This window comes from Streptomyces sp. MS19 (assembly GCF_047200595.1).
In the GTDB taxonomy this organism is placed as follows: domain Bacteria; phylum Actinomycetota; class Actinomycetes; order Streptomycetales; family Streptomycetaceae; genus Streptomyces.
On record NZ_JBJZOH010000001.1, the window covers coordinates 1 to 450,263 of the forward strand.

414 protein-coding genes, 1 tRNA gene, 4 pseudogenes and 1 riboswitch (1 of these 420 running past the window's edge) are annotated in these 450,263 nt (G+C 74.3%); of the genes and pseudogenes, 213 read left to right on the forward strand and 206 right to left on the reverse strand.

All coding sequences use genetic code 11. The features are described from left to right. Positions 1-67: 67 nt before the first annotated feature. The 6 genes from ACL02R_RS00005 to ACL02R_RS00030 all read right to left on the reverse strand — a co-directional run bounded on the left by ACL02R_RS00005 (position 68) and on the right by ACL02R_RS00030 (position 7,953). The gene (locus tag ACL02R_RS00005; RefSeq protein ID WP_412794689.1) at positions 68-1,072 is read right to left on the reverse strand and encodes a sugar phosphate isomerase/epimerase family protein; all 1,005 of its coding nucleotides are present in this window, start codon (positions 1,070-1,072) and stop codon (positions 68-70) included. A 24-nt stretch (positions 1,073-1,096) separates the two neighbouring features. After that, a complete protein-coding gene (locus tag ACL02R_RS00010; protein ID WP_412794690.1) occupies positions 1,097-2,269 on the reverse strand; it encodes a Gfo/Idh/MocA family protein in 1,173 nt (390 codons plus the stop codon). Positions 2,270-2,342: 73 nt separating this feature from the next. Continuing rightward, complete coding sequence (locus tag ACL02R_RS00015; RefSeq protein WP_412794691.1) at positions 2,343-3,392, reverse strand: substrate-binding domain-containing protein; 1,050 nt, start codon at positions 3,390-3,392, stop codon at positions 2,343-2,345. A 152-nt stretch (positions 3,393-3,544) separates the two neighbouring features. Further along, entirely contained in the window at positions 3,545-4,609 is a 1,065-nt protein-coding gene (locus tag ACL02R_RS00020) for an ABC transporter permease (protein ID WP_412794692.1), read from the reverse strand. Further along, positions 4,606-6,123 (reverse strand): sugar ABC transporter ATP-binding protein, encoded by a 1,518-nt coding sequence (locus ACL02R_RS00025; RefSeq protein WP_412794693.1) that lies wholly within the window; start codon positions 6,121-6,123, stop codon positions 4,606-4,608. The genes ACL02R_RS00020 and ACL02R_RS00025 overlap by 4 nt, the downstream gene beginning before the upstream one ends. 642 nt (positions 6,124-6,765) lie before the next feature. Further along, the gene (locus ACL02R_RS00030; RefSeq protein WP_412794694.1) at positions 6,766-7,953 is read right to left on the reverse strand and encodes an ROK family protein; all 1,188 of its coding nucleotides are present in this window, start codon (positions 7,951-7,953) and stop codon (positions 6,766-6,768) included. Between the two features lie 428 nt (positions 7,954-8,381). Here ACL02R_RS00030 and ACL02R_RS00035 point away from each other — a divergent pair, with 428 nt between their 5' ends. The 5 genes from ACL02R_RS00035 (at position 8,382) to metG (ending at position 16,137) form a co-directional block, all read left to right on the forward strand. After that, the gene (locus tag ACL02R_RS00035) at positions 8,382-9,254 is read left to right on the forward strand and encodes a phosphatase PAP2 family protein (protein ID WP_412794695.1); all 873 of its coding nucleotides are present in this window, start codon (positions 8,382-8,384) and stop codon (positions 9,252-9,254) included. Between the two features lie 531 nt (positions 9,255-9,785). Then, complete coding sequence (locus ACL02R_RS00040) at positions 9,786-11,144, forward strand: transglycosylase family protein (protein WP_412794696.1); 1,359 nt, start codon at positions 9,786-9,788, stop codon at positions 11,142-11,144. A gap of 161 nt (positions 11,145-11,305) precedes the next feature. Further along, positions 11,306-12,118 (forward strand): SAM-dependent methyltransferase, encoded by an 813-nt coding sequence (locus tag ACL02R_RS00045; RefSeq protein WP_412794697.1) that lies wholly within the window; start codon positions 11,306-11,308, stop codon positions 12,116-12,118. Beyond that, on the forward strand, positions 12,115-14,277 hold the full coding sequence (locus ACL02R_RS00050; RefSeq protein ID WP_412794698.1) for a putative bifunctional diguanylate cyclase/phosphodiesterase: 2,163 nt from the start codon (positions 12,115-12,117) through the stop codon (positions 14,275-14,277). Before ACL02R_RS00045 ends, ACL02R_RS00050 begins: the two co-directional genes overlap by 4 nt. A gap of 138 nt (positions 14,278-14,415) precedes the next feature. Further along, positions 14,416-16,137 (forward strand): methionine--tRNA ligase, encoded by a 1,722-nt coding sequence (gene metG / locus ACL02R_RS00055; protein WP_412794699.1) that lies wholly within the window; start codon positions 14,416-14,418, stop codon positions 16,135-16,137. Between the two features lie 103 nt (positions 16,138-16,240). Here the strand turns inward: metG and ACL02R_RS00060 are convergent, their stop codons facing one another. From ACL02R_RS00060 to ACL02R_RS00080, 5 genes are all read right to left on the reverse strand, one after another. Continuing rightward, positions 16,241-16,765: a GAF domain-containing protein gene (locus tag ACL02R_RS00060; protein WP_412795146.1), complete on the reverse strand. Its 525-nt coding sequence runs from the start codon at positions 16,763-16,765 to the stop codon at positions 16,241-16,243. A gap of 59 nt (positions 16,766-16,824) precedes the next feature. Beyond that, a complete protein-coding gene (locus ACL02R_RS00065; RefSeq protein ID WP_412794700.1) occupies positions 16,825-17,226 on the reverse strand; it encodes a DUF742 domain-containing protein in 402 nt (133 codons plus the stop codon). Then, entirely contained in the window at positions 17,223-17,714 is a 492-nt protein-coding gene (locus ACL02R_RS00070; RefSeq protein ID WP_412794701.1) for a roadblock/LC7 domain-containing protein, read from the reverse strand. Before ACL02R_RS00070 ends, ACL02R_RS00065 begins: the two co-directional genes overlap by 4 nt. Further along, positions 17,701-19,254 (reverse strand): sensor histidine kinase, encoded by a 1,554-nt coding sequence (locus ACL02R_RS00075; protein WP_412794702.1) that lies wholly within the window; start codon positions 19,252-19,254, stop codon positions 17,701-17,703. The genes ACL02R_RS00070 and ACL02R_RS00075 overlap by 14 nt, the downstream gene beginning before the upstream one ends. A gap of 231 nt (positions 19,255-19,485) precedes the next feature. Next, the gene (locus tag ACL02R_RS00080) at positions 19,486-20,130 is read right to left on the reverse strand and encodes an alpha-ketoglutarate-dependent dioxygenase AlkB (protein ID WP_412794703.1); all 645 of its coding nucleotides are present in this window, start codon (positions 20,128-20,130) and stop codon (positions 19,486-19,488) included. A gap of 262 nt (positions 20,131-20,392) precedes the next feature. On the opposite strand from ACL02R_RS00080, the gene ACL02R_RS00085 reads away from it, so the two are divergent. Next, positions 20,393-21,202, forward strand: coding sequence for a tyrosine-protein phosphatase (locus ACL02R_RS00085; protein ID WP_412794704.1), 810 nt, complete (start codon positions 20,393-20,395; stop codon positions 21,200-21,202). Between the two features lie 15 nt (positions 21,203-21,217). Here the strand turns inward: ACL02R_RS00085 and ACL02R_RS00090 are convergent, their stop codons facing one another. The 11 genes from ACL02R_RS00090 to ACL02R_RS00140 form a co-directional block, all read right to left on the reverse strand. Beyond that, positions 21,218-22,279 carry a polyprenyl synthetase family protein gene (locus ACL02R_RS00090; protein ID WP_412794705.1) on the reverse strand — a complete coding sequence of 354 codons (1,062 nt, stop codon included), beginning with the start codon at positions 22,277-22,279 and terminating at the stop codon, positions 21,218-21,220. 94 nt (positions 22,280-22,373) lie between these two features. Next, positions 22,374-23,756: a hydroxysqualene dehydroxylase HpnE gene (gene hpnE / locus ACL02R_RS00095; RefSeq protein WP_412794706.1), complete on the reverse strand. Its 1,383-nt coding sequence runs from the start codon at positions 23,754-23,756 to the stop codon at positions 22,374-22,376. After that, entirely contained in the window at positions 23,753-24,691 is a 939-nt protein-coding gene (hpnD, locus tag ACL02R_RS00100; protein WP_412794707.1) for a presqualene diphosphate synthase HpnD, read from the reverse strand. Before hpnD ends, hpnE begins: the two co-directional genes overlap by 4 nt. A gap of 11 nt (positions 24,692-24,702) precedes the next feature. After that, on the reverse strand, positions 24,703-25,575 hold the full coding sequence (gene hpnC, locus ACL02R_RS00105) for a squalene synthase HpnC (RefSeq protein WP_412795147.1): 873 nt from the start codon (positions 25,573-25,575) through the stop codon (positions 24,703-24,705). 203 nt (positions 25,576-25,778) lie between these two features. Continuing rightward, positions 25,779-26,570 (reverse strand): ABC transporter ATP-binding protein, encoded by a 792-nt coding sequence (locus ACL02R_RS00110; RefSeq protein WP_362959879.1) that lies wholly within the window; start codon positions 26,568-26,570, stop codon positions 25,779-25,781. Further along, positions 26,563-27,477, reverse strand: coding sequence for an ABC transporter permease (locus ACL02R_RS00115; protein WP_412794708.1), 915 nt, complete (start codon positions 27,475-27,477; stop codon positions 26,563-26,565). The genes ACL02R_RS00110 and ACL02R_RS00115 overlap by 8 nt, the downstream gene beginning before the upstream one ends. Before the next feature lie 84 nt (positions 27,478-27,561). Beyond that, positions 27,562-28,407 (reverse strand): glycosyltransferase family 2 protein, encoded by an 846-nt coding sequence (locus ACL02R_RS00120; protein WP_412795148.1) that lies wholly within the window; start codon positions 28,405-28,407, stop codon positions 27,562-27,564. A gap of 47 nt (positions 28,408-28,454) precedes the next feature. Continuing rightward, positions 28,455-29,240 (reverse strand): CDP-alcohol phosphatidyltransferase family protein, encoded by a 786-nt coding sequence (locus tag ACL02R_RS00125; RefSeq protein WP_412794709.1) that lies wholly within the window; start codon positions 29,238-29,240, stop codon positions 28,455-28,457. Next, the gene (locus tag ACL02R_RS00130; protein ID WP_412794710.1) at positions 29,218-30,279 is read right to left on the reverse strand and encodes an iron-containing alcohol dehydrogenase family protein; all 1,062 of its coding nucleotides are present in this window, start codon (positions 30,277-30,279) and stop codon (positions 29,218-29,220) included. The genes ACL02R_RS00125 and ACL02R_RS00130 overlap by 23 nt, the downstream gene beginning before the upstream one ends. Further along, complete coding sequence (locus ACL02R_RS00135) at positions 30,267-31,025, reverse strand: sugar phosphate nucleotidyltransferase (protein ID WP_412794711.1); 759 nt, start codon at positions 31,023-31,025, stop codon at positions 30,267-30,269. Before ACL02R_RS00135 ends, ACL02R_RS00130 begins: the two co-directional genes overlap by 13 nt. Further along, positions 31,022-32,875: a DUF5941 domain-containing protein gene (locus ACL02R_RS00140; RefSeq protein ID WP_412795149.1), complete on the reverse strand. Its 1,854-nt coding sequence runs from the start codon at positions 32,873-32,875 to the stop codon at positions 31,022-31,024. The genes ACL02R_RS00135 and ACL02R_RS00140 overlap by 4 nt, the downstream gene beginning before the upstream one ends. Before the next feature lie 407 nt (positions 32,876-33,282). Between ACL02R_RS00140 and idi the strand changes: the two genes are divergently transcribed. Next, complete coding sequence (idi, locus tag ACL02R_RS00145; RefSeq protein WP_412794712.1) at positions 33,283-33,852, forward strand: isopentenyl-diphosphate Delta-isomerase; 570 nt, start codon at positions 33,283-33,285, stop codon at positions 33,850-33,852. Positions 33,853-33,876: 24 nt separating this feature from the next. Here idi and ACL02R_RS00150 read toward each other — a convergent pair whose 3' ends face one another. After that, positions 33,877-34,362, reverse strand: coding sequence for an ATP-binding protein (locus ACL02R_RS00150; RefSeq protein ID WP_412794713.1), 486 nt, complete (start codon positions 34,360-34,362; stop codon positions 33,877-33,879). Positions 34,363-34,809: 447 nt separating this feature from the next. Here ACL02R_RS00150 and ACL02R_RS00155 point away from each other — a divergent pair, with 447 nt between their 5' ends. Beyond that, entirely contained in the window at positions 34,810-36,576 is a 1,767-nt protein-coding gene (locus tag ACL02R_RS00155; protein ID WP_412794714.1) for an ABC transporter ATP-binding protein, read from the forward strand. A gap of 56 nt (positions 36,577-36,632) precedes the next feature. Here the strand turns inward: ACL02R_RS00155 and ACL02R_RS00160 are convergent, their stop codons facing one another. The 4 genes from ACL02R_RS00160 to ACL02R_RS00175 all read right to left on the reverse strand — a co-directional run bounded on the left by ACL02R_RS00160 (position 36,633) and on the right by ACL02R_RS00175 (position 42,525). Continuing rightward, positions 36,633-38,240, reverse strand: a complete 1,608-nt coding sequence (locus tag ACL02R_RS00160; RefSeq protein ID WP_412794715.1) for an ABC-F family ATP-binding cassette domain-containing protein — start codon at positions 38,238-38,240, stop codon at positions 36,633-36,635. Between the two features lie 359 nt (positions 38,241-38,599). Then, entirely contained in the window at positions 38,600-39,580 is a 981-nt protein-coding gene (locus ACL02R_RS00165) for an acyl-ACP desaturase (RefSeq protein WP_362959906.1), read from the reverse strand. Positions 39,581-39,732: 152 nt separating this feature from the next. Continuing rightward, positions 39,733-40,065 carry a hypothetical protein gene (locus tag ACL02R_RS00170; protein ID WP_412794716.1) on the reverse strand — a complete coding sequence of 111 codons (333 nt, stop codon included), beginning with the start codon at positions 40,063-40,065 and terminating at the stop codon, positions 39,733-39,735. A 57-nt stretch (positions 40,066-40,122) separates the two neighbouring features. Beyond that, positions 40,123-42,525 carry a Tex family protein gene (locus ACL02R_RS00175; protein WP_412794717.1) on the reverse strand — a complete coding sequence of 801 codons (2,403 nt, stop codon included), beginning with the start codon at positions 42,523-42,525 and terminating at the stop codon, positions 40,123-40,125. 202 nt (positions 42,526-42,727) lie between these two features. Between ACL02R_RS00175 and ACL02R_RS00180 the strand changes: the two genes are divergently transcribed. Both ACL02R_RS00180 and ACL02R_RS00185 read left to right on the forward strand, forming a co-directional pair. Beyond that, positions 42,728-43,360, forward strand: a complete 633-nt coding sequence (locus ACL02R_RS00180; protein ID WP_412794718.1) for a TetR/AcrR family transcriptional regulator — start codon at positions 42,728-42,730, stop codon at positions 43,358-43,360. 143 nt (positions 43,361-43,503) lie between these two features. Next, complete coding sequence (locus tag ACL02R_RS00185; protein ID WP_412794719.1) at positions 43,504-43,926, forward strand: ATP-binding protein; 423 nt, start codon at positions 43,504-43,506, stop codon at positions 43,924-43,926. A 31-nt stretch (positions 43,927-43,957) separates the two neighbouring features. On the opposite strand, the gene ACL02R_RS00190 is transcribed toward ACL02R_RS00185, so the two are convergent. The 6 genes from ACL02R_RS00190 to ACL02R_RS00215 form a co-directional block, all read right to left on the reverse strand. Continuing rightward, the gene (locus tag ACL02R_RS00190; protein WP_412794720.1) at positions 43,958-44,353 is read right to left on the reverse strand and encodes a PPOX class F420-dependent oxidoreductase; all 396 of its coding nucleotides are present in this window, start codon (positions 44,351-44,353) and stop codon (positions 43,958-43,960) included. Between the two features lie 112 nt (positions 44,354-44,465). Further along, a complete protein-coding gene (locus ACL02R_RS00195) occupies positions 44,466-46,340 on the reverse strand; it encodes an enoyl-CoA hydratase-related protein (RefSeq protein ID WP_412794721.1) in 1,875 nt (624 codons plus the stop codon). A 50-nt stretch (positions 46,341-46,390) separates the two neighbouring features. Then, positions 46,391-47,626 (reverse strand): acetyl-CoA C-acetyltransferase, encoded by a 1,236-nt coding sequence (locus tag ACL02R_RS00200; protein WP_412794722.1) that lies wholly within the window; start codon positions 47,624-47,626, stop codon positions 46,391-46,393. Then, positions 47,623-48,798 (reverse strand): acyl-CoA dehydrogenase family protein, encoded by a 1,176-nt coding sequence (locus ACL02R_RS00205; RefSeq protein ID WP_412794723.1) that lies wholly within the window; start codon positions 48,796-48,798, stop codon positions 47,623-47,625. The genes ACL02R_RS00200 and ACL02R_RS00205 overlap by 4 nt, the downstream gene beginning before the upstream one ends. Next, a complete protein-coding gene (locus ACL02R_RS00210; protein WP_412794724.1) occupies positions 48,788-49,978 on the reverse strand; it encodes a CaiB/BaiF CoA transferase family protein in 1,191 nt (396 codons plus the stop codon). The genes ACL02R_RS00205 and ACL02R_RS00210 overlap by 11 nt, the downstream gene beginning before the upstream one ends. Before the next feature lie 103 nt (positions 49,979-50,081). Further along, positions 50,082-51,341 (reverse strand): ROK family protein, encoded by a 1,260-nt coding sequence (locus ACL02R_RS00215; protein ID WP_412794725.1) that lies wholly within the window; start codon positions 51,339-51,341, stop codon positions 50,082-50,084. Between the two features lie 88 nt (positions 51,342-51,429). Between ACL02R_RS00215 and ACL02R_RS00220 the strand changes: the two genes are divergently transcribed. Both ACL02R_RS00220 and ACL02R_RS00225 read left to right on the forward strand, forming a co-directional pair. Further along, positions 51,430-52,464, forward strand: a complete 1,035-nt coding sequence (locus ACL02R_RS00220; RefSeq protein WP_412794726.1) for a LacI family DNA-binding transcriptional regulator — start codon at positions 51,430-51,432, stop codon at positions 52,462-52,464. Positions 52,465-52,735: 271 nt separating this feature from the next. Further along, the gene (locus ACL02R_RS00225; protein ID WP_412795150.1) at positions 52,736-54,814 is read left to right on the forward strand and encodes a discoidin domain-containing protein; all 2,079 of its coding nucleotides are present in this window, start codon (positions 52,736-52,738) and stop codon (positions 54,812-54,814) included. 208 nt (positions 54,815-55,022) lie between these two features. Here the strand turns inward: ACL02R_RS00225 and ACL02R_RS00230 are convergent, their stop codons facing one another. The 7 genes from ACL02R_RS00230 to ACL02R_RS00260 all read right to left on the reverse strand — a co-directional run bounded on the left by ACL02R_RS00230 (position 55,023) and on the right by ACL02R_RS00260 (position 61,950). Continuing rightward, positions 55,023-56,060 (reverse strand): DUF1996 domain-containing protein, encoded by a 1,038-nt coding sequence (locus ACL02R_RS00230; RefSeq protein ID WP_412794727.1) that lies wholly within the window; start codon positions 56,058-56,060, stop codon positions 55,023-55,025. Positions 56,061-56,211: 151 nt separating this feature from the next. After that, positions 56,212-58,248, reverse strand: coding sequence for an ABC transporter substrate-binding protein (locus ACL02R_RS00235; protein ID WP_412794728.1), 2,037 nt, complete (start codon positions 58,246-58,248; stop codon positions 56,212-56,214). 190 nt (positions 58,249-58,438) lie between these two features. Next, positions 58,439-58,711: a hypothetical protein gene (locus ACL02R_RS00240; RefSeq protein ID WP_412794729.1), complete on the reverse strand. Its 273-nt coding sequence runs from the start codon at positions 58,709-58,711 to the stop codon at positions 58,439-58,441. A gap of 17 nt (positions 58,712-58,728) precedes the next feature. Then, a complete protein-coding gene (locus ACL02R_RS00245; RefSeq protein WP_412794730.1) occupies positions 58,729-59,175 on the reverse strand; it encodes a protein phosphatase in 447 nt (148 codons plus the stop codon). 32 nt (positions 59,176-59,207) lie between these two features. Then, a complete protein-coding gene (locus ACL02R_RS00250; protein WP_412794731.1) occupies positions 59,208-59,699 on the reverse strand; it encodes a hypothetical protein in 492 nt (163 codons plus the stop codon). A 103-nt stretch (positions 59,700-59,802) separates the two neighbouring features. Then, positions 59,803-60,486, reverse strand: a complete 684-nt coding sequence (locus ACL02R_RS00255) for an endonuclease V (protein WP_412794732.1) — start codon at positions 60,484-60,486, stop codon at positions 59,803-59,805. 3 nt (positions 60,487-60,489) lie between these two features. Further along, the gene (locus ACL02R_RS00260) at positions 60,490-61,950 is read right to left on the reverse strand and encodes a glycine hydroxymethyltransferase (RefSeq protein WP_412794733.1); all 1,461 of its coding nucleotides are present in this window, start codon (positions 61,948-61,950) and stop codon (positions 60,490-60,492) included. 23 nt (positions 61,951-61,973) lie between these two features. Continuing rightward, positions 61,974-62,065: riboswitch (ZMP/ZTP riboswitch) on the reverse strand. Positions 62,066-62,176: 111 nt separating this feature from the next. On the opposite strand from ACL02R_RS00260, the gene ACL02R_RS00265 reads away from it, so the two are divergent. Beyond that, the gene (locus ACL02R_RS00265) at positions 62,177-62,398 is read left to right on the forward strand and encodes a dodecin (protein WP_412794734.1); all 222 of its coding nucleotides are present in this window, start codon (positions 62,177-62,179) and stop codon (positions 62,396-62,398) included. 23 nt (positions 62,399-62,421) lie between these two features. Here ACL02R_RS00265 and ACL02R_RS00270 read toward each other — a convergent pair whose 3' ends face one another. Further along, positions 62,422-63,324 carry a carbohydrate kinase family protein gene (locus tag ACL02R_RS00270; RefSeq protein ID WP_412794735.1) on the reverse strand — a complete coding sequence of 301 codons (903 nt, stop codon included), beginning with the start codon at positions 63,322-63,324 and terminating at the stop codon, positions 62,422-62,424. A 107-nt stretch (positions 63,325-63,431) separates the two neighbouring features. Then, positions 63,432-64,244: a class I SAM-dependent methyltransferase gene (locus ACL02R_RS00275; protein ID WP_412794736.1), complete on the reverse strand. Its 813-nt coding sequence runs from the start codon at positions 64,242-64,244 to the stop codon at positions 63,432-63,434. A 157-nt stretch (positions 64,245-64,401) separates the two neighbouring features. Between ACL02R_RS00275 and ACL02R_RS00280 the strand changes: the two genes are divergently transcribed. Continuing rightward, positions 64,402-65,346 carry an alpha/beta fold hydrolase gene (locus tag ACL02R_RS00280; protein WP_412794737.1) on the forward strand — a complete coding sequence of 315 codons (945 nt, stop codon included), beginning with the start codon at positions 64,402-64,404 and terminating at the stop codon, positions 65,344-65,346. 22 nt (positions 65,347-65,368) lie between these two features. On the opposite strand, the gene ACL02R_RS00285 is transcribed toward ACL02R_RS00280, so the two are convergent. Continuing rightward, positions 65,369-66,292, reverse strand: coding sequence for a helix-turn-helix domain-containing protein (locus ACL02R_RS00285; protein WP_412794738.1), 924 nt, complete (start codon positions 66,290-66,292; stop codon positions 65,369-65,371). Between the two features lie 103 nt (positions 66,293-66,395). Beyond that, positions 66,396-66,638 (reverse strand): DUF397 domain-containing protein, encoded by a 243-nt coding sequence (locus ACL02R_RS00290; RefSeq protein WP_362959971.1) that lies wholly within the window; start codon positions 66,636-66,638, stop codon positions 66,396-66,398. Between the two features lie 219 nt (positions 66,639-66,857). Between ACL02R_RS00290 and ACL02R_RS00295 the strand changes: the two genes are divergently transcribed. From ACL02R_RS00295 to ACL02R_RS00305, 3 genes are all read left to right on the forward strand, one after another. Beyond that, a complete protein-coding gene (locus ACL02R_RS00295) occupies positions 66,858-67,478 on the forward strand; it encodes an ATP-binding protein (RefSeq protein WP_412794739.1) in 621 nt (206 codons plus the stop codon). A gap of 105 nt (positions 67,479-67,583) precedes the next feature. Continuing rightward, a tRNA-Leu gene (locus tag ACL02R_RS00300) sits at positions 67,584-67,668 on the forward strand. Positions 67,669-67,752: 84 nt separating this feature from the next. Beyond that, positions 67,753-68,337 (forward strand): SUKH-4 family immunity protein, encoded by a 585-nt coding sequence (locus tag ACL02R_RS00305; RefSeq protein ID WP_412794740.1) that lies wholly within the window; start codon positions 67,753-67,755, stop codon positions 68,335-68,337. A 198-nt stretch (positions 68,338-68,535) separates the two neighbouring features. Here the strand turns inward: ACL02R_RS00305 and ACL02R_RS00310 are convergent, their stop codons facing one another. The 5 genes from ACL02R_RS00310 to ACL02R_RS00330 all read right to left on the reverse strand — a co-directional run bounded on the left by ACL02R_RS00310 (position 68,536) and on the right by ACL02R_RS00330 (position 72,692). Continuing rightward, complete coding sequence (locus ACL02R_RS00310) at positions 68,536-68,850, reverse strand: MazG-like family protein (RefSeq protein ID WP_412794741.1); 315 nt, start codon at positions 68,848-68,850, stop codon at positions 68,536-68,538. Between the two features lie 305 nt (positions 68,851-69,155). Further along, positions 69,156-69,755 (reverse strand): TIGR03086 family metal-binding protein, encoded by a 600-nt coding sequence (locus ACL02R_RS00315; RefSeq protein WP_412794742.1) that lies wholly within the window; start codon positions 69,753-69,755, stop codon positions 69,156-69,158. A gap of 68 nt (positions 69,756-69,823) precedes the next feature. Continuing rightward, a complete protein-coding gene (locus ACL02R_RS00320) occupies positions 69,824-70,069 on the reverse strand; it encodes a hypothetical protein (RefSeq protein ID WP_412794743.1) in 246 nt (81 codons plus the stop codon). An 8-nt stretch (positions 70,070-70,077) separates the two neighbouring features. Then, positions 70,078-70,773: an MFS transporter gene (locus tag ACL02R_RS00325; RefSeq protein WP_412794744.1), complete on the reverse strand. Its 696-nt coding sequence runs from the start codon at positions 70,771-70,773 to the stop codon at positions 70,078-70,080. Between the two features lie 506 nt (positions 70,774-71,279). After that, complete coding sequence (locus ACL02R_RS00330) at positions 71,280-72,692, reverse strand: MFS transporter (protein ID WP_412794745.1); 1,413 nt, start codon at positions 72,690-72,692, stop codon at positions 71,280-71,282. A 127-nt stretch (positions 72,693-72,819) separates the two neighbouring features. Between ACL02R_RS00330 and ACL02R_RS00335 the strand changes: the two genes are divergently transcribed. Further along, complete coding sequence (locus tag ACL02R_RS00335) at positions 72,820-73,701, forward strand: LysR family transcriptional regulator (protein WP_412794746.1); 882 nt, start codon at positions 72,820-72,822, stop codon at positions 73,699-73,701. Positions 73,702-73,717: 16 nt separating this feature from the next. On the opposite strand, the gene ACL02R_RS00340 is transcribed toward ACL02R_RS00335, so the two are convergent. Beyond that, positions 73,718-74,104: a hypothetical protein gene (locus ACL02R_RS00340; RefSeq protein WP_412794747.1), complete on the reverse strand. Its 387-nt coding sequence runs from the start codon at positions 74,102-74,104 to the stop codon at positions 73,718-73,720. 148 nt (positions 74,105-74,252) lie between these two features. Here ACL02R_RS00340 and ACL02R_RS00345 point away from each other — a divergent pair, with 148 nt between their 5' ends. The 4 genes from ACL02R_RS00345 to ACL02R_RS00360 are packed head-to-tail and all read left to right on the forward strand — an operon-like array spanning position 74,253 to position 78,796. Next, positions 74,253-75,068, forward strand: a complete 816-nt coding sequence (locus ACL02R_RS00345; protein WP_412795151.1) for an ABC transporter ATP-binding protein — start codon at positions 74,253-74,255, stop codon at positions 75,066-75,068. 13 nt (positions 75,069-75,081) lie between these two features. Further along, complete coding sequence (locus ACL02R_RS00350; RefSeq protein WP_412794748.1) at positions 75,082-76,077, forward strand: ABC transporter substrate-binding protein; 996 nt, start codon at positions 75,082-75,084, stop codon at positions 76,075-76,077. Between the two features lie 7 nt (positions 76,078-76,084). Beyond that, a complete protein-coding gene (locus tag ACL02R_RS00355; protein WP_412794749.1) occupies positions 76,085-78,181 on the forward strand; it encodes an iron ABC transporter permease in 2,097 nt (698 codons plus the stop codon). A gap of 60 nt (positions 78,182-78,241) precedes the next feature. Beyond that, a complete protein-coding gene (locus tag ACL02R_RS00360; RefSeq protein WP_412794750.1) occupies positions 78,242-78,796 on the forward strand; it encodes a GNAT family N-acetyltransferase in 555 nt (184 codons plus the stop codon). Positions 78,797-79,102: 306 nt separating this feature from the next. Here ACL02R_RS00360 and ACL02R_RS00365 read toward each other — a convergent pair whose 3' ends face one another. Beyond that, entirely contained in the window at positions 79,103-80,254 is a 1,152-nt protein-coding gene (locus ACL02R_RS00365; RefSeq protein ID WP_412794751.1) for a S1 family peptidase, read from the reverse strand. A 337-nt stretch (positions 80,255-80,591) separates the two neighbouring features. On the opposite strand from ACL02R_RS00365, the gene ACL02R_RS00370 reads away from it, so the two are divergent. Next, the gene (locus tag ACL02R_RS00370) at positions 80,592-81,728 is read left to right on the forward strand and encodes a glycoside hydrolase family 19 protein (RefSeq protein WP_412794752.1); all 1,137 of its coding nucleotides are present in this window, start codon (positions 80,592-80,594) and stop codon (positions 81,726-81,728) included. Between the two features lie 85 nt (positions 81,729-81,813). Here ACL02R_RS00370 and ACL02R_RS00375 read toward each other — a convergent pair whose 3' ends face one another. Continuing rightward, positions 81,814-82,947, reverse strand: coding sequence for an LLM class flavin-dependent oxidoreductase (locus tag ACL02R_RS00375; RefSeq protein ID WP_412794753.1), 1,134 nt, complete (start codon positions 82,945-82,947; stop codon positions 81,814-81,816). Positions 82,948-83,287: 340 nt separating this feature from the next. Here ACL02R_RS00375 and ACL02R_RS00380 point away from each other — a divergent pair, with 340 nt between their 5' ends. From ACL02R_RS00380 to ACL02R_RS00415, 8 genes are all read left to right on the forward strand, one after another. Continuing rightward, the gene (locus ACL02R_RS00380) at positions 83,288-83,422 is read left to right on the forward strand and encodes a hypothetical protein (RefSeq protein WP_412794754.1); all 135 of its coding nucleotides are present in this window, start codon (positions 83,288-83,290) and stop codon (positions 83,420-83,422) included. A 179-nt stretch (positions 83,423-83,601) separates the two neighbouring features. Continuing rightward, positions 83,602-84,819: an LLM class flavin-dependent oxidoreductase gene (locus tag ACL02R_RS00385; RefSeq protein ID WP_412794755.1), complete on the forward strand. Its 1,218-nt coding sequence runs from the start codon at positions 83,602-83,604 to the stop codon at positions 84,817-84,819. Between the two features lie 58 nt (positions 84,820-84,877). Then, on the forward strand, positions 84,878-86,245 hold the full coding sequence (locus ACL02R_RS00390) for an NtaA/DmoA family FMN-dependent monooxygenase (protein WP_412794756.1): 1,368 nt from the start codon (positions 84,878-84,880) through the stop codon (positions 86,243-86,245). Continuing rightward, the gene (locus tag ACL02R_RS00395) at positions 86,242-86,790 is read left to right on the forward strand and encodes a GNAT family N-acetyltransferase (RefSeq protein ID WP_412794757.1); all 549 of its coding nucleotides are present in this window, start codon (positions 86,242-86,244) and stop codon (positions 86,788-86,790) included. Before ACL02R_RS00390 ends, ACL02R_RS00395 begins: the two co-directional genes overlap by 4 nt. Beyond that, positions 86,787-87,797 (forward strand): amino acid ABC transporter permease, encoded by a 1,011-nt coding sequence (locus tag ACL02R_RS00400; protein WP_412794758.1) that lies wholly within the window; start codon positions 86,787-86,789, stop codon positions 87,795-87,797. Before ACL02R_RS00395 ends, ACL02R_RS00400 begins: the two co-directional genes overlap by 4 nt. A 20-nt stretch (positions 87,798-87,817) precedes the next feature. Next, positions 87,818-88,570 (forward strand): amino acid ABC transporter ATP-binding protein, encoded by a 753-nt coding sequence (locus ACL02R_RS00405; RefSeq protein WP_412795152.1) that lies wholly within the window; start codon positions 87,818-87,820, stop codon positions 88,568-88,570. Positions 88,571-88,703: 133 nt separating this feature from the next. Beyond that, positions 88,704-89,702 carry an ABC transporter substrate-binding protein gene (locus tag ACL02R_RS00410; protein ID WP_412794759.1) on the forward strand — a complete coding sequence of 333 codons (999 nt, stop codon included), beginning with the start codon at positions 88,704-88,706 and terminating at the stop codon, positions 89,700-89,702. Between the two features lie 133 nt (positions 89,703-89,835). Continuing rightward, on the forward strand, positions 89,836-92,055 hold the full coding sequence (locus tag ACL02R_RS00415; protein ID WP_412794760.1) for an NADP-dependent isocitrate dehydrogenase: 2,220 nt from the start codon (positions 89,836-89,838) through the stop codon (positions 92,053-92,055). Positions 92,056-92,156: 101 nt separating this feature from the next. Here ACL02R_RS00415 and ACL02R_RS00420 read toward each other — a convergent pair whose 3' ends face one another. Then, complete coding sequence (locus ACL02R_RS00420; RefSeq protein WP_412794761.1) at positions 92,157-92,960, reverse strand: SAM-dependent methyltransferase; 804 nt, start codon at positions 92,958-92,960, stop codon at positions 92,157-92,159. A 154-nt stretch (positions 92,961-93,114) separates the two neighbouring features. Between ACL02R_RS00420 and ACL02R_RS00425 the strand changes: the two genes are divergently transcribed. The 5 genes from ACL02R_RS00425 (at position 93,115) to ACL02R_RS00445 (ending at position 97,393) form a co-directional block, all read left to right on the forward strand. After that, positions 93,115-93,348 (forward strand): phosphopantetheine-binding protein, encoded by a 234-nt coding sequence (locus tag ACL02R_RS00425; RefSeq protein WP_412795153.1) that lies wholly within the window; start codon positions 93,115-93,117, stop codon positions 93,346-93,348. After that, positions 93,348-94,577, forward strand: coding sequence for a beta-ketoacyl-[acyl-carrier-protein] synthase family protein (locus tag ACL02R_RS00430; RefSeq protein WP_412794762.1), 1,230 nt, complete (start codon positions 93,348-93,350; stop codon positions 94,575-94,577). Before ACL02R_RS00425 ends, ACL02R_RS00430 begins: the two co-directional genes overlap by 1 nt. An 80-nt stretch (positions 94,578-94,657) precedes the next feature. Further along, positions 94,658-95,881, forward strand: a complete 1,224-nt coding sequence (locus tag ACL02R_RS00435) for a cytochrome P450 (protein WP_412794763.1) — start codon at positions 94,658-94,660, stop codon at positions 95,879-95,881. 139 nt (positions 95,882-96,020) lie between these two features. Continuing rightward, positions 96,021-96,794, forward strand: coding sequence for an endonuclease I family protein (locus ACL02R_RS00440; protein ID WP_412794764.1), 774 nt, complete (start codon positions 96,021-96,023; stop codon positions 96,792-96,794). 77 nt (positions 96,795-96,871) lie between these two features. Continuing rightward, on the forward strand, positions 96,872-97,393 hold the full coding sequence (locus tag ACL02R_RS00445; RefSeq protein ID WP_412794765.1) for a GNAT family N-acetyltransferase: 522 nt from the start codon (positions 96,872-96,874) through the stop codon (positions 97,391-97,393). A gap of 96 nt (positions 97,394-97,489) precedes the next feature. On the opposite strand, the gene ACL02R_RS00450 is transcribed toward ACL02R_RS00445, so the two are convergent. The 3 genes from ACL02R_RS00450 to ACL02R_RS00460 all read right to left on the reverse strand — a co-directional run bounded on the left by ACL02R_RS00450 (position 97,490) and on the right by ACL02R_RS00460 (position 101,302). After that, on the reverse strand, positions 97,490-98,314 hold the full coding sequence (locus ACL02R_RS00450) for an SAM-dependent methyltransferase (protein WP_412794766.1): 825 nt from the start codon (positions 98,312-98,314) through the stop codon (positions 97,490-97,492). A gap of 807 nt (positions 98,315-99,121) precedes the next feature. Continuing rightward, positions 99,122-99,457, reverse strand: coding sequence for a histone-like nucleoid-structuring protein Lsr2 (locus ACL02R_RS00455; RefSeq protein ID WP_412794767.1), 336 nt, complete (start codon positions 99,455-99,457; stop codon positions 99,122-99,124). A 447-nt stretch (positions 99,458-99,904) separates the two neighbouring features. Then, complete coding sequence (locus ACL02R_RS00460) at positions 99,905-101,302, reverse strand: APC family permease (RefSeq protein ID WP_412794768.1); 1,398 nt, start codon at positions 101,300-101,302, stop codon at positions 99,905-99,907. A gap of 214 nt (positions 101,303-101,516) precedes the next feature. Here ACL02R_RS00460 and ACL02R_RS00465 point away from each other — a divergent pair, with 214 nt between their 5' ends. Further along, positions 101,517-102,545, forward strand: coding sequence for a lactonase family protein (locus ACL02R_RS00465; RefSeq protein ID WP_412794769.1), 1,029 nt, complete (start codon positions 101,517-101,519; stop codon positions 102,543-102,545). A gap of 963 nt (positions 102,546-103,508) precedes the next feature. Here ACL02R_RS00465 and ACL02R_RS00470 read toward each other — a convergent pair. Together ACL02R_RS00470 and ACL02R_RS00475 are read right to left on the reverse strand one after the other, a co-directional pair. Beyond that, on the reverse strand, positions 103,509-105,188 hold the full coding sequence (locus tag ACL02R_RS00470) for an alpha/beta fold hydrolase (RefSeq protein ID WP_412794770.1): 1,680 nt from the start codon (positions 105,186-105,188) through the stop codon (positions 103,509-103,511). A 75-nt stretch (positions 105,189-105,263) separates the two neighbouring features. Further along, entirely contained in the window at positions 105,264-105,824 is a 561-nt protein-coding gene (locus tag ACL02R_RS00475) for a TetR/AcrR family transcriptional regulator (protein ID WP_412794771.1), read from the reverse strand. Between the two features lie 184 nt (positions 105,825-106,008). On the opposite strand from ACL02R_RS00475, the gene ACL02R_RS00480 reads away from it, so the two are divergent. The 3 genes from ACL02R_RS00480 to ACL02R_RS00490 all read left to right on the forward strand — a co-directional run bounded on the left by ACL02R_RS00480 (position 106,009) and on the right by ACL02R_RS00490 (position 109,541). Continuing rightward, a complete protein-coding gene (locus ACL02R_RS00480) occupies positions 106,009-106,299 on the forward strand; it encodes a hypothetical protein (RefSeq protein WP_362962297.1) in 291 nt (96 codons plus the stop codon). Between the two features lie 311 nt (positions 106,300-106,610). Then, the gene (locus tag ACL02R_RS00485; RefSeq protein WP_412794772.1) at positions 106,611-108,389 is read left to right on the forward strand and encodes a glycosyl hydrolase; all 1,779 of its coding nucleotides are present in this window, start codon (positions 106,611-106,613) and stop codon (positions 108,387-108,389) included. A 123-nt stretch (positions 108,390-108,512) separates the two neighbouring features. Next, complete coding sequence (locus tag ACL02R_RS00490) at positions 108,513-109,541, forward strand: glycoside hydrolase family 5 protein (protein ID WP_412794773.1); 1,029 nt, start codon at positions 108,513-108,515, stop codon at positions 109,539-109,541. Between the two features lie 39 nt (positions 109,542-109,580). Here ACL02R_RS00490 and ACL02R_RS00495 read toward each other — a convergent pair whose 3' ends face one another. The 5 genes from ACL02R_RS00495 to ACL02R_RS00515 form a co-directional block, all read right to left on the reverse strand. Continuing rightward, positions 109,581-110,576 carry a small ribosomal subunit Rsm22 family protein gene (locus ACL02R_RS00495; RefSeq protein WP_412794774.1) on the reverse strand — a complete coding sequence of 332 codons (996 nt, stop codon included), beginning with the start codon at positions 110,574-110,576 and terminating at the stop codon, positions 109,581-109,583. Between the two features lie 240 nt (positions 110,577-110,816). After that, on the reverse strand, positions 110,817-111,854 hold the full coding sequence (locus ACL02R_RS00500) for an aldo/keto reductase (RefSeq protein ID WP_412794775.1): 1,038 nt from the start codon (positions 111,852-111,854) through the stop codon (positions 110,817-110,819). Positions 111,855-111,995: 141 nt separating this feature from the next. Next, positions 111,996-113,051, reverse strand: coding sequence for a serine hydrolase domain-containing protein (locus tag ACL02R_RS00505; RefSeq protein WP_412794776.1), 1,056 nt, complete (start codon positions 113,049-113,051; stop codon positions 111,996-111,998). After that, on the reverse strand, positions 113,048-113,965 hold the full coding sequence (locus tag ACL02R_RS00510; protein ID WP_412794777.1) for a DUF6895 family protein: 918 nt from the start codon (positions 113,963-113,965) through the stop codon (positions 113,048-113,050). Before ACL02R_RS00510 ends, ACL02R_RS00505 begins: the two co-directional genes overlap by 4 nt. Further along, positions 113,965-114,696: a hypothetical protein gene (locus ACL02R_RS00515; RefSeq protein WP_412794778.1), complete on the reverse strand. Its 732-nt coding sequence runs from the start codon at positions 114,694-114,696 to the stop codon at positions 113,965-113,967. Before ACL02R_RS00515 ends, ACL02R_RS00510 begins: the two co-directional genes overlap by 1 nt. A 610-nt stretch (positions 114,697-115,306) precedes the next feature. On the opposite strand from ACL02R_RS00515, the gene ACL02R_RS00520 reads away from it, so the two are divergent. After that, on the forward strand, positions 115,307-116,473 hold the full coding sequence (locus ACL02R_RS00520; RefSeq protein WP_412794779.1) for a wax ester/triacylglycerol synthase domain-containing protein: 1,167 nt from the start codon (positions 115,307-115,309) through the stop codon (positions 116,471-116,473). Positions 116,474-116,685: 212 nt separating this feature from the next. Beyond that, positions 116,686-117,075: pseudogene (locus ACL02R_RS00525) on the forward strand (PhoD-like phosphatase N-terminal domain-containing protein); the annotation flags it as partial. Positions 117,076-117,155: 80 nt separating this feature from the next. On the opposite strand, the gene ACL02R_RS00530 reads toward ACL02R_RS00525, so the two are convergent. Further along, on the reverse strand, positions 117,156-118,385 hold the full coding sequence (locus ACL02R_RS00530; RefSeq protein WP_412794780.1) for a DUF4032 domain-containing protein: 1,230 nt from the start codon (positions 118,383-118,385) through the stop codon (positions 117,156-117,158). A 168-nt stretch (positions 118,386-118,553) separates the two neighbouring features. On the opposite strand from ACL02R_RS00530, the gene ACL02R_RS00535 reads away from it, so the two are divergent. The 3 genes from ACL02R_RS00535 to meaB are packed head-to-tail and all read left to right on the forward strand — an operon-like array spanning position 118,554 to position 123,708. Then, entirely contained in the window at positions 118,554-120,506 is a 1,953-nt protein-coding gene (locus ACL02R_RS00535; RefSeq protein ID WP_412794781.1) for a methylmalonyl-CoA mutase family protein, read from the forward strand. Then, positions 120,506-122,701, forward strand: coding sequence for a methylmalonyl-CoA mutase (gene scpA, locus ACL02R_RS00540; protein WP_412794782.1), 2,196 nt, complete (start codon positions 120,506-120,508; stop codon positions 122,699-122,701). The genes ACL02R_RS00535 and scpA overlap by 1 nt, the downstream gene beginning before the upstream one ends. After that, positions 122,698-123,708 carry a methylmalonyl Co-A mutase-associated GTPase MeaB gene (gene meaB, locus ACL02R_RS00545; protein WP_398844496.1) on the forward strand — a complete coding sequence of 337 codons (1,011 nt, stop codon included), beginning with the start codon at positions 122,698-122,700 and terminating at the stop codon, positions 123,706-123,708. Before scpA ends, meaB begins: the two co-directional genes overlap by 4 nt. A gap of 37 nt (positions 123,709-123,745) precedes the next feature. Here the strand turns inward: meaB and ACL02R_RS00550 are convergent. Together ACL02R_RS00550 and ACL02R_RS00555 are read right to left on the reverse strand one after the other, a co-directional pair. Further along, positions 123,746-123,850, reverse strand: a pseudogene (locus ACL02R_RS00550) (3-oxoacyl-ACP reductase); the annotation flags it as partial. A 65-nt stretch (positions 123,851-123,915) separates the two neighbouring features. Beyond that, a complete protein-coding gene (locus tag ACL02R_RS00555) occupies positions 123,916-126,084 on the reverse strand; it encodes a discoidin domain-containing protein (RefSeq protein ID WP_412794783.1) in 2,169 nt (722 codons plus the stop codon). Positions 126,085-126,413: 329 nt separating this feature from the next. Here ACL02R_RS00555 and ACL02R_RS00560 point away from each other — a divergent pair, with 329 nt between their 5' ends. Then, entirely contained in the window at positions 126,414-127,553 is a 1,140-nt protein-coding gene (locus tag ACL02R_RS00560) for a glycoside hydrolase family 88 protein (protein WP_412794784.1), read from the forward strand. A 103-nt stretch (positions 127,554-127,656) separates the two neighbouring features. Here ACL02R_RS00560 and ACL02R_RS00565 read toward each other — a convergent pair whose 3' ends face one another. Beyond that, positions 127,657-129,705 carry a glycoside hydrolase family 31 protein gene (locus ACL02R_RS00565; protein WP_412794785.1) on the reverse strand — a complete coding sequence of 683 codons (2,049 nt, stop codon included), beginning with the start codon at positions 129,703-129,705 and terminating at the stop codon, positions 127,657-127,659. Positions 129,706-129,953: 248 nt separating this feature from the next. Here ACL02R_RS00565 and ACL02R_RS00570 point away from each other — a divergent pair, with 248 nt between their 5' ends. The 3 genes from ACL02R_RS00570 (at position 129,954) to ACL02R_RS00580 (ending at position 132,595) form a co-directional block, all read left to right on the forward strand. After that, positions 129,954-131,288: a hemolysin family protein gene (locus ACL02R_RS00570; RefSeq protein WP_412795154.1), complete on the forward strand. Its 1,335-nt coding sequence runs from the start codon at positions 129,954-129,956 to the stop codon at positions 131,286-131,288. Then, on the forward strand, positions 131,285-132,328 hold the full coding sequence (locus ACL02R_RS00575; RefSeq protein WP_412794786.1) for a hemolysin family protein: 1,044 nt from the start codon (positions 131,285-131,287) through the stop codon (positions 132,326-132,328). Before ACL02R_RS00570 ends, ACL02R_RS00575 begins: the two co-directional genes overlap by 4 nt. Before the next feature lie 78 nt (positions 132,329-132,406). Beyond that, positions 132,407-132,595 (forward strand): DUF2795 domain-containing protein, encoded by a 189-nt coding sequence (locus tag ACL02R_RS00580; RefSeq protein ID WP_362962339.1) that lies wholly within the window; start codon positions 132,407-132,409, stop codon positions 132,593-132,595. A 175-nt stretch (positions 132,596-132,770) separates the two neighbouring features. Here ACL02R_RS00580 and ACL02R_RS00585 read toward each other — a convergent pair whose 3' ends face one another. The 4 genes from ACL02R_RS00585 to ACL02R_RS00600 form a co-directional block, all read right to left on the reverse strand. After that, entirely contained in the window at positions 132,771-134,120 is a 1,350-nt protein-coding gene (locus ACL02R_RS00585; protein WP_412794787.1) for an MFS transporter, read from the reverse strand. A gap of 203 nt (positions 134,121-134,323) precedes the next feature. Next, complete coding sequence (locus tag ACL02R_RS00590) at positions 134,324-135,499, reverse strand: zinc-dependent alcohol dehydrogenase (RefSeq protein WP_412794788.1); 1,176 nt, start codon at positions 135,497-135,499, stop codon at positions 134,324-134,326. A gap of 77 nt (positions 135,500-135,576) precedes the next feature. Next, entirely contained in the window at positions 135,577-137,292 is a 1,716-nt protein-coding gene (gene ctaD / locus ACL02R_RS00595; RefSeq protein ID WP_412794789.1) for a cytochrome c oxidase subunit I, read from the reverse strand. A 270-nt stretch (positions 137,293-137,562) separates the two neighbouring features. Next, positions 137,563-137,955: a DUF2267 domain-containing protein gene (locus ACL02R_RS00600; protein ID WP_412794790.1), complete on the reverse strand. Its 393-nt coding sequence runs from the start codon at positions 137,953-137,955 to the stop codon at positions 137,563-137,565. Positions 137,956-138,164: 209 nt separating this feature from the next. On the opposite strand from ACL02R_RS00600, the gene ACL02R_RS00605 reads away from it, so the two are divergent. Both ACL02R_RS00605 and ACL02R_RS00610 read left to right on the forward strand, forming a co-directional pair. Next, the gene (locus ACL02R_RS00605; RefSeq protein WP_412794791.1) at positions 138,165-139,256 is read left to right on the forward strand and encodes a SigB/SigF/SigG family RNA polymerase sigma factor; all 1,092 of its coding nucleotides are present in this window, start codon (positions 138,165-138,167) and stop codon (positions 139,254-139,256) included. A 29-nt stretch (positions 139,257-139,285) separates the two neighbouring features. Then, positions 139,286-140,644 carry a cytochrome P450 gene (locus ACL02R_RS00610; protein WP_412794792.1) on the forward strand — a complete coding sequence of 453 codons (1,359 nt, stop codon included), beginning with the start codon at positions 139,286-139,288 and terminating at the stop codon, positions 140,642-140,644. Positions 140,645-140,654: 10 nt separating this feature from the next. Here ACL02R_RS00610 and yicI read toward each other — a convergent pair whose 3' ends face one another. The 6 genes from yicI to ACL02R_RS00640 form a co-directional block, all read right to left on the reverse strand. Continuing rightward, entirely contained in the window at positions 140,655-142,943 is a 2,289-nt protein-coding gene (yicI, locus tag ACL02R_RS00615) for an alpha-xylosidase (protein WP_412794793.1), read from the reverse strand. 79 nt (positions 142,944-143,022) lie between these two features. Beyond that, a complete protein-coding gene (locus tag ACL02R_RS00620; protein ID WP_412794794.1) occupies positions 143,023-144,444 on the reverse strand; it encodes a GH1 family beta-glucosidase in 1,422 nt (473 codons plus the stop codon). A 20-nt stretch (positions 144,445-144,464) separates the two neighbouring features. After that, on the reverse strand, positions 144,465-145,292 hold the full coding sequence (locus tag ACL02R_RS00625) for a carbohydrate ABC transporter permease (protein ID WP_412794795.1): 828 nt from the start codon (positions 145,290-145,292) through the stop codon (positions 144,465-144,467). A gap of 6 nt (positions 145,293-145,298) precedes the next feature. Further along, complete coding sequence (locus ACL02R_RS00630) at positions 145,299-146,261, reverse strand: carbohydrate ABC transporter permease (RefSeq protein ID WP_412794796.1); 963 nt, start codon at positions 146,259-146,261, stop codon at positions 145,299-145,301. Positions 146,262-146,269: 8 nt separating this feature from the next. Continuing rightward, on the reverse strand, positions 146,270-147,505 hold the full coding sequence (locus tag ACL02R_RS00635) for an ABC transporter substrate-binding protein (RefSeq protein WP_412794797.1): 1,236 nt from the start codon (positions 147,503-147,505) through the stop codon (positions 146,270-146,272). 24 nt (positions 147,506-147,529) lie between these two features. Next, positions 147,530-148,561, reverse strand: coding sequence for a LacI family DNA-binding transcriptional regulator (locus ACL02R_RS00640; protein ID WP_412794798.1), 1,032 nt, complete (start codon positions 148,559-148,561; stop codon positions 147,530-147,532). A gap of 148 nt (positions 148,562-148,709) precedes the next feature. On the opposite strand from ACL02R_RS00640, the gene ACL02R_RS00645 reads away from it, so the two are divergent. Then, entirely contained in the window at positions 148,710-149,828 is a 1,119-nt protein-coding gene (locus ACL02R_RS00645; protein WP_412794799.1) for an NAD(P)/FAD-dependent oxidoreductase, read from the forward strand. Positions 149,829-149,845: 17 nt separating this feature from the next. Here the strand turns inward: ACL02R_RS00645 and argS are convergent, their stop codons facing one another. The 4 genes from argS to ACL02R_RS00665 form a co-directional block, all read right to left on the reverse strand. Then, positions 149,846-151,624 carry an arginine--tRNA ligase gene (gene argS, locus ACL02R_RS00650; RefSeq protein WP_412795155.1) on the reverse strand — a complete coding sequence of 593 codons (1,779 nt, stop codon included), beginning with the start codon at positions 151,622-151,624 and terminating at the stop codon, positions 149,846-149,848. Between the two features lie 106 nt (positions 151,625-151,730). Then, complete coding sequence (locus ACL02R_RS00655) at positions 151,731-152,543, reverse strand: NUDIX domain-containing protein (RefSeq protein WP_412794800.1); 813 nt, start codon at positions 152,541-152,543, stop codon at positions 151,731-151,733. Between the two features lie 430 nt (positions 152,544-152,973). Continuing rightward, on the reverse strand, positions 152,974-153,108 hold the full coding sequence (locus ACL02R_RS00660) for a hypothetical protein (protein ID WP_412794801.1): 135 nt from the start codon (positions 153,106-153,108) through the stop codon (positions 152,974-152,976). Beyond that, entirely contained in the window at positions 153,108-153,548 is a 441-nt protein-coding gene (locus ACL02R_RS00665) for an ATP-binding protein (RefSeq protein ID WP_412794802.1), read from the reverse strand. Before ACL02R_RS00665 ends, ACL02R_RS00660 begins: the two co-directional genes overlap by 1 nt. A 149-nt stretch (positions 153,549-153,697) precedes the next feature. On the opposite strand from ACL02R_RS00665, the gene ACL02R_RS00670 reads away from it, so the two are divergent. The 6 genes from ACL02R_RS00670 to ACL02R_RS00695 all read left to right on the forward strand — a co-directional run bounded on the left by ACL02R_RS00670 (position 153,698) and on the right by ACL02R_RS00695 (position 157,716). Further along, positions 153,698-155,083 (forward strand): Tat pathway signal protein, encoded by a 1,386-nt coding sequence (locus ACL02R_RS00670; RefSeq protein WP_412794803.1) that lies wholly within the window; start codon positions 153,698-153,700, stop codon positions 155,081-155,083. Between the two features lie 21 nt (positions 155,084-155,104). Then, complete coding sequence (locus ACL02R_RS00675) at positions 155,105-155,590, forward strand: SAM-dependent methyltransferase (RefSeq protein ID WP_412794804.1); 486 nt, start codon at positions 155,105-155,107, stop codon at positions 155,588-155,590. Between the two features lie 99 nt (positions 155,591-155,689). Beyond that, positions 155,690-155,893, forward strand: coding sequence for a DUF397 domain-containing protein (locus tag ACL02R_RS00680; RefSeq protein WP_412794805.1), 204 nt, complete (start codon positions 155,690-155,692; stop codon positions 155,891-155,893). A gap of 209 nt (positions 155,894-156,102) precedes the next feature. After that, entirely contained in the window at positions 156,103-156,939 is an 837-nt protein-coding gene (locus ACL02R_RS00685; RefSeq protein ID WP_412794806.1) for an NAD(P)H-binding protein, read from the forward strand. A gap of 226 nt (positions 156,940-157,165) precedes the next feature. Continuing rightward, positions 157,166-157,459 carry a hypothetical protein gene (locus ACL02R_RS00690; protein ID WP_412794807.1) on the forward strand — a complete coding sequence of 98 codons (294 nt, stop codon included), beginning with the start codon at positions 157,166-157,168 and terminating at the stop codon, positions 157,457-157,459. Then, a complete protein-coding gene (locus ACL02R_RS00695; RefSeq protein WP_412794808.1) occupies positions 157,456-157,716 on the forward strand; it encodes a type II toxin-antitoxin system RelE family toxin in 261 nt (86 codons plus the stop codon). Before ACL02R_RS00690 ends, ACL02R_RS00695 begins: the two co-directional genes overlap by 4 nt. Before the next feature lie 47 nt (positions 157,717-157,763). Here ACL02R_RS00695 and ACL02R_RS00700 read toward each other — a convergent pair whose 3' ends face one another. From ACL02R_RS00700 to ACL02R_RS00715, 4 genes are read right to left on the reverse strand one after another with little or no spacing between them, the layout of a single operon-like run. Next, entirely contained in the window at positions 157,764-158,627 is an 864-nt protein-coding gene (locus tag ACL02R_RS00700; protein WP_412794809.1) for a glycosyltransferase family 2 protein, read from the reverse strand. A 34-nt stretch (positions 158,628-158,661) separates the two neighbouring features. Beyond that, positions 158,662-159,549, reverse strand: a complete 888-nt coding sequence (locus tag ACL02R_RS00705) for an SDR family oxidoreductase (protein WP_412794810.1) — start codon at positions 159,547-159,549, stop codon at positions 158,662-158,664. Between the two features lie 38 nt (positions 159,550-159,587). Then, positions 159,588-161,399, reverse strand: a complete 1,812-nt coding sequence (locus tag ACL02R_RS00710) for a thiamine pyrophosphate-requiring protein (protein ID WP_412794811.1) — start codon at positions 161,397-161,399, stop codon at positions 159,588-159,590. Between the two features lie 58 nt (positions 161,400-161,457). Next, positions 161,458-162,519 carry an NAD-dependent epimerase/dehydratase family protein gene (locus ACL02R_RS00715; protein WP_412794812.1) on the reverse strand — a complete coding sequence of 354 codons (1,062 nt, stop codon included), beginning with the start codon at positions 162,517-162,519 and terminating at the stop codon, positions 161,458-161,460. 247 nt (positions 162,520-162,766) lie between these two features. Between ACL02R_RS00715 and ACL02R_RS00720 the strand changes: the two genes are divergently transcribed. The 12 genes from ACL02R_RS00720 to ACL02R_RS00775 all read left to right on the forward strand — a co-directional run bounded on the left by ACL02R_RS00720 (position 162,767) and on the right by ACL02R_RS00775 (position 178,912). Next, positions 162,767-163,756 (forward strand): NAD-dependent epimerase/dehydratase family protein, encoded by a 990-nt coding sequence (locus ACL02R_RS00720; RefSeq protein ID WP_412794813.1) that lies wholly within the window; start codon positions 162,767-162,769, stop codon positions 163,754-163,756. 38 nt (positions 163,757-163,794) lie between these two features. Continuing rightward, positions 163,795-165,471: a carbamoyltransferase gene (locus ACL02R_RS00725; RefSeq protein WP_412794814.1), complete on the forward strand. Its 1,677-nt coding sequence runs from the start codon at positions 163,795-163,797 to the stop codon at positions 165,469-165,471. 4 nt (positions 165,472-165,475) lie between these two features. After that, positions 165,476-166,507 (forward strand): glycosyltransferase family 2 protein, encoded by a 1,032-nt coding sequence (locus ACL02R_RS00730; protein WP_412794815.1) that lies wholly within the window; start codon positions 165,476-165,478, stop codon positions 166,505-166,507. 61 nt (positions 166,508-166,568) lie between these two features. Further along, complete coding sequence (locus ACL02R_RS00735) at positions 166,569-167,192, forward strand: D-glycero-alpha-D-manno-heptose-1,7-bisphosphate 7-phosphatase (protein ID WP_412794816.1); 624 nt, start codon at positions 166,569-166,571, stop codon at positions 167,190-167,192. 101 nt (positions 167,193-167,293) lie between these two features. Beyond that, positions 167,294-168,292 carry a glycosyltransferase family 9 protein gene (locus tag ACL02R_RS00740; protein ID WP_412795156.1) on the forward strand — a complete coding sequence of 333 codons (999 nt, stop codon included), beginning with the start codon at positions 167,294-167,296 and terminating at the stop codon, positions 168,290-168,292. Next, positions 168,289-169,254 (forward strand): glycosyltransferase, encoded by a 966-nt coding sequence (locus ACL02R_RS00745; protein ID WP_412794817.1) that lies wholly within the window; start codon positions 168,289-168,291, stop codon positions 169,252-169,254. The genes ACL02R_RS00740 and ACL02R_RS00745 overlap by 4 nt, the downstream gene beginning before the upstream one ends. Next, the gene (locus ACL02R_RS00750) at positions 169,254-170,501 is read left to right on the forward strand and encodes a glycosyltransferase (RefSeq protein ID WP_412794818.1); all 1,248 of its coding nucleotides are present in this window, start codon (positions 169,254-169,256) and stop codon (positions 170,499-170,501) included. The genes ACL02R_RS00745 and ACL02R_RS00750 overlap by 1 nt, the downstream gene beginning before the upstream one ends. Positions 170,502-170,533: 32 nt before the next feature. Continuing rightward, positions 170,534-171,229, forward strand: coding sequence for an SIS domain-containing protein (locus tag ACL02R_RS00755; RefSeq protein WP_412794819.1), 696 nt, complete (start codon positions 170,534-170,536; stop codon positions 171,227-171,229). Then, a complete protein-coding gene (rfaE2, locus tag ACL02R_RS00760) occupies positions 171,226-172,656 on the forward strand; it encodes a D-glycero-beta-D-manno-heptose 1-phosphate adenylyltransferase (protein WP_412794820.1) in 1,431 nt (476 codons plus the stop codon). The genes ACL02R_RS00755 and rfaE2 overlap by 4 nt, the downstream gene beginning before the upstream one ends. Continuing rightward, positions 172,653-173,618: a glycosyltransferase family 9 protein gene (locus tag ACL02R_RS00765; protein WP_412794821.1), complete on the forward strand. Its 966-nt coding sequence runs from the start codon at positions 172,653-172,655 to the stop codon at positions 173,616-173,618. Before rfaE2 ends, ACL02R_RS00765 begins: the two co-directional genes overlap by 4 nt. A gap of 141 nt (positions 173,619-173,759) precedes the next feature. After that, complete coding sequence (locus ACL02R_RS00770) at positions 173,760-178,310, forward strand: DUF6531 domain-containing protein (protein WP_412794822.1); 4,551 nt, start codon at positions 173,760-173,762, stop codon at positions 178,308-178,310. Beyond that, positions 178,310-178,912: a hypothetical protein gene (locus ACL02R_RS00775; RefSeq protein WP_412794823.1), complete on the forward strand. Its 603-nt coding sequence runs from the start codon at positions 178,310-178,312 to the stop codon at positions 178,910-178,912. The genes ACL02R_RS00770 and ACL02R_RS00775 overlap by 1 nt, the downstream gene beginning before the upstream one ends. 9 nt (positions 178,913-178,921) lie before the next feature. On the opposite strand, the gene ACL02R_RS00780 is transcribed toward ACL02R_RS00775, so the two are convergent. The 5 genes from ACL02R_RS00780 to ACL02R_RS00800 form a co-directional block, all read right to left on the reverse strand. Further along, on the reverse strand, positions 178,922-179,542 hold the full coding sequence (locus ACL02R_RS00780; RefSeq protein ID WP_412794824.1) for a LysE/ArgO family amino acid transporter: 621 nt from the start codon (positions 179,540-179,542) through the stop codon (positions 178,922-178,924). Positions 179,543-179,545: 3 nt separating this feature from the next. Beyond that, complete coding sequence (locus tag ACL02R_RS00785) at positions 179,546-180,241, reverse strand: B3/4 domain-containing protein (RefSeq protein WP_412794825.1); 696 nt, start codon at positions 180,239-180,241, stop codon at positions 179,546-179,548. After that, positions 180,238-181,260 (reverse strand): fatty acid desaturase, encoded by a 1,023-nt coding sequence (locus tag ACL02R_RS00790; protein ID WP_412794826.1) that lies wholly within the window; start codon positions 181,258-181,260, stop codon positions 180,238-180,240. Before ACL02R_RS00790 ends, ACL02R_RS00785 begins: the two co-directional genes overlap by 4 nt. A 247-nt stretch (positions 181,261-181,507) precedes the next feature. Then, the gene (locus tag ACL02R_RS00795) at positions 181,508-182,419 is read right to left on the reverse strand and encodes a glycosyltransferase family 2 protein (RefSeq protein ID WP_412794827.1); all 912 of its coding nucleotides are present in this window, start codon (positions 182,417-182,419) and stop codon (positions 181,508-181,510) included. Continuing rightward, positions 182,406-183,278 (reverse strand): glycosyltransferase family 2 protein, encoded by an 873-nt coding sequence (locus tag ACL02R_RS00800; protein WP_412794828.1) that lies wholly within the window; start codon positions 183,276-183,278, stop codon positions 182,406-182,408. Before ACL02R_RS00800 ends, ACL02R_RS00795 begins: the two co-directional genes overlap by 14 nt. Before the next feature lie 95 nt (positions 183,279-183,373). Between ACL02R_RS00800 and ACL02R_RS00805 the strand changes: the two genes are divergently transcribed. The 3 genes from ACL02R_RS00805 (at position 183,374) to ACL02R_RS00815 (ending at position 187,077) form a co-directional block, all read left to right on the forward strand. Continuing rightward, complete coding sequence (locus ACL02R_RS00805) at positions 183,374-184,294, forward strand: polysaccharide pyruvyl transferase family protein (RefSeq protein ID WP_412794829.1); 921 nt, start codon at positions 183,374-183,376, stop codon at positions 184,292-184,294. A 159-nt stretch (positions 184,295-184,453) separates the two neighbouring features. After that, positions 184,454-186,577, forward strand: coding sequence for a catalase (locus tag ACL02R_RS00810; protein WP_412794830.1), 2,124 nt, complete (start codon positions 184,454-184,456; stop codon positions 186,575-186,577). A gap of 74 nt (positions 186,578-186,651) precedes the next feature. Next, positions 186,652-187,077, forward strand: coding sequence for a CBS domain-containing protein (locus tag ACL02R_RS00815; RefSeq protein ID WP_412794831.1), 426 nt, complete (start codon positions 186,652-186,654; stop codon positions 187,075-187,077). 19 nt (positions 187,078-187,096) lie between these two features. Here the strand turns inward: ACL02R_RS00815 and ACL02R_RS00820 are convergent, their stop codons facing one another. Beyond that, complete coding sequence (locus ACL02R_RS00820) at positions 187,097-188,470, reverse strand: NAD(P)/FAD-dependent oxidoreductase (protein WP_412794832.1); 1,374 nt, start codon at positions 188,468-188,470, stop codon at positions 187,097-187,099. A 92-nt stretch (positions 188,471-188,562) separates the two neighbouring features. Continuing rightward, positions 188,563-189,174, reverse strand: coding sequence for a DUF6328 family protein (locus tag ACL02R_RS00825; RefSeq protein WP_412794833.1), 612 nt, complete (start codon positions 189,172-189,174; stop codon positions 188,563-188,565). 295 nt (positions 189,175-189,469) lie between these two features. Here ACL02R_RS00825 and ACL02R_RS00830 point away from each other — a divergent pair, with 295 nt between their 5' ends. Both ACL02R_RS00830 and ACL02R_RS00835 read left to right on the forward strand, forming a co-directional pair. Next, the gene (locus ACL02R_RS00830) at positions 189,470-192,514 is read left to right on the forward strand and encodes an FAD-binding and (Fe-S)-binding domain-containing protein (protein ID WP_412794834.1); all 3,045 of its coding nucleotides are present in this window, start codon (positions 189,470-189,472) and stop codon (positions 192,512-192,514) included. 119 nt (positions 192,515-192,633) lie between these two features. Beyond that, the gene (locus ACL02R_RS00835; protein WP_362962437.1) at positions 192,634-192,981 is read left to right on the forward strand and encodes a hypothetical protein; all 348 of its coding nucleotides are present in this window, start codon (positions 192,634-192,636) and stop codon (positions 192,979-192,981) included. Between the two features lie 395 nt (positions 192,982-193,376). Here ACL02R_RS00835 and ACL02R_RS00840 read toward each other — a convergent pair whose 3' ends face one another. Then, complete coding sequence (locus ACL02R_RS00840) at positions 193,377-194,147, reverse strand: SDR family NAD(P)-dependent oxidoreductase (protein WP_412794835.1); 771 nt, start codon at positions 194,145-194,147, stop codon at positions 193,377-193,379. Positions 194,148-195,114: 967 nt separating this feature from the next. Between ACL02R_RS00840 and ACL02R_RS00845 the strand changes: the two genes are divergently transcribed. Next, on the forward strand, positions 195,115-195,864 hold the full coding sequence (locus ACL02R_RS00845; RefSeq protein WP_412794836.1) for a sugar phosphate isomerase/epimerase family protein: 750 nt from the start codon (positions 195,115-195,117) through the stop codon (positions 195,862-195,864). Further along, on the forward strand, positions 195,861-196,988 hold the full coding sequence (locus ACL02R_RS00850; protein WP_412794837.1) for a Gfo/Idh/MocA family protein: 1,128 nt from the start codon (positions 195,861-195,863) through the stop codon (positions 196,986-196,988). Before ACL02R_RS00845 ends, ACL02R_RS00850 begins: the two co-directional genes overlap by 4 nt. A 52-nt stretch (positions 196,989-197,040) precedes the next feature. Here the strand turns inward: ACL02R_RS00850 and ACL02R_RS00855 are convergent, their stop codons facing one another. The 3 genes from ACL02R_RS00855 to ACL02R_RS00865 form a co-directional block, all read right to left on the reverse strand. Next, positions 197,041-197,307 (reverse strand): hypothetical protein, encoded by a 267-nt coding sequence (locus ACL02R_RS00855; protein ID WP_412794838.1) that lies wholly within the window; start codon positions 197,305-197,307, stop codon positions 197,041-197,043. Between the two features lie 364 nt (positions 197,308-197,671). Next, complete coding sequence (locus ACL02R_RS00860) at positions 197,672-197,818, reverse strand: hypothetical protein (RefSeq protein ID WP_412794839.1); 147 nt, start codon at positions 197,816-197,818, stop codon at positions 197,672-197,674. Then, positions 197,815-198,249, reverse strand: a complete 435-nt coding sequence (locus ACL02R_RS00865; RefSeq protein ID WP_412794840.1) for an ATP-binding protein — start codon at positions 198,247-198,249, stop codon at positions 197,815-197,817. Before ACL02R_RS00865 ends, ACL02R_RS00860 begins: the two co-directional genes overlap by 4 nt. Positions 198,250-198,455: 206 nt before the next feature. Between ACL02R_RS00865 and ACL02R_RS00870 the strand changes: the two genes are divergently transcribed. From ACL02R_RS00870 to ACL02R_RS00880, 3 genes are all read left to right on the forward strand, one after another. Then, positions 198,456-199,313: a helix-turn-helix domain-containing protein gene (locus ACL02R_RS00870; protein WP_412794841.1), complete on the forward strand. Its 858-nt coding sequence runs from the start codon at positions 198,456-198,458 to the stop codon at positions 199,311-199,313. A 157-nt stretch (positions 199,314-199,470) separates the two neighbouring features. Then, the gene (locus tag ACL02R_RS00875; protein ID WP_412794842.1) at positions 199,471-199,695 is read left to right on the forward strand and encodes a DUF397 domain-containing protein; all 225 of its coding nucleotides are present in this window, start codon (positions 199,471-199,473) and stop codon (positions 199,693-199,695) included. 27 nt (positions 199,696-199,722) lie between these two features. Then, positions 199,723-199,923, forward strand: coding sequence for a DUF397 domain-containing protein (locus tag ACL02R_RS00880; protein ID WP_412794843.1), 201 nt, complete (start codon positions 199,723-199,725; stop codon positions 199,921-199,923). Between the two features lie 21 nt (positions 199,924-199,944). On the opposite strand, the gene ACL02R_RS00885 is transcribed toward ACL02R_RS00880, so the two are convergent. Both ACL02R_RS00885 and ACL02R_RS00890 read right to left on the reverse strand, forming a co-directional pair. Then, entirely contained in the window at positions 199,945-200,625 is a 681-nt protein-coding gene (locus tag ACL02R_RS00885) for a TetR/AcrR family transcriptional regulator (protein WP_412794844.1), read from the reverse strand. A 46-nt stretch (positions 200,626-200,671) separates the two neighbouring features. Then, positions 200,672-201,877 carry an MFS transporter gene (locus ACL02R_RS00890; RefSeq protein WP_412794845.1) on the reverse strand — a complete coding sequence of 402 codons (1,206 nt, stop codon included), beginning with the start codon at positions 201,875-201,877 and terminating at the stop codon, positions 200,672-200,674. 96 nt (positions 201,878-201,973) lie between these two features. On the opposite strand from ACL02R_RS00890, the gene ACL02R_RS00895 reads away from it, so the two are divergent. The 3 genes from ACL02R_RS00895 to ACL02R_RS00905 all read left to right on the forward strand — a co-directional run bounded on the left by ACL02R_RS00895 (position 201,974) and on the right by ACL02R_RS00905 (position 203,607). After that, positions 201,974-202,318: an ArsR/SmtB family transcription factor gene (locus ACL02R_RS00895; protein WP_412794846.1), complete on the forward strand. Its 345-nt coding sequence runs from the start codon at positions 201,974-201,976 to the stop codon at positions 202,316-202,318. Between the two features lie 175 nt (positions 202,319-202,493). Further along, positions 202,494-202,886: an ester cyclase gene (locus ACL02R_RS00900; RefSeq protein ID WP_412794847.1), complete on the forward strand. Its 393-nt coding sequence runs from the start codon at positions 202,494-202,496 to the stop codon at positions 202,884-202,886. A 34-nt stretch (positions 202,887-202,920) separates the two neighbouring features. Continuing rightward, complete coding sequence (locus ACL02R_RS00905; protein ID WP_412794848.1) at positions 202,921-203,607, forward strand: SDR family NAD(P)-dependent oxidoreductase; 687 nt, start codon at positions 202,921-202,923, stop codon at positions 203,605-203,607. A gap of 27 nt (positions 203,608-203,634) precedes the next feature. Here ACL02R_RS00905 and ACL02R_RS00910 read toward each other — a convergent pair whose 3' ends face one another. The 3 genes from ACL02R_RS00910 to ACL02R_RS00920 are packed head-to-tail and all read right to left on the reverse strand — an operon-like array spanning position 203,635 to position 205,732. Beyond that, positions 203,635-204,573: an effector-associated domain 2-containing protein gene (locus ACL02R_RS00910; protein WP_412794849.1), complete on the reverse strand. Its 939-nt coding sequence runs from the start codon at positions 204,571-204,573 to the stop codon at positions 203,635-203,637. Beyond that, on the reverse strand, positions 204,570-204,959 hold the full coding sequence (locus tag ACL02R_RS00915) for a CU044_2847 family protein (RefSeq protein WP_412794850.1): 390 nt from the start codon (positions 204,957-204,959) through the stop codon (positions 204,570-204,572). Before ACL02R_RS00915 ends, ACL02R_RS00910 begins: the two co-directional genes overlap by 4 nt. Before the next feature lie 59 nt (positions 204,960-205,018). Beyond that, the gene (locus ACL02R_RS00920) at positions 205,019-205,732 is read right to left on the reverse strand and encodes a GNAT family N-acetyltransferase (protein ID WP_412794851.1); all 714 of its coding nucleotides are present in this window, start codon (positions 205,730-205,732) and stop codon (positions 205,019-205,021) included. Positions 205,733-205,921: 189 nt separating this feature from the next. On the opposite strand from ACL02R_RS00920, the gene ACL02R_RS00925 reads away from it, so the two are divergent. Continuing rightward, positions 205,922-208,723 carry a hypothetical protein gene (locus tag ACL02R_RS00925; RefSeq protein ID WP_412794852.1) on the forward strand — a complete coding sequence of 934 codons (2,802 nt, stop codon included), beginning with the start codon at positions 205,922-205,924 and terminating at the stop codon, positions 208,721-208,723. A 25-nt stretch (positions 208,724-208,748) separates the two neighbouring features. On the opposite strand, the gene ACL02R_RS00930 is transcribed toward ACL02R_RS00925, so the two are convergent. Together ACL02R_RS00930 and ACL02R_RS00935 are read right to left on the reverse strand one after the other, a co-directional pair. After that, the gene (locus ACL02R_RS00930) at positions 208,749-209,978 is read right to left on the reverse strand and encodes an MFS transporter (protein ID WP_412794853.1); all 1,230 of its coding nucleotides are present in this window, start codon (positions 209,976-209,978) and stop codon (positions 208,749-208,751) included. A gap of 272 nt (positions 209,979-210,250) precedes the next feature. Then, a complete protein-coding gene (locus tag ACL02R_RS00935; protein ID WP_412794854.1) occupies positions 210,251-210,703 on the reverse strand; it encodes a carboxymuconolactone decarboxylase family protein in 453 nt (150 codons plus the stop codon). 46 nt (positions 210,704-210,749) lie between these two features. Here ACL02R_RS00935 and ACL02R_RS00940 point away from each other — a divergent pair, with 46 nt between their 5' ends. The 3 genes from ACL02R_RS00940 to ACL02R_RS00950 all read left to right on the forward strand — a co-directional run bounded on the left by ACL02R_RS00940 (position 210,750) and on the right by ACL02R_RS00950 (position 214,503). Continuing rightward, positions 210,750-212,198, forward strand: a complete 1,449-nt coding sequence (locus ACL02R_RS00940) for a PLP-dependent aminotransferase family protein (protein WP_412794855.1) — start codon at positions 210,750-210,752, stop codon at positions 212,196-212,198. Positions 212,199-212,836: 638 nt separating this feature from the next. Beyond that, the gene (locus tag ACL02R_RS00945; RefSeq protein ID WP_412794856.1) at positions 212,837-214,339 is read left to right on the forward strand and encodes a PLP-dependent aminotransferase family protein; all 1,503 of its coding nucleotides are present in this window, start codon (positions 212,837-212,839) and stop codon (positions 214,337-214,339) included. Continuing rightward, positions 214,336-214,503: a hypothetical protein gene (locus ACL02R_RS00950; RefSeq protein WP_412794857.1), complete on the forward strand. Its 168-nt coding sequence runs from the start codon at positions 214,336-214,338 to the stop codon at positions 214,501-214,503. The genes ACL02R_RS00945 and ACL02R_RS00950 overlap by 4 nt, the downstream gene beginning before the upstream one ends. A gap of 75 nt (positions 214,504-214,578) precedes the next feature. On the opposite strand, the gene sigJ is transcribed toward ACL02R_RS00950, so the two are convergent. Continuing rightward, positions 214,579-215,505, reverse strand: a complete 927-nt coding sequence (gene sigJ, locus ACL02R_RS00955; protein ID WP_412794858.1) for an RNA polymerase sigma factor SigJ — start codon at positions 215,503-215,505, stop codon at positions 214,579-214,581. 148 nt (positions 215,506-215,653) lie between these two features. Here sigJ and wrbA point away from each other — a divergent pair, with 148 nt between their 5' ends. Next, positions 215,654-216,271 carry an NAD(P)H:quinone oxidoreductase gene (gene wrbA / locus ACL02R_RS00960; RefSeq protein WP_412794859.1) on the forward strand — a complete coding sequence of 206 codons (618 nt, stop codon included), beginning with the start codon at positions 215,654-215,656 and terminating at the stop codon, positions 216,269-216,271. A 24-nt stretch (positions 216,272-216,295) separates the two neighbouring features. On the opposite strand, the gene ssuE is transcribed toward wrbA, so the two are convergent. Further along, complete coding sequence (gene ssuE, locus ACL02R_RS00965) at positions 216,296-216,856, reverse strand: NADPH-dependent FMN reductase (protein ID WP_412794860.1); 561 nt, start codon at positions 216,854-216,856, stop codon at positions 216,296-216,298. A 101-nt stretch (positions 216,857-216,957) separates the two neighbouring features. Next, positions 216,958-218,094: an LLM class flavin-dependent oxidoreductase gene (locus ACL02R_RS00970; RefSeq protein ID WP_412794861.1), complete on the reverse strand. Its 1,137-nt coding sequence runs from the start codon at positions 218,092-218,094 to the stop codon at positions 216,958-216,960. A 605-nt stretch (positions 218,095-218,699) separates the two neighbouring features. Between ACL02R_RS00970 and ACL02R_RS00975 the strand changes: the two genes are divergently transcribed. Continuing rightward, entirely contained in the window at positions 218,700-219,362 is a 663-nt protein-coding gene (locus ACL02R_RS00975; protein ID WP_412794862.1) for a lytic polysaccharide monooxygenase, read from the forward strand. Between the two features lie 155 nt (positions 219,363-219,517). Then, positions 219,518-219,709, forward strand: coding sequence for a hypothetical protein (locus ACL02R_RS00980; RefSeq protein WP_412794863.1), 192 nt, complete (start codon positions 219,518-219,520; stop codon positions 219,707-219,709). A gap of 25 nt (positions 219,710-219,734) precedes the next feature. Here the strand turns inward: ACL02R_RS00980 and ACL02R_RS00985 are convergent, their stop codons facing one another. Next, on the reverse strand, positions 219,735-220,622 hold the full coding sequence (locus ACL02R_RS00985; protein ID WP_412794864.1) for a PhzF family phenazine biosynthesis isomerase: 888 nt from the start codon (positions 220,620-220,622) through the stop codon (positions 219,735-219,737). Positions 220,623-220,693: 71 nt separating this feature from the next. Between ACL02R_RS00985 and ACL02R_RS00990 the strand changes: the two genes are divergently transcribed. Continuing rightward, on the forward strand, positions 220,694-221,584 hold the full coding sequence (locus ACL02R_RS00990; protein WP_412794865.1) for a LysR family transcriptional regulator: 891 nt from the start codon (positions 220,694-220,696) through the stop codon (positions 221,582-221,584). On the opposite strand, the pseudogene ACL02R_RS00995 reads toward ACL02R_RS00990, so the two are convergent. Further along, positions 221,585-222,391: pseudogene (locus tag ACL02R_RS00995) on the reverse strand (aldo/keto reductase). 49 nt (positions 222,392-222,440) lie between these two features. Continuing rightward, entirely contained in the window at positions 222,441-223,217 is a 777-nt protein-coding gene (locus tag ACL02R_RS01000; protein ID WP_412794866.1) for a thioesterase II family protein, read from the reverse strand. Between the two features lie 1,312 nt (positions 223,218-224,529). On the opposite strand from ACL02R_RS01000, the gene ACL02R_RS01005 reads away from it, so the two are divergent. After that, positions 224,530-225,798, forward strand: a complete 1,269-nt coding sequence (locus ACL02R_RS01005; RefSeq protein WP_412794867.1) for an FAD-binding protein — start codon at positions 224,530-224,532, stop codon at positions 225,796-225,798. A 61-nt stretch (positions 225,799-225,859) separates the two neighbouring features. Here ACL02R_RS01005 and ACL02R_RS01010 read toward each other — a convergent pair whose 3' ends face one another. Next, complete coding sequence (locus tag ACL02R_RS01010; RefSeq protein ID WP_412794868.1) at positions 225,860-227,518, reverse strand: cellulase family glycosylhydrolase; 1,659 nt, start codon at positions 227,516-227,518, stop codon at positions 225,860-225,862. A 137-nt stretch (positions 227,519-227,655) separates the two neighbouring features. Between ACL02R_RS01010 and ACL02R_RS01015 the strand changes: the two genes are divergently transcribed. After that, positions 227,656-227,898, forward strand: coding sequence for a DUF2630 family protein (locus ACL02R_RS01015; protein ID WP_362966355.1), 243 nt, complete (start codon positions 227,656-227,658; stop codon positions 227,896-227,898). 22 nt (positions 227,899-227,920) lie between these two features. Here ACL02R_RS01015 and ACL02R_RS01020 read toward each other — a convergent pair whose 3' ends face one another. Further along, complete coding sequence (locus ACL02R_RS01020) at positions 227,921-228,520, reverse strand: CGNR zinc finger domain-containing protein (protein WP_412794869.1); 600 nt, start codon at positions 228,518-228,520, stop codon at positions 227,921-227,923. Between the two features lie 143 nt (positions 228,521-228,663). Here ACL02R_RS01020 and ACL02R_RS01025 point away from each other — a divergent pair, with 143 nt between their 5' ends. The 5 genes from ACL02R_RS01025 to ACL02R_RS01045 all read left to right on the forward strand — a co-directional run bounded on the left by ACL02R_RS01025 (position 228,664) and on the right by ACL02R_RS01045 (position 233,660). After that, a complete protein-coding gene (locus tag ACL02R_RS01025; protein ID WP_412794870.1) occupies positions 228,664-229,488 on the forward strand; it encodes a TrmH family RNA methyltransferase in 825 nt (274 codons plus the stop codon). Between the two features lie 68 nt (positions 229,489-229,556). Further along, positions 229,557-230,141, forward strand: coding sequence for a cysteine hydrolase family protein (locus ACL02R_RS01030; protein WP_412794871.1), 585 nt, complete (start codon positions 229,557-229,559; stop codon positions 230,139-230,141). A gap of 11 nt (positions 230,142-230,152) precedes the next feature. Further along, positions 230,153-231,064, forward strand: a complete 912-nt coding sequence (locus ACL02R_RS01035; RefSeq protein WP_412794872.1) for a GlxA family transcriptional regulator — start codon at positions 230,153-230,155, stop codon at positions 231,062-231,064. A 494-nt stretch (positions 231,065-231,558) separates the two neighbouring features. Next, positions 231,559-232,122 (forward strand): histidine phosphatase family protein, encoded by a 564-nt coding sequence (locus tag ACL02R_RS01040; RefSeq protein ID WP_412794873.1) that lies wholly within the window; start codon positions 231,559-231,561, stop codon positions 232,120-232,122. A gap of 941 nt (positions 232,123-233,063) precedes the next feature. Next, entirely contained in the window at positions 233,064-233,660 is a 597-nt protein-coding gene (locus tag ACL02R_RS01045) for a hypothetical protein (RefSeq protein WP_412794874.1), read from the forward strand. A gap of 136 nt (positions 233,661-233,796) precedes the next feature. Here ACL02R_RS01045 and ACL02R_RS01050 read toward each other — a convergent pair whose 3' ends face one another. Then, a complete protein-coding gene (locus ACL02R_RS01050; protein WP_412794875.1) occupies positions 233,797-234,162 on the reverse strand; it encodes a VOC family protein in 366 nt (121 codons plus the stop codon). Between the two features lie 105 nt (positions 234,163-234,267). Here ACL02R_RS01050 and ACL02R_RS01055 point away from each other — a divergent pair, with 105 nt between their 5' ends. Both ACL02R_RS01055 and ACL02R_RS01060 read left to right on the forward strand, forming a co-directional pair. Next, a complete protein-coding gene (locus ACL02R_RS01055) occupies positions 234,268-234,921 on the forward strand; it encodes a TetR/AcrR family transcriptional regulator (protein ID WP_412794876.1) in 654 nt (217 codons plus the stop codon). Between the two features lie 338 nt (positions 234,922-235,259). Then, positions 235,260-237,200 carry an AMP-dependent synthetase/ligase gene (locus ACL02R_RS01060; RefSeq protein ID WP_412794877.1) on the forward strand — a complete coding sequence of 647 codons (1,941 nt, stop codon included), beginning with the start codon at positions 235,260-235,262 and terminating at the stop codon, positions 237,198-237,200. Here ACL02R_RS01060 and ACL02R_RS01065 read toward each other — a convergent pair. Beyond that, complete coding sequence (locus tag ACL02R_RS01065) at positions 237,173-237,457, reverse strand: hypothetical protein (protein WP_412794878.1); 285 nt, start codon at positions 237,455-237,457, stop codon at positions 237,173-237,175. The two genes, ACL02R_RS01060 and ACL02R_RS01065, sit on opposite strands and share 28 nt — an antisense overlap. 450 nt (positions 237,458-237,907) lie before the next feature. On the opposite strand from ACL02R_RS01065, the gene ACL02R_RS01070 reads away from it, so the two are divergent. From ACL02R_RS01070 to ACL02R_RS01105, 8 genes are read left to right on the forward strand one after another with little or no spacing between them, the layout of a single operon-like run. Beyond that, entirely contained in the window at positions 237,908-239,191 is a 1,284-nt protein-coding gene (locus ACL02R_RS01070) for a cytochrome P450 (protein ID WP_412794879.1), read from the forward strand. A gap of 31 nt (positions 239,192-239,222) precedes the next feature. Then, on the forward strand, positions 239,223-240,353 hold the full coding sequence (locus ACL02R_RS01075) for an acyl-CoA dehydrogenase family protein (protein ID WP_412794880.1): 1,131 nt from the start codon (positions 239,223-239,225) through the stop codon (positions 240,351-240,353). Between the two features lie 4 nt (positions 240,354-240,357). Continuing rightward, positions 240,358-241,605 (forward strand): GNAT family N-acetyltransferase, encoded by a 1,248-nt coding sequence (locus ACL02R_RS01080; RefSeq protein ID WP_412794881.1) that lies wholly within the window; start codon positions 240,358-240,360, stop codon positions 241,603-241,605. Further along, positions 241,593-242,057 (forward strand): type II toxin-antitoxin system RatA family toxin, encoded by a 465-nt coding sequence (locus ACL02R_RS01085; protein ID WP_412794882.1) that lies wholly within the window; start codon positions 241,593-241,595, stop codon positions 242,055-242,057. The genes ACL02R_RS01080 and ACL02R_RS01085 overlap by 13 nt, the downstream gene beginning before the upstream one ends. Further along, positions 242,054-243,319, forward strand: coding sequence for an aspartate aminotransferase family protein (locus tag ACL02R_RS01090; RefSeq protein ID WP_412794883.1), 1,266 nt, complete (start codon positions 242,054-242,056; stop codon positions 243,317-243,319). Before ACL02R_RS01085 ends, ACL02R_RS01090 begins: the two co-directional genes overlap by 4 nt. Further along, positions 243,316-243,597: an acyl carrier protein gene (locus ACL02R_RS01095; RefSeq protein ID WP_412794884.1), complete on the forward strand. Its 282-nt coding sequence runs from the start codon at positions 243,316-243,318 to the stop codon at positions 243,595-243,597. The genes ACL02R_RS01090 and ACL02R_RS01095 overlap by 4 nt, the downstream gene beginning before the upstream one ends. Next, on the forward strand, positions 243,594-244,829 hold the full coding sequence (locus ACL02R_RS01100; protein WP_412794885.1) for a beta-ketoacyl-[acyl-carrier-protein] synthase family protein: 1,236 nt from the start codon (positions 243,594-243,596) through the stop codon (positions 244,827-244,829). Before ACL02R_RS01095 ends, ACL02R_RS01100 begins: the two co-directional genes overlap by 4 nt. A gap of 36 nt (positions 244,830-244,865) precedes the next feature. Next, complete coding sequence (locus ACL02R_RS01105) at positions 244,866-245,888, forward strand: SDR family oxidoreductase (protein ID WP_412794886.1); 1,023 nt, start codon at positions 244,866-244,868, stop codon at positions 245,886-245,888. Between the two features lie 161 nt (positions 245,889-246,049). Here the strand turns inward: ACL02R_RS01105 and ACL02R_RS01110 are convergent, their stop codons facing one another. Beyond that, positions 246,050-246,883 (reverse strand): helix-turn-helix domain-containing protein, encoded by an 834-nt coding sequence (locus tag ACL02R_RS01110; protein ID WP_412794887.1) that lies wholly within the window; start codon positions 246,881-246,883, stop codon positions 246,050-246,052. Between the two features lie 143 nt (positions 246,884-247,026). Here ACL02R_RS01110 and ACL02R_RS01115 point away from each other — a divergent pair, with 143 nt between their 5' ends. The 6 genes from ACL02R_RS01115 to ACL02R_RS01140 all read left to right on the forward strand — a co-directional run bounded on the left by ACL02R_RS01115 (position 247,027) and on the right by ACL02R_RS01140 (position 253,102). Next, the gene (locus ACL02R_RS01115; protein ID WP_412794888.1) at positions 247,027-247,344 is read left to right on the forward strand and encodes a putative quinol monooxygenase; all 318 of its coding nucleotides are present in this window, start codon (positions 247,027-247,029) and stop codon (positions 247,342-247,344) included. Positions 247,345-247,464: 120 nt separating this feature from the next. Next, complete coding sequence (locus ACL02R_RS01120; protein ID WP_412794889.1) at positions 247,465-249,036, forward strand: ABC transporter substrate-binding protein; 1,572 nt, start codon at positions 247,465-247,467, stop codon at positions 249,034-249,036. Continuing rightward, positions 249,033-249,980, forward strand: a complete 948-nt coding sequence (locus ACL02R_RS01125) for an ABC transporter permease (RefSeq protein WP_412794890.1) — start codon at positions 249,033-249,035, stop codon at positions 249,978-249,980. The genes ACL02R_RS01120 and ACL02R_RS01125 overlap by 4 nt, the downstream gene beginning before the upstream one ends. After that, positions 249,974-250,780 carry an ABC transporter permease gene (locus tag ACL02R_RS01130; RefSeq protein ID WP_412794891.1) on the forward strand — a complete coding sequence of 269 codons (807 nt, stop codon included), beginning with the start codon at positions 249,974-249,976 and terminating at the stop codon, positions 250,778-250,780. Before ACL02R_RS01125 ends, ACL02R_RS01130 begins: the two co-directional genes overlap by 7 nt. A gap of 367 nt (positions 250,781-251,147) precedes the next feature. After that, positions 251,148-252,587 (forward strand): ABC transporter ATP-binding protein, encoded by a 1,440-nt coding sequence (locus ACL02R_RS01135; RefSeq protein ID WP_412795157.1) that lies wholly within the window; start codon positions 251,148-251,150, stop codon positions 252,585-252,587. 392 nt (positions 252,588-252,979) lie between these two features. After that, positions 252,980-253,102, forward strand: a complete 123-nt coding sequence (locus ACL02R_RS01140) for a hypothetical protein (protein ID WP_412794892.1) — start codon at positions 252,980-252,982, stop codon at positions 253,100-253,102. A gap of 73 nt (positions 253,103-253,175) precedes the next feature. Here ACL02R_RS01140 and ACL02R_RS01145 read toward each other — a convergent pair whose 3' ends face one another. Next, positions 253,176-253,808 (reverse strand): TetR/AcrR family transcriptional regulator, encoded by a 633-nt coding sequence (locus ACL02R_RS01145; RefSeq protein ID WP_412794893.1) that lies wholly within the window; start codon positions 253,806-253,808, stop codon positions 253,176-253,178. A 104-nt stretch (positions 253,809-253,912) separates the two neighbouring features. Between ACL02R_RS01145 and ACL02R_RS01150 the strand changes: the two genes are divergently transcribed. Then, positions 253,913-254,335, forward strand: a complete 423-nt coding sequence (locus ACL02R_RS01150) for an ester cyclase (RefSeq protein ID WP_412794894.1) — start codon at positions 253,913-253,915, stop codon at positions 254,333-254,335. A 51-nt stretch (positions 254,336-254,386) separates the two neighbouring features. Here ACL02R_RS01150 and ACL02R_RS01155 read toward each other — a convergent pair whose 3' ends face one another. Beyond that, entirely contained in the window at positions 254,387-255,286 is a 900-nt protein-coding gene (locus ACL02R_RS01155; RefSeq protein ID WP_412794895.1) for a glutathione S-transferase C-terminal domain-containing protein, read from the reverse strand. A gap of 723 nt (positions 255,287-256,009) precedes the next feature. On the opposite strand from ACL02R_RS01155, the gene ACL02R_RS01160 reads away from it, so the two are divergent. Continuing rightward, positions 256,010-259,159 carry a glycosyl hydrolase 115 family protein gene (locus tag ACL02R_RS01160; RefSeq protein WP_412794896.1) on the forward strand — a complete coding sequence of 1,050 codons (3,150 nt, stop codon included), beginning with the start codon at positions 256,010-256,012 and terminating at the stop codon, positions 259,157-259,159. Positions 259,160-259,222: 63 nt separating this feature from the next. Next, a complete protein-coding gene (fdhD, locus tag ACL02R_RS01165; RefSeq protein WP_412794897.1) occupies positions 259,223-260,086 on the forward strand; it encodes a formate dehydrogenase accessory sulfurtransferase FdhD in 864 nt (287 codons plus the stop codon). Between the two features lie 11 nt (positions 260,087-260,097). Here the strand turns inward: fdhD and ACL02R_RS01170 are convergent, their stop codons facing one another. Continuing rightward, entirely contained in the window at positions 260,098-261,111 is a 1,014-nt protein-coding gene (locus ACL02R_RS01170) for a bile acid:sodium symporter family protein (RefSeq protein WP_412794898.1), read from the reverse strand. Between the two features lie 215 nt (positions 261,112-261,326). Between ACL02R_RS01170 and ACL02R_RS01175 the strand changes: the two genes are divergently transcribed. Continuing rightward, entirely contained in the window at positions 261,327-262,124 is a 798-nt protein-coding gene (locus ACL02R_RS01175) for an aldo/keto reductase (RefSeq protein WP_412795158.1), read from the forward strand. Positions 262,125-262,354: 230 nt separating this feature from the next. Here ACL02R_RS01175 and ACL02R_RS01180 read toward each other — a convergent pair whose 3' ends face one another. Next, positions 262,355-264,463, reverse strand: a complete 2,109-nt coding sequence (locus ACL02R_RS01180; RefSeq protein ID WP_412794899.1) for an alkaline phosphatase family protein — start codon at positions 264,461-264,463, stop codon at positions 262,355-262,357. 140 nt (positions 264,464-264,603) lie between these two features. Between ACL02R_RS01180 and ACL02R_RS01185 the strand changes: the two genes are divergently transcribed. Both ACL02R_RS01185 and ACL02R_RS01190 read left to right on the forward strand, forming a co-directional pair. Beyond that, on the forward strand, positions 264,604-265,380 hold the full coding sequence (locus ACL02R_RS01185; protein WP_412794900.1) for an MBL fold metallo-hydrolase: 777 nt from the start codon (positions 264,604-264,606) through the stop codon (positions 265,378-265,380). 5 nt (positions 265,381-265,385) lie between these two features. Beyond that, positions 265,386-266,066 carry a DedA family protein gene (locus ACL02R_RS01190; RefSeq protein WP_412795159.1) on the forward strand — a complete coding sequence of 227 codons (681 nt, stop codon included), beginning with the start codon at positions 265,386-265,388 and terminating at the stop codon, positions 266,064-266,066. A 10-nt stretch (positions 266,067-266,076) separates the two neighbouring features. On the opposite strand, the gene ACL02R_RS01195 is transcribed toward ACL02R_RS01190, so the two are convergent. Continuing rightward, positions 266,077-267,120, reverse strand: coding sequence for an MBL fold metallo-hydrolase (locus ACL02R_RS01195; RefSeq protein ID WP_412794901.1), 1,044 nt, complete (start codon positions 267,118-267,120; stop codon positions 266,077-266,079). 179 nt (positions 267,121-267,299) lie between these two features. On the opposite strand from ACL02R_RS01195, the gene ACL02R_RS01200 reads away from it, so the two are divergent. After that, positions 267,300-268,103, forward strand: coding sequence for a methyltransferase domain-containing protein (locus ACL02R_RS01200; RefSeq protein WP_412794902.1), 804 nt, complete (start codon positions 267,300-267,302; stop codon positions 268,101-268,103). Positions 268,104-268,121: 18 nt separating this feature from the next. Here the strand turns inward: ACL02R_RS01200 and ACL02R_RS01205 are convergent, their stop codons facing one another. The 5 genes from ACL02R_RS01205 to ACL02R_RS01225 form a co-directional block, all read right to left on the reverse strand. Next, positions 268,122-268,604 carry a DUF1772 domain-containing protein gene (locus ACL02R_RS01205; RefSeq protein WP_412794903.1) on the reverse strand — a complete coding sequence of 161 codons (483 nt, stop codon included), beginning with the start codon at positions 268,602-268,604 and terminating at the stop codon, positions 268,122-268,124. A gap of 82 nt (positions 268,605-268,686) precedes the next feature. Beyond that, positions 268,687-268,935 carry a hypothetical protein gene (locus ACL02R_RS01210; protein ID WP_412794904.1) on the reverse strand — a complete coding sequence of 83 codons (249 nt, stop codon included), beginning with the start codon at positions 268,933-268,935 and terminating at the stop codon, positions 268,687-268,689. Positions 268,936-269,051: 116 nt separating this feature from the next. Further along, positions 269,052-269,471, reverse strand: a complete 420-nt coding sequence (locus ACL02R_RS01215) for a CBS domain-containing protein (RefSeq protein WP_412794905.1) — start codon at positions 269,469-269,471, stop codon at positions 269,052-269,054. Positions 269,472-269,613: 142 nt separating this feature from the next. Further along, positions 269,614-270,171: a DinB family protein gene (locus ACL02R_RS01220; RefSeq protein WP_412794906.1), complete on the reverse strand. Its 558-nt coding sequence runs from the start codon at positions 270,169-270,171 to the stop codon at positions 269,614-269,616. A gap of 52 nt (positions 270,172-270,223) precedes the next feature. Further along, the gene (locus ACL02R_RS01225; protein ID WP_412794907.1) at positions 270,224-270,709 is read right to left on the reverse strand and encodes a hypothetical protein; all 486 of its coding nucleotides are present in this window, start codon (positions 270,707-270,709) and stop codon (positions 270,224-270,226) included. Between the two features lie 272 nt (positions 270,710-270,981). Here ACL02R_RS01225 and ACL02R_RS01230 point away from each other — a divergent pair, with 272 nt between their 5' ends. Then, positions 270,982-271,395 carry an SRPBCC family protein gene (locus tag ACL02R_RS01230; RefSeq protein ID WP_412794908.1) on the forward strand — a complete coding sequence of 138 codons (414 nt, stop codon included), beginning with the start codon at positions 270,982-270,984 and terminating at the stop codon, positions 271,393-271,395. Positions 271,396-271,409: 14 nt separating this feature from the next. Here ACL02R_RS01230 and ACL02R_RS01235 read toward each other — a convergent pair whose 3' ends face one another. The 5 genes from ACL02R_RS01235 to ACL02R_RS01255 all read right to left on the reverse strand — a co-directional run bounded on the left by ACL02R_RS01235 (position 271,410) and on the right by ACL02R_RS01255 (position 278,707). Further along, positions 271,410-273,458: an LpqB family beta-propeller domain-containing protein gene (locus tag ACL02R_RS01235; protein WP_412794909.1), complete on the reverse strand. Its 2,049-nt coding sequence runs from the start codon at positions 273,456-273,458 to the stop codon at positions 271,410-271,412. A gap of 46 nt (positions 273,459-273,504) precedes the next feature. After that, on the reverse strand, positions 273,505-274,887 hold the full coding sequence (locus tag ACL02R_RS01240; protein WP_412794910.1) for a M20/M25/M40 family metallo-hydrolase: 1,383 nt from the start codon (positions 274,885-274,887) through the stop codon (positions 273,505-273,507). Continuing rightward, positions 274,880-275,716, reverse strand: coding sequence for a M55 family metallopeptidase (locus ACL02R_RS01245; RefSeq protein ID WP_412794911.1), 837 nt, complete (start codon positions 275,714-275,716; stop codon positions 274,880-274,882). Before ACL02R_RS01245 ends, ACL02R_RS01240 begins: the two co-directional genes overlap by 8 nt. A 70-nt stretch (positions 275,717-275,786) precedes the next feature. Further along, positions 275,787-278,204, reverse strand: a complete 2,418-nt coding sequence (locus ACL02R_RS01250; protein WP_412794912.1) for a SpoIIE family protein phosphatase — start codon at positions 278,202-278,204, stop codon at positions 275,787-275,789. A 44-nt stretch (positions 278,205-278,248) separates the two neighbouring features. Then, the gene (locus ACL02R_RS01255) at positions 278,249-278,707 is read right to left on the reverse strand and encodes an SRPBCC family protein (RefSeq protein WP_412794913.1); all 459 of its coding nucleotides are present in this window, start codon (positions 278,705-278,707) and stop codon (positions 278,249-278,251) included. A 207-nt stretch (positions 278,708-278,914) separates the two neighbouring features. Here ACL02R_RS01255 and ACL02R_RS01260 point away from each other — a divergent pair, with 207 nt between their 5' ends. Next, positions 278,915-279,934, forward strand: a complete 1,020-nt coding sequence (locus ACL02R_RS01260) for an Rv2578c family radical SAM protein (RefSeq protein ID WP_412794914.1) — start codon at positions 278,915-278,917, stop codon at positions 279,932-279,934. Positions 279,935-280,427: 493 nt separating this feature from the next. Here ACL02R_RS01260 and ACL02R_RS01265 read toward each other — a convergent pair whose 3' ends face one another. Next, positions 280,428-281,054 carry a hypothetical protein gene (locus tag ACL02R_RS01265; protein ID WP_412794915.1) on the reverse strand — a complete coding sequence of 209 codons (627 nt, stop codon included), beginning with the start codon at positions 281,052-281,054 and terminating at the stop codon, positions 280,428-280,430. Continuing rightward, complete coding sequence (locus tag ACL02R_RS01270; protein ID WP_412794916.1) at positions 281,054-281,746, reverse strand: hypothetical protein; 693 nt, start codon at positions 281,744-281,746, stop codon at positions 281,054-281,056. The genes ACL02R_RS01265 and ACL02R_RS01270 overlap by 1 nt, the downstream gene beginning before the upstream one ends. Positions 281,747-281,953: 207 nt before the next feature. Between ACL02R_RS01270 and ACL02R_RS01275 the strand changes: the two genes are divergently transcribed. Next, complete coding sequence (locus ACL02R_RS01275; protein ID WP_412794917.1) at positions 281,954-282,364, forward strand: DUF6234 family protein; 411 nt, start codon at positions 281,954-281,956, stop codon at positions 282,362-282,364. 5 nt (positions 282,365-282,369) lie between these two features. Here ACL02R_RS01275 and ACL02R_RS01280 read toward each other — a convergent pair whose 3' ends face one another. Beyond that, positions 282,370-285,513, reverse strand: a complete 3,144-nt coding sequence (locus tag ACL02R_RS01280; protein ID WP_412794918.1) for a tetratricopeptide repeat protein — start codon at positions 285,511-285,513, stop codon at positions 282,370-282,372. 22 nt (positions 285,514-285,535) lie between these two features. Then, positions 285,536-286,483, reverse strand: a complete 948-nt coding sequence (locus tag ACL02R_RS01285; protein ID WP_412794919.1) for a LysR family transcriptional regulator — start codon at positions 286,481-286,483, stop codon at positions 285,536-285,538. Positions 286,484-286,555: 72 nt separating this feature from the next. Here ACL02R_RS01285 and ACL02R_RS01290 point away from each other — a divergent pair, with 72 nt between their 5' ends. Further along, complete coding sequence (locus ACL02R_RS01290; protein ID WP_412794920.1) at positions 286,556-286,801, forward strand: hypothetical protein; 246 nt, start codon at positions 286,556-286,558, stop codon at positions 286,799-286,801. A gap of 11 nt (positions 286,802-286,812) precedes the next feature. Here the strand turns inward: ACL02R_RS01290 and ACL02R_RS01295 are convergent, their stop codons facing one another. After that, the gene (locus tag ACL02R_RS01295) at positions 286,813-287,517 is read right to left on the reverse strand and encodes an HAD family hydrolase (RefSeq protein WP_412794921.1); all 705 of its coding nucleotides are present in this window, start codon (positions 287,515-287,517) and stop codon (positions 286,813-286,815) included. 23 nt (positions 287,518-287,540) lie between these two features. Here ACL02R_RS01295 and ACL02R_RS01300 point away from each other — a divergent pair, with 23 nt between their 5' ends. After that, positions 287,541-288,338 (forward strand): endonuclease/exonuclease/phosphatase family protein, encoded by a 798-nt coding sequence (locus ACL02R_RS01300; RefSeq protein WP_412794922.1) that lies wholly within the window; start codon positions 287,541-287,543, stop codon positions 288,336-288,338. Between the two features lie 82 nt (positions 288,339-288,420). Here the strand turns inward: ACL02R_RS01300 and ACL02R_RS01305 are convergent, their stop codons facing one another. After that, positions 288,421-290,058 carry an ankyrin repeat domain-containing protein gene (locus ACL02R_RS01305; protein WP_412795160.1) on the reverse strand — a complete coding sequence of 546 codons (1,638 nt, stop codon included), beginning with the start codon at positions 290,056-290,058 and terminating at the stop codon, positions 288,421-288,423. Between ACL02R_RS01305 and ACL02R_RS01310 the strand changes: the two genes are divergently transcribed. From ACL02R_RS01310 to ACL02R_RS01350, 9 genes are all read left to right on the forward strand, one after another. Further along, the gene (locus ACL02R_RS01310; RefSeq protein WP_412795169.1) at positions 290,002-290,295 is read left to right on the forward strand and encodes a hypothetical protein; all 294 of its coding nucleotides are present in this window, start codon (positions 290,002-290,004) and stop codon (positions 290,293-290,295) included. The genes ACL02R_RS01305 and ACL02R_RS01310 overlap by 57 nt on opposite strands. A 239-nt stretch (positions 290,296-290,534) precedes the next feature. Next, a complete protein-coding gene (locus tag ACL02R_RS01315) occupies positions 290,535-291,062 on the forward strand; it encodes an N-acetyltransferase family protein (RefSeq protein WP_412794923.1) in 528 nt (175 codons plus the stop codon). Between the two features lie 68 nt (positions 291,063-291,130). After that, the gene (locus ACL02R_RS01320; protein ID WP_412794924.1) at positions 291,131-291,925 is read left to right on the forward strand and encodes a TetR family transcriptional regulator; all 795 of its coding nucleotides are present in this window, start codon (positions 291,131-291,133) and stop codon (positions 291,923-291,925) included. A 99-nt stretch (positions 291,926-292,024) separates the two neighbouring features. Further along, entirely contained in the window at positions 292,025-293,005 is a 981-nt protein-coding gene (locus tag ACL02R_RS01325) for an HpcH/HpaI aldolase/citrate lyase family protein (protein ID WP_412794925.1), read from the forward strand. A gap of 471 nt (positions 293,006-293,476) precedes the next feature. Then, the gene (locus ACL02R_RS01330; RefSeq protein ID WP_412794926.1) at positions 293,477-294,124 is read left to right on the forward strand and encodes a phosphatidylserine decarboxylase; all 648 of its coding nucleotides are present in this window, start codon (positions 293,477-293,479) and stop codon (positions 294,122-294,124) included. Next, positions 294,111-294,974: a CDP-alcohol phosphatidyltransferase family protein gene (locus ACL02R_RS01335; protein ID WP_412794927.1), complete on the forward strand. Its 864-nt coding sequence runs from the start codon at positions 294,111-294,113 to the stop codon at positions 294,972-294,974. The genes ACL02R_RS01330 and ACL02R_RS01335 overlap by 14 nt, the downstream gene beginning before the upstream one ends. A gap of 50 nt (positions 294,975-295,024) precedes the next feature. Continuing rightward, the gene (locus ACL02R_RS01340; RefSeq protein WP_412794928.1) at positions 295,025-295,672 is read left to right on the forward strand and encodes an MBL fold metallo-hydrolase; all 648 of its coding nucleotides are present in this window, start codon (positions 295,025-295,027) and stop codon (positions 295,670-295,672) included. A gap of 49 nt (positions 295,673-295,721) precedes the next feature. Beyond that, a complete protein-coding gene (locus tag ACL02R_RS01345) occupies positions 295,722-296,501 on the forward strand; it encodes an exodeoxyribonuclease III (protein WP_412794929.1) in 780 nt (259 codons plus the stop codon). A 58-nt stretch (positions 296,502-296,559) separates the two neighbouring features. Then, positions 296,560-296,985 carry a DUF6278 family protein gene (locus tag ACL02R_RS01350; protein ID WP_362966492.1) on the forward strand — a complete coding sequence of 142 codons (426 nt, stop codon included), beginning with the start codon at positions 296,560-296,562 and terminating at the stop codon, positions 296,983-296,985. A gap of 40 nt (positions 296,986-297,025) precedes the next feature. Here ACL02R_RS01350 and ACL02R_RS01355 read toward each other — a convergent pair whose 3' ends face one another. Together ACL02R_RS01355 and ACL02R_RS01360 are read right to left on the reverse strand one after the other, a co-directional pair. After that, positions 297,026-297,790 carry a GntR family transcriptional regulator gene (locus ACL02R_RS01355; protein ID WP_412794930.1) on the reverse strand — a complete coding sequence of 255 codons (765 nt, stop codon included), beginning with the start codon at positions 297,788-297,790 and terminating at the stop codon, positions 297,026-297,028. A gap of 72 nt (positions 297,791-297,862) precedes the next feature. Beyond that, positions 297,863-298,606: a hypothetical protein gene (locus tag ACL02R_RS01360; RefSeq protein WP_362966496.1), complete on the reverse strand. Its 744-nt coding sequence runs from the start codon at positions 298,604-298,606 to the stop codon at positions 297,863-297,865. Between the two features lie 191 nt (positions 298,607-298,797). On the opposite strand from ACL02R_RS01360, the gene ACL02R_RS01365 reads away from it, so the two are divergent. From ACL02R_RS01365 to ACL02R_RS01375, 3 genes are all read left to right on the forward strand, one after another. Next, on the forward strand, positions 298,798-299,640 hold the full coding sequence (locus ACL02R_RS01365) for a nitrilase-related carbon-nitrogen hydrolase (protein ID WP_362966498.1): 843 nt from the start codon (positions 298,798-298,800) through the stop codon (positions 299,638-299,640). Positions 299,641-299,678: 38 nt separating this feature from the next. Next, complete coding sequence (locus ACL02R_RS01370; protein ID WP_412795161.1) at positions 299,679-300,950, forward strand: aspartate aminotransferase family protein; 1,272 nt, start codon at positions 299,679-299,681, stop codon at positions 300,948-300,950. A 156-nt stretch (positions 300,951-301,106) separates the two neighbouring features. Next, a complete protein-coding gene (locus ACL02R_RS01375) occupies positions 301,107-301,568 on the forward strand; it encodes a MarR family transcriptional regulator (protein WP_412795162.1) in 462 nt (153 codons plus the stop codon). An 18-nt stretch (positions 301,569-301,586) separates the two neighbouring features. Here the strand turns inward: ACL02R_RS01375 and ACL02R_RS01380 are convergent, their stop codons facing one another. Both ACL02R_RS01380 and ACL02R_RS01385 read right to left on the reverse strand, forming a co-directional pair. Next, the gene (locus tag ACL02R_RS01380) at positions 301,587-302,165 is read right to left on the reverse strand and encodes a DUF305 domain-containing protein (RefSeq protein ID WP_412794931.1); all 579 of its coding nucleotides are present in this window, start codon (positions 302,163-302,165) and stop codon (positions 301,587-301,589) included. A gap of 157 nt (positions 302,166-302,322) precedes the next feature. Further along, on the reverse strand, positions 302,323-303,177 hold the full coding sequence (locus ACL02R_RS01385) for an NAD(P)H-binding protein (RefSeq protein ID WP_412794932.1): 855 nt from the start codon (positions 303,175-303,177) through the stop codon (positions 302,323-302,325). A gap of 129 nt (positions 303,178-303,306) precedes the next feature. On the opposite strand from ACL02R_RS01385, the gene ACL02R_RS01390 reads away from it, so the two are divergent. Continuing rightward, a complete protein-coding gene (locus ACL02R_RS01390) occupies positions 303,307-303,888 on the forward strand; it encodes a TetR/AcrR family transcriptional regulator (protein ID WP_412794933.1) in 582 nt (193 codons plus the stop codon). A 675-nt stretch (positions 303,889-304,563) separates the two neighbouring features. Further along, positions 304,564-304,773: a glutamate ligase domain-containing protein gene (locus ACL02R_RS01395; RefSeq protein ID WP_412794934.1), complete on the forward strand. Its 210-nt coding sequence runs from the start codon at positions 304,564-304,566 to the stop codon at positions 304,771-304,773. 37 nt (positions 304,774-304,810) lie between these two features. On the opposite strand, the gene ACL02R_RS01400 is transcribed toward ACL02R_RS01395, so the two are convergent. The 8 genes from ACL02R_RS01400 to ACL02R_RS01435 all read right to left on the reverse strand — a co-directional run bounded on the left by ACL02R_RS01400 (position 304,811) and on the right by ACL02R_RS01435 (position 312,370). Continuing rightward, entirely contained in the window at positions 304,811-305,557 is a 747-nt protein-coding gene (locus ACL02R_RS01400) for a phosphotransferase family protein (RefSeq protein WP_412794935.1), read from the reverse strand. A 5-nt stretch (positions 305,558-305,562) separates the two neighbouring features. Further along, positions 305,563-306,033, reverse strand: a complete 471-nt coding sequence (locus tag ACL02R_RS01405; protein ID WP_412794936.1) for an NUDIX domain-containing protein — start codon at positions 306,031-306,033, stop codon at positions 305,563-305,565. A gap of 36 nt (positions 306,034-306,069) precedes the next feature. Further along, positions 306,070-307,656 carry a hypothetical protein gene (locus ACL02R_RS01410; RefSeq protein WP_412794937.1) on the reverse strand — a complete coding sequence of 529 codons (1,587 nt, stop codon included), beginning with the start codon at positions 307,654-307,656 and terminating at the stop codon, positions 306,070-306,072. Then, positions 307,653-308,693, reverse strand: a complete 1,041-nt coding sequence (locus tag ACL02R_RS01415) for a glycosyltransferase family 4 protein (protein ID WP_412794938.1) — start codon at positions 308,691-308,693, stop codon at positions 307,653-307,655. The genes ACL02R_RS01410 and ACL02R_RS01415 overlap by 4 nt, the downstream gene beginning before the upstream one ends. Continuing rightward, entirely contained in the window at positions 308,690-309,259 is a 570-nt protein-coding gene (locus ACL02R_RS01420; RefSeq protein ID WP_412794939.1) for a hypothetical protein, read from the reverse strand. The genes ACL02R_RS01415 and ACL02R_RS01420 overlap by 4 nt, the downstream gene beginning before the upstream one ends. Next, a complete protein-coding gene (locus ACL02R_RS01425) occupies positions 309,256-310,356 on the reverse strand; it encodes a hypothetical protein (protein WP_412794940.1) in 1,101 nt (366 codons plus the stop codon). The genes ACL02R_RS01420 and ACL02R_RS01425 overlap by 4 nt, the downstream gene beginning before the upstream one ends. Beyond that, on the reverse strand, positions 310,353-311,801 hold the full coding sequence (locus ACL02R_RS01430; RefSeq protein WP_412794941.1) for a protoporphyrinogen/coproporphyrinogen oxidase: 1,449 nt from the start codon (positions 311,799-311,801) through the stop codon (positions 310,353-310,355). The genes ACL02R_RS01425 and ACL02R_RS01430 overlap by 4 nt, the downstream gene beginning before the upstream one ends. 74 nt (positions 311,802-311,875) lie before the next feature. Continuing rightward, the gene (locus ACL02R_RS01435) at positions 311,876-312,370 is read right to left on the reverse strand and encodes an NUDIX domain-containing protein (protein WP_412794942.1); all 495 of its coding nucleotides are present in this window, start codon (positions 312,368-312,370) and stop codon (positions 311,876-311,878) included. A 319-nt stretch (positions 312,371-312,689) separates the two neighbouring features. Here ACL02R_RS01435 and ACL02R_RS01440 point away from each other — a divergent pair, with 319 nt between their 5' ends. From ACL02R_RS01440 to ACL02R_RS01450, 3 genes are all read left to right on the forward strand, one after another. Further along, positions 312,690-313,067, forward strand: coding sequence for a hypothetical protein (locus ACL02R_RS01440; protein ID WP_412794943.1), 378 nt, complete (start codon positions 312,690-312,692; stop codon positions 313,065-313,067). A 275-nt stretch (positions 313,068-313,342) separates the two neighbouring features. Beyond that, positions 313,343-314,212, forward strand: coding sequence for a helix-turn-helix domain-containing protein (locus tag ACL02R_RS01445; protein WP_412794944.1), 870 nt, complete (start codon positions 313,343-313,345; stop codon positions 314,210-314,212). After that, the gene (locus ACL02R_RS01450) at positions 314,209-314,415 is read left to right on the forward strand and encodes a DUF397 domain-containing protein (protein ID WP_412794945.1); all 207 of its coding nucleotides are present in this window, start codon (positions 314,209-314,211) and stop codon (positions 314,413-314,415) included. Before ACL02R_RS01445 ends, ACL02R_RS01450 begins: the two co-directional genes overlap by 4 nt. Before the next feature lie 471 nt (positions 314,416-314,886). Here ACL02R_RS01450 and ACL02R_RS01455 read toward each other — a convergent pair whose 3' ends face one another. The 3 genes from ACL02R_RS01455 to ACL02R_RS01465 form a co-directional block, all read right to left on the reverse strand. After that, a complete protein-coding gene (locus tag ACL02R_RS01455) occupies positions 314,887-315,189 on the reverse strand; it encodes a hypothetical protein (protein WP_412794946.1) in 303 nt (100 codons plus the stop codon). Between the two features lie 291 nt (positions 315,190-315,480). Then, positions 315,481-317,940: a SpoIIE family protein phosphatase gene (locus ACL02R_RS01460; RefSeq protein WP_412794947.1), complete on the reverse strand. Its 2,460-nt coding sequence runs from the start codon at positions 317,938-317,940 to the stop codon at positions 315,481-315,483. A gap of 137 nt (positions 317,941-318,077) precedes the next feature. After that, positions 318,078-319,061: an aldo/keto reductase gene (locus tag ACL02R_RS01465; protein WP_412794948.1), complete on the reverse strand. Its 984-nt coding sequence runs from the start codon at positions 319,059-319,061 to the stop codon at positions 318,078-318,080. A 226-nt stretch (positions 319,062-319,287) separates the two neighbouring features. On the opposite strand from ACL02R_RS01465, the gene ACL02R_RS01470 reads away from it, so the two are divergent. Next, entirely contained in the window at positions 319,288-320,547 is a 1,260-nt protein-coding gene (locus ACL02R_RS01470) for an MFS transporter (protein WP_412794949.1), read from the forward strand. Positions 320,548-320,553: 6 nt separating this feature from the next. On the opposite strand, the gene ACL02R_RS01475 is transcribed toward ACL02R_RS01470, so the two are convergent. Beyond that, a complete protein-coding gene (locus ACL02R_RS01475; protein ID WP_412794950.1) occupies positions 320,554-322,044 on the reverse strand; it encodes an MFS transporter in 1,491 nt (496 codons plus the stop codon). A 163-nt stretch (positions 322,045-322,207) separates the two neighbouring features. On the opposite strand from ACL02R_RS01475, the gene ACL02R_RS01480 reads away from it, so the two are divergent. Both ACL02R_RS01480 and ACL02R_RS01485 read left to right on the forward strand, forming a co-directional pair. After that, complete coding sequence (locus ACL02R_RS01480; protein ID WP_412794951.1) at positions 322,208-322,678, forward strand: MarR family winged helix-turn-helix transcriptional regulator; 471 nt, start codon at positions 322,208-322,210, stop codon at positions 322,676-322,678. 321 nt (positions 322,679-322,999) lie between these two features. Next, a complete protein-coding gene (locus tag ACL02R_RS01485) occupies positions 323,000-323,863 on the forward strand; it encodes a siderophore-interacting protein (protein WP_412794952.1) in 864 nt (287 codons plus the stop codon). Between the two features lie 9 nt (positions 323,864-323,872). Here the strand turns inward: ACL02R_RS01485 and ACL02R_RS01490 are convergent, their stop codons facing one another. Next, the gene (locus ACL02R_RS01490; protein WP_412794953.1) at positions 323,873-324,613 is read right to left on the reverse strand and encodes a methyltransferase domain-containing protein; all 741 of its coding nucleotides are present in this window, start codon (positions 324,611-324,613) and stop codon (positions 323,873-323,875) included. Then, positions 324,610-325,554, reverse strand: coding sequence for a UbiA family prenyltransferase (locus ACL02R_RS01495; protein ID WP_412794954.1), 945 nt, complete (start codon positions 325,552-325,554; stop codon positions 324,610-324,612). The genes ACL02R_RS01490 and ACL02R_RS01495 overlap by 4 nt, the downstream gene beginning before the upstream one ends. A gap of 285 nt (positions 325,555-325,839) precedes the next feature. Here ACL02R_RS01495 and ACL02R_RS01500 point away from each other — a divergent pair, with 285 nt between their 5' ends. After that, positions 325,840-326,973 carry a Gfo/Idh/MocA family protein gene (locus tag ACL02R_RS01500; protein WP_412794955.1) on the forward strand — a complete coding sequence of 378 codons (1,134 nt, stop codon included), beginning with the start codon at positions 325,840-325,842 and terminating at the stop codon, positions 326,971-326,973. Between the two features lie 79 nt (positions 326,974-327,052). Here the strand turns inward: ACL02R_RS01500 and ACL02R_RS01505 are convergent, their stop codons facing one another. From ACL02R_RS01505 to ACL02R_RS01515, 3 genes are all read right to left on the reverse strand, one after another. Continuing rightward, entirely contained in the window at positions 327,053-329,497 is a 2,445-nt protein-coding gene (locus tag ACL02R_RS01505; RefSeq protein ID WP_412794956.1) for a hypothetical protein, read from the reverse strand. Positions 329,498-329,721: 224 nt separating this feature from the next. Continuing rightward, positions 329,722-330,129, reverse strand: coding sequence for a hypothetical protein (locus ACL02R_RS01510; RefSeq protein WP_412794957.1), 408 nt, complete (start codon positions 330,127-330,129; stop codon positions 329,722-329,724). A gap of 172 nt (positions 330,130-330,301) precedes the next feature. Next, on the reverse strand, positions 330,302-331,027 hold the full coding sequence (locus ACL02R_RS01515; RefSeq protein ID WP_412794958.1) for a FadR/GntR family transcriptional regulator: 726 nt from the start codon (positions 331,025-331,027) through the stop codon (positions 330,302-330,304). A 161-nt stretch (positions 331,028-331,188) separates the two neighbouring features. Between ACL02R_RS01515 and ACL02R_RS01520 the strand changes: the two genes are divergently transcribed. The 4 genes from ACL02R_RS01520 (at position 331,189) to ACL02R_RS01535 (ending at position 336,028) form a co-directional block, all read left to right on the forward strand. Continuing rightward, positions 331,189-331,677, forward strand: a complete 489-nt coding sequence (locus ACL02R_RS01520; RefSeq protein WP_412795163.1) for a gluconokinase — start codon at positions 331,189-331,191, stop codon at positions 331,675-331,677. Positions 331,678-331,836: 159 nt separating this feature from the next. Then, the gene (locus tag ACL02R_RS01525) at positions 331,837-333,234 is read left to right on the forward strand and encodes a gluconate:H+ symporter (protein ID WP_412794959.1); all 1,398 of its coding nucleotides are present in this window, start codon (positions 331,837-331,839) and stop codon (positions 333,232-333,234) included. 291 nt (positions 333,235-333,525) lie between these two features. Further along, a complete protein-coding gene (gene hydA, locus ACL02R_RS01530; RefSeq protein WP_412794960.1) occupies positions 333,526-334,929 on the forward strand; it encodes a dihydropyrimidinase in 1,404 nt (467 codons plus the stop codon). Positions 334,930-334,975: 46 nt separating this feature from the next. Next, positions 334,976-336,028 carry a TIGR03842 family LLM class F420-dependent oxidoreductase gene (locus ACL02R_RS01535; protein WP_412794961.1) on the forward strand — a complete coding sequence of 351 codons (1,053 nt, stop codon included), beginning with the start codon at positions 334,976-334,978 and terminating at the stop codon, positions 336,026-336,028. Here the strand turns inward: ACL02R_RS01535 and ACL02R_RS01540 are convergent. Beyond that, positions 336,013-336,357, reverse strand: coding sequence for a signal peptidase I (locus ACL02R_RS01540; protein WP_412794962.1), 345 nt, complete (start codon positions 336,355-336,357; stop codon positions 336,013-336,015). The two genes, ACL02R_RS01535 and ACL02R_RS01540, sit on opposite strands and share 16 nt — an antisense overlap. A 45-nt stretch (positions 336,358-336,402) precedes the next feature. After that, positions 336,403-337,227, reverse strand: a complete 825-nt coding sequence (locus tag ACL02R_RS01545) for a hydrolase (RefSeq protein WP_412794963.1) — start codon at positions 337,225-337,227, stop codon at positions 336,403-336,405. 177 nt (positions 337,228-337,404) lie between these two features. Here ACL02R_RS01545 and ACL02R_RS01550 point away from each other — a divergent pair, with 177 nt between their 5' ends. From ACL02R_RS01550 to ACL02R_RS01560, 3 genes are all read left to right on the forward strand, one after another. Then, positions 337,405-339,210: a gamma-glutamyltransferase family protein gene (locus ACL02R_RS01550; RefSeq protein WP_412794964.1), complete on the forward strand. Its 1,806-nt coding sequence runs from the start codon at positions 337,405-337,407 to the stop codon at positions 339,208-339,210. A gap of 114 nt (positions 339,211-339,324) precedes the next feature. Beyond that, the gene (locus ACL02R_RS01555; protein ID WP_412794965.1) at positions 339,325-340,665 is read left to right on the forward strand and encodes a hypothetical protein; all 1,341 of its coding nucleotides are present in this window, start codon (positions 339,325-339,327) and stop codon (positions 340,663-340,665) included. A gap of 52 nt (positions 340,666-340,717) precedes the next feature. Next, the gene (locus tag ACL02R_RS01560; protein WP_412794966.1) at positions 340,718-341,551 is read left to right on the forward strand and encodes an inositol monophosphatase family protein; all 834 of its coding nucleotides are present in this window, start codon (positions 340,718-340,720) and stop codon (positions 341,549-341,551) included. A gap of 101 nt (positions 341,552-341,652) precedes the next feature. Here ACL02R_RS01560 and ACL02R_RS01565 read toward each other — a convergent pair whose 3' ends face one another. The 3 genes from ACL02R_RS01565 to ACL02R_RS01575 all read right to left on the reverse strand — a co-directional run bounded on the left by ACL02R_RS01565 (position 341,653) and on the right by ACL02R_RS01575 (position 344,453). Continuing rightward, complete coding sequence (locus ACL02R_RS01565) at positions 341,653-342,108, reverse strand: hypothetical protein (RefSeq protein WP_412794967.1); 456 nt, start codon at positions 342,106-342,108, stop codon at positions 341,653-341,655. Positions 342,109-342,331: 223 nt separating this feature from the next. Continuing rightward, positions 342,332-344,023: a hypothetical protein gene (locus ACL02R_RS01570; RefSeq protein WP_412794968.1), complete on the reverse strand. Its 1,692-nt coding sequence runs from the start codon at positions 344,021-344,023 to the stop codon at positions 342,332-342,334. Between the two features lie 46 nt (positions 344,024-344,069). After that, positions 344,070-344,453 (reverse strand): hypothetical protein, encoded by a 384-nt coding sequence (locus tag ACL02R_RS01575; protein WP_412794969.1) that lies wholly within the window; start codon positions 344,451-344,453, stop codon positions 344,070-344,072. A 374-nt stretch (positions 344,454-344,827) separates the two neighbouring features. Here ACL02R_RS01575 and ACL02R_RS01580 point away from each other — a divergent pair, with 374 nt between their 5' ends. The 9 genes from ACL02R_RS01580 (at position 344,828) to ACL02R_RS01620 (ending at position 352,962) form a co-directional block, all read left to right on the forward strand. After that, on the forward strand, positions 344,828-345,100 hold the full coding sequence (locus ACL02R_RS01580) for a hypothetical protein (protein ID WP_362967516.1): 273 nt from the start codon (positions 344,828-344,830) through the stop codon (positions 345,098-345,100). Positions 345,101-345,167: 67 nt separating this feature from the next. Further along, entirely contained in the window at positions 345,168-345,506 is a 339-nt protein-coding gene (locus ACL02R_RS01585) for a type II toxin-antitoxin system VapC family toxin (RefSeq protein WP_412794970.1), read from the forward strand. Positions 345,507-345,687: 181 nt separating this feature from the next. Further along, positions 345,688-347,109, forward strand: a complete 1,422-nt coding sequence (locus ACL02R_RS01590) for a phytoene desaturase family protein (RefSeq protein WP_412795164.1) — start codon at positions 345,688-345,690, stop codon at positions 347,107-347,109. Positions 347,110-347,214: 105 nt separating this feature from the next. After that, positions 347,215-348,363, forward strand: a complete 1,149-nt coding sequence (locus ACL02R_RS01595; protein ID WP_412794971.1) for a glycerate kinase — start codon at positions 347,215-347,217, stop codon at positions 348,361-348,363. Between the two features lie 229 nt (positions 348,364-348,592). Beyond that, complete coding sequence (locus tag ACL02R_RS01600; protein ID WP_412794972.1) at positions 348,593-349,597, forward strand: ABC transporter substrate-binding protein; 1,005 nt, start codon at positions 348,593-348,595, stop codon at positions 349,595-349,597. A 40-nt stretch (positions 349,598-349,637) separates the two neighbouring features. Then, a complete protein-coding gene (locus ACL02R_RS01605) occupies positions 349,638-350,402 on the forward strand; it encodes a class I SAM-dependent methyltransferase (RefSeq protein ID WP_412794973.1) in 765 nt (254 codons plus the stop codon). Next, complete coding sequence (locus ACL02R_RS01610) at positions 350,399-351,433, forward strand: FecCD family ABC transporter permease (protein ID WP_412794974.1); 1,035 nt, start codon at positions 350,399-350,401, stop codon at positions 351,431-351,433. The genes ACL02R_RS01605 and ACL02R_RS01610 overlap by 4 nt, the downstream gene beginning before the upstream one ends. Next, positions 351,430-352,200 (forward strand): ABC transporter ATP-binding protein, encoded by a 771-nt coding sequence (locus tag ACL02R_RS01615; protein WP_412794975.1) that lies wholly within the window; start codon positions 351,430-351,432, stop codon positions 352,198-352,200. Before ACL02R_RS01610 ends, ACL02R_RS01615 begins: the two co-directional genes overlap by 4 nt. Before the next feature lie 228 nt (positions 352,201-352,428). Beyond that, entirely contained in the window at positions 352,429-352,962 is a 534-nt protein-coding gene (locus ACL02R_RS01620) for a hypothetical protein (RefSeq protein WP_412794976.1), read from the forward strand. Here ACL02R_RS01620 and ACL02R_RS01625 read toward each other — a convergent pair. The 3 genes from ACL02R_RS01625 to ACL02R_RS01635 are packed head-to-tail and all read right to left on the reverse strand — an operon-like array spanning position 352,903 to position 355,403. Further along, positions 352,903-353,637: a tyrosine-protein phosphatase gene (locus ACL02R_RS01625; RefSeq protein WP_412794977.1), complete on the reverse strand. Its 735-nt coding sequence runs from the start codon at positions 353,635-353,637 to the stop codon at positions 352,903-352,905. The genes ACL02R_RS01620 and ACL02R_RS01625 overlap by 60 nt on opposite strands. A gap of 33 nt (positions 353,638-353,670) precedes the next feature. Further along, complete coding sequence (locus tag ACL02R_RS01630) at positions 353,671-354,258, reverse strand: hypothetical protein (protein ID WP_412794978.1); 588 nt, start codon at positions 354,256-354,258, stop codon at positions 353,671-353,673. Further along, the gene (locus ACL02R_RS01635; RefSeq protein WP_412794979.1) at positions 354,258-355,403 is read right to left on the reverse strand and encodes an ROK family glucokinase; all 1,146 of its coding nucleotides are present in this window, start codon (positions 355,401-355,403) and stop codon (positions 354,258-354,260) included. The genes ACL02R_RS01630 and ACL02R_RS01635 overlap by 1 nt, the downstream gene beginning before the upstream one ends. Before the next feature lie 196 nt (positions 355,404-355,599). Between ACL02R_RS01635 and ACL02R_RS01640 the strand changes: the two genes are divergently transcribed. Together ACL02R_RS01640 and ACL02R_RS01645 are read left to right on the forward strand one after the other, a co-directional pair. Beyond that, positions 355,600-356,640 carry a LacI family DNA-binding transcriptional regulator gene (locus ACL02R_RS01640; protein ID WP_412794980.1) on the forward strand — a complete coding sequence of 347 codons (1,041 nt, stop codon included), beginning with the start codon at positions 355,600-355,602 and terminating at the stop codon, positions 356,638-356,640. A 50-nt stretch (positions 356,641-356,690) separates the two neighbouring features. Next, positions 356,691-357,842, forward strand: a complete 1,152-nt coding sequence (locus ACL02R_RS01645) for an amidase (protein WP_412794981.1) — start codon at positions 356,691-356,693, stop codon at positions 357,840-357,842. Between the two features lie 396 nt (positions 357,843-358,238). On the opposite strand, the gene ACL02R_RS01650 is transcribed toward ACL02R_RS01645, so the two are convergent. The 5 genes from ACL02R_RS01650 to allB form a co-directional block, all read right to left on the reverse strand. Further along, entirely contained in the window at positions 358,239-359,426 is a 1,188-nt protein-coding gene (locus tag ACL02R_RS01650) for a cytochrome P450 family protein (RefSeq protein ID WP_412794982.1), read from the reverse strand. 196 nt (positions 359,427-359,622) lie between these two features. Further along, complete coding sequence (locus ACL02R_RS01655) at positions 359,623-360,039, reverse strand: ribonuclease domain-containing protein (RefSeq protein ID WP_412795165.1); 417 nt, start codon at positions 360,037-360,039, stop codon at positions 359,623-359,625. Between the two features lie 223 nt (positions 360,040-360,262). Beyond that, entirely contained in the window at positions 360,263-360,403 is a 141-nt protein-coding gene (locus tag ACL02R_RS01660) for a hypothetical protein (protein ID WP_412794983.1), read from the reverse strand. Between the two features lie 36 nt (positions 360,404-360,439). Continuing rightward, positions 360,440-361,582 carry an allantoicase gene (gene alc, locus ACL02R_RS01665; protein WP_412794984.1) on the reverse strand — a complete coding sequence of 381 codons (1,143 nt, stop codon included), beginning with the start codon at positions 361,580-361,582 and terminating at the stop codon, positions 360,440-360,442. Next, entirely contained in the window at positions 361,579-362,967 is a 1,389-nt protein-coding gene (gene allB, locus ACL02R_RS01670) for an allantoinase AllB (protein ID WP_412794985.1), read from the reverse strand. The genes alc and allB overlap by 4 nt, the downstream gene beginning before the upstream one ends. A gap of 132 nt (positions 362,968-363,099) precedes the next feature. On the opposite strand from allB, the gene ACL02R_RS01675 reads away from it, so the two are divergent. The 4 genes from ACL02R_RS01675 to ACL02R_RS01690 all read left to right on the forward strand — a co-directional run bounded on the left by ACL02R_RS01675 (position 363,100) and on the right by ACL02R_RS01690 (position 366,838). Further along, the gene (locus ACL02R_RS01675; protein ID WP_412794986.1) at positions 363,100-363,885 is read left to right on the forward strand and encodes an IclR family transcriptional regulator; all 786 of its coding nucleotides are present in this window, start codon (positions 363,100-363,102) and stop codon (positions 363,883-363,885) included. A 75-nt stretch (positions 363,886-363,960) separates the two neighbouring features. Further along, positions 363,961-364,539, forward strand: a complete 579-nt coding sequence (locus ACL02R_RS01680) for a nucleotidyltransferase family protein (RefSeq protein ID WP_412794987.1) — start codon at positions 363,961-363,963, stop codon at positions 364,537-364,539. A 50-nt stretch (positions 364,540-364,589) separates the two neighbouring features. Continuing rightward, positions 364,590-366,182 carry a malate synthase A gene (gene aceB, locus ACL02R_RS01685; protein ID WP_412794988.1) on the forward strand — a complete coding sequence of 531 codons (1,593 nt, stop codon included), beginning with the start codon at positions 364,590-364,592 and terminating at the stop codon, positions 366,180-366,182. Positions 366,183-366,298: 116 nt separating this feature from the next. Further along, entirely contained in the window at positions 366,299-366,838 is a 540-nt protein-coding gene (locus ACL02R_RS01690) for a DinB family protein (protein WP_412794989.1), read from the forward strand. A 423-nt stretch (positions 366,839-367,261) separates the two neighbouring features. Here ACL02R_RS01690 and ACL02R_RS01695 read toward each other — a convergent pair whose 3' ends face one another. Both ACL02R_RS01695 and ACL02R_RS01700 read right to left on the reverse strand, forming a co-directional pair. After that, positions 367,262-367,816, reverse strand: a complete 555-nt coding sequence (locus ACL02R_RS01695) for a glycoside hydrolase family 25 protein (RefSeq protein WP_412794990.1) — start codon at positions 367,814-367,816, stop codon at positions 367,262-367,264. A gap of 293 nt (positions 367,817-368,109) precedes the next feature. Then, positions 368,110-368,682, reverse strand: coding sequence for a TetR/AcrR family transcriptional regulator (locus ACL02R_RS01700; protein WP_412794991.1), 573 nt, complete (start codon positions 368,680-368,682; stop codon positions 368,110-368,112). 94 nt (positions 368,683-368,776) lie between these two features. On the opposite strand from ACL02R_RS01700, the gene ACL02R_RS01705 reads away from it, so the two are divergent. Then, entirely contained in the window at positions 368,777-369,664 is an 888-nt protein-coding gene (locus ACL02R_RS01705; RefSeq protein ID WP_412794992.1) for an NmrA family NAD(P)-binding protein, read from the forward strand. A 12-nt stretch (positions 369,665-369,676) separates the two neighbouring features. Here ACL02R_RS01705 and ACL02R_RS01710 read toward each other — a convergent pair whose 3' ends face one another. Beyond that, positions 369,677-371,080 carry a condensation domain-containing protein gene (locus ACL02R_RS01710; RefSeq protein ID WP_412794993.1) on the reverse strand — a complete coding sequence of 468 codons (1,404 nt, stop codon included), beginning with the start codon at positions 371,078-371,080 and terminating at the stop codon, positions 369,677-369,679. A gap of 315 nt (positions 371,081-371,395) precedes the next feature. Here ACL02R_RS01710 and ACL02R_RS01715 point away from each other — a divergent pair, with 315 nt between their 5' ends. Both ACL02R_RS01715 and ACL02R_RS01720 read left to right on the forward strand, forming a co-directional pair. Beyond that, entirely contained in the window at positions 371,396-372,598 is a 1,203-nt protein-coding gene (locus ACL02R_RS01715) for a cytochrome P450 (protein WP_412794994.1), read from the forward strand. A 155-nt stretch (positions 372,599-372,753) separates the two neighbouring features. Further along, positions 372,754-373,311: a dihydrofolate reductase family protein gene (locus ACL02R_RS01720; protein WP_362967578.1), complete on the forward strand. Its 558-nt coding sequence runs from the start codon at positions 372,754-372,756 to the stop codon at positions 373,309-373,311. Between the two features lie 18 nt (positions 373,312-373,329). Here ACL02R_RS01720 and ACL02R_RS01725 read toward each other — a convergent pair whose 3' ends face one another. The 8 genes from ACL02R_RS01725 to ACL02R_RS01760 form a co-directional block, all read right to left on the reverse strand. Continuing rightward, positions 373,330-374,586 (reverse strand): sulfite oxidase, encoded by a 1,257-nt coding sequence (locus tag ACL02R_RS01725; RefSeq protein ID WP_412794995.1) that lies wholly within the window; start codon positions 374,584-374,586, stop codon positions 373,330-373,332. 72 nt (positions 374,587-374,658) lie between these two features. Further along, positions 374,659-376,164, reverse strand: a complete 1,506-nt coding sequence (locus ACL02R_RS01730; RefSeq protein WP_412794996.1) for an MFS transporter — start codon at positions 376,162-376,164, stop codon at positions 374,659-374,661. Positions 376,165-376,239: 75 nt separating this feature from the next. After that, positions 376,240-377,610: an 8-oxoguanine deaminase gene (locus ACL02R_RS01735; protein WP_412794997.1), complete on the reverse strand. Its 1,371-nt coding sequence runs from the start codon at positions 377,608-377,610 to the stop codon at positions 376,240-376,242. Between the two features lie 11 nt (positions 377,611-377,621). After that, positions 377,622-378,551, reverse strand: coding sequence for a factor-independent urate hydroxylase (gene pucL, locus ACL02R_RS01740; RefSeq protein ID WP_412794998.1), 930 nt, complete (start codon positions 378,549-378,551; stop codon positions 377,622-377,624). Position 378,552: 1 nt separating this feature from the next. Then, entirely contained in the window at positions 378,553-379,380 is an 828-nt protein-coding gene (uraD, locus tag ACL02R_RS01745) for a 2-oxo-4-hydroxy-4-carboxy-5-ureidoimidazoline decarboxylase (RefSeq protein WP_412794999.1), read from the reverse strand. A gap of 39 nt (positions 379,381-379,419) precedes the next feature. Further along, a complete protein-coding gene (locus tag ACL02R_RS01750; RefSeq protein ID WP_412795000.1) occupies positions 379,420-379,821 on the reverse strand; it encodes a helix-turn-helix domain-containing protein in 402 nt (133 codons plus the stop codon). After that, the gene (locus ACL02R_RS01755; RefSeq protein WP_412795001.1) at positions 379,805-380,092 is read right to left on the reverse strand and encodes a hypothetical protein; all 288 of its coding nucleotides are present in this window, start codon (positions 380,090-380,092) and stop codon (positions 379,805-379,807) included. Before ACL02R_RS01755 ends, ACL02R_RS01750 begins: the two co-directional genes overlap by 17 nt. A gap of 334 nt (positions 380,093-380,426) precedes the next feature. Next, positions 380,427-380,837: a DUF5955 family protein gene (locus ACL02R_RS01760; RefSeq protein ID WP_412795002.1), complete on the reverse strand. Its 411-nt coding sequence runs from the start codon at positions 380,835-380,837 to the stop codon at positions 380,427-380,429. A 550-nt stretch (positions 380,838-381,387) separates the two neighbouring features. Between ACL02R_RS01760 and ACL02R_RS01765 the strand changes: the two genes are divergently transcribed. Further along, complete coding sequence (locus tag ACL02R_RS01765) at positions 381,388-381,855, forward strand: hypothetical protein (RefSeq protein ID WP_412795003.1); 468 nt, start codon at positions 381,388-381,390, stop codon at positions 381,853-381,855. A gap of 10 nt (positions 381,856-381,865) precedes the next feature. Here the strand turns inward: ACL02R_RS01765 and ACL02R_RS01770 are convergent, their stop codons facing one another. Both ACL02R_RS01770 and ACL02R_RS01775 read right to left on the reverse strand, forming a co-directional pair. Next, a complete protein-coding gene (locus ACL02R_RS01770) occupies positions 381,866-382,975 on the reverse strand; it encodes a winged helix DNA-binding domain-containing protein (RefSeq protein ID WP_412795004.1) in 1,110 nt (369 codons plus the stop codon). Continuing rightward, positions 382,923-384,104: an XdhC family protein gene (locus tag ACL02R_RS01775; protein ID WP_412795005.1), complete on the reverse strand. Its 1,182-nt coding sequence runs from the start codon at positions 384,102-384,104 to the stop codon at positions 382,923-382,925. The genes ACL02R_RS01770 and ACL02R_RS01775 overlap by 53 nt, the downstream gene beginning before the upstream one ends. Before the next feature lie 219 nt (positions 384,105-384,323). Here ACL02R_RS01775 and ACL02R_RS01780 point away from each other — a divergent pair, with 219 nt between their 5' ends. Beyond that, positions 384,324-385,928: a PucR family transcriptional regulator gene (locus ACL02R_RS01780; RefSeq protein WP_412795006.1), complete on the forward strand. Its 1,605-nt coding sequence runs from the start codon at positions 384,324-384,326 to the stop codon at positions 385,926-385,928. Positions 385,929-386,039: 111 nt separating this feature from the next. After that, the gene (locus ACL02R_RS01785) at positions 386,040-386,822 is read left to right on the forward strand and encodes a hypothetical protein (RefSeq protein ID WP_412795007.1); all 783 of its coding nucleotides are present in this window, start codon (positions 386,040-386,042) and stop codon (positions 386,820-386,822) included. Positions 386,823-387,622: 800 nt separating this feature from the next. On the opposite strand, the gene ACL02R_RS01790 is transcribed toward ACL02R_RS01785, so the two are convergent. Further along, the gene (locus tag ACL02R_RS01790; RefSeq protein WP_412795008.1) at positions 387,623-388,345 is read right to left on the reverse strand and encodes a GntR family transcriptional regulator; all 723 of its coding nucleotides are present in this window, start codon (positions 388,343-388,345) and stop codon (positions 387,623-387,625) included. Between the two features lie 136 nt (positions 388,346-388,481). On the opposite strand from ACL02R_RS01790, the gene ACL02R_RS01795 reads away from it, so the two are divergent. The 3 genes from ACL02R_RS01795 (at position 388,482) to ACL02R_RS01805 (ending at position 390,870) form a co-directional block, all read left to right on the forward strand. Then, positions 388,482-389,312 (forward strand): (2Fe-2S)-binding protein, encoded by an 831-nt coding sequence (locus tag ACL02R_RS01795; protein WP_412795009.1) that lies wholly within the window; start codon positions 388,482-388,484, stop codon positions 389,310-389,312. A gap of 219 nt (positions 389,313-389,531) precedes the next feature. Then, positions 389,532-390,521, forward strand: a complete 990-nt coding sequence (locus ACL02R_RS01800; RefSeq protein WP_412795010.1) for a DUF2637 domain-containing protein — start codon at positions 389,532-389,534, stop codon at positions 390,519-390,521. A 139-nt stretch (positions 390,522-390,660) separates the two neighbouring features. Further along, positions 390,661-390,870, forward strand: a complete 210-nt coding sequence (locus tag ACL02R_RS01805) for a hypothetical protein (RefSeq protein ID WP_412795011.1) — start codon at positions 390,661-390,663, stop codon at positions 390,868-390,870. An 18-nt stretch (positions 390,871-390,888) separates the two neighbouring features. Here the strand turns inward: ACL02R_RS01805 and ACL02R_RS01810 are convergent, their stop codons facing one another. Continuing rightward, positions 390,889-391,386, reverse strand: a complete 498-nt coding sequence (locus tag ACL02R_RS01810) for a methylated-DNA--[protein]-cysteine S-methyltransferase (protein WP_412795012.1) — start codon at positions 391,384-391,386, stop codon at positions 390,889-390,891. Beyond that, positions 391,386-392,885: an AlkA N-terminal domain-containing protein gene (locus ACL02R_RS01815; protein WP_412795013.1), complete on the reverse strand. Its 1,500-nt coding sequence runs from the start codon at positions 392,883-392,885 to the stop codon at positions 391,386-391,388. The genes ACL02R_RS01810 and ACL02R_RS01815 overlap by 1 nt, the downstream gene beginning before the upstream one ends. 11 nt (positions 392,886-392,896) lie before the next feature. On the opposite strand from ACL02R_RS01815, the gene ACL02R_RS01820 reads away from it, so the two are divergent. Next, the gene (locus ACL02R_RS01820) at positions 392,897-393,583 is read left to right on the forward strand and encodes a MarR family transcriptional regulator (protein ID WP_412795014.1); all 687 of its coding nucleotides are present in this window, start codon (positions 392,897-392,899) and stop codon (positions 393,581-393,583) included. Here the strand turns inward: ACL02R_RS01820 and ACL02R_RS01825 are convergent. The 3 genes from ACL02R_RS01825 to ACL02R_RS01835 form a co-directional block, all read right to left on the reverse strand. Then, positions 393,574-394,041 carry a PPOX class F420-dependent oxidoreductase gene (locus ACL02R_RS01825; RefSeq protein WP_412795015.1) on the reverse strand — a complete coding sequence of 156 codons (468 nt, stop codon included), beginning with the start codon at positions 394,039-394,041 and terminating at the stop codon, positions 393,574-393,576. The genes ACL02R_RS01820 and ACL02R_RS01825 overlap by 10 nt on opposite strands. A 146-nt stretch (positions 394,042-394,187) precedes the next feature. Further along, positions 394,188-396,587 carry an endopeptidase La gene (gene lon, locus ACL02R_RS01830; protein WP_412795016.1) on the reverse strand — a complete coding sequence of 800 codons (2,400 nt, stop codon included), beginning with the start codon at positions 396,585-396,587 and terminating at the stop codon, positions 394,188-394,190. A 290-nt stretch (positions 396,588-396,877) separates the two neighbouring features. Continuing rightward, complete coding sequence (locus ACL02R_RS01835; protein ID WP_412795017.1) at positions 396,878-397,798, reverse strand: helix-turn-helix domain-containing protein; 921 nt, start codon at positions 397,796-397,798, stop codon at positions 396,878-396,880. Positions 397,799-397,980: 182 nt separating this feature from the next. On the opposite strand from ACL02R_RS01835, the gene ACL02R_RS01840 reads away from it, so the two are divergent. From ACL02R_RS01840 to ACL02R_RS01905, 14 genes and pseudogenes are all read left to right on the forward strand, one after another. Continuing rightward, on the forward strand, positions 397,981-399,630 hold the full coding sequence (locus tag ACL02R_RS01840; protein WP_412795018.1) for an acyl-CoA dehydrogenase family protein: 1,650 nt from the start codon (positions 397,981-397,983) through the stop codon (positions 399,628-399,630). 166 nt (positions 399,631-399,796) lie between these two features. Further along, positions 399,797-399,880: a putative leader peptide gene (locus ACL02R_RS01845; protein WP_362965971.1), complete on the forward strand. Its 84-nt coding sequence runs from the start codon at positions 399,797-399,799 to the stop codon at positions 399,878-399,880. A gap of 152 nt (positions 399,881-400,032) precedes the next feature. After that, positions 400,033-401,727, forward strand: a complete 1,695-nt coding sequence (locus tag ACL02R_RS01850) for a nitrite/sulfite reductase (RefSeq protein ID WP_412795019.1) — start codon at positions 400,033-400,035, stop codon at positions 401,725-401,727. Then, entirely contained in the window at positions 401,724-401,909 is a 186-nt protein-coding gene (locus ACL02R_RS01855) for a hypothetical protein (RefSeq protein WP_412795020.1), read from the forward strand. Before ACL02R_RS01850 ends, ACL02R_RS01855 begins: the two co-directional genes overlap by 4 nt. 71 nt (positions 401,910-401,980) lie before the next feature. Next, entirely contained in the window at positions 401,981-402,697 is a 717-nt protein-coding gene (locus tag ACL02R_RS01860) for a phosphoadenylyl-sulfate reductase (RefSeq protein ID WP_412795021.1), read from the forward strand. A 7-nt stretch (positions 402,698-402,704) separates the two neighbouring features. Beyond that, a pseudogene (gene cysC / locus ACL02R_RS01865) lies at positions 402,705-403,298 on the forward strand (adenylyl-sulfate kinase); the annotation flags it as partial. A gap of 47 nt (positions 403,299-403,345) precedes the next feature. Beyond that, complete coding sequence (cysD, locus tag ACL02R_RS01870) at positions 403,346-404,275, forward strand: sulfate adenylyltransferase subunit CysD (RefSeq protein WP_412795022.1); 930 nt, start codon at positions 403,346-403,348, stop codon at positions 404,273-404,275. A gap of 2 nt (positions 404,276-404,277) precedes the next feature. Further along, entirely contained in the window at positions 404,278-405,633 is a 1,356-nt protein-coding gene (locus ACL02R_RS01875) for a sulfate adenylyltransferase subunit 1 (RefSeq protein ID WP_412795023.1), read from the forward strand. Positions 405,634-405,844: 211 nt separating this feature from the next. Then, positions 405,845-406,984: an aliphatic sulfonate ABC transporter substrate-binding protein gene (locus ACL02R_RS01880; protein WP_412795024.1), complete on the forward strand. Its 1,140-nt coding sequence runs from the start codon at positions 405,845-405,847 to the stop codon at positions 406,982-406,984. A 54-nt stretch (positions 406,985-407,038) separates the two neighbouring features. Next, entirely contained in the window at positions 407,039-407,836 is a 798-nt protein-coding gene (locus ACL02R_RS01885) for an ABC transporter ATP-binding protein (protein ID WP_412795025.1), read from the forward strand. Further along, positions 407,823-408,734: an ABC transporter permease gene (locus tag ACL02R_RS01890; RefSeq protein ID WP_412795026.1), complete on the forward strand. Its 912-nt coding sequence runs from the start codon at positions 407,823-407,825 to the stop codon at positions 408,732-408,734. Before ACL02R_RS01885 ends, ACL02R_RS01890 begins: the two co-directional genes overlap by 14 nt. Then, positions 408,731-409,486, forward strand: coding sequence for a sirohydrochlorin chelatase (locus tag ACL02R_RS01895; protein WP_412795027.1), 756 nt, complete (start codon positions 408,731-408,733; stop codon positions 409,484-409,486). The genes ACL02R_RS01890 and ACL02R_RS01895 overlap by 4 nt, the downstream gene beginning before the upstream one ends. 56 nt (positions 409,487-409,542) lie before the next feature. Continuing rightward, positions 409,543-409,779, forward strand: a complete 237-nt coding sequence (locus ACL02R_RS01900; protein ID WP_412795028.1) for a hypothetical protein — start codon at positions 409,543-409,545, stop codon at positions 409,777-409,779. A 135-nt stretch (positions 409,780-409,914) separates the two neighbouring features. Continuing rightward, positions 409,915-410,265 (forward strand): DUF6188 family protein, encoded by a 351-nt coding sequence (locus ACL02R_RS01905; protein WP_412795029.1) that lies wholly within the window; start codon positions 409,915-409,917, stop codon positions 410,263-410,265. Positions 410,266-410,372: 107 nt separating this feature from the next. On the opposite strand, the gene ACL02R_RS01910 is transcribed toward ACL02R_RS01905, so the two are convergent. Both ACL02R_RS01910 and ACL02R_RS01915 read right to left on the reverse strand, forming a co-directional pair. Beyond that, a complete protein-coding gene (locus ACL02R_RS01910) occupies positions 410,373-410,900 on the reverse strand; it encodes a winged helix-turn-helix domain-containing protein (protein WP_362965929.1) in 528 nt (175 codons plus the stop codon). Between the two features lie 280 nt (positions 410,901-411,180). Then, entirely contained in the window at positions 411,181-411,264 is an 84-nt protein-coding gene (locus ACL02R_RS01915; RefSeq protein ID WP_362965969.1) for a putative leader peptide, read from the reverse strand. Positions 411,265-411,466: 202 nt separating this feature from the next. Here ACL02R_RS01915 and ACL02R_RS01920 point away from each other — a divergent pair, with 202 nt between their 5' ends. From ACL02R_RS01920 to ACL02R_RS01930, 3 genes are all read left to right on the forward strand, one after another. Further along, the gene (locus ACL02R_RS01920; RefSeq protein WP_362965927.1) at positions 411,467-411,565 is read left to right on the forward strand and encodes a putative leader peptide; all 99 of its coding nucleotides are present in this window, start codon (positions 411,467-411,469) and stop codon (positions 411,563-411,565) included. A gap of 97 nt (positions 411,566-411,662) precedes the next feature. Further along, entirely contained in the window at positions 411,663-412,124 is a 462-nt protein-coding gene (locus ACL02R_RS01925) for a cysteine dioxygenase (protein WP_412795030.1), read from the forward strand. Beyond that, complete coding sequence (locus ACL02R_RS01930; protein WP_362965923.1) at positions 412,124-412,516, forward strand: rhodanese-like domain-containing protein; 393 nt, start codon at positions 412,124-412,126, stop codon at positions 412,514-412,516. The genes ACL02R_RS01925 and ACL02R_RS01930 overlap by 1 nt, the downstream gene beginning before the upstream one ends. Here the strand turns inward: ACL02R_RS01930 and ACL02R_RS01935 are convergent. Next, complete coding sequence (locus ACL02R_RS01935) at positions 412,503-413,492, reverse strand: NAD-dependent epimerase/dehydratase family protein (RefSeq protein ID WP_412795031.1); 990 nt, start codon at positions 413,490-413,492, stop codon at positions 412,503-412,505. The genes ACL02R_RS01930 and ACL02R_RS01935 overlap by 14 nt on opposite strands. Before the next feature lie 100 nt (positions 413,493-413,592). Here ACL02R_RS01935 and ACL02R_RS01940 point away from each other — a divergent pair, with 100 nt between their 5' ends. Further along, the gene (locus tag ACL02R_RS01940; protein WP_412795032.1) at positions 413,593-414,162 is read left to right on the forward strand and encodes a GNAT family N-acetyltransferase; all 570 of its coding nucleotides are present in this window, start codon (positions 413,593-413,595) and stop codon (positions 414,160-414,162) included. A 17-nt stretch (positions 414,163-414,179) separates the two neighbouring features. On the opposite strand, the gene ACL02R_RS01945 is transcribed toward ACL02R_RS01940, so the two are convergent. After that, entirely contained in the window at positions 414,180-415,409 is a 1,230-nt protein-coding gene (locus ACL02R_RS01945) for an SAV2148 family HEPN domain-containing protein (RefSeq protein ID WP_412795033.1), read from the reverse strand. A 123-nt stretch (positions 415,410-415,532) separates the two neighbouring features. Between ACL02R_RS01945 and treY the strand changes: the two genes are divergently transcribed. The 3 genes from treY (at position 415,533) to ACL02R_RS01960 (ending at position 419,095) form a co-directional block, all read left to right on the forward strand. Beyond that, positions 415,533-417,971, forward strand: coding sequence for a malto-oligosyltrehalose synthase (gene treY / locus ACL02R_RS01950; RefSeq protein WP_412795034.1), 2,439 nt, complete (start codon positions 415,533-415,535; stop codon positions 417,969-417,971). Between the two features lie 162 nt (positions 417,972-418,133). After that, positions 418,134-418,376 (forward strand): hypothetical protein, encoded by a 243-nt coding sequence (locus ACL02R_RS01955; protein ID WP_412795035.1) that lies wholly within the window; start codon positions 418,134-418,136, stop codon positions 418,374-418,376. Positions 418,377-418,663: 287 nt separating this feature from the next. After that, positions 418,664-419,095, forward strand: coding sequence for a MarR family winged helix-turn-helix transcriptional regulator (locus ACL02R_RS01960; RefSeq protein WP_362965911.1), 432 nt, complete (start codon positions 418,664-418,666; stop codon positions 419,093-419,095). Positions 419,096-419,322: 227 nt separating this feature from the next. Here ACL02R_RS01960 and ACL02R_RS01965 read toward each other — a convergent pair whose 3' ends face one another. The 5 genes from ACL02R_RS01965 to ACL02R_RS01985 form a co-directional block, all read right to left on the reverse strand. Further along, on the reverse strand, positions 419,323-420,324 hold the full coding sequence (locus tag ACL02R_RS01965) for a cyclase family protein (RefSeq protein ID WP_412795036.1): 1,002 nt from the start codon (positions 420,322-420,324) through the stop codon (positions 419,323-419,325). 8 nt (positions 420,325-420,332) lie between these two features. Further along, complete coding sequence (locus tag ACL02R_RS01970; RefSeq protein WP_412795037.1) at positions 420,333-421,811, reverse strand: MFS transporter; 1,479 nt, start codon at positions 421,809-421,811, stop codon at positions 420,333-420,335. Positions 421,812-422,098: 287 nt separating this feature from the next. Then, the gene (locus tag ACL02R_RS01975; RefSeq protein WP_412795038.1) at positions 422,099-423,202 is read right to left on the reverse strand and encodes a 3-oxoacyl-ACP synthase III family protein; all 1,104 of its coding nucleotides are present in this window, start codon (positions 423,200-423,202) and stop codon (positions 422,099-422,101) included. Beyond that, complete coding sequence (locus tag ACL02R_RS01980; RefSeq protein ID WP_412795039.1) at positions 423,199-423,900, reverse strand: HAD family hydrolase; 702 nt, start codon at positions 423,898-423,900, stop codon at positions 423,199-423,201. The genes ACL02R_RS01975 and ACL02R_RS01980 overlap by 4 nt, the downstream gene beginning before the upstream one ends. Positions 423,901-423,910: 10 nt before the next feature. Beyond that, positions 423,911-425,023 (reverse strand): ScbA/BarX family gamma-butyrolactone biosynthesis protein, encoded by a 1,113-nt coding sequence (locus ACL02R_RS01985; protein WP_412795040.1) that lies wholly within the window; start codon positions 425,021-425,023, stop codon positions 423,911-423,913. Positions 425,024-425,837: 814 nt separating this feature from the next. Between ACL02R_RS01985 and ACL02R_RS01990 the strand changes: the two genes are divergently transcribed. Continuing rightward, positions 425,838-427,502, forward strand: a complete 1,665-nt coding sequence (locus ACL02R_RS01990) for an FAD-dependent monooxygenase (RefSeq protein WP_412795041.1) — start codon at positions 425,838-425,840, stop codon at positions 427,500-427,502. A 52-nt stretch (positions 427,503-427,554) separates the two neighbouring features. On the opposite strand, the gene ACL02R_RS01995 is transcribed toward ACL02R_RS01990, so the two are convergent. Both ACL02R_RS01995 and ACL02R_RS02000 read right to left on the reverse strand, forming a co-directional pair. Further along, on the reverse strand, positions 427,555-428,754 hold the full coding sequence (locus tag ACL02R_RS01995; RefSeq protein WP_412795042.1) for an AMP-binding protein: 1,200 nt from the start codon (positions 428,752-428,754) through the stop codon (positions 427,555-427,557). Positions 428,755-429,024: 270 nt separating this feature from the next. Next, the gene (locus ACL02R_RS02000) at positions 429,025-429,519 is read right to left on the reverse strand and encodes a MarR family winged helix-turn-helix transcriptional regulator (RefSeq protein WP_412795043.1); all 495 of its coding nucleotides are present in this window, start codon (positions 429,517-429,519) and stop codon (positions 429,025-429,027) included. Positions 429,520-430,726: 1,207 nt separating this feature from the next. Between ACL02R_RS02000 and ACL02R_RS02005 the strand changes: the two genes are divergently transcribed. Further along, a complete protein-coding gene (locus ACL02R_RS02005; protein ID WP_412795044.1) occupies positions 430,727-431,701 on the forward strand; it encodes a lytic polysaccharide monooxygenase in 975 nt (324 codons plus the stop codon). Positions 431,702-431,776: 75 nt separating this feature from the next. Here ACL02R_RS02005 and ACL02R_RS02010 read toward each other — a convergent pair whose 3' ends face one another. The 5 genes from ACL02R_RS02010 to ACL02R_RS02030 all read right to left on the reverse strand — a co-directional run bounded on the left by ACL02R_RS02010 (position 431,777) and on the right by ACL02R_RS02030 (position 434,457). Continuing rightward, positions 431,777-432,172: a hypothetical protein gene (locus ACL02R_RS02010; protein WP_412795045.1), complete on the reverse strand. Its 396-nt coding sequence runs from the start codon at positions 432,170-432,172 to the stop codon at positions 431,777-431,779. Beyond that, positions 432,169-432,567 carry a hypothetical protein gene (locus ACL02R_RS02015; protein ID WP_412795046.1) on the reverse strand — a complete coding sequence of 133 codons (399 nt, stop codon included), beginning with the start codon at positions 432,565-432,567 and terminating at the stop codon, positions 432,169-432,171. The genes ACL02R_RS02010 and ACL02R_RS02015 overlap by 4 nt, the downstream gene beginning before the upstream one ends. Further along, on the reverse strand, positions 432,558-432,728 hold the full coding sequence (locus ACL02R_RS02020) for a hypothetical protein (protein ID WP_412795047.1): 171 nt from the start codon (positions 432,726-432,728) through the stop codon (positions 432,558-432,560). The genes ACL02R_RS02015 and ACL02R_RS02020 overlap by 10 nt, the downstream gene beginning before the upstream one ends. Then, complete coding sequence (locus tag ACL02R_RS02025; protein WP_412795048.1) at positions 432,725-433,147, reverse strand: hypothetical protein; 423 nt, start codon at positions 433,145-433,147, stop codon at positions 432,725-432,727. The genes ACL02R_RS02020 and ACL02R_RS02025 overlap by 4 nt, the downstream gene beginning before the upstream one ends. Positions 433,148-433,242: 95 nt before the next feature. Beyond that, the gene (locus ACL02R_RS02030; protein WP_412795049.1) at positions 433,243-434,457 is read right to left on the reverse strand and encodes a helix-turn-helix domain-containing protein; all 1,215 of its coding nucleotides are present in this window, start codon (positions 434,455-434,457) and stop codon (positions 433,243-433,245) included. Positions 434,458-434,696: 239 nt separating this feature from the next. Between ACL02R_RS02030 and ACL02R_RS02035 the strand changes: the two genes are divergently transcribed. Beyond that, positions 434,697-435,224, forward strand: coding sequence for a DUF6879 family protein (locus tag ACL02R_RS02035; RefSeq protein WP_412795050.1), 528 nt, complete (start codon positions 434,697-434,699; stop codon positions 435,222-435,224). A gap of 111 nt (positions 435,225-435,335) precedes the next feature. On the opposite strand, the gene ACL02R_RS02040 is transcribed toward ACL02R_RS02035, so the two are convergent. Together ACL02R_RS02040 and ACL02R_RS02045 are read right to left on the reverse strand one after the other, a co-directional pair. Next, on the reverse strand, positions 435,336-435,944 hold the full coding sequence (locus ACL02R_RS02040; RefSeq protein WP_412795051.1) for an SUKH-4 family immunity protein: 609 nt from the start codon (positions 435,942-435,944) through the stop codon (positions 435,336-435,338). A gap of 210 nt (positions 435,945-436,154) precedes the next feature. Next, the gene (locus ACL02R_RS02045) at positions 436,155-436,538 is read right to left on the reverse strand and encodes a barstar family protein (RefSeq protein WP_412795052.1); all 384 of its coding nucleotides are present in this window, start codon (positions 436,536-436,538) and stop codon (positions 436,155-436,157) included. A gap of 149 nt (positions 436,539-436,687) precedes the next feature. Between ACL02R_RS02045 and ACL02R_RS02050 the strand changes: the two genes are divergently transcribed. From ACL02R_RS02050 to ACL02R_RS02095, 10 genes are all read left to right on the forward strand, one after another. After that, positions 436,688-437,578: a lytic polysaccharide monooxygenase gene (locus ACL02R_RS02050; protein ID WP_412795053.1), complete on the forward strand. Its 891-nt coding sequence runs from the start codon at positions 436,688-436,690 to the stop codon at positions 437,576-437,578. A gap of 301 nt (positions 437,579-437,879) precedes the next feature. Next, positions 437,880-438,815, forward strand: a complete 936-nt coding sequence (locus ACL02R_RS02055) for a GNAT family N-acetyltransferase (RefSeq protein WP_412795054.1) — start codon at positions 437,880-437,882, stop codon at positions 438,813-438,815. A 111-nt stretch (positions 438,816-438,926) separates the two neighbouring features. Continuing rightward, positions 438,927-439,937, forward strand: a complete 1,011-nt coding sequence (locus tag ACL02R_RS02060; RefSeq protein WP_412795055.1) for a LacI family DNA-binding transcriptional regulator — start codon at positions 438,927-438,929, stop codon at positions 439,935-439,937. 234 nt (positions 439,938-440,171) lie between these two features. Continuing rightward, positions 440,172-441,500, forward strand: coding sequence for an ABC transporter substrate-binding protein (locus tag ACL02R_RS02065; protein WP_412795056.1), 1,329 nt, complete (start codon positions 440,172-440,174; stop codon positions 441,498-441,500). Positions 441,501-441,662: 162 nt separating this feature from the next. After that, on the forward strand, positions 441,663-442,661 hold the full coding sequence (locus ACL02R_RS02070) for a carbohydrate ABC transporter permease (protein ID WP_412795057.1): 999 nt from the start codon (positions 441,663-441,665) through the stop codon (positions 442,659-442,661). Positions 442,662-442,674: 13 nt separating this feature from the next. After that, the gene (locus ACL02R_RS02075; RefSeq protein ID WP_412795058.1) at positions 442,675-443,562 is read left to right on the forward strand and encodes a carbohydrate ABC transporter permease; all 888 of its coding nucleotides are present in this window, start codon (positions 442,675-442,677) and stop codon (positions 443,560-443,562) included. A gap of 186 nt (positions 443,563-443,748) precedes the next feature. After that, positions 443,749-446,313, forward strand: coding sequence for a carbohydrate-binding protein (locus tag ACL02R_RS02080; RefSeq protein ID WP_412795059.1), 2,565 nt, complete (start codon positions 443,749-443,751; stop codon positions 446,311-446,313). A gap of 132 nt (positions 446,314-446,445) precedes the next feature. Further along, a complete protein-coding gene (locus ACL02R_RS02085; RefSeq protein ID WP_412795060.1) occupies positions 446,446-448,131 on the forward strand; it encodes a glycoside hydrolase family 13 protein in 1,686 nt (561 codons plus the stop codon). Between the two features lie 55 nt (positions 448,132-448,186). Further along, complete coding sequence (gene treZ, locus ACL02R_RS02090; protein ID WP_412795061.1) at positions 448,187-449,926, forward strand: malto-oligosyltrehalose trehalohydrolase; 1,740 nt, start codon at positions 448,187-448,189, stop codon at positions 449,924-449,926. 200 nt (positions 449,927-450,126) lie between these two features. Continuing rightward, a protein-coding gene (locus ACL02R_RS02095; RefSeq protein ID WP_412795062.1) for a DUF1062 domain-containing protein crosses the window boundary here: on the forward strand, positions 450,127-450,263 show its 5' portion. It continues 421 nt past the right edge of the window; the window shows 137 of its 558 coding nt (coding positions 1-137); it begins with the start codon at positions 450,127-450,129; the stop codon falls past the right edge of the window.

A 450,263-nucleotide genomic window follows, 5' to 3' on the forward strand; every position in this document is an offset into this window, starting at 1 on the left:
GTGGGCCGGGGGGCCCGCCCGTCCCCTCCCCCCCCCCCCCCCGCGGGGTCGGCCGGTCAGCGGCCGGTCACTCGCCGCCGCCGAAGGCCGCGTCGAAGGACGCGGTGGGCGCGGGCCAGTCGTACGACTTCAGCCGGGCGAGCGCCTCGGGGGCGCCGGCCAGGCGGTCCATCCCGGCGTCCTCCCACTCCACGGAGATCGGGCCCTCGTAGCCGATCGCCCGCAGCATGCGGAAGACGTCCTCCCACGCCACGTCGCCGTGCCCGGCGGAGACGAAGTCCCAGCCGCGCCGCGGGTCGCCCCAGGGCAGGTGCGAGCCGAGGCGGCCGTTGCGGCCGTCGAGGCGGCGGCGGGCCTCCTTGCAGTCCACGTGGTAGATCCGGTCGCGGAAGTCGTACAGGAAGTTGACCGGGTCGAGGTCCTGCCACACGAAGTGGCTCGGGTCGAAGTTCAGGCCGAACGCGGGACGGTTGTCCACGGCGTCGAGCGCCTGCTTGGTCGTCCAGTAGTCGTACGCGATCTCGCTGGGGTGCACCTCGTGGGCGAAGCGCACGCCCTCGGCGTCGAAGACGTCGAGGATCGGGTTCCAGCGCTCGGCGAAGTCCTCGTAGCCGCGCTCGATCATGCCGGGCGGCACGGGCGGGAACATCGCGACGAGGTGCCAGATCGACGAGCCGGTGAAGCCGATGACGGTGTCCACGCCGAACGCGGCGGCCGCGCGCGCCGTGTCGGCGATCTCCTTGGCGGCGCGCTGCCGTACGCCCTCGGCCTCGCCGTCGCCCCAGATGCGGGCGGGCAGGATGCCGTGGTGGCGCTCGTCGATCGGGTTGTCGCAGACGGCCTGGCCGACGAGGTGGTTGGAGATGGCGAAGCACTCCAGGCCGTACTTCTCCAGCAGGGCGCGGCGGCCGGCCACGTAGTCGGGCTCGGCCAGCGCACGGTCGACCTCGAAGTGGTCGCCCCAGCATGCGAGTTCGAGACCGTCGTAGCCGAAGTCGCGGGCGAGCCGGCAGACCTCCTCGAAGGGCAGGTCGGCCCACTGGCCGGTGAACAGGGTGAACTTGCGGGACATGTCGTTCTCCTTCCCCGGGCGGGGCTACGCCTCGGGGGCGGTGGGTACGGGCGTGAGGACAGCGTTCTTGGCGGCGCTCTCCTCGATGGCGGCGAGGACGCGCTGGACCCGCAGCCCGTCCTCGAAGGACGGCTCGGGCCGCGTGCCCCCGGCGATGGCGTGCACGAGGTCGCGCGCCTGGTGGGCGAAGCTGTGCTCGTAGCCGAGGCCGTGGCCCGGGGGCCACCAGCCCTCCAGGTACGGGTGGTCCGGCTCCGTCACCAGGATGCGGCGGAAGCCGCTCTCCGCGGCCGGCAGCGTGTGGTCGTGGAACTCCAGTTCGTTCAGGCGCTCCAGGTCGAACGCGAGGGCGCCGTCCGAGCCGTTCAGCTCGACCGCGAGTGCGTTCTTGCGGCCGGTGGCGAACCGGCTCGCCTCAAGGGAGGCCAGCGCCCCTGACGCGAGCCGGCCGCCGATCAGGGCGGCGTCGTCCACCGTGACCTCACCGCGGCGGGTGGGGTCGTCCGGCAGCGGCCGTTCCTTCACGAAGGTCTCGACCTGCGCGGAGACCGAGACCAGCGCCTCGCCCGTCAGGTAGTGGGCGAGGTCGATGATGTGCGCCCCCAGGTCGCCGAGCGCGCCGGAGCCCGCCGCCTCCTTGCGCAGCCGCCACACCAGCGGGCCGTCCGGGTCCACGCCCCAGTCCTGGAGGTAGCGCAGCCGGATGTGGCGCAGGGTGCCGATGCGGCCCTCGGCGACGAGTTTGCGCGCCAGGGTCAGGGCGGGCACCCGGCGGTAGTTGAAGCCGACCATGGCGATCTGGCCGCGCGCCTCGGCGGCGCGGGCCGCCGCCACCATGGCCTCGGCCTCGGCCACCGTGTTGGCGAGCGGCTTCTCGCACAGCACGTGCTTGCCGGCCTCCAGGGCGGCGATGGCGATCTCGGCGTGGCTGTCACCCGGGGTGCAGATGTCCACGAGATCGACGTCGTCGCGTGCGATGAGGGCGCGCCAGTCCGTCTCGGCCGCGGCCCACCCGTGGCGGGCGGCGGCGGCCGACACGGCGTCCGCGTCACGCCCGCACACGGCGGCCATGACGGGGGTGCGCGGCAGGTCGAAGGCCCGGCCGACGGAGCGCCAGCCCTGTGAGTGGGCCGCGCCCATGAAGGCGTAGCCGACCATGCCGACGCCGAGCGGGGGTGCGGGGGTGGTTTTCGGCATCTGTTCCCTGTCCGTAGCGAGGATCATCCGTCAGTTCCGGGCCGGCCCGGTCCGGGCCGGCGCGCGAAGTCCGTCAGTTGAAGCCGGTCGGCAGGTACTGCTCGACGTTGTCCCTGGTGACGACGGCGGAGTACAGGGTGATGGAGGACGGGATCTCGAACTCGGCGAGACCGCCGATCCCCCTGGCCTGGCCGAGGGCGCGGGCGAGGTCGATCGCCGAGGCGGCCATGGTCGGCGGGTACAGGACGGTGGCCTTCAGCACGGAGTTGTCCGCCTGGATGGCCTCCATCGCGTGCCGGGAGCCGGCGCCGCCGACCATGATGAACTCGTCGCGGCCCGCCTGCTCGATGGCGCGCTCGGCACCGACGCCCTGGTCGTCGTCGTGGTTCCAGATGGCGTTGAACTCCGGGACGGCCTGGAGCAGGCCGGCCATCACCTCCTGGCCCGACTCGACGGTGAACTCGGCGGCCTGCCGGGCGACCTTCTCGATGTTCGGGTAGTTGGCGAGTGCGTCGTCGAAGCCCTGGGTGCGCTCGCCGGTCAGCGCCAGGTTGTCGGGGCCCGACAGCTCGACCACGCGGGCGTTCGGGACGTCGCGCAGCTGCTCGCCGATGAAGTGGCCCGCGTTCAGGCCCATGCCGTAGTTGTCGCCGCCGATCCAGCAGCGGTAGGACTGCGGCGAGTCGAAGATGCGGTCCAGGTTGATGACCGGTATGCCCGCGTCCATGGCGGTGCGGCCGATCTGGGTCAGCGACCTGCCGTCGGCGGGCAGGATGACGAGGACGTCGACCTGGTCGTTGATCAGCGCCTCGATCTGGCCGATCTGCTGGGCGGTGTCGTTGGAGCCCTCGGTGATGTTCAGCGTGACGTCCGGGTACTCCTCGGCCCGGCGCCTGGCCTGCTCGTTGATCGCGTTGAGCCAGCCGTGGTCGGCCTGGGGGCCGGCGAAGCCGATGGTGACCGGCGCGCCCGACTCCTCGTCGGTGACGGCGGCCTGGGTCGCCTCCTCGTCACCGCCGTCGCTGGTGTCGTTGCTGGTGCAGGCGCTGAGGACGACGCCGGACGCGGCGGCGGCGCCGCCGAACAGCAGGCCGCGGCGGCTGGGGCGGGGCAGAGATCTCATGGTGTGGCCTTCCGTGCGGGACAGGAAATCGGTAACGGTCGTGCGGGGTGCGGAGGTCATGGGGCGGTGCGTGGGGGTGCGGGGCCGGCTGGGACACGTGGGCAAAGGGGGGGTGCGGTGCCGGGGCGCCGGCGGGCGTGCCCGGTGGTGCGTCAGGTCTGCCCGAACGGGGTGCGGCGCTGGAGGAGTACGGCGACGATGATGATCGCGCCCTTGGCGATCTGCTGGGACGAGCTCTCCAGGTTGTTGAGGATGAAGAGGTTGGTGATGGTGGTGAACACCAGGACACCGAGGACGGAGCCGATGATGGTGCCCCGGCCGCCGGTGAGCAGCGTGCCGCCGATGATCGCGGCGGCGATGGCGTCGAGTTCGTAGAGGTTGCCGTTGGTGTTCTGGCCGGAGCCGGAGAGCGCGACGAGCATGAAGGCCGCGATGCCGCAGCAGATGCCGGACAGGGCGTAGATCATGAGGCGCTGGCGCTTCACCGAGATGCCGGCGAGGCGGGCGGCCTCGGCGTTGCCGCCGATGGCGACGGTGCGGCGGCCGAACGTCGTGCGGTTGAGGACGAGCCAGCCGAGCGCGACGACGGCGGCGAAGATGATCGCCAGCGGCGGGACGCCGAGGACGTACGAGTCGCGGTTGGTGAGGTCAAGGACCGAGTCGACGGTGACGATCTGCGTGTTGCCGCCGGTGATCTGGAGGGCGAGGCCGCGCGCCGAGGCGAGCATCGCGAGGGTGGCGATGAACGGGACCATCGGGCCGTACGCGATGAGCGTGCCGTTCACGAGTCCGCAGCCGAGGCCGACGAGCAGGGCCGTGAAGAGCATGCCCCAGAAGCCGAACTCCTGGGTGGCGACGGTGGTGCACCACACGGAGGCGAGCGCCACGATGGCGCCGACGGACAGGTCGATGCCGCCGCTGATGATGACGAAGGTGACGCCGACGGTCACGACGCCGATGACCGACGCCTGGGTCAGGATCAGCTGGACGTTGCCCGTGTCGAGGAACTGGTCGGGCTTGGTGATCGCGCCGACGACGCACAGGGCGGCGAGAACGCCGAGCAGCGACAGGGTCTGGACGTTGAACAGGCCGCCCAGCTGGACGCGGCCGCGCGGGCCGCCGGTGCCCGGGGACTTCCCGCCCGGCTGCGGCGCGGGCGCGTCGAGCGCGGGCTCGGCGGCCGGGGAGGCGGGTTCGGAGGTGGCGCCGTGGGTCACGCCGGGCTCCCTTCCATGACGAGATCGAGGACCCGGTGCTCGTCGAGCTCCCGGGCGGGTGCGGTGTGGACGACGGTGCCTTCGCGCAGGACGAGCACCCGGTCGGCGAGGCCGAGGACCTCCGGGATCTCGCTGGAGACCAGGAGCACGGCGACACCGTCGTCGGCGAGGCGGCGGATGAGTGCGTACAGCTCGGCCCGCGCGCCCACGTCGACGCCCCGGGTGGGCTCGTCGAGGAGCAGGACCTTGCATTCGCGCAGCAGCCAGCGGGCGAGGACCGCCTTCTGCTGGTTGCCGCCGGAGAGGGTGCGGATCTGGACGTCGGGGTTGTCGGGTCGCAGGGACAGTTCGGTGGTGCGGGCCCGTGCGGCGGCGCGTTCGCCGGAGCGGTTGAGCCAGCCGCCGCGGGCGAAGCGTGACAGGGAGGAGATGGACACGTTGCGCGTCACCGAGTCGAGGAGGAACAGGCCCTGGGCCTTGCGCTCCTCGGGGGCGAGGCCGAGCCCGGCCCGTACGGCGGAGGTGACGCTGCCGGGGCGCAGCCGCCTGCCCGCCACGGTGACGTGGCCCGCGTCGGGGCGGCGGGCGCCGTAGACGGTCTCCAGGATCTCGGAGCGGCCCGAGCCGACGAGACCGGCGAGGCCGACGATCTCCCCGGGGTACACGTCGAGGTCCACGGGCGCGAACTCCCCGGCGCGCGTGAGGCCTTCGATGCGCAGCACGGGTTCGGCGGCGGGCGGGGCCCCGGCGGGGCGGTCGGGGAAGACCTGGTCGGTGTCGCGCCCGGTCATGAGGGCGACGACCTCCCGGGTGGGCGTGGACTTCGCCGGGAGGTTGCGGGCGACGGCGCGGCCGTCCTTCAGGACGGTGACGCGGTCGCCGATGCGGCGGATCTCCTCCAGGCGGTGCGAGATGTAGACGACGGCGACGCCGTCGGCGGTGAGGTCGGCGACGATGCGGAAGAGGTTGTTCACCTCGTCCGGGTCGAGGACGGCGGACGGCTCGTCCATCACGATCAGCCTGACGTCGTGCGACAGGGCGCGGGCCATGCTGACGATCTGCTTGCCGGCCGCGGAGAGTGTCGCGACGATGCGGTCGGGGCTGATCTCGGGGTGGCCGAGGCGGGCGAGCAGGGCGGCGGTGGTCTGCCGGGCGGCGCCGCGGCGGACGAATCCGGCGCGGGCGTTCTCGTGGCCGAGGTGGACGTTCTCGGCGACGGAGAGGTGCTCGACCAGGTCGAGCTCCTGGTAGATGGTGGCGATGCCGAGGCTCATGGCGCTGGTGGGGCGCAGGAGTTGGACGGGCTCGCCGTTCCAGGCTATCTCGCCCTCGTCGGGCCGGTGTGCGCCCGAGATCACCTTGATGAGCGTGGACTTGCCGGCGCCGTTCTGCCCGAGCAGGCAGTGGACCTCGCCCGGCAGCACGTCGAGGTCGACGCCGTCGAGCGCCCGGACGCCGGGGAACGACTTGGTGATTCCGGTCAGGGTGAGTATCGGTGGTGGCGCGCTTGCCATTGCTGGGCCTCCTGGCGGCTGTGCGGGGCGCTGCGCTGTCGCGGTCCGCCGTGCGGCGGGTGTGTCGCCGCGTGGCGGTGGTGTACGGGGTGGTGCGTGTGTCCGGCGGCCGGGCGGGTACGCGGCTCGTACGGGCCGGGGCCGGGGCACGGTGATGCGGATGATGCGGGATGGTGCGGTGGTGCCAGGGCCAGCTGTCGTGCGCTGGGTGCTGCGGCTTGCCGGTGCCGCCGCGGACGAGGGGTGCGCGCCCGGGAGGTGCCGGTGGTGCGGTCGTGCCCTGTGGTGGGGTCCTGCCTGTGGTGCGGTCCTGCGGGATCTCGCCGTTCCGCGGGTGTGGTGCTCGGCGGCGGAACGTGAGGTGGTGCCTTGTTGTCGTGGTGGGCGGGGATGTCACCACTCCCGCGGCGCGCGGCTCGTGCCGGGGAGGAAGTGGCGTTGCGCGATGTGCTGTTGCGCGTGTGTGCTGTTGTGACGCCGGAGACGGCGGGCTGGTGCGGGTCCTGCTGGTTGTACGTGTACTGCTGGTGACGCGGATACTGCCGGTGGTGCTGGTTGTGCGGGTGGTTCGGGTTCTGTTGGTGGTACGGATCGGTGCTGTCGGTCATGTCGCGGGGCCGGCCGCCGGGGCCGGGGCGGAGCTCAGGTCGGCGTGTAGCTGAAGAGGTGGTCGCTGATCAGGCGGGCGGCGCCCGTCACCCCGGCGGCGGGGCCGAGTTCGCCGAGGACGATGGGCAGGTTCCCGGTGGCGAGGGGCAGCGACTGCCGGTACACCTGTGTGCGGATGCTGGCGAGCAGCGTGTGGCCGAGGCCGGTCACGCCGCCGCCGATCACGACGAGCGCGGGGTTGAAGAAGCTGACGAGGCCCGCGATCACCTGCCCGGTGCGGCTGCCGCCCTGCCGGATCAGGTCGAGCGAGGCGACGTCGCCCGCCGCCACGGCGGCCGCGACGTCGGCGGCGGTCAGCTCACCGCTCGCCGCGAGCCTGGCCGCCAGTTCGGCCGACCTGCCCTCCCGGGCGGCGGTCTCGGCGTCACGCGCGAGCGCGGCGCCGCCGAAGTGCGCCTCCAGGCAGCCCCGGTTGCCGCAGGGGCACTGCCGCCCCTCGGCCTCCACCTGGATGTGCCCGATGTCGCCCGCGCTGCCGGTGGCGCCGCGGTGGACCCGTCCGGCCACGACCACGCCGCAGCCGATGCCGGTGCCGATCTTCACGCAGATGAAGTCCTGCACGGAGTGGGCCACCCCGGCGTGCTGCTCGCCGAGCGCCATGAGGTTCACGTCGTTGTCGACCATGACGGGGCAGCCCAGCTCCTGGCTGAGCGCCTCGCGGACCGGGAAGCCGTCCCAGCCGGGCATGATCGGCGGTGCGACCGGGACGCCGTCGGGGAAGCGCACGGGTCCCGGCACACCGATCCCGGCGCCGTCGAAGCGGTCGGCGAGACCCGCGTCGCGCAGTTTCGCGGCCATGCCGAGGACCTGCTCGAAGACCGCGACCGGTCCCTCGCGCACGTCCATCGGCTCGGTGAGGTGCCCGAGGATCTCCAGCTCGGGACCGGTGACGGCCACGTCGATGGAGGTCGCGCCGATGTCCACGGCGAGGAAGCGCAGCTGCGGCGCGAGCCGGACGTTGTGCGACCTGCGTCCGCCGCGCGAGGCGGCGAAGCCGTCGCCGACGACCAGGCCCGTCTGGAGCAGCCGGTCCACCTCGACGGCCAGCTTCGAGCGGGACAGCTCGATGTGGTCGCCGAGTTGGGCGCGCGAGCTGGGGCCGCCGTCGCGCAGCAGCCGCAGCAGTCTCGCCTGGTGGGAGTTCGCGGGACGAGCGGTCATCCGCCTCATCTGCCCCTCCCGCCACCGTCGGCCTCGGTTCCCGGCGGCGTCGAGATCCCCCGCCGGGCTTGCGAGGGGAACATAGCAGCGTGTCTCCGGGCTGGGAAGAACTTCGGCACGATTCAGTTGGACTTTTTCCTCTGGCAGGACAAAGCCTGCCGTCGGGCCCTCCGGACGACCGCCGCCGCGCGTACCGGCGGGACCCGTCCGTGGTGGTGCCGGCGCGGGGGCCGGGCGGGGGCCGGGCGGGGAGGGCCGTTCGGGTTTGACGTGAGGCCGGGGAAAGCGGGTAGGCGTACGCCCAGCGCCGCCCGGACCGGGCGGCACCGTAAACTCACGCCGAGAAGTGAAGATCGAACAAGGGCCGCAGGAGGCGCTGGCGTTTCACACCACGGCCCAGGAATCCTGCCCTTCGGGAATTGAGCCTTATGCGACGTACAGGTGTGCTGAAACGTGCCCTCACCTCCCGGGAACGGCCCGCCCAGTCGGCGAGACCACCGCTCGTCCGGGAACTCCTGCTCGTGACCGTTCTCTACGCCGCCTACAAATACGGCCGGCGGGTGGCCAACGGCCAGTTCGCCGACGCGTACGACAACGCGGAGCACGTCTGGAACCTGGAGCGCTTCCTGCACCTTCCCCACGAGGGCCGGGTCCAGGATCTCCTGCTGCACTTCGAACCGGTCATCCGCACGATCAACGTGTATTACGCCACGGTGCATTTCCCCGCCATGGCGCTCTTCCTCGTCTGGATGTTCTGGCGCCGCCCCGGCCACTATCTCTGGGTGCGCTGGGTGCTCACCTGGCTGACGGCCGCCGCGCTGGTGCTGCACCTCCTGGTGCCGCTGGCGCCGCCCCGCCTCTTCCACACGAGCGGGCTGATGGACACCAGCATGGTGTACGGCCCGGCCGTGTACGGGAAGCCCGAGGGCGACTCGATGTCCAACCAGTTCGCGGCCATGCCGTCGCTGCACGTCGGCTGGGCGCTGGTCATCGCGATCGCCTTGATCGTGTCGAGCCGCACGCGGCTGCGCTGGCTGTGGCTGCTGCACCCGGCGGTCACGATCCTGGCCGTCGTCGGCACCGGGCACCACTACTGGATGGACGGCATCGTCGCGGCCTCCTTCCTCGGGATCATCCTGCTGGTGCTCAAGCCGCCGAGGCGGGACCTGCCCGCGCCCGGCAGCGAACCGGCGCCCGAGCGCGCCACCGTCCCGGCCGCCGCGGGGGCGCTCCGGACGTCCGCGGCGCGGACCCCCGCCGCCGCCCGCCCGCAGGCGGACCTCGTCCACCGCGACGGCTAGGCCGTGGCGCGGGGCCGGGCCCCGGGGAACGGTGTGGTCCCGTTCCCCGGGGCCCGCTCTTCTCCGCGCGCGGGCCGGTCCGTGCCGCACACCGAGGCGGAGCACGGACATCCGCCCGAATGCGACCGTGCGCCGTCCGATGCCCTCATCCCACGGCCTTCCCGCGCCGCGTTCTCCGGGCGTCCCGGCGGGCGGGAAAATGTCACCGAGAGGCCGCCGGAACGCGCCGGAAAAGCCGCGCCCGGCCCCTTTTTCCCGCCCCGGGACACGCCTCAGGCCCCGCTTCCGTCACAGCTTTTCCCGTCCTCCGAGTTTTCCCTTCCGCCGCCCGCCGGGTCCCCCTTCCTTGCACCCCGCCCGTAACGCCGGAAGCCCCCTCGGGCGCACCGGCGCACCCCTCACGCGCCCCCGGTGCGCACCTTGCCGAGCGCGATTCCGCGCCCCTATGGTGGGTCCGCTCTGACAACTCCCTTGCCAGGGACGGAAATAGATGGGCGACAGGGCCTCGTGTGCCCAAGGAGGGGACCGCCCGTGACCACCCGTGGACGCCACCGCCGCTACCGGCCGAACGCCGTCTCCCGCGCCTCGCTCACCGTGACCGCCTCGGGCGCCGGGCTCGCGCTGCCGCTGATCAGCGCGAGCGGCGCGTCCGCCGCCTCCGAGGACACCTGGGACCGGGTGGCCGAGTGCGAGAGCAGCGGCCGGTGGGACATCGACACAGGGAACGGCTTCTACGGCGGCCTCCAGTTCCAGCAGAGCACCTGGGAGGCGTTCGGGGGCACGCGGTACGCCGCGCGCGCCGACCTCGCCACGAGGGAGCAGCAGATCGCGGTCGCGGAGGAGGTGCTGGAGGGCCAGGGCCCCGGCGCCTGGCCCGCGTGCTCGGGCCAGGCAGGCCTGGCCAGGGGCGGCCCCGCGCCGTTCGCGGCGCCGGAACCGGCACCGGAGCAGACCGAGGCCCCGGAGCGGGCGGAGGCACGGCCCGCGACCGCGCAGGCCACCGCCGTCCCGGCGCGGCCGGCGCAGGAGGCGGGCCGCTACCGGGTGGTCAGCGGCGACACCCTGTCGGGCATCGCGGCCACGCAGGGCGTGCGCGGCGGATGGCAGTCGCTCTACGAGCTGAACCGGCAGGTCGTGGGCGGCGACCCCGACCTGATCTTCCCCGGCCAGCGGCTGGCGCTACAGGCCGCGTCGGCCCCGGGGGCGGCCGAGCCCGCCGAGGAGGCCGAACGGGAGGCCGAGGCCGAGGCCGAGAGCGGCGACGAGGCGGCGGAGGCCGCGGCACAGGCGGAGGCCGAGGAGGCCGAACGGGCCGCCGCCGAGGAGGCGGAGGCGGCAGCGGCCGCCGAGGCCGAGGCGGCCGAGCAGGCGGCGGCGGAACAGGAGGCGGCGGAACGCGCAGCCGCGGAACGCGAGGCGGCCGAACGCGAGGCCGCTGAGCGGGAAGCCGCCGAGGCCGCGGAACGCGAGCGCGCCGCGCAGGCCGCCGCCTGGAGCGCGCCCGTGAACGCCGGCCTCGGCACCGCCTACCACGCCACCGGCAGTTCCTGGTCCCGCGGCTACCACACGGGCGTCGACTTCCCCGTCGCCACCGGCACCACGGTCAAGTCCGTCGCGGCAGGCGAGGTCGTCTCCGCCGGCTGGGCCGGGTCGTTCGGCTACGAGGTGATCGTCCGGCACGCCGACGGCCGCTACAGCCAGTACGCCCACCTGTCGGCCATCTCCGTCTCGGCGGGGCAGCCCGTCAGCGGCGGCCAGCGCCTCGGCCGGTCCGGCTCGACGGGCAACTCCAGCGGCCCGCACCTCCACTTCGAGATCCGCACGGGCCCCGGCTTCGGCTCGGACATCGACCCGCTGGCGTACCTCCGCGGAAAGGGCGTCTCCATCTGACCGCCGCCGCACGGCCCGACCCGTATCAGGACAGATGCTCTAGTAACCCCACGACCGGGGGACGTCGAGCCCGCGTTTCCTTCCCTCACCAGGCACCGGGTCGTTAGGCTCGACCGTCTGGGGGCCAAACCGCGCACGCGCAGGGGACTTTGGAGGCGCCGATGGAACGACCCGGCTGGGCGCCGCAGGGCATCGACCTCACCGTGCCAAGCGTCTCGCGGATGTACGACTACTACCTCGGCGGCTCCCACAACTTCGCCGCGGACCGCGCCGCCGCCCGCAAGGCGATCGCGGCGTTCCCCGGCCTGCCGAAGATCATGCAGGCGAACCGGGCGTTCATGCGCCGCGCCGTCCGGTACGCCGTCGCCGACGGCGTCACCCAGTTCCTCGACATCGGCTCGGGCATCCCGACCTTCGGGAACGTCCACGAGGTCGCCCGCGCCGCCGACCCCGCCGCCCGCGTCCTGTACGTGGACAACGACCCGGTCGCCGTCGCGCACAGCCGCGCCGTCCTGGCGGGTGACGAGCGGGCGGGCATCGCCGCGGCCGACTTCCGCGACCCCGCGTCCGTCCTCGGCTGCGCGGAGGCGGAACGGCTGCTCGACCTGCGGCGGCCCGTCGCCCTGCTGCTCGTCGCCCTGCTGCACTTCCTGCCCGACGAGGAGAAGCCGGAGGGACACGTGGCCGCGCTCCGGGACGCCCTCGCACCAGGCAGCCTGCTGATCCTGACCCACGCCACCACCGAGGCCGGGCTCGCCACCCACGAGCAGGGTGCGGAGCTGAGCGACGTGTACCGGCGCGGCGGCGCGACGCTCGTGATGCGCGGCAGGGCCGCGACCGAGCGGTTCTTCGACGGCTTCGCGCTGGTCAAGCCCGGCCTCGTCCCCCTGCCGGAGTGGCGCCCCGACGGGCCCGCCGACGAGGAGGACCCGGTGGCGGCCGCGGGTTTCGCCGGCGTGGGGCGCAAGGCGTGAACCCGCCGACCGGGCCCCTCGGCCCGCACGAGCACGGCGCGGGCGGCGAACCGCCGGACGGGCTGCGCCGGTTCGCCCGCATCTGGTGCCGCGCGGTCTACGCGGACACGGCCACCTCGATGACCAGGGCCGAGTTCGAGGAGCTGATGGCCGGACTGACCCGCAGGCTCGCCGACGCGCTGCGCGCCCGCCCGTTCGACCCGTCGCCGGGCCGCGCCGTGGGCGAGGCGCTGGTGGCGGCGCACTGCACCGTGCCCGAGGCGCTGCCCCGCGTCCTCGGCGTCGTGGACGCCTACCTGCCGCTGTACTGCTCCGATCCCGCCGAGCTGCCGGCCGACGAGGCGCGCGCCCGCAGCACACGGCTCCAGCACGCCATCGCCGCCGGGTACGCCGCCGCGCTCCAGGAGCGCACGCGCGCCGAGCAGGAGGCGCTGTCCCGTGCGGCGCTCAGCGCGCAGCGGGAGACAGCCCGCGCGCTGCACGAGAGCGAGACGCGCTTCCGCGCCGTCTTCAAGGACGCCGCGCTCGGCATCGCGCTGGCGGACATGAGCGGGCGCGTGCTGGACGTGAACGACGCGCTGGCCCGGATGTTCGGCGGCTCGGAGCACCATGTGCGCAGCCGTTCCATCCTGGAGTGGACGCATCCCGAGGACCCGCCGGAGGTGTGGCGGATGCAGCGGGAGCTGATGCGGGGCGAGCGCGAGCACTTCCAGGTCGAGAAGTCGTACGGCCGCACGGACGGCACCGTCCTGTGGACCAACCTGACGGTCTCCCTGCTGCGGGCGGCGAACGGCGAGCCGCGCTACATGCTCGCGATGATGGAGGACGTCTCCGAGCGGCGCCTGCTCAACCTGCGGCTGCGCTACCAGGCGACGCACGACGCGCTCACCGACCTGCCCAACCGCTCGCTGTTCTTCGAGCGCCTGGAGCAGGCGCTCTCCCGGGCCTCCGACACCGCCCGCATCGGCCTGTGCTACCTCGACCTCGACGGCTTCAAGGCGGTGAACGACAGCCTGGGCCACGCCGTCGGCGACCAGCTGCTGATCGCCGTGGCCGAGCGGCTGCACGACTGCGCGTCGGGCCCCGGGCAGATGCTCGCGCGGATCGGGGGCGACGAGTTCGTGGCCCTCGTCCTGGACCCGCCGTCGCCCGAGACCGTGACGGAGCTGGCGGAACGCGCCCTGTACGCGCTGTCCACACCGGTGGACGTCGGCGGCCGCGAGCTGATGGTGCGGGCCAGCATCGGCGTCGTGGAGGGCCCGGCGCGGCACCTCAGCTCGGCCGAGATGCTGCGCAGCGCGGACATCACCATGTACCGCGCGAAGGCGGAGGGCGGCAACAGGTACGCCGTCGCCGACCCCGACTCGGACGCGCGCGCCATCAGCAGGCACCACCTCACCCACCACCTGCCCGCCGCGCTGAAGGGCGCCGAGTTCTTCATCGAGTACCAGCCGCTGGTGAAGATGGAGGACGGCAGCCTGGAGGGCGCCGAGGCGCTGGTGCGCTGGAGCCACCCCCGGCACGGCGTGCTGGGCCCCGACCGCTTCATCCCGCTCGCCGAGCACACGGGCCTGATCGTGCCGCTGGGCCGCTGGGTGCTCCAGGAGGCGGTGCGGCAGGCGTGCCAGTGGCAGGTCCGCGGCATCGGCGGCCCGCGTCCGCTGAAGGTCAACGTCAACCTGTCGCCGCGGCAGCTGCACCACCCGGAGCTGGTGGAGGACACCATCTCGGTGCTGGAGGAGGCCGGGCTGCCGCCCAGCTCGCTGTGCCTTGAGGTGACCGAGACGGCGATGATCCGCGCGGACGAGAACGAGCTGCGGCCCCTGCGCGAGCTGGCCGACCTCGGCGTCGGCATCGCGCTGGACGACTTCGGCACCGGCTACTCGAACCTCGCCAACCTCCGGCGCCTCCCGGCCAGCACGCTCAAGCTCGACCGCTCCTTCACACTCGGCCTCCAGCGGGCGCCGGCCGACCCCGTGGACCTCAAGATCGTCGAGGGCATCGTGTCGCTGGCGCACACGCTGGAGCTGTCCGTGACCGTGGAGGGCGTCGAGACGTCCACGCAGGCGGACCGGCTGCGGGAGCTGGGCTGCGACTCGGCGCAGGGCTGGTTCTACGCCAGGCCGGGGCCGCCGGAGCGGCTGCCGGAAGCGGTCTGAGCGGCCCGCCCGCCGGGGAAACCTGGTGGGGCCGCCCTTCCGCGCATCGGTAGGATGCGTGATGTCCACAACAGTGATTTGTCACCCTCCGTGACCTCGTCACTGCGCGCGTTCTCTCGATCATTGGAGCATCCGAGGATGGCCCGACACCTCATCACCAGTGCGTTGCCCTACATCAACGGGATCAAGCACCTGGGGAACATGGTGGGCTCGATGCTCCCCGCCGACGTGTACTCCCGCTACCTGCGGCAGCGCGGGCACGAGGTCCTCTACATCTGCGCCACGGACGAGCACGGCACCCCGGCCGAGCTGGCCGCCAAGGCCGCCGGACTGCCCGTCGCGGAGTTCTGCGCGCAGCAGCACGAGGCGCAGAAGGCGATCTACGACGGTTTCGGGCTCGCCTTCGACTACTTCGGCCGGACCTCGTCGGCGCAGAACGTGGAGGTGACCCAGCACTTCGCCCGCCGCCTGCACGAGAACGGCTTCATCGAGGAGCGGACCACCCGCCAGGTCTACTCCCCCGCCGACGGCCGTTTCCTCCCCGACCGCTACATCGTCGGCACCTGCCCCTACTGCGGCTACGAGGCGGCGCGCGGCGACCAGTGCGAGAACTGCACGCGCGTCCTCGACCCGACCGACCTGGTGTCCGCGCGGTCCGCCGTGAGCGGCAGCACGGACCTCGAAGTCCGGGAGACGAAGCACCTGTTCCTGCTCCAGACGAAGCTGGAGAACGAGGTCGCCGCCTTCGTGGACGCCCACGGCGAGCAGTGGCCGACGCTGGCCTCCTCCATCGCCCGCAAGTGGCTGACCGAGGGCCTGCACGACCGGGCCATCACCCGCGACCTGGAGTGGGGCGTGCCCGTGCCGGCGGACGTGTGGCCCGACCTGGCGGCCGAGGGCAAGGTGTTCTACGTCTGGTTCGACGCGCCGATCGGGTACATCGGCGCCACCAAGGAGTGGGCGGACGCGGCCGGTCCCGGCGAGGCTCGGGACTGGCGCTCGTGGTGGTACGGGGCGGACGACTCGGTGCGCTACACCGAGTTCATGGCGAAGGACAACGTCCCGTTCCACACGGTGATGTTCCCCGCCACGCAGATCGGCACCCGGGAGCCGTGGAAGCGCGTCGACTACGTCAAGGCGTTCAACTGGCTGACGTACTACGGCGGCAAGTTCTCCACGTCGCAGCAGCGCGGCATCTTCGCCGACACGGCGCTCGACCTGCTGCCCGCCGACTACTGGCGGTACTTCCTGATGGCGGGGGCGCCGGAGTCCGACGACTCGTCGTTCTCCTGGGAGCTGTTCTCCTCGGTCGTGAACAAGGACCTCGCCGACACGCTGGGCAACTTCGTCAACCGCGTCCTGACGTTCTCCCGCAAGCGCTTCGGCGACGCCGTACCGGCGGGGAACGCGGCGGGCGACGCCGAGCGGCGCCTCGGGGACGAGGTGGCGCGGCTGGTCGCCGAGTACGAGGAGCACCTGGACGGCCTCCAGTTCCGCAAGGCGGCCTTCGCGCTGCGCGCGCTGTGGAGCGCGGGCAACTCCTACCTGGAGGAGAAGGCCCCCTGGCGCGAGATCAAGACCGACGAGGACGCCGCCGCGCTCACCCTGCGCACGGCGATGAACCTCATCCGCCTCTACGCGGTGCTGTCCGAGCCGATCATCCCGTCCAGCGCGCGCACACTGCGCGCGGTCTTCGCCCTGGACGACACCGCGCAGTGGGTGTCGCCGGAGGAGGCGCGGGCGCTGGACGCGGTCCCGGCGGGGACGGCGTTCACCGTTCCGCCGGTGCTGTTCGCGAAGATCACCGAGGAGGACCTCGACGGCTACCGGGCGCGCTTCGGCGGCGACACCGATTCCTGACGGGGACGCCTCGCGCGGGCACGGCACGGCACGGCGTGCCGGACGGGCCGGGGAACGGGCCGTCCGCCATGCCGTGCGCCCGTCGGGGAGGGAGCGGGCCGGCTCAGCCCGCCGCCCCGGCCAGGATGCGCGCGGACAGCTCGGCCGCGGCGGCCTTGATGCTCTCCAGGCCTGGACGGCCCCACGGGCGCGGCAGCCGGTCGAGCACGCAGACGGTGCCCAGCGCGCGACCGTCCAGGTCGAGCAGCGGCGCGCCCAGGTAGGAGCGGATGCCCTCCTCGTCCACCACCGGGTTCCCGGCGAACCGCGGGTAGTCGGTCACGTCGTCCAGCACCAGCGCCTTGCGGCGTACCACCACGTACGGGCAGAAGCCGCGGTCGCGCGGGGCCGTACGGCTCTCACCCTGCCCCGGCGGGGGGTAGAGGCCGGCGAAGAACTGGTGCCGCTCGCCGACGAAGGTGACCAGCGCGAGCGGCGTGCCCGCCAGGCGTGCCAGGTCGCGCGCCGCCGCGTCGAATGCGGGGTCAGCCTCGGCGCCGACGCCCAGTTGCCGCAGCCGTTCCGCGCGGGCCGGTGCGTCCGGGTCGTCGGGGGTCGGCAGCAGCCGGCCTGTGGGGTCGAAGCCCATCGTGGACATGGTGTTCCTTGCGTGGATCGGATACGGGCCGCCCCCGCCCGGGGCGGGCGTCACACGAGCTGCCGCAGCCCGTGCAGCACCGCCCGCAGCAGGGCCGGGTCCGTGACGAAGCGGCCCGGTGACGCGGGAGTGCTGACGGTGACGGCTCCCGAGTCGAGCAGGTCGGAGAGCAGGACCTTGGTGACGGCGGCGGGCAGGCCGACGTGCGCGGCGATCTCGGCGACCGACGCCGGTCCCTGGCAGACGCGCAGGACCTGGGCGTGCTCGGGCCCGAGCCTGCGGCGTATCCGCCGCCCGGTGGCCGTGACCACGCTCAGTAGGTCGAGGCGGGCGGCGGGCCTGGTGCGCCCGCCGCAGACGGTGAAGGGACGGACCAGGCGGCCCGCGTCCTCGTCGAGCAGGGGTCCTGACGCCACGGCCGTGGTGGCGCGCGGCGTGCCGGTCGCGGTCATCCCCTGGCCCTCTGGCGCAGCGGGATGGCGAGGGCGGCCCTGACGCTGCGGACCAGCAGGGCCATCTCGTGGCCGAGCGCGGCGGCGTCGGCGTCGCGGTCGGCGAGGACGGCGAGCGCCGCGGCCTGTCCCGCGGCCGTGACGATCAGCAGCCCGGAGTCGAGCCGGACGGTGATCCGGCGGACGCGGCCGCCGGTGGCGGCCGGCCCGCTCCCGGCGGTCCTGGCCAGGGCGTGGAGTCCCGAGGCGAGGGCGGCGAGCTGGTCGGCGTCCTCGGGGTCGAGCCCGTGGGCGGCGCGGGGCAGGCCGTCGCTGCCGAGCAGGACGGCCTTGCGGGCCTGCGGCAGGCGGTCGGCGAGGTGGGCCAGCAGCCAGGACGGGTCGGTCCTGGGCGGCCAGGGCGTGTCGGTCACCACGGCGCGGCCGGTGCGCTCGGCGGGGTGGCGGGCGGGATGGCGGGCGGTGTGGGGCGGGTCATCTGTCCCCATCCTCCTCGGCGAGGCGGGCGCCGCGCCGGAAGGCGGCGGTGAGCCCGGGGTCGAGCGGGGCGGGGACGGCGTCCTGGCCGCCGTCGCGGGCGGACTGCCGGGGTGCCTGGGGGGCGGGGGCCGTGTCGCGCGGGGGCGGGACGAGGTGGCGCGGGCGGGGGCGGCGCGGCAGCGGGGGCCGGTCCGACCGGTCGGCGGCCGGCGCCGGGGAGGCGGCGGGCCGCTCCTCGTCCGCCGGCTCCGCGGGGGCGGTCCCGGCCTCCGGTGGCGCCGCGGGGGGCTGTGCGGGCCGGGGCGGTACGGCGGGGTCGCGGTCGGCCCCCGACCCGGCGGGGGCCGGCAGCGGCGCGGGCAGCGCGTACTGGTCCCCCGCCTGCGTGACGGGGCGGCCGGGGACGTAGTGCCCCTCCGACTCGTCGCCGAGCAGCTCGGGCGGCAGGACGAGGACGGCCTGCACGCCGCCGTAGATGTTGCTCTGGAGCTGGACGACGATGTCGTGCCGCTTGGCGAGCGTGGAGACCACGAAGAGGCCCACCCGGCCGTCCTCCAGCAGCTGCGCGACGTCGAGCCGTTCGGCGCCGGACAGGATGGCGTTCATGCGGTTCTGCTCGGTGACGGTCATGCCGAGGCCGCGGTCCTCGACCTCGATGGCGAGACCGGCGGTGACGCGCTGGACGCGCAGCAGGACCTGGGTCTGGGGGGCGGAGAACTCCGTGGCGTTCTCGACCAGTTCGGCCAGGAGGTGCACGACGTCGGCGACGGCGTGGCCGCGCACCGTGCCCTCGAAGGGCGGCACCAGCTTGACGCGCGAGTAGTGCTCGACCTCGGCGATGCAGGAGCGCAGCACCTCGGACATGCACACCGGCCGGGTCCACTGGCGGCGGGAGACGGCGCCGCCGAGGACGGCGAGGTTCTCCGCGTGCCGCCTGATGCGGGTGGCGAGGTGGTCGATGTGGAAGAGGCCCTTGAGGAGTTCGGGCTCCTCGACGTCGTTCTCCAGCTCGTCGAGGTATTCGAGCTGGCGGTGCACGAAGGACTGCATGCGGCGCGCGAGGTTGACGAACACCTCGACCCGTTCGTCTCCGGCGTAGACCGCGCCCGCGAGGGAGGCGGCCTGGGCGACGGCGGACTCGGCCGCGTACCCGGCGGCGGCGATCTCGTGCCCGAGCCTGCGGTACGCGTCGGCGTCGTCCGGCTCGGCGGGCGGCGGGCCCTCGGGCGGCCTGATGCGCTCGCCGCGCTCCACCTTCCGCAGCAGCGCGTGCAGTTCGACCCGGCCGCGGCTGGCCTGGCGGCGCAGCGCGGTGAGCCGCCCGGCGTGCAGCCTGGCCTCGGTGAGGGCGAGGAGGACCGCTCCGGCGAGGACCGCGCCCACCAGCACCGCGGCGGCCGCGGGCACCGCCCAGCGCGCGAGGCCGCCCGCCACGGTCCGCTGGGGCCCGCCGCTGACCAGCAGGTACGCGACGGTGACCGTCGAGACGGCGGTGACCAGGGCGGCGGGGAGCACGGCCAGGCGCAGCAGCCGGCGCCTGCACCCCAACTCTCCCGCGCCCGGTGCCGTGCCGGCGGGCCGGCTGTGGCGACCGGTGGCTGCCCCGGTGCGTAGCTGTTCTGGCATCGGTGTCCTTATCGGGCGGATCAATGTGCCGAGGCCACGCTATGACTCAACACCACTGCGCAGAGCTACAGTTCCGCCAATCGCCACCCCTCGCCACCTCCCTACGGGTGAATACGGCAGCGGCTGCCTTGACCGCGGGCACCGTCCCGGCGGTCAGTCGAGGCCGGAGGCGCGGACCGTGATGTTGAGGCGCCCGGCGAGCCCGAGACCGGGCGGCGCGGTGCCCGGACGGGTGCGCGGCACCCCGTGGTACGCCAGCCTGGCGGGGCCGCCGAAGACGAACGCGTCGCCGCAGCGCAGTTCGGTGTCGGTCCACGGGCGGCCCCGGTGCTCCGTGCCGCCGAGGCGGAAGACGCACGTGTCGCCGAGGCTGAACGACACGACGGGCGCGGGCGAGCGCTCGTCGGCGTCCCGGTGCATCCCCATCCGGGCCGAGGCGTCGTAGAAGTTGACGAGCGCGATGTCGTAGGGGTCGGAGGGCGGCGGGAAGCCCGCGTCGGCCGCCGCCGCGGCGGCCAGGGCGCCGAGCCAGGCGGGGAACGGTTTGACGGGCGCGCCGTCACCGTCGACGGCGGTGCGGGCGTAGCCGCCCGCGTGCCAGTGGCGGCCGAGGGAGAGCTGGCGGACGGACATGACGCCGCCGCCGAAGCGGACCGTGCGCAGCCCGGCGGGCGGCAGTGCCCAGTCGCGGCAGGCGGCGAGGAGTGCGTGCCGCCGGGCGTCGCCGAGCCAGTCGGGCAGGTGCACGGCCCCCGGCGCCACCTCGGCGCGGTCGCGGGGGAAAAGCGCATCGGTCACACGTCCCATCATGCGCCCGGGGCCGGGCGCCGGGCAGGGGCCCCGCACGGACCGCGCCGGGGTGCGCGGACGTCCGGCGGTGGCACCTGCGCGGGGTGCCCGCGTGCCGGGGCCACCGTGTCGGGGACGTGCGCGGTCTCCCGCCCCGCGGGCGCGGACGGACGCCGCGGAGCGGCCGGACGGCGTGGCCGGGGCCTCTGGGCGGGGGCGTCCGGGGGCCGTAGGGTTTCGCTGCCCCTGCCTGACGAGCGAGGAGGGTCCTATGACGGCACCGCAGCCCGGCGAACCCGTGCTGACCGGCGTGCGCAACTTCAGAGACCTCGGCGGCCTGCCGGCCGGGGACGGGCGGCGCGTGCGGCCCGGACGGCTGTTCCGCAGCGGCCACCTGGCGGCGGCGACCGCGCCCGACCGCGCCTTCCTGGCGTCCCTGGGACTGCGGACGGTCTTCGACTTCAGGAACGCCGCCGACCAGGCGCTGGACGGCCCGGACGTGGCGCTGCCCGGCGTGCGCAACGTCGGCGTCCCGCTGAGCGACCCGGCGGACGGCGCGCAGTTCTGGGCGCTGGTGCGGGACGGCGGTGTCGCGGAGCTGCGGGAGGCGCTGAACGGCGGGCGGGCGGCCGGGCGGATGGTCACCTCGTACCGCCACATGGTGCAGCACCGGACGGTGGAGCTGGGGCGCGTGCTGCGCGCGCTGGCGGGCGGGGGCACGCCCGCGCTGCTGCACTGCGCGGCGGGCAAGGACCGGGCCGGGCTGACCGTCGCGCTGACGCTGCTGGCGGTGGGCGTGGAGCGCGACGCGATCGTGGCCGACTACCTGAAGTCGAACGCGCCGCACCGCCGGTACCCCGTTCCGCGGGGAAGCGGCGCCGCGCCGTTGACGGAGGCGCTCGCGGCCGAGGTCGGGGAGCTGCTGGCGCCGCTGTTCGACGCGCGCGCCGAGTACCTGGCGGCGGCGTTCGACGAGATCGACGCGGCCTGGGGCGGGCCCGCGGGGTACTTCGGCGACGCGCTGGGGCTGACGGCCGCCGACCTGGCGGGGCTGCGCCGCGCGCTCCTCACGGACGGGTGACGCCCGGGGGCGCGCTCACTTCGTGCGCACCACCACGAAGTCCGCCAGCGCCTCGAACCGGCCGCGTACGCCGCCGGGCAGGTCGAGCCCGTCCAGCGCGCCGAGCGCGGCGTCGTACTGCCGCCGCGCCTCCTCCTCGGCGAAACGGCGACCGCCCGCCTCCTCGACGAGCGCGGCCCGCGTGGCGAACTCGGCCTCGTCGAAGTCCTCGAACTCCTCGGGCGACTTCTTGGCGTCCGCCATGAGCAGCGCGGCGAGCCGCCCGGCGGCCGGTCCTGTGCCGTCGAGCGCGGCGGCGACGGGCAGCGACTTCTTGCGCTGCCGCAGGTCGCTCCAGGCGGCCTTGCCGGTGGTGGCCGGGTCGCCCCAGATGCCGAGCAGGTCGTCCACGGCCTGGAACGCGAGGCCGAGGCGCTGCCCGTACTCCTCCAGCGCGTCGGCGACGCGGTCGTCCGCGCCGCCGAGGACCGCGCCGACGGCGGCGGCGCAGGCCAGCAGGGCGCCGGTCTTGTTGCCCTCCATCTCCAGGCACTCGGCGACGCTCACGCGCTCGCGGTGCTCGAAGGCGATGTCCTGGGCCTGGCCGTCCACCAGGCGGCGGCTGGCCGTGGCGAGGCGGCGGGTGGCGCGGGCGGCGTCCGGCGTGCCCGGTTCGAGGAGCACCTCGATGGCGAGGGCGAACAGCGCGTCGCCGACCAGGATGGCCTGGGCGGGGCCGTGGACCTTCCAGACCGTGTCGCGGTGCCTGCGCTGCTCGTCGCCGTCCATCAGGTCGTCGTGGAGCAGCGAGAAGTTGTGGACCAGCTCGACGGCGACCGCTCCGGGGATGCCCGCGGCGGCGGGGACTCCGGCGGCCTCGGCGGAGAGCAGGGCGAGGGCGGGCCGCACGGCCTTGCCGCTGTCGGCGTCGGTGGGGCGGCCCTCGGCGTCGATCCAGCCGAAGTGGTAGGCGGCGACGGTGTCCATCGGCGGGGCGAGCCTGGCGACGGCGGAGCGCAGCGCGGGAGCGGCCAGTTCCCGTCCGCGGGCGAGCAGCGCCGGGACGGCGCTTGCGGGCTGGGCTTCCGTGGCGTTCACATGCTCTCCTTGGCGCTGGGCGTGCGTGCTGCTCGGGGCGGGACTTCCGGTGCGGGCGGTGCGGGGGTGGTCAGGGGGGTCACGGGACGCGCCGTCAGGGTGCGACGGCGCGCGCGGCGGCGAGGCCGCTGCGTACGGCGCCCTCCATCGTCGCGGGCCAGCCGGTGGCGGTCCACGCGCCGGCCAGGTGCAGGCCGGGGGCGCGCGTCACCGGTCCTGGGCGCAGCCGCCCCACGCCCGGGGTGGGGGCGAAGGTGGCGGCGCGTTCCCGGGTGACGAAGAAGTCGCGGACGCGCGCGCCGCGTGCGGCGGGCAGCAGGCGGGCGATCTCGGGCAGGTAGCGCTTGCGCAGGACGTCGGCCGGGAGCTGGATCTCCTCCTGGGCGGCGGACTGCGACAGGACGACGTACTGGCCGTCGGTGACACCGGCCGGGCGGGTGCGGTCGAAGATCCACTGCACGGGGCTGCCGAGTGCGGCGAGGAACGGGCGGCGCAGCACTGTCCGGTCGTACAGGATGTGCGCGTTGAGGATGGGGGCCGTGCCGAAGGCCGCGAGGGCGGACGGGTCGGGCAGGGCGTCGTGGGGCAGCAGGGCGCGGGCGGCGTCGGGTGGGACGGCGACGACGACGGAGTCGGCGGTCAGTTCCCTGGCGGGCTGCGGGGCGGGGGTGAGGGAGCGTGAGCTGACGGTGACGCGCCAGCCGCCGCCGGGCGCGGGCCGCAGGCGGCGGACGCGGGTGGCGAGGTGGGTGGTGACGCCGGAGTGGTCGAGGGCGGTGCGGGCGAGGGTGTCGTGGAGTTCGCCGAGGGGCACGTCCGGCACGCCGATGTCGGCGGCGCCCGGCTCGGTGAGCAGGCCGGTGCGGAAGACCATGGCGGCCAGGCCGAGGGAGACGCCGGCGGCCCGCGCGTTGAGGGTGGCGACGCCGATGAGGTCCCACAGGGCGGTGACGGCGCGGTCGCTCTGGCCGTGGCGGCGCAGCCAGGAGGCGAAGTCCTGGTCGTCCAGCGCGGGGTCGGCGGGGTCGAGGCGGCGCAGGGCGAGGACGGCGCGGGGGACGGCGGCGCGTTCCGCCGGCGAGAGGTGGGGGTAGCGCGCCAGGGAGCCCGCGAGGTGCAGGGGGACGGGCAGGGCGGTCCTGCGGATGCGGCCGGTGCGGCCCGTGGCGGCGTCGGTGACGGGGACGTCGAGGCGGCGCTGGAGGGGGGCGAGGGCGGTGGCGCCGATGCGCTGGAGGAAGCCCCGGTAGGCGGTGCAGCAGCGCAGGAAGACGTGCTGGCCGTTGTCCACGGTGATCTGCCCCGCGGGGGTGTCGCGGCGGAAGGAGAACGCGAGGCCGCCGAGGCGGGGACGGGTCTCCAGGAGCGTCACGCGGTGGCCGCGGTCGGCGAGGGCGAGGGCGGTGGTGATCCCGGCGAGGCCGCCGCCGACGACCGCGGTGTGCGGGGGCGTGCGCGGCGCCGGGGGCGTTGTCATGTGCGGCCCGCCCGCGCGACGCGGCGGGTGTCGAATCCCGTCAGACCGCGCAGGGCGACGACGGCCTTCTGGGCGCCGGGGAGGCCGACCCGGCCGCGCAGGACGGCGTGCGGGTCCTCGTCGATCAGGTCGAGCAGCCGGTGGTACGTGCCGGCCATGGCGGCGACGCAGGCTGCGGAGCGGCGGTCCAGCATGGGCAGGAGCCGCAGGCCCTGGGCGAACAGCTCGCGGGCGCGGCGTACCTCGAAGCGGACCAGCCCGGGGAAGTCGGCGCCGGGCGGCGCGGGGTCGAGGTGGGGGCCGTCCTCGCAGCCGAAGGCGCGGAGGTCCTCGGCGGGGAGGTACGTCCTGCCGTTGGCGGCGTCCTCGCGGATGTCGCGCAGGATGTTGGTCAGCTGGAGGGCGAGGCCGAGGGTGTCGGCGTACTCGGCGGCGCGGGCGGTGCCGCGGGCGCCGGGCGCTGTCCCGAAGACGCCGAGGCACAGACGGCCTATGGCGCCGGCGACGCAGCGGCAGTAGTGGCGCAGGTCGTCCCAGGTCTCGTAGGCGTGGCCGCGGACGTCGAGGAGCACGCCGTCGATCAGTTCGTCGAGGCCGCCCAGCGGGATCGGGAAGCGGCGGGTGGCGTGGGCCAGGGCGACGGCGACGGGGTCGGTGTCGTCCTCGGTGACCTGCTTGTCGCGGACCCGCTGGAGGAGGTCGCGCGTGCCGTTGAGGCGGGTCTCCTTGACGTCGGGCGCGAGGGTGCCGTCGCCGATGTCGTCCACGCGCCGTGCGAAGGCGTAGAGGGCGTAGAGGGCGCGGCGCTTGGCCAGGGGCATGAGGCGGGCGCCGTAGCTGAAGTTCCTGGCGTGCCGGGTGGAGACGGCGGCGCAGTACTCGTAGGCCGCGAAGACGGCGGGCGGCAGCGGGGCTCTCCTGGGTGCGGGGCTCACGGGATTGAAGCTCACGTTCCTCTTCGCAGTGTCGTTCCCGCCGCGTACAGCAGGCCGCCCTTGGACGGTCGGGGTGGGCCCGCCAGCACGTCGTACCCGGCGCCGGCGATGGCCTGGGCGGCGGCGCGTCCGCCGCCGACGAAGCCGGCGAGGAGCAGTCGCAGCCGCCCGTGCAGGCTCCCCACCAGCGGGGCTCCCTCGTCCAGCAGCCTACGTGCCCGGTCGGTCGTCCAGGCGACCAGGGTGCGCACGGACGCGTTGGCCGTGGGCGCGGCGAGGTCGTCCTCGGTGACGCGGAAGCGGCGCATGGCGTCGGCGGGCAGGTAGACGCGGTCGCGGCGCAGGTCCTCGGCGACGTCCTGGACGTGCTCGACGATCTGGAGCCCGGTGCAGACGGCGTCGGAACGGCGCAGGCTGTCCTCGGTGGCGGTGCCGGTGATGGCCAGGACGAGGCGGCCGACCGGGTTGGCGGACAGGCGGCAGTAGTCGAGGAGGGCGTCCCAGTCGGGGTAGCGGCTGACGCGCTGGTCGATCCGGTTGGCCTCGATCAGGTCGAGGAACGGGTCGGGGGTGAGGCGGGCGCGGCGGACGGTGGGGATCAGGGCGCGGACCAGCGGGTGCCGGGGCGGGGGGCCGCCGTGGGCGCTGGCGAAGACGCGGTGGAGGTCGTCGGTGACGGCGTCCAGCATGGCGAGGGGGTCGGTGACGGCGTCCGTGTCGAGGCCGAGGAGCACGGCGTCGCCGTCGCCCGGCGCGAGGTCGCCGTCGCCGATGTCGTCCACGAGGCGGGCGTAGCCGTAGACGGCCATCAGGTCGTCACGCCAGGCGCGGGGGAGGAAGCGGGGGGCGACCGGGAAGTTCTCGTGGGCCGCCTTGGCGAGCACTCCGCCGGGGTCCTCCGTGCCGCCGCTCTCCCCCGTGCCGCCGGGGCCGCCGCCCGGTGTCGCCGTCAGCACGGGCGGCCCCTCGTCGTCCAGCACGCCGTGGTCGTCATGTCTGCTGTTTTACCTTATGGTCTGATGAGCCCGGCCGGGGACACGCGGCCGGGCCCCCGTGGTTCCGGGCGGTGGTCGGGCGGGGCGGCGGGCTACTTGCCCGTCTCCTCCTCGTACGCCTTCAGCACCTGGTCGGTCGGGCCGTCCATCACCAGCTCGCCCTTCTCCAGCCACAGGACGCGGTCGCATGTGTTGCGGATCGACCGGTTGTTGTGGCTGACGAGGAAGACGGTGCCCGCCTCCTCGCGCAGCTCGCGGACGCGGGCCTCGGAGCGGCGCTGGAACTTCTTGTCACCGGTGGCGAGCGCCTCGTCGATCATCAGCACGTCGTGGTCCTTGGCGGCGGCGATGGAGAACCGCAGCCTGGCCTGCATGCCGGACGAGTAGGTGCGCATCGGCAGGCTTATGAAGTCGCCCTTCTCGTTGATCCCGGAGAAGTCCACGATGTCGTCGTACCGGGCGCGGATCTGGTCGCGGGACATGCCCATGGCCAGGCCGCCGAGGATGACGTTGCGCTCGCCGGTCAGGTCGTTCATCAGCGCGGCGTTCACGCCGAGCAGCGACGGCTGGCCGTCCGTGTAGACCCGGCCGCTCTCGGCGGGCAGGAGGCCCGCGATGGCGCGCAGCAGCGTGGACTTGCCGGAGCCGTTGGTGCCGATGAGGCCGATGGCCTCGCCGCGGTACGCGACGAAGCTGACGCCGCGCACGGCGTGCACCTCGCGGACGCGGCGGGACGGCTCGCGGCGGATCATGCGGCGCAGGGCGGCGGTGGCGTTGCCGCGGTTCCCGGCGCCGTAGACGCGGTAGACGATGTGGAGGTCCTCGGCGATCACGGTCGGCTTGCGCCCGTCGTCGGCCGCCAGGGCCGGGGTGTTGTCAGCCACGGCCGTACTTCTCCTCCGCCTTCCAGAAGAACAGGAATCCGCCGACACCGACCACCACGGCCCAGCCGAGGGCGAACAACCAGGTGGTGGACGGTATGGCGTTGTGCATGTCGCTGTCGATCAGCGCGTACCTGATGAGGTCCATGTAGACGGCGGCGGGGTTCGCCTCCAGGACGGTGGCGACCCAGCTCGGGCCGTCGGCGCGGCCCTCGACCATCGCCCGCAGCGGGAACATGACACCGGACCCGTACATCCAGGTCCGCAGGATGAAGGGCATCAGCTGGGCGAGGTCGGGGGTGTTGCTGCCCAGCCTGGCCATGATCATGGCCAGGCCCGCGTTGAAGACGAGCTGGAGGGCGAGCGCCGGGACGACCAGGAGCCAGGTCAGGGCCGGGTAGTGCCCGGCGCCGACGACGATCACGACCAGGATGATCATCGAGTAGAGCAGCTGCTGGAGCTGCTGGAGCGAGAAGGCGATGGGCAGCGACGCGCGGGGGAAGTGCAGGGCGCGCACCAGCCCGAGGTTGCCCGAGATCGACTTGACCCCGGCCATCACCGACGCCTGGGTGAAGGTGAAGACGAACACGCCCGTGACCAGGAAGGGGATGTACTCCCGGTTGGTCATCCCGGCGCGTCCGCCGAGCAGCAGTCCGAAGATCAGGAAGTAGACGCACGCGTTGAGCAGGGGCGTGAACACCTGCCACAGCTGGCCCAGTTTCGCCTGGCCGTACTGGGCCATCAGTTTGGCCCGGGAGAACGCGACGATGAAGTGCCGGCGCCCCCACAGCTGCCTCATGTACTCGGAAAGGGAAGGCCGCGCACCGCTGACGGTCAGGCCGTGCCTGGCCGCCAGTTCGGCCAGTGGTACGGCGCGTGGGGGCGCACTCTCGCGCGTGGTCTCGCTCACCTGGTAACTCTCGTCCTCGCAGGGCAAAGGCGGTAGGCACTGCCGCCGTACAGCGGCACGGGGATGGTCTCAGACCCGAGCTTGTCAGATGACAGGGGGGCGTCCCAGACGGGTCAGGCGCCATACCGTACGCCAACGCATCGGCCTGCGGGGACCGCTCGGCGTGCGCCAGCCCTCGGCGAAGCCACCGAACCACGCCTTGAGCGCGCTGCCCGACGGACGGCGTGCCAGGGTCAGCAGCACCCAAACCAGGAGGTAGACGGGGATCAGGGGCAGCGGCAGGTTGCGGCGGGCGAGCCACACGCGGTTGCGGGCCACCATCCGGTGGTAGACCGCGTGCCGGGACGGCGGGGTCGCCGGGTGGTACAGGAGCATGTCCGCGCGGTAGTCGATGGACCATCCGGCGTCCAGGGCGCGCCAGGCGAGGTCGGTCTCCTCGTGCGCGTAGAAGAAGTCGTCGGGCAGGCCTCCGACCTGCTGGAACACCTGGGTGCGCACGGCGTTGGCGCCGCCGAGGAACGTCGTCACGCGCGAGGAGCGCATCGGGTCGGAGGCGCGCAGCCTGGGCACGTGCCGCCGCTGTGTGGTGCCCGTCTCCGGATCGGCGATGCGGAAGCTCACGATGCCGAGCTTCGGATCGTCCGCGAACGCCGCCCGAACCAATTGCGCCGTGTTTTTGTCTGGAAGTAGTCCATCGTCGTCCAGAAACAGCAACACATCGACCGCACTGCCCCCAGGACCGAACGTCTCGATGCCCACGTTCCGGCCACCGGGGATGCCGAGGTTCTCGGGGAGTTCGACGCTGCGGACGCCCGGGGGCAGGCCGGGGAGCGCCGCGCCGTTGCCGACGACGACCACCTCGATCCGTTCGCCCTCCTGGGCCGCCACCGAGTCGAGCAGCGCGCGGAGTTCCTCCGGCCGGTCGCCCATGGTGAGGACGACCGCGCCGAGCTTGAGCTGTGCCGTGCCCACGGATGTCACCTCAGCCTGCTGGACGCGAGGATGGACACGAGGTGCAGCAGCGTCTGGAGGACCGCTATCCCCGCGAGCACCGCGACGCCGAGGCGGGTGAAGAACAGGTCGCCGCCGATCAGGTCGAGCACCGCCACCACCAGGATCAGCAGCGACGCCTCGACGCCGCCCACCAGCCGGTGGAACTTCAGGGCCGCCGCCGCGCGCCGCGCGAGCGCGACACCGGAGGACCGGGGCGTCGCCGCCTCGTCCTTGACCGCCGCCAGACCGCTGCGGGTCCTGGCGACGTCCACCAGGTCCGTCTCCGCCTTGATCAGGATCGCGCCGAGCGCGGCCAGGGTGCCGAGGAAGGCCCACAGCCAGTTGGGCGCGGACTCCTCGGCCGCGAAGACGTCGGCCGCCCGTACGCCGAAGCCGACGAGCAGCGCGGCCTCGGCCAGGTAGTGGCCCACGCGGTCGAGGTAGACGCCGGTGACGGACGTCTGCGCGCGCCAGCGGGCCACCTCGCCGTCGACGCAGTCGAGCAGCAGGTAGAGCTGGATGAGCAGCGCGGCGAGCACCGCCCCGGCCAGGCCCGGGATCAGCAGGGCGGCGCCCGCCGCGACGCCCGCCACGACCATCAGGTACGTGAGCTGGTTGGGGCTGATCCGCGAGCCGACCAGGTGCCTGGTCCAGCGCAGCGAGATCTCCCGCATGTACAGGCGCCCGGCCCAGTGCTCACCGCTGCGCCGGTCCTTGACCCCGGCGGGGTGCACGACCGGCCTGAGTTCAGCTACCGATGGTTTTGACATAGTCCGCGTACGCGTCCCTGATCTCGTCGGTGGTCAGATCGAGGTGTTCGAGGATGGTGTAACGGCCCGGCCTCGTCTGCGGGGCGAAGGCGACGGCCGTCACGAACTCCTCGGTGCTGAAGCCGATCTCGCCGGGCAGCACGGGCAGCCCGTGGCGGCGCAGCACGCCGGCGATCAGCCGGCAGTCGTCGTGCGCCCCGCGCAGGTGCATCGCGAAGGCGGCGCCGAGCCCGACCTGCTCCCCGTGCAGCGCGGAGCGCCTGGGGTGCAGGACGTCGAGGGCGTGGGAGATCTCGTGGCACGCGCCGGAGGACGGGCGGGTGTGGCCCGCGATCGTCATGGCGATGCCGGACAGGACCAGGGCCTCGGCGAGCACGGTGAGGAACGGGTCCTGTGTGCAGCCGCCGGGGTGGCGCAGCACCGCCTCGCCCGCCTGCCTGGCCATGGCGGCGGCGAGGCCGTCCACCTGCTCGCCCGTCTCGCGGTGGGACAGCTCCCAGTCGGCGATGGCGGAGATGTTGGAGACGGCGTCGCCGATGCCCGAGCGGACGTAGCGGACCGGGGCGTTCCTGATGACGTCGAGGTCCACGACCAGGGCGATCGGCGTCGGCACGCCGTACGAGCCGCGGCCCGCGTCGTTGTCGAGCGTGGACACCGGCGAGCAGATGCCGTCGTGCGCCAGGTTCGTCGCGACGGCGACCATGGGCAGGCCGACGCGGGCGGCGGCGTACTTGGCGGCGTCGATGATCTTGCCGCCGCCGAGGCCGACGACGGCGTCGTAGTGGCCCGAACGCATCGCGTCGGCCAGCTGGACGGCGGCGTCGATGGTGCCGCCGCCGACCTCGTACCAGTCGGCGCCCGGCAGGGCCGGGCTCAGGCGGTCGCGCAGGGCGGCGCCCGAGCCGTTGCTGATCGCGACGGCGAGCCGTCCCGAGGAGGAGATCCGCTGGTCGGCGAGCAGCCCGCCCAGGTTGTCCAGCGCCCCGGCGGCGATGTCCACCGAGACGGGGGACGGGATGAGACGGGTCAGTACCGGCACGCGATCTCCCGTCCCCTGGCGAGGTCCTCGTGGTTGTCGATCTCGACCCAGCTGACATCGCCGATGGGGGCGGTGTCGATCCGGAAGCCGCGGTTGACCAGCTCCTGGTAGCCGTCCTCGTAGTACAGCTGCGGGTCGCGCTCGAACGTGGTGCGCAGGGCGTCGGCCAGATCCGCGGCGGCGTCCGGCTCGATCAGGGTGACGCCGATGTACTCGCCGGTGGCCTCGGCTGGCTCCATGAGCTTGGTGATGCGCCGCACGCCCAGCCCGGGGTCCGCGACGACCTTCATCTCCTCGTCGGCGAGCTTCTTGGCCGTGTCGAGGGCGAGGATGATGCGGCGGTCACCGCCGCGCGCGGCGAGCAGCGTGCGCTCGACGGAGGCGGGGTGGACGGTGTCGCCGTTGGCGAGGATGACGCCCTCCGCGATCACGTCACGGGCGCACCACAGGGAGTAGGCGTTGTTCCACTCCTCCGCCTTGTCGTTCTCGACGAGGGTGAGGCGCACGCCGTACCGGCTCTCCAGCGCGGCTTTGCGCGCGTACACGGCCTCCTTGCGGTAGCCGACGACGACCGCGACGTCGGTGAGGCCGACCTGGGCGAAGTTGGCCAGCGTGAGGTCGAGCACGGTTCTGGTGTCCGCGTCCTCGCCCTCGTGGTTCACGACCGGCACCAGTGCCTTGGGCAGGGTGTCGGTGTAGGGGCGAAGACGCCGTCCGGCGCCGGCGGCCAGCACGAGGCCGATCATGCGGGTTCTCCTGTTTCGTCGTGTACGGCCGGTGCCTGCGAGGAGACCCAGAATCGGATGCTCTCCGCCAGCACCAGGAGCGCCAGCGCCCCGGCGAGGACGGTCAGCGCGACGGTGAAGCCCTGCCCCGACGCCCAGAGGGCGGCGGCGACGGTGACCAGGAGGGTGCGCCCCTCGTGGCCGCCGGTGGCCAGGACCAGCCAGGGCGGAGGCGCCCCGGCACCGCCGCGGAGGCGGTACACCGTGTCGTAGTGATGGTAGGCGCAAGCGGCCACCAGGCCGAAAGCCGCCGGCAAGGCTCCGTTCACCTCGCTGCGGGCCGCCAGGACCAGGATCGTCAGGTACTCGCCGGCCCGGAACAGCGGCGGCAGCAGCCAGTCGAACGGGCGGCGCAGGGGCGCGGCCTGCGCGCGGCCCGCGGCGAAGGCGTAGCAGGCGGCGGCGAGGACCGTGACCCAGCCGCCGTCGGTGCCCGACCACAGCGCGGTCGCGACGAGCAGCGCCGTTCCGCCGAGCGCCCAGGCGGGGGCGGGGAACGGGCCGCGCCTGGCGGGGAGGCGGCTGACGAGGGCGGCGAGCGGGCCGTTGTCGGTGAGGCCGGTCAGCGTCAGGGCGGCCTGCGGTGTCGGTCCTGGGAGGCGGCGGGAGCGCAGCAGGCGGCCCGCGGTGGTGTAGCAGGCGGCGAACCCGCAGGCGGCGAGCAGGACGATGAAGGTGACGCGGGGCGTGGTCAGCGCGGTGAGGATGGCGATGAGCAGCCAGCGTTCGCCGATGGGCAGGACGATCATGCGGCGGGCCCACACCGTCCAGCCGATGCTGTCCAGGCGTCCGGACAGGGCGACGGCGGGTGCGCGCGTGCCGCCGCTGCCCGCGGCGGGGGGGTGGGCGTCGTTGAACGCGAAGTCCACGATGTGGCGGCAGGACTGGAGGATCATCGCGGCCAGCGCGAGGGCCCACACGTCGTCGTCGGCGCGGGCCGCGCCGAGGGCGAGTCCGGCGTAGTACGCGTACTCCTTGGCGCGGTCGAAGGTGGCGTCGAGCCAGGCGCCGAGGGTGGAGTACTGGAGGGAGTAGCGGGCGAGCTGGCCGTCGGTGCAGTCGAGCACGAAGGACAGCAGCAGGAGGACGCCCGCGGCGACGAAGCCGGTGCGGGTGCCGGTGGCGGCGCAGCCGGCGGCGATCAGCGCGGTGACCAGGGAAGCGGTCGTCACCTGGTTCGGCGTCAGGCCGCGGCGGGCGCACCAGCGGGCGAGGTAGCGGGAGTACGGGCTGACGAGGTGCGTGGTGACGAACCCGTCGCGGGACTTGACGGCGGAGCGGAGCCGTACGGCCTCGTCGTCCACGGCGGCGACGGCTGCGGCGGCCTCGGCCCGTTCCGCCTCGGTGGCGGGGACGGCCGCGACGAGGGCGCCGAGTTCGGGGCGGTGGACGGCGGTGCCGGACGCCTCGACGGCGGCGGCGACCCGGTCGGCGAGCGGCGCGGTGGCCGGGCGTGCGGCGGAACGGGCGCCGCCCGCAACGGGGTTGCGCGTCGCGGCCGGGGCCGTTCGCGCCGTCGCACCGCCGAGCGCGGCGGCCAGTGCGGGGCGCGCCTGCGGGCGGGCGGTCACGGCGCCGGGGATCGCGGCGGCGTCGAAGCGTGGATCGGTCAGTCCCAGGCGCAGGCTGTGCCGGTGGCCGGTGAAGCGCGGATCGACGAGCGCGACGCGTCCGCCCGCCGGGGCGGTGGCGAGGGCGTCGGTCAACGCGGCGGCGTCGTCGGCCACCGTGACGGTGAATCCCAGCGCGCGCAGGTCGTCTTCGAGGGGCGACCCGGGAAGGGGCGAACCGGTGAGGATCGCGGTCGACAGCTTGACTCACTCCTTGAGGCGGAACCGCTCTCTGCGGCCCGCACGTCGGCAGAGATTATCCGATGACCACCGTGCGGCAAGAATGGCGTTGGAGTGAGGAAACCCGGCGTTCACGTCAGGCTCGCATGGCACAGCTCCCACGGCATGGCTCCCGCGGGGGACCGAGGCGACCTTATGCGATGCGGGCACCACCATGCGCGCCCGGGAACCCGCTCCCGGCCTGCGGGACGAGGCGGGGCGTCCACCCGCGGGTGGAGGCGGGGACAGGCGCGTCATCCCGCAAGCGGGCCCGCGCGCGGGGGGCCGTGGGGCAGACTGGCCGGGAAACCGGGCAGATCCGGGGAAAGCCAGAAAACCCGGGAAATGCGCCGTTACGGCGTGCTCCGGGAACCGAGGGAAAGGTAGCCATGCCCCACAGCAGCGCCGTCGCGGCGGAGCCGATCATGCTGGAACTCGTGGACGAGGACGGCACGACCATCGGCACGGCCGAGAAGCTGGCGGCCCACCAGGCTCCCGGGCAGCTCCACCGGGCGTTCTCCGTCTTCCTCTTCGACCGGGCGGGGCGGCTGCTGCTCCAGCGCCGCGCGCACGGGAAGTACCACTCCCCCGGTGTGTGGTCGAACACATGCTGCGGCCATCCGCTGCCGGGCGAGGAGCCCTTCCTCGCGGCGACGCGGCGCACCACCGAGGAACTGGGCGCGGCGCCCGACCTGCTGCGGACGGCGGGCACGGTCCGCTACAACCACCCTGACCCGGCGTCGGGCCTGGTGGAGCAGGAGTTCAACCACCTGTACGCGGGGGTCGTCACGGCGCCGCTGCGACCCGACCCGGCCGAGGTCGCCGAGACCGGATTCGTGACACCGGGGGAGCTGGCGCGGCTGCGGGCGGGCGGGCCGTTCTCGGCGTGGTTCGGGACGGTGCTCGACGCGGCGCTGCCGGGGATCAGGGAGGTCACCGGCCCGGCCGCCGGGTGGTGAGGGCGGCGCGGGCCGGGTCCCGGATCACAGCCGGTCGAGCGGCAGGGCGGCCCACACCACCTTGCCGCCCGCCGCGGTGGGTTCGACGCCGCACGAGCCGCCGGTCTCGGCGGCGGTCGCCTTGACGAGCAGCAGGCCGCGTCCTCCCGTGCCGTGCCGGTCGGGTGTGACGGCGAGGGCGCGGGGGCGGTAGGGGTGCCCGTCCTCGACCGAGAGCCGCAGCCAGTGGTCGTCCAGGGCCACCTCCACGCCGATCTGGGGGGTGAGGAGGGCGGCGTGCCGGACGGCGTTGGTGACCAGCTCGGAGAGGATCAGCAGGGCGTTGCCGAGCATGTCGGCGGACAGGGGGGCCGCTCTGCGGCGGAGGAGGTCGCGGACGGCGTGCCGGACCTGCGGCACCGACAGGTCGTCCGGGGGGACGGTGAAGCGCCAGGCACCGGCGTGGGGCGCGGGCGTCGGTGCGGGACCTGAGGGGAGCGGGGCGGGCGGGGCGCCGGATCTGCTGTCCATGGTCCGAGTGTTGGCATGTGCCAGAGCGGCATGACGCAGTGACCCCAACTCGTCATATATCGAGCGGAATTCGAGCACGCGCTTTCGATATTGGCGCGATTTAGAACGGATTTGCCTGGAGCGCCCCCGCGCCTTTCGCGCCCCCGGTCACCCGACCGGCCGAGGCGCGTGGTTGCGAACGCCCGGCGGAATGACACGGGGGCGCACGCCATGCAGTGTTGCGCGACTATACGGAAGTTGCGAAATCGGACCGCTGGGGGATGACACCGCCGCTGTTTCGGAAAGAGTTGGCCCCATACATGGCTACTCTCACCATGTATATGAATTACCGCGAACCTGAAGGAAAAGGGAAGAGTCCACCCGCTATCGACATTTCGGTGAGTGTTCGATCCATTTCGGGGGCAAGGTCAATCCAACTCATTCCCTGGACGTTGGAGTGCTGCTGTCATGGCTCTTCCGCAAGGTCCCCTGGAACACCGTTACCAGGGGGAACATCCGGTGCGGACCCTCGCCTACCTCTTCCGGGAAGACCGCTTGCGGCTTCTCACCGCGGTGCTGGCATTCGTGGTCAAGCACAGCCCGGTGTGGCTGCTGCCGCTGATCACGGCCAACATCATCGACATCGTCGTGGAGCAGCGGCCCATCGCCGAAATGGGCGCGAACACCCTCGTGGTGACGGTGGTCCTGCTGTTGAACTACCCGACCCATCTGCTCTACGTCCGCTGCATGCACGGCAGTGTCCGGCGCGTGGGCACCGGCCTGCGTTCGGCCTTGTGCCGGCGTATGCAGGAGCTGTCCATCGGCTACCACTCACGCGTCAGCGCCAGCGCTCTCCAGACCAAGGTGATCCGTGACGTCGAGAACATCGAGCAGTCGGTCCAGCAGAGCGCGGACACCGGACTCGCCGCCGTCATCACGCTCGTCGGCGGCCTGGTCGTCATCGCGGTACGGGTCCCGGCGGCACTTCCCGCCTTCGTGGTCCTCGTCCCGGCCGCGACGCTCCTGGTCCGCAGACTGCGCGGCCGATTGCGCAGCCACAACGAGAAGTACCGCCGCCAGGTGGAGCAACTCTCGTCGCGCGTCGGCGAGATGACGAGCCTGATCCCCGTGACGCGCGCCCACGGCCTCGAACGGGCCGCGCTGGTCCGCGTGGACGGCACGCTGCGGCAGGTCCTGTCGGCGGGCATACGGCTCGACCTGCTCAACGGGCACTTCGGCGCCATCGCCTGGATCCTGCTGAACACCATCGGCATCGGCTTCCTGTCGGGCGCCGCGCTGATCTCGTACTACGCCTGGCTGCCGATCACCGCGGGCGACGTGGTGATGCTCAGCACGTTCTTCACCACGCTCACCGGCTCGATGACGATGCTGATGGGCCTGGCGCCGATCATCACCAAGGGCCTGGAGTCGGTGCGTTCCGCGGGCGAGGTGCTCCAGGCGCCCGACCTGGAGATCAACGCCGGCAAGACCGAGGTGCCGGCCGTGAAGGGCCGGCTCGACTTCGAGCACGTCGACTTCCGCTACGACGGCGAGGGCACCGCCGCCGTCACCGACTTCGACCTGTCGGTCCGGCCGGGCGAGACGGTCGCCCTGGTCGGCGCGTCGGGCGCGGGCAAGTCCACGGTGCTCAACCTGCTGATCGGCTTCATCAGACCCGTGTCGGGGCGCATCCTGCTCGACGGCACCGACATGTCCTCGCTCGACCTGCGCAGCTACCGGCGCTTCCTGTCGGTGGTGCCGCAGGAGTCGGTCCTCTTCGAGGGCAGCATCCGGGAGAACGTGGGCTACGGCCTGCCGGACGTGGACGACCAGGCGGTGCGCGCCGCGCTCGCGGACGCGAACGCCCTGGAGTTCGTGGACCGGCTCCCCGCCGGGCTCGACACGGTCGTCGGCGAACGCGGCGCGCGGCTGTCCGGGGGGCAGCGCCAGCGCATCGCGATCGCGCGGGCGCTGATCAGGGACCCGCGCATCCTCGTCCTCGACGAGGCGACGTCCGCGCTCGACACCCGCTCCGAGTCGCTGGTGCAGGAGGCCATGGCCCGGCTGATGCGGGGACGGACGGTGTTCGTCGTCGCGCACCGCCTGTCCACCGTGCGGAACGCGGACCGGATCATCGTGCTGGAGCAGGGCCGCATCCAGGAGATCGGCACGCACGCCGAGCTGCTGCGGCTGGGCGGCGCGTACGCCCGGCTCCAGGCCCGCCAGATGACCTGAGCGGCCCGGGGGCGGCCGGACACCCCGTCCGGCCGCCCCACCGGCCGCCCCCGGCGTCACAGCGGCCCGCCCTCCGTCAGCCCGCCGTCCAGCGTGAGGCGGCGCGTGATCCCGAGGCCGCGCAGGAACGGCAGGTCGTGGCTCACGACGAGCAGCGCGCCCCGGTACGACTCCAGCGCCGTCGTCAGGGCGTGCACCCCGGCGAGGTCGAGGTTGTTGGTCGGCTCGTCGAGCAGCAGGAGTTGCGGCGCGGGCTCGGCCAGCATCAGGGCGGCCAGCGAGGCGCGGAAGTGCTCGCCGCCGGACAGCGTGCTGACCGCCTGGTCAGGACGGTCCCCGCGGAACAGGAACCGCGCGAGCCGCGCCCGCACCGCCTGCGGGGCCGCGCCGGGCGCGAACCGGCGCACGTTCTCCAGGACGCTCGCCGCCGGGTCGAGGAGGTCGAGCCGCTGCGGCAGGTAGCGCAGCGGCACGTGCACCTCGACGGTGCCCGCGGCGGGGACCGCCAGACCCGCGAGCGTGTCGAGCAGCGTCGTCTTGCCAGCGCCGTTCGGGCCGACGAGCGCGATCCGTTCGGGGCCCACCACATCGAGCGAGGCGGGCGCGCCGTCCCGGACCGCCAGGTCCCGCACGGTCAGTACGCGGCGACGCGGCGGCACCCGCGTGTGCGGCAGGTCCACGCGGATCGCGTCGTCGTCCCGGACGGCCTCCTCGGCCTCGGTGAGGCGTTCCCTGGCCCCGGCCAGCCGCTCCTGGTGGAGGCCGAGGAACTTGCCCGCGCTCTGCTGGGCGGCGGACTTGCGCGCCCGCATCACGATCCGGGGCACACGGGCGTTCTCGGACGCCTTCCGCGCGCCACGGGCGCGGCCGGCGAGTTTGTCGTGCGCGTCGATGAGTTCGCGCTTCTGGCGGCGCACGTCCGCCTCCGCGGACCGTACGGCACGCCCGGCGGCGCGCTGCTCGACGGCGAGCGCCGCCTCGTACGCGGAGAACGTCCCGCCGTACCAGGTGATGCCGCCCGCGCGCAGGTCGGCGACGCGGTCGACGCGTTCCAGCAGCTCGCGGTCGTGGCTGACGACCACCAGGACGCCCCGCCAGGCGGTCACCGTGTCGTACAGACGGTGCCTGGCGGCGAGGTCGAGGTTGTTGGTCGGCTCGTCCAGCAGGAGCACGGACGGGCGGCGCAGCAGCAGCGCGGCGAGGCGCAGCAGGACGGTCTCGCCGCCGGAGACCTGGCCCACGGTGCGGTCGGGCGCGACGTGGGTCAGGCCGAGCTGGTCGAGGGTGGCGCGGGTGCGCTCCTCGATGTCCCAGTCGTCGCCGACGGCGTCGAAGTGCCGGGGCGACGCGTCGCCGTTCTCGATGGCGTGCAGGGCGGTGCGGGTGCGGGCGACGCCGAGGACGTCGTCCACGCGGCGGGTGGTGTCGAGGGTGAGGTTCTGCGGCAGGTACCCGACCTCGCCGCCGACGCGGACGGTGCCTGCGGCGGGCGTCAGTTCGCCCGCGACGATGCGCAGCAGTGTGGACTTGCCGCTGCCGTTGAGGCCGACGAGTCCGGTGCGGCCCGGCCCGGCGGCGAAGTCGAGCCCGTCGAACAGCGGGGTGCCGTCCGGCCAGGCGTGGGTGAGGCGGGTGCAGGTGATGTGCACGGCGGAAGCGCTCATGCGGGTCTCCTGAGGTGTTCCGAGGCAGTACGGGGGCGACCTGCGACGTGGAGACACCGGAGCCGGGGGCTGAGCCGACCGGGCGGGGCTGACCGGAGACGACGGGAACGGGCGGGCGCGTGCCGGGGCCGTTCGCGTGCGAGGTCGGTGGCGCGGCGCGCGGCTGGGGGACGTACCTACCGGTACGCCTGCCACGTGCTCACGGTGTCCGCGACCTCAGCTTCTCAACGGCCTCTCCCCCGTGCGACGACAGAACGCCCCGACGGTACGGGGGTGCGGCGTGCGGGGCAACCGGATTCCGGCGGGGCAGGGCCGCCGCCGGATCTTCCTGCGGTGTACGGGGGTTACGGGGTGGTCTTCTACGGGGTGGTCTTCTGGCCGCGCGCGGCCAGGCGGGCGGCGCGGGCGGCCATGCGCTCCTCGAACGTCCGGGCCTCGGCGTCCAGACCGTTCATGAACAGGCCCAGTTCCTCCTGGGCCTTGAGGCCCTCGGGGCCCAGTCCCGAGACTTCGAGGACCTTGAGGAAGCGGAGGACGGGCTGGAGCACGTCGTCGTGGTGGATGCGCAGGTTGTATATCCCGCCGAGCGCCATGCGGGCGGCGGCGCGCTCGAAGCCGGGGATGCCGTGTCCTGGCATGCGGAAGCGGGTGACGACGTCGCGGACGGCGCACATGGTCTGGTCGGGGGCCAGCTCGAACGCGGCGCGCAGGAGGTTGCGGTAGAAGACCATGTGCAGGTTCTCGTCGGTGGCGATGCGGGCCAGCAGCTTGTCGCACACCGGGTCGCCGGACTCGCGGCCCGTGTTGCGGTGGGAGATGCGGGTGGCCAGCTCCTGGAAGGCGACGTAGGCCACCGAGTGCAGCATGGAGTGGTTGTTGTCGGACTCGTAGCCCTCCGACATGTGGGACATGCGGAAGTTCTCCAGCTCGACCGGATCGACCGCGCGGGTGGTGAGGAGGTAGTCGCGCAGCACAATGCCGTGGCGGCCCTCCTCGGCCGTCCAGCGGTGCACCCAGGTGCCCCAGGCGCCGTTCTGGCCGAAGATGTTGGCGATCTCGCGGTGGTAGCTGGGGAGGTTGTCCTCGGTGAGGAGGTTCACGACGAGGGCGGTGCGGCCGACGTCGGTGACCTTGGACTGGGAGAGGTCCCAGGGCTCGCCCCCGAGGGGGCCGTCGAAGTTCCGGCCGTCGCTCCACGGCACGTACTCGTGGGGCATCCAGTCCTTCGCGACGGCGAGGTGCCGGTTCAGTTCCCGCTCGACCACCTCCTCCAGGGCATGGATCAGACGGACGTCGGACCAATCGCCTTGCCTGGTTATCGGAGAGGGGGTGGAGGTCACGAAAGCTCCTGAGCGGGGGACGACGACAACTACCTACGAGACCGTAGGTTACGGCACCGTAAGTTGTCACAGCCCCCTGTGGCAAGGGAAGCGCGGCCCGCGCGGACGTGATTTCGGCGACGCTCGGCATGGCACGGTCAGGAAGTCGGCCCTTACCGGGACGCGGGCACGACGGACACCTCCGCATCCGTCGGGAGGTCGGGAAGAACCGTGTTTCGGTGCGCGGTGGCCACCAGCCTGCGCAGATACCGCAGGCTGGTGAGCGTGGTCACCTCGTGGCCCCCCCGGGCGGTGATCTCGCCGGCGAGCGACCGGAGATCGTCCGGCGTCAGCGCGTCCTTCTCGGCGCCGAGCGCGACCAGCGCGTCCAGCCGCACCGGCCGGTCCGCCGGCCTCGCCCCCGGCGGCTCGGTCCTGAACAGCCGTTTCACCAGCGGTCCGGGCGCGCTCGAAGCCAGCCGTACGCCCACCGTCGCCGCATCCATGCGTGACCTCCCCGCGCCGCAGCGTACTCGCGCGGGGAGGCCCCGGTGGGCGGTCCGTCAGCGCGGCTTGCGGTCCGAGCGGACGAGACCGGCGCGGCGCAGCGCGTCGGCCATGGCGCTGTTCGCGGGCGGCGGGGCGCTGTCGCGGCGCTGCTGGCCGCCACCGCCCCTGCGGTCGCGCTGGCGCGGGGCGCCGCCGCCGCGCCGGTCGCCACGGTCGGCGCGGTCGGCGCGGTCCTCGCGCGTCCTGCCGCCACCGGCGGGCCGTTCGTCGTCCAGACGCAGCGTGAGTGAGATCCGCTTGCGTGGCACGTCCACGTCGAGCACCTTGACCTTCACGATGTCGCCCGGCTTCACGACCTCGCGCGGGTCGGAGACGAACTTCCGCGACATCGCCGAGACATGGACCAGGCCGTCCTGGTGCACACCGACGTCCACGAAGGCCCCGAACGCGGCGACGTTGGACACCACGCCCTCCAGGACCATGCCCGGCTCCAGGTCGCCGATCTTCTCGACGCCCTCCTTGAACTGCGCGGTGCGGAACGCCGGTCGCGGGTCGCGGCCCGGCTTCTCCAGCTCGCGCAGGATGTCCGTGACGGTCGGCAGGCCGAACGTGTCGTCCACGAAGTCGGCGGGCCTCAGGGCGCGGAGCGCCGCCGTGTTGCCGACGAGCGCGGGCACGTCCCCGCCGGTCGCCGTCACCATGCGGCGGACGACCGGGTACGCCTCCGGGTGCACCGAGGAGGCGTCGAGCGGGTCGTCGCCGCCCCGGATGCGCAGGAAGCCCGCGCACTGCTCGAACGCCTTCGGGCCCAGCCGGGCCACGTCCTTCAGGGAACGGCGGCTGGCGAACGGGCCGTTGGCGTCGCGGTGGGCCACGATGTTCTCGGCGAGCGTGCCGCTGACGCCGGAGACGCGGGCCAGCAGCGGCACGGACGCGGTGTTGACGTCCACGCCCACGCCGTTCACGCAGTCCTCGACCACGGCGTCCAGCGAGCGCGACAGCTTCACCTCGGACAGGTCGTGCTGGTACTGGCCGACGCCGATGGAGCGCGGGTCGATCTTCACCAGTTCCGCGAGGGGGTCCTGGAGCCTGCGGGCGATGGACACGGCGCCGCGCAGCGACACGTCGAGGTCGGGGAGTTCCTGCCCGGCGTAGGCGGACGCGGAGTAGACGGAGGCGCCGGCCTCGGAGACGACCATGCGGGAGAGCCCGGCGTCCGGGAGCCTGGCGATCAGTTCGCCGGCGAGCTTGTCCGTCTCGCGGGACGCGGTGCCGTTGCCGATGGCGATCAGCTCGACGTGGTGCGCGGTGACGAGGGCGGCGAGGCGGGTGAGGGCCTCGTCCCAGCGGCGCTGCGGCGCGTGCGGGTAGATCGTGTCGGTCGCGGCGACCTTGCCCGTGGCGTCGACCACGGCGACCTTGACGCCGGTGCGCAGGCCCGGGTCGAGGCCCATGGTGGCGCGGGTCCCGGCGGGGGCGGCGAGCAGCAGGTCCCGGAGGTTCGCGGCGAAGACGCCGACCGCGTCGTCCTCGGCGGCGGTGCGCAGGCGGGTGCGCAGGTCGATGCCGAGGTGGACGAGGATGCGGGTGCGCCAGGCCCAGCGGACCGTTTCGGCGAGCCAGGCGTCGGCGGGGCGGCCGCGGTCCTGGACGCCGAAGCGGTGGGCGATGGCGCGTTCGTACGAGGAGGGGCCGGTCGCGGCGGCGTCGGCGGCCGGTTCGGGGTCGAGCGTGAGGTCGAGGACGCCCTCCTTCTCGCCGCGGAACATGGCGAGGACCCGGTGCGAGGGCAGGTCGGTGAAGGGCTCGGAGAAGGCGAAGTAGTCGGCGAACTTGGCGCCTTCGGTCTCCTTGCCCTCGCGGACGGCGGAGACGACGCGGCCCGAGGTCCACATCTTCTCGCGCAGTTCGCCGAGGAGGTCGGCGTCCTCGCCGAACCGCTCGGTGAGGATGGCCCGCGCGCCCTGGAGCGCCGCGTCGGCGTCGGCGACGCCCCGTTCGGCGTCCACGTACGCGGCGGCGGCCTCCCGGGGGACCGTGGCGGGGTCGGCGAGCAGGGCGTCCGCCAGCGGTTCGAGACCGGCCTCGCGGGCGATCTGCGCCTTGGTGCGGCGCTTGGGCTTGAACGGGAGGTAGATGTCCTCCAGGCGCGCCTTGGTGTCGGCGGCGCGGATGGTGGCTTCGAGCGCCTCGTCCAGCTTGCCCTGGGAGCGCACGGACTCCAGGACGGCCTCGCGCCGTTCCTCCAGCTCCCGCAGGTAGCGCAGCCGTTCCTCCAGCGTGCGCAGCTGCGCGTCGTCCAGGGTGCCGGTGACCTCCTTGCGGTAGCGGGCGATGAACGGCACCGTCGCGCCGCCGTCCAGCAGGCCGACGGCCGCCTGGACCTGCCCCTCCCGTACGCCCAGCTCCTCGGCGATCCTGTTCTCGATGGACCGGCCTGCGACGGACTGTGTCACGATCACGCTCCGCTTTCCCGGCGCCCTGTGCGCCGCGCTGTGCATTCTGACAGGCGCCGCCGACAACGGGCGGGTTCCCGCCACGCGCGGCACGTCGCGCGCCGGTCACGCACCGCTGATGCCGCGGCCGGTGGGCTCGCTTTGCGTGGTCGCCGGCACGCGGAGGGTCGGGCGGGGCGCGCGGTCCCCGTACGATGCCTGCATGGGTTCCGACGGGACGTCTCCTGGGTTGCGCCAGGTCCGGAAGCAGCGCACCCACGACGAGTTGCTGCGCGCGGGGCTCGATCTGTTCCTCGCACACGGGTACGGCCGGACGACGGTGAGCGACATCGCGCGGCGCGGCGACGTGTCCGAACGCACATTCTTCCGCTATTTCGCGAGCAAGGAGGACCTGGTCCTCCACCCGCTGCGGGACGCCAGCAGCGCGTTCCGGGAGGAAGTGGCGCGCAGGCCCGCCGAGGAGGGGCCGTTGGAGGCGCTGCGGGAAGGGGCCCGCGTCACGGTCACCGGCATCGTCGAGGAGCCGATGGGGCTGTGCCTGTCAGCCCTGCGGGTGATCTGCGCGGACCCGGGCGCACGGGTGGCCTGTCTGCGGTTCGGGCTTGAGGAGCAGTTGCTGCTGGGGACGGTGCTGGCGCGCCGGGAGGGCACGGCGCCGGGCGATCCGCGGCCCACGCTGCTGGCGGGTGTCTACTTCGTGACCGCACTTCAGGCGGTGTTCAGCTGGGACGGGGACCTGGGCGTCGACGCCGAGCGGCTGGTCGGCGCGGCCGACGCGCACATGGCGGCGCTCCGCTCCGCGCTGGCCTCCGACTGGCGGGGCGACGCGCGCTGACGTCCGGCGCGAGGACGCCGCCGCGCGTCCCGGAAACTGATCGTCAGTCAACTGGACTGTCCCGCGAGTGATATGAACTCCCCACGCGTGGCTGTATCTCCCTGCCGCCCGCCGTTCGCGGAGAGATGAGTTCAGGAGGGACCATGACGCTCACCACCCCGGGTACCGGAACCCGGCGGCTCACCCACAGCTGGCTGCTGACCGCGCGCCGGGAGGACCTGGCGCGCTTCCGCCGCCTGGCATCGGTCGCGCTGCGCGCGTGGGACCAGCCGCCGCACGTGGTGGAGGTGGTGCTGCACGGCGTCACCGAGCTGCTGGCGAACGTGGCGCGGCACGTGGACAATCCGCGCTGCACGCTCGAACTGACCGACCTGGGCGGCGCCGTGCGCGTGACGGTGCACGACCGGTCACCGGCGCTGCCGCGGATCACCCTCCCCGACTGGACCGCCGAGGAGGGCCGCGGCCTGTGGCTGCTGCGGGAGATGGCCGACGAGCTGGGGTTCGAGCGGACGGACGAGGGCAAGCGCGTCTGGGTCCGCGTCTCGTCGGACGCCGGGTACCGGTAGCGCTCTCCCCCGGTTCCGCGCGCCGCCGGCCTCAGACGGAGAAGCCGGAGATCCGCAGCGGCGTCACCCGGACGATCAGCCGGACGACCTCGTCCGGCTCGGCGGGCGGGTCCTCGCCGAGGTACTTGAGCGAGAGCGTGCGTGGCAGCGACTTGTCGGAGTCCTCGATCACTTCGGCGGTGCCGCGGATGTCCACGGAGTGGTACGGGTTCCCGCTGTCGTAGACGGTGAGGCTGACCCGCGGGTCCCTTCTGATGTTCCGGGCCTTCTGCCGCCCTTCGGTGGTGGAGAACAGCACCGAGTCCCCGTCTCTCGCGATCCAGACCAGCGAGGTCTGCGGCCCGCCGTCCCGGTTCAGCGTCGCGACGGTGGCGAAGTTCCTCCCGTCCAGAAGCCTGCGTGTCTCCTCGTCCAACGGCACTGCCACGGCTGCGCCCTCCTGATCGACGTTCCGTTACCTCTCGCTCACTGAGAACGCATGCGCGGGCCGACTTCTTCCCGAGGGCGCGTCGGATCACGGCGGCGGACGCCGGTACGCCTCATCCGGTGGCGTGTGCGAGGAGGTCGGGCAGGTTGGAGGGTGGGGTGAAGCGTTCGCCGTGGCGGGTGGCGTGGGCGGCGAAGTCGGGCTGTGACAGGGCGAATCGGATGACGCCGCCCGTCCAGGTGGGGAAGCCCGCGCCCAGGAGCGAGCCGATGTCGGCGTCCGCCGCGGAGGAGACGACGCCCTCGTCCAGCAGGCGGAGTGCCTCGATGACCGGGGCGAGCAGCAGCCGTTCGCGCAGATCGGCGAACGGCGGGGCGTCACCGGCGCGTTCGAAGTGCGCGCGCAGGCCGGGCCACAGGCGGGTGCGGCGGCCGTCCGCGTAGTCGTGGAAACCGGCGCCCGCCGCGCGCCCCGGGCGGCCGAGGCCGGACATCCGGTCGAGCACCGCGCAGGCGGGAAGCAGCGTCGGGCCCAGCTCGTCCGCCAGGGCGAGGACCGGCGTCGGGAAACCGGCCTGGGCGGCGGCCTGTTCGACGGACGGGGCGGGGACGCCCTCGGCGATCATGGCCAGACCCTCGGCGAGGAAGCGGCCCGTCAGGCGGTCGGCGAACGGGCCGCGCACGACGAGCGGCGTACGGCCGAGGCGTACGGCCAGGCCGCATGCGCGGGCCGTGGCGGCGTCGTCCGTCGCGGCGCCGCGCACGACCTCGGCCAGCGGCATGCCGTCCACGACGGCGTGCAGGCGCAGGCCCACGAGCGCGTGGGGCCCGTGCAGTTCCTTCGCGAGGCCGGCGAGCGGGGGCACGGGAGCGGTCGCGCACAGCAGCGCGCCGGGGACGGCGGCCTCCTCGGCCCGGCGCAGGAGCGCGCCGGTCCCGGCGGCGTCGCCGTCCCCCGTCACGAGGACGGTGTCGCAGCCGGCCGGGTCGCCCACGGCGACGTCGGCGCCCGCCTCCGCGCACAGGCGGACGATCTCCTCGCCGCGCGCCCCCGCGCCGAGGACGGCGATCCGGCCGCCGGACGCGGACGCGGCGGCCGGGCGCGGGGCGGCGGCGCGCACGGCGGCCAGCTCGGTGTGGAACGCGCGGACCATGTTCGCCGCGACGGGCCCGGCGGCGACCTCGGCCGCGTACCGTGCCTCGACGGTCACGGCCGTCGCGAAGTCCACCTGCGCGCCCTCGACCGCGGCCGCCAGGATCGCGCGGGGCGCCGGGGCGGGCGCGCCGCCGGTCCTGCGGCGCAGCAGCGCGGGGAGCGACGGCAGCAGCGCGGCGAACGCCGGGTCGGCCGGGGTGCCGCCGGGGATGCGGTGGCCGGGGGTGTCCCACGGCTGGCGCGGGTCGGTTGCGGCGTCGATCCAGGCGCGGGCGCGGGCGGTCATGTCGTCGTGGTCGTGGGCGAGTTCGTCGACGAGGCCGGTCTCGAAGGCGCGGGCGGGCGTGTGGAGCGTGCCGTCGAGGAGGACGTGGCGCAGTGCGTCGGCGATGCCGAGGAGGCGGACCGTCCTGGTGACGCCGCCGCCGCCCGGCAGCAGGCCGAGGCGGACGCCCGGCAGGCCGACGCGGCTGCCGGGGGCGTCCACGGCGACGCGGCGGTGGCAGGCGAGCGCCGTCTCCAGCACGCCGCCGAGCGCGTCGCCGCCGAGGGCCGCGACGACCGGGCGGCCGAGGGTCTCGATCTGCCGCAGGTCGCGGGCCGCGCGGGTGGCGGCGTCGAAGACGCGGCGGGCCGTGCCGGGTTCCGCGTCGTGGAGGCGGGCGGGGTCGCCGGTGAGGAACGCGTCTCCCGCCAGGACGAGGATGACGCCCCGGAGCGTCGCCGCCTCCGCCGTGAGCCGGTCGGCGGCCGCGGTGAGGGCGTCCGGGTCGCCGGGGCCGGCGAGGGTGAGCGTGACGATGCCGTCGGGGTCGCGGTGCCAGTCGGGCACGGGGCTCTCCTGAGTGTCTGGGGCGGCGGGCGGCTGGGGCGGCGGGCGCGTCAGACGCGTTCGATCACGGTGGCGATGCCCATGCCGCCGCCGACGCAGAGGGTGGCCAGGCCCCGGCGGAGGTCGCGGCGTTCCAGCTCGTCGAGCAGCGTGCCGAGGATCATGGCGCCGGTCGCGCCCAGGGGGTGGCCCATGGCGATGGCGCCGCCGTTGACGTTGACGCGGTCGGCGCCGGCGCCCGTCTCGCGCAGGAAGCGCAGGACGACGGCGGCGAACGCCTCGTTGATCTCCACGAGGTCGATGTCGTCCATGGTGAGCCCGGCGCGGTCCAGCGCCTTGCGGGCGGCGGGGGCCGGGCCGGTCAGCATGATGGTCGGCTCGGAGCCGGTGACGGCCGCCGAGACGACGCGGGCGCGCGGCGTGAGGCCGTGCCGCTCCCCCGCCGCGCGGGAGCCGACGAGGACGAGGGCGGCGCCGTCCACGATGCCGGAGGAGTTGCCCGCGTGGTGGACGTGCTCGATGCGCTCGATCCAGTGGTACTTCTGGAGCGCCACCGCGTCGAAGCCGCCCTCCGCCCCGGCGCGGGCGAACGCGGGCCGCAGCCCGGCGAGGCTCTCGGCGGTGGTGCCCGGCCGCAGGTGCTCGTCGTGGTCGAGGACGACGAGCCCGGCGCCGTCCGTCACCGGGACGACGGAACGGGCGAACCTGCCGTCCTTCCAGGCGTGCGCGGCACGTTCCTGGGACAGGGCGGCGTAGCTGTCGACGTCATGCCTGCTCAGGCCGTCGAGCGTGGCGATGAGGTCGGCGCCGATGCCCTGCGGGACGAAGCCGGCGCGCAGGTTCGTCATCGGGTCCATCATCCAGGCGCCGCCGTCCGAGCCGATCGGCACGCGGGACATCGACTCGACGCCGCCCGCCAGGATCAGGTCCTCCCAGCCGGAACGGACGCGGGCCGCCGCCGCGTTGACGGCGTCGAGGCCGGAGGCGCAGAAGCGGTTGTGCTGGACGCCCGCGACCGTGTCGGGCAGCCCGGCCGCCAGGGCGGCGACCTTCGCGATGTCGGCGCCCTGGTCGCCGTGCGGGCTGACGACGCCGAGGACCACGTCGTCGACGCCCGCCGGGTCGAGCCCGGGGTTGCGGCGCAGGACGGCGTGGAGCAGGCCGGTGACGAGGTCCACGGGCTTCGTGCCGTGCAGCGCGCCGCCCGACTTGCCGCGGCCGCGCGGGGTGCGTACGGCGTCGTAGAGGTACGCCTCGGGGACGGTGCCGGTGGTGCCCGCGGTCATGGGGTCCCCTTCTCGTCGGTGGCCCTGCGGCCGGCGAGCAGCGAGCGTCCGATGATCTCCTTCATGATCTCGGTCGTGCCGCCGTAGATGGTGAGGATCCGGCCGTCCGTGAACGCGCGGGCGACGGGGTACTCCCGCATGTAACCGTAGCCGCCGTGCAGCTGGAGGCAGCGGTCGGCGACGCGTTTGTGCAGCTCGGTGGCCCACCACTTGGCCATCGCCGCCTCGGTGCCGTCCAGGCCGCCCGCCGCGTGGGCGGCGATACAGCGGTCGGTGAACGCGCGGGTGACGGCGCACTCGGTGGCCATCTCGGCGATCTCGAAGCGGATGTGCTGGAGCGCGGCGAGCGGGCGGCCGAACGCCTCGCGCTCCCGCACGTAGGCGGTGGTGATCTCCACCAGCCGCTCGGCGGCCGCCGCCGCGCCGACGGCGATGGTGAGGCGTTCCCGCGGGAGGTGGTCCATGAGGTGGCCGAAACCGCCGTGGAGGCGGCCGAGGAGGTTGCCCTTGGGGACGCGCACGTCCTGGAAGGACAGCTCGGCGGTGTCCTGGGCGTGCTGGCCGATCTTGTCGAGGTTGCGGCCCCGTTCGAAACCGGGCGTGCCACGCTCGACGGCGAGGAGCGACAGGCCGCGCGCGCCGCCCTCCGGCCTCGTGCGGGCGACGACGAGGACGAGGTCGGCGAGGTGCCCGTTGGAGATGAACGTCTTGGCGCCGTTGAGCAGCCAGTGGTCGCCCTGGTCGGTGGCGGTGGTGCGGATGCCCTGGAGGTCGGACCCGGCGCCCGGCTCGGTCATGGCGACGGCGGTGATCAGCTCGCCCGAGCAGAAGCCGGGCAGCCAGCGGCGCTTCTGCTCGCCGGTGGCGAGGGAGGTGAGGTACGGGCCGATCACGTCGTTGTGCAGCGGCACGGCGAAGCCGCGGGCGCCGGCCCGCGACCACTCCTCGGCCAGGACGGCGGAGAAGCGGTAGTCGTCGGCGCCGCCACCGCCGTACGCCTCGTCCACGGTCAGGCCGAGGAGGCCCTGGCGTCCGGCGGCGCGCCAGGCGTCGCGGGAGACGATGCCGTCCCGTTCCCAGGCGTCGTAGTGGGGCGCGACCTCCTTGGCGAGGAAGGTGCGGACGGTCCGGCGGAACGCGTCGTGGTCGGCGGTGAAGACGTCACGCTGCATCGGTGGCCGTTCCTGGTGCGGGGTCGTCGGGGAGGTCGTCGGGGAGGTCCCAGTCTCGCGCGACGGACGCGGCGCCGTCGCCGGGGAGGGCTGGGCCGCGGCGGACGGCGGTGGGGGTCGCGGAGAAGCGCGGGGCGGGCGCGGGCTGGCGGACGCCGTCGTGGTCGGTGAAGGTGCCGCGGGCGGTGAGGTGCGGGTGGCGTGCCGCCTCGCGGAGCGACAGGACGGGGACGACGCAGGCGTCCGTTCCGGCGAAGTGGGCGGCCCACGCGTCGCGCTCGCGGGTGGCGAGGCGGGCGGCGATCAGGGCGCGGAGGGCGGGCGCGTTGGCCGGGTCGTCGGGGTCGGGGGCGTCGTCGGCGACGCCGAGGAGATCGAGGAACGCGGCGCGGAAGCGCGGTTCGAGCGGGCCCACGGCGAGGTGGCCGCCGTCGGAGGCGGTGTAGACGGCGTAGAACGGGGAGCCGCCGTCGAGGGCGTTCACCGCGCGGCGGTCCCGCCACGCCCCGGCCGCGAGCAGGCCGTGGAACAGCGTGCCGAGGTGGGCGGCGCCGTCCACGATCGCCGCGTCCACGACCTGCCCGTGACCGGTGGCGCGGGCGTGGTGGAGAGCGGCCAGGACGCCGGTGACCAGGTAGAGGGCGCCGCCCGCGTAGTCCCCGAGGAGGTTGGCGGGGACGGCGGGCGGGCCGTCGGCCGGGCCGATCATGCCGAGCGTGCCGCTGAGGGCGAGATACCCGATGTCGTGCCCGGCGCGCGGGGCGAGCGGGCCGTCCTGCCCCCAGCCGGTCATCCGGCCGTAGACGAGCCGGGGGTTGCGGGCGTGGCAGGCGGCGGGGCCGAGGCCGAGGCGTTCGGCGACGCCCGGCCTGAAGCCCTCGACCAGGATGTCCGCGCGGGAGGCGAGGGCGAGCGCGGTGCGCGCGCCGCCGGGGGTGCCGAGGTCGAGCAGGACGGACCGCTTGTTGCGGCGCGTCAGGTCGGCCCGCGGGTCGAGCGCCGTGCCGTCGGGGCCGGGGCCGCGGCCGGGGCGGTCGACGCGTACGACGTCCGCGCCGAGGTCGCCGAGCAGCATCCCGGCGAACGGTCCGGGGCCGATGCCGCCCAGTTCGAGGACGCGCAGCCCGTCGAGCGGCCCGGCCGGTGCGCCGTGCCCGTCCTCTCGCGTCCCTGCTGCCATCGGGCTCCCGGGTGTGCGCGCGGACCCGCCGCCCACGGCGGGGCGACGGGCGGACGGGGCGATGATAGGAACGCCCGCCGCGGGCGCACAAGGGCGGCCGGGCTCACCAGGACGTGCCGCCGTGGTCGAGGAGTCCGGCGAGCGGCAGGGTCGCGGCGCCGACGGTGACGGCGTCCGGGCCGAGCAGGCCCATCTCGATGGTGGCGCGCGCGGCGGGGTGCCGGAGGGCGTACGCGCCCGCCGCCTCCCGGACGGCGGGCAGCAGGTACGGGCCGAGGAGCAGGCCCATCCAGCCGCCGAGGACGATCCGTTCCGGATTGAAGAGGTTCACGAGGTCGGCGATGCCGGCGCCGAGGTACTCGGCGGTCTCGTCCAGCAGCGCGACCACGCGCGGGTCGCCCGCGCGGGCCGCGGCGAGCAGCGCGGCGATGCCCGCCTCCTGCCCGGTGGCCGGCACGTCGCCGCCCGCCTCGCGCCAGCGCTCCAGCAGCGCGACGGCGCCCACGTACGCCTCCAGGCAGCCGCGCGCGCCGCAGCGGCACAGGCGGCCCCCGACGCTCAGCGTGGTGTGCCCCCACTCCCCCGCGCCGCTGTTCGCCCCGCCGTAGGGCACGCCGTCCGTCACGATGCACGCGCCCACCCCCGAGCCGAGCAGGGCGATCACCGCGTCGCGGGCGCCACGGCCCGCGCCGAACCACAACTCGGCCTGGCCGCAGGTGCGCGCGCCGTTCGCCACATGGATGGGCACGCGGTCGGGCAGGCCGGCCGCGCCGCGCAGCAGCCGTTCGAGCGGGACCGCGTCCCAGCCCGTCGTCTGGCCGTGCACCACGGCGCCGAGGCCGCTGTCCTGGTCGCGCGAGACGACGCCGGGGACGCCCACGCCGACGCCGAGCAGCAGCAGTTCGGCCGGGGCGCCCGCGGCCTTGAGGACGGTGGCGATGCCGTCGCGCACGTACTGCACGATCAGCTCGACGTCGTGACCCGCGCCGTGCGGGGCACGGGCGGCGGCCTCCTCGCCGCCGAGCGGGTACTCGACGCGCGCCAGTTCGGTCAGCGCCAGGTCGAACAGCTCGACGCGCACCCGGGTCTCGCCGACGTCCACACCGATCAGCCGGTGGCAGGACGGATCGACGCGCAGCAGCGTGCGCGGGCGGCCGCCGTCCGAGTCGACCGAACCCGCCTCGCACAGCAGGCCGTCGGCGAGCAGCCCGGACGTGACGGTACTGACCGTCCCCGAGCTGAGCCCGGTGGCGAGCCCCAGCTCGTGCCTGCTGAGCGGGCCGTGGAAGTACAGATGCCGCAGCAGGGCGGCGCGGTTGGCGCGCCGCAGATCGCGCACTGTCCGGCGCTTCGTTTCACCCATGTCTTCACCCGTGTGCCCTTCAGGAGCAACCTATCCCGCGCCGCGGACTGACGGGAGAGCGCTTTCCAGTTGTGTTATAAAGACGCCCATGAGCGACAGGGCGGCCAAGGGCTCTCCCACGCTGGAGGACGTGGCCCGGGAGGCGGGCGTCTCCCGGGCCACGGTCTCGCGGGTGATCAACGGGATCCGCAACGTGGATCCGGAGATCCAGCAGGTGGTGCGCCAGGCGATCGCCGACACCGGTTACGTCCCCAACTCCGCGGCGCGCACGCTCGTCACCCGGCGCGCGGGCACGGTCGCCCTCGTCGTCTCCGGCGCCGGGGACGAGGGGGAGGGCGCCGGACTGCCGGGCGACCCGTTCTTCGGCCGCATCGCGGGCGGCGTGCTCGGCTCCCTGCGCCCGCGCGGCATGCACCCCGTGCTGATGCTGGCCGACTCGGACGAGGCGCGCCGCCAGGTGCTCGCCTACCTGCGGCAGGGCCACGCGGACGGCGCGCTGCTCGTCTCGACGCACCCGGCCGACCCACTGCCGCGCCAACTCGTCGCCGCCGGACTGCCCGTGGTGCTCTTCGCGCGGCCCGCGCGGCCCGCGCCGGTCAGTTACGTGGACCTGGCGCACCAGGACGGGGCGCGGCTGGCGGCCGACCACCTCGTCGCGCGCGGCTGCCGCGTGGTGGGGACGGTCACCGGGCCGCTCGACGTCCTGGCGAGCCAGGACCGGCTGGCGGGCTTCCGCGACGCGATGGCCCGGCACGGGCATCCGTACGTCCCCAGCGCCGAGGGGAACTTCACGCTCGACAGCGGCGAGGCGGCGATGCACCGGCTGCTGGCCGAGGAGCCGGGGCTCGACGGCGTCTTCGTCGCCAACGACCTGATGGCCCAGGGCGCGCTGCACGCGCTGCGCGAGACGGGCCGCGCGGTCCCCGGCGACGTGGCGGTGGTCGGTTTCGACGACAGCAGCGCCGCGCTGGCCTGCCGCCCGCCGCTGACCACGGTGCGCCAGCCGATCGAGCAGATGGCCGCCGAGATGACCAGGCTGCTGCTCGACCGCATCGAGACGCCGGGCCGCCGCCCGGCCTCGGTCATCTTCGAACCCTCCCTGGTGGTACGGAAGTCGGCCTAGCGGACGGGCAGGACGCGCGCCGCGTTCCGGAACCGCGACTTCTCACGTCACGGGCGTTGACACCCGTCATACCGCAAGCCAGTCTCAGCGGAGAGCGCTCTCCCAACCCCCCACCTCATCACGGCGACGCCCCTGCCAGGACGGGTCGGGCGCCGCCGTCTTCCGCACCGAGGAGACATCCGTGCTTGTCCGCAGTACACCCCTGCGCGGCCTCGCCAGGCCGCCCGCACTCATCCTGTCGGTCCTCGCCCTGCTCGCCGGGGCGCTCGTCATGCTCCAGCCAGGGCGCGCCGTCGCCGCCGAACAGCTCCTGTCCCAGGGGAAGACCGCCACCGCCTCGTCCCAGGAGGGCGCGGGCTACGCCGCCTCCCTCGCCGTGGACGGCAACGCCGGTACCCGCTGGGCCAGTGAGTGGAGCGACGACCAGTGGCTCCAGGTCGACCTGGGATCGAGCGCCGCGCTGTCCCGCGTCGTCCTCAACTGGGAGGGCGCGTACGGCAGGGCCTTCCGCATCCAGACGTCGCAGGACGGCGGCTCCTGGACGACCGTCCACACCGAGACGGCAGGCTCCGGCGGCAACCAGACCATCGCCGTGAGCGGCACGGGCCGCTACGTCCGCCTCCTCGGCACCCAGCGGGGGACCGGATACGGCTACTCGCTCTGGGAGTTCCAGGTCTACGGCGAGACGGGCGGCACCGGCCCGGTCGAGGGCGGCACCGTCGAGGTGACGGGCAGCCAGGGCAACTGGCAGCTGACCGTCGAGGGCGAGCCGTACACCGTCAAGGGCCTCACCTGGGGCCCGGCCATCGCCGACGCCGGGCGCTACATGCCCGACCTCGCCTCCATGGGCGTCAACACCATCCGCACCTGGGGCACCGACGCCAGCACCCGTCCGCTCCTCGACACGGCGGCCGCCAACGGCATCCGCGTCATCGCCGGCTTCTGGCTCCAGCCGGGCGGCGGGCCGGGCAGCGGCGGTTGTGTGGACTATGTCAACGACTACGACTACAAGGGCTACCAGCTCTACCTGATGAACGAGTGGGTCGCCGCGTACAAGGACCACCCCGGCGTGCTGATGTGGAACGTCGGCAACGAATCCCTGCTCGGCCTCCAGAACTGCTACTCCGGCGCCGAACTGGAGGCGCAGCGCGACGCGTACGCCCAGTTCGTCAACGACGCGGCCGGCGAGATCCACGCGCTCGACCCGAACCACCCCGTCACCTCGACGGACGCGTGGACGGGCGCTTGGCCGTACTACCAGGAGCACAGCCCCGAGCTCGACCTGCTCTCCGTCAACTCCTACGGCGCCGTCTGCGACATCGAGGAGTTCTGGACCGCGGGCGGCTACGACCGCCCGTACATCCTCACCGAGGGCGGCCCGGCCGGCGAGTGGGAGACCGACGACGACGTCAACGGCGTCCCGCAGGAGCCGACCGACGTCGACAAGGCCGAGGGCTACCGCGACGCGTGGGACTGCCTGATGGGGCACGAGGGTGTGGCGCTCGGCGGCACGCTCTTCCACTACGGCACCGAACGCGACTTCGGCGGCGTGTGGTTCAACCTGCTGCCGGGCGGCGAGCGGCGCCTGTCGTACTACGCGGTGGCGGACATCTTCGGCGGCTCGGTGGGCACCAACACCCCGCCGGTCGTGTCGAACCTGACCGTCTCCGGCAGCCGCACGGCGGTCCCGGCCGGGCGGCAGTTCACGCTCGGCGCGTCGCTGACGGACCCGAACGGCGACACGATCACGCCGTCCGTCGCGTTCAGCAGCAAGTACATCGACGACAACGGCGCGCTGGTAGACGCCCAGTTCACACGGCAGGGCGACACCTTCTCGGTGACCGCGCCGACCCGGCCCGGCGTCTGGAAGGTCTATCTGCTCGCCCGTGACGGCCGGGGCAACGTCGGCATCGAGACGACGACCATCAACGTCGTCCCGCCGCCGGTGCCCGGCACCAACATCGCGCAGGGCCGCCCGACCACCGCGTCCTCGTACCAGGCGGTCGGCGACGGCGCGCCGTTCCCGCCGTCGAACGCGACGGACGGCAACCGCGCGACCCGCTGGGCGAGCGACTGGAGCGATCCGCAGTGGCTCCAGATCGACCTGGGCTCGGTGACGGCGTTCCAGAACGTGCAGCTCGTCTGGGAGGGCGCCTACGCCAGGGCGTACCAGGTCCAGACGTCGGACAACGGCACGGACTGGCGCACGATCCACACCGTCACGAACGGCCAGGGCGGCGTGGACACCACGGCGGTGAACGGGTCCGGCAGGTACGTGCGGGTGCTCGGCACCGAGCGCGGTACCGGCTGGGGCTACTCGCTCTTCGAGTTCGGCGTCTACCGCTCCTGATCCCGACCACCCCGGGGCCCGGCCCGCGGGCCCCGGGGCTGTGCCTCCCCGCACAGCACTGTCCCCCGGCCGCCGGATACGGCGGCCGGGGGACAGTGGGTCGGGCCCACGCGGCTCCCCTGTCGCAAGGGGGGTGAGAGAGCGCTCTACCGCGCGGACCCGGTCAGCGGGCCCCGATCGGTGCTCAGGGCAGTACTCAGGGCAGTGCTCAGGGCAGTTCGTAGTTCTCGTTCAACGCGGCTCCGCGCTCCGGCTTGTACTGGTCGAAGCCCCGCGCGTCGCACTGGAGCCCGCCGTTGATGCAGTGCTGGACCAGCCGGGCGAGCACCGGCTCGTCCCAGGCGTTGAAGACGTCGTAGTGGAACGAGTAGCCCTCACCGCTGGCCAGCCTGACCCGCGACGTGTCCCCGCTGACGGGGAACGCCATCTTGAACTCGATCATCGGCACGGCCACCGGGTGGCTGGCCGGGCAGACGTCGTGGTTGTTCGCCACCGGGACCGGGTAGGCCATGTGCGCCTTGTGGTCGGGCGAGTCGAGGTGCCGGCCGTCCCAGCAGCTCGGCGCCTGGAAGCGGACGTTCAGCTGCGAACCGGGCGCGCACCAGTCCGGGATGTCGGAGTTGAAGAACGAGTCCCCGCACTCCCAGCCCTCGACCGTCGCGTCCAGGAACGCCTGCTCGCTCTGCCCCGGGTCGCCGACCACGTAGCGCAGGCCGGGCGGGAAGGGGCGGACGGTCCGGAAGTCGGTGACCCCGGCCTTGTAGTAGATGACCTGCTCACCGATGGGCCGGACCTCCTGGTCGCCGTTGTACATCGTCGGCATCCAGTACGCGGTCAGGTCGCCGGGCACCTTGCAGGTCGTGTCGCCGCCCCGGAGGGAGTCGAGGGTCGAGCCCGCGTAGGTGGTGTCGTTGCCCATGAAGGTGTGGTCGTGCGACGCGCCGGGGAGCCCGGGGAAGACGATCGGGTCGTCCGGCGCGGTGTGGTTCACCGAGCAGTTGGCCTGGAACTCGTGGTGTGAGGCGTACGGCACGTCGGGGGACGGCGGGATGCCCTGGACCGGCGGGTTCACGGGGATCCACTGCCCCGGCGGGGGCGCGGCGGGGGCCACGGCGGCGGGGGCCGCGACGGCGGCGGCCGGCGCGTCGGAGGCGGATGCGCTGTTCATCGCGCCGAGGCCGCCCGCCACCATCACGAGCGCGGCGGCGGCCGTCAGGCCTGAGGACAGGAGTGATCTGCGAGGCATGCGATCTCCTCGATCCAGTGGGGGATGGGAGAGGGAGAGCGGGAGAGCGCTCTCCCATGCCTCGGAGTGTTTCCGGAATGCTGAGAGCATGTCAATACGCGGTGACCGCCGGAACTTTCCCGGACCCGCTACGCCCGCCGCCCGGCGGCCGTCACACCCCTGCCGCGCGGTACTCCAGACCGTGCCCCGTCACCTGATACAGGTACGCCACCGGGCCCGCGCCCGTGTAGTTCCCCGCCGCGTCGAAGGCGAGCTGCCGCCCGATGCCCCAGCGCGCTCCGGCGCGCAGCCCGTCCACAAGCCCGGTCCTGGTCAGGGCCGCGCTCCCCCGCAGCCGCGCCATGGCGTCCGCCAGGAAGCGCACCGCGTCGTACGCCTCCGCCGCGTACGGGTCGGGGCGTATGCCGAAGCGCCCCCGGTGCGCGGCGGCGAAGCCCCTGGCCGCCGGATCGGCGTCCGGATCGCACCACGGCGTGACGAAGTGCCAGCCGTCGGCCGCCTCCCCCGCCTCGGCCCAGAACGGCGGGGCGAGCGCCTGCTGCCCGGCGAGGCCCGCGCCGGTGAAGCCCGCCGCCCGCAGCGCGGCGGCCAGCCGCCCCGCGCCCGCCGGGGGGCCCGCGTAGAGAACGGCGTCGGCGTGCTCGGCCGTGAGCCAGGCGGCGGCCGGGCCCATGTCGCCCGCCGCCGGGGGCCGTACGGTCGGCAGCGCCGTGACGCGGCTGCCGCCGAGCGCCGCGCGCACCGCGTCGGTGCGGCGCGTGCCGGACCCGCCGTCCTGCACCGGTTCGACGAACCCGACGCGCGCGGCGCCCAGTTCGGTGCCGAGGAGCCGGGCCACGGCCCGCGCGGCGCGTATCGCGCCCGGCCTGCCCCGCAGCACGGTCTCGGTGCCGGGGCCGGTCCCGAAGCCGCCCGCCGACAGCGCGAGCAGGGGGAGCCGCGCCCGCCCGTAGACGGCGGCGACCACGCCGGCCACCGCGTCGGTGGTCGGTCCGATGACGGCCATCACCGCCTTGTCGGCGGCGAGTTCACGGGCGGCCTCGGCGCCGTGCCGAGGGTCGCCGCCGTCGTCCACGACACGTGTCGCCACGGTGAACGGGAGCGTCCCGAGGACGGCCAGTTCCTCGACGGCGAGGGTGACGCCGTGCTCCTGTCCCGTGCCGAGCACGGCGTGCGGCCCGGTCAGATCGGCCTGGAGTCCGATGACGTACCGCTCGCCGCGCGGCGCCTTCGTGCGGCGCCGCGCCAGACCGGCGGTGGCCGACCCGGCGAGGGCGAGCGTGCCCGCGCCGAGCAGCAGGGCCGCGCGGCGCCGGCGGAACGTCCGCCCGCCAGGCCGCTCCTCCCCCGGCTGTTCCCCCGGCTGTTCCTGCGCCGCCGGGACATGGCGTGTGTCGGCGGGGGCGCGGAGGGCCGGGAGCGGGGCGGCGTACCGTTCCGCGACATCGCGGGCGACGGCGGGCGGGAGCCAGCCGAAGGGGCGGGATTCGGCCAGTTCGGCGCAGAGGTCGGCGGCGGTGGGGCGTACGCGGGGGTCGGCCGCCAGGCATGCCTGGACGACTTCGAGCAGCGCGCGCGGCACGTCGGCGAGGTCGGGCGTCTCCTCCCCGCCGGGGGCGTGCGCGGGGCGCCCCGCGGCGGCGAACGCGAGGACCTGGCCGAGGCCCAGGATGTCGCGGGGTGCCTCCGCGTCGCGTCCGGTGGGGAGGATGCCGCTGCCACCGAAACCGGTGAGGCGCGGCGCGTCGGGCGCGAGCAGGACATGGCCGGGCCGTACGTCGCGGTGGGACAGTCCCGCGGCGTGCACGGCGCGCAACGCCTGGGCGAGGGCGGCGCCGAGGATGCGCACGGTGCGGACGGGCAGGGGTCCGCGTGTGGCGACGGCGCGGGGCAGGGTGGGGCCGGGGTAGTGGGGATAGGCGGCCCAGATGATGCGGCCCGCCGTGTCGGCGGCCATGACGGTGACGAGGTACGGGTGCCGGACGTGGCGCGCGGCGGCGACGTCCCGTTCGAAGTGCGGGCGGAAGCCGGGGGCGTGGACGTGCTCGGGCCGGATCACCTTGAGCGCGACGGGCGGGCCGCCCTGGGGGCGGGCCACGTGCACGACGCCCGTACGGCCCTCGGCCAGCTGCGCCAGCAGCCGATAGGCCCCGATCCGCCGCAGGTCGGGCGGTTCCAGGTCCCTCACGCGGCTCGATCTCCCGGTTCGCGGGGCGCGGACTCCCGGCGCCGGGCGTCACCTTAGCGTTCCCGTGCGGCGACGGACTGTGCAGACGGGGTGAATTGCGGGCCTGTGGGGCCCATTGCCCGGGGAGGTGACGGCGCGTCGGGCATGGTGCGCGCCGTACGGGAGGCGTTGCACTCCGGGGCCGCGGCGATCAGCCGTGCAGTGGTGCTGTCAGGGTGAGCGCGGGAGGGACTTCGGCGGAGGGTGTGGGGAAGCGTTCGAGGCGCAGTTCGCCGCGCGGGTCGGCCAGTTCGTCGGCGGCTTCGGCGAGGTGTACGGCGGCCCAGTCGGCGAGCGTGCCGGAGACGAGCGCGGCGTTGGGCACGGGGCGGGGGCCGGAGTGGCCGAGCGGGTGCCATTGATGGCCGCGCTCGCCCCGGTGGGTGATCCGCCGCCGGTACCGCTGCCAGGGGGCCGTGCGCACGGGGATGTCCGCCGGGGCTACGCGCCGGTGGCCACGTCGCCGAAGCGCGTGACGTAGCGGCGTTGCCAGGGGGTCTCGACGGCGCCGCGCGCGTAGTGCTCCCGCACGTAGGCGACGGCGTCACGGGGCGGCACGCCGTCGATGACGGCCAGGCAGGCGAGCGCCGTGCCCGTGCGGCCCTTGCCGCCGCCGCAGGCCAGCTCGACGCGTTCGCCGGGGGCGCGTTCCCAGACGTCCCGGAGAGCGCGGGCGGCGTCGTCCCGGTCGGCGGGCAGGCGGAAGTCGGGCCAGCGCAGCAGGCGGGACTCCCAGGCGACGGGCGGGGGCTCCTTCGCCAGCAGGTAGAGGCCGTAGGTGGGTTCCGGGCCGTCGGGCAGGGGGTGGCGCAGGCCGCGGCCCCTGACGAGGCGGCCGGAGGGCAGCCGCAGGACGCCGGGGGCGCCGAGGTCCCAGGGGGTGATCATCCGACGACCCTACTGTCCGATGGCAGGAGGCATCAACGCGTGAACCGCCCGACGTCGGCCGTGGTGAGGACGGTCCGTTCTCGGCGGTCCGACTTCCGGCGGGCGGCGACCCCGAGGGCGGCGGTGGTCAGCGCCGAGGCCGCCAGGACGAGGTCGGAACGCGCGGGCACGTCGCCGGTCGTGAAGCTGCTGCCGTCGGCGGTCTCGCACACGTACCGGGGCGGCAGGTAGGTGGCGTAGTGCCGGGCGATACCGGTCTCCTGCCATGCGGTGCCGACGCGGCACGGACGGGCGGGCTCCGAGTCGGTACCGCCGTCGTGCGCGTCCAGCCAGACCAGTCCGACGATCGCCAGGGCACCGGCGTACAGCAGCGTCGTGAGGGCGGCGGAGAGCGCGGTGAGGCCGCGCAGCACCCGTGGGGTGGCCGGACGGCCCGGGGAGCGTCTGCCGAGCGTGCGCAGCCCATGCCCTCCCAGGCCGAAGGCGGTGAGGAACAGGCAGAAACTCAGGAAGAGGGGCAGCACGCGCGCCCCCGTAAGTCGGCGCCCCAGGTGGCGGCGGTGGAGTACGGCATCTCCCGAGTACAGCAGAGCCGATCCGCCGTGACCATGGCGGGGGGATCGCGGCTCAGGCGGTCGCGCGCAGTGCGGCGCGGCACGCGTGGTCGGCGGCACGTGTCGTCTCGGGGAGTCGGAAGCCGCGTGTCGTCAGGTGCAGGGTGTGCGCGCAGGCGTCGTCGGTCGTGGTGCGGTGGCCCGGGGAGACGAAGACGGGTTTCACGCCGTCACGTGTGCGCAGTGCGGCGCCGACCACCTCGTCACCGTCGAGCAGCGGCGAGCGGTCGCCACGGCGCGGCCCTGGCTGCGCGTACGCGAAGACGAACGGGGTCTTGGCCACGCCGATCGTCGGCAGCCCGGTGAGGACGCCGAGGTGGCTGGCGAGTCCGAAGCGGCGCGGGTGCGCGATGCCGTAGCCGTCGCAGACGATGAGGTCGGGCGTGCGGGGCAGCCTGCCGAGCGCGTCGAGGACGGCGGGCAGCTCGCGGAAGGCGAGGAGCCCCGGGAGGTAGGCGAAGGGGACGGGTCCCGTGGCGGTGGCGGTCTCGGTGACGGCGAGGGTGGCCGCGTCCAGCAGGACGGCCGCGGCGGCGACCACGCCCCGGTCGTCGTCGTACGCCACGTCCACCCCGGCCACCAGGGTGCCGGGGCCGCCGGGCGGCGGCCCCGACGGGTCGAGGACGACGTGCGCGCGCAGCCGCAGCTGCTCGGCGGTCGCCTCCTCCTCGGTGGCCGGGGTGGTGTGGACGTGCACGGGTCAGCTCAGGTCGATGCCCGGGTACAGCGGGTGCCTGGCGAGCAGGTCGGCGGAGCGCTCCTGGACCTGCTTGGCGACCCCGTCCTCCAGCACGTACGTGGCCTTGGAGGCGGCGCCGCTCTTGGCCGTGCCGGGGGTGGTGCGGCGCAGCACGGTGTCGATCAGGTCGGCGACCTCGTCCATGCCGTCGGTGTCCAGGCCGCGCGTGGTGAGCGCGGGAGTGCCGATGCGGATGCCGGAGGTGTACCAGGCGCCGTTCGGGTCGCGCGGGATGGCGTTGCGGTTGGTGACGATGCCCGCGTCGAGCAGCGCCGCCTCCGCCTGGCGGCCGGTGAGCCCGTAGCCGGAGACGTCGATCAGCGCGAGGTGGTTGTCGGTGCCGCCGGTGACGAGGCGGGCGCCGCGCCGCGTCAGGCCCTCGGCGAGGGCGCGCGAGTTGTCCACGACGCGCTGCGCGTAGTCGCGGAACGCGGGCTGCCGCGCCTCGGCCAGCGCGACGGCCTTCGCGGCCATCACGTGCGGCAGCGGGCCGCCCAGCACCATCGGGCAGCCGCGGTCCACCTGGTCGGCGAGCGAGTCGTCGCACAGGACCATGCCGCCGCGCGGGCCGCGCAGGGACTTGTGCGTCGTGGTGGTGACGATCTGGGCGTGCGGCACCGGGTCGAAGTCGCCGGTGAGCACCTTGCCCGCGACGAGACCGGCGAAGTGCGCCATGTCCACCATCAGCGTGGCGCCGACCTCGTCGGCGATCTCCCGCATGATGCGGAAGTTGACCAGGCGCGGGTAGGCCGAGTAGCCGGCGATCAGGATCAGCGGGCGGAACTCGCGGGCCGCCGCGCGGACCGCGTCGTAGTCGAGCAGGCCCGTCTCCGGGTCGGTGCCGTAGCTGCGCTGGTCGAACATCTTGCCGGAGATGTTCGGCCGGAAGCCGTGCGTGAGGTGGCCGCCCGCGTCGAGGGACATGCCGAGCATGCGCTGGTCGCCCAGCTCGCGGCGGAGCGCGGACCAGTCGGCGTCGCTGAGGTCGTTCACCTGGCGCACGCCCGCGCGCTCCAGGGCCGGGCTCTCCACGCGGGAGGCGAGGACGGCCCAGAACGCGACGAGGTTCGCGTCGATGCCGGAGTGCGGCTGGACGTACGCGTGCTGCGCGCCGAACAGCTCGCGGGCGTGCTCGGCGGCGATCGACTCGACGGTGTCCACGTTGCGGCAGCCGGCGTAGAAGCGGCGGCCGACCGTGCCCTCGGCGTACTTGTCGCTCATCCAGTTGCCCATGGTGAGCAGGACGGCGGGCGAGGCGTAGTTCTCGCTGGCGATCAGCTTGAGCGAGGCACGCTGGTCGTCGATCTCGCGGCCGATCGCGTCGGCGATGCGCGGCTCGACGCCGCGGATGACGTCCAGGCTGTCGCGGAACGCCGCGGACGCCGTCTCGGCGGTGGATCGCTGCGGGGAATCCGTGGTCATGGCGGGGCCTCCTGAGTGTGAGTCGCGACGGCCCAGGCGCACGGCTCCTCATCGCTCCGAAGGGGCCGCTCCCCAATGGTTGTCCATCTTCGACGCGCCAGTCACGGCCCGCTGCGAGGGTAGCATCGCGTCCCCCCGGGGGCGGGTGCCGAGGTCGCGGAACGGACGGGTCCGGTGCACGGTGGAGGTGCGGTGCCGACAGCCGCACCACCGACCGGAGGCCATGGTGAGCGAGCACATCTACCGGGTGACGGAGATCGTCGGTTCGTCCAGCGAGAGTGTGGACGCGGCGGTCAGGAACGCGATCGAGCGGGCGTCGCGGACGCTCCGCCTGCTGGAGTGGTTCGAGGTGACGCAGGTGCGCGGGCACATCGACGACGGCGCGGTCGCCCACTTCCAGGTGGGCCTGAAGGTGGGCTTCCGGCTGGACAGCGAGGTGGACGGCTGACGCGTCCCGGCGGACCGCGGTCGTCAGAGGGCGGCCAGCTCGGCGCGGGTGGGCGGGTCGGCGCCTGGCCGCGTGCAGGTGACGGACGCGGCGGATGCGCAGTGCGTCAGCACGGCGGAGAGCACCCCGGGATCGGTGGGCGGCCCGCCCTGCCCGGCGACGGCGTCGAGCAGCGCCGCCTGGAAGGCGTCCCCGGCGCCCACCGTGTCCACGACCTCGGTCTCCGCCGCGACCCGTACCTCGTGGGCGGCGGTGACGGCCAGCGCGCCCCGCGCGCCGAGGGTCACGACGACGAGCCGCGGCCCGGCGTCGAGCAGCAGCCGCGCCGCGTCGGCGGGCGGCACGCCCGGGTGGAGCCAGGCGAGGTCCTCGTCGCTGGCCTTCAGGACGTCCACGGAGCCGGCGAGGGCCAGGCAGGCGGCGCGGTAGGCGTTCCGGTCGGGCTGGACGGCGGGCCGGACGTTCAGGTCGGCCGCGACGGTGACGCCGTTCTGCCGCTGGGCGCGGCACAGGTCGCGCACGCGGGCGGCGCCCGGCTCGACGACGACGGCGAGCGAGCCCGTGTGGAGGACGGCGGTGTCGTCGGGGACGGGCAGTTCGCGCGGGTCCCAGGCGGCGAGGAAGTCGTACGTCGCGCCGCCGTCGTCGCCCAGGTGGGCGAGCGCGACCGTGGTGCGGCCGGAGCCCGCCGGGACGCGCCGCACGTCCACGCCGATGCGTCCGAGGTGCGCGGCGACGAGGACGCCGGGCGGGTCGTCGCCCCAGGTGGTCAGCAGCGTCGCGGGCCGTTCGAGGCGGTGCAGGCCCACGGCGACGTTGGCGGGGCTGCCGCCCGGCACGGCCCGCAGTTCCGTGGCGCCGGAACGCCACAGCAGGTCGACGAGGACCTCGCCGACGACGGTGACCCTGGTCCTGCTCTCGCTCACGCGGCCTCGACTCTCCCTCGGCTGTGTCCGCTGTGTACCGCACGTCCGGTGCCGTGACGGCGCGATGGAGCATCGCCCGGCGCTCCCGCGTCCGTCAACACGGGCCCTCAGGCCGCGCGCGCCGTCGTCAGCAGGTGGGAGCTGACGCCGAGCAGCGCGGTTTCGGTCTCGACGGCGCGCAGGGCGGTGAGCACGGTGGCACGCGCCGCCGGGTCGTCCAGCCGCTCCCGCATGTCGCCGATCAGCCAGGCGGGCCCCTCCAGGCCGCGCGTGACGGCGCCCGGCAGGCCGGCGTCGGCGAACTCGGCGGCGAGGTCCGCCGGTTCGTGGAACCAGGCGGTCGTGAAGCCGCCGCGCCCGTCCGGGAGGTGGCCGGTACGGACGTGCCCGAGCAACCTGGCGAGCCGCCCCGGCGCGTACGCCTGGCCTTTGAGCAGGCCGTCGGTCAGCGGCGCGAAGCGGCTGATGGCCGCGGCGGCGACGAGCCCGCCGGGGCGTACGGCGCGCCTGGCCTCGGCGAGGGCGCGGACGCGGTCGGCGCGCTCGGGCAGGTGGTAGAGCGGGCCGAGGAGCAGCACGGCGTCGAACGCGGCGTCGGGCACCGGGAGTTCCCGCGCGTCGCCGTGCCGTGCGGTGAGGCCGTGGGCGCGCGCCTGCTCGACGTGCAGCGGTACGGGGTCGAGGAGTTCGGTGGTGTACCCGTCGTCGCGCAGCCAGCGGGAGTGCACGCCGCCCGCGCCGCCGACGTCGAGCACGCGGGCGGGCGGCGCGGGGAGCGTGCGCCGCAGGACGTCCCGGGTGCGCAGGAGTTCGAGGCGGGCGGCGGCGGAATGCCCGTCGGCGTCCGAGAGGCGGCCGTCCTCCTCTCCCCGGGAGTAGTAGGCGAGGATCTCGGGATGGAGCTGTCGCGGCTCTGTCATCAGCCGATGCTCCTCGGCCCCGCGGGCGGCCCGCAACGGGATATGCGGGCGCGGAGCACAGATGCACCGGCCGGTCTCGCACGGATGGCCGCGTTCCTGGGTACCGGCGTTCGAGAGCGGCGCGGACGAGGCGGCCGGCCCGGACAGAGGAGTGACCATGGACAGCGGACACGAGCACGGCGCCAGGACCGATTTCGTCCTCGCGTCCGACGGCGTGCCCGTCGCGGCGTACACCTGGCTGCCGCCGGGCGACACGGCCCGCGCGTGGGTGCAGTTGGTGCACGGGGCGGCCGAACACGCCCTGCGCTACGACGGGTTCGCCCGGTACCTGAACGCGCGCGGCTACGCCGTCGTCGCCTCGGACCACCGGGGGCACGGCGCGACCGCCCCGCACACCGGCGGCCTCGGCGTGGTGGGCGACGAGGGCTGGCGCGCGACGGTCGAGGACCTGTGGACCGTCAGCGAGCGCGCGAGGACCGAACTCCCGGGCGTGCCGCTGGTGCTGCTCGGCCACAGCATGGGCTCCCAGCTGGCCCGCGACTACGCGCAGGAGCACGGGGACGGGCTCGCCGGGCTGGTCCTGTCGGGCACGTTCAGGTCACTCCCGGGCTGTGACCTGGCGGCGGCGGCCGGGCGGCTGCGGGCGGAGGCGGAGGCGAACGGGCGGGGCGCGGAGTCGTCGTTCGTGCCGGACCTGTTCGCGTCGTTCAACGACCCGTACCCGTACCGCACCGGCTTCGAGTGGCTGTCGCGGGACACGGCGGAGGTGGACGCGTACGCCGCGGACGAGGCGTGCGGCTTCCCGTTCAGCGCGGGGCTCGGCCTCGACTGGGTGCTGGGCGTGCTGAAGATCAACGACCCGGAGCAGCAGGCGCGCGTCCCGGGCGGCCTGCCGGTGCGCGTGGTGGTCGGCGACCAGGACCCGTGCAACGCGGGGCTGACGCAGGTCCACGAGCTGCTGGACGACTTCGCGCGCGGCGGCGTACGCGACCTGACGTGGCGGGCCTGGCCCGGCGCGCGGCACGAGATCCTCAACGAGACGAACCGCGCCGAGGTCCGGGACGACATCGCCGCGTGGCTGGACGACCGCCTGCCGGGGTGAGCGGCGGGCGGCCGCCGGCGGTTCAGGGCCTGTTCTTCAGACCGTCGAGCACGCGCAGCCCGTCGAGCAGGTCGGGCGTCTTGCTGTGCGGTTCGGCGGTCGCGCACACGCTGTCCATGACCGCCAGGTAGTCCTCGACGTCGTCGCGCTTGTCGAGGTAGAGCGCGCTGTTGAGCTGCTCCAGGTAGACGATGTCGGGGAGGTCCGGCTCCAGGAAGCGCAGGATGGTGACCGGACCGCCCGCGGCGGCGAGGCCGCCCATGTCGAACGGCGCCACCTGGATCGTCACGTTCGGCCGGTCGGCGAGGTCCCGCAGGTGGCGGATCTGGCCGCGCATCGTCTCCCGTGAGCCCAGGGTGCGGCTCAGCGCGGCCTCGTCCACGACGGCCCAGAGCTTGGGCCCGTGCTCCTTGAACAGCATCTTCTGCCGTTCCATGCGCAGTTCGACGCGGCGCTCGACCTGCCGCTCGCTCGCCCGCGGGTTGCCGAGCCTGATGCAGGCGCGGGCGTAGCCGGGCGTCTGGAGCAGGCCGGGGATGAACTGCACCTCGAACGTCCGGATCACCGACGCGGCCTCCTCCAGGCCGATCAGCGTCTCGAACCAGCTCGGCACCACGTCGCTGTACTTCTGCCACCAGCCCGGCGTGCTGGCCTGCCGGGCGAGCGCGAGGAGTTGTCCGCGCCGCGGCTCGTCGTGCACTCCGTAGAGCGTGAGCAGGTCGGCGACGTCGCGTTCCTTCGCACCCACCCGGCCCAGCTCCAGGCGGCTTATCTTGGCGTGCGAGCCCCGGATGGCGTCCCCGGCGGCCTCCCTGCTGATGCGGCACCCCTCGCGGAGGCTGCGCAGGTGGGTGCCGAGCACGATCCGCAGGACCGTGGGTCCGCCTCTCGGGTGGGCGAGGAGGTCCCGCACCGAGGAGGCGTTGCCTGGTTGAGCTGACGCCATGAGTCTTGTCCCCTGGGTTGTCGAAATCGGGCCCAGTGTCGCACTGTTGCAGCCAGTCGTACAGTTGCTCCCGGGCAACACCGGGCACCTCGGGGCGAATCGGTCAGGCGCGGTCCACCAGGTCGTCGAAGTCGCCGTCCTTCGCGCCGAGGACGAAGGCGGTCATCTCCGCGCGGGTGTAGATCAGGGCCGGGCCCTCGGGGTCGCGCGAGTTGCGCACGGCCACGGCGCCGTCGGGCAGCCCCGCCACCTCCACGCAGTTGCCGTTGGGGTTGCTGCGTCCGCTCTTCCGCCAGGCGGCCCCTTCTATGAGGCCTGCCGGGACACCGTTGACGAGCTGCGGCATGTCGTACTCCTACGTTCCGTCGGTCCGGCCGTCCTTGTGGGGTGTGGACGGCCACTGACCGAATAGTGCCTCAACTGTGAGCGTTCTTGCATCTGTTCTTGCAGATGTTCTTGCATTCGTCCTTTCAGATGTACTTGCAGGGATACGCTGAGCTGGATGAGGATGGACTTAGCGGAGCCGCCGCCCCAGGGCGGAGCCAGCACGTCGCGGAGGTCGTTCATGACAGCTCTCCCGTTCGCCACGATGGCGCCCCAGCAGGTGCCGCCGTCCCCGGGCGGGGCGGCCGACGCCGCGGGATTCGCCACCCTCCCGTTCGGCTGCTCCCCCGGCGCCGCGGGTGAGGCGCGCCGGATGACGGCGAGGACGCTGCGCGGCTGGGGCCTGGCCCGCCTGGTGGACGACGCGTCGGTGATCGTCTCGGAGCTGGTGACGAACGCGGTCCGCTACGGCCGGCCCGTCAGCCGCGCCCACCGCCCGCTGCCGCCCGCGACGGCGGACGAGCCGTTCCTCCTCAGCCTGGTGCACTGCGAGGGCTCGGTGCTGTGCGCCGTCTTCGACCCGGGACGCGGCGCGCCTTGCATGAAGGAGCCCGACCACCTGCGCGAGTCGGGCCGCGGCCTGCACGTCCTGTCGGCGCTCTCGGCCAACTGGGGCTGGACGACTCCCGACAGGCACGGCAAGGCGGTGTGGGCGCTGCTGTCGGACGAGTCGCACCCCGACCGGCCGGGCCGCTCGGACGGCCCGGCGGCCGACGACCCCGACTGGGACCCGCTGACCCGCCTGCTGCTCCTCCTGGAACTGCTCAGCGGCCCGTCATGGCTGAAGTCGCTCGCCTCCTGACCCTCCGCACCCTCGCACTCACGCTCCGCACCGGCGGCGGTGGCACCGCCCGGGACTTGATATGGTTGCCCGTGTCACCGCGGCCCACGGGCCCGCGCACACCTTGTCCGGGTGGCGGAATGGCAGACGCGCTAGCTTGAGGTGCTAGTGCCCGTTTAAGGGCGTGGGGGTTCAAGTCCCCCCTCGGACACTCACGAAGACCCCGGCCGAGCCGGGGTCTTCTGCTGTTCAGGGACTCCCGGAGGCCCGGCGTGAACAACCGCGTGAACAATGGATGACGTCACTGGCTCGCCGGATCGCGGAGTCACGAGACGACATCGCCGATCCGTTCGACAACTACCGGAATACCAGGCACGTGAATCGCTCCGACATGTTGCGCATCTTCGGACCCGCATTGGCGCCGGTCCTCAGGCCGAATGAAATCCCGGAAGGACTGGTGGAGAGGGAGGCGAGATGGACGCTGCAATATCTTGGCGTGCCGACCAGCATACGGGATTCCGTCGTGACCAACCCGCGCGGCATGGTGCCCATCAGCCACTTCTTGACGGGCATGGAGCTGCCGGCGTGGGCCAAGTCGGACAGCGTTCTGATGCTGGGACTGTTCCCTGACGGATTTCTTTGCCTGGACGGGATCAATGGATCAGTCCTTCTCCTTACGCGCGACCTCCAAGCCGAGCCCATAAAGCTGGCCGATGATCTCACGTCGTTCGTCTCGACGCTTGTGGAGATTTCTGAGGCTACGGCTCGCCGACCTCGCCCGTCCGAGAGGGAAGTACGCACCCTCACGGTCCAGTTGGGCCACATCTCGCACGGCGCTCTTGAGGCATGGGAACGAATGATCAGAAGCCTGATGGAATGATCACCCGACGATGGCACGGAGCGCAGGCACGTCGCCATGGGCCGAGTGACACGGCTGGCCACCGGCGTCAACCACAGCCTGGAGGCGTACGGCCATCGAGCCGGGCGCGGAACGGTTGCCGGGCGGCCGCATGACCGGCGGCGTGACCAGCCGGGGGGGGCGGTCCAGGTCCCGCCGGCCGTGCGGACGCTCGGGCGCTCAGTCCAGCGAGCGGTCGGCCACGTGCTCCAGGTGACGCCGGAAGGCCTTCTCCGCGTCAGGGGTGAGTGTGGCGAGGGCCACCATGGCGGTGAGGATGACGTCGCACAGTTCGCTCTCGACGTCCGCCCACGTGTGGCTCGCCCCCTTCCGCGGGTTCGACCCCATGGCCCCGTGAACGGCCTCGGCGACCTCCCCGGCCTCCTCCTGGATCTTGAGGATGCGCAGAAGCCGGACGGTCTCCCGCGGATGGGCGCCGTTCCTGTCGAGCCACTCCACAAGAGCCCCGACCGTGCCCCAGCTCGCCGATTCCATGGCTCCCCGCTTCGTGATCGCCGATGGTGACGCGAAGTCACCCCCATCGTACGGTGCGGTGAGGCAGCGGCCCTGGGCCCGCCTCAAGATCCGGGCGCGGTGGCCGGGTTGTCCACGAGGACGCGGTAGTTGACGGCGAGGTGGCAAGCCCCCGGTGCCGGTTCATCAGGGCCCGCCGGGTGAGGAGGGCGCGTGGCGGATGAGGAGGGACCAGCACCGCGGGGGGCGGTGCTGGTCCCGGTCGTCCGGACGGGCGGCGTCCCCGGCGGTGGGACGGGGTTCCCGCCGCCGGGGACGTCATCGCGTCACGGCCGTCGGCCGTACCACGCCGCGAGCCGGTCGATCAGGGGCGCGTCGTCCGGCACCTCGACGACCGGGCCGAACGGCACGGGCCCGCCCCGGGGTTCGGCCGGGACGGCGTGCCGCATGGCGGCCACCGACGGGGCGAGGGCGGCGTCGTCCCACGCCGGTTCCTGGCCCGTGGCCCTGGCGAGGTCCCAGGTGTGCAGGGAGATCTCGGTCGTGTAGACGACGATCGCGGCGGCGCCGGACAGGGTGACGAAGCCCAGTTCGCACGTCCTGCCGAGGATCGCCGGGTCGAACCAGACGGCCTCGGCCTCCGCCGTGGCCTCCTGCCACGCCTCGGTCCACTCGGCCGCGGGCACGTCCGCGAAGGAGTCGACGGTGAACGGGTGCCCGCCGCCGCCGCTGACGGCGACCCGGCGCAGCACGGCGATCAGGTGCCGGGCGAGCTGCTCGGCGTCGAAGTCGGGACAGGGGCTCGCGGCCCCGTACTGGTCGGGGCGCACGGCGGCGATGGTCTCGCCCGCCAGGGCCACGGCGCGGAAGAAGCCGGGCCGGGGATCGGCGCCCGCGAGGGAGGGCGTTGCCTGGGTGTCGCTCATGATGTCCTGTTCTGGGGGTGAATTCCTGTCCACGGGGGGACAGCTGACGGGGGCTGGCCTCGGCGCTGCTACCAGAGCCCCATGACGCGGTCCACGGCCACCTCGATGACGACCATGCCGGGCACGTTCGGCGGCGGCGACGCGTACCGCTGGAGGTAGCGGCGCACTCCCTCGGCGTCCCGCGCCGGGTCGCCGGAGACGGTCGCGGGGCCCTCGAACGTGATCCAGCGGAACTGGACCGACTGGCAGAGGGCGGCGCGCGTGCCGGGACTGTCGCGCACGTTGCGGGTCTTGACGCGTGACGCGGTCGTCATGACGCGGATCAGCCCGGCGCTGTCGTCCCAGGTGAACCGGACCGGCGCGAGGTGCGCCGAGCCGTCCCGCCGCCGGCGATGTCGAACGGGCGGCGCTCGCCCTTGCTCTCCGGCAGGATGCGCGGCGCGAGCAGGACGGCGGCGACGGCGATCGGCACGTTGACGAAGAAGATCCACCGCCGGCCGGGGCCCTCGGTGAGCAGCCCGCCGGACACGACACCGGCGACGGAAGCGATGCCGGCCAGGCCGCCCCAGATGCCGAGTGCCTTGTTCCGCGCCTCGCCCTCGGCGAAGGTGACGGTCAGGGTGCTCAGGGCGGCGGGGGCGATCAGCGCGGCCCCGAGGCCCTGCACGCCCCGGGAGACGAACAGCAGGATCGGCTCCTGCGCGGCGCCGCCCGCGAGGGAGGCGAGGCCGAAGAGCGCGAGCCCCGCCTGGAGGACCCTGCGGCGGCCGAACGTGTCCGCGAGCCGCGAGCCGAGCATCAGGCAGCCGCCCAGCAACGTGCCGTACGCGGTGACCGCATAGGGCAGGTCGGCGGCCGAGATGTCCCGTGACCGTTCGATCGACGGAATGGCGACGTTCACGATCGACACGTCGAGGAAAACCATGAATTGCGCGATGCACAGGAACGCCAGGACGAGGCCCGGACTTTTCGTGCCATCGCCTGCGGGCGCGGACACGTCCGCGCGGTGAAAGGTCATCGGATGTCTCCTGCTTGGCTTTTCGGAGCCGAGACCGCGACGCTAGCACCGCGCTCCTTGTAGTTACCTAGCGGAAAGTGGGGGATTGGACGGGTAGCCGGGCGCGGGGGCGGCTCAAGCCGAGGTCAACGGCCTTCCGCCGGCGGGGCGGGGCGACTGGGCACGGCCGGTGCCGGGCGGGGTCACAGCCTCGTGCGGGCTGTCGCCATTCCCGTCTGGCGACGCGGCGAAAAGGGGCGGAAATCGCCGATCAAAGGGGAGAGGAGAGCGGGCGTGACAAAGCGCCGGTGTCAGCGGCGCCGACGCGGGAGTTCGCGTTTTTCGTCATCGGTCCTGGCCTGGCGGGCTTTCTCCGGATTGCCGCCCGACCAGTTCGCGAGCACCGCTGATCCCGTACTCCACCCGCGAGGGGACTCCGGGGTGGCACGTGCGCGGTACCAGGCCGTCGCGTGCGAGCTTCCGCAGTGGCACGTCTCTTCGGGCTGCCGGGTTCGCCCACCCCCGTGTCACCGCGCACGGGCCGCGTCCCTCCCGGTGGCGGGTGTGCCGGACGTGGAGGTCTCCGCTCGCCCGGCACGCGTACCGGCATCCCCGCGCGTCAGCGCGAACACGGCCCAGGCCGCGGCGCACACGGCGGCGGACACCACGAGGGACCAGCCGGTGTCCGCCGCGACCGCCGCGCCCATGACGGCCACGCCGAGCGTCGCGCCGACCTGGCGCACCGCGTTGAGCAGCCCGCCGACCGCCCCCGCCGTCCCCTCGGGCGCGGCGCCGACGAGGGCGGTGACCAGGGCGGGCAGGGCGTACGAGACGCCGAGGCCGGTCGCCAGCAGGCCGAGCGCGAGCCAGGGGTAGGCGGCGTCGGCGAGGACCGCCGCGCCGAGCGTCGCGCCGCCGCCGGTGAGCAGGCCGAGCCCGGCCAGGACGGGCGGCCTCGGGCCCCTGCGGGCGACGATCCGGCCGGTGAACGGGGGGTTGGCGGCGAAGGGCACGGTCAGCGGCAGGAAGGCGAGGCCGGTCTCCAGCGGGCCGAGGTGCCGTTCCTGCTGGAAGAGGAGCGGCAGGACGAACAGGGCGCCGGTGAGGGCGAAGTTGACGACGGCGGCGGCGAGGAGCCCGGCGCGTACGCGGGCGGAGCGCAGCAGGGCGCGGTTCAGGACCGGCGCGTGGCTGCGGCGTTCGAGGGCGCGGAAGGCGGCGGCCGAGGCGGCGAGCCCGGCGGCGGACCAGGCCGTGTGCGTCCAGGCGCGGGCACCGGCGGCGATCAGCGCGTCCGTGAACAGGGCGAGGACGGCGGCCGCCGTGAGCTGCGCCCGCCAGTCCACGCGGCGGTCGCCGCGCGGGCGGTCGGCGGCGTGGCCCGATGTCAGCGCCAGGACCAGCAGGCCGAGGGGCACGTTGACGAGGAACACCGCCCGCCACCCGGCCGCGTCCACGAGCGCGCCGCCCAGGACGGGCCCGGCCGCGACGGCCGCCCCGCTGACGGCGGCCCAGGCGGCTACGGCGCGCGCCCGTTCCGCCGGGGCGGGGTACAGCCGGGCGATCATCGCCATCGACGCGGGCACGCACGCGGCGGCGGCGACGCCGGAGACGGCGCGCAGCAGGACCAGCGCGCCCAAGGTGGGGGCGGCGGCGCTCAGCAGTGACGCGGCGGCGAACGCGGCGGTACCGGCGCGGAAGACGCGTTCGGCGCCGTGGCGGTCGGCGACGGCGCCCGCCGTGAGCAGGAGGGCGGCGAACGCGACGGTGTAGCCGGTGGTCGCCCACTGGAGGCCGGCCATCGAGGTGCCGAGGGACGCGGCGAGGTCGGGCTCGGCGACGGACAGGACGGTCATGTCGAGCAGCACCATGAAGTAGCCGAGGGAGATGCCGGTCAGCGCGCGGCGGCGGTGGGGGGCGGGGGAAAGCACAGTGGTCATGCCGGGTCCTGGAAGCGGGAGGGGATGGACGCGGCCCACTGTGCGCGGGAGGGGGCGGGCGGCTCCACCGGCGCGGGCGCAGGGAGCGTTCGGAATTTCCGCACGCTCCCGGTCGTTGGGGCCGGGCATGGAACTGCGCCAGCTCAGGACGTTCGAGGCGGTCGTACGGCACCGCACGGTGACCGACGCCGCGCACGCGCTGGGGCTCGCGCCGTCGTCCGTGTCGGCGCAGGTCCACGCGCTGGAGGCGGCGCTCGGCGTGCCGCTGTTCGTGCGCGGCGCCCGGGGCATGGAGCCGACCGAGGCGGGTGAACGGCTGCGGACCTGGGCCCGCACGCTGCTGGAGCAGGCGGAACGGGCGCGGCGCGACGTACGCGGCGAGCGCGCGCCACTGCGGCTCGGCGCGCTGGAGACGCTCGCCGGGACGCATGTGCCGCCGGTCCTCGCCAGGCTCGCCGGGCGGCGTCCCGACCTGGCGGTGGAGGTACGCCCCGAGCGCTCGCGGGCCGTGCTCCTGGACGACGTGGCCGGGGGGCGGCTCGACGCGGCGCTGCTGCTGGACACGGGGGACGCGCTGGGCGGGCTCGGCTTCGCGGCCGGGGACGGGTCGCTGGCGTTCGTGGACGTGGAACCGGTGCCGCTGGCGCTGGTCGCGGCGCCGTCACACCCCCTCGCGGGCCGCCCCGCGCTGACGGCGGACGACCTGCGCGGGGAACGGCTGCTGGTGAACGTCCCCGAGTGCTCGTTCTGGATGGCCGGGACACGCGCCCTCGGCCCCGGCCTTGAGCGGATCAGGGCGGGGGGCGTGCCGGTGATGCGCGCCTGGGCGGAACACGGCCTGGGCATCTCGCTGCTCCCGCGCTTCGCGATCGCGGACAGCCTGGCATCGGGCGCGCTGGTCCCCCTCGCCCTCCCGGTCCCGGACCTCAGCCTGCGGCTGGTGTGGCAGGCGAACACGGACCACCGCCCGCCGATCCGCGCCCTGCTCTACGCGGCGGCCCACCCGTGACCGCGCGCCGGGGCGGTCACTCCATCCACTCGTAGACCTTCCCCCCGCCCGCGAGGGCGAGGAGGGCGGCGGCCCACCACCAGAAGTCGAGCAGGAAGAAGAAGACGCAGAAGAGGACGCAGGCACACACCAGTCCGACGATCACCCGGAAGCTCTCCGCCGCCTCCTCCTGTTCGTGCCGCAGGCGCTGCTGCCGCGCGGCCTCCTCGCGGCGGGCCCGTTCCGCGCCGAGCATGGCCTGCTCCATCGCGCGGGCGAGTTCCGCGGGGTCCTGGGGACGGGCCCAGTGCATGTTCACATCGCCGTGCACCGTGCCGAACTGCCCGACCGGTCCGTCGATGTCGCCACCGCTGATCTCGTTGCGCACGTCCGGCAGTTCATCGTCCCCCTCGTGTCTCCCCATGCCTCCAGCATGGCCGTTCCCCGGCCGCGTGGCCAGCTTCACCGGCGCGTCGGCGGCCTTACGGTGAGGGGGCGGTGAAGAGCACGGTTAGGCATGCCTTACCTTAGTCGGCGTGACAGTGAACTCTGCGTCCGCCGGAGCGGCGGCGATGCGTGCCGAGGGTGTGCGGGCGGGTTACCGCGGCACCGATGTCGTGCACGACGCCTCGGTGCGGCTGGCGGCCGGGCGCGTGACCGCGCTCATCGGGCCCAACGGCAGCGGCAAGTCGACGCTGCTGCGCACCATGGCGGCCCTCCACCCCGCGACGGCGGGACACCTCGTCCTCGACGGCGACACGGCCGTACGCGAGCTGGCCCCGCGCGACCTCGCGCGCCGCCTGACCCTGCTGTCACAGGCACGCCCGACCCCGGGCGGCGTGACCGTGCGCGAGGTGGTCGAGTACGGCCGCCACCCGTACCGGCCCCGCTGGGGCCCCGGTGACGAGGAGGGCCCCGAGGTCGTCCGGCGCGTCATGGAGATGACCGGCGTCACCGCCCTCGCCGCGCGCCCCGTGGACAGCCTGTCGGGCGGCCAGCTCCAGCGCGTGTGGCTGGCGAGCTGCCTCGCGCAGGACACCCCCGTCCTGCTGCTGGACGAGCCGACCACCTTCCTCGACCTGCGCTACCAGGTCGAACTCCTCGACATCGTGCGCGACCTGGCCGACGAGCACGGCATAGCCGTCGGCCTCGTCCTGCACGACCTCGACCAGGCCGCCGCGGTCGCGGACGACGTGGTGCTCCTCGTCGAAGGACGCGTCGCCGCCGCCGGGCCACCCGCCGAGGTGATGACGGCGAGCCTGCTCTCCGCCGCGTACGGCATCGACGTCGACGTCCACCACGACCCTGTCTCCGGCCTGGTCCACACCCGGCCCCGCGCCCGTCACCACAGCCGCCTCAGCCGGCCCCAGCACCCGCACCACCCCTGAAAGGACCACTTCGTTGAGATCCCGCTCCGTCCCCGCCCTGGCCACGCTCGTGGCGCTCGCCGCGCTCACCGCCTGCGGCACCACCGAGGACCCGGCCGAGGACGAGAACACCGGCTCCGGCTCCGACTCGTCCGCCGCGCCCCTGACCGTGACCGACGCGCGCGGCAAGGAGGTCACCCTGGACGGCCCGGCCGTCCGCGTCGCCGGCACGGAGTGGAACGTGGTCGAGTACCTCGTCTCGCTCGGCGTCCAGCCCGTCGGCGTCTCCGACGTCGAGGGCTTCGAGACGTGGGACAGCTCGGTGCGGCTCGACGACGGCGTGACCGACATCGGCACGCGCGGCGAGCCCAGCATGGACACGCTCGCCACGCTCGACCTGGACGTCGTCTTCGCCACCGACGAGATGGTGGACGGCGCCCTGGAGCAGATCGAGGAGAACACGCCGGTCATCGTCGTCCCCGGCGGCGACGAGGCCGACCCGGTCGGCACGATGTGGGACAACCTCGACCTCGTGGCGCGGGCGACGGGCACCGAGGACCGGGCCGCCGGGATGCGCGACGCGTTCGACGAGGCGCTGGCCGACGGCCGCACCGCGCTCGCCGAAGCGGGGGCCGAGGGCGCGACCGTGGCCTTCGCCGACGCGTACCAGGCGGGCGAGGCGGTCTCCATACGCCCGTTCGGCGAGGGCTCCCTCATCGGCGGGGTCCTGGCCGAACTCGGCCTCACCAACGCGTGGAGCGGCGTCGAGGGTCTGGAGTTCGACCCGGTCTACGGGCTCGCCCAGACCGATGTCGAGGGCCTGACCGCGCTGCCGGACGACACCGCGTTCTGGTACATCGCCAACGACAGCGAGCCCGACGTCTTCACCGAGGTCCTCGCCGACAACTCCGTATGGAACTCGCTGCCCTTCGCCGCCGACACGGTCCGCTTCCCCGACGCCATCTGGATGTTCGGCGGCCCGGCGTCGATGGAGCAGTTCATCGACGCGGTCGTGGACGCCGCGAGCTGACCACGCGATGAGCATCGGCACGCTCACCCGGCGGACCGCCGGGCCCGCCCCCGTCGCCCCGGCCGGGGAACGCCCCCCGGCCGGGCGGCTGGTGGCGCTGACCGGGACGCTGCTGGCCGTCCTGGCACTCCTGGCGGCGGTGCACCTCACGCAGGGCACCGCCGCGGTGGGCGTCGGCGACCTCGTGTCCTGGCTCCTCGGCCGCGACGGCGGGACCGGGACGGCCGTGGTCGTCGAGTCCCGCGTCCCCCGGCTCGTCGCCGGGCTCACGGTCGGCGCCGCGCTCGGCGCCGCCGGGTGCGTGCTCCAGTCGGTCTCGCGCAACCCGGTGGCGTCCCCCGACGTCCTGGCCGTCAACGGCGGCGCGCACCTCGCGCTCGTCACCGGCGCCGTCACCGGCCTGTCCCTGCCGTTCTTCGGCGAGGTCGCCCTCGCGTTCGCGGGCGGCCTGCTCGCGGCGGTCGTCGTCCTGCTGCTGACCGGCGACGCGTACGGGACGGTGCGGCTCGTCCTCGGCGGCACGGCCGTCTCGCTCGCGCTGTCGTCCCTCACGACGTCGCTCCTCCTGCTCTACCCGAACGAGGGCACGGGCCTGTACGCCTGGGCCGCCGGGTCACTCAGCCAGAACGGGCTGGGCACCATGCGGATGCTGGCCCCCGTCGTCCTCGCCTGTGTCGCGGCGCTGCTGCTGTACGGCAGGCGGCTCGACGTCATGGCGCTCGGCGACGACGAGGCGCGCGCCCTCGGCGTCCCCGTGCGGCGGACGCAGCTGGTCGTCGTGCTGCTGGCCGTGCTGCTGTCCACGGCCGCCGTCGCCGCGACGGGTCCCGTGTACTTCGTCGGCCTGGCGGCGCCCGCGATCGTCCGGCTGCTGGTCCCGCACGTGCCCGGCCTGCACCGGCACCGGGCGCTCGTCCCGCTGTCCGCGCTGACCGGCATCGGCGTCGTGCTCGGCGCGGACGTCCTGCTGCGCGCGGTCATCGGCGCGCAGAGCGCCGTCAGCGTCCCCACCGGCATCGTGACGTCGCTGCTCGGCGGGCTGCTGATGATCGGCCTGGCGCTGCGGCTGCGCGCCACGCCGATCGGCGGCGCGGCCACGGCACTTGAGGTGCGCGGCACCGGCACCCGGCACCGGGCGCTGCTGACGGGCACGGTGGCCGCCGCGCTGGTGGGTGTCCTGCTGGCCGCCGCGCTGGTGGGCGACCGTACGTTCCTGCTCGGGGACCTCGCGATGTGGGCGCGCGGCGAGGCGGGTCCGCTCGTCACGACCGTGCTGGACACGCGGATGCCGCGGCTGACGGCGGCGCTGCTGGCGGGCGCCGCGCTCGCGGTGGCGGGCACGACCATCCAGGCCGTGACGCGCAACCCGCTCGCCGACCCCAGCGTCGTCGGCGTCGCGGGCGGCGCGTCGGTCGGCGCGGTGCTGGTGGTGACGTACGTGCCGATGGTCGGGTTCTGGGCGCTGACCGGCGCGGCGGGGGCGGGCGCTGCCGTGGCGGCGCTGGTCATCTTCACGCTGTCGGCGCGCGGCGGTTTCGCGTCCGACCGGCTCGTCCTGGTGGGCGTCGGGGTGTCGTACGTGACGTCGGCGCTGGTGACGGTCCTGATCGTCGCGACCGACCCGTTCAACGCGACCAAGGCCCTGACGTGGCTGTCGGGTTCGACGTACGGGCGCACGTACGAGCACCTGGTGCCGCTCGGCATCAGCTGCCTGGTCGTCATCCCGCTCGCCTGGGCGGCGCACCGGCGGCTCGACCTGATCTCGCTGGACGACGACACCCCGCGCCTGCTGGGGCTGAGCGTGCCGCGGACGCGGCTGTTCCTGCTGGCGTGCGGCGTGGTGCTGACGGCCACGGCGGTCGCGGCGATCGGGATGATCGGGTTCGTCGGCCTCGTCGCACCGCACGCGGCGCGGACGCTGATGGGGCGGCGCCACCGGTGGGTGCTGCCCGTGGCGGCGCTGCTCGGCGGCACGCTCGTCGTCGCCGCCGACCTGCTGGGCCGCACGGTGATCGCCCCCGCGCAGCTGCCCGCCGGGCTGCTGACCGCCGTGATCGGGACGCCGTACTTCCTCTGGCTGCTGCGCAGGACGCGCGGCGTGTGACGGGTCACCCCGCCGCCGTCGCGCTTGCGCTGCGGTGGTGCGGGGGCCGAGGATCGGGGGATGCAGGGGTCCGCGTCCGTGAAGCTCACCGAGGGTGATGTCACCCTGTCACCGCTGCTGCCGGGGGATGTGGACGCCCATCTGGCGGGCGAGGACGAGGAGTTGGTCCGCTGGCTGAACGGCGGGGCCGGTACGCGTGCCGACGTGGCGGACCACGTGCGGCACTGCGGCGAGCAGTGGGAACGCGGCGGGCCGCTGCGCGCGTTCGGCCTGCGGGTGGGTGAACCCCCGGTGCTCGCGGGCACGGTGGACCTGCGCTTCGCCATGCCCGGCCTCGAACCGCACCAGGTGAACATCGCGTACGGCCTCTACCCCGCGTGGCGGGGGCGGGGGCTGGCGACGCGGGCGGTGCGGCTGGCGTGCTGGTACGCGGCGGGCGAGGGGGCGTCGGAGGGCGTGATCCAGGTGGACCCGGGCAACCCGCGCTCGGCCGGTGTCGCGGTGCGGGCGGGCTTCACGTACGCGGGGCAGGTACGGCGCCTGGACGGCGGCCTGTTCGACCGCTACGTGCTCGACCTGCCGCCGGGCGCGGACGCGGACGCGGACGCGGACTGAGTGCGCGCGGGGACGATCACCGCTGCTCGCGCCCGTCCCGATCCGCCCGGCTACCCCCGGTGTCAGCCGAGGCGGGGTCTGACCGGTACCGGTGCCGGGTGGCCCTGCTCGCGGCGCCTCCAGGCGCGCACGCTCGCCGCGTCGCCACATCGCCCCGGTACGCCCGGCACAAGGGCGATCCGGCGCCTTGCGATCGCACACGCCTGGGGGGCACTCCCGGCCGCTGGGCCGGGGGAGACGCGCGCGTCTCCCGTGCCGCCGCCGCGCGTTGACGGCGGCGGCACGGGGGGACGGCCGCCCGACGGATCAGGCGGTGTGCAGTGTCAGGCCGTACGCGCCCAGGATCTCGTTGACCGGCTGGTGCCAGGTCTCGCCGCCGCCGGCGCAGTTGCCCCAGCCGCCGGAGGTGACGCCCTGGGCCTGGTCGCCGCTGATGTAGGAGCCGCCGGAGTCACCGGGCTCGGCGCACACGCTCGTCCGCGTCAGCTGGTGGACCACCTCGCCCGAGGAGTAGTTGACGGTCTCGTTCTTGCCGAGGACGGTGCCGCAGTGCCAGTGCGTCGTGGAGCCCGAGCGGCAGATGGACGCGCCGACGGGGGCCTCGGCGGAGCCGCGCACGAGGACGTCGGGCACGGTGCCCCAGCCGAGGACGACGGGCACGGTCCACCAGCCGTTGCCGACGCTGACGAACGCGTAGTCGTTGCCCGGCCAGGACGAGCCCTGGATCTGCCCGATCAGGGACCGGTCCCAGCCGTACGCCTGCTGCCCGGCGCGGCCGCAGTGCCCGGCCGTCACGAAGCCGCCGTGCACGGAGAAGCCGATGGAGCAGCGGACGTTGCCGGTGTACCACGGGTCGCCGCCGACCGTCCCGGCCGCGAACGTCTCCGGGGCGCGCGTCGTCGTGGCGGACACGGTGACGGGCCCGGCCGCGCGGGCGGCGGCGAGGAAGTCCTCGGTGGCGGCGTCCCGTTCGGCCCCGGTCACGAGGGTGACGACGACGCTGTTGGCGCGAGGATCGACGCGCCAGCTCGCGACGGAGGCGGGTGCGTCGAGGCGGTCGAGAGCGGTCACGGTGGCGCCGAGTTCGGCGTCGGTGTGCGTGACGAGCCGGGGCTCGGCACCGGTGGCGTGCACGTCGTCGGCGCGGCCGGTGTCGGTGACCGCGACGACGAGCGTGCCGCGCGCCGGGTCGAACCAGCTGCCGCCGTACGCGTCTCCCGCGGCCTCGCGGGCGGCGGGCTCGGTCTCGGCGGCGTCGGCCTCCTGGGCCAGGCGCGTACGGGCCTCGTCCGGTGAGAGGCCGAGGTCGCGCTGGAGCGCGCTGAGCAGGCCGGCGGAGAGCGGCTGCGCGACGCTCCCCTCAGCACCGGCGGTGGCGGTGGCGGCACCGGTCCCGACCAGGGTTCCGGTGACCAGCAGGGCGGACAGGGAGAGGCGCACAGCGATGCCGCGTCTCATGGGGGTTCTCCTTCTGTCGCTTCGTGGCGCGAACGTGGGGGACAGCGGAAGTGTGCGAACGCGTGCTCCTCTGGGAGTTTCTGAGGAGTCGCGTCGCCATATTGGCATGCCCACGCCAATACGGACAGCCCTCCGGAACCCACTCGGGGCGCACGGGGCGCGGCATCGCCAACGAGTCGCGAGAACACCCGTGTTGCGCTCCGCGCCCGACGCGGCGGGGCGGGTCTACGATTGGTACAGACCATAGTCTTGACGGCGGGGTGCGTCCGCTTCTTCAATCAGCCGGAGGGCACCCCCATCGGTCACTCCCGCGCCCTCTTCCGGCGAGAGGTATGTCATGATCATGCAAAAATGGTGGAGACGCGCGCTCCGCAAGGTCAGGTACGTCGCGGCCGGTTCGCTGGTCGTCGGGCTGCTGAGCGTCCTGCCCGTGTCACCCGCGTCCGCCGCCACGGGGCAGATCAGCGGGCTGGCCGGCAAGTGCGTGGACGTCGCGGCCGCGTCGAGCGCCAACGGCACGCCCGTCCAGCTCTACGACTGCAACGGCACCAACGCCCAGCAGTGGAACGTCGGTTCGGACGGCACCATCCGCGCCCTCGGCAAGTGTCTGGACGTCGCCGACAACTCCACCGCCAACGGCGCGCAGCTCCACCTGTGGGACTGCACCGGCGGCGCCAACCAGCGCTGGACCGTCACCGCCGCGCGCGACATCGTGAACCCCCAGGCCGACAAGTGCCTCGACGTCACCGGCAACAACTCGGCGAACGGCACCCGCCTCCAGATCTGGACCTGCACGGGCGCGGCCAACCAGAAGTGGAACGCCCCGGCCACCGGGGGCGGCAACCCGAACCCGAGCGGATTCGTCGTCTCCGAGGCGCAGTTCAACCAGATGTTCCCCGGCAGGAACTCCTTCTACAGCTACAGCGGCCTGACGGCGGCGCTCAGCTCGTACCCCGCCTTCGCCACCACCGGCGGCGCGACGATCTCGCGGCAGGAGGCGGCGGCGTTCCTCGCGAACGTCAGCCACGAGACGGGCGGCCTCGTCCACATCGTGGAGCAGAACACCGCCAACTACCCGCACTACTGCGACTGGGGCCAGCCGTACGGCTGCCCGGCCGGGCAGGCCGCCTACTACGGGCGCGGCCCGATCCAGCTCAGCTGGAACTTCAACTACAAGGCGGCGGGCGACGCCCTGGGCATCGACCTGCTGGGCAACCCCTGGCTCGTCCAGAACGACTCGGCGATCGCCTGGCGCACCGCCCTGTGGTACTGGAACACCCAGAACGGCCCCGGCACCATGACGCCGCACAACGCCATGGTCAACCAGCGCGGCTTCGGCGAGACGATCCGCAGCATCAACGGCTCGCTGGAGTGCAACGGCGGCAACCCGACGCAGGTCCAGAGCCGCGTCACCACCTACCAGCGCTTCACGTCGATCCTCGGCGTCCCGACCGGCGCCAACCTGTACTGCTGAACCCCGGCCCCCATCCCGTCAGCGCCACCGGCACCGCCCCCGGCACGGACGAGCAGCGGCCCGCGCCGGGGGCGGGCACGTCGTGTCACCCGGCCTCGGCCCAGGCGCGGGCCAGCAGTCCGTACGAACGCACCCGGTCCGCGTGGCCGTGCGTGAGGGTCGTGATCAGCAGCTCGTCGGCGCCCGTCGCCTCGCGCAGCGTGGCCAGCCCCTTGACGACGGTGTCGGGAGAGCCGACGAACTGCGTGTCCACCCGGTCGGCGACCAGCTCGCGGTCCTCGTCGGTCCACGGCAGCGCGGCGGCCTCCTCGGGCGTCGGGAACGGGATGGCGCCCTCCGCGCTGCGGATGCTGCGCACCCAGGGGGCGTAGCCGGTGGCGAGTTCGCGCGCGGTGGCGTCGTCGGGCGCGACGACGGCGTCGGCGGAGACGAGGACGTACGGCTCCGCCAGCGCGGCCGACGGGCGGAACGCGGCGCGGTACGCCTCGACCGCATCGAGCACCGTCCCGGGGCTGACGTGGTAGTTCGCCGCGAACGGCAGGCCCCGCTCCCCTGCCACCTCGGCGCTCTGCCCGCCGCTGCTGCCGAGCACCCACACCGCGACGTCCGCTCCCGCGCCCGGCACGGGGCGCGCGTCGGCCTCGCCGTCCGTGTAGGTGCCCGCGAGGAGCGCGAGGACGTCGTCCACCTGCTCCGCGTAGTCCGGCGTCTCCGCCTTCGGCTGCTGGAGCAGCGCCTGGTGCAGCCGGAAGCGCGGGGAGTCGAGCAGCCGGGCGAAGCCGGTGAAGCGCGGCGGTATGTACAGGCCCTCAGGCGTGTGCCGGCCGGGCGCGGCGGGCGGCGGCGCGCCGGGGCGTGCGCCGGGCGGGAGGCGCGGCGGGCCGGAGCGGCCGAGGCCGAGGTCGACGCGGCCGGGGAACAGCGCGTCGAGCAGCCCGAACTGCTCGACGACGGCGAGCGGCGTGTGGTGGCCGAGCTGCACGGCGCCCGAGCCGACCCTGATCGTCCGTGTGGCCCGCGCGACGAGCTGGATGACCAGCGCGGGCGTGGTGCCGGCGACTCCAGGGTTGAGGTGGTGCTCCGCCAGCCAGTAGCGGTGGTAGCCGAACTCCTCGGTCCTGCGGGCGAGTTCCTCGGTGTTGCGGAGGGCCTGCGCGGCCGTGGAGCCGGAGCTGACGGGTACCAGGTCGAGCACGGAGAGGGGCACGGGTGGCTTCATGCGGTGGGTGTCTCCCTGGGGTCGTCGGCACGTCGGGCGGCCACGCGCCGGGGCACGCGCCGGGGCACGGGAAGGCCGCCCGAAGGACGTCCGGTCGAACGCACGGTCCCACTGTGACCACCCAATGTTGCGATGCTGTGACCATGGCATGGACACACATACGGGCCCGCCGGGCGCGGTCAGGCCCCTGAGCGGCGCACTTGCCGTCCCGAACGCGCGCCGCCCCCGTCCGGCCGCCCAGGAGACCCATGGACAAGCCGGAAGAGCCCCTGTTAGCTTCCCGTCATCCGCCCGGCGGCCTCCGCCGGGCCCGTCGCGCCCCGGGTGAGGAGGCACACGCATGACCCGCGTCCCGCACGGAACCACGGCTCTCCCGTACGCCTTCGCCGCGCCCCGCCGGATCACACAGCGCGTGCCCCTGTTCCGGCGGCTGGCCATCGACCTGCGCCGCTCGGCCGGTTCGCTCTGTAGCTGACCCCGGGTCACGCGCCCGTTCCCCGCGCCGCGCGCGGTCCGTACGCGCCGTGCGCTCCCGTCGCTCCGTCATCCCCCTGGCTCCGCCCGGCGCGGCGCGCGCCGCGCCGTACCGGCGCGCCCGCGTCCTGACGCCTCCTCCCCCTTCCCGGCAGCCCCGTCCCAGAAGGTGAGCGCACGATGCCCACTCCCGACCATCTCCATCTCGCGGTCGCCCTCGACGGCGCGGGCTGGCATCCGGCGGCCTGGCGCGAGCCGCGCGCCAGGCCAGGCGAGCTGCTGACCGCCCGTTACTGGGCCGACCTCGTCGCCCTGGCCGAGTCGGGGCTGCTCGACTTCGTGACCCTGGAGGACGCGCTGGCCCTCCAGTCCACGGACGCGAACGCGCCCGACGACCGCACCGACCTCGTACGCGGCCGCCTGGACGCGGTGCTCGTCGCCTCCCGCGTGGCGCCGCTGACGCGGCACATCGGCCTGGTGCCGACCGTGACGGTCACGCACACCGAGCCGTTCCACATCTCCAAGGCCGTCGCGACGCTCGACCACATCAGCGGCGGCCGGGGCGGCTGGCGGGCGCAGATCGCGCGCCCGCTGGAGGCGCCGCACTTCGGGCGGCGGGAGATCGCCCCGTTCCCCGCGCCGGGGCCCGGCGGGCGGCTCGCGCCGCCCGAGGAGTACGAGCGGGCGGCGGCGGACGCGTTCGGCGAGACCGAGGACTTCGTGGAGGCCGTCAGGCGGCTGTGGGACAGCTGGGAGGACGACGCGGAGATCCGCGACGCGGCGACCGAGCGGTTCGTGGACCGCGACAGGCTGCACTACGTGGACTTCGCCGGGCGCTGGTTCAGCGTGCGGGGCCCGTCGATCGTGCCGCGCCCGCCGCAGGGGCAGCCGCTCGTGACGGTCCTGGCGCACGCCGCCGCGCCCCGCCGCCTCGGCGCGCGGTCGGCGGACGTCGTGTACGTCACGCCGCGCGACGGCGAGGACGCGCGGGCGGCCGTCGCCGACGTGCGCGCCGAGCAGGCGGCGGCCGGGCGCGGCGGGGAGACCGTGCACGTCTTCGGCGACCTCGACGTGACGCTCGCCGCGACGGCCGCGGAGGCCGGGGACCGCAGGGCCGCGCTCGACGCGCGGGCGGGCGGGGCGCCGGCGAGCGACACGCAGGTGTTCACGGGGACGGCGGCCGAGCTGGCGGACCTGCTGCTGGCGCTGCGCGACGGCGGCCTGACGGGCTTCCGGCTGCGGCCCGCCGTCCTCCCCGACGACCTGGCGGCCATCACCGGCGCGCTGGTGCCCGAACTCCAGCGGCGCGGTGTGTTCCGCACCGCCTACGAGGCGGACACCCTGCGCGGCCTCCTCGGGCTCGGCAGGCCCGCCAACCGTTACGCGGCCGTCCGGTGACCGGCGCCCGCGCGCCCCGCGTCCCCTTTCCCACCCCCCTCCCGATCGGACGGCGTCCATGAGCGCGGAAGCCCAGCGGAAGCACAAGAAGCAGATCGTCCTCGGCGCCTTCGTCAACGGCGTCAACCACACCACCGTCTGGTCCGATCCGCGGGCCGGGAGCCAGATCGACTTCTCGACCTTCCGGCATGTCGCGCAGACGGCGGAACGGGGGAAGTTCGACTTCTTCTTCCTCGCCGAGGGCCTGGCGCTGCGCGAGCGCGGCGGGCTCGTCTTCGACCAGGACATCGTGGGACGGCCCGACACGTTCCCGCTGCTGGCCGCGCTGGCCGCCGTCACCGAACACCTCGGGCTCGTCGGCACGTTCAACGCGACGTTCAACGAACCGTACGAGCTGGCCAAGCAGCTCGCGTCCCTCGACCACCTCTCGGGCGGGCGCGCGGGGTGGAACGTCGTCACCTCCTTCGACGCGTTCACCGGGCGGAACTTCCGGCGCGGCGGCTTCCTGCACCGGGACGACCGGTACGTGCGGGCGCAGGAGTTCCTGGCGGCGGCGCGGCAGTTGTGGGACTCCTGGGACGGGGACGCCGTCGCGGCCGACAAGGAGAGCGGCGCGTTCCTGCGCCGCGCGGACGCCGGGGCGTTCGCGTACTCGGGCAAGCAGTTCGGCATCGAGGGGCGGTTCGCGACACCGCGCAGCCCGCAGGGGCACCCGGTGATCCTCCAGGCGGGCGGCTCGCCGCAGGGCCGCGACTTCGCCGCCGGGGGCGCCGACGCCGTCTTCTGCCCCCTCCAACCGCTGGAGCAGGCACGGGAGTTCTACCACGACGTGCAGGCGAGGGCCGCACGGCAGGGGCGCGCGCCCGGGTCCGTGAAGCTGCTGCCGTCCGCGCACGTCGTGCTCGGCGAGACGGAGGAGGAGGCCGTCGAGCGGCACCGGGACATCGTGCTGCGGCAGATCAGCGGCAAGACGGCGCAGATCCTGCTGGAGACCGTCTGGAACCGCGACCTGTCCGGCTACGACCCGGACGGGCCGCTGCCCGACGTCGAACCGAGCACGGACGAACCCCGCTTCATCCAGGGGCGGGCGAGCATCTTCCAGGACGCGCGCAGGACCGTCGCGCAGTGGCGGGAGATCGCCGAGGCGCACCGCTACAGCCTGCGCGAGCTGGCCATCCACGTCTTCGGGCGGGCGGAGTTCGTCGGCACGCCCACGCGGATCGCCGACGAACTGGACGACTTCGTCCAGCGGGACGGCTCGGACGGCTACATCCTCGGCTCCCACCTGGTGCCGTCGGGGCTCGACGAGTTCGTCGACAAGGTGGTGCCGCTGCTCCAGGAACGCGGCTCGCTGCGCACCGAGTACACCGGCGGCACGCTGCGCGACAACCTCGGCATCCCCGCGCCGGCGGGGGCCGACGGATGACGGCCCAGGACACCGGGACGGCGACGACCGCGAAGGCGGACGGCCTCACCGTCGTCCCCGTCAGGCTCTCCGACCCGCTGTGCGGACCGATGCTGCGCGACCTGGAGCGGGAGTACGTCACGCGGTACGGGCCCGTCGCCTCCGACGAGATGGCGCGCTACCCGGACGCGGAGTTCGCCCCGCCGGACGGCCTGCTGCTGCTCCTGCTGCGGGACGGCGAGGCCGTGGCGGGCGGCGCGTACCGGCGGTACGACGGGCGGACCGCCGAGCTGAAGCGGATCTGGACGCACGCGGCGCACCGCAGGCGCGGGCTGGCGCGCCGGGTCGTCGAGGAGCTGGAACGGGCCGCCGCCGTACGCGGGTACCGCCGCGTGTACCTGACGACCGGGCCCCGGCAGCCGGAGGCGCGCGGGCTGTACCTCGCCGCCGGGTACACGCCGCTGTTCGACACGGCGGCCGACCCGGAGACGATCGGGCCGCTGCCGTTCGAGAAGCTCCTCGGCGCCGTACCGGCTGCCGGAAGACCGGGAGGGACCCGACCATGACATCGGACGCCCACAGAGAGGGCCCGCCGTCCGCCGTCGCCGCCCCGGAGCGGGAACGCGCGCACGAGCCCGAGCCGCACGGCGAGGACGACCTCTCCGGCCTGCGCATCGTGCCCGCCCGGCACTACGGGCGCTGGCTCGCCGGCCTCACGGTCCTCGTGCTGGTGGCCCAGTTCACCCACGGCCTGGTCACCAACCCGGCGTGGGACTGGCCGGTCTTCTTCGACTACCTGCTGGCCGACAGCGTGCTGCGGGCGGTCTGGCTGACGGTCCAGCTCACCCTGTACGGCACGCTGCTCGGCTTCGCGCTCGGGGTCGTGCTCGGCCTGATGCGGCTGTCCCGCAGCGTGGTGCTGCGCGGCGTGGCGTGGGCGTATGTGTGGGCGTTCCGCTCGATCCCGCTGATCGTGCAGCTGCTGTTCTGGTTCAACCTGGCGTACCTCTACCGCGAGCTGGGCTTCGGCGTCCCGTTCGGCCCCGTCCTGTGGAGCGTGGGGACGATGGACCTGATCGGCGCGATGACGGCCGCCGTGATCGGCCTGGCGCTGCACCAGGCGGCGTACGCGGCGGAGATCGTGCGCGGCGGCGTGCTGGCGGTGGACCCGGGGCAGCGCGAGGCGGCGGCGGCGCTCGGCATCCCGCGGCTGCGGCAGTGGCGGCGGATCGTGCTGCCCCAGGCGATGCGCGGCATCCTGCCGAACGCGGCGAACGAGATCATCTCCCTGTTCAAGGGCACGTCGATCGTGTCGGTGATGGCGATCGGCGAGCTGTTCTACCAGGTGCAGGTGATCTACGGGCGCAACGGGCGGGTCGTGCCGCTGCTGATGGTCGCGACGGTCTGGTACATCGTGCTGACGACGGTGCTGACCGTCGCCCAGTACTCCGTGGAGCGGCGCTTCGCGCGGGGCGCGACGCCGCGGGCCGCCGAGAGCCCGGTGCGGCGGCTGCGGGAGCTGGCGGGCGGCAGGCGGCCGGGGACTGCGCGTGCGGCGGGAGGTGCCGGGTGAGCGGCGGGACGGGCGGGGTGATGGTGGACGTGCGCGGCGTCCACAAGTCGTTCGGCGCCCTTCCGGTGCTGCGCGGCGTGGACCTGCGGGTGCGGGCCGGGGAGGTGACCGTCGTGATCGGCCCGTCCGGGTCGGGCAAGTCCACGCTGCTGCGCGGCATCAACCACCTGGAGAAGCCGGACCGGGGCTCGGTGCGCATCGACGGGGAGCTGATCGGCTACCGGCGCGCGGGGCGCACGCTGCGCGAACTGAAGGAGCGCGACGTCCTCAGGCAGCGCGCGCACATCGGCTTCGTCTTCCAGAACTTCCACCTCTTCCCGCACCTGACCGTGCTGGAGAACGTGATCGAGGCGCCGGTGTCGGCCCTGCGCAGGCCGCGCCGCGAGGCCGTCGCGCCGGCGCGGTCCCTGCTCGCCCGGGTCGGGCTCGCGGACCGCGAGGCGGACTACCCGCGCCGCCTGTCCGGCGGGCAGCAGCAGCGGGTGGCGATCGCCCGCGCGCTGGCGCTGGAGCCGAAGGTCCTGCTCTTCGACGAGCCGACGTCGGCACTCGACCCCGAGCTGGTCGGCGAGGTGCTCGGCGTGATCAGGGACCTGGCACGCTCCGGCACCACGATGATCGTCGTCACGCACGAGATCGGCTTCGCCCGCGAGGTGGCCGACACGGTCGTCTTCATGGACCGGGGGCGGATCGTCGAGCAGGGCCCGCCGCCCGACGTGCTGGACCGGCCGAGCCACGAGCGGACGCGGGCGTTCCTCTCCCGGGTCCTCTGACCGTCCGCCCGTCCGCCGCCCCGGCCACCCGTACGCCGGGGCGGCGGACCGGCCCGGCCGTCCGGCGGGCGTTTCCTCCCCCTTTCTCTTCTTTTCTCACCACCCCGTCTCGTCCCTCCCGGAAAGAGCAGCCATGACGCCACGCACCGCCCGCCGCAGAACCGCCGCCGCCCTGACCCTCGCGCTCGCCGCAGCGCTCACGGCCTGCGGCGAGCCCGACGAGCCGGAGGGCGGCACGGGCGGCGCCGCCCCGGGCGACTCCGCCGGTTCGGACGACCCGGGGGTGAACACCAGCCCCGACCAGGACCGCGTCCGCGCCGAGGAGGTCCCCGAGATCGCCGCGCTCGTCCCCGAGGAGATCCGCGAGCGCGGCACCCTGGAGGTCGTGAACTCGGTGGGCGCCGTCCCGCCGCTGAACTTCTACGCGACCGACGACGAGACCGTGATCGGCAGCGAGACGGACGTCGCGGTGCTGGTCGGCGACGTGCTCGGCCTCGACGTCTCGTTCAGCACCGTGGACTGGGCCAACATCTTCGTCGGCCTCGACAGCGGGCAGTACGACGTGGGATTCAGCAACATCACCGTCACCGAGGAACGCAAGGAGAAGTACGACTTCGCCACCTACCGGCTAGACAGCGTCGCGTTCGAGACGTCCGTGAACGCCGACTGGACCGTCGAGGGCCCCGAGGACGTGGCGGGCAGGACCATCGGCGTCGGCTCCGGCACCAACCAGGAGCAGATCCTCGTCGAGTGGAACGAGCAGAACGTCGAGGCGGGCCTCGACCCGGTGGAGATCGCGTACTACGCCAACCCCACCGACTACTACCTCGCCCTCGGCTCCGGGCGGCTCGACGCGTACCTCGGCCCGAACCCCAGCGCCGCCTACCACGCCAGGGTGAGCGGCGAGACCAAGGTCGTCGGCGTCTTCTCCGGCGGCGGCGACGCGCTCCAGGGGGAGATCGCGGCGACCACGCGGAAGGACAACGGGCTGGTGGAGGCCCTCGCGGCGGCGCTCAACGAGGTGATCGACAACGGCGCCTACGCCGAGGTCCTGGAGCGCTGGGGCCTGTCCGACGAGGCGCTCGACGCGTCCGAGATCAACCCGCCGGGGCTGCCCAGGCCCGAGGAGTGAGCGACCCGGCACGGCCGGGCCGCCCGGTCCGGCCGTGCGCGGCGGACGGGAGCCCTGTCGAACGCGCACCGCGCACGAGATATCTTGATGTCGAGCAATGTTGCAGACGTGGAGACGTGGAGCGGAGCATCCGGTGACTGACTCGACCATCATCTACACCCACACCGACGAGGCCCCGGCCCTGGCGACGTATTCGTTCCTGCCGGTGGTGGAGGCGTACGCCTCGACGGCGGGCGTGCGCGTGGAGAGCCGTGACATCTCGCTGGCGGGCCGGATCATCGCCGGTTTCCCCGAGTGGCTCACGGAGGACCAGCGCATCGACGACGCGCTCGCCGAGCTGGGCGCCCTGGCCGGCACCCCCGGCGCCAACATCATCAAGCTGCCGAACATCTCGGCGTCCATCCCCCAGCTCAAGGCGGCCGTCGCCGAGCTCCAGGAGCAGGGCTACGCGCTGCCCGACTACCCGGACGACCCGCGCACCGACGAGGAACGCGACATCCGCGCCCGGTACGACAAGGTGAAGGGCAGCGCGGTCAACCCCGTCCTGCGCGAGGGCAACTCCGACCGCCGCGCCCCCGCCTCGGTCAAGAACTACGCGAAGAACCACCCGCACCGCATGGGCGCCTGGTCGTCCGACTCCCGGACCCGCGTGTCCCACATGACGGCGGACGACTTCCGCTCCACCGAGAAGTCCGCCGTCGTCGCCGCCGACGGGGCGCTGCGCATCGAGCTGGCCGGCGACGACGGCACCACCACCGTGCTGCGCGAGTCCGTGCCGGTCCTGGCGGGCGAGATCGTGGACGCCTCCGTGATGCGGGTGGCGGCGCTGCGCGAGTTCCTGTCGGCGCAGGTGGCGCGTGCCAAGGACGAGGGCGTGCTGTTCTCCGTCCACCTGAAGGCCACCATGATGAAGGTGTCCGACCCGATCATCTTCGGCCACGTGGTGCGCGCGTTCTTCCCCGAGACGTTCGCCACCTGGGGCGGGACCCTGGCCGCGGCCGGTCTCACGCCGAACGACGGGCTCGGCGGCATCCTCAAGGGCCTGGAGTCGCTGCCCGAGGGCGCCGGCATCAAGGCGTCGTTCGAGGCCGAGCTGGCCTCGGGCCCCGCGCTTGCGATGGTGGACTCGGACCGGGGCATCACCAACCTCCACGTGCCGAGCGACGTCATCGTGGACGCGTCCATGCCCGCGATGATCCGTACCTCGGGCCACATGTGGGGCCCCGACGGGCAGGAGGCCGACGCCCTCGCCGTCATCCCGGACAGCAGCTACGCCGGTGTCTACCAGGTCGTGATCGACGACTGCCGCGCCAACGGCGCCTTCGACCCCGCCACCATGGGTTCCGTCCCGAACGTCGGCCTGATGGCGCAGAAGGCCGAGGAGTACGGCAGCCACGACAAGACGTTCGAGATCCCGGCCACCGGCACCGTGCGCGTGCTCGACGGGGACGGCGCCGTCGTCCTGGAGCAGACGGTGAGCGCGGGCGACATCTTCCGCATGTGCCAGACGAAGGACGTGCCGGTCCGCGACTGGGTCAAGCTGGCCGTGAGCCGGGCGCGCGCCACCGGCGCACCCGCCGTGTTCTGGCTGGACGAGGACCGCGCGCACGACGCCCGGCTGATCGAGAAGGTCCGCGCGTACCTCCCCGAGCACGACACGGAGGGCCTGACCATCGCGATCATGTCCCCCGAGAAGGCGACGGCGTTCTCCCTGGAGCGCATCAGGAAGGGCGAGGACACCATCTCCGTCACCGGCAACGTGCTGCGTGACTACCTGACGGACCTCTTCCCGATCCTGGAGCTGGGCACCAGCGCGAAGATGCTGTCCGTCGTCCCGCTGATCAACGGCGGCGGCCTCTTCGAGACGGGCGCGGGCGGCTCGGCCCCCAAGCACGTGCAGCAGCTCGTCAAGGAGAACTACCTGCGCTGGGACAGCCTGGGCGAGTTCCTCGCGCTGGCCGTCAGCTTCGAGCACCTGGCGCAGACCACGGGGAACGCGCGGGCCCAGGTCCTCGCCGACACCCTGGACCGGGCGACGGCGACGTTCCTCGACCGGGACAAGTCCCCCAGCCGCCGCGTCGGCGGCATCGACAACCGTGGCAGCCACTTCTACCTGGCGCTCTACTGGGCCCAGGAGCTGGCCGCGCAGACCGACGACGCCGAGCTGGCCGCGGCGTTCGCCGGCCTCGCGGCCACGCTGGCCGAGCAGGAGTCCGCCATCGTCGGCGAGCTGGCAGCGGCGCAGGGCTCGCCCGCCGACATCGGCGGCTACTACCAGCCCGACCCGGAGAAGGCGGCGGCCGTCATGCGCCCGTCGAAGACCTTCAACCAGGCGATCGACTCGCTCGCCTGACGCGCAGCCCGCGCCGTACGCCCGTAAGCCCGTACGCCCCGGCCAGGCGGCTTCCCGCCCGGCCGGGGCGTACGCGTTCCCTCACCCGCGTGCGCCGCCGGTCACGGCACGCGGGCGACGCCGCCCATCCCGACGCTCGCCGGGTAGTCCCCCACCTGCACGTCGGGCCGCCACTCGGGCATGGGGACGACGCCCGGTTCGAGCAGTTCGAGCCCGTCGAAGAAGGCGGTGATCTGCTCGCCCGACCGCAGGATGTACGGGACGGCGCCGGTGTCGTTGTACGTGTCCTGCGCGGCGATCAGCTCGGGATCGGTCGCGGCGCCATGGCTGAGCATCAGATAGCTGCCGGGGCACAGGCCCGCCACCAGGCGGCGCACGATGTTCCGTGCCACGCCGAAGTCGGCCACGTGGCCCAGCACGTCCGACAGGATCAGCGCGGTGGGCCTGCTGAAGTCGAGCGTCTTCGCGGCCTCCGCGAGCACCGTCTCGGGGGCGTGCAGGTCGGCGTCGATGTACTGCGTGACCCCCTCGGGCGCCGAGGTGAGGAGCGCCTGCGCGTGGAGCAGGATCAGCGGGTCGTTGTCGACGTAAACGATCTTGCTGGACGGCGCGACGCGCTGCGCGACCTCGTGCGTGTTGTCGACCGTCGGGAGGCCGGTGCCGACGTCGAGGAACTGCCGTATCCCCGCCTCCCCGGCGAGGAAGCGGATCGAGCGCGTCAGGAAGTACCGGGAGGCGCGGGCCATGGCGTCGATGTCCGGGACGGTGCGGCGGTAGGCGTCGCCGGCCTCGCGGTCGACCTGGTAGTTGTCCTTGCCGCCGAGCCAGTAGTTCCAGATGCGCGCCGAGTGGGGCACCGAGGTGTCGATGCCGGCGGGGACGCTCTGCGCGTCGGACGTGCTCATGGTGGTCTCTCCGCTCCGTTCTGGGCGTACGGGGGTCATGGAAGACATGTTCCCGCAGTAACCCGCGATGCCCAACGTCGTTATGGGAACGGGTGCTTCGGGGGAAGGCCCCGACGGGGCACGGCCGATTCGAGGGATGGTTTTCGTGTACGAGATGCTCGCCGCGCTGCTGGTCGAGGAGTTCGGCTGCGAGGCGGACGCGGTGACGCCGGAGGCGACCTTCCGGAGTCTGGAGCTGGACTCGCTGTCGCTGGCGGAGATCGCGGTGCTGGTCGCGGACCGCACCGGTGTCTTCGTCGAGGACGCCGGTCTGGGCCTGGACAGCACGCTGGCCGGGGCCGCCGCCGGGTTCGAGGCGGCGTCGGCGCCGTCCGGGAGCGCGGCCTGATGGGCGGTGTCCCGGACGCCTGTTGGGGCCCCGGTGCCGTCGCGGTCACGGGCGTCGGGCTCGTGACGCCGGGCGGGACCGGGGTGGCCGGGGCGTGGGACGCGGTGTGCCGGGGGCTGCCGACGGCGCGGTGCGACCCGGAGCTGGCCGGGCAGCCGGCGGACCTGACGTGCGCGGTGCCGGACTTCGACGGCGACGCGCTGCTCGGGCGGCGGCTCGCGCGGCGGATGGACCGGGTGGCGCAGTTCGCCGTCGTGGCGGCCAGGGAGGCGGTCGCGATGGCGGGCCTGGGCGGGCGGACGTGGCCCGGGGAGCGGGTCGCCGTCCTGTTCGGCGCCGGCGGGTCGAGCTTCGAGGGGCTGACCGACGCGTACCCGAAGCTGCTCGCGGGGCGCGCGCGGGCCATCTCGCCGATGACGCTGCCGCGTTCGCTGCCCAGCGCGCCCGCCGCCGAGGTGGCGCTCGACCTGGGCGTGTCGGGGCCGGGCTTCGCGACGTCGGCGGGCTGCGCGTCGGCGCCGGTGGCCGTCGGCGTGGGCCGCGACCTGCTGCGCTCCGGGACGGTGGACGTGGTGGTGGCCGGAGGTGCTGAATCGTTGCGCCACCCGCTGGCCGCCGCCGGTTTCGCGCAGCTCGGCGTCGTCTCGCGGACCGCGGCCCGGCCGTTCGCCGCCGACCGGGACGGCTTCGTACCGGCCGAGGGGGCGGGCGTACTCGTCCTGGAGAGCGGTGCGCACGCCTGCGCGCGGGGCGCGGAGGTCCTTGCCTGGCTCGGCGGGTACGGCGCCGCCGGGGACGGCCACCACGTCGCCGCGCCGCACCCGGACGGCGTGGGAGCGGAGCGCGCCCTGCGCGCGGCGCTGGCGGCGGGCGGCGCGGAGCCGTGCGCCGTCGGGCACGTCAACGCGCACGGCGCCGCGACGCGCCTCAACGACCGCGCCGAGGCCCGCGCCCTCACCCGGCTGCTGCCGCACCGGCCCCCGGTCACCGCGACCAAGGGCGCCCTGGGCCACGCGGGCGCCGGCTCAGGCGCCATCGAGGCGGTCGTCACGGTCCTCAGCCTCCGCGACCAGCTGATCCCGCCGACGGCGGGGCTGACCGGCCCCGACCCCGAGTTCACCCTGGACGTCGTCACCGGCGCCCCCCGGCGCGCGGCCCTGCGGACCGCCGTGTCGGTCTCCACCGCGCTCGGCGGGCAGAACGCGGCGCTCCTCCTCCTCGCGGCCTGACGCCCCCTCTCCCCCGTTCCGCATCCGACCCCGATTCCGCACGCACATCCACAAGCACATCCACACGCACGAAAGCAGTCATGCACACCCTCCCGGCCCTCGCGCCCCCGTCCCGTGCCGTCGAAACCGCCCGACTCCTGCTGCGCCTGCGCACGGCGAGCGACCCCGCCCCCGTCCACGAGCAGTTGCGCGCCCTCGGGCCCGTCCTGCGGGTGCCCTGGCTGAGGTCCCTGGTCGTCACAGGCCACGACGAGTGCCGCGCGATCCTGCGGGACGGATCGTTCATCCACCCGGACGCGGGCTGGCGGGACAGGCACCAGCCCGGCTGGCGCGCGCACCCCGCCATGCGGGACCTGTACTCGTCGCTGCTCACGTCGAACGCGCCCGGCCACGGGCGGCTGCGCGCCACGCTCGCGCCGCTGTTCTCGCGCGGCGCGGTGGCTGGGCTGCGGCCGAGGATCGCCGAGCTGGCCGAGGACTGCCTCGACGGTCTGGCGGCGGTGCTGCGCGAGGGCGTGGCGGACATCGCGGCCGAGGTCGGCGTGCCGCTGCCCGCGCGCGTGATGTGCTCGTGGCTGGGGCTGCCGGAGGAGGACGCGCCGGTGCTGACGGGCCTGTCGCGGCGCTTCGCGGCGGTGCACGAGCTGTCGCCGAGTGAGGCGCAGATCGCCGACGCGGACCGGGCGCAGGGCGAGCTGCGCGCGTACTTCACGCCGGTGGTGCGCGCGTGCGCGGCGGGCAGGGGCCACGGCGTCCTGGCGCGGTGGATCGCGGCGGGCGGGCTGAGCGAGGAGGAGTACGTGGTGAACGCGGCGCTGCTGTTCGTCACCGGCTTCGAGACGACGGCGGCGCTTCTCGCGACGGTGACCCGTGTCGTCCTCGAACAGCCCGCGCTGGGCGACCGGTTGCGCGAGGCGCCGGAGGAGGAGGTGGCGGCGGCGGTCGAGGACGTGATGCGCCGCTACCCTCCGGCGGCGCTGCTCAGCCGCGTCGCGACGGAGGAACGGACTCTGGGGGGCGTGCGCGTGCCGCCTGACCAGCTCGTCCACCTGCTGCTCGGGCCGGCGAACCTGGACCCGGCGGCGCGGCGTTCGGCGGCGGCGCACCTGTCGTTCGGCAGCGGCGCGCACTACTGCCTGGGGGCGTCGGTGGCCCGGCTGGAGCTGGCCGTGTTCCTGCCCGCGCTGCTGGGGCGCTTCCCCGCTCTGCGGCTGGCGGCGCCACCGGAGGCGGCGGACGGGCTGGCGCACCCGCAGGCGCGGCGGCTGCTGGTGACGGAGTACATGCCGGTGGGCGTGTTCTGACGGGCGCGGGCCCGGCGTTCCATGACGGGGGCGCCGGGCGGCCGACCGGGGTGACGCGCGTAGTTTCCGGCCGACGACTGGCAGGTACATATCAAAGTACCGGCCGCGACCGGCCGGCCCCCCACGGAGAGGCCCTCCCATGCGGATACCGCCGGCAGCCGGCGCGCTGGCGCTCGCCCTGCTCGTCCCCGCCCCCTACGCCTCGGCGGACGCCGGCACGGGCGCGGCCGGGTACTACGACGACGCGGACGGGCTGACGGGCGCGGCGCTGCGCGACGCGCTGCACGACATCGTCAGCACGGGCGTGACGACCCTGACGTACGCGCAGGTGTGGGACGCCCTCAAGGTGACCGACCGGGCGCCGTCCGACCCGGACAGCGTCGTCCTCTTCTACACCGGCCAGTTGCGGGACGCCGACGAGAACGGCGGGGCGGTCGGCGACTGGAACCGCGAACACCTATGGGCGCAGTCGCACGGCGACTTCGGCACGGGACGCGGGCCGGGGACCGACCTGCACCACCTGCGGCCGACCGACGTGCAGGTCAACAGCAGGCGCGGCAACAAGGACTTCGACGACGGCGGCTCAGCCGCACCCGGCGCGCCCGGGAACTACACGGACGCCGACTCCTGGGAGCCGCGCGACGCGGACAAGGGCGACGTGGCGCGTGCGCTGTTCTACATGGCCGTGCGGTGGGAGGGCGGCGGCGGGTTCGCCGACCTGGAGCTGAACGACGCGGTGGACAACGGCGGCAGCCCGTACATGGGGCGGCTGTCGACACTGCTGGAGTGGCACGAGGCGGACCCGCCGGACGCGTTCGAGCGGCAGCGGAACGAGACGGTCTACGCGTCGTACCAGCACAACAGGAACCCTTTCGTCGACCACCCCGAGTGGGCCGCCGAGATATGGGACTGACGGCCGGGTCCCGGCCGTGCAGCATGGACGGCAGGGGCCGCGGCGACGGGCCCGCGCCATGAACCGGGAGGCACCGGATGCGGGTGATCGAGGGGCACGGCGTGCGGCTGCGTGCGGCGGGTGAGGGGGACCGCGAGCGGTTCACCGGCATCCTCGCCGCGCCGGGGGTGGCGCGCTGGTGGGGTGACGCGCGGGAGGAGGCGGCGGGGGTGTGCGCGCCGGAGGAGGGGACGCGTTCGTACGCGATCGAGCGCGGCGGTGCGGTGGTCGGGCTCGTGCAGGCATGGGAGGAGACAACGCCTCATTACCGGCACGCGGGGCTCGACGTCGCGGTGGACGCCGCGTGCCAGCGGCGGGGATTCGGGGGCGCGGCGCTGTATGTGCTGGCGCGTCACCTCTTCGAGGTGGAGGGGCACCATCGGCTGACGATCGATCCGGCGGTGGGGAACGAGGGCGCGGTGCGGCTGTATCAGCGGCTGGGATTCCGGCCGGTGGGCGTGATGCGGCAGTACGAGCGGCGGGCGGACGGGACTGTGCGGGACGGCCTGTTGATGGACATGCTGGCGGGGGAACTGGTGGTACCTCCGCTGCCGCGGTGAACAGCCGTGGAAACGGCGGCGCGTGGCGCGTCCGGCCAGGGAGGGGACGGACACACCACGCGCGGGCGCTCGGGCGAAGTCGGACGCCGGTGCGGCTCAGGCCTTGCGGGCGACGCCTCCGGCCATCAGTTCCTGGGCCACGTCGAGGGGCAGCGCGACAGGGCTGTCGGGCCGCCACAGCGGCAGGGACACCACGCCGGGGTCGAGGAGTTCGAGGCCGTCGAAGTAGGCGGTGATCTCCTCGATGGTGCGGAAGCGGCCGGTGCCGAGGAAGTCCAGCATCGTCACCTCGACGGCGCGTGCCTCGGGGCCGGTGTCGCAGAAGCAGGTGAGGACGAGGTGGCTGCCGGGCGGGACCGCGTCCATGTAGGCGGTGACGACGCCCTGGGGGCCCTCGTCGTCGTGGAGATGGTGCAGGATACCGACCAGCATGACGCCGACGGGCTTGGAGAAGTCGATGAGGCGCTGGACGCCGGGGTGTCCGAGGACGGCGGCGGGGTCGCGGAGGTCGGCGGTGACGACGGCGGTGCGGTCGTTCTCCTCCAGCAGGGCGCGGCCGTGGGCGAGGACGATGGGGTCGTTGTCGACGTAGACGACGCGCGCGTCGGGGTTCTGGCGCTGGGCGACCTGGTGGGTGTTCTCCAGGGTGGGCAGGCCCGCGCCGAGGTCGATGAACTGGTCGATGCCGACGGCGTCCGAGGCCAGGTGGCCCACCATCCGGCCGAGTGCGGCGCGGTTGTACCAGCCGACATCGCTGATGTGCGGCATGTTGCGGCGCACCTCGTCGGCGACGACGCGGTCGACCTCGTAGTTGTCCTTGCCGCCGAGGACCGCGTCGTAGACGCGCGCGATGCTCGGCCTGCTGAGATCGATCTCCGGGGCCGTGCCGCCGTCCGGTGTCCCGTTCTGCTGATCCGCCATGGCGGACCTCCCCTCTTCCCGGCTTGTCTCCGGCGTCTCTCCGGTTCCGTCCGCGTTCCGGACGCCCCGCGCGTCGGGCAAGACTAACGTGCGTGACGCGGGCAGACACCCCGTTGTTGATCATCAACTCGCCGCATGGGCACGCAAGTTATCGATCCGATACCTCGCGGGGAGCCGCCGGGCGGACGGTCCGTCAGGAAGGGCGGCCCGGGGGTCGGCGGGTGAATAGCCGGGAAATACCCTTGCCACCTCCGATTACGGAGAGTAACGTTACCCACGCGTTGAGGGAATCGCGGGACGCGGGGCGTCACGCGGGGGAAAGCAGGGGGCGGTTTCGTGCGGCAGATGATTGCGGAATATGGCGGAGGCGCCGGGAGACCGGGGCGTGGCCCCGCATTGCCGGGCCCGGGGCCGGGCAAGCGGGTGGGCGCACGTCGCCTGATGGGCACGGTGGTGCCGTTTTCTGTTCACACGCGGGGCATCGGGTGGGAACGCCGGCGATTTCCTGGGCTCCGGCCGGCCCCCGAATTGGGTGATTCGGCGGGCGCGGTCCGGGAGAAGCATGCCGCGGCGACGGTGCCCTTGCTGCCGATTCGCGCGGTCCCGGCCTTTCGCGGGGAGCCGTTCCGGCGGGTAAACCGGCGGCGGGAGGACGGGACAAGCCGGACCGGGGGCGTGCCGCCCGGCGTTGCGGGCGGGGCTCGCCCCGGCGCGACGGGGGCCCGGCGGCGGGCGGCGGCGCGGGGGTTCGGCGTGCCGGAGTGCCGCGTGGGGCGGAAAGCACCGGGCCGCCTGGGCCCGGGGGGTTCAGTGGGCCTTGTCGTAGGCTTCCTGCACGTTTCCGGGTACGCGGCCCCGGCCGTTCACCTCGTAGCCGTTCTCCTTGGCCCACTCACGCACCTTGGCCGGGTCGGCGCCAGGCGTCGAGCGCTTGGCCGACGAGCCGCCGCCGCGCTGGGAGCGGCCGGTCTTGCGGCCCTTGTCGATGAATGGGCCGAGCGCTTCGAGAAGCCGGTCGAAGGAGTCGGGCGCGAGGTCGATCTCATAGTTCACGCCGTCGAGACTGAAGGTATGCGTACCGACATCGGTGGCCTCGTCCCCGGTGAGGTCGTCGGTGTAGATGGTGACCACTTTCTTTGCCATGACCGGGAGTATACGGCCAATGGAGTGGTATTCACGCCCTCTGCCCGGCCTGATTTTCGCCCGGCAATGCCGATCCGGGCCCGCCGCGACCGCGCGGGGATTCCCCCGGCGGACATCCGCGGGGCGTGTGGGGACAACGGCATTTCACCGGCGGGCGCCCCGGCGATATCCGCCGTGGGACGTCCGGCGGTCGCCGGGCCCCGGAGATCGACGGCGACAGGGGCGCGCGCTCCGGCACCGGCTGTGACGGGGAAACGCTGGCGACTGTATCGCCTGCGGCGGCGGCGGGCGGGTGCGGAACGGCACAATGCGTCGCTCGGGTATCAGTGGATTTCCCTGCATTGCCCGCGTTCCTGGTGCCGCCATGCCGCGGGTGGCGAGTTCTCGCCCCTCGACCGCCGGGGCACGCTGCCGCCGCCCGGCCCGGCAGGGCACGGGCCCGGCCGGTCAGACGGCAGTCCCCGCGGCACCGGCGGTGCCGGCGGGGTCGGCGGTTTCGGCGGTTTGGGCGGTGCCCGCGCGGCGGCGCCTGCGGAACTCCGCGGCGATCCCCAGCAGGACGCCCGCCGCGACCAGGGGCAGGCCCCTGAGCCAGACCTCGCGCTCGACCTGGGTCGCCAGCAGCACACAGGAGACGACCCCGAGCAGCGGGACGACGGCGGGTACGCGGAAGTGGTCGCGGGTGACGGGGTCCCGGCGCAGGACGAGGACGGTGGCGTTGACGACGGCGAAGACGAACAGGAGCAGCATCACCATGGTGGAGGCCAGCGTGGCGACGTCGCCGGTGAGGGCGAGGCACATGGACAGCGCGGTGGTGACGATGATCGCGGCCCACGGGGTGCGCCGCCGGGGCAGCACGCGGGTGAGGAACGAAGGCAGCAGGCCGTCCCTGGCCATGCCGTAGGTGAGCCGGGACGTCATGATGCCGGTCAGCAGGGCGCCGTTGGCCACGGCGACGAGGGCGATGAAGCTGAACAGCCGGTCGGGCACTCCCCCGGCGGCGTGGACCACTTCGAGCAGCGGACCGCTGGACTCGACGAGCCGCTCGGTGGGCACGGCGGTGGCGGCGACGACGGCGACGAGCCCGTACAGCAGCCCGGCCGCGCCGAGGGCACAGAACAGGGCGCGCGGGTAGGAGCGGCGCGGGTCGTGGGTCTCCTCCGCCAGGTTGACGGACGTCTCGAAGCCGCCGAAAGCGTAGTAGGCGAGGACCACGCCGCCGAGGACGGCGGCGGCCGGGCCGCCCTCCTCCGTGCCGAGGTCGGCCAGCCGGGACGGGTCGCCGTCGCCGCGCAGGACGACCCAGGCGCCGAGCGCGATGATCAGGACGAGGCCGCCGACCTCGACCACCGTGGCGGCCGCGTTGGCCCGCATCGACTCGGCGATGCCCCGGGCATTGAGCAGCGCGAGCGCGAAGGGGAAGGCGATGGCCACGGCCGCCGGGGGGACGGTGACGAAGGCCCCGAGGTAGTCCCCCGCGAAGGCGCGGGTGAGCGTCGCGACGGACACGGTCCCCGCCGCGAGCATGCAGAAGCCGGTCAGGAAGCCGGGGAACGGGCCGAAGGCGAGATGCGCGTAGTGCGCCGCTCCCCCGGCGCGCGGGTACTTGGTGGCCAGCTCGGCGTACGAGGCCGCCGTGAGGAGGGCGAGGCAGAGGGCGGCGAGCATCGGCACCCAGACGGCGCCGCCCGACTCGGCGGCCATCTGACCGACCAGCACGTACACGCCGGCGCCCAGGACGTCGCCCAGGATGAACAGGAAGAGCAGCCGCGTGGTGAGGGCCCTCCTGAGGGGTGGCTGCACGTCCGCCGGAACGTCCGTGGGGGGAGTGTCCGTGGGAGTCATGGGGTCCCCCTGCCCGGCTCAGGGCGGCGCAGGCGCGTGTTCAGTCGAACGTGTCATGTCCTCCCGGGAAGGGGCACGGGCCCGCCGTACGGCTGGTATGCCGGGCGGCCCGGCGGGCCGCCGGGCCCGGTGGCGCGGGCCTCCCGGAGGCGGACGGCGGCCGGTTGGTACGGTCCACGGGTCGTCACTTCCTCCGGCGAACGGACTCGAAGACATGCCAGACCGACTGATCTGTGTCGGCTCCTACACGGCGGAGACCGGCGGCCGTGGCCCCGGCCTCACGCTCCTGCGCCCGACGGGCCAGGGCGGACGCCTCGCGCCGTCAGGCGAACTGCCGCTGCCCGGCGCGTCCTGGGTGGAGTGGCACCCCACCCTGCCGGTGCTGTACGCGGTGCACGAGCTGGCCGAGGGCGGCGTGAGCGCCGTCGCCTTCGACGGCGAGGGTGTGCCGACGGTGCGCGGGACCCTCCCGACCGGCGGCGCAGAGCCCTGCCACCTCGCCGTCACACCGGACGGCCGGCACCTGCTGGCGGCCAACTACGGTTCCGGCAGCGTCGCCGTCTTCGCGCTGGACGCGGCGGGCGACCTGGTCGGCCGCACCGACCTGGTGGCGCACTCGGGCTCGGGGCCGGACCCGGACCGCCAGGGGGGCCCGCACGCCCACATGGTGACGCTGCACGGCGCGGACGGGCTGCTCACCGTCACCGACCTGGGGACGGACACGCTGTGGACGTACCGGCTGGCGGCCGGCACCGGCACGCTGGAGCGGGTGGCGGCGAGCGTGCTCACGGCGGGGACGGGTCCGCGGCAGCTGATCCGCGCGACGGAGAACCGCGCGTACGTGGTGGGCGAACTCGCCCGTGAGCTGGTCGTGGTGGCGGAGAACGGGCCCGGCACCTTCGCGCCCGTCGCCTCGGTGCCCGCCTCGGGGCAGCCGGGTGACGACACCATGCCCGCGCACTTCGCGCTCTCGCCGGACGGCCGCTTCGGGTACCTCTCGAACCGCGGCCCCGACACGGTCGCGACCTTCGCGCTGGGCGCGGAGCAGCCCGCGCTCGTCGGCGAACACGTGCTGGACGCCGCGTGGCCGCGCCAGTTCGCGCTCGACGGCGACCGGATGTACGTCGCGGCGCAGGAGAGCGACACGGTGGTGGTCCTCACCGTGGACCACGGGACGGGCTCCCTCACGGAGGAGTACCGCGTGCCGGTGGGGTCCCCCGCCTGCGTGGCGATCCAGCCCTGACCGTCCCCCGGCCGCCGCCGTGACGCCCCTGACGGCGCGGCGGCGGCACCGACTGCCACCACCCGGCACGTTGCCGAAGCCACCTGCCGGCGACACGAATCGCCGTTCCTCGACGGGCCGGAGGCCGCGTCGGGAGGGGAAGAAGAGGAACGTGCCTTCCCGTCCCCGGCGGATTGAGTACCGGACGCGGCGTCGCGCTGCCCGGGGCCCGAGAGGGCTCCCCGCCGACAGCACAGGCCAGGGCAAGCCTCGGTGCACGGAGTCCGCCGCTCCCCCGTGACGCGCCCCTGCCTCCCGCGCCGTCACGGTGTGGGGCGGACAGGGCGCTGCGGCACTCGGCCGGTCCAACGTGCGCCTGCGGGTCCTGGACAGCGCGCGGGACGGAGGGCCACCCGCTACGGGCGGCGAGCGAGGTAGGTCCGCCGTGCTGCCGGAGTATGCCGGACGATCCCGCCCCGCCCGGCAGGCCGCAGGAGCCGTCCAGGGTGTCCCGTCCCGGGCTGGACCGTGGCCCAGGACGCGGTGCTGGAGAACTCCTCCCGCCGACGGTTCGGTCCGGGGAAGCCGCGGAAGGCGGGCCCCGTCACTCTCTCGTACCACGTCCCGCCGCGTGGTCAGGGAACGCGGTATGCGCGGCACTCGGGTACCCCCCGCCCGTTCGGTGTGTGCCCACGGTGTCCGGGCGGGAACGCGGGCAGCAGAACCCCCCGGGGGACAAGGTGCCGCCGCACGACCGTCGATCCCCTGCGGGCGGCCCGCGCTGCGGACCGACGTCTGTAGAGCGGTGCAACAGCGGTGGAGGAGCGACGAGTTGACGGTGGCCCCCCGCCTCGGCGTGGGCCGCTCCGGCTTGCGGACGGGACCCGCCATGAGGCTCCGCCCGCTACCGCCGCGGTCATCCGTCAACGGGAGCGGGACTCCGCCGTGACGCCTCGGGTGGCGCGTCGCGCGCCGCCCGAGGCGTCAGAGGACGAGGTGGGCGGCGACCTCGGCGGGGTGCGTGAGTTGGGGGTAGTGCCCGGCGCCCGGGATCTCGGCCACCGGGTGCCCGATGCCCGGGGCGTCGGACGCGGTCAGCGGGTCGTCCGAGCCGACGACGATCCGCACGGGCACCTGCACGCGGTCGAGCAGCGCCCGGGTCCGCTCGCGTTCGGCGGCCCCGGCGCGCAGGGCGGCGACCACCCGGCCCGCCACCCCCGGGCGGCGCAGGTCGGCCACCGCGCTCTCCACCTCCGCCCCCTCCGGGACCCCGAGCGTCGCGGCCAGCCGGGCGGCGGGCATGCGGCGCAGCACCGGTACGGCCAGCCGGGAGCGCGTGAACCGCCGCCCCGGCGCCTGGAGGAAGGCGGGCGCGACGAGGACGACCCCGCCGACGCGGTCCGGACGGTCGGCGGCGAAGCGCAGCGCGGGCCCGCAGGCCGCGGAGTGGGCGACCAGCGTCGGGCGCCCGCGCACCGGTCCGAGCAGGTCGGCGAGCCACGCGTCCACCGACTGCCCCGCCGGTGCCGACCGCCCGAGGCCCGGCAGGTCGGGGGCCAGGACGGGTCCGGGCAGGTGCGGCACGAGCGGGGCCCAGAGGTCGGCGTTCATCGGCAGGCCGTGGAGCAGGACGTGGGCGGGGTCGCGCCGTTCGCCGGCCACCCAGGTACGGCTGCCCGCGACGGCGCGGAAGCCGTACGGCCGCAGCCACGGCGTGGCGGCGCCGAAACGGGCCGCCACCAGGTCGTCGGTCCAGGTCCGGAGCGCATCGGCTGCCAGGGGCGTCTCCAGGCCCGCGTGCGCGGCGAGGGCGCGGGCGGAGTCCGTGGGGTAGCGGTCGGTGGACAGGAACGAGAGCGTCTCGGGGTCGGCGCCGGTGAGCCTGCGCGGCAGCCGCCGCAGCAGGCCGACGGGGACGGTGCGGCGGGGCGCCCGCACCCCGGCGTGCTCCGCGATCGTGCGGATGAGTCCGGGCAGCGGCGGGGTGTCGTCGTCGAGCACCCAGTGGCTGTCGCCCGCCAGCGGCGAGGCGGGGATCTCGGCGAGGAAGCGGGCGAGGTGGCCGACGGTCACGATCGGCACGAACGTGTCGCGGCCGCCCGGTATCGCGGGCAGCCGTCCCCGCCACAGGTCCGCGACGAGGGCGGCCAGGCCGATGTACTGGCCGGGCCCGATCACCGTGCTGGGGTTGGCGACGGTCAGCGGCACCCCCAGCGCGCGGGCGCGGGCGCGCACCGCCAGGTCGCCTTCGAGCTTGGACGCCTCGTACGCGCCCGTCGGCACGGACGCCGCCTGCCCGTCGGGCGGGCTGACGCGGTAGCCGCTCAGATGCACCAGCCGCCGCAGGGCGGGCAGGGCGGCGGCCCATTCGAGGACGTTGAGCGCGCCGGTGACGTTGACCGCGCGCGCCTCCCCGGTGCCGAGGCCGAAGGCGAACAGGGCGGCGGCGTTGTAGACGTCCCGCGCCTCGGGGAGCCCGGTGAGCGGGCGCGTGATGTCGGCGTGCACGACGTGGAGGCCGCCGGTGTCCACGCCCCGGCCGGTCAGCCAGGGGGTGAGGGTGTCGGTGCGGACGGCCGCCGCGACCTCTTGCCCCCGGCCCAGCAGTTCGGCGACGAGGGAACGGCCGACGAAGCCGGTCGCGCCGAAGACGATGGCGTCCATGAATCTCCTCAGTAGATCGGTCTGCATATTTTTGAGGCACACGCGGGCCGCGGCGAACGACGGCCGCGGCCCGCGTCAGGCGTCCAGCAGGACGCCGATCCGGCGCGCCACGCTGTCCAGGGGCGCCCTGCTGCGGTGCGTACGGGCCAGCAGGAGCGCGCCCTCCACGAGCGCCAGCACCGTGACCGCGAGGTCGTCGGCGTCCGGGCGGTCCGCCAGCCGGTCGCGGAGGGCGCGTTCCCAGGAGGCGTAGACCTCGGAACAGGCCTGCTGGAGCGGGTCGTTCGTCGCGGCGGTCTCCAGCGCGACGGTGGCCACCGGGCAGCCCTGGCGCCAGCCGGACTCCGCCAGCCGGTCGCCGAGGAGCCGCAGCGCGGCGCCGGCGAACTCCGTCGCCGACCCGGCGCGTTCGGACAGCCCCGCCAGGGTGTCGCCGACCGCCTGGCCGGCGCGCCGCAGTGACTCGGCGACCAACTGGTCCTTGCCGCCGGGGAAGTGGAAGTAGAGCGAGCCGCGGGGCGCCCCGCCGGCGGCGATCACCTGGTTGAGCCCGGCGGCGGAGTACCCTCCCGCCTCGACAAGTTCACGCGTCGCGTCCAGCAGCCTGTCGCGCGTCTCGGCGCCCTTCTGTCCCATGCCCGCAAAAATAGACCGGTCCACATAATTTTTCAAACGGCCCGCCCCCGCCGAACCGCCCGCCACCCCGCCATGGGAGCGGCCCCACGCCCCCCGGCTGCGGCGTGGTACCCCCGGAAGCGGGCCGGCACCCCACCGCCTCCGGGGTGCGTTTCACGCTCCGCGTCCGGGCAATGCGCATGTCATGTCACCGCATACGAGCAGAACCGGCCCGGCGGGGGCGATCATCGCCGCGATCGCCGACATCGCCGCATTCATCATCGTCCTGTGGATCCTGATGTACCTGCTGGACGCCAATCCGGGCAACGCGCTCGTGGACTTCACCCACGACGCGTCCCGCTGGCTCGCCGGCTGGTCCCACGACCTGTTCACCTTCGACGAGGAGTGGGCGCGCGTCGTGTGCGGCTACGGTCTCGCCGCTGTCGTGTACTTCGCCATCGGCAATCTCGTGGCCAACCGGGTACGACGCTACTGACCCGCCCTTGCACACGGCACCGTACGCCGCGGGCACACGACGCGCGACGGTCCCCCGGCCCGGCGGCCGGGAGATCCCCGGGCGGGGGGACCGCCGCGCGGCACGGGCCACAAGGCAGCACCGCGCGAGGGCGACGGAGAACCAGGACCACCGAGGAACGGCGCGACCAGGAGCGGGTGGCCGACGGCGTGACGACCGTCCGTCACCCGCTCCTCCCCGTGTTGCGCAACGCATTGACGCCGCCGCGCCGCCGCGATCCAATGACCTCGCTTGGGAGCGCTCCCATCCCTTGTCGAGGCGAAGGAGACCGCATGCGCGTACGCACCCCATCCCGAGGACGGACGGCCGCCCCCGCCCTGCTCACCACCCTGGCGGCCCTGCTGGTTCCACTGGGTCTCGCCCCGGCCGCCACCGCCACCGCGCCCACCACGCCCGCCACCGCCCCGCGAGCGGCCCAGGTGTACGAGGCCGAGGACGGCGTCCTCTCCGGCGTCACCGTCGGCTCCTCCGCCCCCGGTTACTCGGGCACCGGCTACGTCGAGGGCTTCGACGCCCCCGACGACCAGGTGACCGTCACCATCCCCGACAGCCCCGGCGGCCTGCACGACCTCACGGTGGTCTACCGCGCCCCGTACGGCCAGAAGAACACCGCGCTGCGCCTCAACGACACCGGCATGGGCGAGATCACCCTCCCCGCCACCGACACCTTCTCCACGGTCTCCGCAGGCCGCGTCCTGCTGGAGGAGGGAGACAACACCGTCACGTTCCAGAACTCCTGGGGCTGGTACGAGATCGACGCCGTCACCCTCGCGCCCGTGCCGCCGCGCCCGCCGCACCAGGTGACGGGCGAGCCGGTCGATCCCGACGCGACACCCGAGGCCCGCGCCCTGCTGCGCTACCTGACCGACGGCTACGGCGACCACATCCTCAGCGGCCAGCAGGACATGGCGGGCGTCCGCTGGATCGAGGAGAACATCGGCCGGACCCCCGCCGTCGCCGGGCTCGACATGATGGACTACTCCCCCAGCCGCGTCGAGCGTGGCACCACCTCCCAGGAGGTCGAGAACGCCCTCGCCTGGGACGAGCGCGGCGGCATCACCACGTTCGTCTGGCACTGGAACGCGCCGGCGGGCCTGATCGACGAGCCGGGCCGCGAGTGGTGGCGCGGCTTCTACACGGACGCGACGACGTTCGACCTCGCCGCCGCGCTGGCCGACCCGGACTCCGCCGAGTACGCGCTGCTGCTGCGCGACATCGACGCCGTCGCCGTGCAGTTGGGGCGGCTCCAGGACGCGGGCGTGCCCGTGCTGTGGCGGCCGCTGCACGAGGCGGAGGGCGGCTGGTTCTGGTGGGGCGCGAAGGGGCCTGGACCGGCCAAGGAACTGTTCCGGCTGCTCTACGACCGGCTCACCAACGTCCACGGCCTGCACAACCTGATCTGGGTCTGGAACTCCGTGGACCCCGCCTGGTACCCGGGCGACGACGTGGTGGACATCGTCAGCGCCGACTCGTACCCGCCCGCAGGTGACCACGGTCCTGTCAGCGCGACGTACGAGAAGCTGGTCGAGCTGGCGGGCGACCGGAAGATCGCGGCCCTCACCGAGGTCGGCTCCCTCCCCGACCCGGACCTGCTGGAGGCGTACGAGGCGGACTGGAGCTGGTTCGTCACGTGGTCGGGCGACTTCCTGACCGACGGGGTGAGCAACCCGCGCGAGCACCTGGAGCACGTCTACGGCCACGAGCGCGTCATCACCCTGGACGAGCTGGGCGACTTCCGCACCCACGGCGGCTGCCGCGCCACGCACACCGTGACCCGCAGCTGGGGAACCGGTCACCTCGCCGAGGTGACCGTCGAGAACACCGGCGACACCCCGCTCACCGGCTGGCGGGTCGCCTGGCGCGAGACGGGCGGGCAGGCGCCCGGCAGCGCGTGGAACGCCGAGGTGACGGGCGACGGGACCACCGTCCGCGCGACGCCGTCCGCCTGGAACGCGACGCTGGCGCCGGGGGCGAGCACCACGTTCGGGTATCTCGGCAGCGGCCCCTGGCCGGACGACCGGGCGCCCGCGCCCAGTTGCACGGCGGGCTGAGCGGGCGCGCGGGAGGTGTGGGGCATCGCGGCAGGTGGTCTTGACCACATGTCACGATGCCCCTAACTTCCCGCACCAGGAAGCGCTTGCACCGCTTCCACCCCCACGCAGAGAGGACGCGCCATGGCCTTCCCCAGCCCCCGCCGGCCGACGCGACGCCGCCTGGCCGGCCTGGCCTTCGCGCTGGGCGCGGCCGGTACGCTGGCCGCCCCCGCGAACGCCGCGCCCGGTGCCGCCGCCACCCCGTTCGAGCAGTACGGCCGCGTGGCGGTGTGCGGCACGTCGCTGTGCGACGAGAACGGCGCCCCGGTCCAGTTGCGCGGCATGAGCACGCACGGGACGCAGTGGTACGGGCAGTGCGTCACCGACGAGTCCCTCGACGTGCTGGCGTACGACTGGGGCGCGGACGTGCTGCGCGTCTCGACGTACGTCCAGGAGGACGGCTACGAGACGGACCCGCAGTACTTCACGGACCTCGCGAGCCGCGTCATCGAGGAGGCCACGGAACGCGGGCTGTACGTCGTCGTCGACTGGCACATGCTCGACCCCGGCGACCCGAACGCGAACACCGCGCTCGCCCAGCGCTTCTTCCGCGACATCACGGCGCGCTTCGGCGACCAGGACAACATCCTCTACGAGATCGCCAACGAGCCGAACGGCGTGAGCTGGCAGGCGATCAGGAACTACGCGCACACCCTGATCCCGGTGGTGCGGCAGGGCGACCCGGACGCCGTGGTGATCGTCGGCACCCGGGCCTGGTCGTCGCTCGGCGTCTCGGACGGCGCGGACGAGTCGGAGGTCGTGGATGCGCCGGTCAACGCCGAGAACATCATGTACACGTTCCACTTCTACGCGGCGTCGCACCAGGACTGGTACCTGGACACGCTGGCGCGGGCCGCCGAGGAACTGCCGATCTTCGTCACCGAGTTCGGGACCCAGGAGTACACCGGTGACGGGCCGGACGACTTCGCGATGTCGCAGCGGTACCTCGACCTGATGGCGCGCGAGAACATCAGCTGGACCAACTGGAACTACTCGGACGACTTCCGCTCGGGCGCCGTGTTCGAGCCGGGCACCTGCGACAGCGGCAGCTGGGCGGACCCGGGCTCGCTGAAGGCGGCGGGCGAGTGGATCAGGGACCGGATCGGCTGACGCTCCGGCCCGGACACCGGCCGGCGCGTGGCCGCCGCCTCAGTCGCCCGGCGGCGGCCACGCGTCACCCCACCGCGCGTCGCGCGCGGCGCGGTACAGCTCGCGCTGCCGCTTGGTGACGGTCGTGTCGGCGAGCCCTTCGCCGGCCGTGCACTCCCGCAGCGCCACCAGGCCCTTGCGCTTGAGCGGATGGCGCAGCACCCGGCTCGCGGCCCGGCCGTACGGGTGCCGGGAGGCGGCGACGTAGGAGAACTTCTCGTCCTCGAAGTTGAGCGTCCCCTCCTTGATCTGCCGGTGCGTGTCGAGGCGGGGCAGGCGGGCGGCGAAGTGGCACCAGTCCTGGCCGCGCGGGATGGGGCAGGCGTGGTCGTGCGGGCAGGGGGCGAGGACGGTGAGGCCGTGCCCGACAAGGGTGTCGCGGGCGGCGACGACGCGCGCGTACCCGTCGGGCGTGCCCGGCTCGACCAGTACGACGACGCCCTCGTCCCCGGCGGCGTCGGCGAGCCAGCGGACGGCGGACTCCCGTGCGGCGGCGGGCAGTTCGCCGAGGACGTAGGAGAGGGTGACGAGGTCGGCGGCGGGCGGCGGGGCCGCCGGGTCGATGGTGCCGCGCCGCCAGGTGGCGCCGCGCAGGGCGGGCGCGGTCGCGGCGGCGGCGAGGCGGCGGCCCAGCTCGATGGCCTCGGGGACCTGTTCGGTGACGGCCAGTTCGCCGAGTCCTGGCCAGGTGCGCTGGGCGGCCCAGAGGGCGGCACCGGTGCCGCCGCCGAGGTCGGCCATGGTCGCGGGCGCGTAGCCGGGCGCGGCGCGCGCCACCTCGGCCAGCGCGGCGTGCACGGCGGCGTAGGTGGCGGGCATGCGATAGCCCGCGTAGGCGGCGACGTCACCGGCCGTCGCGAGGATCGGCGCGGTGGCGGCGCGGCCCTCGCGATAGCGGCCGCTGAGGCGTTCCACGGCGCGCGCGAGGTCGCGGCGGCCGAGTCCGTCGAGGGCGTCGTCCAGGGCCGCGCGCAGGTCGTCGGGCAGGGCGGTCATGCCCCGCATTCTGCCCGGTCACGGCGGACGCCCCGGACACGGGCCGGTGCAGCGGCGGCAGCGGACGGCCCCGGCGCGGTCGGGCAGCCGTCCGCCTTCGTCGCCCCGCCGCCGGGCAGATCGGTGCCGACCCGCATCCGCATCCCGCTCGGTGCGCCTGGCCGGGAACGGGCGCGGGCCGGTGGCCGCGTGCGGGGAAGGCGCGCGGTCACCGGCCCGTGCCGGGTGTGGTGCCGGAGGTCAGGGCAGCAGGCCCTCGATCTCGGCCAGTTCCTCGTCGCTGAAGTCGAGGTTGCGGACGGCGCCCGCGCTGTCCTCCAGCTGCGCGACGCTGCTGGCGCCGATCAGCGCCGACGTGACGCGCCCGCCGCGCAGCACCCACGCCAGCGCGAGCTGCGCGAGGGTCTGGCCGCGCCGCTCGGCGATCGCGTTCAGGGCGCGGACGGTGCCGAGGGCCTTCTCGACGCCCTCGGCGGTGAGGAACGGGCTGTCCCCGGCGGCCCGCGAGCCCTCCGGGATGCCGTTCAGGTAGCGGCTGGTCAGCACGCCCTGCGCCAGCGGGGAGAACGCGATGGACCCGGCGCCCACCTCGTCCAGGGCGTCCAGCAGGCCGTCCTCGACCCAGCGGTTCACCATCGAGTAGGAGGGCTGGTGGATGAGCAGCGGGGTGCCCAGCTCGCCGAGGATGCGGGCGGCCTCGCGGGTCTGCTCCGGCGAGTAGTTGGAGATGCCCGCGTAGAGCGCCTTGCCCTGGCGGACGGCGCTGTCGAGGGCGCCCATCGTCTCTTCGAGCGGGGTGTCCGGGTCGGGGCGGTGCGAGTAGAAGATGTCGACGTGGTCGAGGCCGGTGCGGGCGAGGCTCTGGTCCAGGCTGCCCAGCAGGCTCTTGCGGGAGCCCCATTCGCCGTACGGACCGGGCCACATCAGGTATCCGGCCTTGGTGGAGACGACGATCTCGTCGCGGTGAGCGCGGAAGTCGGCGGCGTAGACGCGGCCGAAGTTGCGCTCGGCCTCGCCGGGCGGGGGGCCGTAGTTGTTGGCGATGTCGAAGTGGGTGATGCCCAGGTCGAACGCGCGGCGCAGGATCGCCCGATGGTCGGCGAAGGGCTTGGCGTCCCCGAAGTTGTGCCACAGGCCGAGGGAGATGGCGGGCAGCTTGAGACCGGAACGGCCCACACGCCGGTAGGGCATGGACTCGTAGCGCTGGTCCGATGCGACGTAGGTCACGGGGACTCCTTGGTGCGACGGTGGGGGCGGGTGGGGACGGGACCGCCGCATCCTGGCATACCGGGGCGTATCGCCTCAACCCTCGTTCCGTGTGGCGGTCGCGCGGGGCGTGCCCACGGGGGAACGGACGGCGGGCGCGATCTGTTCCCCGCCGCTCCCCCGCCGCTCCCCCGCCGCTCCCTGCTGCCCTGGTCAGCGGGGTGTGGCCGCGCTGACGACGGCGTCGAGCAGCAGGCGCCCGGCGCGCAGCACGGGCTGGGCACGGGTGGGCGTCGCGTTGGCCAGCAGTACGGCGCCCGCCTGGGCTTCGGGGCTGAAGCCGATGAACGCGGTGAAGCCGCCGGTGCCGCCGCTGTGCCACAGCAGGGTGCGGTCCTGCGTGGCGCGGTGGGTCCACGCCATGCAGGTGGCGTTGGGGCTGCGCGGGTACGGGTGGTACGGCTGGTGGGTGGCGGTGAGCGCGGTGGGGATGGGGGTCTGGTGCGGGCGCAGGTGGGCCTGGAGGTAGCGGAGCATGTCGTCCGCCGTGGCGTACGCGGCGCCTGCCCCGGCGAGTGCGTCGAACGTCCAGTGCTGCACGGGTCGTCCGCGCCGGTGGCCGGTGATGGCGTCGGGGGGCGGGCCCTGGAGGCGGGAGAGGCTGGTGCCCGTCATGCCGAGGGGGCGCAGGACGCGCTCGGTGAGCAGCGTGCCGAAGTCGGTCCCCGCCGCGTTGGCCAGGAGGTGGCCGAGCAGCCCCATGCCGAACGTGGAGTAGCGCACGACGCGGGAGCGCGGCCGGATACGGGCGGTGGCGTGGTGGAGGTCTTCGGCGCGGTAGCGGGCGTACGGGTTGGCGAGCGGGTGGGGCAGGGCGCGTCGCAGGAAGTTGCCGGGCAGGCGCGGGAGTCCGGCGCTGTGGGTGGCGAGATCGAGGAGGGTGATCGGGGGGCCGCCGCGGCGGGGGGCGGCGGTCGGGGGCAGGTGGAGGTCGATCGGGTCGTCGTAGGAGACGTCGCCGCGGGAGGCGAGTTCGGCGAGCAGCAGGGCGGTGAGGGTCTTCGTCAGGGAGCCGAGGGCGAACGGGGTGTCGGCGCGTACGGGTTCGCGCGATCCGGCCGTCCGGTGGCCGGTGGCGAGGACGGCCTGTTCGGTGCCGATGACGGCCGCTGCGGCGACGCCGGGGGCGGCGCGGCCGGTGACCAGGGGGACGGCCGTGGCGCGGAGGATCTCGGTGACCCTGGGGGCGGGGAGGGCGGGTCGTGTCATGGAGGAGTCCCGTCCGTGACGGTGTCGAGGGCGCGCAGGACGGTGAGGGTGCCCGCGACGACCGCGACGACGGTGGGGTGGTGGTCGGCTGGGGGGTCGCCGTTGTCGTGGGGCGGCGGCCCTGTGAGCAGGGTCCCGTCCGGGTGCTGCGCCTCGGCGAGGCGCGCCCAGAGGGTGGGCGGGAGGCTGGGGCGGGGCAGGCTGGCCCCGGCTGCGAGGAGTTCGCAGACGAGGTCCCAGGAGTGCGTCCCGGCGTAGGTCTCGGTCCACACGGGGAGCCAGCGGTCCGTGTAGGCGGCCAGGTCGGGCGGGAGCGCATGGGGGTGCGCCGCCCAGTCCGTCAGGTGCAGGACGGTGCGTGCGAGGGCGTGGGCGTGTGCGCGGTCGAGCATCCAGGGTTCCGGGGTGCCGCCGAGCCAGGTCCTGCGGGTGAGTTCCGCGGCGTCGGGCGGGTCGGGGAGGCCGAGTCTGCGGGTGGCGGCGAGGACGGCCAGTCGCCGGTGCGGGGGGAGTTCGGTGACGTGTGCGGCACGCAGGCCGTGGAGGTGCGCGGCGAGGTCGTCGAGTCCGGCGTGCCGGTATCCGGCGGCGGCGAAGTGACTGTAGACCTCCACGGGCCGGGTGGCCGCCGGTGTGTCCCGCTGTACCTGGTGGAGGAGTTCGCCGTCGCGCAGTTCGTGCCAGGCGAAGTCCATGAGGTCCTGGGCCGTGCGTGCCGCGTCGGGCCCGGTGACGGGGAAGCGCAGGACGGTGCCCGCGGCGAGGGCGAGTTCCGCGAGGCCGCGGAGGGCGGCGGCGGGTATGTCCTGGCGGGGAACGCCGGGCGGGAGGGAGAAACGGGCGCGGTCCGCGCCGAGGCGCGCCAGCGCGTTCTCCGCGACCTGGTGTGCCGGCCGTACGGTCGCCGCGTCCATCAGCCCGCACCTCCCAGGAGCCGCCGGGCGACGGCGAGTTCGAAAAGTGTCCGCGGCCGGTGCGGGCCGAGGGCGGTGAGGTGGGTGAGCGCCGCGGGGAGGAGCGGGTCGGGGGTGGTGCCGGCGTCGAGCGCGAGCCAGCGGGCCGTGCGGGCGGCGGCGAGGTGGTCGCGGCGCAGCAGCGCGTGGACCAGGCCGTTGAGGAGGACGGGTGTGTGCGCGCCGAGCCGTTCGCGGAGGGTGCCGGTGACGGGCGGCAGCGCCAGGGCGCTGAGGCGGACGGCCTCGGCGGTCCACGCGGTCCAGGCGGTGGTGTCGGGCAGCGCGGTGGGGCCGGTGAGGGCGGTGTGCCGGTCGGCGGCGAGTCCTTCCCAGTCGCGGGTGGGGACGCCGAGCGCGGCGAGCGCCTGGGTCAGGGCGGCGTCGCGCAGTTCCCAGGCCGCGTCGTCGGGCGTGCGCGGCTCCGGCGCGGGGAACGCGGTGACGGCGGCCCTGACGAGCGCGGCGTCGCTCGCCGTGAACGGGTGGCCGCCGAGGAGGAAGGGCGCGAGGACATCGGCGCCGGTGCCGCGCAGGGCGCCGAGGGCGCGGACCGGATCGACGCGGCCGTCGAGACCGGCGCGCAGGGTGAACGTTCCTCCCCCGGGGGTGAGCGCGTCGGCGAGGGTGGTGGCCAGGACGTCGGCCGCCGTGTCCGCGGAGCCGTGCCCGGCCCGGGGCGCGAGGGACATCAGCCGCCTGGACGGGCCGCCGTCGCGCGGCCGTCCGGCGTGAGGGGCAACGGTGGACGTTCCATGGCGTGCCTCGTCTCGTGCTGTCTCACACTGTCTCGTACTGTTCCCCCGGTGGACTCCGTCCCCCGGAGGACCCTGTTGCCCGGAAAAGACTGCCCTGCATTCGCCGTGCGCTGCGACGCTTTCCGGGCGCCGGGACGTCCATGCGGGATTGACGGAAAAAGATTTACCCCGGACAGGAAAGCGATCCGCCATATCCGCTTCCGCGCGCATGCGGCAGGAGAGCGATCACTTTCTCGCACGCCCCGCACGGCCGGGCGAAGGCCGCACACCAGCCCACACCCGGCCCCACCAGGCACGCGGCCGTGTGACTTCTCGAATTCCTGTATCCCTGTCGCACCAGTCGGCGAACCGGTGGCCGCGATCACCTCTCAGGCGGAAAATCACCCGCCGGATGTACAGTTCGGCCGCCTATTGGGCAGGGTGCCCTTGACAACAGTGCTCCGCACGACTCGCGTAGTCAGGACGCCGAACAACCATGGCAGACTGTGTTTCTTTCCGGGCCGGCCCATTGGAACGGTTTCTCTACGGCTCCCCCGGGAGCAAAGTGATCCCGACCGGTTTCTTCATGGACCTCCCGGGCACTCCCCCGTCCGCCGGCGCGCTCCGCGACCGGGCACTCGGCCGGGTGGCCGAACTGCCCGCGCTGCACCAGCTCGCCGCGCCGGGACCGCGCTGGGGACGGGCGACGGCGCTCGACCCCGCCCGGCACATCAGGACGCGGGACGTCGCCCCAGGCGGCGCCGCGCTCGACGCGGCGAGCCAGGAACTGCTGCACCTCCCCCTCCCCTCCGGCGCCGCCCCGATGTGGGACATCTGGCTCCTGCGCAACCCGGGCCAGGACGGCTACCGCCTCTGCTTCCGCGTCCACCACGCGCTACAGGACGGCGTGGGCGCCGCCCACACGGTGACCCGCCTGCTCACCGACGACCCCGGCACGCCGGGCCCCCGCGCCCACCGGCCCGTGCCGGTGACGCTGCGGGGCCTGACCGGACTCGGCCGCGACCTGTACGGCAGCCTGCGCCGCGACCGCAGCTGGGGCGTCCTCGGCGTCCCCCCGGCCGACGACCTGGCCTGGTCGTACCGCGACGTCCCCGACGCGCGGCTGCGTACCCTTGCCGCGCGCTGGGGCGGAACGGTCAACGACATGTACCTCGCCGCGCTGGCCCGCGCGTTCCGCGCCTGGCACGCCAGGCGGCCCGCGCCCCACCCGCCCTGCGGGGACGTGACGGCCGTCGTGCCGATGTCCCTGCGCAGGAAGGGCGAGGAGCACGCGCCGGGCAACCGCCTGGTGTTCGCGCGCGTGGCGCTGCCCTGCTCGCAGGCCAGGCCCGCGGAGTGCGTACGGCGGCTCGTCTGCGACACGCGGCAGTTGCGCACGTCGGGGCAGCGGGAGATCGCGGGCCGGCTGTTCAACTGGGCTCCGGCGGCGGCGACCATAAGGAAACAGCTCGCCATCACCACGCCCCGCATCTCGCTGATCGCCAGCAACGTGCATCTCCCCCACGACGTCAGCTGCTTCGGGTCCCGTGTCGGCGCCGCCAGCATGTTCACGGCGCTGCCGCACGGCGTGCTCTGCTACGTCTCGCTGACCAGGACCGGCGGCACCGCGCGCTGCACCGTCGTCCATGACCGGGCACTCCCCGGCGCCGGTGACCTGCCGGAACTGTGGCTCACCGCACTCGGCGAGCTGGAGGCCACCACCCCCCTCTGACACACCCCACCGCCCCCGCCCGTGCAGGACACGCACCGCACGGGCGGCTTTCCCCGTGCCCACACCGCACCCAGCCGGACGCCGTGCGTCGCGGCAGGATCACATTCCGGCGTCATGTCGCGGCCCCCGCCTGTTCAGGGCCGCGTCCCGTCGCGCTGTCAGCCTCTCGTCACGTCGAAGCCTGTCCGTCCGACAGACGAGAGGGACCCCACATGTCCCAGGACCCGACCGCCCCCTCCCCCGCCGGTCCTTCCCCCACCGGCCGCAGGCGGTTCCTCGCCTCCGGCGCCGCCGCCCTCGGCGCGGCCACAGCCGGCCAGCTGGCCGTGCCCGCCCCCGCACTGGGCGCCACCCCGTACGTCCCGCGCCCCGCGCACCGGCCCACCGCCGCCCCGCTGCCCGACGGCCTGTTCACCCTGGGCGTGGCCTCGGGCGACCCGCTCCCCGACGGCGTGGTCCTGTGGACGCGCCTCGCCCCCGACCCACTGAACGGCGGCGGCATGCCGGACCGCGCCGTCGAGGTCGAGTGGCAGGTGGCGGCCGACCCGCGCTTCCGCCGCATCGTGCGGCGCGGCACCACCCGCGCGGAACCGGTGTGCGGGCCGGTGCGGCTGCGCGTGGACGCGGGCGCCCCCGGCGTGCGCCTGGTCTGACCGTCACACGCCGCCGTCACACGCCGCCGTCACACGTCGTCGTCGGGGACGACCGCCGGCCGGCTGCGCAGCACCTCCGTGTAGTCGGCGGCGGCAGCCTCCGTCGGCACGTCCTCGCGGCGCCGCTCCGACAGGAGCAGCCGGTGTTCGAGCAGTTCGTGGTAGACCTGCGCCGTGTCGAGGCCCTCGCGCACCTCCAGGGGCACGAGGCGGACGGCGGGCCGGAAGACGTCCCGCACCCAGCGGTGCGCCAGCACCTCCATGCGGGCGCCGAGCGGGTCGCCCGGCGCGTAGTCCTCCTGGGAGACCATCCACGTCTCCAGGTCGTTGAGGAGGCTGCGCGCCTGGTTCTCCTCGGCGTCCAGGCCGGTGAGGCGCAGCAGCTGCCGCTGGTGGTGCCCGGCGTCGACGACCTTGGGGACGAACGTCACGGCGTCGCCGTCCGGCGAGCGCTGGATCTGCATCTCGGCGACGTCGAACCCCAGGTCGTTGAGGCGCCGGATGCGGCGGTCGATGTAGTGCCGCTTGTCGCGCGGGTAGACGGACGTGCGGGTCAGCTCGTGCCACAGCGCGTTGTAGCGGTCCACGATGTCCTGGCCGAACGGCACGGGGTCCACGGCCGGGTGCAGCGAGCCGCCCGCCTCCAGGTCCATCAGCTCGCCCGCGATGTTGACGCGCGCGACCTCCAGGTCGTAGTCGCGCTGCCCCTGCGACAGGGTCGGCTGGATCTGCCCGGTCTCGGCGTCCACGAGGTACGCGGCGTAGGCCCCGGCGTCGCGGCGGAACAGCGTGTTGGACAGCGAGCAGTCGCCCCACGCGAAGCCGTTCAGGTGCAGCCGCACGAGGAGGACCGCGAGCGCGTCGAGCAGGCGCTTTATGGTGCCGGGCCGCATCGTCGTCTCGAACATGGAACGGTACGGCAGCGAGCCCTTCAGCTGCCGGGTGATCAGCACGGGCTCCAGCGGCTCGCCGTCCGGCGTGCTCCGCCTCGTCACGACGGCGACGGGGTCCACGGACGGCACGGCGAGCCGGTCCAGGTCGCGCAGCAGGCCGTACTCCCGCACGGCGGCCCACTCGCCGACCTCCTTGACGGCGACGACCTCCTCACCCGCGCGCGCGAACCGCACGACGTGCCGCGAGATGCCGCGCGGCAGGGCGACGAGGTGCTTGTCCGGCCACTCCTCCAGCGGCATGTGCCACGGCAGGTCGAGCAGCGTCGCGGGATGGCGCGGATCGGTCGCGGTGATCTGGAGATCCATGCCCCCAGTCTGCGTCACCCCCACCCTCCCCGGCCGCCGGTGGGGCCGTGCCGTCCCGTTCGCGCGTTCCGGGGGCGCGGCGGGTGGTGTGACGGAGTCGTCTGTATGTGGGGGCGGTGTGTGGGGGACAGTAGGGGCAGCGTGCAGTGTCGCCCGTGAGGAGTGTTGATGTCCGAGATCGCCGGTTCGCCGGTTGCTGGTCCGGCCGGGGGTGACTTCGCCCTTGCCGACGGGTTTCCGGTGGCGGGGCGGGAGGAGTGGCGGGCCCTGGTCGCGGGTGTGCTGCGGAAGGCCGGGCGGCCGGTGGACGGTGACGGGGGTGCCGCCGTCGAGGACGCGCTGGCCACCCGGCTGGCGGACGGCATCGTGACGCGTCCCCTGTACGCGGCGGACGACGCGCCGTCGGTCCCGCCCGGCTTCCCCGGAGCGGCGCCGTACGTGCGGGGTGCGCGGCCGGCGGGGACGGTCGGCGGGTGGGATGTGCGGCAGCGGCACGCCGACCCCGACCCGGCGCGGACCAACGACGCGGTGCTCACCGACCTGGAGAACGGCGCGACCTCCCTGTGGCTGGTGACGGGCGAGGGCGGGCTGCCGCTCGCCGGGCTGCCCGCCGCGCTGGACGGGGTGCTGCTCGACCTGGCGCCGGTGGTGCTCGAACCCGGCCCCGACTTCGAGCCCGCCGCCCGGCTGCTGCTGGACGTGGCGGAGGAACGCGGCGTGGGAGCCGCCGCGCTGCGCGGCGGGTTCGGCGCGGACCCGCTGGGGCTCGTGGCGCGCACCGGGGACGCCGGGCCCGCTGGAGACCTGGCGGGGCGGTTGCGTGCGGCGGCGGGGCTGGCCGTCCGTACGCACCGGGACCTGCCCGGTATGTGGGCGGTGTCGGTGGACGCGCTGCCGTACCACGAGGCGGGCGGCTCGGACGCGCAGGAGCTGGGCTGCGCGCTGGCGACGGGCGTGGCGTACCTGCGGGAGCTGACCGCGAGCGGGCTGCCGGTGGACGCGGCGCTGGGGCAGCTGGAGTTCCGGTACGCGGCGGGCGCCGACCAGTTCCTGACGATCGCGAAGCTGCGGGCTGCGCGGCGGATGTGGGCGCGCGTCGCGGAGGTGGCGGGCGCGGGTGCGGCGGCGGGCGCGCAGCGGCAGCACGCGGTGACGTCGCGGGTGATGATGACGCGCCGCGACCCGTGGGTGAACATGCTGCGGACCACGGTCGCCGCGCTGGGCGCGGGCGTGGGGGGCGCGGAGTCGGTGACGGTGCTGCCGTTCGACGAGGCGCTGGGGCTGTCCGACGCGTTCGCCCGCAGGATCGCGCGCAACACGTCGTCGGTGCTGGTGTCGGAGTCGCACCTGGGGCGCGTGATCGACCCGGCGGGCGGCTCGTGGTACGTGGAGCGGCTGACGGACGATCTGGCGCGGGCCGCGTGGGCGTGGTTCCAGGAGCTGGAGCGGGCCGGGGGCCAGGCGGAGGCGCTGCGGTCGGGTCTGGTGGCCGACAGGATCGCCGCCGAGTGGGAGCGCCGCTCGCGGCTGCTGGCGACGCGGCGGGAACCGGTGACGGGCGTGAGCGAGTTCGCGGACGTGTCGGAGGCGCCGGTGGTGCGGCCCCCAGCGCCGCGGCCGCCGGGCGGCGGGCTGCCGCGCGTGCGGCGGGACGAGGCGTACGAGGCGCTGCGGGCCCGCGCGGACGCGCGGGAGGCGGCGACGGGCGTGCGGCCCAGGGTGTTCCTGGCGGCGCTCGGCCCGGCGGCGGCGCACGCGGCGCGCGCGTCGTTCGCGGCGAACGTGTTCCAGGCGGCGGGACTCGTGCCGGTGCACGAGCCGGTGTCGGTGGACGCGGCGACGGCGGGCGCGGCGTTCGCGGCGAGCGGCGCGGAGGTGGCGTGCCTGTGCGGCAGCGACGCGCTGTACGACGAGCGGGCGGTGGGGGTGGCCGAGGCGCTGCGGGCGGCCGGTGCGGGGCGGGTCCTGCTGGCGGGGCGGCCGGGGGAGCGGGAGGCGGAGCTGCGGGCGGCGGGTGTGGACGGCTTCGTCTACGCGGGTTGTGACGTGGTGGCGTTCCTCGCGTCGGTCCTCGACACGACGGGACACGAAGAGGGACTCGAAGGAAAGAGAGAGGCGTGATGGCGGGCATCCCCGATTTCTCGGACGTCGGGCTCGGCGAGGGCGCCGGCGCGGGCCCGTCCCCCGGCGGCGAGGAGCGGTGGCGCGCGGCGGTCAAGGAGACGACCGGCCACGGCCCCGGCGACCTGGTGTGGGAGACGCCCGAGGGCATCGCGGTCAAGCCGCTCTACACGGCGGACGACCTCGCGGGCCTCGACTTCCTCGGGACCTGGCCCGGCATCGCGCCGTACCTGCGCGGCCCGTACCCGACGATGTACGTCAACCAGCCGTGGACCGTGCGGCAGTACGCGGGCTTCTCGACGGCCGAGGAGTCGAACGCGTTCTACCGCCGCAACCTGGCGGCCGGGCAGAAGGGCCTGTCCGTCGCCTTCGACCTGCCGACGCACCGCGGCTACGACAGCGACCACCCGCGCGTCACCGGCGACGTCGGCATGGCGGGCGTGGCGATCGACTCGATCCTCGACATGCGGCAGCTCTTCGACGGCATCCCCCTCGACCGCATGACCGTCTCGATGACGATGAACGGCGCGGTGCTGCCCGTCCTGGCGCTGTACATCGTGGCCGCCGAGGAGCAGGGCGTGCCGCCGGAGAAACTGGCGGGGACCATCCAGAACGACATCCTCAAGGAGTTCATGGTCCGCAACACGTACATCTACCCGCCGCGGCCGTCGATGCGGATCATCTCGGACATCTTCGCGTTCACCTCGCGCCGGATGCCGCGCTACAACTCGATCTCCATCTCCGGCTACCACATCCAGGAGGCGGGCGCGACGGCCGACCTGGAGCTGGCGTACACGCTCGCCGACGGCGTGGAGTACCTGCGGGCGGGGCAGGCCGCGGGCCTGGCGGTGGACGCGTTCGCGCCGCGGCTGTCGTTCTTCTGGGCGATCGGCATGAACTTCTTCATGGAGATCGCGAAGCTGCGCGCCGCCCGGCTGCTGTGGGCGCGGCTGGTGCGGGACTTCGGCCCGGAGAATCCCAAGTCGCTGAGCCTGCGCACCCATGCGCAGACCTCCGGGTGGTCGCTGACGGCGCAGGACGTGTTCAACAACGTGACGCGCACCTGCGTCGAGGCCATGGCCGCCACGCAGGGCCACACCCAGTCGCTGCACACCAACGCGCTGGACGAGGCGCTGGCGCTGCCGACGGACTTCTCGGCGCGCATCGCCCGCAACACGCAGCTGTTCCTCCAGCAGGAGTCGGGCACCACGCGCGTGATCGACCCGTGGGGCGGCAGCGCGTACGTCGAGCGGCTGACGCACGACCTGGCGCGCCGCGCGTGGCGGCACATCGAGGAGGTCGAGGCGGCCGGTGGCATGGCGCGGGCGATCGACGCGGGCATCCCGAAGCTGCGGGTGGAGGAGGCGGCGGCCCGTACGCAGGCGCGGATCGACTCGGGGCGGCAGCCGGTGATCGGCGTCAACCTGTACCGCGTCGCGGACGACCAGCCGATCGAGGTCCGTTCGGTGGACAACTCGGCGGTGCGCGCCCGGCAGGTCGCCAAACTGCGGCGGCTGCGGGACGAGCGGGACGAGGCCGTCTGCCGGGACCGGCTGCGCGCGCTGACCGCCGGGGCGGCCGGGGACGGGAACCTCCTCGCGCTCGCCGTGGACGCGGCCCGCGCGCAGGCGACGGTCGGGGAGATCTCGGACGCCCTTGAGCAGGTCTTCGGGCGGCACTCGGGCCAGATCCGTACGATCTCCGGTGTGTACCGCGAGGAGGCCGGCGGCTCGCCGGGGGTGGAGCGCACGCGCGCGCTGGTCGCCGCGTTCGAGGAGGCGGAGGGGCGCAGGCCGCGCATCCTCGTCGCGAAGATGGGGCAGGACGGGCACGACCGGGGGCAGAAGGTGATCGCGTCGGCGTTCGCCGACCTGGGGTTCGACGTGGACGTGGGCCCGCTGTTCCAGACACCTGAGGAGGTGGCGCGGCAGGCCGTCGAGGCGGACGCGCACATCGTCGGCGTCTCGTCGCTGGCGGCCGGGCACCTGACGCTGGTTCCGGCGCTGCGGGAGCAGCTGGCGCTGGCCGGGCGGGAGGACGTCATGGTCGTCGTCGGCGGGGTGATCCCGCCGCAGGACGTGGCGGCGCTGCGGGCGGCGGGCGCCGCGGCCGTCTTCCCGCCGGGCACGGTGATCCCGGACGCGGCGTACGAGCTGGTGGCCGCGCTGGCGGCGGAGCTGGGCCACGCGCTGTGAGCCCGGCGAGGCCGATCGACGCGGACGCGCTGGCCGAGGGCGTGCTCGCCGGGTCGCGGGCGCAGGTGGCACGGGCGATCACGCTGGTCGAGTCGCGGCGGGACGACCACCGGCGGCTCGCGCAGCGGCTGCTGCTCGGCCTGCTGCCGCACGCGGGACGGGCGCGGCGGGTGGGGATCAGCGGGGTGCCGGGAGTCGGCAAGTCGACGTTCATCGACGCGCTCGGGACGCTGCTGACCGGCCGGGGGCACCGGGTGGCGGTGCTGGCGGTCGATCCGTCGTCGTCCCGTACGGGCGGGTCGATCCTCGGGGACAAGACGCGGATGGAGCGGCTCGCGGTCGATCCGGCGGCGTTCGTCCGGCCCTCGCCCGCGGCGGGGACGCTGGGCGGGGTGGCGCGGGCGACGCGTGAGTCGATCGTGGTGATGGAGGCGGCCGGGTACGACGTGGTGCTGGTCGAGACGGTCGGCGTCGGGCAGTCGGAGACGGCGGTGGCGGGGATGGTCGACTCGTTCCTGCTGCTGACGCTCGCGAGGACCGGGGACCAGTTGCAGGGCATCAAGAAGGGTGTGCTGGAGCTGGCGGACGTGATCGCGGTGAACAAGGCGGACGGGCCGCACGAGCGTGACGCCCGCCGTGCCGCCCGTGAACTCGCCGGTGCGCTGCGGATGATGGGCCCGGCGGACGACGGGGCGTGGACGCCGCCCGTCCTGACGTGCAGCGCGCGGGAGGGCGGGGGGCTCGCCGAGGTGTGGGAGCGGGTCGAGGCGCACCGGGCGGCGCTCGACGCGGCGGGGGGTCTCGCGGCGAAGCGGCGGGACCAGCAGGTCGAGTGGACGTGGGCGATGGTGACGGAGCATCTGCTGACGAGCCTGCGCCGCGACCCGGAGGTGCGGCGCCTGGCGCCGCTGCTCGAACAGCAGGTACGTGACGGCGCGCTCACCGCGACGCTGGCGGCGGAGCGGCTGATCGCCGCCTTCCGGCCGGAGGGGGACGCCGGGGCGTAGGCGCGGCGGCCGGAAGGCGGGAGGAGGACGGGCGGGGTCAGAGCGCCTTGACCGTGCCGCCGTCGATGAGGTGGTCGGCGCCCGTGATGTTCCCGGCGACGCCGGACAGGAGGAAGACGATCAGGGCCGCCACCTCGGGCGGAGGGGCGCCACCCGGGTCGGGTGGCGCCCCTCGGGATACCTCAGGCGGGCCGGTGCGGGCCCGGCCTACGGGTAGTTGGCGACGTACTGGACCTGGTTGGCCAGGTTCGCCGTTCCCCCTGTGTCGTTGATGACGCGGTTGATGGTGCCGACGCCGCCGAGCGACACGGACACGAGCCCGTGGAACCGCACGCCCGGTTTGTCGGGCACTTCGAAGCTGCGCGCCGCCGTGACGGCGGGGTTGGAGTTGAAGAAGCAGTAGCTGCCGAGACCCCACGCCTCATGGGTGTTCACGGAGTCGGCGACCTTGTAGGCCGCGTACCCCTGCGTGGAACCGTTCATCCAGGCGGCCTGGTCGGGCGGGTCGTACGGCATCTCGTTCTGGTAGAAGTACGTCCTGCCGCGCTCGCCGTTCCAGATCGTCTGGTACTTCTGGTAGTGCTCGACGAACAGGCCGTACATCGTGACGTCGTCGCCGTTCACGATCAGGCCCTGGTCGGCCGTGTTGGTGTTCCAGCCGATCCCCGCGCCATGGTCGCCGCGCCACAGCCACAGGTGGTCGCCGATGACGTCGTCGCTGTTGACGGTGAGGCTCGTCGTCGCCCGGCCCGCGTGCGCGCCGCCGATGCGGAAGAACACGTCGTGCAGCGACGTCGGGTTGGCCGAGTGGTCGGCCGACGAGCCGGGCGGGCCGACCTCCATCAGGTTGGCCGAATTGTTCGGCCCGGCGTCGATGAACAGGCCGGCGACCTTCACGCCGTCCACGTCGGCGACCGAGACGGCCGTCGCGCCGGTGTCCGGGACGAGGGTGGCGAGGCCCAGGCCGAGGACGACCGTGTTCGGGTTCGTGACGCGGATGGTCTCCGACAGGTGGTGGATGCCGGGCGTGAAGAGGAGGTGCTTGTTCTGCGCCAGCGCGGCGTTGATCGTCGCGGTGGGCGTGCCGGGCTGGACCACGAAGAAGTCGGCGAGGGAGACGGAGGAGCCGGGCGCGTTGCCGTTCGACCAGCTGGTGCCGACCGCGTTGCGCCGGACGGCCGGGACGAAGACGTTGTACTCGCCCGCGCCGTTGACGTACAGGAACGGCTTCTCCCGGACGACCGGCGTCTGGCCGACGACGGTGTGCGAGGGGTTCGGGAAGTTCTGCGGCGGGGTGCCGGTCGAGCCGACGAACACCATGTTCCACACGGAGCCGGTCCAGGAGCCCAGCTCGCTGTTGCGGGTCAGCCACTGCTGCTGCGAACCGGACTGCACGAAGCCGTCGATCTTGGTGTCCGCGAGCAGGCCGCCGCTCGCCCAGCCGTCGCCGCCGTTCCACAGCTGCGTGCCGATGCCGCGCAGGTGCATGCGGCGGTACGGGGCGGCCTGCGAGACGGCCCAGCGCTCGACCTGGTTGGCGGGCAGGGTGACGGAGAAGTTCTCCGCGCCGCGCCAGAAGTTCTGCGTGGCGTTGCCCAGGTTGTCCGGGTTGTCGCCCTGCGACAGCCAGTCGGCCTCGACGCGGACGTGCCCGTTGATGTTGACGTCGTCCGGGTTCAGGCCGAGGCCGGCGACCTGGGTGTAGAAGCCGACCGGGACGTCCAGGTTGTAGTTGCCCGGCTTGAAGAGGAACGCGTGGCGCTGCTCGCCGAACTGGTTGGTGTGCTGCTGGTCGTAGACGGTGTTGATGCGGCTCTGGATCGTGGACGCGGGCGTGGACGGGTCGTACACGTACACGTTCGGGCCCAGGTCGGGGTTGCGCGGGTCGGTCGGCGGGACGGTCGGGCCGCTGCCGCCGTCCACGGTGCCGTAGACCTGGAACTCCCAGAGCGAGTAGCCGTACCCGGTGGCGCGCTGGGTGCCGTAGACGCGGACGTAGCGGCCGGTGCCGGTGACGTTCAGGGTCTCGATGCCGCCGGTCCCGGCGGTGGTGGTGTGGACCGTGGTCCAGCTGGAGCCGTTGGCGGAGACCTCGACGCGGTAGGCCCGCCCGTACGCCGCCTCCCAGTTGAGGACGACCTGGCTGAGCGTCGCGGTGCTGCCGAGGTCCACCTGTATCCACTGCGGGTCGCTGAACGCGCTGGCCCAGCGGGTCCCGGTGTCGCCGTCCACGGCGGCCGAGGCGGGCGTGCCGCCGTTCTCCGTGGACGAGGCGGTGACGGTCCTGCCCTGGGAGAGCAGGGTGGGCGCGGCCTCGGCCGTGGTGGCGGGGGCGACGAGCAGCCCGGCCGCGACCAGCAGGACGGCCCACAGCATGGCGGCCCGTGAGCGCCGCCAGCTCGGTCGGTATCTGCCCGGTGGATGTGCCGAAAGGGATGTCATGGCGTCTCCTGGTGGGGGGCGGAAGCGGGTGAACACAGGGAGAGAGCGCTCTCTCAGGCCATCGCCAGGAGTGTTGTTGCGGCCCCGTTTCGTGTCAAGGAGCTGAACGGACCGGAACCGCGCGGCAGTCGGCGCTCCGGACGTTCAGCCTGGTGAACGTGTTCCGGATCTCGGGTGGGCCCGTTCAAGACGTGGACACGTCAGGTCTAGACCTGAACGATGGGAGGCCCCACCGACGCCCCCCACCGACGGAGGTCGGCCCCTTGGACAGGCGACAACTCCTCACCACCGCCGCGCTCATCGCGGCGGCACCCGCCGTACCGCTCGTCACGGCGGCCCCCGCACACGCCGCCCCCTCCCCCACGCTGCCGTCCCGCGCGGCGATCGTGTCCGTGCTGCGCCGCGTCGCGGACCACTGGATCGGCGCGCACACCGACCCGGGCGACAACCGCTGGGCGCGCGCGACGTTCTTCAGCGGCCTGACGACCCTGCACCGGCTCACCGGCGAGCCCCGCTACCTCGCGTACGCGCGCCGCTGGGCGGAGCGGCACGCGTACGGGCTCAACGGCGGCGTGACCACCCGTCACGCCGACAACCACAACGCGGGCCAGGCCTACCTCGACCTGTACGAGGCCGAGCCCGAGCCGGCGAAGATCACCGCCATCGAGGATTCGCTCCGGCGCATGGTCTACACCGACCGGCCGCAGAAGAACGACGACTGGTGGTGGGACGACGCCCTGCACATGGCGATGCCGCCCTTCGCCCGCATCGGGCGGCTGCGGGGCGACACGCGCTTCTGGGACAAGCTGTACTCCCTCCACCACCACACCAAGCGCGTCCAGGGCGGGCCAGGCCTGTACGCCCCCTCGCAGGGCGGCCTGTGGTACCGCGACGACCGGTTCCTGCCCGGCGGCATCCTCTCGCCGAACGGGCGGCCCGTGCTGTGGTCGCGCGGCAACGGCTGGGTGGCGGCGGGGCACGTGAAGACGCTGAAGACGCTGCCCGCGACCGCCGCGCACGTCCCGGAGTACCGCGACACGCTGGCGCAACTGGTCCGCGCGCTGCGGCCGGTGCAGCGCGCGGACGGCTTCTGGAACGTGAACCTGGCCGACCCCGCGCATCTGCCGGGTCCCGAGACGAGCGGCACGGCGTTCTTCGCGTACGGGACGGGGTACGCCGTGGCGGCGGGCCTCGTGGACCGCGCGACGTACCTGCCGGTGGCGGCGCGGGCGTGGAACGGGCTCGTGGCCACGGCGGTCCACCCGGACGGCTTCCTCGGCTACGTGCAGAACGTGGGCGACCGCCCGGAGTCCAGCCAGCCGGTCACGTACGAGAGCACGGCGGACTTCGGCGTCGGCGCGTTCCTCCTGGCGGGCACGGAACTGGCGGCGCTCGCCACCTGACCGCCCGCCCCGGCACACCGCGCCCCCGGTGTCAGGCGGCGGGGGCGCGAGGTGCGGGCCGCGTGGGCGGCGGAAGGGGAGGGCTGACCGGGGCGGCGGCGCCTCAGGCCGGTTCGAGCACGCCCTCGATGCCGCGCCCGGCCCGCACGAAGGCGGGGAACTCGCCCGGTCCGCAGACGACCTCGCGCCAGCCGGGCCCGCGCTGCGGCGCGCCGCCGAGCAGCGGCAGCCACTCCCCCTCCGGCACCCACACGTTCCTGCGTCCGCCCGGTTCGAGGACGGGTGCGACGAGGATGTCGGGCCCGAGGAGGTACTGGAGGTCGGCGTCGCGGGCGGCCCGGTCGCCCGGGTACGCGAGCGGCATCGGGCGCATCAGCGGCAGCCCGTCAGCCGACCTGACCAGGTAGCGGCGCATGCGGTGGCGCAGGCGGCACGCGGCGATGGCGGCCGACCTGGCGGGCTCGGGGTAGGCGGTCGGCTCGCGCCTGCCCACGCCGTGGAAGCGCATGAGGGGCGTGAACGCGGCCAGCTGCGCCCAGCGCCCGTACAGTTCCGGCTCGACGTCGGCGAAGGCCCCGTCCGGCGTCATGTGTGCGCGCAGCACGGCCGCCCGTTCGTACGCGGCGGGCGTCCAGAAGCCGCCTCCGTCGTGGCTGACGGCGGAGCAGCCGCTGAGGGACATCGACAGCACGGCGCGCAGCGTCGAGACGAGGCCGCTCCACGTGGAGGGCAGGTCACCCGCCCAGTGCGCCGCGTCGCGCTGCGAACCTGCCGTGCCCGAGCGGGCGACGGGCACGAAGTCCCCGCCCCTGGCGCGCAGTCCGGCCTCGCGGACGGCCCGCTGGTAGAGCAGGCCGTAGCTGTTGCGGCGCTCGGTGCCGCGCGTGCCGTCGGCGAAGACGGCCTCGTCGGGGATCTCCTCGCCGAAGTCGGCGAGGACGGCCGAGTTGCCCTCCTCGCGCAGTACGGCGGTGAGGCGTTCGACCCACCACTCGTGGGCGTCCGGGTTCGTGAAGTCCACCGGCAGCGAGTCCGGGTTGTCGGCGGTGGCGGCGGGGCGGCCGTGGATGTCGTGCACGAGGAAGCCGCGCCGCGCCGCCTCGCCGGCCACGGGCGTGCCGCGCTTCAGGTACGGGTTGATCCACAGGCTGGCGCGGACGCCCCGGTCGGTGAGGGCGCGGGTCCAGCCCGCCGGGAAGCGGGCGCGGTCGGGCGGCGCGGTCCAGGCGGCGTCGGTGAGGACGTTCTCGTCGAGCCACTCGTCGACGTGGACGACGTCCACCGGGCAGTCGGCCGCCCGCAGTTCGTCCACGGTCCGCACGACCTCGTCGGCGGTGAAGTAGGACGACCGGCTCATCCACACGCCGTACGCCCACTCGGGCATGTCGAGGGAGTGGCCGGTGAGGGCGAGGTAGCGGCTCAGGACGGTGGGCGCGTCGCCCAGGATGAGGAAGAGGTCCAGCTCGTCGCCGCGCACCTCGATGCGGGCGGCCTCCGAGTGCGTGGCGCCGAGGTCGGCGGCGACGGGCCCGCCGGTGTTCGCGAACATCCCCCAGCCCGCGTCGGACCACAGGAACGGGATGTTCAGGTACGCGGAGTCGCGCCCGGCCGCGCGGTCCTCCTCGACGTTGCGCAGACTGCGGCGGCGGCCGCGCAGGTTGATGCCCTGGTAGCTCTCGCCGCCGCCGTAGACGCCCGCGTCCGGCGCGAGGTGGATCGTCTCCACCCACCCGGCGGGCTTGCCCGGCTCGGGTTCGAGGTACCCGGCGCGGAACGGGACGGTCGCGCCCTCGTGCTCGGAGAAGCGCGTCCATGGACCGAGGCGCAGCCCCTGCGGCGCCGCCTGCTGGGGCGGCAGCTTCCCGGTGGTGCCCTCGTCCCACTCCGCGCGGACGCCGGGCCCGGTGATCACGGTGCCGCCCGGCACGCGGCGCAGCTCCGCCGGGCGGTGCGGCAGGTCCGTCAGCATCGGGGACGCGCCCCGCGGCCCGGGGTCGGCGCCGCTCGGGCTGACCAGCCGCAGCCGCAGCACGCCCGGCAGCGGCACGGTGCAGGAGAAGCGCACCGAACGGCCCGAGGCGAGGGTGACCCGGAGGAATTCGCGGTCGGCGGCCGGTTCCGCCGCGACGTAGGGGTCCGTGCGTGGCGTCATCGGCGGCGAGTACCCGGGGCGCGGGGTGCGTAACGGGGCCGCCGCGTGGCCGAGGGCGCGCGCGGCGGGCGGACGCGCACGTCACCCATGGTGGCGGGGCCCCTGGGTAGATGCATTCGGGTACCGGCGCCCGTCCCTCCCGCACGGCGTCCGCCCGGGGGTGGCCGCGCGTGCCGACAATGTGCGCCGCCGGGACCGGTGCCGGTGCCGGTGAGGGACTGCGGAGAAGGGCTGAAGGGGGCGAGATGCTGACCGAGGTTTTGCTGGTGTTCGTCGCGCTGGCGCTGACGCTGGTGTGCGCGGTGTTCGTGGCGGCGGAGTTCTCGCTCACCACGGTGGAGCGTGGCGAGCTGGAACGGGCGGAGGCCGAGGGCCTCAAGGGCGCGGCGGGCGCGCTGCGGGCGGTGAAGGCGCTGACGCTCCAGCTGTCCGGGGCGCAGCTCGGCATCACGGTGACGTCGCTGGTCATCGGCATGCTGGCCGAGCCGTCGCTGGCCGCGCTGCTGCGCGGGCCGCTGCGGTCGCTCGGCCTGCCGGAGGGGCTGGCGTCCACGCTGGCGGTGGCCCTGGGCGTCGGGCTCTCGACGGTGGTGCTGATGGTGATCGGCGAGCTGGTGCCGAAGAACTGGGCGATCTCCAGCCCGCTGCGGATCGCGCGCGCGGTCGCCGGGCCGCAGCGCGCGTTCACCCACGCGTTCGGCCCCTTCATCCGGCACCTGAACAACACCGCCAACCGCCTCGTGCGCCGTCTCGGCCTCGAACCGACGGAGGAGCTGGCCTCGGCCCGCACGCCCCAGGAGCTGGTCGCGCTGGCGCGGCACTCGGCGGCCGAGGGCGTGCTGCCGTCCGACTCGGCCGAGCTGTTCGTCCGCACGCTGCACCTCGGCGACCTGACGGCGGAGAACGTGATGACGCCCCGCGTCGACGTGCACGCCCTGGCCGCCACCGCCACCGCGTCCGACGCGGCGAACCTCACCGTGGCGACCGGCCTGTCCCGCTTCCCCGTCTACGACGACGGGCTGGACGACATCGTCGGCGTCGTCCACATCAAGGACGTCCTCGCCCTGGACGACGGCGAACGCGCGGACACGCCGGTGTCCCGGCTGCTGACCGAGCCGCCGCTCGTGCCGGACACCCTCCCAGTGGACCGCCTGCTGGAGCGGCTGCGCGGCACGCGGTCGATGGCGGTCGTCGTGGACGAGTACGGCGGCACGGCCGGGGTCGTCACGCTGGAGGACATCGTCGAGGAGGTCGTCGGCGAGGTCAGGGACGAGCACGACCCGGACGAGGACCCCGACCTGGCACCGGCCGGCGAGGGCCGCTGGGAGGCGGAGGGCAGGGCCCGCGTCGACCAGCTCGCCGCCCTCGGACTACGGGTCCCGGAGGGGCCCTACGAAACGGTGGCCGGGCTGATCGCGACGCGCCTGGAGCGCATCCCGGAGGAGGGCGACGTGGTGGCGGTGGACGGCTGGCGGCTGGACGTCCTGGTCGTGACCAGGCACCGCGCGGAACGGGTCCTGATCACGGCGCCCGAGCCCGGCCGGGAGGACGGCGACGGCACGGGCGGGGAGGCGGACCGGTGACCCTCGTACAGCTCGCCGTCGGCGTCCTCACCCTCGTCACGAACGCGTTCTTCGTCGGCGCCGAGTTCTCCCTGATCTCGGTGCGCCGCGACCAGATCGAGCCGCGCGCCGAGAACGGCGAGCGGCGCGCCCGTACCGTCCTGTGGGCACTGCGGCACCTCTCGCAGATGCTCGCCGCCGCGCAGCTCGGCGTCACCATGTCGTCGCTGGTCCTCGGCGCGGTGGCCGAGCCCGCGATAGCCCACCTGCTGGAGCCCGCCTTCGAGGCGGTCGGCATGCCGGCCGGGCTCGGGCACACGGTCGCGTTCGCCCTCGCGCTGACGCTCGCGACATACGCCCACATGCTGTTCGGCGAGATGGTGCCGAAGAACATCGCGCTGGCCGCGCCCGAGCGGTCCGTGCTGCTGCTCGCTCCCCCGCTGGTGGCGCTGACGCGCGCGCTGAAGCCGGTGATCTTCGGCATCAACGCGCTGGCCAACGGCATACTGCGGCTGCTGCGCGTCGAGCCCAGGAACGAGGTGGCGTCCGTCTTCACCGACGCGGAGCTGGCCCGGCTGGTGCGCGACTCGTCCGACGCCGGGCTGCTCCCGCCGGACGAGGGCGACCGGCTGCGGGACGCGCTGGCGCTGGGCAGCCGGGCGGTGGCCGAGGTCATGGTGCCGCTGGCGCGCATGAGGACCGTGGACCACCGGGTGACGCCCCGGCGGCTGGAGCGCGCGTCGGCCGCGTCCGGCTTCTCGCGCTTCCCGGTGACCGGCCCCGGCAACCAGGTCCTCGGCTTCCTGCACGTGAAGGACGCGCTGGAGCAGGCGGAGCGCGACCGGCCGTTCCCGCGCGAGGCCCTGCACCCGGTGGTGCGCGTGCGGCTGGACACGCCGCTGGACGACGCGCTGACGGCGATGCGCGGCACGGTCACGCACCTGGCGGCCGTGATCAGCAGGCAGGGGAGGCTGCTCGGCTTCGTGACCATGGAGGACGTGCTGGTCGAGCTGGTCGGCCCGCCCGCGCCGCGTCCGGCGGGGGATCAGCGGGCGGCCTGATTGGGGCGCGCGAGCGTCGGGTACGCGGCAGACGCGACAAAAGGGGTGATCCCCAGGACGTACCCAAGGAGGCCGAGCATGGCGAAGCCGAACCCGATCGAGGTGCAGAAGGCCCTCAAGGGCATCAGCTACCCGGCGGACAAGTCCGACCTGGCCCGGCAGGCGAAGAAGAACCACGCCGACCGGGGCCTCGTGCAGCGTATGGAGTCGCTGAAGGACGACACCTTCGAGCGGCCGAGCGACGTGCAGAAGTCGCTGTTCGACTGACGCGCGCCCGAGGCGGACCCGGGACGCGCCGCCACCCCTTCCGTGCGGCGGCGCTCTCCCGGCCCGCCTCCCCGCCCCCGCCGCCCCACGGGCGGCGGGGGTTTTCGGCGTGCCTCCCCGGCGCGCGTGGCGACGCCCCCGGCGGGAGGGCCGGGGGCGTCGTGGTGCAGAGGGTTCAGGCCACCGGTGTCAGCTCGGCGGCGCGAGGCGCGGGGACCGCCGCCTCCACGGGCGCCACCGTCGCGGACGGCCTGCGCCGCGCGTGCAGGAGCATGCCGGCCGTGGAGGCGCCCGCGATCACGACGCCGCCGAGGACCAGGGCGCCGCGCGGTCCCATGACCTCCATCAGGACGCCGATGGCGGGCGGCCCGACGAGGCCCCAGCCGGTGCTCAGGCTGCGCCACACGCCCAGGACACGGCCCCGCATGTGCTCGGGCGGGTCGGTCTGGAGCACGGTGGCCCCGGCAGTGTCGGACAGGGACTCCACGGCGGCCATGGGCAGCACCAGCAGGATCAGCAGGCCCAGGGACGGGGACAGACCGGCGGCGATCTGGAGCACGGCGCCGGTGGCGGCCATGGCGGCGACCAGGCGGACCGAGGGCCGCTGGAGCACGCCCGCCGCGAGGGCGCCGACGATGCCGCCGACGGCCAGGACCGTCGCGACCGAGCCGAACGACCCGGCGCCGCCCGCCAGCGGGCCCGTCACCAGGACGGCGAGGGTCAGGCCGTAGTTCCGGCCGAAGACGGCGCTCAGGGCGGTGACGGCCGCCAGGGCGACCAGCCGGGGGCGGCCCAGGAAGAACCGCAGGCCCTCGCGCGGGTCCGCGCTCACGCGCGGCGCCGGGGCCGGGGCCGGGGCGGGCCCGGCGGCGGGCGCGGACGGCTCGGTCTCCGGCCGCTCCGCGAGCCGCAGGAACGGGATCACGGCGGCGACGAAGAGGAACGACAGGCCGTTCGCGACGAACGCGGACGCCGTGCCCGCCAGCGCCACGGCGACACCGGCCGTGGCCGTGCCCGCGAGGCGGCCGACGCTGTGCACGGCCGAGCCCAGGGCGATGGCCGAGGGGACGTCCTCCCGGCGCACCAGGTCGTTGCCGAGCAGGGAGCAGGCCGGGCCGTCCACGGTCGCGACGATGCCGGTGACGGCGGACAGCGCCAGCAGCGTGGGCACGTTCAGCATGCCGAACGCCACCATGGCGGCCGTCGTGAAGGCGACCAGGCCGAGCGCCGCCTGGCTGACGGCGGCCGTCAGCTTGCGCGGCCACGCGTCCACGGCGGCGCCGCCGACCAGGCCGAGGAGCAGCCCGGGGCCCGCCTGGACGGCCAGGGACAGCCCGGTCATGGCGGCGGAGCCCGTGACCTCCAGGACCAGCAGGTTCTGCACGGTGAGCTGCATCCACGTGCCGAGGTTGGAGAACAGGTTGGCCAGCGACCACCAGCGCATGCTGGGGTACCGGAGGCAGCGCCACGGGCTGCGGTCGCCGGTGCGCGGGGCGCGCGGGCGGGCCGGGACGAGGGAAGGCATCAGGGGTCACCTGGGAGGGGGGACGGCTCCCGGTGCCGGGCGACGTCGCACCGCCGGAAGCGATGCCCACCATGCAGGGCGGCGCCCGCGCCGGGGAAGACCAAGATCGTCCCGGCGCGGGCGCCGCCGCCGTCACTCCGTGCGGCACAAGGGCTGCGGGCCCCGCGTGCCGTTGCTCACACGCCCCCGCGAGGGGGCGGGGGTCAGGGCCGCAGGACGACCTTCACCGCGTCCTTGTGCTGGAACATGTCGTAGGCGAGCGTCGCGTCGTCGAGGGCCATGTGGTGCGTGGCGAAGTCGTCCACGCCCAGCGGGTCGTCGGCGCCGAGCAGCGGCAGGATCTCGGGGACCCAGCGCTTGACGTTCGCCTGGCCCATGCGCAGCTGGATCTGCTTGTCGAAGAGGCGCAGCATCGGCATCGGGTCGGCCATGCCGCCGTAGACGCCGCTCAGCGAGATGGTGCCGCCGCGCCGCACCATGTCGATGGCCAGGTTGAGCGCAGCGAGCCGGTCCACGCCCGCCTTCTGCGCCAGCTTCTCCGCCATCCGCTCCGGGAGCAGCCCGGGGAGCGACTGCGCCAGGCGGCCCGCGCCGCTGCCGTGCGCCTCCATGCCCACGGCGTCGATCACGGCGTCGGGGCCACGGCCGCCGGTGCGCTCGCGGACGGTCTGGGCGATGTCGGAGTGCTGCGTGAGGTCGAGGCCCTCGGCGCCGCGCGCCATGACGCGGGCGAGCCGCTCCGGGACGAGGTCGATGCCGATGACCTGGCCCGCGCCCTGGTGGGTGGCGATGCGGCAGCACATGTCGCCGATGGGCCCGAGGCCGAGGACGGCGACGCTGCCCCCGGGCGGGATGTCGGCGTACCGGACGGCCTGCCAGGCGGTGGGCAGGACGTCGGAGAGGAACAGGTAGCGGTCGTCGGGGACGTCGTCGGGGACCTTGACCGGCCCGTACTGGGCCTGCGGGACGCGCAGGTACTCGGCCTGGGCGCCGGGCACGGCCCCGTACAGCTTGGTGTAGCCGAAGAGGGCGGCGCCGCTGCCGTACTCGGTCACCTGGGTCGTCTCGCACTGGCTCTGGAGTCCCTGGCGGCACATCCAGCAGGCGCCGCAGGCGATGCCGAACGGGATGACGACGCGGTCGCCCGGCTCCAGCGCGGTCACGTCGCGCCCGGTCTCCTCCACGACGCCCATCGGCTCGTGGCCGAGGATGTCGCCGGGGTTCATGAACGGCGCGAGCACTTCGTAGAGGTGCAGGTCGGAGCCGCACAGTCCGGTGGAGGTGACGCGGATCACCGCGTCCGTGGGCGCCTGGATGACCGGGTCGGGCACCTCGTCGACCCTGACGTCTCGCTTGCCGTGCCACACCGCCGCCTTCATTCCGGCTCACCTCCGTGGGGGGACTCCTTGCGGCCCGTGTACCCCGATTCGCGGCTTTCGCCCCTGCGGCGGCGCGGTCAGTGGCCGCCCTGGGACCTGACGGTGCCGTCGCCGACGTCGCGGTTGCCCTCGTGCCGCGCCTGGTCGCGGTCCGACACGCCCGGGTGGTGCAGTTCGAAGGCGGGCGACTCGGAGCGGATGCGGGGCAGGGCGGTGAAGTTGTGCCGGGGCGGCGGGCAGGAGGTGGCCCACTCCAGGGAGCGGCCCCAGCCCCAGGGGTCGTCCTCGGTGACGCGGGGTGCGTGGCGGGCGGTGTGCCAGACGTTGTAGAGGAACGGGAGGGTGCTGAGGCCGAGGAGGAAGGCGCCGATGGTGGAGATCGTGTTGAGGGTGGTGAAGCCGTCGGCGGCGAGGTAGTCGGCGTAGCGGCGGGGCATGCCCTCGGCACCGAGCCAGTGGTGGACGAGGAACGTGCCGTGGAAGCCGGTGAAGAGCGTCCAGAAGTGGATCTTGCCGAGCCGTTCGTCCAGCATCTTCCCGGTGATCTTCGGCCACCAGAAGTGGAATCCGGCGAACATGGCGAAGACCACCGTGCCGAAGACGACGTAGTGGAAGTGCCCGACGACGAAGTACGAGTCGGTGACGTGGAAGTCCAGCGGCGGCGAGGCGAGGAGGACGCCGGTCAGGCCGCCGAAGAGAAACGTCACGAGGAAGCCGACGGACCACAGCATCGGCGTCTCGAAGGACAGCGAGCCCTTCATCATGGTGCCGATCCAGTTGAAGAACTTCACGCCGGTGGGCACGGCGATCAGGAACGACAGCATGGAGAAGAACGGCAGCAGCACCGCGCCGGTCGCGAACATGTGGTGGGCCCACACCGTCATCGACAGTCCGGTGATGGCGATGGTCGCGCCGACGAGGCCGATGTAGCCGAAGACCGGTTTGCGGCTGAACACCGGGAGGATCTCCGTGATGATGCCGAAGAACGGCAGCGCGATGATGTAGACCTCCGGGTGGCCGAAGAACCAGAAGAGGTGCTGCCACAGCAGGGCGCCGCCGTTCGCCGCGTCGTAGATGCGCGCGCCGAGGAGGCGGTCGGCGGCGAGCGCGAAGAGCGCGGCGGCCAGGACGGGGAAGGCCATCAGCACCAGGACGCTGGTCAGCAGCGTGTTCCAGGTGAAGATCGGCATGCGGAACATCGTCATGCCGGGGGCGCGCATGCAGATGATCGTGGCGATGAAGTTGACCGCGCCGAAGATCGTGCCGAAGCCGGAGAAGGCGAGGCCCATGACCCACATGTCGGCGCCGAAGCCCGGTGTGTGGACGGAGTTGCTGAGCGGGGAGTACGCGAACCAGCCGAAGCTGGCCGCGCCGGACGGGGTCAGCAGCGAGGCGACGACGAGCAGCCCGCCGAACGTGAACAGCCAGTAGCTCAGCATGTTCAGCCGGGGGAAGGCGACGTCGGGGGCGCCGATCTGGAGGGGCATGATCGCGTTGGCGAAGCCGACGAACAGCGGGGTCGCGAACAGCAGCATCATGATCGTGCCGTGCAGGGTGAACGCCTGGTTGTACTGCTCCTTGCTGAGCAGTTGCAGCCCGGGGCGGGCGAGTTCGGCGCGCATGGCCATCGCGAGCAGTCCGGCGAACAGGAAGAACGCGAAGGATGTGACGAAGTACAGCTTGGCGATCTCCTTGTGGTCCGTCGTCGTCAGCCAGTTGACGGCGCGGCGTCCGGCGCCGGTGGGCCGGTGTGCCTCCGGGGCCCTCGTCTCCGGTGGGGTGAGCGTCGCCATGTCCCGGGTCCTTTCGCGTGGTCAGCGGCCGTTCTACCGTCGCTGGGCCGCGCGGCCCGGGTTTGACTCGTTCGTGGGCGTGGCCGGTACGGGTGCGTACGGCGTGCGCCCGCGTCGCGCGCCTCCTGGCGGGCGGACGCCTCGGATTCCCGCTCCGCGGCTGACGCGACGAGGGACGCCGGGCCGTGCGGGATGCCGCCGGGGCCGAGGTGCCGCGCGCCTCCCGCGCGGCACGGCGTCCGTGCCGGCGCGGTGGGCGGGCCCGGCGTGTCAGGCGAGTTCCGAGTAGCCGAACAACTCGGCGTAGCCGGACGGGAGCTGGCTGAGCAGCTTGTTCATCTCGCCGCCGCTGACGCGCTCGGATATGGCCGAGAAGACGTTGCGGGTGTCGGTCTCCGCCGTGTCGCGGTCCTCGCCGGTGTGCAGCGCGACCTGCTGGATGAACTCCTCGACGCCCCACGGGCGGCCCTCGTCGGAGGCGTCCGCGGCGTCTTCGAGGAGTCCCGCGACCGGCTGGGGCAGCTGGTCGGCGAGGTGCTGGGACGAGGGCTGCGGGAGCCGTTCGCCCAGGGTCCTGACGACGGCGTCGACGGCGGTCGCGGCCTCCTCGTCGGGGTAGTCGCCGCTCGCTCTGACGCTGCTGAGGAAGTCTCCGTACGTCATGGTCGGGCTGCCTTTCTGGATCTCCGTGCGTCTGCTGGATGCCCCCGGCGATGCGGTGGCGGGTTTCCCTCCCGGGCGCGGGGAAACCATCCGCCGCGAATGTCCGAGATGTGGCGATTGCGAAGTACAGGCAGACTGAGGAGGAACGTCCCACCGGCTCCCGTGGCGAGCGCAGAGCGGAACGCACGCCCCCGCACCTGGGAGAGCAGATGAACACTCCCGCACATCCCCCTCATCCCGGGTCCGTCACCGAGTCCCCCGGTAGCGGGCCGTCCAATCCTCCGCAGGCGGCGGACGCCACGAACGGCGGCGCCACACCCGCCGCCCCCGCCCCGGCGCCCCCCGCCGGGACGCCCCGCAGGCGCGGCCGCCACCCGCACGACGACGCCCCCGATACCCGGCGGCAGTTCGAACGCATCGCCGAGCTGCCGCCCTGCCCCGAACGCGACCGGCTGCTGCGCGAGGTGGTGTGCGCCTGGATTCCCATGGCGGACCGCCTGGCGCGCACGTTCCGCGACCGCGGCGAGTCCCTTGAGGACCTGGAGCAGGTCGCCGCGCTCGGCCTCGTCAAGGCGGTGCAGCGGTACGACCCCAGCCGGGGCCGCCCGTTCGAGAGCTACGCGGTGCCGACGATCGTCGGCGAGGTCAAGCGGCACTTCCGCGACCACATGTGGGGCCTGCACGTCCCGCGCCGCACCCAGGAGCTGCGCAACCGCGTCCGCGCCGCCGCCCGCCAGCTCACGTACCGGCTGGACGACCGCGGCCCGAGCGTCGAGCAGATCGCCGAGCACGCGGGGCTCACCGAGGACGAGGTGCGCACCGGCCTCGAAGCCCTGGAGAGCTACAGCACGCTGTCGCTCAACGCCGACCTGCCGGGCTCGGACGGCGACTACTCGCTGCTCGACACCCTGGGCGAGCCGGAGCCCGGCTTCGACATGGTGGTGGACCGCGAGTCGGTGCGCTCCCCGCTGCGGGAGCTGCCGGAGCGCGAGCGGGAGATCCTCTACCTGCGGTTCTTCCACGGGATGACGCAGAGCCGCATCGCGCGGCACCTCGGCATCTCGCAGATGCACGTGTCGCGGCTGCTGAGCCGGGCGTGCGAGAGCGTGCGGGAGCAGGTGGAGGGCACCGGCGAGGCCGCTCCCGGCGCCACCGCTGCCGCCGCGGGAAAGGCAGCCCGCAAGGCCGCGCGGAAGAAGACCGCGGCGGCCGGGCGCGCCGCGCGTACGGCCGTACAGGGCACCGTACGGATGGACGGGCCGCCGTCCGGGCCGCGTCCGGCCGGGCGCGCCGCCGCGTGAAGCCTCCGGGGCGGGGAAGACGCGGCGTCATGTCCACCATCGAGGAGCCCGACAGCGCCCCGCCCCCCACAGCCGCCAGGACCGGCCTGCCGCGCGTCCGGCCCGGCGACCAGACACGCCTGCTCACCCGGCTGCTGCTGCCCGCGTTCGCCGAGGGGCTGATCCGGCGGCGGCCCCGGGCGATGGCCTGGGCCGCGCGCGTCCAGGCCGACAGCGACGCCGTCGCGACGGTGCGCGACCTGCGCGAACGGTACGGCCCCGGGCCGCTCCAGCTCTCCCCCGCCGGGCGGTCCGTCGCGCTCGTGCTCGACCCGGACGACCTCGCGCGCATGCTGCGCGAGACGCCCGAGCCGTTCACGCCGGGCGCGTGGGAGAAGCGGCGGGCGCTGGACCAGTTCCAGCCGCACGGGTCGCTGATCACGCGCGGGCCGCGCCGGGAGCCCAGGCGGCGGATCAACGAGCTGGCGCTGGAGATGGACCGCCCGCTCCACGACCTCGCGCCCGCGATCACGGAGCGCGTACGCGCCGAGGCGTCCGCCGTCGCCGGGGTGGCCACCGCGTCGGGCGCGCTGTCCTGGGACGACTTCGCCGCGGGGTGGTGGCGCTCGGTGCGCCGCGTCGTGCTCGGCGACGCGGCGGCGGACGACGCCGGCCTGACGGACCGGCTCGCGAGGCTGCGCTCGGCCGGCAACTGGTCGTTCCTGCTGCCGCGCCGCCGCCGCGCCCGCGAGGACTTCCTCGCCCGGCTGGAGGAGCGGGTGCGCGCCGCCGGGGACGACACCCTGGCCGGCAGGCTCCCGGACACCGAGGAGGCGGCCGGGCAGGTGCCGCACTGGCTGTTCGCGTACGACGCGGCCGGTGCCGCGACGCTGCGGACCCTCGCGCTGCTGGCCGGCCACCCCGAGCACGCCGCCAGGGCCCGCACCGAGGCCGAGGAGGGCGACCCGGCGGGGCCGCGCACGCTGCCGTACCTGCGGGCGTGCGTCCTGGAGGCGCTGCGGCTGTGGCCGACGACGCCGGTGCTGCTGCGGGAGAGCACGGAGCCGACCACGTGGCACGGCACCGTGATCCCGGCCGGGACGGTCTTCGCCGCGTTCGCGCCGTACTTCCACCGCGCGGACCCGGCCGGGTCGTACGGTGACGCGTTCGAGCCGGAGATCTGGCTCGACGGGCGCGCCGAGCGGAACCCGGCGCTCGTCCCGTTCAGCGGCGGGCCCGGCAAGTGCCCGGGTGAGGACGTTGTGCTGCTCACCGCGAGCACCTGGCTGGCCGCGCTGCTTGAGGGGCGGGAGTACGCGGTGACGTCCGGGGTGCGGCCGGTGGCGGGCGAGCCGGTGCCCGCCACGATCGACCACTTCGGGCTCGGCTTCGCGGTCGCCGCCGACTGACCCGCGCCCGTCAGGCTCCGGTGACGGGCAGGACCAGCTCGTCCCCCTCCGCCGTCACCGGGGCCGCGTAACCGTCAGGGCCGGCCAGGACCACGTGCCACGGGCCGGGCGCGCCGTCCGCCCGCACCGTCACCGTGCCGCCGTCGCGGCGGGTGCGGAAGACGGCGGGCGGCGCGCCGTCCGGGCGCGGGACGCGGGTGACCGTCTCCGTCCCCTCGGCGCCCGGGTGGACGCGCAGGGTGACGCCGTCGGCCCAGTCGTACGCGGGCCGGTCGTCCGTGGCGCCGAAGGGGACGACGGACCCCGGCCTGGCCAGCAGCGGGAGGCTGTCGTAGCCGAAGCGCTCGCGCCGCCAGCCGGGGCCCTCGACGCGCGCGCCGGTCAGCAGGTGCGTCCACGTGTCCGCCGGGACGTAGTACTCGGCCGTCCCGTCCTCGCGGAAGACGGGCGCGACGAGCAAGTCGCCGCCGAGCATGTACTGCCGGTCGAGCGGGTGGCAGCCCGGGTCGTCGGGGAATTCCAGCAGCATCGCGCGCATCACCGGCGTGCCCTCCTCGGCCGCCTGCTGGGCGGCGCGGAAGAGGTACGGCATGAGGCGGTGCTTGAGCCGCGTGAAGTCGCGGGTGACGGCGACGGCCTCCTCGTCGTAGTCCCACGGCACGCGGTAGGAGCTGCTGCCGTGCAGCCTGCTGTGCGACGACAGCAGGCCGAACTGCGCCCAGCGCTTGAAGACGGCGGGCGACGGCGTTCCCTCGAAGCCGCCGATGTCGTGGCTCCAGAAGCCGAAGCCGGACAGGCCCAGCGAGAGGCCGCCGCGCAGCGACTCGGCCATGGCGTCGAACGTGGACTCGCAGTCGCCGCCCCAGTGCACGGGGAACTGCTGCCCGCCCGCCGTCGCCGAGCGGGCGAACAGCACGGCGTCGCCCTCGCCGCGCGCCTCGGTGAGCACGTCGAAGACGGTCTGGTTGTACAGCTGCGTGTAGTAGTTGTGCATGCGCTCGGGGTCCGAGCCGTCGTGCCAGACGACGTCGGTGGGGACGCGTTCGCCGAAGTCGGTCTTGAAGCAGTCCACGCCCTGGGCGGTCAGTCCGCGCAGCTTCCCGGCGAACCAGGCGCGCGCGTCCGGGTTGGTGAAGTCCACCAGCGCCATGCCCGCCTGCCACATGTCCCACTGCCAGACGCCGCCGTCCGGCCTGCGCACGAGGTAGCCGGCCTGGCGCGCCTCCTCGAACAGGGCTGATTTCTGGGCGATGTACGGGTTGATCCACACGCAGACACGCAGCCCCTGCTCGTCCTTGAGGCGGCGCAGCATGCCCTCCGGGTCGGGGAAGACGTCGGGGTCCCACGTGAAGTCGCACCACTGGTAGGCGCGCATCCAGAAGCAGTCGAAGTGGAAGACGCTGAGGGGGATGTCGCGTTCGGCCATGCCGCGGACGAAGCGGGTGACCGTCGCCTCGTCGTAGTCGGTGGTGAACGAGGTGGACAGCCACAGGCCGAACGACCAGGCGGGCGGCAGCGCGGGGCGGCCGGTCAGCGCGGTGTAGCGGTCCAGGATCTCCTTGGGAGTCGGGCCGTGGATGACGAGGTACTCGACGGACTGGCCCTCGACGCTGAACTGCACCTGGCCGACCGTCTCGGAGCCGACCTCGAAGGAGACGGCGCCGGGGTGGTTGACGAAGACGCCGTAGCCACGGTTGGTGAGGTAGAACGGCACGTTCTTGTAGGCCTGTTCGCTGGCCGTGCCGCCGTCGGCCTGCCAGATGTCCACGGACTGGCCGTTCTTCGTGAACGGGGTGAAGCGCTCGCCGAGCCCGTAGACGAGTTCGCCGACGCCGAGGGACAGGCCGCCGACCGAGAAGTGCCGTCCGTCGTCGGTGGTGACCCAGCCGGTGCCGCGGCGGCGGGTGGAGACGAGGGGGCTGCCGCCGGCGGAGAAGTCGAGCGCCCAGGGCTCTGCCGTGTCGACGCGCAACGTGAGGCCGCCGCTGGTGAGTTCGAGGGCCGTGCCGTCGCGGCGGGTGGCGGGTCGGTGCGCCGGATCGGCGGCAAGTGCGAACGACGGGCCGTGGTCCACGCCGCCCGCGTGGTGGGTGGAGCGCACCCCGATGACGCCCTCCGCCGGGGAGAAGCACTCGACGGTGATCAGGGGTTGGTTCAGCGTGCCGCCGCGGCGCGTCACGGGGGTGGGCGTGGCGTACAGGGTGAGGCGGTCCTCCTCGACCCGGGCGTCCGCCACCTGCCGCGCGAACGACGCCCGCAGCCCATCGCGCATGAGCCAGTAGCCATCGGTGAACTTCACGGTGTTCGTGTCTCCTCGGTGGCGCCGCCGCGGGGGCGGCGGCGCCGGTGGTGCGGGTGGGGTGGTGCGGGCGCGCCGGTCACTCTCCGCCGGTGCGGCCGCGGTGGTCGGCGATCAGGTCGCGGAACCAGCGGTAGCTGTCCTTGGGGAGGCGCTCCTGCGTGTCGTAGTCCACGCGGACGATGCCGAAGCGCTTGTCGTAGCCGAAGGCCCACTCGAAGTTGTCGAGCAGCGACCAGACGTAGTAGCCGCGGACGTCCACGCCCTGCGCGAGGGCGTCGGCGAGTGCGTGGAGGTGGCCGTGGAGGTACGCGACGCGGTCGGTGTCGTGGACCTGGCCGTCGGCGGCGACCGTGTCGTCCTCGGCCGACCCGTTCTCCGTGATGACCAGCGGGGGCATCGCCGGGTAGCGGCGCGTGAGGTCGGTCAGGAGGTCGGTGAAGGTGGACGGGACGACGGGCCAGCCCATCGCCGTGTGCCGGACGTCGTCGCGCCATGTCTCGGTGGCGCGGATGTCCACGGCGGTGCGGGTCGCCGGGTCGGGGTCGGTGTGGGGGGCGTCGGCGATGGTGATGGGGCGGTAGTAGTTGACGCCCGCGAAGTCGAGGGGGGTGCCGATGACGTCGAGGTCGCCGTCGTGCCGCCAGGCGGGGTCGGCGGCGAGTCCGCCCCAGGTGTCGGCCTCGTTGTCCGGGTAGTGCCCGGCGAAGAGGGGGTCGAGGAAGACGCGGTTGTGCAGCGTCTCGGCGCGGTCGGTGGCGGCGCGGTCGGCGGGGCTGCCGGTCGCGGGCAGGAGGCGGTCGGGGTTGAGGGTGATGCCGATCTCGCCGTCCGTGGTCTCGCGCAGGACGCGGGTGGCGAGGCCGTGCCCGAGCAGCAGGTGGTGGGCGACGGCGAGGGCCGCCGCGCCCTCGCGGGTGCCGGGCGCGTGGCGGCCGATGGCGTGGCCGACGAACGCGGTGCAGAACGGCTCGTTCAGCGTGATCCAGCGCGGTACGCGGTCGCCGAGGCGCGCGGCGACGTGGCCCGCGTACTCGGCGAACCGCTCCGCCGTCTCCCGTACGCGCCAGCCGCCCCGGTCCTCCAGGGCCTGCGGGAGGTCCCAGTGGTAGAGGGTCGCGGCGGGGGTGATCCCGGCGGCGAGCAGTTCGTCCACGAGCCGGTCGTAGAAGTCCAGGCCGCGCGGCTCGGGGGCGCCCGCGCCGGTGGGCTGGACGCGTGGCCAGGCGACGGAGAAGCGGTAGCTGTCCACGCCGAGGCCGCTCAGCAGCGCGACGTCCTCGCGGTAGCGGTGGTAGTGGTCGCAGGCGACGTCGCCGGAGCTGCCGCCGGCGACGCGGCCGGGCTCGGCGCAGTAGGTGTCCCAGATCGACGGGCCGCGCCCGTCCTCGCGGGCGGCGCCCTCGATCTGGTAGGCGGCCGTCGCGGCGCCGAAGAAGAAGCCCTCGGGGAATCGCGGGAACGAGGCGGTGGTGTCGCCAGGGGTCACGGTGCTGTTCATCCCTTGCTCGCGTGGACGGGTCACTTGACGGAGCCGCCGGCGATTCCGGCGGCGATGTACTTCTGCGCGACGACCAGCAGCACGGCGGCCGGGATCGCCGACAGCACGGCGGTCGCCATGACGGCCCCCCAGTCGCTGACGTGGGCGCCGATGAACTGGTAGATCCCGAGCGTCACCGGGCGGACGTCGTCGGTCGTGTTGAGGGTGAGGGCGAAGATGAAGTCGGCCCAGGCGAAGAGGAACGCGAACAGCCCGGACGTGATCAGGGCGTTGCGGCTCATCGGCAGGACGATCCGGACGAACGCGGTGAACCGGTTCGCGCCGTCCACCATCGCCGCCTCCACGACCTCCGCCGGTATGGACACCATGAAGGCCCTCAGCAGCACGATCGCGAACGGCAGCCCCAGCGACGCGTCGGCGAGGATCAGCCCCAGGTAGGAGTTGACCAGGCCGAGATCCGCGTACGCACTGTACAGCGCGTTCGCGACGACGATGCCGGGCACCATCTGCGTGATCAGCGTGCCGAAGACGATGCCCCGGCTGCCGCGCAGCCCGAAGTGCGCGAGGCCGTACGCCGCCGGGGCCGCCAGCGCCAGGCAGACGGCGACCGCGCCGAGCGCGACCACCAGGCTCGTGACGAGCGACCCGCCCTGGCTGTCCAGCGCGGCCGAGAAGTTGTCGAACGACGGCGAGGCCGGGAAGAGGTCGGTCGCCGCGATGCTGGTGTCCGGCTGGAGCGCGGTGGACACCATCCAGTACACCGGGAAGAGCATGACGGCCAGGACGAGCAGGGCGACGGCCGTGTTCACGCCGCCGCGCAGCCGGGCGCGGGTGGGGGTGCGGTTCATGTCGGCTCACTTCCCCCGGGCCGCGTCGGCTCGGTTGGCACGCAGGTAGAGCACCGCGAAGACGGCGCTGATGAGGATCAGGACGTTGCCGACGACCGCGCCCGCGCCGAAGTCGAGCCGCAGGAACGACAGCTGGTACGTCAGGGTGCCGAGCGTCTGCGTCGAGTCGGCGGGACCGCCGCCGGTCAGCGCCAGGACGAGGTCGAGGATTTTGATCGTGGACATGAAGCCGAGGACGAGCACGACCGTCACGACCGGCCGCAGCGTCGGCAGCGTGATGGAGCGGAACGTCCGCCACGGCCCGGCGCCGTCGAGCGACGCCGCCTCGTACAGCTCGCGCGGGATCTCCTGGAGGCCGCCGTAGAGGATCACCATGTTGAACGGGATGCCGATCCAGATGTTCACCAGGATCGCGGACAGCAGCGCGACGCTCGGGCTGCTCAGCCACGGCACGCCGTCCTGCGACAGGCCGACGGTCTGGAGGAAGCTGTTGAGGATGCCGTGGTCCTCGTCCATGATCCGCCGCCACACCACGGCGGACACGACCATCGGCACCAGCCAGGGCAGCAGCAGCACGGCGCGGATCACGCCGGAGAGGCGGAAGCGGCGCGAGAAGAACACAGCCAGGGCCAGGCCGAGGACGAACTGCCCCGCGAGCGAGCCGACGGTGAACAGGATCGTCTGCCACAGCGCGTCGCCGAACAGCTCGTCCTCCAGGACGTGCCGCCAGTTGTCGAGCCCGTTGAACGGCGCCTCGCCGGTGAAGTACGTGCGCGGCGTGAACGACTGGAAGCTCATCAGCACGTTCCGCACCAGCGGGTAGCCGAAGAACGCCAGCAGGTAGACGACGGCCGGGGCGACGAACAGCCAGGACCACAGCCGCCGCCCGGCCGCGCCGCCGCGACGGGAGCGGGTGCGGCGCGCGGGGGCGGGCGGGGCCTCGGCCGGGGTGGGGACGGTGGTGGTCATGGGTGTGCTCACTCCCCCGCCTCGGCCTGCCGCTGGGCGCGCCGCAGCGCGTCCTCGGGCGAGGACCTGCCGGTCAGTACGGACTGGAAGGCGCCGGACATGGCGTCCTGGACGACGGGCCAGCGCGTGCCGACCTCGGCGGTGCGGGAGCGGGCCGTCAGCACCAGGTCGGCGAACGCCGCCAGTTCCGGGTTGGCTTCCCGGTAGGCCGCGGAGGCATCGGCGCGCGTCGGGACGTTGTTGACGCGTTCGCCCCACGCGAGCTGGTTCTCCTGGGAGTTGAGGCAGTCGAGGACGCGGGCGGCGTTGTCCTCACGCTCGGGGTGGCCGTCGTTCTTGGGGATGGTCATCACGGTCCCGCCGATGGGCGGCACCGGGTCCTGCCCGGCCTCGGGCACCGGTATGGAGGCGACGGCCCAGTCCACGTCGGTCTGGGCGCTGAGCACCGGGACCTGCCAGGGCCCGTTGATCATCATGGCGGCGCGCCCGGCGACGAACTGGTCGTTGATGTCCTGCTGGTTCCAGTTGACGACGGAGCGCGAGGCGGACCCGTCGTCCACCAGGTCCTTCCACAGCTGGAGCGCGGAGGCGCCCGCCGCGTCGTCGAGCCGCGTCTCGTCGCCGCCCGCCGACCAGAAGAAGGGGAGGAACTGGTAGACGCCGTCCGCGTTCGGCGAGGCGCTGAACGCCATGCCGTACGTGTCGCCCTGCGTGAGGGCCGCGGCGGTGGAGCGCAACTCGTCCCAGGTGGTGGGCGGTTCGAGCCCGGCGTCGGCGAGCATGTCCACGTTGTAGACCAGCGCGAGCGAGTTCACGGACCTGGCGACGCCGTACTGCGTGCCGTCGAACGAGCCGAGCTGGTTCGCCGCGGCCGAGAACTCGCCCGTGTCCACGCCGAGGTCGGCGAGGGGCCGCAGCCCGTCCGTCCCGGCGAACTGCGGCAGCTCCGAGCCGTCCAGCTCCAGCACGTCGGGCAGCGAGTCGGACGACGCCATGCGCAGCGCCTTGGACGCCACCTGGTCTGCCGGGACGCTGATCTGCTCGACGCGCAGGCCGAGCGGCTCGGCGCAGCGGTCGAAGAAGTCCTGGTTGGCGTCGTGCTCGGCGGTGTCGGTCGCGGAGTTGAGGACGGTGACGGTGTCCGGGTCGGGTTCGGCCGCGCAGCCGGGCAGCCCGACCGCGGCCAGGGCCCCGGCCAGGGCCAGCGCGACGGGCGCGACGGTGCGCCCGGGTCTCGTTCGCATGGGGGTGGTTCTCCGTTTCGCGGCTCAGGAGGAGCGGGTCGGGGGTGTGACGGGGTGGCCCTCCGCCATCTGCGGGGTGAGCAGTTCCCCGGCGGAGCGCGGCGCGTCGCGGGTCTCACGTGCCGCGATGGCCTGGACGACGAGCTGGGCGACGGCCGCCGACATCCGCGCCACGGGCAGGTCGATGCGGGGCAGGGAACGGCTCTCCGCCTCGTCCGGCAGGCTGCCGACCGGCACCACGGCCAGGTCCTCCGGCACGCGCAGGCCGAGCGCGGCGATCTCGTCCAGCAGCGTCGGCAGGAGGATGAGGTGCTGGACGACCAGGGCGGTGGGCGCCGAGCCGGTCGTCAGGGCCCGCCGGAGCCGTTTGCGCAGCTCGTCGGGGTCGCCGCTGGACGGCGTGACGCGGATGTCCGCGCCGGTGGCGCGCGCGGCGCGGCGTGCGCCGGCCAGGCCGTGCAGGGCGTAGCCGCGCCGGGCGTCGATCTCGTGGTCCGCCGACGACCAGAAGAGGACGCGGTGGTGGCCCGCCGCGACGGCCTCGCCGAGCGCGAGGGCGACGGCGGCGTCCCAGTCGAGGTCCACCCAGGGCGGGCCGGTGTCGTCGTCGCTGTCCGCGTGGCCGAGCAGCGCGGTGGGGAAGCCGAGGTCGCGCAGGGCGGCGACGCGGGGGTCCCGTTCGCGCACCGCCATGAGGATCGCGCCGTCCGCCAGGCCGCTGGCGGCGATGCGGCGCAGCGGGGCGACGCCCTCGGAGTCGGTCATCAGCAGCACGTCGTAGCCGTGGCCGCGGGCGGCGTCCGCGATGTCGATGGCGAAGCGGCCGTCCATCGCGCGGTACTTCCCGGGCTCGCGGGGGACGGCGAGGACCAGGACCTCGCTGCGGGCGCTGCGGAGCGTACGGGCGCTGGCGCGGGGGTGGTAGCCCAGCTCGGCGATGGCCTCCTGGACGGCGCGGCGGGTCTCGTCGGAGATCTTCCGCGAGCCGCTGAGCACATAGGACACGGTGCTGGGCGCGACACCCGCGCGCTCCGCGACATCCTTGATCGTGGCCATCCCCGCTCCTTCGCGGTCGGTCCCGTGCTGCTTGTCGAATCGATTCGTCGAATCGATTCGATCGATGGACGGCATCGTAGGCACCCCGGGCCCCGCTGGCAATACCCCTAGGGTGGCGGGGGTGGGCGACCGAGGACGGGAGCGTGGCGTGCGTACGGTGATCGTGGGCGGAGGGGTCGCGGGGGCGGCGCTGGCGTGGCGGCTGGCCGGGGCGGGCGCGGCGGTGACCGTCGTGGAGGAGTCGCGGCGGGGCGCGGCGACGCTCGCGGGGGCGGGGATCGTCAAGGCGTCGGCGGCGATACGCCCGGCGCCGTACGCCGATCTCTTCGGCCGGGCGGTGGCGCACCACGGGCGGCTGATGGCGGAGCTGGCCGACGAGGGGGCGGGCGATCTCGGCCACCGGGCGGTGGGCGGCCTGTGGGTCAGCCTCGACCCGGCCGAACTCGACCGCGTCGAGGCGCTGTTGCGGGAGCGCCCGGAGGACGAGACGGGCACGGTGAGCCGGGTGGACGGCGCGGAGCTGCGGGAGTTGTTCCCCGTGCTGGCGCCGGATCTGGCCGGGCTGCACACGTCGCGCGGCGCGCGGGTGGACGGGCGGCTGCTGCGCGTCGCCCTGCTGACGGCGGCCGGGCGGCGCGGCGCGTCGGTCGTCACGGGCCGGGCGGAGCTGCGGCTGCGCGGCGGGCGGGCCGAGGCGCTGGTGGACGGGCTGGCGCTGCCGGCGGACGAGGTGGTCGTCGCGGCGGGCGCGTGGAGCGGGGAGCTGCTGCGCCCGTGCGGCATCGACCTCGGCGTCCGCCCGCAGCGGGGGCAGATCAGCCACCTGGGACTGCCGGGCACGGACACGTCGGCGTGGCCCGCCGTGTCGGCGGTGCGGGGGCACTACCTGCTGGCGTTCGACGACTCGCGGGTGGTGGCGGGCGCGACGCGGGAGGAGGGCACCGGCTTCGACGAGCGGGTGACGGCGGCCGGGCAGGCGGAGGTGCTGCGCGAGGCACTGGAGACCGCGCCGGGTCTGGCGGACGCGACACTGATCGAGACACGCGTCGGCTTCCGCCCCGTCTCACGCGACGGCCTCCCCCTGGCGGGCCGCCTCCCCGGCACCGCCAACCTGAGCACCCTGACCGGCTACGGCCCCTCGGGTCTGGCCCTGTCCCCCTGGCTCGCCGACCGCTGGGCAACGGCACTGCTGACGGGCGAGACACCGCCCGACCTGGAGTGCGTGTCCCCGCTGCGCCCGGACGCCGTAGAAGTAACGACGGCCTGACGAGACGAAGAGTCCCGTCACATGCGTTCGAGTGCGGCGATACCGAGGAGTGCGAGCCCTCTGGCGAGCGTCGAGCGAGTCAGGTCACACAGGGCAAGCCGGTTGTCGCGTACGTCCGTCGGCACATCGGCCTTGAGGACGGGGCAGGACTCGTAGAACGTCGTGAACGCCTTGGCCAGGGTGTAGAGGTAGTTGGCGAGCTGGTGAGGTTCGAGTGTCTGGGCGACCGCGACCAGCACAGCGCTGAACTCGTCCAGCACGAGTACGAGTTCGCGCTCTGCCGGAAGCAGCGCGAGATCGCGGTGGAAGGTCCCCCGGCCGTGCCCCGCCTCCTGTGCCCGGCGGAGGATCGACGCGATGCGGGTGTGCGTGTACTGGAGGTACACGCCCGTCTGGCCGTTGAAGCTGACCATGCGGGTGACGTCGAACGAGTAGTCCCTGGTGCGGGAGGTGGACAGCTCGGCGTACTTCACGGCGCCGATGCTCGCGGAGTGGGCGACGTTCTCCAGTTCTTCGGGACTCAGGTCCGGGTCCTTCTCCGCGATGACCTCGCGCGCACGTTCCAAAGCGTCGTCCAGGAGGTCGGCGAGGCGCACGGTTCCGCCCGCGCGGGTCTTGAACGGCCTGCCGTCCGGTCCGTTGATGGTGCCGTTCGCGGCATGCACCGCCTGCACGTCGTCGGCGAGCCAGCCGGCGCGCCGGGCGGCCTGGAAGACCATGTCGAAGTGCTGCGACTGCCGCGCGTCGACCACGTAGACGAGCCGGGTGCCGTCGAATGTCCGGATGCTGTGGCGGATCGTCGCCAGGTCGGTCGCCGCGTAGCCGAAGCCGCCGTCGCTCTTCTGCACCAGCATGGGCACGGGCTTGTCCTCCGGGCCGCGGATGTCGTCGAAGAAGACGACCTTGGCGCCCTCGCTGTCCTCCAGCACGCCCTTCTCGCGCAGCTCGTCCACGATCTCCTGGAGCCACGGGTTGTAAAACGACTCGCCCATGACGTCGTCCTGCGTCAGCAGCACGCCGAGGCGCTCGTAGATCCGCTGGAACGCCTTCTCGGACTCGGCGACGATCTCCTGCCAGGCGGCGACGGTCTCCTCGTCCCCGGTCTGGAGGGCGACGACACGGCGCTGGGCGCGTTCCTTGAAGGCCGCGTCGGCGTCGAACTCGCTGCGGGCCGTCCGGTACAGCGCGTCCAGGGCGGAGACGGCCCCGGCCGTCCCGGACGAGTCCACATCCCGGTCACGCCAGGCGGCTTCGGGGTGTTCGCGGAGGTACTGGATCAGCATCCCGAACTGCGTTCCCCAGTCGCCGACATGGTTCTGCCGGACGACGCGGGCGCCGAGGAAGCCGAGGACGCGGGCGAGGGCGTCACCGATCAGCGTGGAGCGCAGGTGGCCGACGTGCATCTCCTTGGCCACGTTGGGTCCCGAGTAGTCGATGACCGCCGTTTCGGCGGCCTGGGACCGCGGCACCCCCAGCCGGTCGTCGTTCGCCCGGGTGGTGAGGCGGTCGAGCAGCGCGGTGTCCGACAGCGTGATGTTGAGGAAGCCAGGACCGGAGACCTCGACGGCCTCGATCCACTCCACATCGGTGAGCTGATCGCGCAACGTCCCGGCGAGTTCGCGAGGGTTGCTCTTCATGCGCTTGGCGAGGGAGAGCGCGACGTTGGCCTGGTAGTCCGCGTGCTCGGACCTTCGGATCAGCGGGTCCGCCGCGGAGGCCTCGGGGGGAAGAACCGCTTCCATGGCCGCTCGGACGGCGGCCTCCACATCGCTCGCCAGGGGCCGTACCTGCTCCACCATTCCCGCTTCCGCTCCCGTTCGGTTCGGCGCTCGTCGCGCGAGACCGCGTGCCGGGGCCGGGTGGCTGCACCCGCCCGGCCCTGGCCTGTGCGCTGAGAGTCTGTCAGAACACACGAGGTGACCAAGAAGGCTTTTCCGTCGGCCTCCCCAACTCGCCGGGGTGGCCGTGGAGGTGGCGGACGGGCTCGCCGTGGAGTGCACTCAGGGCTGTGGTGATCCGCCACAGCGTGTACGGGGCCACGACGTCGGGGAGGTGGGCGACGGGGCACCACTGGTAGCCGGAGAGTTCGTCCGGCGGCAGGGTCAGCGCCGTCTCCCTCGGGACAAGGCCGCCGTCGAAGACCAGGTTGACGCCCTCGGTGGCGGTCCCGCTCGCGGGCATCTGGTGTACGGCGAGGACCCGTTGCGGCATGATGTCGAGCCCCGTCTCCTCCCGCACCTCCCGCGTGCAGGCGGTCGGCAGGGGCTCTCCCGGCCGGGCGCAGCCGCCCGGCAGACCGAACCGTTCCGGCCCCGACTTGTACGCCTTCTCCACCAGCAGCACGTCACCGAACTCGTCCGTGATCAGTGCCAGCGCGCCGAGCCGTCGCGGCGGGGGGGCGGTGAAGTCGCTCTCGCGGTGCATGTGTCCTTCTTTCCGTGTACGGGCCTTCTCTTCGGCCGTCAGCGAGGCGATCAGGCCGGTCAGCGCGCGCTCGACGTGGGCGGGGTCGGGCGGGTCCTTGTCCAGGGCTCCGGCATCCTCACCGAGCGCGACGAGCGCTCGCCGGTACAGCCGCCACCACCGCCGATCCACCGCGAACAGCGCCCGCCGCGCCGCCTCGGGCGGGCCCAGCTCCACCACCCGTACGCCCAGGCCGGCCACCGCTCCCACCAGCCCCGCCACCACGGCCTGCCCGACCACTCGACGTCCCACGACGCCCCCTCTCCCGTTGGAACCCGTTCCCCGGCGACGCACCGCCGGGGAACGGGAGACCGCGTGCCCGGTATGGCGGGCTCCTCGGTGTCGGCATCGACCAGCCGCAGCCACCGGCGGCCGAGCACCGTACGCGTACGCCGGTGGCGCCCCTGCGGGCGCGCCCAGACGATCCCGGGCGGACAGTCCGGCGCCACATACAGGCCGTCCCCGGCCGGTCCGGTGGCCGCGACCTCCGCGTAGTCGGCGACGGCGCTGTGCAGACGCTCGACACACCGCCCGCAGGCATACAGCGGCGCCTCACCCGGCGGAGACCCCACCGAGACCGTCCCGAGCCGGACGACGAGCGCCACCCGGTGCCCGCACCAGAACCAACACGGCCCCACCAGCCACTCGTTGCCGTCACCCGGCACGGCGAACGGCTCCCCGGTCATGCCTCGCCCTCCCCGGACTCCCGCAACACCCGTACCAGCCACAGGAACAGACCGAACAGCGCCAGCAGGACGCCCCCACCCACCACGGCCGAAACACCGAGAACCGTCCCCGCCCACCGCCAGGCCGACATCAGGCCACCGCCCGCTCGACCGGCTCCGCCGGGTCCAGGTCCACCGCGAACCACATCGTCTTGCGGTCCGCACCGGGCTCACAGCCGAAGCCCTGACACATCGCGCGGAGCATCCACAGACCGCGCCCGGACACGGCGTTCCACGTGGGCTCGGCGAACTTCGGCACACACGGCGACCGGTCCTCCACCAGGACCCTCACCCGCGCACCGTCCAGCACCACCGACAACCGGCACAGCGGATCGTCCACATGCCGCACCACGTTGGACAGCAACTCGGAGACACCCAGCCGCGTTACCTCAACAGCAGCATCCGACGCCCCCCAGGACCGCAGCACCAACGCCACAGTTCTCCGCCACGTCTCGATCCCTTGGGCACAAGCAGCCATGTCCCAGGTGAAGGAGGGGCTCAGCTTTCCGGCGAATCGGTTCGGACCTGTCATCGCATCTCCCGCTGTCTGTCGTCAGCCAGTCAACGGCTGGACCGTGCCCACCGGCAGGGGCCAGAGCAGCACAATGCGTTTATCGCGTTTAACCCTCCGCTGCGATCACTCGCTAAGCTGGCCGCGCCGAAGAACGTCGGGGAGAGACGATGGACCAGGGGGAGAAGAACCCCAACACCGCATTGAAGGCGCTCCTCGCTGCGGGCGGAGTGACGTACGAAGCGTTGGCTTCCTGTGTTCGTGTGACTGCGGCTCAGTCCGGGAAAACACTGCGGACAAACCGGAGCGCAGTCGCACACTGGATCGCCGGGACAGCACCCGCCCCCGCGACCGTACCCTTTGTCGTCGAGGCATTGTGCCGACTACTCGGACGTCCGGTGGGCGCGGAGGAGATCGGGCTGGCTCCGCAATCGGCGGACGACCTTCTGAGCTGGGATGGCGATACGCTGGCGATGATGGGCGAGTTGGGAAGGCGGGACTTGGACGTGGAGCGTCGACAGGCTCTCGCAGCCGCCGCCTATTCTCTGCAAGCCCTGGCGCTGCCCGGCGAACGCTGGTGGGCGCATCGTTCCGACGAGTCGGCACGCCGTTCAGCGGCGAGCGGCCGGCGTGTCGGGCGTGGAGATCTGGAGGCCGTCCGGGAGATGGTCGCGGCCTTCTCAAGGATCGATCAACGGCATGGTGGCGGTCACGCCCGCACGGCGGTGGTGCAATATCTCATCACCGACGTCTCCACCTACCTCAACGGTCGCTTCATCGATGACCAGGTCCGCAGCGACATGTTCTCCGCCGCGAGCGAGTTGGCCTATCTGGCCGGTTGGACGGCGTTCGACAACTTCGAGCATGCCGTGGCCCAGCGGTACTTCGTCACCGCCCTGAAACTCGCGGCGGAAGCGAACAATCCGCCGACAGCCGGTCACGCGCTTCGCGGGATGGCCTACCAGGCGGTCGACATGGGCCACGGCGCGGAGGCCGTGAACCTGATCGAGGCAGCCATGGAAGGCAAGCGGTACTCACTGGCCAGCCCACGCGAACGAGCCATGTTCGGCGCGCAGTTGGCTCGAAGTCAAGCTGCGGCCGGGCGACACAGGGCCGCAGCCGCTGCGCTGGTCCGCGCTGAGGAGGATCTTGCCGCCGATCAGTCGGGTGCCTACGAACCCGACCGACTCTTCATCTTCGGCGAGGCGGACCTCACGTATCAACGGGCCTATGCGCTCAAATACTGCGGAGACCTGTCCGGTGCCGCGCGCGAGTTCCGCAAAAGCGTGCGTGCCCGCAATTCGACAGCATTCGCCCGCGTGCACGCGGTGACCTTGGGCGAGTTGGGTTCGCTCCAGGTCAGGCAGGGGGCCATCGAGGAAGCGTGCACCACATGGTCGCGTGCGCTCGATGTCGTGGACGGTATCCACTCGGCCCGTACACGCAAAGTGGTGCAGGACATGCGGCAGGCGCTGTCCCCACTGCGCCGCCGTGGCATCGCCGCCGTGACGCGGCTTGATCGTGCGGCTGCCCACTATCTGCGTGGGGCAGCGTAAAAGCAACTATCTGGAGATCGCATGGCAGACGAGTTCACCGTCGTACCGGTCGCCCATGTCGTCGGCGGGCGGGCTGAACCCACCGACGACTTCTGGGGTGGAAGCCGCGCGATCATCCGGGTAGACGCAGACCGTTTCACCGAAGGCTCGGTCATGGGGCTTGAGGACTTCTCCCACCTGGAGGTCGTCTTCCGCTTCCACCTCACCGACCCGACCGACCTGCACCCCGAACCCCGGCGTCCGCGCGACAATCCGGACTGGCCCCTCGGCGGCATCTTCGCCCACCGGAACATGCGGCGCCTCAACTGGCTCGGCGTCTCCCGATGTCGGCTGATCGGCATCGACGGACTGGACCTCCACGTCGAAGACCTCGACGCCGTGGACGGCACACCGGTGCTCGACATCAAGCCCTGGTTCGCCGAAACGGGCCCTCGGGGCGAGGTGCGCCAGCCCGCCTGGCCCACCGAGATGCTCGCCGACTACTACGCCTCGCCACCGACGGATTAGGGCGACGGCCCTATGACGACTCAGCGTTCCAGCGCATCTGGAACGCCGCGCTGGACGAGCAGGCGTCGAAGCGTCTGCTCGCTGAAATGGCAGGGAGCTATGAAAAAGATTGACCCACACAACGTGCAGTGGTCCAAGTCAAGCTACAGCAACGGGAACGGGGACTGCGTCGAGGTCGCCGACCTCGGCTCCTCAATCGGTGTGCGCGACAGCAAGCGGCCAGGCAGCGCCATGCTGACTCCCCCCCTCAACGGGTGGTCCGCGTTCGTCACGAGCGTGGTGGACGGAACGCTGATCAAGTAGGTCCCCGGCCCCGGCGCCCCGTACAGAGCCGGTGCACTCCCGGGAGCCGGGGCCCGACCCGCCCGTGCGCGCAAGAACCGTTCCTCCCGCGTCCGCGCTTTCGCCCACGGGCGGCGGGATCTGGCCCGCCCGGGGCGGCCTTGACCTCAACGAGACTTGAACTCCTAGCCTGCCGGGGTATCGACCGACCGACGTCCCGGAGAGACCCGATGATCCTCGTGACAGGCGCCACCGGCAACATAGGCCGCCCCCTGCTGGCGAAGCTGCGCGCGTCCGGCACCTGCGGGCCCGTCAGGGCACTCACCCGCGACGCCTCGCGCGACGCGTTCCCGCCCGGCACCGAGGCCGTGGAGGGCGACCTCACCGACCCGGCCTCCCTGGAGCGCGCACTCGACGGCGTCCGGTCCCTCTTCCTCCTCGGCGGCACGGGCGCGGAGACCGGCCTGCTCGACGCCGCCCGCCGCGCCGGCGTGGAGCACGCGGTCCTCGTCTCCTCGATCACCGTCCTGACCCACCCTCACCTCAACCCCGCCCGCCGCAACCTCGCCACCGAGCGGCACCTGCGGGACAGCGGCCTCGAATGGACGATCCTGCGACCCACGCAGTTCGCCTCCAACACCCTCTGGTGGGCCGACGCCATCCGCGCCCGCCGCGCCGTCCGCGTCCCGTACGCCGACACCGGCCTACCCACCATCCACCCCGCCGACATCGCCTCGGTGGCCCACGCGGCACTCACCGCCCCCGGCCATCGGGGGAGCACGTACGCCCTGACCGGACCGGAGCGGATCAGCCCGCGGCAGCAGGTGGAGGCCATCGCCGCCGCGCTGGGGCGGCCGGTGGGCGTCACTCCGGTGACGAGGGAAGAGGCCCACCGGGACATGTCCGCGTTCCTGGGCGATGAGGTGGCCGCCGCCGTGCTCGACCTGACGGGCGGGGACGTCAACGCGGAGCTGCGCGCGGTGCGCGACACGGTGGAACGGGTCACCGGCGCGCCCGCCACCCCGTTCGCCCGCTGGGCCGAGGAGAACGCCGCCGCCTTCCGCTGAGCACTTCCACGCCACGCGCCGCCACCCCACCCGGCGGCGCGCGGCACCGCACGTGCGGCCGCCACCGAGGCGGACGACGCCGTCGCCCTCGTCGTCCATCTCTCGTTGCTTGAGAACTCGGAGGACGAGCCGACCGCCTGCGCGCCGAATTGCGCTGTCCGCACGCGGACGTCCTCAAGGAGACAACGACGGCCGGCCCGGCGTCGCACGGGACTACGATCAGCGCATGGATGACTACGCGCCCTTGAAGGGGCTCAAGAAACTTGGGCCTTGGCAGGCCGTGCCGATCAGCGCCGCCGATGGGCAGATGGCCGTTCTCGCCCGGCGGGTGGAAGGCTCAGGGGAACGCATCGCCCTGGTGGACGAGGACGACCGGATCGTCGCCGTCGTGGTGAGTCTGCCGGAACTGGAAGACCTGGAAGACCATCTCGCCGTCGCACAGAATGAGTTGGACCGGCGCGACGGCAAGGGGTCGATCTCCGGCGAAGAGATGATCGCGAAGCTGAAGGGGCTCGGATGAGCCGGGCGAAGGTCACCTTCACGCCTGCGGCGGACCGTGCGCTTGCCCGCTTGTACAAGGCCGACCCGAAGGGCGTCGATCAGGTCATGGACAGCATCAACCTGCTGCTTCGAGACCCGCAACCCGCAGGCGTGTGCCCCTGGGGCAGCGATAAGTTCCGCATGCACGTCGGTGCCTACCGGGTGCTCTACCAGGTCATCAGCAGGAAACCGGTGGTGATCGACATCGAACACGTCGGCAGGAGCAACAAGCCCTGACAGCTTGCTGTGTTGAGCCGGGGGACACCGCGGCGCCCGGGTGGTGGTCAGCGTAGTTCGCCGAGTGTGGTGAGTTGTGCTGTCAGGTGGGGTGGGACTGGGTGGCGGCGGTGCAGTGCTGTGGGGAGGCGGCGTAGGAGGCCGGCCAAGGCTTGGGCTGCTGCGCGGTTGTGTGTTGCCTGGGCTGCCAGGAGTGCGGTGCGGCGGGCGGCTTCCGGGAGGGGGAGGCGCATCCAGTGGATCAGCAGGTCGTTGCGGCGGTGCAGTGCCCAGCGGCGGGGGGCGATGGCGCGGTGGGGGGAAGGCGCGTGGCGGGCGGTGATGTCCGCCGTGTAGGCGACGCCCCAGCCGTGGGCGGCGAGATCGAGGGCCAGGAGTGTTTCCTCGCCGCCGAAGAAGAGCAGGTCGTCGAAGCCCCCGGCGGCGGTGAACGCGTCGCGGCGGACGATCGCCGCGCAGGCCGGGAAGCCGAGGACGGCGGGGCCCGGCAGGTCGTCCGGGGTGCCGAGTGGCGCGGTGGCCATCTTCTCGGAGACGTGGTCGGCGGTCGTGCCCTCGCCGAGCAGGATGCGGCCGACCAGCAGGCCCACTGTCGGGTGGCCGGAGAAGACTTCCGCGGCCCGGGTGAGCGCGCCGGGTTCCCACCAGGAGTCGTCGTCGCTGAACGCGATGTACGGCGTGTCCGTCAGGCGCGCCCCGGCGTTGCGGGCGCAGGCTCCGTGGTTGCGGGCGAGCGAGACCAGCCGTACGGCGGGGAAGCGCGCGGCGACGGCGGCCGGGGTGCCGTCGCGCGAGCCGTTGTCCACCACGACGACGGGCGGGCGGTCGGGAAGCGCGGTGAGCCGCTCCAGTGTGCGGAGCAGCTCGTCCCGGCGGTCGCGCGTCGCGATCACGACGCTGACTTCTGCCATGCGCGCCTCCCTTCCATGCCCGCCCGCCGGAGGCTCAGAGCCGGCTGCCGCCGGTCGCGTTCATCACCTCTGCCGTGATGTAGCTCGCCTCGCGCGACGCCAGGAACACGTACGCGGGCGCCATCTCGGCCGGCTGCGCGGCACGCCCGAGGGGCGTCTGCGCGCCGAACTCGCCGGTGTCCGGCATCGTCGCGGGGATCAGCGGCGTCCAGACCGGCCCTGGCGCGACCGCGTTCACGCGGACGCCGTCGCCCGCGAGGTGCGCGGCGAGGCCCTTCGTGAAGGTGACGATGGCGCCCTTCGTCATCGCGTAGTCCAGCAGGTGCGGGCTCGGCTGGAACGCCTGCACCGACGTGGTGTTGATGACCGAGGCGCCCTTGCGCAGGTGCGGGACGAGCGCCTTCGTCAGCCAGAACATGCCGTACAGGTTCGTCCGCATCACGCGGTCGAACTGGTCCGTCGTGATGCCGGAGATGCTGTCGGGCTGGGCCATCTGGTAGGCCGCGTTGTTGACGAGGATGTCGAGCCCGCCGAACTCCTCCACCGCCCGTTCGGCGAGCCGCGCGCACTGCGCCTCGTCCCGCAGGTCGGCGGCGACGGAGACCGCGCGGCGCCCGCTGTCGGTCACGAGGCGGCAGGTCTCCGCCGCCTCCTTCTCCTCCTCGGGGAGGTGGCTGACCAGGACGTCCGCGCCCTCCCGGGCGAAGGCCAGCGCCACGGCCCGGCCGATGCCCGAGTCCCCGCCGGTGACGAGGGCGTGCAGGTCGCGGAGCCTGCCGCTGCCCTCGTACGAGTCCTCCCCGTGGTCGGGGCGCGGCGACATCTCCTCGGTGTCGCCCGGCGGTCGCTGCTCCTGCCGCGGGTAGTCGGGGCGGGGGTGGGTGCGAGTGAGGTCCTGGCGCTGCTCGTCCTGCGTGCCCATGCCGGGCACCTCCGTTCGGTGGTTCCGTACGCGGTGGTTCACCTGTCGTGCCGTGGCTGGGGGTCGCCCCCGGCCAGGAATTCCTGGAGCTTCGCCTTGATGCCCCGGCTGATGACGTGGCCGCGTTCCGGGTCGCCCTTGAGCAGCGCCTTCGCCGTGGACTCCATCTGGTCCCACGTCGCCGACGGCGGGATGGGCGGCACCGACCCGTCGGTGAGGAACTCCACGACGGCCGGGCCGTCCGCCGCCAGCGCCTCGCGCCACGCCCCCTCGACGTCCTCCGGCTTCTCGACGCGCACGGCGTGCAGGCCGAGCGTGCGGGCGAACGCGGCCGTGGACACGTCGGGCAGCACCTGCGACGGCTGGAACTGCGGCGCGCCGGACATCGAGCGCATCTCCCACGTGACCTGGTTGAGGTCCCGGTTGTTCCACACGCCGACGACGAGCCGCGGGTCGGACCAGCGGTCGCGGTACCTGGCGGCGGTGATCAGCTCGTTCATGCCGTTCATCTGCATCGCGCCGTCGCCGACGAGGGCCACCACGGGCCGGTCGGGGTGCGCGAACTTGGCGCCGACCGCGTACGGGACGGCGCAGCCCATCGTGGCGAGCGTGCCGGAGACCGAGCCGCGCATCGTGCCGCGCATGGTGATGTGGCGGGCGTACCAGTTGGTGACCGAGGCCGAGTCGACGGTGAGAAGGGTGTCGTCGGGCAGCAGCGGGTCGAGGGTGTGGGCGACGAGCTGCGGGTTGATGGGGTCGGCCTCGACCAACTCGGCCTGCCGGGCGAGGACTTCCCACCAGCGCAGGACGGACTTCTCGATCTGCTCGTGTCGCTCGGCCGCGTTCTCCTTCGCTTCGAGCAGCGGCAGCAGCGCCCGCAGCGTGGCCGCCGCGTCGCCGACGAGGTTGACGTCGAACGGGTAGCGCATCCCGATCATGTTCGGGTCCACGTCGATCTGGACGCCGCGCGCCTGCCCGTACTCCGGCAGGAACTGGCTGTACGGGAAGCTCGATCCGACTGCGACCAGCGTGTCGCAGTCGTCCATCAGGTCCTGCGACGGGCGGGTGCCGAGCAGCCCGATGCCGCCCGTCACATACGGCAGCGTGTCGGGCAGGACGTCCTTGCCGAGCAGCGCCTTGGCGACGCCCGCGCCGGTCAGGCGGGCGAACTCCTCGATCTCCGCGCGCGCCCCGGCGGCGCCCTGGCCGACGAGGAGGGCGACCTTGTTGCCCGCGTTGATCACCTCGGCCGCGCGGCGCAGCGCGTCGGCGTCGGGGACGGTGGACCAGCCCTGGAGGCCGAGGCTGGAGGGGACCATCTTGAACGCGTGGCCGGGCGGCGTGTAGTCGAGCGCCTGGACGTCGGCCGGGACGATGACCACGGCGGGCGCGCGGCGGGACAGGGCGGTGCGCATCGCGCGGTCGAGGACGTTCGGCAGCTGCTCGGGGACGTTGACCGTCTCCAGGTAGCAGGCGACGTCCTTGAACAGCGAGTGCAGGTCCACCTCCTGCTGGTACGAGCCGCCCATCGCGCTGCGGTCGGTCTGGCCGACGAGGGCGACGACTGGCACGTGGTCGAGCTTCGCGTCGTACAGCCCGTTGAGGAGGTGGATGCCGCCGGGCCCCGAGGTCGCCGTGCAGACGCCCACGCGGCCGGAGAACTTGGCGTACCCGACGGCCTGGAACGCCGCCATCTCCTCGTGCCGCGCCTGGACGAACGCGGGCTGGTCGTCCGCGCGGCCCCAGGCGGCGAGGAGGCCGTTGATCCCGTCGCCGGGGTATCCGAAGACCACGTCCACGCCCCATTCGCGCAGGCGGGAGAGGATGTGGTCGGCGACTTTCTGGCTCATGACCGGGGTCACCTTCTTCTGCGAGTTCTTGTGGGGGTTCGGTGGCGCCGGCGGGCGGTCAGGCGCGGCGGCCGACGCCGGTGGCCAGTTCGTTGAGGCGCCCGCCCGGCAGCCGGGGCACGAGGGGCGGCGTCAGCGCGCCCGTGCCCGAGCGCAGTGCCTCGACCAGTTCGCGCAGCGTGTCCTCGGCGCTCACTCGGGGCTGCCAGCCGAGGACTTCGGCGGCGCGCGTGCGGTCCATCAGCGGCAGCCGGACGAACGCGTCGAACAGCTGCGGCGACGCGGGCGTCAGCCGGGCGCGCCAGGCCGCCGCGAGCGCCGCGCGCACCAGCGGGCGCGGCAGCCGTACGGGCCGCGCGTCGAACAGCCGCCCGAGCAGCGCCGCGTCCACGACCGGCTCGGCCGCGAGGTTGAACGCCCCGCGCACCGGCTCGGTGATCCCCAGCCGGAACGCCTCGGCCACGTCGCTCGTGTGCACAACTTGAAAGCGCAGGCCGCGGATGTCCGGCAGCACGGGGCTCAGCTCCGGGCGCACCATCGGCCCGAGGAGCAGCGGCCCGACGAACAGGCGGCGCTGCGCCGCCGCGGCGTGCCGGGAGAGGACGAACCCGGGCCGCATCCGGACGACCCGGACGGTCGGCTGCCGGTACTCGAAGGCGTCGAGCAGCCGCTCGACGTACGCCTTCTCCCTGCTGTACGCGGCCTGCGGCCAGCCGTGCGTGGGCCAGCTCTCGTCCACGGCGCGGTCCTTGGGGCCCGGCGCGTACGCCGCGACGGACGAGGACTGGATCAGGGCCGGGACGCGGGCGGCGGCGACGGCGTCGAGCAGCCGCGTGGTGCCGAGGACGTTGGCCTGCCAGGTGGTCACCGGGTCGCGGGCCGGCTGGATGAGCCAGGCGAGGTGGACGACGGCGTCGGCGCCCTCGAAGTGGGCGCGCAGTTCGTCGCCGACCGTGTCGGCGTCGCGCAGGTCCACGGGCGCCCAGGTGGTCTTGGCGACCTGCCAGTCGGGGACGCGGCGGGCGAGGCCGAGGACGGAGGTGACGGCAGGTTCCCCGGCGAGGGCGCGGACCAGCGCGCTGCCGATGTTGCCGGTCGCTCCCACGATCACCACACGCATGGGACTTCCCTTCGCCGGGTGTGTCGTCGGGCCGCTGGGGCCGTGAACGCTCCAGGTACCCGGGGCCGTCGGCACGACACCCCGTTTGCCCGTTTTTCCGGTGGGTACTTGGGACGGGTCGCCAACGGGCGAATCACCACTGATCCATACAAACGCTACGGATTGCCACAGGACGTCACAGGAGCGGACGGAACGAGCGAAGGACGTACGGGAGTACGCGGGGACCACGCGGAGAGAGGGCACGCCCATGCATCACCAGCACGCTGTCGTCACCGGCGGAGCAGGCTTCGTCGGGTCCCACCTGTGCACCGCGCTCCTCGCCCAGGGCACGGCCGTGACCTGCGTGGACGACCTGAGCACGGCCGATCCGCGCACCGTCGGCCACCTGCGCGGCCACCCGGGCTTCACGATGGTGGAGGCCGACGTGCGGGAGCCGTTCGACGTCGCGCCGCAGGCCGACCTGGTGCTGCACTTCGCCTCGCCCGCCTCCCCCGCCGACTACCTGCGGCTGCCGCTGCACACGCTGGAGACCGGCAGCCTCGGGACGCGCAACGCGCTGCTGCTCGCGCGGCGGCACGGCGCCCGTTTCGTCCTGGCCTCGACGTCCGAGGTGTACGGCGACCCGCGGGAGCACCCGCAGCGCGAGAGCTACTGGGGGCATGTGAACCCGGTCGGGCCGCGCAGCGTGTACGACGAGGCGAAGCGTTTCGGCGAGGCGCTGACCATGGCCGAGGCGCAGGTGCACGGCACGGACGCGGGCATCGTGCGGCTGTTCAACACGTACGGCGCGCGGATGCGCGGGTACGACGGCCGGGCCGTCCCCACGTTCATCCGGCAGGCGCTCGCGGGCGAGCCGCTGACGGTGGCCGGGGACGGGACGCAGACCCGTTCGCTGACCTACGTGGACGACACGGTGCGCGGCGTGCTGGCCATGGCCGCGTCCGACCTGCGCGGGCCGGTCAACATCGGCAACCCGCACGAGATCTCCATGCTCGACCTGGCCACCACCGTGATCCGCCTCGCCGGGTCGCGCTCCGCGGTCCGGCACATCGAGCGGCCGACGGACGACCCGACCGTCCGCTGCCCCGACATCTCCCTCGCCCGCGACCGGCTCGGCTGGGAACCGCGCGTGCGGGCCGCCGAGGGCCTGGCGCGCACCATCGCCTGGTACCGCGAGCAGGGCCGCGCGCGGGGCCGGGAGCACGAGGCCGACCGCGCGGCGCGCAAGGCCGCCTGAGATCCCCCGACCACCCCCGCGCGCCCTATGGAGGCCCCATGCGCGTACTCGGTATCAACGCACTCTTCCACGATCCGGCCGCCGCCCTGGTGATCGACGGACGGACCGTGGCGGCGGCCGAGGAGGAACGGTTCTCCCGCCGCAAGCACGGCAAGCGCCCGGTGCCGTTCGCCGCCTGGGAGCTGCCCGAGAAGGCGGCGGCCTGGTGCCTCGGCCAGGCCGGGCTGCGACCCGAGGACCTGGACGCCGTCACCTACTCGTTCGACCCGGGACTGGCGCGCCCCGCCGAGGAGATGGGCCTGTTCGACCCGTGGGACGGGCTGCGCCTGACGTACGCGCGCGAGGCGCCGTCGTTCCTCGCCGACGCGCTCCCCGGGCTCTCCCCCGACCTGGTGCGCTTCGTCCCGCACCACATGGCGCACGCCGGGTCCGCCGTCTTCGCCGCGCCGGACGCGAAGAACGCGTCGGTGCTCGTCCTCGACGGGCGCGGCGAGTCCGCGTCGCACCTGGCCGCCCGGCGCGTCGGCGACCGCCTGGAGCCCCTGCACAGCCAGGCACTCCCCCACTCCCTCGGCCTGGTCTACGAGGAGCTGACGGAACACCTCGGCTTCCTCCGGTCGAGCGACGAGTACAAGGTCATGGCGATGGCCTCCTACGGCTCGCCGCGCATGCTGCCCGAGCTGCGCAAGTACGTGCACTCCACCGGCGACGGCGGCTTCCGCGCCGTGGGCGTGCCGTGGTCGGAGCTGTGCCCGCCGCTGCGGCCCGGCCAGGCGTGGACGCGGGAGCACGCGGACCTGGCGGCGAGCGCGCAGGCCGTGCTGGAGGAGACGCTGCTCGACATGGTCCGCTGGCTGCACGGCCGCACCGGCGACTCCGTCCTGACGATGGCGGGCGGCGTGGCGCTGAACTGCGTGGCGAACGCGCGGATCGTCCGCGAGGGCCCGTTCTCGCGCGTCTGGGTCCAGCCCGCGTCGGGCGACGCCGGGACGGCCCTGGGCGGCGCGCTGCTGCACGCCGCCGCGTACGACCCGGCGCCCGTCGAGCCGATGGCCGGGGCGGACCTGGGGCGCGGCTGGTCGGACGCGGAGATCGAGGCGTGGCTGAAGACGGCGGCGGTCCCGTTCGAACGGCCGCCGGACGTGGCGGCGGCGGTGGCGGAGGCGCTGGCGGCGAACGCGGTGGTGGCCTGGTTCCAGGGACGCGCCGAGTTCGGGCCGCGGGCGCTGGGCCACCGGTCGCTGATGGCGCACCCGGGCCGTTCGGGGAACCTGGAGCGGCTCAACGACATCAAGGGGCGCGAGCAGTTCCGCCCGGTGGCGCCGATGGTGCGGGCGGAGCGGGCGGCCGAGCTGTTCGAGGGCGGGCCGCTGCCGTCGCCTTACATGCTGTTCGTCCACGGCGTGCGGCCGGAGTGGCGGGAGCGCATCCCGGCCGTCGTGCACGTGGACGGGACGGCGCGCATCCAGACCGTGGACCCGGAGCAGGAGCCGCTCGTGGCGCGGATGCTGACCCGCTTCGAGGAGCTGACGGGCCTGCCGGTCGTCGTCAACACGAGCCTGAACACGGCGGGCCGGCCCATGGTGGACGACCCGCGCGACGCGCTGGAGTGCTTCGGCTCGTCGCCGGTGGACCTGCTGGCGATCGGCCCCTTCACGGTGCGGCGCGCGGCGCTGTTCGCGGGCGGCGGCGACGGCAGCGGGACGAGGGGTTGAGAACGTGAGCACACCGCGGTCCGCCGAGTTCGCCATCGTCATCCCGACCCTGGGCCGGCCGAGTCTGAACCTGGTGCTGGCCGCCCTCGCCGCCGAGCGCGGGCCGCGTCCCGCGCGGATCGTCCTGGTGGACGACCGGCCGCCGCACGACCCGACGCCGCTGCCGGTGACCGTGCCGGACGAGGTGCGGTCGCTGGTCGAGACCGTCCCGGGGCGCGGGGCCGGACCCGCCGCCGCGCGCAACGCCGGGTGGCGCGTCACGCGCGAGCCGTGGGTGGTGTTCCTGGACGACGACGTCGTACCAGGACCCGGCTGGGCGGCGGCGCTCACCCGCGATCTGACACGCGCCGACCCCGACACGGCCGGGGTGCAGGCGCGCATCACCGTACCGCTGCCGACCGACCGGCGGCCCACCGACTGGGAGCGCACCACGGCCGGGCTCGCGACGGCGCAGTGGATCACCGCGGACATGGCCTACCGCCGCGCCGCCCTGGCGGACGTGGGCGGCTTCGACGAACGCTTCCCCCGCGCGTTCCGCGAGGACGCGGACCTGGCGCTGCGCGTGCTGGACGCGGGCTGGGCGCTCGCCATCGGCGAACGGCGCACGACCCACCCCGTACGCCCCGCCGGGACGTGGGTGTCCGTCAGGACGCAGGCGGGCAACGCCGACGACGTCCTGATGAACCGCCTCCACGGCCCCGTCTGGTGGGCACGGGCGGGCGCGCCGCGCGGGCGGCTGCCGCGCCATCTCCTCGTGACGGCCGCCGGGCTGCTCGCGCTGCTGTCGGCGGCCGGGCGGCAGCCCCGCCTGGCGGCGGGGTGGGGGGCGGTGTGGCTGGCGGGGACGGCCGAGTTCGCGGCGGCGCGCGTCCTCCCGGGACCGAGGACGCGGGAGGAGATCACGCGCATGCTGCTGACCAGCGCCGTCATCCCGCCGGTGGCCTCCGCGTACTGGCTCGGAGCGGTGATCCGCCACCGAGTGCGGCCCAGGCCGTTTGAGCCGACAAAATCGGGCAACTCACTCGTTCATGACTAATCGCCCGAGGGGCCCCTGGCTCCTCCCGCCAGAACCCGGCCGCGCCGCCGGGGTGTCCGGCGTGGGCCAGGCCCCGGAGGGACCCGGCCCCGGCGCGGTCCTCTTCGACCGCGACGGGACGCTGATCGTGGACGTCCCCTACAACGCGGACCCCGCCCTCGTGCGGCCCATGCCGGGCGCCCGGGAGGCGCTGGACGCGCTGCGGGCCCGGGGCGTGGCGGTGGGTGTGGTGACGAACCAGTCGGGCGTGGCGCGCGGTCTGTTCGGGCGCGACGGCGTGGCGGCCGTCAGGCGGCGGACCGAGGAACTGCTCGGCCCCTTCGCCGTCTGGGCCGTGTGCCCGCACGGCCCGGAGGACGGCTGCGGCTGCCGCAAACCGGCGCCGGGACTCGTCCTCGCGGCCTGTGACCGGCTCGGGGTGCCCCCGGGGCGGACGGCGGTCGTCGGCGACATCGGCGCGGATCTCGGCGCCGCGGCGGCGGCGGGGGCGCGCGGCGTCCTCGTCCCGACGCGCGCCACGCGCCGCGCGGAGATCGCGGCGGCCGGGGAGAAGGCCCACGATCTGCCGGGCGCGGTGGCGCTGCTGCTGCGGCCGGTCGGGGGAACGTCCGGCGCCGGCCGGGGCGGGGACGGCCGGTGCACGGACGGGGGCGCCCGGCGGCGCAGGGAGGGGTGTGCGCTGTGACCGCTGAGTCCGCTCCGACCCATGCGACCGCCGCGACCGCTACGGCCGCGGCCGGCCCCCGCACGCTCGTCGTCCGCCTCGACAGCGCGGGCGACGTCCTCCTGGCGGGCCCGGCCGTGCGCGCCGTCGCCGCCGGGTCGTCCACGACCGCGCTGCTGTGCGGCCCGCGCGGCGCGGACGCCGGACGGCTGCTGCCCGGCGTGGACCGGCTGCTGGTGTACGACGCCCCCTGGGTGAGCCTGACGCCGCCCGAGCCGCGCCGCGACGACGTGCTCGCGCTCGTGGAGCAGATCGCGGACGGGCGGTTCGACCGGGCGCTCGTCCTGGCCTCGTACCACCAGAGCCCGCTGCCCGCCGCGCTGGTGCTGAAGATGGCGGGCGTCCCGTGGATCGGCGCCGACAGCGAGCACTACCCCGGCTCGCTCCTCCAGCTGCGCCACCGCCGTTCGCCCTACCGGCACGAGGCCGCCGCCGCCCTCGAACTGGCCGAGGCGGCGGGCTTCGCGCTCCCCGAGGGCGACAACGGCACGCTGCGCGTCGCGGGCCACCCCGACATGTCGGCGCTCACCGGCACCGGGCCGTACCTGGTCGTCCACCCGGGCGCCGCCGTACCCGCCCGTACCTGGTCGCCGGAACGGGCCTCGCGCGCCGTCGCGGCGCTCGCGGCGGCCGGGCACCGCGTCGTCGTCACGGGCGGCGCCGGCGAGGCGTCGCTGACGCGCCGGGTGGCCGGGGACGACGCGCTCGACCTCGGCGGGCGCACCGGGCTGCGCGAGCTGGCCGGTGTGCTGGCGGGCGCGCGGGCCGTGATCGTCGGCAACACCGGGCCCGCCCACCTGGCGGCGGCCGTCGGCACGCCCGTGATCAGCCTGTTCGCGCCGGTCGTGAGCGCGGAACGGTGGCTGCCGTACCGGGTGCCGCACCTGCGGCTCGGGCGGCAGGACAGCCCGTGCGCCGACAGCAGGGCGCGGCTGTGCCCGGTGGCGGGCCATCCCTGTCTCGACTCGATCACCGACCAGGAGGTGCTGGCCGCCGTCGCCGCGCTGACGGGCGGCGGAAACCGGCACGGCGCCGCGGTCGGCCCGAAGGCGGTCGCATGAACATCCTCCTGTGGCATGTGCACGGCTCGTGGACGACGGCGTTCGTCCAGGGCCCCCACTCCTATCTGGTGCCGGTGCTGCCCGACCGCGGCCCGGACGGGCTCGGCCGCGCGCGGACGTACTCCTGGCCCGCCTCGGTGACCGAGGTGGCGCCCGAGGGGCTGCGCGACGCGCCGGTGGACCTGGTCGTCCTCCAGCGGCCGCACGAGGCGGACCTCGCCGAACGGTGGCTCGGCGGACGCAGGCCGGGACGCGACGTGCCCGCCGTCTACCTGGAGCACAACGCGCCGCACGGCGACGTGCCGGACACCCGCCACCCGTTCGCCGACCGCGACGACCTGACGCTCGTGCACGTCACCCACTTCAACCGCCTGTTCTGGGACGCCGGGCGGACGCGGACCGCCGTCATCGAGCACGGCGTCGTGGACCCCGGGCACCGCTGGACGGGTGAACTGCCGCGCGCCGCCGTCGTCGTCAACGAGCCCGTGCGGCGCGGCCGCACCACCGGCACCGACCTGCTGCCGGGACTGTCGTCCGCCGTCCCGCTCGACGTCTTCGGCATGCGCACCGAAGGCCTCGCCGAGCAGCTCGGCGTCCCCTACGCGCGCTGCCGCTCGTACGACCTGCCGCAGGCGCGCCTCCACCAGGAGGTCGCGCGGCGGCGGCTGTACCTGCACCCGGTGCGCTGGACGTCGCTCGGCCTGTCGCTGATCGAGGCGATGCACCTCGGGATGCCGATCGTCGCGCTGGCCACCACCGAGGTCGCCGACGCGGTGCCCGCGGAGGCCGGGGTGATCTCGACGCGGCCCGAGGTGCTGGAACGGGCGGCGGACGAGTTCCTGCACGACGAGGACGCGGCGGCCGAGGCGGGGCGTGCGGCGCGGCACGCGGCGCTGGAGCGCTACGGCCTGAAGAGGTTCCTCGACGACTGGGACCTGCTGATGGAGGAGGTGATCCGCTGATGAGGCCGCATCCGTCTGATCCGTCGGGAGGACTGGCCATCGCCCTCGTCTCCGAGCACGCCAGCCCGCTGGCCGCGCTCGGCGGCGAGGACGCGGGCGGCCAGAACGTGCACGTGGCGCAGCTCGCCGCCGAACTGGCCGACCGCGGCCACGCGGTGACGGTCTACACGCGCCGCGACTCCACCGCGCTGCCGCTGACCGTGCCGATGCGGCCAGGCGTGACCGTCAGGCACGTGCCGGCCGGGCCGCCGGAGACGGTGGCGAAGGACCGGCTGCTGCCGTTCATGGCGCAGTTCGGGGCGTTCCTCGAACGGGAGTGGGCGCAGGCGCCGCCCGACGTGGCGCACTCGCACTTCTGGATGTCGGGCGTCGCGACGCTCCAGGCGACCGGACCGCTGCGCATCCCCTTCGCCCACACGTTCCACGCCCTCGGCACGGTGAAGCGGCGCCACCAGGGCGCGGCGGACACCAGTCCGGCCGACCGCGTCACGTGGGAGCGGTACGTGGGCCTCAGCGCCGACCACACCGTGGCGACCTGCCGTGACGAGGTGGCCGAGCTGACCTCGATGGGGCTCTCCCCGGCCCGGATCAGCGTGGTGCCCTGCGGCGTCGATCCGGAACGGTTCACGCCCGTCGGCCCCGCCGAGCCGCGCGGCCGGTGGCGGCACCGGATGCTCCAGCTCGGGCGGCTCGTGCCGCGCAAGGGCGCCGAGCTGTCCATCGCGGCGCTGGCGCGCGTGCCCGACACCGAACTGGTCATCGCGGGCGGCCCGCCGCCCGCCGGGATCGACCACGACCCGGAGGTACGGCGGCTGCGGGCGGTGGCGCGGGCGCACGGCGTGGCGGAGCGGGTGCGCTTCACCGGCGGCGTGGCGCGCGACGAGGTGCCGACGCTGCTGCGCGGCGCCGACCTGGTGCTGTGCCCGGCGGACTACGAGCCGTTCGGCATCGTGCCGCTTGAGGCGATGGCGTGCGGTGTGCCCGTGGTGGCGAGCGACGTCGGCGGGCAGCGCGACACGGTCGCCGACCCCGGCACCGGCCGGCTCGTGCAGCCGGGCGACCCGCTGGCCCTCGCCGAGGCCGCCGCCGGGCTGCTCGCCTCGCCGCGGGAACGGGCGGCGCGCGGCGCGGCCGGGCGGCGGCGGGTGCTGACCCGATACCGCTGGGCCACGGTCGCCGCGGCCACCGAGGAGGTCTACCGCGACATCACCAGCCGCCGCCCCGCGCCCGTCAGCGGCACGGCCTGACCCCGACCCCCGCACCACCGGAGGAGACCACCATGCACGCACCGCGCAGCGCGCACCGGCACTGCCAGTCGCTCCACGACGCGCTCCGGTCGTTCCGGGACGACGGCGAGTACGGCCTGACGCAGGCCGTCCTGTGGGGGCGGCGTCTCGCGGACGTCCTGTCGGGCGGCGGGAGACTGCTGGCGGCGGGCAACGGCGGCAGCGCCGCCCAGGCGCAGCACCTGACGGCGGAGCTGGTGGGCCGTTACGCGGCGGACCGGCGCCCGTTCTCGGCGATCTCGCTGCACGCGGAAACGTCCAGCGTCACGGCGATCGGCAACGACTACGGCTTCGACGAGGTGTTCGCCCGCCAGGTCGCCGCGCACGGCAGGGAGGGCGACGTCCTCGTCCTGATGTCCACCTCGGGCAGCAGCGACAACCTGCTCAGCGCCGCCACGGCGGGCCGCAACGCCGGGCTGCGCGTGTGGGCCATGACCGGGCCGGTGCCCAATCCGCTGGCGTCGCAGGCGGACGAGGTGCTGTGCGTGGACTCCGCCAGCTCGGCGACGGTGCAGGAGGCGCACCTCGTCGCGCTGCACGTGGTGTGCGAGGCGTTCGACGAGGCGCTGGAGGAGGCCCCGGAGGCGCGGCAGGCCGCCAGGCCCGCCAGGCCCGCCAGGCCCGTCAGCCCCGAGACGGCCGACGCGCCACCCGCGCCCGCCGTACTGACGCGCCGGGAGGCGGCGTGAGCGCGCCGCGCGGGCCGCTGGTCGTCGTCGGCGACATCCTCCTGGACGAGGACGTCACCGGCGAGGCCACCCGGCTCGCGCCCGACGCGCCCGTGCCGGTGGTCGAGGTGCAGGCCGAGCGGCGCCGGCCCGGCGGCGCGGGACTCGCGGCCGCGCTCGCCGCGCGGGACGGCCGGGAGGTCGTGCTCGTCACCGCCATCGGGCAGGACAGCGCGAGCGAGGCCGTGCGCGCCATGCTGCCGCCGTCCGTACGGCTCGCCGAACTGCCGCTCGCGGGCACCCTGCCGGTCAAGTCCCGGGTCATGGCCGACGGCCGCCCGCTGGTGCGCATGGACCGGGGCGGCGGCACGGCCGGCGAGCCGGGACCCGCCGTACGCCGCGCGCTGGCCGGGGCCGGGGCCGTCCTGGTCGCGGACTACGGGCGCGGCGCGGCGGCCGCCGTGCGGCAGGAGCTGGCCGAGGCCGCCGGGCGCGTGCCCGTCGTGTGGGACCCGCATCCGCGCGGACGCCCGCCGGTCGCCCGCGCCCGCCTGGTCACGCCGAACGAGCACGAGGCCCGGCTGTTCGTCCGCGAGCACTGCCCCGGCGTCGCCGGGATCGTCACCGAGGAGGGCGACGACTCGCTGCGCGCCCACAGCCTGCGCGGCGCGCTGCTCGCCGAACGCTGGCAGGTCGGCGCGGTCGCGGTGACGCTGGGCGACCGCGGCGCGGTCCTCACCCGCGCCGACTCGGACGACCCCCTGTACCTGCCGGTGGCGGCGGGCGGCGACTGCGACCCGTGCGGCGCGGGCGACTGCTTCGCGGCGACGGCGGCGACCGTCCTGGCGGACGGCGGGCTGCCGTCGGAGGCGGTGAGCCGCGCCGTCGAGGCGGCGGCGGCCTTCGTGACGGGCGGCGGGGTCGCGAGCCCGGTGGGCTGGCGCCGCCAGGCCGCGCAGGCGGACGTGCCAGGCGCGGTGCCGCGCGACCTGCCCGCGATCCGCGCGCTGACGGAGACGGTACGGGCGCGCGGCGGCACCGTCGTCGCCGCCGGAGGCTGCTTCGACCTGCTGCACGCGGGCCACGTCCAGTTCCTGGAGAACGCGCGGCGCACCGGCGACTGCCTCATCGTGTGCGTCAACTCCGACGCGTCCGTGCGCCGCCTGAAGGGCCCCGGCAGGCCGCTCAACCCGGCGGAGGACCGGGTGCGGGTGCTGGGCGGCCTCGGCTGTGTGGACGCGGTCGCCGAGTTCGGCGAGGACACCCCGGAGGCGCTGCTGCGGGAGCTGCGGCCGGACGTGTGGGTGAAGGGCGGCGACTACCGCGTGAGCGACCTGCCGGAGGCGGCGGCGCTGCGCGAGTGGGGCGGTCAGACGCTCGTGCTGCCCTACCTGGACGGCCGCTCGACGACGGAACTGGCGCGGCGCGCCGCGTTCGTACGCCGGTGAGCGCTCCGCGCGTACTGGTGCTGCGGGCGCTGGGTCTCGGCGACCTGCTGACGGCCGTCCCCGCGCTGCGCGCGCTGCGCCGCGCGTACCCGGGCCACCGGCTGGTGCTGGCCGCATCCGAGGCGCTGCGCCCCGCCGTCATCGCCACCGGCACGGTGGACGAACTCCTGCCGACCACCGCGCCCCTGCGCGAGGTCCCCACCCACATCCCCTGGACAGGACCGCCCCCGGCCCTCGCCGTGGACCTGCACGGCTGCGGCCCGGAAAGCGCCGCCCCACTGCGCGCACTGCGCCCTGGCACGCTCTTCGCCTACGCGGACGCGTCCGGCCCCGCATGGGCGGAGGACGAACACGAACGAGCCCGCTGGTGCCGTCTCCTGACGTGGCACGGCATCCCCGCCGACGCGTCGGACTTCCGCATCCCCCCGCCCACCACCCCCTCCCCCGCGCCGGGCGCCGTCATCCTCCACCCGGGCGCGGACGCGGCGGCACGACGCTGGCCCCCCGACCGCTTCGCAACGGTCGGCGCGGCACTGCACCAGGCGGGTCACCAGGTGGTGGTGACCGGCAGCGGGACGGAGACGGCACTCACACGACAGGTGGCACAGGACGCGGGCCTGCCGGACGACGCCGTACTGGCCGACATCCCGTTCCCCACCCTCACGGCACTGGTGGCATCGGCACGCGCGGTGGTCGTCGGCGACACGGGCATCGCACACTTGGCGACAGCACTCGGCACACCATCCGTCGTCCTCTTCGGCCCTGTATCCCCCGCCCTATGGGGCCCACCCCAACTCCCACACCACCGCACACTGTGGCACCCGGACAACCCATCACTCCCCCACCCAGGCAACCCCCACGCCACAACCCCCGACCCGTTCCTTCTCCGCATCACACCACCCGAAGTACTGACGGCACTCGACACGGCCACACTGTCCAACTCGGCACCCCACCCCCACTGACGAACGGCAGCCTTCCCCGTCTGAGTCATGTACGCCCATTGCCGCCGCATGATCACCACTCGTAGCATGGAGTGATCACGGTGTCATCACACATGGGGGGTGTGACCGATGGCGCGTCCGTCCGACTGGAGTCCGGTGGGAATGGATTCCGATCCGACGCCGGGTGATCCGGAGGAAGTCCGCGAGCTGGCGGACGAGTTGCAGACGTTCTCCGACGATGTGGCGGAGGCGTTGGGGAAGATCCGGGGTCTGGCCTCCGACCGTGCGATGCAGGACTGGGCCGGGTTGTCTGCGGAGGCGTTCCGCAGCGAGTTCGACGGCGTCCCCGGCAACCTCGAAAAGCTGCGCGACTCCTACGACTTATGCGCGCAGGCATTGCAGAGCTACTGGCCCAGACTCCAGAACGCGCAAGGCCAGGCGGACCGCGCTCTGGACCGGGCCATCGCCGCCCAGGCCGATCTCACCGCAGCGCAGGGGTCATTGAGCAGTACGCAGGACTGGGTCGCCCGCGCCGGGGACGAGGCCGAACGCCTCCAGCGCGAGGGGGAACGCGACAACGCACCGCCGCCGGACGAGGCGGAGGTCCGCGCCGCCACCCGTGATCGCCAGGCCGCGAACGAAGCCCGCGACGCAGCCCAAGCCCGCGTCGATTCGGCGCAGGAATCCCTCGACGCCGCCCGCGAACTCGCCCGCCAGGCCAAGGAGATGCGCGAGGAGGCCGCACGCCAGGCCGCCCGCGACATCGACGAAGCATCCGACGCCGGAATCCAGAACCGCAAGTGGTGGCAGGACGCCGTCCACTGGGTCACCGAGAACTGGGACACCATCGTCGGCGTTTGCAAGATCGTCGTCGCCGTCCTCGGCGTCGTCGTCATGATCATCGGCGGCCCCCTCGCGTGGGTCGTCCTCGCCGCCGCACTCATCGTCCTCGCGGACACGTTGATCGACTACGCCAACGGCCGCGCGTCGCTCTGGGACGTCGCGTTCGCCGCTTTGGACTGCATCCCGGGCATGAAGGGCCTCACCACCCTCGGCGGCCTCGCCCGCGGCCTCCGCGGCGGCCTCTCCGCCGCCCGCACCGGCCTCCGCGGCCTCGCCCAGGGCATCCGGGGCCTCGGCCCGCGCATGCGCAACCTGGGCCGTGACATCCGCTGCCTGATCACGCGCGGCGACCCGATCGACCTCGCCACCGGCCAGATGGTCATGTCCGCCACCGACGTCGAACTCCCCGGCGTACTCCCTCTCGTCCTGGAACGCCACCACCGCACGGGCAGCCGTTCCGGCCAGTGGCTCGGCCCCTCATGGAGCAGCACGCTCGACCAACGGCTCGTACTGTCCGAGCACGGCGTCCGGCTGTGCACCCACGACGGCATGGTCCTCGACTATCCCTGCCCGCTCGCGGACACGCCCGTCCTGCCCGTCGAAGGCCCGGCCTGGCCCCTGGCCTGGGACGGCGAACCCGGGGGCGAACTGCGTGTCCACCGCACCGACAGCGGGCAGACCTTACGCTTCCGCCCCTGCCCCGGCCGGGCACCGACCGACCTCCCCCTCACCGCGATCAGCGACCGCAAGGGCAACACGATCAGCGTCCTCCACGACGACGAGGGCGCGCCCGCCGAGCTGACCCATCACGGCGGCCACCGCATCGCCCTCACCCGCACCGGCAGCCGTATCACCGCCCTGACGCTCCTCAGCCATCCCGAGCGGCCGACCCTCGTCCGCTACGGCTACGACGCGGCCGGCCACCTCACCGAGGTGGTGAACTCCTCCGGCACGCCCCTGCGACTCTCCTACGACGCCCGGCACCGCCTGACGGGCTGGGAGGACCGCAACGGCGTCGCGTACCGGTTCACCTACGACGACGCCGACCGCTGCGTCGCCGGGGCCGGAGCGGACGGCACCCTGGCCTACACCTTCACGTACGGCACCGACGCCGCCTCCGGGGCGCGCACCACCACGGTCACGGACTCCCTCGGGAACCGGACCGTCCACCGCTTCGACGACTGCCTCCAACTGGTCGCCGAGACCGACCCCCTGGGCCACACCGTCCGCCAGGAGTGGGACCGGCGCGACCGCCTCGTCAGCCGCACGGACGCGTCGGGTCACACCCTCCGCCTCACCTACGACGACGCGGGCCGCCCCACCGCGGTCCACCACCCGGACGGCTCGGTCTCCACCACCCGCTACGACGAGGCGGGCAATCCGGTGGAGAGCACCGCGCCGGACGGCACCACCTGGCGTCAGGAGTGGGACGAGCGGGGCAACTGCGTCTCCGTCACCGACCCGACGGGCGCCGTCACCACCTTCGAGCACGACGCGACGGGCGCACTGACCCGGCTCGTCGACCCCTCCGGCAGCGAACAGCGCTTCACCAACGACGCGTTGGGCCACCCCGTCACCGCGACGGACCCGCTCGGCCACCTGACGCGCTTCACCTACGACGCGTTCGGCAACCCCGCGACCGCGACGGACCCGCTCGGCGGCACGACCCGGTGGACCTGGACGCCGGAAGGCCTCCTCACCTCGCGGACCACCCCGGACGGCTCCGGCGAGCACTGGACGTACGACGGGGAGGGCAACCGCCTGACCCACACCGACGCCCTCGGCCGCGTCACCCGCTGGACGTGGACCGGCTTCGACCAGCCCGCCTCCCGCACCACCCCCGACGGCACGCGCCACACGTTCGCGTACGACACGGAACTGCGCCTCGTCCGGGTGACCGATCCCCAGGGACGCACCTGGGACTACGCGTACGACGGGGCGGGCCGCCTCGTCTCCGAGACGGACTTCGACGGGCGTACCGTCACCTACGGTTACGACCCGGTCGGCCGCCTGCTGAGCCGCACCAACCCCCTCGGCCAGGCGGTTGAGTTCGGCTACGACGCCCTCGGTCGGCAGATCAGCAAGTCCGTGGACGGCGCGGTGACCCGTTGCACGCACGACGCCCTCGGGCGGCTGCTCCGCGCCGAGAGCCCGGACGTGACCCTCACCCTCACCTACGACGCGGCGGGCCGTGCCCTCACCGAGGACGTCGACGGCCGGACGCTCACCCGCGCCTACGACGTCCTCGGCCGCCCGGTGGCACGCCGCACGCCCTCGGGGCTGACGACGCGCTACGCCTACGACGCGGCGGGCCGCCGGACCGCGTTCACGACGGCGGGCCGCACCGTGACCTCCGCCCACGACCCGCTGGGCCGTGAGACCAGGCGCGGCATCGGCGGCGCGGGGCTCGTCCTCACGCAGCGCTGGAGCGCGGGGCAGCGGCTCACCGGCATGGCGCTGGCCGTCCCGGGCGCGGAACAGCCGCTCGCCGAGCGGTCGTTCACGTACCGTGACGACGGCCGTCCGGCCGGTGTGGACGACCGGGCGTACGGGCCGCGACGCTACGGCCGTGACGCGGGAGGCCGCGTCACGGCCGTGCGCGCCGCCGACTGGGACGAGACCTACGCGTACGACGGCCTCGGACGCCCGGTCGACGCCGCCTGGCCCGACGAGCACTCCGGCGGGACCGCGCGCGGCACCCGGACGTACGACGGCAGCCGTGTCACCCGTGCCGGGGCGGTGCGGTACGAGTACGACGCGGCCGGGCGCGTCATACTGCGGCAGCGCAAGCGGCTCTCGCGCGGCCCGGAGACCTGGCGGTACACCTGGGACGCCGAGAACAGGCTGACCTCCGTCATCACCCCGGACGGCACCCGCTGGCGCTACCTCCACGACCCCATGGGCCGCCGCACCTCCAAGCTCCGGCTCGACAGCGACGGCGTCACCGTGCTGAGCCGCACCGACTTCACCTGGGACGGCCTCCACCTCGCGGAGGCGACGGACTCCGCACCGGACGGCGCGGCGGAGCGCAGGACGCTCACCTGGGAACGCGACGGCGTGCGCCCCCTGACCCAGACGGAGCGCACCGTGTCCGCGCGTCCATCCGGCCAGGACGCGGTGGACGCACGGTTCTTCGCCGTCGTGACCGACCTGATCGGCACGCCCACCGAACTCGTCGGCGAGGACGGCGTCGTCGCCTGGCACGGCCGTGCCACCGTGTGGGGCCTCACCACGTCCGACACGACGGCCGTCACGGACACGCCGCTGCGCTCCCCCGGGCAGTACCACGACACCGAAACCGGGCTGCACTACAACTACTTCCGCCACTACGACCCGCTCAGCGCCCGCTACCTCAGCCCCGACCCGCTGGGCGCGGACGCGGGGCCCGACGCCTACGCGTACGTGACCGACCCCCTGGCCTGGTTCGACTACCTCGGCCTGCTGACCTGCCGCCAGCACGCGGACATCCTGCGTGCCAACCTCCGGCTCGACGGGCGGCCCGTACCGGCCAACGGCGCCGCCGCGCACCTCGTGCCCTCCGGCATGACCCGCAACAACGGCCCGGCGATGCGCAATCTCCTGGCTCGGTACAGCGTGGACATCGACGAGGCGGCCAACGGCATCCCGCTCGGCCACCCCAGGCCGCACAACTTCACCCACCGCGGCCCGTTCCTCGACCGCCTGCACGCACACCTCGACAACTTCGAACGCAACCAGCTGGCCCTCGGCCGCAGCACCACCGAGATCGGCGACATGCTGCGGATCGAACTGCGGAGAGTGGGCGACCAAGTACAATCCGAGCTCCGCCGCCTGACACTCGACCAGCTCATCAGTGGGACGCCCCATCCGAGCGCGTATTGGACCGCCTGATGACCACCGAAGCCCCGCAGCCGGGACCCGCCGTCCACCGGCTCCTGCCAAGTCGCGCGGAGATCAGGACCGTGCGCTTCGACGATTCGCTCACCCAGCTCAAGCGCTGGGAGTTCCACGGGCCGCCGCAGGAACGTCCGTCGGCGTTCGAGGCCGAGTGGCTGGGCGAACCGGCCTGGCCGAAGCCCGAGTTCCCGTCCACGTATCCGGACGCTCCGGTGTTCAGCCGTCGGCTGGCCGAACTGCTCGGCCCCGACCTGACGACGGCGGGCACCCTGCTGCCGCTCACCGTGACGGACGGTGGCGGGGCGGTGGACGACGAGGGGTACCTCGTCTACGTCGTGGACGAGGTGGTCGACTGCGTCGACACCGCCAGGTCGTCACGGCCCGGCTCGACGGGCGAGATGCAGCGCACCGTCTTCCAACCCGAAGCACTCCCCACCCACCTGCCCGCCTTCCGCGTACCGCAGTTCCCCGTAGGCATCTACTGGAACGGATGGTTCGCCGACCGCCTCTCATCCCTCCTCGGCCCCCACCTGGAATCCCGCCTGCTCTGGTCCTCAGCTCCTCACACACCACACCCTTACCCCTGGGGCGTCTGACCTGCCGGATCAGGCGGTGACGAAGGTGATGAACTCGTAGAGCAGCAGGGCTGCGAAGAAGAGCATGATCGTGCCGGATATGCGCTCGAACCAGAGGGCTTTGCGGGGGGTCAGGAAGCGGCGTGTCGCGGCTGCGCCTGCGGCCAGGAGGAGGAACCAGAGCCATGACGCGCTCACCGTACCGCCCGCGAACACTGTGCGGGATGCCTCGGGTTGGGCGGCCACCGCGGCTCCGATGACGCCGACCGTGTCGAGGATCGCGTGCGGGTTGAGCAGGGACACGGCGACGGTGCGGCGGATCACCGTGCGCGCGGAGAGGACATCGCCGGCTTCGAGGCTCAGTGTGGTCGCGCCGCTGCGCCATGCCTGGAGCCCGAGGTAGGTGAGGAACGCGGCGCCGCCGAGGAGGAGGACGCCGCGCAGGGCCGGGAAGCCGTTCAGCAGGCCCGACGCGCCGGCGGCCCCGGCCAGGATGAGCAGGGTGTCGCAGCAGCCCGCCGCCGCCACCGCCCAGCATGCCCGGGGCCAGCCCACGGCGAGGCCCTGGCCGACGACGAACACGTTCTGGGCGCCGATCGGCACGATCAGGGCCAGGCCGAGTGCCAGCCCGGCCAGGTAGGTCGTCGCCATGCCTCAGTCGTCGCTCCGCCCGAGGAGTTCCCAGGAGACCTGTGCGGCATGGGGTGTCAGGAGCGCGGTGAGGGATGCGGCGGCTTCGGCGAGGAGGGCGCGTCCTGTGTCGCCCTGGGCGGTTTCCAGCAGGAAGACGATGGCGCGGGAGTCGGCGGTGACCTTGGTCCGGTCGGCGTCGCGGTGGTTCCAGTGCCGGGTCAGGACGGACGTGACGTCGGCGTACACCACCTCGCCGGGGCCCGGCCGTTCCACCGCCTCCGGCTCGCCGAGGGGCGTGAAGACGTCGCCGTCCCTTGCCGGGCGGAGGTGGATGCCGCCGTGGACCGCGTCGAGGTCGAAGGCTCCGGCGGGCAGCACGTGCCGGACGGACACGGAGTTGTACGCGTCCACCGGCGCGTTGACGCGGGGCAGCCGGCCGTTGCGCCCGAGGCGGCGGCACAGGGCGTCCACGCTGGGCCTGGTGCGGCGGGGGTTCGTGCCGAAGTCGCGGTAGACCGTGTGCCAGGCGGCGATCCGGGGGTCGGCCTCGTCCGGCGCGGTCCACGCTCCGGAGGCGGCGTCGGCCTCAAGACCGGCCAGGGCGGCCTCCGCGTCGGCCCAGGTGCCGGTGCCGTCCACGCCGCGGGCGGTCACGGCGGCGACGGAGACGTCGGGGAACTGTTTCGCGACGGCTTCGTCAATGTGGATGGTCGTCATGCGGCCTGGCCTCTTTCGTGACGGGCGTCCGGAAGTGTCTCCGTTCCCGGCCATCCGGTGCGCGGGCTTTCCAGAACCCGAGTACGGTACCTGAGTCCGGTGCGGTACTCCGCATTCCGTTCGAGCAGGAGCCGGTGCAATCGGGCGAGTTGATGGTGCGGAACGCCCGGCCACAGGTGGTGGACCGTGTGGTGGCCGTCGCCGTGCGGGTGGATCAGGGCCCGTTGGAGAAAGCCGAGATTGCTGACGGTCGCGGCGAATACCGTGTCGGCCTCGCGGTAGACGTGTTCGCCGCTCTCGGCCGTGAAACGCAGCGCGGGCAGGGCCAGGAGGTGGGTGGCGAGCCATGCCGCGCCGGCGAGGGCGGCCCATGCCGTGTCCCCGAGGAGCCATCCGGGCAGGAGGACCGCGGCGGCGCACCACGCGAAGGGCAGCGCGGCCGCGACGGGCGCGGAGCCGAGGGTGGCCAGCCAGCCGCGCTGGTAGGGGCCGAACCCGCGCAGCAGGCCGAGGGTGAAGGGGACGGCGCCGGAACGGTCGAGGTCTTCCAGGCCCAGTTCCTCGTAGCGCCGGCGGTCCGGATCGGCCGAGGTGCCGAAACGGCCGTGGTGCGCCAGGTGACTCGACCGGTAGTCGGCGATCCGTGCGCCGGTCGGGACACCGGCGAGCAGGGTCGCCAGGACGTCGCCGAGCGCGCGGTGCCTGCGGCTCCAGTTGAAGTGGGACGCCTCGTGGACGAGGCATTCGAGGGCGCGTAACTGCCGCGCCGCCAGGGGCACCGCGACGACGAGCGCGGCGGCCGTGAACGGCCCTCCCGCGTCGCGGACCGGCGGCGACGTCGCGGCCAGCAGGAGTGCCGGAACCGTCAGGTGGTCGAACAGCGCGACGGTGACGGTCCACCACAGGCGGGTGGCGTGCGCTCGGGCGATGGCCGCCCGGAGTTCCGGCGGATTGCCGAACCCCCTCTTGTAGACGACTTGGGTGGTGCGCGTCCTCGTTTCAGGGCGCGTGAATGCCACTGCCCTCTCCTCCCCCGTTCACGGACTTCCCCCGTCCACGCGGAATGCGAAGCGCGAACCCTCGCATGGTAGTGCCGCAAGGCGGGCAACGGGAAAGGGATTTATCGTCCCGTGATTCCCGGAAAGCGGAAGCGAGGGGAATGCTTCCGGAATTAGGGGGCGCGCGGGGTGGTGATTCACCGCGCCGAATTCCGGTCGCGCGCCGGGCATCTGTTCGGGAAAGCACCCGCGGCCGTCCGGTGCGCCGTCAGCCCACGTAACGGCGTGCGCGGGAGGTGCGCTGCGTCTCCTCCAGTAGCCGCAGGCGTGCCTCCACGTCCCCCGGGACCGCGCGCCGTTCCCTGAGCACCCAGGGCAGCCCGGCCAGCGCGCGCAGCACGGCGACGGCGGAGGTGCGGTCGTGCGGCACGGTCAGGAGCAGGTGGGCCGTGCGGCGCAGGACGGCGGCGGGCGGGCGGCGCAGCCAGGTGTACCAGAGCGTGTTGCGGATGCCGTCCGAGCGTCGGCGGGTGGGGTCGCGCAGTCCTGACGGCTGGTGGTGGACGCGCAGGTCCTCGGCGTAGACGAGCCACCAGCCCGCCGTCATGAGGTCGGCGGCGAGCAGTTCCTCCTCGCCGCCCAGCCACAGCCGGGGGGAGAAGCCGCCCGCCGCGCGGAAGGCGTCGGTGCGCAGCACGGTCGCGCCCGCGAGGAACGAGCCGAGCACGGGGCCCGGCAGCCCTTCCGGCCTGGGCAGCGGGGAGGCGCGCAGTTCCTCGACGATCGGGTCCTCGGTGCCGTCGGGCTCCACGATGATGCGGGCGGTGACGGTGGCGACCTCCGGGTGGGCGTCGAGCAGGTCGGCTGCGGTGCGCAGCGAGCCCGGCTCCCACCAGGTGTCGTCGTCGCAGAAGGCGGTGTACGGGGTGGTGACCTCACGGACGGCCAGGTTGCGGCCGATGGCGCCGAGGTTGGCGCCGGGGCTGAGGACGCGCAGCCCCGGGTGCCGGGCCGCCGCCGCGCGGGCGCTGCCGTCCGTCGAGCCGTTGTCCACGACGAGGACGCGCGGCCGTTCGGGCAGCGCGGTGAGCCGGTCGAGGGTGCGCAGCAGCTCGTCGCGCCGGTTGTGCGTGATGACGACGACGGTGACACGCGGGTCGTGGTGCTCAGGCGGTGACATGGGCGCGCTCCAGGAGGCGTACGTCCGCCTCGACCTCGGGCGGCAGCGGGCGGCGGGCGCGCCACGCGGCGGGGAGCCGGGAGACGACCTGGCCGAGCGCCCGCCGGGCGACGGGGTCCACGGGCGCCTCGCGGGCCAGGCGCCAGGTGTCGCGCAGGGCGACGGGGAGGGGGCGGCGCAGCCAGGCGGTGAGGTTCTCGTTGCGGCGCATGATGGCGCGGCGTTCCGGCCTGGGGTCGTCGGCGGGCTCGTGGACGGCGGTCAGCTCCGGCGCGTAGGCGACGGTCCAGCCGGCGACGGTGAGGTCGTACGCGAGCAGGGTCTCCTCGCCGCCGATGAACAGCAGCGGGTGGTAGCCGCCGGCGGTCAGGTAGGCGGCGCGGCGCGTGACGGCGGCGCAGCCGAGGAAGCCGAGGACGGGCGGTCCCGGCAGTCCGGCGGGGCCGGTGAGGGGGGAGGCGGCGAGTGCCCCGTTGACCGGGTCGGGTTCACGGGCGGCGCCGACGACGGTGCGGGCGGCGAGGAGTCCGACGCGCGGGTCGTCGTCGAGCAGCCGCACGGCCTCGGCGAGGGAGCCGGGCTCCCACCAGGAGTCGTCGTCGCTGAAGGCGATGTACGGCTGGCGCAGGGCGCGGACGCCCGCGTTGCGCGCGAGGGGGCCGAGGTTGTCCGGCATGGGGAGGACGCCGACGGCGGGGAACCGTTCGGCGACCATCGCGCGGGTGTCGTCGGTGGACGCGTTGTCCACGACGAGGATCTCGGGGTCCTCGGGCAGCGCGGAAAGCCGCTCCAGCGTGACGGCGAGCCTGGCGGCGCGGTTGCGGGTGGCGATGACCACCGCGATGGACGGGTGCGGCACGCGGCGGCGAGTGCCCGGCGCGCGCGGTCCGAAACACTCCCCGCCCGTGCGCCTGGGGCGTGTTTGGCGTGCCGCGGGCCGGGGACCCGGGGCCGATGCTGAGTGAAGGCGGACGCACCCTCGTGACCGGCTGGTTCAGCCTGGTGGACGGCGAGGCGACGGCCGGGGACGTCCTGGCGCTGTCCCGCGTGTGCGAGGTCCTCGACGCGCGGGGCGTGCCGTACGACGTCGCGTGGAGTCCGCGCTTCCGCCCCGGCGGCCTGTCGCTGGAAGCGGCGCGGCCGGCGGACTACGCGCGGCTGATCTTCGTCTGCGGCCCGCTGCACGGGCCGGCGCTCGCCGCGCTGCACGAGCGGTTCGCCCACTGCCACCGCGTCGCCGTCGGCACGTCGGTGATCGATCCGGACGATCCGGCGGTGACCGGTTTCCACAGCGTCCTCGCCCGTGACGCGGCCGGGCGCGCGCCGACGCAGGACCTGTCGCTGCGCGCGCCGCGCGAACCGGAAACCCCGGTGGTCGGCGTGGTGCTGACGCAGGGGCAGCGCGAGTACGGCGGGCGGCGGGCGCACGACGAGGTGGCGCGGCGGGTGACGGACTGGCTGGCGGGCACGCGCTGCGCGCCCGTCGTGGTCGAGACGCGCCTCGACTCGCGGGACGGGCGGCTGTGCGGCACGCCGTCGGAGCTGCTGTCGGTGCTGGAACGGCTCGACGTCGTGGTGACCGACCGGCTGCACGGTCTGGTGCTGGCGCTGCGCGTCGGGGTGCCGCCCATCGCGGTGGACCCGGTGCGTGGCGGCGCGAAGGTGACGGCACAGGCGCGGGCCTGCGGCTGGCCCGCGCTGGTCCCGGCGGAGCGGCTTGACGAACGGCGGCTGGACGCGTGGCTGGGGTGGTGCCTGGAGCGCGGGCGCGAGGTGGCGCGGATGCGGGGGCGGTGGCTGACCGCCGCGTCCGACCCGGCGGACGACCTGTCGTGGGACCTGCGGGACGCGGCGTACCCGGCGGACGCCGCCTGAGCCGCCGCGCGGCCGCACCTCGTCCGCATCCCGTCCGCACCCCGTCCGAAAAATCCTAAGTGGCATGTTTGTGAGGTTTGCCCTTGTCGGGCAGGGTGTGGGCGGGAGGGCGCCCCCGCCCGCCCCGCCCGCCCCGACAGGGAAGGACACAGGACGCAGATGTCCCCGCAGGACAAGCACGGCCCGATCCCGGAGAAGCAGGCACAGCTCGACCCGCTGCGCGACAGCGGCGCGGACGCGTACCTGACGACGAACACCGGCACCCGGCTGCACGACACCGACAACTCCCTCAGCGCGGGCGAGCGCGGCCCGACGCTGATGGAGGACTTCCACTTCCGCGAGAAGATCACCCATTTCGACCACGAGCGCATCCCGGAACGCGTGGTCCACGCCCGGGGCGCCGGGGCGTACGGGCACTTCCGGCCGTACGAGTCGATGGCCGAGTGGACGAAGGCCGACTTCCTCCAGGACCCGGACCGCAGCACGCCGGTCTTCGTACGCTTCTCGACGGTGGCGGGCTCGCGCGGCTCGGCCGACACGGTGCGGGACGTGCGCGGTTTCGCGACGAAGTTCTACACCCGCGAGGGGAACTACGACCTGGTCGGCAACAACATGCCGGTCTTCTTCATCCAGGACGCGATCAAGTTCCCCGACTTCGTCCACGCGGTGAAGCCCGAGCCGGACAACGAGATCCCCCAAGCCCAGTCGGCGCACGACACGTTCTGGGACTTCGTCTCGCTCCAGCCCGAGTCGATGCACATGGTGCTCTGGCTGATGTCCGACCGCGCGCTGCCGCGCAGCTACCGGATGATGCAGGGCTTCGGCGTGCACACCTTCCGCTTCGTGGACGCGCGGGGCAGGGGGACGTTCGTCAAGTTCCACTGGCGGCCGCTGCTCGGCGTCCACTCCCTCGCCTGGGACGAGTGCCAGAAGATCGGCGGTCAGGACCCGGACTTCAACCGGCGCGACCTGTGGGAGGCCATCGAGGCCGGCGACTTCCCCGAGTGGGAGCTGGGCGTGCAGCTGGTGGACGAGAAGGACGAGTTCTCGTTCGACTTCGACCTGCTGGACGCGACGAAGATCATTCCCGAGGAGATCGTGCCGGTGCGGCCGGTCGGCCGGATGACGCTGGACCGCAACCCGGACAACTTCTTCGCCGAGACCGAGCAGATCGCGTTCCACACGGCGCATGTCGTCCCGGGCATCGACTTCACCAACGACCCGCTGCTCCAGGGCCGCAACTTCTCCTACCTCGACACGCAGCTGATCCGCCTCGGCGGCCCCAACTTCCAGCAGCTGCCCGTCAACCGGCCCGTCGCGCCCGTGCACAACAACCAGCGCGACGGCTACGGCCAGCACCGCGTCCACCCCGACCGCACGGCGTACGCGCCCAACTCCCTCAGCGGCGGCTGCCCCGGCGTGGCGACGGCCGGCACCGGCGCGTACGTCCACTTCCAGGAGCGGGTGGACGGTGTGAAGATCCGCAAGCGCAGCGACAGCTTCCACGACCACTACAGCCAGGCGACGCTGTTCTGGAACAGCATGGCGGACTGGGAGAAGGACCACATCGTCGCCGCCTACCGCTTCGAGCTGGGCAAGGTCGACACGGTCGCGGTCCGCGAGCGCACGGTCGAGCAGCTCAACCACATCGACAACGTGCTGGCGTCCCGCGTCGCCGAGGGCCTGGGCCTGACGCCCCCCGCCGGGCCCGCCATCCCCAACCACGGCCGTACGTCCCCCGCGCTCAGCATGGCGCGGGGCCAGGGCGGTTCTGTGGTGACGCGCAAGGTGGCGATCCTCGTCGCGAACGGCGTGTCGGAGGCGGACGTCTCGGCGCTGCGGGACACCCTCACCGCGGCCGGGGCGGTGCCCGAGGTGCTGGCGCCGCACGCGGGCGAGGTACGGGCGGCGGGTGACGGGACCGTGGTCGTGGTGGACAGGGCGCTGACCACCATGGCGTCCACGCTCTACGACGGCGTGGTGGTGCCGGGCGGCGAGGAGAGCGTGCGGACGCTGGCGGCGACGGGCAGGGCGGTGCACTACGTCAGCGAGGCGTTCGCGCACGCCAAGAGCATCGCGGCGGTCGGCGCGGGCGTGGAGCTGCTGCGGTCGCTGCGGCTGCCGGGCGTACGGCTCGCCGGTGACGGCGACGGCGTGGTGGACGACCACGGCGTGGTGACGGCCGGTTCCAACGCGGGGCCGACGGAGGTGGCGCAGGCGTTCACCGAGGTGCTCGCGTACCACCGGCACTGGGACCGGGACGTGGACGCCGTCCCCGCCTGAGGGCACCGGCCCGGCGCGCGCCGGGCATGCCGCCCCTTCCCCCGGGTACCGCCCCGGGGGAAGGGGCGGTGTACATGGACGGACACGCGTACGGAACGGGGCGCGGCGGGCCCGTGCGTGTCGCCGACGTGATGACCCCGGCGGTGACGGCCCTGCGCCCGGACGCGTCGCTGGTCGAGGCGGCGCGGCTGATGCGGGACCAGGGTGTCGGCGAGGTCCTCGTCGCGCAGGACGGGGTGCTGCTCGGCATGCTGACGGACCGGGACATCGCGGTGCGCGCGGTCGCGGAGGGGCTCGATCCGCTGCTGGTGATGTGCCATGCCGTCTGCACGCCCGACCCGCCGGCCGTGTCGCCCGACGACGAGATCTCCGTCGCGGTGCGGCTGCTGCGGGCCGCGGCGGTGCGGCGGCTGCCCGTGGTGGACGGGGACGTGGTGGTCGGCATGGTGGGCGTGGTGGGCGTGGTGGGCGTGGCCGGCGTGGGCCCGCCGGGCTTCTGACCGGCGGGCCGCGGCCGGGTCAGGCGGCGTGCCGCCCCGGGTCCTCCCCCGCGTCCTCGCCCGCCGCCTGCCTGCCGGACCGCTCGTCCCGGAAGACGCGTGCCAGCTCGGGGCTGGCCGAGTCGATGGGCACCGAGCCGGAACGCACCATGCCCAGCTGCACCGCCTGGCGTGGCTGGGCCGCTTCGAGGAGCCAGTCGGCGGCGACGCGCAGCCGGTTGCTGGGCATCGCGAGCAGGTGGTAGCCGCGCGTGACCGCGCCGGCGAGCGGCCCGGAGAGGTTGACGTGCAGCGGGTCGGCCGCCGCCTGGAAGCCGCCGAGGTCCACGACGAAGCCCTTGTCGTGGTGGACGTACGGGCGGCGCTCGCCCATCCCGTAGCGCGCGGCGACGTTGCGCGCCGCCGTCTTCCCGTGCCGCCAGGCGTGCTGGGCGGTCATGGGGGTGAACGCGCCGGGCGGCTTCGTCAGGTCGGGCACGGCCGCCGCGTCGCCGCAGGCGAAGACCTCGGGGTGGCCCGGCACGTTCAGGTACTTGTCCACGCACACCCGGCCGCGTTCGGTGGGCAGGCCCACGTCGGCGACCAGCGGGTCGGGGCGGACGCCGACGCACCAGATCAGCGTGCGCGTGTCCATCTCCGAGTCGTCGGTGAGGACGATGCCGTCGGACCTGGCCTCCTTCACCGAGGTCTCCATCCGCACGTCCACGCCGCGCTGCCGCAGCACGCGGTCGGCGGTGCGGGAGAGCCGTTCGTCCAGCTCGGGCAGCACGCGCGGCGCGATGTCGAGGAGTGTCCAGCGCGGCTTGACGGCGCGGCGGCCGTCCTTGCGGCGCGCCAGCGAGTCGGCGAACATCGCGCCGTGCGCCGCCAGCTCCGTCCCCGTGTAGCCGGCGCCGACGACGACGAAGGTGCTGCGGGCGCGCGCCTCGGCCGGGTCCTTCGCGGCGGAGGCCAGCTCCAGCTGCCGGACGATGTGGTCGCGCAGGTACAACGCCTCGGGCAGGCCGCGGAAGCCGCGCGCGTGCTCGGCGACGCCGGGGATCGGCAGCAGGCGGCTGACGCTGCCGACGGACAGGACCAGCGTGTCGTACGACAGCTCGCCCTCGCCGTCCTCCGGGTCGGTGTAGTGCACGCGCCGGGCGTCGAGGTCCACGCCGTGCGCCTCACCGAGCACCAGGCGTACGCCCGGCAGGGTCCCCGTGAGGGACACGGTGACCCGCCGGGGTTCCAGGATTCCGGCGGCGACCTGCGGGAGCAGGGGCAGGTAGAGGAAGTAGTCGGTGGGGTTCAGCAGGACGATGTCCAGCTTGTTGCGGGCGCGGCGGGCCAGGGTCCTGGCGGTCTGGTAACCGGCGAACCCCGCTCCGACGATCACCACTCGCGAGCGGCTCATGCCTCCGCCTCCTCAGCGCGTTGCTTCGTGTGGAAACACGCCGAGTACCCCGTTTGCCCGGCGCTACCCGGGGGGACGTGCGGGGAGCGGTGTCAGCGGCCGTCACCTCTGTCGCTGTCCGTCTCGGCGTGCGAGGCGTACGGGCCGGGGCCCGCGTTGCGCCGCAGGTGCTGCGGGAGCGCGACCCAGATGACCAGACAGAGCGCGAGCGCGCTCGCCCCCACGGCGATGCCCGCCGGGCGGCCGAAGACCACGTCCACGACCAGCAGGAGCGCGCCGGTGAGCGACAGGCCGAGGGCGGCGAGGCCGACGCCCGCGAGGCGGGAGGAGGTGTCCACGATGGTGCGTTTGGCGCCGAGGCCGAAGAGCTGGCGGTGCATCGCGGCGGGGCCGGTGAACATCACGGTCGCGACGAGCGCGAGCAGCAGGGTGACGACGTACATCACGCGCTGGACGGTGTCGAGGTCGGGGAAGCGGGCGCTGAACGCGAGGGTGAGCAGGAAGGCGAAGAGCATCTGCACGCCGGTCTGCATGACGCGGAGTTCCTGGAGGAGTTCCGCGAAGTTGCGGTCGGCGCGTTCCATGGGGGTCTCGTCGCGCAGCGCGGACACGCCGTGGGCATGCCCGTCCGGTCTGCCGTCACGGGCGCCGGCACTGCCGCTGCCTTCACTGCTGTTTCTGCCGTCCATGGCGTCATCGTGCATGGGCCGTCTCTCCTTCTCCGGGCAGGCACGAGCGGGTGCGGGTGGATGCCAGGTGTGCCCGGCGGGGCAGAGGAACGTTTCTTCACCGCCCGGCGCGCCGGACGCCGGTGTGCGCGCGGTCCACGGCACGCACCTTCTGCTGCCCCGGCCCTCCCCGGCGAAACCGGGGCCGCGCGGGGCCGCGCCGGGGGCGCCGCCGGGCGGGTGAGGGGGCGCGCGGCCCGGTTTCGGGCGGTCGGCGCAGGGGACTCGCGGCCGTCCCCCGCCCGCCACGCCGCGCCCGCCCGGAGGACCCGTGGACCCGATCGACCTGCCGATGCCCGCCGTACGCCGCCCCGCGCCCGCGCCGGACGTGCGCGCGCTGGAGAAGGCCCTGCGGCTGCGGGTGGACGGCGACGTCAGGTTCGACAGCGGCACCCGCGCGGCATACGCCACGGACGCGTCGAACTACCGGCGTGTCCCGTACGGCGTGGTGCTGCCGCGCAGTCCCGAGGCGGCCGTGGAGACGGTGGCGGTGTGCCGGGAGTTCGACGCGCCGCTGCTGTCCCGTGGCGGCGGGACCAGCCTTGCGGGCGAGTGCTGCAACGCGGCCGTGGTCCTCGACTGGAGCCGGTACTGCAACCGCGTCCTGTCGCTCGACCCCGAAGCGCGGCGCTGCGTCGTCGAGCCCGGCATCGTCCTGGACGACCTGAACCGGCAGCTCGCCCCGTACGGCCTCCAGTACGGCCCCCGGCCCGCCACGCACGCGACCTGCACCCTCGGCGGCATGATCGGCAACAACTCCTGCGGCTCCACCGCCCAGGCGTACGGCAAGGTCGTCGACAACCTGCACCGCCTCGAAGTCCTCACCTACGACGGCCTGCGCCTGTGGGTCGGCCGCACCGCGGACGACGAGCTGGCGCGCCTCGCGGCGGGCGAGGGCCGCGAGGCGGAGATCTACCGGGGCCTCGCCGCGCTGCGCGACCGGTACGCGGACGCCGTGCGCGAGCGCTTCCCCCGCATCCCGCGGCGCGTGTCGGGCTACAACCTCGACTCACTGCTGCCCGAGCACGGCTTCGACGTCGCCGGGCTGCTGACGGGCTCGGAGTCCACGCTGGTGACGGTCCTGCGGGCCGAGCTGGAACTGGTCCCGGTGCCGGCGCACACGTCGCTCGTCGTCATGGGCTTCGCGGACATCGCGGCGGCGGCCGACCACGTTCCCGCGCTGCTGCGGCACGAGCCGCACGCGCTGGAGGGCGTGGACCACGAGCTGGTCGTCGCCGAGCGCCGCGAGCACCTGCACCCGGAGGCGCTCGCGCTGCTGCCGGGCGGCTCGGCGTACCTGATGGCGGTCCTGGCGGGTGAGTCGGAGGAGGAGACGGCCGACAAGGCGCGGGCGCTGGTCGCGGGCCTGCCGGACGGCGTGGAGCACACCTGGTACACCGACCGGCGGCACATGGACGAGCTGCTGCTGGTGCGCGAGTCCGCCCTCGGCGCCACCGCGCACGCGCCGGGGCGTCCGGACGCGTGGGAGGGCTGGGAGGACGCGGCGCTGCCGCCCGAGCGGCTCGGCGACTATCTGCGGGGCGTGGCGGCGCTGTGGGAGGAGTTCGGGTACGGGCGGCCGTCCGTCTACGGGCACTTCGGGCAGGGCTGCGTGCACAACCGCATCCCGTTCGACCTGACGTCCGAGCAGGGCATCGCGCGGATGCGGGCGTTCGTGGAACGGGCGGCCGACCTCGTCGTGGAGCTGGGCGGCTCGCTGTCGGGCGAGCACGGCGACGGGCAGTCACGCGGCGAGCTGCTGGGACGGATGTACGGGGCGGAGCTGGTCGGGGCGTTCGAGCGGCTGAAGACGCTCTTCGACCCGCGCGGGCGGATGAACCCGGGGAAGGTCGTCGTGCCGGACCCGCTGGACGCGTACCTGCGGCTCGGCGCCGACTACCGGCCGTGGGAGCCGGAGGTGGCCTTCGCGTACGCGGACGACGACGGGAACTTCAGCCACGCGGCGCTGCGCTGCGTCGGCGTGGGGCGGTGCCGGTCGTCGCGGGGCGGGGTGATGTGCCCGAGCTACCGGGCGACGCGCGAGGAGGAGCACTCGACGCGCGGCAGGGCGCGGCTGCTGTTCGAGATGGTGCGGAACGGCTCGCCCGTGGACGGCGGCTGGCGTTCGCCCGAGGTGCGGGACGCGCTCGACCTGTGCCTGGCGTGCAAGGGGTGCAAGGCGGACTGCCCGGTCGGTGTCGACATGGCGACGTACAAGGCGGAGTTCCTGCACCACCACTACGCGGGGCGGCTTCGGCCGCTGGCGCACTACTCGATGGGGTGGCTCCCGGCGGTGGCGCGGATGGCGGGGCTGGCGCCGCGTGTCGTGAACGCGCTGGCCGCCGTGCCGGTGCTGGCGCGCGTGGCGAAGGCGGCGGGTGGGATCGCGCCGGAGCGGGACATTCCGGTGTTCGCGCCGGAGCGGTTCACGGCGTGGTGGCGGGCGCGGGGCGGGGCGCGGGGGGACGGGCGGCGGGGCGAGGTGGTGGTGTGGCCGGACACGTTCACGGAGCACTTCCACCCGGCGGTGGGGCGGGCTGCGGTGGAGGTGCTGGAGGCGGCCGGGTTCCGGGTGAAGGTGCCGGAGGCGGCGGTCTGCTGCGGGCTGACGTGGATCTCCACGGGGCAGTTGGACGTGGCGCGGCGCGTGCTGGCGCGCACGGTGGACGTGCTGCGGGACGACCTGCGGCGGGGCGTACCGGTGGTGGGCCTCGAACCGAGCTGTACGGCGGTCTTCCGTTCGCAGGCGGCCGAGCTGCTGCCGGACGACCCGGACGCGCGGCTGCTGTGCGAGCGGACGCGGACGTTCGCCGAGCTGCTGGGCGAGCGTGCGGCGGACTGGCAGCCGCCTGCGGTGGACGCGCGGGCGATCGTGCAGCGGCACTGCCACCAGTACGCCGTGCTGGGCTTCGACGCGGACCGCGCGCTCCTGCGCCGGGCGGGCGTGGACGCCGACGTGCTCGACGCGGGCTGCTGCGGCCTGGCGGGCGACTTCGGCTTCGAGCGGGGGCACTACGAGGTGTCGATGGCGTGCGCGGAGGCCGGGCTGCTGCCCGCCGTGCGGGAGGCGGACGGGGAGACGCTGGTGCTGGCCGACGGGTTCAGCTGCCGGACGCAGGTCGAGCAGGCGGGTACGGGGCACGCGCCGCCGCTGCATGTCGCGGAGGTGCTGGCCGCCGCGCTGCGCGGGGAGCCGGTGGCGGCGGAGCGCCCGGCGGCGCCGGAGGTGCGGGCGCTGCTGCCGGTGGCGGCGGCGGTGGGCGCGGCGGCGGCGCTGTCGTTCGTCCTGCGCGCCACGCGCCGCCCGGCGCGCTGACGGGCGCACCGCGATTAGTACAGAAATTCGCCGTACCAGTCGCCGGTGGAAGCCGAAATGACCGGTGCACGGTCTTTGTTACGGTGCGGACTCCCTGAGCACCGAGCGGTGGAGAGGCCATGGCGCGCACGTGCCCGGAATGCGAGACCCCGGGGGCCATCTCCGTCTGCTTCTCGGCGGACGGCAACTTCCTGTTCCCCTGCGTACGCTGCGGCTGGGTCCCGGCGCTGCTGCCGGGCGGCGCCGAGATCCGCGCCAACTGCCCCTGCGCGACGCGCGGCTGCCACGGCTCGACGGCGGACGTCTTCTCGTTCGGCGGCCTGGGCGGTCTCGACGCGGTGCGGTCGGAGGCGTGCATGGCCTGCTACGGCGGACGGCACGTCGCGCGCGGCGCGCCGCCGCTGGACAGGACGCTGGTCCAGAGCCCGTTCGACCACCCGGCGTTCCTGCCGCGCCTGCTCAACTGAGGCCGCGCGGACGGCGCGCCGGGCAGCACTGGCGGCGCGCGTCCCTCCCCGCCTGCTTCGCCGCCTCGCTGTCGTACAGCAGCTCGACGGCGGAGAAGCGGGAATCCCCCGGTGGTCCGGTGGAGCCTGGTGCGCGAGGAGGTCAACGGGCGCCTGGGCTCGTGGGCGCGGGCCAGTGCCTCAAGTCGCGCCATCGCCTCCTCGCTGGCGCCGAAGACATGCTCCGGCACGGTCGCGACATCCCCCGGCCCACCCCCGCTGCTCCTCGACCATGAGCCCCCACCACATGACGACCGGCCGCTCCCCCACGCGTCCGGCGCGCTCTTCGGCCACTCCGCCCATGCTGCATCAGCGGCCCGCGAGGCACCGCGCGTCCCGCCCGCCGCCACGGCCCGTCAGGCGCTGGCCGCGCCGTCCAGGACCAGGTCGGCACCCAGGACGATCGGCGCCTCGGCCGACGCGAGCCACAGCACGGCCGCCGCTATCTCGTCCGGCTCGGCGACGCGCCCGGCGGGTACGACCGCGGCGATCCGTGCGTCGCGCTCTGCGGTCGTCTCGCCCGGCCGGAAGGACATCGGGGTGTCCACGGCACCGGGGCTGACGGCGTTGATCCGCACGTTGTCGGCCGCGTGGTCGCGGGCGGCCGCCCTGGTCAGCGTGGAGACGGCGGCCTTGGTCGCGGCGTAGGCGGCCATGCCGGGGAGGCGTGTGTGGGCGCCGATGTTGGAGGCCATGTTGACGATCGCGCCGCCGCCGCTGCGCCGCATGTGCGCTATCTCGTACTTCATGGACAGGAAGACGCCGGTCAGGTTGATGTCGACGGTCGCCGCCCACGTGTCCGGGTCCATGTCGGCCAGCGGGCCGGGGGTGGGGAAGACGCCCGCGTTGTTGAACGCGACGTGCAGGCCGCCGTGCCGCGCGGTCACCGTGTCCACCATGGCCGCCGCCTCGCGGGCCTCGGTGACGTCGGCCGCAACCCAGTCGGCGCCTGTCTCCTCCGCCGCCTCCGCGAGACGGGCCCTGTCGCGGCCCGCCAGGACGACCGTGGCGCCCTCGGCGGCGAACCGCCGCGCGGTGACCCGCCCGATGGCACCCGCCCCGCCGGTGACGAGGACGACCTTCCCCCCGAAACGCCCGTCCGTCGCGTCCGGCATCCCTGCTGTCATCACACCGCTCCATCCGTACGTTTTCTGGACCGTTCAGTCTCTCAAGCCGGGGCGCACCTCACTGCCCTGCGCGCGGATCGGCCCACACCAGGTCTCCACATCAGCTCTGGCCTGACGAGGACTGTACGCACATCTAGAACGTTCGGTCCAAAATACTCGCCACGCCTTCCGACGACCGGCCCCGGCGCCGCGTTCGGTCGGGACCATCCGCCGCGGGTTCGCCATCCCCGGCCCTCCCGCCACCAGGGCGGCCGGTCCGCCGCCGTTCGTCGCTCTGTCCATGGAAACGACGGTACGGACGCCGATGACCGCCCACTACCACCGAAAGTCCACTGCGCCACGACTTCGGTCTCGGACGAAAGTGGACACGCCCCGCCGACGCGCGGGAAGCTCCCGCCGGGCCGCGCGTCCGGCAGGGGGCAATGGGCAGTCCGCAGGCGCCGGCTGTGCGCGCAATGGCTGCCATGACCACCGAGTCCCGCCCGCCACGGCCCGACGAGAGGTCCGCGTCCGACACCACTCGTCCGACACCACTCGTCCGGCTTCTGAGCCGGCTCCCGCACGCCGGCGGCAGGTCAGACGGCGACCGACGAGGACCGGATGCGGCGGACGGCCCGCAGGACCTCGTCCCGGTTCCTCGCCCGCTTGATCCACGCCGGGAGGCGGGCCACCCGTGTCATCCGCTGTCCGGTACTCGGTGCTGCGCGGGTCCCGGAACCGCCGGGGGATACGAGGAGTGGCAAGCATGCCGGTGAGTACGCGGCCACCCCGCGGAACCCCGCGCCCCCCTTCCGGGACGGCTCGCCGGGCCGCCCCGGACCGGCCGCTGTTCCGGAACTCGCGCCGGTCCGCATGCCGCGCCTGGGCTGCGGGGATGGTGCCGGAGGGAGACCGTTGCCACGCACCAATAAGTCCGATTAGCTTCTCTTGAGCCGTACGACAGAACTTCTTCGGAGGCAGCACAACCATGGCACCACCACTGGGCGTTCAGCTCTGGACCCTCCGCGACGCACTGGCGGCCGACCGTGACGGCACTCTCGCGCGGGTCGCCGCGCTCGGGTTCACCGCCGTGGAGCCGTTCGCCCCGGCCGACGACCCCGAAGGCTTCCGCCGCGTCGCGGACGGCCTGGGGCTGACCGTGCCCGGCGCGCATGCCGTCCAGCTCGTCCAGGACGGCGACCCGGCCCCCGTCTTCGACGCCGTGGCGACGCTCGGCTCCGGCCTGGCGATCGTCCCGGCGGGCATACCGCAGGAGGACTTCACCCATCCCGACGGCATACGCCGCGCCGCCGACACGCTCAACAGCCTGGCCGACAAGGCCGCTTCGCACGACCTCACGCTCGGCTACCACAACCACTGGTGGGAGATCGAGCCGGTGATCGACGGCCGCCACGCGCTGGAGATCCTCGCCGACCACCTGGACCCGCGCGTCGTTCTTGAGGTGGACACGTACTGGGCGGTGGTCGGCGGCGCGGACGTGCCGCGTCTGCTGCGCGGCCTCGGCAGCCGCGTCCACGCGCTGCACGTGAAGGACGGGCCCGCCGTGAAGGACGAGCCGAACGTCGCGGTCGGCTCGGGCGCCATCGCCGTGCCGGAGATCCTGGCCGCCGCGCCGGACGCGTGGCGCGTCGTGGAGTTCGACGCCTGCGCCACCGACGTGTTCGACGGTCTGCGCGACAGCCGTGCGTACCTCGCGGGTCTGGGTGAGGCCGCGTGACCGGCAGCGGGCCGGTCGGCGTCGCGCTCATCGGCGCGGGCAACATCAGCGGCCAGTACCTGAAGAGTCTCTCCGGCTTCGCCGACGTCGAGGTCCTGGCGATCGCCGACATCGACCCGGCGCGGGCGGCGATCGCCGCCGAGGAGTACGGCGTGCCGGTGTCGGGCGGGGTGGACGACGCCCTGGCCGTCCCCGAGGTCGAGCTGGTCGTCAACCTGACGGTGCCCGTCGCGCACGCCGAGGTGGCGCTGGCCGCGCTGCGCGCCGGGAAGCACGTGTACGGCGAGAAGCCGCTCACCGCCACCCCGGCCGAGGGCGAGAAGGTGCTCGCCGAGGCGGCCGAACTGGGCCTGCTGGTCGGCAACGCGCCGGACACGTTCCTCGGCGCGGGCATCCAGTCGGCGCTGCGTGCGGTGCGGGCGGGGAAGATCGGCACGCCGGTGTCCGCGTGGACGGCGACCCAGAGCCTCGGCCCTGAGGGCTGGCACCCGGACCCGGCCTTCTTCTACCAGCCGGGCGGCGGGCCGCTGTTCGACATCGGGCCCTACTACCTGACGGCGCTGGTCGCGCTGTTCGGCCCGGTCACGGGCGTGGCGGCGACGGCGGCGCGGGGGCGGGCGACGCGGGTCGTCGGCTCGGGGCCGAAGGCGGGCCAGGAGTTCCCGGTGAACGTGCCGACGCACGTCAGCGCGCTGCTGGAGTTCGCGTCGGGGCCGCGCGCCAACTCGACGTTCAGCTTCGACTCGTCGGTGCCGCGCACGGTCATCGAGATCACCGGCAGCGAGGGCACGCTGTCCGTGCCCGACCCCAACAAGTTCGAGGGCCCGCTGAAGCTGCGGCCGAACGGCGCGGACGACTGGGCGGACCTCCCGGTCGAGGGGTCGTCGGCGGGGCGCGGCATCGGTGTCGTGGAGATGGCGCGGGCGCTGCGTTCCGGCGAGCCGCACCGGGCGTCGGGAACGCTGGCGCTGCATGTCCTGAAGACGATGGCGGCCATCGCGGAGTCGGCGGAGAGCGGGGAGTTCCGGCGGCCCGGTGCCCCGGCGTCGCCGCGGCTCGGCGAGCCGGTCGCGCCGGAGCCGCTGCCGCTGGACTGGGACCCGGCGGCGGCGACGCTGCTCTGACCTCCGGTCGTACGCTGGCGGGCCCGGGAACTCCCCCGGGCCCGCCCGTCGTTCAGTCCGCCGTGTCGCCGTCGCCGTCGGCGTCGTGGAAGATCCGCCGGGCGAGGTCGAACTCGTCGGGCAGCACGAGGCGTACGGCGTGCAACTCGTCGGGCCAGGCCCCGGCGGGCTGCGGCTGCCGCGGCGTGGCGTTCGGGTCCTCGCCGAGGGCGATCACCGACGCGACGCGTCCCGTGCGGCGTACGAGGTGGGCGGCGGCGTAGCCCGACACCAGGCCGAGCACGGCGGCCGTCGCCGTCCGTCTCCACGCGTGTCCCACTGTGTCCTCCGGGGTCTCGGTATGGCGGGGTCCTGGTCGTCCCCGTCGAGGTGGCGCTGCCAGCGGCGGCCGAGCAGCGTGGCCGGTCCCCGGAGCCGCCCGCCGGGGCGGGGGCGGATGGTACGGGGCGGGGGCGTGCCGGGTGCGGCGTAGAGGGGTACGCCGTGACCTTCCGCGTCAACGGGCAGGTGCGCGGTGGCGTGGGCGTGGTCGGTGACGGCGTTGTGCAGGCGCTCGACGCAGGGCCCGCAGGCGTACAGCGGCGCTTCGAGCGCGGGTGCGCCGCTGGTCACCGTGCCGACGCGGGCGACAAGGGTGACGCGGTGCCCGCACCAGAGCCAACAGGCCCCGACGAACCACTCGTTCACGTGTCACCCTGCCCGCCGTCGTCGTGCGAACCGATCACCCTGCTGACCCACAGGATCAGCAGCACGGCCCCCAGCCACAGCCCGCCGCCGACCACCGACACGAGCCCCACGACGAACCCGACGCGCCGCAACCCCCGGATCACGCGGCCGCCTCGCCTTCCACGGGATCGAGATCGATCGTGAACCAGACGCACTTGCCGTCCACTTCGGGACTGCACCCGAAGTCACGGCACATGGTCTTGAGCAGCCAGAGACCCCGCCCGGACTCGGCATCCCACTCCGGTTCCGTCACCACCGGCAGGAACACGGACCGATCCGACACCCGAACCGTCACCCGCCCGTCACGCACGACCGCCGACAGACGACAGTGCGGGTCATCGACATGCCGCAGGACATTCGCGAGCAGTTCCGACAGTCCCAGGCGTGCGACCTCGACAGCAGCCGAAGAGGCCCCCCAGGACCGAAGCACCAACACCAGCGTCCATCGCCACGTCTCGATCCCTCGGGCGTCAGCGAGTATGTCCCACACATACGCGTAGTGCTGCTTCTCGGGGGACTGGGCCGGAATCGTCATGACACCTCCAAGGGCGCTCTTCGACCTGCCCGCATCACCAAGCCGGGCACGGCAGTTGCACTCGACGGCAACCCAACGTATGGGTTCCGTGACACAACCAGCATGGCGCGAGGTAACGTCTCTAAGCAAGTCTCACGAGAATTTTCACGCTCGATCTCAGGTTCGGGTCGCCTGTAGAGTCAGCGACCGGAAGGCGGTGATCCCTTATGGCCCAACCCAACCTCCTGCGACGGAGGCTGGGACTTGCCCTACGCGACCTCAGGAAACGCGCGGGGCTCACGCTCGGCGAGGCAGCCGAGGCCATCGGGGTCTCCGTGCCGACGCTCAGCCGCGTCGAACTGGGCAAGGGGGCGATCCCCGAGGACCGGCTTGAGGCGTACCTCCAGCCCTACGAGCTACCCGAGACGAAAGCTGCGGAGATCCGTCGCCTCGCCGCCCTCGCTTCGAGCAATCGTCGGAGCACACTGCTCCACCAATCCTCGAACGCGGAGGGCGACGATTTCGCGGGCTATCTGGAGCTGGAGGAGGTTGCCACCGAGGCGGATATCTACACCGCGCAAGTGGTCCCCGGCCTGTTCCAAACAGCCGAGTACGCGCATGCGCTCATCTCCGGGGGTGTCATCTGGCACACTGCACGGCAGGTACGCAGCTTCGTCGAGCTACGCATGGAGCGACAGCAGGTCCTTCGCCGCGAAAATCCGTTGCATGTGCGGTGTGTGGTGGAAGAAGCCGCGCTTCGCCGTCCGATCGGCGATCACGACATCCTCAAACGCCAGTTGATCGCGTTGGCCGCGACGGTGGACGAACTGACAAATGTCGATTTCCGGGTCGTGCCCACTGAAGCTGGTGCCCACCCCGGCGTGGACGGCCAGTTCACAATGTTCTCGTTCGACGCGGGTGACCCCGTGGTGACCGTCGAAACGATGACCCGCATCGCCTACATGGAAGAAGATCTCGATATTGCACCGTACACCGCTGGCTTCACACGGCTCCGCAAGGTCGCCTGGTCGGCAGAACGGTCGCGTGAGTTCCTCAGCAATCTCATCACCACAGATGATGAGTAAGTCCCGCTGAGCCTGACACTTTAAGGCCGTCCTCCAAGCAGGAGCCACCCATGGCCAACCATGAGACGATACGCAAAGCAGCAGGTGACGGTCGGTTCGCGAGACTTGAGGACAGCGGATCTGGCCCTACGCATACTCAGCCAAGGATCGGAAGAAGATGATCAGCAACCTAGACCTCACCAACGCCAAGTGGGCCAAGAGCGAACTGAGCAACGGGACCAACAATTGCCTCGAAGTCGCTTTCGTCGGCGGTGTCGTGGCCCTTCGGGACTCTCAGGACGTCGGCAACCCGGAGGCAGCAGTGCTTGTCCTCTCAGAAGACGACTACCGCGCCTTCACCGGCGGAGTCCAGAACGGCCAGAGCAACCTGCTGCTTCCCTGACTTCCGTATCCCAGAAGGGTCCACACGATGCGCGCAAACGGCTCATCCTGGTTCACGAGCAGCTACAGCGCCCAGAACGGCGACTGCGTTGAGGCGCGCCGTCGTACCCATGACGGCATCGACCTCCGCGACTCGAAGGACCGCGACGGGCCCGTGGTCGTGGTCGGAGTCCGCGGGTGGGGCGCGTTCACCGTTGCCTTGCGGGATGGCTCGTTCCGAGCCCGTTGACGGTTCGGGCCCGTGGCGGTGTCACTTCTCGATGCGGGTCGCGATGCCGTCGAGGAGGAGGGCGAGGCCGGAGTCGAAGGTTTCGTCGGGGGTCGGGTGGGGGCCGTCGCGGACGACCGATTCCAGTGCGGGGAGGCGGCCCGTCGCGAAGGTCCGTTCCAGGTAGGGGCCCAGCGCCGCCTGCCACTGCTCCTTGTCGGTCCCGGTGGCCCGTTCGGCGCGGCGTTCGGCGATCTCCCGGCGCACCGCGCCGACCACGTACGCGTTGACGGCCGCCGTCGCCGGCACGATGGTGTCCACGCCGACGCCGTCCATCGCGGCCACGACGGCGTTCCCGGTGGCCAGGGTGTTCGGTCCGAGCTGCGGCCGTCCGCCGATCAGGTCGGCGAACCACTCGTGCCGGTGCGCGGCCCGGCGGGTGGCCTCGGCGAGGGAGCGCAGCGCCGCACGCCAGCCGTCGCCGGTGGGGCGGATCTCGGCGTAGACGGCGTCCACCATCAGTTCGAGCAGCTCTTCCTTGGTGGCGATGTAGCCGTACAGCCGCATCGGCCCGACCTCCAGCACGGCGGCCACCTTGCGCAGCGACACCGCCGTCAGGCCGTCCGCGTCGGCGAGGCGGATCGCCGCCCGTACAATCCGCTCGCGGCTCAGCGGGGCCGGTACCGGCCGGTCCGGCGGCTCCGGCCGCTCCCACACCAACATGCCGCTGACGATACATCGCCCGATACGGCGTACCGGGCGATGCGGTTCATGGGTGATCCGGGACGTGGGCCGTCGCGGCTTCCCGCCGCGTGGTGGAGGCGTCCGGTGCCGGGATGGCGGGGGCGGCGACGAGCCAGGCAGCCAGCAGCACGGACGCCCCGACCACGGGGATCGCGGACGCTCCGAGGTGGTCGAGGGTGAGTCCGCCGACCGCGCCGGCGGCGGCGGTGCCGAGGTAGAGGCCGGAGATGTTGAGCGAGATGGCGGTCATCGCCGCCTCGGGCGCGGCCTGGATGCTGCTCGCCTGCATGGGCGGGTTCAGCGCCCACGCGAACACCGCCCAGAGGCAGACCCCGACGGCGTAGAGCCCGACCGGCGCGCCGGCGAGCACCAGGACCGCCAGGACGGCGAGGGCGACCGCGTGCCCGCCCAGGATCGCCAGCCGTGCGCTCCGGGCTCCGCGCATGTCCGTGAGACGGCCGCCGAACAGGGCCGCGACGACGCCGACGAGTCCCACGGAGAGCAGCAGCACGGGCAGGTACCGGTCGGTGCCGAGGGTGTGTGCGGTGACGGGGCCGAGGTAGGTGTAGAACATCAGCCCGCCCGTGCCGCACAGGAAGATCGCGGTCACCATGCGGAGTAGTGCCGGGTGACGCAGTGGCCTCAGCCGCTCGGCCAGCGCGGCGGGTCCGGTGCCCGGAAGGCGGGGCATGGCCAGGAGGACGATCAGTGTGGTGACGGCGGCGGCGACGGCGATCAGCACGAACGTCGAGCGCCATCCCCAGGTGTCGGCGATCCACGTTCCCGCGGGCACGCCGGTGAACAGGGCGACGGTCAGCCCCGCGGTCACCACGGACAGGTAGGTTCCCCGCTTTCCCTCGGGAGCGCCTTCGGCCGCGGCGGCGAACGCCGTGGTCGAGACCGCCGCGGCGGACAGTCCGGCGACGATCCGCAGCACCAGCAGGGGCGTCAGCCCCGGTGCGAGCGCGCAGCCCACGTTCGCGAGGGAGAACGCGGCCAGTCCGCCGCAGAGCACGAGGCGGCGCGGGTACCGGTCGAGCCGGACGGCGAGTACGGGGGCGCCGAGGGCGAACGCGAAGGCGAAGCCTGTCACCAGTTGTCCCGCCGCGCCGGGGCTGACGTCCAGGTCGGCGGCGACGGTGTTGAGCACCCCCGCGATGACGAACTCGTCGGTGCCCAGCGCCCATGTGGCGATGAAGAGGGCCATGAGCCAGACCGGACCGCGTGACATGGTTTCCTTCCACAATTCGTTCGATGTTCGACGAACATGAATCAAGATAGCCGCTTATTCGATGTATGACGAACATCGAACAAGTAGGGTGGGGCCATGCCGCGCTCCCCGCACCCGGACGCCAGACACCCCGCCGTCGAGGACATCTCGCTCACGCGCGTGCTCTCCGCGCTGTCGGACCCGCTGAGGCTCGGGATCGTGTACCTCCTCGCGGACGGGCGGGAGCGGCAGTGGGGCGAACTCGACGCACCGGTCTCGAAGTCCACCCTGAGCCACCACATGAAGACCCTCCGCAGCGCCGGTGTCACCCGGACCCGCGACGAGGGCACCCGCTGCTACGTGCACCTGCGCGCCGACGACCTCGAAGCCCGTTTCCCCGGTCTGCTCGCCTCGCTGCTCGGCGCAGCCCCCGGGGACGCCACCCGCATCGGGCTCAAGTAGCCCTTCCGCACAAGGTTCTGATCCGCCTCGCGCGGTACGGTGACGCCGCCTGTGCCGGAACACGCGACGGAACAGGAAAAACTTCTGTACCGATCGGAATAGATGTCGGACGCCCCCGGTTGGCCACCCCAGCGGCGCACGGCGCGCCATGGCTGCCGCACAGGAGGGGCACCCGATGTCCGACACCGATCTGCGCGCGTTCTACCTGCGCTACATCGCGGCGCTGAACGCCCACGAGTCCGACCACATGGACGAGTTCATCGCCGACCGGCCCACGCTGAACGGCGAGCCGGCCACCCGGGACGACGTCATCGCCGTCCAGCGGCGCGACATCGACGCGGTCCCGGACCTGCGCTGGGAGCTGAAGGAACTCCTCCTCGACGGCGACCGCCTGGCCGCGCGCCTGGTCAACACCGGCACTCCCGCGAAGGAATGGCTCGGCGTGACGCCCACCGGCGCCTCGTTCGAGATCACCGAGTACGCCGTCCACCAGGTGCGCGACGGGCGGTTCGTGCACATGACGGCCCTGCACGACGCGGGCGCGCTGCACCGGCAGCTGACCCGCTGAACCCGCCGCAGACACACCAGCCGAGGGGACAGTCATGACCGTCACACTGATCACCGGTGCCAACAAGGGCATCGGGTACGAGACAGCCAGGCAGCTCCAGGAGCGGGGCCACACCGTCTGGATGGGCGCGCGTGACACGGAACGCGGCGCGAAGGCCGCGGCGGCGCTCGGCGCGCGGTTCGTCCAGCTCGACGTGACCGACGACGCGTCGGTCAACGCGGCGCTGGCGGCGGTCGGTTCGGCCGAGGGCCGGCTCGACGTCCTCGTGCACAACGCGGGCATCCTGGCGGCCGATGCCACCGACGGCCCCACGGCCCTGCGGGTCTTCGACACCAACGCGGTGGGGATCGTACGCGTCACCGAGGCCGCGCTCCCGCTGCTGCGCGAGTCCGCGAACCCCACCGTGGTGACCGTCTCCAGCAGCATGGGTTCGTTCTGGGCGGTCAACAACCCGGACCGGGTCGAGTACCACCTGACGCCCATGCTCTACGCCGCGTCCAAGTCGGCGGCCACCATGCTCACGGTCCAGTACGCCAAGGCTCATCCGGGCATCAGGTTCAACGCGGTCGAGCCGGGCTTCACCGCCACCGACATGACCGCGGCCATGGACGGCGGCCGCCCGCCGGAGGAGAGCGCCAGGACCGTCGTACGCCTGGCGACCCTGGGCGCGGACGGCCCGACCGGGACCCTTCAGGACGAGACCGGCCACCTGGACTGGTAGCCACGGGCCCCGATCGGCCGCGGCGGGTCAGAGGTCCGCTTCGAGCGCGCCGCCGAAGCGCGCCGCCGCGCCGGGGCGCAGGACGGACACCACGTCCGTGAACGCCTGGCGCGCCCGCGGCGGGTCGTCGTGGGCGCGCAGCGCGTCCACCATCGCGAGGACGTGGCCGCGCGTCTCGGACTGGTGCGGCACGTGCAGGGTCGTGCCGAGTTCCTCCTCGACGTCCCGCAGCACCCTGCGGCGGAACTCCGGGTCGTCCATGCCGGGCACGGCCTCGAAGGCCCTGGCCAGCCGCAGCCTGGCGGCGGCGGTCAGGCGGCGCGGTCCGGCGTACGGCGGCGGCGCGGCCCGTACGGCGGTGGGCGGCGGGAGCAGGCCGAACAGCGGGTCGTCGCCGGGCAGTTCCTTCCGCAGCGCGGCGAGCGGCGTGTACCAGCCGCCGTCCATGATGCCGCTGACCTGGCGGAACGCCTTGAGCACGCCGCAGACCGCGCCGTCGTCCTGCCGCACGACCACGCTGCCGCTGAAGCCGTCGAGCACCGCGTCGCCCGCCACCCGCACGTAGTCACCGGCGGGCCCGGACACCCGCAGCAGCAGCGCGTCCGGCTGGACACCGGGGCTGGGCGTGCGCGTCGAGTACCCCCACACCCGCACGGCCGTCCCCGGCGGCACGTCGTCCCCGGCCGCCAGCCGCGGCGCGCGGTGCTCCCCCGGCGCGCCGGGGACCGCGACGAGGGCCAGGTCGGGGTGGGCCCAGTGGGTGGCTTCGCCGCGTGCGGCCGGGAAGAGCCGCCGCCCGCCGGTCACCGCCGTACGCCCGCCCCACCGTACGAGGAGCGGGCCGCGCGCGGCGGCCACCACGTGGGCGGCCGTCAGCACGACGCCGGGGGCGAGGAAGAAACCGCAGCCGACGAGGCCTTCGTCGTCCGACAGCCACACCGCGCTGTCGCGGGCCGGGTCCGTCACGGACCGGTCGTCCCGCCCTCGGCGTTCCACGTCATCCGCACCACGAGGGCCGCCTCCCCCCCGGCCTTGGCGATCACGCTCGTCAACGCGCCGGACTCGACGGCGAGTTTGAGTCCGAACTCGATCTCGAAGGCGTCCGGGCGGCGCGGCAGGTGGTCGTGCATGGTCTCCGCCGCCCACTCGGCGATGCCGCGGATCGACTCGCGGACGGTGTCCAGCTGGTACGTCACCGCCTCGCGGACACGGGACAGCGCCTCGCGGGTGCTGACGTCCCCGCTCACGAAGTCGTCCGCCGCCCGGCCGCCGGGCAGCAGGGGCTCCGCCTCCGTCACCTCGACCTGGATCACCATGCCGTTGGCCAGTTGCACCGGTACCGTCGTCGTCACTGCGCCCTCCGCGGAACGTCGTCGCCGCCATCGTGTCCACTACCGCCCCGCATCGCCGGTCAGTCGCGGAACGGGACCCCGCCGGGGCGTTCCAGCGCCCGCCACAGCCGCATCGCCTGCTCGTCGGTGCCCACCTGTCCCTCGCACTCCCGCTGCGCCCACCGCAGGTACGCGCGCAGGGCGGAGACGTCGCCGAGGCCCGTGCCGCCCGCGGTGAGGTCGGGGTGGGCGTGGAGCACCATCAGCAGGAGGTCGGGAATCCGCTTGCGGTCGGGGCCGAGCGCGGGCTGGAAGTACGGCAGGTCGAGCGTGCGCGCGCCGTGGCGCCGGTAGAAGCGCAGCCGGGCGTCGGGGTCGCCGTGGAGTTCGTCGCCGGTGTGCCGGCCGGGGTCGGACACCTCGGCCAGCGCCAGGCGGGGGGCGTGGGCGGCGATGCACGCGTCCAGGGAGGCGCGCAGCAGCGGGCCGCCGACCGACCGGCCGCGCAGCCCGGGGCGTACGGCGAGCCAGGCGAGAAGCACGAGGTCGAACCGCGCCTCGTACTCCCACACCGCGCCGCCGAGCACCTGCCCGGACGGCGCGACGCTCGCCCACACGAGGGTGGTGCCGTCGGCGGTGACCTGGCGGAGGTCGTCGGCGTCGGACAGCTCGTCGTGGGTGAAGGCCGGTGCCAGGACTTCGGCGTAGAGCTGGTCGAACTCCGGGTCGTCGGCCGCGATCCGGCGGATGCGCGGGCCGTCCTCACCACCCGCAGGCGTCTGAGCACCCGTCATTGCCGCTGCCCCCTCGTACTGGTCCAACTGCCTTGCCCCGCGCGGCAGATCGTGTGCGGCAAGGCTTGCACACAAACCTGCCTGTCCGATAGCCGAGCGTGATATTAGTCGTATTCCCCGTACGGGGTGGCCGGTTTGCCGGTGGACGCGGCCGGGCGGGGCACCCCATGTCCGAGGAGGATGCCGCCGGTGAGACAGTTCAGCTCCGCCGAACGGGAACGGCTGGTCGCGGTCCTCGCCGGTGTGCCCGGCGCCGACTCGCTCGACTTCCGCCGCCAACTCGTCGCGCTCGCCGCCGAGTCGGTCCCCGGCCATCCGGACGTGCCGGAGAGCGCCCGGCAGCGTGACCACCTGCGGGCGATCGTCGACACCTTCCTTGCCTGCCCCGACCAGCGGGCGGCGATCGGCGCCCTGGCCGACGCGCTGCTGATCACCCGCGAGTACACGGGAGCGCACGTGCGTCTGAGGGACGAGTTCGCCGCGATCGAGGCGACACCCGTACCCGAACCGCCGCCGTCCGGCGGTGCGTCGGCGTTCCCCGGCCCCCGCCATGCGCCGCAACCCGCGCGCGACGACCGCCCGGTCTCGGCGGCGCTCGGCCGGAAGGTGACGGACCTGCTCGCCGCCGTGGACGCGGGACGCCGCCCGCGCCGGGACGTCATCGCGGACAGCGGCTGCGGCAAGTCGCTGCTGCTCCAGGAGATCAACGCCGGGCTCCAGCAGCGGCGGCACGTGGTCCTCTTCGTCACCGCGCAGGCCCTGGAGAGCGACCCGGACACGCTGGAGTTCCTGCGGTCGACCCAGGGCGCGTGCGACCGCCTCATCAGCGCGATGGCCGACGACCTCGTCAAGGCGTACGACCCGGCCGAGGACGAGCCCGCCAGGATCGACGCGGACTTCGGCCGCGAGGCGCTCGACACGCTGCGCGCGGCGCGCGGCGCCGTCCAACGGGTCTTCCTCACCGGGGACTTCGAGGAGGCGCGCGCCACGCTGCTGTACGCACTCGACCAGGCGAAGTGGCAGGTGGTCGAGGTGCTGAACGCCATCGTCCGGCGCCACCCGCTGTCCGTCCTGGTGGACGACGTGCACACCGTGGTGACCACTCCGGTCGGTGAGTGGCTCGCCGACTGCCTCAGCCTGACGGAGGCCGACACCGTCGTCTTCGCACGGCGCCCCGCGACGCGGCGGGAGGAGGAACAGGCGCGCCGCGCCGTCGGCCTGCTCGCCATGACGCCGACCCGGCTCACGGCCCTGACGCGCGACGAGACCGCAACCCACGTCGTACACGAACTGCGGCGCGCCGGGTGGCGCGAGGACACCGCCGCCGAGTGCGCCCGGATGATCTTCGGCGCGACGAACGGCCTGCCCATCGGCGTCGTCACCTGCTGCGAAATCCTGACGGCGGGCGACGTGCCCCCCGACGCGCCGCCGGAACGGGTCGGCGCCGCGCTCCTCGGCGGCGACGAGCGGTGGGACGGGCCGCAGGGCGTCGGCGCCATCCGGACGTTCATCGACTCCAGCGTGCGGCGCATGCTCGGGCGCCCGGCGGGGGCCCCGGTGGAGATCTTCGACCTGCTCGCCGTCATCCGCCGCTGCACGCCGGACCTGCTGGTCGGCGTGCTCGCCGCGACGGGGCTCGACGAGCAGGAGGCGCGGCAGGTGTACGACTGGCTGAGCGCGCGGTCGTTCGTCACCTGGTTCGACGACGACGCCGAACTCGGCTGGCGGCTGCACGACTTCCTGCGCGAGAACGTCGAAGCGCGCCTGCGGCAGGACACGTTGCGCTACGAGGAGCTGCACCGGCCCGTAGAGGCGTACTACCGGGAGCTGATCAACCTCGACCTGGACGAGGACCGCGACACCGACTCGCCCTACATCGTCGGCGCCCGCTACGAGGACCCGGTGTGGCAGCGCAACTCGGAGGAGTGGATGCACCATGCCGCGATGCTCAGCGCGCGGCACTTCGCGCCGACGCGGCTGGCCCTGATCCGCCTGTTCTTCGAGGCCTTCTGGTGGTGGGACACGGAGATCTCGTCGGTGTACTCCGAGCGGCTGCTCGCCTCGTTCCACACCCTGCTCGACCAGCTCGACGGGACGCCCGACCGGGCGTGGGTGACGTGCCTGGAGGACTTCCGCGAGAACTACGTGCCGGGCCAGATGTCGATGGAGGGCGAGGTGCCGCGTGACCGCTGGCGGGCGGCGGACCGCGCGCTCGCCAGACTCGGCCGCATGCTGGACCTCCAGCGGGACCAGGTCCCCGACGACGACCCGCTGCGCCGCATCCACATCCTCGTCTGCTGCCTGCGGGGCGACACCGCCTGGTACCGCACCGCCCGCCGCGCGGCCGACCGGGACGCGGCGCTCGCCTGGCTGCGGGCGGCGGAGGTGGCGTGCGTACGGGAGGCGGAGCTGTGGATCGGCAACTGGGCCGTCTGGATGCAGGCGTACCTGTGGCTGGCCGTCGAGCCCGACACGGAACGCGCGGCGGCGCTCCTGCCGGGCCTCGCGGAGCGGATCGACGAGCAGCAGGACAACGAGCTGCGCGTCAAACTCACGCAGACGCTGGGCGACATCGCCTGGTACGAGGGGCGCAAGGCGCTCGCCTTCGACATCTGGGCGCGGTCGGTGCTGTACGGGCTGGTGTACAACGTCGAGCAGGAGGTGCCGGACCAGGCGCCGAGCGAGTACAGCCAGTCCTTCTACCGCGGTCTGTGTGCCCATCTCCGGCGGCGGCTCGCCCTCGCCGAGGCGGAGGGCGAGGCGGACCTGGCACGGGCGGCGGCGGCACGGGTCCGCGCGTACTTCGCCCCGTACTGGGAGGAGCTGGGCCGTGAGCCGGCGCCCGGCGACCCGCTCGGCCTCCCCCCGGGCCCGCGGGACGAGGACCTGGGCAAGGTCGCCACGGACTTCGCCGAGGACGTGACGTGGGCGCTGGAGAACATGCGCGACCGCGGCGAACCCCTGGACAGCCCACTGGACGTGCGGCTCTGACGCGCCCGGCACGGCGCCGTGGTCCTCACCGTGCTGCCGAACCGGCGCGGGACGCGCGGTGGCCGGTGCGGGCTCCGCCCACCACCAGGACGGTGAGGAGAGTGAGTCCGCCGCCGATCCAGAGCACGCTGGTGGTGGCGAGGTGATCGACGGCCAGGCCGCCGAGCAGGGCGCCGAGCGCGATGGACAGGTTGAACATCGACACGTAGAGCGACGAGGCGGCCTCGGTCGCGTCGGGGGCCGCGCGGAGGATCCAGGTCTGGAAGGTGACCGGGACGGCTCCGTAGCCCAGACCCCACAGGACCAGGACGGCCCCGGCGGTGACGGCGTCGGTCTCGGTCACCGCGAGCAGCGTCATGGCCGTGCTGAGGGCGAGGGCGATGCCGAGCACGGTCTGCCGCGGCCATGCGGCGACCAGGGTACTGGCGATGAAGTTGCCGCAGATCCCCGCGATCCCGAAGGTCAGCAGCAGCGCGCCGACCATGCCGTGGTCGATGTGGTGGCCCAGCAGGACCGGGCGGACGAAGGTGTAGGCGACGAAGTGTCCCGTGATGACCAGGAAGGTCATGGCGATGCCGGTCCTGACCGCGCTGTTCGACCGGAACACCGTGGGCAGCTCGGCGAACGTGAGGGTCTCCCGGGGCTCGACCTTCGGCATCAGGAAGAGCATGCACGCCAGCGAGACCAGGCCGAGGACGCCGACGGCCGCGAAGGCGGTGCGCCAGCCGCCGAAGTCGCCCATCAGGGTTCCGGCGGGCACGCCGAGGACGGACGCGGTCTCCACTCCGCCGAAGATCACGGCCGTGGCGCGGCCGACGTGCCGTTCGGGGACCAGGCGCAGGGCGATGGCGCCCGCCAGGGACCAGAAGCCGCCCACGCTGACGCCGATCAGGAAGCGTGCGACGAGGACGACGGCGAAGCTGGTCGCGAAGGCGGAGGCCAGGTTCGCGGCGCCGACGATGCCGATGAGGACGGCCAGGACCAGGCGGCGGTCGATCCTGCCGGTGGCCACGGTGACCAGCGACGCCGAGACCGCGGCGACGAGGCCGGGGACGGTCACCATGAGCCCCGCCGTGCCCTCGGACACGTCCAGGTCGGAGCCGATGGGAGTGAGGAGGCCGACCGGCAGCAGCTCGGACGTCATCAGGGCGAAGATGCCCAGCGTCACGGCGAGGACGGCGAGCCATCCCCTGACGGCGGAACGGCCGGTGTCGGCGGACGCGGGCGGCGAGGGGGCGGGGGCGGGGGCGGTCACGGCGGAAACCCTTCAATCGTGCACATGTTCGAGTCTGGGGCGGGGAACGGGCGGCGGTCGCGCAGGGGGCGACCGCCGCCCGTGGGGTGGTCGGCTCAGGCGGCCCGCCAGGCTGTGTCGTCCGGATCGTGGCGGATCGGTCCGCGTCGTCGGACGCCGTGCATCGCGAGGCACCGGATCGCCACGCGTACCGGGCGTACCCGGGCGACGCGGTGACGCGGCGAGGCGCCGTGACCGGCGGCGCGCGCCAGGAAAGATCCGAACGACACGGATCAGGCCGTGCCGGGGGTCTTGCGCGTGGTGACGTTCATCCGGTTCCACGCGTTGACGGTGAGGATCAGCGCGATGAGCTGGGCGAGTTCCTTCTCCTCGAAGTGCTTCCCCGCCTCCGCCCAGACGGCGTCGCTCACTCCCGCGGGCAGCAGCGTGACCGCCTCGGTCAGAGCGAGGGCGGCGCGTTCCCTGGCCGTGTAGAGGCTGGACTCCTCCCAGGCACTGAGCTGGTGGACACGCTCCTCGCTCTCGCCGCCCTTGCGGGCGTCGGCGACGTGGAAGTCGATGCAGTAGGCGCACTTGTTGATCTGGGAGGCCCGGATCTGGACGAGTTCGAGAAGGACCGGGTCGATGCCGTCGCGCGCGGCGGCGTCGAGGGCCAGGACGGCCTTGAAGACCTTTGGGGCGACCTGGGAGAAGTTCATGCGCTGGGGAACCTGGAATGTGGTCATGCCTCGACCCTAGGAGCGGAAACGCCCCCCGGTATGGTGCATTTCGATGAGTGATTCCTGGGTCAATTCGCCGGAGGCGGCGACGGGCGGCGCCGACTTCCACCTCGTGCTGCGAGGGCCTGGGGGTGTCCGCGCTCAGCTCATGCGCGCGCTGCGGGAGGCCATCGGTTCGGGCCGGCTGGCTCCCGGCACCCGGCTGCCTCCGTACCGGACGCTCGCCGCCGACCTCGGGATCGCCCGCAACACCGTCGGTGACGCGTACGCGGAGCTCGTCGAGGAGGGGTGGCTGACCGCACGGCAGGGCTCGGGAACGCGCGTCGCGCCGCGTGCGGAACCGCTGGGGAAGGGCCGGTCGCGCGCGCCCGTCCGGCAGACGCGGCGGCGGCCCGCCCTGGACCTGATGCCCAGTTCCCCCGACGCCTCCGCGTTCCCGCGCACCGCCTGGACGGCCTCCGCCCGCCGCGCCATGGGAGTTGCGCCCCACGATGCCTTCGGCGTCGGGGACCCGCAGGGCCGGATCGAGCTGCGGCGGGCCCTCGCCGAGTACCTGGCACGGGCACGCGGCGTGCGCACCGCGCCCGACCGGCTCGTCATCTGCTCCGGCTTCGCCCACGGCCTGCGGCTGCTGAGCTCCTTGCTGCGCGGCGCGGTCGCCGTGGAGGCGTACGGGCTGGCGTTCCACCGGGACGTCGTCACCGGGGCGGACCTGCGCACGCTGCCGTTGACCGTGGACGGGCGGGGCGCGCGGATCGAGGAGCTGCCGGCCACCCGGGCGGGAGCCGTCCTCCTCACCCCCGCCCACCAGTTCCCCACCGGAGGACCGCTGCACCACGAACGGCGCGCGGCGGTCGTCAACTGGGCCCGGTCGACGGGCGGGCTGGTCGTCGAGGACGACTACGACGGCGAGTTCCGTTACGACCGCGAACCGGTCGGTGCCGTCCAGGGACTCGACCCGGAACGTGTCGTGTACATCGGTTCCGTCAGCAAGAGCCTGTCCCCGGCCATGCGGCTGGGGTGGATGGCGCTGCCCGGGTGGCTCGTCGACGACGTGCTCGCCGCCAAGGGGGAACGGGAGCTGTGGTCGGGGGTCGTCGAACAGCTCACGCTCGCCGACTTCCTCGCCTGCGGGTCCTACGACCGCCACCTGCGCCGGATGCGCCGCGTCTACCGGCGCCGCCGTGACCAGCTGGCCGCCACGCTGGCCCGGCGGGCCCCGCACATCCGGGTGAGCGGGGTGGCGGCGGGGCTGCACGCCGTCCTCGAACTCCCGCCCGGCACCGAGCGGACCGCTCTGCGCGCCGCCCGCCGCCAGGGCCTCGCCCTCGACGGCCTGGCGAACTACCGCCACCCCGACAGCACGATGCCCGTCCACGACGGCCTGGTCATCGGCTTCGGCACCCCGCCGGAGCACGCCTTCGCCAACGCGCTGGAAGCACTGTGCCTCGCACTGCCGGACGCTCCGGCCGGCTCACCCGACGCCGGCCCGTACGCATGACACGACGGGAGACCGGACCCACGCGGCGGGACACCACTCGCCTCCGGCACCGCCGGGCAGCCCTCAGCCCCGATCCCCGGCCGGCCAGGAACGGCGCCGGCCCGTCCGTCCCGCGTGGGCGGCGCCTCACCGTCGCGCGCTCGGCCCTGACGCCACGGGAGAACGGCGCGCTGCCTCCTCAGAGGTCCCGGCCGTCGCGTTCACGAGGGTGTGACGGAACGTGCCGTCGTCCTCCGCCGTACGGTGCGCGTCGGCGGTTTCCCGGGTCCACGCCTCGCGCGTCGCCAGGCCCGGTCCCGCCTGCGGCGGCTGGAGAAGGACCGGGCCGTGACCGCCCTCGATCACCGTGATCGTCCCGCCGGGCCGCGGCACGCGCCGCGGCCCGGTGAGCGCGGCGGCAGGGGCGTCGGGGGTGTTCCGGCGGAAAGCGGACGAGGACGTGACGTGCCGCCGCCGCCGTACGAGAGGTCGCGTACGTCCGCCCGCCGAGCGCGTGCCAGGTCGAACGACACGGCCGCGATGTCGGGCGCGGTGAGCCGGGCAGCCGGCCGCGGGTGACGGGGCCGCCGAGCGGCCGAGGACGCAGGCGGGTCCCGTGCGGGTGGTCATGGGGACCGGCCTGGGGCCAGAATGCACCGGTGGACAGGGCCCATGACGACGCCGACGACCGGTCCGGAGCGGTCACGCCCCGGGGCGGCGGCTCCGATTTCCTCCAGCTCTCCCCCGCCGACGCGCCGCCCGGCGGGATCACCGAGTGGCTGGCCCGGCGGCTGCGGGGCGCGATCGCGGACGGACGGCTCCCGGTCGGCAGCCGCCTCCCGGCCACGCGCGTGCTGGCCGCCGAACTGCGCGTGTCGCGCGGCGTGGTGACGGAGGCGTACCAGCGGCTGTCGGAGGACGGGCACGTCGCCGGGCGCGGACGGAACGGCACCGTCGTCGTCGCCGCGCCCGTCAGCCCGCCCGACGGCGGGGACGCGCGGCAACGCCCGGACGGCGGGCCGCTGTTCACCGCGGCCCCGGGCCCCGCCGCGTTCGACGCCCTGCGGACGGCCCCCGCCCGCGTGGACCTCTCCCCCGGCGCGCCCGACCTCGCCGCCTTCCCCCGCGCCGCCTGGCTGCGCGCCGAACGTGCCGTCCTCGCCGACATGCCCGCCGCGTCCCTGAAGTACGGCGATCCGCGCGGCCTGCCGGAACTGCGCGGCGCCGTGGCCCGCTGGCTCGCCCGCAACCGTGGCATCGCCTGCGACCCGGCGGACATCCTGATCACCTCCGGCGTCGCCCAGGGCATCGGCCTGATCGCCGACGTGCTGCGCCGGGAGGACGTCACCGCCATGGCGTTCGAGGAGCCAGGCTCGCTGGGCGTACGGCAGCATCTCGTCGCGGGCGGCTTCACGACGCCGCCGGTGCGCGTGGACGCGCAGGGCGTGCGCGTGGACGACCTGCTGGCCTGCGGGGCGCGGGCCGTACTCCTCACGCCCGCCCACCAGTTCCCGACCGGCGTGGTGCTCGGCGGGGAACGGCGGCGCGCGCTGATGCGCTGGGCGGCGGACGGCGGGCTGATCGTGGAGGACGACTACGACGCGGAGCACCGCTACGGACGCCCGCCCGCGCCCGCCCTGCGCGCCATGCTGGGCGACCGGGTCTGCTACGCGGGGAGCGTGTCCAAGCTGCTGGCGCCCGCGCTGCGCATCGGCTGGCTCGTCGCGCCCGCCCGCCACCGCGAGGCGCTGGTGACGGCGAAACGGTTCGCCGACCTGGGGAACGCGGCGCTGCCCCAGCTCGTCCTGGCGCGGATCATGGAGTCGGGCGCGCTGGAGCGGCACCTGCGGGTGCTGCGCACGCGGCACCGGCGCCGCCGTGACGTGATGATCGAGGCGGTACGGGCCCATCTGCCGGGGGCGGTGGTGCACGGGGCGGCGGCCGGACTGCACCTGATGGTGACGTTCGGCGGGGACGCGGCGTGGGACGACCGGACGCTGGCCGAGGCGGCGCTCGAACTCGGCGTCAAGGCCCACCCGTTGTCCTGGCACCGCCAACTGCCGGGCCCGCCGGGCCTGGTGATGGGGTACGCGAGCAGCGGCACGGCGGACATCACGGAGGGGGTCGCGCTTCTGGGGAAGGCACTGGCACGGGTGGCTTGACCTTCGAGCCGGGTCGAAGGTCCACGGTCTCCCGCACGGCGACGATGCGGATCTGCCGGCTCGCGGCACGGACCGGCGTTCCCGCGACCACGCCGCGGCACTACGAGACGGCCGGGCTGTCGGTGTGGGGAGCGCGGGTGTGCGCCGAGGTGCGGGCGAAGTGACGCCCTGCGCGCCGGACGAGACACGGCGGTAGACAGCGGTAGACGGTGAACCGACCCGCAGCCGGACAGTGGGCGTCAGACCGCCGTCCACGGCCTGAGCTTCTCCGGGTTCAGCACCGCCCAGATGTGCCGCACGCGGTCGTCCCCGATGTCGAAGGCCAGCACCGCGACGGTGGCGCCGTCCTTCCGCGCCACCAGCCCCGGCTGCCCGTTGACCACCCGCTCCAGCATCGTCACGCCCGACACCGCACCCGCCCGTTCGGCGAAGAAACGCGCCACCCGCTCGGCGCCCTCGACCGGGCGCGCCGCCGCCGTGACGAGCCCGCCGCCGTCGCCCGTCGCGGTGGCGTCGGGGGCGAGCAGGCCCACGAGGGCGCCGATGTCCCGCGCCTCCCACGCCCGTTTGAACGCCCGGACGACCTCCGCGTGCCGGGCCGCCGGTGTCACGGGCCGCTCCCGCGCCGGGCGGACGCGGCGGCGCGCCGACGACGCCAGCTGGCGGCAGGCCGCCGGGGTACGGCCGACGACGCGCGCCACGTCCGCGAAGGGGTAGCCGAAGACGTCGTGCAGGACGAACGCGACGCGCTCGGCCGGGGTCATCGCGTCCAGCACCACGAGGAACGCCATGCTGACCGACTCGTCGAGCGTGACCCGTTCCGCCGGGTCGGCGGGGTCGGCCGGGCCGCCGCCCCACCGCCCGCTGATCCACGCCGTCCCGCCCGGCAGCGGCTCGGGCAGCCACTCGCCGACGTACCGCTCGCGCCTGGCCCGCGCCGAGCCGAGCAGGTCGAGGCAGATGCGGCTCGCCACGGTCGTCAGCCACGCGCCGGGGGACGCTATGCCGTCGCGCCGGGGCCGGGGCATGGCGTACCAGCGGGCGTACGTCTCCTGGACGACGTCCTCGGCGTCGGCCAGGGAACCGGTCAGCCGGTAGGCGAGGCTGGTCAGCTGGCGGCGCTCGGCCGTGAGCACGTCCAGGGCGGGGTCCTGGCGGTCGGTCATGGTGTGGCGGGCTCCCTCGGTCGTTCCTCTCCTCCACCGGGTACGACGACGCGGCGCGCCGGAGTGTGAGGCCGGAGGGGCGCCTGACGTTTCCCGGTGCCGCGTCGTCGTACCCGGTGGACCTGACACCGAGGAAAGTGGGCAGACCGTGGAATCCGTGAACGCAGCGATCATCTACTACAGTGCCACGGGCACCGTGCACGCCCTGGCGCGAGCCGTCGCCGAGGGCGCGGAGGAGGCGGGGGCGTACGTGCGGCTCCGGCGGGTCGCGGAGACCGCGCCGCCCGAGGCCGTGGACGCCAGGCCTGAGTGGGCGCGGCATGTGCGGGACACGGCCGGTGCCGTCGGGGAGGCGTCCCTGGACGACCTGGACTGGGCGGACGCCGTGTTGTTCGGCACGCCGACGCGTTTCGGCAGCCCGGCCGGCCAGTTGCGGGCGTTCCTCGACACGGCGGGGCCGCTGTGGTTCCAGGGGAAGCTCGCCGACAAGGTGTACTCGGCGTTCACCGCGTCCAACACCGCGCACGGCGGGCAGGAGTCCACGCTGCTGGCGCTGGGCAACACGTTCCACCACTGGGGCGGCATCATCGTGCCGCCCGGCTACACGGACCCGGTCCAGTTCGAGTCGGGCAACCCGTACGGCACGTCGCACGTCGCCGGTGACGGGCCGCCCGGTGACGTGGCCCTGCGGGCGGCGCGCCACCAGGCGCGGCGCGCCGTGACGACGGCGGCCCACCTCAAGGCGGGGCGCGCCGCCACCGCCTGACCGGGGGCGAGGGCCGGGGCAGCGTCAGGACAGAGGGGTGGGCTGCGGCGCGGGCGCGGGCAGGCGTGCCGCGAACGCGTCCACCACCTCCTCAAGCGGCCCGGCGGCGGACGGCGCGAGCGTCACCGCGCCGTCCGCCTCGGCCACCGTGATGTCCCGGTCGAGCACGAACCAGCCCGGGGTGATGTGCGTCGCGCCCATCGCGGACAGCACGGGACGCAGCGCGTAGTCGATCGCGAGGACATGCGCCGTCGTGCCGCCGGTCGCCAGGGGCAGGACGGTCTTGCCGGCCAGCGCGTACTGCGGGAGCAGGTCGAACAGCGACTTGAGCAGTCCCGAGTAGGCGGCCTTGTAGATCGGCGTGCCCACCACCACGCCGTCAGCGCGCGCGACCAGTTCCGCTGCCCGGGTGATCGCCGGGTGCGCGGGGTCGGCGCCGGTCAGCGCCTCGGGCGGCAGGGTCCGGACGTCCAGCAGCACCACGTCGTGGCCCTGGAGCGCGAGCCGGGCGTGGAGGTGCAGCAGCAGCCGGGCAGTGCGGGAGACGGGGGACGGGCTTCCCTGGATGGACAGGATGACGGCCATGGGTCACTCCCTCGGGGCGGCGGACGGGGCGTGGGACGTACGGGCAGGGGAGAACGGGCGCGGGCCGCGCCGCGTACGGGACGGCCCGCAGCGCGGCCGCCTCAGAGCCCCGCGCCCACCGGCACGGGTGCGGCACCCCGCGCCGGGTGCCGCCAGCGCCCGCGCGCCTCAAGCAGCGGCAGCACGTTCTCGCCGAACCAGTAAGCGGCCTCCAGGTGCGGATAGCCGGACAGCACGAACTCCTCGATGCCCAGCGCGCTGTACTCCTCCACCAGGTCGGCGACCTCCGCGTGGCTGCCCACCAGCGCCGTGCCCGCGCCGCCGCGCACCAGGCCGATGCCCGCCCACAGCCCGGGGTGGATCTCCAGCGCGTCGCGGGAACCGCCGTGCAGCGCCAGCATCCGCCGCTGCCCCTCCGACTCGCTGCGCCGCAGACCCTCCTGGGCACGGCGCACGGTGCTCTCGTCGATGCCGGACAGCAGCCGCCGCGCCTCGGCCCACGCCTCGTCGGACGTGTCGCGGTTGATCACGTGCAGGCGGATACCGAAGCGGACCGTACGGCCCTCGGCCCGCGCCAGCGCCCGTACGCGCGCGATCTTCTCGGCGACCTGCGCGGGCGGCTCGCCCCAGGTGAGATAGACGTCCACCTGGCGGGCGGCGACGCCGAGCGCGGCGGGCGACGAGCCGCCGAAGTACACCTCGGGCACCGGCTCCGGCAGCCGCGCCAGGCGCGCGCCCGCCACGCGGAGGTGCTCCCCGGCGAGATCGACCGTGCCGCCGCGCCACAACTCCCGGACGACTTGGAGGAATTCACCGGTCCGCGCGTACCTGGCGTCCTTGTCGAGGAAGTCGCCGTACGCGCGCTGCTCGGCGCTCTCGCCGCCCGTGACGACGTTCAGCAGCAGCCGCCCGCCGGTCTGCCGCTGGTAGGTGGTGGCCATCTGCGCGGCCAGGGTCGGCGAGACGAAGCCGGGGCGGAACGCGACGAGGAACTTGAGGCGTTCGGTGTGCTGGCTGATCATCGCGGTGGTCAGCCAGGCGTCCTCGCACCACGCGCCGGTGGGGGTGAGGGCCGCCTCGAAACCCAGTTGCTCGGCGGCGCGGGCTATCTGCGTGAGGTACGCGACGGACGGGGGCCGGTCGGCACCCGCCGCGTTGACCGGCGTGCCGTGGCCCCCGCCGACGACATGGCGGCTGTCGCCGCTGGTGGGCAGGAACCAGTGGAAGGTGAGCGTCACGGGTCAGTCCTTACGGGTCGGACGGGCGCGGCGAGGGGTGGGACGGCACGGGCGGGCGGCGCCCTGGCGGCACGCGGGCGCGGGGGGACGCCGGGCACCGGCGGTATGCGGGCGGGGGCGACCGGGGCGAGGCAGAGGGGAAGAACGGGGAGGAACGGCCGGGGCGGGCCGGAGGACGGGGATCAGCCGCGTGGCGCGGCGGCCCGTGTCAGTGGCTGGGGCGACAGATCGCGGCGGCGACGAGGACGAAGTCCACGCAGCGGCGGCGGGTGAGCATCCGTGCACCTGGCATGCGTCGATGCAAGCACGGCCCGCCGGGGGCGTCAATGGCATGCCCACGCACCGGGCCCCCGGCACATGCGCGCCACATCCGTCACACCGCGCCGCCACAAGCGTCGGGGCACGCGGACTTCCCGAAGATTTTTCACATGCTCACGACAGGTCGCTGACCAGCCGCGCCCCGCTTTTCAGGGGGTGGGCAGGGCGCCGGGCCGCGAGAACGGCGTGTTTCGCCGAGGTGACGCCGGGTAAAGCCAGGGCAAACATGGGAGCGCTCCCACCCCCCCGGCAACCCCCAATCACCCCGGAAGGCGGAGACCGCACACATGCGTCATCTCACCAAGTCCACGCGCCGCTCACTGCGCACTCTGCTGATGGCGTTCGCCGCGATGCTCTTCATGGTCCCGATGTCGGGCACCGCGAACGCCCACGGCTCCGTCGTCGACCCCGCGTCCCGCAACTACGGCTGCTGGCTGCGCTGGGGCAGCGACCACCTCAACCCGGCCATGCAGCAGCAGGACCCCATGTGCTGGCAGGCATGGCAGGCCGACCCGAACGCCATGTGGAACTGGAACGGCCTCTACCGCAACAACGTCGGCGGCCAGCACCAGGCCCAGATCCCCAACGGCCAGCTGTGCAGCGGCGGCCACACCGAGGGAGGCCGCTACAACGCCCTCGACACGCCGGGCGCGTGGCGGACCACCGCCGTCAACGACAACTTCACGGTCCGCATCGAGGACCAGGCCAGGCACGGCGCCGACTACCTGCGGATCTACGTCAGCAAGCAGGGCTACAACCCTGTCACCGAGCCGCTGGAGTGGAACGACCTGGACCTGATCACCACCACCGGCAGCTACCCGACGACCGGCGTCTACAGCGCACAGGTGAACACCTCCGGCTACTCCGGCCGGCACGTGGTGTACACGATCTGGAAGGCCTCGCACATGGACCAGGTCTACTACCTGTGCAGTGACGTGGACTTCGGCTGACCGTAGCCCCCATCCGCTCCACCCCCGCCCCGCCGGTCACCACCATGCCCGGCGGGGCACCTCGTTGTCCTGCTCACGTCACACGAGTGGCCGGGCGGATGTGGATGCACGCTCGGATATACACGACCCATGACTACGGGAGGTGAAGCGTGTCCGTGACGCAGACTGCCGTCCAGCGCCGTATGGCCCGAAGCGGGGAACACCGCAGTGCCTCGGCTGTGGACCTGATGGTCGCCGCGGCCGCGGCGCACCACGGCCTCGTCGTCCTGCACGACGACGCGGACTACCGCGTGGTCGCGCGCCACGCGCCGGACCTCCAGGAACACAGCGTCTTCGAGACAGCCTGACGGGGACACGCGGCGCCGCGCACGTTCAGCGCGCGCCGTCCGGCAGGGGGACCGCCTGGCCCGAGACGCGGACGCGGGGGGTGTCCGGGCCGGTCTCGACGGTGAGTTCGGAGGGGCGGCCCATGTCCTCGCCCTGGCGGATGGTGAGGCGGACCGGCCCGGTCACGAGCCCGAGCGTCCGCAGATAGCCGCCGAAGGCCGCCGCCGCCGCGCCGGTCGCCGGGTCCTCCACGACGCCGCCCACCGGGAACGGGTCCCTGGCGTGGAAGACGCGGTCGCTCTCCCGCCACACGAGGTGCACGGTCGTCCAGCCGTGGCGGCGCATCACGGCGGCCAGCCCGTCGAAGTCGTAGGCCAGGTCGGCGAGCCGGGCGCGGGTCGCCGCGGCGAGGACGAGGTGGTGGACGCCGCCGGACGCGACGTGCGGCGGCAGCGCGGGGTCGAGGTCGGCGGCGGACCAGCCGAGGGCGGCGAGGGCGGCGTCCCGTTCGGCGGCGGTCGCCGGGCGGGAGGACGCCGGGGCGCTGGTGAGCGTCGCCCGCACCGGGCCGTCCGGGGCGCCGGGGTCGCGGGCGGTGCGGACGGGGATCTCCCCGGCCGGGGTGTCGAGGAGGAGGTCGCCGGTGCCGAGGCGTTCGGCCAGGGCGACGGCGGTCGCGACCGTCGCGTGCCCGCAGAACGCGACCTCGGCGAGCGGGCTGAAGTAGCGCAGCGTGAAGCGGCGGCGTGCCTCGTCCCGCGCGGTGACGAAGGCGGTCTCGGAGTAGCCCACCTCGGCGGCGACGGCGAGCATCGCGGCGTCGTCGAGTGCGGCGGCGTCGAGGACGACACCGGCGGGGTTGCCGCCCGCCGGATCGGTGGTGAAGGCGGTGTACCGCAGGACGTCCGTCCGCGGGGCGTGTTCGGGGCTCATGGCGTCCACGCTGCCACCGCCGCGCGATGATGGGAAACGATGGTTCCCGATCCGATCGATTGGATTTCCGCATGGACACACGGCTGCTGCGGACCTTCTCCGTGCTGGCGCGGACCGGGAACTTCACCGCCGCGGCGGGCGAGCTGCACCTGTCCCAGTCCACGGTGACGGTCCACATCAGGACCCTGGAGAAGGAGCTGGGCGCCCGGCTGTTCGACCGGCTGCCGCGCGGGGCGCGCCTGACGTCCGCCGGGCGGCGGCTGCTGGCGGGCGCGGAGGACGTGCTGGACGCCGAGACGCGGCTGCGCGCGGCGGCGGCCGGGGGCGGACCTGCGGCCGGTCGCGTCGTGGTCGGCGCCGGGGAGACGCTCTGCTCGACGCGGCTGCCGGGCGTGGTCGCGGCGCTGCGCGGCGGCCATCCCGGGATCGACGTGCACCTGTACGCGGCGGGGACGGAGGCGGGCGTCGAGGGGTTGCGCGCGGGGCGGCTGGACGTGGCGCTGCTGCTGGAGGAGCAGCTGGGGGCCGCCGACCTGACGGCGGAGACGGTGGGCGCGGAGCCGCTGGTGCTCGTGGCCGCGGCGGGGCATCCGCTGACGGTGCCGGGGCGGCGCGCGACGTGGAAGGAGCTGGCCGCCGAACCGTTCTTCCTGCACGAGCAGGGCTGTTCGTACAGCGACCGGCTGGCCCGGCGGCTGCTCGCGCTGCCGGGCGAGCCGCCGCGGCTGACGCGTTTCGGCAGCATCGAGGCGGCGCGGTCGTGCGTGGCGGCCGGGCTCGGGCTGACGCTGCTGCCGCGCGCGTGCGTGGCGGGCGGGCTGCGGGACGGGAGCCTGGCCGTGGTGGACGGCCCGGCCGTGCCCGATGTGCCCGTTCAGTTGGTGCGGCACCGCAGCCGGTGGGCGTCACCCGCGGTGCTTGCGGTGGTGGACGAGGTGCGCCGCGGGTTCGCGGCGGCCTGATCAGGCGGTGGCGGCGAGGCGGTCGAGCCGGGTGTACTGGGCGGCGGTGAGGTGGACGCCGGCGGCGGCCACGTTCTCCTCCAGGTGCGCGACGCGGCTGGTGCCCGGGATGGGGAGGACGACCGGCGAGCGGGCGAGCAGCCAGGCGAGCATGACCTGCGTCGGCGTGGCGCCCGCCCCGCCCCACGCGACGGGCCGCCACGGGAGGAACGCGATGCCGGCCGCCTCGCAGGCGTCGAGCACCGGCTCGTGCTCGCGGTCCAGGAGGTTGTAGCGGTTCTGGACGCTGGCGATGGCGGTGACCTCGCGGGCCGCCGCCAGTTCGGCGGCGGTCACCTCGGACAGCCCGATCCGGCCGATCCTGCCCTCGGCGCGCAGGTCGGCGAGGGTGCCGATCTGGTCGGCGAGGGGGACGGCGGGGTCGATGCGGTGGAGCTGGAGGAGTTCGATCCGCTCGACGGGGAGGCGGCGCAGGGCGTGGTCCACCTGTTCGCGCAGGGCGGCGGGCCGGGAGTCGTAGCCCCATTCGCCGGTCTCGGGCGAGCGGACGACACCGGCCTTGGTGGTGACGAGGAGGTCGTCCGGGTACGGGTGCAGGGCTTCGGCGAGGAGTTCCTCGTTGGCGCCGCCGCCGTAGAGGTGGGCGGTGTCGATGAGGGTGACGCCCAGTTCGACGGCGCGGCGGGCGACCGCGAGGGACGCGGCGCGTTAGGCGCCGGGTGCGGCCGACAGGTGCATGGCTCCGAAGCCGAGCCGCCGTACGGCGAGGTCGCCGCCTATCAGGAACGTGCCGGTGTCCGAGGTCAAGCCGCGACTCCCCTACGCTCGGCCCGCCACGGTAGCAGAGCGGTGGCCGTCAGGCCGGGCGGCCGGTGGCGACTCCGTCGAGGACCGTCGTGATCGTCCTGGTGATCGCCGCCTGGTGCTCCGTCAGGAAGAAATGGCCGCCGGGGTAGCGGCGCAGGGTGAACGGGCCGGTGGTCAGCTCGCGCCAGGCGTCCGCCTCGGGCGCGCTGACGCGGGGGTCGTCGGTGCCGGTGAGGATGTGCAGGGGGCAGCTGAGCGGGGGGCCGGGGACGTAGCGGTACGTCTCGATGGCGCGGTAGTCGGCGCGTATGGCGGGGAGGACGATGCGCAGCAGTTCGTCGCTGCCGAGGACGCGGGGGTCGGTCCCGGCGAGGGTGCGGAGTTCGGCGAGGAAGGCGGCGTCGTCGCGCAGGTGGACGGTCTCCGTGCGGTGGGTGCCGGGGGCGCGGCGTCCGGAGGCGAAGAGGGCGGCGGGGGTGATGCCATCCTCGCGTTCGAGGCGGCGGGCGATCTCGAACGCGAGGACGGCGCCCATGCTGTGCCCGAGGAACGCGAGGGGCCGGTCGGCGAGCGCGAGGACGGCCGGGTAGAGGGCGTCGGCGAGGGCCGGGACGGTGGGCAGCGGTGGTTCCCGGAGGCGGTCCTGGCGGCCGGGGTACTGGACGGCGAGGACGTCGGCGGTGGCGGCGAGGTCGTGGGAGAAGGGGTGCCAGAAGCTGGCGGCGCCGCCCGCGTGCGGGAGGCAGAGGAGGCGGACGGGGTTGTCGCGGCTCGCCGGGTGGAAGCGGCGCAGCCAGGGGGAGTCGTCGGCGGCGGGGTGGGTCATGGGGCGGTTTCCTCCGGGTGGGCGGCGGGCCCGTGCGGTGGGCGAGGACTGCGAGTTCGCGTGCTGGCGGTGGACGGCCTTGCGGCGGGCGGCGGTTGGGGGGTGGCGGTCGTGTGCCGGGGACACGTCGATTCTGCGGTGCTGGTGCGCCGCCTGCGGGGCGCTTCACCCGAACGGGCGAATCACGGTGGGCCTTGGGAGCGTGCGGCCAGGGGGCGTTGTCAGTGGGGTGCCGTAAGGTCCGCCGCATGATCACACGTCACACGGGGCGGGCGGCCGGGCCGTACGACGCGGCCTTTCCGCCGCGCCGGCAGATAGTCCTCCGGGCACCGGAGCGGCCGGTCACCGCACCGGTCGCCAAGACCGGCGGCGAGCCCGTCCGGCTTTCGGAACCCGCCTGGCCCCTGGACCCGCGCACAGGGGCGCCCCTGGTGTTCAGCGGCCAGTTCCCCGTCCCCGGTGACGCGTTGGGGCCGGCTTGCCTCTTCCTCCACGAGGAGGACAGCATCAGCGGCGGGCTCGTCCCCGGGGCCGGCGACGGTGTACTGCCGGTCCGGCCAGGCGGCCGAATACCCCGTTCGCGGTCATCGGTCCGCCCGGCGCGCACGGCCGGACCCTCCGGCGGGCGGCGGGTGGCGGTCCCGCGTGAGCGCGCACGAGGCGGTCAGCTCCCGCGTCGGTGACCGCGTGCGCGGCCCCTTCCCCGTGCCGCCCGAGCAGTTCGCGAGCCTTGTGGTCCGGCTCGGCGTGCGCTGCGCCGGGGTGGCCGCGACCGCGGCGTCCATGAGGCCGGCGCCGCTCACGCCCGTCGGCACGGCGGCGTCCCGTAGCTGTCGGGACCGTCGCCCCCGACGGCTCACAGTGTCCCGGGTGTCCGGAGAGCCGAGGACTTCAAGACCTGTGCGGGCCTGCGGTATGTCGGCGGCCCGGCTGCCTGGGGCCGGTACCGCCGGAGGCCGAGCGTGCGCCGGAGCAGCAGGACGCCCCCGGCCACGGCCCCCTCCTCGGAGATCCGGCCATCGCGGAGCCGCACGACCATGCCGGTGGCGCCCCCGCTGTCCCGGCCACCGCGCACCGGTCGGGCCGCCCTGGCAGTTCCTCTTCACCATCGGTGACGCCGCGGAGGCCGACGACGACCCGTACGGCTACGGCTTCCTCAGCCCCGACCACCTGGAAGGGCGGTTCGCCTGGACCTGTGACCTACCCGCACCGGCCACCCCGCCGGGCCCGAGGCTGTGACCAGCGGAAGGCGGCGAAGGTCACGTACGGGCACGCCTGTCCACAGCAAGCGCTTTCGTAATACGGTCGGACCATGACGACGACCGGGACGCCCGCGCACAACTGGGCAGGGAACATCACCTTCGGCGCAGAACGGGTGCACCGCCCCGCGTCGCTGGACGAACTGCGGCGCGCCGTCGCCGGGGCGCGGCGCGTGCGCGCCCTGGGGACCGGCCACTCGTTCAACCGCATCGCGGACACCGACGGCGATCAGGTCCTCGTGGACGGGCTGCCGCGCCGCGTCGAGGTGGACGCGGACGCCGGGACCGTCACGGTCGGCGCCGGGCTGCGCTACGCCGAGGTGGCGGCCGAGCTGCACGCCGCCGGTTTCGCGCTGGCGAACCTGGCCTCGCTCCCCCACATCTCCGTCGCGGGCTCCGTCGCCACCGGCACCCACGGTTCGGGCGACGGGCAGCAGGGCCTCGCGTCCGCCGTCGCCGCGCTCGAACTCGTCGGCCCCGAGGGCGACCTCGTGCGCCTCGGCCGCGACACCGACCCGGCGCGCTTCCCCGGCGCCGTCGTCGGCCTCGGCGCCCTCGGCGTCGTCACCGCCCTGACCCTCGACATCGAGCCCGCCTTCGAGGTGGCCCAGTGGGTCCACACGGACGTGCCCCTGGACGCGGTCTCCTCCGCCTTCGACGCGGTGACGGGCGCGGCGTACAGCGTCAGCACGTTCACCGACTGGCACAGCGGCCTCGGCACCGTCTGGCTCAAGCGCCGCGTGGACCGCGACGGCGCCGCCGACACCGGCGACGACTGGCTCGGCGGCACACCGGCCAGGGGCCAGTGGCACCCGATCCCCGGCATGCCCGCCGACTTCTGCACGCGGCAGGAGGGCGTGCCGGGCCCGTGGCACGAGCGGCTGCCGCACTTCAGGCCGGAGTTCACGCCGAGCAAGGGCGCGGAGTTGCAGTCCGAGCTGTTCGTGCCGCGCGCGGCGGCGCCCGCCGCGTTCGCCGCGCTGCGCGGCGTCGGCGACGTCCTGGCGCCCGTCCTCCAGGTCTCCGAGGTCCGCACGGTCGCGGCCGACGAGCTGTGGCTCAGCCCGGCGCAGGGCCGCGACTCGGTCGGCTTCCACTTCACCTGGGTCCGGGACCCGGCCGCCGTGACGCCCGTCCTGGCCGCCGTCGAGGACCTGCTGCTGCCGCTCGGCGCCCGGCCGCACTGGGGCAAGCTGACGACCGCCGCGCCCGGCGAGATCGCCGCGCGCTTCGCGCGCATGGACGACTTCCGCGCCCTGGCGCGCGAACTGGACCCGGCGGGCTGCTTCCGCAACGCGCACCTGGACGCGCTCCTCGGCTGACATCCGTAAGAGCGTCCCTGACGTCCGACGCGCGTCCCGCCGCGCGCCGGACGTCCCGGGCTCAGACGCGCGTGCAGGCGCCGCCGCCGAGGGTGAACGCGGCGGGTGCCCCGTTCACCGCGCCCCGGCTCGCGGTGAAGCCGACGGTCACCGATCCACCGGCGGGGATCGTCGCCGTGTAGGAGGCCGGGGTGACGGAGACCGCGCCGCCGCTCTGGGCGACGGTGCCGCCCCACGCGTTGGTGACGACCTGGCCGTCGGGGAAGGTGAAGCCGAGCGTCCAGCCGGTGAGTGCGGCCGTGCCGGTGTTGTGGATCACGATCTCGCCCTGGAAGCCGGCGCCCCAGTCGCCGGTCACGCGGTAGCCGACGCCGCACGAGGCGCCAGGGGTGCCGCCGCCCGGCGCGGTGGTCAGCGTGACGGCCGCCGAGCGCGCGGAGCGGTTGCCCGCCGCGTCACGGGCGTAGACGGCGAAGGTGTACGAGGTGGCCGGGCTGAGGCCGCTCACGGTGGCGCTGGTCGCGGTGGTCGAGACGGCGGCGGTCTCGGTGCCGCCCGCGACGCGCACCACGTCGTACCTGGTCACGCCGGTGTTGTCGGTCGCGGCGGGCCAGCTGAGGGCGGCGGACGTGGCCGTGACGGCCGAGGCCACCGGCGTGCCGGGGGCGGTCGGCGCCTGGGTGTCGCCGCCGGGGGCGCCGCCGCCGTAGACCGACGCCTCCTCCGACGTGGCGGCGATGCCGTTCGCGCCGTTGAAGAGCCGCCGGCCCCAGGACGTCAGCCGGTCGGGGTCGAAGGCGGTGACGAGGTCCAGGTACTCGACGCCGCCGCCGTTGCCCGACCACGACCAGCCGAGGTAGCCGAGGCCGAGGCTCTGGGTGGTGGCCATGATGGCGTCCTCGTCGGGGTTGCCGTCCGAGTGGTCGAAGCCGAACTCGCCGACCAGCACGGGCAGTCCCGCGTTCACGTACGCGCCGAGGTAGTCCCGTACCTTGGCCGCCGTGTCGTAGACGCCGTACATGTGGACGGAGAAGATCGTGTTGCGGTCGGGGTCGGACGCGAAGACCGACTGGGCGTTGTCGCGCATGACGCCCGCCCAGTCCTGGCCCCAGGAGGGGGCGTCGACCATGATCGTGTGGTCGAACCCGGCGTCGCGGAGCCTGCCGATCGCGCTCCGCGTGGCGGCGGTCCAGCCCTGGGGGTCGTTGTTGCCCCACGGCTCGTTGCCGATGTTGAGGATGACGTACCGCTCCTGGCCGGCGAGGGCGTCGCGGATGCCGATCCAGTAGTCGGCGGCGCGGTCGAGGGTGGTCGCGGCGCCCTCCTCGCCGTAGCCGGTGGTGTCGTGGACCTCCAGGACGCAGATCAGGCGGTTGGCCTTGCAGCGGGAGACGACGTCGGCGACATCGGCGGCGTCGTTGCGCGTCCAGCGGTCGCCGCTGCTGAGGACGACGCGGACGGTGTTGGCGCCCTTGGCCTTGATGTCGGCGAACGAGCCGGTCTCGCCCGGGTACCAGGTGTGGGCGTGGTTGACGCCGCGCATCACGAAGTCGTTGCCGTCCGCTTCGAGGAGGCGGCCGTTCTGGATGTGGAAGCCCACGGCGGCGGGGGCCGGGTCCGCCTGCGCCGCCGGGGCGGCGCCGAGGGTGAGGGCGAGGAGTCCGAACAGGGCGGCGACGCCGGCGCGGCGCGCGCGGCGGAGGGGAGGACGCAGGGGCATGGCGGCTCCGTACGGGGTCGGATCGATGGGAGAATTGGGAGCGCTCCCATGCATCAACGCACCATGCCGCCACCCCGTCAAGGGGGCGCGTCGGCGGCCGAATGGCCGGGCCGGGGGGACGCGGCTAGCCTGACCACATGGACGACAAGGACATTTTTGCCCGAGTCGGTGAGCTGGTCGCCGAGGAGCGCGCGCTGCGCGAGCGGTCCGTCGGCCAGGGCCTGGCGGAGGACGACCGGGCCCGCCTGGCGGCCGTCGAGGTGGGGCTCGACCGCTGCTGGGACCTGCTGCGGCAGCGCAGGGCGCGCGGTGAGTTCGGCGAGAACCCGGACCGCGCCGTCATGCGGTCGGCGCGCGAGGTCGAGGAGTACGAGAGCTGAGCCCCCCGCCGCGGCCGCCGGGTCAGTGCGCGGCGGCGTCCCGTACGCGGCGGTAGTGGCGCGCGGCCCGCGCGCGGTTGCCGCAGGAGGGCCTGCACCACTCCTGCCGCCCGTGTTCCTTGACGAAGTAGCGCACGCAGCGCGGGGCCGTGCAGGCGCGCAGCTTCTCGCGCTCCGGCCCGGCCAGGAAGGCGATGGCGGCGCGGGCGAGCGCGGCGACGAGCCGTACGCCGGGGTCGGGCTCGTCCGAGCCGACGACGGTGGCGGGCGGGGCGTCGTCCGGCCAGTCGAGACGCGGGGTGACGGGCTCGCGGGCGGCGGCGTCGTTGAGCCGGGCGAGCGCCTGCTCGCCGGGCAGGAGGCGGTGGGCGTCGGCGGGGCTGGGCGGCCCGGGGCGCACGGCGCGGGCGAAGAGCGTGCGGACGGCCTGGCGGAGGGCGACGACCTCGACGCGCAGGTTCTCGTCCGCGGTGATCGTGCCGGGCACGGTGCCGTCGAGCAGGTCGGCCTGGCCGCGTATCCAGTGCGTGAGGCCGGCGGGGGTGATGAGGTCGTCGGTGACGCCGCCCTGGCCGTCGTGCCGGACGGTGCTCGCCAGTTCGAGTGCCAGATGGCGTTCCACGGGGCCTCCCCTCCTGCGCCCGCCGGTGGTCGCGGGGCCGGTCCAGCGTACCGCCCCTAACGGCTGACCAGCGATTTTCCGTCGACCGGCGCCGGCGTCGGCCGGGGGCGGCGGGCGGGGGCGGCCGGTGTAGCCTGCTGGGCGTGGCAGCTCGGCGGATCACGACGCGTAACGCCCGTTTCCAGCAGTGGCAGGCGCAGCTGTCCAACCGCAGGACGCGGCAGCGGGAGCGGGAGTTCCTGATCCAGGGCGTGCGGCCCCTCTCACAGGCGGTGGAGCACGGCTGGCCGCTGCGCGCGCTGCTGTACGACGCGGACCGTCCGCCGACGGCGTGGGCGCGCGAGCTGCTGGCGTCGGTGGAGGCGGAGAAGATCGCCATGGCGCCCGGACTGCTCGCCGAGCTGGGCGGGAAGGACGAGGGCGTGCCCGAGCTGATCGGCGTCGCCGCGCTGCCGGACGACGACCTGCGCCGCATCCCGGTGGGTCCCGGCTTCCTGGGCGTCGTCTTCGACCGCCCGACGAGCCCGGGGAACATCGGCACGATCGTCAGGTCCGCCGACTCGTTCGGCGCCCACGGGCTGGTGGTCACGGGGCACGCGGCGGACGTCTACGACCCGAAGGCCGTGCGGGCGAGCACGGGTTCGCTGTTCGCGCTGCCCGTGGTGCGCAGCCCGGGGCAGCGCGAGGTGGACGAGTGGCTCGCCGCCGCCGGGGACGCGGGCCGGGCGGTCACCGTCGTCGGGACGGACGAGAACGGCACGGTGGACGCGGCCGACTTCGACCTGACCGGCCCGGTCCTGCTGGTCGTCGGCAACGAGACGACCGGCCTCAGCACGGCCTGGCGCGAGCGGTGCGACGCGATGGTCCGCATCCCGATGACGGGCTCGGCCAGCTCGCTGAACGCGGCGAACGCGGCGACCGTCATCCTGTACGAGGCGGCGCGCCAGCGGTCCCGCGCGCGCCGCTGACCGGATCGGTCCGCAGGACGACCGGGCCGGACCTTCTGGGCGCGTCCCCCGCCCGGCAGGGTGGGGGCATGAACAGAGCGCTGATCGTCATCGACGTCCAGGAGTCCTTCCTCCACATGCCCGACTGGGAGTTCGCCTCGCGGCCCGACATCGTGGCGCAGGTCGGCCGCCTCGTCGGGGCGGCGCGGGGGCGGGGGGACGAGGTGGTGTGGATCCTCGGGTCTCGGCCCGGCGCGGGCACCGTCTTCGACCCGGCGCTCGGGCACGTGCGGCTGATGGAGGGGCTGGTGCCGCTGGAGAGCGAGCCGGTGTTCACGAAGACCGCGCACAACGCGTTCACCACGACCGGCCTGCACCAGTACCTCACCGTCCGGGGCATCCGGCGGCTGACCGTGTGCGGCATCCGGACGGAGCAGTGCTGCGAGACCACGACGCGGATCGCGTCCGACCTCGGGTTCGACGTGGACTTCGCCATCGACGCGACCGTGACCACGCCGATCCCGCACCGTGACGCCTCGCTCCGCCTGCCGTTCTCCCGGCTGATGGACGACCCGCGCACGCTGCGGGTGGAGGAGATCATCGCGCGTACGGAGTACGTGCTGGCCGGGCGGTTCGCGACGATCAGGACCGTCGACCAGCTGACGCAGCTCTAGGATCGGCGTTCATGCCGCGCGTCGTCTTCCTGCTCATCCCCCGGGTGCACCTGCTGGACCTGGCGGGGCCCGCCCAGGTCTTCTCCACCGCGGACGACCTCGGCCACCCGTACAGCCTCCACTACGTCGCGGAGGAGCCGGACGTGGCGACCGTGCAGGGGCTGCCCGTGCGCGCCGAGGTGACGTGGCCGGAGCTGGCGCCGGAGGACCTGGTCATCGTGCCGGGCTCGCGCGGGCCGACGCGCCGGGTGGGGGCGCGGACGCTGGAGCGTCTGCGCGCGCACCACGCCGCGGGCGGCACGGTCGGGAGCGTCTGTGCGGGGGCCGACGCGCTGGGCAGGGCCGGGCTGCTCGACGGGCGCCGCTGCACCACACTGCACACCCTGCGGGACGAGCTGGCGCGCCTGTACCCGAGGGCGCGGGTCGTGCCCGACGCGCTGTACGTGGAGGACGACCGGATCGTCACCTCGGCGGGTCTCGCCAGCGGCATCGACGTGGCGCTGCACCTGGTCAGCGGCAGGCACGGTCCTTACACCGCCGGGCAGGTGGCGCGCGCCCTGGTCGTCCACGCGCGCCGCAGCGGGGCGTCCGCGCAGATCAGCACGATGATGCGGCACCGGTACCACGTCGACGGGACGGTGCACCGCGTGCAGGACCTGATCGACGCCCGCTTCACCGAACCGCTGCCGCTGCGTCTGCTGGCCGACGCGGCGGAGTGCAGCGAGCGGACCGTGACCCGGCTGTTCCGGCGGGCGACGGGGCTGACGCCGCTCGCGTACCAGACGGCGCTGCGGCTCGAACGGGCCGAGCACCTGATCGGGCAGGGCGCCACCGTGGAGGCCGCGGCGCGGGATGTCGGCTTCCAGGACGCGCGGGCACTGCGCCGCCTCCGCTCCCGCGCCGCGGGCGACGCCCGGGACTGACCGCACGAGCGGCCTTCCCCGGCACGGCACGGCTGGGCCGCCGGAGCGACGGGTGCCGCGGATCGTCATGGTGGCGCGGGCCGCCAGGGGCACCACCCGGGATGGATCGGTTCGGCCCGTCTCGTCGCCTGAAGGCCTGTTGCCGCCCGCTGTCCACCGCGCGGCCCGCTCGACCGCCGCGCCATCGCTTTTCCTCGTGCCGAAGATCCGGAGCGGTTCCTGCCGTCGCCCGAGGTGCGCGCATCCGCGCGGACACACGCCCCCGTGCCTCTCCCCCCTGTCGACGCCTCTCCCGCACGGCGCACCGCGCCCCCCGCCAGGGTCCGGGACTCGACGCGGACCTTGACCGCGTCGAGCCGCCGGCCGCACTCTTGCCCGGACCTGGCCGTCGCGTGCGGTGTGATCGAGCCGCGGGCTCCGGCTGCGCGGTGCCCGGTGGGCGGGTGAGAACGGCCGCCCCCTCCGAGGGGCCTGACCAGGAGGGCGGAGCGAGGATGCCGGTCCGGCTCGTCTACGAGACCCACGCGACCACCACAGACAACGAGGCGGGCATCGCCACCGGCTGGCGGCCGGGCGTCCTCTCGCCGACCGGCCGCCGACAGGCCCGGGAACTCGGGGACCGCCGCCGCGGCGACGGTGTCGCGGCTGTGTTCACGTCAGACCTGCATCGCGCCGTGGACACCGCGCGGATCGCCTTCGCGGGCACCTCGGTGCCGATCCACCAGGACCGGCGCCTCCGTGAATGCGACTACGGGCGCCTCAACGGCTACCCTCTCGCGACACTCGCCCCGCTGCGGCACCGGCACATCGACGAGCCGTTTCCCGGTGGCCAGAGCTACCGCGATGTCCTGGCCGCCATCGAGGACTTCCTCACCGGCCTGGCCGCCCGGTGGGACGGCAGCCGCGTCCTGCTGATCGCGCATTCGGCCAATCGATGGGCACTTGACTGCCTGCTCACCAGCGCCGACCTCGAAGAACTCGTCAGAGCCCCGGCCCGCTGGCAGCCCGGATGGGAGTACACCGTCCCGTCGGCCGGCCCGCGCCGGTCAGCGCGCTAACAACAGATGTACAAATCACCGGAGTTGTCGGATGTGAGGGGGGACGGGTAGCCGTAGGGGCAGTGCGTGCCGGTGTGGCGGTGCCAGAAGCGGCCCTGCGGGCGGGAGCAGGCGGGGCAGACCCAGGCGGGCGGGCGTTCCCCGGCGGTGGTGTCGAGCCAGAGCGGGCGGCGGCAGATGTCGCACGCGGGCCATGGACGCCGGGACCAGGAGGGCGGCGGTCGGGGGCGTCCCGGCGGTTGTCTCGCACGTCCGCATCCTGCGCGCCCGCCCGGTCCCCACGGGGGCGAACGCCTCCCGAATTCATCCGAACGGGTGAGGCGAACGGGCACGGAATCCCGCACTTTCCGTGACCGCCGGGCCGGAATTGTCAGTGCCCCTCCCTAGGCTCCGCCCCATGACCACGACGGGGACCACCACCGAGACCGCACCGGCGGCGGAACGGCTGCCGCGCGCCTGTCTGCTCCGGCTGGGCGGGCTCTGGGCGTCGATGCTGGGTGACGCGGTCCGCATCCTTCTCGCCGGGCTGGGCCGTCGCCGCTCACGGCAGCGGCGCGGCCGGGGACCGCTGGGACCTCGAACTCAACGACCTCCGTGGTGGCTTCGAGGCCATCCGTACGGTGCGCTACGCGGCGATCCCGTGGACCCGCAGGCGTTCATCGCCGCCCTGGGCCGGCCGGCGCCCCGCGCGCAGGGCACTACTGCGCCGCCTGCCCAACAGCCGGCACCGGTCCTCGCGCACACCGGTCGCACCGCTTGCCGAACTGCGTTCGTACGTACGCTGTTCGCGCAGGGACAATGGTCTGGACAGACCGGCGACTCGGACGGGGAGGGAAGGCATGGCGGCTTCGCGGGCGGTCCTGGGCCCGGACGGGCTCCGGGCGAAGGTGGTGGTCCAGCGGGTGCGGTGGGGGAGCGACGAGTACCGGGTGATTCGCCCCATGCGTGCGAGGAACGTCGCCCTGTACGCCGCCGACAAGGGCAACCGCTACAGGCTGCATGTGGACCGGGCGGACGGCCGGCAGTTGGGCACGCTGCTGCTGCTCGCGGCCCGTTCGCCCCGGTCGCTGGTGTACCTGGCGCTGCGGTCGAATCCCGACGTCCCGGACGTCGGTCTGGATGGCGAGCATCCGCTCGACCTGGTGCTTGTTCCCCGGGCCCGGCAGTTCCGGCCTGCCCACTGGAAGCGGCTGCGCACCCGGATCACGACGGCGAACGCCCCACGCGAACTGCGCACGGCGAGTGTGCCGGAGAACGACCTGACCAGGGACATCGCCGACGACCGGTGCGTGCTCCGCCAGCACCTCCACAGCGAAACGCTGTTCCTGACCGGCGTGAGCGGTGCGTTCCGCGAGGCCGCGCGTCACGTGTTCGCGCTGGCGGCGGACGGACCACCGCTTGCGGCCGACTACTACGGGCACGACTACCACGCCGGGATCTGCAACTACCACCACTGCGGCAACCTGTACAACGGGGAGGAGCTTCGAGACGGCTGGCGACAGGTCCACATGGCGTTCCATCCGACGTGGGCACGCTGAGCACCGCCCTCGGCCACATGCCGACACTCGCAGCAGTGATCATGAAGTCATGGACGACGTACTGGGCGACCTCGCGGCGGGGACGGACGTGGTGGCGGCCGGTGGGAGGGAAGCGGGGTGACGGTGCGGCGCGGCCTCAGTCCGTGAACAGGCAGAACGGGTGGCCCGCCGGGTCGAGGCACACGCGTACGTCGTCCTGCGGCTGGTGCTCGGCGAGGACCGCTCCGGCCGCGACGGCGTGCGCGGCGGCCGCGTCCAGGTCGTCGACGCGGATGTCGAGGTGCGCCATCATGCGGGGCTCCCCCTCGCGCGCGGGCCAGACGGGGCGGACGTGGAGCGGCTCCCGCTGGAACGACAGGCCCGCCCCGCCCTCGGGCGATGCCAGCTTCACCCAGTCCGGCTCGTCCTGGATACGCGGCCAGCCGAGCAACCGCTCGTAGAAGGAGGCGAGTTCGTGGGGGTCGGGCGAGTCGAGCACGATGCCGCCGAGCTTCAGTTCCATCCGGACCGTCTGCCCGTGGCACGGCGGGTTCTCACCTGCCTCCCCCGCCCAGGACGGGACTTACCGGCACGTAAGGCCAGAAGGCCGGTGGGTAGGCTGACGCGGGTGACCGACAAGCCAAGACGCCGCCTGCCCCGGAGCGTGCGCGAGCAGGAGATCATCGACGCGGCCCTGCGGGTGTTCTCCCGGCGCGGGTACCGGGCGGCGGTGGTGGACGAGATCGCGGAGCTCGCCGGGATCTCGAAGCCCATGGTGTACCTGTACCTGGGCTCCAAGGAGGGCTTGTTCATCGCCTGCGTGCGGCGGGAGGCGGGGCGTCTGGTGGAGACGTTCCGGGAGGCGGCGTCGTCGGAGGACACGCCGGAGGAACGGCTGTGGGCGGGCCTGTCGGCGTTCTTCGCGTTCGTCGCCGAACGGCGCGACAGCTGGGTGGTGCTGCACCGCCAGGTCCCCGACCAGAGCGAGGCGGTGGCGGCCGAACTGGCGGCGGCCAGGCGGTCGGTGATGGCGGAGGTCACCGGCCTGGTCGGCGACGGGATCGTCCAGGGCCACACCCCCGCCGTGCGGCTGAACGGCGTGGACGCCGACTTCGTCGCCCACGCCCTGGTCGGCGCCGCCGACTCGCTCACCGACTGGATGGAGCGGCATCCCGACGAGTCGCCCGAGCGCGTGACGCTGCGGCTGATGAACATGACGTGGATCGGCATGCGCAACGTCCTGGACGGACAGGTCTGGTCGCCGCCGGAGCACGCCGCCTGACGCGTCGCGCACGGATTCCGCGCGTCCCGTCCGACCGCTGCCCCTGCCGGCCGGGACCGCCGGGCGGCGGCACGCATGCGCGTCCCCCGGTCCGTCCACGCCCGCGACGCGGCCGACGGTGACAGGGCACGCCCGGGGCGGACGCGTCCCGGGGGTGGGACGGCCCGGCGCCCGAGGTGCGCCTTGCCGCCTCGCAGGGGCGGATGTCCGGCACCGGAGCCGGTGCCGCGCGGGCATTGCGCTCGTAGCTACCAGCAGGTAAGCCTACTGGTGGGTCAGCAGTGGTCCCGCGACGGGGCGCCACGGCCGTCCGGCGAGGACCGCGAGGGGAAGTGACCATGGGCCTGGGACGCGACCTGGCGAAGGCGCGGCGCCACGCGGGGCCGGCGGGGCGCGCGGGGAGGGAGACGGTCCGCGAGGACGGGACCGTGCGCGAGGTGCGCGCCGAACCGCTGGTCCCGGCGCTGGAATCGGGCAGCATGGCGGACATCCCGTTCCGCAACGCGGCGCGTGCCCCGGAGGACGTCGTGGCGCGGCGCAAGGGCGCGGACGGGCGCTGGGAGCCGGTGACGGCGGCGCGGTTCGCCCGGGAGGTGACCGGGGTGGCGAAGGGCCTTGTCGCGGCGGGCCTGCCGCCGGGCGGGCGGGTGGCCCTGATGTCCAGGACGCGTTACGAGTGGGCCGTCCTCGACTTCGCCGTCTGGGCGGCGGGCGGGCAGAGCGTGCCGGTCTACCCGACGTCGTCGGCCGCCCAACTTGACTGGATACTGCGGGACTCGGGCGCGGCGTTCCTGGTGGCCGAGACGGCGGCGCACGCGGAGACCGCGCGGCCCGTCCTCGGCGACCGGCGGCTGTGGCTGATCGACGGGGCCGACGGCGGCGAGGCGGCGCTCCCGGCGCTCACCGCGCTCGGCCGGGACGTCCCCGACGCCGAGGTGACCGCGCGCCGCGCCGCGCTCACGCCGGGGACGCCCGCGACCGTCGTCTACACGTCCGGCACCACAGGCCGCCCCAAGGGCTGCGTCCTCACCCACGCCAACCTCCACGCGGAGACGGCGAACCTGGTGGAGCTGCTCCAGCCCGTGTTCGCCGCCGTGACGGGCCAGATCCCGGCGACGCTCCTCTTCCTGCCCCTGGCGCACATCCTCGGCCGCACGATCCAGCTCGCCTGCCTGTCGGCGCGCATCGAGACGGCGTACTGGCCCAGCGTCAGGCCGGACGAGCTGCGGCCGGAACTGGTCTCGTTCCGCCCGACGTTCATCGTCGGCGTGCCGTACCTGTTCGAGAAGATCCACGCCACGGCGCGCGCGCAGGCCGAACGGATGGGCCGGGCCGCCTCGTTCGACCGCGCCGAGCGGATCGCGGTCGCCTACGCCGAGGCGGAGCTGCGCGCGTACCACGGCACCGGCCCAGGCGCCGGGGTCGGGCTGCGGCTGGCCAGGAGGCTGTACGACCTGCTCGTCTACCGGCGCATCCGCGCGGCGCTCGGCGGGCGCCTGCGGCACGCCATCAGCGGCGGCTCGCCGCTCGACCCCCGGCTGAACCTCTTCTTCCTCGGCTGCGGCATCGCCGTGCACGAGGGCTACGGCCTCACGGAGACGACGGCCGCCGCGACCCTCGCCGCGCCGCCCATGCCGCGCCCCGGCACGGTCGGCCCGCCGATACCCGGCACGTCCGTGCGCATCGCGGACGACGGCGAGGTGCTCGTGCGCGGCCCGGTCGTCTTCGGGGCCTACCTGGGCGACGAGGCGGCGACCGGGGCGGCGTTCACGCCCGGCGGCTGGCTGGCGACCGGCGACCTCGGCGCGCTGGACGACGAGGGCAACCTGCGCATCACCGGCCGCAAGAAGGACCTCCTGGTGACCAGCGGCGGCAAGAACGTCTCGCCCGGCGTCCTGGAGGACCGGCTGCGCACCCGGGCGCCGGTCGGGCAGTGCATGGTCGTCGGCGACCGGCGGCCGTACGTCGCCGCGCTGATCACGCTGGACCAGGAGGCGCTGCGGCGCTGGCTGGCGGTGCGCGGGCGGCCCCTGGACACGCCGGTGGACCGGCTGTGCGGCGACGAGGCGCTGCGGGCGTCCGTGCAGGAGGCCGTGGACCACGCGAACGAGGTGGTGTCCCGGGCGGAGTCGATCCGCCGGTTCCTGCTCGTGCCCGGCGAGTTCAGCGAGGAGAACGGGCTGCTGACGCCCTCGCTCAAGATCAGGCGCGCCGCCGTGGCCGAGGCATACGCGGCGGACATCGAGCGGCTCTACTCCTCCTCGCCCCACGGGGGCTGATCGGTGCCGTGGGCGCGTGGGCGTCCGCCGCGTCGTGCCGTTGCCCTGCCGTCGGGCGGCGGCGTCAGGGCGTCGCTCTCAGGCGGGCGCCTGGCCGAGACGAGCCCGGCGATCCCGTACCCGTCCAGGTACCGCAGTACGCGGTAGTCACCGTGTTCCCGCCAGGTGCGCAGGAGTTGCTCGAAGGCGGGGTGGACCAGGGCGAGGGCGGGGAAGCCGCCGGGACGGAGCGGGGGCCTCCAGTCGGGGATCGCCATCAGGACCATGCTGCACACGACGGCGTGGAAGCGCGCGCCCAGGGCCGCCTGGACACAGGTGGGGCCTCCCTCTCACAGGCGAAGGCGCACATCACGGTCCGTCGGTTCGACCCCCGCCACCCGCGCGCCGTGCCCGGCGAGGACGCGGCTGACGTACCCGTCCCGCAGCCTGCGTCCAGCGCGCGCCGGCCGCGCACGTCGTCCGGCAGCCGCAGCAGGGGGGATTGACCAGGTGCCGTTCGGCGAATCCCCGTCCTGGCGGGCCCGGCGGGGGTCGTCGGCGGAAAGGCGGGACGCCCCTTTAGTAATCGGAAAATACTCTTTCCGGTTTTTCACCGCGCAGGCGTCCCGGAATTCACCCGTAAGCGTGGCGTGTCCTCCACCTGGCTGGTTAGTCTTCCTGGTGGGCGCACGCAAGGGGCGGGAAATACCGGGAGGGGTGCGGTGGGAATGAGGAACGAGACGGAATTCCCGTACACACGACGCGTTCCCCGGAACGGCCGCGCGCGGAATTCCGCCGCCGACGCCGCGCTCCTGGCCGTCTTCACCCGGGACGGCAGGGAGAACCCCTACCCCGCCTTCGCCGCCCTCCGGCGGCTCGCGCCCGTGCACCACCACGAAGGGCTCGGCACGTGGTTCCTCACCCGGCACGCGGACTGCCACGCCGTGCTCACCGGACCCGGCTTCCACACGCCAGGGCGCGAGTGGTGCGACCGCGAGATACCCGACTGGCGCGAACACCCGGGCGCGCGCTTCTTCTACTCGTCCCTGCTCCGCACCGACGGCGCCGACCACAGCCGGGTGCGCCGCCTCGTCACCGGCGCGCTCGGCGCCCGGAGCGTCCGCGCGCTGCTCCCGGACGTCCGTGGCCTCACCCGGCGGCTGCTCGACCGCTTCGCCGACGCCACGGCGGACGGCGGGACCGCCGACTTCCAGGGACTGGTGGGCTATCCGCTGCCCGTCGCCGTCGTCGGCCGCCTGATCGGGGCGCCGCCCGAGGACCAAGGCCCGTTCCACCGGCTCGGCCAGGACGCGGGACGGCTGCTCGAACCCGTGCGCTCCGCCGAGGACTGGCGGCGCGCCGACGAGGCCGTGGTGGCGCTGCGCGCGTACTTCGCCGACCTCGTGCGCAGGCGGCGCGCCCGCCCGGCCGACGACCTGACGTCCGCGCTGCTCGCCGTCCGGGACGCGGACGACGGGCGGCTGTCGGGCGACGAGCTGGTGGACACGCTGCTGCTCGTCCTCGTCGCCGGATTCGAGACCACCGCGGGTCTGCTGGGTCTTGCCGTCCACGCCCTGCTGGCCCACCCCGACCAGTGGCGGCTGCTGTGCGAGCGGCCCGACGTGGCGGCGGGCGCCGTCGAGGAGACGCTGCGCTGGGACACGCCCGTCCAGATGACCGAGCGCATCGCCGACCGGCCCGCCGAGATCGGCGGCGTCACGATCCCCGAGGGCGCCAACGTCACGACGGTCCTCGCGGCGGGCAACCGCGACCCCGCCCGGCACCCCGACCCCGACACGTACACCGTCCTGCGCCCCGACAGCAAGGTCCTCAGCTTCAGCGCGGGACCCCACCACTGCCTCGGCGCCGCCCTGGCCCGCGCCGAGAGCGCGGAGCTGCTCACCCAGCTGGCGGCCCGTTTCCCCCGGCTCGCCCCGGCGGGCGAGCCGGTGCGGCGCGCGTCCGTCAGCCTCCGCGCCTTCGCCCACCTGCCGCTGGCCGCCACCGGCTGACGGACGCGTCGTACCCCGAAGGGACCTACCCGTGAGATTCCTCCAGTGCGAGCGCGCCACCCTCGACAGGCTCCTGCCCGGCCTCGACGCGGCGCTCGCCCGCGTCCCGCTCGACGTCCTGGAGCGCGCGCCGAGCCCGGCCGTCGCCGCCTTCCGCGCGGCGGGCGGCCCCGGGCTCCTCGTCCCGGCCGAGCACGCCGGTCTGGGCGCCACACCGCTGGACGCCGTACGGGTGCAGCGCGCCCTCGGCGCCCGCTGCCCGTCGCTCGCGGTGGCCACCACCATGCACCACTTCTCCGTCGCCGGCCTGGCGCTGGCCGCGCGGGGCGGCACGGGCCCCGAAGGGCTGCTGCTCGAAGCGGTGGCGAAGGAACGGCTGCTGCTCGCCTCGGGGTTTGCCGAGGGCCGCACGGGACAGAACATCCTGCGCCCCCACATCACCGCGCGGCGGCGCGCCGACGGACGCGTGGTCCTCAACGGCAGCAAGAAGCCGTGCAGCCTGTCCCGTTCGATGGACCTGCTGACCGCCTCGGTCGTCATGGCGGACGACGACGGCGTGGCACGCCTCGCCGTGGCGCTCGTCCCCGCCGCCACACCCGGCGTCGAGGTGCGGCCCTTCTGGGGCACGCACGTCCTGGCCGGTGCGGAGAGCGACGAGGTCGTGCTGACGGACGTCGTGCTCGACCCACAGATGGTGGTGCCGACCGAGGTCACCGCGGACGGCGTGCCCGACGCGCTCAACCTCGCGGGCTTCCTCTGGTTCGAACTGCTGCTGACGGCCGGGTACCTGGGGATGGCCGCCGCGCTGGCCGAGCGCGCCCTGCGCGCCGGTGAGGGACCGGCGGACCCCGCCGCCCTCACCACCGGGCCCGACGCCGCGATGCTCGCCGTGGAGGCGGTCGCGCGCGCCATGGAGACCGAGGAGTGGACGGACTCGCTGCTGGCCGCCGCGCTGTCCGCCAGGTACGCGGCGCAGGACGCCATCGCCCGCGCCACCCGCGACTGCCTGGCGGCGCTCGGCGGGATGGCGTTCATCGGTTCGCCGGACGGCGCCTACCTCGCCTCGGCGGCGGCCGGGCTGACGTTCCACCCGCCGTCCCGTGCCCGCATGGCCGCCTCCCTGCGGGACTTCCTCCACGGCGCGCCGCTGCGCATCGGGTGACGGCATGCGACAAACGGGAGCGGAGGAGGACGGCGCGTACCGCGTCGAGGTGCTGCCCGGCATCGACGCGGTGCCGGAGGCGCTGTGGCGTGCGCTGGCCCCGGCGGACGACCCGATGTGGTCGCGGGCGGTGTTCGCCGCGATGGAACGGGCGGAGATCGGCCCGGACGCGTACGCGTACCTCGTCGTGCGCCACGCCGGGCGGCCCGTCGCCGTCCTGCCGCTGAGCGTGTTCCGGGGGCTGCGCCTGGACAGGATCGTTGGCCCGCGCGAACGGCGGCTGCTGGCGCCCGTGGGCCGCGTCGCGCCGCGGCTGCTGCGCGTGCCGACGCTGTTCTGCGGCCATCTGCTGGGCCAGGGGCACGTCCTCGGCGGGCTCGGCGCACGGGCGGACGGCGGCACCCCGGCGCGCGTGCTGGTGGCGTCCGTCCTGGAGTACGCGCGGGCGAGGCGCCTGGGCACCGTCGTGTTCAAGGACTTCGCGCCGGACGAGCCGGCACCGCTGGCCGACGCCCTGCGCGACGCGGGGTTCTTCTCCGTCCCGGCCATGCCGGACACCGAACTGGCGCTGCCGCACCGCTCGTTCGACGACTACGTGGCCGCGCTCCCGGCCAAGCCGCGGCGCAACGCCCGCGCCAAGCTCCGCAGGTTCGCCGCCCACCGGCCCGCGCTGCGCATCGAGGTGCTGGACGACTTCGCGCACCTCGTCCCGGCCATGCTGGGGCTCTACCGGCAGGTGATGGACCGCGCCGACCAGGCGCTCGACGAGCTGGACGCCGCGTTCCTCACCGCCCTGCGGCCCGCCCCCGGGCTGCGCGTCCGGCTGGTCGCCTGCTTCGAGGGCGAGCGGCTGGTCGCGTTCCTGCTGTGCCTGTTCAGCGGCGCGGGCGCGACGGGGGCGCGCATCGGCCTCGACTACGCGCTGGCGCACGACGCGCACCTGTGGCACAACGTCCACTACGCCGCGATCCGGCTGGCGCTGGCCGAGGGCTGCCGCCACATCAGGTTCGCGCAGACCGCGTACGTACCCAAGGTCGAGCTGGGCTGCGGACTGATCGCCCAGCGGCACGCCATGACCCATGTCCGCCCGCTGCCGCGCGCCATCCTGCGGCGGCTGCTGCCCCCCGCGCTCGGCGCCGCCCTCGCGGACGCCCTCGGCCCGCACGCCGACCGGCTCCCGGCGCCGCCGGGGCCGGACGCCACCCCTCCCCCACCGCACCCGGAAAGCAGGCGAGCGCCATGCCCCGAGTAGAAGTCGATCTCCCCATCGCGGCGCCGCCCGCCGCCGCGTGGGCGGCCGTCGTGGACGTGGAGGCCTACCCGGCCTGCATGGAGAGCGTCGAGGAGGTCGCGGTCGTCGCCCGGCCGGACGCGCGGCACCGCACCACGTCCTGGTCGGTGCGGCTGAAGGGCTCGGTGCTGCGGTGGACGGAGGACGAGGTGATCGACGCGCCCGCCCGCCGGTTCGACTTCCGGCAGGTCAGCGGGGACCTGGGCGCGTTCGCCGGCCACTGGGCGGTGCGCCCCGGCCCCGGCGCGGGCAGCACGGTCTCGCTGCACGTGGACTTCGACATCGGCATCCCGCTGCTCGCCGACATGCTCAACCCGGTGGCGGCCGACGCGCTGCGGGAGAACGCCGCGCAGATGCTCGACGCGCTCCAGGCCCGCCTCCTCGCGGCGGCCGGTGAGGACCGGGCGGAGTGAGCGCCGCCCGGGAGACCGCGCCCCACGGGGCCGCGGCGGCCGAGGTCTTCGACCTGATCCGCCGCCACCAGTCGCCGCGCCTCGCGCTCACCGGCTCGTTCGCCGGGCGCGGCGCCGTCGAGTCGTCGGCGTACGGCTGCCGCGTGACGCTGTCGGACGGGCGCACGGCGCTCGACTTCGGCTCGTACGCCGTCACCCTCCTCGGCCACCGGCACCCGGCCGTCGTCGCGGCGGTCCGCGACCAGCTGGACCGCATGCCGGTGTCCACGCGCAGCCTGGCCAGCCCGGTGACGGCGCGCGCCGCCGCCGCGCTGGCCGCGTACCTCGGCGGCGGCCTGCCCCGCGTCTGCTTCGGCCTGAACGGGGCGGACGCGGTGGAGATCGCCGTGAAGCTGGCGCGCGTCGCCACCGGCAGGGGCCGGATCGTCGCGGTGCGCGGCGGCTTCCACGGCAAGTCGCTCGGGGCGCTCGCCCTGACGCACAGCCCGCTCTACCGGACGGGGCTGCGCGGCGCGGTCGTGGACGTCGTGCACGTCCCGGCGGACGACGCGGGGGCGGTGGGCCGCGCGGTGGCGGGCGGCGAGGTGGCGGCCGTCGTCTTCGAGCCGGTGCAGGGCGAGAACGGCGCCGGGGCGCTGCCGGTCGAGGTGCTGCGGCAGTGGTGCGCGGACGCGGCGCGGGCGGGCGCGTTCGTCGTCGCGGACGAGATCCAGTGCGGTCTGCGGCGCTGCGGCGAACGGTCCGTCGCGCTGGCCGAAGGGCTGCCGGTGGACGCGGTGCTGCTCGGCAAGCCGCTGGGCGGCGGGGTGCTGCCGCTGTCGGCGGTGGTGTGCTCGGAGGAGCTGTACGCGCCGCTCGCCGCCGACCCGTTCCTGCACTCGGCGACGTTCGCCGGGCTCCCGCTGAGCTGCGCGGCGCTGCCGCCCGCGCTCGCCGCCGTGGAGGAACTGGCCGCGCACGGGCGGACGCTGGCCGCCGCGCTCGACGCCGGGCTCGCCGGGCTGCGGCTGCGGCATCCCGGCGTCGTCGCGGCGCTGCGCGGGCGCGGCCTGCTGCGCGGCATCGACCTCGTGGACGCGCGGGCGGCCGGGCGGGTCGTGACGGAGCTGGCGGGCGCCGGGCTGATCGTGTCGCCCTGCCTCGGGCGGCCGACGACCGTGCGGCTGCTGCCGCCGCTGGTCGCGGCCGAGGCGGACGTGGCGGAGGCCGTCGCCCTCCTCGACGGCGCCCTGGCGGAGGCGGAACGGGGGGCGGCGGCATGACGGACAGCGCGCTGCCCGCCACCCCAGCCACCCGTGCCGCGCTCGCCCGCACCGTCCGTGAGGCGGTCGCCGACGTGCTGGGCACCGAGCCGGACGACATCCGCGAATCGACCGATCTCGCGGGCGACTTCGGCATCGACAGCCTCGAACTGATGGACATCGGCGCCCGCCTGGAGTCGGCGCTCCGCACGCGCATCCCCGTGGACGACCTGACGGGCGCCGCGACCGTGGGCCACGCGGTCGACCTGCTGTGGGCCCGCCTCGGGGGACCGGAGTGAGCGCCGGGCGGGTGCGGGTCGCGGTGACGGGCATGGGCGTGAAGTGTCCCGCGGGCACGTCCGCCGAGGAGGCGTTCGCCACCGTGCTGGCGGCGCGGCCGACGGCGGCGGCCGTGCCACTGCTGGCGGCGGCCGGTCTGCCGGTGCGGATCGCCTGCCTGGTGCCGCCGTTCGACGTCGAGCCGTACATCGGCCGCCGCGAGCTGCGGCAGATCGACCGGACGACGGCGCTGCTGCTGTGCGCGGCGGACGACGCGCTCGCCGACGCGCGGCTGCCGGAGGGCGTGCCCGCGCACCGGGTCGGCGTCCACGTCGGCACGGGCGTCGGCGGCCTGCCGAGCATGGAGGACGTGACGAGGCGGCACGGCGACCGCCCGGCCGCGATGCCCGTGCACACCGTGCCGAAGACGATGGCCAACTCCCCCGCCTGCCGCCTGGCGATGCGGCACGGGTTCCACGGCTCGTGCCTCACCTACTCGACGTCCTGCGCCAGCGGCGCGAACGCGATCGGCGAGGCGGCGCGGCGCATCCGGTACGGCGAGCTGGACGTGGCGGTGGCGGGCGGCGTGGACGCGCCCGTGACGCCGGTCGTCGTCGGCGGCTTCACGCGGATGCGCGCCCTGTCGCCGCGGAACGACGCGCCGGAGCTGGCCAGCCGCCCGTTCGACGCGGACCGCGACGGCTTCGTCATCGGCGAGGGCGCCGCCGTCCTCGTCCTGGAGCGCTGGGACCTGGCGGTGGCGCGCGGCGCGCGTATCCACGGCGAGGTCGCGGGCTACGCGGCGACGTGCGACGGCTCCCACATCGTCGCGCCGCGCCCGGACGGCGCGCTGGCCGCCGCGTGCATGCGCGAAGCGCTCGCCGACGCGGGCCTCGCGCCCGGCGCGGTGGGGCACGTCAACGCGCACGGGACGTCGACCGTCCTCAACGACCGGGCGGAGGCGGTCGCCGTCGCCCGCTGCTTCGGCGCGGCGGCGCCGCCGCTGACGTCCGTGAAGGGCGTGACCGGGCACCTGATCGGCGGCTCGGGCGCGGTGGAGGCGGTGGTGGCGCTGCTGAGCGCGGAGCGCGGCGTGGTGCCCCCGGTGGCCACCACCACGGCCACGCCGGACGCGGCCGGGCTCGACGTGGTGCTCGGGGCGCCCCGGCGCGTCGCGCGGCGGCCGGTGCTGTCCAACTCCTTCGGCTTCGGCGGGCAGAACGCCTGCCTCGTCCTCTCCCCCGCGCGCTGAGACGGCGACGCGGCACCGACCGGCAGAACGGCAGCCATGCGCATCCTCGTCACCGGCGCCACCGGCGTCGTCGGCACCGAAGTCTCCGCCAGGCTCGCGGCCGTCCGGCACACCCGGGTGGCCAGGCGCGCCCCCGACGCGTCGGTCGTCCGCTGGGACATCGGGGCGGCCCCGCCGCCCGCCGCCCTGTCAGGACACTGGGACGTGATCGTCCACGCGGCGGCCTCGACCCGCTGGACGCTCGGCCGGGAGGAGGCGTTCGCGGCGAACGTCGGGCCGCTGCGCGCCGTCCTCGCCCTGGCCGACCGGGACACGCACCTGGTGCACCTGTCCACCGCGTACGTCGGCGGCGTCCGCGCGCCGGAGGACCTGCGGGGCGCCGAGTTCGAGGGCTTCCGGAACGGCTACGAGTGGTCCAAGGCCGTCTGCGAGGACATCGTGGCGCGGGAGCACCCGGGGCCGCTGACGGTGATCCGCCCGCCGCTGATCGTCGGCCGCCGCGACACGGGCGCGATCGCCCGCTTCTCCGGCCCGTACACCCTGCTCCAGGCGCTGGTCTCGGGCCTGGCGGCGGTCGTGGTGGGCGATCCGGGGGGCTGGGCGGAGATCGGCCCGGTGGACGAGGTGGCCGGCGCCGTGGCGGACGCGGCGCTGTCGGAGCCGCCGTCGGCGCCGCGTACGGAGGTGATCGCCGCCGGGGCGGGCAGCCTGCGGCTGGGCGAGCTGCTGGACGTGGTGTGCGGGACGCTCGACGAGTGCCGCGCCGCGCACGGCGCCGCCCCCGTCCCCCGGCCGCCTGTCGTGGCCACCGAGACGTGGAACCGTTTCTTCCTGCCGCTGGCCGAGCGGTACCTGTCGCCGTTCCAGCACCAGGCGGTGCGGCTGCTGGCGATGTTCCAGAGCTACACGAGCATGGCCGCGCCGTTCGAGCCGACCAGGGCCGTACGCGACCCGGCGGCCGTGATGGCGACCGCCGTGCGGCACTGGGCGGCGCGCAGGCCACGCCTCGCGCTGGCGCGGCCGACGCCGTGGACGCTGCTGGCGGGACAGAACAGCTAGGCCGTGTCGTTCGGATCTTGCCTGGCGCGCGCCGCCGGTCACCACGCCTCGCCGTGTTGCCGCATCGCCCGGGTACGCCCGGTACGTGTGGCGATCCGGTGCCTTGCAAGGCACGGCGTCCGACGACGCGGGCCGATCCACCAAGATCCGGACGACACGACCTAAGGCGCGGTGAGGCCGGCGAGGAGCCGGAGGTTGTCGGCGGCGTCGGACCCGGGCGGCGCGCTGTAGATCATCATGGTCATGTCGGGATCGTCGGGGGCCCGCATGGCGACGTAGTCGAGGGCCAGTTCGCCGAGTCGCGGGTGCGAGAACCGTTTGCGGCCACGGGTCCTGCCGCGGACGGTGTGGTCGGCCCACAGCCGTCCGAAGTCCTCGCTGGCAAGCGACAGTTCACCGACCAGGGCGGCGAGTTGCGGGTCGTCCGGGTGACGGCCGGCGTCCACACGCAGGGTGGAGACGGTGTCGCGGGCCTTGCCCTCCCAGTCGGGGTAGAGGTCCTTGGCGGACTCGTCGAGGAAGACCAGTCTGGCCATGTTCCGCTCGGCGGGGGGCAGGGCTGGGAAGTCGGCGATCAGGGCACGGGCCAGGTCGTTCCACGCCAGGATGTCGAGGCGGCGTCCGACGAGGTAGGCGGGGACGGAGTCGAGGGCCTGGAGCACCTGGCGCATCTCGGGGCCGACCTGCTGCGGAGGGGCAGGGCGTCTGCGCGTGCGGCTCGGGCGGGCGAGGTTGTGGAGGTGCGCGCGCTCGTCGGCGTCGAGGCGCAGGGCGCGGGAGACCGCGTCGATGATGTCGGAGGACACGTTGCGGGCGCGGCCCTGTTCCAGACGGGTGTAGTAGTCCACGCTCACACCGGCGAGCAGCGCCAGCTCCTCGCGGCGCAGCCCGGCCACGCGCCGCCGGCCGCCGAAACCGCCCACTCCGATGTCGTCCGGGCGCAGGTGGGCGCGCCGGGTCTTGAGGAACTCACTGAGCTGCTGGGCACGGTCCATGTCCCCAGTGTCGGTCACGGCCGTGCCGCCGTGCCTGGTCCTGGCAGACCCAGGCAGGGCGGAGCTCTGGATGGGTCCGGGCGGCGTGCGCAGGATGGTGCCTGTCCCACCGGGGACACCGACATCGGAGCAGGAGTCATTTCATGCCGAACACCCTCATCATCGTCGCCGGGTTCCGCGCGAAGCCGGGCCAGGAGCAGCGTCTGCGGGACGAGTTGGACGCGATGATCGCGCCGTCCCTGGCGGAGGACGGCTGCCTCGGCTACCAGCCGTTCGCCGACCCGCACCGCGCCGACCGCATGGTCATCGTGGAGGAGTGGGCCGACGAGTCGGCCCTGGCTCACCACTTCTCGCTGCCGCACTTCACACACGTGGCGCGGGTCCTGGAGGACATACTCGCCGAGCCCTTCACCCTGCGCCGCCTGACCGACGTCCCCGTCCACGCCCCCCACAGGGGTTGAGCGGGCTGCGGGAGTGGCAGGTCTCTGGGGTGCGTGTCTCCGGCGACGCGTGTCCCCGGAGGCGTGGGCCACGAGGGGGCGTTGCTGAAAATGCTTTTCATGTGCATTAGAGTGAGAGGCATGTGGGGATCACGCAGGCACAGACCTGGAACAGCCCGCGGGGGCATACGCCGCCTGGCCGCCGCAGCGCTCGCGCTGCTGGCGGCCACGGGCTGCGGGGGCGGGGGGACTCCGGCCGGGTCCGACGACGGCGCGGGCGCGCGCCCGCTGCGCGTCGTCACCTCGTACGCCGTCGAGAGTCTGTCCCCCCTCGAACAGGGCCTGTGGGCACCGGAGTGGGGCTACGGCGAACTCCTGATGCGCGCCACCGAGGACGGCGGCATCGAGCCGTGGGTGCTCGCCGGGCTCGACCGGGCCGACGCCACCGCCTGGGACCTGCGGCTGCGGGACGGCGTGCGGTTCCAGAACGGGCGGGCGCTGGACGCCGCCGCCCTGGCGGACATGCTGACGGCGCACCTGGACGGCAACAGCCGCGCCGCCTCAGCCCTGCCGGACGCGACCGCGCGGGCCGTGGACGACGCGACGGTCCGGCTCACCACCGCCCGGCCCACGCCGAACATGCCCCACCTCCTCGCCGACGAGACGGTCTTCCCCGTCTTCGACGCGCGCGCCGCGGCCGAGGCGGGCGGGGACGACGCGGCGCTCGCCGAAGCCGGCGTCTGGACCGGCCCGTTCACCGTCACCTCGCTGACCCCCGACGCGCTCACCCTCGCCCGTGACCCCGACTGGTGGGGCGGCGACGTGCGGCTGCCGGGCGTGGAGGTGCGTTTCGTCCCGGACGGGCAGGCGCGCGTGCTCGCGGTGCGCGGCGGCGAGGCCGACCTCGCGTTCTACCCGCCGACCGAGGCGCTGCGCGGCCTGACCGGCGCCGAGGCGGTGGAGGCGGCGGGCGGCGCCACGCCGCTGCGCGGCTTCCTCAACACGGCGGCCGCGCCGCTGGACGAGCCGGAGGTGCGCCGGGCGCTGTCCCTCGCGATCGACTACGACGCGCTGGCGGCCGAGGTGCTCGACGGCTTCTACCGGGCGCCGCTCGGCATGTACCCCGAGACCGTGCCGTACGCAGAATCGACCGTCCGCACCGACCCGGACGAGGCGGCGGCGCTCCTCGACGCGGCGGGCTGGACCCGTACCGGCGACGGCCCCAGGACGCGGGACGGGGAGACGCTGGCGCTGACCGTCGTCTCGTACAGCACCCAGCCGGACACCCGTGTCGTCGCCACGGCGCTCCAGGCGCAGCTGCGGGAGAGCGGCTTCGCCGTCGAGGTGCGCGACGTACCCGCCAACTACGCGGCGATGCAGGAAACTTCGGACTGGCACGTCGGGCTGAGCTTCGACAGCTCGCTCGGCACGACGTTCGATCCCCGCGCGCGGCTGCGGGACTTCCTGCACAGCGAGGGGCAGTACAACTTCGGCGGCGTCGCCGACGCGCGGCTCGACGCGCTGATCGAGGAGCTTGACACCGAGTTCGACACGGCGCGGCAGGACGCGATCCTGCGCGAGGTGCAGGCGATCGTGGCCCAGGAGGCGTACGCGCTGTTCCTCACCGAGCGGCCGGCCCGTGTCGTCGCCGGGCCCGGCTGGGAGGACTACCGCGTGTCGTCCGTCCTCCAGCATGTCGGCCCCCGGACGTGAGGCGGGTAGCACAGGGGCTGACGACGCTGCTGGTGGCGAGCGTACTGGTGTGGGGCATGGCCGAGTTGGCGGCGGGCGACCCGGCGCGGCAGGTGCTCGCCGCGCGCGGCGTCACCGAACCGGCCCCGGCGCAGGTCGCGTCGGTACGCGGCGAGCTGGGGCTCGACCGGCCCGCGGCGGAGCGGTACGGCCGCTGGCTGGCGGACGCCGTACGCGGTGACCTGGGCGTCTCCTGGCGCACGGGCCGTCCGGTGGCGGAGGAGATCGGGGCGCGGCTGCCCGCGACGCTGCGGCTGGCGGCGGTGGCGCTGCTGTACGCGTTCGCCGCCGCCGTGCCGCTGGCGGTGGCGGGCGCGTGGTGGGCGGGGCGGTGGCCGGACGCGGTGGCGCGGGGCGTGGTGTTCGCGGCGGCGGCGCTGCCCGGCTTCGTCGTGGGCGTGGTGCTGCTGGAGGTGGTGGTGGTCGGCTGGGGGGCGGGGCGCGTGGTGGCGGACGGCAGTTGGGGCGGGGCGCTGCTCCCGGCCGTGCCGCTCGCCTGCTCCGTGGCGGCGCAGTGGGCGCGGGTGCTGCGGACCGGTTTCGACGACGCGCTGGAGGCGCCGTTCGCCGAGGTCGCGCGGGCGCGGGGTGCCGGGCGCGGGCGGCTGCTGCTGGTGCACGGTGTGCCGCACGCGGCGGCCGGGTTCCTGACCGTGCTCGGCATGACGGTGGGCGGGCTGCTCGCGGGCGCGGCGGTGTCGGAGGTGCTGTTCACCTGGCCGGGGATCGGCCGGGAGCTGGTCGCGGCGATCGAGGCGCGGGACGTGCCGGTGGTCCAGGGGATCGTGCTGCTCGCCGTCGCCGCGTACCTGGTGACGGGCGCCCTCGCCGTCCCGGCCGCCGCCGCGATCGACCCCCGGCTGCGCGGGCGCGGCGTACGCGCGGCGGGGGACGACGCGTGGTGAGGCGGCCGGGGGCGGTCGCGGGTCTCGCGCTGCTCGCGCTGCTCCTGCTGCTCGCCGGACCGGCCCCGCTGCTGCTGCCCGACCCCGACCTGCCGGACTACGCCGACAAGTTGGCGCCGCCGGGCGGCGGGCACCTCCTCGGCACGGACCAGGCGGGCCGTGACGTCGCGGCGCGGATCGCCGCCGGGGCGCGGGTCTCGCTGGGCGCGGCGGGCGCGGTGTGGGCGGTGTCGGTGCTGGTCGGCACGGCGGTCGGGCTGGCCGCCGCGCTCGGCGGGCGCTGGGCGCGCGCGGTGTGCGGGCGGCTGACGGACGTGGCGCTGGCGCTGCCGCACACGCTCGTGGCGCTCGCCGTCGCGGGGGCGCTGGGTCCCGGCCTCGGGAACCTGGTGCTGGCCCTGTCCGTCACGGCCTGGGCGGACACGGCGCGGCTGGCGGCGGCGTACGCGCGGGGGGCGTTCGGCCGCCCGGACGTGACGGCCGCCCTGCTGGCGGGGGTCGGCCGCGTACGGGCGGTGCTCGGGCACGTGGTGCCGGGCGCGGGCGTACGGGTGCTGGCCGTGGCGACGCTGGGGCTCGGGCAGGTGCTGCTCGGCCTGGCCGGGCTGTCGTTCCTCGGCCTGGGCGCGCAGCCGCCGACCGCCGAGTGGGGGCAGATGCTGGCGGAGAGCCGCCATGACCTGATGACGGCGCCCTGGGTCGCCGCCGCGCCCGCCGCGGCGGTGTTCGTGACGGTGTGCGCGGCGGCGCTGCTGGGGGACGCGCTGCGGGCGCGGGTCGACGGGGGGCGGTCGCGGTGACGGCACGCGCGGAGCGGCGGACCTCCGCCGCGTCGGCCCATCGCCTCATCCGCGTGGCGGAGGCGGGTCCGCCGACGCTGCGCCGCCGCGTGCGGACGCGGGGCGGGTCCCTGGTGCCGGCGCCGGCGCCGGCGGCTGAACGGCACGACACGGCAGCGGCGTTGTCGCGACGACGGACGAACCGCGCGGGCGAACTGTGCGAGGAATCCGGCACCCGACGCCGCGGGGACGCTCGCATGTCGCGTCCGGTACGGCAGTCCCCGCGCGTGGGTGCGTGCGGCGCGGCGGGGGACGCGGAACTCCGAGACCGGACACGGCGAGAGGCGGACAGGTGACGGACGGACCGCGCGGGCGCGTCGTGCTCGATGTGCGAGGGCTGGCCGTCGGACGACCCGGCGGCGCCCGGCCGTTGAGGGACGTCCGGCTCCGCGTGCGCGCCGGCGAGTGCGTCGTCGTGGTCGGCTCGTCCGGTTCCGGCAAAACGACGCTGCTGCGCGCCCTGCTGGGCCTCCTGCCGCCCTCGGCGCAGGTCACGGGCAGCGCGGTGGTGTGCGGCACGGAGGTGGTGGGCGCCCCCGAGCGGGCACTGCGGCGGCTGCGCGGCGGGACGGTCGGGTACGTGGGGCAGGACCCGTTCGCCTCGTTCGACCCGCTGCGGTCGGTGGGCCACCACGTCGCCGAGGCGTGGCGCGCCAGGGGCGGCGGGCCGCCCGGGGACGCGGTGGCGGAACGGCTCACGGCACTCGGCATCGCCGACGCCGCCCGCCGCGCGCGGCACCGCCCGCACGCCTGGTCGGGCGGCATGCTGCAACGCGCCTCGATCGCGGCGGCCGGGGCACACGCCCCGCTCCTGACACTCGCCGACGAGCCGACGAGCGCGCTGGACGCCGACCTGGCCGACGGCGTGCTGACCGCGCTGCGCCGGGACAGCCGCGCGCTGCTGATGGTCAGCCACGACCTGCGGCTGGCGCGTACGGTCGCCGACCGGATCGCCGTGCTGCACGAGGGGCGGGTCGTCGAGGACGGCCCGGCGGCCGATGTCCTCGCACGCCCCGCGCACCCGGCGGCGGTCGCGCTGGTCGAGGCGCTGCCCGCGCCCCGTACGCCGCCGCGCCGCCCGGCGCGCGGGGGTCACCCGGTCGTGACGGCGCGCGGCCTGACCCGCCGCTACCCGGGCGCGGGAACGGTGGTGTCGGACCTCGGACTCGACGTGCGGCCGGGCGAGTTCGTCGCCCTCACCGGGCCGTCCGGCGCGGGCAAGTCCACGGCGCTGCGGCTGCTCGCCGGGATCGAACGGCCCGACGCGGGCGAACTGCTCCACGCGGGCGCGCCGGTGTGGCGCGACGGCCGCCGCCGGTCGCCGCGCGGCGGCTGGGTGATGCCCGTCGACCAGGACCCGCGCGCCGGTCTCGACGCACGCTGGCCGGTGTGGCGCACGCTCGCGGAGCCGCGCGGACGGTCCGGGGCGCGCGGCCGTGCCGCCGCCGTCGCCGCGGCCCGCGCGGCGCTCGACTCGGCCGGACTGACCGGCGTCGATCCGCGCGCCCGCCCCGCCGAGCTGTCCACCGGACAGTGCCAGCGCGTCGCGATCCTGCGGGCGCTCGCCGCGCGGCCCGCGCTCGTCGTGGCCGACGAACCGACCTCCGCGCTCGACACGGTGACGGCCGCGACGGTACTGCGGCTGCTGCGCGCGGCGGCGGACGCGGGGACGGCACTGATCGTCGTCAGCCACGACACGGCGCTGATGTCCCACGCAGCCGACCGGATCATCCGCCTCGCCCCTCCCCCGGACTCGGCCGTCCGCTGAGGGGCGCGCCGACAGGCTCGCGGTCGTTCGTCGGCCCCCGGAGCCCGGCCGATGGAGCGCGGCGGGCGGCAGGGCCCCTCGGCGCGTCGCCGGGCTGCTGGCGACGGGCCGTTCGAGTCTGGCGAGCAGCCGCGCGATCCTCGCGTCTTCGCCGTCGGCGAACGCGCGCGGCGTCCGATTCCGCACCCCGACGACGAGCGGCTGCGATGGGAGAACGGACAGGCCGCCGGGTCGCCGTGGCGATCTGCGGTCTGCCGCTTCCGCCCGCCGAGGTGCCGTGGTTCTGGCCGGACAGTACGACCTGAGACCGCGACCGGCCGGTGCTCCGGGGCGCCCCCGCGCGGCCCCCGCCGCCCCGTTCCACCTGCGGCAGCAGCAGGTGGAACAGGGCCGTGGAGACTGTCAACGCCCCGCGCACCGGCCGCCGGGTGGTACCCGAGCTGCTGGCCGACCCGGCGGTGGACGGGCGCGACGTCGGCCGGGCCCCTGCCGCCGAACACCCGCCACGCAGGTAGTCGCCTCGCCCTGTTCAGCCGACTGGTGCGGTGCCCTCGCCTCTCACGGGAGGCGTACGCCCTCGGTGGGTGGTCACGGTCGTCGCCGTCCGGACCCGGGGGACGGACCCTGGTCCGCGGCCTGGGCGGCGAGGCCCTGCCGGACGAGGAGCAGGAGCCGCTCCGCGGGTACGGTCCCGGTGGCGGTCAGGGCGATGCCGTTGGCCAGGGCGAGCAGTTCGGCGACGTCGAGGTCGCGGCGGACGGCGCCGGCGGCCTGGGCCCTCGTGAGCAGCGCGGACGCGGCGGCCCGCATCGAGCGGTGCCACTGGTCGAACAGGGCCGAGCGCTGCCCGGCGGGGTCGTCGGGGATCGACCTCGCCAGTTCCCGCTTCGCCGCGACGTGGGCGATGAACTCCCCGAGCCAGCCGAAGAGCGCGTCGCCGGGAGCCGCACCGGCCCGCAACTCCTCGGCGCTCGCGAGCAGTCCGGCCACCTCTCCGGCGTAGACGGCGACGATCAGGTCCCGGCGCGTCGGGAAGTGCCGGTACATGGTCGCGTTGCCGACACCGGCCCGGCGGGCGATGTCGTCGAGCGGGGCGTCGACACCCAGGTCGCGGAAGACGTCCCTGGCGGTGGCCACGAGCAGGTCGTGGTTCCGCTGGGCGTCCGCGCGGCGGCGCCGCGGCTCGGGACGCGGCGCGGCGGGGTCGTACCGCGGTGGCATGGCTCTCCTTGTGAAACGGGGACTTCCCCGGTTATGGTAGCCGAACCACCGAAACGGGGAGCTCCCCGTTTCCGTCCCGCAGTATCCGGCACAGGAGGTCCCACATGCCGCAGGAAGCGGAGAACGCCGCACCACCGGGCCCGGGAGAGGTGCACCGGCGCGTCGTCGAGAGCTACGGAGAGGTCCTGGCCGGGCGGCTCGAAGACGCCCTGGCACTGATCGACCCGGATGTCCTCGACCACCGGGGCGGCACGCAGGGCGACCACCGCGGGCGCGCCGCCTGGCGGCGGAAGTGGGAGCTGATGGGCGCGGGCAGCGCGTTCCACGACGTGTCGGTGACGATCGAGCAGAACGTCGTCGCGGGCGACACCTCCGTCAACCGGTACACCACCCGCGGCACCCACACGGCCTCCGGCCGGCGCTACGCGGCCCTCAGCATGGACATGGTCCGCGTCCGCGGCGGGCGGATCGTGGAGCACTGGGCCCTGCGCGACTCCGACGCGATACGCGACCAACTCGGCCTGTGACTCCCGGGCGGACCACGCCCGGGGGACACGCGCCTCTCCGCGCCCGGCGGCTCAGCGGCCCGGGTGGACCGGTGCCGGGGTCAGCGCCTCGGCGGCGGTCCAGTCGACGATCTGCACGGCAGCCCCCGCCGCCTCAAGGCCCGCGCACTGGTGGTGGTGCCGCCGCGTGATGTCCCCCGGCCGCAGCAGCGGGCCGAACGCCGGGTGGGCCAGCAGCCGCCGCGCGTACGCCCACACGCGCGGGTGCGCGGCGATGCGGTGCACGGCGTCCGCGTCCAGGTGCCAGCGGTGCACGAGATCGAGCCGCACCAGCGTCACCCACAGGTGGACGTCCGCCGCCGTCACCGCGTCGCCCAGTACGAACGGCCCGTCCGCGAGCCACTCCTCCACCTGGTCGAGCGCCCCCAGCAGCCGCCCCAGCGCGGGCCCGCTCCCCGGGGCGGGGCCGGCCTCCCCGGCGCGCTGCGCCGCCCCGGTGACCGCCTCGTCGCACAGCTCCACCACGGCGTCGATCCGCCGCCCCAGCCCACGCGGGCGCAGGTCGGGACCGTCGCCGGGGAAGCGGACGGCCAGGTCGTGCGCGATGTCCGCCGCGTGGTTGCTGACGACGCGCCCCGTCCAGCGGTCCGTCAGCGCGGGGGCGGCGTAGGGCCCGTCGTACGCGTGGCTGGTCGCCGCGTAGGCGCCGCGCAGGGCGCGGTAGCCCCCGTCGCGCATGTCGGGCACGGCGGGGAGGTACGTCACGGGCAGCCGGTCGGCGAGCCCGAGGAGGGTGTGGGTGATCGCGATGCGCAGACACTCCGGACAGGAGAGCGCCAGGTAGAGGTGGTAGCGGTGCGGCGCGGGGTGGAAACCGTGGTCGGCGTCGGGGCCGATCCGTCCCCTGATGGTCTGGGCCTCGGCACAGGGCGGGGCGGGCGGGTTCGACGGGTCGGGCACGTGCTGGGGCATGACACTCCCTGGGAAGGGCTGCGGACGGGACGGGAGGCGGTGCGCGGCGGGGGCACGCGCCGGAGCCGGGCGACCGGCGCCGGGGAACGCCGGGAGGCAGGAGGACGTGGCGCGGGAGAAGGGCACGGTGAACGGCGGGGGACGCGCCGGTGTGCCGGTGCCGCTCAGCGGCGGGGACAGCCCGTGCTGCACACACGCAGCAGGTCGATGTGACGGCGGGAGGTCAGCAGGGGAAGGCGGGGAACCGGACAGCCTGCCGGCGATCCTCCGTCGTTCATGGAACCCCCGTCCGGTCCGTCCATCCCTGAGCCCGGCCGTCCACCGGGGGCCCGCGAGGGATTGTCGAGCGGTCCCGGCGGGGCGTCAAGGGCATTCTCCCGGAGCATGTCCACTCCGCCGCCCGGCTAATCCGCCACGCCACGGCAGACCGGGGCCGGAACCGCCGGACGGAACGGCCGGTGCGCCCGGTCGCCGAGGCAACAGGAACGGAGCCCGAACGGACAGCCCCGGTGGGCGTCGGGCCTCCCGGCCTGAAAAGTTTTCAGTACGCCGACACCGGGCGCGCAGGGCCCCGTTCCGGGCGCTGTCGCATGTCAGGGGGCTACGGGCCGGTAGCGGTGATCCCGACTATTGACCTGCGCATGACTCGTCGTTAGCTTCGGGCGGGAACGTTCCGGAAACCGTCTGAAAACTTTTGGTCCCTCCTCCGTGTGGAGCCACACCATGACGAGCCGCCGTACCTTCCTCGGACTCCTCCCCCTCACCGTCGCCGCGACCGGCGCCGTGACCGCCGACGCGCACGCCGCTCCCGCAGGCCGGGGCGCCCCCTCGTCCCCGCTGCCGTCCGACTTCATCTCGACCTCGTGGCAGCCCGGCAGCCTGCCGCTGGTGACGGGCGGCCGGGCCGTCCCCCTCGTCGTCAGCAGCGCCGACCACCCCGGCGTGCTGCGCGCCGCGGGCGACCTGCGCGCCGACATCGCCCGCGTCACCGGCGCCGAGCCCGCCGTCGCCCACGACCGGCCGCCGCCGCGGCAGGACGCGGCCGTCATCGTCGGCACCCTCGGCCGCAGCCCGCTGATCGACCGCCTCGTCGCGGACGGCAAGCTCGACGTGGACGGCATCGCGGGCCGCTGGGAGACGACGCGCGAGCAGCTCGTCCGCGACCCGCTGCCCGGCGTGCGCCGCGCCCTGGTCATCGCGGGCAGCGACCCGCGCGGCACGATCTACGGGATCTACGAGATGTCGCGGCAGCTCGGCGTCTCCCCCTGGTACTGGTGGGACGACGTGCCGATCCCGCGCCACGAACGGGTGTTCGCGCTGCCGGGACGGCACACCCAGGGCACGCCCGCCGTGAAGTACCGCGGCTTCTTCATCAACGACGAGAACCCGGCGCTCGGCACCTGGGCCCCGGCGTTCTTCGGCCCGGGACATGCCCCCGGGTACGAGGGCGGGTTCAACGCCGAGTTCCACAAGCAGGTCTTCGAGGTGATGCTGCGGCTGCGGGCCAACTACTTCTGGCCCGCCGTCTGGGGCCGCGCGTTCGCCGAGGACGACCCGCGCAACCACGCCGTCGCCGCCGAGTACGGCATCGTGATGGGCACCTCGCACGAGGCCCCGATGATGCGCGGCATCGAGGAGTGGAACCGGCACGCGGTGGCCGCGCAGCGTGACGCGGACGGCAACATCACCGTGCCCGGCCACGACCCGTACGGCGGCACCGGCGAGTGGAGCTTCCGGCGCAACGGCGAGGCGATCAGGGCGTACTGGCGCGACGGCATCCGGCGCATGGTCGACCAGGGCTTCGAGGGCGTCGTCACCCTCGGCATGCGCGGCAACGGCGACGTGAGCCTGCCGGACGGCGACGGCATCGAGCTGATGGAGTCGATCCTCGCCGCGCAGCGCGAGATCCTCCGCGAGCTGGCCGGCCCCGACATCACCGGCGTCCCGCAGGTGCAGACGCTGTACAAGGAGGTGCAGCGCTACTGGGACGAGGGGCTGCGGCCGCCGGACGACGTGACGGTCATCCTCTGCGACGACAACTGGGGCAACCTGCGGAAGATCCCGGACCCCGCCCTGCCGGAACGGTCCGGCGGCTACGGCATGTACTACCACTTCGACTACGTCGGCGGCGGGCGCAACTACAAGTGGGTCGACACCGTCAACCTCGCGTCCACCTGGGAACAGCTCAACCTGGCCCACCAGTCGGGCGTCGACCGGCTGTGGGTCGTCAACGTGGGTGACATGAAGGCCGAGGAACTGCCGCTCCAGTTCTTCCTCGACTACGCGTGGGACCCGCGCCGCTGGTCGATCGACCGGCTCGGCGCCTGGGAACGGCGGTACGCCGCCGAGAACTTCGGCCCCACGCACGCCGACGCCATCGCCGAGGTGCTGCACGAGTACGGCCGCCTCCAGGCCCGCCGCAAACCGGAGCTGCTGAACCGGCGGATCACGCTCGACCCGGCCAAGGACCCGGCCACCGACCCCTCGGCCGTCGTCTACGACGACCGCGCCACCCCGTTCAGCCTCACCGACTACCGCGAGCTGGAGCGCGTCACCGCCGAGTGGGAGCGGCTGGACGCGCGGGCGCAGCGGATCGGCGAGGAGCTGCCCGCCGAACACCAGGACGCCTACTACCAGTTGGTCCAGTACCAGGTGGAGGCGACGGCCAACCTGTACGCGCTGCGCGCCGCCGAGTTCACCAACCTGCACCACGCGGCCCAGGGCAGGACGTCGGCCAACGCCCTGGCCGACGCGACGGACGCCCGCTTCGCCGACGACCAGGCCATGTCCGACTACTACAACAACACGCTCGCGGACGGGAAGTGGCAGGGCTTCCAGACCCAGCCGAAGATCGGCTACGGCGACGTGGAGCGCTACGGGCCCAACGCCCCCTGGCAGCAGCCGGAACGGGACAACGTGGCGCTGCCCGACGAGGTGTACCCGCCGGTGCGGCGCGTGACGGCGCGCCCCGGGGCCGAGCTGGGGGTGGCCGTGGACGGGTCGGCGGCGTGGTGGCCGGACGCGCGGGAGGCCGCCGTGCTGCCGGAGTTCAGCCCGTACCAGAGCCAGCCCGCGCAGTACGTCGAGGTGTTCAACCGGGGCTCGGAGCCGTTCGAGTACCGCATCACGTCGCCGGTGCCGTGGCTCTCGGTGTCCGAGCCGTCCGGTACGGTCGGCACGCAGGTGCGCGCCGAGGTGACCGTGGACTTCGGCGCGGCGCCCCGCGGCCGGACCACCGTGCCGCTGACGGTCACCGGCGCCGGCACGTCCGTCGAGGTGCTCGCGGTGGTGTTCGACCCGAAGGTGCCGCGGCGACGGCTGGCCGGCTTCGTCGAGGCGAACGGCTACGTGTCGATCGAGGGCGCGCACCACGACCGCGCCGTGGACGGCCCAGGCGTGCGCTGGACGCGGATACCCGACCTCGGCCGCACGGGCGACGGCATGACGCCCCTCCCCGTGACCGCGCCCCGCCAGACCCCGGGCGGCGCCAGGTCGCCGCGCCTGGAATACGAGGTGACGCTGTTCACGGCCGGCGAGGTCACGGTGCACGTCCACCTCTCGCCGCGCAACGGCGTCCTGCCCGGCGGCGAGCTGGTGTACGCCGTCTCCTTCGACGGCGACGAGCCGCGGCGCGTGGACGTCGTGGCGGCCACCGGGGCGGACGACACGGCCATGAACCGCCAGTGGGAGCGCAACACGTCCGACAACGTCAACGTCACCACGACGACCCACACCCTCGCCACGCCCGGCCGCCACACCCTGAAGTTCTGGATGGTGGACCCGACCGTCGTGCTCCAGAAGCTGATCATCGACACCGGCGGCCTGCGGCCCAGCTACCTCGGCCCGCCCGAGAGCCTGCGCGCGCACGGCTGAGACCCGCCGGTGCCCGTCCCCCCGCGCGGCGTCCCCGGCCCCGCGCGGGGGCATGATGGCCGCATGGGAAGGGTCACCGAACGCCGCCGCGTCGTCCGCGTCAGGGACGGCGCCCTGTCCGAACGGGCCGACACCCTGGTCGGCGAGGAGCCGCTGGAGATCCGGGTGAACGGCCGCCCCCTCGCCGTCACCATGCGCACGCCGGGCGACGACTTCGCGCTCGCCGCGGGCTTCCTCGTGTCCGAGGGCGTGCTGGGGGCGCGCGGCGAGCTGTCGCGCGTCACCTACTGCGCGGGCGCGACGGGCGAGGACGGCGCCAACACGTACAACGTCGTGGACGTCCGGCTCGCGGACCCCATGGCGCTGCCCGACGGCATGCTCGACGGGCTGGAGCGGAACGTCTACACCACCTCGTCGTGCGGCGTGTGCGGCAAGGCGAGCCTGGACGCCGTGCGCACCACCGCGCGCTGGCCGCTGCCGCTGACCGGCGGGCCGCGCGTGCCGCACTCGGTGCTCGCCGCGCTGCCGGACCGGCTGCGGGAGGCCCAGCGGGTCTTCGACCGCACGGGCGGCCTGCACGCGGCGGCGCTGTTCACCGCCGAGGGGCGGCTGCTCGACGTGCGCGAGGACGTCGGACGGCACAACGCGGTGGACAAGCTCGTCGGCCGGGCGCTGGAGCAGGGGCTGCTGCCGCTGTCGGACGCGGTGCTGCTGGTGTCGGGCCGCGCCTCGTTCGAGCTGGCGCAGAAGGCGGTGATGGCCGGCGTCCAGGTGCTCGCGGCGGTGTCGGCGCCGTCGTCGCTGGCCGTGGACCTGGCGGCGGAGGCGGGCCTGACGCTCGTCGGCTTCCTGCGCGGCGCGTCGATGAACGTGTACGCGGGCGCCGAGCGCCTGGTGCTCCCCGCGCGGCAGGGCGCCGGGGCCTGACTCGGCCTGACTCAGCCGGACGCGGCGTCGTCCGCCGTCTCGCGCCCGGCCGCCTCCCCCGCCTCCGGGTCGCGGGACCAGCGGCGGGCCAGGACGGCGCAGACGAGCAGCTGCATCTGGTGGAACACCATCAGCGGCAGCACGGCCAGCGCCGCGTGCGTGCCGAAGATCACACTGGCCATGGGCAGCCCGGCGGCGAGGGACTTCTTGGACCCGGCGAAGACGATCGCGATCCGGTCGCCGCGCCCGAAGCCGAGCCGGCGCGCGCCCCAGCGGGTCAGGGTGAGCATGCACGTCAGCAGGACGGCCTCGACGCCGAGCAGCGCGAGCAGCCGGGGCCAGCTCACCTCGTGCCAGACGCCCGCGTTCATCCCCTCGCTGAACGCCGCGTAGACCACGACGAGGATCGAGCCCCGGTCGACCAGGGACAGCACCGCGCGGTGCCGCCGCACGAACCCGCCGATCCAGCGCCGCAGGAGCTGGCCGAGCACGAACGGCAGCAGCAGCTGGAGCGCGATGCCGAGCAGCGTGTCGGCCGAGAAGCCGCCGCCGGCGCCGATCAGCGTGGCGGCGAGCAGCGGGGTGATCAGGACACCGATGATGCTGGAGAACGACCCGGCGGCGATGGCGGCGGCGACGTTCCCCCTGGCTATCGACGTGAAGGCGATGGAGGACTGGACCGTCGAGGGGACCAGGCACAGGAAGAGCAGGCCCTCGTAGAGGTCGTGCGGCAGCAGCCAGGGTACGAGTCCTCTGGCTGCGAGGCCGAAGAGCGGGAAGAGGAGGAAGGTGCAGCCGATGATCGTGAGGTGCAGCCGCCAGTGCCGCAGCCCGTCCACCGCCTCCTGGGTGGACAGCCGCGCGCCGTAGAGGAAGAACAGCAGCCCGATGAAGCCCGTGGCGGCGCCGTCAGCCGCGTCGGCCGCCGGGCCGCTCGCGGGGAGCAGCGCGGCGATTCCCACCGTGCCGAGCAGCAGCACGACGTACGGGTCGATGAAACGGGCCGGTCTGCGCACGGCGGACATTCTCTCCTCCCCCGCGCGACCGGTCCCACCGGGCCCGGCGTAGCGCGCGGCAGACCGTGGGCCACCGGGACGAACACCCTGTCGATCATTCGTCGGCCGCAAGACACAGCGCCGGCAGAACACAGCGCCGACAAGACACAGCCGATCAGAGAAGGACAGTCACGCACGTGAGCACTCCAGCGATCCCCACCGTCCGCCTCACGGACGACGTCACGATGCCCCGGCTCGGCTTCGGCGTCTTCCAGGTCCCCGACGACGAGGCCGAGTCCGCCGTCACCGCCGCCCTGGCGGCGGGCTACCGCAGCATCGACACGGCCCAGGCCTACGGCAACGAGGAGGGCGTCGGCCGCGCGCTCGCGTCGTCCGGTCTGCCGCGGGAGGACCTGTTCGTCACCACGAAGCTGTGGAACAGCGCCTCCACCACCTGGACGCGCGACGCGGTCCTGCGGGAGTTCGACGCCTCGCTCGCCCGCCTCGGCCTCGACCGGCTGGACCTGTACCTGATCCACTGGCCGCGCCCGATGCGCGACGACTACCTGACGATCCTGCGCGCCTTCGCCGAGATCCCGCGCGAGCGCCTGCGGGCGTTCGGCGTCTCCAACTTCACGCCCGCGCACCTGCGCCGCCTGAAGGACGAGACCGGCATCGTCCCGGCGCTCAACCAGGTCGAGCTGCATCCGTACTTCCAGCAGACGGAGACCCGTGCCGCCGACGAGGAGCTCGGCGTCGTCACCGAGGCATGGTCGCCGCTCGGGCAGGGCAAGGGCCTGCTGGACGATCCGGTCATCGCGTCGGTCGCCGGGAAGCACGGCGTCACGCCCGCCCAGGCGGTGCTGCGCTGGCACCTCCAGCTGGGGAACGTCGTCATCCCCAAGTCGGTGACGCCCTCCCGCATCCGCGAGAACCTCGACGTCTTCGGCTTCGAGCTGGACGGCGAGGACATGACGGCGTTCGCCGGCCTCGACCGGGACGGCCGCGTCGGCCCGCACCCGGACGAATTCGACGCGGGCTGAGCCACGCGCGCCACCGCCGTCCCGCGCGGCGGTGGCGCGGCGGACCGCGCCGTGCGCCGGGGAGATCTCCTCGATCCGACCGGCCGGCCGCGCGTCGAGCCCGGTGAGGTCCGCGCGGTGGCGCGGCTCCTCCTGGAGGGCGGCGACGCTCGGTCGACGGCTTCGCCGCCATGCGACCGCACGCTCCGTTCCCGCTGTCCGCTCCCGCGTCCGGGCTTCCGCGCGCGACGCTACGGCGCGGCGGGTGCCGGAGTGCCCGTACGGCGCGCCGAGTGGGCCATCGCCTCGTGCAGCCAGCGCCGCAGCACCCGGTGGACGGACTCGGCGCCCACCAGTTCGCCCGGCGGCTCGCCGCCCACCGCCGGGACGGGCGGGGACAGCGACAGCGGCGACAGCAGGAACGCGCGGTTCTGCTCGCCGCCGAGCCCGCCGTGGCAGCCGAGCTGGGTCTCGAACGCGTGGACCGCGCCGCTGTCCGGATCGACCGACGAGTTGATCATCAGATCGGCGGTGTGCGGGAACGACGCCGCCCGCCGTACGGCCGCCGCCGCGCCGGGCCCGAAGGGCGCCAGCGGGTCGGCGCCCCGCACCTCCCCCGAGTCGAGCCGGAACTCGGCGCCGTCCGCGCCCAGCACCACGGGACCGTGCGCCGCGCTGTGCACCAGCACGAAGCCGATCCCCGGATGGGACGTGAGCGTCGGCAGCAGCGCGGGGTGGAGCGCCTCGATGGTCTCCCGGTCGGCGCGGCCCGGCAGCCCGGGGAACGAGACGAGCCCCAGGTTCCCCGAGCCGAGGACGACGGGCGCGGCACCGCTGCCCGGCCCCGGATCGTCGGGCAGCGGCCTCGGCACCTCGCGCTCCGGCCGCCGCAGCGCCGCGCGGGCGGCCTCCCGCGCCTCGGCGCCCGCCTCGGGGCGGCGGGCCGGACGCGCCCCCTCCCCCGCCGCGACGGGCCGCCCGCACCCGGCGCGCACCAGGCCGCCGAGCGTCTGCCCGTAGGCCGACTCGAACGTCTCGCCCTGACTCTGCCCGTGGTCCGACAGCAGCACCAGGTGGTACGGGCGCGGCGCGTACTCGATGGCCTCCGCCACCGCCGCGACGCACCGGTCCAGGGCGTGGAGTACCTGCCGCGTGTCCCGGCCGCGCGGCCCGGAGTGGTGGGCGACCTCGTCGTAGGCGACCAGGTCGGCGTAGACGGCGGTGCGGCCGTTCAGCACGTCGCCGACGACCGCGGCCGTCACGACGTCCCGCTGCACGACCGTCGCGAACGCGCGGATCAGCGGGTAGAGCCCGCCACGGCCGACGCGCGGGCGCACGCCGCACAGCCGCGCCCGCAGCGCCTGGCAGGGCTCGCGCACCAGCTCGGCGAGAAACGACGCGGCGGTGCGGACGGCGTGCGCCGGATCGGAGAAGTACGCGAAGTACCCGGCGCGCGACCGCTGGCCGGGCGAGCGCCGCGCGGCCATGGACAGCACGAGCGCGACCTGCTCGGCGCCGCCGCTGAAGAGGTTCCCCCGGCTCGCGCCGTCGTACGCGAGCAGCCCCGGGTCGCCGCTGCGCGTGACGGCGCGGCGCTGGAGCTCGGCGGCGCTGGACGGGCGGTTGCTGACGACGACCTCGCCCGACTCCTTCTCGTACCAGCGGAACGCGGGCACGTCGTGGTTGCTGCCGTGGAGGATGGCGAGCTGCGCGGCGCCCGTCTGGCTCGACCAGTCGGTGCGCCACGGCGTCAGCCGGTGGGTGGTGCCGTACAGCCGGGCCAGCGTCGGCATCAGGGGGCGCGGGCCGGTGAGCGCCTCGGTCAGCACGTCGTACCCGATGCCGTCGAGCTGGAGGAAGACGGTGCCGGCCGCGCGGGTGCGCGGCGGCGTGCGCCGGGTCGCGCGCCAGCCCGCCAGGCGCCGCATCCGGCGGCGCTGCTGCCCGCGCACGCGGACGGCGAGGAACGTGCTGGTGGCCGAGGAAACGGTGGACATCACGGCGGCGATCACCACCGCCGTCCCGGTCGGCGGGCCGCCGCGCCCGGCGGGGACCACGCTCAGCGCGAAGACGAGGAACCAGCCGTTGAGCAGGAAGACCAGCAGGCCGAGCGCGAGGGCGGGCGCCAGCAGCAGCGCGCGGACCAGCCAGGGCCACACCAGCGCGTTGAGCAGGCCGAACAGCCCGGCGCCCGCGGCGGCGGTCACGCCGACCTTGGTGAAGCTGTCGCCGTCGGCCGACTGGAGCGAGAAGTCCGGCATCAGCCAGGCGAGCAGGACCAGCGTCACCGTGCTGGCCGCCCACACGACCAGGACCCGCAGCAGCACCGCCCCGCCGTTGCGCCACCCTCTCACCCGCACCTCCGCCTTTCCTCCGGACACCAATTCTCCACATCGCTCCCCGTCCGTCCCGCCCGCGTGCCCACCCTGGCATCCTGGACCCGTATGACTGGACGCGTGCGACTGGGCGCGGACGACGTGCCGGGGCGGAAGGGGACGCGGTGCCGGTGGACATCACCTGGTGGGGCCACGCGACCGTCACCATCCGCGACTCGGGCACCAGCGTGCTGACCGACCCGCTGTTCACCCGGCGCCTCGCCCACCTGCGCAGGCGGCGCGGCGCCCTGCCGTCCTCCGGGACCCGTACGCCGGACGCCGCCGTGATCTCCCACCTCCACGCCGACCACCTGCACATCCGCTCCCTGGCGCGGCTCGCGCCCGGTACGCCGCTGCTCGTGCCGCGCGGCGCGTGCCGTGCCGTGCCGGGGCTGCGGCGGCTCGCGGGGCGGCTCGACGTGTGCGAGGTGTCCGCCGGGGACAGGGTGCCGGTGGGGCGGGTGACCGTGCGCGCGGTGCCCGCCGAGCACGACGGGCGGCGGCTGCCGTTCGGCCCGAGCCGCGTCCCGGCGCTCGGGTACGTGGTGGAGGGGGAGGCGCGGACGTACTACGCGGGCGACACTGACCTGTTCGAGGCGATGGAACGGGAGACCGGCCCCGTGGACATGGCGCTGCTGCCGGTCGGCGGCTGGGGCCCGGGGCTCGGGCACGGCCACATGGACCCCGGGCGCGCCGCCGAGGCGCTGGCGCGGCTGCGTCCGCGCGACGCGGTGCCGGTGCACTACGGGACGTACTGGCCGCTCGGGATGACGTGCGTGCGGCCCCACGAGTTCCACTCGCCCGGCGACGAGTTCGTGCGGCAGGCCGCCAGGCTGGCGCCGGGGGTGCGGGTGCACCGGCTCGAACACGGCGGCAGCGTCCGGCTCGGGGTGCGCGGGTGACCCCCGTGGTGACGGGCCTGGGCCTGGGCACGGCGGGCCTCGCCGCCTCGGGCACGGTCACGCCGGAGGCGACGCAGCAGGCGACCGCGTACCCGTCGCTGTTCCTGCTGGTGCTGCTGGGGGCGCTGGTGCCCGTGGTGCCGACCGGCGCGGCGGTCAGCTCGGCGGCGGCGGTCGCGTTCCACCACTCGGACCCGCTGCTGGCCTCGTTCGGCGTCTTCGTGACGGCGGCGGCAGCGGCGTTCCTCGGCGACGCGACGCTCTACTGGCTCGGCGGGCGCGGCGTCAGGTCGCGGAACGGGTCGCGGTGGCTCGACCGCATGCACGAGCAGGTGGCACCCGACCGGCTCGTCCGCGCGGAGGAACGGCTCGCCAGGGGCAGTACGACGGTCCTGCTCGTCTCCCGGCTGGTGCCGGCCGGGCGCATCCCCGTGATGCTCGCCTGCCTGCTGGCGCGGATGCCGATGCGGACCTACTTGCGCGGAAACGTTCCCGCGGCCCTCGCGTGGGCCGCGACGTACCAGCTGCTCGGCATGCTGGGCGGCGCGCTCTTCCCCCACCCGTGGCAGGGCGTGGTCGCGGCCGTGTCGGTGACGGTGCTGATCGGCGCCGCGCCCGCCGTCCGTCGCCGTCTGCGCGGTCCCGGCGGCGACGGCCAGGACGGGGGGCGGGCGGCGCGGGCGTGACACCTGCGCGCTACTCGTCGGGGCCGAGCACGCGGGAGCCGCCCACCGGGAGGTCCCACAGCTCGGTGGCGGGGCGCCCTGTCGCGCGCCAGGCGCTCCGCAGGCGGAGCAGGGGTTCTAGGGGCGGCTCGGACGACAGCAGGAACGTCGCCCAGTGCATCGGCGCCATCCGCCGGGCCCCCACGTCCGCGCAGGCGCGGACCGCCGCCTCCGGGTCGGTGTGGACCGGGCCGAGCAGCCACGGCGGGTCGTACGCGCCGATGGGCAGCAGCGCGATGTCCACCGGGCCGAAGCGCGCGCCGATGTCCAGGAGGAACGGGCCGTAGCCGGTGTCCCCCGCGAAGTAGACGCGCCGCCCGCGCGGGTCGGTCAAGACCCAGCCGCCCCACAGCGAGCGGCAGGTGTCGAGCAGGGTGCGCTTGGACCAGTGGTCGGCGGGGACGAAGTCGAACCGTACGGTGCCGCCGCCGGGCGCGGGCAGTTCGGCGGCCTCCCACCAGTCCAGTTCGGTGACGCGCGCGAACCCCCGGCGGCGGCACCAGGCGGCGAGCCCGGCCGGGACGAACAGCGGCGTGTCGCGCGGCAGGCGGCGCAGGGTCGGCAGGTCCAGGTGGTCGTAGTGGTTGTGGGAGATGACGACCGCGTCCACCGGCGGCAGGTCCCCCCACGGCACGCCGACGGGGGTGAGGCGGGGTGGCGTGGCCAGGATCCTCGTCGACCAGACGGGGTCCGTGAGAACGGTCAGGCCGCCGGTGCGGACGACCCAGCTGGCGTGCCCCGCCCAGGTCACGGCGATGCCGCCGGGCGGCGCGTGGGGCAGCGGGCCGGGGGCGTACGGCAGCCCGGCGGTGCCGCCGACCGTCGCGGCGGACGGGCGCAGCGCGCCCCGGCGGGCGGCGCGGACGAGGGTGCGCAGCCCGGGGAGCGGCGCGGTCAGGCGGTCGGCGAAGTCGCGCGGCCAGCGGCGGCGCTCGTACAGCGGGCGGAGCGCGGTGGGCGGCGTGGCGGGGCCGGCGGGCCGTGCCCGTTCCGTGCGTCGCGTCCGGTCCGGCATGCGGCTCCTTTCCCCGGCCGTCCCGCCGGTCGTCGCGCCGGTCCTCCCCTCCTCCCATGGACCGGTATGCCGGTGGCGGGCCGCAATCCAGCGCCCCCGGCACTGGGCCGATCCGGTGAACGCGTCCACATGGCGGGACATTGTTGCTCACCATGCGAGACAGGAGGAGAGTACGGGGCATGTCGGAAGCCACGTACACCCATGGACATCACGAGTCGGTGCTGCGCTCCCACCGCTGGCGCACCGCGCAGAACTCGGCGGGCTACCTACTGCCCGAGCTGCGCGCGGGGCAGGCGCTCCTGGACATCGGCTGCGGCCCCGGGACCCTGACGGCCGACCTCGCGGAACGCGTCGCGCCCGGCGAGGTGACCGCCGTGGACCGCGCCGAGGGCGTGCTCGCCGCGGCCCGCGCGGAGGCGGCGGCGCGCGGGCTGGCGTCCGTGCGGTTCGCGGTGGCGGACGTGCACGCGCTGGACTTCCCGGACGACTCGTTCGACGTCGTGCACGCGCACCAGGTGCTCCAGCACGTGGCCGACCCGGTGCGGGCGCTGGGCGAGATGCGGCGGGTGTGCCGCCCCGGTGGCGTGGTCGCCGTGCGGGACGTGGACTACGCGGCGATGACCTGGTACCCGGAGGTGCCGGTCCTCGACGAGTGGCTGACGCTGTACCGGCGGGTGGCGCGCGCCAACGGCGGCGAGCCGGACGCGGGCCGCCGCCTGCTGTCCTGGGCGTACGCGGCGGGCTTCACCGAGGTGACGGCGACGGCCTCCGCGTGGTGCCACGCGGAGGCCGTCGAGCGGGAGTGGTGGAGCAATCTGTGGGCGGACCGCACGACGTCTTCCGACTACGCGCGGCACGCGGTGGACGGAGGCCACGCGACGCCGGAGCTGCTGGAGTCGGTCGCGGCGGCGTGGCGGGAGTGGGGGGCGGCCGGCGACGGCTGGTTCTCGTCGCTGCACGGCGAACTGCTCTGCCGGGTCTGACGGCCGCGCCCCCCGTGCTCACCGCCCCTGGTGCCACATGCGGATACCGAGGGCGGCGAGGACGACGGTCGCGGTGCTCGCGACGGTCCGCAGGGCGTTCCACCGCGCCCAGCGGCCGGAGAAGTCCGCCCACGCCTCGGGCGACGGCGTGGCGGCGGCCAGGACGTCGTTCATCGGCACGTTGACCGCGCCGGTGGGCATGAAGACACCGAAGACGTACACGCCCGCCGCCACGAGGAACAGCACACCGGCGGCGCGGTGCCCCATCGACAGCAGCAACACGCCCGCCCCGGCCGCCGCGAGCGGCACGCCGACGAACGCGGTGAGGAACAGCGGGTTGAGGATCTTCTCGTTCATGCTCTGCATCGCCCGGACGGCTTCGGTGGGATCGATGGCGTCGAGCCCAGGTATGACGGAGACGGAGAAGCCGAAGAACGTCCCGGCCATCAGGGCGGCGAGGACGACGGTGAAGACTACGGCGACAAGTGCAAGGATTACCATGACGATCATTCAAGCACCAGTCGCACACCGGCCACATCCTTCAAACGCTCACCCGCATGCGCACACGTCGCACGTGCCGCGGTCAGCGCCCCTGGTCGCGACTGCGAAGGTGGCCCCAGTACAGGCCGCAGATCAGGCCGATCAGGGCGGTGGCGAACAGGGCAAGCCACAGCGGCATCGTCACCTCGGGCACCAGGAGCCTTATCCTCGTGCGCCGGGTGTTCTCGAAGATGAAGACGAGCGTCAGGACGGCGATGGCCGCGATGATGATGCGGCCCCGCGTCCAGAACGCCCGGGGCGTTCCGGTGCTGCTGCGCGGGCTGGACGTCATGACACCAGGATGCGAGCGGTGGCCGGAATCCGCCTGGCGGGACGCGCCGCGCCGGGGACCCGGCGGCGATGCGCCGGGCCCCCGGGGCGGTCCGGTGGACGGACCCGGGCCGCGCGTCAGGCGGCGTAGACGCTGACGACGAAGTCGGCCAGCTGGTCGTCGGACAGCTCACGGGCCAGGTCGGCCTCGCTGATCATGCCGACGAGCCGCTTGTCGCCGTCGATGACGGGGAGGCGGCGGACCTGGGCGTCACCCATCTCGTGCAGGACCTCGTCCAGCTCGGCGTCCGCGGCGATCCAGCGCGGGGTGCCCTGCGCGAGCTCACCGGCCGTGACCTGCGACGGGTCGCCGCCGGTGGCGACGCAGTCCACCACGATGTCGCGGTCGGTGATGATGCCGGACATGCGCTCGTCGCCGTCGCTGACGGGCAGCGCGCCCACGTTCAGCTCGCGCATGAGCTGGGCGGCCCGTTCGAGGGTGTCGTCCTCGGAGATCCACTGGGCGCCGGGGGTCATGATGTCGGCGGCGGTGGTCATGGGGCTTCCTCCTGTTCGTCGACTGTGCGGGGATCTCTCCCCTGCCGTGGGGGGCCGTGTACCCGTTTGTCCCGCCCGCCATGAGTGCTCGCGGTATGCACCCGTTCGAGCGATCCGCCCGCCTTGCGCCGCCGCCCGGACGCTACACGCCCGTCTCGCCCGTCCCGCCGTCGGCCAGCTCGCGGACGATGTCGAGGTGGCCCGCGTGGCGCGCGTACTCCTGGAGCAGGTGGTGGAGTATCCAGCCGAGCGTCGGCGCCTCCTCCTCCCGCGGGAACCGGCCGCCGGCCGGGGCGGTGTCGGCGAGGTCGGCGGCCGTGACGATGGCCCGGGTCCGCTCGGCCTGGTCGCGGAACAGGCGGGTGACCTCGGCGACCGTCAGCCCCTCGGGCACGGTCCACCGGCCGTCCTGCCGGTGATCGTCCCACGGGTCGGGCACGTCCTCGGAGAGGAAGCCCCAGATCATCAGGCGGCGTTCGACGCGCTGGAGGTGCCAGAGCAGCTGGAGCGGCGTCCAGCCGGACGGGAGCCGGGAGCTGCCGAGCTGCTCCTCCGTCAGCCCCGCGACCTTCGCGAGTAACACGCCGCGGTAGTGGTCGAGGTAGCCGAGCAGCAGTTCCTTCGGGTCGCTGACCCGGGGCGAGGGCTCGGGGGCGGCGGTGGGGGCGGCGGGGCCCGTGGGCGTGGTGTCGGGTGTCATGCCGGGAAGCATGCCCGCCGCCACGGGCGCCGTCACCGGTGACCTGCCAGGGTCACCTCCGGCCGCGCTGCCAGGCGCGGGCGCGCTGGTAGGCGTCCCAGTCGTCGGGCGGGTAGGTGGCCTGCGGGGCGGCGAGGCAGACGTCGATCTCGACGCCGACCTCGGGGCCGAACCAGGACAGGTCGCGGATGAGCGCCAGGGCCTCGACGGTCCGCTCGCCCAGCGGGCGCGCCATCCGGTCGACCCCGCCGGGCAGGCCCGCGGGGCGGGCGGACGCCTGTTCCTCGGCGCGGGCGGCGGCCCGGTCGAGCCCGGCGGCGCGGTAGCCGACCGCCCTGGCGAGCGCCTCGGCAGCGCGGGCGGCGGCGGAGTGCAGCTCGCGGATGCCGGTGAGCGTCTGCTGCGGGCCCCCGGCGGCGCGGTCGTACGCGGCGGGCCGCCCGTGCAGCTCGTCCAGGCGCTGCTGCTCCTCCCCCAGCAGCCGGACGGCGGACTCCAGCGCGCGCAGCGCCGTCGTCATCTGTTCGATCTCAGCCATGCGTCCCTTTCCGGTGCTTGCCTTCAGCCGCGGACGGGCCGCCGGGCGTGCTCACCCCGCGTGTCCGCCCGGTGACGGTACCGGGCGGGGGCGGTGTGCGCGGGCGGCGCGGCCGTGGGGGCGTGCCGGCGTCCGCCGTACGGTAGGGCGGCGGCGCGGTGGGCGCCGATCAGTTCGACGGGTGGACGGGCGGACGCCGGGGTGCTTCACCGGCGGGAGGACGGCCGTTTCGTCCAAGAGCGCGGCGGTCGCGGTGCCCTACCGTCACGGGCATGCACGACAGCAGCGGGGAATCCCGCCACCTCAGCGTCCGCATCGCCCGTACCCCCCGGGACGTCTACGCCTACGCCTCCGACCCCGCCAACCTGCCCGCGTGGGCGCACGGCGTGGGCCGGTCCGTCCGGCGGACCGGCGGCCGCTGGATCGCCGACGAGTCCCCGCTGGGGCGCGTCGGGATCGACTTCGCGCCGCCGAACGACCTGGGCGTGCTCGACCACGACGTCACACTGCCCTCGGGCGAGGTCGTGTACAACCCGGTCCGGGTGATCGCCGACGGGGCGGCGAGCGAGGTCGTGTTCACCCTGCGGCGGCGGCCGGGCATGGACGACGCGGACTTCCGGCGTGACGGGGAGGCCGTCGCCGCCGACCTGGCCCGGCTCAGGGAGGTGCTGGAGTCCGTGTCCTGAGGCCGGGGCGCCGGTCAGGCCGTCACGCCCTCCGCCGCCGTCCCCGCCGTCCCGGCCGTTCCCGCCGTCAGGGCGAGCGGCGGGACGTCGGACCGTTCAATACCGAACGCGACGCAGTACAGGGCGAGTTCGGCTTCGAGCGCGCGCCGGATGGTCTCCGCCCTGCGGAAGCCGTGGCCCTCGCCCTCGAATGTCAGGTACGCGTGCGGCACGCCGTGCTCCGCCACCTCGGCGAGGAACCGTTCGGCCTGGGCGGGCGGGCAGATCACGTCGTCGAGCCCCTGGAGGAGCAGGAACGGCGCGGTGATCCTGTCGGCGTGCCCGACCGGGGAGCGGCCGCGGTAGCGCTCCGGCACCTCCGCCAGGGGCCCGACCAGGGACTCCAGGTAGTGGGACTCGAAGTCGTGCGTCTCGCCCTCCGCCCAGCCGGCCAGGTCGAGGATCGGGTAGCTGATGGCCCCGCAGGCGTACCGGCCCGCGACCGAGGGGGCGACGAGGGAGGCGGCCGTCGTCCAGCCGCCCGCGCTGCCGCCCCTGAGGGCGATGCGCGCCGGGTCGGCGGCGCCCTCGTCGGCGAGCGCGGCGGCCACGGCGGCGCAGTCCTCGACGTCCACGACGCCCCACTCGCCGCGCAGCCGCTCGCGGTAGGCGCGCCCGTAGCCGGTGGAGCCGCCGTAGTTGACCTCGGCGACGCCGATGCCGCGCGAGGTGAAGTAGGCGATCTCCAGGTCGAGGACGAGCGGCGCGCGCGAGGTGGGCCCGCCGTGCGCCCAGATGACGTACGGGGGCAGCGCGCCGTCCGTGCCCGTGGTGGCCGGGTGGCGCGGCGGGTAGATGTGCGCGTGGACCTCGCGGCCGTCGGGGCGGGTGACGGTCCCGGCGCGCGGCAGCGGGTAGTACGCCGGGGCGACCGCGTCGCGGTGCTCGTGGGCGAGGACGACGCAGTGGCCGGTGGCGGTGTCGAGGCGGACGATCTCGTAGTCCCGGTCGGGTCCGGCGGCGATGCCGGTGACACGGGTGCCCTGGACGGCGAGGGACGGCTGCCACTCGGTCCACGGCCCCGGCACGTCGGCCAGCTCGCCGCTGGCCGGGTCGAGCACGCCGAGCCTGGCCCGGCCCCGGCCGTGGAGGACGGCGAGCGTGCCGTCCGCGAGCGGCGCGAACCAGCGGAACCCGATGTGCCACAGCCCGTCGGCGAACTCCTCCTCGCGCGCGCACAGGGCGGTCATCGCGCCGCTGTCCTGGTCCACGCGGTACGGGTTCCACCAGCCGCCGCGGTCGCTGACGGCCAGCAGCGTGCCGTCGGGTGCCCACTCGGCCTGGGCGACGGACTCGGTGTCGCCGCCCGCGAGGACGCGCGCGCCGGTGAGCAGGCGGGCGCCGTCCGCGCCGCGCGTGACGCCGGCGAGCATCAGGTCGGTGCCGTCCCAGGGCATGCGCGGGTGGTCCCAACCGAGCCAGACGGCGCGGCGGCCGTCCGGGGAGAGCCGGGGCCCGGTGACGAAGCGGTGCCGCTCGGGCGCCAGCTCGCGCAGGGCCGACCGGTCGCCGGCCGCCGACCCGTCCAGCGGGACGGCGACCGGCACGCGGCGCACGTCGCCGGGGCCCTCCCCGGTGAACTCCTCCAGCACGCACCACACCTCGTCGCCCTCGACGCGCAGGTCGCCGAAGCGCAGCCCGCCGCCGACCGGTGACAGGGGCGTCAGCGGGCGCGGCTCCTGGCCGCCGGGCGCGTCAGGCTCGACGGCGTACAGCCGCTGGTCGGCGAAGTGGGCGAAGACGGCGAGCGGGCCGCCGTCCTCCCGCGCGACGGCGGCCCACGGGACGCCGCCGTACTCGATGAGGCGGCTGCGGACGTTCCACGGCGCGGGGAGCACCGGCTCGGGCGCCCCGGCGTCCGGCGCCAGCCGCACGAGGGCGCGCCGTCCGCCCTCGGCCGGGCGCGGTTCGGTCCACCACAGCTCGTCGCCGACCGCGCCGACGTACTCGGGCTTCCCGTCGTGGTCCGCGACGAGGGCGGCGTCGATGGGCGAGGTCCAGCTGCCGTATGGTGCGCGGTCCATGGGTCTTCCGTCTCCTTGTCGGCCTGGGGGGGGCGTCGGCCCGTGGTCAGAGGGCGCGCAGCGCGCGGTCGAGCACCCGTGTGCCGAAGTGGAGGGCGTCCACCGGCACCCGTTCGTCCACGCCGTGGAACATCGCCTGGTAGTCGAACCCCTCGGGCATCCGCAGGGGCATGAAGCCGTAGCCGCTGACGCCGAGGCGGGAGAACTGCTTGGCGTCCGTGCCGCCCGACATGCAGTACGGGATGACGTGCGCGCCGGGGTCGAAGTGCAGCAGCGCCTCGCTGAGGGCGGCGAACGCCGGGCCGTCCACGGGTGCTTCGAGCGGGATCTCGTGGTGCTGGTACGACCAGGTGACGTCCGGGCCCGTCAGCTCGTCCATGGTCGCGGTGAACTCGTCCTCCCAGCCGGGGAGGACGCGGCCGTCCACGTGCGCGGTGGCGCTGCCCGGGATGACGTTCACCTTGTAACCGGCGGCGAGCATCGTGGGGTTGGCGCTGTTGCGCAGGGTGGGGGCGACGAGGCTCCCCGCCGGGCCGATCGCGGCGACCAGCCCGTCCAGGGCGGGCGCGAGGACGGCCGGGTCGTCGTCGTCCAGGTCGGGCAGGGGCACGCCGTAGAGCGCGGCCAGCTCGGTGAGCGCGGCGCGGACGGTGGCGGTGAGGCGCGGGGGCCAGGTGTGCTCGCCGATGCGGTGGACGGCGGCGGCGAGGCGGGTGACGGCGTTCTCCCGGTTGACGCGCGAGCCGTGCCCGGCGCGCCCCGGCGCGGTCAGGCGCAGCCACGCCGTGCCGCGCTCGCCGGTGGCGACGGGGTAGATGCGGCGGCCGTCGCCGGGATGGAACGTGTAGGCGCCCGACTCGCCGATGGCCTCGGTGCAGCCGTCGAACAGGTCGCGGTGCTCGCCGACGAGGAAGCCCGAGCCGTAGTCGGCGGTGTCCTCCTCGTCCGCCGTGAAGGCGAGGACGATGTCGCGGCGCGGCCTGATCCCGGCGCGCGCCCAGGCGCGGACGACGGCGAGGACCATGGCGTCGGAGTCCTTCATGTCCACGGCGCCCCGGCCCCAGACGACGCCGTCGCGGATCTCGCCGGAGAACGGCGGGACGCTCCACTCGGACGCGTCGGCGGGCACGACGTCCAGGTGGCCGTGGACGAGGAGGGCGTCGGCGGCCGGGTCGGCGCCGGTGACGCGCGCGACGACGTTGGTGCGGCCCGGGGCCTTCTCCAGCAGCAGCGGTTCGAGGCCCGCCGCCGCCAGCCGTTCGGCGACGTACTCGGCGGCGGGGCGTTCGACGCCGTCGCCGCCGCCCCGGTTGGTGGTGTCGAGGCGGATGAGGTCGGAGGTGAAGCGGACCGCCTCGTCCAGCGCCGTGCCGTCGACGTGCCGTGCCGTGTCCTGGTCCGTGTGCCGTCCCGTGCGCTGCTCAGCCATACCATTCCTCCACCGCGGCGGACACCATGGTGGTGACCGTCTTGAAGCACCGGATTCCGTCGTACATGGTCCCGGCCCGGTACGCCACGCGGCACGGGCCGGTCTGCTCGACGCCGGGGACCAGGGCGGCGGAGCCCGCCAGGTGCTCGGCGTCGAACTCGATCTCGAACAGGCGCTCGCGCGGCGGCTCCGGATCGTGGCGCGTGGCGAGCGCGACGGCCTTCGCGGCGGCCGCGCGGATGTCGGCGGCGGTGCGCGCCGGGGTGCGGCAGACGGCGGCGTAGCGCGACACGTAGTCCTTGACGGCGACGCCCACCGCGTCCGGGGCCCAGCGCGCGGCGTCGTCGCAGGTGCGGTCGTCGCCGGTGACGAGGACGACCGGGGTGCCGTACTCGGCGGCGACCAGCGCGTTCAGCAGGCCCTCGCTCGCCCGGACGCCGTCCACGAAGACGCCGGTCAGCGAGTTGCCGAGGTAGGTGTGGGCGAGGACGCCCTCGTCGCCCGCGCCCGTGTGGTAGCCGATGAACGCGATGCCGTCGATGTCGCCGTGCTGCACTCCCTCGACCATGCTGAGGGCCTTGTGGCGGCCGGTGAGGAGCTGGGCGCGGTCGTCCAGCCGCTCCAGCAGGAGGTTGCGCATCGTCATATGGGCCTCGTTGACGATCACCTCGGTGGCGCCGCCCTCGTGGAATCCGGCCACGGCCGCGTTCACGTCCGAGGTGAGCAGCGGGCGGCAGCGCTGCCACTCGGGCGTCCCCGGCAGGCAGTCGGCGGGCCAGGTGACGCCGGTGGCCCCCTCCATGTCGGCCGAGATGAGGATCTTCGTCATGCCGCGCACGTTACCCGGCGGCACCGACAATCAGCCAGATCGACCGCCAGGCGGCCCGGCGGCCCCCGGCTCAGCGGCGGCCGCCGGGCAGGTCCTGTTCGAACCACACGGTGGTGCCGTGGTCGGTACGCCCGCTGCCCCAGCTCCGCGCCAGCCTGCTGACGACCTGGAGGCCGCGCCCGGACTCGTCGCCGGGCGCGGGGCCGAGCAGCGCGGGCCGCTCGTGCCCGTCGTCGGTGACCTCGCAGACGAGCGTGTCGGCGCGGACGAGGCGCAGTTCGACGGGCCCGCGCCTGGCGTGGCGCAGGGCGTTGGTGACCAGTTCGCTGACGAGGAGCGCCGCCGTGTCGGCCGCCGCCGCCAGCCCCCACTCCCGCAGCCGCCCCCGGACGAGATGCCGCGCGTGCGGGACGTACGCGGCGTCCAGGCCGAGGCGCCAGAACGCCACGTCGCCCGGCGCGACGCGGCCGAGGCGCGCGGTGAGCAGCGTCGTCCCCGCGTCCCGCGCGCCCGCCGTGGCCGCGGACAGGGCGCGAGCGACGGCGTCGCAGGTGGCGTCGGCACGCTCCATGGCGCGCCCGGTGGGGAGCTCGGGGTCCACCGAGCGGACGGCGATGTCGCACAGCGTCGCCAGGCGCGTGCCGGGGCCGCGCCCGCGCACCTCGGCGAGCCCGTCCGTGCACAGCACGAGCCGGTCGCCCTTGAGCACGGGGACGGTCACCGCCGTGAAGGGCACGCCACCCACGCCGATGGGGGCGCCCGCGGGCAGGTCGAGCGCCCGCGCGGGGCCGTGGGCGCGGATCAGGACGGGCGGGAGGTGTCCGGCGGTGGCGACGCGCAGCTCGGACCTGATCGGGTCGTGGACCGCGAACAGGCAGGTGGCGAGCGGCAGGTCGCCGAGCCGCCGGGCGAGGTCGTCCAGGGCGCGCAGCAGGTGCGCCGGGTCGGCGTCGAGCGCGGCGAGGGTCTGGATGGCCGTCCGGTAGCGGTGGGCGGCGGCGAGGGCCCTGGCGGGTCCTTCGTCGGTGAGGCGGCCGAGGACGCGTCCCGCGACCAGGGCCGTGCGGCAGCCGGGCAGCCGGATGACGTCGGACCACTCGCCCGCCGCGCCGCCGATGCGGGTGCCGGGCAGGAGGCGGCTCGCGGTCGTGCAGCCGAACGGGCGCGGGGGCGCCGGCTCCGGGGGCTCGGCGTGCAGCGACCGCAGGCGGGCGTTGTCGAGGATGAGCCCGGCGCGGTCGGCGATGTCCGCGCCGGTCACCAGGTCCGCCTCGGTGAAGCCGGGCCGCTCCGGGTGGCGCAGCAGGACGACGAAGCCGAGGACGGACCGTCCGGCCTTGAGCGGCACGGCCAGCAGCGACCGCCGCGTGACCTGCGGCGCGATGTCCTGCGGCCCGAACGGCGCGGTGACGGTCCGTGCCTGCGCTTCGGTGACGCGTGGGACGAGGACGGGGCGGCCCGTCGTCACGCAGTCGGCGAACGGCGTCCCGGCGGGCAGCTCCGCGCCCCGGTCGGCGCGCGCGGCGGCGTGGCTGCCGCCGCCCGGCGCACCGGCGCGTTCGACGGTGACACGGTGCCAGCGCGTACCGGGGGGCGGCGGGCCCTCGGGGACGGCGGCGCCGGTGACGACGTCGTCGCGGAGATACGTTCCGGCGATGTCGGCGAAGCGGGGGACGAGGGCGCGTCCGAGCGCCTCGACCGCGCGGCCGGGGTCGGGGCCCGCGGCGGCACCGACGGCGCGCAGCACGGCGAGCCGCTCCCGCAGGGCGGCGGGGTCGGCGGCGGCGTCCGGGTCGGTGTCCTCCCGCTCGTCGTCCTCCGCCGGGGCGGTCGCACCCCAGCCGGGGAGGACGGGCTCCCAGCGGGCTTCCTTCCTGAGTTCGAGGAACGGGTAGCCGTGGGTCACGACCTGGCGCGCGACGTGCCCCGCCTCCTCGCGGGGCATGGGCAGCAGCGCGGTCAGGCCGTCGTGCAGCCGGTCGGCGTCGGCCCGTTCGCCGTGGGGCCCCAGCACGGGCGCGAACGCGGCGCGGCCGGTGCGGCGGACGGCCGCGCTGTCCGCCGCGAGCAGCAGGACGCGGGCGGTGCCCGGCCCGCGCAGCGGGTACGCCCACCACAGGATCTGGCGGCGGTACGGCTTCGCGCCCGTGCCCCGGGTGGAGAACCAGCCGGCCGCCGGGTCGGCGAAGGTCGTCATGTCGGTGCCGAAGATGGTCTCCCTGCGGTGCGCCGGGTCGAGCGGCCCGCCGCCGTCGGGACCGGCCGGGTGCGCGGGCCCGGTCTCGCGGGCGGACGCGACGGGCATGACGTCCACCGCGCGGCGGCCGACCGCCGCGGCGCGCGGCACCTCGAAGAGACCGGCGGCGCCGCTGTTCCAGTGCGCGATGACGGCGGCACCGTCGAGGACGACGACGGCGACGGGGATGCCGCCGCCCGTGTCGCCCGTGTCCTGGTCGCCCGGCTGGGGCGGGTCCTGTCCTGCGGCCACCGGCGTCTCCTTCGGTGCGGAAGCGGTCTCGGGCGGCCTCGGTGTCAGGCGCCCGCCGCCATGTGGGCGGCGAGGTTGTCGAGGATCTGGTCGTAGGCGGCGCCGAGGACGCGCGGCGCGAAGGTCCGTTCGAAGAAGCCGCCGATGCCGCCGGCGCCCTCCCAGGCGCTGCGGACGGTGACCAGGGCGGCCTTGCCCGCGGCGCCGCCGGCGGGCTCGACGGTGTACTCGGTGACCATGGTCGAGTTGCGGTCCTTCTCGACGAGGCGGCCCTCGCCCGGCTCGCTGACGTCGAGCAGGCAGTCGCGCACCCGCCGCGACGTGGCGTGGAACCGCAGGCGCACCACGGTGCCCGCGCCGTCGCCGCCCTCCTCGACCGCGTAGTCAGTGAACCGCTCCGGCAGCAGCCGGGGATGGACGCCGCGGTAGTCCGCCAGCGCGTCCAGAACGTCCTCGTGATCCGCGGCGATCTCCCGCCGCCTGACGACCTCGATCTGTCCCATGCCCCAAGCTCCTGCCGTCGTACGGGATGTGACGGTCAGCCAACCATCCGTGCGTGGCGATGCCCAAATCCGCAGGCGGGGGGCGCGTGCTCGGTGCGGGGGAATCCGGCTTGACACCCACGATTCGAACATGTGTCCTAGACGCACCACAAACGAAAGTTTGTTCGAGTGACGGTCGGCCGTGCGTCGGCAGTGAGGAGGCCCGCGATGCGCTGGAGCAACCTGGGTGACGACACCCCCGCCGCCGCGCCCGCGCTGTTCGGGACGGACGTCGTCACGACGACGGTGGACACCCCCGAGTTCCGGGGGATCACGTTCCACGAGGTGCGGGCGCGTTCGATCATCAACCGCGTCCCCGGCACCTCGCGGATGCCGTTCGTCTGGACGGTGAACCCGTACCGCGGCTGCTCGCACGCGTGCGTCTACTGCTTCGCGCGCAAGACGCACAGCTACCTGGACCTCGACACCGGCGCCGGCTTCGACTCGCAGATCATCGTCAAGGTGAACGCGCCGCAGCTCCTCGCGCGCGAGCTGGCGGGCGGCCGCTGGCACGGCGAGCACATCGCGATGGGCACCAACGTGGACCCGTACCAGCGGGCGGAGGGCCGCTACCGGCTGATGCCGGGCATCATCGCGGCGCTGCGCGACCGCGCGAACCCGTTCTCCGTCCTCACCAAGGGCACGCTGATCCTGCGCGACCTGGAGCTGCTGCGGCAGGCGGCCGACGTGACGGACGTCGGCGTGTCCGTGTCGGTGGGCTTCACCGACCCCGAGCTGTGGCGCACCGTCGAGCCGGGCACCCCGGCGCCCGACCGGCGGCTGGGCGTCGTCCGGGCGCTGCGGGACGTCGGCATCCCGTGCGGCGTCCTGATGGCGCCGATCCTGCCGTACCTCACCGACTCCCCCGCCCAGCTGCGGGAGACGGTCCGCGCCATCGCGGCGGCGGGGGCGGCGTCCGTGACCCCGCTCGTGCTCCATCTGCGGCCGGGGGCGCGCGAGTGGTACATGGCGTGGCTCGCGCGGCACCGCTCGGACCTGGTGCGGCGGTACGAGGTGATGTACGCGGGCGGGGCGTACGCGCCCAAGTGGTACCAGCGGCGGGTGACGCGGGAGGTGCACGAGCTCGCCACCGAGTACGGCATAGGCCCGGCCCGCCGCGGCGGCCACCGGGCGGTCCCGGAGCCCGCGCCGCGCCCCGAGCCGGGGACGCAGCTCACGCTGCTGTAGGCACACACGGCCGGGCCGCCAGGGCGGGCGACGGCTCGTATGCGGTGACGCGCGGCGTGTGCCGCGTGGTGGCGGTCTGCCGGGGCACGGGAGGGGATCGGGGCCGCCGGCAATGGTGCTTCGCCGGCCGGTGCCCCGGTGCCCCGGCGCCCTGGACGGCCGCGGCGGCCGTCGGTCTGCCGGGTCGGACGACCCCGCTGTCCCGGTCCGCGCCGCGGATGCCAGGCCCCGACTGCATTCGACCCGCATGCGCACGGGTTCCGCCGCACCGGCCACACGCCGCCCACCGGGCACGGCGCGACACCTCGGCATCACGCGGGACCGCCCGGGAAGCACCGGGGCGCCGCCGGGACCAGCGACCGGCGCCCCGTGCGGCCGACCGGCCGGCCGCACGGGGTGGTTCTCACCCTGTCCGGGTGGGGCGGCGGGGCCGGGCATGCGTGGCGGCCCCGAGGCGTGGGATACCCGGGGCCGCCGGCTTGGGGGGCGTCGCTCAGGCGCTGAGCAGCCGCTCCATCGTGTCGCGGTAGTCCAGCATGATCACGCGCCACTTCTCGGTGTCGAGGTCGCCACCGTCCTGGTGGGAACCGTTGCCGCCGTTGCCGTTCGCGCCGTTGTGCTCCCAGTGGGTCCGCATCGCGTTGCGGCGCTCGGTGAGCGAGGCGGTGATGCGGGCGACGGCCGTTTCGAGCACCGTGTCCGCCTCGGCGACTGACTGCTTCGGGCTGTCGACGAACGCGCCGACCGCGTGCTGGAGTTCGGCCCGCAGCCGGGCCGCCTCTGACGCCGGTATCAGCCCGTCGCCCAGGTCGCCCGCCGTGAACTGCCCGCCGTCACGGGTGCCGTCGTACGCGCTGTCGTCGCGCGTGCTCTCGTACGCGCCGGTCCTGCCGGTGTCCGGCGTGGTGCCGCGGCCGGTCGTGGACGTCCCGGTGGCGGGCCCGTCCGGGGCGTACGGTGTCGTGCCGTGCGCCGGGGTCTTCTCCGTCGTCGGGGTGTTCTTGCCGGACAGCGGGGTCACACGTTCCGTGTCCCGCGCGCTCTCCGTGCCCCAGGCTCGGTCGGCGCCGGCGCCGGTGTCCGTGCTCGTGCTCGTGCGCTCGTTCTCAGGCTTGTTCATCACGCACCACCCTTCGTCGGTGTACCGGTCACGCCGTCGTGCCGCGCGGGACCGGCGGTCCGCTGGTGTCCTGCCGTCCTGCCGGGCCGGTTGCGCACGAGGGTGGCCATCCGCCCGCCCTTGCGCCGCTGGTGCTGCGGCTGGGCCTCGTCCACGGTCCGGTCGCTCAGCAGGTCGTTGAACAGACCCCGCGCCTGGACTATGGCCGCCCGCAGCTCCTCCGTCACCGTGCCGTCCGCCGGCTCGCGCCCTGCGAGGGCATGCACCGTGCGGTATCCCTCGACGTGCCGCGGGTGGTGCACGGACAGCGCGGCCACCTGGTCGTCGTACGCGTGCGAGGGGTAGCCCCGGTCATGGATGAGCTGGGTCAGCAGGTGGTCCGCCTCGGCGACCGCGCCGCCGGGCGACTCCACGAACTTCTCCTGCACCCGGGCCCACCGGGTCTGGTAACGCTCCCGGTCCTCGGCCGACAGGGGCCGGAGGTCGAGCCGTCCGTGCTGCTTCAGCCGTGCGGCCAGTTCTTTCCGTGCCGCCTTGGCGTCCCCGTTGTGCCGGGCGACCGCCCGGTCGTACTCGGGCCCGAAGCGGCGTTGCAGTCTCCCGGTTCCGGCAGGCCCCGCGGACGGCGCCAGCACGAGCGCCAGGAGTGCGAGGACGACCACGGCCAGGATGATGATCACTACAGTCGTCATGACTTCCCTTTCGCAGGAATCCTCTTGCGCGAGGTTGTCGTGACCCTCCGGTTACCCGAGCGCGGCCTTCCAAACGTACGAGTCGCCGACCTGGTTGACGCCGCGCGCCGCCGATCCCCCGGCGTGCGGCGCGCGTTGGCCGGTGCGGGCCCGCGGCACCCTCCGCGCGCCCGGCGCACGCGGGGCGCGTGGGGCAGAATGCGAGCCATGACCAACTCAGCGCGTGTGAACGGGGCGCAGCGGGCCGGGCGCGTCGCGGGCGATGTCCTGCTCGCGCTGGCCCTGCTCGCCGCCGAGGCGGCCGTCGGCGCGATCGTCCTCTTCCTGCTGATCATGGACGGCTGGGGCGAACCGGCCGAGGACCGGCCGTTCCTCATCGCCCTCGGGGTGGGGGCGGCACTGACCGCGACATGCGCCGTGTTCCTCCTGCGCGCCCGGCTGCCGGCCGCCGGGCTGACGCAGGGGCTCCTCGCGGTGGCGTTCGCGGGCGTGGCGCTGTTCGGGATCGCGGCGGCGGACGGAACGGGCGGCACGGGCGGGTCCGGCACGGGCGGCACGGGCGGTCCCGGAAGCGCCTGCCGCAGCGGCGGTGACAGCCACGAGTGCCTCGGCGGCTGAACCCGTCACGGCGCGGCGGGCGCCTCCGGGGTGTCGGGCGCGAGCCCGTCCAGCGCGGCCGTGAGCCGCTCCCGCACCGCCGCCACCCGCTCCTCGCCGGGCGGGGGCCCGCCGAGCGACAGGGCCCGTGCGACATCGGTCAGGTCGTCCAGCGGCCCCAGCACGTGCGCCGGTGCCGTCGCCGCGCCCAGCAGCCGGTCGAGCGCCGCGTCCGCCGCGTCCCACTCGGCGCGGGCGCAGTGGACGACCAGCAGTTCGCCGAGGGCGCCGGGACCCGCCTCCCCCGCCGCCAGGGCGGCGCACCGCGCGGTGAGGTCACGGTCCGCGGCGTCCGCGGCGGGGTCACCGGCGTGGCGCAGGACGAGGACGAGCCCGAGCAGCGCCAGCGCGCTCCGGGGGTGGCGCTCGGCGTTCTCCCGGCAGGCCGCCGTGGCCTCGCCGTGCCTGCCGAGGGCGGCGAGCGCCACGCCGCGGTGGCCGAGGGTCCACGCCGGTGCGCCCCCGCCGTCCCCGCCGTCCCCGGCCAGGGCGGCGGCACGGTCGAACGCCTCGACGGCCGCCGCGTCCCGCCCCAGGCAGTGCAGCGCGTACCCCCGGCCGGCGTGGTGGCCGGCGGAGTCGGGGGCGAGCGCGACGGCGCGGTCCAGGTCGGCCAGCGCGGCGCCGAAGTCGCCCGTGAGGCGGTGGATCTCCGCGCGCTGCGCGAACGCCCAGGCGTAGCCGGGCCGCAGGGCGATGGCGCGGTCCAGGTCGGCCAGCGCCGCCGGGTAGCGGCCCAGTTCGGCGCCGAGCCGCCCGCGGTCGGCGTACGCCCACGCGTACTCGGGGTCGAGATCGACGGCGCGCGCGTAGTCGGCGTACGCCTCGGCCCAGTCGCCCAGGTACGTCCTGACGCGTGCGCGCTCGCCGAACGCCCAGGCGTACTCCGGCTCGTGCTCGATGGCGCGGTCCAGGTCGGCCAGGGCCGGCGCGTGGTCGCCCCGGCGGCTGTGCACCCGGCTGCGCTCGCCGAACGCCCAGCTGTAGTCCGGCTGTATCCCGATGGCCCGGTCAAGGTCGGCCAGGGCCCGCGCGTCGTCGCCGAGGGAGCGGTACGAGCGGCTGCGCTCCGCGTACGCCCACGCGTAGCCCGGGTCCAGCTCGACCGCCCTGGTGTGGTCGGCGATGGCCGCCGTGTAGTGGCCGAGGCAGCGGTGGGCCTGACCGCGTTCGGCGACGGCCCAGGCGTCGCGCGGGTCGAGCGCGACGGCGCGGTCCAGGTCGGCGAGCGCGTCCTCGAAGCGGTTGAGGTAGACCCGCAGGTGGCCGCGCCGGGCGAGGGTCTTGGCGTCGGTGCGGCCCAGGGCGATGGCCCGCTCGATGTCGGCGTGCGCCTCGCTGTGGTCGCCGAGCGCGAGCCGGGTGGCGCTGCACCCGAGCCAGGCGCGGACCAGTTCCGGGTCGAGCGCGAGCGCGGCCGTGAAGTCGGCGAGCGCGCGCCCGAGGTCGCGGGTGAAGCGGTACGCGTCGCCGCGCGCGGCGTGCACGAGCGCGCGGCCCGCGGCGTCCAGGCCGGGCGCGTCCAGCAGCAGGGTGAGGGCGCCTGTGGCGCCGTCGTCCCCGGCGGCGCGGGCGAGGCGGCGCGCCCAGCCGCCGATCACGGCCGCGTCCGTGTCGGCGGCGGCCCAGGCGAGCATGTCGACCCAGCGGTGCAGGACGGTCGTGCCCTGGTCGCAGGCGTGGGCGGTGTCCAGCAGCGCGCCGGGCAGGGCGCCGAGCGGGTCGGCGCACAGGCGGTGGTACGTCTCGTTGAGCCGGTGGCCGCGCCACTCGCGGTCGGCCCACCGCTCCCCGGGGTCCGGGAGGCGTTCCTCCAGCGCCTCGCGCCTGCGCCTGAACTCGTCGGCGAGCAGCGTCTGCCCGTGCCGCCACTGGGCGGGCGAACGGGTGCGCTGGAGCCGCAGCATGGGGGCGCGGACGACGTCGTGGTAGCGCAGCCGGCCCGCGCGGTCGCCGACGAACGGCAGCGCCCGCAGCCACGCGTACTCCTCGGGCCCGGCCTCGGGGACGAGGACGCGGTGCACGTCCTCGTCGAGCTGGCGGGAGAGCGCGCAGGCGAGGACGGCCGCGCGGCGCTCGGGGTCGCGTTCCCACTTGAGGAACCGTTCCACCGCCGTCTCGGACGGGTCGGGGACGGCCTCGGGCCCGGCCGGGCGGGTCTGGGCCAGCATGTCGAGGAGGACCGGCAGCCTGCCGGACAGGCGCAGGACGGTCTCGACGGTCCGCCGGTCGGTGACGCCCTTGGCGCTGAGGAGGACGCGGGCCTCCTCGTCGGTGAAGACGTCCAGGCGCGTGGCGGCGATCTGGTCGAGCCAGTCGCCCCAGCAGGCGGTGGAGAGGCGGCCCTGCCCCGACAGGACGACGAGGACGTTGAGCGGCACGTCGCCGTACCTGCCGCCGAGCAGCAGGTCGCGCAGCCAGGTGTCGAGGACGGGCCCGGTGCGTTCGTACGTATCGAAGAAGAGGACGACCCAGCGGTGCTGTGCGGCGACGTCGCCGAGGTCGTCGGCGAGCACGGGCGTGAGGACGTCCACCGGTGCCAGCACGAGCTGCACGTCCTCGTGGTCGCGCAGCCGTGAACTGAGCTGGGCGCGCAGCCTGTCGAGGCCCTGGGCGACCTGCTGCGGGTCGAGCGCGCCCGCGAGGACGCCGACGCCGGGGATGAGTCCGGCGGCGCCGAGGCCGATCTGCGCGGCGATGCCCGCCCCCGACGAGCCGTCGGGGGCGATGGGTGCCGCGGGCGAGGTCTCCGCCTCGTGGCGGCGCCGGCGGTAGGTGTCGAGGCGTTTTTCGAACGTCCTCAGCCGCCGTTCCTGCGCGGCGAGTTGGTGGGCGATGCTCTCCATGGCCTCCAGCGGGCCATGGACGTCGTCGCCGATGTAGGCGGTGACGGCGCCCTGTTCGCGGGCGAGCTTCTCCCACTGGCGGAGCAGGGTCGTCTTGCCGACGCCGGCGTGGCCGTGGACGTGGAAGAGGAACTGGTACGCGGGGTCGGTGACTTCGCGCGCCAAGTTGTCGCGGAAGACGGCGAGTTCGCCGCGCCGGCCCACGAACCCCGCCTCGCGCCGCTGCCGGATCAGGTCCTGCCGCGACAGGCGCCGCGCCGTCATCCCACCACCCCCGCGCGGGCCATTATGACGCAACGGCCTCCCGCACCGGAGCCCCGGACGACCTGTGGGTGGCGACCACGTCACCGAGCGCGTCGAGCCCGTGCTTCACGAGGGGGTGGCTGCGGCTGCCGCGCCGGACGCAGGTGAGGACGCGGCGGGACAGCGGCGGGTCGCCCGCGACGGGCACGCGGACGACGGCGGGCTCGGCCGGGGGCGTGACGAGGCGGGGGAAGAGGGTGACGCCGAAGCCGTGGCCGACGAGCGCGGCCATGGCCGGCCACTCCTGCACGTGGTGCGCGACGCGCGGGGTGAAGCCCGCCATGGCGCAGAAGACGGAGACGCGGCGGTGGTGGTCGCAGCTGTCGGGGTAGGGCAGCACCCAGTCGTCGTCGGCCGTCTCCTCCAGGCGGACGAGGGGGCGGCCCGCCAGGGGGTGCCCGGCCGGGACCAGCAGGTCGAGCGGCTCCTCCAGCAGGGATTCCTGGTCGAAGCGGGAGTCCCCCGGGTGCGGGAAGCCGTCGGGCGGGGCGAGGACGGCGATGTCCGCGTCCGTGGACATCAGCATGTCGAAGCCCTGGGGCGCCTCGCACTGGGCCACCTCGACGGTGAGGCCGGGGTGGCGGGCGCGCAGGAGCGCGGCGGCGGGGACGATCAGGCTCGTCAACGCGCTGGGGAAGCCGCACATCCGGAGCAGTCCCGCCTCGCCCTGGCGGTATGCCTCCAGGGCGGATTCGGCCTCCTCCCAGCGGGCCACCAGGGCGTCGCCGTGCTGGACGACGAGGTGGGCGGCGGCGGTGAGCCTGATGCCGCGGCCCTGCGGTTCGACGAGGGGCACCTTCAGTTCGCGGGCCATCTCGCGCAGGTGGTGGGAGACGGCGGAGGGCGTCAGGTGCAGCGCCGCCGCGGCGGCGGTGACGGTGCCATGCTGGTGGACGGCGCGGAGGACGTGCAGGCGGCGCAGATCAATCATGCAGTAATACTGCACGATGGGGCGGGAAAACATGCGATGGACGTGCACGGTCCGCCGTCCCAGACTGGCCGTATGTCCCTCATCGACCGTACTCCCAGGACCGACAGCACCCCCGAGACCGACACACGGACCGACACCGGCCGCGACCCCGGACGCACGGGGATCACGGAGATCTCCCGCCACATGACGGCCGAGGGCGTCACCCTCTGGCTGCGCTGCTCCTGCGGCCGGCTGCGCATGGTCTTCACGCCCGACTCCCCGCTGGACCGGCCCCTCTTCGCAGGGGGCCGCACCCCCGGCTGCCCCGACTGCGGCTGAGCACACCCGGCTCAGGCCGGTCCGGCGAGCAGCGCGGGCAGGTCCGCGAGGTCCGTGATCCGCCGGGCGGGCGCCCGCCCGGCCGGTACGCGGCCCAGGCCCGGCCGGTCGAGCCATATCCCCCGCAGGCCCGCCGCGTCCGCTCCCGCGGCGTCGGTGTCCGGGTGGTCACCGACGTACGCCACCTCGTGCGGCGCGAGGCGCAGCGCCGCGCAGACCGCGAGGAATGCCGCGGGCGCCGGTTTCGCGTGGCCGATCTCGTCCGAGCAGAGCAGCACCTCGAAGCGTTCCCGTACGCCGAGCGCCGTCAGTTTGCGGTGCTGGTTCGCCGCGCTGGAGTTGGACAGCAGCCCGTGCCGGTACGCGGGCGTCAGCGCGTCGAGCGCGGGCAGCACGTCGGGGAACAGCGCCCACGCCGCCTCGTGGTGGCGCAGATAGCCCCCGAACCACGCGTCCGCCGCCGCGTCGTCCAGCGCACGGCCCAGGAAGTGCCGCACGCGCTCACGCCGTTGCTCCGCGAACGTCAGCTCGCCCCGGGTGAAGCGGGCGTAGTGCGTCTCGGTCACTTCCTCCCAGCGGGCGAACGCGGCCTCGGGCGACGGGAATCCGGCCAGCAGCCCGAGCGCGCCGAGATGGGCGAGCGCGCCCGTACGCGCCGCGCCGGTGTGGTCGGAGACGGTGTCGTCGATGTCCCACACGACTGCCCGGATCGCCATGCCGGTGACCGTAGCATCGGCGCGTGCGCATCCTGACCTGGAACATGTGGTGGCGCTTCGGCCCGTGGGAGCGGCGGCGCGACGCCGTCCTCGCGTGGCTGCGCCGCGAACGGCCCGATGTCTGCGGCCTCCAGGAGGTGTGGGCCGCCGGTGACGGGAACCTGGCGCGGTGGCTGGCCGACGAACTCGGCATGCACTGGGCGTTCACGGCAGGCGAGGTGATGCCGCACTGGCGGGCCCGCGTCCGCTCCCCCGCGCTGGACACGGGGGTCGGGGTCGCCGTGCTCAGCCGCTGGCCGATCACGGGGACGGCCGTGACGCGGCTGCCGACGGACGGGGCGCCCGAGCGGCTGCGGCCCGCGCTGTTCGCGCGGATCGACGCGGGCCCGTACGAGGTGCCGTTCTTCACCACGCACCTGCACTCGTCGGACGACGGGTCGGCCGTGCGCCGCGCCCAACTGGACGCGCTGGGGCGGTTCGTGGCCGGGCGGCGCGGCGCGGGCCCGTTCCCGCCCGTCGTCACGGGGGACTTCAACGCGGAGCCGGACTCGCCCGAGGTGCGCGGCTTCGGCGCGCCGCACGGTCTCGTGGACGCGTGGACCCGCGCCGCGCCCGACAGCCACGGCGCGACCCGCCAGGCGCGCAACCCGTACCGGCCGGGCCCCGGCGCGCGGGACGCGCGGATCGACTACATCCACACCGGCGCCCCCGGCCCGGCGGGGCAGGGCCGCGTGACGGCGGTGCGGCGCACGGGGGACGGCCCGGTGGACGGCGTATGGCCCTCGGACCACGCGGCGGTGGTCGCCGACCTGGCCGGCTGACGACGCCCCGGCCCCGGTGTCCTGGCTCGGACACCAGCCGCGAAGCGGCGGGGGATCACGTGCTCACCGCCAGGGCGTCGGGTCAGGCCGACTGCCACAGGAAGGCGACCTGGTCGCGGTGTGCGGGGCACTGCACGATGTAGCCCGCGCCGTTGTCGCCCCACATGTGCGGTACGCCGCGCCTGGAGTCGATCTGCATGACCAGCTGCGTCATGCGGCCGTCCCCGCGGGGGCAGTTCGGGTACCCGGCGTCCTGGACCCAGTTCGGCCACCCGCCGAGCTTGTCGCCCTGGCGGTTGAGCCCGAACACGACAGCGCGTTCCTCCGGGAGCAGCTCCGGCTCGTCCGCCTCGCGGTACGGATAGTCCCTGACCGCACGCGCCCACCCGGCGATCGGCCGCTCCGGGAACCGTCGGACACCGTCGGGCGGCGTCGGCCGCGGCGCCTCGCCAGCCACCTCCACGATCCGGACCAGGTGGCCGCCCGAGAACGCCCGGAACGGGTTGCACGCGGTGCAGTGGAACAGTTGCAGCAATCCCGTGCCCAGGTTCCGCGCCTTCTCGGGCACGGCCGCGAGGTCGAGTTGCACGAAGAAGGTCAGGGGGGCGGCGCAGTCGGCGCAGAGGGGCCATGGTTCCTCCGCGCCCAGCCAGGGCAGGCCGCCGAACCGCGACGCGCCCGGTTCCCCGTTCCCGTCCGCGGCACCGAGGAGCGGGCTCCACGTGAGGCGGGCGACATGGGCGAGCTTGGCCTTGGCCGCCTGCGTGATCTCCCGGGGCGTCCGCGCGGTCCCCCCGGCGGTGCCCAGCAGCCGCACGACCTCGGTACGGTCCCGCTCCCGAGCCGCCGCGAGCGCGTCGCGGCCGTCCAGGTCACGTGCTTGGCTGTCGGCCCCGGCGTCGAGAAGATCGCGCACCACCTGAGCATGCCCGCGGTCGGCAGCCAGGACGATCGGTGGGGTGCGGTAGACGTTGCCGGGGGCGTCCGGGTCGACTCCGGCGGCGATCAGATGCGGCACGACCTGCGGCGCGTTGAGGGCGATCGCCTGGCCCAGCGCCATCGCGAGATCATCAGGCCCGACCTCGCCATGGCCCAGGATCTCCACCGCGATGTCGAACTGCCGCTCCTGCACGGCGACGATCAGCGCGCGGCCCTGCGTGGCCGGCTCCTGCGTCGGCAGCAGTTCCCGCACTCGGGGGAGGAAGCCCCGCCGTGTCGCCTGGACCAGGTCGGCCTCTTCAGGCGCGAAGACCGTGGCCCCCCGTGCGGACAGCAGCTCCGCCATCGCGGTGCTGCCCGTCTCCATGGCGATGTCGAGCGGGCGACGCAGGGCGTCGGTCAGTACGTTCGGGTCGGCGCCTCCGTCGAGCAGGGCCGCGACCACGGCGTGCGCGTCGGCGCGGACGGCGCCGACCAGCGGGCGGCAGCAGCCGTCCGGGCTGTCCGGGTGGGCGTCCGCGCGCGCGTCCGGGTCAGCGCCGGCTTCCAGGAGCAGCCGCACGGTATCCGCATCCCCCGCTGTCGCCGCGTTCCACAGCGGGAACACCCACCGCTCCGATATCGGCCGAGCCCCGGCGGCCAGGAGCGTACGCACGAACGCCGCACTCCCCCGACGCCTGGCCGCCACCGACAACGCGACATCGAGATCCCATTGCGGCGGCTCGTGCCGCAGGACGAAGTCGAGCACATCCAGACGATGGCCGTCTGCCGCGGACCGCACCGCATCCTCGACTTCGTTCGGCTTCTCCCGCAGAATCGTTGCCAGTTCACCGCTGTCGAAAAGCTCCGCCGTTCGCATGCCGACACCGTAGCGGCCAGCACTGACACCGCCCCCGTCGGCCGCACACCACCGCGCGCGCAGTGCCTGGTCGCCGAGGGCACCGGGCAGCGGTTCCGGACCCGGCGGGCTGTGCTCGGCCTCGAAGGCCGGCTGTACCTGCCGCCTGCGTTCCCTTGACACCTACGGCGTCGTTCGCGCCGCGCTTGTGCCATGCGGCTCACCGCCTGCCGCTCCCTGTCCGGACGGTGGCCACACCCCCTGTGCGGCTGTTACGCGCGCCCCCGGACGGCGAAGCGCCTCCGCGCCCGCACCCGCCCCCGGCGGCCGGTGGATCGTCGTGACCCGCCGTCGCGTCACCGCGCCCCGGCCGGGGAATCCGGATGACCGCGCGGGCACGCCCCGCTACCGTTCGCCATGTGAGCTTCCCTATACGGCAATTGACGGCGGAGGACACCGAGGACGTCGCGCGGCTGCGCATCTCGGGCTGGCGGTACGCGTACCGGGGCGTCGTTCCGGACGCCTACCTGGCGGCGATGGACCCCGCCGTCATGGCCGCGCGGCTGCGCGCCGCGCTCCCCTTCCCCGCAGGACGGGCCGACCTGGTCGCCGACGCGGGCGCGGACGGGATCGCCGGCTGGGCCGCCCTCGGCCCCTACCGGCCCGACGACGGCGCCGACCCGCCGGACGCCGCCCCCGCGGGCGAGCTGTACGCCCTCTACGTGCGGCCCGACGCCATCGGCACGGGCGTCGGCCGCGGCCTGATGGCCGCCTCGCTCGACCTGCTGCGCGCCTTCGGCCACCGGCACGTCCGGCTGTGGGTGGTCCGCGAGAACGCCCGCGCCCGCCGCTTCTACGAACGGGCCGGATTCACCGCCGAGCCGACCACGCGGACCGGGGACGTCGGCGGACAGCCCCTGACGGAAGTCCGCTTCGCCCGCACCTGACCGGCCCCCGGGTCATCCCCGCCGCGCGCCCGCCGACGGCCTGGAACACCCGCGCACCCGTCCTGGCCATGGAGTACGTTCACCCCATGGCTCTTCCCGTGAAGTCCACCCGCCAGCAGAGCACGCCCCAGCGCCTCAAGGTGCGGCGGCGGCTCGCCGCTGCCGCAATGGAACTCTTCGCGACGAAGGGCTACGAGGCGACCACCGTCGACGAGATCGCCGCCACCGCCGGGGTCGCGCGCCGCACCTTCTTCCGGCACTTCCGCTCCAAGGAAGAGGCCATCTTCCCCGACCACGACGACACCCTCGTCCGCGCCGAGGCCGTCCTGGGCGCCGCGCCCGCGCACGAGAACCCGATCGACACCGTGTGCCGCGGCATCAAGGAGGTCATGAGGATGTACGCGGCCTCCCCCGCCGTCTCCGTCCAGCGCTACCGGCTGACCCGCGAGGTCCCGGCGCTGCGCGAGCGGGAGATCGCGTCCGTCGCGCGGTACGAGCGGCTGTTCACGCGTTACCTGCTCGGCCAGTTCGACGAGAACTCGCACAACGGCGACGAGCCGCTGCTCGCCGAGGTGGCCGCGGCCGCCGTCGTCACGGCGCACAACCACGTGCTGCGCCGCTGGCTGCGCCGCGACGGCGAGGGGGACGTCGAGGCCGAGCTGGACCACGCGTTCGCCATCGTGCGCCGGACGTTCGCCTCGCTGCCGGTGATCGCGGCGGCCGCAGGGCAGCCGGCCGCCGCGGTGTCGGCGCACGGCGAGGTCCTCGTCACCGTCGCCAGGACCGACGCGCCGCTGAGCGAGGTCATGCGGACGATCGAACGGGCGCTCGCCGGTCCCGGGCGCGGCACCGCGCGCCCCTGAGCCGGGGCGCGCGCGGGGCGCGGGACGCGCCGGGCGGGCGGCGCGCCGTAGGGTCGGCGGGTCAGCCGCCGTCCGCAGTCCCGCACCGGAGGTCAGCACGTGACCGCGTCGAACCCGCACCGCCCGCAGCGCCCCCAGCGTCCGCGCCGCTCCTGCCTGGCCGTGCCGGGCAGCAGCGACCGGTTCCTCGCGAAGGCGCGGACGCTCCCGGCCGACCTGGTGTTCCTCGACCTGGAGGACGCCTGTGCGCCACTCGCCAAGGAGGACGCGCGGCACCGGATCGTGGCGGCGCTGAACGAGGGCGGCTGGGGCGGCAGGACGCGCGTCGTGCGGGTCAACGACTGGACGACCGAGTGGACCTACCGCGATGTGATCACCGTCGTGGAGGGCGCCGGGGCGGAACTCGACTGCCTGATGCTGCCGAAGGTCGCGGACGCCCAGCAGATCAGGGCCCTCGACCTGCTGCTGACCCAGGTCGAACGGGCGGCGGGCCTGGAGGTGGGGCGCATCGGCATCGAGGCGCAGATCGAGAGCGCCGAGGGCCTGGTGAACGTGGACACGATCGCGGGTGCCTCGCCGCGCCTGGAGACCATCGTCTTCGGCCCGGCGGACCTCATGGCGTCGATCAACATGAAGTCGCTCACGGTGGGCAAGCAGCCGCCCGGCTACCCGGCGGACGCGTACCACTACATCCTGATGCGCATCCTGCTGGCCGCCCGCGCGCACGGGCTCCAGGCCATCGACGGGCCGTACCTCCAGATCCGCGACCCGGAGGGCTTCCTGGAGGTCGCGGGGCGGTCGGCGGCGCTCGGCTTCGACGGCAAGTGGGTGCTGCACCCGGACCAGATCGAGGCGGCCAACGCGGTGTTCTCCCCGTCGCAGGAGGACTACGACCACGCCGAACTGATCCTGGACGCCTACGCGTACGCCACGTCGCGGGAGGGCGGGGCGCGGGGCGCGGCGATGCTGGGCGACGAGATGATCGACGAGGCGAGCCGCAAGATGGCGCTGGTGATCGCGGGCAAGGGCCGCGCCGCCGGGCTGCGGCGCACGTCGGCCTTCACCCCGCCCGCCGGCTGACGCACCGCGGAGGGCGTTCCGGGACGTGCGATCCAGCGATCGAGTCCCGGCCGGAGAAATGTCGCGTAAAACTTCCGCCTGATGTCTTTGCCGGACAATGGAGGACACGTGGACGCGTCGTGCGAATACCCTCACCCGGCAAACCCGGACGGGTGTTCCGGAACGGACACCGCCGAACGGCTGCCTCTTTGACCGTGAATGCGGCGGCGGCGCCCCGGCGCCCCGCCGCGCCGCGGAGATGACGGGTTTGCAAGGTGAAATCCCGGACACCCGTGAGGAGATGGACAAGGGCCGCGAACGGCGGCCGCCCCGTGCCGCGCGGCTGTGATTGTCGTCATTGCCGACCGCGCCACCTGGGACATCCGGCCGCGACCGGCGCACTGGCTTGCCGAGTTGCCGCCCGAAACCTATAGCATCGAACCAGCCGCGCCGCTTCGGAAAGGCGTGGTTTCCCCGCTACGAAGGTCTCCCATGCCTTACCGCTCTTCTCCCCGACCAGGCCGCAGAGTGCGACTGGCACGCGGTGCGTCCCCCTGGCTGCTGCCGACGGTGACCGCCGCAGGCGTCAGCCTGGTGAAGGCCCGCCGGTCCGGCCGCTGGGCCGCCGCCGCGGTGCCCGTCACCGCGCTGGCCGCCGGAATGCTGTGGTTCTTCCGCGACCCCGAACGGGAGATCGGCGAGGGCCGGATCATCTGCCCGGCGGACGGCGTGGTGCAGAGCATCATGCCGTGGCCGGACGGCAGGACCCGGGTGGCGATCTTCATGAGCCCGCTGAACGTGCACGTGAACCGGGCCCCGGTCGCCGGGACCGTCGCCTCGGTCGAGCACATCCCCGGCGGGTACGTCCCGGCCTTCGACAAGGAGAGCGAGAACAACGAGCGCGTGGTCTGGCGTTTCGACAGCGAGCTGGGCGACCTGGAGATGATCCAGATCGCGGGCGCGGTCGCGCGGCGGATCGTGCCGTACGTGCCGCAGGGCTGCAAGGTCGAGCAGGGGGACCGCGTGGGTCTCATCCGTTTCGGATCGCGCGTGGACGTCTACCTGCCCGAGGGGATCGAGCCCGCCGTCGAGGTGGGCCAGCACACCACCGCGGGAGTGACACGTCTTGACCGTGACTGACCGGAACGCGCCGGCAGCCTGGGTCGCCGTCGAGGACGACGGGGACGCCGACGACGCGGCGGACGCGATGCCGCTGTCCATGCGGCTGTCGATAGCGGACACCCTGACCCTCTCGAACGCCACCTGCGGCTTCCTCGCGGTCTACTTCACGACCACGGGCGTGCTGATCCCGCACCTGACGAACAGCGGGGACGCGGGCATCGTGCGGAACAACGCGGCGACCGCCGTGCTGCTGATGCTGCTGGCCTCGGTCTTCGACCTGTGCGACGGCCTGGTGGCGCGGAAGCTGCGCGCCTCGCCGATGGGCGCCGAGCTGGACAACCTGTCGGACCTGATCAGCTTCGGCCTCGCCCCGGCCTACTTCGTGCTGGTGTGGGGGATGGTCGTCGGGGATGTCCACGAGCCGCTGTCGGCGCTCGCCGCGACGGTGGTGATGCTCGCCGTCGTGCTGCGGCTGGCCAGGTTCAGCTGTGTGACGATGCCGGACGGCGTGTTCCAGGGCATGCCGAGCCCCTTCGGCGCGCTGACGGTCGTCTCGATCGTCCTGCTCGAACTGCCCTTCATGCCGACGCTGCTCGCGATCGTCGGCGTGGCCTGGCTGATGGTGAGCCGCGTCGAGTACCCGAAGCCGCGCGGCCCGCTCGCCGCGGCCATGCTGGCGTGGATCGTGCTGAGCATGGCGCTGCTCACGGCCTGGGCGTTCGACGCGCCGGGCGGCCTGCTGATGCTCCAGACCGGCTGCTCGCTCCAGCTGGTCCTCGGCGCCGTGATCCCGCTGTTCGCGATGGCGCGCCGCGTGTACGCGTTCCGGGACAACCGCCGCGAGGCGCGCGCGGGCATCGAGCCCTGACGGCCGGGCGTTCCAGGCGGCTGTCAGTCGCCCGTAGCACAATGGCGGGCATGCAGCTCACCAAGAAGGGCCACGCCTGCGTCAGGCTCACCGGGGACGACGGGCGGACGCTCGTGATCGACCCCGGCGGCTTCAGCGAACCCGACGCGGCCGTGGGCGCCGACGCCGTCCTCGTCACGCACGAACATCCCGACCACTTCGACGAGGGCCGCCTGCGGGCCGCTCTGGAGGCCTCGCCCGGGGCGGAGATCTGGACGCTGCGCAGCGTCGCCGGCCAGATCTCCGCCGCGTTCCCCGGCCGGGTGCACACGGTGGGCGAGGGCGACACGTTCGAGGCCGCCGGGTTCGCCGTGGAGGTCCACGGCCAGCTGCACGCGGTGATCCACCCCGACATGCCGCGCGTCACGAACGCCGGCTACCTCGTGGACGGCACGCTGTTCCACCCCGGCGACGCGCTGACCGTCCCCGAGCGCGACGTGACGACGCTGCTGCTGCCCGTGCACGCGCCGTGGAACAAGGTCTCCGAAGTCGTCGACTACCTGCGGGCCGTCCGCCCGGAGCGCGCCTACGCGGTGCACGACAGCCTGCTCAGCGACACCGGCCTCGGCCTGTTCACCAGGCTGCTGGGGCCGGAGGGGATCGGCGTCGGACCCGCCGCGTACGAGCGGCTGGCCCCCGGCACGTCCGTCACCGTCTGAGACCACCGCCCGCGCCCGCCCGTCCCGCCCGCCGCCCGGAAGTAGTGCCATGCGTATCGCCACCTGGAACGTCAACTCGATCACCGTCCGCCTGGAGCGCCTGCTCGCCTGGCTGGAGCGCAGCGGCACCGACGTGCTGTGCCTCCAGGAGCTGAAGTGCGACGACGCGGCCTTCCCGGCGGCGCGGCTGCGCGAGGCGGGGTACGAGGCGGCCGTCCACGCCGACGGGCGGTGGAACGGCGTGGCCGTCCTCTCCCGCGCCGGCCTCACGGACGTCACCCGCGGCCTGCCCTGCTGCCCCGAGTACGACGGGGTCTCCGAGCGCCGCGCCGTCGCCGCCACGTGCGGCGGCGTCCGCGTGTGGTCCGTCTACGTGCCGAACGGCCGCGAGGTCGGGCACCCGCACTACGCGTACAAGCTGGAGTGGCTGGGCGCGCTGCGCGAGACGGTCGCGGCGGACGCGGCGGGGGACCGCCCGTTCGCGGTGCTGGGCGACTTCAACGTCGCGCCGGAGGACGCCGACGTGTGGGACATCGCGGTGTTCGAGGGCGCCACGCATGTCACGGCCCCCGAACGGGAGGCGCTGGCCGCCCTGCGCGCCACCGGGCTGACCGACGTGGTGCCCCGGCCGCTGAAGTACGACCGCCCGTTCACCTACTGGGACTACCGCCAGCTCGGCTTCCCGAAGAACCGCGGCATGCGTATCGATCTCGTCTATGGGAACCAGCCGTTCAGCTCATCCGTCAAAGATGCGTACGTGGATCGTGAGGAACGCAAGGGGAAGGGAGCGTCCGACCACGCGCCCGTGGTGATCGATCTGGACCTGTGAACAAGTGGTGACGCGTGCCTGTGGTGCGGGTGACGGAAGGAGTGGGACCCTGGAAGGCATGAACATCCCTTTCCTGGACAACTGGCGCAAGCAGTCCACCACCACCGTGAGTGACGCCTGGCCGGACCCCGAAGGGGTGGCCGAGTTGCTGTCCGAGTGCGACCTGCTGCGTGACCGGGCGCTGCGCGAGGGCGTGGTGCTGGGTGACACGCCGGTGTCCCTGGAGGCGCTCGACCAGTTGCTGCCGCGCTGGCGCGACGACCCGGAGGAACTGCCGTGGCTCGCCAACGACGCGGGGCTCTACCTCGGCACGGTGCTGGTGCGTACCGTGCCGGGCTCCCGGTGGGTGCCGGGACCGGGCGGCAGACCGATCGTGGTGATGGCGTCCGGCCGCGAGGTGGACGTCGTCGCGGCGGGCGAGGACTGGGCCGACACCGGCTCGCCCGAACTGTCCCAGGTGTACGCGGAGGTGGCGGGCGACTGAGCCGGCGCCCGCCCCCCGTTCCCGCTCCCTCCGCCGCCGGTCAGCGGCCGAAGGAGATCTCGTACTCCAGGCGCCAGCGGTCGCCGAGCAGCACGGTGTCGGACGTCTCGACCGGCCGCCCGTCCGCGTCGTAGTGGGTGCGCTCCACGGACGTGACGCACTGCCCCGGGGTGCAGCCGAGCGCCTCGGCCTCCGGGGTGGTGGCGGGCCGTGAGCCGATCCGCTCGCGTGCCTCGACGACGCGGATGCCGATCGCGGCGAACCGGCCGCGCACGCCCCGGCGCGCGTAGGGGCCGCGCTCGGGGAAGACCACGTCGGTGCCCTCGGTGAGGGCCAGCGGCTCCCAGCTCGTGGCCAGTTGCAGCGGCCGCCGGTCGGCCAGGTACTCGTAGGCGGTGCGCATGACGCGCTCCCCCGCCGGTATGCGCAGCCGCTCGGCGATCGGGGCCGGGGCGACGGCGGTGGCGGAGACCGCCTCCCAGGCGAGCTGCGGCTCGTCCGCGGGACCGTGCGCGGGCACGGTGACCCGGGCGGCGAGCGGCGAGTCTACGGTGTCGGTGGAGCGCAGCAGCGCCCCGATGGGCACCCGGTCGCTGACGAAGACGCCCCGCCCGAACTGCCCGCTCACATAACCGGCCGACTTCAGCACCCGCACCGCGCGGTCCACCGTCTGGTCGCTGGCGCCGTACGTCCGCTTCAGCTGGGCCCGCGACGGTATCCGGGCCCCGACCGCCAGCCGTCCCTCGTCGATCCGCTGCCGCAGGTCGTCCGCGATGCGCTGGTACACAGGCCGGCTCTCGCCCATCCCCTGGTCTCCCTTCCGCGGGCGGCGTGTGTGCGCCCCGCGTCCCCGGAAGCCAGGTTACGTCACCCCGCGTCAGTTTTCCTTACTGGTGGTGAGCTTCGGCCGGGCACTGGTGGCACTGCGTGTGACGTCGGCGACGACCTCGACGACATCCGGGCCGTACGCCTGGGAGTTGACGACGCGCAGCAGCAGGCAGAACGTGCCGCCCGAGCCGTGCTTGCGCGCAAGCCGCACATGGTGCCTGGCGAGGTAACGCATCGCCGCCTGGCCGGTGATGGACCGCTGCCCGCAGGCGAGGAAGACGGGCCTGCCCTCCTCACCGGCCGTGAGCCGGGCGAGCAGGACGTGCTCGACCGAGCCGTTCTCCAGCCGGTACCGCTCGGTGCCTATCGTGAACGCGCCGCGGTCCGGGCCCGGTTCGCTGTCGGTGTTCACGAGGACGCCGGGCAGCAGGCTGCGCAGGTGGGCGCTCATGCGGCGGTTGTTCGTGGGGCCGCCGATGCAGAACTCCGTGCGCTCGCCGAAGCCCTGGCGCGCGCTCTCGCCGGAGACCACCTCGGCCTTGGCGCCGCAGTTCTTGACGACGGCGGCGAGTTCGAGGAGGGCGAAGACGTCGTTGCGCCCCACCGCGCCGTCCGTGCCGGTGTCCCTGCTCACGACGAGCAGGCACTCGGAGTTGTCGGGGAGCCCGAAGAACCGCTGCTGTCTGCGCCGCGAGCGTTCCGCCAGCCAGCCCCGCAGGGCCCAGCCCGCGACGAGCGCGGCCAGCGCGGCGGCGGCGACGGCGATCAGGAGGGTGCGCGCGTCCTCGTCCATGGGCGGGGACTCTACCGGCGCGCGCCCCGGCGGACGAGCCCTCGGTTCCGCCTCGCGCCGGGAGCGTGCGCCGGGCGGACACGGCGGCGACGCTCCGGCGATGCCCTTGCCACAGTGCGTGACGACTTCTAGCGTCGGGGCGGGACGCGCCGAGCGGTGCGCGCGGTGCGCGCGGCAGACAGGAGCGGTGGATGGCGGACGTGGTGAGGGCCGCGCTGGTGCAGGCGGCGTGGACGGGCGACACGGAGTCGATGCTCGTGAAGCACGAGGAGTACGCGCGGGAGGCCGCCGGGCAGGGCGCGCGCGTGATCGGCTTCCAGGAGGTGTTCAACGCGCCGTACTTCTGCCAGGTGCAGGAGGCGGAGCACTACCGCTGGGCGGAGCCGGTGCCGGACGGGCCGACGGTGCGGCGCATGCGGGACCTGGCGCGCGAGACGGGCATGGTGGTCGTCGCGCCCGTCTTCGAGGTGGAGGCGCCGGGCCACTACTACAACACGGCGGCGGTCGTGGACGCGGACGGCTCGTACCTCGGCAGGTACCGCAAGCACCACATCCCGCAGCTGCCGGGGTTCTGGGAGAAGTACTACTTCCGGCCGGGGAACGCGGGCTGGCCCGTCTTCGACACGGCGGCGGGCCGCATCGGCGTGTACATCTGCTACGACCGGCACTTCCCGGAGGGCTGGCGGGCACTCGGGCTGGCCGGGGCGCAGCTGGTGTACAACCCGTCGGCCACGTCGCGCGGCCTGTCGTCGCACCTGTGGCGCCTCGAACAGCCCGCCGCCGCCGTGGCGAACCAGTACTTCGTCGCGGCGATCAACCGCGTCGGCGTCGAGCCGTACGGGGACGACGACTTCTACGGCACCAGTTACTTCGTGGACCCGCGCGGGCAGGTGGTGGGCGGGGTGGCCGACGACCGCGAGGAGGAACTCGTCGTGCGCGACCTGGACTTCGGGCTGATCGACACGGTGCGGCGGGAGTGGGCGTTCTACCGCGACCGCAGGCCGGACGCGTACGGGGAGCTGGTGCGGCCGTGACGGGCGACGACGGACTCCTGACGCGGCACCGGGCGGTCATGCCGTCCTGGCTGGCGCTCTACTACGAGCGGCCGGTGGAGATCACGCGCGGCGAGGGCCGGTACGTGTGGGACGCCGAGGGGCGCCGCTACCTCGACTTCTTCGGCGGCATCCTCACCACCATGACCGAGCACGCGCTGCCCGCCGTCGCGGAGGCGGTGGCGGCGCAGGCGGGGCGCGTGCTGCACACCTCGACGCTCTACCTGAACCGGCCGATGATCGAGCTGGCGGAGCGGATCGCGGAGCTGTCCGGCATCCCGGACGCCCGGGTCTTCTTCACCTCCTCGGGCACGGAGGCGAACGACACGGCGCTGCTGCTGGCGACGTCCTTCCGCCGGTCCAACCAGATCCTGGCGATGCGCAACAGCTACCATGGCCGGTCGTTCTCCAGCGTCGCGATCACGGGCAACACGAGCTGGTCCCCGACGACGCTCTCGCCGCTCCAGACGCTGTACGTGCACGGCTCGGTGCGCACGCGCGGGCCGTTCGCGGGGCTGTCGGACGCCGACTTCACGGCTGCCTGCGTCGCCGACCTGCGGGACGTGCTGGACCAGGCGGGCGGGCAGGTGGCCGCGCTGATCGCCGAGCCGGTGCAGGGCGTGGGCGGCTTCACGTCGGGTCCCGACGGGCTGTTCGCCGCGTTCCGCGAGGTGCTGGCGGAGCGCGGCATCCTGTGGATCAGCGACGAGGTGCAGACCGGCTGGGGCCGCACGGGCGACCACTTCTGGGGCTGGCAGGCGCACGCGGCGGGCGGCCCGCCCGACCTGCTGACGTTCGCCAAGGGCCTGGGCAACGGCATGTCGATCGGCGGCGTCGTGGGCCGCGCCGAGGTGCTGGACTGCCTGGCGGCCAACTCGATCTCGACCTTCGGCGGCAGCCCCGTGACGATGGTCGCCGGGCTGGCCAACCTGCGGCACCTGCTGGAACACGACCTGCCGGGGAACGCGCGGCGCGTCGGCGGCCCGCTGATCGAGCGGCTGCGGGCGTTCGGCTCGGACGTGGACTTCGTACGCGAGGTGCGCGGGCGCGGTCTGATGATCGGGATCGAGCTGGTGGCGCCCGGCACCGACCGGCCGTGGCCCGAGGCGGCGTCGCTGGTGCTGGAGGCGGCGCGGGAGGAGGGGCTGCTGATCGGGAAGGGCGGCGGCCCCGGCGGCGGCGTGCTGCGGATCGCGCCCCCGCTGTCCCTGACGGAGGAGGAGGCGGCGGAGGGCGCGGCCATGCTGGAGAAGGCGCTGCTGCGGGCGCGTTCCGCCCTCGGCGCCAGCTGAGCCGGGGCCGCGCTCCGGTACGGTGGCGGGAACCGGAGAGGCGGCTGGCGGCGGACGGAGGCGGTGGCAGGGATGACGGACGACGGCCGGGACGGGGAGCGCGGCGGGCGGCGTGACGCGCCGGGCGCGCTCACGTCCGACCAGGCGGTCCGGGCGATGCTGCTACAGATGCCCCGGGTGATCGGGCGGCTGAAGCGGACGCCGCTGCCCGAGCGGCTGCGGTCGTTCCACCTCGCGCCGCGGCACCTGTCGCTGCTGGCGTACCTGCTGTTCGACGGCCCGCTGCGGGTGGGCGAGCTGGCGGAGCGGCTCGACGTCGCGCCGACGACGGTCAGCCTCATGGTGGGCGACCTGAGCCGCCAGGGGGTGCTCGACCGCCGCCCCGACCCGGCCGACCGGCGGCGGACCATCGTGTCGATCACCGAGGACGCGCTGACGCGCGGCGCGATCGAGCGGTGGCTGGCCAACGGGGCGGTCGCGTGGCGCAAGGCGTTCGAGCCGCTGACGCCCGCCGAACGTGCCCTGTTCGTCCGGACGATGCTGGCGTACGAGCGGGAGTCGCTCGCCGAGGACGCCGCCGAAGGGAACGCCGCCGGCGGCGGGGCGCCGACCGGCTGACGCCCCGCCGCCGTGCGGTCAGTCCTCCGCGAGCAGCGCCGTCATCTCGCCGATCTCGGCGGTCCTGGTCCTGACGACGGCCCTGGCCAGTTCGCGGGCGGGGCGGTGGACGCCGTCGGCCAGTTCGGCGCCGGCGAGGTCCACGGCGTCCCGGTGGCGGTCGATCATCCCGGTGAGGAACGCCCGGTCGGACAGCGCCCCGTCGCCGCCGCCGTCGCCCGCGGCGGGCACCTCCTCGTCCCAGTCGTCCAGCCAGCCGGTCATCCTCGCCACATCGGGCCCCTGCGAGGCGGCGATCCGCTCCGCGAGCGCGCGCACGGCGGCCGACTCCGCGCGCGGGGCGGCGGCCTCGGCGAGCGCCACGGCCTCCCGGTGCCCGGCCACCATCGCCTGGACGAAGGCGACGTCGGCGGCGTTGTGCTCCGTGCTCCCCGGGTCGGCCGGGCCCGGCACGCCCCGCGGCGCGGCGTCGGCGGTGTCCCGGTCAGCGCCTGAGCAGGCCGTGACGGCGAGGAGGGCGAGGAGGGTGGCCAGGACGGCCGTCAGGACACGGCGGAGCGGGGCGGCCCTGCGGGCCTGGGGGCGGTGTGCGGTCATGGAGGTGCGGCTCCTGGTGCGGCGCGTGCGGGGCGGGCTGCGGGCTGCGTACGGGGAGGAAGGGTTCCGCCGGTATGCGCCGACGTCGCGTGACGGCCATGCGGCTCATCCTAAGTTCCGCCCGGTCCGCGCCCGCGCGTCGCCGGAGCCGGGCGCGTTACGCCGCCGCGTCCCGGAGGAAGGCGGCGAACGTCCGCGCCTCGCGGCCGGTCAGGTCCCGCACGGCGGTGGTGACCTCGCGCTGCGCCCCGGCCGCCATCTCGGCCCACAGCTCGACCAGGTCGGCGACGAAGGCGGCGGGCAGGCCCTGCGCGGTCAGCTCGGCGGCCCGTTCCGCCGCCGGGACGTCGCGGTAGGCGACCGGGCGGCCGAGCGCGGCGGTGAGCAGCGCGGCGATCTCCCCGTGGGTGAGGGCCTCGGGGCCGCTGACGGTGTACGCCTCGCCCGCGCCCTTCCCGCCGGTGAGGAGCGCGGCGGCGCAGGCGGCGACGTCGGCGGCGTCCACGTACGCGACCCGCCCGTCGCCGTAGGGGCCGACGATGTCCCCGGTGACGGTGGTGCCGCCCTGGCCGGTGAAGAAGTTCTGCATGAAGCCGGTCGGCCGCAGGAGGGACCACTCCATGTCCGACGCGGTCAGATGGGCCTCGATCTCCGCGTGGGCGCCCAGGGACAGCTTGGCGCCTGGCCGCGCGCCGAGGGCGGAGATCTTCACGACGCGGGTGATCCCGGCGGCCGACGCCGCGTCGAGTGCGTCCTTCTGCTGCCGGACCATCGGCTGGGGGCCGGTGGTGGGTATGGCGCCCGCGCTGTTGAGCAGGAGGCGGTCGGCTCCCGCGAAGGCGGCGGCCAGCGTCTCGGGCCGGTCGAAGTCGCCCACGGCGTACGGGCAGCCGAGGGCGGCTCCGGCGCGTTCGTCCCTGACCATCGCGCGGACGTCGGCGCCCGCGTCGGTGAGCTGCCGCACGAGGTGCCTGCCGATGGAACCGGTGGCACCGGTGACCACGATCGTCATGTCTCTCCCTGTCGTTCCTGTCCCGGCCGCGGGGCCGCCCACCGAAAACGAGGACCCCTCGGCTTGTCCGGCAGTTATACCCCGAGGGCCCCTCGACTTACCAGCCGGGCGAACCGGTACAGTGCCCCTGTGACCCCATCCGCCAGTCCGCCGCGCCGCATGCGCGCCGACGCGCGGCGCAACCGCGAGCGGCTGCTCGCCGAGGCGCGGGAGGTGTTCGAGGAGCAGGGTGCCCAGGCGTCGCTGGAACTCGTCGCGCGCCGCGCGGGCGTCGCCATCGGCACGCTCTACGGGCACTTCCCGACCCGCGGCGCGCTGCTCGAAGCGCTGCTGCGCGACCGGCAGGAGGCGGTGCACGAACTGGGCGACACGCTGGCGGCCGACCCCGAGCCGGGCGCGGCCCTGGCCCGGTGGATGCGCGCGGTCACGGCCCACGGCGCCGTCTACAGCGGGCTCGCGGGCCAGTACCTCGGCAGCCTGGAGGACACGGCCTCGGAACTGCACGCCGCCTGCACGCGGATGAGCGCGGCCGGCGAGCTGCTGGTGGCACGCGCCAGGTCGGCGGGGGCGGTGCGGCAGGACGTGACCGCGCAGGACGTCTTCGCGCTGATCAGCGCGGCGGCCTGGCTGCGCGACCAACTCCCGGCCGAACAGGCGGACCGGCAGCTGAACTTCATGATCGACGGGCTGGGCGTCGCGGCCGGCCCGTGACCGCCGTGCGGAACGTGCCGAGGGCCGTTTCGAGGTCACCGCGCGCCGCGTCGTCCTCCGGCAGAGACGACGCATACACATCGGCGAACTCCTCGGCCGCCCGCAGCACTTCCGCGAGTGTGGCACCCGCGTCCGACTCGTCGAGCACCGCACGGCCCCGGGAGACCCGGAGCAGGCCCGCGCGCGTCAGGCGGAAGTCCAGGCGGAACGACGAGTCCCCCCCACCAACTCCCAAGCACCGCCTCTCCCGCCACCGCGGCGGACACCCGCCGCGAACCGCCGCAGCCCGTCGAACAGGCCAGCGACAGCGACATGGATCAACATCCCCTGGTCCGGCACGTGCCCCCGTGAGCAGACCGCCCCGCCCGATCCGCTCACCACGATATCCCCGAGGCCGAACGCCTGAACGCGGGCTCCCCTTGCCCCGGGCGGACCGCGAACGCGACACGGAAAGCCACAGAACGCTCCTGCGGGTGAGAGAGGCATCCAGTGGAATGGACGAGGCCCACTGGGTCAAGCCTGCGCACGGCGCCCACCAGGTACAGAACGCCCTCGCGGCAGCCGCGGTGCCCTGGCCCTGGGAGCCGGGGTGAGGAGACGACCGCAGTACTCTCCCACGCCACCCTCGTGGCGTCCTGCCGCATTGAGATCACAGACCGGCCCGACGGAGCCACCGTGATCAACGACGCGTTCAACGCCAACCCCGATTCCGTACGCGCCGCCCTCGACGCCCTCACCGCCTTGTCCGGCGGTCGGCGCACCCTCGCGGTTTTGGGAGAGATGAACGAACTCGGCCCCGGCGCCGCCGTCGAGCACCGCAGGGTCGGCGCGCTCGCCGCCCCCGGAATCCGGGTGCTGGTCACGGTCGGCACCATCGCCATCTAGATTGTCAAGCACTTTTGCTGGCAATGGTTGAGGCAAGTTAGGCATGTTGTCTGGGGCCGGTGCTGTATGCGGTGTCGGCGAGGCGGTGGATGTGCCAGTAGAGCTTGATGCGGCGTTCGGTGTGGGGGCTGCTGGGCTGGTGGGCCAGGGCGAGGAGGGGGTCGGGGAGGTGGAGGCGGACGGCGAGCCGGGCGAGGTCGGAGAGGGGGTCGCCGTAGGCGGCGAGTTCCCAGTCGAGCAGCAGGTGGGTGCCGTCGGGTTGTTGGATGAGGTGTCCGGGCTGGAGGTCGTGGTGCAGGAGCCGGGGTTCTACTGTCTCCAGCAGGGCGGTGTCCACGGCCTGGTGCAGACGGGCGGCGGCTTGGGCGAGGCGGGGTGCGGCGGCGGTGTAGGCGCCCAGGCGGTCGTGGAGGTAGGCGGGCCAGGTGGGGTGGTGCCGGGCGCCGGCGAGGCGCCCGGCGTGGGGGCCGGGGATGCGGTGGATGGCGGCGAGGGGGCGGGCGAGGAGCCTGGGCAGTTCGCTGGCCGGGACCGGCTCGGCCTGGATGGCTTGCTGCGCGGTCCACGCGGGGGTGGTGGTGGGGTCGGCGGCCAGCAGTCGGGGGGCGGGGGCTTGGTGGTGGGCGAGGAGGGTGAGGGCGGCGGCTTCGTTGGCGGCCCGGCCGGGGTCCGTGTAGTGCTTCAGGATGTAGGGGGCGGGGCCGCCGGTGTGCCAGACGCGGTTGGCCTGGCCGGTGGTGATCTCTCGGGCCCCCGGCGGAGGTTGGCCGTCGATTGCGGTCACCGGATTCAGGCGATGTCGCCGAGGTAGCGGGCTTCGGGGGTGGCGGTGGCCAGGGCGGCGATGGGCTCGCGCAGGGCGTGGGGCAGGAGGTTGAGGGCGGGGACTTTCTCCTGCGGGACCCATTCCAGTCCGGTCTGGAGGTCGTCGTGGGCGTGGCCGCCGAGTTGTCCGGGGTCGCTGGTGGGGGTGCAGGCGAAGATGGCTTCGACGCGGTGGTCGGCGGGGTCGCCGTCGTGGTGGGCGCCGATGTATTCGCGCAGCCACAGCATCTGTTCGACGCGCACCGCAAGTCCGGTTTCCTCGTGGACTTCGCGGACGACTGTGGCGGCGAAGGATTCGCCGGGTTGCTGGCCGCCGCCGGGCAGGAAGTAGCATTCCTGGCCGTCCCAGGTGGCGCGTTGGAGCAGGATACGGCCGTCGTGGAGGACGACGGCTTTCGCGGCGGTACGGATCACCGGGGCGGGGGCGTCGGTCATGGGACTCTCCGGGGTAGGTGTGACAGAACGGGGTTGTCAGCGTTCAGTCTTCCCGAACGCGCGTTGCCGCCGTGCCGTGAGGCGGATCAGGTGCCGCCATGGGCCGACCAGCCGCACGAACGGCTGGAGCGGACTTGCCGCGATCAGGACGGCCCGGCGCCGGGCCGGGGGTGAGGGCGGTGACGTGATGCCCGGGGGCGGGGTGAACGTGTTGTACAGGGCGGGGGCGAGGGCCAGCAGGCGGGCGGTCTGGAGAGGGCAGTGCAGCAGGACGCCGGCGGCGGCCAGGGCGGCCCAGCCGGGTCCGGCCCACCAGGACGAAGCGGCCGCGGCGGCGGTCAGTGGGGCGCCGAGCAGCCAGGCCGCCTCATCGGCCCATTCCCGGGCCACCAGGACCAACCGCGAGGCGGCGGGGAGGTGGGCGGGGAGGTGGGCGACGGCTGCGGCGTGGCGGTCGGGGCGGGCGGAGGCGGTGAAGGCGAGGGCGTGGAGGTTGGCCAGCCCGCCGGGGTGGGTGTAAGGCTCGTCCAGCACGATGGCACGGCTGGCGGTGAGCGGGGCACCGAGGAGGGAAAGCCGGTGCCCGGTGCCGATGTCCTCCATGGGCTCGGGGAAGCCGCCCAGGGCGCGCACGGCCGGGAGGTGGACGGCCATGCCGCAGCCGACCGCGTAGACCATGGGGCGGGCCCACATCCGCACCGGTTCGGGCAGGCGGGAGGCGGCCAGGCGGTGGTGGAGACGGACACGGGCGAGTTCGATCCCGAGGGAGCGGCGGAGCTGGTAGATCCACTCCCCGGCCAGCACCACGCCGAGCGGGCCGTGCGGGAAGGGGCGGCGGCCGGCGAGCGGGAGACGCTGCTGCTGGATGAGGGCCGGCGGGCGGCCGGTGCGCTGCCGGTGGGCACGGGCGGCGTCGACGAAGGCGTGCAGAGTACGGGCGTCCGGGCAGGCGTCGGCGTCATAGACGGTGATGAACGTGGCCTGGGCGTCGGTCGATTCGCTCCAGCCGAGGGGACCGAGGACTTGATCGAGGCGTCCGAGCGCGTGGTTGAGCTGTCCGGCCTTGCGCCCGCCGGTATCGGGCTGGTGCAGGTGGACCAGCGGCAGACCGCCGGGTTCCGGCGGGGCGGCGGCCAGGGAGGCGATGGTCTGTGCGGTGGTGGGCTGGGCGTCGAACAGCCCGGTCAGCACGGTGAGCCTGTCGCCGGGCGCGGCGGCGTTCACGGCCTGCGCGACTGTCTTGCAGCGGTGGGCGGGGAAGAGGCCGAGCAGTCGGTCGGGTTCCAGCGGCGCCAGCCCGGCGAGAGCGGGGAGTTGTCCGCGCTGGCGGGCGCGGGCGCTGGTCTCCCGTTCGGTGGTGATGACCACCACGGCTGCGCGGCCGGGCGGGTAGGGCAGGGCGGTGAAGGCGGCGACGGTGGCGGGCGCGACGGCTTGTTCCCGCAGCATGGGCAGCAGCACCACCAGCCACGGCACATCTTTTGCCGGGGGCGTGGGGCGGGGCGCGCGCAGCAGCCAGCGGGCGCACATCTCCACGGATGCCGCGGCCCACACCGCGCGGGCTGCCAGCGCGGTCACCAGCACGGGGACGGCCACGTGCAGCCATATCCCGGCGGCCGTCACCGGCCCTCCCCTTGCAACAAGGCGTGGATGGAACCGAGTTGGCGGGCGATGCGGGGCCAGGAGAAGTGCTCGGCCCGCGCGCGGGCGGCGGCCCGGCGTTCGGCGTGCGCGGCCGTTCCCCACTCACCCAGGACCGTGGCAACGGCTTCGATGGCGGCGCGGGGGTCGCCGGGCGGGACCAGCACCGTCCCGGGGGATGTGCCGGTGTAGTGGGGGATGCCCCCGGTGTCGGTGGCGACGGCGGGGGTGCCGCAGGCCAGGGCTTCGAGCAGCGCGTTGTTCGCGCTGGCGCCGGTCAGGGGCAGCAGGAGCACCGCCGCCCGCCGGTAGAGCGCGATCAGCTCGTCTTCGGCGATGCCTTCCAGGACACGGGCGGCCGGGTGCCAGCGGCGTCGTGCGGCCTGCCGGGTGACCACGGCCAGCTCGATGCCGGCGCCGTGGCGGCGGTGCAGCGCATCGTGTACGGCGTGAAGGACGGGCCAGTCGCGCAGCCACCAGCCGACGGTCAGGACCAGCGGTCGGCCATCCGGGGGCGGAGCGCCGCCGGGAGTGAAGGCGTCGGTGTCGATGCCGTGCGGCACCAGGTGCACGCGCTCTTGCGGCAGGTAGCGGGTGAAGAACTCGCGCTGGTCGGGGGCCAGGACGATGACCTGATCGGCGCGGGGTGCGAGTCGCTGCCACACCGCGTGCGGGAGAAGGCCGGCGAGGTGGGCGGGCGGCTGGTGATAGGTGACGGCGGTGGGGGCGGTGCGGTGGCGGGAGAACCAGAACTGTTCCTCGCCGTAAAGGACATGAGCCGGGCCCCGGGCCGCCAGCACGGCGAGGTCGGTGGCGAAGTGCTCGGGCGGGTAGAACGGCAGCGGGCAGCGCCGGGCGAGGACGCGGTGGGCCAGCGTCGCAGCCGACCGGGCCGGGCCGGTGGCGGGCGGCCTGATGACGCGCACACCGGCGGGGAGGTAGTCCAGCAGCCGGTCGTAGCCGCCGTGGCGGGTGTGCCAGGGGACGCGGACGACTGATGCGGTCAGGGGCAGGGTCACATGTCCTCGCTTCGGGCTGGCAGGAGACCGCAGGCGGAAAGGGCCGGGACGATGGCCGGGGAACGGCTCAGGTGCACCACCGGGGTGCCTGCGGCGCGGGCCTGGGCCAGCGCGGTGGCCCAGCGGCGGCGGTGACGGTGGTGGTGGGCCGGGCCCCACCACAGGATCGAGTCGCGGGCCAGCAGGTGGCGGAAGGTCTCGCGGTTGCCGGCGAACAGCTCCTGCCCAGTGGCGGCCCGCCGCAGCGATCGGGCAAGGAGGCGGGGCAGGCAGACGCGCAGCGGCAGGTCCAGCCATATCACCAGTTCTGCGCGGGCCAGCAGCATCTCGCCGGCTTGGCCGCCGAAGTTGCCGTCCGCGATCCACTTCCCGGCCGCGAGCGCGTTCCGCACCCGGGCGTGGAACTCCCCCGCCGCCACCGGGGTCCAGTCCGGTCCCCAGAACAGGGTGTCCAGGCCCAGGTGTGGCAGGCCGGTATGGGCCGCGACGGCGGCTGCGAGGGTGCTCTTTCCGGAGGCCACCGGGCCGACCAGCGCGATCCGCCGCGGCGGGGTGGATAACGTCACGGCAGCCTCCCGGTGATGGCGTCGGCGATCCGTTCCATCAGGTGCGGGGTGCGCACTCCAGCCGTCAGCGTCATCACCGGCACCCCGGCCGCCATCGCGCCCAGTACGGCATCCGCCCCCCTGCGCAAGTCGCCCAGGCTGCGGGTGCGTTCGGCGAACCACGGCTGGAGCCAGTCCTCGTCGTGCGGAGTGCAGCAGGCCGCGGCGAGCTGAGACAGCAGGCCACCGCTTCTGGGGAAGGCAACGGTCAGCGGCTGGTCGTCATCGCTCAGGCGGGGCAGCACGACCAGAGCCAGCGGGGCCGACTCCCGCACCCGGGCATGGGCCGCGTAGGCGAAGTCGCGCGGGGCGAAGGCCGCCTTGCGGACGGCCCGGAAGCCTCCCGGCAGCCGGTGCCCGGGGTGCGGGAGCGCCAGCGCGCCCCGGTCCAGGGCCGCGAGAGTGCCGCCGGCGATCCGCACCGACAGCGGTACGCCCACCACACGGGCGGCGTCCTCGGTGACCAGCGCGCGGTCCGAGGCGATCAGGTCGGCGCGGGCGTGGGCGGCCAGGGCCGCCAGCACGGTCGTCTTGCCCGCGCCGGACGGGCCCGGGATCAGGACCCCTGCCCCGGCGATGGCGGTGGCCGAGGCGTGGAAGGCGATCCAGCCCCGGTGCTCGCCGCAGCGCAGGACGATCTCCCGGATCACCCGCATCAGGTACCGCTCGCCGCGTTCGGCCTCGGGCCGCAGCACGATGTGCACCCGGCCCTGGCCGTCCTTGGCGTAGAGGTGGTCCGGACGCAGCCCCGAGCCGGGCGCCGGGCACCACCAGGTCACCTCGCCCAGCCGGACACGCTGGTAGGGCTCGTCGCGGAACGGTGTGACAGTCTGCCCCGGGGCGGCGGCCAGCCATGACGCGCGGTCGTGGAACAGATCATGGCTGGAGCGCACCCGGATATCAGTCACCTGCCCGCAGACGGGCGCGGAGCCGGTGTGGGGGAGAAAGCTGAGCAGGTAGTCCCACTGGTTGAGGCCGAAACCGTCCTCGGCGTGGATGGTGAAGCGGTGCCCGGCGAACGCGGCGCGGGCTGGTGCGCTGCCCACGGGTGCCGTCATGACGCCTCCCTGGTCCCGGTCGCCGACCGGGAGACGGAGGCGGGGGCGGTCGTGGTGGGGTGGAGGAGTTCTTCACGGGCGCCGGTGACGAGGTGACGGGCGATGTCGATGCCCATCTTCACCGCGTGGTCCATGTTGCCGATCTCGTACCGCCAGGTGCCGAACCGGCCGCGCGGGTGGATGCCCCGCATCTCCATCGACGGCACGATCACGTCCAGGGCGGCGTCCCGGCCGAGGGTGGGCACGGGGTATGCGTACGGGATCATCTCCACGTGCACTGACGCCAGTTCGGCCCGCTCGGGGACCAGGCCGCAGCGGCGCAGGGCTTGGTCGCAGGCGCGGGCAAGGGCCGACGGGTCGATGTGCGTGTCCGGCGGAATGGCGGTCTCGGTCATCCAGGAGCACAGCGAGGCGGTGTCGGAGGCGGGGACGTTGGCGGGGGCGTACTTGCTGAAGTTCGTCGCCCGGTAGAACGGGATGTCCGGCTGCGGGAAGTACAGCCAGGAGCGTTCGTCGGTGGTGGGCGCGGTGTATCCCAGGCCGACCATGGCGACGGTGGTGTGCCGCAGGGTGCGGGCGGCGGCCCGCACCTCTGCGGGGGCGTCGTCGGTCATCGCGACGAGTTCGTCCAGCGGGCCGGTGGCCACCAGGTGCTCATACGAGAGGCGTTCGCCGCTGGCCAGCACGATGTGCCCGGACCTGGTGTCCACCCCGGTCACGTGGGCGCCGGTGAGGACCCGGCTGGGGTCCAGGCGGGCGGCCAGGCGGCGCCAGATCTCGCCGGTGCCGCCGCGGGCGGGGAAGGCGAAGGTGGCGTTCGGCCCCCACCGGCCGGTGCCCGCGCGGGCCTGCGGGTTCTGGAAGGCGGCGAGGACGGCGTTCACATCGACGGGCGCGACCCGTTCGGCCACCCAGGAGGCGGCCATCTCCTGAAGCGCAGTCGCCCAGACCTTCGTGTTGTAGGGGGCGAAGAACTGCTCCACCAGCGCAGTCCCGTACATCGCGTGCAGCCAGGACGCGAAGTCTGCCGCGTCGGCCGGTGTGCCGCCCCGTTCGTCGCGGGCCGCCAAGAGGCCGGCCAAGGCGGCTTCGGCCTCGCCGGAGGGCAGCGCGTGCAGGTGATGCTGGAAGGGGTAGGGCACCCACCGGTCCCCGTAGCGGATGAACGAGGACCGGTCGTGGTGCAGCAGCTCGCCGGGGGTGAACAGCCCGGACAGCAGCCGGTCGAACTCGCCGAAATGGGAGAACACCACGTGCCCGCCCAGGTCCCAGGTGAAGCCCGCCGGATCGGTCACCGAGGAGCCCAGTCCTCCCGGGCGGGGAGCGGATTCCAGTAACAGCCAGTCGGTGAAGCCCAGGCGGTTCAGTTCGTCGGCGCAGGCCAGCCCGCAGGGCCCAGCCCCCAGGATGACGATCCGGCCGTGCACGGTGTGGTGACGGGGCATTGAAATTTCCCTTGTCAGGAACGGACGGCATCCAGCATCCGGCCGGCCCGGTGCGGGCCGGCCGGATGCGGCGATCAGGTGGCAGTCGGAGCGTGGCCGACCAGATACGGCACCCCCGGGGCCTGTGGTGCCTCGCTGTTGAGGATGTGCAGCGCGGCGGCGATGCGCCACTGGGTGTACGGGGCGACGAGTCGGGGCAGTGCCTGTGGCGCAGTCCGCCGGTATGACGTCAGCTCAGGTCCGAGCGCCACCGGGTGGTCTTCGGGCCACATGCCGCAGTCGAACACCACATTGACGCCCTCTTTGCTGTCGTTCTCGGCGGGCATGTGGTGGATCAGCAGGGTCCGGCCGGGCACGACACACAACCCGGTCTCTTCTTCCATCTCTCGCTGGCAGGCCACGGGTGCCGGTTCACCCTCCTTGGCACAGCCGCCGGGCAGGCTCCACCTGCCGGGCCCGGACTTGTACGCCTTCTCCACCAGCCGCACCTCCCCGGGCACGTTGCGGAACAGGGCGAGCGCGCCCAGGCGCCTCCCGGGTGGAGCGGTGAAATCGGCGCTGTCGTGCATGGTGACCTCCTGGTCGCTGGGTAACGGTGCCGCCTGCCCCGGCCGGGAAGGGCGGTGGCTGGCGGCTTGCTCGGCGGGCGGCACAGGGCCGTACGCAGGTCTGTCGGAATGGCGGAGAGCTATGGGGAGGTCGCCCACGCCGCGGCGAGAACGAAACCGATACCGAAGCCGATGGCCAGGATCAGCAGAGGGCCGGTGAACGCTGCCGCCATGAGCCTGGCGCGGCGCAGAGACCGGATCACCGCCGGCACTCCCGGGTGGGCCCCTCGGTGCTGTCACAGGCGGCCGGGCCGTCGTCGGGAGCGACGCGGAGGGCTGCATGGCGCCAGCCCGTAGCCATGCGCGCGATGGTGTCCGCAGCCTTGGCCAGGACGCGCAGGGACTGGGCGGCATCAGAACCAGCCCGTCCTCCGGCCGTGGCGACAGCGACGGTCTGGCGGATGGTCGCCTGCTGCTCGGACCGCTCGGCCGCGTCGGGCACAGCGGCGGCACAGGAACGGGCTTCAGGAACCAGAGCGTGGACATAACCGCACAGACGGCGGCGGAGGACCGCTACGAGTTCGCCCTCGGGCCGGCCGTGGTTCGCCAGTGCGAGAGCGAGCGCCACGTCCCGGCCCACCTCGCCAGAATCAGGCAGGACCGGCGCCGTGGCGGGCGGGGGCTGGGTGAGTCTTCCGGGCATGAGATCAGTCCTTGATCCGAGGACGTCTCCGGACAGCGCGAGACCACGCGGAGCGACTGACCGCGAGCTGAAGGTCAGCAGTCGCGCGAGCTACTGAAGACCACCATGCACGCCTGCATCCAGTGTTCACAAGGTTGCGGATTCATTTCCCAAAGAAAGAACGGGAGTTCTATGGACCTGCGAACCCGGGTGCAGGCAAACTGCACCCTGATAAGGGCTTTCGACTCCCTCAAAAGGCCAGCGGGAACCCGGATCGCTGCCCCCGATACCCGAAAGGGGACTCTGCGTATATGCCGACCATCAAGCCCGTTCCGACCCTCCGCCGGCGGCGTCTCGGCGGACATCTCCGAGATCTGCGGAACCAGGCCCGGTTCAGCCTGGAGACCGCGGCGGCGGCGATGGGCTGGGACTCCACCAAGCTGTCCCGCATCGAGAACGCCAAAGCCCAGATCAAACCGGCGGAGCTCGGGCCTCTGCTCGCTTCCTACGGCGTCCGGGACGACGAACTGGTCGCTGCCCTGGAGGGTCTGGCCCGGGACGCAGGCAAGCGCGGCTGGTGGCAGACCTACGGAAACGTCATGGCACAGGTCTACAAGGACCACATCTCGCTGGAGGATGACGCGGAGTCCACCCGCATCTATGCCTCCAACCTGATCCCCGGACTGCTCCAGACCGGCACGTACGCCCGGGAGATCATCGCGGCTACCGCCCTGACCCGAAGCCCTGAGGAGGTCGTCGCTCTCGCGGAGGTCCGCAAGACCCGCCAGGCGATCCTCACCCGCCCCCAGGGGCCGCTGGAACTGTGGGCGGTGATCCACGAGTCCGCCCTGTACTACCGCTCGGCCGCCCATCCGCCGCTGATGCGCGAGCAGTTGAGGCACCTGCTGGAGATGGCGGACCTGCCCAACATCACGATCCAGATCATGCCGCTGGCCGCCACCGCACACCCCGGCATGCTCGGGCTGTTCGAAGTCGTCCGGTTTCCGCAGCCGTGGCCCACTGTCGTGTTCCTGGAGAATCTGCGCGGCGGATACTTCGTCGAGGCGGACGACGACGTGAAGGTCTTCGAGACCGCCTTCGACCGCGTTCTCGCCGCCGCACTTCCCGTGGACGACTCCCGGGAGACCATCAAGAAGGCCATGGAAGGAAGCACCCCGTGAACCAGCACCGCACCACCGCCCCGGTACCCGCCGGCTGGCGGAAGTCCACCTACAGCAACGGCGGCGAAGCCTGCGTGGAGGTCGCTGACATCCCCGGCGGACTGGCCGTCCGTGACTCCAAGGACACCACCATCCCCGGCCTGCACCTCTCCGCCCCCGCCTGGAACATCTTCACGGCAGCCATCGCGGAGCAGATCATCTGATCTCGCGCCGCTTCAGACCGACGGCACCTCCTCATGGGTACTGAGGAGGTGCCGTCGGCATCTCCTTCCCCATCGTCCGGTGCCGAATGCAGAAGCCGCGCAATCGCACGCCGTCACCCGGCCGGATGAACCATTCCGCACAAGCCGCCCCGTCCCCCGGACCAAGCGCCCACGGCGTCAAACTTCCTCCCATGCAGCCGACTTGTGCGGCACCCAAACACCCCCCACCTCCATACACTGTGTGCCCATCGAGCCACCCACCGATGAGCACCTGCGTGTGAGCAACCGCCGTGCGGAACGTGCCGAGGGCCGTTTCGAGGTCACCGCGCGCCGCGTCGTCCTCCGGCAGAGACGACGCATACACATCGGCGAACTCCTCGGCCGCCCGCAGCACTTCCGCGAGTGTGGCACCCGCGTCCGACTCGTCGAGCACCGCACGGCCCCGGGAGACCCGGAGCAGGCCCGCGCGCGTCAGGCGGAAGTCCAGGCGGAACGACGAGTCCCCCCCACCAACTCCCAAGCACCGCCTCTCCCGCCACCGCGGCGGACACCCGCCGCGAACCGCCGCAGCCCGTCGAACAGGCCAGCGACAGCGACATGGATCAACATCCCCTGGTCCGGCACGTGCCCCCGTGAGCAGACCGCCCCGCCCGATCCGCTCACCACGATATCCCCGAGGCCGAACGCCTGAACGCGCCGACCGGACACGCCCCAGGAGGTCTTCACAGGGTGGTCCGACGACAGTTCGAACTTGCCCGTCTGGATCAGACTCATCCCGGTGCTTCTCTTCCTGCCGTTGTCGCACTGACGGGCGTCCGGACCACCCACACGATCCTTTCCAGAGCCCGGATGTTCACCGGCGTCCGCACGTAATCGGCAAGAGCCGGGCTACACCTCCCGTTCCACCGGGAACGGACATACGACGCGGAACGCGATCGGTCCGCACACAGTGAGGAAGCGCCCTCAACCGGTCGCGGATGGGCGGGACGGGACCCCCGGGCGGTTGCGCTGGTGGCGGCCCCGGCACCGGCGGGCGGCGAACGGGCCACCGCCGCTGGCCTGGGCTCAGGTGTCGGTGAGCTGCTGCTCCGCCCAGATCGTCTTGCCGGTGGCCGTCTGGCGCGTGCCCCACTGCTGGGTGAGCTGCGCGACGAGCAGCAGGCCGCGGCCGCCCTCGTCGAACGTCCGGGCGCGGCGCAGGTGGGGCGCCGTGCTGCTGCTGTCGGACACCTCGCAGATCAGCGACGACTCGCCGCGGATCAGCCGCAGCTGGATGGGCGGCGAGGCATGCCGGATCGCGTTGGTGACCAGTTCGCTGACGACCAGTTCGGTGATGAACGCGGCTTCCGGCAGGTTCCAGGCGATGAGCTGGTCGGACGCCATCTTGCGGGCGCGGGCGACGACGGAGGGGTCGGGCTCCAGGTCGAGGGTGGCGACGTGCTCGGCGTCGAGGGCACGCGTCCTGGCGACGAGCAGGGCGGCGTCGTCGGTCTGGCGTTCCGGCAGCAGCCGCGACAGCACGGCGTCGCAGACGCTTTCGAGGGAGTCGGCGGACTGGGCGAGGACGTCCTGGAGGATGTGCTGCCCGGTGTCGAACTCCCGGTCGCGCGGGGCGATCAGCCCGTTCGTCGTCAGCGCGATGAGGCTGCCCTCCGGCAGCCGGGTCGCGCTCGCCTCGAACGGCAGGCCGCCCACGCCGAGCGGCGGGCCGGGGGTGACGTGCAGGGGCACGGGGGTGCCGTCCGGGCCGACGATCACGGGCGGCGGGTGTCCCGCGCTGGCGACGACGCAGTTGCGCGACACCGGGTCGTAGACGACGTACAGGCAGGTGGCGCCGATCTCGCCGACCGTGGTGGGCGCGGGGTCGAGGGCGCCCGTCTGCTCGGCGAGGTGGGAGACGAGGTCGTCGAGGTGGGTGAGGAGTTCGTCGGGCGGCAGGTCCACGTCGGCGAGGGTCCGCACGGCGGTGCGCAGCCGGCCCATCGTCGCCGAGGCGTGCAGGCCGTGGCCGACGACGTCGCCGATCACGAGCGCGACGCGCGTGCCCGACAGCGGGACGACATCGAACCAGTCGCCGCCCACGCCCGCACGGCTCCCGGCCGGGAGGTAGCGGGAGGCGACCTGCACGGCGGCGTGGCCCTGGAGCTTCTGCGGGAGGAGGCTGCGCTGGAGCGCGAGGGCGGTGCCGCGCTCCCGCGCGAACCGGCGCGCGTTGTCCACGCTGACGGCCGCCCGCGCGCACATCTCCTCGGCCAGCAGCAGGTCGTCCCGCGCGAAGTGCTCGGGGCGGCTGCGCAGGAAGAGGGCGATGCCGAGGACCGTGCCGCGCGCGCGGAGCGGCACGGCCATGGCCGAGTGGATGCCGAACTCCTCGTTGACCGACTGGCGGCTCGGGTGCTCGGCGGTCCAGTCGGTGAAGGACGGGTCCCCCTCCGACGCCATGACGGCGCGGCCGGTGGACAGGCAGCGGGCGGTCGTGGAGTCCGGCGGGTAGTGGGTCGCGCCGCCGAGCGGCACCACGGACTCGGGCGTGCCCTCGTGGACGGACTGGCGGGCGGCGCGGCGCAGCGTGAGGTCGCCGGTGGGTGAGAGGGGCGGGGGTTCGCCGCCCGAGGTGACCTGGGGCAGGAGGTCGATGGTGGCGAAGTCGGCCAGCTCGGGGACCATGATGTCGGCGAGTTCCTGTGCCGTGCGGGTGACGTCCAGGGTGCTGCCGAGCCGGTCGCCCGCCTCCTTCAGCAGCGCGAGGCGGCGCCGGGCGCGTGCCTGGTCGCTGACGTCGGCGGCGGCGGCGAAAACGCCCCGCACCTCGCCCGCCGGGTCGCGCACCGGCGAGAGGTCCACCGCCCAGGTGGCGTTCTCGCGTGTCTCCAGGGTGGACGTGACCAGTTCGAACCGCTGGTACCTGCCGTCGCGGGCGACCTGGCGGGCCGCGGCGACCAGCCCGTCCATGGCCCGGGTCACGCTCTCCCCCGTGGCCGAGGGCGGCGAGCCGGCGGGGGCCATGTCCGCGAGGCCGTCGGACCTGTAGAGCTCGGCGAGCGTGCGGCCGAGCACCTCCTGGCGGGTCTTGCCGAGGTGGCGCAGGGAGATGGCGTTGATCCACCGGATGCTGCCGTCGGTGCCGTAGACGCTCAGCGCGTTGTTCGACTGTTCGAAGGCCCATTCCAGCAGTCCGGCCTGCTCGGCGGCGTCCTGCCGGAGGGACGCGGTGAGGAGCCAGCGCGGTGCCCCGTCCTCGCCCTCCGACGGGGCGGCGACGATCCGGGTGCGGACGACTTGGCCGTCGCGGTGCCGCAGGCCGAGCCAGCCGTGCCAGCCGGCCAGCCGGTCGCGGCACTCGCGCGCGACGGCGGTGGCGTCGTGGGCGAGCAGCGGCGCGGCGGGCCGTCCGACGACCTCGCCGGACGGGTGGCCGAGCAACCGCTCGGCCCCCTCGCTCCAGGCCCGGACGACTCCGCGCGCGTCCACGACGGCCGTGGCCGCCTCTGCCCCGGGGACGAGGACGCCATCGGGTCGGTCCATCGCGTTCATCCTTCTCACCACGCCCCTGCGGCGCGGACCGTCGTGCGCGTAAATGCGCGCATATCCACGGAAACCGTATCGCCAGGCGAGCCGATCGCGCCACGTCGCCGCCGGGCGGGCGGCGGCGGTGGGCGCGGCTACCAGCGCTCGTGTACCTGTGCCCGGATTCTGCGGTCGTACAGCTCCGTCACGGCGTCCAGGGTGGCGGCGGGCAGGGGCGGGAGCGCGGCGGCCGCGGCGTTGGCCCGCGCCTGCTCGGGCGAGCGGGCGCCGGGGATCACGGTGGAGACGCCTGGCTGCTGGATGATCCAGCGCAGCGCCGTCTGCGCGGCGGTGGCGCCGGACGGGGCCAGACGGGCGAACTCGGCCGCCGCCTCGACGCCGGTCGCGTAGTCCACGCCGGAGAACGTCTCGCCCTGGTCGAACGCCTCACCGTGCCGGTTGTAGGTGCGGTGGTCGTCGGCGCCGAAGACCGTCTCCGCCGTGTAGCGGCCGGAGAGCAGCCCCGAGGCGAGCGGCACGCGCGCGATGATCCCGACACCGGCCTCGCGGGCGGCGGGCAGCACCTCTTCGAGGGGCTTGAGGCGGAAGGGGTTGAGGATGATCTGGACGCTGGTGGTGCCCGGCCTGGCGATGGCGGCGAGCGCCTGCTCGCACGTCTCGACGCTGACGCCGTAGCGCGCGGTCCTGCCCTCGGCGACGAGGGTGTCCAGCGCGTCGAACACGGTGTCGGAGGTGTAGACGGGGGTCGGCGGGCAGTGGAGCTGGACGAGGTCGAGCGTGTCCACGCCGAGGTTCTCGCGCGACCTGTCGGTCCAGGCGCGGAAGTGGTCGAGGCTGTAGTTGGCGGGGTCCTGCGGGAGGCGGCGGCCCATCTTGGTCGCCACGAACAGGTCCTTGTCCGGCCGCCGGGCGCGGTAGCGGGCGATGAGGCGCTCGCTGCGCCCGTCGCCGTAGACGTCGGCGGTGTCGAGGAACGTCACCCCCGCGTCGACCGCGGCGTCCAGCACGGCGAGCGCGTCGTCCTCGACGACCTCTCCCCAGTCCGCGCCGAGCTGCCAGGTGCCGAGTCCGACGACGGACACCTGCTGTCCTGATCTGCTGAATGGTCGCTGCTCCACGGGGGCATTGTGGCAGGCGCGCGCGAGGGCGCGGGGCGCGGTCCGCACGCTGGGCGCGCGGGGGGCGCTTTGCGCCGATGTGACCCGCTCGTCCGCGCGTGCGAGGCCGCCTCTACGATGGGACGCGTCCCCCGTACGCGCCTCCCCGAGGAGTGGCATGTCCGCGCCGTCGTCAGCCCGTCCGGCGGCCGGCCCCGGCGCACCCGGGCGCGCCCGGGTGTACGCGGTGTGGTCCGCGGGGGTCCTGGCGTACGCGATGTCGGTCATGCAGCGGACCTCGCTGGGCGCCTCGGGACTCGACGCGGCGGAGCACTTCGGCGTCTCCCCGACGGCGCTGTCCACGTTCGTCTTCGTGCAGGTCGTCGTCTACCTGGCGATGCAGATACCGGCCGGGCTGATCACCGACCGGTGGGGGCCGCGGCTGACGGTCGCGGCCGGGGGCCTGACGGCGGCGTGCGGGCAGACGCTCCTGGCGTTCGCGGGGAACGTGCCGACCGCCGTGCTGGCGCGGCTCGTCGTCGGCGGCGGGGACGCGCTGATCTTCACGGGCGTCCTGGCGCTGCTGCCGCGCTGGTTCCCGGCGCGGCGGGTGCCGGTGGTCACGCAGGTGACGATGATGCTCGGGCAGGCCGGGCAGATCCTGTCGGCCATGCCGTTCCTGGCGCTGCTGCACGGGGTGGGCTGGTCGAAGGCGTTCGCGTCGGCCGCCTCGCTGAGCCTGCTGGCCGCCGTGCTGGCGCTCGCGGTGGTGCGGGACGTGCCGCCGGGCGTGGAGCGGCCCGCGCGCGCCCCGGCGTCCGCGCGGGAGGTCTTCGGGCAGCTGGGCACGATCTGGCGGCGCCCGGGGACGCGGCTCGGGTTCTTCGGGCACATGGTGACGCAGTTCCCGATGACGGTGTTCTCGCTGCTGTGGGGCGTGCCGTACCTGGTGTCGGCGCAGGGGCTCTCGCCGAGCGCGGCGAGCGGGCTGCTGACGCTGTTCGTGGTGTGCGCGATGGCGGTCGGGCCGGTGCTCGGAGTGCTGACGATGCGCCACCCGATGCGGCGTTCGTGGCTGCTGCTCGGGGTGGCGGGCTCGGCGGCCGCGGTGTGGACGGTGGTGCTGGCGCTGCCGGGGCGGGCGCCGCTGTGGCTGCTCGTGGTGCTCGTGGTCGTGCTCTCCGCCGGCGGGCCGGGCTCGGCGGTCGGGTTCGACATCGCGCGGACGTCGAACCCGCCCCGGTCGCTCGCGGTGGCGCAGAGCATGGTGAACCTGGGCGGGTTCCTGGCGTCGCTCGCGGTGCTGTTCCTGATGGGAGTGGTGCTGGACGCGGCGGGCGGCTACACGTTCGACGCGTTCCGGCTGGCGTGGCTGGTGCAGTACCCGTTCTGGGCGGCGGCCGTGACGGGCGTGCTGGTGACGCGGCGCAAGGTGCGGCGCGCGCTGGCGGCGGAGCGGGTCGTGGCGTCCGGGACGCCCGGCGCGGCGGTCACCAGCCGGGCGTGAACGCCGTCACGCGGGCCGGGAGGCCGTTCCCGTGGGGGATTCGAGGGTGCCGGGTTCCGGGTGGGTCGCGACCGGGCGCGCCGGGCGGTGCGCCGGGATGAACAGGGCGACGGCGATGGCGGCCAGCGCGGACACGCCCGCCACGGCGAACGCCGCGCGGAAGCCGTCGGGTGACGGGACCTCGGCGCCGCCGAACGAGGTGGTCATCGAGGCGAGCAGGACGCCCGCCACGGCGCTGGACGACGAGATGCCGATGGAGCGCATCAGGGCGTTGAGGCCGTTGGCCGCCGCCGTCTCCGTCACCGGCACGGCGGACATGATGAGGGCCGGCATCGCGGCGTAGGCGACGGCGATGCCCGCGCCGATGATGCAGGAGACGAGGACCAGGTGCCACACCTCGGTCATCAGCGGGATGCCCACCGCGTAGCCGAGCGCGACGCCCGCCACGCCCGTGATCAGCGACGTCTTGGGGCCCCAGCGTGCCGAGACGCGGGCGGACAGCGGCGAGACCAGCATCATCACGACGCCGCTCGGCGCCATGCACAGCCCGGCCGCCACCATCGACTGCCCCAGTCCGTAGCCCGTCTCCGCCGGGAGCTGGAGCACCTGGGGCTGGACGAGCTGCATCACGTACATGGAGAAGCCGACGAGGACGGACGTCAGGTTGGTGAGGAGGACGCGGGGCTTGGCGGTGGTGCGCAGGTCGACCAGCGGGGTGCGGGCGCGCAGTTCGTAGGCACCCCACAGCAGGAGGATCACGGGGGCGGCGGCGAAGAGGGCGAGCGTCGGTGTCCCGGACCAGCCCCAGTCGCCGCCCTTGGAGACGGCGAGCAGCAGGCAGACGAGTCCGGCGGACAGGCCGAGGGCGCCCATCAGGTCGAAGCGCCCGCCGCCCCGTACCGGCGACTCGCGGACGAGCGCCACGACCAGCGCGAACGTGATGACGCCGAGCCCTGCGGAGCCCCAGAACAGGGTGTGCCAGTCGGTGGCCTGGGCGACGGCGGCGGAGACGGGCATCCCGAGGGCGCCGCCGATGCCGAACGAGGCGCTCATCAGGGCCATGGCGGAACCCATGCGCTCGGGCGGCAGTTCGTCGCGCATGATGCTGATGCCGAGCGGGATGACGCCCATCGCGCAGCCCTGGAGGGCGCGGCCGACGAGGATGGGGACGAGGGAGTCGCCGAGCGCGCAGATGGCGGAGCCCGCCACCAGCAGGCCGAGGCAGAGGAGCAGCACCCGCCGTTTGCCGTACATGTCGCCGAGGCGGCCGGTGACGGGGGTGGCGACCGCGCCCGCGAGCAGCGTCGCGGTGATGACCCACGAGGCGGCGGACGGCGAGGTGTCGAGCAGCGCGGGCAGGTCGGGTATGAGCGGGATCACCAGGGTCTGCATCACGGCGACGGTGATGCCCGCCGCGGCGAGGGCGCCGATCACGGCGCCCGCCCTGCCCTCCTGCCTCCCCGCCTGCTGCGCCGGGACAGGGATCGGTTGAGCCATCGTCGAGCCTCCGCTTCGGTCGTGCCGACGGACATGCATGATACATACACTATGTAAAGCACACACCAAGGATTAGGATGCACGCACGATTCCGGGACAACCTTGCGAATCGCTTGCGCCACTCCCCCGGCGCGCGCGACCGCACCGAGAACGGGAGGCAGGCGTGCAGGACCTGTCCGACCTCGAACGCGAACTGATGCTCGTCACACGGGCGCAGGCGCTGTGCCCGGCGGGGGCGCGCGCCGCGTGGGCGCAACTCGACCGGTCCGCCTATCTGCTGATGAGCCGCATCGAGGCACAGGGCCCGATGTCGATCGGCGAGCTGGCGGAGGCGTTCGGGCTCGACACCTCGACCGTGAACCGGCAGACGGCCGCGATGCTGAAGAGCGGCCTGATCGAGCGCCACCCCGATCCGGCGGGCGGCATGGCGCGCAAGCTCGACCTCACGGCCGAGGGCGCGCGGCGGCTGGCGGCCGACCAGGAGGGGTACCGGGAGTCCGTCGCGCGGTTGCTGGAGGACTGGCCGGATGAGGACGTGCGGCAGTTCGTGCGGCTGCTGGCGCGGTACAACGCGGGCTGCGAGGGGCGCAAGGGGAGCCCCTGGCCGCGGCCCGAGGGGCTGCTGCGGGGGTAGGCCCTGTCTCACACGTCCCGCAGGGGCGACGGCTCCCCCAGCCCGGCGGCCGGGAGGTGCCCCCAGGCACGGCACCTCGCCGCGTTGTCGGCACACCCCTGCTTTCCCGGAAGGGGGCCCCAGCACAAGGGCGTCCCTCCGTCCTGCGATGCACCGCACCAGCCGCCGCCCCCGCCTCCGGCGGACGGCGCCATGTGTCCGACAGGGCCCAGCGCCACCGGGCGGGGGCCGCCGGGCCGTTCAAAGTAAGGTATGCCTAACATGGGGGCGAGGGGCCCGCGTCGCCGCAGGGCCCGCCATGCCGGTACGGGAGGAACGACCGTGAACGACCGCCAGACCCCCGCCGACCGGCCCGCCCGCAAGCGCACCGTGCACGAGGGCCGCGTCCTGCGGACCGAACGGATCACGCCGCACATGATCCGCGTCGTGTTCGGCGGAGCCGGGCTCGCCGCCTTCCGGGCGGGCGAGTACACCGACCACTACGTGAAGCTGCTGTTCCCGGCGCCGGGCGCCGCGTACCCCGAGCCGTTCGACATGGCCGTGATCCGCGAGACGCTGCCGCGCGAGGAGTGGCCGCGCACCCGCACGTACACCGTCCGCGCCTGGGACCCGGACGCGGGCGAGCTGACCATCGACTTCGTGCACCACGGCCCCGAGGGCCTCGCCGGGCCCTGGGCGGACGGCGCCCGGCCGGGCGACACGCTGCGCATGCTCGGCCCCGGCGGCGCCTACGCGCCCGACCCGGCCGCCGGCTGGCACCTGCTCGCCGGTGACGAGAGCGCGCTGCCCGCCATCGGCGCCGCGCTCGAACGGCTGCCGGAGGGCGCCGTGGCACGGGTGTTCGTCGAGGTCGCGGGGCCCGACGAGGAGCAGAAGCTCGCGACGGCGGGCGAAGCCGACATCGTCTGGCTGCACCGGGGCGGGCGCCGGATCGGCGAGGCGCTGGTGGAGGCCGTGACGGCGCTGCCGTTCCCGGCGGGCCGCGCCCAGGCGTTCGTGCACGGCGAGGCGGGCTTCGTGAAGGAGCTGCGGCGGCTGCTGCGCGTGGAGCACGGCCTCGGCCGCGACCAGCTGTCGGTCTCCGGCTACTGGCGGCGCGGCGCCGACGAGGACGGCTGGCAGTCGTCCAAAGCGGAGTGGAACCGCCAGGTCGAGAAGGAGCAGGAGCAGGGCACGGCGGACTGACACGGCGGTTCAGGCCGCCGCGACGGCCAGGAGATAGCCGGGGAAGGCGAAGCGCACGGCCAGCCGCACGTCCGCGCCGCGCGGACCGGCCAGCTCCCGCAGCGCCGCCGGGGCGTACATCTTCCGGAAGCTGATCACACCGTCGTGCACGTGCGCCGCGCCGCCGGTGAGCCACAGCAGCGGGACCGCCGAGAGGTACGCCGGGTGGCGCCAGCCGTCCACCAGCAGCAGCCGCCGCGCCACCCGCGTCCCCTCCCGCAGCACGCGCACCACGGCGGGCGGCGGCAGGTGATGCAGCGACAGGGCGAAGACGGCCAGGTCGTACGCCTTGTCGGGCGCGTCCACGGCGGTCGCGTCGAGCCGCCGCACGTCGGCGCGCGGGTGGTGTCCGAGGTCGCCCGCGCGCAGCGCCGCGACGACGGCGGGGCTGTTGTCGCTGACGGTGAGGCGCACGGACGGGTCGGCGGCGAGGAGGCGGCGGGCCAGTCCGCCGTGGCCGGCGCCCAGTTCGAGGACGCGCGGCGCGGCGGTGTCACGGGTGTCCCCGGCGTGCGCGTGGGCGAGGGCGAGCGTGTGCCGCGTGACGGTGCGGTGGCCGCCGGTCAGCCGGTGCATGCGGTCGAGGCCGCGCAGGACGCGGGCCTGCCGCTCGGGGTGGTCCTCGGAGTCGATGTACTCGGGGCGGTCGGTCTCGTAGCGGCGGTCGAGACGTGACGCGCGCGGGCCGCCGCGCGGCAGGGGGCCGTTCACGGGACCTGGGGCGCCGGGACGCCGGTCAGCGCCCCGGCGAGCGCGCACAGCAGGACGAGGGCCGGGTAGACGCTGGCGCGGTTGAACAGGACGAGCGCGGCGTCGGGGCCCGGGTCGCGCAGCAGCCGCACGGCGGGCCACAGCAGTCCCCACGCGGCGGCGAGCGCGGCACCGGCCGGGGCGACGGCCCCGATGCCGGGCGCGCGGGACGCGAGGAGGACGACGCCCGCCACGGACGTCACCGCGACACAGCACGCGACGACGATGCCGGCGGCGCGCGGCCCGTGCACCACGGGGACGGTCCTGATGCCGAGCGGACGGTCGTCCTCCGCGTCCGCCCAGTCGTTCGGCACATTGCGCCCGCCGATCTCCCAGGCCGCCATCCACAGGCAGAACAGCCCGAGCACCGGCCAGTCGGGCTCGGGCGTCGTCACGAACCACCCGGCCGCCGCGCCCGCCGCGACCATCAGGCCGCTGAGCACCGTCTTCCACGGCGTGACGGTCGCCAGCGCGCAGTAGCCCGCCTCCAGCAGCGCCGCGACGGCGAACAGGACCACGCACACCCAGCTGATCAGCGCGGCCAGGACGAGCGCGGTGGCGCTGAGCAGCAGGACCCAGAGGAGGGCGGCCGCGTACGGGAGCCTCCCGGTGGCGATCGGGTGCCGGTCGCCCGCGCCGTCGATGTCGAACGCCCCGGCCGCCACGCGCTGTTCGGCGCCCCTGCGGTCCACGCGGGCGTCGATGAGGTCGTTGGCGGAGAAGACGGCGAGGTAGCCGGCGGTCGCCCCGAGGACCGCGACGAGCAGCCGTCCCGGCGTGGGCGGCCCCGTCGCGGCGCTCGCGACGACCGCCGCGAGCAGCGGCTGCGCGACGCTGAGGGCCGCCTGCGTGCCGCGTGAGAGGCCGTACAGGGCCCGGACCGACAGGGCGAGGGTGGTCACGCGGTCTCCCGGGGGCGGCGGCGTTCGTGAACGCCCGTCACGCTAGCGGGCGGCCCGCCGGGCGCGGGGCCGTACGGACGCCGCCGTCCGGGTGATTCACGGCCGCGGCCACCGGGCAGGGCCGTCAGGGGGCTCGCCCGCGGGCCGCTGACCTGCGCGACGTACGCTCGCGCAGGGAAACGCCCGCCGGAGGGTCCCCGCCGCCCGTGACGACCCCCGTCGGCCCGTACGGCGCGGCGGGGCCGGAGCGGCGGCCGTCTGCCCGTACGAGAGGAGACACCGAACGTGACGACCCGTTCCGCGCGGCCCCGCGTCGCCATCCTGGGCCTCGGCATGATCGCCGAGGTGCACCGGCGCGCGGCGCTGCTCGCCGGTGCCGAGGTGGTCGGCCTGCTGGGCCGCGACCACGAGCGGACCCGCGCCGCCGCCGACGCCTGGGGCGTGCCCACGGCCTACCGCAGCATCGAGGAGGTCGCCGAGGGCAACGCCGACGTGGTCCACGTCTGCACGCCCAACGCCACGCACGCCCCCTACTCCCTGGCCCTGCTCGCGGCCGGGGGCAAGCACGTGATCTGCGAGAAGCCGCTCGGCGCCGACCTGGCGGAGGCGGAGGCCATGGCGTCCGCCGCGCGTGCCGCCGACGTCGTGACGGCCGTGCCGTTCGTCTACCGCTACCACCCGGTGGTGCGGGAGATCCGCGCCCGGCGGCTGGCCGGTGAGCTGGGCGCCACGCACGCCGTGCACGGCAGCTACCTCCAGGACTGGCTGCTGTCGCCCGACGCGTCGAGCTGGCGCGTGGACCCGGCGGCGGGCGGGGCGTCCCGCGCGTTCGCCGACATCGGCTCGCACTGGTTCGACCTGGTGGAGTGGGTCAGCGGCGAGCGGATGGCGTCGCTGATCGCCGAGACGCGGATCGCGCTGCCGGAGCGGCCCGCGGGGAGCGTCGCGTCGTTCTCCGGCCCGGCGGGGGCGGACGCGCCCCGGGTGACCGTGACGACCGAGGACATCGCGATGGTGCTCGCCCGCACGGCGGACGGGGTGCCCGTCTCGACGACCGTCTCGCAGGTCGCCGCCGGGCGGAAGAACCGCCTGTGGTTCGAGCTGGACGGCGCGGCGGGCAGCGCCGTCTTCGACCAGGAGAACCCCGAGTACGGGTGGTTCGGCACCGCCACCGGCGCCGAGGTCTTCGTCCGCGACCCGGGCGCGGGCTCCGCCGAGCAGCGGCGGCTCGCCACCCTGCCCGCCGGGCACGCGCAGGGCTACGCGCAGTGCTTCGAGGCGTTCGTCGCCGACGCGTACGCCGTGATGGCCGGTCAGGAACGCGAGGGACTGCCCACGTTCGAGGACGGGCTGCGCGCCGCGCGGCTGACCGACGCGGTCCTGCGCTCCGCGGCCGACCGCGCCTGGACCGGCGTCTGACCGCCCGGTCATCCGACGAGACGAGAGGTCCGGCCTGTGCCGCCGCCGTCCCGGACGGCGGCGGCACAGGGCCCGCGGGTCAGCCGAGGGAGCGGCGGTAGGCGTCGGTCAGGACGTCGCGGTAGCCGTCGTACTTGGCGTTCTCGATGTCCAGGTAGCCCTTCTCCCTCGGGTCGCCGCTGCCCAGGCGGCCCTGGCGGACGTCGCTCTCGTGGACCCCGTCCTCGGCGAGGTTGGGCAGCTTGTAGTCGCCGGCGCCCCGGTAGTCGGCCTCGATGGCGGCGTTCGCGACGATGGAGCGGATCGGCGTGTCACCGAACTCCAGCGCGTTCCACTTGGCCTCCTTCTCCGCCGCCGTCGGGTCGGGCAGCGAGTGCCGGAGGATCTCGGCGGCGCCCCAGGCACCGCCGGACACCGTGACGCCGAGGCGCCCCCAGTCACCGAGGGTGTTGGCGATGCCGGCGGCGGTGGACACGGAGACGACGAGCGACGCCTGACGTCGGGTGCCCGCGGTGGCGTCCGGGATGTGCGGGTCGGAGAGGTGCTTGGCGTGCTCGACGGCGCCCGCGATGGTGCCGAGGCGGGCGAAGGCGGCGGCGTTGTCGCCGTTGCCGTCCTTGTCGCCGGCGAACGCCGTGTAGGCAGTGGCGCCCTCCCACCCGGCGACGTACCGGTAGAACTGGTCGCTGACGACGGGGTCGGCCCGGTCCAGCAGCTCGAACAGGTTGTTGCGCACATCCCGGTCGATGTTGAACCGGCCGTTCTCGTACCAGGCTTCCTCGGAGCTGACCGCGACGGAGTCCATGTAGGTGTCGGTCACATCGGCGATCGAGGACAGCAGCGCCGTGTTGTTCCTCTCCAGCCCCTCGATCTCGACCTGGCGGCCGAGCATTTCGTCCGGGTGCTGGGAAGCGGTGACGAGCGTGTTGAAGGCGGCCTCGATGAAGGGGTGCGCGGCCTTGCTCTTCGGGTCGATGCCGTCCGGGACGATCGTGCCCGCGCGCACCAGGTCGGCAGCGCCGTCGCTGTCCTGCCAGGTCTGGACGAGGAGGGACGTGCGGAAGTCCTCGTCGTTGAGCAGCCCGGCGGAGGCTTCCGCGTTCAGCGACGTGGCGCTGAGCAGGCCGCTGCTGCCGGTGTTGGCGACGAAGTCGCCGCCGGGGCCGAACAGGGCGAGCTGCTGCGAGGCGCGCTGCTGGATGCCGACGGCGGCGTGGGCCATGTCCTCGGCGAACTGGTCGTCGGGCGTGATCGTCATGTGGCCGAGCACGTCGCCGAAGCCGTTGAACGCCCGCATCTCATCGGCGAACTCGTCCCGGTCGGTGCGGTTGTCGTCGCCGTAGAACGGGCCGTCCTCCCAGTCGTAGACGAAGCGCTCGACGATGTCGGGCAGCTTGGCCCGCTGCGCGGGGTCGCTGACGTCGAAGCCGCCGAGGTCGGGGTTGGTGAGGAGGCCGATTCCGTTGGCGAGGTCGACCTTGGCGCCGTTCCAGCCGTCGATCTTGTTGCCGAGCTGGGCGAGGGTGTCGGCGTCGAGGGAGCCGTAGAAGCGTTCGAGGTAGGCGCGTTCCTGCTCGGTGAGGGGGCGCGAGGGGTCGCCCGGGTTGTTCGAGTCGCCGAAGATGGCATCGACGATGCCGTCCAGACCCTGGGTGTAGCGCTGGATCAGCTCGGGGTCGGGCTCGTCCTTGGCCAGTTCCCCGGCGAGCTGGTCGGCGGCCCACTCGGCCTGGGCCTCGGTCGTCCACAGGTCGAGCGGTCCCGACAGGTCGTAGCCGAGGATCTGCAACTCGTGCCCGTAGCCGGTGAGTTTGCTGCGGTAGTCCTCGATCGCGTCGGTCATCTCGGAGTAGGTGCTCTCGGCGCTGTCCGCGACGCTCTGGAGGTACTTCTCGCGGATGTCGCGGGCGACGTCGGCGGCGAGGGAGTCGACGCCCTCCTGGGTCGGCTTGAAGCTGACCGTCCTGCCGCCCTCCAGGGTCACGGACGCCGCGACGGTGCCGGGCGCGGCGCTCGTCTGCGCGGACGCGCGGGAGGCGGCGTTGATCAGCTCGATGTCGCGGGAGAGTTCGCCCTGGGCGGCGTCGTGGTTCTCCTGGTAGATCTGGTCGAGGCCCTTGGGGGTCATGAAGCCGTGGCCGACGGGCGCGCCGCTCGCGCCGTCGATCAGGCCGTTGACCTCGGAGACGGTGTCGAGCGCGAGGTTCATCGACTTGACGAGCCAGTTGACGACCTCGTCCATGTCCTGGCCGTTGCCCTGGAGGCCGCGGGCCGTCTCGTCGATGCGTCCGCCCACGTCCACGAGGGTCCCGCCGTCGACGGTGCCGGACTCCCCCGCGTGCTCGGTCGCGGACTCCGCGAGCGTCCCCGCGTCGTCCGCCTCACCGGCGGCGCGGGCGTAGACCGCTGCGGTGTCGCCCATGTCCGCGGGGTCGATCTCGTCGGAGAACTCGCGGGCGCGCTTCCACGGCGCGACCCCGGCCTTCTTCTCGACGTCCTCCCGGGTGAAGCTCACACTCACCATGCCGACCCCCGTTCCTCATGCCGCTGCCGTACAAGCGTTTCCCCGTCGAGGGCCCCTGGGTCGTGTCTTCAAAGGGGTCGCCCTGCTCGCGACGCCCCCTTTGAAGACACGACCTAGATGAACACAGCCCGACGAAAGAGTAGGCAAACTCTTCACTCCCGTACATGTCTGCGGCGTAACGAATATGGCGATGATCTTGCCGTCCGGCGTCGCCGGAGGGGTGGTCAACCGCGCGACGGGTGAGCGGGGTTCCCCTGCCAGCGTGCGCCGGCGGGGAGGTGTTCGGCCGCCATGACCAGGGAAGCCGGTCCTACGGTGGTGTTTCCCCCGATCCGGCTGCCCGGCAGGGCGATGGTGTGCGGGCCGGGCACGGCGCCTGGTCCGATGTCCACGGTGTCCAGGCGCATCACGCGGTCGTGGAACAGGTGGGTCTGCACGACGCAGGCGCGGCCCACCACCGCACCGTCCCTGATGCGAACAAGGTCGGGTTCCGGCAGCCAGTGCGTCTCGCATTCGCCGTCGTCGAGCGCGAGGGCGTCGGGCCACGCCGCGACGGACGCCCGCAGGATGTCGAGCAGGGTCCGGGGCGGCGGGGCGCAGGAACGCGGCGGCGCGGCCGGTGTCGAAGGCACCCTCTGTCGTGTGCTGGGGGATCGGGACGGCGAAGCGCATGCGCGGGACCTCCGGGGCGGAGCAGGTGGTGGAGGGCGTCGTCGCCCCTGCGTCCCCTGCCGGGGTGACGCGGCTGTTCCCGACGGGCAGTCCCCCCACCGGGTCAGGCGGGACGGACGCCGCCCCGTCCGCTCAGGGCGCGAGGACGTCCAGCTCGCGCAGCGCGCCCTCGGTGATCTCCCGTGTCAGCCGCTCGGCCCCGGCCGCGTCACCCGTCCTGACCGCCTCGGCCACCCGTACGTGCAGCGTGACGGCCGCCGGGTCGGGGTCGGGGAACATGACGCCGTGCCGGGTGCGCGCGGTGAGCACCTCGGCCACGACGTCGCCGAGCCGGGCGAACATCTCGTTGCCCGACGCCCGCAGCACCGCCCGGTGGAACGCGATGTCGTGCGCCAGGTAGGCGTCCAGCCGCCCGCCGCGCGAGGTGGCGACCATGTCCATGGCCAGGGCGGTGACCTCCGCGCACTGCGCCGGGGTCGCCTGCCGGGCGGCGAGCCCCGCGGCCACCGGCTCGATGGCCGAGCGCAGGGTCGTCAGCGACCGAAGCTGGCGGGGCCGGTCGGCGCCCGCCATCCGCCAGCGGATCACCTGGGGGGCGAGGACGTCCCACTCCTCCCGCGGCCTGACGCGCACGCCGAGCCGCCGTCTCGACTCGACCAGGCGCAGGGACTCCAGGACCCGGACGGCCTCGCGCACGGCGGTGCGGGACACGCCGAAGCGTTCCGCCAGCGCGTCGGTCCGCAGGATGGCCCCGGGCGGGTGCTCGCCGCCGGTGATGGCCGGGCCGAGCGCGGCGAGGAGCGTGGCGTGCAGGCCCGTCTGCCGCCGGTCCGTCCGCGGGTCCGTCCGCTGGTCCATGGCCCTCCCTGTCGGAATGACGCCCCCATGGCCCATTATGTAGGACGTATTCCCCGCGGCCGCCTTTCACGTCGTACGCGTCGGCGGGCGGCGGCCCCCGCAGTGACCTGAGAGGAGACAGCACGGTGAACGATGCGCACGGCGCCACGGTCGTCGTCGTCATGGGCGTGTCCGGTTCCGGCAAGTCCACGGTCGGCGAGCTGCTCGCGGACCGGCTCGGCGTCCCGTACGCGGACGCGGACGACTTCCACTCCCCCGCCAACGTCGCCAAGATGTCCGCCGGCACGCCCCTGACCGACGAGGACAGGTGGCCGTGGCTCGACGCCATCGGCGCCTGGGCCGCCGGGCACGCGGCGGACGGCGGCGCGGTCGTCACCTGCTCCGCCCTGAAGCGCGCCTACCGCGACCGGCTGCGCGCCGCCGCCCCCGGGCTGTTCTTCGTCCACCTCGACGGCTCACGGGACCTGATCGCCGGCCGTATGGCCGCCCGCAAGGGCCACTTCATGCCGGGCGCCCTGCTCGACTCCCAGCTCGCCGCGCTCGAACCGCTCCAGGAGGACGAACGGGGCGCGCGCGTGGACATCGGCGCGGACGCCGCGCGGATCGCCGACGAGGCCGCCGCGGCCGTCCGCGGGCGACCGGCCGCCTGACAGCCCGCACCACCCCCGCACGCCGCCCCCTTGTCGGGAGGGCCGCGTCGGCGGCACCATTCGCCCCGCATCACCCGCACGTCCCGCACCTCCAGACGTCACCGTCAGGCGCCGACCGGGACTCCGGCCGGCGCGCCGTGCCACGCGAGGAGTCCCCCCATGCCCCATCCCGACGACGCGATGGCGGTCACCACGGCCGCCGGGCCGATCACCTCGGCGGGCCACGCCCAGCTGGCGCTCGCCGTACTGGCGGGCATCGCCGTGCTCGTCCTGCTCATCACGCGCTGGAAGCTCCACGCGTTCCTCTCCCTCACCCTCGGCTCCCTGGCGCTCGGCGCCGCCGCGGGCGCGCCGCTCGACCGGGTCATCGACAGCTTCGGCGCCGGTCTCGGCAGCACGGTCGCCGGGGTCGGCGTGCTGATCGCGCTCGGCTCGATCCTCGGCAGGCTGCTGGCCGACTCGGGCGGCGCCGACCAGATCGTGGACACGATCCTCGCGAGGACGAGTCCGCGCCGCATGCCCTGGGCGATGCTGCTGATCGCCTGCATCATCGGGCTGCCGCTGTTCTTCGAGGTCGGGATCGTGCTGCTGGTCCCGGTCGTGCTGCTGGTCGCGAAGCGCGGCGGCCAGTCGCTCATCCGCATCGGCGTCCCGGCGCTGGCCGGTCTCTCGGTGATGCACGGCCTGGTGCCGCCGCACCCGGGGCCGCTGGTCGCGATCGACGCGGTGGACGCCGACCTCGGTCTCACCCTGGCGCTCGGCGTGCTGGTGGCGGTGCCGACCGCGGTGATCGCCGGTCCGCTCTTCGGCCGGTACGCCGCCCGCCGGGTGGACGTGACGCCGCCGGAAGGGCTGATACCCGAGCGCCCGTCGGAGCGGCTGGACCGCCGCCCCGGCTTCGGCGCCACCGTCGCCACGGTGCTGCTGCCCGTCGTGCTGATGCTGGCCAAGGCGCTGGTCGACATCGTGGTGGACGATCCGGAGAGCACGGTGCAGCGCGTCGCCGACGTGGTCGGCGATCCGATGATCGCGCTGCTCGCGGCCGTGCTGCTCGGCCTGTTCACGCTCGGCCGGGCGGCGGGGCTCGGGCGTGACCGGCTGGCCGGGTCGGTGGAGGGCGCGCTTGCGCCCATCGCGGGCATCCTGCTGATCGTCGGCGCGGGCGGCGGGTTCAAGCAGGTCCTGATCGACGCCGGGGTCGGCGGGATGATCCTGGAGATTTCGGAGGACTGGAACGTCTCGGCGCTCCTGCTCGGCTGGCTGATCGCGGTCGGCATCCGGCTGGCGACCGGCTCCGCGACGGTGGCGACCATCTCCGCCGCCGGGCTCGTCGGGCCGCTGGCCGAGGGGATGAGCACGTCGCACGTGGCGCTGCTGGTGCTGGCCATCGGGGCCGGGTCGCTGTTCCTGAGCCATGTGAACGACGCCGGGTTCTGGCTGGTCAAGGAGTACTTCGGGATGTCGGTCGGCCAGACGCTGCGCACCTGGTCGCTGATGGAGACGATCATCTCGGTGACGGCGCTGCTGTGGGTGCTGCTCCTGTCGCTGATCATCTGACCCCAACGGTCGCATTTTTGCGACATGCACGCAGTTTTTTGCGACGCACGCATGGACTTCCTGCGGCAACGCTCCTAGCCTCAGGGGATCGGGGCCCGCACGGGCCCCGCCGTGCCCCTGGCGGGCCGGGGACACGCCGAAGCCCCGGCCCGCCAGGTCACCGCCCGCGCACGCTCCCCGGCTCGCACGCACCGCCGTGTCACGCCGTTGCGACCCTGTGTGATCAGACCTACGGTCGTCTTGTCCGTTGATCTACGGGGTGCCTCCCCGGCGCCGGAACAGGACCGTGCCGTGAGCCGAACAGTCATCCGGGGCGGGCTGGTCGTCACCGCCGCCGACGAACTGGAGGCGGACCTCCTCATCGAGGACGGCCGCGTCGCCGCCCTCGCCGCCCGGGGCAGCGCCGAGGCGACGGGCTGGACCGCCGGGACCGTCCTGGACGCCACCGGACGGTACGTCGTCCCCGGCGGCGTGGACGCGCACACCCACATGGAGATGCCGTTCGGCGGCACCCGCGCGGCGGACACGTTCGCCACCGGCACGGCCGCCGCCGCCTGGGGCGGCACGACGACCGTCGTCGACTTCGCCGTCCAGGAGCGCGGCCGCGCGCTGCGCGAGGGCCTCGACGCCTGGCACGCCAAGGCCGCCGGGCAGTGCGCCGTGGACTACGCCTTCCACATGATCCTCGCGGACGTACGCGAGGACGTGCTGCGGGAGATGCGCGCGCTGACCGCCGAGGGCGTTCCCTCGTTCAAGCTGTTCATGGCCTACCCAGGCGTGTTCTACAGCGATGACGGGCAGATCCTCCGCGCTATGCAGACGGCGGCGGAGAACGGCGCGACGGTGATGGTCCATGCCGAGAACGGCATCGCCATCGACGTCCTCGCCGCGCAGGCGCTCGCCGCCGGGCGCCGCGACCCGCGCCACCACGGCGAGGTGCGCCGCGCCCTGCTGGAGGCCGAGGCCACCCACCGGGCGATCCAGCTCGCGCGCGTCGCCGGGGGCCCGCCGCTCTACGTCGTGCACGTCTCGGCGCGCGAGGCCGTCGCCGAGATCGCGCGGGCGCGCGACGACGGCCTGCCCGTCTTCGCCGAGACCTGCCCGCAGTACCTCTTCCTGACCGACGAGGCGATGGCCGCGCCCGGCTTCGAGGGCGCCAAGTACGTGTGCAGCACGCCGCTGCGCTCCCGCGAGCACCAGGACGCCCTGTGGCGCGGCCTGCGCACCGACGACCTCCAGGTCGTCTCGACGGACCACTGCCCGTTCTGCTTCGCCGGCCAGAAGGAGCTGGGGCGCGGCGACTTCACCCGCATCCCCAACGGCCTCCCCGGTGTCGAGCACCGCATGGACCTGCTGCACCAGGCGGTCGTCGAGGGCCGCATCGGCCGCCGCCGCTGGATCGAGCTCGCCTGCGCGGCGCCCGCCCGCATGTTCGGCCTCTACGGGCGCAAGGGCACGCTCGCGCCCGGCGCCGACGCCGACGTCGTCGTCTACGACCCGGCCGCCACCCACACCCTGTCCGCCGCGACCCACCACATGAACGTCGACTACTCGGCCTACGAGGGCCGGCGCGTCACCGGCCGGGTCGTGACCGTCCTCTCGCGCGGAGAGCCCGTCGTCCTCGACCGGCGCTTCGTCGGCCGCGCCGGGCACGGCCGCTTCGTGCCGCGCGGGAGCTGCCAGTACACCGCCTGACCGGTACACCGCACGACCGGTACGCCGCACGACCCAGGAGAAGCGCATGGACTTCGGACTCGTCCTCCAGACGGACCCGCCCGCCGCCGGAGTGGTGGAGCTGATGCGGCGCGCCGAGGAGGCGGGCTTCGGATACGGCTGGACGTTCGACTCCGCCGTGCTGTGGCAGGAGCCCTTCGTCATCCACAGCCAGATCCTGGCCCGCACGGAGCGGATGCGCGTCGGCCCGATGGTCACCCACCCCGGCACGCGCGCCCTGGAGGTGACCGCCTCGACGTTCGCGACGCTCAACGAGATGTTCGGCCCGCGCACCGTCTGCGGCATCGGGCGCGGCGACTCGGCGGTGCGCGTCGCGGGCCGCAGCCCGTCCACGCTGGCCGCGCTCGGCGAGGCCATCGGCGTCGTCCGCGATCTCGCCGAGGGGCGCGAGGCGCTGGTCGGCGGGGTGCCGGTGCGGCTGCCGTGGGTGGCGGAGGGGACGGCAGGGGCGGCGCTGCCCGTGTGGATGGCGGCGTACGGGCCGAAGGCGCTGGCGCTCGCCGGGGAACGGGCGGACGGCTTCATCCTCCAGCTCGCCGACCCGTTCCTCACCGAGTGGATGGTGCGGGCCGTGCGCGACGCGGCGCGGGCGGCGGGGCGCGACCCGGACGCGCTGACCGTCTGCGTCGCCGCGCCCGCGTACGTGACGGCGGACGACTCCCCCGCCGCGCTGGCGCACGCGCGGGAGCAGTGCCGGTGGTTCGGCGGCATGGTCGGCAACCACGTGGCGGACCTCGTACGCCGCTACGGCGCCGGGTCCGCGCTCGTCCCCGGCGAGCTGACCGCGTACGTCGAGCGGCGCCGGGGCTACGACTACGCGCACCACGGCCGCGCCGGGCACCCGGACGCCGCCTTCGTGCCCGACGGGATCGTGGACCGCTTCTGCGTGCTGGGCCCGCCCGAGGCGCATGTCGCACGGATGCGGCGGCTGCGGGATCTCGGCGTGGACCAGTTCGCGGTGTACGCGATGCACGACGCGAAGGAGGCGACGGTCGACGCGTACGGCGCGCACGTCATCCCGGCGCTGGCCGGCCTGGCGGACGCTCAGGTCACCGCGTAGCCCGGGACGGACGGCCAGCGGACGGTCACGGGGACCGATGCCTCCGCCGCGTACCAGGAGTGGTCCACCCCGGCGCCCCACACCACGTAGTCGCCCTGGCGGGCGAGGATCACCGTGCGGTCGGGCAGCAGCACGTGGAAACGCCCGCTGACGAGGACGAGCAGCGCCGTGCGCCGCTCGCCGCGCGGGTGCACGCCCCACTTGACCTCGACGTCCGCGCTGTGGCGCGGATCGTCCGGCGGCTTGAAGTGCCCGAGCAGCCAGCCGTGGTCGAGCGGGGCGTCGGCACCCGCGTGGCCCGTGTACACGGAAACCCGGTCGTGCGTCATGGCGCCGGACCGCAGCAGCGCGCCGGAGCGGGTCCGGGCGGAGGGTCAGCAGCCGGTGCGGGTGGTCCCGACGGCGATGTCGTCGTACCAGAGGGTGTCCGTGCCCTCGCCGTAGCTCTCCCAGCCGAGGCGCAGGTCGGTGGGGTCGGGGCGCCAGGTGCGGTTGAGCCACTGGCCGTCGATGTCGTGGGTGGGCACGCCGTCCACGGTCAGGCCGGTCACGGGGTCGCCGTCGAGCCAGGTGTCGAGCAGGCCGGCGCCGGGGTCGATCCGGTACTCGACGCACGCCCACGTGCCGGTGGGCAGCGGCTCGCTGAGCGCGACGCCCGCCGGGCTCTGCTCGGGCAGGGTGGCGTCGTCGGACTCGCGGTTCCACTGAAGCCGGCCGTTCTGCCCGCCCATGCGCAGGTCGCGGCCCTGGTCGGCGGCGTCCTGCATGGTGAGGAACGTGACGTGCTGGCCCGGGAGCGCGGTGGTGTGGCGCACCCAGAAGCGGACGTAGACGTCGGAGCCGGCGGGCAGGTCGTCGAGGCTGGTGGCGGCGAAGACGTGGTTGCAGTAGCCCTGGCCGCCGTCGATGCGGAGGGAACGGCCGCCGGTGTGGGCGGTGGTGGTGTCGATGGCGGCGGTGCCGGTGCCGGAGCAGTCGGGGTACGTGACGGCCCAGCGGCCGGACGGCTGGCCGCCGGTCTGGGACTCGAAGTCCTCGCAGAAGCCGTCGGCGGCGCAGGCGGCGGCCCGTTCCGGCTCCTGGGGCTGGGCCTGCGCGGGGGCGCCGGTGGCGGCGAGGGCCAGCGCGGCGGCGGCCGTGGCGGCGGCGCGGAGGGCGCGGGGCGAACGGGGCGAGCGGGGTGTGGGGGACGGACGCATGGGGGTCTCTCCTCAGTCCGGGGGCGGGAGCGTGAACGGCTCTCCCACCCGACCGTGGGAGCGCTCCCACTCACGACGGTAGCCCTCCCCCGCGGCCACCGCCAGACCCCGCGCACGAGCGGGCGGAGCCCCCGGCCCCCTCGGCACGAGTCGTATGAAAAGCGTATGCTCCCGCGCATGTTCACCACCCGTCCCACCCTGCACGGCACCTTCGGCATGGCCTCCAGCACCCACTGGCTCGCCTCCCAGTCCGCCATGGCCGAACTCGAACGCGGCGGCAACGCGTTCGACGCCGCCGTGGCCGCCGCGTTCGTCCTCCACGTCACCGAGCCCCATCTCAACGGCCCCGGCGGCGACGCGCCGGTCATCATCGCCCCGGCGGGCGGCCCGGTGCGCGTGCTGTGCGGGCAGGGCCCGGCCCCGGCGGGCGCCACCATCGGGCACTACCGCGGCCTCGGCCTCGACCTGGTGCCGGGCACCGGTCCGCTCGCCGCCGTCGTGCCGGGCGCGTTCGACGCCTGGATGGTGCTGCTGCGCGACCACGGGACGCGGCGCCTCGAAGACGTCCTGGACTACGCGATCGGCTACGCGGAGCGCGGCCACCCCGCCGTCGAACGCGTCGGCCTGACGGTCGCCGCGGTCCAGGAGCTGTTCGAGACGGAGTGGACCTCGTCCGCCGAGGTGTACCTGAAGGACGGCCGCCCCCCGGCGGGCGGCGAGATGCTGCGCAACCCCGCGCTCGCCGCCACCTGGCGCCGCCTGATCGCCGAGGCCACCGCCGCCGCGCCCGGCGGGAGCCGGGAGGCCGCCATCGACGCCGCACGCCGCATCTGGCGCGAGGGCTTCATCGGCGAGGCGGTCGCCGCCCACGCGGCCAGGCCCGCCATGGACTCGTCGGGCGAACGGCACGCCGGTGTCCTGACCGGCGACGACCTCGCGGGCTGGTCGGCGGCGTACGAGGAGCCGCTGACGTACGAGTGGCGCGGCTGGACGCTGTGCAAGGCCGGGCCGTGGAGCCAGGGCCCGGTGCTGCCGCAGCAGCTCGCGCTGCTCGACGGCGGGATCGACGCGGACACGTACGGCACGCCCGAGTACGTCCACACGCTCGTCGAGGGCAGCAAGCTCGCGATGGCCGACCGCGAGGCGTGGTACGGCGACACGGACGACGTCCCGCTGGACGACCTGCTGTCCCCCGCGTACAACGCCGGGCGGCGCGCCCTGATCGGCGAGCGCGCCTCGCACGAGCTGCGGCCGGGCAGCCCCGGGGAGCGCACGCCGCGGCTGAGCGCCTGGGCGCGCGGCGCGGGCGCCGGTGCGGCGGGCGTGCCCGCGCAGGCGGCGGGCGCGGGCGAGCCGACGGTGGCGCACTCGGGCGAGACGCGCGGCGACACGTGCCATGTGGACGTGGTGGACCGCTGGGGGAACATGGTCAGCGCCACCCCCAGCGGCGGCTGGCTCCAGTCCAGCCCGGTGATCCCCGAGCTGGGGTTCCCGCTGGGCACGCGGCTCCAGATGACATGGCTGGAGGAGGGCCTGCCGACGTCCCTGGTCCCGGGGCGGCGTCCCCGGACGACGCTCAGCCCGTCGCTCGCGCTGCGCGGCGGGGAGGCGGTGCTCGCGTTCGGCACGCCGGGCGGTGACCAGCAGGACCAGTGGCAGGCGCACTTCTTCCTGGCGGTGGCGCTGCGCCCCGAGGTGCGCGGGCAGCTGGACCTCCAGGGCGCGATCGACGCGCCGAACTGGCACCAGGACGCGTTCCCCAGCTCGTTCTACCCGCGCTCGACGGCGCTCGGCAGCGTGACGGTCGAGTCGCGGATCGGCGAGGAGACGGTCGCCGAGCTGCGGCGCCGGGGGCACGACGTGACGGTGGCCGGGCCGTGGACGGAGGGGCGGCTGTGCGTCGTCGGGCGCGACCCGGAGACGGGCGTGCTGCTGTCGGCGGCGAACCCGCGCGGCATGCAGGGGTACGCGGTCGGGCGCTGATCCGGGGCGGAGGCGGCGGAGGCGGCGGAGGCAAAGGCGGACCGGAGCCGTTGGAAAAGCCGCTGTGACCGTTCGGAAACAGAAGGTGTAACACGGCCCCGGTTCAGTGGTGCCATGGGTGATGTCCCCTTGGCGCGACGTGAGCACGCGGTCCGGCCGGCTGACTTCACGGCGGGGCTGCTGGCGGTGACGGAGGCCCTCGATCCGGGGGCCGGGTGGCTGGCGGCGTTCGGGCGGCGGGCGCCCGCGGAGCTGGCGGACTGGCTCGCGGGGCGTGCGCTGCCGCCCTGGGACGTGGTGGCCGATCTGTTGCAGGACCTGGCCGTTGCGCGGGGCCCGCTGGCGGCGGAACGGGCGGGTCACGCGCTGCGCGGCCTGTACGAGGCGGTGGTGCGCGCCGAGGACGCCGTGCCGGGCGGGCGTGCGGCGCTGGAGGCACGGGCGGCGGAGCTCGACCGCGCCGGGCGCCGCGTCGTGCTGCGGCAGCGGCGGCTCGCGGTCGCCGAGGAGGCGGCGCGGCTGGCCGGGCGTACGGCGGAGGCGGAACGGTGCGCGGCCCTGCGGCTGTGGTCGCAGGACGACGAGGAACGGGTCGTCGCGCGCCGCGCGGAGGTGCGGGCCCGGCTCGCGGCCGGGGCGGGGCCCTCGGGGCGCACGGCGTCCGGTGCGGGCTTCACGCCCGCGCCGCCCGTGGACGCTCCCGCGCCCGCGCGGGGGGCGCGCCGGGCGCGGGGCGGGGCGCGTTTCGCCGGGGTCGAGCCGTCGCCGGAACCGGTCGGCGCGCGGGCGATACCCGTCCCGGACGCCGCCGCCGTACCCGCCCCCGGGCCGGAACGGGCCACCGCCCCGCCGCCCGGCGGCTCGCGGTTCGCGGGGGCGCTGCGCGAGTCGCGCGCGGAGCGCCGGGCGCGCGCCGAGCGCCTGTCGGCGGAGGAGCGGCGCGCCGCCGCCGCGGCGGCCGGGCGGCTGCACCGGCTGCGCGAGGACGGGCAGAGCGGCCCGGCGCACGTCCTGCTGTCCGAGGCGGCGCACGGCCCGGCCGGACGGCTCCCGGTGCTCGCCGCCGAGCTGGAGCGTCTGGGGATGGCCTCGGACGTGGCCACCCTCCTGTGGGAGGCGGCGTCGCTGCCGCCGGGACCGCTGGCCGCCGCCGCCGAGGCGCTCGCCGCCGCCGGGCGCGAGCGGGACTGCGGGCAACTGCTGCGGCAGGGCGCGGCGCGGCCCGCCCCCGAGGCGGGGTCGATCGCGGCGGAGCTGTGGTCGGCGGGCCGCGCCGGCGAGGCGGTGACGCTGTTGTCGGCGCTGGTGCGCGCCCGGCCCGCCGAGGAGGCGGTACGGGCGGCCGAGGGGGCGCCCGACGTGGTCGTGCCGCTGCTGCTGGACGCGGCGCGCAGCGTCTCCCCGCACCACCACCACGCGGTGAACAGCGAGCTGCGGCGCGCGGGCGTCGCGTGACCCCCGCCGGGGGCCCGTCACGGGGCGCGGCCGGTCGTGTTTCGATGGGGGCATGATCGATGAACAGCTGGTGGCGGGCGTGGAGGAGGCCGTGCGGGCGGCGGCGGACGCGGAGATCATGCCGCGCTGGCGGCGCCTCGCGGCCCACGAGGTGACGACGAAGAGCGGCCCGCACGACCTGGTCACGGTCGCGGACCGCGAGGCCGAGCTGCGGCTGACGCGTGACCTGACCGCGCTGCTGCCGGGCTCGGTGGTCGTGGGCGAGGAGTCGTTCGCGGACGACCCGTCGGTGTACGGGGCGCTGGACGGTGACGCCCCGGTGTGGATCGTGGACCCGGTGGACGGGACGCGGCAGTTCGTGCGCGGCGAGACGGGGTTCGGCACGCTGGTGGCGCTCGCGCTGCGGGGCGAGGTGCTGGCGTCGTGGACGCTGGCCCCGGCGCTCGGCCTGCTGGCGTACGCGCGGCGGGGCGAGGGCGCCTGGCTGGACGGCGAGCGGCTGACGGCCGGCTCACCCGGGCCGGGCAAGGTCCTGGAGGTGGCCTGCTCGCACCCGGACTACACGACACCGGCGCAGAAGCGCTCGCTGTCCGGCCTCTGGACGGACGGCGTCGCGCCCCGGCCGTGCGGGGCGGCGGGGCTCGAATACCTGGCCGTGGCGTCGGGGGCGGTGGACGGCCTGGCGTTCACCTGGGAGTTCGCCTGGGACCACGCGGCCGGGCTGCTGCTGGTGGAGGAGGCGGGCGGCGTGCACCGCACACTGGACGGCAGCGCATTCCGCCTCTCCGGCGGCAACGCACTCCCCTTCGCGGTGGCCCGCGACACGACGACACTCGACCACCTCCACACCATCCTGACAACAACCCCCCACCCTTCCCCGGCCTGACGCCGGGGCGGTGGCGTCACCCCGACCGCACGGAGAGAGCGAGCCGTCCTGCCTGGCGGCTCCGGCGGGGGTGGCCCCGCAGCGCCGCGTCCGGAGGACGGTCACGCACAGCCGACGCGGTCGCGCTCCGCCTCCATCACAGGGATCAGCAGTTCCCGCAGGATCACCTGGGCCTCATCGTCGTCCTCGGGAAAGTGCGCACGCATGACGACCGTCAGCGGAGCGGAGTCCTGGAACACACCCGTGTCCGTGCCTGTGTTGTCGCATGTGCCCCTGGCGATGGCGACACGCGGCCAGACCCGGGCCTCGTAAGGTCCCGCTATCTCCACCGGCTCACCGGCCGCTTCCTCGGCCTCCGAGGCGAACCCCTCAAGACCGCCGGTCCCGCCCGGCATCGCCTCGACGGCGAACGCCACTTCCCCGTCCACCGTCCAGGTACAGAAGTAGCTCCACGTCACCCCACCCACGGTGCCTTCCCGCTCCGCCCGTTCGCCCGGCGGGAGCAGGCCCTCGTAGAGGGCCTGCTCGACCGGCAGCTCACACAGCGTCTCCGGCACCGCATACTCCCTGGTGCCCGACCCGCCGTCGTCCGAGCAAGACGTCACGCACATACCGACGATCGCCAGGGACAGAGCCGCCTTCGCCGCCGTCGCTCTTCTCCCCATCTCGACAGGCAGATCTTCCGCGCGCTCTCCCGGCCGGACCGCCTTCGAGCCACCGGCCGGTCGACTGGTCACTTCCTCGTCACACCTTGTGGCTTGCATGGCTGCCTTCCGTCCGTCACCCGAGCAGTTCACTGATACGCGCTTCACCTGTGTCGAGTCCCCTGCTCGTACTGATCACTGCCGTATCGGTGAGGAAAGACGTCTGATCGGTGAATCCGTTCGCCCCGGCCGCGATTCGGACCGTCGAGGCGCTGGCCCGTTCGGCGCGAGCCCAGGCTTCCGTCTTGGTGTCATGCGCGTCGTAGCGTGCAGTGCCCGAGGTGTCCTGCCGGGCGTCTTCTCCGTATGCGGCGACCAGATCTTCCGCCGCCCAGCCCGCGACCGTACCGCCGTACGGAATCATCGCGGTCGCCTCGCCGATGAGCCGGTCCGCCCACTGCGTCCGTTCCTCCAGCGCGGCGTTGAACTCCTCGTCCGTGGCGATCTGGACTTGGTACACGGCGTCGGCCCGGGTGGCCGCCAGGATGCCGGCGATCTGGCCGTTGCTCTCAGCAGCGTTGGTGACCCGCTGTTCAAGGCCGTCAGCGGGCGAAGCCAGCGCGAGATCGACGGACGCCGCCCCATAGGCTTCCTGAGCAGCCACGAGATCACCGTACGCGTCGGGATCGCGCCCCACGCTGTAGAGGAAGGCCACCGCCTCCGTCGGGTCGGGCGTGCCCGGGAGGTTGAGCTCCGCGGGTGGGTCGGTTCCCGTGACGGCGTGCTGGAGGTCCGGCATGTAAGCCGCGCCGATGTGGGCGAGGCTGCCTGTCAGGGCTGCGTGGTGGTCGACGCGGGTGGTGCCGTTGGGGTCGAACTCGCCGCCGTAGTACGCCACGACGCGTTCGAAGAGTTCCGTGCGTTCCGCGCCGCGGAGTGGGGGTGTTCCGGTGCTGTCGTAGGGGTGGCCGAGAGTTGCCGATGCCAGTGCGTGGCCGAGGAGGGTGCCGAGTCCGGCCTGGAGACCGGCCAGTTCGCCGGCCTCCGCGTCGGTCACGCCGCCCGCGGAGGCGGCGCCCGCGAGGGCGGCCCAGGAGGCGAGCGCGCCGTCGGCGCCGAGGCCGGTGGCGACGCGTTCGGCGAAGGCGGGGTCGTCGCCGTACGCGCGCAGGAGGTCGGCGATCCGCTCGCGGTCGTCGGCGGTCAGGGCGGCCGGGGGCCGGCCGAGGGTGTCACTCAGCCATTCCGCGTCCTCGAACGCCCGCACCGCCTCGTCGAGCGAGCCGTACGAGACGCCGGTGAACGCGTGCGGGTCCGCGCCGCTCGCGTCGCGCAGGGCCTGGGCGACGGCCTCGTCCGCCTCGGCCGCGCGGCGCAGCACGGCGTCGATCCGCTCCTGCACGTCGTCCGCGCGCCCCTGCATGGTCTGCCGGGCCTCGTGGTCGAGCGACTGCGGGTCGCCGCCGAGCGAGGCGAGGCCGGACGCGCTGACGTGGACGCCCTGGGAGGCGGCTGTCTCGACGAGCGCGGTGAGTTCGTCCTGGAGTCCCCGGAGGCGGTCGTGCGCGTCCTGGGAGAGTTCCGGCAGGGTGACGGCCTGCCGGAAGGCGGCCATGTACTGCTCGTAGTGCCGCTCGACCATCGGCAGGGTGACCGACGCGTTCTCCCCCGCCCACACGGCCGTACGCGCCGCCGCGGCCATGTCGTCGGCGGTCCCGCGGAAGTCGTCTAGCCGCCGCACCTGTTCGTCCCAGCGTTCCGCCGCCTGCGCGAGCTTGCCGAGCCGCGCGTCGTACAGGCCGTGGAACGTCATCCCTCCCGCGCCCATGGCGTCCGTCCTCCCCCTTCTCGCCTTTCTCGCCGTGCCGTGGCCCCTACAGTCCGGTGATTCCCGAGTTGAGCCGCAGTCCCTCCTCGATCTCCGCCTCCAGCAGTGTCGTGATGCGGGAGGACGCGTCCAGGTGCTCGGCGACGTGCCGCAGTCCGTCGCGCAGCGTCCGTTCCTGCGTCACCCAGGTGTCGGCCACCTCGGTGAGCGCGGTGCCCGTCGCGAAGCCGTCCTGCTCCAGCGCGCGGCCCGTCTCGCGGGACATGTCCTCCGCGACGCGGCCGTGCGCCAGCAGGCTGGCGGTCAGCTCGGCCGCCGAGCCGCCGATGGCGTCCAGGTCGCCGGTCCGCACGACCTGTTCTTCCTGCCCGTCCCGCGGGACCCGTTCGTCCACGTTCCGCGCCGGGTCGCGGTACTCCCCCTCGTCCACGGCAGTCCCCGCCCTCCACCGGCCGCACTGCCGTCACAGCCGTGCCCCCAGCATGACAGAGTGTCAGTACGGTGGGCACGGTCGTTGTCGAACCGTCATGCGGGGCAGGCGACCGAACGATCGCCGGGCTGCTCCCGCGGACGGCACGCACATCCCCGCCAGAGGAGCGGCCGCCGCGATCGGTATCAGCGCCCTCCCGCCACCGGGCCAGGCGACGGCTCAGCCGGCCTGTACAAGCCACCCGCACCGAGGGACGCGATCCTTGACGACCGGCACGACAGCGTGACATTACTCACCCACGCGGTCACAGAAAGCGAGTGGATGCGTCGTCTATCCAACTGCTCGATGCCGCGAAGCCGTCCTAGACTGGCGACGTGACCGCTGCATACGACTACGAGGACATGCACCACCTGGTGGACCGGCTCACGCCGACCCAGGTGCGGCGCCTGCGTCTCCTTGTCACCCAGGACGAAGAGCTGTCGCAGGTCGCCCAGTCCCTGTCGGGCGCCGAGGCGGACGACGAGGAGTCGGTCCCGGCCGGGCTGCTGGCCTTGATCGGCAGCGTGGACGGCCCAGAGGATCTGGCCGAACGGCACGACGACTACCTCCGCGAGCGGATGCGCGAGCGTTTCGGCGACTCGGCATGACCGCCACGGTCCTGGACACCGGGCCTCTGGCCGCGGCGTTGAACGCCGCCGACCGGCGCCACCCGGAGTGCGTTTCCTTCTGACGTCGCTGACCGGCCGCCGTCTGCTGCCGAGTCCCGTCATGACCGAGGTCTGCTGGCTGCTGGAGCGCTGGCCCAAGGTCGAAGCGGCGTTTCTCGCCGAGGTCGCACGGGGAACCTTCGAGCTGGTGCACCTCACTCCGGCGGACCTGTCACGCATGGGGGAGTTGGTCCTCCAGTACGCCGACTTTCCGCTCGGCGGGGTCGATGCCTCGGTCATCGCGGTGGCCGAGCGCTTCGACGTGAACCGGGTGGCGACCCTCGACCGGCGGCATTTCAGCGTCGTCAGGCCCGCTCACATCGCCGCGCTGACACTTCTGCCGTAGCCCGGCGAACCGTCCTCCCCCCTTGATGCGGCAGGTACGGTTTCCGCGTGGAGGCACCGACGCCGACACCGCATGGGACCACACGCGGCACGGTGGGCACGGTCGTTGTCGAACCGTCACACGGGGCAGGCGTATCCTCGTGGGTCCTGTCCGCGGTGAAGGGGAGCGTGGCGTGCCGACGATGCGTGATGTGGTCGTGGTGGGTGCCGGGCCGAACGGGCTCACCGCGGCGGTGGAGCTGGCCCGCCGCGGCATGTCGGTCGAGCTGTTCGAGGCGCGGGACACGGTGGGCGGCGGTGCGCGGACCGAGGAGCTGACGCTGCCCGGCTTCCTGCACGACCCGTGCTCGGCCGCGCATCCGATGGGGGCGGGCTCGCCCGCGTTCCGGGGGATGCCGCTCGGGCGGTACGGGCTGGAGTGGCTGCGCACGGACATCGCGATGGCGCAGCCGTTCCCCGACGGGACGGCGGCGGTGCTGGCGAAGTCGGTCGGCGAGACGGCCGCGTCGCTCGGGCCGCGCGACGCGGGCGCGTACCGGCGGCTGGTGGAGCCGTTCACCGGCAGGTGGGACACGCTCGCCGGGGACTTCCTGCGCGTGCCGTGGGACGCGGTGCCGCGCGATCCGGTGACGCTGGCGCGCTTCGGGCTGATCGGCTTCCTGCCCGTCGGGGCGCTGGTGCGGCGGTTCAGGGACGACCGGGCGCGGGCATTGTTCACGGGTCTGGGCGGGCACGCGATCGCCCCGGTGGGGACGCCGCTGACGGGCGGCATGGCGACGGTCTTCGCGCTCGCCGCGCACGCGCACGGCTGGCCGGTGGCGCGCGGCGGGTCGCAGGCGATCTCGGACGCGCTCGCCGCGTACCTGCTCGACCTCGGCGGCACGGTCCACACCGGCGTGGAGGTGCGGCGGCTGGACGAACTGCCGCCCGCCCGCGCGTACGTCTTCGACACCTCCCCCACGGCGCTGGCGCGCATCGCGGGCCTGGGCAGGACGTACGAGGGCTACCGGTACGGCCCGTCCGTCTTCAAGATCGACTACGCGCTGGACGGTCCCGTGCCGTGGACGGCGCCCGAGGCGCGGCGTGCGGCGACCGTGCACGTGGGGGCGTCGAGCCAGGAGATCGGCGCGGCGCTGAAGGCGGCGGCGACGACCGGCCGGGCGCCGGAGCGGCCGTTCATGATCACGGTGCAGCCGTCGGTGGTGGACCCGGGCCGGGCGCCCGCGGGGAAGCACGTGTTCTGGGCGTACGGGCATGTGCCGGGCGGCTGGGACGGGGACCTGACGCACGCGATGGAACGGCAGCTGGAGCGGTTCGCGCCCGGCTTCCGGGACCTCGTGCTGGCCCGCGCGGTCGCCGGTCCCGCGGAGCTGGCGCGGCGGAACGCGAACTACGTCGGCGGTGACATCGCGACGGGCGCGTTCAGGGGGTTGCAGACGATGTTCAGGCCGCGCGTGGCGTTCAACCCGTACGCGACGCCGCACCCGGCGGTGTTCCTGTGTTCGTCGGCGTCCTGGCCGGGCCCGGGGGTGCACGGCATGTCGGGGCACAACGCGGCGAAGGCCGTCTGGAGGCGGCTGGGGCTGAGCAACCGGCGCCGCTGACCCGTGCGCCGGGGCGACCCGCCCGTGATCTGCGCACTCCCGCCCGGATAGGGTCGCCAGCGGCGTGACCGCCTTCCCGACCGCAACCGAACCCCAGGGGCGACCATGACGGACACGGAGACCGCTGCCGGACGCGTGCTGATCGCGGCCGACAAGTTCAAGGGCTCGCTGACCGCCGCCGAGGTCGCGGCGCACGTGACGGCCGGTATCCGCGCCGAACGCCCCGGCGCGGTGGTGACGTCGCTGCCCGTCGCGGACGGCGGCGACGGGACGGTGGACGCGGCGGTCGCGGGCGGCTTCGAGGCGCGCGAGGCCGAGGTGTCCGACCCGCTGGGCCTGCCGGTGCGCGCGGTGTTCGCGCTGCGCGGCGACGTCGCGGTGGTCGAGATGGCGCAGGCGTCCGGCCTGGCGCTGCTGCCGCGCTGGTCGCTCGCCCCGATGACGGCGACGACGTACGGCACCGGCGAGCTGATCGCGGCGGCGCTGGACGCGGGCGCGCGCACGATCGTCCTGGGCGTCGGCGGCTCGGCGACGACGGACGGCGGCGCGGGCATGCTCACGGCACTCGGCGCGCGGCTGCTCGACGCGGACGGGGACCCGCTGCCGTACGGCGGCGGGCCGCTGCGCGACCTCGCCTCGGCGGACCTGGCGGGCCTCGACCCGCGCCTCGCCGGGACCACGTTCGTGCTGGCCGGCGATGTCGACAATCCGCTGACCGGCCCGACCGGCGCGGCGGCGGTCTACGGCCCGCAGAAGGGCGCCGACCCGGTCGAGGTCGAGGTGCTGGACGCGGCGCTCGCCACGTTCGTACGGGTCCTGGAGCGTACGGAGGGCCCGCGCGCCGCCGAGCTGGCCGCCTCCCCCGGCGCCGGCGCGGCGGGCGGTCTTGGCTTCGGCGCGCTGCTCGGCCTCGGCGCGTCCTTCAGGCCGGGCATCGAGGTGCTGCTCGACGTGCTCGGCTTCGAGGCGGCGCTCGCCGGGGCAGACCTGGTCGTGACGGGCGAGGGATCGCTCGACGGGCAGACGCTGCACGGGAAGGCCCCGGCCGGTGTGGCCGCCGCCGCGCGGGCGGCGGGGAAGCGGGTCGTGGCGGTGTGCGGGCGGCTGGCGATCGGCGAGGCCGAGCTGGCGGGCGCGGGCATCGAGGCGGCCTATCCGCTGACGGCGCTCGAACCCGACCCGGAGCGCTGCATGGCGGACGCCGGTCCGCTGCTGGAGCGGGTCGCGCGCGTACTGGCCGCCGAACAGCTCTGACGGCGGCGGGCCGCCCCCCGACCGCCGTGATCCTGACCACACCCCGGGCCCGCGCACCCTTCCCGCCGACCGCGTTCGCGGCGGCCGGGCGCCGGAGCAACTCGTTCCGCTTCCAGGGCCCCTGACGCACCCTCACCTCGCCGGGCGGCACGGGCCGCCCCGCGCTGCCCGCCGCAGCGGCGGACGGAGGCGCCGCGCGGCAGCCGTACAGTCCCTGGTTATGAAAATCATGCGCAACAAGGGATGGGCGCTCGCCTCCCTGCTGACCCTCGGCGCCCTCGCCGGGTGTGGTGGCGGCGACCCCGCTCCCTCGTCCACGGCGGGGACCACGGGCGAGACGGCGGCCTCCCTCACCAGCTGCGGCCTCGACCTGGAGGTGACCGCGCCGCCGGAGCGGGCCATCTCGCTGGAGCAGAACGCGACCGAGATCATGCTCACCCTCGGCCTGGCCGACCGCATGATCGGCACCTCCTACCAGACCGACCCCGTACTGCCCTCCCTCGCGGACGCGTACGCGCAGGTGCCGGTGCTGGCGGCCCAGTACGCGAACCACGAGGCGACCCTCGCGGAGGAGCCCGACTTCCTCTACTCGACCCTCTCCTCCGCCTACGCCGCCGAGGCGGCCGGGTCGCGCGCCGACTGGGCGGCGCTCGGGGTGCCCGCGTACCTCAGCACGTTCGACTGCGAGGACCTGGAACGCATCCCCGAGACCGTCGGGTTCGACGCGATCTTCGCCGAGATCGAGGACATAGCGGACGTCTTCGATGTCGAGGACCGGGGCGACGACGTGGTGGGCGACCTGCGGCAGCGCCTCGACGGCGCCGTGGCGGACGCCCCGCAGGGCACCGGCGCGAGCGTCCTGTGGTACTACTCCGGCACCACCACGCCCTATGTCGCCGGACACGGCGGCCTGCCCTCCACCGTCAGCGGACTCCTGGACGTGGACAACGCGTTCGAGGACGTGGACCAGAAGTGGCCGGCCGGCACCTGGGAGGAGATCGCCGAGCGCGATCCCGACGTCATCGTGCTGGCCGACCTCACGCGCGGCGGTGACGGCGACAGCGCCGAGGCGAAGAAGGACTTCCTGCGGTCCAACCCCGTCACCTCCCGGCTCGACGCCGTGCGGAACGACCGCTTCATCGTCGTCCCCGGCTCCGCGATGGACCCCTCGATCCGCAGCGTCGGACTGGTGGAGGACGTGAGCCAGGGCTTTGAGGACCTGTACGGCGGCTGACGCCGGCGCCCCCCTTTCCCGTTCCCCCATGGAGACACCCGTGAACGCCATCCCCTCCCTCCCGCCGCGCGACCTGCTCGCCCGCTGGGACGACCAGCAGGCCGCCTACGTCGCCCACCGCGAACCGCGCTTCCAGGCCATGTTCGACGTGCTCGACCTGCACCTGTCCCCCGGCTTCACCGCCCTCGACCTCGCCTGCGGCCCCGGCTCGCTCGCCGACCGCGCGCTGCGCCGCTTCCCGCACGCCTCCGTCACCGCCATCGACTACGACCCGCTGCTGCTCCAGGTGGCCAGGGGCGTCCTGGGCGAGTACGGGGACCGCGCGAGCGTCCTGGAAGCCGACCTCGTCCGCGACGACTGGGCCGACCCGCTGGCCGACCGCGCCTTCGACGCCGTCCTCTCCTCGACCGCGCTGCACTGGCTCTCCCCCACCGACCTGCTGCGCGTCTACACCCGGCTGGCCGACCTGCTCCCGCCCGGCGCGGTCTTCCTCAACGCGGACCACCTCCGCTTCGGACCGGACCACGAGACGCTGCGGTCGCTGTCCGCGGAGCACGACGGCCGCGTGCAGCGTGCCGCGTTCGCCGCCGGTGCCGACACCTGGGACGACTGGTACGCGCTGGCCGCCGGGCAGCCGGGCATGGCGCCGCTCGCGGTGGAGCGAGAGCGGCGGTTCGCCACGCGCCCGCCCCAGCCGCTCGCCCCGCTCGACTTCCACCTGTCGGCCCTGCGCACGGCGGGCTTCGCCGAGGTCGGCACCGTCTGGCAGTACCTCGACGACTACGTCGTCCTCGCCCGCCGATGACGGCGATCCTCCGCACCCGGGGCGCGCGCGGCCCGCTCGTCCTCGTCGCGGGCGGCGCGTGCCTCGTGCTGTCCCTCGTCGTCGCGGCCGGTCTCGGCAGCGCCGACATACCGCCGCTCGACGTGGCGCGCACGGTCGGCGCCCACCTCGGCGGCCCGTGGGAGACGCCGTCGCCGCTGCGGGACAGCATCGTCTGGGACCTGCGGCTGCCGCGCGTCCTGCTCGCCGCCCTGACGGGTGCCGGGCTCGCCCTGTGCGGCACCGTCCTCCAGGCCACGACGCGCAACCCGCTCGCCGACCCGTACCTCCTCGGCGTCTCATCCGGCGCCTCGACCGGGGCCGTCGCGGTCATCGTGCTGGGCATCGGCGGCGGGGTCTTCGCGCTGCCAGGCGGGGCGTTCGCCGGGGCGCTGACCGCGTTCGCCTGCGTCCTGCTGCTGCTCGGGCGCGCTTTGGGCTCCGCGACCCGCGTGGTGCTGGCGGGGGTGATGGTCTCCCAGCTGTTCAGCGCGCTGACCAGCCTCATCGTCGTCCTGTCGGGCGACGCGGACCGCACCAGGGCGGTGACCTTCTGGCTCCTCGGCTCGCTCGCCCGCGCGGACTGGACGCTGGTGGGCGTCTGCGCGGTCGGCACGACGGCCGGGATGGCGCTGCTGCGGCTGTACGCGGGGCACCTGGACGCGCTCGCCTTCGGCCGCGAGGTCGCCGCCGGGGTGGGCTTCGAGGTACGCAGGGCCGAGCCCGTGCTGTACGTGATCGCCGCCGTCGTGACGGGGTGCCTGGTCGCCGCGAGCGGGGCCATCGGGTTCGTCGGCCTGCTGGTGCCGCACGCGGCGCGGGCGCTGGTGGGCGGACGGCACGCGGTCCTGCTGTCTGCGGCGGCGCTGCTCGGCGCGGTGTTCGTCGTCTGGGCGGACACGGCGGCCAGGACCGTCTTCGCCCCGCAGGAGATGCCCGTGGGCGTGCTGACCGCGCTCATCGGCGTACCGGCGTTCGCCGTGCTGCTGCGCCGCAGGACCGGTGCGCCGTGAGCGGCCGGCCGACCCGGCACGCGGCGCGTGAGCTACGCCGGCGCGCCGGGCGCGTGACGATCCTCGACGGGCTCACGTTCACGCTGCCGCCCGGCCGGTTCACCGGTCTCATCGGCCCGAACGGGTCAGGGAAGTCCACGCTGCTGCGCCTGCTCGCCGGGCTGCGCGCCCCCTCGTCCGGGCACGCGCTGCTGGACGGCGGGGACGTGGCCGCCGCAGGGCGCCGCGCGGTGGCCCGGCGGCTCGCCTTCGTCGCCCAGGACGTGGCGACCGATGTGGACATGACGGTACGGGAGGTGGTGGCGCTCGGCCGGGCTCCACACCGCGCCAGGTCGGCCGCGCCACGGGACCACGAGGCGGTGGAACGGGCGATGGCCCGCACCGGGGTCGCCGCGCTCGCCGACCGGTCGTGGCCCACGCTCTCCGGCGGCGAACGGCAGCGCGTCAACACGGCACGCGCCCTCGCCCAGGAACCGGCGGGGCTCCTTCTGGACGAGCCCACCAACCACCTCGACATCCGGTACCGGCTCGACCTGATGGAGATGCTGTCGGCCATGGACGTCACGGTCGTCGCCGCGCTGCACGACCTGGACCTCGCCGCGCGTTACTGCGACCACCTCGTCCTGCTGGACGCCGGGCGGGTCGTCGCGTCCGGCGCCCCGGTGGAGGTGCTGACATCCGGCACGCTGCGGGACGTGTACCAGGTGCGCGCCACCGTGCGCGAGGGCCCGGACAGACGGCCTGAGCTGCGGCTCGACCCGCTGTGAAGCGCCCCGCCGACCACCGCGCGCCCGGCGGCGGTTGGCGGGGCCCGTCCGTGGCGTGCCCGGGAGGACCGGCGTCCTGCCCCGCGCCGCCGCGACGAACGCGGGGATCATCGTCACCGTCCAGCGGTGAGCGACGGTCACGCCGTATGCGGACAGGGCCAGGTGTGCAGCGGAAGTCGGCCCCCGACCCGGTCACGCTGCTCTCACGTCTTCACCGGCCAGGAACGGATGCAGCAGCGTGAGCAGGGCGCGCGGGCGGTGCAGCAGGATGATGTGGCCGCAGTCCTCGATGACGTGTCCGGTGAGATCGACGCGCGGCTGCGGGCGGAGATCCGGGAACGGCGGCGGCACCGTGGGCGGATCGCGCTCCTCGCCCCGGGTGACGGGCTGGCGCTGCCGCCCGGAGTGGCCGCGTACCTCGGCCGGTTGCGGGCGCTCGGCGTGGACGAGCGGATCGTCCGGGTCGAACGCGACGGCTGGGTGCCGCTGGCCGACGGCCTGGCCGCCTCGCTCACGCGGATGGCCGACGAGCGGGGCGACGCGTACCTGGACGACCTCGACGACGCGGACGTCGGGCCCGCCCTCGTCGCGCAGATGGACACGCTGGCGTTCGACGCCGTACCGCCCGCCAGGCGGCTGGCCGGGCTGCTGGCGGAACGCGGCTGGTCCGGCTGGACGAGGCTGCGGCGCGTGGCGGCCGGGTCAGGGTGCGGGAACGGGGGCGGTCAGGCGGGCGCGCAGGGTGGTGGCGTCGGCGGGTGACAGGCCCGCCGCGTGCAGGACGGCCGGAATGTCCGTCTCCGTCAGCAGGGCACGGACCTCGGCGGACGCCGTCGTGCCCGCCGCCGCCAGGGTCTCCTGGATCAGCGCCTCCTCGCCGTGCCGCCCGAGGGCGGCGTAGAAGCCGGTGAGACGGGAGGCGCTGAGGTCGTAGTCGGCGACGATGGCGTCCGCCGTCGCCCCGGCGAGGGCGAGCAGCGCCAGGGCGACGAGCCCCGTGCGGTCCCGGCCCGCGGCGCAGTGGACGAGGACCCCGCCGGGCGCGGCCCGCGCGACGGCCGCCAGCGCGGCCGCGCAGCGCGCCGCCTTCTCCGCCATGAACGCCCGGTAGTACAGCGGCGTCGCGGGACTCCAGCCGCGGGCGTGGCAGCGCTGCCAGAACGCGGTGTCGGCCGTGTCGTCCAGCGGCACGCGGACGTACGCGATCCCCCGCCCGGCCGGGACGGGGTATCCGGCGCCCGCCTCGCCGTCCTCGCGGAGGTCCACGAGCGTGCGGACGCCGTACGCGGCCAGGGCGTCCCATCCGGCGGGCGTGAGGCGTTCGGGGGACTCGGCGCGGACGACCGCGCGGTGACGGGTCGTTCCGCCGCCGGTCAGCGGAAGGCCGCCGAGGTCACGGGCGTTGAAGCAGCCGTCCCAGTCGAGATGCCGTTCCATCCCCTCAGGGAAGCACAGCCGCGCGGACGGGGTTCAGACGTCGGCCTCGGACACCACGTAGACGCGTGGCCGCTCCTCGCGGGTGACGTCCACGACGACCGAGACCGCCGGCTCCTCGGGGGACTGCTGGACCGTCAGCCCCGCGTAGGACCGCGCCGGGTCGTCGAAGGACCAGCCGACCGTGTCGGCCTCCTCGTCGCTGACGGGGGACGAACCCGGCGCCAGATCGGCGGGCTCCGCGCCCAGTTCGTGCAGGAAGCTGCTCAACTGATCGGGCGAGCAGCGGAATTCGGTGTAGAACGTGCTGCGGTCCCAGGAGTTCGTCTCGTACCAGCCCACGTACGCCGCGCCGTTGGGGATCGGGACATCGTAGATGCGGCGCTGGACCTTGCTCGGCCACTCGTAGATCAGCGCGCGGGCCGACGCGGTCCGCGCCTTGTCCTCGCCGCTGTCCCGGCTCTGGTAGGCGGACAGGGCGAGGTAGCCGGCGGGGACCGCGATCAGCAGGGCCACGACGACCGCCGCCAGCCAGCGGTGGCGCGGGCGGTGCGGCGGGCGCTGGGCGGGCGCGGCCGGGGACGGCGGGTTCGGCGAGGGCGGCGGCGTCGTGGTGGCGGTCATCAGCGGCTGGTCCGTCCCCGGGGTGGCAGGCGCAGGTCGAACGTGGTCCGGTGGACGCGCTCGGCGCGGCGCCGGTTGGCGCGGCGGAAGCGGCGGGCGACCAGGCGCGCGAGGTCGGCGGCGCCGACCATCCCGGCGTCGGTGCCGAGTTCGGCGCGGACGATGGTGGCCTCCGGCCGGTAGCCGCGCCCGGTGAGCTGGCGGCGGAACGCCTCCCTGGCCGGTCCGATCAGCAGGTCGTCGGCCTCGCTGACGCCGCCGCCGATGACGAAGCGCGCCGGGTCGAGCGCGGCGGCGAGGTTGGCGATGCCGACGCCCAGCCAGCGGCCGACGTCCTCCAGCAGCTCGACGCACATCGCGTCGCCGCCGCGCGCCAGTTCGCTGATGAGGGGGCCGGTGATGTCGCCGATGCGGCCGCCGACGCGGTCCAGGATGTGGTGCGCCACGGGCGAGTCGGCGGCGGCCAGCTCGCGGGCCTCGCGGACGAGCGCGTTGCCCGAGCTGTACTGCTCCCAGCAGCCGCGGTTGCCGCACGGGCAGCGGTGCCCGCCGGGCACGACCTGCATGTGGCCGAACTCGCCCGCCACCCCGTACGCGCCCCGCTTGACCTTGCCGCCCTCCAGTATGGCGCCGCCGATCCCGGTGCCGAGGGTGATCATCACGAGGTGGTCCGCGCCCCGGCCCGCGCCGAAGCGCCACTCGCCCCACACGGCGGTGTTCGCGTCGTTGTCCACCATGATCGGCACGGCGAGGCGGGCGGCGAGCGCGTCGCGCAGCGGCTCGTTGCGCCAGGCCAGGTGCGGCGCGAACAGGACGGTGGAGCGGTCGGTGTCCACCCAGCCGGCCGCGCCGATGCCGACGGCGTGCACGTCGTGCCGGTCGGACAGGTCGAGGACCAGTTCGGCGATGGTGTCCTCGACGACCTTGGGGCTCTTGGACTTGTCCGGCGTCTCGGTGCGGACGCGTTCGAGGACGTTGCCCTCGGGATCGACGACACCGGCCATCACCTTCGTACCGCCGATGTCGATGCCCACGGTCGGCACCCGTGGGGCGGACAGGTGTGAGCGGCGCTCGCGGGTGGCGGCCGCGCCGCGCACCGTCGCACGGACCGTCCGGCGGTTGACTCGCTCACGGTAGGTACTCATCGGCTCGATTCTGCCCTACCCCCGGGCGGCTCGGGCCGCTGCCCACCCGCTGACACGGCGCAGCCCGCGTCGTGGCCCGCGTCGTGGCGCCGGAATCCCGGCGGGCCGGGGCCGCGCGTCCATGGCGCGGGCGGGTGTTCCTGGACCATGATGCGACGGACCGCCGGCGGGGAGCCGGGCGACGGAGGGGTGTGGTGTGAGGCGTCCGACCATGCAGGACATCGCCCGCAGGGCCGGGGTGACGAAGGCAGCCGTCTCGTTCGCGCTCAACGGGCGGCCCGGCGTCTCCGAGCCGACGCGGCGGCGCGTCCTCGCCATCGCGGACGAGCTGGGCTGGCAGCCGAGCAGCGCGGCGCGCGCGCTGTCGGACGGGCGGGCCGGGGCGTTCGGCCTGGTCGTGGACCGGCCGGCGCACACGCTCGGCCTCGAACCGTTCTTCATGCAGCTGCTCTCCGGCATCCAGGGCGAACTGGCGCGCGACACCACGCCGTTGCTGCTGACGATGGCGCAGGACCAGCAGGCCGAGATGGAGCTGCACCGCGGCTGGTGGGCGCGGCGGACGGTGGACGGGGTGTTCCTGATGGACCTGCGCGTGGACGACGCGCGGGTGCCGCTGCTGGAACGGCTCGGCATGCCCGCCGTCGTCATCGGCGGGCCGCTCGGCACCGGCACGCTGCCCGCCGTGTGGAGCGACGACGCGGCGGCCGTGGACACGGTGGTGCGGCACCTCGCGGAGCTGGGGCACCGGCGGATCGGGCGCGTCTCCGGGCCCGCCCACCTGCGGCACACGGCGGTGCGGACCGCCGCGTTCGACCGCGCGGCGCTGCGGCTCGGCTGCGCCGGGCTGACGCTGGAGGCCGACTACAGCGGCGAGAGCGGCGCCGCCGCCACCCGCGCCCTGCTCGCGCCGCCGCCGGGCGAGCGGCCGACCGCGATCCTGTACGACAACGACGTGATGGCCGTCTCCGGGCTCACCGCCGCCCAGGCGCTCGGACTGCGCGTCCCGGCGGACCTGTCGGTGGTGGCGTGGGACGACTCGGCGCTGTGCGAACTGGTCGGTCCGCCGCTGTCCGCGCTGAGCCGGGACATCCTCGCGTACGGCGCCCAGGCGGCGCGGCGGCTGCGGGAGGTGGCGGCGGGGGCCGTGGCGGGCGGGGAGCAGGAGACGTCACGCCCCGAGCTGCGGCTGCGCGGCTCGACGGGACGCGCGCCGGCGGCGGTGCAGCCCGTGCGGTGACCGCGCCCGCCCGCCCGTTCCCCCCTCCTGTACCGGAAGGCTGTCCCCTCTTGCTGGACCACGACGCGTACGTGTCCCTGACCGCGCGGGCCATCGCGGTGGGGGTGGGCGGGCGCGAGCTGTCCGCCGTGGAGGTGGCGGACGCGGCGCTGCGGGTGATCGCCGCCCGCGACGGGGCGGTACGGGCGTGCGCCGCCGTCTGGGCGGCGCGGGCGCGCCGCAGGGCGCGGGCGGTGGACCGCGCGGTGCGCGGCGGGGCGCGGCTGCCGCTGGCGGGGGTGCCGGTGGTGGTGAAGGCGACGGAGGGGCGCGCGTCGTACCAGAGCGCGCGGCTTCTGGCGGCGGGCTGTGTGCCGGTGGCGGCGGGGTCGGTCCCGGCGGGGCGGACGTACCAGACGTGGGGCGTGACCGACCGCGGCCCGACGCGCAACCCGTGGCTGCCGGACCGCGCCCCGGGCGGCTCGTCGGCGGGCTCGGCGGTGGCAGTGGCGACGGGCATGGTGCCGCTGGCGACCGGCAGCGACGGCGCCGGGTCGGTGCGGATACCGGCCGCCTGGTGCGGGGTCCTCGGGCTGAAGCCGACGAACGGGCGGCTGCCGCCGCGCGACCGCGCCGGGCTGAACGTCGGCGGGCCGCTCGTCCGCGACCCGGCGGACGCGGCGGCCTGGCTGCGCGTGGTGACGGGCCACGATCCGGACGCCGTGGCGCCGCCCGTGCGACCGCCGCGCGTCGTGTGGTCGGCGACGCTCGGGTACGCGCGGACGGAGCCCGAGGTGGCACGGGTGGCGCGGGACGCGCTGGGGCGGCTGGTGGCGGGGGCGGGGCTCGTGCCGGTGGACCGGCCGCCGGTGCGGCTGACCGACCCGGAGGCGGCCTGGCGGGCGCTGCGCGGCCCGGACGGCGCGGCGGCGACGGCGGCGCGGGCGGTGAACGACGCTCGGCTCGCGGCGGTGTTCGCCGACGCCGACCTGCTGGCCACCCCCACGACGCCGCACCCGCCGCACGGCCACGACGGTCCTGGCGAGCGGATGACCACGGCGCTGACTTGGGCGTTCAACCTCAGCGGCCACCCGGCGCTGAGCGTCCCGGCCGGGACGACGGTGGCGGGCGAGCCGGTGGGGCTGCACCTCGTCGCGCGCCACGGCGAGGAGGCCCTGCTGCTCGCCACGGCGGCGGCACTGGGCGCACCCGGGCCGGTCTGAGGCCACGGCCGCGGCCGGTTGCCAGGGGTGCCCGGCCCCCGTCCCCACGGGCGGGGGAGGTGCGCGGCGTCCCGGCCGTCCCGTGCACCCGCCTCCGCGTGGCCGTCCCGGGCCCGTGCCTCCCGGCCGCGCGGCAGACATCGACGGCCGAGCAGGGCAGGCGCGGTCACGGCCGCGGAGGAGGCGCCCGCCGTGACGGTCTGCCGGGCATGCCGGGCGCCTTCCGGACGCCGAGCTTCCGGTCGCGTTCACGGGTGTCGAGCAGCACGCCCTTCGGGAAGGACGTCACGCCCGAGCAGCCGACCCGCCCCGCGCGGAGGGGAGGTTCTCGGTCCGCCGGCCAGGAGACTGGGCAACGCCGGCCCCGCCGCCCGTCTCCGCCTGGCCGGTCCGCCGTCACCAGCGCACGGGCAGGTTCAGCGGGCCGTGGAACAGCGTTCCCGGGCGCCAGCCGCCCGGCTCGGCGTCGAGCGCGAGGTCCGGCGCGCGTTCCAGCAGGGCCCGGATCGCCGTCCTGGCCTCAAGACGGGCCAGCGGCGCCCCGAGGCAGTAGTGGATGCCGTGCCCGAACGCGAGGTGCCCGCCCGTCTCGCGGCGCACGTCGAAGCGGTCACCGCCGGGGAAGCGCGCCGGGTCGCGGTCGGCGTCGGCGATGCACGCGAGCACGGCGTCGCCCCGCTCCACCCGCGTGCCCGCGATGTCGAACGGCTCGGCGGCGAAGCGCATGGTGCCGGTCGAGACGGGCGCGTCGTAGCGCAGCATTTCCTCCACCGCGTTGTCGACGAGGGACGGGTCGGCGCGCAGGGCGGCGAGCTGGTCGGGGTGGCGCAGGAGGGCGAGGACGCCGTTGCTGATGAGGTTGACGGTCGTCTCGTGCCCCGCGATCAGCAGCAGCCAGGCCATGCCGGTGAGTTCGGGCCCGGAGAGGCGGTCGCCGTCCTCGTCGGCGGTGTGCAGGAGGGCGCTCATCAGGTCGTCGCCCGGCCGTGCGCGCTTGGCGGCGAGGAGCGACTCGATGTACGCGGTCATCTCGCCGCGCACCGCCTCCCGTTCCTCCAGCGGCCGGAGGCTGAAGAGGCGCACGGTCCAGGCCCGGAACGTGTCCTGGTCGAAGAAGGGCACGCCGAGCAGCTCGCAGATGACGGTGATCGGCAACGGGAACGACAGGCCGTCCACCAGGTCGGCGCGGCGTCCCGGCGCGGCGAGCATCCGGTCGAGCAGCCCGTCGGTGATCTCCTGGACGCGCCCGGCCATCCCGGCGATCCGCCGGGGCGTGAACTCGCGGACGACCAGGCGCCGCAGCCGTGTGTGGTCCGGCGGGTCGAAGACCAGCATGTGGGGCGCGGGCGACACCTCGAAGGGCGGGCCCCCCGGTGCCGGCGGCGGGTAGACCTTGCTCAGCCGCGCGTCCGTGAGGGCGGCGCGCGCCTCGTCGTAGCCGACGACGAGCCACACCTCGTAGCCCTCGGGCGTGCGCACCCGGTGCACGGGGCCGCGCTCGCGCAGCGCCGCGAGGAACGGGTACGGGTCGCGGTCGAACCGCTCGCCCAGCGCGCCCAGATCGGTGACGGTCTCGGTGGTCATCCCCACCCCTTCGTCTGTCCTCGGTACGGGAGCGGAACCGGGCTCATGCTAGGGCGGGGGGTCGCATGCGGGTCAACAGCGGCATTCCGGCCATTCTCCCCTCCACTCCGGGGCTGGGAGACGGGCGGCGCCGGGACCGTGTGGGGGAACGGTCCCGGCGCCTGTGGGGGGACGGGGCAGGAAGCGGCGGGGGGGGTCAGCAGCCGTGGTCGACGAGGTCGAACGACGCGTAGTGGTCCGCCGTGTAGTAGTCCTCCTCGTACGCCTCGCCGGTGACGATGCGCCGGGCGCCGCGGGTGCTGCTGCCGGGCGTCTCGACGGTGTACTCGGCGTAGTAGCCGGTGGGCTGGGCGGGGAGCAGCCCTTCGCGGTTGTGGAAGGTGCCGCCGTCCTGGGGGTACGGGAACGGGCCGCCGCGCGCGATGAGGTCGAGGGTGTCGTGGGCCTGGGAGGGGAGGTCGGACCAGCAGATGTCGCCGAAGTCGGCCGCCGCGACGGCGGGGACGGGCGGGGGCGGGGGTGCGGCCGTCGCCGTGGCCTGGCCGGTGAGCAGGACGGTCGAGAGCAGGGCGCCCAGGGCGCCGATCCGTGCGCGTCCCGCACGGGAGTTCATGCCCATGACACAAGGATGACGCGCGTAGCGCCCGGCCCGTCAACGGTGCGCCGCGGATGTCCCCGCACCGTTCACACCGCGCGGCGGCCTCCACCGCTTCCCCCCACGGCCACCGCGCGACCCGTCACGGATCGCCCCGCCCCGGAGGTTTGCGCGGCGCCGGGCTCCGCGTGGCCGTGGGGACGCCGCCCGCGCCGCCGGGCGTGGGCAGCGTACGCGACCGCTATGCGCCGCGGGCGCGCAGCAGGACGTTCCATCTGGCCCGCAGCCCGGAGAAGTCGCCCTCCGGGAACGTCCGCTCCAGGAAGTCGAGGCCCGGTCCCAGGCCCAGCGCTCGAACGGGTCGTCGCCTTGCCTCGCGCATGGCCGCTTCACCGGTCGCGCAGTCCGGGGATCACCCTCAGGTGGTCAGCGCTGCGTGACGCTCCGTCAGCCGCGCCATCCCGGCGGCGGTCGGGGTGCCGTGGAGCCGCAGCCGGGCGATGCCGCCGTCGGGGAGCACGTCCAGGCGCGCGTGGGTCGCCGGGGGCGCGGGGGCGGGGAGCGTGAGCCGGTGCAGGCAGTCGGGGAGCAGCGCGGTCGGCGGGAGGATCTCGTGCCAGACGTCCGGTTCAGGCCCCTCCGCGTCGCGGACCGAAAGGGACGCCCAGCCGGGCGCGTTCCCCTTGTAGGTGCCCGTGTCGATCTCGACGGCGCGGACGACGCCCTGCGCGGCGAGGCGGTAGGCGAGCCAGTCGTTGCCCGGCTCGCGGCGGCGGCGCGTCTCCCAGCCCTCGTCCATGGCGCGGGCGCGGCCCGGGTGGGTGGTGTGGACGGGCGGCGAGTAGAAGCGGTCGGAGGCGTCCTCGGCGAGCCCGCCGTGTTCGAGCGCGGCGAGGTCGAACGTGCCGAGCGCCGCGAGCCACGCCGGGTCGGGCACCGCCTCGCCGTACGCGCGCAGCCGCGCGACCCCGCCGTCGGGGAACTGGCTGAGCCGCAGGTGCGTGACGCGGCGCGGGGCGGCCGTGACGGCGAACGCGTTGGCCGCGTGCCCGCCGACCGGCGTACGGGGCAGCAGCTCGGTCCAGCCGCCCGGGTCGTCCGGGTCCGCCGACGCCTCGACGCGGACGGCGGCCGGGTGGTTGCCCCGGAAGTGGGCGGTGTCCACGACGAGTCCGCGGACGACGCCCGGCACGCCGAGCCGGATCAGGGCCCAGTCGTGGTCGCCGGAGGCGGGCAGCGGGGTGCCGGGGCCGGTGCCGCGGCGGCGGCGCGTCTCCCAGCCGTCCATGACCTTGCCCTTGTGGCCGAACGCGAGCGGGTCGAAGCGGGCGGGGTGCGGCAGGAGGAGGTTCTCGCGTTCGGCGAAGAACTCGTCGCTCGCGGCCACCACCGAGCCGCCGAGTCGGCGGTCGGCGAGGTCGGGCAGCGCGGTGAACGGGAGGTCCGCCGGGTCGGGCGCGCGGTAGTCGGCGTACGGGTCGCCGCCCCGGTACGGGTCCGCCTGGCCGGTGAAGCCGCCGATGCCCCCGGGGGCGGCGTGGGGGTGGGCGTCGCCGCTCATCGGGTCGTCCTTCCGATCAGGTCGCCGACGGGTCCGGTGACCCGGCCGCGTTCGGCGACGAGCCGGCCGCGCAGCCAGGTGGCGGCGACCACGCCGGACAGGGTCAGGCCCGCGTAGGCGGTGACCGGGTTGCGGTGGTGGAGCGCCGCCGGGTCCACGGTGAACCGCTCGTCCGGTTCGAGCACGGCGAAGTCGGCGTCGTGGCCGGGCGCGACGGCGCCCTTGCGGCCGTCGAGCCCGGCGAGCGCCGCGGGTGCCGCCGCCATCCAGCGGGCGACGTCGGCCAGGCCGTGGCCGCGGGCGCGCGCCGCCGTCCAGACGGCGGGCAGGCCGAGCTGGAGCGACGCGATGCCGCCCCAGGCGGCGCCGAAGTCGGGGACCTTCAGGTCGGCGGTGCACGGCGAGTGGTCGGAGACGACGCAGTCGATCGTGCCGTCCGCGAGCCCGGCCCACAGCGCGTCCTGGTTGGCGGCGTCCCTGATGGGCGGGCAGCACTTGAACTCGGTGGCGCCGTCCGGGACTTCCTCGGCGGTGAGGGTCAGGAAGTGGGGGCAGGTCTCGGCCGTGACGCGTACGCCGGACGCCCGCGCGGCGGCCAGCAGCGGCAGGGCGCGGGCGGAGGAGAGGTGGAGGACGTGGACGCGGGCGCCGAGCCCGGCGGCCAGTTCGACGAGGCGGGCGATCGCGTCGTACTCGGCGGCATCGGGGCGTGAGGCGAGGAAGTCGGCGTACCGGCGGCTGCCGTCCGGGGCGGGCGCCTCGGCGAGCCGGGCGGGGTCCTCGGCATGGACGATCAGCAGCCCGCCGAACGCGGCGGTCTCCGCCATCACGCGGGCGAGGTCGTCCGGCGACAGCTCGGGGAACTCCTCGACGCCGGACGGCGACAGGAAGCACTTGAAGCCGAAGACCCCCGCGTCGTGCAGGGCCCGCAGCTCGGCCGTGTTGTCCGGCACGGCGCCGCCCCAGAAGCCGACGTCGGTGTGGACCCGGGCGCGCGCGGCGCGGCGCTTCACGTCGAGGTGCGCGGGGGTGGTGGTGGGCGGGACGCTGTTCAGCGGCATGTCCACGACGGTCGTGACGCCCCCGGCCGCGGCCGCGCGCGTCGCCGTCGCGAAGCCCTCCCACGCGGTACGGCCCGGGTCGTTGATGTGCACGTGGGTGTCCACCAGGCCGGGCAGGACCGCCGCGTCGCCGTAGTCCACGAAGCGGGTGCCCGGCGGGGGCGGCGTGTCGTGCGGGAGCACGGCGTCGATCCGGCCGCCGGTGACGGCGACGCAGGCCGCCCGTACGCCGCCGGGGGTGACGACCCGTCGCGAGCGGAGCACCAGGTCGGGCGGGCTGGCGGCGGGCGCGGCGGCGCCGGCGGGTCCTCCGGGACGGGGCACCGGGTCTCCCTTCACCACGGGCGCGCGCCGGTGGTCAACGGTTTGTCGAAGCGATCCTCCGGGGGCGGGGGCGCCTCGTCAAGGGCGGGTAGGCTGCGCCACGTCCGCTCCTACCGAATGAGGTAACGCGACGTGCCGCCCACCGACGTGCGCAGGTCCTCCGCCAGTGGCGGGGTGCAATCACTGGAACGCGCCTTCGCCCTCCTGGAGCACATGGCCGACGCCGGTGGCGAGACGGGGCTGAGCGAACTCGCCGCGAGCAGCGGACTGCCGCTGCCGACGATCCACCGCCTCATGCGCACCCTGGTCGCCTGCGGCTACGTCAGGCAGCAGCCCAACCGGAGGTACGCGCTCGGTCCGCGCCTCATCCGCCTCGGCGAGAGCGCCGCGCGCCCCCTGGCCACCTGGGCGCGCCCCCACCTGACCCGGCTGGTGGACGAGACGGGCGAGACGGCGAACATGGCGCTGCTCGACGGCGACGACGTGGTCTATGTGGCGCAGGTGCCGTCGCGGCACTCGATGCGGATGTTCACCGAGGTGGGCCGCCGTGTGCGGCCGCACACCACCGGCGTCGGCAAGGCGCTGCTCGCCGGGCTGCCCGACGACGAGGTGCGCGCGCTGCTCGCCCGCACCGGCATGCCGGCCGCGACGGACCGGACGATAACGACGCCCGACGCGTTCCTCGACGCCCTGCGCGCCGTCCGCGCGGACGGCTTCGCGCTGGACGACAACGAGCAGGAGATAGGGGTCCGCTGCGTCGCCGTCACGGTGCCCGGCTCGCCCACCCCGGCCGCGATCTCCGTCTCGGGCCCGGCCGGGCGCGTGACGGACGAGGCGACCGCGCGGATGGCGCCGCTGCTGCGCGAGGTCGCCCTGGACCTGGCCACCGCGCTGGCGGGCGCGCCCCGGCGCGGCTGACCCGCGCGCACGCTCCCGCGCCTACGCTGGCGGCATGACCGGCAAGGGAAACGGGCACGGGAACGGGACGCGGCCGTGATCGCCGGCCTGCTGCTCGCCGCGGGCGGCGGGCGGCGGCTCGGCGGCCGTCCGAAGGCGCTGCTGTCCCTGGACGGCCGCCTGTTCGTGGAGCGCGCGGCCGACGCGCTGCGCGCCGCGGGATGCGCCCCCGTCCACGTGGTCACCGGCGCGGCCGCCGCCGAGGTGGCCGGACGCGCCGACCTGCCGGGCTGCGTCCTCGTCCCCAACCCCCGCTGGGCCGAGGGCATGGGCTCCTCGCTGCGGGCCGGGCTCGCGTCGCTGCCGCCGGGCACGACCGCCGCGCTCGTGACGCTGGTGGACCAGCCGCGGGTCGGCGCCGCCGCGATGGCACGGGTGCTGGCGGCCCACCGGTCGGAACACACCCTCGCCGCGGCGGCTTACGGCGGGCAGCGCGGGCATCCGGTACTGATCGGCGCCGCGCACTTCGCGGGCGTGGCCCGGTCCGCCCGGGGCGACCGGGGCGCGCGCGCCTACCTCGCGGCGCGCGAGGCGGCGGTCGTCCGCGTGGAGTGCGGCGACATCGCCGCGCCCGACGACATCGACGAGCCAGGAGACCTCATTGATCTTCCATGATGAGGAAACTAACATCCATTCAGCGTCTGCCCCGAAGGAGTGACCGACCCATGTCAGCCGTCACCGTCGAAGCACCGAGGAAGCTGCCACGGCAGGACGACGTCCTCACCGAGGACGCCCTGGACTTCCTCGCCGAGCTGCACCGCAGGTTCACCCCGCGCCGTGACGAGCTGCTGGAGCTGCGGGGGAAGCGGCGCGCGGAGATCGCGCGCACCGGCGCCCTCGACTTCCTCCCGGCCGCCCGCGTGCGCGACGGCGAGTGGCGCGTCGCCCCCGCGCCGCCCGCGCTCCAGGACCGCCGCGTCGAGATCACGGGCCCGACCGACCGCAAGATGACGGTGAACGCGCTGAACTCCGGCGCCCGCGTCTGGCTCGCCGACTTCGAGGACGCCTCCTCCCCCACCTGGGAGAACGTCATCGGCGGCCAGGCCAACCTCTCCGACGCCTTCGCCCGCCGCATCGACTTCACCGACGAACGCGGCAAGCACTACGCGCTGAAGCCCGACGACGAGCTGGCCACCGTCGTGACCCGCCCGCGCGGCTGGCACCTGGACGAGCGCCACCTGACCGTGGACGGGCGCCCGATCCCCGGCGCGCTGGTGGACTTCGGCCTCTACTTCTTCCACAACGCGCGGCAGCTGGCCGCGTCGGGCAGGGGCCCGTACTTCTACCTGCCGAAGCTGGAGTCGCACCTGGAGGCGCGGCTGTGGAACGAGGTGTTCACCTTCGCGCAGGCCGAGTTGGGCATCCCCTTCGGCACGGTGCGGGCGACCGTGCTCATCGAGACGATCACCGCCGCGTTCGAGATGGACGAGATCCTCTACGAACTGCGCGACCACGCCTCGGGGCTGAACGCCGGGCGCTGGGACTACCTGTTCTCGATCATCAAGAACTTCCGTGACGCCGGGCCCGGTTACGTCCTGCCGGACCGCAACTGCATCACGATGACCGCCCCGTTCATGCGCGCGTACACCGAACTGCTCGTCGCCACCTGCCACCGGCGCGGCGCGCACGCGATCGGCGGCATGGCGGCGTTCATCCCGTCGAAGGACCCGAAGGTGAACGCGCAGGCGTTCGAGAAGGTGCGGGCGGACAAGGACCGCGAGGCGCGCGACGGCTTCGACGGCTCCTGGGTCGCGCACCCGGGCCTGGTGGAGGTGGCGCGCGCGTCGTTCGACGCCGTGCTGGGCGACCGGCCGCACCAGAAGGACAGGCTGCGCGACGACGTCCGGGTCACCGCCGCAGAACTGCTCGACATCGGCTCCCTCGACGCCTCGCCGACCTGCGACGGGCTGTGCAACGCGATCCAGGTCGGGACGCGTTACCTCCAGTCGTGGCTGGCGGGCCGGGGCGCCGTCGCCGTGTTCCACCTGATGGAGGACGTCGCCACGGCGGAGATCTCACGCTCGCAGATCTGGCAGTGGATCGACGCGGGCGTGACGCTCGACAACGGCGAGAAGGTCACCCGCGAGTACGTGCGGCAGGTCGCCGCCGACCAGATGGTGCAGATGCGGGACGAGGTCGGCGAGGACGCGTTCGTCGGCGGCGGCTGGGAGCGCGCCTTCGAACTGCTGCTGCGCATCGCGCTGGACGAGGAGTACGTCGACTTCCTGACGCTGCCCGCCTACGAGCTTCTCGACTGAGACAGCTCTCGACCGGCACCGCGCCCGACCGGCACACCCCCGTCCAGCCCCGGCCGCACGCGGCCGGGGCTGGACGTCGTACCGTTCGCGGACCGCTCGCCCCCCAGGAGGTCCGCATGACCACGCCGTCCCCACGGCTCGCGCCGCTGCTCGCCCAGCTCGACACGTCCCTCGACCTGCTGCTCGCCCGCATGCGGGGCCTCGGCGACGCCGAGTACCGGTGGCTGCCCGAGCCGGACGCCGCCACCGTCGCGCCGGACGCGGCGGGCCGGCTGCGCCCCGCGCCGCCGCCCGACGACGCGCCGAGGACCCGCACGATCGCCCTACTCGCCGGGCACCTGGGCGAGATGGCCGTGCTGCGCGCCGACCACACGGTGGGCAGCCACGCGATGGGGCCCGACGACGTGAGCTACCCGGCGACGGCCGGGGCCGGCCTCGCGTTCGTCCGCGACGGCTGGGCGCGGTGGCGGGCGGCGCTGGCCGGGCTCGCGGACGGCGAGCTGGACGTCGTGGGCCGTTGCGGCTACCCCGGGGGGCTCGACCCGACGCTGCCGGTCCTCGACATCGCCTGGTGGATGAACCGCGAACTGATCCACCACGGCGCGGAGATGGCGTTCGTCCGCGACCTGTACGCGCGGCGGTCCGCGACCCCCTGAGCTCGGCGGTCAACCGATATACCGGGCGGAGAGGTGCGTGCCGCCTGGCCCACCGCCCCGCGCCGCCGCCGGATTTCGTGCCGCCGGACGAAGAACGCGCGCCGGACGCGGCACGCGTGGGGCGTTCTCTCGCGTTTCCGAAAAAGAGAAACGCCATCCCCTAAACCAGGGCGGGCCGTGATTTCTCAAAAAAGCCTCAAGATGTTGCCGCCGCATACATGGCAGAGGTTAGGGTGTGTCCACCGTTACCGCACCGGCCACGGCCGGGCGAACGGTGTCCCCCTGAATACGGAACGTGCTCTGTCCTGTGAATTCACGGGACGCGGCAACTCCCCAGCCGTACGGGCACGTTCCGCCCCGGCCTGCTCCGGCGTCGGATTCCGCCGCCGGAGCAGGCAGCAAGGCGCCGGGTGAATACGCTGTTCAGGCGGAACCCGCCCAGTCCTTCAGCGCCTTACGGCTGGAGAAGTCGGCGACATTCTTGTCCAGCGGGTCGCTCGTGTACTGGTGAATACGCCACTTCGCCTGGATACGTGGCTCACCCGCCGTGCGGTAATCGGCAATCCACAGTCCGTCGCCGGCTTCTGACGTGCTGTCACGGTTCAGCCAGAAGTCGCGATTGCAGTAGAGAAGCACCCGGTGATGGGGCCGCAGCCGCTTCACCTCGGCGAGGAAGTCGTCCTTGTCGGCGTTGCCGGCGTAGGTGCCCTGGGGCGTGGTCTCCCAGTCGACGGCGAGGAGGTCGCCGTCCTCGGCGGCGCAGTGGTCCACGAAGTACTCGGCCTGGGACGCGATGTGTCCTGGCCACAGGAAGTGGTAGAAGCCGACGACGCAGCCCGCGTCGCGCGCCTTGTCGGCCTGTTTCCGCTGTTCGGGACTGACGTAGGACCGCCCCTCCGTCGCCTTCACGACGACGAAGTCCAGGCCGTCCGTGCTGAAGGACGTGTTGTGGGCAGATACATCGACACCATGGAGCATGGGGGGTTCCTCCACTTACCGTAGCCTCTCGCATACTTATGGTACGCAAATGGGTGATTTGGACACCTCCCACCGGGCTCCGGACGTCGAGTTCCGGCCACGGCGGCGGGCCGTGGCCCGTGGGCCCGGCGGACGCGGCAGGACGTCAGGACACGCCCCGCCGGGCGGGGGAACGCCCCGGCGGGACCCCACGCGCACCTCGGGTCGGACGCCGAACCATCAGGCCCGGCGGCCCGTGGCGCGCCGAGTCGCCGATATTCAGGCCGATTCCGGGCCGTCACGAGCACCGGCCGTCAGCCCCGGAGGCCGTCGAGCGCGATGCCGAGGAGGCGGTCGGCCTGCTCGCGCGTCGCCTCGCTCCCGGCCCACGCGACGGCGCCGACCAACGTGAACACGTCACGAGCCGTCAGGTCCGCCCTGACCTCACCGGACGCCCTCGCGCGCGCCACCAGCCGGTCCGCGGCGCCGAGGACGCCACGGCACGCCGCGTACAGCTCGGACGTCTCGTCCTCCAGCGCCCGCAGACAGGCGGTGGACAGCCCCCGGTAGCGCATCGTGTGCTCCACCGCCGCATACACCCAGTCACGCAGGCCCTCCGACGGCGAGGGCGCGTCGGCGAGTTCGCCGGCCCGTCCGGCGAGCGCGCCCATCCGGTCGCGGAGCAGCGCTTCGAGCAGCGCCTGACGGGTCGGGAAGTGCCCGTACAGGGTGCCGTTGGCGACGCCCGCGGCCCGCGCGATCTCCTCAAGCGACGCGTCGGTGCCCTGCGCGGCGAACGCGGCGTCGGCGGCGGCGAGGAGACGCTCGTAGTTACGGCGCGCGTCGGCACGCATCCGGCGCGGGCGCGGCTGCTCGGCGATCACCATGCGGACTCCCACCTTGCTTATTCGAGACAGTCTCATTATTTTTCTCGGGACAGCCTCATCTTAGCCACTCCCAGCCACGACAGCGAGGTCCGCCATGAGCGACGCCGCACCTTCCCGCCGTACCGTCCTCGTCACCGGCGCCACCGGCCGCCAGGGCGGCGCCACCGCCGCCCACCTCCTGCGCGGCGGCTGGACCGTCCGCGCCCTCGTCCGCGACCCGGCCGCGCCCGCGGCCCGCGCCCTGGCCGCCGCAGGAGCCGACCTGCGCACCGGGGACCTGGACGACGAGGACGCGCTCGCCGCGGCGGCCGAGGGTGTCCACGGCGTCTTCGCCGTCACGCCCGACGACCGCGACCCGGAGCGCGAGACGGCGCGCGGCACACGCATCGTGGACGCCGCCGTCGCGGCGGGGGCGGCCCATGTCGTGTTCGCCTCCGTCGGCGGCGCCGACCGCGACAGCGGCTTCCCGTACTGGGCGAGCAAGTGGCGCGTCGAACAGCACCTGGCCGCGACGGGGGTGCCCGCCACCGTGCTGCGGCCGGTGCGCTTCATGGAGAACCACACCATCCCCGGCCTGCCGTTCGGCGGCATCACCGGCGACGAACTCGTCCACCTCTTCCACCCCGAGGCCCCGGTGCAGCTCATCGCGACCGACGACATCGGCGCGTTCGCCGCCCTCGCGTTCGCCGACCCGGAGACCTGGGCGGGACAGGCACTCGAACTGGCGGGCGACGAGATGACCTCGCCCGCCGCGGCCGAGCTGATCGGCCGCGCCATCGGCCGCCCCCTCACCTACCGGCAGGTCACGCCGGAGGGGACCGGCCTCCCGCCGGAGACGGCGGCGGACCTGCTGAGCCGCAGGACCGGCCAGTGGCAGGCCGACATCCCCGCGCTGCGCAGGGTCCACCCGGGCCTGACGGACCTGCCCACCTGGCTCGCGCGTGGCGGCGCGGCACGCGTCCTGGCGCTGTTCACGCGCTGACGGGGCGGCGCGTCACAGCGTCCCGTCGCGGACGACGTTCTCCACGGTCAGCCGCAGCGTGCGCACGAGTCCCGCCATCGTGCGGCGGGCCTGCGGGGTGTCGGCGTAGGCGGTGTTCACGTACAGTCCCGCGTCGTTGCGGTGGAACCAGAGGAAGACGCCGTTGCTGCGCTCCGCCCAGATGTGGCCGTGCGCCCGGCGCGCCGTGTGCAGCGCCGCGCCGGGGGTCCGCCGGAAGTCCATGAACGAGAAGAAGTTGACGGCGAACGGCCAGCTGCGGGAGCGCGGCCGGTCCGGCGTCAGCAGTTCCGGCAGCCGGACGAAGGGGACGTTGACGCTCTGGAGCATCGCGGACAGCGCCGAACGGACCGTGGCGGCCGTCCCCGCGAAGTCCACCGTGCCCGCCGCGCCCGCCACCGAGAACTCGACCGGCAGCGTGTTCACGTACCAGCCCATGCTGTGCGCCCAGATCCGCCGGTTGCGGCGGCTGACGGGCAGCAGGCCCCGGTACGTCTCCGGGCCGCCCTCCCGGTGCAGGCTCACCGCCATCGCCGCCAGCACTCCGGCGGACAGACTCACCTCGGCGGCACGGCAGCGGGCGTCCAGGACGTCGGGCGCGGCGCCGGTGAGCAGGGCGTGCGTCTCGTTGACCACCGGGTAGAGCGCGCGGGGGTCGACGCCGAGGTCGAGCGGGAACCGGGGGAATATGCCGCCGTTCCGCTCGGTGAAGCCCCGCCAGTAGTCGAGGCGCGCGTCGTCGGGGCGCAGCGACCCGCCGCGCGCCCGGTCCTGCGCGGCGAAGTCGAGGTAGCTGCCCGTCTCCGGCAGTTCGACCCGGCGGCCGCGGGAGAGCGCGTCGTACGCCGTGGCGATGTCCTCGACGGCGAGCGCCGTGGAGACCCCGTCGGTCACCAGGTGGTCGCACGCGAAGAACACCGTCGTGGACGCCTCGCGCTCCACCGCGCCCATCACGAACCAGGGGCCGCGCAGGGTGTCCGTGCCCTGCATGAAGCGGTGCACGTACGCGCGGACACCGGCCGCCGAGGTGAACGTGCCGGCGTCCACCAGCTCCAGCTTGATCTCCTCCGGGTCGAGGACGTCCACCGCCAGCCCGTCGCCGGACGCGGAGAAGACGCAGCGCAGCACCTCGTGGCGGCGCAGGAAGTGCAGCAGCGCCGCGCCCAGCGCCGCGCGGTCCAGCGGGCCCGGGATCTCGAACGAGCCGCCGACCGACGAGGGGCAGGGCACGTTCTCGCGGTCCAGGATGCGGGCGACGGCGAAGTGGTCCTCCTGGATGTACGAGGCGGCCGGGCGGGGGCGCGCGGGCTCGGCGGCGCCGCGCGTCGCGGTGACCACCCTCCATTCCAGGGCGTGCCCGGGTGCGATCTCCAGGTCTTCGACGGGAATCTGAAGCACTTCGGCCTTTCGTGCCGCGTCCTGCGGCTGCCGCCGGGTGCGGGCGGCGGGCGGGCGCGGGCTGCTGTCGGGTGCGGGCTGCCGGGTGGGCCGGCATCCGGATGCCGCGGTCGGGACGCGCCCACTCATCCGGCCTAACGAGCGGCCCGGTGCGCGGTGACGGGCCGCGGGGGCGGCGGCGCGTGCGCCCGTTCGTTCCATCGGGTGATCTTCACGGCGGAGTGCCGTCGCACCGGCGCGGTGCCGCCACGCTGGGACGGACGTGTCACGACCGTCCCGGCCGTCACCACCGTGTCGAAAGGCCCGAGAACGCCCATGCCCCCCACCGCCCCCTCGCCCCAGCAGACCGCCTGCCCGTTCCCGGTGAGCAGCGGCCCCGCGCTCAACCCGGAGTACGCCGCCCTGCGCCGGGGCCCGCTGCCGCGCGTGCGCCTGCCGCACGGCGGCGACGCCTGGCTCGTGACCGGCTACCAGGACGTCAGGACCGTGCTGTCCGACGCCCGGTTCAGCATCGTCGCGCCGCGGGACGGGGAGCAGCCCAGGATGCGCAGCGGCGCCAGGGCCGTCAGCGGGCTGTTCGCGCTCGACCCGCCCGAGCACTCGCGGCTGCGCTCGGTGGTCGGGCGCAACTTCACGCCGCGGCGCGTGGACATGCTCCGCGGCAGGATCGCGGAGCTGACATCGGCGTGCCTGGACCGGATGGAGGCCGCCGGGCCGCCGGCCGATCTGGTGGCCCTGCTCGCCGCGCCCGTGCCGCCCGGGGTGCTCTGCGCGCTGATGGGCGTGCCGGAGGAGAACCACGGCCTCTTCGAGGACTGGGCGCGCCTCATCCTGTCCCATGAGCCGAGGCCCGACGAGATGGCGCGCAAGTTCGAGGAGTTCAGCGCCTGCCTGCGGGAGATGGTGGCGCGGCGGCGTGCCGGGCCGTCCGACGACATCATCGGCACGATGGTGCGGGCCTGCGACGAGGAGGGGCGCATCTCGGAGGACGAGCTGTACGCCGTCGCCGCCGATCTGCTGAGCGCCGGTTTCCTGAGCACGTCCGACCAGCTCTCGGTGCTGGTCCACGCGCTGCTGGCCGGTCCGCGCCGGTACACGCGGCTGGTGGAGCGTCCCGACCTGATCCCGGCGGCCATCGAGGAGGTGCTGCGGCACACGCCGCTGCTGTCGGCCTTCTCGTTCCCCCGGTACGCGACGGAGGACGTCGAGCTGGGCGGCGTGCTGGTGCGGGCCGGTGAGCCGGTGGTGCCGGTGGTCGCGGCGGCCAACCACGACCCGGGGGTCTTCCCCGACCCGGACCGGATCGACCTCGACCGCGACGCCGCGCCGCATCTGGCCTTCGGGCACGGGCCGCACTACTGCGTCGGGGCGCAGCTCGCCCGGCTCGAACTGCGGGTGATGACCGAGGCGCTGGTGTCGCGTTTCCCCCGGCTGACGCTCGCGGTGCCCGAGGAGCGCCTGTCCTGGCGTACCGGGCACCTGCTCAACGGCCTGGTGGAACTGCCCGTCACCTGGTGACGGCCGCGCCGGACCGCCCGTCGCGCAGATGTGACCTGGATCACACGAGAGATCCGCCGTCCCGGCGATGAGTTCCGGCGGGGACGGCTGTCTGTACCCGTGAAGCCGGCGGGCGCGGGGAGGCCGCGGACGGGGCGGGGAGCGGAGGAGCTGTCATGGGATCGATCAAGGTGCACGAGTTCATCACCCTCGACGGAGTGATCGACGCGCCGATGTGGACCCTGGACTACGGGTTCACCGAGGGGATGAGCCGGGTCCTCGGCGGGGTCACCGCCTCGTGCTCCGCCATCCTGCTCGGCCGCACCACGTTCGAGGGCTTCGCCCCGGCCTGGTCGACCCGCACGGCCGAGGACGACGAGGGCGCGCCGTTCTTCAACGACACGCCCAAGTACGTCGTCTCCGGCACGCTGGAGGACGCGTCGGCGCAGTGGAAGAACTCGGAGGTGCTCGGCGCCTACGACCCGGAGGCCATCCGGCGGTTCAAGGACAGCGTGGACGGGGGCATCTACGTCAGCGGCAGCGGCACCCTGGTGCGCGCCCTCCTGGCGGACGGCCTGGTGGACGAGCTGCACCTGATCGTCTACCCGCTCGCGCTCGGCACCGGCCCGCGGCTGTTCCCGGAGGGCTCGCCGCGGACGCCGCTGACGCTCGCGGCGAGCGAGTCCTTCGAGAACGGCGCGGTGCACCTCGCCTACACCCCGGCGGCCTCCTGACGTGCCCCGCCCGGCGGTTCAGGCGGTGACCAGGACCGGGTGGCGCACCACGCCGTTGAAGAGGTAGCCCTGTTCGTTGAACGGCGTGGTGTCCGGCTGCCGCGTGCCCGTGCTGTCCGTGGCGCGGGCCAGCAGGGTGGCCGCCCCGGCGGCGCGCGGGGTCCAGGGCAGCGACCAGCGCACCCAGCTGTCGCGGCGCGGCACGTCGTGCAGCCGCGCGTGGTGCCAGCGCCGCCCGCCGTCCGTGCTGACCTCGACCGAGCGGATCGTGCCCGCGCCCGACCAGGAGCGCCCGGTCAGGTGGTGGGTGCGCCCGGCGGCGAACGGGGCGTCCCACGGCAGTTCGAAGGCGCTCTTCAGCGTCTGCCGCGTGAGCGGCGCGCTGCCGCCTTCGGGGTAGCCGGGGCCGAACAGCCGGTAGAGGTCGGTGTTCCAGGGCGAGTAGAGCGGCTCGGCCGAGACCTCGATGTCGCCGACCCACTTGACCGAGGCGATGCCCACCCAGGACGGCACCAGGACGCGGACCGGCGCGCCGTGGTCGGGCGGCAGGGGGCGGCCGTTCATCTCGTGGACGAGCAGGACGTCGTCCAGCGCCTTGGCGACCGGCAGCGGGCGGCGTACGTGGCCCATCGGAGTGCCGTCGGACGCGGTGGCCTCGGCGTCGAGGCCGCGCGGCTGGACGTCCACGGCGTGCCGGGTCAGCCCCGCGCGGCGCAGGACGTGCGCGAGGCGGACGCCGCGCCAGCGGGCGACGCCCACCGCACCGAGGGTCCAGGCGGTCCCCGAGGCGGTCTGGCCCTGCTGGGTGGCGTAGAAGCTGCGCCCGTTGCCCGCGCACTCGACGAACGCCGTGTGGGTGGTGGACGGCAGGGACTTCAGGTCGCACAGGCTGAACTCGGCGCCGTCGCCGCGCAGTCCGCTCCCCCACACCCGCAGCCGCCACGATTCGGCGTCCAGTTCGGGGGTGGTGGTGTGGTTGCGGACGAAGAACAGCTCGTTCGGCGTGTGGAAGCCGGTGCCGCGCAGGCCGGACCAGCGGCTCTCGGCGTTGGTGCCGCGCACGATGAAGTGCTCGTCGGGCAGCGGCTTGACGATGCCGGGCACGGTCGGGCCGGCGTGGGCCGTGCCGGTGCCGCCCGCGCCCACGGCGCCGATCACCCCCGCCGCGGTGAGGAGCCGCAGCATGCCGCGCCGGGAGATGCCGTCGGCGCGCGCGGCGCCGTCGAGCCACTGGCGCATCCGGAGGTGGTCGTAGTCGCGTTCGTCGGTCGTCATGCGGTCGATCCTGGCGCGGGACCGCCGCGGGCACCATTGCCGCGCGTTGCCGGACCGTGAAATCTCACCGCGTCAGTCGCGGGTCCTGCTCCCGGCGGACGCGCTGTCCGCCTGCTCGGCGGTGAGCGGTGTGGCGATGTCCTCCAGGCCCCTGCGTTCGGCCTTGACGCCGAGGAAGACCTCCACGAGGCCCGCCGCGACCATCAGCCCGGCGCCGATGCAGAACGCGAGGGTCGTCTCGGAGCGGATGCCGCTCTCGGTGAGCGAGGCGAACAGCAGCGGGCCGCTGATGCCGCCCGCCGCCGTGCCGACCGCGTAGAAGAACGCGATGGCCAGCGCGCGCGTCTCCATCGGGAAGACCTCGCTGACCGTGAGGTAGGCCGAGGAGGCGCCCGCCGAGGCGAAGAAGAGGGCGACGGTCCAGCAGGCGGTGAGCGTGTTCGCCGACAGGGCGTCCTGCTGGAAGAGCCAGGCGGTGCCGAACAGCAGCAGCCCGGAGAGGATGTAGGTGCCCGCGATCATCGGTTTGCGGCCGACCGAGTCGAAGAAGTGGCTCAGCAGCAGGGGCCCGAAGAAGTTGCCCAGCGCGATGACGGCGTAGTGCCAGCCGGTGTCGGCGGTCGGGACGTCGTAGAACGTCACCAGGATCGTGGCGAAGCCGAACGTCACCGCGTTGTAGAGGAACGCCTGCCCGATGAAGAGCGCGAGGCCCAGGAACGCGCGGCGCGGGTAGCGGCTGAACACCGTCCTCGCGATGGTGACGAAACCGATGGAGTGCCGCTGCCTGATGCTGATCGCGTGCTCGGCCGGGGCCAGTTCGCTCCCTCGTGCGCGGGCGGCGTCCTCGGCCTCGCCGACGACCGTCTCGGCCTCCTCGTCGTGGCCGTGGATGAACAGCCACCGGGGGCTCTCCGGCACATGGCGGCGCACCAGCAGGATGACCAGGCCGAGGACGACGCCGAGGCCGAACGCGAGACGCCAGCCGATGTCCACCGGGAAGTTCCCGGTGCGCAGGAAGACCATGGACAGCAGCGCGCCCGCGAAGGCGCCGATCCAGAAGCTGCCGTTGATGACGATGTCGATGCGGCCCCGGTACTTGCTGGGGATCAGCTCGTCGATCGCCGAGTTGATGGCCGCGTACTCGCCGCCGATGCCGAGGCCGGTGACGAACCGCATCAGGAAGAAGAACCACGGTGTCCACGACAAGGCGGTCAACGCGGTGGCCACCAGGTAGACGGCCAGCGTGAGCAGGAACAGCTTCCGCCTGCCGAAACGGTCCGTCAGCCAGCCGAAGAAGAGCGCCCCGACGCACGCCCCCGCGACGTATATGGCCGCCCCGAGGCCGGTGACCTGCGCGGCGGTGATGGCGATGCCGCTGCCCGGCTCGGCCAGGCGCTCCGCCATGTTGCCGACGAGGGTGACTTCCAGGCCGTCGAGAATCCAGACGGTCCCCAGACCGATGACGATGCGCCAGTGCCAGCGCGACCAGGGCAGTCGGTCCAGGCGGGCGGGGACCGTGGTCCGGACGGTGCCGGTGCCGGGAGAATCCTGCTGCGGTGCTCTCTCATGGTCGGACACGCCTCATTCTGTGCCCCGGTCACACCGTCGCATGTGCGTCGTTTCCCGCGGCGGCGTGTCGGGCGGGCGGGCGGGTCAGCGTCCGGCGGCGTCGGCGAGGCGGCGCGCCTGCGCGCGGGCGGTACGGGCCACCGTCTCCTCGTCCACCGTGAGCAGCCGCCCGTCCCGCACGACGGGGACCCCGCCGACCAGCGACAGCGCCACGGGCGCCGGCGGGCCGAGGACCAGGGCGGCGACCGGGTCGGCGATCGTGGAGTGCCCCAGGCCGTCGAGCCGCCACAGCACGAGGTCGGCGAGCTTGCCGGGTTCGAGGGACCCCAGCTCGGCGTCGCGGCCGAGGACGCGGGCGCCGCCGATGGTGCCGAGGCGCAGCGCCTGGCGGGCGGTGAGGGCGCGTTCGCGGTGCGGGCCGAGGCGGTTCACGAGCAGGGCGTTGCGCAGTTCTGTGTGCAGTTCGCCCGCCTCGTTGGACGCGGTGCCGTCCACGCCGAGGCCCACGGGGATGCCCGCCGCCAGCATGTCGGGCACGCGGGCGATCCCGGCGGCGAGCCGGGCGTTGCTCGACGGGCAGTGCGCCACGCCCGTGCCGGTGCGGGCGAACGCGGCGAGGTCCGAGTCCGACATGTGCACGCAGTGCGCCATCCACACGTCGTCGCCGAGCCAGCCGGTGGACTCGAAGTAGGCGGTCGGGCCCATGCCGAACAGCTCGTGGCAGAACGCCGCCTCCTCCACCGTCTCCGAGCCGTGCGTGTGCAGCCGCACCCCGAGCCGCCGGGCGAGCGCGGCGGACTCGCGCAGCAGCTCCGTCGAGACGGAGAACGGGGAGCAGGGCGCCACGGCGATCCGCAGCATCGCGTCGGGCGACGGGTCGTGGTGCGCGCGTACGGCGTCCTCCGTGGCGCGCAGGGCGTCGTCGGTCGTCTCGACGGCGAAGTCGGGCGGCAGGCCGCCGTCGGACTCGCCGCGGTCCATCGAGCCGCGCGCGGCGGTGAAGCGCACGCCGGTCTCGCGGGCGGCCCTGATCTCGGCGCCGAGGAGGTCGCCCGCGCCGCGGGGGAAGATGTAGTGGTGGTCCATGGCGGTGGTGACGCCGCCCCTGGCCATCATCGCGAGCGACGCCCGCGCGGCGGCGTGGACCATGTCCTCGTCGATGCGGGACCACATCGGGTAGAGGCGGACGAGCCAGTCGAACAGGTTGGCGTCCTGGGCGAGTCCGCGGGTGAGCCACTGGTAGAAGTGGTGGTGCGTGTTGACCAGGCCCGGGGTGGCGAGGTGGTCCGTGGCATCGATCCTGCTGGTCACATCGGTGAGACCGACGGGCGCCGGCCCCGGGCCGAGGGACTCGATCCGGCCGCCCGCGAGGACGAGGTGGCCGTCCGCGTGCTCGGTGCCCTCGGGGTCGGCGGTGGCGATGGCGCAGTGCTCGATGACGGTCCTGCCGGCCATGCGGGGTGCTCCTAACCGAAGGTGCGGGCGGTGAGGTCGGCCGGGATGCGGGCGTCGGCGCCGTCGCGCAGCACCGTCGCCTCGATGAGGCCGTACGGCCGGTCGGCGGCGAAGTAGACGGCGCCGTCCGGGCCCTCGTTCTCCATGCCGAAGGGCGTCAGATCGACGGCGAAGTGGTGCTTGTTGGGCAGCGAGAGGCGGATCTCGGCCACCTCGGGGCGCCGTTCGAGGACGCGGGAGCCCATGGCCCAGAGGGTCTGCTGGAGGGAGTACGAGTACGTGCCGGCGAAGGCGTCGAGCAGGTGGCGCGTGGCGTCGGCGTGCTCCGCGTCCCAGTCGCGCGCGGGGTCGGGCGCGCCGGTGTCCGCCTGGCGCCAGAGTGCGGTGACGTCGGTCGCCAGCACGCGGTCGGTCGTCTCGGGCAGCGTGGTCCACCGGTCCTTCACATAGCCGCTGAACTCGGAGTCGGTGGTGTTCATCACCGTCACGCCGCTCACGCCGCTCAGGACCTCCCACGCCCCGCCCTGGGGCGCGTCGTCCGCGTACGTCACCTGCGCCGTCCGCACGCCGCGCCCGGCGCGGACGAACGAGTGGGCCGCCTCGCCAGGAACCGGGACGCGGTCCCAGGCGTACTCCTCGACGCGCAGGCGCGCGCGGTGGACGGCGGGCTGGGAGGTGACGAAGTGCCGTGCCAGCAGCGCCGCGAACGCCTCGGGCGAGCTGATGCCGTGCTCGCGCGCGAAGGCGAAGACGGTGTTCTTGGTGGTGTCGGTGGTGAGGACACCGGCGTTGGAGCCGCGCAGGTGGACGTCACCCATGTCGCCGGAGAGGGCGACCGACACGTTGAGGTCCCGCACGTGGTGGACGGGCCCCTCGCGGGTGACGCGGACGACGCGCGTCTCGGCCTTGCCGTACTGGTTCTGCCCGAGCGTGGGCGGCATGTCAGCTCCCTCGGTAGACGGAGTGGCCGTACGGGCTCAGCAGCAGCGGCACGTGGTGGTGCTCGCCCGGCACGACCCGGAAGGTGACGGCGGCCTCGGGGAAGAACGGCGTGTCCACCGCGAACGTGAGCCGCGCCGCGTCGGCGCCGCCTGGCAGGGCGGGCAGCGCGCCGCAGCGTCCGTCCGCGTCGGTGTGCGCGGTGGCGTGCGGCGCCCAGGGGGCTTCGCGGCCGAGGCGTACGGACAGGGTGACGGGCACGCCGGACGCGGGGCGGCCCCGGGCGGTGTCGAGGACGTGGGTGGAGACCGTGGCGGTGGACTCCGCGATGCGGGTGAGGCGCAGGGCGTTGATGCGGCCGAGTTCGGTGCGGGTGACGGCCCGTTCGGTCGCGGGGTCGTTGCCGAGGCGGGTGCGGAGCGCGTCGCGGAGCTGGGTGGCCGTCAGGCCGGTGGCGCGGATCAGGAAGGTGTGGCCGAAGCGCTCCTGGTAGGCGAGGTTGAGTTCCAGCATCTCGGCGCGCAGGGCGGCGTCGGCGTCGGCCATGCCGCGCTGCTCGCGGGCGGACGCGGGGTCGGCGGGGTCGGGGCGGCCGATGCGGGGGTGGGCGGCGACGGCCGCGTCGAGTCCCGCGGGGCCGAGGGCGGCGACGGCCGCGTCGCTGGCGGCGAGCAGCGAGGCGGTGTCCGCGTACGGGCGGGCCGCCAGCAGCCGGTCAGCCCAGTCGGGCGCGGCGCACAGGCGGTGGAGCGCGGCGCGGACCGCGCGGTCCTCCGCGCCGTTGAGCCAGGCGAGGCCGGGGGCGTCCTGGTGGGGCGGACGGGACGTCATGACACCCCAGCTAAGCCGGAGGACGCGACGGCGTCAACATTATGTTGATCGGTTGAGGTAGTTGTAGACCGTGAAGCGGGAGACGCCGAGCGCCTCGGCGACGGTCTCGACGCTGTGCCGCATCGCGAACGCGCCGCGCGCCTCCAGGGACCGCACCAGCTGCTGCTTGGCTGACCTGTCCAGCCCGGACAGCGGCACGCCGTGACGCCGTGCCAGGTCGGCGAGGATGTGGTCGAGCGACTCGGAGAGGTGGGGCAGCCTGACGGCGGCGGCCACCGCGCCTTCCCAGCTGAGGAGCACGTCGTCGTCGCCCGCCTCGGCCGGGTCGATCAGCCGTCCGCCGATGGCGTCGATGAGGGGGGCGAGCGCGGCCGTGAACCGCGTGTCACCCCGTCCGTCACCCGGCGCGTCGTCCGGTGCGCCGTCAGTGCTCCCGGCCATGCGGCTCCCCCCGTTCCTCCCCCTGCCCGTCGGCGCCGAGGGCGCTGAGCTGGAGCGAGACGCGGGTCGCCCCGGCCGCGAGGGCGCGGCGCAGGACGGTGCCCACGGCGGCGAGCACCGCGTCGGACGGCCCCTCGGCGCTCGTGCCGAACGGGCCGACGTCCACCGCGTCGAGCGGCGCGCCCGTCACCGCCTCGCGGGTCACCAGGGCGTGCTGCGGCAGGTTGTCCAGGTCGAACGGCTCGGTCGTGAATTCGATTCTGAGACGCACGGGGCCAACCTAGCGCCCCGGCGGGCGAGGTCCGCCCGTCGAGGAGCGGCGTCCGGCGCGTGCTCCCGGCGTACCGGCCGGACGCGCTCATCCCGGACGTGCACGGGGCGTCCTTCCGGTGCGGCGGGAGCGTCGCGACGGGGCAAGCCTCAGGCCGTGTCGTTCGGATCGTGCCTGGCGCGCGCCGCCGGTCACCGCGCCTCGCCGCGTCACCGCATCACCCGGGTACGCCCGGTACGCGTGGCGATCCGGTGCCTCGCGACGCACGGCGTCCGACACGACCTGGCCCGCCGGGCACTGGCGCCGCGCCGCCCTCGCACGGGCGGCGCGGCGGTCAGCGGAAGCCGGGCGGCGGCCAGGCCGCGGAGGGCGACTCACGGCGCTGCGGGAAGCCGTACGGCAGGGTGGCGGCGCGTGAGACGCCGAACATCTCCAGGGCCTCGCGCAGGGCGGCGACGCCCCTGGCCAGCGCGCTGACCGAGCCGACGGCGGCGACGATCATCAGCAGCGACTCGCGCAGCTCGCCGGGTTCGCACGGACCGGCGACGGCGAGCACGTCCAGGGCGTCCAGGGCGCGTTCGGCGATCTCCCGGTCGGCGAGCGGCGCCGGATACCGGTCGAGGTCCGTGCGCAATCGGCGGACGGCTGACTGGAGGCCCGCGATCCGCGGGTCGGTACCGGCGGCGCTGCCACGCTGCGCACCGGTGAGTGCCGTACGGGCCGTTTCAGCTTCTCCTGCCGCCACTCAGCCCCTCCCTGCCCTGTTGTCATCCGCCATCGCTCACCCCCGCCGCGCGCCCGCACGTACGCGGGCGACCGGCGGGCCGGACAAGGAAAGTAAATATCACTGTCCGCGCACCACGCCATACGGAGGGCAAGGTTCCGTGTCACATTCCGGTGAAAAAAAGCCGGAAAAAGCTCGACGCAACGTCACCACCGCCCGTTCGCGCCGATCGCCCGGAAGCGTCCGCCGGACCTTCCGCGGGGCTGACCGGCGGGCCCCGCATCGGGGAGACTGGAGTCCCCGCCCGCCGGAAGTACCGTCCCTGGAGCGCCAGATGGCCAGAAGCGTGCTCGTACGCTGCCCGGACTGCCACCGGGAGCACACCTATGTGCCGCCGGAATTCCCCTGCGTCTGCGGCGCCCCGGTGACCGTCGCCGTGCTCACTTCGGGTGTTGCTCCCGCGATTTCCGTACGTCACCGATCCTGGTCAGCGTCCTGGACGGAAGTTGACTGCGAACGGTGCGGTCACCCCGGTCAGTGGCCGCAGCCGGAGTTCTGCTGCCCCTGCGGCGTGACGGTCCGGCTGACGCGCGACGAGGTGCCCGCGCGGGACGGCGGCGCCCCGGCGGTCGGCGCCGGCACGGGGCGGCCGCCGTTCGGCCCGGTGGCGATCGAGACGGCGTACGACGGCGTGGCCTGCGCCGCCGAGTATCTCGTGTGGCTCGGCTTCTGGGGCGTGCGGGGCGCCGTTCCCAGGCCGCCCTCGGGGCTCGACCTGCGCGGCCCCTCGGTCGTGGGCGTGGTGGACCAGGGCACCGAACCCACCGGCGTGCGCCGCATCGAGACGCTGTGGCTGCACGCGGCGTCGGCGAACGCGCTGCCGATCGCCTTCTCGGTGGCCGGCTTCGACGCGCAGGCGCGCCTGTGCGCGGAGCGGCTGCGGATGCCGCTGTTCGCGCTCGAACTGTCCGGGACGCCCCGGCCGGTCAACAGGGCCGCCGAATCGCTGTTCGAGGAGGGGGCGCCGGGCGGCCCGTAGACGGCGCGGCTCACTCCCAGCGCAGGTCGTGCCGCGCCTCCGGGTGGTGGAACGCGAGCAGCGCCGCGCCCTCCTCCTCCAGACCGGCCCGTTCGGCGGCGGACGGCTCGTCCAGCGGCGTGAGGACGAGGGTCGCGGCCGAGCCGGCCCGGTCGGCGTCGAAGCGCCAGGTGCCGCGTACGAAGCCGTCCGCGAGCCAGACGGGGAGCGCGTGGTTGCCGCGCCACGACCTGGCCTTGGCCTCGGCCGAGATGACGCGGGCGCGGTCCGCGTGGCCGAGGAAGACGTTGTCGTACTCCGGCAGGAAGCGGACGGGCGCCGGGACGTCCTCGCCGGGGCGCGGCGCGTCCGGCAGGTCGAACAGCTCGGCGCCGTTCTCGTCGCGGAAGACGACGAGTTCGTCCCGCAGGCGCGTGAACGCCGCCCGCAGGCCGGTGAGTCCCGACCAGTTCTGCGCGTCCTTCACCGACGCGGGGCCGAAGGCGGCCAGGTAACGGCGCACCACCGCCTCGGGCGCCGCGCCGGGGGCGCCCGGGGTGAGCGGGGTCCCGAGCCAGTGCTCGGCGGTCGTGTGCCGGACGGCGCCGCCCTGCCGCCACAGGCCGCGCGGCGGCACCTGCACCAGCGGCAGCCACGAACGGGCCGCCTGCCCGAGCGCCTTCGGCGGGCTCGCCGGCGCCTCGGCGGCCAGCGCGGCGCCGAGGTCGGCGAACGTCATCGGCGCCGCCTCCACCAGCTCGCGCGCCAGCGCGGTCATCCGCCCGTGGTCCACCTCGCCCAGGGCACGCAGGAAGGCGGCGCGGAAGACCGCGTCCGTCGCGGGCTGGAAGAACGGCCGCAGGACCAGGCAGTCGGCGGCCGTCACCGTGTGGATGGTCGAGCGCTGGAGCGCGATGCGGACGAACTCCCGTGCGGCGAAGCGGCGGGAGAAGTCGTCGGGGTCGAATCCGGCCAGCCGCGTCCACAGCGCGGTGTAGTGGTTGCCGGGCACCTGCGTCTGGAGGCCCACGAGGTGCTCGACCGCCTGCCGCGCGTCCACCGTGGCGCGGGCGAGGAGGAACTGCCGGTCAAGCAGCGCGCGGTTGAGGGCACGCCGCGTCAGCACCTCGGGTGATGTCATGGCCAGAGCTTACGGGCCCGGCCGCCGGGTGGATCGGCAGGTCCGTGCCGGTCAGGAACGCCCCGGAGCCGCCGCGCCGCAGCGCGACGATCTCGGCCGCGATGGACAGCGCCGTCTCCTGCGGCGTCCTGGCGCCGAGGTCCAGGCCGATCGGCGAGCGCAGCCGCGCGAGGCCCGCCTCTGTGACCCCGGCCTCGCGCAGCCGCCGCAGCCGGTCCTCGTGGGTGCGGCGGGAGCCCATCGCCCCGACGTAGGCGAACGGGCGGGCGAGGGCGCGGGCGAGCACCGGGACGTCGAACCGCGGGTCGTGGGTGAGGACGCACACGGCGGTGCGGGCGTCGAGCCGCTGTCCGTCGAGGTAGCGGTGCGGCCAGTCGGTGACGACCTCGGCGGCGTCCGGGTGGCGGTCCCGCGCGGTGAAGGCGGGCCTGGCGTCGCAGACCGTGACGCGGTGGCCGAGGAACGCCCCGGCCGTGGCGAGCGCGGCGGCGAAGTCCCCCGCGCCGAAGACGAGCAGCCGGGGCGGGGGGACGTGCGACTCGACGAGGAGCGTGCGCCGCGCGGCGCCGCGGCCGACGCGTACGGTCCCGGTGCGGCCCGCGTCCAGCAGCGCGGCGGCCTCGGCGGCGGCCGTGCGGTCCAGCGCGGCGCCGCCGCCGAGCGAGCCGAGCGGGGCGGCGCCAGGGCGGACCAGCAGGGCGCCCGGCGCGGGGACGGGCGGCCCGTCCGCGACACGGACGAGCGCGGCGGCCTCGCCGTCCGCCGCCGCGTCGAGCGCCGCCGCGAGCACAGCGCGCTCTGGCCCGGCGGCGAGCACCGGCGTGACGAGCACCTCGACGGCGCCGCCGCAGGGCAGGGCGGGGGCGAACGGGTCCGTGTCGCCGCCGTCGCCCGTGGCGAAGCGTTCCCGCCGCGTCGCGCCGTCGGCGAGCGCCGCGCGGCACAGCTCGTGGACGGCGGCCTCGACGCAGCCGCCCGAGACGCCCCCGGCGACCGCGCCGTCCGCCGCGACGGCGAGGGCGGCGCCCGGGTCGCGCGGCGCGCTGCCCTCCACGGCGGTGACGGTGGCGACGGCGAAGTCGCGGCCCCCGGCGGCCCAGCGGCGCAGGGTCGCGGCGAGGTCGAGCATGGTGCGTCCCTCCTCCTGAGGCGGGGCCGGCTGGGATGAACCGGCTGGGATGGGGATGGGGCCAGTAGAACCCGGCGCGGGCCGCCGGGGGCAGTCACCGATGGGCAGAAGCGCCCGGCGGGCCGCTTCCGCCCTCTTGTAGATTCGTACGAGGACGCGGGGCGGGCCCGCCGGACGGCGGCCGGCCCGGGGAATCACTCGTTCGAGCGGGGGCGGTTCATGCGGCTGCACGCACTGCTTGAGGACGGATCGCTGGGGCTGCGCCTGCTGAGCGGCGCGCACGGCCTCGACCGCCCGGTGCGCGGCGTCATGACGACGGACCTGCGCGACCCGAGCCGCTACCTGCGCGGCGGCGAACTCGTCCTGACCGGCCTCGCCTGGTGGCGCGGCCCGGCGGACGCCGAGCCGTTCGTCCAGGCCCTGGTGGACGCGGGGGTGGCGGGACTCGCGGCCGGGGACGCCGAGTTCGGCTCGGTGCCCGACGCGCTGACGGAAGCCTGCGCGCGCCGGGGGCTGCCGCTGTTCGCGGTGGCCGAGGAGGTCGGGTTCGCCGAGATCACCGAGCACGTGGTGCGCCGCGTGTCCGCCGGGCGCGCGGGCGACCTGGCCGCCGTCGTCGACAGGCACCGGCGGCTGATGGCGGCCGACCCGGCGGGCGGCGGACCGCGCGCCGTGCTGGACCTGCTCGGCTCCGAACTCGCCCTGCCCGCCTGGCTGCTGACGGCCACCGGCGAGCCGGTCGCCCGGCAGGCGGGCCGCGCGGCCCTGCACCGCGGCGTCGCCCGCGGCCTGGCGCGCCACCGCCTCGCCGCCACCCGCGCGGGGCGGCCGGGGCCGTGGGCCGTGGAGGCGGGCGGCGCGGCGTACACCGTCTTCGCGGTGCGCGCCGAGGACGGCGGCGGCGGTGACGGGGACGCGCCGGGGGCCCTGTTCGCCGACTGGCTGCTCGCCGTCAGGGCCGACGCGGGCGAGTGGCCCGGCCGGCGGCGCGACCTCCTGGACGGCGTGTCCCGCCTCCTCGCGGCGGAACGCGACCGGCGGGAGGCCGCCCGTACGGTGCGCCGCCGCCTCGCCCGCGAGGCGCTCGACCTGGTGACGACCGGCGCGCCGCCCGCCGAGGTGGCGGCGCGGCTGCGGGTGGCGGGGCCGCTGATCGAGCCCGGGGGCGTGGCGGGGCCGCAGTGGCAGGTGGTGGTGGCGCGCCTCGAAGGGGACGGCCAGGAGGGCGGCGGCCGGGCCGCCCGTGCCGTGCTGGAGGAGCTGCTGCCCGCGTCCGCCGTGGCGCGGGGTGACGGGGAGGCCGTCGCGCTCGTCCCCGTGACCGAGCCGCTGCGCGCCGGGAGGCTGCTGCGGTCGGGGACGCGGGAGGTGCTGGCGGCGGGCCTCGGGGACGACGGGCGGCTGACGCTGGGGGTGAGCGGCGCGGTGGCGTCGGCCGAGGGGCTGCGCGGGGCGCTGGAGGAGGCCAGGCACGCGCGGCGGGTCGCGGCGGCGAGGACGGACGCGGTGGCCGTGGCGGGCCACGAGGAGCTGGCGTCGCATGTGCTGCTGCTGCCGTTCGTGCCGGACGACGTGCGGCGCGCGTTCACGGCGCGGCTGCTCGAACCGCTGCGCGCGTACGACCGGGAGCACGGCGCCGAGCTCGTCCGCACGCTGGAGGCGTTCCTGGCGGCGGACGGCTCGTGGACGCGGTGCGCGGCGCGGCTGCACGTCCACGTCAACACGCTGCGGTACCGCGTCCGGCGCATCGAACGGCTGACCGGCCGGGAGCTGACGCGTCTGGAGGACACGGTGGACTTCTTCCTGGCGCTGCGCCTGCGGTAGCGCGACTTGTGAACAAATTCACGCAGCCCTCTTGGCCATGCCGGGCGGCTCGTGCTGAGATGCAGTCACATCACGTACGTATCTCGGCCCGACGAAGCGCTGGAGGGGCATGTGACGGAGACCGCCGTACCAGTTTCCGTGAGGTCGTCGAGCGGGGACCCGCTCGACGGCGCGGTATGGCGACTACGGTCACGGGGCTGTTGGGAGGACGCGGCGAGCCTGCTGGAGCCCCGGGCGGCGAGCGAGCCGCGCGCGGCGCTCGCGCGCGCCCAACTGCTGGTGGAACGCTGCATGTTCACCTCGGAGGGGTGGGGCAGGGCCGAGGAGGCGCTGCGGGCGGCCGAGTCCGTCGCGCACACGGACACGGAGCGCGGAGCCGCGGCCTGCGAACGCGGATACCTCGCGTTCGCCTCGACGCTGCTGAAGGTGCGGGACAGGGCCGACGAGGCGCGTGCCGCGCTCGGCAGGGCGGCGGCGCTGCTGGCGCCCGGCGCGCCGGGGCGGGCGCTGCTCGACTTCAGACGCGGCCTGATGGCGGAGCACGTCAGCGGCAACCCGCAGGCGGCCGAGGCCGGCTACCGCCGCGCGCACAACGAGGCGGTCGGGCAGGGGGACGCGCTGCTCAGCTCGTACACCTGGCAGCGGCTGGGGGCCCTCGCGGTGCTGAACGGGGACGTGGCCGAGGCGCGGCACGGGTTCACCGAGTCGCTGCGGCTGCGGGAGGAGGCGGGGTACCTCGTCGGGATCGCGCCCGCGCTGGCGGCGCTCGCCGAGGTCGAGCCGGAGCCGGAGGCGGCCAGGCTGCGCGGGGAGGCGACGCGGCTGTTCCGGCTGCTCGGCGGCGTCCCGCGCTGGCTCGGCCCGGAACTGGCCGAACCGCTGCCGGAGGACTGACCGCCCGGCCGGGGGCGGGCCGCGTGTGGCCTGTGACGGGTCGCGGAACGCTCCCGGGCAGCGGGGTCCACCGCAGCGGCGCGAACACAGCGGACGTTCCGCCCGACACCGCCTCGCCGGCCGGCCACCCGAGAACCGGCGCCCAGGACCGGCCCCGCACCCAGCGGCAACGCGAAAGCGCGCGCAGGCACGGTACGGACACGGCCCGCCGGCACCGCCTCGCCACGGTCCTTCCCCGGCCCCCTCGTCCGCGCCACGGACCGCAACCCCGCGCACGTCGGGGCCCGGCCCCTCCACTCCCCCGCGGGCGGAGACGGCGGACGCGCCACGTCGCCGCGCCCCGCATCGGCCCTCGCTCACGGCGACCGCGTGAAAGCGCGCACATGCCCCTCAGGCCGGCGTCTCGCGCCCTCGGAACGGCCGGGCCGCACGGCTTCCCCGAGGCAGCCGGCTTGGGGGCGCCCCGCCGTCACGGCTCGCCACGACGCGACACCGAGGAGCGGTGCACGTGCCGCTCCTTTGGCGCGGGAGACGGCGCGAACCGGCTCCCCGCCCACGGCGGCGGCGTGGAACCGCGCAGGCACCCTCGGCGCGACATCGCGAAAGCGGCGTCCTGATCGCCGCACGTGTTCCTGTGGTGGACGCCGCTGCGCGCCCGGTCGCCCGGGTCCGTGCGTCACGTCGGTGGAAACGGCGGCGGGGCGGCGGGGCCGTTCGGTTCCCGGGCCCGGAAGCACTGTCGGCGGGGAGCGGGAGGCGAGGCGGTACGGGGAGGAGGGGCCGCGACCGGGCGGGGGCGGTCAGTCGGTGGCGGGGGGAGGGACCAGGTGCTCGTGGGCCAGGCGTTCGGCCGTCGCGAGGTCGCCCGTGCACAGGGCGTCGAGCAACGCGCTGTGGGCCAGCGCGTCGGCCAGTAACTGCGCCGGGCCCGGCCCGTCGCCCTGGGCGGACGGCATCTGCGACCTGCGGTGCAGGTCCTCGGCGACGGCGACCAGATGCCGGTTGCCCGTCAGCGCGAGCAGCGAGCGGTGGAAGCGGCGGTCGGCCTCGGCGTACGCGGCGCGGTCGCCGACCCGGGCGGCGGAGACGGTCGCCTCGGCGAGGGGCCGCAGCTCGGACCAGCGCTCGGCGGGCAGGGCGCGGGCCAGCCGCAGCAGCGCGGGCACCTCCAGGGCGGCGCGTACCTCGGCCAGTTCGGCCGCGTCGCGGCGGCTGCGGCCCGCGATGCGGAAGCCGCGGTTGGGCACGGTCTCCACGACGCCCTCGCTGACCAGCCGCTGCATCGCCTCGCGCACGGGCGTGGCGGAGACGCCGTACCGCTCGGCGAGGGTGGGGGCGGAGTAGGTGGCGCCCGGTTCCAGCTCGCCGGAGGCGAGCGCGTCGCGCAGCGCGGCGAGGACCTGGGCGCGCACGGAGTGGCGCTCCGGGAGCGTGCGCGGCCTGACGGGGAGCGGGGGGCGTGCGACCGGCGGCTGGGCGGAGCTGGTCGTGCCGGGTGCCTGCTCCGGCCGGGTGAGGTCCATTCGTCCGCTCCGTCCCCTCCTGCCCGTGATTCCACGCGGTGCCAGCACCCTAGGCGCAGTTGGCCCGGCAGCAAACCCCGGGAAACGTCAGGTAAGGTAAGGCTTACCTGCACAAGATCACGGAATCGGTGGCTCCATGACCGTCCCCGCCCTGGCCACGGCCTCGCCGCTGCGGCCCGCCTACGACCGCGTCACCGAGGCGCTTCCCGTCCTTCGCATCAGCGAGGGACCCGGACGCCCGGCCGACGAGCCCGGCTGGGTGCGGGCCGACGCGCTGGCGGCGGGCGGCGCGGAGCTGGACGCGTACTGCGCCTGGGACGCCGAGCAGATCGCGCGGGACTACGGACAGGAGGGCCGCCCCGACGTCGTCGCGGCGTTCGCGCTGCACCGCTACGCGTGGCCGGCCGCCGTCCTGTTCACCGTCCCCTGGTTCCTGCTGCGGCGTGTGCCGTGGCTCGCACCGGAGGACGTGGCGTTCCACCGGGGCGATTACCGGATGAGTGTACGGACCGGCGCGTTCAGCTGTCTCCCCGACGACCCCGCCGCCGGTGACCCGCGGGCGCGGGTGGTGCCCGACGAGGACGCGCTGCGCGCCGCGCTGCGGCAGGCTGCGGCCGACCACCTGGGCCCCGTGCTCGCCGCGTTCGGCCCGCGCATGCGGCGCGGACGGCGCGCGCTGTGGGGCTCGGCGACGGACGAACTGGTCGAGACGCTGTGGTACTTCGGCAGCCTCGTCGGCGAGGAGGAACGGGCCATGGCCGAGGCCGGGCTGCTGTTCCCCGGCGGGACGGCGCCGTACTCGGGCGGCGCCTCGTTCCGCGAGCTGACCGGGCCCGCGGGCGAGCGGCTGACGACACGTGACCGCGCGAGCTGCTGCATGTTCTACACGCTGCGGCCCGAGGACACGTGCGTCACCTGCCCGCGCACCTGCGACAGCGACCGTGTGGCGCGGCTGGCCGCAAGCTGATAACAGATTGCTCAACCCGCCACGCCTGTTTCGGCAGGTTGGCACTCGTTAGGGGGTTTCGCCCCGGATACGGCTGACGAGTGCTCAGGTAGCATCCACAGTTCTTCAGTAGCGCCACGTCTCCGGGCCATCATCGCGATGATTCCACCGGACGACCATGGTCACCACGAATCCAGCACAGGTCGCGCGCACTCGGCGCGCCTGGCGAGGGGCAGTTGCATGACACTGACGGACATAGACATCAGCTGGGCGGTGGCGGGAGCCGTACTGCTCGGCGGCATGCTGCTTGCGGTGGTCCTGCTCACGCGCGGCCGCAAGCCCTCGGGCGAGCATGCCGACACCGGTGACTCCTGGGAGCGCCTGGAGGCGGCCAGGCGGCGCCGGGAACGCATCTACGCGGGTGCCTCGTACACCTTGTTGTTCTGCTGCGCGGGCGTCGCGGCGGCCCTGTCGTTCCAGGGTCTCGTCGGCTTCGGGCGGGAGAACCTCGACCTGTCGGGCGGCTGGGAGTACCTGGTGCCGTTCGGCCTCGACGGCGCGGCCATGTTCTGCGCGGTGATCGCGGTGCGCGAGGCCAGCCACGGCGACTCGTCCATGGGGTCGCGGCTGCTGGTCTGGCTGTTCGCGGGGGCCGCCGCGTGGTTCAACTGGGTGCACGCGCCGCGCGGCGGCGGGCACGACGGCGCGCCGCACTTCTTCGCGGCCATGTCGCTGTCGGCCGCCGTCCTGTTCGACCGCGCGCTGAAGCAGACGCGGCGGGCGGCGCTGCGGGAGCAGGGCCTGGTGCCGCGTCCGCTGCCGCAGATCCGCTTCGTCCGCTGGCTGCGGGCGCCGCGTGAGACGTACGGCGCCTGGTCGCTGATGCTGCTCGAAGGGGTGCGGTCGCTCGACGAGGCCGTCGAGGAGGTCCGCGAGGAGCGCCGTACCAAGGAGGGCGAACGCGACCGGCGGCGTGAGCACCGGCAGTTGGAGCGCGCCCGGCTGAAGGCGATCAGCCGTCAGCACCGGGGCTTCGGCAAGGGGCGTGAGCACGTCGAGGTCGCGGCGGTCGCGCCGACGCCGGAGCCGGCCGCCCTGGAGGCGGGGAGCGCCGGGCAGCCACGCGCCGCGCTGGACGCGTCGCCCGCCATGTCGTCGTCCCTCGCCGAGGACGGCAGGCTCGACTCGCTGGAGGAGAAACTGGCCCGGATCGAGCGGCAGTTCGGCTGACCGCCGCACTGTCGGCGGCAGGTGCACGGCCCGTCGGCGCACAGGCGTCCGGCGGGCCGGCCGTCTGTCCGGAGTCGCGCGGAGCCGGGCGCGGGCGCCGCTGCCGGTGGCGGTGGCGGTGGCGGCGCGTACGGTCCGCATGGACGCATCAGAGACCAACCCTGTCGGCCACGCTTACCTGCGCCTGGGCGTGCGCGGATGGCGCGTGCTGCTGGACGCGGGGGCCGTGCCGCCAGGACTGACGGCCGCGTCCGTCTCGGCGCACGACGGGAACCACCTCCCGGCCGTGGACCTCGCCAACGAGATCATGGCCCTCCGGTGCAGCCCCGGCATCGGCCCTGCGGCCTGACGCCGCCGCCGGGGCCGCTCAGACGATGGTGAGCTGGGCGGGCAGAGCGCCCTCGTGGGCGAGGAGCATCCGCTTGCGTTCGAGGCCGCCCGCGTAGCCGGTGAGGGAACCGTCCGCGCCGATGACGCGGTGGCAGGGGCAGACGACCCACAGCGGATTGGCGCCGATGGCGCCGCCGACCGCGCGAACGGCGTTGCGGGGCAGCCCGGCCCTCTCGGTGACCTGGCCGTAGGTGGACGTGGCGCCGAATTCGATCGTGTGCAGGGTGTCCCAGACGCGGCGCCTGAACTCGGTGCCCACGGGTTCGAGCGTCAGGTCGAAGGTGGTGCGCTCACCGGCGAAGTAGCCGTCGAACTGGCGGATGGCCTCGGTGAACGCGCTGTCGTCGCGCTGCCAGTCGGGCTGGACCGAAGGGCCGCGCTTCTGCTGGGGCACCGTGACGGAGGCCAGGACGCCGGGGCGCGGACCGGCGATCAGCAGTTCGCCGAACGGACTGGGGTGCAGGGTGTAGAGCATCAGTGCTTCTCCGAGAGGGTGGTCGCGGGGGTGGTGGTCGCGGTCCAGAGGTGGTGCACGGCGTAGGAGCGCCAGGGGCGCCAGGCGTCGGCGGCCGCCGGTTCCGCGCCGACGAGCCCGAGGCCGTGGCGGACCCCCGCGTCGCCGGTGAGGAAGACATCGGGGTCGCCCAGGGCGCGCATCCGCATGTATCCGGCGGTCCAGGGGCCGATGCCGCGCAGGGCGAGCAGGGCGTGCTCGGTCGCGTCGCGGTCGGCGCCGGGGCCGAGGTGGACCGTCCCGTCCGCCAGGGCGGTGGCGAGGGTACGGAGGGTGGCGCGACGGGACTCCGGCATGCCCAGCTCGGTGAGCGGGGCGTCGGCCAGTGTCTCCGCGGCGGGGAAGGTGTGGGTCAGGGAGCCGTCCGGCGCCGGGAGGGGCTTGCCGTACGCGGCGACCAGGGTTCCGCCGAGCCTCCGCGCCGAGGAGACGGTGATCTGCTGGCCGAGCACGGCGCGGACGGCCAGTTCGCCGGGGTCCGCCGCACCGGGCGAGCGCAGCCCCGGCCGGGCGGCGACGAGCGGCGCGAGGAACGGGTCGGCGCCGAGCCGGTCGGCGACGGCGTAGGGGTCCGCGTCGAGGTCGAAGAGGCGCCGGACCCGCTGCACCGCGGTGGTGAGGTCCCTGGTGTCGGTCAGGTGCAGGCGGCAGGGCAGCCAGCGCGCGTCGGGGGCGCCCGACGGCTCGCCGACCTCGGCGACCCCCGTGCCGTGCGGGAGGGCGAGGGAGCGCCGGTAGGTGCGGCTGCCCCGGGTGCCGGTCATCTCCTCGATGCCCGTGAGGGCGCGCAGTCCGAGGAAGTCGAAGACCTGGCGGGCGTCGTAGGGGCCCCGGTGGGCGAGGCGCAGCGGGATGCCGCCGGTGCCGGGGCCGGGGGCGGCGCGTTCGCGGGGCGCGGCGGCGCGCAGCTCGCTCGGCGTCCGGGCGTAGGTCGCGCGGATGGTGTCGTTGAACTGCCGGACGCTGGCGAAGCCGGCGGCGAAGGCGATCTCCGTGACCGGCAGCTCCGTGGTCTGGAGCAGGATGCGTGCCGTGTGGGCGCGCTGGGCGCGCGCGAGGGCGACCGGGCCCGCGCCCAGTTCGACGGTGAGCAGCCGCTGGACCTGCCGGGAGCTGTAGCCGAGGCGGCGGGCGAGCCCGGAGACGCCTTCGCGGTCCACGATGCCGTCGGTGATCAGCCGCATGGCGCGGCCGACGGCGTCGGCCCGCGCGTTCCACTCGGCGGAGCCGGGGACGGTGTCGGGGCGGCATCTGCGGCAGGCGCGGAAGCCGGCGGCCTGGGCGGACGCGGCGGACGGGTGGAAGCGCACGTTGCGCCGCTTCGGGGTGGTCGCCGGGCAGCTGGGGCGGCAGTAGATGCCGGTGGTCAGGACGGCGGTGAAGAACACCCCGTCGAACCGCTCGTCCCTGCTGCGCACCGCCTCGTAGCGGCCGTCGTCGTCCAGTGCTCTCTCGTTCACCACATCCCCCAGTGTGCGCCCCCGCGAAAGGCCCGACTGGCGGCAATCGGACACGGAGGTGCGGGGGTGCGCGGTGTCGTCTCGGGCGTCCACAGGCTGCCGGACAGGGCCGTCCTCCCCCGGCGCGACGCGGCCGAGGACGACATCGGCGGAGTGCCCGCCGAAGCCCACGACGCCCGGCTCGTACAGTCTCCCGATCACCTCGCGGCGGCTGCGCGTGGCGGCCTCGCGGTCGGCGTACCACTCGGGGTGCCCGACCTGGACGGGGCTGTACAGCACGTCCCCGAAGGCTGTGGGACGGCGGTCACCGCCGTCGATCTCGCAGGGCGTGTGCCCGGACGTGTGGCCCGTCCCGAGCCGCACGCGGACGCCGGGGGAGATCTCCTCCCCGTCCGCCACCGTGCGGGCGAAGGGCTCCGGCGCGGCCAGGACGGCGTCGCCAGGACCTTCGTCGCCGGCGTGCGCCCGCTCCCGCCACCCGGGCCCTGCGCGAGCCGGACGGCCCGCTGACGAGGAAGCGGCTCGCAGCCCGGATGAGCTGCGAGCCGTCTCACGCGACGTTCGTCGTGGACCGCCTGGAGAAGCGCGGCCTCATCGAGCGCCGCCCGCACCCGACCGACCGGCGGGCCGGGGAACCGCACCTCACCGGGTCGGGCGGCGCCCTGCGGCTGCTGGAGCGCGCCGTCGGTCAGCGCTGAGCCACCCTGGCGGGGAAACCGCCGGTGGCAACCGGGCCCCAGCGGACCGGGGTGACGCGGATCAGGGACTTGCCCTGGCGCGCCATCGCGGTCCGGTACTCGGCCCAGTCGGGGTGCTCCCCCGCGATGTTGCGGTAGTACTCGACCAGCGGCTCGATGGCGTCCGGCACGTCGAGCACCTCGGCCGTGCCGTCGATCTGCACCCACGGGCCGTCCCACTCGTCCGACAGGACGACGACGCTGACCTCGGGGACCCGCCGGGCGTTCACGGTCTTGGCGCGGTCGGGATAGGTGGCGATGACGATCCGCCCGGCCGCGTCGACACCGCACGTCAGGGGGGACGCCTGGGGGCCGCCGTCCGCGCGGTGGGTGATGAGGAGGGCCCGGTGCCTGGGCCGTACGAAGTCGAGAAGCCGTGCCAGGTCCACGGGGGTGTTCGTCGCGATCGAAGGACTCATGGCGCAGCAGACTACGCGCCTCCGGGACGCGCCACGCCCCGGCCCCTTCCCCCCGGCGCACGGGGGGCCGGGGGCACGTCCCCGGACAGCGCGGCGGCGCGGCGCGGGGGCCCGTGGAAGGCCCCCGCGCCGCGCCGCGGGAAGGGTCAGGCCGCGATCCCGACCGCCTGCGAGGCGGCCGGCGCCAGGGCCAGTTCGAGCACCTGGCGGACGTCCGTGACCGGGTGGACGTCGAGCTTCGCCAGGACCTCGGCGGGCACGTCGTCCAGGTCGGGCTCGTTCCGCTTGGGGATGATCACCGTGGTGGCCCCCGCCCGGTGCGCCGCGAGCAGCTTCTGCTTCAGGCCGCCGATGGGCAGGACCCGCCCGGTCAGCGAGACCTCACCGGTCATCGCCACCTCGGGCCGCACCTGCCGTCCGCTCAGCAGCGACGCCAGGGCGGTCGTCATGGTGATGCCCGCGCTCGGCCCGTCCTTGGGCACCGCGCCCGCCGGGATGTGCAGGTGGACGCCGCGCTCCTTCAGGTCGCCGACCGGCAGCTCCAGCTCCGCGCCGCGCGAGCGCAGGTAGGACAGCGCGATCCTGGCGGACTCCTTCATCACGTCGCCCAGCTGGCCCGTCAGGGTCAGCCCGGCGCCGCCGGTCTCCGGGTCGGCCAGGGACGCCTCGATGAAGAGGACGTCACCGCCCGCGCCCGTGACCGCGAGGCCCGTCGCGACGCCGGGGACGGCCGTACGCCGCTCCGCCGGCTCCTGCGCCGACTCCGGCGTGTGGTGCGGCCTGCCGATCAGCTCCCGCAGCGCACCGGCCGTGACGGTGTACGGCAGGTCCTGCTCGCCCAGCTCGGCGCGCGCGGCGACCTTCCGGAGCAGCCGGGCGACCAGCCGCTCCAGGCTCCGCACGCCCGCCTCACGGGTGTACTCGCCCGCCAGCTTCCTGAGGACCTCGTCCTCCAGCGTGACCTCGCCCCCGGTCAGACCGGCGCGCTCCAGCTGCCGGGGCAGCAGGTGGTCGCGGGCGATGACGACCTTCTCGTCCTCGGTGTAGCCGTCGAGCCGCACCAGCTCCATCCGGTCGAGCAGCGGCTCGGGAATGGCCTCCAGGACGTTCGCCGTGGCCAGGAAGACCACGTCGGACAGGTCCAGGTCCACTTCCAGGTAGTGGTCGCGGAAGGTGTGGTTCTGCGCGGGGTCGAGCACTTCGAGCAGCGCCGCGGCCGGGTCGCCGCGGAAGTCGCTGCCGACCTTGTCGATCTCGTCGAGCAGGACCACCGGGTTCATCGAGCCGGCCTCCCTGACGGCCCGCACGATACGCCCCGGCAGCGCGCCGACGTACGTACGCCGGTGGCCGCGGATCTCCGCCTCGTCGCGGACGCCGCCGAGCGCGACGCGGACGAACTTCCGGCCCATCGCGCGGGCGACGCTCTCGCCGAGCGACGTCTTGCCGACGCCGGGCGGGCCGACCAGCGCGAGCACCGCGCCGCCGCGCCGCCCGCCGACGACGCCGAGGCCCCGGTCGCCGCGCCGCTTGCGCACGGCGAGGTACTCGGTGATCCGCGCCTTCACGTCGTCCAGGCCCGCGTGGTCGGCGTCCAGCACGGCCTTGGCGCCCGCGATGTCGTACGCGTCCTCGGTGCGGACCTGCCACGGCAGCTCCAGCACGGTGTCCAGCCAGGTGCGTATCCAGCCGCCCTCGGGGCTCGCGTCCGAGGACCGCTCCAGCTTGTCGACCTCCTTGAGCGCCGCCTCGCGGACGTGCTCCGGCAGGTCGGCCGCCTCGACGCGGGCGCGGTAGTCGTCGCCGCCGTCAACCGCGTCGCCGCCCAGCTCGGCCAGTTCCTTGCGCACGGCGTCCAGCTGCCTGCGCAGCAGGAACTCGCGCTGCTGCTTCTCGACGCCGTCCTGCACGTCCTTGGCGATGGACTCGGCGACGTCCTCCTCGGCGAGGTGGTCGCTCAGCAGCTTGGTCGCGAGCCGCAGCCGCTCCACCGGGTCCACGGTGCGCAGCAGCGACAGGCGCTGCTCGACGCTGAGGAACGGGGAGTACCCCGCGTTGTCCGCCAGCGCGCCCGGGTCCTCGATCTGGGCGACGCGGTCCACGACCTGCCAGGCCCCGCGCTTGCGCAGCCAGGACGTCGTGAGCGCCTTGTACTCCTTGACCAGCTCGGTGACGGCGCCAGGCAGCGGGCTCGGCGTCACCTCGGCGACGGGCGTGCCCTCCACCCACAGCGCGGCGCCGGGGCCCGTGGTACCCGCGCCGATGCGCACGCGGCGCAGACCGCGCACCAGCGCGCCGGGGTCGCCGTCGGCAAGCCGTCCGACCTGCTCCACACGGCCCAGCACGCCGATGTCCGCGTACGAACCGGCCACGCGCGGCACCAGCAGCACCCGGGGCTTCTCCCCGCGCGGCGCGGCGGCCTGGGCGGCCTCCACGGCGGCGCGCACCTCTGCATCCGACAGCTCCAGTGGCACGACCATCCCTGGCAGCACCACCTCGTCATCCAGCGGCAGCACGGGCAGGGTGAGTGCGTCGAACGACGAAGTCATGAACTCTCCCTAGTCAGGCTAATTGAGCTATGCAGACTCAATGCTCGGGGCTTCCCAGATGTTCCCCGGCCCGGAGCTGTTCGCTCTGAGCGATCAATCGCCCGGGAAACCGTGACGCGCCCCCACGCCGCCACCCGGGGGAACGCCCGGACCGCCGCGAGGCTTCCCCGCGTACGCGGGCGCCCGTACGCGGGCATGCCACCGCACCGGCCCGTGCGGGCACGGGCCGGTGCGGTGGACGGTGGGCGTGGAAAGAGAGGCAGGTGAGAGGGGAAGCGCCGGTCAGGCCGTCACAGCTCGCGCAGCACCCGTACGAGGAACGCCTCCGTCGCCGTCGGCGGCTCCGCCTCGACGACCAGGCGGTTCATCATGTGCCGGTACAGCTCCACCTCGGCCGGCTTGTCGGGGTAGACGCCGCCGGTCAGCTGCTCCAGGTACACGACGTCGGGCAGGTCGCCGCCCGGCGGGCGCAGCACCGTCACGGGGCCGCCGACCGCCGGGTGGCCGCCCGCCGCGAACGGCATCACCTGGATCGTGACGTGCGGCAGCCGCCCCACCTCGATCAGGTGCTCCAGCTGCGCCCGCATCAGCGCGACGCCGCCCATCGGCCGCCGCAGCGCCGCCTCGTCGATGACGGCCCACAGGTGCGGCGGGCGGCCGCGCTCCAGGACCCTGCGCCGCTCCATCCGCAGCCGGAGGCGCCGCTCGGCACGCTCCTCCGCCGTGTCAGGACCGAGCCGCAGGACGGCTCGCGCGTATCCCTCGGTCTGGAGCAGTCCGGGGACGAACTGGAGTTCGTAGGCCCGGATGACGGTGGCGGCCTGTTCGAGCCCGAGGTAGACGTTCAGCCAGCTCGGCACGATGTCGTGGTAGACGTGCCACCAGCCCGGCACGTTGCTCTGCCGCGCCAGGGCGAGGAGCGTCGCGCGCTCGGCCTCGTCGGTGACGCCGTAGAGCGTCAGCAGGTCCTCGACGTCGCGCGGCTTGAAGCCGGTGCGCCCCATCTCCAGCCTGCTGATCTTGGAGTGCGAGGCGCGGATGCGGCGTCCCGCCTCCAGGCCGGTGATGCCGCTCTCCTCGCGCAGCCGCCGCAGGCGGGCGCCGAGGATCATGCGCGGTACGGTCGGTCCCGTCCCCCGGTGGCCGGGGAAGTCCGGGGAGCGGACGAGGTCGCGCTCGCCGATGGCCTCTTCCTGGCGCGTCACGCCCATGTCTGCTCCCATCGCAGTAGCGGCGAGCGGCCAACTGTACTAAAGGCGCCCCTCCGGGAAAGGTAGTGGTGTCACGGAATTCGTCCAACTGCCGTCCACCGCCCGCCCGTCGGCGCTCCGCCAACCGCCGTGCCCGGCGCGGTGGTGATGACGTGGCACGCCCGGCGGCCTACGGTGGCGGCATGACCTCCCGTACCCACGCGGTGACGAACCAGCCCCCGCCACTGGCCGGATACGACGTCTTCGGACAGGACGCCGCCCTGGCGGAGGGGGTTGCCCGGTACGCGGCGCCCGATGCCGCCGGCGGGATCGCCGACGCGCTCGGCGGGCTGGGGCGCCTCGCCGGCTCCGCCGAGGCGCAGGAGTGGGGGACGCGGGCGAACGCGCAGCCGCCCGTGCTGCGCACCCACGACCGGTACGGGCACCGCGTGGACGAGGTGGAGTTCCACCCGGCGTGGCACACGCTGCTCGACCGCGCGGTCGGCGCCGGGCTGACCGACGCGTGGTCGGGCCCGAGCGGGCAACTGCGGCGCACCGCCGGGTTCCTGGTGTGGACCCAGGTCGAGGCGGGACACCTGTGCCCCGTCTCCATGACGCACGCCGCCGTGCCGGCCCTGCGCGCCGAACCCGACCTGGCCCGCACATGGACGCCGCTGCTGACGTCGCACGCGTACGAGCCGGGGCTGCGGCCCGTCGCGGAGAAGCGGGGCGCGCTCGCCGGGATGGGCATGACGGAGAAGCAGGGCGGCTCCGACGTGCGGGCGAACACGACGCGCGCCGAACCGCTGTCCGAGCCGGGGGCGTACGCCCTCACCGGCCACAAGTGGTTCTGCTCCGCGCCGATGTCGGACGCGTTCCTGGTCCTGGCGCAGGCCCCCGGCGGCCTCACCTGCTTCCTCCTCCCCCGCGTGCTGCCCGACGGGACGCGCAACGCCTTCCGCCTCCAGCGCCTCAAGGACAAGCTCGGCGACCGGTCGAACGCGTCGTCCGAGGTCGAGTTCGACGGCTCCACGGTGGCCTGGCGGGTGGGCGAGGAGGGCCGGGGGGTGGCGACGATCATCGAGATGGTCGCGGCGACCCGGCTGGACTGCGTGACGGGCTCGGCGGCGGTGATGCGGCAGGCGGTGGCGCAGGCGCTGCACCACGCGGCGCACCGCTCGGCGTTCGGCGGGCCGCTGATCGGGCAGCCGCTGATGCGGAACGTGCTGGCCGACCTGGCGCTGGAGTCGGAGGCGGCCACGGCGCTGGCGCTGCGCCTCGCGGCGGCGTACGACGGCGCGGCGGCGGGCAGCGCGCAGGAGCGGCACCTGCTGCGGCTGGCGCTGCCCGCCGCCAAGTACTGGGTGACGAAGCGCTGCACGCCGGTGGTCGCCGAGGCGCTCGAATGCCTGGGCGGGAACGGCTACGTCGAGGAGTCGGGGATGCCCCGGCTGCTGCGGCAGTCGCCGCTCAACTCCATCTGGGAGGGCTCGGGCAACGTGCAGGCGCTCGACGCGCTGCGCGCGCTGCGCCGCGAGCCGGGCGCGCTGAACGCGTACCTGACCGAGGTCGGGCTCGCGGCGGGCGCCGACCACCGGCTGGACGCGGCCATCAAGGACGTACTGACCGAACTGTCCGACCTGGACGGCGTCGAGGGCCGCGCGCGGCGCCTGGTGGAGCGGCTGGCGCGCGTCCTCCAGGGGGCGCTGCTGGTGCGGCACGCCCCGGCTGCGGTGGCGGACGCGTTCTGCGCGGCGCGTCTCGGCGGCGAGGGGGGCGCTGCGTTCGGCACGCTGCCCGGCGGCGCCGACGTGGCGGCGATCGTGGACCGGGCGCGTCCGCGCGTCGGGTAGCGTGGCACGGCAACAGCGCATGGCACACCGCCCCCACGGACACGGAACGTCCCCCCGTCCGCGACCAAGGGTGACCGCTTCCACGCCGGTCTCACCAGTTGGGACCAGGCCGTCCACATAGCGGGCACCGGTGGACTCGGACGTAACACCGTGCCACGCTGCCGTCATGTCTGAAGCTGGTACGCCCCTGGTGAGTCGACGCCACGTCGATCTCGGTCGCACGTCCAGCGCCATCTGTCCGGCGGACTGAGCCGCGGCCCCGCCCGTCCCGGTTCCCTGCCCACGCTCCTCCCCGGACCCTCCGTTCCCCGCACCGCCACGACTCTGTCCCGGTGCCCGCACAGCCGCGGGCCGCCTCGGGCCGGAGCCGCCCTGCTGCCTGCAGAAAGACAACGACGCGACATGTCCGACAGCGCGAAGAAGCCCACCGCCCCGCCCCGCCGCAAGGCCGGCCGCCACCGCGGCGAGGGCCAGTGGGCGGCGGGCCACCTCACGCCGCTCAACGGGAACGAGCAGTTCAAGAAGGACGACGACGGCCTGAACGTCCGCACCCGCATCGAGACGGTCTACGCGCAGCGGGGCTTCGACGCGATCGACCCCAACGACCTGCGCGGCCGTATGCGCTGGTGGGGCCTGTACACCCAGCGCCGCCCCGGGATCGACGGCGGCAAGACGGCGATCCTGGAGCCGGAGGAGCTGGACGACGAGTACTTCATGCTCCGCGTCCGGATCGACGGCGGGCGGCTCACGACCGGGCAGTTGCGCGTGATCGGGGAGATCTCGCAGGAGTTCGCGCGCGGCACCGCCGACATCACCGACCGGCAGAACATCCAGTACCACTGGATCCGCATCGAGGACATGCCGGAGATCTGGCGGCGGCTCGAAGGGGTGGGCCTGTCCACCACCGAGGCGTGCGGCGACACCCCGCGCGTGATCGTCGGCTCGCCCGTGGCCGGGATCGCCGCCGACGAGATCATCGACGGGACGCCCGCGATCGACGCGATCCAGCGCCGCGTGGTCGGCAACAAGGCGTACTCCAACCTGCCGCGGAAGTTCAAGACGGCCGTCTCGGGCTCGCCGCTGCTCGACGTGGCGCACGAGATCAACGACGTCGCGTTCGTCGGCGTGGACCACCCGGAGCACGGCCCCGGCTTCGACGTGTGGGTCGGCGGCGGCCTGTCCACGAACCCGCGCATCGGCGAACGGCTCGGCGCCTGGGTGCCGCTGGACGAGGTGGCCGACGTCCACGAGGGCATCATCGGCCTCTTCCGCGACTACGGCTACCGCAGGCTGCGGACGCGGGCGCGCATCAAGTTCCTGCTCGCCGACTGGGGCGCGGAGAAGTTCCGCGAGGTGCTGGAGAAGGAGTACCTGCTGCGCCGCATGATCGACGGCCCGGCGCCCGAACAGCCCGTCCACGCCTGGCGCGACCACGTCGGCGTCCACCGGCAGAACGACGGGCGGTACTACGTCGGCTTCGCCCCGGTCGTCGGCCGCGTGGACGGCGGGACGCTCGCCAAGATCGCCGAACTCGCCGAGGCGCACGGCTCGGGGCGCGTGCGCACCACCGTGCAGCAGAAGATGCTGATCCTGGACGTGCCCGAGGAGCGGACCGCCTCGCTCGCCGAGGGCCTGGCGGCGCTCGGCCTGACGACGGAGCCCTCGGTCTTCCGGCGCGGCACGATGGCCTGCACCGGCATCGAGTTCTGCAAGCTGGCGATCGTCGAGACCAAGGCACGGGCCGCCTGGCTCATCGAGGAGATGGAGCGCAGGCTCCCCGGCTTCGACGAGCCGCTGACGATCAACGTCAACGGCTGCCCCAACTCCTGCGCCCGTATCCAGATCGCGGACATCGGTCTCAAGGGGCAGCTGGTCCTGGACGACGAGGGCCGCCAGGTGGAGGGCTTCCAGGTGCACCTGGGCGGCTCGCTCGGCCTCGACCCGGGCTTCGGCCGCAAGGTGCGCGGCCTCAAGGTGACGTCCGAGGGCCTCGCCGACTACGTGGAGCGCGTCCTGCGCGCCTACCTGGCCGACCGCGAGCCCGGCGAGCGGTTCGCCACCTGGGTCACCCGCGCCGACGAGGGGGCACTGGCGTGAGCGAGCGTGCGGCCCCGTTCTACTGCCCCTACTGCGGCGACGAGGACCTGCGCCCCAGCGAGGAGGGGCACGGCGCGTGGGAGTGCGCGGCCTGCAACCGCGCGTTCCGCCTGTCGTTCCTCGGCCTGCTGGCGAAGGGCCTGCGCACCACCGGCCGCGACGGCGACGGCACGACGGGCTGACCCGCACCCCCGCCGCCACCCCAAGCCACCCAGCCACCCAGCCACCCAGCCGAGCCGAGGAGACGGACACGATGAGCATCGCCACCGCCGGGCAGCCGCGCCACGCGGACGAGCTGCGGCTGCTCGCCGAACGCGCCGGGCACGACCTGGAGGACGCCCCCGCGCTCGACGTCCTGCGCTGGGCGGCCGGGACGTTCGGCCCGCGCCTGTGCGTCACCGCGTCGATGGCGGACGCCGTCGTCGCCCACCTGGCGGCCCGCGCGCGCCCCGGCATCGACGTCGTCTTCCTCGACACGGGCTACCACTTCCCCGAGACCATCGGCACGCGCGACGCGGTGGCGGCCGTGATGGACGTCAACGTCATCTCCCTGACGCCGCGCCAGTCCGTCGCCGAGCAGGACGCCGAGTACGGCCCGGAGCTGCACGACCGCGACCCCGACCTGTGCTGCGCGCTCCGCAAGGTGCGGCCGCTCGCCGAAGGACTGGCCGGCTACGACGCGTGGGCCACGGGCCTGCGCCGCGACGAGTCCCCCTCCCGGGCCGACACGCCCGTCGTGAGTTGGGACGAACGCCGCGGAAAGGTGAAGATTGCCCCGATAGCCCGGTGGACGGAGGAGGACGTCGACGCCTATGTGGCCGAACACGGCGTCCTCACCAACCCCCTGCTCCAGGACGGCTACACCTCCGTGGGCTGCGCCCCCTGCACCCGGCGCACGCTCGCCGGGGAGGACGCGCGGGCCGGCCGCTGGGCGGGCCTGGCGAAGACCGAGTGCGGACTGCACGGATGAGACCCACCCGACCGACCACCCGACCGACCACCAACCGACAGCGAGGAAGCGGGAGATGAGCGAGAACGCCCAGGGCGCCACCATCTGGCTCACCGGTCTGCCCAGCGCGGGCAAGACCACCGTCGCCCGCGCGCTGGCCGCGCGCCTGACGGCCGCGGGACGGCGCGTCGAGGTGCTGGACGGCGACGAGATCCGCGAGTTCCTCTCCGCGGGCCTCGGCTTCACGCGCGAGGACCGGCACGTCAACGTGCAGCGGATCGGCTTCGTCGCCGAACTGCTGTCGTCGCACGGCGTGCTGACGCTCGTGCCGGTCATCGCGCCGTACGCCGACAGCCGCGAGGCCGTCCGCAAGCGCCACCAGGCCGAGGGCACCGGCTATGTCGAGGTGCACGTCGCGACGCCCGTCGAGGTCTGCTCGCGGCGGGACGTGAAGGGCCTGTACGCGCGCCAGGCCGCCGGCGAACTGACCGGCCTCACCGGCGTGGACGACCCGTACGAGCCCCCCGCCGACCCCGACCTGCGCCTGGAGACGGACGGCAGGACCGTGGACGAGTCCGCCGACGCCCTGTACGCCCTGCTCGCCTCCCGGGGGCTGCTGTGAGCGGCACGCCGCCCCTGGAGGACGGACGACCGAGGAAGGAGAGCAGCGTGACGCCCGCTGCTGACAACGGCGACGGCGGCCCGTACGCGCTGCCGCACCTGGACGTGCTGGAGTCCGAGGCCGTCCACATCTTCCGCGAGGTGGCGGGCGAGTTCGAGCGGCCGGTGATCCTCTTCTCCGGCGGCAAGGACTCGATCGTCATGCTGCACCTGGCGCTGAAGGCGTTCGCGCCCGCGCCGCTGCCGTTCGCGCTGCTGCACGTGGACACCGGGCACAACTTCCCCGAGGTCATGGACTACCGCGACCGCGTCGTCGCGCAGCACGGGCTGCGGCTGCACGTCGCGCTCGTGCAGGAGTTCATCGACAGCGGGCGGCTGCGGGAGCGCCCCGACGGGACGCGCAACCCGCTCCAGACCGTGCCGCTGCTCGACGCGATCGAACAGCACCGTTTCGACGCCGTGTTCGGCGGCGGGCGGCGCGACGAGGAGAAGGCGCGCGCGAAGGAGCGGGTGTTCTCGCTGCGCGACGAGTTCGGCGGCTGGGACCCGCGCCGCCAGCGCCCCGAGCTGTGGCAGCTCTACAACGGCCGCCACGCGCCCGGCGAGCACGTCCGCGTCTTCCCGCTGTCCAACTGGACCGAGCTGGACGTCTGGCAGTACATCGCGCGCGAGAAGATCGAGATCCCGGAGATCTACTACGCGCACGAACGCGACGTCTTCGCCCGCTCCGGCATGTGGCTGGCCCCCGGCGGCTGGGGCGGTCCCGGCGACGGCGAGACGCTGACGCGCCGCACGGTCCGCTACCGCACCGTGGGCGACATGTCCTGCACCGGCGCGGTGGAGTCGGACGCGGCGACGATCGAGCAGATCATCACCGAGATCGCCGCCTCGCGCCTGACCGAGCGCGGGGCGACCCGGGCCGACGACAAGCTGTCGGAGGCCGCCATGGAGGACCGCAAGCGCGAGGGGTACTTCTGACCATGACCGGTGAGACGACCGGCGCCGCCATCGGCCTGGACGCCACGTCCCTGCTGCGCTTCGCCACCGCCGGCTCGGTGGACGACGGCAAGTCCACGCTCGTCGGGCGGCTGCTGCACGACTCCAAGTCCGTGCTCGCGGACCAGCTGGAGGCCGTCGAGCTGGCGTCCCGCAACCGGGGCGCCGACTCCGTGGACCTCGCGCTGCTGACCGACGGCCTGCGCGCCGAGCGCGAGCAGGGCATCACGATCGACGTGGCCTACCGCTACTTCGCCACGCCGCGCCGCCGCTTCATCCTGGCCGACACGCCGGGCCACGTGCAGTACACGCGCAACATGGTCACCGGCGCGTCCACCGCCGAGCTGGCCATCATCCTCGTGGACGCGCGCAACGGCGTGGTCGAGCAGACCCGCAGGCACGCCGCCGTCGCCGCGCTGCTGCGCGTGCCGCACGTCGTGCTGGCCGTCAACAAGATGGACCTCGCGGGCTACGCCGAGCGCGTCTTCGCGGACATCGCCGGGGAGTTCGGCGCGTACGCCGCGTCCCTCGGCATCCCCGAGGTGACGGCCATCCCGATCTCGGCCCTCGCCGGGGACAACGTGGTGACGCCCTCCGCGACGATGGACTGGTACGGCGGCCCGACCGTCCTCGAACACCTGGAGACCGTCCCGGTGACGCGGGACCCCTCGGGCGACCCGGCGCGCTTCCCCGTGCAGTACGTCATCCGCCCGCAGACCGCCGAGCACCCCGACTTCCGGGGCTACGCGGGGCAGATCGCCTCGGGCGTGCTGCGTGTCGGCGAGCGCGTGGTCGTCCAGCCGTCCGGGCTGACCAGCACGATCGAGCGGATCGACGTGCTCGGCCAGTCCGTGGACATCGCCTGGGCGCCGCAGTCGGTGACGCTGACGCTCGCCGACGACCTGGACATCTCGCGCGGCGACCTGCTCGCCCCGGCGGCGGGCGCCGTCACGCCGGGCCAGGACGTCACCGCGACCGTCTGCCACCTCCACGACCGCCCGCTGGTGCCGGGCGCGCGGGTGCTGCTGAAGCACGCGACGCGCACGGTGAAGGCGATCGTGAAGGAGATCCCGTCGCGCCTGACGCTGGACGACCTGTCCCAGCACGCGGACCCGGGCGCGCTGGCCGCGAACGACATCGGCCGCGTCGTGATCCGCACCGCCGAGCCGCTGGCGCTGGACGCGTACGCCGCGTCGCGCTCGACCGGTTCTTTCCTCCTGATCGACCCGGCGGACGGCGCGACGCTGACCGCGGGGATGTCCGGCGAGGCCTTCGCCGGCGGTACGGCCGCGTCCGCCCCGGTGGCGGCGGACGGCGACGGGGACGGGTGGGCGTTCTGACATGAACGGGCTGGCGGGGGACGCCTTCTCGACGTTCGCGAAGGAAGGCGGGCGCATAGGCAGCGGAGCGCTCGGGAGCGGCCAGGGCGGCATCGGGCGATGTGCGCGCTGAGGTGACCGGGGTACTCCCCGCTCCCCTCAGCGCCCACGCCCCCTGTCCGACGCACGCACTCCGACGCACGTTCCCCGTTCTCCGAGAGGACCCTTCACCGTGACCGCCACGCGCGCACGCCTGTCCAGACCCGCCCGCCGCCTGTTCTCGGCAGCCCTCGCCGTCCCGCTGCTGGCGCTCGCCGCCTGCGGCTACGGCTCCGACGCCGAGGACGACGGCGACGACGCCCCGACGAGCAGCGAGAGCGCCGGGGGCCCCGCCCTGTCGGCGGACGAGGTGACGATCGGCTACTTCGCCAACATCACGCACGCCACCGCCGTCGTCGGCCTCCAGGAGGACGGCGGCCTCATCCGCCAGGAGCTCGGCGGCACCGAGATCGGCACCCAGGTCTTCAACGCGGGCCCGTCCGCCATCGAGGCGCTGAACGCCGGCGAGGTGGACGTCACCTTCATCGGCCCGAACCCGGCCATCAACGGCTGGGCCCAGTCCGGCGGCCAGAGCCTGCGCATCGTCGCCGGGGCGGCCTCCGGCGGCGCCTCGCTGGTGGTGAACCCGGACACCGTCGGGAGCCTGGACGACCTCGCGGGCGCCCGCATCGCGACGCCGCAGCTCGGCAACACCCAGGACGTCGCGCTCCTCAACTACCTGGCCCAGGAGGGCTACGAGGTCGATCCCGAGTCCGGCGAGGGCGACGTCTCGGTGCTGCGCATCGCGAACGCCGAGATCCCCGCCGCGTTCGAGGGCGGCGACATCGACGGCGCCTGGGTGCCCGAGCCCACGGCGGCCAACCTCGTCAGCCGCGGCGCGGAGACGCTCCTCGACGAGGGCGAGCTGTGGGACAACGGGCAGTACGTCGTCACCCACGTGATCGCCGCCCAGGGCTTCCTGGAGGAGCACCCGGACGTGGTCGAGGCGATCGTGCGCGGCGTCGTCCACACGAACGCGTGGATCAACGAGCACCCGGACGAGGCAAAGTCGGCCTTCAACTCCGCCCTCGCCGCGCTGCCGGGCGGCAGCGAGCTGCCCGCCGATGTCCTCGACCCGGCCTTCGGGCACGTCGAGTTCCTCAACGACCCGCTGGCCGCCACGCTGGAGACCGGCGCGGACAACGCGGTGAACGCGGGACTGCTTGAGGAGACGGACCTCGGCGGTATCTACGACCTGTCGATCCTGAACGGCGTGCTGGCCGACGAGGGCCTGCCCGAGGTGGACGACGCCGGTCTCGGCGTCGAGGACTGACCCGCCCCGGCCCGTCCCGCCCGCACCCGTAGCCCACCTGTGGAGGTGACACCGATGGCCCTCGCCCTCGACACGCCGGACGGCGGCGGCGCTACCGCCGCGCCGGCGTCCGCCGTACGGCTGGACCACGTCTCGAAGTCCTTCGGCCGTCCCGGCCGTCAGCAGCTGGTCCTGGACGACATCACGCTCGATGTCGCCCCCGGCGAGTTCGTCACCCTCATCGGTGCCTCGGGCTGCGGCAAGTCCACGCTGCTCAACCTGGTCGCGGGCCTCGACGCGGCGTCCGCCGGGACCATCACGGTCCCCGGCGGGCGCCCGGCCCTGATGTTCCAGGAGCACGCCCTGTTCCCCTGGCTGACGGCCGGGCGGAACATCGAACTGGCCCTGCGCCTGCGCGGCCTGCCCAAGGCGGAACGCCGGCCCGAGGCCGAGCGGCTGCTCGCGCTCGTGCGGCTCCAGGGCGCGTACGGCAAGCGGGTGCACGAGCTGTCCGGCGGCATGCGCCAGCGCGTGGCCCTGGCACGCGCGCTGGCGCAGGACAGCCAACTCCTGCTGATGGACGAGCCGTTCGCCGCGCTCGACGCCATCACGCGGGACGTGCTGCACGAGGAGCTGACCCGCATCTGGAGCGAGACGGGCGTCTCCGTGCTCTTCGTGACGCACAACGTGCGGGAGGCCGTACGGCTCGCGCAGCGCGTCATCCTGCTGTCGTCGCGGCCCGGCCGCGTCGTCCACGAGTGGCAGGTCGCCATCGACCAGCCGCGCCGCATCGAGGACGCCGAGGTGTCGGCGCTCTCGGTCGCCATCACCGAACGGCTCCGGGAGGAGATCCGCCGCCATGGCCAGCAGTGACACCACCACCCCCGCTCCCGCGCCCGCGTCCAGCGACCTCGCGGGACTTGAGGCGGGGCTCGACGCGCTGGAGACCCCCACCGCGCCCGAGCGCGATCCCGGCCGCGTCTGGCGGGTCCTCGGCACCAAGGTCCTGCCGCCGCTGGTCGCGATCGCGCTCGTCCTGGCCGTCTGGCAGCTCGTCTACGCCGCCGAGGTCCAGCCGCACTACCTCCTGCCCGGACCGGCGGACGTGTGGGCCGAGGTCAACGAGATGTGGCGCGAGGGGACGCTGCTCGAATACATCTGGACCAGCACGTCACGCGGCGTCCTCGGCTTCCTGATCGCGGTGGCCGTCGGCACGCCGCTCGGCCTGCTGGTCGCGCGGGTGCGGCTGGTGCGGGCGGCGATCGGTCCGATCCTCACCGGCCTCCAGTCGCTGCCGTCGATCGCCTGGGTCCCGGCCGCGATCATCTGGTTCGGCCTGACCAACTCCACCATCTACGCGGTGGTGCTGCTCGGCGCGGTGCCGTCGATCGCGAACGGCATCGTGGCCGGCGTGGACCAGATCCCGCCGCTGTACCTGCGCGCGGGCCGCATGCTCGGCGCGCGCGGCCTCACCAGCGTCCGGCACATCCTGCTGCCCGCCGCCCTGCCCGGCTACCTGGCCGGGCTCAAGCAGGGCTGGGCGTTCTCCTGGCGCTCGCTGATGGCGGCCGAACTCATCGTCCACTCCCCCGACCTCGGCACCGGCCTCGGCCAGCTGATGGAGAACTACCGCACGCTCCAGAACATGTCGGGTGTCCTCGCGACGATCATCCTCATCCTGATCGTCGGCGTCGCCATCGACCTGCTCGTCTTCTCCCCGCTGGAGCGGCGCGTACTGCGCGGGCGGGGCCTGCTGGTCAGGTCCGCGTGACGCTGCTCGTCGTCGCGCACGGCAGCCGTGACCCCCGGCACGGGCAGACCGTCGCCGCGCTCACCGCGCGGGTGCGGCTCCTCGCGCCGGGCCTGCGGGTCGCCACCGGCTTCCTGGACTTCACGGCGCCGCGCGTCGAGGACGTGCTGGCCCGGCTGTACGCGGACGGCGAGCGCGATGTCGTGGCCGTCCCGCTGCTGCTGCGCCGGGCCTTCCACGCGCGGACCGACATCCCGGCCGTCCTCGCGAAGGCAACCGTCCGCATGCCGGGCCTCACCGTCCGGCAGGCGGACGTCCTCGGGCCCGACCCCCTGCTGCTGTCCGCGCTGGACCGGCGGCTCGCCGAGGCGGGCGCGGGCCCGGCGGGGCGGGCGGACACGGGGGTCGTCCTGGCGTCGGCGGGCTCCTCCGACCCCGGTACGGCGGCGGCGTTCGGGCAACTGGCGCGGCAGTGGCGGCGCGCGTCCGGCTGGGCGGCGGTGCTGCCCGCCTACGCGGCGACGGCGGGGCCGACGACCGCCGAGGCCGTACGGCTGCTGCGCGCGTCCGGCGTACGGCGGGTGGCGGTGGCGCCGTACGTGATCGCCCCGGGCCGCCTCCCGGACCGCATCCTGGCGGGCGCGCGCGAGGCCGGGGCCGACGTGGTCGCACCGGTGCTCGGCGCGGCACCGGAACTGGCGCGCACCGTCGTCGCCCGCTGGAGGACGGCGCGCGCGACGGGGGAGGTACAGCCGAACTGCATCGCGGTGTAAGGGAGTTGAAAGATCCTCCTCTCTTCCACCGGAGGTCCCCCTTGTCTCCCCGCTGTGTGACGGCCTCCGTGGCCGTCGGCACGCTCACCCCGTACGGCAGCGGCCGCCTCCTGGAGTACGAGAAGAGAAGTGAAGTGCCGTCCGTGGGCACGATGCTGTACGTCGGAACGTGGAGCGAGTCCGACGAGCCGGTGGAGATCACCCCGCCCGATCCCGGCTCGGTCGTGGAACTCGATGCGCCGGAGGACGAGTTGGGGCAGCTCCCGCTGCCGGGCGGCGGGCTCGTTGCCTGACCTGGCGGGTCCGCGCGGCTGACAGGCGGGGGGTGGCGGTGGTATCGATGGTGATCAGCAACGCCGTCGCACCGCGCCGCGCCCCCAACCGGCCGCGTACCGCGTGCGCGGGTCCCGGTCGGAGGTGTCGGTGTCGTGAACGAGCCCGCGGCGCTGGTCGGCGCCCATGTCTCGCGGATCGCCGTGGGTGAGCGGGTGCGCCTCGCGCTGACCGCGCACGACGCCCTGGGCGGGGTGCGCCTCGACGGGGAACTGGCGATCGCCGCCGAGTTCGTGATCCGCGACCCCGGCGGCGGTCGGCAGGTGCTCGTCCCGGGCAGCAGGCTGCCGCTCGCGCCGGTCCTCGACCTGTTCGCCAAGACGGTGAGCGGCGCCGCCGTCGGGGAGGACGGCGGCCTGGAGATCCGCTTCGACGACGGGACGTGCCTGCTGGTGGCGCCGCTCGCGGCGGCGGAGCCGTGGCGGCTGACGGCGACCGGCCCCTGAGCGGAGCGCCTGGACGGAACACCTGGACGAAGCACCGGCGGCGCCCCGTTCCCCAGGGCGGTGGGGGACGGAACGCCGCCGGTGCGGCTTGGCGGGTGCGCGCCGGATCAGGCGGCGGGCACGTACTTGTAGCCCACGCGCCGCACCGTCACGATGCGGTCCCGGTAGGCGGTCCCGAGCTTGCGGCGCAGGCGCGCGATGTGGACGTCCACGGTGCGCTGGTCGCCGACCGGGCCGTAGCCCCAGATCATCGCGACGAGCTGCTCGCGGCTGTACACGCGGTGCGGGTGCTTCACGAGGTGCGCCAGCAGCTCGAACTCCAGGTAGGTGAGCGGGACATGGCGTCCGTCCACGGTGACGGTCCGCTCGTCCGCGTCGACCGCGATGCCGCCGGTGCGCTGGGGGACGGCCGCCGGGGCGGTCGTCGCCGTGGGGACGGACGCGGCGAACAGCTCGCCGAGCCGGTCGGGCGCCGTGCCCGCCGGGGCGAGCACCAGGTAGCCGACCAGCGGGACGGTGGTGTCGCCGCCGACCGTCAGCGCGGGGTTCTGCGGGAGGACGGTGACGGTCACGTCGGAGAGCGCGGTCAGATCGGGAACGGTGGTGAGGTCGGGCAGGGCGGTGAGGTGCCGCATGATCGGCTCTCTTCCTCTGGTCGAATCAAACTGCTTGCCGGTGCCTTTCACGGGCGTGCGGAAGCCGAATTCCCGGCCGGCGTCCGCCCGGCCGGAACGCCCGGCCCGCGGTGACCTGTCCCGGAGAAAGCGCCGCCCCGGGGGAACCGTCCGCGAAAAGCGCTGTCCGGGCGCGGGAAACACCACGCCGGGCAGTGCCGGAATTGCGGAAGGGGTCCGGAGAGGACGGAGAGGGAGTCAGTGCGCGGGCGTCGGGAACGCCGCAGGGGCCGGGCTCGGTTCAGCGACCGGCGGCACAGATCGCGCTGGCCTGCCGCCGGAGATCGACGTGCAGCCGCGCCACGAGAACGTCAGCTTGACTCACGTTGACCGACAATGCCAGCAGTTCAGTTGACCGTCAAGGCGTGGGCGGATCGTCTCGGATACCGGACGTTCCCGTCCCGTGGCGGCGCGTGCACGGGGATTCCTGCCGCTTTCCCACCTTTCCACCCGCCCTGGAAGTCCCGCGCGTTCAGCACGTGGACACCGCTTGACCGGCCACCGGAAAGGCGGTAGATCTTTGCGCCATGCCGACCAGCAAGCGCCTGCACTCCAGGTGGCACGTGGACCTCGTCCGTGTCGCCAGCGCGCTGTGTCGTCGCGACCTCTGCCCCGGCCTTCGCTGAGGCACACGGTCGCGCCCGGATCTCCGCCGTGGGCGCGGCATGCCGTCATGGCCCTCCCCCGCCCCCCGCAGTCCCGACACACCCAGAACGAGGCATCATGTCCGCGCCCACGCCTGCCGCGCTCACCCCCGCCCAGCTGACCGCCACCGCCCGGGAGTTCGCCGCCCGGACCGACCTGTGGCAGCCCGCCGCCCGCTTCACCCCCGACCGCCGCTGGTACCGGCGTCTCGAACGCACCGACGACTTCGAGGTCTGGCTGCTGACCTGGCTGCCGGGGCAGGGCACCGAGATCCACAACCACGGCGGCTCGTCCGGCGCGTTCACCGTCGTGCAGGGCGCGCTGACCGAGCGGTCGTTCGGCGCCGACGAGCCGGTCACGCGCACGCTGGAGGCGGGCGGGCTGCGCTCGTTCGGCCCGACCTACGTCCACCAGGTCACCAACACCGGGGACGTCCCGGCCATCAGCGTCCACGCCTACGGCCCGGCGCTCACCGTCCAGTCGTACTTCGCCTGGGACGGCGCCCTCCAACTGCTGCGCACCGAGTCGGTGGACGACTGATGGCGACGCACGAGCCCGGCATCGACGCGTACCTCGACGCACAGCGCGCGCCCCTGGACCGCCTCGGTCCGCACGAGGCGCGGGCCGCCGTCGCGGAGGGCGCCGTCCTGGTCGACACGCGCCCGGAGTTCCAGCGCGCGGCGAGCGGGACGGTCCCGGGCGCGCTGATCATCGAGCGCAACCACCTGGAGTGGCGCCTCGACCCGTCGAGCGGCGCGTCCGTCCCGGAGGCGACGGGGCCCGGCGTGCGGTGGATCGTGTTCTGCGACGAGGGGTACGCGTCGTCGCTGGCGGCCGCGTCGCTACGGGCGATCGGCCTGTCCCGCGCGACGGACCTCGACGGCGGCTTCCAGGCGTGGCGCCGCGCGGGCCTGCCCGTCACCCCTCCGTAGCGGCCAGCAGCGCCGCGTCGGCCTCCGGCGTGAGGCCGAGCGGCGGGCGCGCCGGGTCGCGGGCGGGTCGTCCGGCCAGGCCGCGCAGCCACGCCCAGGTGTCGGCGACGGTCTCGCCGACCGGGCGGCAGCGCAGCCCCGTCGCGACGGCCCTGCCGGTGTCGGACCGGTGCAGCGCGTCGTGCGTCTCGCCGGGCGGCAGCCAGACGGGCAGTTCGGTCCACGGCTCGACCCCGGCCGCCGCGACGGCCTCCGGGGTGACCCAGCGCAGCTGCGCGTCGGCGCCGGTGACGCGGACGCAGGTGTCGAGCAGTTCGCCCATGGTGGTGTGGCCCGGCGGGCTGACGAGGTCATAGGGGCCCGACAGGCCGCGCGTGGCGGCGTCGAGTGTCCAGCGGGCCAGGTCGCGGACGTCCAGGTACTGGAGCGGCAGGTCGCGCGGGCCCGGCGCCGGGACCGGCCCGCCGCGCGCGATGCGGGTGAGCCACCAGGGGAGGCGCCCGACGTTCTCGTACGGGCCGAGCAGCAGTCCGCAGCGGACCAGGAGCGCCCGGTCGCCGAAGGCGGCCTCGGCCGCCAGTTCCCCGCCGCGCTTGTCGGCCGCGTAGTCGGTGGCGGCGGCGTCGGGCGAGCCGTCCGTGACGGGGCCGTCCTCGTCCAGCCCGGCCGCCGGTGGCCAGGTGTAGACGGACCGGCTGGAGACGTACGTGTAGTGCCCCGCGCGTCCGGCGAGCGCGCGGGCGGCGTCGCGGACGGCGGTGGGCGCACCGGACCAGGTGTCCACCACGAGGTCCCACTCCCCCTTCTCCGGTGCGGGCGGGCCGCCGCCCGTGCGGTCGCCGTGGAGCGAGGCCACGCCGGGGGGCGGGGCGTGTGTGCCCCGGTGGAAGGCGTCCACGGTCCAGCCGCGCGCGACGGCCTCCTCGGCGAGGGCGCGTCCGGCGAAGGCCGTTCCGCCCAGCATCAGCAGTCTCATGGGTCCACGATGGGCCAGGCGCGCGGCCGTCGGGAAGCGTGTCCTGCCGTCAGCAGAATCCCGCTGTCGGTCGACCGATTCTAAACACTAGGGTTCTTTTATGATCGAACAGCGAGCAGAACCGGACACCACCCTCGCCACCCTCACCACGGACACCGGCCTGCTCCTGCGCTTGTGGACCTCCGGCGACCGCGACGCGGTGCGCGAGGCGTTCGCCGCGCCCCTCATGCACCGGCAGTTCGGCGAGCCCCTGCCGGAGGGCGGCACCGTGGACGACGTGGCCGCCGCGCACTGGCTGGCCAGGCGCGACGCCGAACGGGCCGCAGGGCTCGCGTACTCCTTCGCCGTCACCGACCGGGGCGCGCTGGTGGGCTGCGCGGCGGTCGGCTCCGTCAACCGCACGCACGACTCGGGCTGGATCTCCTACTGGACCGTCCCCGCCGCCCGGGGCCGGGGCGTGGCGAGCTCGGCGCTGCGGGCGCTGGCCGGCTGGTGCCTCGGGGACCTCGGCCTGTACCGCCTGGAGCTGGGACACAGGATCGACAACCCGGCGTCCTGCCGCGTCGCGCGCGCCGCCGGTTTCCTCCCCGAGGGCGTCCAGCGCGGCAAGCTGCGGTACGGGGACGTCCGCCACGACGTCGAACTGCACGCGCGGCTCGCGGACGACTGAGCGGCCCGCCCGCCGCGTCACGAGACGGGCCGGGAGTCCTCCCACGCCCACTCGAACTCCTCCCGGTACGTCTCGAACAGCGTCAGCTCGCCGTCCGCCGCCGGGTCGTCGCGCCTTATCACCTCGCGCCCCGCGCGCCGCAGCACCAGCGCCGGGGTCTCCATGCCCCGGCTGCGCCGCAGGTACGACTGCACGACCGCCACTCCCCCGGGCCCGTCGGCGTCCACGAAGTACGCGCTGAAGCGGGGCGTGTCGTCCGAGACGCGGATCTCGAACGCCTCGGGGTCGCGCACGCGGGCGCGCACCCGGCGTACGTGCAGGATGCTCGTCTCCACCGAGCGCCCCAGCTCGCCCCGCTTCAGCCCCAGCTCGCGCTCGCGGCGCCGCATCGCGCCACCCGCCGGGTTGAGGAACAGCAGCCGCACCCGGCAGCCCGACTCGGCCAGCCTGACCAGCCGGCGCCCCGGGTAGTTCTGCACCAGCAGGCCGAGGCCTATGCCCACCGCGTCCAGCCGCCGCGCGCCGCCGAAGAGGTCCTCCGCCGGCAGCTGCCGCTGGAGCCGCACCCGGTCCGGGTGCACGCCCGCCACGTCCGTGAACCGCTCGCCGACGAGCCGCTCCACCGCGTCCGCCGGAAGCCGTCCCGCCGGGGAGGGGGCGCCGGAGTCGAGCAGCCGCAGCAGCCGGGCGCAGCCGCGTTCCGCCTGGTCGAGGACGGCGCGGCTCATCCCCCGGTTGCGGCTCACGGCGCTGCGGGCGACCTCCAGCTCGTCGAGCGTCAGCTCCAGCTCGCGGCGGTTGTCCAAATACGGCGCGAAGCAGGGCCAGTGCTGCACCATGAGTTCACGCAGCTGAGGGAGCGTCAGGAAGGCGAGCACCGTGTCATCGGCAGGATCGAGCAGATGTCCCTTGCGGCGGCTGACCTCGCGCAGCGCCGCCGCGCGCTGCACCCACTCCTGGCCGGTCGGCCCGGCGGCGGCGACCTCCCACTCCTCGCCGTGCACCGGCTCGTACACCGGCCGCAGGACGGCGGCCACGACGGACCGCAGCCGCTGCTCGACGAGGTTGAGCCAGACGTACGCGCGTCCGGCGCGCTCCACGCGGGTGCGCACCTCGGACCAGTCCTCCGCCGTCCAGTCGAGATCGGCCCCGATCTCGACCGGGCGGGGCACGGGGACCGCTCCCGGGTGTGCCTCGGCGGTCTCCTCCCCGTTCCCCGAGGGCAGTTCCAGCCCCGAAGAGCTCACCGCCTGCACCGCCTTCCGCCCCGCTGATGGATCAAGGAAGCCTACTGCGGCGCGCGGCGGCGCCGCAGCCGACCGGGCGATCACCCGCGCTTGCGCCGGCGGCGCCGTGGGCAGAGGCACTTCATGACACCGCGCCGGCCCCCCACGGCCACGTACCGGGTGCAGCTCCAGACCGACTTCCCGTTCGCCGCGGCCGAGCGGATCGTGCCGTACGCGGCCTCCCTCGGCGTCTCGCACCTGCACCTGTCGCCCGTCCTGGAGGCGGTGCCGGGCTCGGGGCACGGGTACGACGTGACCGACCACCGGCGCGTGCGGGCCGAACTGGGCGGCGAGGAGGGACTGCGCGCGCTCGCGGCGACGGCGCGGCGGCACGGTCTCGGGCTGGTCCTCGACATCGTGCCCAACCACATGGCGGTCCCGGCGGCGGCGGATCTCAACGCGCCGTTGTGGGACGTCCTGCGGCACGGGCCCGGGGCGCGGTACGCGCACTGGTTCGACATCGACTGGGCGGCGGGCGGCGGGCGCGTCCTGCTGCCGGTGCTCGGCGGGCCGCTGGGCGGCGAGCTGGACGCGCTGGCCGTCGAGGACGGGACGCTGCGCTACTACGACCACCGCTTCCCGCTGAGGCCGGGCACCGAGGACCTGCCCCTGCCGGACCTGCTGGAGGCCCAGCACTACCGGCTCGCGTGGTGGCGGCTGGCGCGCACCGAGCTGAACTACCGCCGCTTCTTCTCGATCTCCGAGCTGATCGCGGTGCGCGTGGAGGACCCGGCCGTCTTCGAGGAGACGCACGCGACGGTCCTGCGGCTGGTGGACGAGGGCCTGGTGGACGGGCTGCGCGTGGACCATCCGGACGGGCTCGCCGACCCGGGCGGCTACCTGCGGCTGCTGCACGAGCGCACGGGCGGCGCGTGGATCGTGGCGGAGAAGATCCTCGCCGCCGGGGAGCGGCTGCCCGCGGCGTGGCCGATCGCCGGGACGACCGGGTACGACGCGCGGCGGTACGTGGACGCCGTGTTCACCGACGGGGACGGCGCGGAGCGGCTCGCGGACAGCTACCGGACGTTCACCGGCGCCCCGCCCGACCAGGGCGGCGAGTGGGGGCCGACGGTGCGGCGCGCCGCGTACCGGATGATCACGCACGAACTGGCCGCCGAGACGGGCCGCCTGGCGCGGGCGGCCGAGGCGGTGTGCCGGGAGCTGCCGGGGCTGCGGCTGCGGGACCACGCGCCGTGGGCGCTGCGGACGGCGCTGGTGGAGGTGCTGGTGCGGCTGCCGGTGTACCGGCCGTATGTCGCGGCAGGCGTCCCGGCGTCGCCGGTGGACGAGGCGCTGCTCGCGACGGCGGCGGACGGGGCGCGTGCGGCGTTCGCGGTGCCGGGGGAGGCGGCGGCGGTGGACACCGTGCGCGATCTGGCGCTGGGCAGGTACGGCGCGGTGGGTGACGGGTTCCGCGTCAGGTTCGCGCAGGTGTCGTCGGCGCTGCGGGCGAAGTCGGTGGAGGACACGGCGGGTTACCGGTACGCGCCGCTGTTGTCCGCGGCCGAGGTGGGGGGCGAGCCGGACGCCCCGGCGGTGACGCCCGACGCGTTCCACGCGTTCTGCCTGCGGCTCCAGCGCGACTGGCCGCTGACGGGCACCCTGCTGTCCACGCACGACACGAAGCGCAGCGGCGACGTGCGGGCGGCGCTCGCCGCGCTCTCCGAGGTCCCGGACGGCTGGGCGGACCTCGTCGTGCGGCTCACGGAGGAGACGGCGCGCGGGGGCGTGCGCGCCCCCGATCCGCAGCTCGCGTGGACGGCCTGGCAGACGGCGTACGCGCTCGCGGGCACGGAGGAGCCGGACGGCGGGCGCCTCACGGCGGCGCTGCTGAAGACCGTGCGCGAGGCGGCGCTGCACACGACCTGGACGGAGCCTGACGAGGCGTACGAGGCGGCGGTGGAACGGTTCGTCGCCGCCGGTCCCGAGGGCGCGGCGCGCGCCGAACTCGACGTGTTCGCCGAGGCGATGGCGCCCCTGGTGCGGGCCAACGTGCTGGGCGGCGCGCTCGTGCACCTGACGATGCCGGGCGTCCCCGACGTCTACCGGGGCAGCGAGACGCGGTACGTGGCGCTGGTGGACCCGGACAACCGGCGGCTTCCGGCGCTGCCCGTCGCGCGGCTCGCCGCGCTCGACACCGAGGCCGCCGGGCACGCCGGGCGCGTACCGCGGGACGGGGCGCTGGGGCTCGCGGACGAGAAGCTGCGGCTGACGGCCATGGCGCTGCGGCTGCGCCGGGAACAGCCCGGCTGGTTCGGCGAGCGCGGCGCGTACGGGGCGCTGGCCGCCGAGGGCGAAGCGGCGGACCACTGCCTGGCGTTCACGCGCGCCGGGCGGGTCGTCACCGCCGTCACCCGGCTGTCGGCGCGGCTCGCGACGGCGGGCGGCTGGGGCGGGACGACGCTGCCGCTGCCGCCGGGGACGTGGCGCGACCTGCCGACGGGCCGCCGCGTGACGGGGGCCGTGCAGCTGGCGGAGCTGTTCGCCGCCGCGCCGGTGGCGCTGCTGGCACGCGAGGACTGACGGAGGGGGCGGGCGGGACCGTTCGCACGTATCGCGGTCACTCGTGCCGGTGACACCCCGCCGGGGCTGCGCCGGGCGCCGCGTGCCGCTGCGGAACGATCGCCTCAGCCCGGCGGCGCGTACCGCGCCCGGTGCCGAAAGCCCATCCGCAGGAGGAGACACATGCGTATCCGTACCGCGCTCGCGAGCGGCGTGCTGGCCGCCACCTTCGTCGTCGGCACCGCCGGCGGCGCCCTCGCCCACGGCTCGCAGGCGGGGAAGTCCGCCGAGGTGGAGGGCGCGGCGAGGGTGGCCACCTGCCAGATCCACGCCGGGATCTCCCACGGCGACCTCTACTACGACGAGGGCTGCTTCAGCGCGGGCATGAAGTTCGCCGCCAAGAAGGAAGCCTTCTGGAAGAAGTAACGCGCTTCCGTCCCCCCACGCCGAGACCGGCGGGCCCCCGGGCCCGCCGGTCTTCTGCTGCCCCGGTACCGGATGCACGTTCATCCGCACGAGCCCTGACTCATCGCTACCTTATGGGTATAAGATAACGAACAAGAAGTGGATCTCTCAGGGGGCGGGCACGAGGGGCGGGCTCGACCGTGGCGGCGGGCCGGACATACTGGGGCCATGCATCTGTCCGAGCCCCGTGACAGGGCGGTTCTCCGCGAGATCACAGGCAACGGCCCTACCGTGAAGCGGGAAGCACTGTGACGAAACTCTCCGTCGACGACCGTATCGGCCACCACATCAAGCGGGCGGAACAGCACCTGATCGCGGCCAAGCACGCGGCCGTCCAGGCGTTCGGCCTGACCGTCCCGCAGTACACCGTGCTGCTGGTCCTGTCCACCGAACCCGGCCTGACCGGCGCGGGTCTCGCGCGCCGCTGCCTGGTGACGCCGCAGACCATGTCGGCGGTGCTCGGCACGATGGAGCGGGAAGGGCTCGTCGAACGGCTGCCGCACCCGACGCACCACCACGTCCTGGAGACGCGTCTGACGGCGCTCGGCAGGAGCCGCCTGCGCAAGGCGGACAAGGCGGCGGTGGCCGTGGAGCAGCGGCTGAGCGACCTGTTCACGCCCGAGGAGATCGCCTCGTTCCAGGAGTACCTGGACCGCTGTTCCAGCGCGCTGGAGAACTGAGGGGCGCCCGGCGGGCCGCCCGCCGGGTAAAGCCGCGGGAAAACCGGAGAAAAATCACGGGAAAGGCGCGCGGGTGCACGGGGACGCGTGCGCCTGCTTTTCTGACGGGTCGTCAGGTGCTGTGACGCGTCCGTGCGTGGGGCGGGACAGGCGGGGCGGAGGGGGAGACGGCGCGGCGCCGGCGCCGCGTTCTCGCGGGCCGGCGCCGGTGCGTCGGTCGGGCCGGGTCAGTACAGGGCGAGCGCGCGGATCTGGCCGCCGAAGCCGCCGCGGTGCTTCGGCGCGCCGACGACGAGCAGCGCGCCGCGGTCGGGCGCGGTGTCCAGCGCGGCGATGCTCTCGATGCCGTACTTCCCCGCGGGCAGCAGGATCTGGTGCGAGGTGGGCGCGTCGTTGCCGCCGTCGAGGCTGTTGGTGTCCACGGCGACGCCGACGACGTTCCGCTCCTCGACCAGGAACTCGGCGGCCTCCGGCATGATGCAGGGGAAGCGGAACCGGCCGTCCGCGCCCTGGTTGTTGTACGCGCCCGGCCGGTTGACGCGCCGCCACCAGCCCGAGTCCATCGCCACCACCGAGCGCGCGGGCAGCCGCCCGTACCGGCTCTCGTACCGCCTGATGTCGCGGACGGTGAGGCCGGTCTCGGGGTCGCGCGCCGCGCGGTCCGCGATGCGGATCACGGCGAGCGGGGCGACCAGCCACTCGACGGGCAGCTTCTCCACGGTGAGGCCGCCCTCGTGGAAGTGGCCCGGCGGGTCGATGTGGGTGCCGGAGTGCTCGTCGATCTTCAGCTCCAGGACGTTGAAGCCGTCCACGTCGATGGAGCGCGTCTGGTGGAACTCGGGCTGCGGCACCAGCGGCCAGAACACCGGGAAGTCCTCACCCAGTTCGTGCGTCAGGTCGGCGATCCGCGGGTTGCGCGACAGCGCCGCCGTGACGCTCTCGGCGCTCGCGACGCCGCTCATCGCCGCACCGGCGGCGATGCCCGCGCCGCTGGCCGCCGAGAGCCGGAAGAGGTTGCGGCGCCCCACCAGCCGTCCGGCACCGGCGGAACGGGCGGAGGCCCCGTCGTCGTGCGCGGTGCGGGCGTGCACGTGGTGGGCGCGCTCCGGGGCGGACGCGCCGGTCTCGGCGTGCGCGTGACCGTGCGCGTGACCGTGCGCGTGGTCAGGGCCGGTGCCGGGGGCGTGCGCGGGCATCGTGATCCGGCGCATCAGGGCGGGACTGCACATGGCGATCCTTACGTCAGGACGGCCGGCTCGGCGACCGGCGCGGGTTCTGGCTGGGACAGCAGGCGCCACACGACGGCGGCCCCCGCGAGGGAGAGCCCGGCGACCGTCCACAGGACGACGGCGAGGGCTCCGGTGTAGTCGGCGGACAGCTCTCCCACGGACTCGCCGCGCAGCAGCGCGGCGGCGTCGGAGTCGCCGACCCTGGCGTGCAGGAAGGTGGACAGCGCGGCGCCCACGGCGGCGATGCCGACCGCCTCGCCGGTGAGCCGTACGGTGTTGAACAGCCCGGCGGCCATGCCGCTGCGGCCGGGGTCGACGACGGACACGGCGGTGCCGTCGAGGATCGTCAGCGACAGGCCGAACCCGGCGCCGACCAGCGCGACGGCCACCGGGTGGAAGCCGCCGGTGAGCCAGGCGGCGCCCGCCGCCTGGAACAGCAGGGAGAGCGCCAGGATCACGCGGGGCGCCAGCCGCTGGGCCAGCAGCCCGGCGAACATCGGCACGACCAGCGTCGGCACCGTCATCGCGGCGAGCGACAGGCCGACCTCGCCCGAGTCGGCACCCTCGACGGCGCCCAGGTACGGCGGCAGCACCACCAGCAGGGCGACGAACCCGAAGGCCAGCACCGTCGGGACCACGCACACGGCCAGGAACTTGGGCAGCGCCAGCAGCGACACGTCGAACAGCGGCTCCGGGCGCCGCCGTTCGATCGCCCCGAAGAGCCCGAGCAGCCCGGCGCCGAGCACGGCGGCCAGCAGCACGACGGGGTCGGTCCAGCCGAGCTGCTGCGCCTGGACGAGGGCGAAGATCAGCGCGGCGAGACCGGCGGTGAACGCGACGCCGCCGCCCCAGTCCACCTCGCCCTCGGGGCCGCGCGACTCGCGGACGAGGGCGGGGGCGACCAGCAGCATCACGGTCGCGATCCCGGCGATGACGGCGAACAGCGTCCGCCAGCCGCCCAGGGCGATCAAGGCGCCGCCGATCAGCGGGCCGAGGGCGAGGCCGAGACCGATGGACGTGCCGAGCAGCGCGAAGACGCGGGGCCGGCGCGGGCCGGTGTAGGCCTCGGCGAGGACGGCGCTGCCGGACGTCATCACGCTCGCGGCGCCCGCCCCGGCGAGCGCGCGGGCCAGGTCCACGACGATGACCGAGGGCCCGGCGGCGGCCAGGAACCCGGCGGCGGCGAAGGCGGCCAGGCCGCCGAGGAAGAGCTTGCGGCGGCCGATCCGGTCGGCCAGGGAGCCCGTCACCGCCATGAAGGCGGCGAAGGTCAGCATGTAGGCGTTGGCGACCCACTGGGTGGCCGCGACGCCGCTGTCGAAGTCGGAGCCGACCTCGGGCGCGGCGAGCGCGCCACCGGTCAGGGAGATGGGGAGGAGCGCGGCGGAGAGGCAGACGACGACCGCGACGGTCCAGGGTTCGCGGGCGGGCGCGGTCGTCATGACCGGGGGCCCGTCCTCGCGGGCGGGGGCCGCTCGTTCAGCCATGGGGGAACCTCGGCATTCCTTCGGGACAGTCAGGAGGGGTGGTCGGTGTACGGGCCGGGGCCGCTGGGGCTCCCGGGGCGTCGCCGTCCCGGCGGACGGCGCGGCGCCGCCTCCGGCAGGCAGGCGGCGCATTCATAAGGCCCCTGCTTCTCATAAGGCATCTTATGCTGTGGCGCGTTGCCACAGTCAAGTGCCGTGCGCAGAGGGGGTGTTACGGCGCGGGTGGTACGGCGCGGCCCGTGGCAGACCGGGCCGCGCCGTACCGGTGGGGGGTGGAGGCGGGTCGGTCAGCCGGCGATCGCGGCGGGTGTGAGCCGCTGGCCGGGGCGCCGCTGCTGCGGCACGACGGCCGTCTCGCGTTCCACGGCGTGCCCGGGTCGCGCGTGCCTGGTCCTGCCCCAGCTGACGAGCGCCGAGCCCACCGCCATGCCCCCGCCGAACGCGGAGAGCAGCACGGTGTCGCCCTCGGTCAGTTCGCCGCGGCGGTGGATCTCGTCCAGCGCGACGGGCACGGACGCGGCGCCCGTGTTGCCGTGCAGCTCCAGGGTCAGCTGGAGCGTGGCGTTCACCAGCTCCAGGTCGGGCCAGACCTCGCGCAGCATCACGCCGTTCGCCTGGTGCGGGACGAAGTGCCGCACGTCCTCGGGCGCCACACCGGCCGAGCGCAGCAGCCCGTGGACGGCCTTCGGCAGGTTCTCGTGCACGAAGCTGCGCACGCCGCGGCCGTCCATCTGGAAGAAGTGCGAGCCCTGTTCGACGGTGTCGGTGCTGGCCGGCAGGCGGCTGCCCCCGGCCGGGACGCCGATCAGCCGGTGCTGGTCGCCGCGGCTGATCAGGCTCGTCGAGAGGATGCCGCTGCGGTCGCCCTCGGGCGACCGGCCCAGGACGACCGCCCCGGCGCCGTCGCCGAAGAGGATCGCGGTCTTGCGGTCCGAGTAGTCGAGGATGCGGGAGTAGATGTCCGCGCCGATGACCAGCCCGTAGCGCCCCTCGGACTCCGGGTCGGCGCGCAGGACGCGTTCCACGAGGGACAGCGCGTAGACGAAGCCGCTGCACACCGCGTTGACGTCGAAGGCGGCGGCGTTCGACGCGCCGATGAGGTGCTGCACGAAGCTCGCCGTCGGCGGCTGCGGCTGGTCGGGCGTGGAGGTGGCCAGCACGATGTACGCGACCTGGTCGGGGCGCACCCCGGCCTGGCGCAGGGCGCGGTCGGCCGCCGCCGCGGCGAGGTCGGACGTCGCCTGCCGCTCCTCGGCGCGCCGCCGTTCGCGGATGCCGGTCTTGCGGGTGATCCACTCGTCCGTGACGCCGGCGCCGCGGGCGATCTCCTCGTTCGTGACGACGACGCTGGGCAGGTAGGAACCGGTGCCCAGGATGCCTATGCGGTTCATACGGTCTCCAGTTCCTCGGGGCGGGACGCGGGGGCGACGGGCAGCCGGCGCCAGCCGGCCGCGTCCGCGTGGGCGCCGAGCCTGGCGTCCTCGCCGACGACGACCGGGCGGCCGACGGCGCGCAGCAGGTCGAGGTCGCTGATGTGGTCCCCGTAGGCCGTGCACACGGCCGGGTCGCTGCCCCGCAGGGCCAGGGTGACGCGCGCGGCGCGCCCCTTCGCGGCGCCGATCATCGGCACGAGCACCTCACCGGTGAGCTGCCCGCGTCTGATCACCGGGCGGGTGCCGAACGCGCGGGCCGCGCCGGTCCGTTCGGCGATCGGGTCGAGGCACGCGAAGAACGATCCCGAGACGAGGACGACCGCCTCGCCCGCCGCCCGGTGGGCGTCGAGGGCGCGCCGCACCTCGGGGACGTACAGGCCGCGCGCGGCCTCGCGGGTGTGCCAGTCGCGCCCGGCGGCGGCGAGGCGTGCGGCGCTCTCGCCCTCGTAGAACCGGTAGTAGCGGCGGTTGATCTCGTGGCGTGGGACACCGCTGTCCGCGCCGCGCCGTATCTCCGCGGTCAGCCGCTCGTACGTACCGGCGGGCTCACCGCGTCGTGCCAGGTAGAACTCCAGGAAGCCGAACATGCTCTTGAGCCTGATCAGCGTCTCGTCCACGTCCGAGAACGCCACCGCAGCCGTCGTGTTCTCGTGCACTGCCGTCCTCCTAGCGGACCGCTACGCGGGTGAGGGTGATGTCGATGACGCACAGGCGCTCGTCGCGCTGGTGCGCCTCGATCCGTACCGGGAGCTGTTCGAGCGGGGCGCCGGCGGCGGGGCCGGGCGCGCCCGGGACGTCCTCGCCGAGGTCGAGGACGCCGCCCTGCGTGTAGTGGACGCCCGCGTCGGCGGGGTCCACGCGGACGTGCTCGCCGGCGCGGGCGGTCAGGACCGTCGGGTCCTCCAGCTCGCCGAAGCGGGTGAAGCGCACGGACAGCGACGTCGGGACGACCTTGGCGGCCGACATGCCGTGCAGGTCGAGGGCGGTGAGCAGGGCCAGCTGGCGCGCGCCCTCCGTGATGACCATGCCCGGCAGGTGGTCCTGCGGGTGGTCGAACATGCTGGGGTGCCCGGCGGGGATGCGCAGCCCGGCGCGGGCGGCGCCGTCGGAGGTCAGCGCGTCCACGAGGACGACGTTCTCCGGCGCGGCGCGGCCGACGAGGTGCGGGGCGACCGGGGTGCCTGGGGTGGTCTCCGGGTGGGTGGCGGACGACGGCAGCGGGAGGCCGCCGCGGTTGCCGAGTCGGAGCGTGAGGTAGTCGGTGGGGGATTTGAAGCGCAGGCCCATCTCGGCGTTGCCGACGACGGTTCCGGCGACGGACAGCTCGATGGCGTAGTCGAGCCCGGTGACCCGGCCGTCGCGCTCCTTGCGGCGGACGATGCGGACGTGCATCGCCAGGGGTAAGGGTGCGGTGCCGACAACGACGGCCCGTGGGTGCGTCAGGTCGAGGTCGATGTGGGTGAGGATGAACTTGGCGTCCTCGGCGACGGCGTAGAAGCGGTGGGCGCCGGCCAGGTTGGCCTGGCGGCACGCCTCGACGATGAGCAGCGGGTCGTAGGCGCTGGGGCGCAGCAGGTGGTCGCCGTAGTAGGCGTGGGAGCGCGGCAGCTGGGCCGCCGCGACGTAGTTCTCTTCGTCGATCCGCCTCAGGTCGGTGAGGAAGACCTCACCGAGCGCGTCGCGGTGCACGAGGAGCCGGTCCACCGTGCGGCTGTAGTCGAGCTGGGGCCCGTCGGGCAGCGTGCGCGCCGCCTGGCGGGTGGAGGAGGTGATGCTCATGTAGCCGGCCTTTCGTGGTCGAAGTATCAGTCCTTCGCTTCTGGTACGTGCCGCTACGGGAATCGGGCAGGGCGGTGCGCACGCGGCACCGGTGGCCCTGGGAAGGGTCGCGGTCGCGGGACCGCTCAGGCTGTGACCGCCTCCATGGGGGCGCTGTCGCCGGCACATCGGACGGCCGGGTCGGTGCGGTGCGGGCCGCGGGTGTCCGCGCGTGACGCCGCCCGCGGTGCGGGGGCGTGCGGGGGCGACGGCTCGTCGCTGAGCCGGCTCCGCGGCGCGGAGCCCGTGGCGGCGCCGCCGGACTGCGGTGTCCGGCGCGCCGGTGCGGCCCGGTGCGGGCCGGCCGGTCCGCCCGGGGGCGGGACCGGCGGGGCGTATGCCCTGGCCGATGTCCCGGAGGCGCCGTGGCGCGCCGGCGGTGCGGCGCGGCCGGGCGACATGCCGGGGCCGCTGCCCCGGGTCACCGGCGCGGCGGGAGGCGCGGCCATGGGAACGCGTGCCGAGGACGGTGCCCCGGTCGCGTTCCCTCCCCAATGGTCCGCGCTCCCGTCCGGGAGCGGATCAGCGGCCGGACGCGACGCCGCGGCCAGGGGTGCCGTCCCGCCCCGGGGGGCGCGATGGCCCGCCCGGTTCGCGGTGGGCGGCACCGGTCGTGCCCCGGCCCGTTCCGGCCGGGGCGCCGTCACCGGCGCCGCGGCACTCACGAGGTCGGTCATCGAGCCGCTCCCCTGGTCTCAGATGTCGATCTGGCCTATGATCTCGAATGACCATAAGAGATCTGATCCTTGCCGTCAATCGGATGGGAGTCACGGGTATGGGAAGCGCGGTTGAGGACCGGCGGGACGGCACCCCGCCGACCGGCTACGACGTCCTGGTCGTGGGGGCGGGCCCCGTCGGGATGATGGCGGCCTGCGAACTGCTGCGCCGCGGCGTACGCGTGCGGATCGTGGACCGGGCGCCCGCGCCGTCCCCGTTCCCCAAGGCGCTGCTGATGTGGCCGCGCAGCCTCGACCTCTTCGAGGACCTCGGCGCACTCGGCGACCTGCGCGCACGCGGCCTGGACATCAACGCGTTCAGCTACTACTCGGAGCGCGACCTGCTGGCGACCTTCCCGTTCACGCCCTCGCTCGCGCCGGTCTGCCTGCCGCAGAACAGCACCGAGGACGTCCTGCGCGACGCGCTGACGCGCCTCGGCGGCACGGTCGAACGGGGCGTGCGGCTGCTGAACTTCGACGGGCTCGACTTCTCCGGCCGCGTGGACGCCGTGGACGGCGTGACCGCCATCCTGGAGCACGCGGACGGGCGCGTCGAGCGGACCAGGGCCGCGTTCGTCATCGGCGCCGACGGGGCGGGCAGCACCGTGCGCGGCCTCATCGGCACCGGCTTCAAGGGCAGCACGTACGAGTCGGCGTTCGCCCTCGTGGACGCGCGGATCGAGGGCTCGCTGCCGCGCGACCAGGCGCTGTACTACCAGTCTCCGGCGGGCGCGCTGGTGATCGTGGCGCTGCCCGACGGCGTCTTCCGCTTCTTCAGCAGCCTCGCGCCAGGCGAGCCGGTGAGCGTCGGGAGCATGCAGCGGATCGTGGACGAACGCGGCCCGGCGGGCGTGCGGATCGTGGACCCCGTGTGGGAGAGCGTCTTCCGCGTGCACGCGCGGCACGCCGACGAGTTCCAGCTCGGGCGCGTCTTCATCGCGGGCGACGCGGCGCACATCCACAGCCCGGCGGGCGGCCAAGGCCTCAACACCGGCATGCAGGACGCGCACAACCTCGCCTGGAAGATCGCCGCCGTCCTGCGCGGCGAGGCGCCCCCCGAACTGCTGCTCAGCTACGGCCCCGAGCGCTCCTCCGTCGCCCACCAGGTCGTGCGGGACACCGACATACAGACCCGCGCCTGGATGGTGCAGCGGCGCGCCGAAGTCGTCGTGCGGGACGCCGCGTTCCGGCTGTCTGACCGCACGGGCGCGATGGCGCGGCTGTACGCGCCGGTGATGGCCGGGCGCAGGATCGCGTACCCCGTCGTGCGCGAGACGCAGCGTCCCGGCGACCGCGGCGCGTCGTGCCGTCTGCTCGGCAGGCTCCCCGGGCGCCTGCGGGTGGGCGCGGTCTTCCCCAGGGAACTGGCCGTGCCGCTCGGCGTGGCGGGCCCGGACGCGGACCCGATGGGCTGGAGCCTCGTCGTCGTGCGCCCCTCCTCGGCGGCGGGCTGGCGCGCGCGGCTCGCGGCGGTGGCGGCGGACCGGCCCCGGCTGCGCCTGGTCGACCTGCCGCTCGCGACGGCGCGGCGCGTGACCGGCTGCGGACGGCGGGGGTACTACCTGATCCGGCCCGACGGTCATGTCGCCGCGCACGGGCACGCGGGCGACACCGAGCGGCTGCGGGCCGAACTGGCGGCGGTGCTCGGCGCGTCGGACCCGGGCGGCGGCGCACCGGCGGAGCGGGCCGTCCGGCGGCCAGGCGCGGCCGCCGTCACGGCGTGAGACGCCCGTAACGGGACGGCCGCCGGCGCCCGCGCGCCGACGGCACGCCGCCTCACCCGGCCGCCTCGCGCACCAGCACCGGCGGCTCGCCCGCGCCGCGGCACTCCAGGCGCTCGACCGGCACGACCTGGAAGTCGTCGGCGTACTCGCACAGCGCGGCGTCGAGGGCCAGATGCCCGTCGAGGACCTGGTGCCTGATCCACTCGCGGGTGTACTGGTCGTCGGGCACGCCGTCGGACAGGCAGACCCGCAGTTCGAGCCGGTCGTCGCCGCCCGGCGCGGTGAGCACCGCGACCTGCGCGGCCGTCACGTCGCCGGTGGCGAGGGCGAGATCGACCAGTTCACGGGCCCGGACGGCGCTGCCCTGGAGGACCACGGACGGCGCGATCCGGTCCAGCACCCGGATCGCACGCCCCGACCGGCCGCAGGCGCAGTCGGCGCTCTCGCCCCGGTCGCCGATCAGGTAGCGGATCAGCGCGGGCGCGCGGCGCACGCCGGTGGTCGTGACGAGGATGCGGCCCTCGTCGATCTCGGCGTGCTGGTGGGGCAGGGTGTGGAAGACGCCCTCGGCGCAGCCGGGGCCGCGGTGGCCGACCAGCCAGGCCTCGGCGGAGCCGTACAGCTGCCACACCTGGACGCCGGGCAGCAGCCGGGCGATGTCGGCGACGGGCGTGCGGTCGTGGAACGCCCCGCCGATCAACAGCTTGCGCAGCCACGGCAGTTGGTGCCCGGCCGCGCGGTGGCGCAGCAGGTGCCGTACAACGGCGGGCGGCGCGGCGACGGCGTTCACCCCGTACCGCGCGCACAGCGCGAGCCAGCGCCCGAACTGCCCCTCCGGCATGTCCCCGACGGACAGGGCGGTCGCGCCGCTGCGGGACGCGAGGCGGTTGTAGAACGCGTGCAGCGGCCAGTGGCGCCCCGGCGAGAAGAAGTTGGCGAGGAGGTCACCGTGCCGCAGGGCGTGCCACGCGTTCCTGACCTCCTTCACGAACATGTCCTCGGGCAGCAGGCTCAGGCTGGGCCGCTCCAGCGTGCCGCCACTCGCGTAGACCACCGAGCCGTCGTCGGGGCGGCTGGCGCTGAGCAGTTCCTCCGTCGCGACCGACAGTTCGACCGGGGTCAGCACCGGAAGGTCCTCCAGGGTCAGCGGCTCCCGCGCGTCGTCGGGGACGCCCGGGTATTTGCGGTTGAGCGAGGGGACGCGCCGTGCGCCGCGCAGTATCAACTCCAGGTGCGTCGTGGAGACTCCCACCCCGACAACGCCGGATGACCGCTTCGTGGACGACATTTGTTGTGGACCTCCACTACAGACGAACGCACGCAACGACCGCTAGGGCTCCCCCACCGCTCTCGATAACATACCCCCGAATTGGCCGGATCTGGTTTCCGATAGGTACATCGTGTGCGCGATCCGCGAAGCGCGCGGCACGCGGTGGGCGTTCGGCCGGAAAAGCGCGCATTCCGGCGGGCGGAGCGGAAATTTACCGTCCAGTTACCCATGGCGGCGGCGGCCGGTACGGGGTCACTCCCCCGGCTCGGGCGGCGACGCGGCCGACGGGGTCGGGGCCCGGCCCGCCGGTCCGGCCGGACCGGCGGCCAGCGCCTCCGAGCAGCGGTCGAGCGCCGCCAGGAAGCAGCCGGCCTCGTCGGGCGAGAAGGCGGCGGTGAGCCGCCCCTCGACCTCGGCCACGGCGGCGTCGGCCTCGTCGATCAGCGAACGGCCGCTGCGGGTGAGGCGGCTCTCCAGGACATGCTGGTGGACGGGGTGCGGTCTGCGTTCCACCAGTCCCCGGTTCTCCAGGGTGGAGAGAACCGACGACATGGTCTGTGGGGTGACCATGCATCTGCGGGCGAGCGCCGCGCCGGAAAGTCCCGACTCCTGGGACAAGGCCAGCAGCACGTGGTACTGCGGCACATTGACCTTGAAGGGACGGAGCACCGAGTGCTTCGCCGAGACCAGTTCCTGCTCGACCCTCCGGATGCGGTGGCCGATGCGCTCGTGTAGGGGAAGGGGCATATCAACCACGCTATGTAGATGGTTTCCCGGCGGACAAGACCGCATACCGCCGCTATCGCGCGCGGCGGAATGGCGGCCGGAAGAGGACGGAAGTCGGGAGTGAAGTGTGGGGGAAGACGACAGGAAGAGTATCAATAAGCCTTTGCCAAGCGGCAGTCGGACGACGCCGCAAACCCGGGAAGCGGGGACCGTGCGGGCGGACCGGCCGTTTCGCCCGCCGTTTCCGGCGCGGGGGGCGAATGCGGCGGCCGTACGGCGCGGGGCCGCGCGTGGACCATACGCATAAGCATGGTCCGCGCCGTTCCGGCGGAAAGCGCGGAGGGGGACCCGGGGTCCGGCCGCCGGGCCACGCTCCGTGAGTCCGGGACTCCGGCGCGCGGGGGGCGGGGATCACCGGCGGTGACGAACGGCCGCGCGGGCGGGCGGCATCGCCGGCTGTCGCCCCCTATGTCGCCACGGGCCGTGGGCGGCGCCGGGAGGGCGGTCCGGCGTCCGGCGACGGAGAGCGAGCGGCGGCGTACGTCCCGGGCGCCCGGCCGGTGCCCGTCACAACAGGCGGCTAAGGCAGGGCACTTACGCGATGGCGGCGGCGTCTTCCGCACCTCGGGGGACAATGCGGGGCCGAGGCGGCGGAAATCCTTCGAGTGAACTCCACCCGGGCGTCGCGCACAGGATTTGCGCACCAGTGCGACTCGGACGGGAAATCGGAAAGACGGCGGCCGGGTACGTCGCGCATCCGGTCGCGGCGGCGACGGCGGAGGTCCGGTGCCGTGCCGCATTCGGCGGCCAATCCGCCCCGTACACCGGACGGGCGGCGCCCGGCGGCCCGGCCGATTCGACGGCTAGGGAAGAGAGTTCACCCACCGTACACAGGGAGACACACGGGTGGAGGCGCCCATTCGCCCCCGGGATCTTCACTCACGGCGCATCGTTCCTCCGCGCGGGGGCACCCCGCCACCGACCACGCGCGAAGCCTTTACACGACCCCTACCCGGCGCTACGTTCACGGCACGGCATGGGAGCGCTCCCACCTCTGTCACCACGAGCCACTCACTCATCACGGCGAAAGGGACGCAACGCGATGAGAGACCGGTCGACCCCCCGCCCCCGGCTCAGGAAATCCGCACTCCTGACCCTCCTGGCCGCACTGCCCGCGCTCTGCCTGGTCCTGTTCACCGGTGGCAGCGCTTCCGCGCACGGTGCCCCGATGGACCCGGGCAGCCGCACGTACCTGTGCTGGAAGTACAGCATCAACAGCAGCGGCGCGATGGACCCGCAGAACCCCGCCTGCCGGGCCGCCCTCAACAAGAGCGGCGCCAACGGCTTCTACAACTGGTTCGCCGTGCTCCGCTCGGACGGCGGCGGCCGTACCCAGGGCTTCGTGCCCGACGGCGAGCTGTGCAGTGGTGGTGCCACGGTGTACGACTTCTCCGGCTTCGACCTGCCGCGTACCGACTGGCCCTACACCCACGTCACCGCAGGCGACACCTACGAGTTCACCTACAACCCCTGGGCCCACCACCCCGGCACCTTCCACCAGTACATCACCGAAGACAGCTGGGACCCCACCCAACCCCTCACCTGGGACGACATCGAAAACACCCCCTTCCACTCCGAAACCAACCCCCCCTACCGCGGCTCCGTAGGCAACCCCGAATCCGAGTACTACTGGACCGCCCAACTCCCCACCAACAAACAAGGCCGCCACATCATCTACACCGTCTGGCAACGCTCCGACAGCCAGGAAACCTTCTACAGCTGCTCCGACGTCACCTTCGACGGAGGAAACGGAGAGGTGACCGTCCCCGGCGCCGGCGGCGGCGAGGACCCGGGCCCGGGTCCCGGCCCCGGCCCCGACCCGGACCCCGACCCGGTGGAGCCCGACTGCACCGCGTCCCTCGGCACGGTGAGCAGCTGGAACGGCGGCTTCCAGGCCGAGATCCGCGTCACCAACACGAGCGACGGCCCGATCTCCAACTGGACGACGTCCTGGAACCAGGCGACGGGCAACGCGGTCCAGAGCGTCTGGAACGGCTCGCTCACCGCGCACGGCGACCACGTCATGGTGAGCAACGCGGCGTGGAACGGCTCGCTGTCGGCGGGCAGTTCGACCACGTTCGGCTTCACCTCCAACGGCTCACCACCGAACGCCCAGACCATCCTGAGCTGCGGCGTCTCCTGACCCCCGCTCCCCCACAGCCCCGTCCTCCCCGGAGGGCGGGGCTGTTCCGGCGCCGGGGCGGCGGGGCATCGGCGGTCAGTGGTGGTCGTCCACGCCCGGCGGTATGACGGGGCCGGTGGCGATGGTCGCCCACAGGCACAGGCCGTCCGGCGTGCGTGCGGTGCCGTAGGTGTGGCGGACGCCGTCCGCCAGGCCGGGGATGGGGTCGGGGAGCCGCAACGCGTGGTGGGTGCGCGCCCGGAGGATCTGCACGACGACCGTCGACTCGTCCGCGCGGAGGCTGAGCCACCAGGGCCGCCGGGTGCGGGCGGCGGTGATCAGGGCGTCCGCCACGGGCCACGCGGCGGACAGGCCGTGCGTGTCGAGTGTCTTCCGCATCCAGTCGCGGGCGGCCGCCGTGTCGTCGCGACCGCCGCCGCCCGGGAACAGCCGCGCGTCATGCAGGCGAACGGGCTCCGCGTCGCCCGTCACCGTTGCTCCTCCTGCGGGGCAGCCGCCCAGAGGGACAGCACCGCCGCGTGCGACGCCACGACGGCCGCGCCCCTGTCCCGCCCGGCCACCACACGCGAGGTCGCCGCCGCCACGGCGGGGAACAGCCGGTCGCAGACCGCCCGCAGCTCGGGGGCGTCGCCCAACCCGGCCAGCCTGGCGACCAGTTCGTGCGGCACAAGGTCGGGCCAGTAGTGCAACCCGCCCTGGGAGCCAGTCGGATGGGCGGCCAGCGGGACGAGGCGGGCACCGATCCGGCAGGTGTGGCACGCGTGCGAGGTCCACACCCCGGCCCCGTCCCCCACCGGCGTCCGGGCGACGGCCACCAGTTCACCGGTCGTGGCCTCGCAGTACATGCAGCGCCGGATCACTCGCACGGCCCCTCACCCCCGTCCAGGCTGTGAAGGCCGGCCGGGGGTTCGGGCACGCGGTGCACCGGCAGCCAGACCGGGCCCTCCAGTCCGGTGATGACGGTGATCTCCGGGTCAGGGTCACGCACCGGCGCGGGCTCCGGCGGCCAGAAACGGTCGTCCGTCACGGCGCCTCCCCGAACACCCGGCACAGCGCCCCGTACAGGACATCCGGATCGGTCAGGCAATCCCCGTACGGCCGAATCCCCAGCCACCGCACCTCGCTCCCACCATCACCGTCCCACGGCCCGCGCACACTGCCGACCGACGGAATCGCCAGCAACGACCCCCGCCCCAACGGCGTCACACCGACCGGCCACCACCGCGCCGTCGCATCCCCGGCCGGGATCAGCCAGTGCAACACCCCCTGCACGGGGTCCTCCACCACCGGCCCCGACAACCCCGTCAACGCCAGACGCGGCAGCACGTACAACCCCTGCAACAGAGGCACCCGCACCGCATCGAACCCCTCACCCAACGGCCTTATCCACACACGCCCATCAAGCGGCAGCCAAGCGGGCATTCGGTTGGAGGATGCAGTGTGCATGGAGTCCCTCGGCATCGACGGCGATCAGATGGTCACCGACCGTAGGACTCGCTAGGTTGAGGAAAGGGCAGAGAATCTGCCCCTCGAACGCGGGTTCAGGTTGCGAGGATGCCGATCTTCACAGCGAGTGCCGCAGCGCGCTGGCGGCGAGCTGGTGCCCGGGTGTCGGCCTCCTCCAGAACGATGCGCCGGGCGTAACCGTTCCAGCGAATCGTCTCCGGGGCGGCGTGGTACGCCTTCTCCAGCGTCGCCAGCGCCATGTCCGGCTCGCCCGCGAGCTGGTAGCCCCGGGCCTCCTCGATCCGGTGCCGGGCACGCCGGGGCCGGGAGGGAATCGCGGTCGCGTCCGCCGTCGCGGCCTGCCGCACGGACTCCCCGCCCGCCCGCAGCTCGACGGCCACGGTCACCGCGTGGGCGCCCATGATGGCCCGCGAGAAACTGGTGACGGGGTGGTAGTAGTCCTCCGGCAGCCGCTCGGCCACCGCCCGCGCCTTGTCCCACCATCCCCACGCAGTGCCGGTGTCCCCCCGGCGCGCCGCGGTGTATCCGGCCTCGAAGCGCAGCGCCCCGGCAATCGCCAGCACGTCGGTCGTGGCGTCCGGCAGCAGCGGCTCAAGGTAGCGAAGCGTGGCGTGGGTCACCGCGTCGGCGGCCTCGTAGTGCGACGGACCGGTGTCCCGGTGCGCCTGCCCCATCAGCCAGGCCGACACGCCGATCGCGTGTGGGTCGTCGGACTCCTGCGCGGCTACCATGCCCCGCTCGGCCACCCGCCACAGCAGCGCCGACTCCGGCTGATAGGCCAGGAAGAACTGGCTCAGGTTGTACGTCTGGGCCAGGACCGCCTGCGCCGCCCGCCGCTCCGCGCCCGTCTCGCTCTGCCGCACCCCGAGTTGGGCGTCGCGGATCAGGTCAGGCAGCAGTCGGCCGATGACCTCGCGGTGGTTCGGCGCGGTGTGCCGCGCCTTCCACGCCTGGGACAGCCGCGCCGAGAGATGCGCGGTCGGCGGTGCCTCCCGTTCCGGGGAACTGAACGGATACGCGTTGATGACCGCCGCGACCTCGGGCAGGCGGTCGTGCCCCGGGCCGATGAACAAGTCCGCGGGCAGGGACTGCGCACCGGTCAGTTCGGCGAGGTCCCGGACGCGCAGGGCCTCGGCGATGCGGAGGATCATCGGCAACCGGGGGAGGTGGAGCGTACCGGCCTCTACCTGCTTCACCCATGAGGGGGACCTCCCTACGAGACCGGCGAGCACGGGACGGCTCATGCCTCGGCGCTCGCGCAGGAGTTGCATACGCTGGCCGAAGGTCATCGGCGCGTCGTACGGGTTCGGGGTACCAGCAGGTGACACGGCCTCGCCCCTCTCAGGAACAGCTCGACACTGCCAGAGTATGGGGCGGGCCCCCTCGCCATGTGCGTCGCCGACGGATTCACCAGGCGACACGCGCCCGCGAGCGACGAGCGGCCTCCGGCCAGGCGGCGGGCGTCCCTGCCATGAAACGATCATCCGCGTCCCGTGCCGCACGGCGACCACAGGCAGGAAGGCACCAGATGCCCTCGAAAGTCCCGCCCATCGCTGACCTCATGGATTCCGCCCGGGAGACGGCTGTTCATCTGGAGATGCGCGATGTCTACGCGGTGGCCCCGGAGAACGGACAGTTCGCGCGGTGGTGGGCGACCGGGCTGCGGGACACCGATCCGGACTCCCCGTACTGGCGCGGCTGGACCGGGATCGTCCGCCGGGCCGTCGCGCGGGGCGTGACCGTCCGGCGGGCGCGCGTCGTCTCCCTACCGGCGTCCGAGTACATCCGCTTCGAGCACGCGGGGACGCCCGTCAACCTCGCCGCCGGCGAGGACGTCCGCTGGCTCCCCCGCCACGCGGCATCCGACCTGGCTCTGCCAGGCAACGACTTCTGGCTCTTCGACGGACACCTCGTCCGCTTCGGCCACTTCGACGGCGACGGCCACCTCACCGGACACGAACTCGTGCAGACCACCGCCGTGGCCCAGCTGTGCGCGAGCGCCTTCCACGCAGTATGGGAACGCGCCACACCCCACGCCGACTCCGACGTCCACTGAACCGGATCGACCGTGTCCGAGTCCCAGGGTGGACAGCGCGGGTGTGAACGAGAAGAACGACTTCTGGGTGGTCGGCCACGGCTGCGTCGGAGGACGCTGACCAGCCCGGTGTCACTGATCCGACGCGAGGGCCTCCAGCGCGAAGAGCAGCACGTGCTGCCAGAACATGGCCGGGCTGTCGAAGGACGGCGGATCGACTTCGCGGATCTCTCCGACCAGGCGGCGCAGTTCGTCCGCGATCTCTTCCTCCGATTCGTCCTCGTCCGCGCTGTGGAGCAGGTCGATGTCCTTGAACTCCACCCGGAGCCGGTATGCGATCTGGAGGAATCGCTCTAGGGACGTGTTGATCAGCCCGAATTTCCGGTCGCTGTCCCCTGGCTCGTACCAGTAGACGCGATTGTCCACCCGCGACATGCAGGCCCAACCGCCCATGCCCACGGCGATCACGATGTCGTCCCGGACCTCCGGCGCGAGCTTGCCCGGAGTCCCGGTGTCGAGGGCCTGGCTGATGGTCTGCGGTGGATCGATCCGGACGTTGCCGAAATACACCTGGCCCAACAGTGAGCTGGGCAGGCCCACCTCGGTCAGCAGGCGCCGATCCCCGGGGTTGGTGAAGTGCCGCTCGGCGACCTCCGGCGGCATCGTCTCGACCCAGAGCGAGCCGAACGCCGACACCAACTCCGCGTGCGTGACCGTCGCGGGCTCGATCCGGTTGACCACGGGGCTGATCGTAGCAAGCCTGACCTCGGCACTTGTCGGCCCGGGGAACCATGATCGCCTCAGGCCCGCGTCGGCCGCGTTCCACACTCCGCCCGGTATCGGGACGGCCGCCCCGCAGCACCACTGCGACTGCGGTTCCCGCAGGCGCGCCGCGCCTCCTGAGCTGCGGACGGGGATGCGGGCACCCACACCGGCGAACTCGTCACCCCGTCAGTGGAGTCGCAGGGTCCCGGGGGCCTCTTCCTCGATGATGTCCACCAGCCAGTCGAACGCTGTCGGGCCGCGGCCCGCGCGGGCTTCGGCCAGGCGGGCGGTCATGTGGTCCCTGTGCGCCGGGTGGCAGCGGGCGAGCCACTTCTCCAGTTGGCGCGCGGCCTCCCGGTGGCCGAGGTTCCGGCGGGAGGTCTCGTGGTCGCGCCACTCGATGACGAAGTCGCGGTCGTCCGGGGTGCCGAAGCCGCCGCGGAGGCAGTCGGCGAAGGCGTCGAGGTTCCGCCCGAAATAGCCGCCGCAGCCGATGCTCTCGCCCGCGACCTGCCAGAAGTCCTCCAGCGTCCCGACGCGGCTGCCGTCCAGCACGTATCGCACTGTCACGCGGCACAGGCTATGCCCCTCGGCCCGGGTCGTGTCATGACCCTTTACAGCGGCGGGCGGACGGGGCTACGGTCCGATTGGGAGCGCTCCCACTCGCAGGTCTTCCCCCACGGTTTCCCCCACCTCATCCGGCGAAGGGACGCAACGCGATGAGAGACCAGACCAAACGGCGCGGACGCGCGCGCAGGCTCGGCATGATCACCGCGCTGGCGAGCGTGCCAGCGATGGCCGCCGTGATGTTCACCGGCGGCGCCGCCTCGGCGCACGGTGCCCCGATGGACCCGGGCAGCCGCACGTACCTGTGCTGGAAGTACAGCATCGACAGCACAGGAGCCATGAACCCGCAGAACCCGGCCTGCGCCGCCGCGCTGGCCGAGGGCGGCGCGAACGCGTTCTACAACTGGTTCGCCGTCCTGCGCTCGGACGGCGCGGGACGCACCGAAGGCTTCGTGCCCGACGGCGAACTGTGCAGTGGTGGTGCCACGGTGTACGACTTCTCCGGCTTCGACCTGCCGCGTACCGACTGGCCCTACACCCACGTCACCGCAGGCGACACCTACGAGTTCACCTACAACCCCTGGGCCCACCACCCCGGCACCTTCCACCAGTACATCACCGAAGACAGCTGGGACCCCACCCAACCCCTCACCTGGGACGACATCGAAAACACCCCCTTCCACTCCGAAACCAACCCCCCCTACCGCGGCTCCGTAGGCAACCCCGAATCCGAGTACTACTGGACCGCCCAACTCCCCACCAACAAACAAGGCCGCCACATCATCTACACCGTCTGGCAACGCTCCGACAGCCAGGAAACCTTCTACAGCTGCTCCGACGTCACCTTCGACGGAGGAAACGGAGAAGTCACGGTGCCGGGTGTCTCGGCCGCCGACACGGCCGCCGCCGACGCCGCCGCGGCCGCCGACGAGCACGCGGACCACACGGGCCACGCCGCCCACCACGGCACGGGCACCGCCCCGGCCGTCGGCACGGCCGCCCAGTCCGTCCGCGACGCGCTGCTGCCGGGGCTGATCGGCTGACACAGCCGCACCGCGCAGCAACGCCCCGGAGCCCCGGTCCGCCGCCCCTACCTCCCAGCCCCCGCTCGGGCGGCGGACCGGCTCCGGGGCACTCCTGTCCCACCCGTCCCGGACGGGAGAGAAAACAGGTGTTCCCCGGCACTCGAACGGAGTACCGTACTCAGCACGCCCCACAAGGAGCAGGAAGGAGGCGCCGCCATGTACGTCATCACCGCCGCGCGTCTCCCCAGCCTCCCTTGTCCCGGGCGAATACCGGGCTGACCCGGAGGCGCGCACCACCGCTTCCGGAAGGTTTCCCCCCATGACCGATCTGGTCATCCGTCACCTCGTCGAGGACGAGGCGACCGCGCTGTTCACGTCGCTCCCGCACGCCGGGCTCGTCGGCCGTGCCCTGCTCGATCCGCCCCGCGACACGTACGCCACGCTCGCCGAGGGCGGCGAGTACCGTCCCGAGTGGACGTGGGTCGCCGAACGCGACGGGAAGGTCGTCGCCCGCGCCGCGTTCTGGGCCGGTCCGGACGACACCGAGCCCAAGGTCCTCGACTGGTTCGACTTCACCGACCCGGCCGCCGGGACCAAGCTGCTGCGGCGTGCCCCGCTGCGCGGCGACTTCAACCTGCTGCTGCCGCCCGGCTGGCGCGACGACCCGCGCGTACGGGCCGAGGGGCAGGCCCGTATCGACGCCGCCACCGCGGCGGGTTACACCTTCATGGTCGAGCGCTACCGCTACGTGTGGCGCCCGGCGGACGGGCTGCCGGAGCGGCCCGGCCGCCTCGTCTTCCGCCCCGAGCCGGACGACGAACGGGTCCTGGAGGCCCTGCGGCGCGTGCACAGCGTCACCCTGGACGCCCACGCCCTGCGGGCCGTCGCGGAGGGCGGCGTCGAGCAGGCCGCGCAGGAGGAGCTTGACTTCTTCCGCTGGTGCCCGTCCCCCCGCGAGTGGTGGCGCCTGGCGTACACCCCGGAGGGCGAACTCGTCGGCATCCAGGTGCCCGCGCACAACCCGGCCGCCCCGATCGTCGGCTTCATCGGCGTCGTGCCGGAGCAGCGCGGGCACGGGTACGCGTACGACCTCCTCGCCGAGTGCACACACACGCTGGCCGCCGGGGGCGCCGACCGGATCGTGGCGTCCACGGACGTCGGGAACGTGGGGATGGCCAAGGCGTTCGCCCGCGCGGGCTACCCGGTCGCGCAGGTCACGTACAACCTGGCGCCGCCTGGACCCGCCGTGGCGTGATTGCCCGCCGGTAGCGCGGTGCGCCGTCCACGCACCGCGCCACCCTCAGCACCCGTAAGTCAATTGCAGAGTTCTGTTCATTTTTTGCATCGCTGGTTATAGAGTCATGGCGTGAACGAACGAATCTCCCAGGTGGCCGAGTTCGCGGGTGTCAGCGAGGCGACGGTGCGGCGCGTGCTCAACGGAGCGGCCGACGTACGTCCGCGGACGCGCGACGCGGTGCTGACCGCGCTCGACGTCCACGGCTTCGAACGGCCGGCCCGGTTCCGGCCGGACCACGCGCCCTTGGTGGGGCTGGTGATCCCGGACCTGCTCAACCCCGTCTTCCCGCTGTTCACCCAGGCGCTGGCGACCGCGCTGAACACCCACGACCTGATCCCCGTGCTGTGCAACCGGTCGCCGGACGGCGGCCCCGACGTCCACTCCATCGACCAGCTGATGCGGCAGCGCGCCGCCGGGCTGATCTTCGTCGCGGCCAGCTACGCCGACATCGGCGAGGAACGCGGCAAGGGGCTGCGGGACGGCACCCCGATGGTGCTGATCAACGCCGCCGACGAGAACCTCGGCCTCGCGCAGGTGAACGTGGACGACGCCCTGGCCGCCGAGCAGGCGCTCGTCCACCTGGCGGCGCTCGGGCACACCAGGATCGGTCTGGTCCTCGGGCCGGTCGGGCACGTGCCGTCCGCCCTCAAGCTGCGCGGATACGCCCAGTTCTTCGGCCGGAAGGGGCTGGCGGCCGAGGACTGGAGACCGCTGGTGTCCCACACGATCTTCTCCATGGAGGGCGGCGCGACGGTACTGCCGCGGCTGCTCGACCAGGGGGCGACGGCCGTGGTGTGCGCCAGTGACGCGCTGGCGATCGGCGTGATCCGGGCGGCGCGGCGGAGGGGGCTGCGGGTCCCGGACGACCTGTCGGTGATCGGGTTCGACGACTCGCCGTTCCTGGCGGCGATCGACCCGCCGCTGACCACGTCCCGGCAGCCGGTCGCCGCCATGGCCTCCGCGGCGGTGGCCGCGCTGGTCGCCCAGATCCAGGGGCACGCCCCGTCCCCGGACTCGATGCTGTTCGAGCCGGAACTGATCCTGCGCGGCTCGACGGCCGCTCCCCGGCGGGCGGGCTGACCCCTTCCGGAGCGTGCCGACCCCGTCGCGCAAGTCGTCATTTTGCGCAAGCTCATTGACTTCTTGCGAACCCGCTTTTACTGTCACGTCTGCCGCGGCACGGAAGGGAGGCGTCCCTTGCGTGCCGTGCAGTCCCTGGCAGTCGCCGCGTCCGTCACCTCCGGGCCACAGGAGCGTCGCTGTCGCCCGCGCAGGAAGGCACATCTCCTCATGATTGGTCCCAGAACACGCAGAATGGCCGGGGCCGGCATAGCCGGCGCGCTGGTGCTCGGCCTCGCCGCCTGCGGCGGCGACTCCTCCCCCGAGGCGGAGGACGGGGTCGTCACGATCACGGTCAACGGGCTGCCGCCAGAGACCCAGACGATCGACCGGCAGAACTTCGAGGACGACATCGCGGCGTTCGAGGACGCGCACCCGGACATCCGCATCGACGCCCGTGAGGGCCTGATGGACCCGGAGACCTTCTCCGCCAAGCTGGCCGGCGGGCAGCTCGAAGACGTCTTCTACGTCTACTTCACCGACCCGGCCGGGCTGATCCAGCGCGGGCAGGCGGCGGACATCACCGACTACCTCGACGACGTGCCGTGGGTGGCGGACGTCCGTCCCGAGCTGCGGGAGGTGTTCGAGGACGGCGAGGGCCGCGTCTACGGGCTGCCGACGGGCAACTACTCCATGGGGCTGCTCTACAACCGGGAGCTGTTCCGGCAGGCCGGCCTGGACCCGGACGCGCCGCCGGCCACCTGGGAGGAGGTCCGCGAGGCGGCCGACGCGATCGCCGGGCTCGGCGACGACACCGTCGGCTTCGCGGACTACAGCAAGAACAACCAGGGCGGCTGGCACCTGACCGCCTGGATCTACTCGATGGGCGGGCTGGTCGCCGAGGAGACCGACGACGGCTGGCGGGCCGCGTTCAACGACGAGGCGGGCAGGTCGGCCCTCCAGACGCTGCACGACATGCGGTGGACCGACGACAGCATGGGGACCCGCCAGCTCCTGGAGATCGCCGACGTCCAGCGGATGATGGGCAGCGGCCAGCTCGGCATGTACCTGGCCGGCCCCGACAACATCCCCACCATCGTCAAGCAGTTCGAGCAGAAGTACGACGACTACGGCCTGACGGCGATGCCGGGGTCCGCCACGCTCGGCGGCGGCGACGGGTTCATGTTCAACCCGGACGCGTCCCCTGCGGAGATCGAGGCCGGCCTGGCCTGGATCCAGTGGAAGTACCTCAACCCCGACCGGGAAGAGGAGAAGACCATCGCCTCGGTGGAGGCGGACATCCCGATCGGCCTGCCGCAGCCCGACCTGTGGTCCGGCGAGGCGCAGGAGGTAGTCGACGCCGTCCACCAGGAATACGCCAACGTCCCGGTGGAGAACTACGAGCCGTTCGTCACGCGCAGCCCCGAGGTCGAGACCCTGGTCGAGCCGCCGAACGCCCAGCAGATCTACACGGTGCTCGACGGCGTCATGCAGGCCGTGCTGACCGAGGAGGACGCCGACTTCGACCAGTTGCTGTCCGAGGCCGAGGACAGGGTCAACGGCATCCTCGCCACCGTCGAGTGAGTGCGGCGGAGGTGGTCCTGCCCCGGCCCTCCCCCGGGCCAGGAAGGTCAGGACCACCTCCGCGACCGAGCGCCGGCCGGGTCACCGGCCCGCCCTTCCCGTCCCGCCGCCGGGCCGGACACGTGGTGAATCGAGATGGACCGAGATGGACCGAGACGGACAATGACGGCTGAGCACCTGACAGCAGCACCGGACACCGGCCCGGCCGGCGAGGCCGGCCACCCTTCAGCGAGCGGGTACCCGCAGGAGCCACGCCCCCGGGCCACGGGCCGCTCCCCACGCCACCGGCCCCGGGTCCGGGCCCGGGTCCGCCAGAACCTCGTCGCCTACCTGTTCCTGGCGGCCGGTCTCCTGTGCTTCGCGCTGTTCTCCTGGTACCCGATCGTGCGCGGTGTCCTGCTCAGCTTCCAGCAGGTCACGTTCACCGGCGCGGACAAGTGGGTCGGCCTGGACAACTTCCAACGGCTCTTCGACGACCCCCTGTTCGCGACGGCCTGGCGCAACACCGCCTACTTCACCGTGCTGGCGCTGATCTTCGGCTTCGCCGCGCCGTTCCTCACGGCCGTGGTGCTCAACGAACTCCGGCACGGCCGCGCGTACCTGCGCATGGCCGTCTACCTCCCGGTCATGCTGCCGCCGATCGTGACCATGCTGCTGTGGCGCTGGATCTACGACCCCGGCCCCGGCCTGCTGAACAACGCGCTGGAGATCGTCCGCATCCCGCCGCAGCAGTGGCTGGAGTCGGAGAACATGGCGATGGTCTCCCTGGTCCTCGTCTCCACCTGGGCCAACATGGGCACCACCACGCTGATCTACCTGGCGGCGCTCAGCAACATCCCCGGCGAACTGTACGAGGCGGCCCAGCTGGACGGCGCCTCGATCCGCCGGCGGCTGTGGCACGTGACCATCCCGCAGATGCGGTTCATCCTGATGATCACGCTGCTGCTCCAGGTGCTCGGCACCATGCAGGTGTTCATCGAGCCGTACATCCTCACCGGCGGCGGACCCGACGACGCCACGGTCACCGTCCTGCTCCTGCTGTACCGGTACGCCTTCATCTACAACGACTTCGGCATGGCCAGCGCCATGAGCACGATCCTCTTCCTCGTCCTGGGCGTCTTCGCCGCCCTCTACCTGCGCCTGACCCGGACCCGAGGCTGAAGGAGGATCCGCCATGGCCGACGAAACCCCTGTCCGCACCCTGATCGCCCCCAGCGAGATGACCCACCGCACCGGTCGGTGGATCTACCGCTTCGTCCTGGGCATGACCCTGATCGGGTTCACCCTCGCGTTCCTGTTCCCCTTGTACTGGATGGCGTCCGGCGCGCTGAAGTCCGCCACCGAGCTGGCCCGTTCGAGTCCCACGTTCATCCCCGAGTCCTGGCAGCCGGAGAACTACTCGGAAGCCTGGTCCAACATGGGCCTGAGCCGCTACTTCTGGAACACGGTCGTCCTCGCGCTCGGCGCCTGGTTCATCCAGCTCAGCATCGCGGTCGCCGCCGCGTACGCGCTGTCCAAGCTACGGCCGATCCTGGGGAACGTGGTGCTCGGCGCGATGCTGGCGACCCTCATGCTGCCGGTGTCCGCCCTGCTGGTCCCCACGTATCTGACGGTCGTGGACGTGCCGTTGATCCACACGAACCTGATCAACACACCGTGGGCGATCTGGCTGCCCGCCTCCGCCAACGCGTTCAACATCTTCATCCTGAAGCGGTTCTTCGACCAGATCCCCACCGATCTCCTCGACTCGGCCCGCATCGACGGCGCCGGGAGCCTGCGCGTCCTGGTCTCCGTGGTCCTGCCGCTGTCCCGCCCCGTCCTGGCGGTGGTGTCGATCTTCGCGGTCGTGGGGGTCTGGAAGGACTTCCTGTGGCCGATGCTCGTCCTGCCCGACCCGGCCGAGCAGCCCATCACCGTCGCGCTCAACAACCTGTCGGCCGACATGCCGGTCAACCAGCTGCTGGCCGGCATGGTGATGGCCTCCGTGCCGCTGCTGATCCTGTTCCTGATCTTCCAGCGGCACATCATCGCCGGCCTCACCGCCGGCAGCCTCAAAGGCTGACACCACGCCTCCACGCTCTCGCCGGCCGCCCGTTCGGGCCGGCGACAGGGCGGGCATGCCCGCGTGCCCCCGGGCCGCCGGGACTTTTCCCGCCGTACCACCGCCGCGACCGACGATCGCGGCGCACCCCCCAAGGCGCTCGGTCCCGCGAGGACCTGGCACCCGTCGAAAGGCTGGTACTCGACGATGAGCACCTCGTTCCGGCACTCCCCACCCCGAAGAACACGCATCAGCGCCCGCCTGTGCGCCATCGCCCTGACATCCGTCCTGGCAGGCGCGGCCCTGTCGGTACCCGGCACCATGGGCACCGCCGCAGCCGCCGGCATCCTGCTGGAGGCGGAGTCCGCCGCCCGTTCCGGCGGGACGACGGTGGCGAACGACCACTCCGGCTACACCGGCACCGGCTTCGTCGGCGGCTACACCGACGGCAACCGAGGCACCGCCTCCACCACCTTCACCCTCACCTCCCCCACCACGGGCAACGGCAACGCCCGCATCCGCTACGCCAACGGCACCGGCTCCCCCAAAACCCTGAGCCTGTACGTCAACGGCACCTACACACGGCACATCACCTTCGCCCCCACCGCCAACTGGGACACCTGGACCACCACCGACCAGACCATCCCCCTCCGCACCGGCACCAACACCCTCGCCCTCACCTTCACCACCAACGACACCGGCAACATCAACCTCGACAACCTCGTCCCCACCCTGCCCACCGGTCCAGGGCCCGACCCGGACCCGCCCGGCACCCCGGCGTTCCAGGCCGAGGACGCCTTCTTCTCCGGCGGCCCGTCCACCGCGACCAGCGGCACGACCACCTACCTCGACGGGTTCACCGCCACCGGCAGCCGCGCCGTGTTCGCCGTCGGCAGCGCGACAGCCGCCTCCCGCGACGTGACCACGCGGTACCGCACCACCGGCGCCACGGCCGCGACCGTCACCCTCACCGTCAACGGCACCAGGACGGGACAGGTCTCCCTGCCCGGCACCTCGGGCGCCTGGGCCACCCGCACCGTCGCCGCCCCGCTGCGCACGGGCCTGAACACCGTGACCCTGCGGACCGAGCAGGGTGACAACGGCGCCTTCCAGCTCGACGGGATCACGGTCGCCGACGCGCAGGCCGCCCCGGACCGCGGCGCGATCCTGCCGTACACCTCCTACGAGGCCGAGGCCGGCACCCTCTCCGCCGGTGCCGCACGCCTCGGCGTCAGCCGCGAGTACCTGCGGCCCGCCGCAGAAGCCTCGGGACGTGACGCCGTCGTCCTCGACCGGACCGGCGAGTACGTCGAGGTGCGGCTGACCCAGGCGGCGAACGCGCTGACCCTGCGCCACTCCCTCCCCGACAACGCCTCGGGCACCGGCACCGACGCCACCCTCAGCCTGTACGCGGGCGGCACGCAGATCAGGGACCTGAACCTGACGTCAAGGCACGCATGGGTCTACGGCGCCTACCCCTACACCAACAACCCGGGCGAGGGCAGCGCGCACCGGTTCTTCGACGAGTCCCGCGTGCTGCTGGGCACCACCTACCCGGCCGGGACCGTGCTGCGGTTCCAGAAGGACAGCGGCGACCAGGCGTCCTCGTACACCCTCGACCTCGTCGAGGCCGAGAACGCCCCCGGCGCCTACGCCATGCCGGCCTCGGGGTTCGTCTCCGCCGTGGACCTCGGTGTGACCCCCGGTGACGGCGGCGACGACACGGCGACCCTCAACTCCGCGCTCGAACAGGCACGTTCGTCCGGCCGGGGCCTGTGGCTGCCCGCCGGCACCTACCGCGTCTCCGGTGAGATCATCCTGAACGGCGTCACCCTGCGCGGCGCCGGGCCCTGGCACACGCTGCTCCAGGGCAGCGACGGACACGGCACCTTCACCGGACGCGGCGGCACCAGCACCGTGCAGGACCTCGCGGTCGACGGCGGCAGCACCGTACGCGACGACAGCGGCCAACGGGCCATGTTCGAGGGCGACTTCGGCAGCGGGTCCACATTCCAGAACGTGTGGGTCGAGCACAGCAAGGTCGGCATCTGGACCAACGCGGGCACGCAGGGCCTGCTCGCCACGGGTCTGCGCATCCGCGACACGTACGCCGACGGTGTCAACCTCTACTCCGGCACCCGTGGCACCGAGATCTCCCACAGCAGCGTCCGTAACACCGGTGACGACGCGCTGGCCATGTGGTCCGGCGGACAGGCCACCCGGGACAGCTCCTTCCGCCACAACACCGTGCAACTCCCCATGCTGGCCAACGGCGCCGCCGTCTACGGCGGACACGCCAACAGGGTGGAGCACAACCTGATCGCCGACACGGTCACCGCCGCGGCCGGCATCGCGATCAGCAGCCGCTTCGACCCGGTGGCCTTCAGCGGCACCACCTCCGTGCAGCACAACACGCTGCTGCGCGCCGGGGGTTACGAGCCCAACTGGAACAGCGAGTTCGGCGCCCTGTGGATCTACGCCGACCCGGGCAACACCGTCGGCACCGGTGACATCACCGCTCCCGTCGTCGTCCGCGACATCGACATCGTCGACGCCACCTACAGCGGAATCCTCGTCACCTGGGAACGGACCGTCGGCAACCTCACCGTCGACGACGTCACCGTCACCCGTCCCGGCACCCACGGCATCGAGATCCACGCCCGGGGCGCCGGCACGTTCTCCGGGGTCCGCGTCAGCGCCGCCCCGGCCGGGGGCCTCAGCCTGACCGGCGGCTTCACCCTCACCCGCGGCACCGGCAACAGCGGCTGGTGACGCCCCACGCCTGACCGGGCCCACACCGAAGCGGACCCGGGACAGGACACCCGAGCCGGGTCCGGCCCCGCCCCAGCGACGCGGCGGGGCCGGACCCGGCCGGTCCCGTACGAGACTCCGAAGGAGCCCCGCATGACCACCCAGACCGTCACGACCGGCGCGGAACGCGCCACCGCGACACCCTGGTGGCGCACCGCCGCGATCTACCAGATCTACCTGCGCAGTTTCGCGGACGCCAACGGGGACGGCATCGGAGACATCGCCGGCATCCGCAGCCGCCTTCCGTACCTGCGTGACCTCGGCGTGGACGCCCTGTGGCTGAACCCCTGGTTCGTCTCCCCCATGGCCGACGCGGGCTACGACATCGCCGACTACCGCGACATCGACCCGCTGTTCGGGACGCTCGCCGAGGCGGAGGAACTGATCACCGAGGCGCATGCCCACGGCCTGCGGGTCATCGTGGACCTCGTGCCCAACCACTGCTCCGACCGGCACCCCTGGTTCCAGCAGGCGCTGGCGGCCGGTCCCGGCTCGCCCGAACGCGACCGGTTCTGGTTCCTGCCCGGACGCGGCGAGCACGGGCAGCTGCCGCCCAACGACTGGCAGTCCTACTTCGGCGGCCCCGCCTGGACCCGCGTCACCGAGGCGGACGGCACACCCGGCCCCTGGTACCTGCACATGTTCGCCCCCGAGCAGCCCGACCTCCACTGGGAACACCCGAAGGTGCGCGCCGAGTTCGAGGACATCCTGCACTTCTGGCTCAAGCGCGGCGCCGACGGCTTCCGTATCGACGTGGCCCACGGTCTGGTCAAGAAGCCGGGCCTGCCGGACGTCGGCCCCGCCCCCGACATCACCGACCTGCCCTACCAGGACTGCGACGGCGTCCACGACATCTACCGCGACTGGCGCAAGATCGTCGACAGCTACCCCGGCGACAGAATTCTGGTCGGCGAGGTCTGGCTGCCGAGCCCCGAGCAGTACGCGCGCTACCTGCGCCCCGACGAACTGCACTCCGCCTTCAACTTCGACTTCCTCTGCTCCCCCTGGGACGCGCGGGTCCTGCGGCGCGTCATCGACGCCACCTTCGCCGCCCACACCCCCGTCGGCGCGCCCCCCACCTGGGTGCTGTCCAACCACGACACCATCCGTCACGTCACCCGCTACGGCCGCGAGGACACCTCGTTCGACATGGCCGACAAACGCCTGGGCGACCTCAGCGACACGGATCTCGGCCGCCGCCGCGCCCGCGCCGCCGCCCTCCTGTCCCTCGCCCTGCCCGGCGGCGTCTACGTCTACCAGGGCGACGAACTCGGCCTTCCCGAGGTCCAGGACCTCCCCGACCACCTCCGCCAGGACCCCACCTTCGTCCGCTCGGGCGGCGCCGACCCCGGCCGCGACGGCTGCCGCATCCCGCTGCCCTGGTCACCCGGGTCGCCCTCCCTCCGCTTCTCCCCCGACGACTCCGCCACCGGGCCGTGGCTGCCCCAGCCCGCCGACTGGGCCGGTCTGACCGTGGAGACGCAGCTCGCCGACGTCTCCTCGGTGCTCTCCCTCTACCGAGCCGCACTCGCCCTGCGCCGCGCGCACCTGACCCGCCTGCCGGAAACGCTCCGGTGGCTCACGCCGGCCGACGACGGGGCGGGTGTCCTGGACTTCGGGCGCGGCGAGACGTTCCGCTGCGTGGCCAACCTCGGCCAGGAGCCCGTTGCCCTGCCGGATCACGCCGGGGTGCTGCTCGCCAGCGGACCGCTGACGCCGGACATGGCGGGCGGCACGCTGCTGCCGGCCGACACCTGCGTCTGGCTCACCGCCACCTGACGTGCCCGTCGTGGCGTGATTGCCCCGGCGGCGCGGTGCGCGGAGCATGGTGCCCATGCTGTTCGAGGTATGGGCACCCCACGCGCACCGCGTCACGCTTGACCTGTCAGGACGGTCCGCCCCCATGGACCCCGACCCCTCCCGCGCCGGCTGGTGGACGGCGCGGGAGGAGGCCGCGCCGGGCGACCGGTACGGCTTCGCGCTCGACGACGGGCAGGTTCTGCCCGACCCACGCGCCCGCCGCCTGCCGGACGGGCCGGAACGCCCCGGGGCGGTGGTGGACCTGACCGCCTTCCCCTGGCGGCACCCCTGGTCGGGGCGCGGCCTGCCGGGCGCGGTGCTGTACGAGACGCACATCGGCACGTTCACCCCCGAGGGCACCTTCGACGCGGCGGCCGGGCGGCTCGGGCACCTGGCGCAGCTCGGCGTGACGCACGTCGAGCTGATGCCGGTCTGCCCGTTCCCCGGCCGCCACGGCTGGGGGTACGACGGGGTGGCGCCGTGGGCGGTGCACGAGCCGTACGGCGGGCCGGAGGGGCTGCAACGGTTCGTGGACGCGGCGCACGGGCACGGCCTCGGCGTGGTCCTGGACGTGGTGCACAACCACCTCGGCCCGTCGGGCAACCGGCTGCCCGACTTCGGCCCGTACTTCACCGACCGCCACCACACGCCGTGGGGCTCGGCGGTGAACCTGGACGCACCCGGCTCGGACGAGGTCCGCGCGTACTTCGTCGGCAGCGCCCTCGCGTTCCTGCGGGACTTCCGGCTCGACGGGCTGCGGCTCGACGCCGTGCACGAGCTGGCCGACGACCGCGCCGAGCACGTGCTCGCGCAGCTGTCGGCGGGCGTGGACGCGCTGGCCGCCGAGGTGGGCAGGCCGCTGTTCCTGATCGCCGAGTCCGACCGGAACGACCCGCGCACCACCGCGCCGCGCGACCGCAACGGCCTCGGCCTCCACGGGCAGTGGAACGACGACTTCCACCACGCCCTGCACGCGGCGCTGACCGGCGAGTCCCAGGGCTACTACGCCGACTTCGCCCGCGCCCCGCTCGACGCGCTCGCGGCCACCCTGACGCGCGGCTTCTTCCACGACGGCGGCTGGTCGGCGTTCCGCGGCAGGTCGCACGGCCGCAGGCTCGACCCGTCGACGCCCGCGTACCGGCTGGTGGGGTACGACCAGACGCACGACCAGATCGGCAACCGCGCGCTGGGCGACCGGCTGGCGGCCCTGACCGGTCCGCGGCGGCAGGCGGTGGGGGCGGCGCTGGTGCTGTGCGGGCCGTTCACGCCGATGCTGTTCATGGGCGAGGAGTGGGGCGCGACGACGCCGTGGCAGTACTTCACCGACCACCAGGACCCCGACCTCGCGGAGGCGGTACGCACGGGGCGGCGGCGGGAGTTCGGGGCGCACGGGTGGGCGGAGGGCGACATCCCCGACCCGCAGGACCCGGCGACGCGTGACCGTTCCTGCCTGGAGTGGCCCGAGGGCGACGACGAGCCGTGGCTGCTCGGCTGGCACCGGCGGCTGATCGCGCTGCGCGAACGCTACCTCCCGGCGGACCTGACGCTGGCCGACATGTCGGTGGCGCACGACCAGGAGGCGGGCTGGCTGGTGGTGCACGCCGGGCCGCTGACGGTCGCGGCGAACCTTTCGGCGGACGCGCGCGCCCGGGTGCCTCTGGGCGAGGGACTGTGGACGCCGCTGGCCGCGTCGGACGAGAAGGCGGCGCGGGAGGCGGACGGCCGCCTGGGCCTGCCGCCGGAGTCGGTGGTCGTGCTGCTGCGCGAGGACTGACGCCGCGAAACCGGGTGGCCGCCGCGGGGAGCGGCGGCATAGCCTGTGCCCTTCCCTACGTGAGGACTCCGCGCGCATGACGCCGCCCGCTCTCTGAACCTGACATCTCCCAGCGCATCGGTCGCCGGCGTGACCGCCGGCTCTCTTTCCCATGCCCTCGTCAGGTCTTCAGAGAGATCATGTCCTCACACCTTCATACCGTGCTGCCCCCTGCCGTCTTGTCCTGGGCCGTGCGGCGCACCCGCCTGCCCCTGCTCGCCCTGCGCTGCGTGGCCTGCTCCCACGGCCACGCCACCGTCGGCGACGGCAAGTTCCGCGTCAACGCCAACGGCAAGCG

Excerpts from the sequence above, each read along its gene's own strand:
- ACL02R_RS00005 (WP_412794689.1), bottom strand. The coding sequence starts at position 1,072 with ATGTCCCGCAAGTTCACCCTGTTCACCGGCCAGTGGGCCGACCTGCCC.
- ACL02R_RS00010 (WP_412794690.1), bottom strand. The coding sequence starts at position 2,269 with ATGCCGAAAACCACCCCCGCACCCCCGCTCGGCGTCGGCATGGTCGGC.
- ACL02R_RS00015 (WP_412794691.1), bottom strand. The coding sequence starts at position 3,392 with ATGAGATCTCTGCCCCGCCCCAGCCGCCGCGGCCTGCTGTTCGGCGGC.
- ACL02R_RS00025 (WP_412794693.1), bottom strand. The coding sequence starts at position 6,123 with ATGGCAAGCGCGCCACCACCGATACTCACCCTGACCGGAATCACCAAG.
- ACL02R_RS00030 (WP_412794694.1), bottom strand. The coding sequence starts at position 7,953 with ATGACCGCTCGTCCCGCGAACTCCCACCAGGCGAGACTGCTGCGGCTG.
- ACL02R_RS00035 (WP_412794695.1), top strand. The coding sequence starts at position 8,382 with ATGCGACGTACAGGTGTGCTGAAACGTGCCCTCACCTCCCGGGAACGG.
- ACL02R_RS00045 (WP_412794697.1), top strand. The coding sequence starts at position 11,306 with ATGGAACGACCCGGCTGGGCGCCGCAGGGCATCGACCTCACCGTGCCA.
- metG (WP_412794699.1), top strand. The coding sequence starts at position 14,416 with ATGGCCCGACACCTCATCACCAGTGCGTTGCCCTACATCAACGGGATC.
- ACL02R_RS00060 (WP_412795146.1), bottom strand. The coding sequence starts at position 16,765 with ATGGGCTTCGACCCCACAGGCCGGCTGCTGCCGACCCCCGACGACCCG.
- ACL02R_RS00065 (WP_412794700.1), bottom strand. The coding sequence starts at position 17,226 with ATGACCGCGACCGGCACGCCGCGCGCCACCACGGCCGTGGCGTCAGGA.
- ACL02R_RS00070 (WP_412794701.1), bottom strand. The coding sequence starts at position 17,714 with ATGGGGACAGATGACCCGCCCCACACCGCCCGCCATCCCGCCCGCCAC.
- ACL02R_RS00085 (WP_412794704.1), top strand. The coding sequence starts at position 20,393 with ATGACGGCACCGCAGCCCGGCGAACCCGTGCTGACCGGCGTGCGCAAC.
- hpnE (WP_412794706.1), bottom strand. The coding sequence starts at position 23,756 with ATGACAACGCCCCCGGCGCCGCGCACGCCCCCGCACACCGCGGTCGTC.
- ACL02R_RS00120 (WP_412795148.1), bottom strand. The coding sequence starts at position 28,407 with ATGGGCGACCGGCCGGAGGAACTCCGCGCGCTGCTCGACTCGGTGGCG.
- ACL02R_RS00125 (WP_412794709.1), bottom strand. The coding sequence starts at position 29,240 with ATGTCAAAACCATCGGTAGCTGAACTCAGGCCGGTCGTGCACCCCGCC.
- ACL02R_RS00135 (WP_412794711.1), bottom strand. The coding sequence starts at position 31,025 with ATGATCGGCCTCGTGCTGGCCGCCGGCGCCGGACGGCGTCTTCGCCCC.
- idi (WP_412794712.1), top strand. The coding sequence starts at position 33,283 with ATGCCCCACAGCAGCGCCGTCGCGGCGGAGCCGATCATGCTGGAACTC.
- ACL02R_RS00150 (WP_412794713.1), bottom strand. The coding sequence starts at position 34,362 with ATGGACAGCAGATCCGGCGCCCCGCCCGCCCCGCTCCCCTCAGGTCCC.
- ACL02R_RS00155 (WP_412794714.1), top strand. The coding sequence starts at position 34,810 with ATGGCTCTTCCGCAAGGTCCCCTGGAACACCGTTACCAGGGGGAACAT.
- ACL02R_RS00160 (WP_412794715.1), bottom strand. The coding sequence starts at position 38,240 with ATGAGCGCTTCCGCCGTGCACATCACCTGCACCCGCCTCACCCACGCC.
- ACL02R_RS00170 (WP_412794716.1), bottom strand. The coding sequence starts at position 40,065 with ATGGATGCGGCGACGGTGGGCGTACGGCTGGCTTCGAGCGCGCCCGGA.
- ACL02R_RS00180 (WP_412794718.1), top strand. The coding sequence starts at position 42,728 with ATGGGTTCCGACGGGACGTCTCCTGGGTTGCGCCAGGTCCGGAAGCAG.
- ACL02R_RS00185 (WP_412794719.1), top strand. The coding sequence starts at position 43,504 with ATGACGCTCACCACCCCGGGTACCGGAACCCGGCGGCTCACCCACAGC.
- ACL02R_RS00200 (WP_412794722.1), bottom strand. The coding sequence starts at position 47,626 with ATGACCGCGGGCACCACCGGCACCGTCCCCGAGGCGTACCTCTACGAC.
- ACL02R_RS00205 (WP_412794723.1), bottom strand. The coding sequence starts at position 48,798 with ATGCAGCGTGACGTCTTCACCGCCGACCACGACGCGTTCCGCCGGACC.
- ACL02R_RS00210 (WP_412794724.1), bottom strand. The coding sequence starts at position 49,978 with ATGGCAGCAGGGACGCGAGAGGACGGGCACGGCGCACCGGCCGGGCCG.
- ACL02R_RS00215 (WP_412794725.1), bottom strand. The coding sequence starts at position 51,341 with ATGGGTGAAACGAAGCGCCGGACAGTGCGCGATCTGCGGCGCGCCAAC.
- ACL02R_RS00220 (WP_412794726.1), top strand. The coding sequence starts at position 51,430 with ATGAGCGACAGGGCGGCCAAGGGCTCTCCCACGCTGGAGGACGTGGCC.
- ACL02R_RS00225 (WP_412795150.1), top strand. The coding sequence starts at position 52,736 with ATGCTCCAGCCAGGGCGCGCCGTCGCCGCCGAACAGCTCCTGTCCCAG.
- ACL02R_RS00230 (WP_412794727.1), bottom strand. The coding sequence starts at position 56,060 with ATGCCTCGCAGATCACTCCTGTCCTCAGGCCTGACGGCCGCCGCCGCG.
- ACL02R_RS00245 (WP_412794730.1), bottom strand. The coding sequence starts at position 59,175 with ATGATCACCCCCTGGGACCTCGGCGCCCCCGGCGTCCTGCGGCTGCCC.
- ACL02R_RS00260 (WP_412794733.1), bottom strand. The coding sequence starts at position 61,950 with ATGACCACGGATTCCCCGCAGCGATCCACCGCCGAGACGGCGTCCGCG.
- ACL02R_RS00275 (WP_412794736.1), bottom strand. The coding sequence starts at position 64,244 with ATGACAGAGCCGCGACAGCTCCATCCCGAGATCCTCGCCTACTACTCC.
- ACL02R_RS00280 (WP_412794737.1), top strand. The coding sequence starts at position 64,402 with ATGGACAGCGGACACGAGCACGGCGCCAGGACCGATTTCGTCCTCGCG.
- ACL02R_RS00285 (WP_412794738.1), bottom strand. The coding sequence starts at position 66,292 with ATGGCGTCAGCTCAACCAGGCAACGCCTCCTCGGTGCGGGACCTCCTC.
- ACL02R_RS00290 (WP_362959971.1), bottom strand. The coding sequence starts at position 66,638 with ATGCCGCAGCTCGTCAACGGTGTCCCGGCAGGCCTCATAGAAGGGGCC.
- ACL02R_RS00295 (WP_412794739.1), top strand. The coding sequence starts at position 66,858 with ATGACAGCTCTCCCGTTCGCCACGATGGCGCCCCAGCAGGTGCCGCCG.
- ACL02R_RS00305 (WP_412794740.1), top strand. The coding sequence starts at position 67,753 with ATGACGTCACTGGCTCGCCGGATCGCGGAGTCACGAGACGACATCGCC.
- ACL02R_RS00310 (WP_412794741.1), bottom strand. The coding sequence starts at position 68,850 with ATGGAATCGGCGAGCTGGGGCACGGTCGGGGCTCTTGTGGAGTGGCTC.
- ACL02R_RS00315 (WP_412794742.1), bottom strand. The coding sequence starts at position 69,755 with ATGAGCGACACCCAGGCAACGCCCTCCCTCGCGGGCGCCGATCCCCGG.
- ACL02R_RS00320 (WP_412794743.1), bottom strand. The coding sequence starts at position 70,069 with ATGACGACCGCGTCACGCGTCAAGACCCGCAACGTGCGCGACAGTCCC.
- ACL02R_RS00325 (WP_412794744.1), bottom strand. The coding sequence starts at position 70,773 with ATGACCTTTCACCGCGCGGACGTGTCCGCGCCCGCAGGCGATGGCACG.
- ACL02R_RS00330 (WP_412794745.1), bottom strand. The coding sequence starts at position 72,692 with ATGACCACTGTGCTTTCCCCCGCCCCCCACCGCCGCCGCGCGCTGACC.
- ACL02R_RS00335 (WP_412794746.1), top strand. The coding sequence starts at position 72,820 with ATGGAACTGCGCCAGCTCAGGACGTTCGAGGCGGTCGTACGGCACCGC.
- ACL02R_RS00340 (WP_412794747.1), bottom strand. The coding sequence starts at position 74,104 with ATGGGGAGACACGAGGGGGACGATGAACTGCCGGACGTGCGCAACGAG.
- ACL02R_RS00345 (WP_412795151.1), top strand. The coding sequence starts at position 74,253 with ATGCGTGCCGAGGGTGTGCGGGCGGGTTACCGCGGCACCGATGTCGTG.
- ACL02R_RS00355 (WP_412794749.1), top strand. The coding sequence starts at position 76,085 with ATGAGCATCGGCACGCTCACCCGGCGGACCGCCGGGCCCGCCCCCGTC.
- ACL02R_RS00360 (WP_412794750.1), top strand. The coding sequence starts at position 78,242 with ATGCAGGGGTCCGCGTCCGTGAAGCTCACCGAGGGTGATGTCACCCTG.
- ACL02R_RS00365 (WP_412794751.1), bottom strand. The coding sequence starts at position 80,254 with ATGAGACGCGGCATCGCTGTGCGCCTCTCCCTGTCCGCCCTGCTGGTC.
- ACL02R_RS00370 (WP_412794752.1), top strand. The coding sequence starts at position 80,592 with ATGATCATGCAAAAATGGTGGAGACGCGCGCTCCGCAAGGTCAGGTAC.
- ACL02R_RS00375 (WP_412794753.1), bottom strand. The coding sequence starts at position 82,947 with ATGAAGCCACCCGTGCCCCTCTCCGTGCTCGACCTGGTACCCGTCAGC.
- ACL02R_RS00380 (WP_412794754.1), top strand. The coding sequence starts at position 83,288 with ATGACCCGCGTCCCGCACGGAACCACGGCTCTCCCGTACGCCTTCGCC.
- ACL02R_RS00385 (WP_412794755.1), top strand. The coding sequence starts at position 83,602 with ATGCCCACTCCCGACCATCTCCATCTCGCGGTCGCCCTCGACGGCGCG.
- ACL02R_RS00390 (WP_412794756.1), top strand. The coding sequence starts at position 84,878 with ATGAGCGCGGAAGCCCAGCGGAAGCACAAGAAGCAGATCGTCCTCGGC.
- ACL02R_RS00395 (WP_412794757.1), top strand. The coding sequence starts at position 86,242 with ATGACGGCCCAGGACACCGGGACGGCGACGACCGCGAAGGCGGACGGC.
- ACL02R_RS00400 (WP_412794758.1), top strand. The coding sequence starts at position 86,787 with ATGACATCGGACGCCCACAGAGAGGGCCCGCCGTCCGCCGTCGCCGCC.
- ACL02R_RS00405 (WP_412795152.1), top strand. The coding sequence starts at position 87,818 with ATGGTGGACGTGCGCGGCGTCCACAAGTCGTTCGGCGCCCTTCCGGTG.
- ACL02R_RS00410 (WP_412794759.1), top strand. The coding sequence starts at position 88,704 with ATGACGCCACGCACCGCCCGCCGCAGAACCGCCGCCGCCCTGACCCTC.
- ACL02R_RS00420 (WP_412794761.1), bottom strand. The coding sequence starts at position 92,960 with ATGAGCACGTCCGACGCGCAGAGCGTCCCCGCCGGCATCGACACCTCG.
- ACL02R_RS00425 (WP_412795153.1), top strand. The coding sequence starts at position 93,115 with ATGCTCGCCGCGCTGCTGGTCGAGGAGTTCGGCTGCGAGGCGGACGCG.
- ACL02R_RS00430 (WP_412794762.1), top strand. The coding sequence starts at position 93,348 with ATGGGCGGTGTCCCGGACGCCTGTTGGGGCCCCGGTGCCGTCGCGGTC.
- ACL02R_RS00435 (WP_412794763.1), top strand. The coding sequence starts at position 94,658 with ATGCACACCCTCCCGGCCCTCGCGCCCCCGTCCCGTGCCGTCGAAACC.
- ACL02R_RS00440 (WP_412794764.1), top strand. The coding sequence starts at position 96,021 with ATGCGGATACCGCCGGCAGCCGGCGCGCTGGCGCTCGCCCTGCTCGTC.
- ACL02R_RS00445 (WP_412794765.1), top strand. The coding sequence starts at position 96,872 with ATGCGGGTGATCGAGGGGCACGGCGTGCGGCTGCGTGCGGCGGGTGAG.
- ACL02R_RS00450 (WP_412794766.1), bottom strand. The coding sequence starts at position 98,314 with ATGGCGGATCAGCAGAACGGGACACCGGACGGCGGCACGGCCCCGGAG.
- ACL02R_RS00455 (WP_412794767.1), bottom strand. The coding sequence starts at position 99,457 with ATGGCAAAGAAAGTGGTCACCATCTACACCGACGACCTCACCGGGGAC.
- ACL02R_RS00460 (WP_412794768.1), bottom strand. The coding sequence starts at position 101,302 with ATGACTCCCACGGACACTCCCCCCACGGACGTTCCGGCGGACGTGCAG.
- ACL02R_RS00465 (WP_412794769.1), top strand. The coding sequence starts at position 101,517 with ATGCCAGACCGACTGATCTGTGTCGGCTCCTACACGGCGGAGACCGGC.
- ACL02R_RS00470 (WP_412794770.1), bottom strand. The coding sequence starts at position 105,188 with ATGGACGCCATCGTCTTCGGCGCGACCGGCTTCGTCGGCCGTTCCCTC.
- ACL02R_RS00475 (WP_412794771.1), bottom strand. The coding sequence starts at position 105,824 with ATGGGACAGAAGGGCGCCGAGACGCGCGACAGGCTGCTGGACGCGACG.
- ACL02R_RS00480 (WP_362962297.1), top strand. The coding sequence starts at position 106,009 with ATGTCACCGCATACGAGCAGAACCGGCCCGGCGGGGGCGATCATCGCC.
- ACL02R_RS00485 (WP_412794772.1), top strand. The coding sequence starts at position 106,611 with ATGCGCGTACGCACCCCATCCCGAGGACGGACGGCCGCCCCCGCCCTG.
- ACL02R_RS00490 (WP_412794773.1), top strand. The coding sequence starts at position 108,513 with ATGGCCTTCCCCAGCCCCCGCCGGCCGACGCGACGCCGCCTGGCCGGC.
- ACL02R_RS00495 (WP_412794774.1), bottom strand. The coding sequence starts at position 110,576 with ATGACCGCCCTGCCCGACGACCTGCGCGCGGCCCTGGACGACGCCCTC.
- ACL02R_RS00500 (WP_412794775.1), bottom strand. The coding sequence starts at position 111,854 with ATGCGGCGGTCCCGTCCCCACCCGCCCCCACCGTCGCACCAAGGAGTC.
- ACL02R_RS00505 (WP_412794776.1), bottom strand. The coding sequence starts at position 113,051 with ATGACACGACCCGCCCTCCCCGCCCCCAGGGTCACCGAGATCCTCCGC.
- ACL02R_RS00510 (WP_412794777.1), bottom strand. The coding sequence starts at position 113,965 with ATGGACGCGGCGACCGTACGGCCGGCACACCAGGTCGCGGAGAACGCG.
- ACL02R_RS00515 (WP_412794778.1), bottom strand. The coding sequence starts at position 114,696 with ATGTCCCTCGCGCCCCGGGCCGGGCACGGCTCCGCGGACACGGCGGCC.
- ACL02R_RS00530 (WP_412794780.1), bottom strand. The coding sequence starts at position 118,385 with ATGGATCTCCAGATCACCGCGACCGATCCGCGCCATCCCGCGACGCTG.
- ACL02R_RS00535 (WP_412794781.1), top strand. The coding sequence starts at position 118,554 with ATGTCCGAGATCGCCGGTTCGCCGGTTGCTGGTCCGGCCGGGGGTGAC.
- scpA (WP_412794782.1), top strand. The coding sequence starts at position 120,506 with ATGGCGGGCATCCCCGATTTCTCGGACGTCGGGCTCGGCGAGGGCGCC.
- ACL02R_RS00555 (WP_412794783.1), bottom strand. The coding sequence starts at position 126,084 with ATGCTGTGGGCCGTCCTGCTGGTCGCGGCCGGGCTGCTCGTCGCCCCC.
- ACL02R_RS00565 (WP_412794785.1), bottom strand. The coding sequence starts at position 129,705 with ATGACGCCACGCACGGACCCCTACGTCGCGGCGGAACCGGCCGCCGAC.
- ACL02R_RS00580 (WP_362962339.1), top strand. The coding sequence starts at position 132,407 with ATGGCGAAGCCGAACCCGATCGAGGTGCAGAAGGCCCTCAAGGGCATC.
- ACL02R_RS00585 (WP_412794787.1), bottom strand. The coding sequence starts at position 134,120 with ATGCCTTCCCTCGTCCCGGCCCGCCCGCGCGCCCCGCGCACCGGCGAC.
- ACL02R_RS00590 (WP_412794788.1), bottom strand. The coding sequence starts at position 135,499 with ATGAAGGCGGCGGTGTGGCACGGCAAGCGAGACGTCAGGGTCGACGAG.
- ctaD (WP_412794789.1), bottom strand. The coding sequence starts at position 137,292 with ATGGCGACGCTCACCCCACCGGAGACGAGGGCCCCGGAGGCACACCGG.
- ACL02R_RS00600 (WP_412794790.1), bottom strand. The coding sequence starts at position 137,955 with ATGACGTACGGAGACTTCCTCAGCAGCGTCAGAGCGAGCGGCGACTAC.
- ACL02R_RS00605 (WP_412794791.1), top strand. The coding sequence starts at position 138,165 with ATGAACACTCCCGCACATCCCCCTCATCCCGGGTCCGTCACCGAGTCC.
- ACL02R_RS00610 (WP_412794792.1), top strand. The coding sequence starts at position 139,286 with ATGTCCACCATCGAGGAGCCCGACAGCGCCCCGCCCCCCACAGCCGCC.
- ACL02R_RS00620 (WP_412794794.1), bottom strand. The coding sequence starts at position 144,444 with ATGAACAGCACCGTGACCCCTGGCGACACCACCGCCTCGTTCCCGCGA.
- ACL02R_RS00625 (WP_412794795.1), bottom strand. The coding sequence starts at position 145,292 with ATGAACCGCACCCCCACCCGCGCCCGGCTGCGCGGCGGCGTGAACACG.
- ACL02R_RS00630 (WP_412794796.1), bottom strand. The coding sequence starts at position 146,261 with ATGACCACCACCGTCCCCACCCCGGCCGAGGCCCCGCCCGCCCCCGCG.
- ACL02R_RS00635 (WP_412794797.1), bottom strand. The coding sequence starts at position 147,505 with ATGCGAACGAGACCCGGGCGCACCGTCGCGCCCGTCGCGCTGGCCCTG.
- ACL02R_RS00640 (WP_412794798.1), bottom strand. The coding sequence starts at position 148,561 with ATGGCCACGATCAAGGATGTCGCGGAGCGCGCGGGTGTCGCGCCCAGC.
- ACL02R_RS00660 (WP_412794801.1), bottom strand. The coding sequence starts at position 153,108 with ATGTCGGCCTGGCGGTGGGCGGGGACGGTTCTCGGTGTTTCGGCCGTG.
- ACL02R_RS00665 (WP_412794802.1), bottom strand. The coding sequence starts at position 153,548 with ATGACAGGTCCGAACCGATTCGCCGGAAAGCTGAGCCCCTCCTTCACC.
- ACL02R_RS00670 (WP_412794803.1), top strand. The coding sequence starts at position 153,698 with ATGGACCAGGGGGAGAAGAACCCCAACACCGCATTGAAGGCGCTCCTC.
- ACL02R_RS00675 (WP_412794804.1), top strand. The coding sequence starts at position 155,105 with ATGGCAGACGAGTTCACCGTCGTACCGGTCGCCCATGTCGTCGGCGGG.
- ACL02R_RS00680 (WP_412794805.1), top strand. The coding sequence starts at position 155,690 with ATGAAAAAGATTGACCCACACAACGTGCAGTGGTCCAAGTCAAGCTAC.
- ACL02R_RS00685 (WP_412794806.1), top strand. The coding sequence starts at position 156,103 with ATGATCCTCGTGACAGGCGCCACCGGCAACATAGGCCGCCCCCTGCTG.
- ACL02R_RS00690 (WP_412794807.1), top strand. The coding sequence starts at position 157,166 with ATGGATGACTACGCGCCCTTGAAGGGGCTCAAGAAACTTGGGCCTTGG.
- ACL02R_RS00695 (WP_412794808.1), top strand. The coding sequence starts at position 157,456 with ATGAGCCGGGCGAAGGTCACCTTCACGCCTGCGGCGGACCGTGCGCTT.
- ACL02R_RS00700 (WP_412794809.1), bottom strand. The coding sequence starts at position 158,627 with ATGGCAGAAGTCAGCGTCGTGATCGCGACGCGCGACCGCCGGGACGAG.
- ACL02R_RS00705 (WP_412794810.1), bottom strand. The coding sequence starts at position 159,549 with ATGGGCACGCAGGACGAGCAGCGCCAGGACCTCACTCGCACCCACCCC.
- ACL02R_RS00710 (WP_412794811.1), bottom strand. The coding sequence starts at position 161,399 with ATGAGCCAGAAAGTCGCCGACCACATCCTCTCCCGCCTGCGCGAATGG.
- ACL02R_RS00715 (WP_412794812.1), bottom strand. The coding sequence starts at position 162,519 with ATGCGTGTGGTGATCGTGGGAGCGACCGGCAACATCGGCAGCGCGCTG.
- ACL02R_RS00720 (WP_412794813.1), top strand. The coding sequence starts at position 162,767 with ATGCATCACCAGCACGCTGTCGTCACCGGCGGAGCAGGCTTCGTCGGG.
- ACL02R_RS00725 (WP_412794814.1), top strand. The coding sequence starts at position 163,795 with ATGCGCGTACTCGGTATCAACGCACTCTTCCACGATCCGGCCGCCGCC.
- ACL02R_RS00745 (WP_412794817.1), top strand. The coding sequence starts at position 168,289 with ATGAACATCCTCCTGTGGCATGTGCACGGCTCGTGGACGACGGCGTTC.
- ACL02R_RS00750 (WP_412794818.1), top strand. The coding sequence starts at position 169,254 with ATGAGGCCGCATCCGTCTGATCCGTCGGGAGGACTGGCCATCGCCCTC.
- ACL02R_RS00755 (WP_412794819.1), top strand. The coding sequence starts at position 170,534 with ATGCACGCACCGCGCAGCGCGCACCGGCACTGCCAGTCGCTCCACGAC.
- ACL02R_RS00770 (WP_412794822.1), top strand. The coding sequence starts at position 173,760 with ATGGATTCCGATCCGACGCCGGGTGATCCGGAGGAAGTCCGCGAGCTG.
- ACL02R_RS00775 (WP_412794823.1), top strand. The coding sequence starts at position 178,310 with ATGACCACCGAAGCCCCGCAGCCGGGACCCGCCGTCCACCGGCTCCTG.
- ACL02R_RS00780 (WP_412794824.1), bottom strand. The coding sequence starts at position 179,542 with ATGGCGACGACCTACCTGGCCGGGCTGGCACTCGGCCTGGCCCTGATC.
- ACL02R_RS00785 (WP_412794825.1), bottom strand. The coding sequence starts at position 180,241 with ATGACGACCATCCACATTGACGAAGCCGTCGCGAAACAGTTCCCCGAC.
- ACL02R_RS00795 (WP_412794827.1), bottom strand. The coding sequence starts at position 182,419 with ATGTCACCGCCTGAGCACCACGACCCGCGTGTCACCGTCGTCGTCATC.
- ACL02R_RS00805 (WP_412794829.1), top strand. The coding sequence starts at position 183,374 with ATGCTGAGTGAAGGCGGACGCACCCTCGTGACCGGCTGGTTCAGCCTG.
- ACL02R_RS00810 (WP_412794830.1), top strand. The coding sequence starts at position 184,454 with ATGTCCCCGCAGGACAAGCACGGCCCGATCCCGGAGAAGCAGGCACAG.
- ACL02R_RS00815 (WP_412794831.1), top strand. The coding sequence starts at position 186,652 with ATGGACGGACACGCGTACGGAACGGGGCGCGGCGGGCCCGTGCGTGTC.
- ACL02R_RS00820 (WP_412794832.1), bottom strand. The coding sequence starts at position 188,470 with ATGAGCCGCTCGCGAGTGGTGATCGTCGGAGCGGGGTTCGCCGGTTAC.
- ACL02R_RS00825 (WP_412794833.1), bottom strand. The coding sequence starts at position 189,174 with ATGCACGATGACGCCATGGACGGCAGAAACAGCAGTGAAGGCAGCGGC.
- ACL02R_RS00835 (WP_362962437.1), top strand. The coding sequence starts at position 192,634 with ATGGCGCGCACGTGCCCGGAATGCGAGACCCCGGGGGCCATCTCCGTC.
- ACL02R_RS00840 (WP_412794835.1), bottom strand. The coding sequence starts at position 194,147 with ATGACAGCAGGGATGCCGGACGCGACGGACGGGCGTTTCGGGGGGAAG.
- ACL02R_RS00845 (WP_412794836.1), top strand. The coding sequence starts at position 195,115 with ATGGCACCACCACTGGGCGTTCAGCTCTGGACCCTCCGCGACGCACTG.
- ACL02R_RS00865 (WP_412794840.1), bottom strand. The coding sequence starts at position 198,249 with ATGACGATTCCGGCCCAGTCCCCCGAGAAGCAGCACTACGCGTATGTG.
- ACL02R_RS00870 (WP_412794841.1), top strand. The coding sequence starts at position 198,456 with ATGGCCCAACCCAACCTCCTGCGACGGAGGCTGGGACTTGCCCTACGC.
- ACL02R_RS00875 (WP_412794842.1), top strand. The coding sequence starts at position 199,471 with ATGATCAGCAACCTAGACCTCACCAACGCCAAGTGGGCCAAGAGCGAA.
- ACL02R_RS00880 (WP_412794843.1), top strand. The coding sequence starts at position 199,723 with ATGCGCGCAAACGGCTCATCCTGGTTCACGAGCAGCTACAGCGCCCAG.
- ACL02R_RS00885 (WP_412794844.1), bottom strand. The coding sequence starts at position 200,625 with ATGTTGGTGTGGGAGCGGCCGGAGCCGCCGGACCGGCCGGTACCGGCC.
- ACL02R_RS00890 (WP_412794845.1), bottom strand. The coding sequence starts at position 201,877 with ATGTCACGCGGTCCGGTCTGGCTCATGGCCCTCTTCATCGCCACATGG.
- ACL02R_RS00895 (WP_412794846.1), top strand. The coding sequence starts at position 201,974 with ATGCCGCGCTCCCCGCACCCGGACGCCAGACACCCCGCCGTCGAGGAC.
- ACL02R_RS00900 (WP_412794847.1), top strand. The coding sequence starts at position 202,494 with ATGTCCGACACCGATCTGCGCGCGTTCTACCTGCGCTACATCGCGGCG.
- ACL02R_RS00905 (WP_412794848.1), top strand. The coding sequence starts at position 202,921 with ATGACCGTCACACTGATCACCGGTGCCAACAAGGGCATCGGGTACGAG.
- ACL02R_RS00920 (WP_412794851.1), bottom strand. The coding sequence starts at position 205,732 with ATGACGGGTGCTCAGACGCCTGCGGGTGGTGAGGACGGCCCGCGCATC.
- ACL02R_RS00935 (WP_412794854.1), bottom strand. The coding sequence starts at position 210,703 with ATGACCACATTCCAGGTTCCCCAGCGCATGAACTTCTCCCAGGTCGCC.
- ACL02R_RS00940 (WP_412794855.1), top strand. The coding sequence starts at position 210,750 with ATGAGTGATTCCTGGGTCAATTCGCCGGAGGCGGCGACGGGCGGCGCC.
- sigJ (WP_412794858.1), bottom strand. The coding sequence starts at position 215,505 with ATGACCGACCGCCAGGACCCCGCCCTGGACGTGCTCACGGCCGAGCGC.
- ssuE (WP_412794860.1), bottom strand. The coding sequence starts at position 216,856 with ATGGCCGTCATCCTGTCCATCCAGGGAAGCCCGTCCCCCGTCTCCCGC.
- ACL02R_RS00975 (WP_412794862.1), top strand. The coding sequence starts at position 218,700 with ATGCGTCATCTCACCAAGTCCACGCGCCGCTCACTGCGCACTCTGCTG.
- ACL02R_RS00985 (WP_412794864.1), bottom strand. The coding sequence starts at position 220,622 with ATGAGCCCCGAACACGCCCCGCGGACGGACGTCCTGCGGTACACCGCC.
- ACL02R_RS00990 (WP_412794865.1), top strand. The coding sequence starts at position 220,694 with ATGGACACACGGCTGCTGCGGACCTTCTCCGTGCTGGCGCGGACCGGG.
- ACL02R_RS01000 (WP_412794866.1), bottom strand. The coding sequence starts at position 223,217 with ATGACCCACCCCGCCGCCGACGACTCCCCCTGGCTGCGCCGCTTCCAC.
- ACL02R_RS01005 (WP_412794867.1), top strand. The coding sequence starts at position 224,530 with ATGACGACGACCGGGACGCCCGCGCACAACTGGGCAGGGAACATCACC.
- ACL02R_RS01010 (WP_412794868.1), bottom strand. The coding sequence starts at position 227,518 with ATGCCCCTGCGTCCTCCCCTCCGCCGCGCGCGCCGCGCCGGCGTCGCC.
- ACL02R_RS01015 (WP_362966355.1), top strand. The coding sequence starts at position 227,656 with ATGGACGACAAGGACATTTTTGCCCGAGTCGGTGAGCTGGTCGCCGAG.
- ACL02R_RS01030 (WP_412794871.1), top strand. The coding sequence starts at position 229,557 with ATGAACAGAGCGCTGATCGTCATCGACGTCCAGGAGTCCTTCCTCCAC.
- ACL02R_RS01035 (WP_412794872.1), top strand. The coding sequence starts at position 230,153 with ATGCCGCGCGTCGTCTTCCTGCTCATCCCCCGGGTGCACCTGCTGGAC.
- ACL02R_RS01040 (WP_412794873.1), top strand. The coding sequence starts at position 231,559 with ATGCCGGTCCGGCTCGTCTACGAGACCCACGCGACCACCACAGACAAC.
- ACL02R_RS01045 (WP_412794874.1), top strand. The coding sequence starts at position 233,064 with ATGCGTGCGAGGAACGTCGCCCTGTACGCCGCCGACAAGGGCAACCGC.
- ACL02R_RS01050 (WP_412794875.1), bottom strand. The coding sequence starts at position 234,162 with ATGGAACTGAAGCTCGGCGGCATCGTGCTCGACTCGCCCGACCCCCAC.
- ACL02R_RS01060 (WP_412794877.1), top strand. The coding sequence starts at position 235,260 with ATGGGCCTGGGACGCGACCTGGCGAAGGCGCGGCGCCACGCGGGGCCG.
- ACL02R_RS01065 (WP_412794878.1), bottom strand. The coding sequence starts at position 237,457 with ATGGCGATCCCCGACTGGAGGCCCCCGCTCCGTCCCGGCGGCTTCCCC.
- ACL02R_RS01070 (WP_412794879.1), top strand. The coding sequence starts at position 237,908 with ATGAGGAACGAGACGGAATTCCCGTACACACGACGCGTTCCCCGGAAC.
- ACL02R_RS01080 (WP_412794881.1), top strand. The coding sequence starts at position 240,358 with ATGCGACAAACGGGAGCGGAGGAGGACGGCGCGTACCGCGTCGAGGTG.
- ACL02R_RS01085 (WP_412794882.1), top strand. The coding sequence starts at position 241,593 with ATGCCCCGAGTAGAAGTCGATCTCCCCATCGCGGCGCCGCCCGCCGCC.
- ACL02R_RS01095 (WP_412794884.1), top strand. The coding sequence starts at position 243,316 with ATGACGGACAGCGCGCTGCCCGCCACCCCAGCCACCCGTGCCGCGCTC.
- ACL02R_RS01105 (WP_412794886.1), top strand. The coding sequence starts at position 244,866 with ATGCGCATCCTCGTCACCGGCGCCACCGGCGTCGTCGGCACCGAAGTC.
- ACL02R_RS01110 (WP_412794887.1), bottom strand. The coding sequence starts at position 246,883 with ATGGACCGTGCCCAGCAGCTCAGTGAGTTCCTCAAGACCCGGCGCGCC.
- ACL02R_RS01115 (WP_412794888.1), top strand. The coding sequence starts at position 247,027 with ATGCCGAACACCCTCATCATCGTCGCCGGGTTCCGCGCGAAGCCGGGC.
- ACL02R_RS01120 (WP_412794889.1), top strand. The coding sequence starts at position 247,465 with ATGTGGGGATCACGCAGGCACAGACCTGGAACAGCCCGCGGGGGCATA.
- ACL02R_RS01145 (WP_412794893.1), bottom strand. The coding sequence starts at position 253,808 with ATGCCACCGCGGTACGACCCCGCCGCGCCGCGTCCCGAGCCGCGGCGC.
- ACL02R_RS01150 (WP_412794894.1), top strand. The coding sequence starts at position 253,913 with ATGCCGCAGGAAGCGGAGAACGCCGCACCACCGGGCCCGGGAGAGGTG.
- ACL02R_RS01155 (WP_412794895.1), bottom strand. The coding sequence starts at position 255,286 with ATGCCCCAGCACGTGCCCGACCCGTCGAACCCGCCCGCCCCGCCCTGT.
- ACL02R_RS01160 (WP_412794896.1), top strand. The coding sequence starts at position 256,010 with ATGACGAGCCGCCGTACCTTCCTCGGACTCCTCCCCCTCACCGTCGCC.
- fdhD (WP_412794897.1), top strand. The coding sequence starts at position 259,223 with ATGGGAAGGGTCACCGAACGCCGCCGCGTCGTCCGCGTCAGGGACGGC.
- ACL02R_RS01170 (WP_412794898.1), bottom strand. The coding sequence starts at position 261,111 with ATGTCCGCCGTGCGCAGACCGGCCCGTTTCATCGACCCGTACGTCGTG.
- ACL02R_RS01175 (WP_412795158.1), top strand. The coding sequence starts at position 261,327 with ATGCCCCGGCTCGGCTTCGGCGTCTTCCAGGTCCCCGACGACGAGGCC.
- ACL02R_RS01195 (WP_412794901.1), bottom strand. The coding sequence starts at position 267,120 with ATGCCGGACCGGACGCGACGCACGGAACGGGCACGGCCCGCCGGCCCC.
- ACL02R_RS01200 (WP_412794902.1), top strand. The coding sequence starts at position 267,300 with ATGTCGGAAGCCACGTACACCCATGGACATCACGAGTCGGTGCTGCGC.
- ACL02R_RS01205 (WP_412794903.1), bottom strand. The coding sequence starts at position 268,604 with ATGGTAATCCTTGCACTTGTCGCCGTAGTCTTCACCGTCGTCCTCGCC.
- ACL02R_RS01210 (WP_412794904.1), bottom strand. The coding sequence starts at position 268,935 with ATGACGTCCAGCCCGCGCAGCAGCACCGGAACGCCCCGGGCGTTCTGG.
- ACL02R_RS01215 (WP_412794905.1), bottom strand. The coding sequence starts at position 269,471 with ATGACCACCGCCGCCGACATCATGACCCCCGGCGCCCAGTGGATCTCC.
- ACL02R_RS01220 (WP_412794906.1), bottom strand. The coding sequence starts at position 270,171 with ATGACACCCGACACCACGCCCACGGGCCCCGCCGCCCCCACCGCCGCC.
- ACL02R_RS01225 (WP_412794907.1), bottom strand. The coding sequence starts at position 270,709 with ATGGCTGAGATCGAACAGATGACGACGGCGCTGCGCGCGCTGGAGTCC.
- ACL02R_RS01230 (WP_412794908.1), top strand. The coding sequence starts at position 270,982 with ATGCACGACAGCAGCGGGGAATCCCGCCACCTCAGCGTCCGCATCGCC.
- ACL02R_RS01235 (WP_412794909.1), bottom strand. The coding sequence starts at position 273,458 with ATGGACCGCGCACCATACGGCAGCTGGACCTCGCCCATCGACGCCGCC.
- ACL02R_RS01240 (WP_412794910.1), bottom strand. The coding sequence starts at position 274,887 with ATGGCTGAGCAGCGCACGGGACGGCACACGGACCAGGACACGGCACGG.
- ACL02R_RS01245 (WP_412794911.1), bottom strand. The coding sequence starts at position 275,716 with ATGACGAAGATCCTCATCTCGGCCGACATGGAGGGGGCCACCGGCGTC.
- ACL02R_RS01255 (WP_412794913.1), bottom strand. The coding sequence starts at position 278,707 with ATGGGACAGATCGAGGTCGTCAGGCGGCGGGAGATCGCCGCGGATCAC.
- ACL02R_RS01260 (WP_412794914.1), top strand. The coding sequence starts at position 278,915 with ATGCGCTGGAGCAACCTGGGTGACGACACCCCCGCCGCCGCGCCCGCG.
- ACL02R_RS01265 (WP_412794915.1), bottom strand. The coding sequence starts at position 281,054 with ATGAACAAGCCTGAGAACGAGCGCACGAGCACGAGCACGGACACCGGC.
- ACL02R_RS01270 (WP_412794916.1), bottom strand. The coding sequence starts at position 281,746 with ATGACGACTGTAGTGATCATCATCCTGGCCGTGGTCGTCCTCGCACTC.
- ACL02R_RS01275 (WP_412794917.1), top strand. The coding sequence starts at position 281,954 with ATGACCAACTCAGCGCGTGTGAACGGGGCGCAGCGGGCCGGGCGCGTC.
- ACL02R_RS01280 (WP_412794918.1), bottom strand. The coding sequence starts at position 285,513 with ATGACGGCGCGGCGCCTGTCGCGGCAGGACCTGATCCGGCAGCGGCGC.
- ACL02R_RS01285 (WP_412794919.1), bottom strand. The coding sequence starts at position 286,483 with ATGATTGATCTGCGCCGCCTGCACGTCCTCCGCGCCGTCCACCAGCAT.
- ACL02R_RS01290 (WP_412794920.1), top strand. The coding sequence starts at position 286,556 with ATGTCCCTCATCGACCGTACTCCCAGGACCGACAGCACCCCCGAGACC.
- ACL02R_RS01295 (WP_412794921.1), bottom strand. The coding sequence starts at position 287,517 with ATGGCGATCCGGGCAGTCGTGTGGGACATCGACGACACCGTCTCCGAC.
- ACL02R_RS01320 (WP_412794924.1), top strand. The coding sequence starts at position 291,131 with ATGGAGTACGTTCACCCCATGGCTCTTCCCGTGAAGTCCACCCGCCAG.
- ACL02R_RS01330 (WP_412794926.1), top strand. The coding sequence starts at position 293,477 with ATGCCTTACCGCTCTTCTCCCCGACCAGGCCGCAGAGTGCGACTGGCA.
- ACL02R_RS01340 (WP_412794928.1), top strand. The coding sequence starts at position 295,025 with ATGCAGCTCACCAAGAAGGGCCACGCCTGCGTCAGGCTCACCGGGGAC.
- ACL02R_RS01345 (WP_412794929.1), top strand. The coding sequence starts at position 295,722 with ATGCGTATCGCCACCTGGAACGTCAACTCGATCACCGTCCGCCTGGAG.
- ACL02R_RS01350 (WP_362966492.1), top strand. The coding sequence starts at position 296,560 with ATGAACATCCCTTTCCTGGACAACTGGCGCAAGCAGTCCACCACCACC.
- ACL02R_RS01355 (WP_412794930.1), bottom strand. The coding sequence starts at position 297,790 with ATGGGCGAGAGCCGGCCTGTGTACCAGCGCATCGCGGACGACCTGCGG.
- ACL02R_RS01360 (WP_362966496.1), bottom strand. The coding sequence starts at position 298,606 with ATGGACGAGGACGCGCGCACCCTCCTGATCGCCGTCGCCGCCGCCGCG.
- ACL02R_RS01365 (WP_362966498.1), top strand. The coding sequence starts at position 298,798 with ATGGCGGACGTGGTGAGGGCCGCGCTGGTGCAGGCGGCGTGGACGGGC.
- ACL02R_RS01370 (WP_412795161.1), top strand. The coding sequence starts at position 299,679 with ATGCCGTCCTGGCTGGCGCTCTACTACGAGCGGCCGGTGGAGATCACG.
- ACL02R_RS01375 (WP_412795162.1), top strand. The coding sequence starts at position 301,107 with ATGCTGCTACAGATGCCCCGGGTGATCGGGCGGCTGAAGCGGACGCCG.
- ACL02R_RS01380 (WP_412794931.1), bottom strand. The coding sequence starts at position 302,165 with ATGACCGCACACCGCCCCCAGGCCCGCAGGGCCGCCCCGCTCCGCCGT.
- ACL02R_RS01385 (WP_412794932.1), bottom strand. The coding sequence starts at position 303,177 with ATGACGATCGTGGTCACCGGTGCCACCGGTTCCATCGGCAGGCACCTC.
- ACL02R_RS01405 (WP_412794936.1), bottom strand. The coding sequence starts at position 306,033 with ATGACCGACGCCCCCGCCCCGGTGATCCGTACCGCCGCGAAAGCCGTC.
- ACL02R_RS01425 (WP_412794940.1), bottom strand. The coding sequence starts at position 310,356 with ATGACGGCACCCGTGGGCAGCGCACCAGCCCGCGCCGCGTTCGCCGGG.
- ACL02R_RS01430 (WP_412794941.1), bottom strand. The coding sequence starts at position 311,801 with ATGCCCCGTCACCACACCGTGCACGGCCGGATCGTCATCCTGGGGGCT.
- ACL02R_RS01435 (WP_412794942.1), bottom strand. The coding sequence starts at position 312,370 with ATGCACGACAGCGCCGATTTCACCGCTCCACCCGGGAGGCGCCTGGGC.
- ACL02R_RS01440 (WP_412794943.1), top strand. The coding sequence starts at position 312,690 with ATGGCGCCAGCCCGTAGCCATGCGCGCGATGGTGTCCGCAGCCTTGGC.
- ACL02R_RS01445 (WP_412794944.1), top strand. The coding sequence starts at position 313,343 with ATGCCGACCATCAAGCCCGTTCCGACCCTCCGCCGGCGGCGTCTCGGC.
- ACL02R_RS01455 (WP_412794946.1), bottom strand. The coding sequence starts at position 315,189 with ATGAGTCTGATCCAGACGGGCAAGTTCGAACTGTCGTCGGACCACCCT.
- ACL02R_RS01460 (WP_412794947.1), bottom strand. The coding sequence starts at position 317,940 with ATGGACCGACCCGATGGCGTCCTCGTCCCCGGGGCAGAGGCGGCCACG.
- ACL02R_RS01475 (WP_412794950.1), bottom strand. The coding sequence starts at position 322,044 with ATGGCTCAACCGATCCCTGTCCCGGCGCAGCAGGCGGGGAGGCAGGAG.
- ACL02R_RS01505 (WP_412794956.1), bottom strand. The coding sequence starts at position 329,497 with ATGGTGAGTGTGAGCTTCACCCGGGAGGACGTCGAGAAGAAGGCCGGG.
- ACL02R_RS01515 (WP_412794958.1), bottom strand. The coding sequence starts at position 331,027 with ATGGACCAGCGGACGGACCCGCGGACGGACCGGCGGCAGACGGGCCTG.
- ACL02R_RS01520 (WP_412795163.1), top strand. The coding sequence starts at position 331,189 with ATGGGCGTGTCCGGTTCCGGCAAGTCCACGGTCGGCGAGCTGCTCGCG.
- ACL02R_RS01525 (WP_412794959.1), top strand. The coding sequence starts at position 331,837 with ATGCCCCATCCCGACGACGCGATGGCGGTCACCACGGCCGCCGGGCCG.
- ACL02R_RS01535 (WP_412794961.1), top strand. The coding sequence starts at position 334,976 with ATGGACTTCGGACTCGTCCTCCAGACGGACCCGCCCGCCGCCGGAGTG.
- ACL02R_RS01540 (WP_412794962.1), bottom strand. The coding sequence starts at position 336,357 with ATGACGCACGACCGGGTTTCCGTGTACACGGGCCACGCGGGTGCCGAC.
- ACL02R_RS01545 (WP_412794963.1), bottom strand. The coding sequence starts at position 337,227 with ATGCGTCCGTCCCCCACACCCCGCTCGCCCCGTTCGCCCCGCGCCCTC.
- ACL02R_RS01550 (WP_412794964.1), top strand. The coding sequence starts at position 337,405 with ATGTTCACCACCCGTCCCACCCTGCACGGCACCTTCGGCATGGCCTCC.
- ACL02R_RS01555 (WP_412794965.1), top strand. The coding sequence starts at position 339,325 with ATGGGTGATGTCCCCTTGGCGCGACGTGAGCACGCGGTCCGGCCGGCT.
- ACL02R_RS01560 (WP_412794966.1), top strand. The coding sequence starts at position 340,718 with ATGATCGATGAACAGCTGGTGGCGGGCGTGGAGGAGGCCGTGCGGGCG.
- ACL02R_RS01570 (WP_412794968.1), bottom strand. The coding sequence starts at position 344,023 with ATGGGCGCGGGAGGGATGACGTTCCACGGCCTGTACGACGCGCGGCTC.
- ACL02R_RS01590 (WP_412795164.1), top strand. The coding sequence starts at position 345,688 with ATGCGTGATGTGGTCGTGGTGGGTGCCGGGCCGAACGGGCTCACCGCG.
- ACL02R_RS01595 (WP_412794971.1), top strand. The coding sequence starts at position 347,215 with ATGACGGACACGGAGACCGCTGCCGGACGCGTGCTGATCGCGGCCGAC.
- ACL02R_RS01600 (WP_412794972.1), top strand. The coding sequence starts at position 348,593 with ATGCGCAACAAGGGATGGGCGCTCGCCTCCCTGCTGACCCTCGGCGCC.
- ACL02R_RS01610 (WP_412794974.1), top strand. The coding sequence starts at position 350,399 with ATGACGGCGATCCTCCGCACCCGGGGCGCGCGCGGCCCGCTCGTCCTC.
- ACL02R_RS01620 (WP_412794976.1), top strand. The coding sequence starts at position 352,429 with ATGCAGCAGCGTGAGCAGGGCGCGCGGGCGGTGCAGCAGGATGATGTG.
- ACL02R_RS01625 (WP_412794977.1), bottom strand. The coding sequence starts at position 353,637 with ATGGAACGGCATCTCGACTGGGACGGCTGCTTCAACGCCCGTGACCTC.
- ACL02R_RS01630 (WP_412794978.1), bottom strand. The coding sequence starts at position 354,258 with ATGACCGCCACCACGACGCCGCCGCCCTCGCCGAACCCGCCGTCCCCG.
- ACL02R_RS01635 (WP_412794979.1), bottom strand. The coding sequence starts at position 355,403 with ATGAGTACCTACCGTGAGCGAGTCAACCGCCGGACGGTCCGTGCGACG.
- ACL02R_RS01650 (WP_412794982.1), bottom strand. The coding sequence starts at position 359,426 with ATGACCACCGAGACCGTCACCGATCTGGGCGCGCTGGGCGAGCGGTTC.
- ACL02R_RS01655 (WP_412795165.1), bottom strand. The coding sequence starts at position 360,039 with ATGAACTCCCGTGCGGGACGCGCACGGATCGGCGCCCTGGGCGCCCTG.
- ACL02R_RS01660 (WP_412794983.1), bottom strand. The coding sequence starts at position 360,403 with ATGCGCGAGGCAAGGCGACGACCCGTTCGAGCGCTGGGCCTGGGACCG.
- alc (WP_412794984.1), bottom strand. The coding sequence starts at position 361,582 with ATGAGCGGCGACGCCCACCCCCACGCCGCCCCCGGGGGCATCGGCGGC.
- aceB (WP_412794988.1), top strand. The coding sequence starts at position 364,590 with ATGTCAGCCGTCACCGTCGAAGCACCGAGGAAGCTGCCACGGCAGGAC.
- ACL02R_RS01690 (WP_412794989.1), top strand. The coding sequence starts at position 366,299 with ATGACCACGCCGTCCCCACGGCTCGCGCCGCTGCTCGCCCAGCTCGAC.
- ACL02R_RS01695 (WP_412794990.1), bottom strand. The coding sequence starts at position 367,816 with ATGCTCCATGGTGTCGATGTATCTGCCCACAACACGTCCTTCAGCACG.
- ACL02R_RS01700 (WP_412794991.1), bottom strand. The coding sequence starts at position 368,682 with ATGGTGATCGCCGAGCAGCCGCGCCCGCGCCGGATGCGTGCCGACGCG.
- ACL02R_RS01705 (WP_412794992.1), top strand. The coding sequence starts at position 368,777 with ATGAGCGACGCCGCACCTTCCCGCCGTACCGTCCTCGTCACCGGCGCC.
- ACL02R_RS01715 (WP_412794994.1), top strand. The coding sequence starts at position 371,396 with ATGCCCCCCACCGCCCCCTCGCCCCAGCAGACCGCCTGCCCGTTCCCG.
- ACL02R_RS01720 (WP_362967578.1), top strand. The coding sequence starts at position 372,754 with ATGGGATCGATCAAGGTGCACGAGTTCATCACCCTCGACGGAGTGATC.
- ACL02R_RS01725 (WP_412794995.1), bottom strand. The coding sequence starts at position 374,586 with ATGACGACCGACGAACGCGACTACGACCACCTCCGGATGCGCCAGTGG.
- ACL02R_RS01735 (WP_412794997.1), bottom strand. The coding sequence starts at position 377,610 with ATGGCCGGCAGGACCGTCATCGAGCACTGCGCCATCGCCACCGCCGAC.
- pucL (WP_412794998.1), bottom strand. The coding sequence starts at position 378,551 with ATGCCGCCCACGCTCGGGCAGAACCAGTACGGCAAGGCCGAGACGCGC.
- uraD (WP_412794999.1), bottom strand. The coding sequence starts at position 379,380 with ATGACGTCCCGTCCGCCCCACCAGGACGCCCCCGGCCTCGCCTGGCTC.
- ACL02R_RS01750 (WP_412795000.1), bottom strand. The coding sequence starts at position 379,821 with ATGGCCGGGAGCACTGACGGCGCACCGGACGACGCGCCGGGTGACGGA.
- ACL02R_RS01770 (WP_412795004.1), bottom strand. The coding sequence starts at position 382,975 with ATGACATCACCCGAGGTGCTGACGCGGCGTGCCCTCAACCGCGCGCTG.
- ACL02R_RS01775 (WP_412795005.1), bottom strand. The coding sequence starts at position 384,104 with ATGCTCGACCTCGCCGCGACCCTGCGCCGCTGGGCCGCCGGGGGCCGC.
- ACL02R_RS01780 (WP_412795006.1), top strand. The coding sequence starts at position 384,324 with ATGCGGCTGCACGCACTGCTTGAGGACGGATCGCTGGGGCTGCGCCTG.
- ACL02R_RS01790 (WP_412795008.1), bottom strand. The coding sequence starts at position 388,345 with ATGGACCTCACCCGGCCGGAGCAGGCACCCGGCACGACCAGCTCCGCC.
- ACL02R_RS01795 (WP_412795009.1), top strand. The coding sequence starts at position 388,482 with ATGACCGTCCCCGCCCTGGCCACGGCCTCGCCGCTGCGGCCCGCCTAC.
- ACL02R_RS01800 (WP_412795010.1), top strand. The coding sequence starts at position 389,532 with ATGACACTGACGGACATAGACATCAGCTGGGCGGTGGCGGGAGCCGTA.
- ACL02R_RS01805 (WP_412795011.1), top strand. The coding sequence starts at position 390,661 with ATGGACGCATCAGAGACCAACCCTGTCGGCCACGCTTACCTGCGCCTG.
- ACL02R_RS01810 (WP_412795012.1), bottom strand. The coding sequence starts at position 391,386 with ATGCTCTACACCCTGCACCCCAGTCCGTTCGGCGAACTGCTGATCGCC.
- ACL02R_RS01825 (WP_412795015.1), bottom strand. The coding sequence starts at position 394,041 with ATGAGTCCTTCGATCGCGACGAACACCCCCGTGGACCTGGCACGGCTT.
- lon (WP_412795016.1), bottom strand. The coding sequence starts at position 396,587 with ATGACTTCGTCGTTCGACGCACTCACCCTGCCCGTGCTGCCGCTGGAT.
- ACL02R_RS01835 (WP_412795017.1), bottom strand. The coding sequence starts at position 397,798 with ATGGGCGTGACGCGCCAGGAAGAGGCCATCGGCGAGCGCGACCTCGTC.
- ACL02R_RS01840 (WP_412795018.1), top strand. The coding sequence starts at position 397,981 with ATGACCTCCCGTACCCACGCGGTGACGAACCAGCCCCCGCCACTGGCC.
- ACL02R_RS01845 (WP_362965971.1), top strand. The coding sequence starts at position 399,797 with ATGTCTGAAGCTGGTACGCCCCTGGTGAGTCGACGCCACGTCGATCTC.
- ACL02R_RS01850 (WP_412795019.1), top strand. The coding sequence starts at position 400,033 with ATGTCCGACAGCGCGAAGAAGCCCACCGCCCCGCCCCGCCGCAAGGCC.
- ACL02R_RS01860 (WP_412795021.1), top strand. The coding sequence starts at position 401,981 with ATGAGCATCGCCACCGCCGGGCAGCCGCGCCACGCGGACGAGCTGCGG.
- ACL02R_RS01875 (WP_412795023.1), top strand. The coding sequence starts at position 404,278 with ATGACCGGTGAGACGACCGGCGCCGCCATCGGCCTGGACGCCACGTCC.
- ACL02R_RS01885 (WP_412795025.1), top strand. The coding sequence starts at position 407,039 with ATGGCCCTCGCCCTCGACACGCCGGACGGCGGCGGCGCTACCGCCGCG.
- ACL02R_RS01890 (WP_412795026.1), top strand. The coding sequence starts at position 407,823 with ATGGCCAGCAGTGACACCACCACCCCCGCTCCCGCGCCCGCGTCCAGC.
- ACL02R_RS01910 (WP_362965929.1), bottom strand. The coding sequence starts at position 410,900 with ATGCGGCACCTCACCGCCCTGCCCGACCTCACCACCGTTCCCGATCTG.
- ACL02R_RS01920 (WP_362965927.1), top strand. The coding sequence starts at position 411,467 with ATGCCGACCAGCAAGCGCCTGCACTCCAGGTGGCACGTGGACCTCGTC.
- ACL02R_RS01925 (WP_412795030.1), top strand. The coding sequence starts at position 411,663 with ATGTCCGCGCCCACGCCTGCCGCGCTCACCCCCGCCCAGCTGACCGCC.
- ACL02R_RS01930 (WP_362965923.1), top strand. The coding sequence starts at position 412,124 with ATGGCGACGCACGAGCCCGGCATCGACGCGTACCTCGACGCACAGCGC.
- ACL02R_RS01935 (WP_412795031.1), bottom strand. The coding sequence starts at position 413,492 with ATGAGACTGCTGATGCTGGGCGGAACGGCCTTCGCCGGACGCGCCCTC.
- ACL02R_RS01940 (WP_412795032.1), top strand. The coding sequence starts at position 413,593 with ATGATCGAACAGCGAGCAGAACCGGACACCACCCTCGCCACCCTCACC.
- treY (WP_412795034.1), top strand. The coding sequence starts at position 415,533 with ATGACACCGCGCCGGCCCCCCACGGCCACGTACCGGGTGCAGCTCCAG.
- ACL02R_RS01955 (WP_412795035.1), top strand. The coding sequence starts at position 418,134 with ATGCGTATCCGTACCGCGCTCGCGAGCGGCGTGCTGGCCGCCACCTTC.
- ACL02R_RS01965 (WP_412795036.1), bottom strand. The coding sequence starts at position 420,324 with ATGTGCAGTCCCGCCCTGATGCGCCGGATCACGATGCCCGCGCACGCC.
- ACL02R_RS01970 (WP_412795037.1), bottom strand. The coding sequence starts at position 421,811 with ATGGCTGAACGAGCGGCCCCCGCCCGCGAGGACGGGCCCCCGGTCATG.
- ACL02R_RS01975 (WP_412795038.1), bottom strand. The coding sequence starts at position 423,202 with ATGAACCGCATAGGCATCCTGGGCACCGGTTCCTACCTGCCCAGCGTC.
- ACL02R_RS01985 (WP_412795040.1), bottom strand. The coding sequence starts at position 425,023 with ATGAGCATCACCTCCTCCACCCGCCAGGCGGCGCGCACGCTGCCCGAC.
- ACL02R_RS01990 (WP_412795041.1), top strand. The coding sequence starts at position 425,838 with ATGGGAAGCGCGGTTGAGGACCGGCGGGACGGCACCCCGCCGACCGGC.
- ACL02R_RS02000 (WP_412795043.1), bottom strand. The coding sequence starts at position 429,519 with ATGCCCCTTCCCCTACACGAGCGCATCGGCCACCGCATCCGGAGGGTC.
- ACL02R_RS02005 (WP_412795044.1), top strand. The coding sequence starts at position 430,727 with ATGGACCCGGGCAGCCGCACGTACCTGTGCTGGAAGTACAGCATCAAC.
- ACL02R_RS02025 (WP_412795048.1), bottom strand. The coding sequence starts at position 433,147 with ATGCACACTGCATCCTCCAACCGAATGCCCGCTTGGCTGCCGCTTGAT.
- ACL02R_RS02030 (WP_412795049.1), bottom strand. The coding sequence starts at position 434,457 with ATGACCTTCGGCCAGCGTATGCAACTCCTGCGCGAGCGCCGAGGCATG.
- ACL02R_RS02035 (WP_412795050.1), top strand. The coding sequence starts at position 434,697 with ATGCCCTCGAAAGTCCCGCCCATCGCTGACCTCATGGATTCCGCCCGG.
- ACL02R_RS02050 (WP_412795053.1), top strand. The coding sequence starts at position 436,688 with ATGAGAGACCAGACCAAACGGCGCGGACGCGCGCGCAGGCTCGGCATG.
- ACL02R_RS02055 (WP_412795054.1), top strand. The coding sequence starts at position 437,880 with ATGACCGATCTGGTCATCCGTCACCTCGTCGAGGACGAGGCGACCGCG.
- ACL02R_RS02065 (WP_412795056.1), top strand. The coding sequence starts at position 440,172 with ATGGCCGGGGCCGGCATAGCCGGCGCGCTGGTGCTCGGCCTCGCCGCC.
- ACL02R_RS02070 (WP_412795057.1), top strand. The coding sequence starts at position 441,663 with ATGACGGCTGAGCACCTGACAGCAGCACCGGACACCGGCCCGGCCGGC.
- ACL02R_RS02075 (WP_412795058.1), top strand. The coding sequence starts at position 442,675 with ATGGCCGACGAAACCCCTGTCCGCACCCTGATCGCCCCCAGCGAGATG.
- ACL02R_RS02080 (WP_412795059.1), top strand. The coding sequence starts at position 443,749 with ATGAGCACCTCGTTCCGGCACTCCCCACCCCGAAGAACACGCATCAGC.
- ACL02R_RS02085 (WP_412795060.1), top strand. The coding sequence starts at position 446,446 with ATGACCACCCAGACCGTCACGACCGGCGCGGAACGCGCCACCGCGACA.
- treZ (WP_412795061.1), top strand. The coding sequence starts at position 448,187 with ATGCTGTTCGAGGTATGGGCACCCCACGCGCACCGCGTCACGCTTGAC.